Source organism: Enterobacter sp. HNDS-6 (assembly GCF_039850505.1).
Taxonomy (GTDB): domain Bacteria; phylum Pseudomonadota; class Gammaproteobacteria; order Enterobacterales; family Enterobacteriaceae; genus Enterobacter; species Enterobacter kobei.
In genome coordinates, this window is record NZ_CP156673.1 from 3,284,506 (window position 1) to 3,745,878 (window position 461,373).

The window sequence follows — 461,373 nt, forward strand, 5'->3', positions numbered from 1 at the left end:
CGTACTCGGCGCGCAGTGCCTGATGGTTATAGATTTCACCGTTAACAGCCAGCGCGTGCGTTTTTTTCTCGTTATACAGCGGCTGTGCACCGGCGTTGACGTCTACGATAGACAGACGTTCGTGAGCCAGAATCGCTTTATCACTGGCGTAAACGCCTGACCAGTCCGGGCCGCGATGGCGCATCAGGCGGGACAGTTCGAGTGCTTTTTTACGCAGTTCGCCCGCGTCAGTTTTAATATCCAGTACGCCAAAAATTGAACACATAACCTTCTCCGTTAACCCTGTTGCTTTGTAATGTTGCTTGCTTATGAAAATGCCGCAAAGGGAGAAGGGGCGCAAGAGATTTACGGGCGAAAACGGAAATAGTGCAATGGTGATTGCGGAATAGTGAAAAAAGAGTACGTCACGGACGCTTTTATTGATGATTATGCAATAAAGTGCACTTTTTGTTAGATATAGTTTTATTTGTAAGGGCTAAAAATGAAAAACCACGCCCTGAGCGTGGTTTGGTATCAGATAATGTCAATTTCATCGACGGAGGGGTAAATCCAGCTTGGTCGGAACGGCATCGAATCAATGTCATCAAGCTGCGAGACGCCGGACAGCACCAGAATGGTTTCCAGACCCGCCTGGAAGCCGGCCAGAATATCCGTACGCAGGTTATCGCCGACAATAACCGTTTCTTCTGAGTGGGCCTGCATTTTATTGAGCGCGGCGCGGATGATCCATGGGCTTGGTTTGCCGACATAGAATGGCTTGCGCCCGGAGATTTTTTCAATACCGGCACACAGCGCGCCACAGGCCGGATAAAAACCTCGACCGTGGGTATCCGGGTTGGTGGCAATGAAGCGCGCGCCGTTGGCAACGAAGAACGAGGCTTTATGCATCATCTCCCAGTTATAGGAGCGCGTTTCACCCACAATCACGAAGTCCGGATTGACATCGGTAATCGTAAAGCCCGCTTTATACAGCTCGTGGATCAGCGCGCCTTCGCCGACCACGTACGCTTTTTTGCCTTCCTGACGTTTCAGAAAATCCGCCGTTGCCATCGCCGAGGTGTAAAACACACTGTCCGGGACGTCGACGCCCGCCGTCGCAAAGCGGTTTGCCAGATCCTGACCGGTCTGAGAAGGGTAGTTCGTGAGAAGAACCAGAGGCATTCCTTTGTCGATGATGCGGTGAAGAAACTCCGCAGCACCTGGTACGGCAACGTTGTCGTGCATCAGCACGCCGTCGATATCACAAATTACATTCTTAATGGTCATGGACGTTCCGACATCAAAAAAAGAAGGCGTTACTATAAGGTCCGATCAACTTTCCAGCAAATGCTGCAGCAGAATACCGTTGAGCATGGCGCGTTTCACCAGCGCAAAAGCGCCAATTGCCGAGCGATGGTCAAGTTTTGAACGAACCACAGGGAGATTCTGGCGGAATGCTTTCAGCGCCTGGGTGTTAATACAGCCTTCAATCGCGGGGAGCAGCACCTTTTCCGCTTCAACAATTTCTCCGGCTATCACCACTTTCTGTGGGTTAAACAGGTTAATGGCGATGGCGATAGTTTTCCCCAGATGGCGCCCAACCTGCTCGATCACCTCACAGGCCAGCGCGTCGCCTTTATTGGCGGCTTTGCAGATGGTGCCTATCTTGCAATCAGCCAGCGTGACGCGACTCTGGTAACCTTGTTCAAGCAGATGGCGAACGCGCTGCTCAATGGCCGTGTTGGCGGCAATGGTTTCAAGGCAGCCGAAGTTACCGCAGTGGCAGCGTTCGCCCAGCGGCTCGACCTGAATGTGGCCGATCTCGCCGACGTTACCGTTGCGACCAATAAAAATCCGACCGTTAGAAATAATACCTGCGCCTGTCCCGCGGTGGACACGCACCAGAATAGAGTCTTCGCAGTCCTGACTCGCACCAAAGTAGTGCTCTGCCAGTGCCAGAGAACGAATATCGTGGCCGACAAAACAGGTCACTTTGAAGCGTTTTTCCAGCGCATCGACCAGCGCCCAGTTTTCCACCTGAATGTGCGGCATGTAGCGAATCACGCCGCTTTCCGGGTCGACCAGTCCGGGTAAAATCACTGAAATTGCAATGAGCTCGCGGATCTTACGCTGACAGCTCTCAATAAAGTGCGCGATGGTATTCAGCAGCGCGTGCTCCAGCGTCTCCTGGGTGCGCTCGGGAAGGGGATAGTGCTCTTCCGCAATTGCTTTGCTGCTCAGATCGTAGAGCGTGAGCGTGGTGTCATGACGGCCGAGCCGAACGCCAATCGCCTGAAAATTGCGGGTTTCGGTAATAATGGAGATAGCGCGGCGGCCCCCGGTAGAGGCCTGCTGATCGACTTCTTTGATCAAACCGCGCTCAATAAGCTGGCGGGTAATTTTTGTCACGCTGGCGGGAGCAAGCTGGCTTTGTTCGGCTATCTGAATTCGAGAGATTGGCCCGTGTTGGTCAATCAGGCGATATACCGCCGCACTGTTAAGTTGTTTAACGAGATCGACATTACCGATTTGAGCTTGTCCGCCTGGTGTCATACTTTTACTTACTCAGTGACGACCTCGTTACCATTAACGATGGTCTTAATAATTTTATAATCGTGTGTGAATGCCGTCAGGTTTGCAACCATACCCGGTGCAATTCCGCCAAGCTGTTTATCCACGCCGATTGCGCGAGCCGGATAAAGGGTAGCCATACGCAGGACTTCATCCAGCGCAATCCCACAGTGCTCAACCAGGTTACGCACCCCTTCAATCATGGTTAAAGAGGAACCGCTCAGCGTACCGTTTTCATCCACACACAGTCCATTGCGGTAGTATATTGTTTTACCGGCAAAAATGAACTGCTCAATATTTGCACCTGCTGGTGCAGTGGCATCGGTAACCAGGCAAAGCTTGTCGCTTTTCAGGCGCTTGGCATTACGAATGTTGGTGTAATCCACGTGCATACCATCAGCAATAATGCCGCAGTAGACGTCTGGCTCGTCCAGAATCGCCCCGACCAGACCCGGTTCGCGACCGGTGATATAAGGCATGGCGTTGTAAAGGTGCGTGGCGAAGGTAATGCCCGCGCGGAAGCCCGCTTTGGCTTCTTTCAGCGTGGCGTTTGAGTGTCCTGCTGAAACCACAATCCCGGCGGCAGCCAGTTTGCTGATCACGTCAGTGCCGGTCATCTCTGGTGCCAGCGTCACTTTAGCGATCACATCGGCGTTCGCACACATGTAGTCGACCAGTTCAGCGTCAGGCTTGCGCACGTAATCCGGGTTATGGGTGCCTTTTTTCACGATATTCAGCCATGGCCCTTCCAGGTGCAGACCGAGCGCCTGATTAGGGTGTTTGGCGAGGTATTCGCGCATCACGCGGATACCCTGTTTCATCAGGTCATCACTGCTGGTGATGAGCGTTGGCAGATAGCTGGTGCAGCCCGATTTCTCGTTGGCTTTCTGCATGATTTCCAGCGTTTCAACCGTCACCGCCTCGGCAGTGTCATTGAATTGCACACCGCCGCAGCCGTTCAGCTGTACGTCGATGAAACCGGGGGAGATTACTGCTCCATTGAGTGAGCGCTGTTCAATCCCTGGCGGCAGTTCTGCCTGCGGACAAACACGTTCAATCAGGCCATTGGCGATAACAATCGCATGGTCATCCAGAATTTCGTGGCCGGTATAAATCCGACCGTGGGTTAAAGCGTACATAACGACCCCCGGTTAAAAAAAGCGGCCGCCTCTTAGAGAAGAGGCGGTTAATCAATTACAGACCTTTGATGTTCTCGGCTTCTAACTCGTTGAAGTATTTCAGCGTTTTCACTTTCAGCTCCATCGTGGACGGTTCGTCGCAGACGATGACTGATTTTGGATGCAGCTGCAGGCAGCTGATGGTCCACATGTGGTTAACGTTGCCTTCAACGGCAGCCTGGAGTGCCTGCGCTTTCACGCCACCCAGCACCAGAATCATCACTTCTTCGGCATCCAGCAGGGTGCCTACGCCAACGGTCAGGGCGTATTTTGGAACCTGGTTCACATCACCGTCAAAGAAGCGGGAGTTTGCCACGCGGGTGTCATGGGTCAGCGTTTTAATACGCGTGCGGGAAGCCAAGGACGATGCCGGCTCGTTAAACGCGATATGACCATCGTTGCCCACGCCGCCCATAAACAGGTGGATTTTACCGTAAGAACGGATTTTTTCTTCGTACTGACGGCATTCTGCGTCAATATCAGGCGCATTTCCATTCAGCAGGTTAATATTTTCCGCTGGGATATCAACGTGATCAAAGAAATTCCGGTGCATAAAGCTATGGTAGCTTTCCGGGTGGTCTTTTGGCAGGCCGACATATTCATCCATATTGAAGGTCACAACATGTTTGAAGCTAACCTGGCCCGCTTTGTGCATTTCAACCAGGGCTTTATACGCCGTCAGCGGAGTACCGCCGGTTGGCAGGCCAAGAACGAAAGGACGATCGGCGGTAGGCTTGAAGGCATTAATGCGGTTAACGATATGGCGAGCGGCCCATTTACCGACTTGTTCAGCAGTTGCCAGGGGAATCAGTCTCATTGTTCACCTCAAGAGTTAAAGTAGAAGAGTGGGCGGATGGCTACCTGAACCTGATACTTAAGCGTAACCTGGAACCTTTCAGGCTGGATCAATCCGTCTTGATTTTTTGAATGATAAAATAAGTTTTCGCTGTTAGCCAGTGAAAGGGAGGGCTTAATACGATATTTGGTGACAAAAATCACAAAAAATGGGTGTTTAATTTGCGATACGAATTAATTTTTCACACACTCACACTGCCAGTGAATTATCGACGGTACTTATCGTTAGCAACACAATAAAAACATAGTTAATGCGCGAGCCTGGAAAGGGTCTCGTAGGGGGAATAGGATGAATATTTTAGGTTTTTTCCAGCGCCTCGGTAGGGCTTTGCAGCTCCCTATCGCCGTGCTACCGGTTGCAGCGCTGCTGCTGCGATTCGGGCAACCCGATCTTCTCAACGTGCCGTTTATCGCCCAGGCTGGCGGCGCAATCTTTGACAACCTGGCGCTGATTTTCGCCATCGGCGTTGCTTCCAGCTGGTCTAAAGACAGTGCGGGGGCCGCAGCGCTGGCAGGGGCGGTCGGTTACTTCATCCTGACGAAAGCGATGGTAACGATTAACCCGGAAATCAACATGGGCGTACTGGCGGGTATCATTACCGGTCTGGTCGGCGGTGCGGTATATAACCGCTGGGCAAACATCAAGCTGCCAGACTTCCTCAGCTTCTTTGGTGGCAAACGCTTCGTGCCAATCGCGACCGGCTTCTTCTGTCTGGTTCTGGCCGCGATCTTTGGCTACGTTTGGCCGCCAGTGCAGCATGCTATCCATGCGGGCGGCGAGTGGATCGTCTCTGCGGGTGCGATGGGTGCGGGCATCTTCGGCTTCATTAACCGTCTGTTGATCCCAACCGGTCTGCATCAGGTTCTGAACACCATCGCCTGGTTCCAGATTGGTGAGTTTACCAATGCGGCGGGTACCGTTTTCCACGGCGACATTAACCGCTTCTACGCGGGTGATGGCACCGCGGGCATGTTTATGTCCGGCTTCTTCCCAATCATGATGTTTGGTCTGCCGGGCGCTGCGCTGGCCATGTACCTGGCTGCGCCGAAAGCGCGTCGTCCAATGGTCGGCGGTATGCTGCTGTCAGTCGCCATTACCGCATTCCTGACCGGTGTGACCGAGCCTCTGGAATTCCTGTTCATGTTCCTGGCTCCGCTGCTGTACCTGATGCACGCGGTGTTAACCGGTATCAGCCTGTTCGTGGCGACTCTGCTGGGCATCCATGCGGGCTTCTCCTTCTCTGCAGGCGCGATCGACTACGTGCTGATGTACAACCTGCCAGCGGCAAGCAAGAACGTCTGGATGCTGGTGGTGATGGGTGCGGCCTTCTTCGTTATCTACTTCGTTCTGTTCAGCGCGGTTATCCGTATGTTTAACCTTAAAACGCCGGGCCGCGAAGATACCACTGATGACGTCGTGACCAGTGAAGCCAACAGCAATACCGAAGAAGGTTTAACTCAGCTGGCAACCAGCTACATTGCCGCAGTCGGCGGTACCGACAACCTGAAAGCCATTGATGCCTGTATTACCCGTCTGCGTCTGACCGTGGGTGACTCCGCTCGCGTAAGCGATGCAATGTGTAAACGCCTTGGCGCATCTGGCGTCGTTAAACTGAACAAACAAACTATCCAGGTTATCGTGGGCGCCAAAGCGGAATCCATCGGTGACGAAATGAAGAAAGTGGTTGCGCGTGGCCCGGTTGCAGCGGCAGCAGCTGACAGCGCACCTGCGGCAACGGCGACTCCGGCCGCGAAGCCACAGGCCGTACCTAACGCCGTGACGGTGGCGGCTCTGGTCTCTCCGGTAACGGGTGAGGTCGTTGACCTTGAACAAGTGCCTGACGAAGCGTTCGCCAGTAAAGCGGTAGGCGACGGCGTGGCGGTGAAACCAACGGACAAAACCGTCGTCTCTCCTGCTGCGGGTACTATCGTGAAGATTTTCAACACCAACCACGCGTTCTGCCTCGAAACCGAAAACGGCGCGGAGATTGTTGTCCACATGGGCATCGATACCGTTGCGCTGGAGGGTAAAGGCTTTACTCGTCTGGTGGAAGAGGGCGCTGAAGTGGTGGCCGGGCAGCCGGTTCTGGAGATGGATCTGGACTTCCTGAACGCCAATGCACGCTCCATGATCAGTCCGGTTGTTTGCAGCAACATCGACGACTTCAGTGGCCTGGTTATTCAGGCAAAAGGTCAGGTGGTTGCAGGTCAAACGCCGCTGTATGAGATTAAAGGCAAGTAATCGCTCCTGAGTAGAGTCATGCCTTAAGCGGCGGGGGATATCCTCCGCCGCTTTTTTTTGCAGCAAATGCCCCCATTATTTTCATCTGATACGTATTTTCCGTAACTAAGGGTTGTCACTACGTCCGGCTTATAAGATCATATGCCGTTATACGTTGTTTACGCTTTGAGGAATCCACGATGAGTGAGGCTGAAGCCCGCCCGAGTAACTTTATTCGTCAGATCATCGATGAAGATCTGGCCAGTGGTAAGCACACCACGGTGCATACCCGCTTCCCGCCGGAGCCGAACGGCTACCTGCATATTGGTCATGCGAAATCCATCTGCCTGAACTTTGGCATTGCGCAAGACTATCAGGGGCAGTGCAACCTGCGTTTCGATGACACCAACCCAGTAAAAGAAGACATCGAATACGTTGAGTCCATCAAGAACGATGTGCAATGGCTGGGCTTCAACTGGTCTGGCGATATCTGCTACTCCTCTGACTATTTTGATCAGCTGTACGCTTACGCGGTTGAGCTGATCAACAAAGGTCTGGCGTACGTCGATGAACTGTCCGCGGATGAAATCCGTGAATACCGCGGTACGCTGACGCAGCCTGGCAAAAACAGTCCGTTCCGCGATCGCAGCGTGGAAGAGAACCTGGCGCTGTTTGAAAAAATGCGTGCGGGTGGTTTTGAAGAAGGCAAAGCCTGTCTGCGTGCCAAAATTGACATGGCTTCTCCGTTCATCGTGATGCGCGATCCGGTGCTGTACCGCATTAAGTTTGCTGAACACCACCAGACCGGTAACAAGTGGTGCATCTACCCGATGTACGACTTCACCCACTGCATCAGCGATGCGCTGGAAGGCATTACCCACTCGCTGTGTACGCTTGAGTTCCAGGACAACCGTCGCCTGTACGACTGGGTGCTGGATAACATCACCATCCCTGTGCATCCGCGTCAGTACGAGTTCTCTCGTCTGAATCTGGAATACACCGTGATGTCCAAGCGTAAGCTGAACCTGCTGGTGACTGACAAGCACGTTGAGGGCTGGGACGACCCGCGTATGCCGACCATTTCTGGTCTGCGTCGTCGTGGCTACACCGCTGCTTCTATTCGTGAGTTCTGCAAGCGCATCGGCGTGACCAAGCAGGACAACACCATTGAAATGGCGTCGCTGGAGTCCTGCATTCGTGAAGACCTCAACGAAAATGCCCCGCGCGCGATGGCAGTTATCGACCCGGTAAAACTGGTTATCGAAAACTATCCTCAGGGTGCGAGTGAACTGGTTGCCATGCCTAACCATCCGAACAAACCGGAAATGGGAAGCCGTGACGTACCGTTCAGCGGTGAAATCTGGATCGACCGCGCTGACTTCCGTGAAGAAGCCAACAAGCAGTACAAGCGTCTGGTGCTGGGTAAAGAAGTCCGTCTGCGTAACGCCTACGTGATCAAAGCCGAGCGCGTAGAGAAAGATGCAGAAGGGAATATCACCACCATCTTCTGTTCATACGATGCCGAAACGCTGAGCAAAGATCCTGCCGATGGTCGCAAGGTGAAAGGCGTTATCCACTGGGTAAGCGCTTCTCACGCGCTGCCGGTAGAAATCCGTCTGTACGATCGTCTGTTCAGCGTGCCTAACCCGGGTGCGGCGGAAGACTTCCTGGCGACGATCAACCCGGAATCTCTGGTGATCAAACAGGGTTATGCTGAGCCATCGCTGAAAACAGCTGAAGCAGGAAAAGCGTTCCAGTTCGAGCGTGAAGGTTACTTCTGCCTGGACAGCCGTTACAGCACTGCGGAAAAACCGGTATTTAACCGCACCGTCGGTCTGCGTGACACCTGGACGAAGATCGGCGAATAATAACGCCGCTCTGGTCAATGAGAAACAAACGCCGCTTATTGCGGCGTTTTTTTTATTAATGATCATATCGTTAAAGTGGCGTTGTAAAAATGTCCGCCGTTATTTTTGGTCAATGTGGTGCTACTTATTTTTTTTAAAAAAGTTTGTCTGTTTTTGAAAATGGCAAATTTCGCAAAATACGCGATTTCTAATGTTCTAATACCCTGAAATACGCTGCTATACCCCCGCCAAATCACGCTTCCGGCCAAATGTTACAAAGCACTACCAATTATGTGCACTTCGTCATAATCCTGACTTTTGCCTGATGAAAAGCATTGATAATTCGCGTCGCGAAAAATAACCTAAAGACGGTAGTTAATTCGAGGGTATTTATAACTACCCCTGACCGCCTGGTCTTTTTTATTTTCGCCGTTTTAGGCGCTTTAATTCGTCAAAGAGGAATAATCTATGCGTACGTTCAGTGGCAAACGTAGTGCGCTGGCGCTGGCTATTGCCGGTGTGACAGCAATGTCTGGCCTGGTTGTTACACCTGAGGCGAAAGCTGCGGGTTTCATCGACGATTCTACCCTCACGGGCGGCATCTATTACTGGCAGCGTGAACGTGACCGTAAAGACGTCGCCGAAGACAAATATAAAACCAACCTTTCTCACTCCACCTGGAACGCCAACCTGGACTTCCAGTCAGGCTATGCCGCAGATATGTTCGGCCTGGATATCGCTGCATTCACCGCGATCGAAATGGCGGAAAACGGCGACAGCGGCCACCCTAACGAAATTGCCTTCTCCTCCAGCAACAAAGCTTACGATGAAGACTGGTCCGGTGATAAGAGCGGTATCAGCCTGTACAAGGCCGCAGCGAAATTTAAATACGGCCCGGTCTGGGCGCGTGGAGGGTATATTCAGCCAACCGGCCAGACGCTGTTAGCACCACACTGGAGCTTCATGCCAGGTACCTATCAGGGTGCAGAAGCCGGGGCGAACTTTGACTATGGTGATGCGGGTGCGTTGAGCTTCTCCTATATGTGGACCAACGAGTATAAGGCTCCATGGCACATTGAAATGGACAAGTTCTACCAGAACGATAAGAAAACCAAAGTCGATTATCTCCACTCGCTGGGCGCGAAATACGACTTTAAAAACGATCTGGTACTGGAAGCCGCATTTGGTCAGGCGGAAGGCTATATCGATCAGTATTTTGCTAAAGCCAGCTACAAATTTGATATCGCAGGAAGTCCGCTGAGCACCAGCTATCAGTTCTATGGTACGCGTGACAAGGTCAGCGATGGCGGCGTCAACGACATTTATGACGGCACCGCGTGGCTGCAGGCGCTGACTTTCGGCTATAAAGTGGGCCAGGTTGATTTACGTCTGGAAGGGACATGGGTGAAGGCGGAAGGGCAGCAGGGCTACTTCCTGCAACGTATGACGCCAACCTACGCGTCATCTAACGGTCGTCTGGATATCTGGTGGGATAACCGCTCAGACTTCAACGCCGATGGGGAAAAAGCGGTCTTCTTCGGCGCAATGTATGATCTGAAAAACTGGAACCTGCCGGGTTGGGCAGTGGGCGCTTCTTACGCTTACGCCTGGGATGCAAAACCTGGCGACATGGCCACGCCGGATGCGTACTACGATCCAAACTATCGCCTGAAAGAGTCCTCCTACAGCCTGGATGCTATCTATACCCTGCAGGATGGGCGCGCGAAGGGCACGATGTTCAAACTGCACTTCACTCAGTATGACAACCACTCCGATATCCCGAGCTATGCGGGCGGTTACGGCAACATCTTCCAGGATGAACGAGACGTGAAATTCATGGTTATTGCCCCATTCACCATCTTCTGATGAATCTTCCGGCGGGTTAAGACCCGCCGGACCGGAGACTGCACATGATGAAAAAAATCGTAATTGTCGCGATGCTTGCATCGGGGCTGGTGGCCTGCGCTCAGCCTCAGGCACCGAAGGAAGATTCCAGGCTGAAGGAGGCTTACAGCGCCTGTATTAATACCGCACAAGGCTCGCCGGAGAAAATTGAAGCCTGTCAGAGCGTACTGAATGTGCTGAAGAAAGAGAAGGCGCATGAGCAATTCGCGACGCAGGAGAATATTCGTGTGATGGATTATCAGGCCTGTATCCAGGCGCGTAAAACGGGTAACGATCAGGAAGTCGCGAAGCGTTGCGATAAGATCTGGGACGAGATACGCAATAACAATAATTAAGTTGCCTTACGCCCGGTGGCGCTGCGCTTACCGGGCCTACAAAGGCGTCATAGTCCGTAGGCCCGGTAAGCGCAGCGCCACCGGGCTTTTTAAGGCAAAAAAAAGCCAGCCTTACGGCTGGCTCAGAGTATGAACGTGACTTATTTTGCGTCGTGCGCGTGTTCATTTTCGCGGCAATCACCTTCAGCGCAGTGACCATACAGGTACAGGCTGTGGTTGGTCAGGCGGATGCCATGACGAGCGGCGATTTCACGCTGACGCGATTCGATGGAATCATCGCTGAATTCAATGACCTTGCCGCAATCGAGGCAGATCAGGTGATCATGGTGATGCTGCTGGGTCAGTTCGAATACAGATTTACCGCCTTCGAAATTATGACGGGTAACAATGCCCGCGTCATCAAACTGGTTCAGCACGCGATAAACGGTGGCCAGACCAATCTCTTCACCCATGTCGATAAGACGTTTATAGAGGTCTTCCGCACTGACATGGTGGTTGTCTGGACCCTGAAGCACTTCGAGGATTTTTAACCGAGGAAGCGTTACTTTCAGGCCAGCCTTCTTTAATGCGGTATTGTTGTCAGTCATGCGGAATCTGTCCTGTTGCTAAACGATTCACTTCTGAAAGAAGTGACAGAAAATGCACCTTGGATATTGCGTCTCATTATAGAACTGCCACGGCTAAATGAAAACTGCAAGTCTCAGGCAAAGTATGCTTATAAAAATGGGGTATCACCGACAAACTTGTGAAATGAAAACCACATTTTACCAGGGAAACATTGTACAGGTCTGAGCGAAAAAGTTAAAAGTTTGTAGCAATTAATTTAATCGGTTTTACCTGGAAAACGGGCGCAACCGCCGTTGCGCCGCGAAAATCAGGCGTTGAGAATATCGTCCAGGTGCAGTTCTTCACGGATCTGCTTAACCCACTTCTCTACGCGCTCAGCGGTCAGCTCAGGCTGACGGTCTTCGTCGATGGCCAGACCCACGAAGTGATCGTCATCGGCAAGACCTTTGGAGGCTTCAAAGTGGTAACCGGCAGTGGGCCAGTGACCGACGATAACGGCACCGTTCGGCTCAATGATGTCGCGGATGGTGCCCAGTGCGTCGCAGAAGTACTCGGCATAGTCTTCCTGATCGCCACAGCCAAACAGGGCAACCAGCTTGCCGTTGAAGTCCACCTCTTCCAGCGTTGGGAAGAAATCATCCCAGTCGCACTGTGCTTCACCGTAGTACCAGGTTGGAATACCCAGCAGCAGAATGTCGTAGCCCTCGAGATCTTCTTTGCTGCTCTTGGCGATGTCATGCACATCAGCAACGTCTTTACCGAGCTGTTTCTGAATGTTTTTTGCGATATTTTCGGTATTGCCGGTATCACTGCCGAAGAAAATGCCGATGATTGCCATGAGTAAAATAACCTCTTGAAACTTAATGGTATGGTGGCGCAATTCGGCCACGGATAAGGGCAATAATAGCAGAACAGGCAACCCTGCGGAAACCGCTATCGCGCAGGACTGCACTCTGTGCTACATGAAAAGGGTAAAAAAGGGGTTTTTCAGACTTATGCCTGGCTGCGCAATGTCTCAAGCTGGGCGATCAGCATCTCTTCAATGAGCTCGCTGCGGCTGATATTACGCGCTTCCGCCAGCTCGTTAAGCGCATCGACAGCGTCAGCGTTGAGCTTCAATTCGACACGCCTAAGCCCACGATTTTTATCGCGTTTAAGCTGGTTGCGTTTATTAATACGCAGCTGTTCGTCGCGCGAAAGCGGATTCGTTTTCGGTCGTCCCGGTCGACGCTCATTCGCGAACAGATCTAGTGTCGTACGGTCCGTTTGTTCTTTGGCCATGATTCTGAGACTTCGGGGGAAACACGCCGCCCTGCTAATGCCCGGGCGATAAGCGCGCCATCATACATCAGCAAAAACGGCACGCCAACGACTGGAAGCCCGTCGTCTTCCAGTCGCTCTCTTTTTAATCAATTTGCCGTATCAGTGAGATAGCGACGAATGGCGCGCAGGACTGCTTCAGGTTTTTCCGCATGTACCCAATGCCCGGCACCGGCAATTACATGGGCGCGCGCCTGCGGGAATTGTGCCAGCAGCGTGTCGCGGTAAGCATCAGTAACGTAAGGCGAGTTACCGCCGCGAATGAAGAGGGTAGGATGCGGCCAGGCGGGGACGGCCTCCCAGCCCACGATGTTATTATACTGGTCCCACAGCACCGGGACGTTAAAACGCCATTGCCCCTCAACAAACGACTTCAGCAGGAATTGCACCACGCCTTCTTCATCAAGATGCTCACGCATCACGGCTGCTGCCTGCTGACGGGTGGAAACGCCGGCCTCCGTCACCGCATTAATTGCCGCGAAGATCTCATCGTGACGGCGAACGCCGTAATCCACTGGGGCGACATCAATCACCACCAGCCCGGAAATTCGCTCAGGTGCCAGTGCTGTGAGCGCCATGACCGCTTTACCACCCATCGAATGCCCGATGAGGGTCACTTTCTGCAGGTTGTGGGCGTCGAGCGTATCCAGGAGATCCTGCGCCATTGCCGCGTAGGTCATCTCGTCTGCGCGCCCGGAAAGTCCGTGGTTGCGCATATCGACCTGTAAAATATCGTGATCGGTAACCAGATCGCGCGCCAGCACGCCCAGGTTATCCAGGCTGCCAAAAAGTCCATGAACCAGTACGATGGGAGAATTATTGTTCGGCGATTGTGCAGTTTGCGCTCGGGTATTCAATTTCATGGCAAAGTTCTTTTTTTACGTTTGTCAGGTTAGGGTATCATGTTGACCATTCTGCCGCCCGGCCGCAAGGTTCCAGTTTAATCTGACTTTTGCCGCCAACCTGGTTTGACGCTATCCGCTGTTGGGATTTGACCTTATAATCCCAATGACTTGTATTCAGATAAGATATCGCACTGGATTAAGATGAAAACAATCGAAGTTGATGACGAACTCTATCAGTATATTGCCAGCCAAACGCGGCATATCGGGGAGAGCGCGTCCGACATTTTACGGCGCATGCTTAAAATTTCCGCCGCTTCACAGCCTGCTACCCCAGTCACCAAAGATGTCGTGTCTCAGCCGAGCGTTGTTGCACAAGCAAAGCCTGCCGTGACGCCGGTAAAAGATAAAGTACGCGCGATGCGCGAGCTGCTGCTGTCCGACGAGTATGCGGAGCAGAAAAAGGCGGTTAACCGCTTTATGCTGGTGCTGTCTACACTTTACTCCCTGGATAACAAAGCGTTTGCTGAAGCGACCGAGTCGCTGCACGGTCGTACTCGCGTCTATTTCGCGGGTGACGAGCAAACGCTGCTGCAAAATGGCAACCAAACCAAACCTAAACATGTCCCTGGCACCCCATACTGGGTGATCACCAATACCAATACGGGCCGCAAGTGCAGCATGATTGAACACATCATGCAGTCCATGCAGTTCCCGGCGGAATTGATTGAAAAGGTTTGCGGTACAATTTAACCCTTGCATCAGAAGGACCCGGTAATGGCAAATCACAGCCGTGCAGGCCAACCTGCACAACAAAGCGATTTGATTAACGTCGCTCAGCTGACCGCGCAGTATTACGTGCTGAAGCCGGTCGTGGGCAACGCAGAACACGCAGTGAAGTTTGGTACATCTGGTCACCGCGGTAGCGCGGCACGCCATAGCTTTAACGAACCGCACATTCTGGCCATTGCTCAGGCCATTGCGGAAGAGCGCGCTAAAAACGGCGTTACCGGTCCGTGCTACGTGGGGAAAGATACCCATGCGCTGTCTGAACCGGCGTTCATCTCTGTGCTGGAAGTGCTGGCGGCAAACGGCGTCGACGTGATTGTGCAGGAGAATAACGGCTTCACGCCAACGCCGGCGGTGTCTAACGCTATCCTGGTGCACAACAAAAAAGGTGGCGCGCTGGCTGACGGGATTGTTATCACGCCATCCCACAACCCGCCGGAAGACGGGGGCATTAAATACAACCCGCCTAACGGTGGTCCGGCAGATACTAACGTCACCAAAGTGGTAGAAGACCGCGCAAACGCGCTGTTGGCTGACGGTCTGAAAGGCGTGAAACGCATCTCTCTGGATGCGGCAATGGCGTCCGGTCACGTAAAAGAGCAGGATCTGGTTCAGCCGTTCGTGGAAGGACTGGCGGATATCGTCGACATGGCGGCGATTCAGAAAGCAGGCCTGAAGCTGGGCGTGGACCCGCTGGGCGGCTCCGGTATCGAGTACTGGAAACGCATTGCCGAGCATTACAAGCTGGATCTGACCATCGTGAACGATCACGTCGATCAGACCTTCCGCTTTATGCACCTGGATAAAGACGGCGCGATCCGTATGGACTGCTCCTCCGAGTGTGCGATGGCGGGCCTGCTGGCACTGCGCGACAAATTCGATCTGGCGTTTGCGAACGACCCGGATTATGACCGTCACGGTATCGTCACCCCTGCCGGGCTGATGAACCCGAACCACTATCTGGCTGTGGCGATCAACTACCTGTTCCAGCATCGTCCGCAGTGGGGCAAAGAGGTGGCTGTTGGTAAAACGCTGGTCTCTTCCGCGATGATCGACCGCGTGGTCGACGCGCTGGGCCGCAAGCTGGTGGAAGTGCCGGTGGGCTTCAAATGGTTTGTTGACGGTCTGCACGACGGCAGCTTCGGCTTCGGTGGTGAAGAGAGCGCCGGGGCATCCTTCCTGCGTTTCGACGGCACGCCATGGTCAACCGATAAAGACGGTATCATCATGTGCCTGCTGGCGGCGGAGATCACCGCGGTCACCGGTAAGAACCCGCAGGAACATTACAACGACCTGGCGGCACGTTTTGGTGCGCCAAGCTACAACCGTATTCAGGCGAGCGCGACCTCAGCCCAGAAAGCGGCGCTGTCTAAACTCTCTCCGGAGATGGTCAGTGCTAACACCCTGGCAGGTGATCCGATCACCGCGCGTCTGACGGCTGCACCGGGTAACGGCGCGTCTATCGGGGGGCTGAAAGTAATGACCGACAACGGCTGGTTCGCTGCACGTCCATCCGGTACGGAAGACGCGTATAAAATCTATTGCGAAAGCTTCCTCGGCGCTGAGCACCGTCAGCAGATTGAGAAAGAAGCCGTAGAGATTGTCAGCGAAGTGCTGAAGAACGCGTAAGTGCGTTATCGGTGCGGGCTGATGCCCTCACCCCGGCCCTCTCCCACGGGGAGAGGGAGAAAACAATAAAAACGGCAACCCTCGGGCTGCCGTTTTGTTTTTACCTAACTATGCTTATTCTTCAATTCAAACCGTGGTGACACCAGACCGTACAGCGTCCAGCCCATAAAGGTCACCATTGCCCCATAGAGCATCGCTTCCTGACCGGAAGAGTAGAGCGCATAGAAGCTGTAAATCGCCCCAATGAGCGCCACGATATTCGCTGCTCGTGCTTTACGCGGATCCACCTTCGCGACCTTCTGAATAATCACCAGCGCGGCCATCGACAGAATGTACGGAATGATGTTCGTCACCACCGCCAGGTTGACCAGCACGTTGAACTGGCTGTTCAGCGACGGGCTAATGGTCATCAGCGACAATCCACTCTGGAAGATGACAATCGCCAGCATGCCCTGCACCGGTGCATCCGCTTTGGTCACGCGGGAGAAGACTTTTGGAAAGTAACCTTCATCAGCCGAGGATTTAAACACCTGTGCGATGGTGAACTGCCAGCCGAGAAGCGAACCGCAGCAGGACATCACCATCAGACCCATAATCACCTTCCCGACTTCCGGGGTGAACATCTGGGCGAAAGCCAGCCCGAACGGTGCCGTGGAGTTAGCCAGATCCATATTCGGCACAATCCCGGCAATCACGTTGGTTGAGACGATATAGATCACCGCCGCCCCCAGCGTTCCGCCAAGTACCGCAATCGGCACGTTCTTTTCCGGGTTCTCAACTACTTCCGCGTTCGCGCAGGCCGATTCCAGTCCGAGAAAAGCCCATAGCGTCATGGCGATAGAAGAGCCCACGGCGGTAAAGAACGGCACATGATGCGGGTTCCAGGAGTTGGCGTAGAGCGTAGGACTAAACCAGAACCACCCGATGATGCATAAACCGACGACCGGGATAATCACGCCCCAGACGGTGATGCTGCTCAGTTGTCCGGTGATACGCGCGCCGCCGAAGTTCGCCACGGTGCAGATCCACAGCACCCCGATGGTCGCCAGCCCAATTTGTACCGGGGTGAGCGTGGCGCCAAACAGTTCCGTCCCGTAACCCACGGCGGAAATGGCAATCGCCACGTTGGCGATCAGCAGCGATACACCATAGGTGTAGTTGGCCATAAAGTTGCCGGACTTACCAAAAGCGTATTCCGCATAGCCGCCCATCCCGCCGGACTTGCGGCTGAACATCCCGCATTTGGCGAATGCCCACGCCAGCGCCATTGACCCCACCGCCGTCACCAGCCAGGAGATAATCGAAATGGTGCCCACTTCGGCAAGCTTGGTGGGCAGCATGATGATCCCAGACCCCATCATGTTGACCATGGTGAGGATGGTCAGCTGCACCACGCCCATCTTATTGGATTTACTCATAATGTCTCTCCTTTCAGCAGCGCGGGCTGAGCAGCGGGTTGTTTGATGACGTTACAGCGAACCTGTTTGCGACCCTCACACTCTTCAACGTATACGCCCTGCAGCTCAGGCGCGAAGCCTGGTAGCAGGTTGATACCGTCTTCCAGCGCGGCAAAGTAGCGCAGCACGGAGCCGCCCCAGACTTCGCCCGGGACAACGCACAGCACCCCAGGCGGATAAGGCAGGGCGCCTTCAGCGGCAATGCGGCCTTCCGCGTCGCGCAGGGAGACCAGTTCGACTTCACCACGCAGATACGCATAGTTTGCCTCCTGCGGGTTCATCATCACGCGCGGGAAGTGAGACTTGCGGAACATCTCTTTTTGCAGTTGCTTCACGTTATGGCGGGCATAGAGATCGTGCATCTCCTGGCAAATCTGGCGCAGCGTGTAATCCGCGTAACGTTCCGGATGTTGTTTGTAGAGAGAAGGCAGGACCTCTTTCAGCGGAACATCGCTCTCGAGCAGTTTTTCGAAGCGCACCAGCTGCGCCACCAACTGCTGCAGTTTGCCCATATCTTCCGCAGGGGTGAGCAGGAACAGGATCGAGTTGAGATCGCATTTCTCCGGCACGATGCCGTTTTCACGCAGGAAGTTGGCGAGGATGGTGGCGGGCACGCCGAAATCCTCATACTCGCCGGTGCGGGCGTTAATACCTGGCGTGGTCAGCAGGAGCTTGCACGGGTCGATAAAGTACTGGTGCTCGGCATAGCCCTCAAAAGCGTGCCAGTTTTCACCCGGTACGAAGTGGAAGAAGCGTAGATCGGTGGCAATTTCCGCTGTGTCGAAGCTTTCCCACGGACGGCCATCCACCGTCTCCGGCACAAACGGACGAAGGTACTGGCAGTTCTCCAGGATCAGTTTGCGCGCTTCGATACCGTTAACCACGCAGTCCATCCACATATTGCGACCGCTCTGACCTTCATGCATACGGGCGTTAATATCCAGCGCAGCAAACAGAGGGTAGAACGGGCTGGTGGAGGCGTGCATCATAAAAGCATTATTCAGCCGCTTGTGGGGTACATAGCGCTGCTGGCCTTTGATATGGCTGTCCTTTTTGTGGATCTGTGAGGTTTGCGAGAAGCCTGCCTGCTGTTTATGTACCGACTGGGTGACAAGAATTCCCGGGTCGTTTTCGTTCAGCTCCAGCAGCAGCGGCGAGCAATCTGCCATCATCGGGATAAACTGCTCGTAACCTACCCAGGCCGAGTCGAACAGGATGTAATCACACAGATGCCCAATCTTATCCACCACCTGACGGGCGTTATAAATGGTGCCATCGTAGGTACCCAGCTGGATCACCGCCAGACGGAACGGACGTGCATCGCGTGCACGACCTGGCGCCACCTCGGCTACCAACTCGCGCAGGTAGCTTTCCTCAAAGCAGTGCGCGTCAATGCCACCAATAAAGCCGTACGGGTTGCGCGCGGTTTCCAGATAGACCGGTGTCGCGCCAGCCTGAAGAAGGGCGCCGTGATGGTTCGATTTGTGGTTATTACGGTCAAACAGCACCAGGTCGCCAGGGGTGAGCAGGGCGTTAAGGACCACTTTGTTGGATGAGGAGGTCCCATTCAGCACAAAGTAGGTCTTATCGGCATTAAAGACCTTTGCGGCATGTTGCTGCGCAATGCACGGGGCGCCTTCGTGGATCAGTAGATCGCCCATCGCCACGTCGGCGTTACACAGGTCGGAACGGAAAAGCGTTTCACCAAAGAAATCGACAAACTGATTGCCCGCAGGATGACGGCGGAAGAATTGCCCCCCCTGATGACCCGGGCAGTCAAATGCGCTGTTACCCTGTTTCACGTAGTCTACGAGGGCACGGAAAAACGGCGGTCGCAGCTGGGTTTCGTACTTCTGGGCCGCCGCTTCCAGCTGGCGGCCATAAAAATCGTTGCTGGTGTCTGAATGCTCAAATACGCCGTGAATGCGCGATAAATAATCTGCCGGAATGATCTCTTCTTTATGCGTTGCGACAAAGACGGGAATGCCAAATCCGGTGGCTTCTATTTCTTCCAGTATGCCGCTGGAAATATCGCTAACGGCCAGAACAATGGCTGCGACATCGATATAATCTGAAGCGCGGACATCCACAAGCTCACGCTGGGTGGTAAAGCAGTCCGGACATGCACGGCTGGCCGCGATTTTTAAACTTTTCATCTTTCTCTCTTTATTTTAGGTAATAAGCATCCTTCGATTTCTTGTCAGAAAGAAATCGATAATTTTCCGGAAAAAAAGCAAAGTGTGGCCGCTGATTAAAATCAGTAAATTGCTTTTTGATGATTGAAATTCAGTCCGCCCGGTTGCGGATGAGTCTGAATTAAATTGAATGAGCGCACGAGTTCACAGGCAATGGCCTGTAAAATAAGGTGTTTCAGGATAACCTGTAAGCGAGTGCGCCAGAAGTCGAAGGACTACCGGGCATTAAAGAGGTGAAAGTCAAAGCAGTTTCGGTGGGCAAACATCATGATATGTGTTGTCCGCCTTATATGGGGCATTAAGCGATTGTTGTTTTCCATGTTTCATTTTCCTTTCAGTAATTGAAAGCATGGTCATTTTATCCAGGAAAAAGGGATTAACTGTGAATCAGATCACCCTTAACCGATCATTTCAGAAATAATTAGTCGTTTTTGATGAATAACGCAGATCAAAATGCTGATTTGTTGTTGAAGTGTTAATGATTGGTTTTGTTAATGTTTTAAACGAGCAAAAATAATCCACGGAATAATGTATTGATTATTTTTTTAATATTTATCGGGAGGGTTTTTGATTATTTAGAAAATAATATGAATAGTTATTCAAAGCATAAACCGATAACCGATACCGGTTTCAGTTAATAAATGGCGAGGGCGAGCGGGGTCGACTTCCAGTTTCTGACGAAGGTGACCCATATATATGCGCAAATAGTGACTATGTTCCACCGCGTTGGGTCCCCACACCTGACTCAACAGCTGGCGCTGTGTGAGAACCTTGCCGTGGTTATTAAGCAGCACGGCGAGCAGGCGGAATTCGATGGGGGTAAGATGGATTTCCTCTTCACCGCGCACAATGCGCCGTGCGGCGAGGTCAACCCGAATATCACCAAACGTGTAGGTTGGGTCGGCAGGCGTGGTGGCGCTATGACGACGCAGCGCCACACGCAGGCGAGCCTGCAATTCGCCAATGCCAAAGGGTTTAATCAGATAGTCATCGGCGCCGGCATCCAGCGCGGCGATTTTATCCGTCTCTTCAGTACGGGCAGAGAGCACGAGAATCGGCATCTGGCTCCACTGACGAACCTCACGAATAAAATCGATGCCGTCGCCATCCGGCAGCCCAAGATCGAGGATCACCAGGTCCGGCTTGCGGGTGGCGGCTTCAATTAAACCCCGTTGAAGCGTACCCGCATCGTGAACGCGCAGACCGTCTCCTTCCAGCGCAGCGCGCAGAAAACGGCTAATGGCGATCTCATCTTCGACAATCAGAACGTTAATCACAAATCCTCGGGTAATTCATTCAGTTCTGGCGGGGTTTCCAGAGGAAGTGTAACACAAAAACGCGCGCCGCCTTCCGGACGATTCTCTGCGGAAATGGTTCCGCCATGGACGTCAACGATCGCCTGACAAATCGCCAGCCCGAGCCCAACGCCCGGAATGGCCGACTCCTTGTTCCCGCGCGCGAATTTTTCGAAAATAGCCAGCTCCTGCCCGGCAGGAATGCCCGGTCCGGTATCCCAGACGTCAAGGTGAAGCGTGCCATCCTCTACCATCGCATCCACGCCAATCCGGGCACTTGAGCCGGCATATTTACCGGCATTTTCCAGCAGATTGATCAGCACCCGTTCAAACAAGGGGCCATCGACGTGAATTAAGGTCAGGGGTTCAGGCATGTTCAGCGCGATATGCCGCCCACCGAGGCCGGGCTCCAGCATTTTCAGCGCGCTGCCTACCACTTCTTCCAGCGTGAGCCACTCTTTTTTGAGGTTAAATCCGCCCGACTGAATGCGCGCCATATCGAGCAGGTTATTCACCAGACGGGTGGTATTCAGCACGTGCTGGCGGATTTCGCTGGCCTGAAGGGCGTGTTTAGACCCTTCCGCGGCCAGGTCCAGCGTCAGGATTTCTGACTGACCAAACAGAACGGTCAGCGGGGTCCGCAGGTCGTGCGACAGCGCCGCCAGCAGCGAGTTACGAATGCTTTCACGCTCGCTGGCCAGTCGGGCCTGTTCTTCACTGGCGGTAAGCGCCAGCCGTTCCAGCGCGCTGGCAACCAGCAGCGTAAAAGTCTCCAGCAGCCGCTGCTGCTCGGGGATCATCAGCTGACGCAAGTTTGAGGGCTCAACAATCACCAGCCCCTGATTTTTATCGGCGCTGCGTAGCGGCAGAATTTGATAGGGCACGCCGGGCAGGGTGTCGGTCCCTGCGCCCGCAGGTAACCCTTTATCAAAGCTCCAGCGCGCGATGGCTTCGTCCCAGGGCGTCATGCCGGAGGCCGAGGTTAGCGGGCGCAGCTTACCGTGTTCGTCCGGGAGTAAAATCAGGTTGCTGGCATGAAACGTCGAGCGAATAAACTGCTCGCTGGTCTGCACAATATCCAGCGGGGTCCGACCCACCGCCAGCGATTTCGACATTTCATACAGATGCCGCGTGCGCTGTTCGCGGTAGCGGGCGATGCGCGCCTGGTAGCGCACGCCCGCCGTCAGATTGCCGATCACCAGCCCGACGGTGAGCATCACGGCAAAGGTCAGGATGTACTGTACGTCCGACACGGCGAGCGTCCCGCGAGGGGCAATAAAGAACAGATCAAAGCTGATGACGTTAATCACCGTTGCCAGCACCGACGGCCAGCGTCCGTAAAAGAGCGCCACCACCACCACGCCAAGGAGGTAGATCATCACCAGGTTGGCCGCGTCGAAGGCAATCAGCCATTTGCTGGCAATGATCGTGATCAGGGCGCAGAGCACGACGGCCACCAGGCAGCCGCGAAGCTGAATGCGCCATTTATCACTGAAAGTACGGCTGTCCGGGGCGCGGCTGGGAAGGGGGGGGGGTTTATCATCCAGCGCCACGATCACCAGGTCCAGATCCGGCGCGCGGCGGGCCAGTTTGTCGGCAAAGGATTCACGGCTAAACCAGCGACGATGCTGGCGACGGCCAATGACGATTTTCCCCAGGTTATGCTCCCGGGCGTAGCGCAGAATGGCTTTATCTTCCTGAGGATCGGAAAGGGTGGCGGTTTCGGCACCCAGCTCCTGCGCCAGGCGCAGCGAACTCAGAATCGCGCGGCGCTGGTTTTCGGGCAGGGCATGAAGCTGCGGCGTTTCGACATACACCGCATGCCAGACGCTGCCAAATTTGGCGGCCAGACGCGCGGCGGTGCGGACAAGTTTTTCGTTACCGCTGCCGTGCCCCACGCACAGCAGGATGGCATCCCGCGTATGCCAGACGCGTTCCTGGCCCTGCAAATCGCGCCAGGCACGCATCTGATCGTCAACGCGATCGGCAGTACGGCGCAGAGCCAGTTCGCGCAGGGCAATCAGGTTGCCTTTGCGGAAGAAATGTTCGATGGCACGCTCGGCCTGTCCGGCAATATAGACTTTGCCTTCGTGCAGGCGCTGGCGCAAATCATCCGGCGGCAGGTCGACCAGCACCACCTCGTCAGCGGAATCGAAGAAAGGGTCGGGCACCGTCTCGCGCACCTGAATGCCGGTCACGCCGCTGACCACGTCGTTCAGGCTTTCCAGATGCTGCACGTTAACCGTCGTGAAAACATCAATGCCAGCTTCAAGTAATTCTTCCACATCCTGCCAGCGCTTGGGATGACGCGAGCCTGGCGCATTGCTGTGCGCCAGTTCGTCCATCAGGATAAGCGCTGGACGGCGGGCGAGGGCGGCATCAATATCAAACTCAGTGACTAAACGACCCCGATGGCTGATGCGGCGGGGCGGCTGGGTGGCAAGCCCCTTCAGCAGCGATGCCGTCTCTTTACGTCCGTGGGTTTCAACCACGCCGATGAGTATATCGAGCCCCTGTGCCCGAAGCCGCTGGGCTTCCGTCAGCATGGCGAAGGTTTTCCCGACACCCGCGCAGGCGCCAAAGAAAATTTTCAGTTTGCCGCGATGGGCTTCAGCCGTCTGTTCAAGCAGCCTGTCCGGATCCGGGCGCATGGGCTCGTCGGTCATTTAGTTTTTCCTTAGCGCGTCCAGCGCCAGATTCAGCTCAACAATATTCACTACCGGCATGCCGATATAGCTGACCAGCGGCTTTTGTGTGTGTTCTGCCACCAGCTTGCTCACCTGTTCAACACTCAATTGACGGGCGGCGGCAACGCGCGGGATCTGCCACGCCACCGCTGCCGGCGTCAGGCTATAGTCCAGCCCGCTGGCTGAGGCGGTGACCAGCTCCACGGGAACCTCGCGGCTGGCCTGTGGATTGGCTGCGCGCAGGGCGGCCACGCGCTCGGCGACGGCTTTGTCCAGCGCCGGGTTGCTGCCCGCCAGGTTACTGCCGCCGGATGACATCGGATTATACGGGCTTTCGGCAGTGGCGGAAGGGCGTCCCTGGAAGTAGCGAGCGTCCGTAAAGCTCTGGCCAATCAGGCGCGAACCGCGGTTTTCACCGTTTTGCATAATCAGCGAGCCGTTAGCCTGATCCTTAAACCACCACTGGCCCAGGGCGGTGGTGACCAGCGGGTAGAGCCCGCCGGTAATCAGCGACAGCAGAATAAACAGAAGTATAGCGGGGCGTAACATCGTCATTTGATTCACCTTTTAAACCAGCCCGAACAGGGTCAACAGCAGATCGATAGCCTTGATACCGATGAAGGGCACCACCAGCCCACCCAGGCCGTAAATCCACAGGTTGCGGCGCAGCATGGCGGCCGCCGTGAGCGGCTTGTAGCTCACGCCTTTCAGCGCCAGCGGGATCAGGAAGACAATAATCAGGGCGTTAAAGATTACCGCGCTCAGAATGGCCGATGCCGGGGAGTGCAGGTGCATTACGTTCAGGGCGTTTAATTGCGGATAGGTCGCAGCAAACGCGGCCGGAATGATGGCGAAATATTTCGCCACATCGTTAGCGATGCTGAACGTGGTCAGCGAGCCGCGCGTCATCAGCATCTGCTTACCAATGTGCACGACTTCAATCAGCTTGGTCGGGTTAGAGTCGAGATCGACCATGTTGCCCGCCTCTTTTGCCGCCTGGGTACCGGAGTTCATTGCCACCGCCACGTCGGCCTGCGCCAGGGCAGGGGCATCGTTGGTCCCGTCACCGGTCATCGCTACCAGACGCCCTTCCGCCTGATACTGACGAATTAAGGCCAGTTTGGCTTCCGGTGTAGCTTCGGAAAGAAAATCATCCACGCCCGCTTCGGCAGCAATCGCCGCGGCGGTCAGGCGGTTATCCCCGGTGATCATCACCGTTTTGATCCCCATTTTACGAAGCTGGGCAAAGCGTTCTTTGATGCCGCCTTTGACGATATCCTTCAGGGCAATCACCCCCAGCACATTTGCGCCTTCAGCCACCACCAGCGGCGTTGCCCCCTGACGGGCCACGCTTTCCACCAGGCTATCCACTTCGGATGGGAAGTGACCGTTATTAGCCTCAATGTGGCGACGGATGGCGTCAACCGAGCCTTTACGGATCATCCGGTCCTGAATATTAATGCCGCTCATCCGGGTCTGTGCCGTGAAGGGCACGAAAGTGGCATGCAGGCTCTGAACGTCGCGCTGGCGCAGGTTAAATCGCTGTTTGGCAAGAATCACAATGCTGCGACCTTCCGGAGTTTCGTCGGCAAGCGATGAGAGCTGTGCGGCATCTGCCAGCGTTTTTTCATCCACGCCAGGTGCGGGTAAGAAGTCTGATGCCTGACGGTTACCGAGGGTGATGGTCCCGGTTTTATCAAGCAGCAGAACGTCTACATCGCCCGCCGCTTCAACGGCACGTCCGCTGGTGGCGATGACGTTGGCACCGAGCATACGGCTCATACCGGCCACGCCGATGGCCGACAGCAGGCCGCCGATAGTGGTGGGGATCAGACAGACCAGCAGCGCCACCAGCACCGTGATGGTGACCGCCGTACCGCCATAGGCGGAGAACGGCCACAGGGTCGCGGTTGCCAGCAGGAAGACGAGGGTCAACGCGACCAGCAGGATGGTCAGGGCAATCTCGTTGGGGGTTTTACGACGCTGGGCGCCTTCCACCATGGCGATCATCCGATCAAGGAAGGTTTCACCTGGGTTAACGCTACACTGAATCACCAGCCAGTCGGAGAGTATGCGCGTCCCCCCCGTTACGGAGGCGAAATCGCCGCCGGATTCACGGATAACCGGGGCGGATTCCCCGGTGATGGCGCTTTCGTCCACCGACGCGCCACCTTCAATCACTTCCCCGTCGCACGGGATAATATCGCCAGCTTCGACCAGCACCACATCGCCTTTACGCAGTTCATCCGCCGGAACGTGGTCCATCTGCGCACCGTATTTTGGTTCACGTAACTTGCGTGCGAAGGCGGTCTTTTTTACCCCTTTCAGGCTGTTGGCCTGGGCTTTACTCCGGCCTTCCGCCAGCGCTTCCGCAAAGTTGGCAAACAGCACGGTAAACCACAGCCACAGGCTAATGGCGCCGGTAAACATCGCATTTCCCGGCATGTGGCCCGTTCCCATGGCAATCGCCAGTGCGGTGGTCAGGACGCTTCCCGCCCAGACAATAAACATCACCGGGTTGTGCCACTGCACGCGCGGGCTCAGTTTTTTCACCGCATCCATGAGCGCCTGACGAACTAATGACGGTTCGAACAGGGCCAGTTGTTTACGACTCATGACAAATTCTCCGCAAAATCAGCGTAAAGAGAGGTATTCCGCGACCGGGCCTAACGCGAGGGCGGGGATAAAGGTCAGGGCACCAACCAGTAACACGGTGCCTGTGAGCAGGCCGATAAACAGCGCGCCGTGGGTCGGTAATGTTCCGGTGGTGGTCGGTTGAATTTTTTTATTCACCAGCGATCCGGCAATCGCCATGACCGGCACAATGATCCCGAAACGACCCACGAACATGCAGAACGCCAGCAGACAGTTCCAGAACGGTGAGTTGGCACTTAAGCCTGCAAAGGCACTGCCGTTGTTGTTGGCGGCAGAGGAGACGGCATACAGCACTTCGCTAAAGCCGTGAATACCCGGGTTAAAGATGCCGCTGCGTCCGGCCTCGGTCATCAGCGCCAGTGCGGAGCCGAGCAGTACGAGGGCAGGGGTTACCAGAATCGCCAGCGCGGTTAATTTCATCTCGCGAACGTCGATTTTTTTACCGAGGTATTCCGGGGTACGACCAATCATCAGACCGGCAATAAACACCGCCAGCATCACGAACAACAGCATGCCGTAAAGACCTGAACCCACGCCGCCAAATACCACCTCGCCAATCTGCATCAGCCACATTGGGATCATTCCGCCCAGTGCGGTGAAGGAGTCATGCATGGCATTCACCGCCCCGCACGAGGCCGCCGTGGTGACCACCGCATAGAGGCTGCTGGCGAGAATGCCAAAGCGGCTCTCTTTACCTTCCATATTGATATTGCTGTTAGCCCCAAGCTGCATGAAATGGCTATTGCCGTTCCATTCAGCCCACATCACCAGCGCAACGCAGACCACGAAGATTAACGACATGGTCCAGAGCAGGGTGCGCCCCTGACGGCGATCGTTGACGACATCACCAAAGGCAAAGCAGAGTGCGGTGGGGATCAGGAAAATCGCCAGCATCTGCACAAAATTGGTCAGGGCAGTCGGGTTTTCAAACGGATGCGATGAGTTGGCGTTGAAGAAACCGCCGCCGTTGGTGCCGAGCATCTTTATGGCTTCCTGCGACGCCACGGGCCCCATCGGCAGGAGCTGTTTTGCCCCTTCCAGCGAGGTATAAGGGGTGTATGGCAGCAGGTTTTGCAGGCTACCTTGCTGAATAAAGAACAGCGCGATCAGCAGCGCAATTGGCAGCAATATCCACAGCGTGATGCGCGTCAGATCCACCCACGCGTTACCCAGGGTACTGATTTTCTGACGAGCAAACGCGCGCGTCAGCGCGAAGATCACAGCGATACCGCTGGCGGCTGAGAGGAAGTTCTGAACGGTTAACCCAACCATCTGGCTGAAATAGCTGAGCGTGGTTTCACCCGCATAGGACTGCCAGTTGGTGTTGGTGACAAAGCTGACTGCCGTATTCAGCGCAAGATGCCAGGACAGACCCGGTAATTGTTGCGGATTCAGCGGCAGACTCCCCTGCAGCATCAGCAGGGTAAAAAGTGCAATCAGCCCAACAATATTCAGCAGCAGAATGGCAAACAGATATTCACGCCAGCTCATCTCGCGATCGTCTATTCCCAGTACACGCCAGATCCCTTTTTCAACGCTTCCCGTACCAGGCAGGGGGACGTTGTTGATAAGCCTTGCCAGCCCCATTCCCAGTGGCCTTGCCAGAACGAACAACGCCAGTAAGAAGCTGGCAATAAGCAAAAACGCCTGAGCAGCCATCAGAATGCCTCCGCATTAATCAGGGCATAAACCAGATAACCCAATAACAGGAACACCAGCACGATGCCGGCAATAAGACCTGCACTCACAATCCACCTCCGGGTGACTTTTGTTGTTGGGTTAACGGTAGGATTTATGGCGCAAAGATTTCGCAAAAATGAGGAGAGAGGGTGTAAAAAAAGTATAAAAATGGAAAAGCCACAATTTAACTATTGGTAAGTAAATTGTTAACTTTTCTGTAACTAAATTACGGCGCGAGTGTAAATATTCACTAAATGGATGAAAATAAGTGGTCGGATGAGTAGTAAAATTACACACAAAGCGATATTATTTTATCCAGGTCACAGATTTTGAATTTTCCGGATGACGTTTCCGGCCAACTATAGGGGAGAAAATATGGATCTGTATAAAGCGTATCCAGCTCATATTGTGTTCATGCGTCGTACTTTCGCCGTAGTGGCTGGCGTGCTGGCCCTGCCGGTGATGCTGTTCTGGAAAGATCGCGCTCGTTTTTACAGCTATCTGCACCGCGTCTGGGCGAAAACCAGCGAGAAGCCGGTGTGGATGGATCAGGCCGAGAAAGCGACCTGCGACTTCTACTAAAAAAAGAAAGACTACACATAGCAATATAGAAACCGCCAATAGCAATGGGTAATGCCAGTCAGTTACTTAACTGACTGGCATTACCACCCCCCGGGCGGCCTTTTTTATTTCATCCCGTCTACACTTCATGGCAAAGTACAGTAAAAGCTCGCCACTTTTTCCTTTGGTGGCGTGCCCTTACGGACATAATGGATATTTGCCTGGAGTTTTATGCCCACCCATCTGGTTTGGTTTCGCGCAGATCTGCGCGTACATGACAACATCGCTCTCGCGGCAGCCTGTCGTTCTGAGGATGCCAGCGTGCTGGCACTGTTCATCGCTACGCCCGAACAGTGGCAGCAGCATGATATGGCACCGCGCCAGGCGGCTTACCTCAAATCACATCTGAACGTTCTGCAACACTCGCTTGCTGAAAAAGGTATTCCGCTGATCTACAAAGAGGTCAGTGATTTTGCCGCGCAGCTTCAGATGCTGCAGGCGATCTGTCAGCAAAACGGCGTCACACACCTTTTTTATAACTATCAGTACGAGCTGAACGAACAGCGGCGGGATCGCCAGCTGGAAAACATGCTGGACGGGGTAGTTTGTGAAGGATTTGATGACAGCGTCATGCTGGCGCCGGGCAGCGTCATGACCGGCAGTCACGAAATGTACAAAGTGTTTACGCCGTTTAAAAATGCGTTTGTTAAACGCCTGAAAGAGGCGCTGCCTGAGTGCGTGGCCGCGCCCGCTGTTCGGGGCGATGCCATAACCGATCTGCCTGAATTAACGTTTAACTATCCCCAACAGACGTTCGACGATCTTCTGTTCCCTGCCAGTGAGAAATCAGCGATTGCGAAGCTGCGCCAGTTTTGCAAGCAGGGCGCGGGAGAGTACGACGCGCGCAGGGATTTCCCGGCGGTTGAAGGGACAAGCCGATTATCGGCCTGCCTGGCATTGGGCGTGCTCTCTCCTCGCCAGTGTCTGCATCGTCTACTGGCCGAGCAGCCGCAGGCGCTGGACGGCGGGACGGGGTCGGTGTGGCTGAACGAACTGATCTGGCGTGAGTTCTATCGCCATCTGATGACTTATCATCCCGATCTCTGCAAGCATCACCCGTTCATTCCCTGGACCGATAACGTAAAATGGCAGCACGACGAGGCGCGTTTACTGGCCTGGAAAAAGGGGGAGACGGGCTATCCGATTGTTGATGCCGCGATGCGCCAGTTGAATGAAACCGGGTGGATGCACAACCGTCTGCGAATGATTACCGCCAGCTTCCTGGTGAAAGATCTACTTATCGACTGGCGTGTCGGGGAGCGTTATTTTATTTCTCAGCTGATCGATGGCGATCTGGCAGCGAATAATGGCGGATGGCAGTGGGCGGCCTCTACCGGTACCGATGCGGCTCCCTATTTCCGGATTTTCAATCCGACCACTCAGGGACAAAAATTTGATGCTAACGGCGACTTTATTCGTCGCTGGTTGCCTGCGCTCAGGCATGTTCCTGCGAAAGCGATCCACGACCCGTGGGCATGGGCGGATAAACAGGGCGTAAAGCTCGATTATCCCCGCCCGATTGTTGACCATAAACAGGCGCGCGTCGCCACGCTGGCGGCCTATGAAGCCGCCCGTAAAGCTTAAGAGAGTGATGATGAAAAACAGCGAACTGGAAAGCCTGATTAACGAAAAACTCAATACCGCCGCCTTCAGCGATTACGGTCCGAATGGGCTGCAGGTGGAAGGCCGTGAGACAGTGCAAAAAATCATCACCGGTGTGACGGCAAGCCAGGCATTGCTGGATGAAGCGGTGCGTCAGGAGGCCGATGCGATCATTGTTCACCACGGTTATTTCTGGAAAAACGAATCACCGATTATTCGCGGTATGAAGCGCAACCGCCTGAAAACGCTGTTGGCCAATGACATCAACCTGTACGGCTACCACCTGCCGCTGGATGCACACCCGGAACTGGGGAATAACGTCCAGCTGGCGCAGCTGTTGGGGATCACTGTGATGGGCGAAATCGAGCCGCTGGTCCCGTGGGGAGAGCTGTCGATGCCGGTTCCGGGTCTGGAGCTGGCCTCGTGGATCGAAGCACGTCTCGGGCGTCGTCCGCTGTGGTGTGGCGACACGGGGCCGGATACCGTTAAGCGCGTTGCCTGGTGTACCGGCGGCGGTCAGGGCTTTATCGACAGCGCCGCGCGTTTTGGTGTTGATGCGTTTATTACCGGTGAAGTCTCTGAGCAGACGGTTCACTCAGCCCGTGAACAGGGGCTGCATTTTTACGCGGCAGGCCACCATGCCACCGAGCGTGGCGGTATCCGCGCCCTCAGCGAATGGCTGACGGAAAATACCGATCTGGATGTGACCTTTATTGATATCCCTAATCCCGCCTGATGAGAGGTGCCCGAGTGCAGAGAGCGCGTTGTTATCTTCTGGGTGAAAGCGCAGTTGTACTGGAACTTGAACCGCCGGTCACGCTTGCCACGCAAAAGCGTATCTGGCGGCTGACACAGCGTCTGGTTGACATCCCGGAAGTGGTAGAAACCATTCCTGGCATGAATAACATTACCGTCGTGCTGCGCAACCCGCAGACAAAGGCGCTGGATGCTATTGAACGTCTTCAGCGCTGGTGGGAAGAGAGCGAAGCGCTGGAGCCGGAATCGAGAATGATTGAAATCCCGGTCGTCTATGGCGGCACGGGTGGGCCGGATCTTGGCGTGGTGGCGGATCACTGCGGATTAACGGAAAAGCAGGTAGTTGAGCTGCACAGTTCGGTGGATTACGTGGTCTGGTTTCTCGGGTTTCAACCCGGCTTTCCGTATCTTGGCGGATTATCCCCCCAGCTGCATACGCCGCGCCGGGCCGAGCCACGCCTGAGCGTTCCCGCGGGAACGGTGGCGATTGGCGGCGAACAAACCGGAATTTATCCGCTCACCTCACCGGGCGGCTGGCAGCTTATTGGGCACACCGCCATGCCATTATTTGAACCGGGGCAGGAGGCACCCATTCTCCTTCGTCCTGGCGATACCCTTCGCTTTATCCCGCAGAAGGAGGGGGTATGTTAACGTTACTTCGCGCAGGGCTTTATACCTCGGTACAGGATGCCGGCCGCTTTGGCCTGCGCCAGTCTGGCGTGAGCTACTGCGGTGCGCTTGATCGTCCTTCGCTGGAGATTGCCAACCTGCTGGTGGGTAACGCAGGCAGCACGGCGGCGTTAGAAATTACGCTGGGTCAGTGCGTGATTGAGTTCGGTCAGGAAACCTGGTTTGCGTTAACCGGCGCAGGTTGTGACGCCACGCTGGACGGCAAAGCGGTGTGGACCGGCTGGCGTTTGCGGGCGAAAGCCGGGCAACGTCTGACGCTGAAACGGCCTTTGCACGGCGTGCGCAGTTACCTTGCGGTAGCGGGGGGCATTGACGTGCCGGAGGTGCTGGGGTCAGCCAGTACCGATCAGAAAGCGGGCATAGGGGGGCATGAGGGACGTTCGCTGCGCGATGGCGATTGTCTGGCGATTAAGCCGTCAACACGCGATTTCTCGACGACGCAGGGCGTAAAACAGTTGCTGTGGGGAAACGTGATCCGCGCCTTACCGGGGCCGGAATATCAGGAGTTCGATGACGCTTCTAAAGAGTCTTTCTGGCGTTCGCCGTGGAAGATTAGCCCGCAGAGTAACCGCATGGGCTACCGCCTGCAGGGGCAGCCGCTGACCCGCACAACCGACCGGGAGTTGCTCTCCCACGGCTTATTGCCTGGCGTAATTCAGGTTCCGGGCAATGGTCAACCCATTGTGCTGATGAACGATGCGCAGACGACGGGCGGCTATCCGCGCATTGCCTGCATTATTGACGCGGATCGCTACCATCTGGCGCAAATTCCCCTCGGTCAGCCGATCCATTTCGTGCAATGTTCGCTGGAGGAAGCGCTGAAAGCGCGACAGGATCAGCAGCGTTATCTCGAACAGCTGGCGTGGAGGCTTGATGGTAAAGATTGATTTAAATGCCGATCTGGGGGAGGGGAGCCGCGCCGACGCAGAGCTGATGACGCTGGTCTCTTCGGTTAATATCGCCTGCGGCTTTCACGCGGGTGATGCGCAAACCATGCTGGAGAGCGTGCGCAATGCCATTAAAAACGGCGTGGCGATAGGCGCTCACCCGAGCTTTCCCGACCGGGAGAACTTTGGCCGTACGGCGATGGACCTGCCGCCGGAGACGGTCTACGCTCAGATGCTTTACCAGATTGGCGCGCTGGAGGCGATAGTGCGCGCTGAGAAGGGCGTACTGCGCCACGTGAAGCCGCACGGCATGCTTTACAATCAGGCGGCGAAAGATCCTGCTCTGGCGGACGCCATTGCCCGCGCGGTGCGGGATTGTGACTCTCAGCTGATTCTGGTGGGCCTGGCGGGCAGCGAGCTGATCCGCGCCGGGCAGCGCCTGGGGTTAACCACCCGCCAGGAAGTGTTTGCCGACCGGGGATATCAGCCTGATGGCAGCCTGGTGCCGCGAACGCAGGCCGGGGCGCTCATTACCGAGGAAGGTAAAGCGCTGGCGCAGACGCTGGAGATGGTGCGCGCCGGGCGTGTCACCGCTGTGGATGGTACATCGGCAAACGTTCAGGCCGATACGGTATGCTTACATGGCGACGGCGAGCATGCGCTCCAGTTTGCGCGGCGCCTGCGGGCAGCGTTCTCTGATGAGGGTATTCTTGTCAGCGCAGAATAATCATTTAAGGACAATAACATGCCAGAAGGTCCGGAGATCCGCCGCGCGGCGGATAGCCTGGAAGCGGCGATAAAGGGCAAACCGCTGACGGATGTCTGGTTTGCCTTTCCGCAACTCAAACCGTTTGAATCACAGCTGCTGGGGCAGACGGTGACCCATATTGAAACGCGCGGGAAAGCCTTACTCACGCACTTTTCCCATAACCTGACGTTATATAGCCATAACCAGCTTTACGGCGTCTGGCGCGTGGTTAACGCGGGTGAACAGCCGCAAACCACCCGTGTGCTGCGGGTCAGGCTGCAAACGGCGGATAAAGCCATCCTGCTTTACAGCGCGTCGGATATCGAAATGTTAACGCCTGAGCAGTTGCTCGTTCATCCGTTCTTGCTGCGCGTTGGGCCGGATGTGCTGGATATGCGCCTGACGGCGGGCGATGTGAAAGCCCGTTTGCTGTCACCCAAATTTCGCAATCGGCAGTTTTCCGGCCTGTTTCTCGACCAGGCCTTTCTGGCCGGGCTCGGCAACTACCTGCGGGTGGAAATCCTTTGGGAAGCCGGGCTGGCGCCGCAGCATAAAGCTTCGCAGCTCAGCGATGAACAGCTGGAAGCGCTGTCCCATGCGCTGCTGGACATTCCGCGTTTATCCTACACGACGCGCGGCGTGGTAGATGAGAACAGGCATCACGGGGCGCTGTTCCGGTTTAAGGTGTTTCATCGGGCGGGGAAAAAGTGCGAGCGATGTGGCGGGATTATAGAGAGGACAATGCTTTCCTCAAGACCGTTTTACTGGTGTCCCGGGTGCCAGATGTAAAAAAGCCGGGTGGCGGCTACGCCTTACCCGGCCTACATTTCGCACTTGTAGGCCCGGTAAGCGTGAGCGCCACCGGGCTTGTTTTTAGCGCTTAATATCAGACTTAAAATCACGCTGCTCGTAGCCGGTATACAGCTGACGAGGACGGGCGATTTTCATGCCTTCGCTGTGCATTTCGTTCCAGTGCGCAATCCAGCCTACGGTACGGGCCATGGCGAAGATTACGGTGAACATGGAAGACGGAATACCCATCGCTTTCAGAATGATACCGGAGTAGAAGTCGACGTTCGGGTAGAGTTTCTTCTCGATGAAGTACGGGTCGTTCAGCGCGATGTGTTCCAGCTCCATCGCCACTTCCAGCAGATCATCTTTGGTACCCAGTTCTTTCAGCACTTCGTGGCAGGTTTCACGCATCACGGTGGCGCGTGGGTCATAGTTTTTGTAAACACGGTGACCGAAGCCCATCAGGCGGAAGGAGTCATTCTTGTCTTTCGCGCGACGCACGAATTCAGGAATGTGCTCAACGGTGCTGATCTCTTCCAGCATCTTCAGTGCCGCTTCGTTCGCACCGCCGTGCGCCGGTCCCCACAGGGAGGCGATGCCCGCAGCGATACAGGCGAACGGGTTCGCGCCTGAAGAGCCCGCGGTACGGACGGTAGAGGTGGAAGCGTTCTGTTCGTGGTCAGCGTGCAGGATCAGGATACGGTCCATTGCGCGTTCCAGCACCGGGTTCACTTCGTACTCTTCGCACGGCGTGGAGAACATCATGCGCAGGAAGTTACCGGCGTAGGAGAGGTCGTTACGTGGATACACAAACGGCTGGCCGATGGAGTATTTGTAACACATCGCCGCCATGGTAGGCATTTTGGACAGCAGACGGAACGCCGCGATATCACGGTGACGCGGGTTATTCACGTCAAGGGAGTCGTGGTAGAACGCCGCCAGCGCACCGGTAATCCCGCACATCACCGCCATCGGGTGAGAGTCACGACGGAACGCATGGAACAGACGGGTAATCTGCTCATGGATCATGGTGTGACGGGTGACGGTGGTTTTGAATTCATCGTACTGCGCCTGCGTTGGCTTTTCGCCGTTCAGCAGGATGTAGCACACTTCCAGATAGTTGGATTCGGTGGCTAACTGATCGATGGGGAAGCCGCGATGGAGCAGGATACCTTCGTCACCGTCAATGTAGGTGATTTTGGATTCGCAAGATGCGGTAGAGGTAAATCCAGGGTCAAAGGTAAATACTCCTTTGGAACCCAGCGTACGGATATCAATAACATCCTGACCGAGCGTGCCTTTTAGCACATCCAGTTCAATAGCATCACCACCGTTGAGGGTGAGTTTTGCCTTTGTATCAGCCATTTACGGTCTCCTTAGCGCCTTATGCTTAAGACTGCGCTTTACCGGATTTGCTTTCAGCTGTTAATCACCGTTACCAGATTGTTATTTGGCTTACCGCTCAGCTCACGAGGACAAACCAGGGTACAGAGCTATGGCGCCTTGCAGGTAAACGAATGAAATATCAGTGAAACAACAGCAAATCAGCGTTTTTGCAGTCCGAATTATTCAAACCTGTATATCACTAATAACTGTCCTGATAACTTCGGTCAATACCATCACACTGTTACATAACTATTTGTCAGGTGAAAGAGAGACCTCATAACTTTTGCGCATTATATGCCTTTTCTGATGACGTTTGTAACAATATTGTTTAACATTTGTCAAATCAGATGATTAAAAATTAAAAAGATGTTGTTATCGTGACCCTGATCACTGTTCCAGAGAAAACCCGACAAACTGTATGTAGGTTAATTGTAATGATTTTGTGAACGGCCTATACTGCCGCCAGGTCTCCGGAACACCCTGCAATCCCGAGCCACCCAGCGTTGTAATGTGTCGTTGAAGCATCTGGAAGCATTGTTTTGCATGACGCGCAGTTATAGAAAAGGAACGCTGCTTGACCCGCATCGCAGTCCGGAGGAAGGAAACAATAAGAACAGCATGTGGGCGTTATTCATGATAAGAAATGTGAAAAAACAAAGACCTGTCAATCTGGATCTGAAAACGATCCGGTTCCCCGTAACAGCAATAGCGTCCATTCTGCACCGTGTTTCAGGTGTAATTACGTTTGTGGCGGTCGGCATTCTGCTGTGGTTACTGGGTACCAGCCTCTCCTCCCCTGAAGGATTCCTCCAGGCCTCTGCCATCATGAACAGCTTCTTCGTGAAATTCATCATGTGGGGCATTCTGACCGCGCTGGCGTACCACGTCGTCGTGGGTGTTCGTCATATGCTGATGGACTTTGGCTACCTGGAAGAGACGTTCGAAGCCGGGAAACGCTCCGCTAACATTTCATTTGTGATTACTGTCGTGCTTTCACTTCTCGCAGGAGTTCTCGTATGGTAAGCAACGCCTCCGCATTAGGACGCAACGGCGTACATGACTTCATTCTTGTCCGTGCTACCGCCATCGTTCTCACCCTTTACATCATCTATATGATTGGTTTCTTCGCGACCAGCGGTACGCTGACGTGGGAAATCTGGAGTGGGTTCTTCGGATCCGCCTTCACCAAAGTGTTCACCCTGCTGGCGCTGTTCTCCATCCTTATTCATGCGTGGATTGGTATGTGGCAGGTGTTGACCGATTACGTTAAACCGCTGGCGATTCGCCTTCCTCTGCAGCTGGCCATTGTCGTTGCACTGGTGGTTTACGTTATTTATGGATTCGTTGTGGTGTGGGGTGTGTAATGAAACTGCCAGTCAGAGAATTTGATGCTGTTGTGATTGGTGCCGGTGGCGCAGGTATGCGTGCCGCACTGCAAATTTCCCAGAGCGGTCAGACCTGTGCGCTGCTCTCTAAAGTGTTCCCGACCCGTTCCCACACAGTATCCGCGCAGGGCGGTATTACCGTTGCGCTGGGTAACTCCCATGAAGATAACTGGGAATGGCACATGTACGACACGGTAAAAGGTTCCGACTACATCGGCGACCAGGATGCCATCGAATATATGTGTAAGACCGGCCCGGAAGCGATTCTGGAGCTGGACCACATGGGGCTGCCGTTCTCCCGTCTGGAAAACGGCACCATCTATCAGCGTCCGTTTGGCGGCCAGTCGAAAAACTTCGGCGGCGAGCAGGCGGCACGTACCGCAGCGGCGGCTGACCGTACCGGCCACGCACTGCTGCACACCCTATATCAGCAGAACCTGAAAAACCACACCACCATCTTCTCCGAGTGGTATGCGCTGGATCTGGTGAAAAATGCCGATGGCGCAGTGGTCGGTTGTACCGCGCTGTGTATCGAAACCGGTGAAGTCGTTTACTTCAAAGCCCGCGCAACCGTGCTGGCCACCGGCGGTGCAGGCCGTATTTACCAGTCCACCACCAACGCCCACATCAACACCGGTGACGGTGTTGGCATGGCAATCCGCGCAGGCGTGCCGGTTCAGGATATGGAAATGTGGCAGTTCCACCCAACCGGTATCGCCGGTGCCGGCGTTCTGGTAACAGAAGGCTGCCGTGGTGAAGGCGGCTACCTGCTGAACAAACACGGCGAACGCTTCATGGAGCGTTATGCCCCGAATGCGAAAGACCTGGCGGGTCGTGACGTGGTGGCGCGTTCCATCATGATCGAAATCCGTGAAGGCCGCGGCTGTGATGGCCCATGGGGTCCACACGCGAAGCTGAAACTCGACCATCTGGGTAAAGAGGTGCTGGAATCCCGTCTGCCGGGCATTCTGGAGCTGTCTCGTACCTTCGCACACGTCGACCCGGTGAAAGAGCCAATTCCTGTTATCCCAACCTGCCACTACATGATGGGCGGTATTCCGACCAAAGTGACCGGTCAGGCGTTGACCGTGAACGAGCAGGGTGAAGATGTGGTTATTCCTGGCCTGTTCGCCGTAGGTGAAATTGCCTGCGTATCCGTTCACGGCGCAAACCGTCTCGGCGGCAACTCGCTGCTGGACCTGGTGGTATTCGGCCGTGCAGTTGGTCTGCATCTGCAGGAATCCATTGCCGAGCAGGGCGCGCTGCGTGACGCGACCGACGACGAAATTGATGCCTCTCTTGAGCGCCTCAACCGCTGGAACGGCAACCGTAACGGCGAAGATCCGGTGGAAATCCGTAAAGCACTCCAGGAATGCATGCAGCATAACTTCTCGGTATTCCGCGAAGGTGACGCAATGGCCAAAGGTCTTGAGCAGTTGAAAGCGATCCGCGAGCGTCTGAAAAATGCCCGTCTGGATGACACCTCCAGCGAGTTCAACACCCAGCGCGTTGAATGCCTGGAGCTGGATAACCTGATGGAAACCGCATTCGCGACCGCGATGTCGGCAAACTTCCGTACCGAGAGCCGTGGCGCGCATAGCCGCTTCGACTTCCCGGATCGTGATGACGAAAACTGGCTGTGCCATTCCCTGTATCTGCCAGAGTCGGAATCCATGACGCGTCGTAGCGTCAACATGGAACCGAAACTGCGTCCGGCGTTCCCGCCGAAGATTCGTACTTACTAATGCGGAGACAGGATAATGAAACTCGAATTCTCAGTTTATCGTTATAACCCGGATGTTGATGATGCTCCGCGTATGCAGGACTACACCCTGGAAGCGGAAGAAGGTCGCGACATGATGCTGCTGGATGCGTTAATCCAGCTGAAAGAAAAAGATCCGACACTGTCGTTCCGTCGCTCCTGCCGTGAAGGGGTCTGCGGCTCTGATGGCGTGAACATGAACGGCAAAAATGGCCTGGCCTGCATCACGCCCATTTCCGCGTTGCAGCGTCCTGGTCAGAAAATTGTTATCCGTCCTCTGCCAGGCCTGCCGGTCGTGCGTGATTTGGTGGTAGACATGGGGCAATTCTATGCACAATATGAGAAGATTAAGCCTTACTTATTGAATAATGGGCAAAATCCACCCGCTCGCGAGCACTTACAGTCTCCTGAGCAGCGTGAAAAACTCGATGGGTTGTACGAGTGTATTCTCTGCGCATGTTGTTCAACGTCCTGTCCGTCGTTCTGGTGGAACCCGGACAAGTTTATCGGCCCGGCCGGTCTGCTGGCTGCCTATCGCTTCCTGATCGATAGCCGCGACACCGAAACCGAGAGTCGTCTGGAAGGACTGAGTGACGCTTTCAGCGTATTCCGCTGCCATAGCATCATGAACTGCGTCAGTGTATGTCCGAAGGGACTGAACCCGACGCGCGCCATCGGCCATATTAAGTCGATGCTGCTGCAGCGCAGTGCGTAAGTAAAAACGCCGGATGGCGCTGCGCTTATCCGGCCTACGTAACAGTAGGCCCGGTAAGCGTAGCGCCACCGGGAAAATTGCAGAAACCTTTAAAAACTGCCCTGAAGTTTAGACAGTTTCTAAAGGTTCCTTCGCGGGCCAAATGAAAAGAGCTCGCAGGTGAACCCCGGCACGTACACGTGGTGTGCGTGGTAGTTTCTACGGCGAAAGTAAGCATAAAAATGCTTAAGGGATCACGATGCAGAACGGCGCAATGAAAGCCTGGCTGGACTCTTCTTTCCTTTCTGGTGCGAACCAGAGCTGGATTGAACAGCTCTATGAAGACTTCTTAACCGATCCTGACTCAGTGGACGCAAACTGGCGTTCCATGTTCCAGCAGTTGCCTGGCACAGGGGTCAAACCGGATCAATTCCATTCCAAAACACGTGATTATTTCCGTCGTCTGGCGAAGGATGCCTCACGTTACTCTTCTGCGATTTCCGACCCTGACACCAATGCGAAGCAGGTTAAAGTCCTGCAGCTTATCAACGCTTATCGCTTCCGTGGTCACCAGCATGCGAATCTCGATCCGCTGGGACTGTGGCAGCAAGAACGTGTGGCCGATCTCGATCCGGCGTATCACGATCTGACCGAGGCCGATTTCCAGGAAAGCTTTAACGTAGGTTCTTTTGCCATCGGCAAAGACACGATGAAGCTGGGCGAACTTATTGATGCGCTCAAGCAAACCTACTGCGGCTCCATCGGCGCGGAATACATGCACATTACCTCTACCGAAGAGAAACGCTGGATCCAGCAGCGCATCGAATCCGTAGCGGGCCATGCGAATTTCTCAGCAGACGAGAAAAAACGTTTCCTTGGCGAACTGACTGCAGCAGAGGGCCTTGAGCGCTATCTGGGCGCGAAATTCCCGGGCGCAAAACGCTTCTCGCTGGAAGGCGGCGACGCGCTGGTGCCGATGCTGAAAGAGCTGATTCGTCATGCAGGCAAGAGCGGTACCCGTGAAGTGGTACTGGGCATGGCGCACCGTGGTCGTCTGAACGTCCTGGTCAACGTGCTGGGTAAAAAACCGCAGGACCTGTTCGACGAATTTGCGGGCAAACATAAAGAGCACCTCGGCACCGGCGACGTGAAGTACCACATGGGCTTCTCGTCTGATATCGAAACCGAAGGCGGTCTGGTTCACCTGGCGCTGGCGTTTAACCCGTCACACCTGGAGATCGTCAGCCCGGTGGTTATCGGTTCCGTGCGTGCGCGTCTGGATCGTCTGGACGAGCCAAGCAGCAACAAAGTGCTGCCAATCACCATTCACGGTGATGCGGCGGTAACCGGGCAGGGCGTGGTTCAGGAAACCCTGAACATGTCGAAAGCGCGTGGTTATGAAGTGGGCGGTACTGTTCGCATCGTGATCAACAACCAGGTGGGCTTCACCACCTCTAACCCGCTGGATGCCCGCTCTACACCATACTGTACCGACATCGGTAAAATGGTTCAGGCGCCGATCTTCCACGTGAACGCGGACGATCCGGAAGCTGTCGCTTTCGTTACCCGTCTGGCGCTGGACTTCCGTAATACCTTCAAACGCGATGTGTTCATTGACCTCTTCTGCTACCGCCGTCACGGCCACAACGAAGCGGATGAGCCAAGTGCAACCCAGCCGCTGATGTATCAGAAAATCAAAAAACACCCGACGCCACGCAAAATCTATGCTGACAAGCTGGAAAGCGAAAAAGTGGCGACGCTGGAAGATGCGACCGAACTGGTCAACCTCTACCGCGATGCGCTGGATGCGGGTGAATGCGTAGTGAAAGAGCTGCGTCCGATGAACATGCACTCCTTTACCTGGTCGCCGTACCTCAACCACGAGTGGGATGAGAGCTACCCGAACAAGGTTGAGATGAAGCGTCTGCAGGAGCTGGCTAAACGCATCAGCACCGTACCAGACGCTATCGAGATGCAGTCTCGCGTGGCGAAAATCTATGCTGACCGTCAGTCCATGGCAGCAGGTGAGAAGCTGTTTGACTGGGGTGGCGCGGAAACGCTGGCTTATGCAACGCTGGTTGACGAAGGCATTCCCGTGCGTCTGTCCGGCGAAGATGCGGGCCGTGGCACCTTCTTCCACCGTCACGCGGTGGTTCACAATCAGTCTAACGGTTCAACCTATACCCCACTGCAGCACGTCCACAACGGTCAGGGCCAGTTCAAGGTCTGGGACTCCGTACTGTCTGAAGAAGCGGTACTGGCCTTCGAATACGGCTACGCCACCGCTGAACCACGCACCCTGACCATCTGGGAAGCGCAGTTCGGTGACTTCGCGAACGGTGCGCAGGTCGTTATCGACCAGTTCATCTCCTCCGGCGAGCAGAAGTGGGGCCGCATGTGTGGTCTGGTCATGCTGCTGCCGCACGGTTATGAAGGCCAGGGTCCGGAGCACTCCTCCGCGCGTCTGGAACGCTATCTGCAACTTTGCGCTGAGCAGAACATGCAGGTTTGCGTGCCGTCCACTCCGGCTCAGGTCTACCACATGCTGCGTCGTCAGGCACTGCGCGGTATGCGCCGTCCGCTGGTGGTCATGTCTCCGAAATCCCTGCTGCGCCATCCGCTGGCGGTATCCAGCCTGGATGAGCTGGCAAACGGCACCTTCCTGCCAGCCATCGGTGAGATTGACGAGCTGGATCCGCAGGCCGTGAAGCGTGTGGTGATGTGTTCTGGTAAGGTTTATTACGACCTGCTGGAACAGCGCCGTAAGAACGATCAGAAAGATGTCGCCATCGTGCGTATCGAACAGCTTTATCCGTTCCCGCATCAGGCGATGCAGGAAGTGCTGAAACCTTACGCTCACGTTCATGATTTTGTCTGGTGCCAGGAAGAGCCGCTTAACCAGGGCGCATGGTACTGCAGCCAGCATCATTTCCGTGAAGTGATTCCATTTGGGTCCGCTCTGCGTTACGCAGGTCGCCCGGCCTCCGCCTCTCCGGCGGTAGGGTATATGTCCGTTCACCAGAAGCAGCAACAAGATCTGGTCAATGACGCGCTGAACGTCGATTAATTAAAGGATACATAATGAGTAGCGTAGATATTCTTGTTCCCGACCTGCCTGAATCTGTAGCAGATGCGACCGTCGCTACCTGGCACAAAAAACCAGGCGATGCCGTTAAGCGCGATGAAGTGCTGGTAGAAATCGAAACTGACAAAGTGGTACTGGAAGTACCGGCTTCGGCGGATGGCGTACTGGACGCGGTGCTGGAAGATGAAGGTACGACCGTCACCTCTCGTCAGATCCTGGGTCGCCTGCGTGAAGGCAACAGCGCGGGTAAAGAGTCCAGCGCCAAGTCTGAAGAGAAAGCCTCTACGCCGGCTCAGCGCCAGCAGGCTTCTCTGGAAGAACAGTCTAACGACGCCCTCAGCCCGGCGATCCGTCGCCTGCTGGCTGAACATAGCCTTGACCCGGCTGCCATCAAAGGCACCGGTGTGGGTGGCCGTCTGACGCGTGAAGACATCGACAAGCACCTGGCGAAAGCACCTGCTCAGGCAGAAGCGAAAGCCCCTGCGGCAGCGCCAGCAGCAGCTCAGCCTGCTCTGGGTGCCCGCAGCGAAAAACGCGTCCCAATGACGCGCCTGCGTAAGCGCGTGGCCGAGCGTCTGCTGGAAGCGAAAAACTCCACCGCGATGCTGACCACCTTCAACGAAGTGAACATGAAGCCAATCATGGACCTGCGTAAGCAGTACGGTGACGCGTTTGAAAAACGTCACGGTATCCGTCTGGGCTTTATGTCCTTCTACGTGAAGGCTGTCGTTGAAGCGCTGAAACGCTACCCGGAAGTGAACGCGTCCATCGATGGCGATGACGTGGTTTACCACAACTATTTCGACGTCAGCATGGCGGTTTCTACCCCACGTGGTCTGGTCACCCCGGTTCTGCGTGATGTGGATACCCTGGGTATGGCTGACATCGAGAAAAATATCAAAGAGCTGGCTGTTAAAGGCCGCGACGGCAAGCTGACCGTAGACGACCTGACCGGCGGTAACTTCACCATTACCAACGGCGGCGTATTCGGCTCGCTGATGTCTACCCCGATCATTAACCCGCCGCAGAGCGCGATCCTGGGTATGCATGCCATTAAAGATCGTCCGATGGCGGTAGACGGTAAAGTTGAGATCCTGCCAATGATGTACCTGGCGCTCTCTTACGATCACCGCCTGATCGACGGCCGCGAGTCCGTGGGCTTCCTGGTTGCCATTAAAGAGCTGCTGGAAGATCCAACGCGTCTGCTGCTGGACGTCTAGTTTTGCAGTCTTGCCCGGCGGCGTATGGCTGCCGGGCCACTAAAAGCACTACCTAACGATTACCTGAAGGATGGATAGAACACATGAACTTACATGAATATCAGGCCAAACAGCTGTTTGCCCGGTATGGCTTACCGGCTCCGGTGGGTTATGCCTGTACTACCCCGCGTGAAGCAGAAGAAGCCGCATCTAAAATCGGTTCCGGCCCGTGGGTAGTTAAATGTCAGGTTCACGCTGGTGGCCGTGGTAAAGCGGGCGGTGTGAAGGTTGTTAAGAGCAAAGAAGAGATTCGTGCGTTTGCTGAACATTGGCTCGGCAAACGTCTGGTGACCTACCAGACAGATGCGAACGGCCAGCCGGTTAACCAGATCCTGGTTGAAGCAGCGACCGATATCGCTAAAGAGCTGTACCTGGGCGCGGTTGTTGACCGTAGCTCCCGTCGCGTGGTGTTCATGGCGTCTACCGAAGGCGGCGTGGAAATCGAAAAAGTGGCGGAAGAAACGCCACATCTGATCCACAAAGTGGCGATCGATCCGCTGGCAGGCCCAATGCCTTACCAGGGTCGCGAGCTGGCGTTCAAACTGGGTCTGGAAGGCAAGCTGGTTCAGCAGTTCACCAAGATCTTCATGGGTCTGGCGACTATCTTCCTGGAGCGCGACCTGGCGCTGATCGAGATCAACCCGCTGGTGATCACCACCCAGGGCGATCTGATCTGCCTCGACGGCAAACTGGGCGCTGACGGCAACGCGCTGTTCCGCCAGCCGGATCTGCGCGAAATGCGCGACCAGTCTCAGGAAGACCCGCGTGAAGCACAGGCTGCACAGTGGGAGCTGAACTACGTGGCGCTGGACGGCAACATCGGCTGTATGGTCAACGGTGCGGGCCTGGCAATGGGCACCATGGACATCGTTAAGCTGCACGGTGGTGAGCCAGCGAACTTCCTCGACGTGGGCGGTGGCGCAACCAAAGAGCGCGTGACCGAAGCGTTCAAAATCATCCTCTCTGACGACAATGTTAAAGCGGTTCTGGTTAACATCTTCGGCGGCATCGTTCGTTGCGACCTGATCGCCGACGGTATCATTGGTGCGGTAGAAGAAGTGGGTGTTAACGTTCCGGTGGTTGTACGTCTGGAAGGTAACAACGCTGAACTCGGCGCGAAAAAACTGGCTGACAGCGGCCTGAATATTATTGCAGCGAAAAGTCTGACGGATGCAGCTCAGCAGGTTGTTGCCGCAGTGGAGGGGAAATAATGTCAGTTTTAATTAATAAAGATACCAAGGTTATCTGCCAGGGCTTCACCGGTAGCCAGGGGACTTTCCACTCCGAACAGGCGATTGCCTACGGCACGCAGATGGTTGGCGGCGTCACGCCAGGTAAAGGTGGCACCACGCACCTGGGCCTGCCGGTGTTCAACACCGTGCGTGAAGCCGTAGAAGCGACGGGCGCAACCGCGACCGTTATCTACGTTCCGGCACCGTTCTGCAAAGACTCCATTCTGGAAGCGATCGATGCGGGCATCAAACTGATCATCACCATCACTGAAGGTATCCCGACGCTGGATATGCTGACCGTGAAAGTGAAGCTGGATGAAGCTGGCGTGCGCATGATCGGCCCGAACTGCCCGGGTGTTATCACGCCAGGCGAATGCAAAATCGGCATCATGCCGGGTCACATCCACAAGCCGGGCAAAGTGGGCATCGTGTCCCGTTCCGGTACCCTGACCTATGAAGCCGTTAAGCAGACCACCGATTACGGCTTCGGCCAGTCCACCTGTGTGGGCATCGGCGGTGACCCGATCCCGGGCTCTAACTTCATCGACATCCTGAAACTGTTCCAGGAAGATCCACAGACCGAAGCGATCGTGATGATTGGTGAGATCGGTGGTAGCGCGGAAGAAGAAGCGGCTGCTTACATCAAAGAACACGTGACCAAGCCGGTTGTCGGTTACATCGCGGGTGTGACCGCGCCGAAAGGCAAGCGTATGGGTCACGCAGGGGCGATCATCGCCGGTGGTAAAGGTACGGCTGACGAGAAATTCGCAGCGCTCGAAGCCGCAGGCGTGAAAACCGTTCGCAGCCTGGCGGATATCGGCGAAGCACTGAAATCCATCATTAAGTAAGTCCTCTCTGCTCCCCGACAGGGGAGCGTTGAAGTAAAAAAATGTCCGTTTCGACATGGTTGGCCGCTGAAAAGCGGCCTTTTTTATTGCCTGCGTTTGGCAACGAGCGTGAACTTGTAATCGTCGGTATTGAAGACGTTGCGACTGTATTCAAATACCCGTCCGTCCTTCAGGAAACCGCGGGAGGCTTTTTCCAGGATCGGTTTGGCCGGATCGAGCGCCAGCGCGGCGATCGCCTCCTCTGATGGCATGATCGGCACCAGCTCCTGCTCGCTGCGATCGATAACCATCTTTTTGATCTGCTCGACGTAGTGGTATTTCGAATTTTCCATCACGTCCCAGGTGAGGTCGGGGAACATTGCCAGCGGCATCCATGTCTCTTCCAGGTTAACCGGCTTCTGCTTGATGAAGCGTACGCGCTTCACGTGCCAGACTTTATCCTCCGGATTGATGGCCAGCGTTGCCGCAAGCCGCTCATCGGCTTTCACCACTTCAAAAATTTTAACATCACTGTGCGTATCGACGTTTCGGTCCGCCAGCTTTTCGTAAAAACCGGTGAGCTGGTAGATATCGTAATTTACGCGTTCCTCTTTTACATAAGAGCCGCTGCCCTGAATGCTTTCGATAATCTGCTCATCAGCCAGCAGTTTCAGGGCCTGCCGGACGGTGACACGGCTAACGCTGAACGTCTCCTGAAGGCTGGACTCCGTCGGGAGCGCGTCACCGGGTTTTAACTCCCCGGCGTTAATTTTCTCGCGAAACGCATCGGCTATCTGCCGGTACATCGGTTTATTACCCATTTGATTGCGCCTGCTTAATACCTTTTCAGGGAATTATGCATTCAACTGATGATTTGTAAATAATACAAATAAAATACAAATTGGCTTATTAGTGAAAGTGATCACATACATGTATTATAAGATCTGCCAGAATCCATCCCAGACAATAACGATCTAAATGTGAGGATCACTATGAACCTGACGACCCTGACCGATCCGCGTGCAGTTTGCGTTCAGGCGCGGTTTTCCTGCCGGGATGAGGCAATCCGTCAGCTTGCGACACGTCTGGTGGCGCTGGGCAAAATCGCTGATGCCGATGCTTTTCTTAAAGAAGTTTTCCATCGGGAATCGCTTGGCCCCACCGCCCTGGGCGAAGGGCTGGCGGTGCCCCACGGAAAATCAGCCGTCGTGAGAGAAGCGGCCTTCGCCGTGGCAACGCTGCGCGAACCGCTGGAGTGGGAAGGCGTGGACGGACCGGAAGAGGTTGAGCTGATTTTTCTTCTCGCCATTCCTCCTGCCGAAGCGGGGTCGACACATATTCAGGTACTGACGGAACTGACGTCTCGCCTAGCGGATGACGATCTCCGGGCGCGCGTGATGGCAGCCACCACGGCGGAAGATGTGCTTGCTGCCCTGGAAGCGACCCCTGAAGCGCAAGAGGCCGCCGTTGCGGTGAATGCCCCGACGATCGTTTGCGTTACCGCCTGTCCGGCTGGAATTGCGCATACCTATATGGCTGCGGAATACCTGGAAAAAGCGGGACGCAGGCTGGGCGTCAACGTGGTGGTCGAAAAGCAGGGGGCGAACGGCATTGAGGGGCGCATCACTGCGCAGCAGTTGAAGGAGGCGAAAGCATGCATTTTTGCCGCAGACGTGGCGATCAAAGAGCGTGAGCGTTTTCAGGGGATCCCCGCGATTTCCGTCCCCGTTGCGGAGCCCCTGCGCCATGCTGAAGCGCTAATTGAGCGCGCGCTGGCGCTACGGCCTTCATCCGATGCGGGTCATGAGTATGTCGATACCGAAACGAAAACGGGCGTAAAAAGTGAGCTCAAACAGGCGCTCCTCAGCGGGATCTCCTTTGCGGTGCCGCTGATCGTCGCTGGCGGTACGGTGCTGGCCGTGTCGGTACTGCTGGCGCAAATCCTGGGCTTGCAGCACTTGTTCGACCAGGAAAACTCGTGGCTGTGGATGTACCGCAAGCTTGGCGGCGGCATGCTCGGAATTTTGATGGTTCCCGTTCTGGCCGCGTATACCGCTTACTCGCTGGCGGATAAACCCGCGCTGACACCGGGATTTGCTGCCGGTCTTGCTGCCAATATGATCGGCTCCGGTTTTCTGGGGGCTATCGTGGGCGGCCTGATCGCGGGTTACCTGATGCGCTGGGTGAAAAATCACATCCGCCTGAGTAGCCGCTATAACGGCTTTTTAACCTTTTATCTCTATCCGGTCATTGGCGTGCTGGGGGCGGGTAGCCTGATGCTGTTTGTGATCGGCGAACCGGTGGCCTGGCTTAATAACACGCTCACCGTCTGGCTTAATGGTCTGTCCGGTGCGAATGCGCTGCTCCTGGGGGCGATCCTCGGCTTTATGTGTTCATTTGATTTGGGCGGGCCGGTCAACAAAGCCTCTTACGCGTTTTGCCTGGGCGCGATGGCGAACGGCGTATACGGTCCCTATGCCATCTTTGCCTCCGTCAAAATGGTCTCGGCCTTTACCGTGACGGCGTCAACGATGCTGGCTCCGGGACTGTTTAAACCGTTTGAAATTGAAACCGGTAAATCAACGTGGCTGCTCGGACTCGCGGGCATTACCGAAGGGGCGATTCCGATGGCGATAGAAGATCCCCTTCGCGTCATTGGCTCCTTTGTGCTCGGCTCCATGGTAACCGGCGCGATTGTTGGGGCGATGGGGATCGGGCTGTCTACCCCGGGGGCGGGTATTTTCTCTCTCTTTTTACTTCACGACGCAGGGCTGACCGGTGTGGTTGCCGCGGCGGGCTGGTTTGGCGCGGCGCTGCTGGGGGCCGCTATCTCCACGTTTATTCTGCTGCTCTGGCGACGCCAGGCGGTAAAAAAGGGCAACTACGTCACTGAAGACGCCATACGGTAAAAACTCACACACAGGAAACGAAGATGAAAGCTGTATCTCGCGTTCATATCACACCGCATATGCACTGGGACCGTGAGTGGTATTTCACCACCGAAGAGTCACGTATTCTTCTGGTCAATAATATGGAAGAGATCCTGACCCGCCTGGAGCAGGATGACGAGTATAAATATTACGTCCTTGATGGGCAGACGGCGGTGCTGGAGGATTATTTTGCCGTCGTGCCTGAAAACCGCGCGCGCGTGAAGGCCCTTGTCGAGCGCGGAAAACTGATTATTGGCCCCTGGTATACCCAGACTGATACCACCCTCGTCAGCGGCGAGTCGATCGTCCGCAACCTTATGTATGGCATTCGCGACTGTATGGCGTTCGGCGAGCCGATGAAAATCGGCTATCTGCCGGATTCATTTGGTATGTCCGGTCAGCTTCCGCATATTTATAACGGGTTTGGCATAACGCGGACCATGTTCTGGCGCGGCTGCTCGGAACGACACGGAACCGATAAAACGGAATTTCTCTGGCAGAGCCAGGACGGCAGCGAAGTGACGGCACAGGTACTGCCGCTGGGCTACGCGATTGGTAAGTACTTACCGGAGGACGAAGCGGGGCTGCGAAAGCGGCTCGACAGCTATCTCGAGGTGCTGGAAAGCGCCTCCGTCACCAAAGAGATTTTGCTGCCCAACGGTCACGATCAGATGCCGCTGCAGCAGAATATTTTTGCAGTAATGGACAAGCTGCGAGAAATCTATCCCCAGCGTCAGTTTGTGATGAGTCGGTTCGAAGAGGTATTTGACCACATCGATGCGCACCGCGATGAACTGGCGACGGTAAAAGGGGAGTTTATCGACGGGAAATACATGCGCGTTCACCGGACAATCGGCTCTACGCGCATGGACATCAAAATCGCCCATGCGCGTATTGAGAACAAAATTGTCAATATCCTCGAGCCGCTGGCGACCCTTGCCTGGACGCTGGGCTTCGATTACCACCACGGTCTGCTGGAGAAAATGTGGAAAGAGATCCTCAAAAACCACGCTCACGACAGCATCGGTTGCTGCTGCAGCGACAAAGTGCATCGTGAGATTGTCTCCCGCTTCGAACTGGCTGAAGACATGGCAGACAACCTGGTGCGTTTCTATATGCGCAAGATTGTCGACAACATGCCGCAAAGCGATGCCGATAAGCTGGTGATGTTCAACCTGATGCCCTGGCCGCGTGAAGAGGTGATGAACACCACCATCCGACTGCGTGCCAGCCAGTTCCGTCTGCGGGATGATAAAGGCAATGAGATTCCGTATTTCATTCGCAGCGCACGCGAACTCGACCCCGGTCTCATCGACCGACAGATTGTCCATTACGGCAATTACGAACCGTTTATGGAGTTTGATATTCAGCTCAGCCAGATACTGCCGTCGATGGGGTACCGTACGTTGTTTATCGAACCGAACGTGGCCGGGAAGCAGCACGCAGCGGTGAAAAACACAGAATCCTTACTTGAAAATGCGTTCTGGCAGGTTGATTTCAATGAAGACGGCACGCTGCGCCTGCGTGACAAAGAAACCGGGCTGATTTATGACCGCGTACTGGAAATCGAAGAGAGTTCGGATGATGGCGATGAGTACGACTACTCGCCTGCCCGGGAAGAGTGGAGGCTCACTTCAGCACAGGGCGAGCATAAGGTTGAGGTGACGCATGAAGGCTGGCAGAGCAGGGCGGTGATCCGTCATCGGATCGCTGTTCCGGCTAATCTGGCCGAACGCACGGCGCGCCAGAGGAACGGTTCTCTCAGCGCTGAGTGTGAAATCACGCTTAGCCACAACAGCAGACGCATTGATGTGGCGGTTCGTCTGGACAATCAGGCTGACGACCACCGCGTTCGCGTGCTGATCCCAACGCCGTTTACAACTCAGGAGGTATTAGCGGATACGCAGTTTGGTACGGTCACGCGTGCTGCGCAGGATCCCGCCATGCAAAACTGGCAGGAGGAGGGCTGGAAAGAAGCGCCGGTTCCCGTCTGGAACTTACTCAATTACGCCGTCCTGCAGGAGAAACGAAACGGGCTGGCGCTGTTCACCGAGGGACTGCGCGAATTTGAAGTGGTGGGCGAGGATAAAAAAGCCTTTGCCGTAACCTTGTTGCGTGGCGTGGGGCTACTCGGCAAAGAAGATTTGCTGTTGCGTCCCGGCAGACCATCAGGGATCAAACTGCCCGTTCCTGACTCCCAGGTTCGGGGCGCGTTAAGCTGTCGCTTTAGTCTCTTCAGTTTCAGCGGTACGCCGGAAAATGCGGGTGTCGCGCAGCAGTCTAAATCGTGGTTAACGCCCGTACAGTGCTACAACAAAATTCCCTGGGATGCCATGAAACTGAACCCCGCACCGTTTACCACGCCGGAAAGTTACAGTTTGTTAGCGCTTTCGCCAACGGGATGTGTGCTCAGTGCTCTCAAAAAGGCGGAAGATCGTGATGAGCTTATTCTTCGTCTGTTTAACCCGTCAGCGTCCAGCGCATGTGACGCGACGTTATCTGTGAATCCGACGGTGAAACGGTGCTGCGAAACGGACATGAATGAACAGGTGTTAGCGCAGCATGAAGGCGAGGGCATTGCAGGGGTATTCAGGCCTGGACAGTCACGCACCTTTAGCGTGCTTGTCGGCTGAAAACAGTGATAAAAGGCTGCAGCATTAGCGGCCTTTTTTCATTGAATAATCACACCGTGGTGTTAACTTATGGGGTGAGAAAGGTAAATTAAATGTAATTTCTAAGGGTTGCAGAAAAGCAATGGAAAAATAATCTGGCTCGACTACGCTTTATTGTTGGTCGCGCTTGAAAAGGACAATTTCTCTCGCGTTAATAAAAATCACTTCTGTTTATATTTTTTCCTTCTTCGATAACCTATCACATCCTTGCATGTACATATCTTTAACATGGTTTTTACCATTCTCACCGCGATTAAACATGATTAACATTGCTGCTGGTTTTTGATTTAAATCAATGTTTAATCCTTGGAAAAAGGCGTTGAAAAGCGCTAAATTGTTCCCGATCAAAATGGCCGAAAAGTGGTAATTTTGCTATAAATTGATCGCCGTCGAAAAACGTAAATGTGATTCAATAAAAACCTGTTTATTGTAAGGGTTTTGCAGCGTATTATATTTGCGGGATCAATTTGAGTTTTTTATTAACCTATTTGTAACCTGACGTCATCGTTTTTATCCTTCTTCAGGGTAATAACGACGACCAGGATGCGAATAATTTGTATTGGGGCATGCGTGTGGATCTCTTCTGACGGGGTTCACTCTCGGAGTCTTCATGCGATGAGCAAGGAGTCATAATGTTAGACGTAGTCGAACTGTCGCGCTTACAGTTTGCCTTGACCGCGATGTACCACTTCCTGTTTGTGCCGCTGACGCTCGGTATGGCGTTCCTGCTGGCCATTATGGAAACGGTTTACGTCCTCTCCGGCAAACAGATTTATAAAGATATGACCAAGTTCTGGGGCAAGTTGTTTGGTATCAACTTCGCACTGGGCGTGGCCACCGGTCTGACCATGGAGTTCCAGTTCGGGACTAACTGGTCATATTATTCCCACTATGTAGGGGACATCTTCGGTGCGCCGCTGGCCATTGAAGGTCTGATGGCCTTCTTCCTCGAATCCACCTTTGTAGGTCTGTTCTTCTTCGGCTGGGACCGTCTGGGTAAAGTCCAGCATATGGCCGTCACCTGGCTGGTGGCATTAGGTTCGAACCTGTCCGCGCTGTGGATCCTGGTGGCGAACGGCTGGATGCAGAACCCCATCGCGTCTGATTTCAACTTCGAGACCATGCGTATGGAGATGGTCAGCTTTGCCGAGCTGGTCCTGAACCCGGTTGCACAGGTGAAATTCGTTCACACCGTGGCTTCTGGTTACGTGTGCGGCGCGATGTTCATTCTGGGCATCAGCTCTTACTACATGCTGCGCGGTCGTGACTTCGCCTTTGCTAAGCGCTCCTTTGCTATCGCTGCAAGCTTCGGTATGGCTGCCATCCTCTCTGTTATCGTTCTGGGTGATGAATCCGGTTACGAAATGGGTGACGTGCAGAAAACCAAACTGGCTGCAATCGAAGCTGAATGGGAAACTCAACCCGCGCCTGCTGCCTTTACGCTGTTCGGTATTCCCGATCAGGACGCGCAGGAAAACCGCTTCGCGATTCAGATCCCTTACGCGCTGGGTATCATCGCCACCCGTTCTGTTGATAAGCAGGTCACTGGTCTGAAAGAGCTGATGGTTCAGCACGAAGAGCGTATCCGTAACGGTATGAAAGCCTACTCGCTGCTGGAACAGCTGCGTGCCGGTTCGACCGATCAGGCGGTACGTGACCAGTTCAACGACGTGAAGAAAGATCTGGGTTACGGTCTGCTGCTGAAACGCTATACCCCGAACGTTTCTGATGCGACGGAAGCGCAGATCCAGATGGCGACCAAAGACTCGATTCCGCGTGTTGCGCCACTGTACTTCGCATTCCGTATCATGGTGGGCTGCGGCATCATCATGCTGCTGATCATTGCGGCTTCCTTCTGGTCCGTCATTCGTAACCGCATCGGCGAGAAAAAATGGCTGCTGCGCACGGCGCTGTACGGTATTCCACTGCCGTGGATCGCTATCGAATCCGGCTGGTTTGTTGCGGAGTATGGCCGTCAGCCATGGGCCATTGGTGAGGTACTGCCAACGGCGGTAGCGAACTCTTCCCTGACTGCAGGCGACCTGATCTTCTCCATGCTGCTGATTTGCGGTCTGTACACCCTGTTCCTGGTGGCTGAACTGTTCCTGATGTTCAAGTTCGCGCGCCTTGGCCCAAGCAGCCTGAAAACCGGTCGCTATCACTACGAGCAGTCCACTGCGACTACTCAGCCGGCACGCTAAGACAGGAGTCATCAAATGATCGATTATGAAGTATTGCGTTTTATCTGGTGGCTGCTGATTGGCGTTCTGCTGATCGGTTTCGCTGTCACCGATGGTTTCGACATGGGGGTGGGGATGCTCACTCGTTTCCTCGGTCGTAATGACACCGAGCGTCGAATCATGATCAACTCCATCGCCCCGCACTGGGACGGTAACCAGGTGTGGCTGATCACCGCAGGCGGCGCGCTGTTTGCTGCCTGGCCGATGGTCTACGCGGCTGCGTTCTCCGGCTTCTATGTGGCGATGATTCTGGTGCTGGCCTCTTTATTCTTCCGTCCGGTCGGTTTCGACTACCGTTCCAAGATTGAAGACACCCGCTGGCGCAACATGTGGGACTGGGGCATCTTCATTGGTAGCTTCGTTCCACCGCTGGTGATCGGCGTGGCGTTCGGTAACCTGTTGCAGGGTGTACCGTTCCACCTGGACGAATACATGCGTCTTTACTACACCGGTAACTTCTTCCAGTTGCTGAATCCGTTTGGTCTGCTGGCGGGTGTGGTGAGCGTGGCGATGATCATCACGCAGGGCGCAACATACCTGCAGATGCGTACTGTGGGTGAACTGCACCTGCGTTCCCGTGCGACGGCTCAGGTTGCTGCACTGGTGACGCTGGTTTGCTTCGCACTGGCAGGCGTATGGGTGGTGTACGGTATTGATGGTTATGTCGTGACGTCTGCGATCAACCATACGGCACCGTCTAACCCGCTGACCAAAGAAGTGACGCGTCAGGCTGGCGCATGGCTGGTGAACTTCAATAACATGCCTGCACTGTGGGCAATCCCGGCTCTGGGTGTACTGCTGCCGCTGCTGACCATGCTGACGTCTCGTCTGGAGAAAGGCGCGCTGGCGTTCCTGTTCTCCTCGCTGACCCTGGCGTGCATCATCCTGACGGCGGGTATTGCCATGTTCCCATTCGTCATGCCATCCAGCACCATGCTGAATGCTAGCCTGACCATGTGGGATGCAACCTCCAGCCATATGACGCTGAACTTAATGACTTACGTTGCTTGCGTGTTCGTTCCGATTGTTCTGGCTTACACCATCTGGTGTTACTGGAAAATGTTCGGTCGTATCACCAAAGAACATATCGAAAGCAACACCCACTCTATGTACTAAGTAAGGAGCTGAATATGTGGTATTTCGCATGGATTTTAGGGACGCTTCTTGCCTGTGCTTTTGGTGTCATCACCGCCCTGGCGCTTGAGCATGTTGAAGCGACGAAAGCGGGTGAAGAAAAACACTGATGAACATTATCGCGACGCTTTACGCGGTAATGGATAAGCGCCCGTTACGGGCGCTTTCTTTAGTGATGGCATTACTGCTGGCAGGCTGCATCTTCTGGGACCCGTCGCGTTTCGCGGCAAAAACCAGCGAACTGGAAATCTGGCATGGCTTCCTCATTATGTGGGCAGTGTGTGCTGGGGTGATCCACGGCGTGGGCTTTCGTCCGAAAGCGGTACACTGGCAGGGCATTTTCTGCCCGCTGATTGCCGATCTGGTTCTCCTCGCCGGTTTGATTTTCTTCTTCTTCTGAATAAGAAATGTCCTATAACGATATGGGCTTACCCGAGCCCATAAAAATTTACTCTCCGTTTACTTTCTCCCATTCCAAACCATCTTTCCCGCGCGTATAGTAGCGAAGTTTGAAAGCTCCAACTTTTCTTGTATTACTGGGATGTAAAGTGAATACAACGCTGTTTCGATGGCCGGTTCGTGTCTATTACGAAGATACCGATGCCGGTGGTGTGGTTTACCACGCCAGCTACGTTGCTTTTTATGAACGGGCACGCACAGAGATGCTGCGCCATCATCACTTTAGTCAACAGGTGCTGTTGGCTGAGCGAGTTGCCTTCGTGGTACGCAAGATGACGCTTGAGTATTTTGCGCCTGCCAGACTCGACGACATGCTCGAAGTCCAAACTGAAATTACATCAATGCGCGGGACCTCACTGGTTTTCACGCAGCGGATAGTCAACGCAGAGAACACCGTACTGAACTCAGCTGAAGTACTGATTGTTTGTGTTGATCCAACCATAATGAAGCCTCGTGCGCTTCCTAAGTCTATTGTCGCGGAGTTTAAGCAGTGACTGACATGAATATCCTTGATTTGTTCCTGAAGGCAAGCCTTCTGGTTAAACTTATCATGTTGATTTTGATTGGTTTTTCAATCGCATCCTGGGCCATCATCATCCAGAGAACGCGTATCCTCAATGCTGCTGGCCGTGAAGCGGAAGCGTTTGAAGATAAGTTCTGGTCGGGTATTGAGCTTTCTCGCCTGTATCAGGAGAGCCAGGGGCGCCGTGAAAACCTGACCGGCTCCGAACAAATTTTCTATAGCGGCTTCAAAGAGTTTGCTCGCCTGCATCGCGCAAATAACCATGCGCCGGAAGCGGTTGTGGAAGGCGCTTCTCGTGCGATGCGTATCTCCATGAACCGTGAGCTGGAAAATCTTGAAACGCACATTCCTTTCCTCGGTACTGTCGGCTCCATCAGCCCGTATATCGGCCTGTTTGGTACAGTATGGGGGATCATGCACGCCTTTATCGCGCTGGGTGCGGTGAAGCAGGCGACGTTGCAGATGGTTGCACCCGGTATCGCTGAAGCACTGATTGCGACCGCTATCGGTCTGTTTGCGGCAATCCCGGCGGTAATGGCTTACAACCGCCTGAACCAGCGCGTGAACAAACTGGAACTGAACTACGACAACTTTATGGAAGAGTTCACTGCGATTCTGCACCGTCAGGCGTTTACCAGCACCGAGAGCAACAAGGGGTAAACCATGGCCAGATCGCGTGGACGAGGTCGTCGCGAGCTCAAGTCCGAAATCAATATCGTTCCACTGCTGGACGTCCTGTTGGTACTGCTGCTGATCTTCATGGCAACAGCGCCAATCATAACCCAGAGCGTGGAGGTGGATCTGCCGGATGCGACAGAATCACAGGCGGTGAGCACCAATGACGATCCTCCGGTCATCATTGAAGTTTCCGGCGTAGGGCAGTACAGCGTGGTGGTAGAAAAAGATCGTATGGATCAGCTTCCACCGGAGCAGGTGATAGCTGAGGCGCAGCGTCGCCTGGAGTCAAATCCGAAAACGGTCTTCTTAATCGGTGGCGCGAAAGACGTACCCTACGATGAAATTATTAAAGCGCTGAACTTGCTACATAGTGCGGGTGTTAAGTCAGTTGGCTTAATGACTCAACCTATTTGATCATCCGCGTAGTTTTTGGGAACCGATAGTGTCAAAGGCAACCGAACAGAACGACAAGCTTAAGCGAGCGATAATCGTCTCCGCAGTGCTGCACGTGATTCTTTTTGCAGCGCTGATCTGGAGTTCGTTCGATGAGCATATTGATGCATCAGGCGGCGGTGGAGGGTCTTCCATCGATGCCGTTATGGTGGATCCCGGTGCGGTAGTGCAAAACTATAATCGCCAACAGCAGCAGAAGGCGAGTGCAAAACGGGCTGAAGAACAGCGTGAAAAACAGGCGCAACAGCAAGCGGAAGAGCTGCGTGAAAAGCAGGCCGCGGAGCAGGAACGTCTGAAGCAGCTTGAGAAAGAACGTTTGCAGGCGCAGGAAGCGGCGAAAGAGCAGGCGGAACAGCAAAAGCAAGCTGAAGAGGCCGCGAAAAAAGCGCAGGAGCAGCAAAAGCAGGCGGAAGAAGCGGCCGCTAAAGCCGCAGCGGATGCCAAAGCGAAGGCTGATGCCCAGGCAAAATTAGCGGCTGAAGCAGCGAAGAAAGCGGCTGCCGATGCCCAGAAAAAAGCTGAAGCCGAAGCCGCGAAGAAAGCCGCTGCTGATGCTCAGAAGAAAGCCGAAGCCGAAGCGGCGAAGAAAGCGGCTGCTGACGCTCAGAAGAAAGCTGAAGCCGAAGCGGCGAAGAAAGCCGCTCAGGAAGCAGAGAAGAAAGCAGCGGCTGACGCTGCGAAGAAAGCGGCAGCTGCCGAGAAGGCCGCGGCTGAAAAAGCGGCTGCGGCTGAAAAAGCTGCAGCAGATAAAAAAGCGGCTGCCGAGAAAGCTGCAGCAGATAAAAAAGCGGCTGCCGATAAGAAAGCTGCGGCTGAAAAAGCCGCTGCCAAAAAGGCCGCTGCAGATAAAGCGGCTGCGGCTGCCGGCGTCGACGATTTACTGGGCGACCTGAGTTCAGGTAAGAACGCACCAAAAGCGGGTGGCGGGGCGAAAGGGAACGGTCAGCCGTCTAAAGACAGCGGGACCTCCGGCGCCAACGGCGGGGCAACGGGTGCAGATATCAGCGCTTATGCGAAGCAGATTCAGGTGGCGATCCAAAGCCGTCTGTTTGATGCGGGCCTGTATCAGGGCAAACAGTGCGTGCTGCATATCAATCTTGCCCCAGATGGACGGTTGAAAAGCGTCACTTCTGAAGGGGGCGATCCTGCGCTTTGCCAGGCAGCGTTAGCTGCAGCAAGATCGGCGAACATTCCTAAACCGCCGAGTGAGGCTGTTTACGATAAGATAAAAGATGCCAAACTAGACTTTAAGCTGTGATCGTCTTTCCTTTGGGAAGTATAGAAAACCGACTATTGTCATAGCCAGGATCGTGTAGTTTTGTCTATTTGAGTTTGTTAACATTCTGCTAAATTATCGTGGGTAAGGTTACCCGGATAAGGGAGATATGATGAAGCAGGCATTACGTGTAGCATTTAGTTTTTTAATGCTGTGGGCAGCTGTGCTGCACGCAGAAGTACGTATCGAGATCACCCAGGGGGTGGACTCGGCACGCCCAATCGGTGTTGTTCCGTTCCAGTGGGCCGGTCCTGGCGCTGCACCTGAAGATGCCGGTGGCATCGTGGCGGCTGACCTGCGTAACAGCGGTAAATTCAACCCGTTAGATCGTTCTCGTCTGCCTCAGCAGCCGGGCAGTGCACAGGAAGTACAGCCTGCTGCATGGTCTGCGCTGGGTATTGATGCGGTCGTTGTGGGTCAGGTTACCCCTAACCCGGACGGCTCTTACAACGTGGCCTGGCAGCTGGTAGATACCGGCGGTGCACCGGGTACCGTTCTGGCACAGAACTCCTACAAGGTCACTAAACAGTACCTGCGCTACGCGGCTCACGCGGCCAGCGATGCGGTGTTCGAAAAACTGACCGGCATTAAAGGTGCGTTCCGTACCCGTATTGCTTATGTGGTGCAGACCAACGGCGGTCAGTTCCCGTATGAGCTGCGCGTCTCTGACTACGACGGCTACAACCAGTTCCTGGTGAAACGTTCTTCCCAGCCGCTGATGTCTCCAGCCTGGTCTCCGGACGGTTCTAAACTGGCATACGTGACTTTCGAGAGCGGTCGTTCTGCGCTGGTTATCCAGACGCTGGCTAACGGTGCTGTGCGTCAGGTAGCGTCGTTCCCACGTCACAACGGTGCGCCTTCCTTCTCTCCGGACGGCTCTAAACTGGCCTTTGCGCTGTCTAAAACCGGTAGCCTGAACCTGTATGTGATGGATATTGGCTCTGGCCAGATCCGCCAGGTGACCGATGGTCGCAGCAACAACACCGAACCTTCATGGTTCCCGGACAGTCAAAACCTGGCGTTTACCTCTGACCAGGCTGGCCGTCCACAAATCTATAAAGTAAACATCAACGGCGGTGCTCCGCAGCGTATTACCTGGGAAGGTTCGCAGAACCAGAACGCAGACGTGAGCAGCGACGGTAAATTCATGGTAATGGTCAGCTCCAACGGTGGGCAGCAGCACATTGCCAAACAAGATCTGGTAGCGGGTGGCGTTCAAGTTCTGTCGTCAACGTTCCTGGATGAAACGCCAAGTCTGGCACCTAACGGCACTATGGTAATCTACAGCTCTTCTCAGGGGATGGGATCTGTGCTGAATCTGGTTTCTACAGATGGGCGTTTCAAAGCGCGTATTCCGGCCACTGATGGACAGGTAAAATCACCTGCCTGGTCGCCGTATCTGTAAATAATAATTAATTGATTACTAAAGGAATCATAGAAATGCAACTGAACAAAGTGCTGAAGGGGCTGATGATCGCTCTGCCTGTAATGGCAATCGCAGCGTGTTCTTCTAACAAGAACGCAAGCAATGACCAGAGCGGCGAAGGCATGATGGGTGCCGGTACCGGTATGGACGCGAACGGCAATGGCAACATGTCTTCTGAAGAGCAGGCGCGTCTTCAGATGCAGCAGCTGCAGCAGAACAACATCGTTTACTTCGATCTGGATAAATACGACATCCGTTCTGACTTCGCTGCGATGCTGGATGCTCACGCTAACTTCCTGCGTAGCAACCCATCTTACAAAGTCACCGTAGAAGGTCACGCGGACGAACGTGGTACCCCAGAGTACAACATCTCCCTGGGTGAACGTCGTGCTAACGCTGTTAAAATGTACCTGCAGGGTAAAGGCGTTTCTGCTGATCAGATCTCCATCGTTTCTTACGGTAAAGAAAAACCTGCAGTACTGGGTCACGACGAAGCGGCTTACTCCAAAAACCGTCGTGCCGTACTGGTTTACTAAGAGAATGGCATGAGCAGTAACTTCAGACATCATCTGTTGAGTCTGTCGTTACTGGTTGGAATAGCGGCCCCCTGGGCCGCTTTTGCTCAGGCACCAATCAGTAGTGTCGGCTCAGGCTCGGTAGAAGACCGGGTCACTCAACTCGAGCGTATTTCTAACGCTCACAGTCAGCTTTTAACCCAACTCCAGCAACAACTTTCCGATAACCAAAACGATATTGACTCACTCCGCGGTCAGATTCAGGAAAGTCAGTATCAGCTTAACCAGGTTGCGGAACGTCAGAAGCAAATCTTGTTGCAGATAGATAGCCTCAGCAGCGGTGGTGGTGCAGCAGCACAACCCGCAGCAGGCGATCAGAGCGGAGCGGCGACATCCGCGCCCGCGCCGTCTGCGGATGCTTCCGCCTCCACAGGCGCGCCTGTACAGAGCGGTGACGCGAATACGGATTACAATGCGGCCATTGCCCTCGTGCAGGATCAATCTCGTCAGGACGACGCGATTGCTGCGTTTCAGAACTTTGTTAAGAAATACCCTGATTCAACCTACCAGCCAAATGCCAATTACTGGCTTGGTCAGTTGAATTACAACAAGGGTAAAAAGGATGATGCGGCGTTCTATTTTGCCTCCGTGGTGAAAAATTACCCGAAATCGCCGAAAGCGCCAGATGCGATGTATAAGGTTGGCGTGATCATGCAGGACAAAGGAGACACTGCGAAAGCCAAAGCGGTTTATCAGCAGGTGGTCGCCAAATTCCCTGGTACCGAAGGTGCCAAACAGGCGCAAAAACGTCTGAATTCGATGGGATGATTATCGCATGACCAGAAATCGCGTTATTTCTGGTCGTGCAGCATGATTCGTAAGCAGTTAAGTGATCTTCATCGAAATTTTTGTTGCGCAGAATTCTTAAATCAGTAATATATGCCGCCGTTGCCACGGGATATCAAACAACGTGAAAACAGCGTAAAAGTGGGTCGTTAGCTCAGTTGGTAGAGCAGTTGACTTTTAATCAATTGGTCGCAGGTTCGAATCCTGCACGACCCACCACTTAAGCAGTTCCGATAGTACAGAGTGGGTGATTAGCTCAGTTGGTAGAGCATCTCCTTTACACGGAGGGGGTCGGCGGTTCGAGCCCGTCATCACCCACCACTCGGGTCGTTAGCTCAGTTGGTAGAGCAGTTGACTTTTAATCAATTGGTCGCAGGTTCGAATCCTGCACGACCCACCAATTTTAATGTCTTACTCAGATATTAAACGTGAAGGATAACGTTGCATTAGCAACGGCCCGAAGGGCGAGGCGAAGCCGAGTCATCCTGCACGACCCACCACTTAAATGTGGTACCGAGTAAAAATCTTCGAAGTCAGCACCCGAATGGGTCGTTAGCTCAGTTGGTAGAGCAGTTGACTTTTAATCAATTGGTCGCAGGTTCGAATCCTGCACGACCCACCACTTCGAAGAAAAAATCCCGCAAGGGGTCGTTAGCTCAGTTGGTAGAGCAGTTGACTTTTAATCAATTGGTCGCAGGTTCGAATCCTGCACGACCCACCAATGTAGAAAGGCGCCCTAAAGGCGCCTTTTTGCTATCTGCAATTCTATAAATGCTCCACACCTCTATTCCCGGTGACTTTTCACTCCAGATTCGCTATCTTGTTTAGTATACAAAACACAATTGCCATGCGTTTTGCTATGTCAGGCAAAAGAAAGGCAATATTGTTAAGCCCGTAAAACGAGAAGCCATAATGAGTGTGATGTTTGATCCCGAAGCCGCCATCTATCCGTTTCCGCCAAAACCTGTTCCGCTAAGCCAGGACGAAAAACAGTTCTACCGCGAGAAGATCAAACGTCTTCTGAAAGAGCGAGACGCGGTGATGGTGGCGCATTACTACACCGACCCGGAAATCCAGCAACTGGCGGAAGAGACCGGGGGCTGCATCTCTGACTCTCTGGAGATGGCGCGCTTTGGCGCAAAACATCCTGCTTCCACGCTGCTTGTTGCTGGCGTGCGTTTTATGGGCGAAACGGCGAAAATTCTCAGCCCGGAAAAAACCATTTTGATGCCGACGCTGAATGCCGAGTGTTCGCTCGATCTTGGCTGCCCGATTGACGCGTTCACCGCCTTCTGCGACGCCCATCCTGACCGTACCGTGGTGGTTTATGCCAACACCTCCGCGGCGGTAAAAGCGCGGGCAGACTGGGTCGTGACCTCCAGCATCGCCGTTGAGCTGATTGAGCATCTGGACAGCCTGGGGGAGAAAATTATCTGGGCACCTGACCGACATCTCGGCAATTATGTTCAGAAGCAGACAGGCGCTGACGTCCTCTGCTGGCAGGGGGCCTGCATTGTGCACGACGAATTCAAAACCCAGGCGCTGGCACGCATGAAAGCGCTTTATCCTGACGCCGCCATTATTGTTCACCCTGAATCACCCCAGTCCATTGTCGACATGGCGGATGCCGTGGGTTCAACCAGCCAGCTTATCAACGCGGCCAGAACGCTGCCGCACAAGCAGCTCATCGTGGCGACCGATCGCGGTATCTTTTATAAGATGCAGCAGGCCGTGCCGGAGAAAGAGCTCCTTGAAGCCCCAACGGCAGGCGAGGGCGCGACGTGTCGCAGCTGCGCGCATTGCCCGTGGATGGCGATGAACGGTCTGAAAGCGATTGCCGAAGGGCTGGAGACGGGCGGCGCCGCGCATGAAATTCATGTCGATGCTGCGCTGCGCGAAGGTGCGTTAATTCCGCTTAACCGCATGCTGGATTTTGCGGCTACACTACGTACTTAATTCAAAACGTTCCGGGGAAAAGATGGATTTTTTTAGCACGCAGAACATTCTGGTTCATATACCGATTGGTGCAGGTGGCTATGACCTGTCATGGATTGAGGCCGTCGGCACGCTGGCGGGTTTACTCTGCATCTGGCTGGCAAGCCTGGAGAAAATCAGCAATTACGCGTTCGGGCTGATTAACGTTACGCTTTTTGCGATTATCTTCTTCCAGATCCAGCTGTACGCCAGTCTGCTTTTGCAGTTGTTCTTCTTCGCCGCCAATATTTACGGCTGGTACGCGTGGTCGCGGCAGAACAGCCAGCAGGAGGCTGAGCTACAGATCCGCTGGCTACCCCTGCCGAAAGCCATTGCCTGGTTTGTCGCTTGCGTGGTCGCTATTGGATTCATGACAGTTTATATCAACCCGGTGTTTGCCTTCCTGACCCGCGTGGCCGTTTCGGCTATGTCCAGTATCGGCCTGAGCGTAACGATGCCAGAACTTCAGCCGGATGCTTTCCCGTTCTGGGATTCCTGCATGATGGTGCTGTCAATTGCGGCGATGATCCTGATGACCCGTAAATACGTTGAGAACTGGCTGCTGTGGGTCATCATCAACGTTATCAGCGTGGTCATTTTCGCGCTGCAGGGCGTCTATGCGATGTCGCTGGAATATCTGCTGCTGACCTTCATTGCCCTGAATGGCAGCCGTATGTGGATTAAGAGCGCGCGTGAGCGAGGCTCTCACGCGCTTTCCCGCTAATGGTGATGATGATGTGAATGGTCGGGCTGCGCCTCGTTAAGGTGGCAGTCCGGCCCGTTACAGGCCTGATACTCCATCTGGACGGTGGCGTGGCCAATCTCGTAATGATGTTCCAGGAAATGATGAATGCGTTCCAGTAATGCATCGTGATCGTGAGGTGGGATCACCTGAACGTGTAGCGTCATCACCGGTTTTTCACCTACCTGCCAGACATGCACATGATGAACATTGCGCACTTCCGGGACAGAACGGCGCAGGTTACGCTTCAGCTCGTCAATGTCCATGGATGCGGGTGCCCCTTCAAGCAGTTCATTGACGCTCTCCTTCAGCAGACTCCAGGCGCTACGTAAAACCAGACACGATACCAGCACGGAGAGAATCGGGTCGACTGGCGTCCAGCCGGTATAGAGGATCACCAGCGCGGCGACTATCGCCCCGACTGAGCCGAGCAAATCCCCCAGCACATGCAGGGCAGCAGCGCGCACGTTGAGGTTCTTTTCCCCGCTGCCGCGATGCAAAATCCAGAATGCCAGAATATTCGCCAGCAGCCCCGCGACGGCAATCACCATCATTGTCGTTCCGGCTATTGGCTGCGGGTGCCTGAAGCGTTGGATGGCTTCCCAGACGATAAGAATAGTAATGACCACCAGCGCGATGGCGTTAACAAACGCGGCAAGCGTAGTCAGCCTCAACCAGCCGAAGGTATGGCGTGCGTTCGGAGGACGACGAGCAAATTGCACTGCCAGCAGAGCGAAGAGTAGCGCTGCGGCATCGGTCAGCATGTGCCCGGCATCAGCCAGCAGCGCCAGCGAGCCGGAGACCAGACCGCCAATGACCTCGATAACCATAAACGTGGCCGTGACGCCGAAGGCCAGCATGAGTCGTTTTACGTTGTCATTTCCGGGAGAAGATGCGTGTGAGTGGGTGTGCGCCATGTCTGCTTTCCTGTTTCGTTATTTTTTAGTGTAGCGTTTTTAACAGGTTACTCCAAAAAGAAAGGAGAGCCTGGGCTCTCCTTTCGCATTTAAAGCACTGACCACTTACTGGGTTGTGCCATCGGTTTTGGTATTGGCATCGTTACCCACTTTGTCGTTAGGGTCGGGACATTTGCCGTCCTTACACATTGAGTTCTTATGAACTTCATCTGAACTCATATTGTCGTGATTCATGGTGCCGGAATCACTGCCGTTCGGATGCAGCATGGTGCCGCCGGTATTGGTGTTGCCGGTATTGATCTGGCTGTTATCGACATTATTTGGGGCGATATTCTGTTTCGCATCAGGGGCGACCTGGCCTGCTTCTGCTGCCGCATTGGCATCACCGTTGCTGTCTGAGGTGCCCGTTTCAGCAGCCAGGACGCTGCCGCTTGCCAGGGTGAGAGTGGCGGTCAGGAAGAGGGTTGCCAGTTTTGTCATTTTCATCATGGTGCTCCTGTTCTTGTCGTTACGCTGGATAACTTTCTCCAACAGTGCATCTTTTTAGAGGCGAAAGATTCCGCCTTACGGACTTACGTCAGTAGGGAATCGCGTTTAGGCGTATAAAATTGGTTGTTACAGTTAAAAAGCTTAGGTTAGATCTCATTTTTCGCTATTTTGTGGCGATTTTTAGGCGAATTCCAGGAATTATCTGCGTGAAGTGTAAAACCGTGTTTACACTTCCTGGTCGACAAGATAGATTGAAAGGATTGCTTTCATTACTAAAGATATGGCAGAGCTGGAAAGAAAATGAATTATCAGAACGACGATTTACGCATTAAAGAGATCAATGAGTTATTACCTCCTGTAGCGCTCCTTGAGAAATTCCCCGCCACTGAAAATGCCGCAAACACGGTTTCTCATGCTCGCAAAGCGATCCATAAGATCCTAAAAGGTAATGACGATCGTCTTCTGGTGGTGATTGGTCCATGCTCTATCCACGATCCTGCTGCGGCAAAAGAGTATGCGGCAAGGCTTCTTCAGCTGCGCGAAGAGCTGAAGGATGAGCTGGAAATCGTCATGCGCGTCTATTTTGAAAAACCGCGTACGACCGTTGGCTGGAAAGGGCTCATTAACGATCCGCACATGGATAACAGCTTCCAGATCAACGACGGTCTGCGTATTGCGCGCAAGCTGCTGCTGGAGATCAACGACAGTGGCCTGCCTGCTGCCGGTGAGTTCCTGGATATGATCACGCCACAATACCTGGCTGATTTGATGAGCTGGGGCGCAATTGGTGCCCGTACCACGGAATCTCAGGTTCACCGCGAACTGGCATCCGGTCTCTCTTGTCCGGTTGGTTTTAAAAACGGCACTGACGGCACCATTAAGGTGGCTATCGACGCCATTAACGCAGCGGGTGCACCGCACTGCTTCCTGTCCGTGACCAAATGGGGTCATTCCGCCATCGTGAACACCAGCGGTAACGGGGATTGCCATATTATTCTGCGTGGCGGCAAAGAGCCAAACTACAGTGCAAAACATGTGGCCGACGTGAAGGTCGGGCTGGAAAAAGCCGGGCTGCCACCGCAGGTGATGATCGATTTCAGCCATGCCAACTCCAGCAAGCAGTTTAAAAAGCAGATGGACGTCGGGGCTGATGTCTGTCAGCAGATTGCCGGCGGTGAGAAGGCGGTGATTGGCGTGATGATTGAAAGCCATCTGGTCGAAGGTAACCAGAACCTGGAAGGCAGCGAGCCGCTGGTGTACGGCAAGAGCGTCACGGATGCCTGCATCGGCTGGGACGATACCGACACCCTCCTGCGTCAGCTGGCGAACGCGGTGAAAGCACGTCGCGGTTAAGTCCTGAGGCAGAAATAAAAAAGCGCGGAAGGTTCCGCGCTTTTTTTATGTCTGGCGAAAATTACTTCGCTTTACCCTGGTTCGCGACAGCCGCGGCTTTCGCTGCGATTTCATCCGCGTTACCCAGATAGTAGTGTTTGATTGGTTTGAAGTTTTCGTCGAACTCATACACCAGCGGTACGCCAGTTGGGATGTTCAGTTCAAGAATTTCGTCTTCACCCATGTTGTCCAGGTATTTCACCAGCGCACGCAGGGAGTTACCGTGAGCGGCGATGATCACGCGCTCACCGCTTTTCAGGCGTGGCAGAATGGTTTCGTTCCAGTAAGGCACAACGCGGTCGATGGTCAGCGCCAGGCTTTCGGTGGTTGGCAGCTCAGCGTCAGTCAGTTTCGCGTAACGCGGGTCGTGGCCCGGGTAGCGCTCGTCATCTTTGGTCAGCTCTGGTGGGGTTACCGCGAAGCCGCGACGCCACTGTTTAACCTGCTCGTCACCGTATTTCTCAGCGGTTTCGGCTTTGTTGAGACCCTGCAGCGCACCGTAGTGGCGCTCGTTCAGTTTCCAGGATTTCTCAACCGGCAGCCAGGCCTGATCCAGTTCGTCGAGCACGTTCCACAGCGTGTGGATGGCACGTTTCAGCACAGAGGTGTAAGCAAAATCAAAGCTGAAGCCTTCTTCCTTCAGCAGTTTACCTGCTGCTTTTGCTTCGCTTACGCCTTTCTCAGACAGATCAACGTCGTACCAACCGGTAAAGCGGTTTTCGTTGTTCCACTGGCTTTCGCCGTGACGCACCAGGACCAGCTTAGTAATAGCCATCTCTTACTCCTCAAGCATTTTTAGAATGATAACAATTCTCATTATATTGCTGTAGCCAGGCCAGCAGCAACGCTTAACCCTAACCATAGCGAAAATAGTCTCCGAGTGTAAGATGCTTGTGAATCCAGGGTTATGATTTTGTCTGCGATCGGCGCTATTTTCAGCAAGGGGAGCAGAAAAAAGCCCTCTATGTGAGGGCCTGTCGTTAAGCGCGCGGAATGAAATGATACTCGGTGACGCTCACGTACTCTTCACCCGGGCGCAGAACGCAATCTGGCTGCGGCCATTCCGGATGATTCGGGCTGTCAGGCAGGAACTCGCTCTCCAGTGCCAGACCCTGCCAGTCGCTGTATTCATTGTGTTCGCGTGCCGTTGTGCCGCCAAGATAGTTACCTGAATAGAACTGCAGGGCAGGGGCGGTGGTATAAACGGTCATCTGCAGCTTCTCATCAGCAGACCAGACCTGCGCGGCGGGCTGGCTGAGATCGCCTTTGGCCTGCAACAGGAAAGCGTGGTCGTAGCCTTTCACCTTGCGCTGATCGTCATCACTCAGGAAATCCTGTGCGATAGCTTTCGCAGTGCGGAAGTCGAAGCTGGTGTCGTTCACCTGCTTCAGGCCCTGATACGGTATGCCCATTTCGTCAACCGGCAGGTACGCCTCCGCAAGGATTTGCAGCTTGTGGTTGCGCACGTCGCACTGGTTGCCGTCCAGATTAAAGTAGGCATGGTTAGTCAGGTTAACCGGACACGGCTTGTCGACCGTGGCACGGTATTCGATGGCGATTCGGTTGTCGTCGGTCAGCGTGAAGCGTGCGGAGGCGATAAGGTTGCCCGGGAAGCCCTGATCGCCATCAGGTGAATCCAGCGAGAACAGCACTTCGCTGTCATTTTGACGGACAATTTTCCAGCGGCGTTTATCAAACCCTTCCGGTCCGCCGTGAAGCTGGTTCTCACCCTGACTTGGAAGGAGAGGGTACGCCACGCCGTCGAGTTCGAAACGGCTTTTAGCGATGCGGTTGGCATAGCGGCCGACGGACGCTCCCAGAAAAGCCGATTGGTTAACATACTGCTCAGGCGATGCACAGCCGAGCAGCGTTTCACGCACGCTGCCGTCCGGCATCGGTACGCGGGCGGAGAGCAGGGTTGCACCCCAGTCCATCAGCGTAACCACCATCCCTGCGCGGTTGCGCAGGGTTAACAGGCGATACGGCAGACCATCCGGTGCGAGGGTAGGTGTTTCGTTTAGCACTGTCCGGCTCCTTGTGATGCTTTACATACATAGAAGGTTTCTTTAATACCTGTCTTTGCTTCGTACTGCTTCGTCACGGCATCCTGTACGGCAGGGACCAGCTCTTCCGGTACCAGCGCAACGATGCAGCCCCCGAAGCCGCCGCCGGTCATGCGCACGCCGCCTTTATCGCCGATGGTCGCTTTGACGATCTCAACCAGGGTATCAATTTGCGGGACGGTGATTTCAAAGTCATCGCGCATGGAGGCATGCGATTCAGCCATCAGTTCTCCCATGCGTTTCAGGTCGCCTTTCGCCAGCGCGGACGCGGCTTCAACGGTACGGGCGTTCTCTGTCAGCACGTGACGAACGCGTCTGGCGACAACCGGATCCAGCTCATGCGCAACCTTATTGAATTCATCAAGCGTCACGTCGCGCAGGGCGGGCTGCTGGAAGAAGCGTGCACCGGTTTCACACTGCTCGCGGCGGGTGTTGTACTCGCTGCCCACCAGCGTGCGCTTAAAATTACTGTTGATAATCACAACAGCCGCGCCTTTGGGCAGCGGAACGGCTTTGGTGCCAAGCGAGCGGCAGTCGATCAGCAGCGCGTGCTCTTTTTTGCCCAGCGCGGAGATCAGCTGGTCCATAATGCCGCAGTTACAGCCCACGAACTGGTTTTCTGCTTCCTGACCGTTCAGGGCGATTTGTGCCCCGTCCAGCGGCAGATGATAAAGCTGCTGGAACACGGTCCCCACGGCGACTTCCAGAGAGGCAGAGGAGCTTAAGCCTGCACCCTGTGGCACGTTGCCGCTGATCACTAAATCCGCACCGCCAAAGTTCTTGTTACGCTTCTGCAGATGCTTCACCACGCCGCGCACATAGTTAGACCACTGCTGGCTGTCGTGCGTCACAATGGGGGCATCAAGGGAAAACTCGTCGGTTTCGTTACCGTAATCCGCCGCTATTACGCGGACGTTACGGTCGTCGCGCTTTGCGCAACTAATAACCGTCTGGTAATCAATGGCACACGGCAGCACAAAACCGTCGTTGTAGTCAGTATGTTCACCGATCAGATTGACGCGGCCAGGCGCCTGAATAACATGGGTGGCAGGGTAGCCAAATTTCTCAGCAAACAGGGATTGTGTTTTATCTTTCAGACTCATTTTTTAGACTCCTGATTCGCGATAGTGGACGTCACTCACGGCACGCAGACGTTCGGCTGCCTGTTCCGCCGTCAGGTCACGCTGGGTTTCCGCCAGCATTTCATAGCCCACCATGAACTTACGTACCGTCGCAGAGCGAAGCAGTGGCGGATAGAAATGGGCATGCAGCTGCCAGTGTTGGTTCTCTTCACCGTTAAACGGTGCGCCGTGCCAGCCCATGGAATACGGGAAAGAGCACTGGAACAGGTTGTCGTAACGGCTGGTCAGTTTCTTCAGCGCCAGCGCAAGGTCGTCGCGCTGTGCGTCGCTGAGATCGGTCATGCGCTGTATGTGCGCTTTCGGCAACAGCAGCGTTTCAAACGGCCAGGCGGCCCAGTAAGGTACGACGGCGAGCCAGTGTTCGGTTTCCACCACGGTACGGCTGCCATCGGCCAGCTCACGCTGGGTGTAATCAACCAGCATGGGTGAGCCGTTTTCCTCGAAATAGGCTTTTTGCAGGCGGTCTTCGCGTTCGGCTTCGTTAGGCAGGAAGCTGTTCGCCCAGATCTGGCCGTGCGGATGCGGGTTGGAGCAGCCCATCGCCGCACCTTTGTTTTCAAATACCTGCACCCATGGGTAAGTCTGCCCCAGCTCAGCGGTTTGCGCCTGCCAGGTGCCGATCACCTCTTTCAGTGCCTCAACGCTCAGCTCCGGCAGCGTTTTGCTGTGATCGGGCGAGAAGCAGATCACGCGGCTGGTACCCCGCGCGCTTTCACAGCGCATCAGCGGGTCATGGCTCGCAGGCGCGTCCGGCGTGTCGGTCATTAGCGCAGCAAAATCGTTGGTGAAGACGAAGGTGCCTTTGTAGTCCGGGTTTTTATCTCCGGTGACGCGCGTGTTGCCCGGACACAGGAAGCAATCCGGGTCATGCTGCGGTAGCGTTTTTTTCGCAGGCGTCTCTTGCGCCCCCTGCCAGGGGCGCTTGGCGCGATGCGGAGACACCAAAATCCATTGTCCGCTTAACGGGTTAAAACGACGATGCGGATGATCGACGGGATTAAACGAAGTCATGAAGGATCCTTAGTCCGGATAGCCTTGCGGGTGGCGTGACTGCCAGTGCCAGGTATCCTGTGCCATTTCATCAAGCGTGCGGGTAACACGCCAGTTAAGCTCTTTGTCGGCTTTGGTGGCATCCGCCCAGTAAGCGGGCAGGTCACCATCACGACGCGGTGCGAAGTGGTAGTTCACTGGCTTACCGCAGGCTTTGCTGAAGGCGTTAACCACGTCCAGCACGCTGCTGCCGACCCCGGCGCCGAGGTTGTAAATATGCACGCCCGGTTTATCTGCCAGCTGTTGCATGGCCGCAACGTGACCGTCGGCCAGATCCATCACGTGGATATAGTCGCGCACGCCGGTGCCGTCCTGGGTTGGGTAGTCGTTACCAAAAATCGCCAGCGACTCACGACGGCCTACCGCCACCTGGGCGATATACGGCATCAGGTTGTTCGGGATGCCCTGCGGATCTTCACCCATATCGCCAGACGGATGGGCGCCGACCGGGTTGAAGTAGCGCAGCAAGGCGATGCTCCATTCCGGCTGCGCTTTTTGCAGATCGGTCAGGATCTGTTCCACCATCAGCTTGCTTTTGCCGTACGGGCTTTGTGGCGTGCCTGTCGGGAAACTTTCAACGTAGGGGATTTTTGGCTGATCGCCATAGACGGTGGCGGAGGAGCTGAAGATAAAGTTTTTAACGTTCGCCGCACGCATGGCGGAGATGAGACGCAGGGTACCGTTGACGTTGTTGTCGTAATACTCAAGCGGCTTCGCAACGGATTCACCGACGGCTTTCAGACCGGCGAAGTGGATCACCGCTTCAATGGCGTGGTCGTGAAGGATTTCGGTCATCAGCGCTTCGTTGCGGATGTCGCCTTCCACGAAAGTGGGTTGTTTCCCGCCAAGACGTTCAATCACCGGCAGCACGCTGCGCTTACTATTGCACAGGTTGTCGAGGATGATCACATCGTGACCATTTTGCAGCAGTTGCACACAGGTATGACTTCCGATGTAACCGCTACCACCTGTTACCAGAACTCGCATGATTCGCTCCATTAGGCTTATGGTATGTAATAACCATAGCATAACAGAGACGCTAAAAGTGTGACATGGGATAAAATAGTGGAATCGTTTACACTCGTTTTCAAACTCGCTTTTTCAATCACTCAGACCATTCTAGATCAAAGAGATAGTGTTGTATTGATGCAAGTTATCTGAAAAGAGGAGGGCGGGGCCCTCCACGGTTAGTCGATGTGGCTGAGAAGATAGCGATAGCGCTCGCCGTCCGGAATGAACTCAAGACGATGGGTGATACAGGAAGGGGCATCCTCGGCATGGTGTGAAACAAACAGCAGTTGGGTTTCACCCTCGGCAATGAGAATATCCACAAAGCGACGAATCAGCTGGCGGTTTAGCGGATCCAGACCCTGCAGGGGCTCATCCAGAATTAACAGTGTCGGGTGTTTTACCAGCGCGCGAACGATCAATGCCAGGCGCTGCTGCCCCCATGACAAACTGTGAAACGGCGCGTCAGCCACCCGGCTATCCATCCCCAGAATATCCAGCCACTGCTGGGCCAGCTTGTGCTGCTTGTCCGACACCGCCTGATAAATTCCGATGGAGTCAAAATACCCGGAGAGGATCACGTTACGTACCGTGGTACTGACCCGGTAATCCAGATGCAGGCTGCTGCTGACGTAGCCGATATGTTTTTTAATATCCCAGATGGTTTCACCGCTGCCGCGACGACGGCCAAACAACGTGAGATCGTTGCTATAGCCCTGCGGATGGTCGCCGGTGATGAGGCTCAGCAGCGTGGATTTTCCCGCGCCATTCGGGCCGACAATCTGCCAGTGCTCGCCCGGATTCACCGTCCAGCTAAGATGGTTAAGGATCGGGCGGTCGTCATAAGAGACGATACCATCACGCAGCACGATGCGTGGCTGGTGAGGATCGAGCGCGTGGCGGGCTGACGGGGCATCGGGTTCCGGAAGGGTGATGCCGTCGAGCTGTTCACTGTGCGCGAGCTGGGCGATCAGCGCCTGCTTAAGCAGCGCCGACTTTTCGCCCGTCTCGGTCAGATGGCAGTCGGCCAGCACACCGGCATGCTGGACAAAATCCGGAATCTCATCAAAGCGGTTAAGTACCAGCACAAGGGTATATCCCTGCTGATTAAGCGAGCCCAGCAGATGCGCCAGCTGCGCCCGGGACTGGACGTCAAGGCCGTCGAACGGTTCGTCGAGGATCAGCAGCTCAGGCTCGCTCATCAGCGCCTGGCAAAGCAGGGTTTTCCGCGTTTCGCCGGTAGAAAGATATTTGAAGCGTCGGTTGAGCAGGGCGGTAATGCCGAACTGTTCAGCCAGGCGCTGACAGCGGGCAGGATCTTTCACCTCATCCTGCATAATTTCCGCCGTTGTACGGCCGGTATCTTCTTCTCCAGGACTGAGTAAATCGGTATTGTTGCGCTGCCATTCGTCGCTCACCAGCTTTTGCAGTTGTTCAAAAGAGAGGCGCGTCAGGCGCGTAACGTCGCTCTGGTATTCCCCTTTGAGGAGGGTGAGCTCCCCCGCCAGCGCACGGGCCAGCGCGGATTTACCGCTGCCGTTAGTGCCAACAAACGCCCAGCTTTCAGCCGCGCGTATTGTCAAATCAGCAATCGCCAGCGTCCGGGTATCGCTAAGACGAAACGTACCTTGCGAAATATGCAATAAAGCCATGATTTATCCCATTTTTTGCAGCAACAGATGTCAGGGATACTCACTGTCAGCGCGGTTGTCAATGCGCTCAGCACAATGTGGCGATAATCACCCGGTCTGCGTTGAAATATGCGGTGACGACAGCACCTTCTTCTAAGCCGTCCGCCTCGCTGCAAGGTACCGTCGCGCAGAGTGATTGTCCGTCCGCCAGCGTCATAAGCACTTCGCATTGCGCCTTGCCGCGTTCAATATGGCTGATTGCGCCCGATAGCTGGTTATCCGCTGCCTGTGCCGTGTCGGGGTTACGCGTGATATTGACCCATGGCGCTTTCAGTAACACCAGCACCTCTTTACCTTCATCCAGGCCAAGGCGCTCTGCACTCTGCGCGGTGATTGCGGCTTTCAGACGCGTTGTTCCATCGGCAAGCAGGATCTCAACATGCTGTTGTATCTGAAGATTATCGCGCGCCGTCACCGTACCAAACCACTGGTTGCGGGCGCTGGTTTGTAACGAGAAGCGGGAAATGGCGGCCAGCAAACTGTCCAGTGGAACGCTATCGTCATCACTCAGAACATCAAACGCTTTTTGCTGGATCTGGCCCAGAAGATCGTAAAGCTGAATCAGGCGCTGGCCGTAGCGCGTCACCCTGGCGCCGCCACCGCCCTTACCGCCCGTGGCTCTGTCGACCAGCGGGTGTTCGCTCAGGGTGTTCATTTCATTGATGGCATCCCAGGCGCTTTTATAGCTGATCCCGGCATTCTTTGCCCCCTGGCTAATCGAGCCCGTTTGTTCTATTTGTTTAAGCAGGGCTATACGTTTGGGGTCGGCAAAAAGCTTTTGCTGTAGTCGGAGAGTAAGAAGAATTTCGGCCTGCATAACAGTGTCCTGGCAAAAAGGATATTGTGACCCAAATGGTGCGGGGCGCAAAGGCTACCGCACAAAAGGGGATGTTTTTCTTACTTTTCAGGGTAGAATAAGCCCTTCACAATATCTGGAGAAAACCATGTTAGAGTTGTTGAAAAGTCTGGTATTCGCCGTGATCATGGTGCCAGTAGTGATGGCCATCATCCTCGGTGCCATCTACGGCCTGGGTGAAGTGTTCAACCTCTTTTCGAACATTGGTCACAAAGACCAGGCTAAAAAGCAGCATTGATTCCCTTCAAAACGCCCGGCTAGCCCGGGCGTTTTGCTCTCAAGCTTTTCTCATTTTCTCCGATAGTATTAAGAATCAGTCCAGCTTACCCCTTGAGCGGTACGATATAGCGCTGGGATCTCCATGAAGATATCGTTATATTATCGTCTATATAACGCTATATACAGGAGCTACAAATGGCACGTTCATGGGTACGTCTTTTCGCTGGGGCAACGCTGACGCTTTCACTTGCCGGGCAGGCGCTGGCGGACGACGGAAAAATTACGGTTTTTGCGGCGGCGTCGCTGACCAACGCGCTGCAGGATATTGCGGCGGCGTATAAAAAAGAGAAAAACGTCGATGTTGTCTCCTCTTTCGCCTCTTCATCTACGCTTGCGCGCCAGATAGAAGCGGGGGCACCGGCGGATCTGTTCATTTCAGCCGATCAGAAATGGATGGATTACGCGGCGGAGAAGAAATCAATTGATCCGGCAACCCGCGAAACGCTGCTGGGGAATAGCCTGGTTGTCGTGGCACCAAAAGCCAGCGCGCAGGCGGATATTACCATTAACAAAGAGACCAACTGGATGAGCCTGCTTAACGGTGGCCGTCTGGCGGTGGGCGATCCGGAGCATGTTCCGGCGGGGATCTACGCCAAAGAAGCGCTGCAAAAACTGGGCGCGTGGGAGACATTGTCGCCGAAACTGGCGCCGGCGGAAGATGTACGCGGTGCGCTGGCGCTGGTGGAACGCAACGAAGCCCCGCTGGGGATTGTATATGGCTCTGATGCCGTTGCCAGCAAGGGTGTGAAAGTGGTTGCAACGTTCCCGGAAGACTCCCACAAGAAAGTGGAATATCCTGTCGCGATTGTTGATGGACATAAAAACGCGACCGTGACGGCCTTTCGCGATTACCTGAAGGGGCCAGAAGCGTCCGCAATCTTTAAACGTTATGGATTTACGACTCACTGATGATATTGACCGATCCTGAATGGCAGGCTGTTCTGCTGAGCCTTAAAGTCTCTTCCCTGGCGGTTGCGCTGAGTTTGCCCTTTGGGATCTTCTTTGCCTGGTTACTGGTGCGCTGCCGGTTTCCCGGCAAAGCGCTGCTCGACAGCGTACTTCATCTCCCGCTCGTTTTACCCCCCGTGGTGGTCGGCTATCTGTTGCTGATTTCGATGGGGCGACGCGGTTTTATCGGCGAGAAGCTCTACGACTGGTTTGGGCTGACGTTCGCCTTTAGCTGGCGCGGTGCGGTACTGGCCGCGGCGGTGATGTCATTTCCGTTGATGGTGAGGGCGATCCGCCTCGCGCTGGAAGGGGTGGACATGAAGCTCGAACAGGCGGCCCGCACGCTGGGTGCCGGGCGCTGGCGCGTCTTTTTCACCATCACGCTCCCGCTTACGCTGCCGGGGATTATAGTTGGCACGGTACTGGCGTTTGCCCGTTCGCTGGGCGAGTTCGGCGCGACCATCACGTTTGTATCGAACATTCCCGGCGAGACGCGAACGATTCCGTCAGCCATGTACACCCTGATTCAAACACCCGGCGGAGAAGGCGCGGCGGCGCGACTGTGCATCATTTCAATCGTCCTGGCCCTGGCTTCGCTGCTGGTGTCTGAATGGCTGGCGCGGCTGAGTCGCGAACGGATGGGGAAATAAGGATGCTGGAACTGAATTTCACCCAGACGCTGGGGAACCACACGCTGACGCTTAACGAGACGCTGCCTGCAAGCGGCATCACCGCCATTTTTGGCGTCTCCGGTGCGGGAAAAACCTCTCTGATTAATGCGATTAGCGGCCTGACACGCCCGCAGTCAGGGCGAATTGTTCTGAATGACCGCGTTCTGAATGACGTGGAGAACAAAATATACCTCTCGCCGGATAAACGTCGCATCGGCTATGTTTTCCAGGACGCGCGCTTGTTCCCGCACTACAGCGTGCGCGGCAACCTGCGCTACGGTATGGCCAAAAGTATGGCCGGGCAGTTTGATAAGCTGGTGACGCTGTTAGGTATTGAGCCTCTGCTCGACAGGCTGCCTTCCTCGCTTTCCGGTGGAGAAAAACAGCGTGTGGCGATTGGCCGTGCCTTGCTGACCGCGCCCGAGCTGCTGTTGCTCGACGAACCGCTGGCTTCGCTGGATATTCCGCGTAAACGTGAACTGCTGCCCTACCTGCAGCGCCTGACCCGCGAGATTAACATTCCCATGCTCTACGTCAGCCACTCGCTGGATGAGATCCTCCATCTGGCCGACAAAGTGCTGGTACTGGAAGAGGGCAGCGTAAAGGCCTTTGGCAACCTGGAAGAGGTGTGGGGAAGCAGCGTGATGCATCCCTGGCTTCCAAAGGAGCAGCAGAGCAGTATCCTGAAAGTGAGCGTGCTGGAACACCACCCGCATTATGCGATGACCGCGCTGGCGCTGGGCGACCAGCATCTGTGGGTGAACAAGGTCGACAAGCCGTTACAGTCCGCGCTGCGTATTCGCATTCAGGCATCGGACGTCTCTCTGGTGCTGCAACCGCCGCTGCAAACCAGCATTCGTAATATTCTGCGCGCCAAAGTGGCGGAGTGCTTTGATGATAACGGTCAGGTGGAAGTGAAGCTTGAGGTGGGAAGCAGGACGCTCTGGGCGCGCATCAGCCCGTGGGCCAGGGACGAGTTAGGTATCAAGCCCGGCCTGTGGCTTTACGCGCAAATCAAGAGCGTCTCGATCACTGCCTGATTACAGCAGGTGGGTATAAATGTACTGCGCGATGCTATCGGTGGTGTTATCGCCAATCACCACGTTAGCGCGCGCTTTCACCGCGTCATCGGCGTTGCCCATCGCCACGCCGGTACCGGCAGCCTCCAGCATACTGATATCGTTATAGTTATCGCCAAAGGCAATCACGTCACGCATCGACCCTCCCTGAGATTCCACGTACTGCGTCAGGCGCTTGCCCTTGCTGTTGCCTTTACGGGCAATATCTACCTGATCGTGCCATGACCATTCACATTCCAGACCCAGGGTCTGTTCAACCTGTTTCGCGAAGGTATTCAGTTTGGTGGTGTCTTCATCCGTCAGGGCGAATTTCCAGATAGCGTCAACATCCTGAGCGGCCTGGCGCAGGGAGGACACCTGGGTAAAGACCGGACGCTGCGCTTCCGGCAGCGAAAGTGCCCAGTTACTGGTGCGCACCACATGGCCGGTAGGGCGCTCGTACAGCATCGCGTTGTCCACATACATCAGGCCATGAATGGCATGCTCATCCAGCAGATCAATCAGTTGCAGCGCCTGAGGAACCGGTAGCGGGTCGGAGGCTAAAACCTTTTTTGCCTGATAATCATACAAATAAGTGCCATTACAACAAATTGCAGGTGTATCTAACGCCAGTGCCTGATAAAAAGGATGAATGGCAACGTGATGTCGACCCGTTACGATAAGGAGTTGATACCCGGCTTCCTGGGCTCGTTTAAGCGCTTCAAGGGAGGAGGGAAGCAGGGTTTTCTGAGGGGTCAGTAATGTTCCGTCTAAATCCAGGGCAATCACACGCGAGGTCATTTGTTCTTCCGGGTTAATGTTGAATTTTAGGTCTCAGGCGATGTTACACCGAGAGTAAATCGCTGCAAAATTCCTGGCTAAAATTCAGCATTCACCGTTAAAAATAATCACTTTCACGCGCAGTGAGGAAAGGAGTATTCATGAAACAAACCGTTTATACCGCCAGTCCTGAAAGTCAGCAGATCCACGTCTGGCGTTTGAATGCAGAAGGTTCGCTCACGCTGGTTCAGGTTGTTGATGTTCCGGGGCAAGTACAGCCAATGGTCGTCAGCCCGGATAAACGTTTTCTCTATGTTGGCGTACGTCCTGAGTTCCGGGTGCTGGCCTACCGCATCTCGCCGGACGACGGTGCGCTGACCTACACTGCCGAAGCGCCGCTGCCGGGCAGCCCGACCCACATCTCGACCGATCGTAAAGGGCGTTTCATCTTTAGCGGCTCTTACAATGCGGGCTGCGTCAGCGTGACCCGCCTTGACGACGGCATTCCGGTCGACACAGTCGACGTGGTGGAAGGACTGGAAGGGTGTCACTCGGCGAATATCTCTCCGGACAACCGCACGCTGTGGGTGCCTGCACTGAAGCAGGATCGCATCTGCCTGTTTACCCTGAGCGACGATGGTCACCTGGTGGCGCAAAACCCGGCTGAAGTGACTACCGTTGAGGGCGCAGGCCCACGCCATATGGTCTTCCACCCGAACCAGCAGTATGCCTATGTGGTAAACGAACTGAACAGTTCGGTAGACGTGTGGGAGCTGAAAGATCCAAACGGTCAGATCGAATGCGTGCAGACGCTGGATATGATGCCATCTGACTTCTCTGACACCCGCTGGGCGGCGGATATCCACATTACGCCTGACGGCCGTCATCTGTATGCCTGCGACCGTACCTCCAGCCTGATTACCGTCTTTAGCGTCTCCGAAGATGGCAGCGTGCTGGCCATTGAAGGTTTCCAGCCAACGGAAACTCAGCCGCGTGGCTTTAATATCGATCACAGCGGTAAATACCTGATTGCGGCAGGGCAGAAATCCCACCATATCGCGCTGTATGAAATCAAAGGCGTACAGGGTCTGCTGGAAGAAAAAGGACGCTACGCCGTAGGCCAGGGACCGATGTGGGTCCTGGTCAACGCTCACTAAGTGGCCTGAAACAAAAAACCTCGCGAATGCGAGGTTTTTTTATGCCCGGTGGTAGCCGGGTAGAGCACATCAAAACGTAACCAACCTGATTATCATAATGTTGACTTAAGACGATGTAAAATCATCACCAATGAAGAAAAGACGTTCTCAAGCGGTGATTCGCAAAAATAATTAATATAATCAATGAGATATTTGGTTTTTCTTTATGGATTCCTAAACTCTTCATAACTGTTTTTATGTACAGTAATGGTTTGATATCATTCTGTTCGTTGGTTTGATGTGTTGCAGTTCCGCAATTCAGGATCCTTTTTAAGTCCTGGCTGTCGGGTGGTGCCGACAGTGCCTAAACTGCGGAGCACATCAAAACATAGCCAACACACCTCTGGTGACAGGCAGCGGAAAGGTAAGGCAGAGGAGAAGTGCTCTATACCAAAGGAGTGGCGTATGAGCGGTGTGGAATGGGCAATTCTGTTCCTGCAACTCATGGTTGCGATTATGCAACTATTGGATGCGTATCTTAAGTTTGGTGCCTGACGCATTCAGTCGCAGTAAAAAGGGGGATTAAAATCCCCCTTTTACTCTCATCTTACTGCTTCGGCTCTGCAACCACCTTGCTACCCAGACCGCGGTTGTTGTATTCCCACATGCGGTTGAAGTTCGCGTCGTTCAGATTGCGCTGCACGTTCCCTTTATCATCCACCGCACCGGTATTGCCGGAGAACGGACGTTTGGAGATCGCGGCATCAGCCCACGGCTTCGCCATGTTAAAGCCTTCGTTGATCACGCTGTCGCGGATCACGACCTGACCGTTAGTGGCAGAGTCCACATCCAGGGAGCGACCCAGCTGTGCCACGCCGTCACCGGCAGCGTTAAAGCGGCTGTTAACGGCCAGGAAGCCGTAGAACAGGTTAGACTGTGTTGCTGGCGCAAACACGTAACCTTCCTGCTGAGTGCGCGAGTTCACCACGCGGAAATCGGTGTTTTCAAATACCACCGCGCCGCGACCGGACACCAGATCCACGTCACCTTCAATGTAGCTGTTGGTCACCAGCGTACGGGTCAGGCGGTTGTTCTGCAGCGTGTTCTTAACATCGCTGTTGGTCACAAAGAAGGTATTCTGACGGCCCAGAATGTTGACGTTGTTAATCTGCACCTTATCGCCATCACTACGCAGCGCGACGGCCTGGTGAGTACCGGCATCGACGCTGTCGCCGAGGGTATTCTGAATGGTCAGGTTTTGCAGCTGCAGACCATTATTTTGGGACCAGAATACCGCCGAGCACATCAGGCCAACGGTAGCGGAACGCTTGCTCTGGCAGTTATCAAACATGTACCACGCCGGTTTACCTGGCATATATTTACCGGCCGGGTTCACCAGGCGACGCCAGGTGGTACTGTCGATTTCGGAATCAATCGCCAGGCCAATTTTCACGTCGATTGCTTTTTCGCCCAGACCGTAAAGGGTGATGCTGCCTGGTGCGGCCGGAACATACACGGTGCCTTCGTATTCACCCGGCAGGATCGCGATGTACTGGCGAGAGGCGCTGTGTTTGGTAATAGCCGCGTCAACCGCTGCCTGAATGGACGTATGCGTTACGCCCTGGGCGCCAGCCGGGCCAACCACGAAGTCAGGCTGTTTCGGCAGGTTAATAGAAGACGGTGTCCACGGCGCAGCGTTAGGATCCATCGCTGAGAAGTAGTGGGCACGGTCGAAGTTCTTCGCTTCATCAGCGGACAAAATCGGGCGGGACGCGGTGCCCGGTGCTACCTGCTCAGAAGGCAGCTGATCCGGTGGTGTTGAACTGCATGCGGATAAGGTCACGCCAAAGGCGAGCGCTAACGCCAGACGGGAAATCCTGGAAATGTTCAAGGTGGAGCTCCTGGGTATGCAAGTCTTAAACGGGATAGACGAAATAGCCTGCTTTTTTATACTAAGTTGAGCGAAACGGGAAGATAAAAAGGGTAAAAGTTGCATTTTTTACCCGCGGGAGGCGGGAAAGTCATCACAAATAAATAACATTTTCTACCAGAACGGTTGACAGCAGACGGCGGATGAAAATAAATGTCTATACAACCTATGACAAGTGGAATGCCCATGCAGCTTCATCCTGACGATGTAATATGGCGAAATGCGCGACTGGCAACGATGGTTCCCGATGCCTCCGCACCCTATGGTCTGAAAGCGCAACACGCCCTGGTCGTGCGCGGTCAAACCATCCTGGCCGTGATCCCTGAATCTGACATTCCTTCCGGACACCGTCACTGCATCGATCTACAGGGGCGTCTGGTGACGCCGGGGCTGATTGATTGCCATACCCATCTGGTGTTTGGCGGCGACCGCGCGGCAGAGTGGGAGCAGCGCCTGAACGGTGTCTCTTATCAAACCATCAGCGCGCAGGGCGGCGGGATTAACGCCACCGTGACGGCGACACGCAACAGTTCGCCGGAAAACCTGTTGAAGCTGGCGCAGCAGCGGCTAGAGCGTCTCATGAATGAAGGCGTGACGACCATAGAAATTAAATCGGGATACGGACTTAACGCGGATGCCGAAGAGAAAATGTTGCTGGTTGCTCGCCAGCTTAGTCTGAGTAATCTGGTCGAGATTAGCCCGACGCTTCTGGCGGCACATGCCGTCCCTGCGGAATACCGACAGGATCCGGATGCGTATCTCACGCTGGTCTGCGAGCAGGTCATGCCCACGCTGTGGCAAAAAGCGTTATTTGAAGCGGTAGATGTGTTTTGTGAAAACGTCGGCTTTACCCCGTCGCAAACCGAGCGCCTTTTCCAGGCCGCCACCGCGCTGGGTATTCCGGTGAAAGGGCATGTTGAGCAGCTGTCTAATCAGGGCGGTGCGGCGCTGGTCAGCCAGTATAAAGGGCTGTCAGCGGATCATATCGAATATCTCGACGACGCTGGCATTCAGGCGATGGTGCAGAGCGGTACGGTGGCGGTATTGCTCCCCGGCGCGTTCTATTTCCTTCAGGAGCGCCAGCGTCCGCCGGTTGAACAGCTCAGAAAACAGGGAGTGCCGATGGCGGTGGCCACCGACTATAACCCCGGCACCAGCCCGTTTGCGAGCCTGCACCTGGCGATGAATATGGCCTGCGTCCAGTTTGGCCTGACCCCTGAAGAGGCCTGGGCTGGCGTCACGCGACACGCCGCGCAGGCGCTGGGTCGCGGCGCAACCCACGGGCAATTGCAGGCGGGGTATGTGGCCGATTTTATCGTCTGGGATGCTGACCATCCGGTTGAGATGGTCTATGAACCGGGTCGCAATCCGTTGTATCAGCGTATTTTCCGTGGGGAGGCAGTATGAGGTTATGGCGGCCCGTAGCCGAAACGGTCTGGCAGGGGCGTGACGACAGCGCCGAGGCCAGCAATGCAAAGCGTATCTTTCAGACGATACAGCAGCAGGCGCAGTTTACGCCGCTTTCCTCTGGCATCGCGCTGATCGGGTTTGAATGCGATGCAGGGGTTAAACGCAATCAGGGCAGGCCTGGCGCCGCGCAGGCCCCTGATATCCTGCGCAACGCGCTGGCGAATATGGCCAGCCATCAGGGACACGAACGGCTTGCGGATATGGGATCCGTGTATGTCGAAGGTGATGAACTTGAAGCGGCACAGCGGGTTTTAAGCGATGCGGTGACGGCCTGCCAGCAGTCCGGGATGCGCACGCTGATCTTTGGCGGCGGGCACGAGACCGCCTGGGCGCATGGTCGGGGCATTCTCGATGCCTTCCCGAACGAGCGCGTGACAGTGATTAATCTTGATGCCCATCTCGATCTGCGCAAGGCCGAGCGTGCAACATCCGGTACCCCGTTTCGTCAACTGGCCCATTACTGCGAGGACCACGGTCGGGCGTTTCGCTACGCCTGCTTTGGCGTCAGCCGGGCAGCCAACACGCAGGCACTCTGGGATGAAGCGGAACGCCTGAACGTCACGCTGGTGGAAGACTGGCATTTCAGACGCGATGCGTTATCTGCGCTGGAAAAGGTGCTGGCGCAGGCCGATCGGGTCTATCTGACTATTGACCTCGACGTTCTGCCGGCGAGCGAAATGCCTGCCGTATCCGCCCCTGCGGCGTTAGGGGTACCGGCGCTGGATCTTCTGCCGGTTATCGAACAAATCTGTCGCAGCGGTAAGCTGCAGGCCGCCGATCTGGTAGAGTTTAACCCGCAGTACGACAGGGACGGACAGGGCGCGAAGCTTGCCGCTCGTCTGGCCTGGCAAATTGCTCACTGGTGGGCATAACCCGAGTTAAGGAGTCATGATGTTTTCACGCTCGCCCCTGGCGCAGTCGAGCCCTCCTGCGCCTTTCTACGAAAAGGTGAAGCAGGCTATCAGCGAAAAAATTGCTACCGGTGTCTGGCGCCCTCACGATCGTATTCCGTCCGAGGCCGAACTGGTGGCGCAATTTGGATTTAGCCGGATGACCATCAACCGGGCGCTGCGCGAACTGACCGATGAAGGTCTTCTGGTGCGCCTGCAGGGGGTCGGCACTTTCGTGGCGGAACCCAAAGGTCAGTCGGCGCTGTTTGAAATCCGCAGTATTGCCGATGAGATACACTCGCGAAATCATCAGCACCGCTGCGAGGTGCTGGTGCTCGAAGAGACCGAGGCGAGCGCCGAGCAGGCCGCCGAGCTGAATGTTAAAGAAGGGAGCCGCATCTTCCACTCCGTGATGGTGCATTTTGAGAACGACATTCCGGTACAGATTGAAGATCGCTGCGTTAACGCAGAGCGGATACCGGAGTATCTGAGCCAGGATTACACCCAAACCACGCCGCATGCGTACCTCTCGCTGGTCGCACCGCTGACGGAAGGGGAACACATTGTGGAGGCTGTGCGCGCCACGCCGCAGGAGTGTGAACGGTTGCGCATTAAAGAGCACGATCCGTGCCTGCTGATCCGTCGTCGAACCTGGTCATCATCGCAGATTGTCTCCCATGCCAGGCTGCTTTTCCCGGGTAACCGTTACCGGCTGCAGGGCCACTTTATGTCATAAGTTTTATAAGCGTGATCGCTAACGCAATATAACAAAATTGTATCTTTTTTGTTAAATCTGACCTTGTGTGTGCTTGTCTATACAAGTATATCTAAATGCATCATCTGTCCTTTATGAGGAGCACACAATGTCGTCAGGTAAATACCGCCAGCAGGATGTCCGCGCCGCGCGCGGCACCACGCTTACTGCCAAAAGCTGGCTCACCGAAGCCCCGCTGCGCATGTTGATGAATAACCTCGACCCTGAGGTGGCGGAGAACCCCCACGAGTTGGTGGTCTACGGCGGTATAGGCCGCGCCGCGCGTAACTGGGAATGCTATGACGCAATTGTAAAATCCCTGACTCATCTCGAACACGACGAAACCCTGCTGGTGCAGTCCGGCAAGCCGGTCGGCGTATTCAAAACCCATAAAAATGCGCCACGCGTGCTGATCGCCAACTCTAACCTGGTGCCGCACTGGGCGACGTGGGAACACTTCAACGAGCTGGATGCCAAAGGGCTGGCGATGTATGGTCAGATGACCGCCGGGAGCTGGATCTACATTGGCAGCCAGGGGATTGTGCAAGGCACTTACGAAACCTTCGTGGAAGCCGGCCGCCAGCACTATAACGGCTCGCTGAAAGGCCGCTGGGTATTGACTGCCGGTCTCGGCGGTATGGGCGGCGCGCAGCCACTGGCTGCCACGCTTGCTGGCGCCTGCTCGCTTAACATTGAGTGCCAGCAGAGCCGCATTGATTTCCGTCTGCGTACCCGCTACGTCGACGAGCAGGCTGATAACCTCGACGATGCGCTGGCGCGCATCAAAAAATACACCTCGGAAGGCAAAGCGGTGTCGATCGCCCTGTGCGGCAACGCGGCAGAGATTCTGCCTGAACTTGTCGCCCGCGGCGTTCGCCCGGATCTCGTCACCGACCAGACCAGCGCCCATGACCCGCTGCACGGTTACCTGCCAAACGGCTGGACGTGGGAAGAATATCAGCAAAAAGCGGAAACCGACCCGGAAGGCACGGTACTTGCCGCGAAACGTTCGATGGCTGAACACGTCTCCGCGATGCTGGCCTTCAGCAAGATGGGCATTCCGACCTTCGATTACGGCAATAACATCCGCCAGATGGCGAAAGAGATGGGCGTGACGAACGCCTTCGACTTCCCGGGCTTCGTGCCTGCCTATATTCGCCCGCTGTTCTGTCGCGGCATTGGGCCGTTCCGCTGGGTTGCCCTGTCCGGTGACCCGGAGGATATCTACAAAACCGATGCCAAAGTGAAAGAGATCGTCGCGGATGACGAACATCTCCACCACTGGCTGGACATGGCGCGCGAGCGCATTAACTTCCAGGGCCTGCCGGCGCGTATCTGCTGGGTCGGTCTGGAGTGGCGGCAAAAACTGGGTCTGGCCTTCAATGAAATGGTGCGCAGCGGCGAAGTCTCCGCACCGATTGTCATTGGTCGCGACCACCTTGATTCCGGCTCCGTTGCCAGCCCTAACCGTGAAACGGAAGCCATGCGCGACGGCTCGGATGCCGTTTCAGACTGGCCGCTGCTGAATGCCCTGCTTAATACCGCCAGCGGCGCGACCTGGGTCTCGCTGCACCACGGCGGTGGCGTGGGAATGGGCTTCTCCCAGCACTCGGGGATGGTTATCGTTTGTGACGGTACCGATGAAGCCGCCGCGCGTATCGCTCGCGTGCTGCACAACGACCCGGCCACCGGCGTGATGCGTCACGCGGACGCGGGTTACGAGATTGCTATTGACTGTGCCAAAGAGCAGGGGCTAAACCTGCCGATGATCCCTGCCACACAAGGAAATCATGAATGAACGCCTTAACACTTACGCCCGGTTCCCTGACGCTTAAACAGCTGCGAAACGTCTGGCGTCAGCCGGTTACGCTCTCGCTTGATGAAAGTGCCCACGCCGCCATTAACGACAGCGTTGCCTGCGTGGAGGCCATTGTTGCCGAAGGGCGCACGGCTTACGGGATCAACACCGGGTTTGGTCTGCTGGCACAAACGCGCATTGCAACGCACGATCTGGAAAACTTACAGCGTTCACTGGTGCTGTCTCACGCGGCGGGGGTCGGCCAGCCGCTCGATGACGAGATTGTCCGTCTGATGATGGTGCTTAAAATCAACAGCCTGGCGCGCGGTTTCTCCGGCATTCGCCTGAGCGTGATCCAGGCGCTGATGGCGCTGGTTAATGCCGACGTCTATCCGTGGATCCCGGCGAAAGGTTCCGTCGGCGCCTCCGGCGATCTTGCGCCGCTGGCGCATATGTCGCTGCTTCTGTTGGGGGAAGGGCAGGCACGCTGGCAGGGCGAATGGCTTCCTGCCAAAGAGGCGCTGAACAAAGCCGGTTTAGCCCCGATCACCCTGGCGGCGAAGGAGGGGCTGGCGCTGCTGAACGGCACGCAGGCGTCGACTGCCTTCGCGCTGCGCGGCCTGTTTGAAGCGGAGGATCTGTTTGCCTCGGCGGTGGTGTGCGGCGCGCTCACCACCGAAGCCGTGCTGGGTTCGCGTCGTCCGTTCGACGCCCGCATCCACGAGGTGCGCGGCCAGCGCGGCCAAATTGACGCCGCCGCCATGTATCGCCACGTGCTCACCGACACCAGCGAAATTGCGGATTCACACCACAACTGTGAAAAAGTGCAGGATCCGTACTCTCTGCGCTGCCAGCCGCAGGTGATGGGCGCGTGCCTGACGCAGCTGCGCCAGGCCGCAGAGGTACTGCTGATAGAGGCCAACGCGGTATCCGATAACCCGCTGGTCTTCGCCCAGGAAAACGAGGTGGTCTCCGGCGGTAACTTCCACGCCGAGCCGGTGGCGATGGCGGCGGATAATATCGCCCTGGCCATTGCCGAAATTGGCGCGTTGTCAGAACGCCGTATCGCACTGATGATGGATAAACATATGTCGCAGCTGCCACCGTTCCTGGTGCGTAACGGCGGGGTCAACTCGGGCTTTATGATTGCCCAGGTGACGGCTGCCGCGCTGGCGAGTGAAAACAAAGCGCTGTCGCACCCGCACAGCGTCGACAGCCTGCCAACCTCGGCGAACCAGGAGGACCACGTCTCGATGGCCCCGGCTGCCGGACGTCGTCTCTGGGAGATGGCCGCCAACACCCGCGGCGTGCTGGCGGTGGAATGGCTGGCGGCAAGTCAGGGTATTGATTTGCGTGAAGGGCTGAAATCCAGCCCGCTGCTGGAGCAGGCGCGTCAGGCGCTGCGTGAGCACGTATCGCATTACGATGACGACCGCTTCTTTGCGCCGGACATTGATAAAGCGATACAGCTTCTGGAAGAGGGACGGCTGGTAGGGCTGCTACCTTCCGTGCTGTGATTCGTGCCCGGTGGCGCTGCGCTTACCGGGCCTACGAGTGCAAAATGTAGGCCGGGTAAGGCGTAGCCGCCACCCGGCTTTTTTTACGAATACATCGCCGTAATCGACGCGCTACCAAGCGAATGGAAATGCACGTTAAAGCCTACCATCGCGCCACTCGCGCCTTCATCGACCTCAATCTTGTCCACATCCAGCGCATGCACCGTGAAGATATAGCGGTGGGTTTCCCCTTTTGGTGGCGCCGCGCCGCCGTAGCCCGCTTTACCAAAGTCAGTGCGCGTCTGAATAGCGCCTTCCGGCAGGGCGACCAGGCCGGAGCCGGAACCCTGCGGCAGCACGCGCGTGTCGGCAGGCAGGTTTGCTACGATCCAGTGCCACCAACCGGAGCCGGTTGGTGCAGCCGGGTCGTAACAGGTCACGACAAAGCTTTTCGTGCCAGCCGGAACCTCATCCCACGCCAGGTGCGGGGAGATATTATCGCCCTGATACCCCATGCCGTTGAAAACGTGGCGTTCCGGCAGCTTTTCGCCGTCGCGCAGATCTTTGCTGATGATTTTCATACGGTTTACCCTCGTTAATCACTCGTTCTCGAAGTGTAACGCATAGGGCTAAATCGTGAAATGCGCGGGTATGTTGACCGCGTCGACTACCGCGGCGGTGAGCTTACGCAGCTGCTCAGCAGTGATGATATACGGCGGCATCAGGTAGATAAGCTTGCCGAAAGGCCGCACCCAGACGCCCTGCTCAACGAAGAAGCGCTGCAGCGCCGCCATATTCACCGGATGCGTGGTTTCAATTACCCCGATGGCGCCCAGCACGCGCACGTCCGCCACAAAATGGGCTCCCGAGGCGGCGCTCAGCTCGTCTTTCAGCTGCGCTTCAATCGCCGCGACCTGCGTCTGCCACTCCCCGCTCTCCAGTATGGCGAGGCTTTCACTTGCGACGGCGCAGGCCAGTGGGTTGCCCATAAACGTCGGACCGTGCATAAAGCAGCCCGCGTCGCCGTCGCTGATGGTGTCGGCAACATGACGGGTCGTGAGGGTGGCCGAGAGCGTCATGGTGCCGCCAGTCAGCGCTTTGCCCAGGCATAAAATATCCGGGGCGATACCCGCATGCTCGCAGGCAAACAGCTTCCCGGTGCGGCCAAAGCCGGTGGCGATTTCATCGGCAATCAGCAGAATGCCCTCGCGGTCGCACATCTTGCGAATACGCTTCAGCCATTCCGGATGATACATCCGCATTCCGCCTGCGCCCTGCACAATCGGCTCCAGGATCACGGCGGCGATATCATGACGATGTGCCGCCATGAGTCGCGCGAAGCCAACCATGTCCATCTCGTTCCACTCGCCGTCGAAGCGGCTTTGCGGGGCAGGCGCGAACAGGTTTTCCGGCAGATACCCTTTCCACAGGCTGTGCATAGAGTTATCCGGGTCGCAGACCGACATCGCCCCGAAGGTATCACCATGATAGCCGTTGCGGAACGTGAGGAAGCGCTGGCGCGTTTCGCCTCTGGCGTGCCAGTACTGCAGCGCCATTTTCATCGCCACTTCCACCGCCACGGAGCCGGAATCGGCCAGGAAGACACACTCCAGCGATTCAGGGGTCATTGCCACCAGGCGACGGCACAAATCCACCGCAGGTTGATGAGTGATCCCGCCAAACATGACGTGCGACATCTGGTCAATCTGGGCCTTCATCGCCGTATTAAGGCGCGGGTGGTTATACCCGTGAATGGCCGCCCACCAGGAGGACATCCCGTCGACGAGCTGTTCACCGCTGGCAAGGTGCAGCTCGCAGCCGCGGGCCGAGGCCACCGGATAGACGGGAAGAGGGCGGGTGGTGGAGGTGTAAGGGTGCCAGATATGCTGCTTGTCGAAGGCGAGATCGTCCTGGGTCATAATCGACTTGTAAACCATTTTGAAAAGTTTTAGGTTTACGAGTATAAACCGAACCGAAAATTAACAAAACCCTTTGGAGAAGCCCGATGGCTCACCACGCACGCTGGACGATGTCGCAAGTTACTGAATTATTCAATAAACCTTTCCTTGAGCTGATGTTTGAAGCCCAACAGGTGCATCGTCAGCACTTCGATCCGCGCCATGTTCAGGTCAGCACGCTGCTGTCGATCAAGACCGGCGCCTGTCCTGAAGACTGCAAATATTGCCCACAGAGCGCACGCTATAAAACCGGTCTTGAATCCGAACGCCTGATGGAAGTAGAGCAGGTGCTCGATTCCGCGCGTAAGGCGAAAAACGCCGGTTCGACCCGCTTCTGCATGGGGGCGGCGTGGAAGAACCCGCACGATCGCGATATGCCGTATCTGGAGCAGATGGTGAAAGGGGTGAAGGAGATGGGCCTCGAAGCCTGTATGACGCTCGGAACGCTGAACGAAGAACAGGCGCAGCGCCTCTCGGCGGCAGGACTGGATTACTACAACCATAACCTCGATACCTCGCCGGAGTTTTACGGCAACATCATCACCACGCGCACCTATCAGGAGCGTCTGGATACGCTGGACAAAGTGCGTGACGCGGGGATCAAAGTCTGTTCCGGCGGTATTGTGGGCTTAGGTGAAACGGTGAAAGATCGTGCGGGTCTGCTGCTGCAGCTGGCGAACCTGCCAACGCCGCCGGAAAGCGTCCCGATTAACATGCTGGTGAAGGTCAAAGGCACGCCGCTGGCGGATAACGAGGACGTGGATGCGTTTGATTTTATTCGCACTATCGCGGTGGCGCGCATCATGATGCCGACCTCTTATGTACGCCTTTCTGCGGGCCGTGAGCAGATGAACGAGCAGACCCAGGCAATGTGCTTTATGGCCGGGGCCAACTCCATCTTCTACGGCTGCAAGCTGCTGACCACGCCGAACCCGGAGGAAGACAAAGATGTTCAGCTGTTCCGCAAGCTGGGGCTGAACCCGCATCAGACCGAGGTGCTGACGGGCGATAACGAGCAACAGCAGCAGCTGGAGCAGCAGATTTTCAATGCCGACACCGACCAGTTCTACAACGCGGCAGCAGTATGACCTGGCAGGCACGTATCCAGTCGGCGCTCGACGAGCGTCGGGCGACTGATGCGTTTCGCGTACGCAAGGTGGTCGAAAACGGCGCAGGCCGTTTTCTGACCCGCGACAGTCGGCGTTACCGTAACTTCTCCAGTAACGATTATCTCGGTCTTAGCCAGCATCCGGCTATTGTTCGCGCCTGGCAGCAGGGGGCAGAGCGGTTTGGCGTGGGCAGCGGTGGATCGGGGCACGTTAGCGGCTACACCCCGGCACATCAGGCGCTGGAGGAGGCGCTTGCCGACTGGCTGGGCTACCCGCGCGCGCTGTTGTTTATCTCGGGTTTTGCCGCCAATCAGGCGGTGATTACCGCCCTGATGGGGAAGGACGACCGCATTGTCGCCGACCGCTTAAGCCATGCCTCGCTGCTGGAAGCGGCAAGTTTGAGTCCGGCTCAGCTGCGCCGCTTTGCCCATAACGATGCGGGGCAACTCGCTGCGCTGCTGGATAAACCGTGCGAGGGGCAACAACTGGTGGTCACGGAAGGGGTATTCAGCATGGACGGCGACAGCGCACCGCTTGCCGTACTGCACGAGGCTGCCAGACAGCAACATGCCTGGCTGCTGGTCGACGATGCCCACGGTATAGGCGTGACGGGTGATGAAGGGCGGGGAAGTGTTCACCAGCAAGGCGTCAGACCGGAGCTGCTGATAGTCACTTTCGGCAAAGGTTTTGGCGTGAGTGGCGCCGCCGTACTGTGCAGCGAGTCCGTTGCAGACTATCTGCTGCAGTTTGCCCGGCACCTGATCTACAGCACCAGCATGCCACCGGCGCAGGCCGTGGCGTTGTCTGCGTCCCTGGCCGTCATTCGTAGCGCAGAAGGGGAGGAACGTCGCCAGCGGCTGGCAGAGCATATCTGCCGCTTCCGTCAGGGACTGGCGGCGCTTCCTTTCCGCAGTACTGATTCACAAAGTGCCATCCAGCCGGTGATCGTAGGGGAAAACGCGCAGGCGCTCTCCCTGGCACAAACGCTGCGCGATCGGGAGATGTGGGTCACGGCTATTCGTCCACCCACCGTACCGCCGGGCACGGCGCGTCTGCGGCTCACGCTGACGGCGGCGCACGAGACCGAGGATATTGCTGCACTGCTGGAGGCGCTGCATGTTGCCAGTCAATAAGCAGGCCATTGCGGCGGCGTTCGGCCGGGCCGCGCGCAGCTATTCACAGCACGATGAACTGCAGCGCCAGAGCGCACAGGGGCTGATGACGTTGCTCGGCGAGAGGCGCTTTAACCAGGTGCTAGACGCCGGGTGCGGCCCCGGCGGGAATAGCCGACTCTGGCGCGAGGCGGGAAGTCACGTGACGGCCATCGACCTGTCTCCCGCTATGCTGGATGAGGCGCGCCAGCAGCAGGCTGCGCATCGTTATCTGGTGGCGGATATCGAGGCGATTCCGCTGGCGGACGCGCAATTCGATCTGGTCTGGAGCCATCTGGCAGTGCAGTGGTGCAGCAGCCTGCCGCAGGCGTTGAGCGAGCTTTATCGCGTCGCCTGCCCGGGCGGCAAGGTGGCGTTTACCACGCTACTGGAAAGCTCGTTACCTGAGCTCAATCAGGCCTGGCTGGCGGTGGATGAACAGCCGCACGCCAACCGCTTTTTGTCATATGAGCAGGTTACGCAGGCCCTGGCAGGCTGGCGCTATCGCAGTACGGTGCAGACCATCACTCTCGATTTTACCGATGCTTTAAGCGCGATGCGCTCGCTGAAGGGCATTGGCGCCACGCATCTGCATGCCGGGCGCGAGAAAAAACCGCTGACCCGGGGCCAGCTGCAGCGCCTTGAGCTGGCCTGGCCGCAGCAGCGGGGCCAGTTCCCGCTCTCTTATCAACTTTTTCATGGGATTATTGAACGTGACTGAACGTTATTTTGTCACCGGGACGGATACGGAAGTGGGCAAGACGGTTGCCAGCGCTGCCCTTTTGCAGGCGGCGCGAAAGCTTTGGAAAAACACCGCCGGGTATAAGCCTGTGGCTTCCGGCAGCGAGATGACGGCGGAGGGGTTACATAACACCGACGCGCTGGCGCTTCAGCGTAACAGTACGCTCGAACTCGCCTATTCAGCGGTGAACCCGTATACCTTTGCCGAGCCGACCTCGCCGCACATTATCAGCGCCGATGAAGGCCGTCCGATTGATTTTGCCGTGCTCTCTGCCGGGTTACGAACCCTGGAAAGCCAGGCCGACTGGGTGCTGGTGGAAGGTGCAGGCGGGTGGTTTACGCCGCTCTCTCAGGACCAGACGTTTGCTGACTGGGTGCAGGCCGAGCAACTCCCGGTCATACTCGTTGTCGGCGTCAAGCTCGGCTGTATTAACCACGCCATGTTGACGGCGCAGGCCGTTCAGCAGGCAGGGCTGCGTCTCGCGGGCTGGATAGCCAACGACGTGGTCACGCCGGGCAAGCGACACCATGAGTATCTGACGACCCTCAAACGGGTGCTCCCCGCACCATTCCTGGGGGAGATCCCCTGGCTTGCAGACGATGCCGAACAGGCCGAAACCGGTCAGTATCTTGACCTCAGCGTCTTGCTTCCAGCGACATCCAGTGGGCAATAAGCTCATCGTTGAGTTCGTTAACGTGGCCCTGTGCCACGTTACGTCCGCGATAGAGCATGCAAAACCGATCCGCAACCCGGCGGATAAACGACAGTTGCTGTTCTGCTAGCAGCACCGTCATCCCAAGCTCCCGGTTTAGCCGTACCAGCAGTTGTGCAAGCTTATGGGCAAAGCCCTGGCCGGCACCGTGCATAGGTTCATCCAGAATCAACATACGCGGGCGATTGACCAGCGCATTTGCCAGAGCAAGCTGATACTGCGCCTCTGGCGAAAGGGCGTTGCCTCGCGTCTGACGCAGCGCGTAAAGTTCGGGAAAGAGCTCGTACACTTCACTTTTCGCTGCCGGGTCGGATTTATCCATCGCCCGCATGGCAATGTGCAAATTTTCCTCAATCGTCAGCTGAGAAAAAATCCGCCTGTCCTGCGGGACATAGCCAATCCCCGGTCCGGAACGTTGTTCGGCCGTCTGGCTGAGTAAATCACGCGGCGGCGCACCCGCTTCATGCCAGATGATGGTGCCGCTATCCACGGGCACTTTCCCGGCAATGCAATTCATTAGGGTGGTTTTTCCCATCCCTGGCAGGCCAACAACGCCGGTACACATCCCTTGCGGAAAATCTAAATCCACGTTCCATAGCGTATGTTGGCTTCCGTAAAACTGATTCACTGCACGCAGACTCAACATCTTTCTCTCCTTAAAAATGTGTCGGTGATGCTCGGTTTTTGATTGTGCAAAACCCCTGCCAGAAACCGTGAAGTGATTAAAAAAGCGGCTTTTTTAAGAATGTTCCACCACTAAGTGGGGTAAGGAAACCGGGAATTGCACATCGACGGTGCTGGCGGTGTTGAGTCGTGGTGCAGGGGAAAATGGCGGAAATGTGAGCAAGATCCCATCAGGTGGTTATGAATGACGCAACTGTTTATCGACAAAAAATAGCGATAAAAATTTTTTGTTGCCGTCCCGTGGGAAAATCCGGGAATTTGCCGAGCGGCACTCTGCACGGGCTGGAAGCAGTTATCCACTATTCCTGTGGATAACCATGTGCATTAGAGTTAGAAAACACGCGATAAGCGAGAGAAGACGCGGCTTTCGCCCAAATTGACGCGAAACGCGGCTTTAGAAAATATCGTTTAAAATTTAATTGCTTAGATAAAAGCAATTACCGTAATGAAAGTGTCACGCGCTGCCATAAAACTCTCATTACCTGGCTTGACAAATGTTAAAAAAGAAAAAGTTCTGGGGATAACCCACGTTGACTGGTTTTTTATCTCGTCAGAGTCGAAATTTTATCCATTAACGCGCTAATCCTTAAGCCGCTATGCTAAATATCCTGACATGCTACTGGTTTTTCATCCAGTGTTTTTTACTGGCATTCCTGGCAACAACGAGTAAAATTACTCACCTGCCGCTTATAACGTCATCAGGTCGTCGCCCATGAGTAAACCGTTCAAACTGAATTCTGCTTTCCGTCCATCTGGCGATCAGCCTGAGGCGATCCGTCGTCTGGAAGAGGGGCTGGAAGATGGGCTTGCGCACCAGACGCTGCTGGGGGTAACCGGTTCCGGTAAAACGTTCACCATCGCTAACGTGATCGCGGATCTTCAGCGCCCTACGATGGTGCTTGCCCCCAACAAAACCCTCGCGGCACAGCTTTACGGCGAGATGAAAGAGTTCTTCCCGGAGAACGCCGTTGAGTATTTCGTCTCCTACTACGATTACTACCAGCCGGAAGCCTATGTGCCGAGCTCTGACACCTTCATCGAGAAAGATGCCTCAGTGAACGAACACATCGAGCAGATGCGACTGTCGGCGACCAAGGCGCTTCTGGAGCGTCGCGATGTGGTTGTGGTGGCGTCGGTTTCGGCGATTTACGGCCTGGGCGACCCAGACCTCTATCTGAAGATGATGCTCCACCTGACGCAGGGGATGATCATCGATCAGCGTGCGATTTTGCGCCGACTGGCGGAGTTGCAGTACACCCGTAACGACCAGGCATTTCAGCGCGGAACGTTCCGCGTGCGCGGGGAGGTGATCGACATCTTCCCGGCGGAATCGGACGATATGGCGCTGCGCGTTGAGCTGTTTGATGAAGAGGTTGAACGTTTATCGTTGTTTGACCCGCTAACCGGTCACGTTGAGTCGGTGATCCAGCGTTTTACCATCTACCCTAAAACGCACTACGTGACGCCGCGCGAGCGTATCGTGCAGGCGATGGAAGAGATCAAAGTGGAGCTGGCTGAACGCCGTAAGGTGCTTCTGGCGAACAATAAGCTGCTGGAAGAGCAGCGCCTGAGCCAGCGAACCCAGTTCGATCTGGAGATGATGAACGAGCTCGGCTACTGCTCCGGTATTGAAAACTACTCCCGTTTCCTCTCAGGTCGTGGGCCGGGTGAGCCGCCGCCGACGCTTTTTGACTACCTCCCGGCCGACGGCTTGCTGGTGATAGACGAATCCCACGTCACCATTCCGCAGATTGGCGGGATGTACCGCGGTGACCGCGCGCGTAAAGAGACGCTGGTGGAGTACGGGTTCCGTCTGCCGTCGGCACTGGATAACCGTCCGATGAAGTTTGAAGAGTTTGAGGCGCTGGCGCCACAGACTATTTACGTGTCGGCCACGCCGGGCAACTACGAGCTGGAGAAATCGGGCGATGAGGTGATTGATCAGGTGGTTCGTCCGACCGGGCTGCTGGATCCGATTATCGAAGTGCGTCCGGTGGCGACCCAGGTGGACGATCTGCTCTCTGAGATCCGCAAGCGTGCCGCCATCAACGAGCGTGTGCTGGTAACCACGCTCACCAAGCGTATGGCGGAAGATCTGACGGAGTATCTGGAAGAGCACGGCGAGAAGGTGCGTTATCTGCACTCGGATATCGATACCGTGGAGCGTATGGAGATCATCCGCGATCTGCGTCTGGGTGAGTTTGACGTGCTGGTAGGGATCAACCTGTTGCGAGAGGGGCTGGATATGCCGGAAGTCTCGCTGGTGGCGATTCTGGACGCGGATAAAGAGGGCTTCCTGCGTTCCGAGCGCTCGCTGATCCAGACCATTGGCCGCGCCGCGCGTAACGTCAATGGCAAAGCGATTCTCTACGGCGATAAAATTACCCCGTCGATGGCGAAAGCGATTGGCGAAACGGAACGCCGCCGTGAGAAACAGCAGCGCTATAACGAAGAGCACGGCATTACGCCGCAGGGGCTGAACAAGAAAGTGGTGGATATTCTGGCGCTCGGTCAGAACATTGCGAAGACCAAAGCGAAAGGCCGCGGCAAGGCGCGTTCCGTGGTGGAAGAAGATACCGTCGTACTGACGCCGAAAGCGCTGCAGCAGAAGATCCACGAGCTGGAGGCGCAGATGATGCAGCACGCCCAGAACCTGGAGTTCGAAGAGGCGGCACAGATCCGCGATCAGCTTCATCAGCTGCGGGATTTGTTTATCGCGGCATCGTGAGTCGGTGATGTGTTTTCTCCCTCTCCCTGTGGGAGAGGGCCGGGGTGAGGGCAAGAGGCCGCATAAAACGAACCTAACCCAGCGCCTGAATCGCCTTCTCCAGCGCTTCGCGCAGTAGATGGCGGTCGTGGCGGTATTTAATATCGCTGGCCTCCAGCGGCTCCTGAATCACCACCCGCTCGCCGATACCGGAGACATCCACCTTAGGTCCAACCACCACGCCGTCGATAATTTTTTTGCCGACATACTGCTCCATCAGGCTCAGTTTGTCTGCCAGCGACAGGCTTGCCGCCGCCGGGCTCAGCTCACGCCCCAGATTACCGATGTAAACCATCGGAGCAGGAGTGCGACGCAGCGCCTGCGCCAGCTCTTTGACCAGCAGGATCGGCATCAGGCTGGTATAAAAACTGCCCGGGCCAATCAGGATTAAATCCGCTTCGCCAATCGCTTCGACGGCTTCACGCGTCGCCGGTACGCTCGGGTAGGTCATCAGCTCTTTTGGCGGCAGCAGAAGCTGGTCGATATTCACTTCGCCGTACACTTCGTGATCGTCAGCATCAATGGCCATTAAATCCACCGGCTGTTCAGACATCGGGATCAGGAACGCATCCACTTTCAGCAGATTTCGTATCAAGTTGATGGCTTCAAGCGGGCGCACGCTCAGGTGATCCAGCGCCTTAAGCATTAAATTTCCAAGGTTATGCCCGGAAAGTTCCCCATTACCGCCAAAACGGTACTCAAACATCGCTGATGCGACGCTCGGTTCGGTAATCAGCTGGTTGAGACAGTTGCGCATATCCCCCCAGGCGATGCCGCCTTCGGCACGTCTGATCCGCCCGGTTGAGCCGCCATTATCGGTGGTTGTCACTATCCCTGTCAGCCTTGAGCCCAGTGACGACAAAGAGGACATCACCCGGCCCAGACCGTGGCCTCCGCCAAGAGCGACCACTCGGTCAAGATCCGCAAAAGTGCGATTGCGCATACCCGTTCCTTATCACGTTTGATCTGCGTAACACTACCTGAACTACCCCTAAAAGACGATGCCTCATACGAAGCAAAATGACGTATATCAATGCGAAAAGCGGGTTTTTAGGTATTCTGTAGCGAAAATACACGATTGAGTCGCTATATACATAATTATATAGCGAAAGGCGATGATGGCGAAGTGAGAATTTCCGCGCTACTATCGCCATAACCACGTTTTCGAATTTGAAAACATACACTCTAGCCTTTGTGCCTGTGTCGAAAGATATGGCGCTCTGGCCGTGGCGGATCTGCCACCAGGGTACAGAAAGAAATGACTGTGCCTCCCGTATCTGGAAAGGTGTACATGGCTTCACAACTGACTGATGCTTTCGCGCGTAAGTTTTATTACTTACGTCTGTCGATTACCGATGTGTGCAACTTCCGTTGCACCTACTGCCTGCCCGACGGTTACAAACCGGGCAGCGTCACCAATAACGGCTTTCTCTCCGTGGATGAGGTGCGCCGCGTTACGCGCGCGTTCTCCGGGCTTGGCACCGAAAAGGTCAGGCTGACCGGAGGCGAACCTTCTCTGCGCCGTGATTTCCCCGACATCATTGCCGCCGTGCGTGAAAACGAACATATCCGCCAGATTGCGGTGACCACCAACGGTTACCGGATGGCGCGTGATGTGGCGACCTGGCGCGACGCGGGCTTAACCGCCATCAACGTCAGCGTGGACAGCCTCGATGCCCGCCAGTTTCACGCCATTACCGGCCAGGACAAGTTCCGCCAGGTGATGGACGGCATCGACGCGGCATTTGCGGCCGGGTTCGAGAAAGTCAAAGTCAATACGGTGCTGATGCGTGATGTGAACCATCATCAGCTCGATACCTTCCTTGCGTGGATAAAATCCCGCCCCATCCAGCTGCGTTTTATCGAGCTGATGGAAACCGGTGAGGGCAGTGACCTGTTCCGCCGCCATCACATTTCCGGCATGGTGTTGCGCGACGAGCTGCTCAAACGCGGCTGGATCCACCAGATCCGCCAGCGCAGCGACGGCCCGGCGCAGGTCTTCTGCCACCCGGATTACGAGGGTGAGATTGGCCTTATCATGCCCTATGAGAAAGACTTCTGCGCCAGCTGTAACCGTCTGCGCGTCTCCTCCGTGGGCAAGCTCCATCTCTGCCTCTTCGGCGACGGCGGCGTAGATCTGCGCGATCTGCTGGAAGACGATACTCAACAGGCCGCGCTTGAAGCGCGCATTTCTGAAGCGCTGACGCACAAAAAACAGACCCACTTCCTGCATCAGGGCAACACCGGCATTACTCAGAACCTGTCTTATATTGGCGGGTGATCAGGCTTAAGAAGGAATCAGAAGATGAGTCAGGTAAGCGCAGAATTTATCCCGACACGCATTGCTATTCTTACCGTTTCCGACCGCCGTGGCGAAGAGGATGATACGTCCGGCCACTGGCTGCGCGAGGCGGCCCATGATGCGGGGCATCACATCGTCGATAAAGCGATTGTGAAAGAGAACCGCTACGCCATTCGTGCGCAGGTTTCGCAGTGGATTGCCAGCGATGAAGTGCAGGTGGTATTGATCACCGGCGGCACCGGTTTTACCGCAGGCGATCAGGCGCCTGAAGCGCTGATCCCGCTGTTTGACCGCGAAGTGGAAGGCTTCGGCGAAGTATTCCGCATGCTCTCCTTTGAGGAGATTGGTACCTCCACGCTGCAGTCGCGCGCCGTCGCCGGGGTGGCCAACAACACCCTGATTTTCGCCATGCCGGGCTCGACCAAAGCCTGCCGCACCGCGTGGGAAAACATCATCGCCCCGCAGCTGGATGCCCGTACCCGTCCGTGTAATTTCCATCCCCATTTAAAGAAATAAGCTATGTCACAACTGACCCACATTAACGCCGCCGGCGAAGCGCATATGGTGGATGTCTCCGCCAAAGCGGAAACGGTGCGCGAGGCGCGCGCGGAAGCGTTCGTTACCATGCAGCCGGAAACGCTGGCGATGATTATCGACGGCAGCCACCACAAGGGTGACGTCTTTGCCACCGCCCGCATCGCCGGTATTCAGGCCGCCAAGCGAACCTGGGACCTCATTCCCCTTTGCCATCCGCTGATGCTTAGCAAGGTGGAAGTGAACCTGCAGGCGCAGCCGGAGCATAATCGGGTGCGCATTGAGTCCCTGTGCCGCTTAACCGGGAAGACCGGCGTTGAGATGGAAGCCCTGACGGCAGCCTCCGTTGCCGCGCTGACCATCTACGACATGTGTAAAGCGGTGCAGAAAGATATGGTGATTGGCCCGGTTCGCCTGCTGGCAAAAAGCGGCGGCAAATCCGGTGATTTTAAGGTGGACAGCCATGATTAAGGTGCTCTTTTTTGCCCAGGTGCGGGAGCTGGTGAATACCGACAGCCTGACGCTGGAGGGCTCTTTTGAAAACGTCGCCGCCCTGCGTGCGCATCTGGCCGCACAGGGCGAACGCTGGGCGCTGGCGCTGGACGAAAGTAAGCTGCTGGCCGCCGTGAACCAGACGCTGGTTGAGTTCAGCCATCCGCTAACCGCAGGGGATGAAGTGGCCTTCTTTCCGCCGGTCACAGGGGGTTAAGATGGCTGAGACCAGAATTCTGGTGAGCCCGGCGCGTTTTAACGTGGGGACAGAATATGACTGGCTGGCCGAGCGTGACGAAGACGGCGCGGTCGTGACGTTCACCGGCAAGGTGCGTAACCACAACCTCGGTGACAGCGTAAAGGCGCTGACGCTGGAGCACTACCCGGGCATGACGGAGAAATCGCTGGCGGCCATTGTGGAAGAAGCGCGAGGCCGCTGGCCGCTCGGGCGCGTCACGGTGATCCACCGCATCGGCGAGATGTGGCCAGGCGAAGAGATTGTCTTCGTGGGCGTGACCAGCGCGCACCGCGGCAGCGCGTTTGCGGCAGGGGAGTTCATGATGGATTACCTCAAAACTAAAGCGCCGTTCTGGAAGCGGGAAGCGACGCCGGAAGGGGAGCGCTGGGTGGAATCCCGCGATAGCGATAAACAAGCCGCCAGCCGTTGGTAGTCGGTTGACGTGGATGTGTTAATCTTAACGTGTGTGTCTACTTAATCTTAATCAGGAGTGAATCATGGACCGATTTCCCCGTTCCGATTCAATAGTACAGCAGACCCGTAGCGGCCTGCAGACGTATATGGCTCAGGTGTACGGCTGGATGACAGTTGGCCTGCTGCTTACCGCGTTTATCGCGTGGTATGCGGCGAACACGCCTGAACTGATGATGTTTATCTTCTCCAGCAAAATCACCTTCTTTGGGCTGATTATCGCGCAGCTGGCTCTGGTGTTTGTCCTCTCCGGGCTGGTGCAAAAGCTCAGTGCGGGGATGGCGACCACGCTGTTTATGCTCTATTCGGCGCTAACGGGTCTGACGCTTTCCAGTATTTTCATCGTCTACACCTACTCCTCCATTGCCAGCACGTTTGTGGTAACCGGCGGGATGTTCGGCGCGATGAGCCTTTACGGCTACACCACCAAACGTGACCTGAGCGGTTTCGGCAGCATGCTGTTTATGGGGCTGATCGGGATTGTGCTGGCGTCGCTGGTGAACCTGTGGCTGAAGAGTGAAGCGCTGATGTGGGCCGTGACCTACATCGGTGTGGTGGTCTTCGTTGGGCTGACGGCGTATGACACCCAGAAGCTGAAAAACATCGGCGAGCAGATCGACGTGCGCGACAGTTCAAACCTGCGCAAATACTCGATTCTGGGCGCGCTGACGCTCTATCTGGACTTCATCAACCTGTTCCTGATGTTGCTGCGTATTTTCGGCAACCGTCGTTAAGGTTGTTTTGCCGGGTGGCGGCTTCGCCTTACCCGGCCTACGAAACGCGAACCGTAGGTCGGGTAAGGCGAAGCCGCCACCCGACTTATTCACTTCGCTAACATCCTCTCATTCTTCGCCCGTAGTTTCTTCGCCCGACTCTCCAGCACCAGATAACAGACCGTGGCCAGCGCCAGCGGCAGGAAGTAATAGAGCATGCGGTAGGCGAGCAGGGCGGCAATAATCGCTCCCTGAGAAACATGCTCTCCGGCCAGAAGCGCAATGAACACCGCCTCCAGCACCCCAATCCCCGCCGGGATATGCACAATAACCCCGGCGATACTACTCACCAGCAGCACGCCCAGCACGAAGAAGTAATTCACGTCCTCGCCAATCAACAGCCAGATAATTGCTCCCATCGCCATCCAGTTAGCGCTGGATACCGCCATCTGCAGCATGGCAAACTTCCACGACGGCAATACCAGTTTCTGCCCTCTGAGGGTCATATGACGGCGTTTAGCAAATGCGCAGGCCCACAGATAAAAAGCGATAATCAGCAGCAGCACGATGCCGAGAATACGCAGCGTGGCTTCATCGATGTACCAGTGCGCGGGCAGTTGGACCACGCCGATGGTGAAAATCACCCCGCCGAGCAGAATATAGCCCAGCCAGTTAGTGGTGATGCTCAGGGAAAAAATGCGGGTTATAGTCCCGCCCGGCAGCCCGAGACGCGAGTAGAGGCGATAGCGCATGCCAATCCCCCCGACCCAGGTACTCAGCGTCAGGTTGAAGGCGTAGCAAATAAACGACACCAGCATCACCTGGCGTTTAGCCAGCTTGTGGCCGCAGTATGCCCGGCCCAGCAGGTCGTAGCAGCCGTACATCAGGTAGCTCACGATCACCAGCCCTGTCGCGCCCAGCAGCACCATCCGGTTGTAGTTGCGGATAACTTTCCACACCTCCTCCCAGTCAACTTTTTGGGCATACACTACCAGCAGCACGGCGACCGCAATAAAGAACACCCAGGTGAGAATTTTTTTCGCCAGCCGCCAGCGCGGATGTGATTTCGACATCAGGGTTTGCCTCCATCTTCCGCTTCAACGCGGTCCTGGGTTTCCATTTCGGGTTGTACCGGCGGGTCCACCTGCGCCAGCTTCGGCGTATGCGCTGGCAGCCAGCCGACCATCGCCGGGAAATGGCGAAGGAAGTGGAACACCACTACGCTGATGCCCAGGTTCCACCAGGTGCGTTTCGGCACCATAGACTCATCCACGCGCACGCAGTCGTTAACAATCAGGGCCTGCAAATTATCCCGCAGGGTCTGATTAAACTGGCGATCGTGGATGATCAGGTTAGCTTCGAGATTCAGCGATAAGCTCAGCGGATCCAGGTTGCTGGAGCCGACGGTGGCCCAGTGATCGTCCATCAGCGCGACTTTGCCATGTAGCGGCCGACGGCGATATTCGTAGATCTGAACGCCGCCTTTGACCAGATAGTTATACAGCAGCCGCGCGCCGACTTTGACTATCGGCATATCCGGCTCGCCCTGCACAATCAGCTTCACCCGTACGCCGCGCCGGGCCGCATTACGCATGGCATGCAGCAGGCGATAGCCTGGGAAAAAGTAGGCGTTAGCAATGATCACTTCGCGCTTCGCGTTGGCGAGCATCTTCAGGTAATGGCGTTCAATATCGTCCCGGTGCTCGCCGTTATCGCGCCAGACGAAAAGGGCCTGCGCTTCGCCGGGCTTGCGGTTCTCCTCCGGGCGATGGCGGCGTTTCCACCAGCGGCGAACGGCCTCTTTCCCCGGCAGGTTCTCCAGTTCGAATAATACGATGTCCTGTACTACCGGGCCCTCAATGCGAATGGCGTAATCCTGTTTTGCTTCCGGGCCGTAGTCGGACATATGTTCAGCGGAGTAGTTAATGCCGCCGACAAACGCCACCGCCTCATCCACCACCACAATTTTGCGGTGCATCCGCCGGAAAAGGTTGGTACGCATGCCAAACAGGCGCGGGCCGGGATCGTAGTAGCGGAACACCACGCCCGCAGCGGTCAGTTCATTCACGAACCCGTCGCTGAGGTCCGGTGAGCCATAGCCGTCCAGCAGCGCTTCAATTTTGACGCCGCGCCGGGCGGCACGCAGCAGTACGCTGTGTAACTGTTTGCCCACGTCGTCCTCGAACCAGATAAAGGTTTCGAGGATCACTCTCTGCTTAGCGTTATCAATCGCCTTAAAGACGGCCGGGTAATACTCGTCGCCGTTGACCAGCAGCGAGATCCGGTTGCCTTCCTGCCAGGAACATTTCATAAGTGGATCTCCGCGCTGAGCGGGGCATGGTCGGACAGATGTCGCCAGTTAAGTAAGGCCAGCGCCGTCGGGCTGCTGGCATGGGCATTTTTCACGTAGATACGGTCCAGGCGCAGCAGGGGAAAGCGCACCGGGAACGTCCGTGCCGGGCGACCATGGGCCCGGGTAAAAATCTCCTCCAGCCCTGCATTGACCTTCAGAGGATGGTTCGCGCGCTGGCGCCAGTCGTTAAAATCACCGGCCACGACCACGGGTTCACCGTCGGGAAGCGCATTGGTCCAGTCAGCCAGCATCTGTAGCTGCGCCTGACGGTGGGCTTCGCGCAGGCCAAGATGCACGCAACCGACATGAATGGGCACCGTGAGTGCCGGTGGCGCGATGCGGCAGTAAAGCAGCCCGCGCTTTTCGCTCTCACCCACGGAAACGTCCCGGTTCTCATAATGTTCGATAGGAAAACGTGACAGCACCGCGTTCCCGTGATGGCCTTCCGGATAGACCGCGTTGCGCCCGTAGGCGTAATCACTCCACATCGTGTCGGCCAGAAATTCATAGTGCGGCGTATCGGGCCAGTTCTCGAAATGCATGGGATGCACCTCGTGCGCGCCCATCACCTCCTGCAGGCAGACAATGTCCGCGCTGACGGTGCGAACCGCGTCGCGCAGCTCCGGTAAAATGAAGCGGCGATTAAATGCTGTGAAGCCTTTATGAATGTTTATCGTCAGCACTTTAAGCGAGAAATGCTGCATTTTTTGAGTCATAAGCCCCTTCCTGAGTGACTATCCCAATGAAAATAAAGTGTAGTCGGCGTCACAAAAAGATGCGGCGTTACGGAATTTTCCGTAAAGTGCGGTAGTCTGATTAAGCAGATAAAAATCCTTCAGGAGAGAAGCCATGAAGTGGCAACAACGTGTTCGTGTCGCAACGGGGTTAAGTTGCTGGCAGATAATGTTGCATTTACTGGTCGTGGCCGTACTGGTGATGGGCTGGATGAGCGGCACGCTGGTGCGTGTTGGCCTGGGGCTATGCGTCCTCTATGGCGTCACCGTGCTGTCGATGCTGTTCTTACAGCGCCACCATGAAGCGCGCTGGCGCGAGGTGGGTGATGTGCTCGAAGAGCTCACCACCACCTGGTACTTTGGTGCCGCGATGATTGTGCTTTGGCTGCTGTCACGCGTGCTGCAAAACAACCTGCTGCTGGCCCTGGCGGGTCTCGCAATCCTTGCAGGGCCTGCGGTGGTCTCATTGCTCACCAAAGAGAAAAAGCTACGAAATGTTGCGTCTAAACATCGCGTACGCCACTGACCCCGTCGTGGCCGCTATGACCAGTAGCGGCCACAAACTCCCCCAGACAATATCCAGACTCGCATCCTTCAGATAGATCTGCTTGGTAATGTCCGTAAAGTGGCGTATCGGGTTTATCCATGTGATGTCCTGCAGCCACACCGGCATGTTCTCGACAGGGGAAACGTACCCGGAGAGCAAAATTGCTGGCATCATAAAGACAAACACGCCGATAAACGCCTGCTGCTGCGTCGAGCACAGCGCCGAAATTAACAGCCCAAACCCCACCAGCGACAGCCCGTAAATCACCATCGTGAAGTAAAACAGCGCCAGCGAACCGGCAAACGGGATTTGATAGGCCCAAATTCCCACGCCCAGCACGATAGTGGCCTGAAATGTCGCGACAATCAGCGCCGGCACCGCTTTGCCAACAAAGATTTGCCAGGTTGCGAGTGGGGAAACCAGCAGCTGATCCAGCGTACCTTGCTCCCGCTCGCGGGCGACGGACAGGGAGGTGACGATCATCACCCCGATGGTGGTGATCATGGCGATCAGCGACGGCACCACAAACCATTTGTAGTCCAGATTCGGGTTGTACCAGTTACGCACCACCAGCTCGCTGTTGTTGGGCTTCGGTTTGCCGTCCATCAGCTCCTGCTGATAATTCTTCACCACCTGCTGCAGATAGTTGGCTGCAATCTGGGCGCTGTTAGAGTTGCGCCCGTCGAGGATAAGCTGCATCGGCGCGGTCTGGAAGGTATCCAGGTTACGGGAAAAATCTGCCGGGAAGCGCACCAGCAGCAGGGCTTTTTGCGTATCGATGGTCGGCTGGATTTCCTGCGGGCTTTTCAGCAGCAGAATGTGGGTAAATGCTTTTGCACGGGCAAAGCGCTGCGTCAGCTCGACGGAATGTTTACCGTTGTCTTCGTTGTAAATGGCGATGGTGGCGTTGGTCACCTCAAGCGTCGCGGCAAAGGGGAACAGCAAAACCTGGATCAGCACCGGCAAAACCAGAATGGCGCGGGTTTGCGGCTCGCGCAGCAGGGATTGCAGCTCTTTTCGTATTAACGTCCATAGTCGGTGAAACATTGCGTCGTCCTCCTGTCGGGTGGCGCTTGCCCTTACCCGACCTACATACTTAATCTAATCGCCGTTTGGTTTTCAACCACGTCAATCCGATAAACATCACCGCTGACGCCATTAAAAACAGCGTGTTGATAATCAGCACCACCGGAATATTCCCCGCCAGGAACAGGCTTTGCAGCGTGCTCACGAAATAACGCGCCGGAATGATGTAGGTCACAGCGCGGATCACCGCTGGCATACTGTCTATCTGGAAAATAAACCCGGACAGCATAATCGACGGTAAAAAGGCGGCGTTGAGCGCCACCTGCGCGGCGTTAAACTGGTTGCGGGTGATGGTGGAGATGAGCAGCCCCATCCCCAGCGTGCTAAGTAAAAACAGGCTGGTGATAAAGAACAGCACCACCAGCGAGCCGCGGTACGGCACGCCGAGGATAAAGACGGCGACAAGCATGCAGAGCAGCATCGCCAGCATGCCGAGGAAGTAGTAGGGGATGAGCTTGCACAGCAGCAGCTCGACGCGCGTCACTTCTGTGGAGAGCAGCGCCTCCATGGTGCCACGCTCCCACTCGCGGGCGATCACCAGCGAGGTCAGGATCGCACCAATCACCGTCATGATAATCGTCACCGCGCCCGGAATGATAAAGTGCTGGCTGATGGCGGCAGGGTTAAACCAGTAGCGCGTTTGCACGTCGATGAGTGGTTCAAACGTCTCCCCCCGGTCTTCGGCGCGCTGCATCTGCCATAGCTGCCAGATCCCCTCCACGTAGCCCTGCACGAAGTTGGCGGTGTTCGGCTCGCTGCCGTCGGTAATCACCTGGATCGGCGCGTCGGCATTCGCCCGCGCCATATTGGCGGCGAAATCCACCGGGATGACCACCAGCCCGCGAATTTTCCCCGCCTGCATCTTCTGGATCAGCGCCTGCCGGTTATCGCTGATGGTGGCGTCAATGTACGGCGAGCCGGTCATGGCGTGGGTGAAGTCCAGCGCCTCTTCGCTCTGCTGCTCCAGCAAAATGCCGACCCGCAGCTTGCTGGAGTCGAGGTTGATGCCGTAGCCAAAGATAAACAGCAGCAGCAGGGGGATCACCACCGCAATCAGCCAGCTACTCGGGTCACGCACGATCTGCCGCGTCTCTTTTATGCATAACGCGCGCACCCGGCGCCAGGAAAGGGCGTTACTGCGCATGGGCATTCTCCTTATCCCAGTCGTGGATGAGGGTGATAAACGCCTGCTCCATGGTCGGGTCTGGCACGGCATCGTCGGCGGCCTGGTTTTTCAGGTCGTCCGGGGTGCCGTGTGCAATCAGCTTGCCGCGATAGACCAGCCCGATGCGGTCGCAGTATTCCGCCTCATCCATAAAGTGGGTGGTCACCATCACCGTCACCCCTTTCTCCACCATGCTGTTGATATGCAGCCAGAACTCGCGGCGGGTGAGGGGATCCACCCCGGAGGTCGGCTCATCGAGGAAAAGAATATCGGGCTCGTGCATCAGCGAGCAGGCCAGCGCGAGGCGCTGCTTAAAGCCGAGGGGCAGTTCGTCGGTGGCGTGGGAGGCAATATTCGTTAACCCGAAGGCATCGCTCATGCGGCGGATTTTCTCGTTCTGCGCGCGCCCGCGCAGGCCGTACACGCCGGAGAAAAAGCGCAGATTCTGCTCGACGGTCAGGTTGCCATACAACGAGAATTTCTGTGCCATATAGCCCAGATGCTGGCGCGCCTTGCCGGAGCTGACTTTGAGATCCATATCCAGCACCAGCGCCTTGCCGGACGTCGGCACCAGCAGGCCACACATCATTTTAAAGGTGGTGGATTTCCCCGCGCCGTTCGGCCCGAGCAGGCCAAAAATCTCGCCGCGTTTTACCGCAAAGTTGACGTTATCGGTGGCGGCGAAATCGCCGAACTTTTTGGTCAGGGATTTGGCTTCAATCACCGTCTCGCCCGGCGTACCTTCAACCGTGTGGAGGATCGCGCCGAGAGGCGATTCCGATGTCCCCGCGCCGCCCAGCAGGTCGATAAACGCATCTTCAAAGCGCGGCGCCGTCTCTGCCATTTCAATTTCAGGCATGCCAGGCGCGCGGCGAATATCCTCGACGGTGGCCTCCTTTTTGAGGATTACGCGCACGGACCGACCCTGAATCATCCCGTCGCTCACCTGCGGCAGTTTCAGCACTCTCTGCAGCAGCCTGCGGTTGGACTCCTGCGGGCTGTGGAGGAGGAAACTGCGTCCGGCCATGCTCTGCGTCAACGTCGTTGGCTCGCCCTGATAAAGCAGCTCGCCTTCGTTCATCAGCAGCACGTCCCGGCACTGTTCCGCTTCGTCGAGGTAGGAGGTGCTCCAGAGGATCAGCATCCCGTCGCCTGCCAGCTCGTGCACCATCTGCCACAGCTCACGGCGGGAGATGGGGTCCACGCCGACGCCGGGCTCGTCCAGCAGCAGGACCTTTGGTTCGCCGACGAGCGTACAGGCCAGCCCCAGCTTTTGCTTCATCCCGCCGGAGAGCTTGCCCGCCAGCCGGCCGGTGAACGGGCCGAGGGAGGTGAACTCAAGCAGGCGGGCGAAGGTTTTCTGCCGGGTTTCGCCGGTCACGCTGCGCAGGTCGGCATACAGGTTCAGGTTTTCCATCACCGTCAGATCTTCATACAGACCAAACTTCTGCGGCATATAGCCGAGCATGGCGTGGAGCGCGCCGTCGTCTTTGATGGGGTCAACGCCAAGCACGCTGGCTGTGCCTTCATCCGGCTTTAGCAAACCGGCCAGCATCCGCATCAGCGTGGTTTTGCCTGCGCCGTCCGGGCCGACCAGGCCGGTCACATAGCCTTTCTGAATGGTGCAGTTCAGCGGGGCGACCGCCGGTTTGTCCATCCCTGCGAAGCGTTTGACCAGATTGTTGAGCTGGATAACCGCGTCATTCATGTCGTTCCCCGTTGTTCACTTTTACGGTAACAGGCATGCCCTGACGCAGCGCGTCGTCCGCATCGGTGACGATGATGCGCAGACGGTACACCAGGTCGGTACGCAGGTCCGGCGTTTCAACGGTTTTCGGGGTGAATTCGGCGGTGGGGGAGACAAAGCCGACTTTGCCGTGATACGGCTTATCCGGACGACCATCGGTATAGAGCAGCAGCTCGCGGCCCGGCTGCATCTGGCCGAGATTTGGCTCGTCAATGTAGGCGCGCACCCAGACCGGGCGGGTCAGGGAGAGCGTTAATACGGTGCTGCCCGCGCTGAGCATGCTGCCCGGCTCCACGGCACGGGTCATCAGCGTACCGTCAGACGGGGCGATGAGGGTTGTATCATGCAGATCCAGCTCTGCCTGGGCCAGCTGCGCCTGCGCCTGTTCAAGGCTGGCTTTGGCCTGGGCAATGTCCTGCGGGCGGTTACCGGTGGTGTACTGGCTTAATTTATCCTGCGCGGATTTCAGCGTCGCCTGCGCCTGGTCGCGGGATGAACGCGCATTCTCCAGATCGTTGGCTGAAATGGTGCGGCTTTTCCACAGCCCCTGCTGACGGTTATAGAAATTCTGCGCGTAGTCGTAGGCAGCTTTCGCCTGCTTAACGGCAGCGGCGGCCTGGGCGATCTCTTCGTCACGATAACCCGCCAGCATCAGGTCATATTGCGCCTGGGCAACGGAAACGCCCGCTTTGGCCTGCATCAGGGCGTTCTCGTAGGGGGCTTTATCCAGCATGCCCAGCGTTTGCCCGCGTTTAATGGCATCACCTTCGTCAACGCTCAGCGAGGCGAGACGGCCACCCACGCGGAAGCTCATATTCACGGTACGAATATCCACATTACCGTACAGCGTCAGGCCCCGGTCCTGATGGCTCTGATACCACAGCCAGCCACCGACGCCCGCGGCAAGCAAAACAACAACCACCAGAATGATGGCGACAGGTTTTTTCATGACTTCAGGCTCCTTTGCGTTAAGCCTTGCAGGATCAGATCGAGATGACAGGTGATGACCTGGCTAATCTGCGCGGCTTTATCCTCATCGAATTGTGTCCAGCCGGTGCGTAACAGGATGGTTTCCCGCCCCAGACGAAAGGCAAGGATTTCACCCAGCAGGGCATGGGTATGCAAAATGGTCACGGTATCGCTGGCGTCCCGCCCGGTATAGGCGGCGATCAGGTGGGTCAGGTGGGTATGCATCGGAGCAATGACCTGATCGTGTACCAGCTGATAGGCAGTTGTAGGGGAGAGCTGCTCGCGGGAGATAAACTTACTCAGGTTGAGCGTATCGTCGTGCGTCAGCAGGCGGATCATATTATGGCAGGCATTCAGGATAAGCCGCCGGATAGCGTCACGATCCGGCGTCGGCTGGCTCAACAGCTCGCTGGCTTCTTCAACGTGCGGACGAAAATGTGTGCCGATAAAATCGGCAATCCACTGGGCGCAGGCGAGGTACAAATCCTCTTTTGAGCCAAAATAGTAGGTGATCGCCGCAATGTTTTGCCCAGCCTGGGCGGCGATATCTCGCGTGGTCGCGTGCAGGCCATACTCGCCAAACTGCGCCAGCGCGGCAGCAATCAGCTGGCTTTTGGCCTGTTCACCTTTGGTTGTCGTTGGGGTCGTATTCATGGCGGTATTAAAAATTAATCAATCGATTGATTAAGATTATGCCTGATTCACGCTAACGTCGAGGGAACGCGGAGGGATATTTTATGCGCCACGTCACAAAAGCTGCTACACTCCGCCCCTTCGCGACATTGTGGTTTTTGTCCTTCCCCTTTTCGTTATATCTCCCTGAAAACTACACCTGTGATGGTCGGGGCGGTTCGGAGTTTTTATGTCTTTTGATTCCCTTGGCCTGAACCCGGAAATTCTGCGTGCCATCGCAGAGCAGGGCTACGTTGAGCCAACCCCCATCCAGCAGCAGGCGATCCCCGCCGTTCTTCAGGGGCGTGACCTGATGGCCAGCGCCCAGACCGGCACCGGTAAAACCGCGGGCTTTACGCTGCCGCTGTTAGAGCTGCTGGTAAAAAACCAGCCGCACGCCAAAGGCCGTCGTCCGGTTCGTGCGCTGATCCTGACCCCAACCCGTGAGCTGGCGGCGCAGATTGGTGAGAACGTGCGTGACTACAGCCGCTATCTCAACATTCGCTCGCTGGTCGTTTTCGGTGGCGTCAGCATCAACCCACAGATGATGAAGCTGCGCGGCGGCGTGGACGTGCTGGTGGCAACGCCGGGCCGTCTGCTGGATCTCGAACACCAGAACGCGGTGAAGCTCGATCAGATTGAAATTCTGGTGCTGGATGAAGCTGACCGCATGCTGGATATGGGCTTTATCCACGACATCCGTCGCGTGCTGGCCAAGCTGCCTGCGCGTCGTCAGAACCTGCTGTTCTCTGCCACCTTCTCCGACGAGATCAAGGCGCTGGCAGAAAAGCTGCTGCATAACCCGCTGGAAGTGGAAGTGGTGCGTCGCAACACCGCCTCTGAGCAGGTGACGCAGCACGTTCACTTTGTTGATAAAAAGCGTAAGCGGGAGCTGCTCTCCCAGATGATCGGCCAGGGTAACTGGCAGCAGGTGCTGGTCTTTACCCGCACCAAGCACGGTGCGAACCACCTGGCGGAACAGCTCAATAAAGACGGTATCCGCAGTGCCGCCATCCACGGTAACAAGAGCCAGGGTGCGCGTACCCGTGCGCTGGCGGACTTCAAATCTGGCGACATCCGCGTGCTGGTGGCAACCGACATCGCCGCGCGTGGTCTGGACATTGAAGAGCTGCCGCACGTAGTAAACTACGAGCTGCCAAACGTCCCGGAAGATTACGTTCACCGTATCGGTCGTACCGGCCGCGCGGCGGCAACCGGTGAAGCGCTCTCTCTGGTCTGCGTCGATGAACACAAGCTGCTGCGCGACATCGAACGTCTGCTGAAGAAAGAGATCCCACGCATCGAAACCCCGGGCTACGAAGTGGATCCGTCCATCAAGGCGGAGCCGATTCAGAACGGTCGCCAGGGCGGCGGTCGTGGTCAGGGCGGCGGTGGTCGCGGTCAGCAGCCGCGTCGTGCTGAAGGCGGCGCGCCGAAATCATCCGGCAAACCCCCGCGTCGCAACAACGACAGCAAACCGGCCGGCGAAAGTCCGTGGCGCAGCGGTGAAGGGAAACCGGCAGGGGAAGGGCAGCGTCGACGCCGCCCGCGTAAACCTGCTAACCCGCAGTAATCTGGAAGCCCGGTCGTAAAGCCGGGCTTTTCTTTTTGCGGCAGCGAAGAGAAAGTGCCACAATAGTGGCTGTTTATACAGTATTTCAGGTTTTTCGATGGCTTTAACCGCGGCGCTGAAAGCGCAAATTGGCGCATGGTACAAGGCGCTACAACAGCAGATCCCCGACTTTATCCCCCGAGCGCCGCAGCGGCAGATGATTGCTGACGTGGCAAAAACGCTTGCCGGGGACGACGGGCGTCATCTGGCGATTGAAGCGCCGACCGGCGTCGGGAAAACCCTGTCATATCTCATTCCCGGTATTGCCATCGCGCGGGAAGAGGACAAAACGCTGGTGGTCAGCACCGCCAACGTGGCCCTGCAGGATCAGATTTTCAGCAAAGATTTGCCGCTGCTGCGCAAAATCATCCCCGACCTGCGCTTTACCGCCGCCTTTGGGCGCGGGCGCTACGTGTGCCCACGTAACCTGGCGGCGCTCGCCAGCAGCGAGCCGAATCAACAGGATCTGCTCGCGTTTCTTGATGACGAGCTGACGCCGAACAATAAGGCCGAGCAGGAGCAGTGTGCAAAACTCAAAGCCGAACTCGACGGCTATAAGTGGGACGGCCTGCGGGATCACACCAGCCAGGCCATCAGCGACGACTTATGGCGCAGGCTCAGCACTGACAAAGCCAGCTGCCTGAACCGCAACTGTCACTACTACCGCGAGTGCCCGTTCTTTGTTGCCCGGCGTGAGATTCAGGAGGCGGAGGTGGTTGTCGCCAACCACGCGCTGGTGATGGCCGCGCTGGAGAGTGAGGCGGTGCTACCGGAGCCCAAAAATCTGCTGCTGGTGCTCGACGAAGGCCACCATCTGCCCGACGTGGCTCGGGACGCGCTGGAGATGAGCGCCGAGATCACCGCGCCCTGGTTCCGCCTGCAGCTGGATCTGTTCTGCAAGCTGGTGGCAACCTGCATGGAGCAGTTCCGCCCGAAAACCACGCCGCCGCTGGCGGTGCCGGAACGGCTAAGCGAGCATTGTGAAGAGGTTTACGGCCTGATCTCCTCGCTCAATAACATCCTCAACCTTTATCTTCCCGCAGCCCAGGAGGCGGAACATCGCTTTGCGATGGGCGAACTGCCGGAAGAGGTGATGGAAATTTGTCAGCAGCTGGCAAAGCACCTTGAAAAGCTGCGCGGGCTGGCGGAGATGTTCTTAAACGATCTGAGCGAGAAAACCGGCACGCATGACGTGGTGCGTCTGCACCGTATTCTGCTACAGATGAACCGCGCGCTGGGCATGTTCGAAGCGCAGAGCAAACTCTGGCGGCTGGCCTCAATGGCGCAGGCATCAGGCGCGCCGGTCACCAAATGGGCCACCCGCGACGTGCGGGACGGGCAGGTGCATCTCTTCTTCCACTGCGTGGGCATCCGCGTGGCCGATCAGCTGGAAAAGCTGATCTGGCGCAGCGTGCCGCACGTGGTGGTGACCTCTGCCACGCTGCGTTCTCTGAACAGTTTTTCTCGTTTGCAGGAGATGAGCGGGCTTAAAGAAAAAGCGGGTGACCGCTTTGTGGCGCTGGACTCGCCGTTTAACCACTGCGAGCAGGGCAAGCTGGTCATTCCGCGCATGACGTTTGAGCCGCTGATCGACAACGAAGAACAGCACATTGCGGAAATGGCGGCCTATTTCCGCGAACAGGTCGAGAGTAAAAAATACCCTGGCATGCTGGTGTTATTTGCCAGTGGACGCGCCATGCAGCGTTTTCTGGAGCACGTCACCGATCTGCGTTTACTCCTGCTGGTGCAGGGTGACCAGCCGCGTTACAGGCTGGTGGAAACCCACCGTAAACGCATTGATAACGGCGAGCGTAGCGTGCTGGTGGGATTGCAGTCTTTCGCGGAAGGTCTTGACCTGAAAGGCGACTACCTGACGCAGGTCCACATTCATAAAATTGCCTTCCCCCCCATCGACAGCCCGGTGGTGATCACCGAGGGCGAATGGCTGAAAAGCCTTAACCGCTATCCGTTTGAGGTGCAGAGTCTGCCTGCGGCATCGTTTAACCTGATTCAGCAGGTGGGGCGTTTGATTCGAAGCCACGGCTGCTGGGGCGAAGTGGTGATCTACGATAAACGTCTGCTGACCAAAAATTATGGACAGCGGCTGCTCAACGCGCTACCGGTCTTCCCGATTGAACAGCCGTCGGTACCGGAGATAAAAAAACGCCCGGCAAAACAGGCTGCCGGGCGTCGAAAAAGCATCCGTGCTAAGGGGCGCGGTCCTACTGGTAAGTGAAGGTCACCTGAACGACGCTGCTGAACGTGCCTGCGGTAACAGGCATAGCGGTGGCGTAATAGCGTGCGGCCAGCGGGAAGGTGGCGGTATGGTCGTTCTGGTCAATCAGCGCGTTAAAGCTGGCCTGCGGTGCGATGAGTATATGGTCCTGGCTGTCCGCCAGCTCCAGCGCCAGCCCCTTCGCGCTGCCCGTGTTGGCAAACTTGGTTGGGTGGGTAGCATCCGCCTGACCGTAAAAGAAGGCGGTCGCCAGGGCGAGGGATTTAGGACAATGTGTCACCTTCAGGCTGAAGGTTTTCCACGCGCCGGTATCCCCCACGTCGTGGAATTCACTGGAAGCCGCCTGGCCTAAATCAACGGTTAAATCCTTGCTGGCGCTGTCCACGAGGCAGGTGTTGGCATAAATGTTACCGACCATTTGCAGCTGAATATCGTCAGCCCGGGCCAGACAGGTGAGCGTGCTGGCCAGCGCGGCCAGCACAAAGAGATGTTTCTTCATTTTCATCACTTATAGGCCAGAGTAATGGTGGCGACGGCGTTCGCCGGGCCAGGGGTGACTTCATCTGCCACCTGCAAATAGTTCAGCTTGACCGGGATATCCATCGTCTGGTTGGCATAGGCCAGGGTTTCAGTTGGGGTGTAGGTATCGAACGTTGCCAGCTCGTTGTCGATCACCATTTCAATCCCGACACCCGTTGCCATGCCATCCTCCGGCGTGAGCTTAAGCACCCCCTGATAACCGGGTACGTAGCCGTCGCTGCTGGTGACCTTAAATTCAGGCTGAACGGTGGAGTTACAGTTCACCGTGATGTTGAACTCCTTCGCGGGCATCGCCAGCGTGCCGACCATATTGAAATCGCTGACCGGGAAATCGCCCATGTTGACGGTCAGGCTTTTTGGCAGTACGGAGCAGGTGACGTTTTCAAGGTTTACGTTACCGGCATAGCTAACATTGTTGGGTGAACCGATGCCTTCGTGACCAAAAACGCCAATGCCAAAAACGGTCTGGCTTTGATTTAGCGTACCGGATTCTACCGCGGTATCCGTTTTTACCAGCTCCAGCGTGACGTTAAAATCGAACGTCTGGTTGCCGTCAGTTGAGACATAGCCAATTGGCGTGCCGCGGGAGTCACAGGTGACCCCGCCCGCACCGCTGATGCGCTGACCTTTGTCATTCATCAGCGCAATACCAACCCCCTTCACGCCGGATTCATAGACCCCGGAAAGGCCGGGAATTTCCGTGCCGTAGCCGTAGTAGCAGGAGACGATCTCCAGACCCTTATCTGCAGCACTATCGCAGTGGCCCGCGACGTGTACCGTCTGTTCGGTGCCGGGGATGGTCGCGCCGACGGGAAGCGTGGTGGAGACGGAAACCGTGGCCAGGTTAATGGTCTTTGGCATATCCGGCGACGTACAGGTGGCTTTTGCATGCGGCATAAACAGCGATGCGGTTGCCAGTATGAGTAAGAAAAAGCATTGTTTTACAAGCTGCATAGGTGAACCTGCTCGGTTGATTACTGACACTGCGCGGCAGCGTTAATAATGTCTGTTTTCTCTTTTTCATCCGTGAGCGTGTATTCCGCAACGCAGTGGTCGCTGGCTTCCTGTCCCCATGAGACGGAAAGCTTGCCGCGATCGGGCATTCCGGAAAGATAGGTTTGGCCATCAGTGCCGACGATAAATTCGCTGTCCTTATCCTCGGTGGTAACCGTTGCGCCGAAGGGCAGCGGCTTCCCGTTGTGCGTCAGCGTCATCAGGACGCGATGACCCACGCGGGTATTGAAGCTTGCCCGCACCACCGCACCGCGGGTTGGCGTGACGATCTGCGAAGCGTGCGTCACGTCAGCCTCGTCAGGCAGCGTTTCGGTATCCAGCGAAATCGTGTTGTGGCGATAGGCGGTGACAAAGGGCACCACGGTATAGCCGTGGAAGTCAGTTTCCACGCCCGTCTGGTTGGCGATGTGCGTGCCGCTGGCTCCGGGCGCTTTCACCAGCGCGATGGTCTCGCCCAGCGGCTGGCTCAGCGTCAGGCCGTTAGCGTGGGCTATCATGCCCCCCTGCAGACCGACGTTGGTGGTCCGCTGGTATTTGTCCTGGCTGAAACCGCCACTCACTTCCCCGTAGGTGGCTTTATAATCGGCGTTCAGACTGGTAGAGGTACCGTTCTCTGATGAGTCATAGCCTTCCTGCACGTTCCAGTTAAGGTTGTTCTCCTCCAGCGCCGTCCCGTTCAGGCCCAGCGTGTGCGTGGTGCCGTCTTTATTGTTATTCATGTTGTAGGAGGCCCAGGTGTTGCTCATCCAGCGATCCAGCGGTACCGACACGCTCAGCGCGAACAGGTTATCGTTACTGACCGAATCGCCTTCGTCATCACGGCTGTTGGTGTTTTTGTTGAGGCTATAGCTCATGCTGTAGGTGATTCCCTTCCAGCTGTTGTTATAGCTGACGCTCATCGAGGTCATGTCCTGACCCTGGTTCCAGTAGGTCTCTTTGACCAGGCTCAGCGTAAACGATCCCCAGCCTTCGCCGAGGGTTTGATCGATGGTGGCCTCGGTACGCGCGCGGCGCTGCTGCGGTGCTGACCAGTCATCGGCGCGGGTATAGGATTCCATGGTGTCTTCGAGGGTGTAAAACCCTTTACTGTTGTAGCGATAGCCAGCCAGAGCGAAGTTTGTGCCCGTACCCGCGAAATCTTTGCTGTAGCGCAGACGCCAGGATTGCCCCTTGCTGGCCTGCTGTTTTTTGAGCAGCGCTTTGGCGCGCGTCACGTCGACAGAAAACGCGCCAAGATCGCCAAAGTTTTTACCGGTGCCCAGCGCCTGTGACTGATAATGGCTGCTTTGCTGCACGCCACCGTAGGCGGTGAATCCGTACGGCAGGCCATAAATGGCACTCCCCTGCGCGAAGGGGGTCTTTTCCACGTCTTTGTCATAGGAGCGGTAGCGCCCGGCAGTGACGCTGTATTTCAGGTGCTTTTCGCGCTGGAGGACCGGAACGGAGGCGTAGGGCACCACAAAGTGACGTTCGCTGCCGTCCGTCTCTTTCACGGTGACCTGGAGATCGCCGCTGCTGCCGGTGGGATACAGGTCATTGATTTCAAATGCACCCGGCGCAACGGTATTTTGATAAATCACGTAGCCGTTCTGACGTACCACCACCAGCGCATTACTGTGGGCCGTACCGCGGATGATCGGGGCATAGCCTTTTTCGCTGTCCGGCAGCATATCGTTGTCGGAGTTCAGCTGCGCGCCGGTATACGGAACGCTGTCAAATACGTCTGCCGGGGAGCTGCTTTGGCCTACGGTCAGATCGCTTTTTAACGCCACGATATCGCGCTGGGCATAGGTGTAGACCGAGTTAAAGGATTGCTCTTCTTCGTGACCGCTGGTGCTGCGACTCCAGGTGGAATAGTTGCGCAGGCGCCACGCGCCGACGTTCATGCCCGGACGCAGGTTAACGTACTGGCTGCTGTTGTCCTGCATGCCCTGCTGACGGGCGTGGCTCTGGCTGGCGCTGGCGCTGTAGTTGAGGATGCCCGCCGTGATCCCCTCATCAAATTCTGTTGGGTCAATATAGCCACGGGGAACCTGACCGAGCGCGGACTGCGGAATGCTCAACAGAAGCTGCTGGTTGCTGACGCGAAATGTCGCCGTCGCCGCCGGTATGGCGTGCAAATCCGCGCATGAGCCTTTCACGGCAAGCTGAGGATAGTCGTCAGTTTTAATACCCAGGCTTTTTAAATCGGACTGAGTAAAGCAGGGCTGAAGGGAATTTTCTCCATTATCCTGCTTTTGCAATATAAAGGTCACGTCGCGGGTATCAATTTTATTATTATTGATAAAGATCGTGACCTGATATTTCCCTGGCGCCTGTCCCGGCCCTTTTTCATAAATGGAGAGATCGGTTTTTCCCTGCTGTGGATTATCCACATCCAACAACGCTGGATTAAAATAATCATCCGCCCGCGTTTGCTGCGAAAAACCCACGGCCGCTAACCCGCATAGCAGGGTCAGCAGCGTAAGCATCCGATAAACGGAAGGCAATTGCCTTCTTGGGGTTGAAGAATAGGTAATCATAAGGTGCGTTATTGGGTACGGTATTAATGCACGGATGCAGAGAGCGTTTTGCTGATGCTGCCGTAATCAGTAATAATTGACCAGGACACGGTTGAACCGCCGGTATGTGCAGGCAACGCAAAATGGGTTTCGGTTTTTGGTACGGCCCAGGTCGCTTTATCGACCTTATGACCGTTAAGGGTGACCGACTGGAAATTCATATAAAACGGCGTCGGGTTGTTAACCACTAAATCATTGCCCTCGCGGTGCCACTCAAGCTGATCCGCGACCGCTTCCGGTTTACCCTTGACGGAGGCCGGGCGGTACATCAGCTTAATGCGCGTGTTAACCGCAATTTGCAGGGTATTGACCCCTGCCACCTTTTTTGAGGAGGGGATGGCTTTTATATTCAGCCAGAACATCGACTCGCGATCTTCAGGCAAATTTCCGCCGGTACGTACGACGCGCAGAACGTTTTCCTGCTTCGCATCAAGACGAAACAGTGGCGGCGTAATCAGAAAGGGAGCTTTGGCCAGGTCTTTACCGCCAGAATCCGCCCAGGATTGCACCAGATAATCCGTTGCATCTGGGTTTGAAATACCGATAGAGGATTCCTTTTTGCCTCCCTGGTAGACCAGGCGCGTGCCGTTAATAATAACGCCTGCATGTGCCGTTGCAGCTACCAGTAAAAGGGTGCTGAGTAAATAACCGTGACGCATAGTTTTTTCTCAAAATAAGGCGGGACTATCTCTTTTTTGCAAAAGGAAATAGTCCCTGGTGAGCAATATCAGTTATAAATAACCGTGAATGTTGAAACAGAGTTTGCCGGACCCGCGGTAATGGCCGCACCGGTTTGAATATAACGCGCGGCAAACTGCAGATCGTTTACTGCGGTGCCGGAGGCCAGCGGATACTCTTTTGACGGAGTATATAAACTGACGGGCTGTTCAGAAGAGTCGATCAGCTGAATGGCTACGCCGGTTGCGGCATCTGCATCGGGGGTTAACGCCAGGGTGCTGTTGTTATTAGCATCCGGCGTTCCGCCGAAGTTGATTGCCGCCGACGTAACGGTTTCCGGGCAGTTTTTTAACTCAATATCAAACTTCGTGGCGGTGCTGGTGGAGCCGGCACCGGTAAAGACCGTCTTGGAGACTTTGCCTAATGTCACGTTCAACGGGTTACTTAAACCATTCACAACCTGACAGGCGGAATCGATGATTTCGCCCGTAAAGTTGATCTGTCCTTCACCGTCTGTTGCTGCAAAAGCGGATGCCGAGCAGCCAATCACCGACGCGATAAAAAGACCTAACGCAATCTTGTTCATAATAGTTCCTGGTGTGTGGGTAAAAACGTGCCTAAGGTTTTTGCCCGTTGTCCTCAATGATTTCCGTTCGTTATTTAATCAAAGAATGGATGGATAAGAATCTTCTATAGGCATCACAAATAATTGAATCAGTGCTTGCATAATTTTTTTCTTCGGTAAAACAGATGGCTCTGGCGGTGGGGATAAAAAGCTACCTGGCAGGTTTCATCGGGGATATAGTGTTAACAAGGTGACGTTTTCAGGAGAGATACCGTGGATTATCGTAAAATTATCAAAGAGGTAGGGCGTGGAAAAAACCATGCCCGCGACCTGGATCATGAGACAGCGCGTGCGCTTTACACCCGTATGCTCAACGGTGAGGTTCCCGATCTCGAACTCGGCGGCATTCTTATCGCCCTGCGCATTAAGGGAGAAGGTGAAGCGGAGATGCGCGGCTTTTATGAGGCGATGCAGGCGCAAACGCTGCGTCTGACGCCACCGGTGGCAAAACCGATGCCGATCGTCATTCCCAGCTATAACGGCGCGCGCAAGCAGGCCAACCTGACGCCGCTGCTGGCTATTCTGTTACATAAGCTGGGTTTTCCAGTGGTGGTGCACGGGGTGAGTGAAGATCCGACCCGCGTGCTGACAGAAACGATTTTTGAACTGCTGGGGATCGAACCCACTCTCCACGCCGGGCAGGCGCAGGCGAAGCTCGATAGCCATCAGCCGGTCTATATTCCCGTTAAGGCGCTCTGCCCGCCGCTGGAAAAGCAGCTCGCAATGCGCTGGCGAATGGGCGTGCGTAACAGCGCGCATACGCTGGCGAAGCTGACCACGCCGTTTGCCGAAAATGCCGCGCTGCGCCTTTCCAGCGTTTCGCACCCGGAATACGTGGGGCGCGTGGGGAAATTCTTTGAAGAGATTGGCGGCAACGCGTTGCTGATGCATGGGACGGAAGGCGAGGTGTACGCTAATCCGCAGCGCTGCCCGCAAATAATGCTGATCGACGCGGCTGGGACGCGTATCGCGCTTGAACGTGGGGAAGAGAACAGCGGCGTTATTCTGCCGGAGGCGAAAGATCCCTACATCACCGCGAAGTGGATTGAACAGTGCCTTGCCGGAAATGTGCCGGTGCCGCAGTCCATCAAGTTACAGATGGCCTGCTGCCTGCTGGCGACCGGGGAAGTTGACACGGTCGAGGCTGGCATGAAACGGGTTGAGGCGGCATTTTAGGCAAAAAAAAGCCCGTCCAGTGGCGGACGGGCAAGCAAGGGTAACAAACAACAGGGTCAATGAGGGTTGGAGCAGCTCACCAGAGGGTTTGGTGAGGGTACAGCATTCATTCAGGCGATTATTTGTAGATAACCGCAGTACCGCTCAGCTTGTTGTTGGTGTTAGCGGAGGTGATGGTGTATCCGCTTGCACCGGCAGCAGCCGCTTTCTCAGCCAGTTTGGCTTCCAGACCGTCCAGCGTGGTCGCGCCTTCTGCACTCACCACACCGATTTTATTCATGCTCTGCGCCTGAGTAGATGAAACAGGCTCTACAGCGAATGCGCCAAAAGACAGAGCGGACAGGGCAACAGCAGCAACAGCATATTTGATGGTTTTCATAATTAATCTCTCGCAGGTTATTCTGTTAAGGGGACGATGTTCCGTCGATGTGATAAGTATCACGTTTTTTCTGCAGAGATAAAATCGAAGAGAATTGACGTGGTTAATCAAAAAAATTGAATGACAAATAACTTATTGATTATTAATAAATTCAAATTACGGCTTTACACTTCTTGTTGATACGCTTTACAGAAGAAAGTTGAATGGCACATTTTGCTACGCGGTTCGCTAAAAAGCGTGAGCGTAAAGGTAAGCATTCGGGCGGTTAACTTAGGTAAAGGAAAGTCAGCGTAACTGGCTGTCTTTCGATCCTCTGCGATTATATCCCGAATGTGAAGCGTTTTTTGAATCTTTATCCTGCTGGCAGGTTATACATAACCTTACCCCGGGAATGGCTTTTTGCCGCGCCTCAGGAATGGGCTCTCCGCACTCTTCGCATTCCGTTAAACTTTCGCCGCGCGGAATTTCGCCGCGAGCGCGCGCAACTGCATCTTCAATCGTACTGTTGATCTGTTCGTTCACGGCATCATCATTTGCCCAACCGGAAGCCATCTTGCCCTCCTGATATCGGTTTAAGCCATAGCGTTAATATGGGGTTAAAAAATGCACAATCAAGGTGAGAGGGGAGACAAACTGCATCTGGCAGGCAGATGCAGTCGGGTGAAAGGAAACACGTTATTTATAGATAGTCGCTGTGCCGTACATATGGTTATCTCCACCTGCGGAGTTCACCACGAAGCCTTTAGCGCCTTCCTGGCGAGCTTTTTCAGCCAGTTTATCCTGAAGATCGTCAAGGTTGCTTGCGCGGCTTACCGAGACGGTACCGGCCGGGCGCAGCTGGCTGGTGTCCGTGCTTTGGGTCAGGGACTGAACGGCCATAGCGGAGAAAGAGGCGCTCGCCAGGGTACCGGCGAGAAGAGCAAGGGTCAGATACTTTTTCATAATCACATCCTCATGAGGAAACAACAGGTGATTCCCTTTAAGTTTAGAAGCCTGACGAGTGTGATTTAGCGCAAATATTTGATGATGATCTGCTTATTTTTTGAACGATAAAAGCTGACAATCCGCTGACAGATCATAGACATAAAGGTGTTTGATTTATGGCGGTTTTTTAAGGGTTGCAGAGAAAGATTTACCGTAGAGCCAGCACAAGGTATCTTACGCCGCTGTTTAAAGGAGAATGCCATGACTTCCCAAAAGCCGGGATTGCACCCACGAAATCGCCATCGCAGCCGCTACGACATGAACGCACTGTGCCAGAGTTGTCCGGCGCTGCAGGACTATATTGTCGAGACCCCCGCGGGCGAACCGTCGGTTAACTTTGCCGATCCGCTGGCGGTGAAAACCCTGAACAAGGCGCTGCTGGCGCATTTTTACGGTGTGGCGCACTGGGATATCCCGGAAGGCTTTCTCTGTCCTCCTGTTCCGGGCCGTGCTGATTACGTTCATCACCTTGCCGATCTTCTCGCCGACGATCGTGACGGCGCGATCCCCCAGCAGGCTTCCGTCCTGGATATTGGTACCGGGGCAAACCTGATTTACCCCCTGATTGGCGTGCATGAGTACCACTGGCGCTTTACCGGGAGCGAAATCGGTGCCGAGGCGTTTGCCAGCGCGCAGGCGATAATCAGCGCTAACGCTGGCCTGAGTCGTTCCATTCGTCTGCGTCGCCAGAAGGAGGCGACGTCAATCTTCAACGGCATCATTCACAAAAACGAAAGCTATGACGCCACGATGTGTAATCCGCCATTCCATGATTCGGCGGCAGCGGCCCGTGCAGGCAGCGAGCGCAAACGCCGCAACCTGGGGCAGGCCGAAGATGCCGCGCTGAACTTTGGTGGGCAGCAGCAGGAGCTGTGGTGCGAGGGCGGTGAAGTCGCCTTCATCCTGCGGATGATTGCTGAAAGCAAACAGTTTGGTCGCCAGGTGAAATGGTTTACCACGCTGGTTTCCCGCGGAGATAACCTGCCGCCACTCTACCGGGCCCTCACCGAAGCAGGCGCGGTGAAAGTGGTGAAAAAAGAGATGGCGCAGGGCCAGAAGCAGAGCCGCTTTATTGCCTGGTCGTTTATGGATGACAACAAACGCCGCAAATAAGGTGTCCCGCAGGCCGGGTCAGGCGAAGCCGCCACCCGGCAACACGGCTACAATGTCGGCTCCTGCGGAGGTGGCATCGATGCCGGTGAAGGCAACACCTGATACGTCTGCACCGGCATCCGCACGTTTGCCAGATCAAAGTGTTTTTTCACCATGCTGTCGAGCGCAAAGCGCACCGTCCACTGCTTCAGCGGCTGGGTGGTGAACGACACGCGAAGCGTAAATGCCGTATTCGTCAGCCCGACAATCCCGGCAAATGACGGCTCGCCAATTACCAGGCCGCGAATATCCTCCATCTGCATTAACTCTTCAACGGCGTCCCGCAGCGCCTGCTTCGCTTTGTCCGCATCCTCATGACGATCCACATCGTAGTTCGCCACAACGGAGCCAATGCCGCGCACAAAGTTGGCGAAGGTGGTGATCGATGACCACGGAATAATGTGGTATGCCCCGGTATCCTGACGCACGCCCACCGAACGAATCGACATCCGCTCGACCGTGCCGGTCAGCGGCCCGATGGTTACCAGATCGCCGGTGTTCATTCCGTTCTCAAACTGGATAAAAATGCCGGTAATAATATCCTTCACCAGCGTTTGTGACCCGAAGGAGATCGCCAGTCCCAGCGCACCGGCACCTGCCAGCAGCGGAGCGATGTTTACGCCGATTTCCGACAGCACAATCATGATGGTGATGGTACTGATGATCACCGCCAGCGCATTGCGGAACAGGGTCAACAGCGTGCGCGCACGGGCGCTGGGGAGCGGTCTGCCGTGAATATCGGACACCAGACGGTTCTCGATAAGGCTCGCCAGCAGCGTCCAGCCAACGGCGGAGAAAAACAGAATCAGTGCGATACGAATTAAAATATCAACGGTCTTCTCACCTGCGCCGTTATGCAGCCAGTTCCAGAAATCAAACAGGTTCCACGCATTCAGCAGCAGCATAATCGCCACGCAGACGGTCAGAATGCGCGCCACTTTGAGGGAGACTGACATCCAGCCGTTCACGCGTTTTTGCAGTTCCGGATAATTACGCTGTACGTGCGGGGACAGGGTGATGGTTTTCGAAATCCAGCGCGACAACAGCCCCGACACAAATGCCGCGATGCCGATAATCGCCAGGCTTTTGAACGTCGCCCCCATCATAAATTTCAGGCTATTACCCGGGTCGAACAGCGAGAAGAAACACAGCACGATGAAGTAAGCGCTTGCCAGCCAGTGCCACACCAGCGCGAAGGCGCGAATGAAGAGGCTGAAGAACGACAAAGAACGATCGGCCAGATGCAGCAGACTCTCCGTGATCGCCTTTTTATTGTGGAAGATGAGGTACAGCGACCAGACGGTAATACAGAGCATGATCAACACGTTCGCCAGCGCGCCAAACTGCACGTTGACCTGGTTGGAGATGATCGGCACCGCGACCAGCAGGCCGTAGCCAATCAGGCCGCTGAGCACGCTGAGCCGCACGGCCCAGTATTTCGCACTGTCGTTACCGATCGTAAACGGGCGGAGTTCAGGCACGCGCGGGCAAAAGATGACGCGCAGTACCGCTTTAAAAAATTCGATGAGCGCAAACGCGTTCAGAAAGAGCGCCTGCTGGAAGGCAATGGTTTTGTTGCCCGTATTGAGACGGTCCGCCAGCACCTGACCCACAAACAGCGTCAACGCCAGCAGCAGTAAATCAATAATAAAGGCTCCGGCGATCATGGCGGGGAGGTGCAGCCAGCTGTTTTTATGCTGGTTCTTTTTTCGGCCCCAGTAGCCCATCTTGCGGTAAAGCGGCCAGGCACAGAGGCGTACCAGCCAGTAAAAAATAAATACCGCGCCCGCCAGCATCAAAAACTGGGTGGCGGCGGCGCTAAAGGTTTGCGGGTTAAATGCCTTATGGGGCGATCCCATCAGGTTGCGAAAGAGCTGGGCAAAGCGTGTGGAGAGCGCTTCACCAAAGCGTCGGCTCACGTCGGTGACGTTTTCCAGCACGGTTTTTTGTTCCTCTACCTGCGGCGGGGTGAGGGTGGGAACGGTCTCCTTTGGCGGCGTGGCGGCGGCTTTACGCAGCTGATCGATTAACTCTTTTCGGGAGGCATCGTTTTCAAGCACGTCGGCAAGTGCGCCGTAAGCCGCTTTTTTTTGTTCAACATCCGGTTCCGGGGGCGGCGTACTTTGCTGGGACGCGGTCGTTCCGGTGGTCACGCCGGGGATCGCCACGGCGAGGGATGGCGCACTAAACAGGCTTATCAACAGCAGCAGGAACCACGGCACGGCGTCCTCCGACAAAATATCGTGCAAAATGATAAGTATAGAGGGCGCGGGGAGGAGGAGAGTTTTTGGGAACAATCTGGCGTAAAAAAGCCGGGCAAGCCCGGCTCAGCGTGAAGCGTAAGATCAGGAGACGTGCTGCAGAAACTCCTGCAAACGCTGGCTCGGCGGATTGGCAATCAGTTCCTGCGGGTTACCGTCTTCCGCGATACGACCTTTATCGATAAAGATCAGGCGGGACGCGACTTTCTCCGCAAAGCCGATTTCGTGGGTCACGATAACCATCGTCATCCCTTCCTCTGCCAGATCCTGCATGACTTTCAGCACTTCGTGGCGCAGCTCCGGGTCGAGTGCGGACGTTGGCTCATCAAACAGCATCATCTTCGGCTTCACAGCCAGCGCGCGGGCAATCGCGACGCGCTGCTGTTGACCACCGGAGAGCTCGGAAGGGTAGTGGTGCGCACGTTCTGCCAGACCCACTTTTGCCAGCAGATCTTTTGCCAGCGCTTCCGCCGCCGCTTTGCTGGCACCGCGCACGCGCAGCGGGCCGAACATCACGTTTTCCAGCGCCGTCAGGTGCGGGAACAGGTAGAACTGCTGGAACACCATGCCCGCTTCCTGGCGAATCAGGCGCTCGTCCACTTTCGGGTCATTGACCTTCAGACCGTCGACAATCAGATCGCCGCTGGTGACCTCTTCCAGTTTGTTAATGCAGCGCAGCAGAGTGGATTTACCGGAACCGGACGGCCCGATAATGACCACCACTTCACCCTGGGTAATGCTCAGATCAATATTGTGCAGCACCTGGGTTGGGCCAAAGTGCTTGGAAACGTTTTTAAATTCAATCACAGGATTTTCATCCTTCTTTCAAGACGACGCAGAACGAAGCTCAGAACCAGAGTAATGATCAGGTAGACAACGGCTACCGCACTCCAGATTTCCAGCGCGCGGAAGTTGCCAGCAATGATCTCCTGCCCCTGACGGGTCAGCTCAGCCACGCCGATAACGATGAACAGCGACGTATCTTTAATACTGATGATCCACTGGTTACCCAGCGGTGGCAGCATGCGACGCAGCGCCAGCGGAAGAATGACGTGGCGGATCGTTTCGCGACGCGAAAGGCCCAGCGCCAGACCCGCTTCACTGAAACCTTTATGAATCGACAGCACCGCACCGCGGGTGATTTCCGCAATGTAGGCGCCCGAGTTGATCATAATGGTCACGACGGCTGCGCTGAACGGATCGATACGCAGGTCGGTGAAGGCCATTGGCAGGGCGAAGTAGATGAACATGACCTGCACGACAATCGGGGTGCCGCGGATCACTTCGATGAAAACCAGTGCGATGTGGTTTGCAATCCAGCCGCCGTAGGTGCGGGCGAAACCGGCGACAAGACCGATAATCAACCCGCCCACCAGACCCAGGACCGAAATCCACAGGGTCATTTTAGCGCCTTCAAGCAAGAGTGGAATGGCAGGCCAGATGGCGCTCCAGTCAAACTGCATGATGTATTCCTGTATACCGTGGTGAAAAACGAAAAATGTAGGCCCGGTAAACGTCAGCGCCACCGGGCGTTACAAACCTGATTTCAGGTGAAATTATTTAGGCTCAGTACCGAACCATTTTTTGTAGATTTCGTTATACGTGCCGTTCTCTTTCAGCGTTTTCAGCGCGCCGTTCACTTTCGTGCGCAGATCGTCGCTGCCTTTCGGGAATGCGATACCGTACTGCTGTGCTTCCAGAGAGTCGCCTACCGCTTTGAACTTGCCGTTACCTGCGGTTTTGATGAAGTACAGGATGTTCGGTGTGTCGTGCAGAACAGCGTCAGCACGGTTAGTGCCGAGTTCCATGTACGCGTTGTCGATGTTCGGGAACTGACGCAGGTCTTTGGTTTTAATGTTCGCTTTTGCGTAATCCACGGAACCGGTACCGCCCTTCACTGCGACAACTTTACCGTCGAGGTCTTTCACGCTTTTGACGTCATTGTTATCGGCTTTGACCATGACCAGCAGACCACTTTTGTAGTAACCGTCAGAGAAGTCGATCGCTTTTTTACGCTCTTCGGTGATGGTGATACCCGCCAGGGCCAGATCAACGTTTTTGGTTTGCAGTGCCGGGATGATGCCGCTGAAGTCCATTGGCTTCAGGGTGTAATCCAGTTTGAGTTCTTTTGCGATAGCGGCCCACAAATCAACATCGAAACCAACGTATTTATCACCCTGTTTGAATTCAAACGGAACGAACGCCGTGTCGGTCGCCACAACCAGTTTGTCGGCAGCCTGAGAGGACACCGCAAAAGCCAGGGTAAGTGCAGCCAGTGAAACTTTTAATACAGACTTCATAGCATTTCCTTTTATATCCACGGGGCGATCCCCTGAGAGAACGACAGGCACAATGAAAAAATCGTGCCAACTTTACAAGCTGTTGTTTTGCAAAGGGGATGGAGTCATGCATTGCACAAAAAACGGGGCAATGATGTTGTGTTGCACCATGATGGAGCACCATTTTGGTGCGCGTCGTTTGGCTCAACTGACGGGGAGATATTTAGCGTAAATTCTGACGAAAAAACAATCTTCCATTAACGGTTGTGTGAGGTGATTATTACAATTTCTTCACTTTTGCACCGTATCAGGCCAAAAGTGTGCACCATAGATGTGCAAAACCCTCACCGGAAGGCGAGGGTTCGATAGAAAAATCGTATGGATTACTCGATGTTAGATTCGATAAACCACAGAAACTGATCCAGATCGCGGGAGGCGGCGGTGAAGATATCTGCCGTATCCTCATCTTTGGCTTCGCTAATCGCTTTGCGCACGTCGTTGGCCACAATCGCGTAACGGTCTGCCAGCTCTTTCAGGTGATCCTGAACGGTATGGATATCCAGCGGGTAGCTTTTCAGTGGCGTTTTACTGTTGATCACCTGCGTGGTACCCAGCGCAACACCACCCAACTGTACGGCACGTTCAGCCATCGTATCGAGGTGTGTCACCAGTGCTGTGCGGAAGCCATCCAGCATTTCGTGAACGGCAATAAAGTTTGCACCGCGCATATTCCAGTGGGCCTGTTTGGTGATCAGCGAAAGATCGATGAACTGGATCACCTGGCGATTCAGCAACTCAATGGTCGCTTTTTTGTCGCTATCCGATACATCGTTACGGGTATAAAGCAGATTAGACGCTTTCGTTTTCACCAGTTTAGCGGTACTCATAATCTCATATCCTCTTGATGTTAATGTCCCAGGTAATTACGGAACTAAGTATAGCACCGGATTTTTTCTCTGCGGTCTGGCTGTGCCTATCGGTTTAATAGCAAGAAGGAGGTTGATAATATAATTTATTGATATAAATAGATTATTTTAGAATTGATACAGATCAATCTTAATTGAGGACAGAGAAAACAGGCCTGGCAGGATATTTCGATAATATGACAAAGTATGTAAGAAATTATAACGCCTGACGATCTGGCCTTTATTCTGCATGGCCACAAAGCCATGCAGAATATATGGCATCAGTTGATGTCGATTTTCTCAACTTTGGGTTCCGGGCGCATGGTGAGCGTTGACCCCATTGAGGCTGCAATAATAGAGCAGAGTGCCAGCGTCTGGGTAAGCGTCAGCGTTTCGCCAAGGAATACCATTCCGGAGATTGCCGCCAGGGCAGGCTCCATGCTCATCAGGGTGCCAAAAATGCGTGTCGGCAGACGCGTCAGGGCGATCATCTCCAGAGAATAGGGGAGCGCCGTTGAGAGCACTGCGACCGCCAGCCCAATGGGCATAACTGACCATTGCCAGATAGACGCCGTGGCCTGCGCCATACCGATCGGCACAAAAACGATAGCCGCAATCACGGAACCCAGGGCGACCGTTGCCGGGCCATGTTCTTCGCCAGCGCGCTGCCCGGTGAGGATATAAACGGCCCAGCAGGCACCGGCTCCGAGAGCCAGCGCGGCACCCGTAAGATCAACCTCAGTGACATTCTGGCCGAGCGGCAACAGGAACCATAAGCCCAGCACCGCCAATACGACCCAGATAAAATCCACCGGACGACGGGAAGAGAAAAGTGCCACCGCAAGCGGACCGGTAAACTCCAGCGCGACGGCGATCCCGAGGGGGATGGTCTGGATGGAGAGGTAGAACATATAGTTCATCGCCCCAAGGGACAGACCATAAAACAGCAGGGGGAGACGTTGCTCTTTTTTGAAGCGCAGACGCCAGGGTTTGAAAATGGCAACCAGTATCGCCGTGCCCAGCACGATACGCAGGGCCGTCACCCCGGGTGCCCCTACCAGTGGAAAGAGCGATTTTGCCAGCGAGGCACCGCTTTGAATGGACAACATGGCAATGAGTATGACTGCTACCGGCAACCAGACCGACGACGTGCGGGATAACCCAGGCATCCTTTCTCCTGTCAGCTTCTGTCAAATGAAGTAAAGGTTGCAGTGTAAAGGAAATATACAGCGACGGTTGAGACTCTGTTGAAAAAAAAGCCCCATGAAATCCGTAAAATGGTTAACTACTGCTGGATTAATCGTCTTAAAGATTAGGAATAATCTGGATGAATGTAACAGCACAGACGCGCAATATGGGCGTTTTGTGGGAAAAATCGCATGTGATTTGAAAGAGTTAGCTGAGGTTGGAAACGTTCTGTTACAGGAAAGACCTCGTTAGACATCACGAATCACAAAGAGTTTCGCAAAATTTTTTGATATATTTAAAACTTACGGACTTACTTGAAGCACATTTGAGGTGGTTATGAAAAAAATTGCATGTCTTTCAGCACTGGCCGCTGTACTGGCTGTTTCCGCAGGTACCGCTGTAGCGGCTACTTCTACTGTAACCGGTGGTTACGCTCAGAGCGATATGCAGGGCGTAATGAACAAAACTAACGGTTTCAACCTGAAGTATCGTTACGAGCAGGATAACAACCCGCTGGGCGTGATCGGTTCTTTCACCTACACCGAGAAAGATCGTACTGAAAACGGCGCGTACAACAAAGGCCAGTACTACGGTATCACTGCTGGTCCAGCTTACCGTCTGAATGACTGGGCAAGCATCTACGGTGTTGTAGGTGTTGGCTACGGTAAATTCCAGCAGACCGAAAACCAGGGTCTGAACCGCACTGCAAGCACCAGCGACTACGGCTTCTCCTATGGCGCAGGCCTGCAGTTCAACCCAATCCAGGACGTTGCTCTGGACTTCTCCTATGAGCAGAGCCGTATCCGCAACGTTGACGTTGGCACCTGGATCGCGGGCGTAGGTTACCGCTTCTAATCACTCCGGTGATCGAATAAAAAATCCGCCCAATGTGGCGGATTTTTTTTTGTTTGTTCCCTCTCCACGTGGGAGAGGGTCAGGGCATCAGTCTGCACGAGACGGCAGAAATCACTTACTCTTAATATCAAAAATATCCGTACCCAGATGGTTATAGTCAACTTTCTGTAACTTGAAGTTGGTAACGTACACTGGGGGCGCTTTCTTGTTGGAGATAAACGGATACGCATTTTTTATCTCTTCGGCTTTAATCCCCGTCCACTGAGAGAAGAACTGCAGGAAATCATTCGCCGAACGGCGCGCTTTAATCACGCGATGCGTTTTATCATCACTCGACAGCACCATAAACGGTACCTGGAAGTTCTGCTGGAACTTGTCGTCATGTGCCAGGTATTGCACTTCTTTGCCACGCTCTTTAAACGCCAGCCCGTGATCCGAGAAATAGACCACAGAGAAACTGTCGCCCGTATTGCGCAGCTGATCGTACAGCTTGCTGAGCAGATCGTCGGTTTGCGTCATGGTATAGAGATAACAAGAGGTCTCTTTGGACTGCACGAAATCCGCGTATTTCCCGTCAGTGCGATCGCAGGCCTGCGGGTGTGAGCCCATCAGGTGAAGGACAATCAGCTGAGGCTGGGTGCGTGGTGTGGCAAACACCTGCGCCGTCATTTTCAGCAACGCTTCGTCTTTCGTATTTTTGTCGGCCTCAAAGTCACCGCTCTTCAGGAACTGCACTTCGTCAGCACGCTTCGCGATACTGGCGATGGCCGTATCGTATTCGCCAATTTGCCCCTGATTAGAGAACCACCATGTCTGGAAACCTGCGCGGTTTGCCAGGGTAACAAAGTTATCCTGGTACTGGGGTTTGCCCTCTACCACACGGTTTAGCGTCAGACCCAGCGATTTCTGCGTCGAGCCACTGGCCGCGACATAATCAGTAAACAGGGTGCCATTGACCGAGCTGGCAAACGGCGTGTTATTCCAGTGTCCGCCGAATGCGCCCATTGCGTCGCGACGGGCACTCTCGCCGATCACTACCACGTAGGTATGGTATTTCGGCTTCACCGCCAGCACGTTCCAGGTGTCTTTCTTATTGGAAAGTTCAGCCATGCGGGCCTGCTCGTCGAGCACTTCTCTGTTATTCACGACAACGTCTTTCACGAAGCGGAAAACCGGATAACCAACGTTAATGAGCCTTAACTTACCGTCCCAGGGAATATTCTGGATGGGGGCGACGAACGCCACGGCAATACTGAATACCAGACAAAGAATTTCGATCTTGCCCCAGGACTTTTTCTCAACTGACTGACGGCGGAGGGCAATAACCCCCAGCGCGAAGATAAAGAGCCCTACCACGTAGCTGTACCACGGGAAGATGGTCAGGATCTCCGTCGACTCTTCCATATTGGTCGAGTGCAGCGCGAGCAGGGTATTAAAGTTTGGCGAGCCATAAGCCTGGCCAAACGGGAAATAGAGGGCAGCGACCAGCGAACAGATTCCAATCAGCGTTTTTTGCACGCGCGGAGCGGCCCGCCACAGCACATGCAGAATGCAGGTGAACGCCACCGCATACAGCAGACTGAAGGGATAGCCTAGTGCAAAGTTAATCAGCAATGACTGCAAAAAGTAAAACGCCGTCCACGGGCTTAAGGCCCGGCTACGGGTAACGACAGAATCTATCAGGGTTAAATTCATAGGTCACTATCATGGATAAAAACGCCATGTGCTCACCCTGGCGTCAAGGGTCATAACCTGCCTGACAGTGCGTAGAAAGGGAATGAGGGTCCGCTTCAGCGAGCCGCAAATAGTGCAGGGCTGCAAGAAGATAGTGCGAGCGCAAAATAATAGCAACAGTTGCTCAACAGATGTTTTGCGAAGAGGATTGCAAATCCGTAAAAAAGATCGGGAATAGGGCGGCCGGAAGCCAGTTTACAGCGGGAATGTGACGCAGAGATGAAGCGGCGTACCGCAACGCCGCTTAGTGGGAAGGTTTGTCGTCCTGATGCGGTTTGTTGTTAAACATATCGCACAGCATGTTCAACAGCATCAAGCGCACTTTAAAGGGAGAGTGGGTAAACACGGTCATACACCTCTTGAATTCGTTCATAAGACCTCCTGATTTTGATCCCTTCGATCCGTGAAGGGTGACTGCATTACATACAGATATAGCACAGGCTATATTGTATAGCTATGGCTATTTCGTTAATTTTTTGTGCTTGCAGAGGGATGGTTTACAATGTGCGCTCTCGATACCGGGCGCTGGAAGCGTCACCCCACTGAGGAAGTACAATGAACCGTCGCGCAGGTAAGCCAACAATCAGAAAAACGACGCAGCTGGTGAATGTTGAAGAACATGTCGAAGGGTTTCGCCAGGTCCGTGAAGCGCACCGTCGTGAACTGATTGATGACTATGTTGAGCTGATTTCCGATCTGATCCGTGAAGTCGGGGAAGCGCGGCAGGTCGATATGGCCGCCAGACTGGGGGTATCACAGCCGACAGTGGCTAAAATGTTAAAACGTCTGGCTTCGGTGGGCTTAATTGAAATGATCCCCTGGCGCGGTGTATTTCTGACGCCGGAAGGGGAGAAGCTTGCACAGGAGAGCCGCGAGCGTCACCAGTTAGTCGAGAACTTTTTACTGGTACTGGGCGTTAGCCCGGAGATTGCCCGCCGGGATGCGGAAGGAATGGAGCACCACGTAAGTGAAGAGACGCTGGTGAAGTTTCGTGAATTTACCCTTAAATACGGTCCCTCCGCTGAATGAAAATCCCCGGACTGCATGCCCTGGCACGCGATCGTTTCTTCCATCTCTTATTAATCATTGGCGCAGGGTTAAGCCTCTTTGTGCCGTTTGCGCCCCGCGCCTGGGTTGCCGCCATTGACTGGCGCACCATCATTACCCTGAGTGGGTTAATGATGCTGACCAAAGGGGTTGAGCTGAGCGGCTATTTTGACGTGCTGGGCCGTAAAATGGTGCGCCGTTTTGCCACCGAGCGCAGGCTGGCGCTGTTTATGGTCTTCTCCGCTGCGGTGCTGTCGACGTTTCTGACCAACGATGTGGCACTGTTTATCATCGTGCCCCTCACGCTGACGCTACGCAGGCTTTGCGAGATCCCGGTCAGCCGGCTGATCATCTTTGAAGCGCTGGCCGTGAACGCCGGTTCTCTGTTGACCCCTATCGGCAACCCGCAAAATATCCTGCTCTGGGGGCGGTCCGGCCTGTCGTTTGCCGCCTTTACCTGGCAGATGGCCCCGCTGGCACTGGTGATGATGCTGTCGCTACTGGCGGTATGCTGGTTTGCTTTTCCGGATAAAAAACTGCAGTACCATAGCGGAACCGCGGGCCCGCAGTGGCAGCCGCGTCTGGTCTGGAGCTGCCTCGGGTTGTACATCGTCTTTCTCATCGCGCTGGAACTGAAGGTTGAGCTGGCGGGTGTGCTGCTGGTCGCCGCAGGCTTTGTCGTGCTGGCACGCCGGGTGCTGGTGAGCGTGGACTGGACGCTGCTGCTGGTCTTTATGGCGATGTTTATTGATGTGCATCTTCTTATCCAGCTTCCGGTGCTGCAAAACGTGTTGCACAGCGTCAGCACGCTGTCTCAGCCGGGTCTGTGGCTGACGGCCATTGGCCTGTCGCAGTTTATCAGCAACGTGCCTTCCACCATTCTGCTGCTCAACTATGTTCCGCCTGACACCCTTCTGGCCTGGGCGGTGAACATTGGCGGGTTTGGGCTGCTGCCCGGCTCGCTGGCAAACCTCATTGCCCTGCGTATGGCCAGCGATCGTCGTATCTGGTGGCGCTTCCATCTCTGGTCCCTCCCCATGCTGGTGTGGGCTGCGGCGATCGGTTTCGGATTATTCCTTCTCATATAGTGCGCAATTTGTCAGTTTTTCCTGGCAAACGTATAGCAACGTCCTAGCTTTAGTGAACGGCATAGTGTGATGCCGCTCACTGACAGGACCGTTGCTGAACTATGGCTGAAGATCAAAAAACGCCTGCTGACGAGCAGGAAAACAACAATAATGAACGTAAGCGACCGGGCAAAAAACCGTTAATTATCCTCGGCATTGTCGTGGTAGTGATGGTTGTCGTGGCGCTGGTCTGGTGGTTTTTAACCCGTAACGAAGAGACAACTGACGACGCCTTTACCGATGGCGATGTGGTGACGATTGCCCCCAAAACGGCGGGCTATGTCACCGGGCTGCACGTGCGCGATAACCAGCGCGTTAAAAAAGGCGATCTGCTGGTGGTTATCGATCCACGCGATACCACCGCCCAGCGCGATCAGGCTCAGGCTCAGCTTGGACTGGCTATCGCGCAGCTCCATCAGGCCCAGGCGCAGCTGGCGCTCTCAAAAGTGCAGTATCCTGCCCAGCGCGACGAAGCGAAAGCGCAGGTACTGAAAGCGCAGGCCGATCTGGCGAACGCGCAGGCGGAGTACCGTCGTCAACGCGGCGTCGACCCGCGGGCGACCACGCAACAAAGTATTGATTCTGCGAACGCACAGCTGCGCAGCGCGCAGGCTGCACTGGCCAGCGCCCAGGCGCAGCTGGAAGTGGCGGAGCAGGTTCAACTGCAAATTCGCCAGCAGGAAACCAACGTTGAAGCACGTGAGCGTCAGGTCGAGCAGGCGAAAGCGCAGCTCGAAACGGCCAATCTGAATCTCTCCTACACCGAAGTCCGCGCCCCGTTCGACGGTTTTGTCACCAAACGCAACGTGCAGCCCGGGACGCTGGTGCAGGCGGGCACCGCGCTGTTCTCATTGGTTTCCCCTAACGTATGGGTGGTGGCGAACTTTAAAGAGTCCCAGCTTGAACGCATGAAGCCCGGCGATAAGGTCACCGTCTCCGTGGATGCGTGGCCGGATATGGAACTTGAGGGCCACGTCGACAGTATTCAGCAGGGCAGTGGCTCACGCTTCTCCGCTTTCCCGGCAGAAAATGCCACCGGCAACTTCGTCAAAATTGTGCAGCGCGTGCCGGTGAAAATCGTGATTGATAAGGGACTCGACCCGAATAAACCGCTGCCGCTGGGGCTGTCGGTGGCGCCGAAGGTGACAGTGGAATGACGGATCATAGCCACGACAGCTGGAAACCCGCCAGTAACCCGTGGGCGGTGGCGATTGTGGTCACCCTGGCGGTGTTTATGGAAATTCTGGACACCACCATCGTTAACGTGGCGCTGCCGCACGTCGCGGGTTCGCTCTCCTCCAGCTATGACGAATCGACCTGGGTTTTAACCAGCTATCTGGTGGCGAACGGCATCGTGCTGCCCATCTCGGCGTTTCTAAGCCGGGTGTTTGGCCGCAAGCAGTTCTTCTTAATCTGCATTGTGATGTTCACCGTCTGCTCGTTCCTGTGCGGGATCGCCACCGAGCTGTGGCAGATCATCCTGTTCCGCGTGATGCAGGGCTTCTTTGGCGGCGGGTTGCAGCCTACCCAGCAGTCGGTGCTGCTCGACTACTTCAAGCCGGAGGACCGGGGCAAAGCGTTTGGTCTCTCCTCTATTGCGATTATCGTTGCGCCGGTGCTCGGCCCGACGCTCGGCGGCTGGATCACCGACAACTACTCCTGGCGCTGGGTGTTCTTTATCAACATCCCGGTGGGGATCGTCACGGTACTGGCGATCTATCAGCTGCTGGAAGATCCGCCGTGGGAGAGTAAATCGAAAGAGAAGCTAACCATCGACTGGACGGGGATCGGGCTGATCGCCTTAGGGCTCGGTTGTTTGCAGGTGATGCTGGACCGGGGAGAGGATGAAGACTGGTTCTACTCAAACTTTATCCGCAGTTTCGCCGTGCTGACGCTGATCGGCATTATCGGCGCGATCTACTGGCTGGTGTATGCCAGAAAGCCGGTGGTGGATCTGTACTGCCTGAAAGACCGCAACTTCGCGATCTCCAGCCTGTTAATGGCTGGGATGGCGATGATTTTATACGGCAGCTCGGTGGTGATCCCGCAGCTGGCGCAGCAGGATCTGGGCTATACCGCCACCTGGTCCGGGCTGGTGCTGTCGCCCGGCGCGGTGCTGATTGTACTCACCATCCCGCTGGTGCTGAAGCTCATGCCGGTGGTGCAGACGCGCTGGATTATCGCCTTTGGCTTTACCTGCCTGGCGGTGTCGTTCTTCTGGTCGCGCACGCTGACGCCGGATATCGACTTCGAAACTCTGGTGCTGTTCCGCAGCGCTCAGTCGATTGGGCTGGGGTTCCTGTTTGTGCCGCTCACCACGATTGCCTTCATCTCGATACCGAGACGGCTCAACGCCGACGCGGCGGCGCTGTTTACCATGTTCCGCAACGTGGCGGGCTCGATTGGGATTTCTCTCTCGACGGCGGCCATTACCGAGCGCTCGCAGGCCCATAGCGCGCATCTGGCGTATCACGCTTCGCCGTTTAACGAGCAGTTTCAGCAGGCGATACGCGAAAGCGCCCAGGCGATCCAGAACTTCACGACTCAGGTGGGTGACCCAACCGGCATTGCCACCGGGCGGATGTACCAGACCATGATCGAGCAGTCGCGCTTCCTGGCCTACATCGACGTCTTCACCCTGCTGAGCGTGGTGGCCTTGTTACTGATTCCGTTTTGTTTGTTGCTCTCGCCGGTTAAGAGCGAGGGGAGTGCAGGAGCACATTGATGATACACAGACGTTTACATCCTCTGATGATAATGCTGCTGCTGGCTGGCTGTGCCGTGGGACCAGATTACCAGCCACCCGCGCCGCCGGCCGTCACGCACTGGAACGATAAGGGCGACAGCGGCGTGAAATCGCAAACTATCTCCGCTGCGACCAACCCGCGCTGGTGGAAAACCTTCGGCTCGCCGCAGCTCGATAGCCTCGTTGAACGGGCTATTGCCGGAAACCTGACCCTGCAGCAAACGGTGCTACGCATTGCCGGGGCACGTGAACAGATTAATCAGGCAGGCGGAGCATTTTTCCCGTCGGTTAACGGCAATCTACAGGCGACGCGCCAACAGCTCGGGCTGGAAGGCGAGCTGAAATCCCACGGCGTGTATGACCAGCTGGATAATGTCGATCCAGCCCTGCGGGGCGCGTTAGGCCCGCTGACGCAGCCGATCAACCTCTACCAGGGCAGTTTCGACGCCCAGTGGGAAATTGACCTGTGGGGCAAGGTGCGCCGTCAGGTGGAAGCCGCGGAAGCCCAGCAGAAGGCGGCTATCGAGCAGCGTAACGACGCGCTGGTGTCGCTGGAAGCGGAAGTGGCGCGGGCGTGGCTACAGCTGCGCGGTGCGCAGAGCATTATCGCCACCCTGAATACCCAGATTGAGAGCGCGCAGCAGACGCTGGATCTCACCGAAAGCCGCCAGCGCGGCGGGCTCTCGCCACAGATGGACGTAGAAAATGCCCGGGCGCAGCTGGGTAATCTGGAAGCGCAACTGCCGCAATATCAGGCGCAGGCGCGGCAGGCGATGAACGGCCTGGCAATCCTCCTCGGCAAGCCGCCGGGCGCTTTGGATGCCGAACTCCAGTCAGCGCAGCCAATGCCTGCGCTACCGGATATCGTGCAAACGGGCATTCCGTCCACGCTGGCGCGCCGTCGTCCGGACGTGCGTGAGGCGGAGGCGAATCTTCATGCCGCCACGGCGCAAATCGGCGTCTCGGTGGCCGAGCTGTTCCCGAGCTTTACCCTCTCCGGGCAGTTTGGCCTGCGTAACAGCGAAACCAACTGGCTGACCGACTGGAGCAGCCATTTCTACAGCTTCGGTCCGCAGGTTTCTATTCCGATCTTCCAGGGCGGACGACTGGTCTCCAGCGTGAAGGTGGCGCGCGCGCAGCAGGGGGCAGCGGTGCTGGACTATCGGCAGACGGTGCTCACCGCGCTCGGCGATGTTGAAAACGCGCTGGTCAGCTACCGCACCGACCAGCAACGTGAAGCGGGCCTCGCAAAAACGATCGACGCCCTGCAAAACGCCTTTGACTTAGCCAGCGACAGCTACCGACAGGGCATCGCCAGCTTTATCGACGTACTGGATGCCCAGCGTCAGCTCGCCCAGGCTCAGCAGCAGCGCGCTCAGGCGCAGGTGCAAAGCGCGCTCGATCTGGTGGCGCTCTACAAGGCGCTTGGCGGCGGCTGGGAGCCGTATCAGCAGGTGCAGCTTCCGGATTACAGCGTCTTTGGCGACGCCCCGCGCGGATAAATTCAGAGGATTGGGCAAGAAACGGACAGGAACGCCACATTCGCGATGACAGAGGGGCGGGTATAACTAACTGGCACCCATTCGACATGTGAGGAATGACTTATGCGTTATCAAAAACTGGGCAACACCGGTCTGTTTGTTTCTGAACTCTGCCTCGGGACCATGACCTTCGGCGGGGAAGGCGGCATGTGGGGCAAGATTGGCCAGCTGCAGCAGAGCGAAGCCGAACAGCTGGTGGGCCGCGCGCTGGATGCCGGGATCAACTTTATCGACACCGCCGACGTTTACTCGGAAGGGCGCTCGGAGGAGATCACCGGCCAGGCGCTGAAGAACCTGAAAGTTCCGCGGGAGAACGTGGTGGTCGCGACGAAAGTGTTCGGTGAAACCGGCACCGCGGGCGTGAACTCGCGCGGCAGCTCGCGGTATCACATCATCGGCAGCGTGAAGGAGAGTCTGCGCCGCCTGCAGCTGGATCATATCGATCTCTACCAGCTGCACGGCTTTGACCCAGCCACCCCCATTGAAGAGACGCTCCGTGCGCTGGATACCCTGGTACAGCACGGCCACGTGCGCTATATCGGCGTCTCGAACTGGGCAGCGTGGCAGATTGCCAAAGCGCTTGGCATCTCCGAGCGTCTGGGGCTGGCACGCTTCGCGTCGTTGCAGGCGTATTACACCATCGCCGGGCGCGATCTTGAGCGCGAGCTGGTGCCGATGATGCAGAGCGAAGGCGTCGGGCTGATGGTCTGGAGCCCGCTGGCGGGCGGTCTGCTGAGCGGGAAATACGATCGCAACGGGCAGAGCGAATCGGGCGGGCGCCGTCTGGAGTTTGACTTCCCGCCGGTCAATAAAGATCGCGCCTTCGACTGCGTGGATGTAATGCGCACGATTGCCGAAAGCAAAGGCGTCTCCGTCGCGCAGATCGCGCTGGCGTGGCTGCTTCACCAGAAAGCGGTAACCAGCGTGATCGTGGGCGCGAAACGCGTCGATCAGTTGAATGACAATATCGCCGCAACCGGGATCCGCTTAAGCGAAGACGAGCTTAAACAGCTTGATGCCGTCAGCGCGTTGCCGGGGGAATACCCGGGCTGGATGCTTGAGCGCCAGGGGGAATATCGTCGTAACCAGCTTGCACAGCAATAACCGTCCTCTCCCCGGTGGCGCTTCGCTTACCGGGGCTACTTTCCGTAGGCATTATTTCAATCCATCTCACAAAAAACGATCCTCCCCTTTGATCCCCTTTTCATCTTCGCCTATATGACTAGTCATGAAATTTAAAATGACTAGTCATATAGGGGGAGAGCATGAATACATCGCTGCCAGCCAATTTTTTATGGGGTAACTCGGTCTCCAGCATGCAGACGGAAGGGGCATGGAACGAGGGCGGAAAGGGCATGTCGGTCTACGACATTCGTGAAGCCGGAGAAAATATCTCCGACTGGAAAGTGGCGACCGACTCCTACCACCGCTACAGGGAAGATTTCGACCTGATGCAGGATCTGGGCATGAACTGCTACCGCTTTCAGATCTCATGGAGCCGTGTCTGCCCGCAGGGCGATGGCGCGTTCAACGACGAGGGGATCGCCTTTTACGACCGCTTTATTGACGATCTTATCGCGCGCGGCATCGAGCCGATGATCTGCCTCTATCACTTCGATATGCCGTTGGCGCTGGCGCAGGAGTACAACGGATTTAACGATCGCCGCGTGATGGAGGCCTTTATCCGCTACGGCAAGAAGATGATCGACTGCTTTGGCGACCGGGTGAAGTACTGGCTGACCTTCAACGAGCAGAACATTTTCCATATGCCGGAAGCCTTCCGCATTTCCGGTTACCTGAAAGGGGAGCAAACCCTTCGCGAGCTCTATGAGTTACAGCACCATGCGATGGTGGCGCATATGTCGCTGACCGAGTATCTGCACCAGACCAAACCGGGCCAGCTGATGGGCGGCATGCTGGCGCACCAGCTGATTTACCCGGCCACCTGCAAACCGCGCGATATCTTCTGCGCCCAGCAGTACGATGAATTCCTCAACCAGAACCTGCTGCGCGTTTTTGCGGGTCAGGGTTACAGCCCGGCGGTGATGGCGGTGGTGGAGCAGGAAGGCTTTGGCGATATCTACCGCGACGAAGATTTAGCGCTGCTGGCGCGCACCAAAAACGACTTTATGGCCTTCAGCTATTACGCCAGCAAAACGCTGGACAGCGATGCCATCCCGGAAGGCACGCCGGTCAACTATTACCTGCTACACGGTGAGAAAAATAACCCGTACCTGAAAGCCACCGAGTGGAACTGGCAGATCGACCCTATGGGCTTTCGCACCATCATCACCCGCTACGCCAACGACTGGCGGATGCCGGTCTTCCCGATTGAAAACGGTATTGGCGTGATTGAGTCCTGGGACGGCGTCAACCCGATTGAGGACACCTACCGCATCGACTACCACCGGGCGCATATCGACGCAATGAAAGCGGCGATGTTCGAAGATGGCGCAGAGGTCATCGGCTACCTCGGCTGGGGGTTAATCGACATTCTCAGCTCCCAGGGCGACATGCGTAAGCGCTACGGCGTGGTCTACGTCAACCGAGAAAACCACGACCTGAAAGACCTGAAGCGCGTGCCGAAGAAAAGCTACGCCTGGTTGAAACAGGTCATTCATACCAACGGACGCGAGATGTAAGCCGTACGCTGCCGGGCCGTTTTTGTGACTGATTGATGGGAACTATCCGCTATGTCTGAAACAAAAATCACACCGCATATGCAGTCCTTTGTCGATAAATTTGTTGAGTTCTCGGCGCGCCTGGCAAACCAGGTGCACCTGCGCTCCCTGCGCGATGCCTTCGCCACGGTGATGCCGATTTTCATCCTCGCCGGTCTGGCGGTGCTGGTGAACAACGTGGTGTTCCCGTGGATTTTTGACGGCGACACGCTCACGCAGTTTAAGGTCTGGGGGGAGGCGATAATCAACGGCACGCTGAATATCGCCGCGCTGCTGCTGGCCCCGATGATTGCCTGGTCGCTGGCGCGCAATAAAGATTTCGACAATCCGGTCTCGGCAGTGGTTATCGCCGTTAGCAGTTTTATCATCATGATGCCGATGCGCCTGCAGTTGACGCCCGTCGGCAGCGAGACCACGGTGAACGTCACTCAGGTACTGACGTTCGCCAATATCGGCTCTACCGGGATTTTTGCCGGAGTGCTGATCGGGCTACTTTCAACGGAGCTGTTTATTGCCATTTCGCGGCTCAAGGCGCTGCACATTTCGCTGGGGGAAAATGTGCCTCCGGCGGTGAGTAAATCCTTTACCGCGCTGATCCCAACCATTCTGACATTGTCAGTATTTGCCGTGCTGGCAGCACTGCTGGCAAACGTGCTGCACACGGACCTGATCCATCTCATCACGACCTTTATCCAGCAGCCGCTGCGGCTGATCAACACCAGCCTGCCGGGAACGATTTTTATCTACAGCTTCGGTAACTTCCTGTTCACGCTCGGGATTCATCAGTCGGTGGTCAACAGCGTGGTACTGGAACCGTTCCTGCTGATCAACACCAACGAGAACATGCTGGCCTTTGCCAATGGCCAGCCCATCCCGCATATCATCAACAACATCTTCGTGCCGACGTTTGGCATGGTGGGCGGGACGGGCAGCACCATTTCGCTGCTGATCGCCATCTTTATCTTCTCCCGGCAGAAGTCGGCGAAGCAGGTGGCGCGCCTGTCGCTGGCGCCCGGTTTATTCAACATCAACGAGCCGGTGATTTTTGGCCTGCCGATTGTCTTTAACCTGCCGCTGATGATCCCGTTTGTGCTGTTGCCCGCGATTGGCATTTACGTTGCCTGGCTCTGCACCACGCTGGGGTTAATGTCGCGCTGCGTGGTGATGATCCCGTGGACCACGCCGCCGATTCTGAGCGCCTGGCTGGCCACGGCAGGGGACTGGCGGGCGGTGGTGGTGCAGTTGGCAATCATTGTTTTTGGTGTATTCTTCTACCTGCCTTTCCTCAAGATTGCCGAGCGAGTGGCGTTGAAAAACAGCGGGATAGAAAACTAACTGAAAGGAAGGACGATGGCGGCGAAGTACATCACCATAGCGCGGGAAATTAAAAAACGCATTATCAGCCAGCAGTACGCCGCCAATGAACCCCTGCCGGACCAGTTTGCGCTGGCGGCGGAGTTCAGCACCAGCCGGATGACCATCCAGCAGGCGATGCGCCAGCTGATTGTCGAAGGTCTGGTTTATACCCGTCAGGGGCAGGGCACCTTTATCCGCAAAAACTTCCTTCAGCTTTCCCAGTGGGATCTCTCCGGCAGCGACTATTTTGGTGCCACCAAAACCTGGGAACATCTGGGTACGGTCACGAGCCAGGTGGTGCATTTTGAACTGCGCTTCCCGAACGAGAAAGAGCAGGCGTCGCTGATGATTAATGCCGATGCGCCGGTCTATGATTTTATTCGCCTGCGTTTATTAAACGGTGAACCGATGTCGCTGGATTCAACGGTCATGCCGATGACCCTGGTGCCCGGCCTGACGAAAAGCCATCTTGACGGTTCGGTGTTTCAGTATGTTCAGGAGACGCTGGGGTTGAAAATTATGGGGTCATACAGGGTGGTGCGGGCGCTAAAACCCAATGCGCTGGACAGGCAACATCTGGTCTGCGAGGAAACCGATCCGGTGCTGGAGGTGGAGCAGGTCATTTATCTGGAAGATGGCACGCCGCTGGAATATGCCCACTGCCACTATCGGTACGACCACGGCGGGATAGTTATCGTGAATAACGGGTAAAAAAAAGCGGGCATTGAAGCCCGCTTTTTTAATGCTCGTTATTAGTTCAAACGCACCGGCATACCGGAGCGGTTCTGCACGGCCTGGTCAACGATGGTCGTTTCCACGTCAGGCTGAGAGGTCACCGCCTGCACCGCGCTGTTCAGCGTCACAGGAACGACTTCGTTGTTGTTGATCTGGTCTTCGCTGGTAGACAGCGGGTTGTGCACTTCAATGTAACGGCTACCGTCTGGCTCAGTGGTCGCTTTTACCGGTTCGTTAATGAACTGCACGCGCGTACCGACCGGCACGTTTTCGAACAGGAACTTGATGTCGTCGTTACGCAGACGCACGCAGCCGTGGCTTACGCGCAGGCCGATACCGAAGTTGGCGTTGGTGCCATGAATGGCGTACAGACGGCCAATGTACAGCGCGTACAGACCCATCGGGTTATCCGGACCGGCTGGCACAACGGCTGGCAGCGGTTCGCCGGCAGCGATGTATTCTGCGTGCATTTTGGCGGTAGGGGTCCAGGTTGGGCCCGCTTTCTTACGCTCAACTTTGGTGGTCCAGTTCATTGGGGTGTCTTTACCCAGCTGGCCGATACCGATTGGCAGCACGATAACGGTGTTGGTGCCTTTCGGGTAGTAATACAGACGCATTTCGGCGCTGTTAATGACGATACCTTCATGAACGGTATCCGGCAGGATCAGCTGCTGAGGAATATTCAGTACGGTACCCGCTTTTGGCAGATACGGGTCAACGCCCGGGTTTGCTTCCAGCATGTTGGACAGGCCCAGCTGGTACTGTGCGGCGAAATACTCCAGCGGCTGAGAGTTACCTTCTGGTACCGTCACCACCTGGTTTTCGCCCACCAGACGGCTTCCGTCTGTCGGCAGGGGATACGTCACCGCAGACGCGGTCTTACAAAAACCTACTACGGCTAACGCCGCCGCAAAAAGCGTTGTTAATTTCATGTTCATGTTGTGCGAGGTATCTAAGCCATTCAGGCGATGAGTTGATAAGTCTGAATCTATGATGGGAGCGCATTATATGTGCATTCCCGCTCGCAGGGAATTCAGATGTGTACGAAATCACATTTTTTTCGATTTTGTTAAAGTTTAGTGGATTGCCGCAACACGGGATCTCAATTCGGAATTGTGGCATAATGCCGTGTTTATCACACTTTTCGCAGGAATCTCCCCGTGTTAGTTACCAGCAACGTCACTATGCAGTTTGGCAGTAAGCCGCTGTTCGAAAACATTTCCGTCAAATTTGGCGGCGGCAACCGTTACGGCCTGATTGGTGCCAACGGTAGCGGAAAATCCACCTTTATGAAGATCCTCGGCGGCGACCTGGAGCCGACGCTTGGCAACGTGTCGCTCGATCCGAACGAGCGCATCGGTAAGCTGCGTCAGGATCAGTTCGCCTTCGAAGAGTTCACCGTGCTGGACACCGTGATCATGGGGCACGCGGAGCTGTGGGAAGTGAAGCAGGAGCGCGATCGCATTTACGCCCTGGCTGAAATGAGCGAAGAGGACGGCTACAAAGTGGCCGAACTGGAAACGCATTACGGCGAGATGGATGGCTATTCAGCTGAAGCGCGTGCGGGCGAGCTGCTGCTGGGCGTGGGCATTCCTGTTGAACAGCATTACGGCCCGATGAGTGAAGTCGCGCCAGGCTGGAAGCTGCGTGTCCTGCTGGCGCAGGCGCTGTTCTCTAACCCGGACATCCTGCTTCTCGACGAACCAACGAACAACCTGGACATCGACACCATCCGCTGGCTGGAGCAGACGCTGAACGACCGCGACAGCACCATGATCATCATTTCGCACGACCGTCACTTCCTGAACATGGTCTGTACGCACATGGCGGATCTGGACTACGGCGAGCTGCGCGTGTACCCGGGCAACTACGACGAATACATGACGGCTGCGACCCAGGCGCGTGAACGCCTGCTGGCCGACAACGCCAAGAAGAAAGCGCAGATTGCGGACCTGCAATCCTTCGTCAGCCGCTTCAGCGCGAACGCCTCTAAGTCTCGTCAGGCGACGTCCCGCGCCCGTCAGATCGACAAAATCAAGCTGGAAGAAGTCAAAGCCTCCAGCCGTCAGAACCCGTTCATCCGCTTCGAGCAGGACAAGAAACTGTTCCGTAACGCGCTGGAAGTGGAAGCCCTTACCAAAGGCTTCGATGAAGGTCCGCTGTTTAAAAACTTCAACCTGCTGCTGGAAGTGGGCGAGAAGATTGCCATTCTGGGTGCCAACGGCGTGGGTAAATCCACCATGCTGAAAACCCTGGTGGGTGAACTGCAGCCGGACAACGGCACCGTGAAGTGGTCAGAAAACGCGCAGATTGGTTACTACGCGCAGGACCATGAATACGAGTTCGAAAACGACCTGACCGTCTTTGACTGGATGAGCCAGTGGAAGCAGGAAGGCGACGACGAGCAGGCGGTGCGTAGCATTCTGGGTCGTCTGCTGTTCAGTCAGGACGACATCAAGAAGCCGGCGAAAGTGCTGTCCGGTGGTGAAAAGGGTCGCATGCTGTTCGGCAAGCTGATGATGGAAAAACCCAATATCCTGGTAATGGACGAACCGACTAACCACCTGGATATGGAATCTATCGAATCGCTGAACATGGCGCTGGAGATGTATCAGGGCACGCTGATCTTCGTTTCTCACGACCGTGAATTCGTCAGCTCGCTGGCGACCCGCGTGATCGAAATTACGCCAGAGCGCGTGGTGGACTTCACCGGTAACTACGAAGATTACCTGCGCAGCAAAGGTATCGAGAGTTAAAAAAAGCCGGGTGGCGGCTTCGCCTTACCCGGCCTACGTTCCATTCCCTCTCCCTGTGGGAGAGGGGCAGGGTGAGGGCATCAGGCCGCACTACACCACCCAATCACACCTTTCTTCACCATTCACCAGCAGCTTACGTTTTTCCCCCGCCGGTAACGACACCTTCAGCGCGTTCCATGCCGGACGATAATCACCGCGTGCACTGATGTTCAGGTTGACGGTTGCCCCGTCGCACACCATTTCCCACGCCACCCACAGCGCATTGCCGTTCTGGTAGCCCCAGGACTCGCCGTCATCTTCAAACAGCAGGCCGGACGTGGTGCCGACGCCTTTCACCGGGAACAGCTTCAGCTCGCGGGTATCGTCTTTTTCGGCGCTCACGTGACGGATGCGCTCGCTGAGCGGCAGACCGGCACCGGCGCGCACCAGCAGCGGCAGTTTCTCCAGCGGCGCGTCGAGGACGATCGCTTGCCCGCCAGCGAACCATTCATGAGTGTAGAAATCGTACCAGCCGGTTTCGTTATCCGGCAGCCAGACGTGGCGTTTACGCTGCCCGGCCTCGACGACGCTGGCGACAAGGAGGTCGCGGCCCAGCAGGAAGTCATCGCACTCTTCGAAGGTCCGCGCGTCGTGCTCGTGGTCGAGGAAGGTCGGGCGCAGCATCGGTTCGTCGTCGGCGTGCGCCTGCCAGAGCAGGGTGTAGAGATAGGGCAGCAGACGGTAGCGCAGCTCAATCGCACCGCGAATAGCGGGGGTGACGCCCGGGTACATCCACGGCTCGTTGACCGTGTGGTCATCGTTCCACGAGTGAATGGTAAAGCGCGGATGCATCACGCCGTTTTGCACCCAGCGCACGAACAGCTCGGCGTCTGGCTTGTCGCCGGAGAAACCGCCGACGTCGTGGCCGACGTTGAACAGCCCGGAGAGGCTCATGCCCAACCCCATGCGGATGTTATAGCGCAGGGTATCCCAGTGAGTGCGGTTATCGCCGCTCCAGGTCTGGACGTAGCGCTGCATCCCGGCGCAGCCGGAGCGGGAAATGAGATACGGACGTTTTTCCGGCGCGAAACGCTGCTGCGCTTCCAGCGAGGCGCGCATCATCAGCAGCGGCATCACCGGGCGAATGTGTTTGATGGCAATCTCTTTGCCAAAGCCAAAACAGCGTGCTTCCCCGTCCCATACTTCGTATTCGTTGTTATCGTTCCAGGTCGAGTCTATCCCCATCTCCAGCAGCTGCGTGGTCACGCCGTTCTGCCACCACTGTACCGTCTGCGGGTTGGTGAAATCGAGATGCGAGCCTTCGTCATCCCAGAAGCTGGAACGTTCAGGTGCATCAGTTTCTGAGTCGCGAATGAACAGGCCACGTTCCGCCACTTCATTATAGCGGGGATGATCCTGCAGCAGACAAGGCTTGATGTTGGCGGCCAGCTTTAACCCGGCATCGTGGAACGCCTGGCTCATCACCTTCGGCTGCGGCACTTTGTCATGGTTCCAGTTAAAGACGTAGCGCTTGCCGTTAATGGAGGTATAGCCTGAGGAGAGCTGGAACGAGTCGCATGGAATCGCGTGTTCTTCACACAGGCGGATAAAGTTCATCAGCTGGTTTTGCGCGTCCGGCGCGTCGGTATAGTGCATGGTCGAGCCGCTGTAGCCCAGGCTCCATTTCGGTCCGAACAGCGTTTTCCCGGTCAGGCGCACGAAGGCTTTGGTGACGTCCAGTACGCGCTTGCCGGTAAAGATGTAGTAATCGATATCGCCCGCTTCCGCCTGCCAGCGCCGATAGGCGGTGTGGTAGTTGTCGATCTCGTTGCCCAGATCCAGCCAGCAGCTGCTCAGATTATCGTAGAACAGGCCGTAGCTCACGTCGTCGCGACGGGTGAGTGTGAACGGAATGTGCTTGTACAGCGGGTCGGTGCTGGCGGCGTTGTAGCCCATCGCATCCAGGTTGCGCATCTCGTAGCGTTTACCGTTGCGCTGTAGATCGCCCGCTTTCTCGCCCAGCCCGTAGAAACGTTCGTCCTTGCGACGGCTCAGATAGTGCGCCACGCCGTCACCGTGGGCGTTCAGCAGGTACGCACTGGTCGGACGGTCATTGACCAGCGGCTGCCACTCGCCCGCGTCATTGCGGTAGTGCCACTCCAGCCACAGGGGCTGGTGGACGGTCACCCGAAGCTGCTCCGTCGCCACCGTCACGGTATTTTCCTGCCGCGTCAGCGTCCAGGCCGGGCAGGTAAAGCCACTGACATCGTCACGACGGCGACCTTCCCACGGCACGTCTTGCGCCGGGGCGATGCTCCAGGTGCGGTCCAGCGCCAGTTCACCTTTGCGTTTGATCAGCACGCGGAACAGGTTCTCTTCCAGCACATACAGGCACAGGCGGTGCTGGTTATCCACCAGCAGTTCCAGATGGTTTGCCGACTGCGTATCAACGGTCCAGTTTTTCAGGGTTTTCATATGCAATACATCCACTATCAGGCGCGCTTGGCGCGACGTTCAGCAATAAATGCTACCAGGAAGACAGCGCCAATCAGGTCAAAGAAGCCCATGGCAATAAAGAGCGGGTTAAAGCCGATTTTGTCGGCGGTCACACCGATTAACAGCGAGAACAGGAAGCTGGCGATCCACGCCGCCGAGCCGCGCATGCCGTTGACGGTCGCCATCTGGCCCTTATCAAACGACTCCACGACCAGGGCGCTGAGCATGCAGGAGATAATCTGGTGCCCAAAGCCGCCGATGGAGATCAGCACGATGGTGATATACGGGTCGCGGGTAATGGCGACAATGCCCAGAGAAATCATCAGAAACGCGCCGGTGACGGAGCTGGCGACGACGGAGTTAACGCGGGAGCAGCCGAACAGGCGGGTGTACAATCGCGTCAGGTAGCCACTTGCCACGCTGCCGAGGTCAGCAGCGAGGAATGGCAGCCAGGCGAACATCGCAATCTGCTTCAGGTCCATGCCGTGTTCTTTGGCGAGATACAGCGGCACCCAGAAGCTCAACACCGCCCAGGCCGGTTCCGCCATAAAGGCCGGGATGGCGATACCGTAGAAACGTTTGTTTTTCGAGACGGTTTTCAGCGCGGTCAGGAACGGCAGTTTGACCGCAGGCGGTTCGTTATCCTGCTTGATAAATGCCAGCTCATCCTTACTCAGGTTCGGGTGCTGCTCCGGGTTGTGGTAGAACGCCCACCAGAGGATCACCCACAGCAGCGCCAGCACGCCGGTAAACATAAACGCACCCTGCCAGCCAAACGACGCGTGAGCAAAGTAGATAATTGGCGGGGCCAGCATCGCACCGATGGAGAAGCCCACGCCCGCCCAACCGGCGGCAACAGGACGTTCCGATTTCGGGAACCATTCACCGATGGTTTTGGCGTTCGCCGGGGTTGCGGCGGCCTCAGAGGCCCCCATAAAGAAGCGCAGGATAGCCAGGTGCAGCCAGCTTCCGGCCCCCGCGTGGAAGATACACATCAGCGCCCAGATCCCGGCGCAGACCATAAAGCCAATCTTCAGGCCGATGACGTCAATCAGCCAGCCGCACAGGGGCTGGAAAATGGTGTAGGCGATCTGGAATGCGCCGACGATCCAGGAGTATTGCTCGGTGGTGATCCCGAGGCTCTCTTTCAGTTCCGGCGCGAGGATCCCCAATGAGTTTCGGGTGATGTAGTTAACGGTGACGCCCAGTAAAAACAGCACCAGCACGTACCAGCGCAGGTTCTTGATGACGCGACGGGTTTTGCTTGTCGCAACGGTGTTATTGATGTCCTGACTCATTTTACTCTCCACAAGACGGACGCTAAGGGGACGGAGGTTCAGGTGTCACACAGATTGTTATGCCTTTGATTTCTATCCGTTTAGAATGCTTAAGTTGCTATACAACTAGTATGGAAGTTGTGTGACAAGTTCACCTTAAGGGAGAAAATGAGTGGGCAATAGTGGATTTTGTGCAAAGTTTCTCATAACGGGTGCAAACCCTCTGGCATGATGGTCGTTATGCCCGTTATTACCTGACAGATACGCTATGAAAATTTTTTCATTTCGCAAATGGAGCCAGATCACAAAATGGACAAAAGGCTAAAAATCACCGAAATCGCCGCCCGTACGCAACTCTCTATCAGTACCGTTTCCCGCGTGCTGGCGGGCAAAGCGAACACCAGCGAAAAAGCGCGTGCAAAGGTGCTGGCGTGCGCACGGGAGCTGGGGGTGATGGATGGCATGGCGGCGGGGCGTCTGCTGCTTAACAGCCTGGTGGTCTTTGCTCCCCAGCGAGCCTTTGACGAGCGGTCCGACATCTTTTACTACCGCGTGATCCAGAGCGTCAGCAAAGGGCTGGCTTCGCACGAGGTTCGGCTACGCTACTGTGCGCTGGAGGAGAACGACAGCGACGCGCAGCTTTTTCTGGCACGCATGAACGAGCCGGATACCCAGGCAGCCATTCTGCTCGGTATTGACGATCCGCATATCCACGATCTGGCGGTGGACGTGGGGAAACCCTGCATGCTAATTAACTGCCGTGACCGCCACATGCGTCTGCCTGCCGTAGCGCCGGACCATCGCGCCATTGGCGAGCGGGCGGCGGAATACCTGTTCGAAATGGGACACCGCGACGTGATGAACGTGCTGTGTCTGCGCCGTTACACCATGGAGCTGCGCCTGGCAGGGATCCGCGACGCGTGGCACGCCCATAACCTGACGTTCAGCGACAAGCGCGATCTGCTGGTGGTGCCGAGCTTTAGCGCGCGCGAAACGGAACAGCTGGTTAGCGAGTGGCTTAACCAGCAGAAGGGAAAAGATCTGCCCACCGCGTTTTTGGTCGGCGGCGACTTTATGGCGGCGGGCACCATCAGCGCTTTGCAGAAACAGGGATTGCGGGTACCGCAGGACGTTTCCGTCATGAGCATCGACGGTTTTAATCTGGCGGCGATTCAGGATGTGCCCCTGACGGCAGTGCATGTCCCGCGTGATGAACTGGGAACGGAAGCGGTGCATATGCTCCAGCAGCGGCTGATGCGCCCGGACGCCCCGGTGGGAACCTTGCTGCTGAACGGCACGTTGACCGTGCGGGAATCGGTACGGCGGATACGTCAGGGGAAACGACGCACCGCCGTTGAGCGGGAAGGGCTGTACGACAGTTAAACCATACCCAGCGCGCGCTTGCCGTGGATGTTGAGATCGTTCACGGTAAAGCGGTCCTGCCAGCTTTTTTCATAATCTTCACGCGGGAAATCTCCCGGTGACGCACCGGTTTCCAGCGCTTCCTTCACCTTTTTCGCGTAGGCGAGGTTCTTTTCGCACATCGGCGCGGCAGGGATGTACATCACGTTGCCCCAGCCCTGCTGATTTTCCACCGGAGCGACGGAGTGGATCACATCGCAGTGCCACCACACGGAATCCCCTGCGTCCAGCGCCGGTATGCTGGTTAATGCTTCGATGAGCAGCGGGTGCCATTTTTCCGAAATCGGCAGCACGCGGCCCGGCGCGACGCCGCAGAGTTCATCTTCCGGCACGTCGTCCAGCAGCGGACGCAGCAGAATGTACGCCATCGCTTCCGGGATGGGCACCACGTGCAGCAGTCCCTGGCCGGGGATCATGTCCGACAGCGCCGTCCAGCCCTGGAAAGTACGGAACACCGAACACTTGGTGGTGTTATCCACGGTGTACTCTTCCACTTCGGTGCGGTGCGCGGCGTTCCACGGATCGTACTTATCAATATTGCCGTCAAACACGCGGGCAAACACCTGCTGATAGGCAGGCAGCAGCCAGCGCTCCAGCGCGCCGGAATCGGTGTGCGCGCCCAGCCCTTTAGAGGTGGTGCCCGGTGGGCGGCGGCGAATACGATCCGGATAAATCACGCTGACATCCGGGTCGAACCACTGCTTGCCGTTGCTCTCGAATGTCCATAAACGGTTCAGGAACGACTGCACCTGCGCCATCTCTTCGCTCTGACGCGCCTGCATTTGCGCCTGCGACCAGTAGATCGGGTAAATCTCCGGACGAGAGGCGGTTAAGGTGCCGAAGAAGTTATCGCCCGGCCCTTTGTACACCTCGTCAAAGTTATTGAGATCGAGATAGTCGAGCATCGACTGATCCCACGCCAGCGCCTGTTCGCGCGGAAAATGACCTTTGATCACCGCGCAGCCCCGACGCTTAACCGCCTCGCGCTGTTCAGCGGTGATTGTGCCGTTTTTCACATCCGCGAACGGGATCGTCGGCCAGACGGGTTGGCCTTTATTCTTGAGGGCGTTGATCTCTGCCACGCGGGTGGCAATGTTGTCGCTGAGCTTGTCGAACACCGCCTGAACATCACCGATCTGGGCGCGTAGCTCGCGCTTCATCTGACGAATTGCCGCTTTGTGGTCCGCTGGCAAAGTTTCACTGGTAAAGGTCATAACTGCCTCGCATCTTTCATTCGAAAGTAAAAATATCTACAAGTGATACTTTAAGTTAAAAATAAGTTAATGCAAGTTTAAAAACTTGACGCAAGCCACAGGACGGAAAAAGAGTGAGAGGCCGGAGCGGGGCTCCGGCGGGAGAGAGATTAGGCGTCGAACGGGGAATGGTTATCGAGCACGGCCTGAATGACGTTCAGCGCGCCCTGGTGGTTGTTGTCGTCGGTGCTGTAGCGGGCGATCTGTTTGATGCTTTCTGCCGCGTTGTTCATCGCAAATGAGTATTTCACCAGCTTCAGCATCTCCGCGTCATTGCCGCTGTCGCCAATGGCCACGCACTGCTGCGGGGAGAGCTCCCAGCGCTTCAGCAGGCGGCTGATGCCGTTGGCTTTATGCAGGCCAGGAATGATCAAGTCCACAAACCCAAAGCCGCTGGTGACCGGTTTCATAATGCCGTCGAGAGAAACATGCAGCGCGTCGATCAGGTTCGGGATATCGCTGTCGGGCAGGTTCAGTGAGAACTTGAACAGCACATCGTCAATCTCGTGATAACCGCTGACGCGCGTTAAGCGATGGTAGTGCTTAGACATCAGCGCCACAAATTCGTCCGGGGCTTTATCGCTGACGTAAGCGCTCTCCAGTCCGCAGGCCACGAAGTTCAGCGCGTTATCTTTCAGCAGTTCGCCAATGACGATCTGCGACTCATGGCGAGTCAGTTCGCCGTGGAAAACGTGTTCCCCGTGATCGAACACCAGCGCGCCGTTTTCCGCCACGAAGGAGATTCGATCTTTTAGCTCAGGGAAGAAGGAGATGAGCTGATAATACTGATTGCCGCTGGCGACAACGAATTCAATGCCGCGGGCGTTAAGCTGCTCAAACTGTGCCTGGAAGCGGTCACGATCGTACTGCTTGGCATCATCAAGGAAAGTTCCGTCCATATCGGTGACGATAACTTTTACGGTCATACTGTGCTCCTGGGTCACTGCGTTTTGAAACATTCTAATAACAAGGTGACGGGGAGCACAAATTTAATTTCGAATGAAAGTCAGAAAGCCGGGTGGCGGCTTCGCCTTACCCGGCCTACGGGGGAGACAATGTAGGCCCGGTAAGCGCAGCGCCACCGGGCGTTTTTTTACAGCGTATGCTCGGTACGCGCAATAATATCGTCCTGTGCATCCGGCGACAGGGCGGTGAAGAACGCCGAGTAGCCCGCCACGCGTACCACTAAATCTCGGTACTGGTCAGGGTGTTTCTTCGCTTCCAGCAGCGTTTCGCGCGAGACGATGTTGTACTGAATATGCCAGCCTTTATGCACCTCGAAGAAAGTGCGCAGCAGCACCATCAGCTTCTGGCGATCGCTGTCGTTTTCCAGCGTCGACGGGTTCAGCTTCTGGTTCAGCAGCACGCCGCCCAGAATCGCCTCGGTAGGGAGTTTACCCACGGAGCCGATGACCGCCGTCGGGCCGAGGTGGTCGGTACCGGACGCCGGGCTTGCCCCTTCCGCCAGCGGGGTATGCGCCTTACGTCCGTCCGGAGTCGCCATCGTTGCCGCGCCAAACGGCACGTTTGCGGAAATGGAGGAGGTGCCCGCGTAGTAGTTACCGCCAATCGGACCACGACCATAGCGCGGGTTGTGGTACTGCTTCAGCTCTTCAATGTAGGTCTGGTAAGCACGCGTCAGCAGCATATCCACGCTGTCGTCGTCGTTACCGTACTTCGGCGCGCCGTTAATCAGACGCTGACGCAGCTGCTCGTGGGTCAACCCGTCGAAATCATCCGCCAGCGCGGCCGCCAGCTGCTGTTGACCGATGACGCCCTGTTCAAACACCAGCTTCTTCACCGCCGCCAGACTGTTGCCGAGGTTGGCGATACCCACCTGCAGGCCGGAAACCCAGTCATACTTCGCGCCGCCCTGCTTGATGCTTTTCGCGCGTTCGATGCAGTCGTCCACCAGCGCCGAGCAGAGAATATCGTGCACGTTCTCTTCCAGCATGGTGTCCACCACGTACTCAATTTCGATGGATTTGCGGGTGTAGTAGCGAATCTGCGTATCCCACGCCGCCATCACCTCCTCGAAGTTATCGAAGTTACCGGCAGAGAGCGCTTTTTCCTGCGGCAAGAATACCTTACCGCTGGTGGCGTCGCGGCCGCCTTCCAGCGCGGCGAGCATCACGCGGGCAAAGTTGATAAAGCTCATGCCGGTGCAGCGATAGCCCCACTTGCCGCCCACGGCGGTTTCGATACAGCCGATGGCCGCGTAGTCATAGGCGTCATCACGTTCAACGCCGAGCTTGATAAATTCCGGGATAACGATTTCATCGTTGTTGAACGCCGGCATCCCGAAGCCGCAGCGGATCACCTGTACGCAGGCGTCGAGGAAGTCGTTGCTCATGCCTGCGTGGTAACGCACGCTCAGGTTCGGCTGAGTGGAGCGCAGGCGACCGCAGGATTCCAGAATCGCGTAGGAGAGCGGGTTGACCGCGTCCATTGGCTCACCGTTGACCAGCTTCTGGCCGCCGATGGTGACGTTCTGGTACAGCGGGCTACCGGCAGAGGCCTTAGAGTGCGAGCCGGAGCGGATCTTGTTCACTTCCAGCAGCTTCAGCCAGCAGCTGTGCAGCAGCTCAATGGCGTGTTCGCGGTCCAGGCTCTGGTTCAGCTCCACGTCGCGGCGGTAGAACGGATAGAGATACTGATCCATACGGGCAAACGACACGGAGTGACCGTTAGACTCAATCTGCAGGATCAGCTGAATGAAATAGCACAGCTGCAGCGCCTGCCAGAAGGTTTTTGGCGGCTCGTGGGCAATCACGTCGCAGTTTTCCGCCATTGCCAGCAGCTCGTCGCGGCGGCTTTCGCGGGTTTCCGTGGCCGCCATTTCGCGTGCCAGAGCGGCAAAACGTTTGATGTGCAGGCTCACCGCGTCCAGCACGATATCGATCGCTTTCAGGAACTGGTCGCCGTGCAGATCGTCCAGCACCGTCAGGTTGATACGCGAGCGGCGCTCGGCGACTTTAGCGCGCAGGCCGTCGAGACCTTTCTCCAGCACCAGCGGGAAGTTCACCGCCAGGTGCGCGTCGCCGGAGGTCATGTTGCCTTCGGCTTTGATAATACCGGTTTCCAGCAGGCCTTTTTGCTCGTCGGTGAACATGCCGTAGCAGCGATCCTGCACCGTCTGGCCGCGCCACCACGGGCAGATCGCATGCAGGACGCGCTTGTTCTCTTCGCTCACCGCAAAGCCCGCGCCCGGACGGTCCGCCAGATCGTCGATCTCTTTTTCAATCCAGGAGACGGTGTATTCCGGGAAGATAGGTGCGGCGCGAACTTCGCTTGCCTGGTTACCGATAATCAGCTCGTCGTGTTTGATCCAGATGGTACGCTCAGCCAGATGATGCGCCAGCGCCAGGGCGCGACGCACCGGGATCGGCTTGTCCATGTGCTGCTGGTACATTTCGGTGTAATGCTGCGCGCGCTCGGTACAGACCGGCGGCTTAACGATATGGACCAGCGCGGTTTTGTGCGCCTTGATGCGCTCGCTGAGGGTGTTGAGATTTAACGTCGTCATAGGTTTATCCTCGTAAGGTCGCGGTTAACCCTTTCTGGCAGGCGTACTGCTGCGCGAAGTCCAGCAGGGCAGGGTTATCCAGCGGTTTGTCAGGGGCAGAGTAGGGTTGGCCAAGCAGGGTGTATTTGTTCATGCCCAGCGTGTGATACGGCAGAAAATGAATATCATCGACGCCAAGTTCATCGGCGGCGAAGTTGGTAATGGCGGTTACGGACGCTTCATCGGCATTGAAGCCCTGAATCAGCGGTACGCGAATGGTGATTTTTTTCCTGGCAGCGGCAAGGCGCTTCAGGTTATCGAGGATCCGTTTGGCCGAGCCGTCCGTCCACTGTTTGAACACCTCAGGATCGACGTGTTTCAGGTCGGCGAGGAACAGATCGACGTACGGTAATGAAGGCTCGATATAGTGCCACGGCACGTGAAGACAGGTTTCAACGGCGGTGTGGATCCCCTGTTCGTGGCTGGCTTTAAACAGCGTGTGCGCCAGCTCCGGGTTCATAAACGGCTCGCCGCCGGAAAGCGTAATACCGCCGCCGCTGCGGTCGTAAAAGGGCTTATCGCGCAGCACGGTCGCCATGATCTCGCCCACCTGCTGTTCTTTACCGCAGACGGTCAGCGCCTGCGTCGGGCAGCAGTCGGTGAGGGCGTTGAGCGTCTCTTCACGCAATTTTTCACGGTGGATGACGAGACCATTCAGCGCGCGTTCGATACAGCCCGGCGCCGCCTGCTGACACAGGTCGCAGCCGTCAAGGCACAGGCGCGCATCAAACAGCACGTCCCGGCTACGGGAGCGGCTTTCCGGGTTCTGGCACCAGCGACAGCCCAGCGAGCAGCCTTTCAGGAACACCACGGTACGAATACCGGGGCCATCGTGGGTGGAGTAACGCTGAATATTGAAGATCATGTTTTTGCCCTCAGGTTGCATATGAAGATTAAATTACTTTCGAATGAAAGTTATCTTGATGCAGGTCAACTCCTGAGCAGGTTTTCCTGTGATAGGTTAAGTGCAGACTAATTTTGAGGGTGACATCATGGAACTTTATCTCGACACATCTGACGTTGCGGCAGTCAAAAAGCTGGCGCGTATCTTCCCGCTGGCGGGCGTGACTACCAACCCAAGCATTGTGGCGGCAGGTAAAACGCCGCTGGATGAGCTTCTGCCCGCGCTGCACGACGCGCTGGGCGGTAAAGGCCGTCTGTTCGCGCAGGTGATGGCGACGACCGCTGAAGGTATGGTGGACGACGCGCGTAAGCTGCGCGCGATGATTAACGACCTGGTGGTGAAAGTGCCGGTAACTGCCGAAGGGCTGGCAGCCATCAAGATGCTGAAAGCGGAAGGCATTCCGACGCTGGGTACGGCAGTGTACGGCGCGGCCCAGGGTATGCTCTCCGCGCTGGCAGGAGCAGAGTATGTCGCGCCATACGTGAACCGCGTGGACGCGCAGGGCGGGGACGGTATCCAGACCGTGGTTGAGCTGCAACAGCTGCTGACGCTGCACGCCCCGCAATCAAAAGTGCTGGCCGCGAGCTTTAAAACCCCACGTCAGGCGCTGGACTGCCTGCTGGCAGGATGCGAGTCCATCACGCTGCCGCTGGACGTGGCGCAGCAGTTTATTACCTCTCCTGCGGTAGACGCAGCGATTGTGAAGTTTGAGCAGGACTGGCAGGGGGCGTTTGGTCGGACGTCGATTTGACGGGTGCGGCCTGATGCCCTCACCCCAACCCTCTCCCACAGGGAGAGGGAGCAAACACTAAAACGGCAACCTGAAGGTTGCCGTTTGCTTTAACCTCCACAAACCTCACACCCCGGATTACGCATCAGCTTCATCTCGCGGAACTGGCAGGTCATCGCGTCATACATCACGATTTTTCCAGCGGCAGGCGTACCGTAATGCGCCAGCACTTTAATCGCTTCCATTGCCTGCAGCGACCCAATCACGCCGACGAGCGGCGCCATCACGCCCGCCTCAACGCAGGTTAGCGCATTCTCACCAAACAGACGGCTCAGGCAGCGGTAGCAGGGTTCCCCCTCCGCGTAGGTGAAGACGCTGATCTGCCCCTCCATGCGGATCGCCGCACCGGAGACCAGCGGGGTTTTGTGGGCAAAACAGCCTGCATTAAGCTGGTTACGAACGGCGACGTTATCGGTGCAGTCGAGCACCAGATCGTGCTGCGCAATCTGCGCAAATAACGCCTCGTCATCCAGCATCGCGTCAAGCAGGGTGAACTGAACGTTGGGGTTGATGCGCGCCAGGGCAGCCCGGGCGGATTCCACTTTTGGCTGGCCAATGGTCGCGTCGCTGTGCAGCGTCTGGCGCTGCAGGTTAGACACCGATACGGTATCAAAATCCAGCAGCGTCATCCTGCCCACGCCCGCCGCGGCCAGGTATTGCGCGGCGGCGCAGCCGAGCCCGCCGAGGCCAACAACCAGCACGCTGGCCGCCTTGAGTGCTTCCTGTCCCTCGAAATCAAACCCGCGCAGGACAATCTGGCGGTTGTAGCGCATCATCTCCTGGTCGCTCAGTTCCACCGTCATGTCAGCCTCCGAACAGGTGGTTGAAGCGCTCTACCTCAACCCATTCACCCGCTTCCACGTTGCCGCGCTCGCGCTCCAGCACGATAAAGCAGTTGCCCAGGCTGAAGGAGCTGAAAATGTGCGAACCCTGGTGCCCGGTCGTGCTGACTTCCAGCTCACCCTGCGCGTTATGCGCCAGAATGCCGCGCTGGAAATCAAGCCGACCCGGCGATTTTTTCAGGCGCGTCGCGGCGCGCACGCGCAGGCGTTCCGGCAGCGGGCTGGCGGTGTTGCCGGAAAGCTTCGCCAGCAGCGGGATCACCAGCTGGTAAAAGGTGAGTGCCGCTGAGACCGGATTACCCGGCAGACCGCAGAACCAGCTGTGCGGAAGCTTGCCAAACGCGAACGGTTTGCCCGGTTTGATTGCCAGCTTCCAGAAGGCGATTTCGCCCAGCTCTTCAAGAAGGGTTTTGGTGTAATCCGCTTCCCCCACGGAGACGCCGCCGGAGCTGATGACCACATCGGTAGATTGATCCGCCTCAATAAATGCCGCGCGCAGTTTTTCCGGATCGTCAGGAATGATGCCGAGATTAATCACTTCGCAGCCCAGCTGCTCCAGCATCAGGTGGACTGCCAGCCGGTTGGTGTCGTAAATCTGACCGTCCTGCAGCGGCTGGCCCGGAAGCTGCAGCTCGTCACCGGTGGAGAACACCGCGACGCGCACTTTCCGGATAACGTCAATGTCCGCGATGCCGAGCGAGGCCAGCACCGGCAGCTCCGCCACCGTCAGCTTCTGCCCGGCGGCAAAGACCGTTGCGCCAAGGGTAATGTCCTCGCCGGTACGGCGGATGTTCTGGCCCGCTTTGACGCTGGCGGTAAAACGCACGCCGTCGTCCGTCTGTTCGGTTTCTTCCTGCATCACCACGGCATCGCAGCCTGGCGGAACCGGCGCGCCGGTCATGATGCGCACGCAGGTGCCCACAGGCCATTCACCGCTAAACGGCTGACCGGCAAAGGCTTTACCCGCCACCGGCAGGGCGTTGCCCGTCTGGAGGTCCGCCAGGCGTACCGCATAACCGTCCATCGCGGAATTATCGAACCCCGGCACGTTAAGCGGAGAGACGATATCGCGCGCGGCGATTCGGCCAAAACAGCGCACGAGGGGCAGCGTTTCGACGTCTTGCAGCGGCGAAAGTCGGTCAAGCATCTGCGTGAGTGCCGTCTCAAGCGGCATCTGTCCGGCGGTAAAATCCATGGTGGGCTCCTGAGGAGTAACAACGAAAGCGTCCATTATGGCAGAAAAGTGCGGCTAACTGTATGACCCGATGGGTGTACGCTTTACATCACAGTTGCGTCTTTCTATATTCAAAAATCATCTGAAGTTTCATCGACGATAATGATATTTATAGAAAAAGCCGCGAATCAGGCTAACGGGTGATGCGAATGGTTAATGCGGTAATCGCAATTCATGGTGGCGCAGGGGCAATCACCCGTGCACAGCTCAGTCCTGAGCAGGAAAAGCGTTATATTGACGCGCTGTACGCCATTGTTGAAACAGGTCAGAAAATGCTGGAAGCGGGCGAGAGCGCGCTGGATGTGGTCACCGAGGCGGTGCGTCTGCTGGAGGAGTGTCCGCTCTTTAATGCTGGCATCGGTTCAGTCTTTACCCGGGATGAAACCCACGAGCTTGATGCTTGCGTGATGGACGGCGTCACCCTGAAGGCAGGGGCCGTGGCGGGCGTGAGTCATCTGCGTAATCCGGTGCTGGCGGCGCGTCTGGTGATGGAAGAGAGTCCGCACGTTCTGCTGACGGGCGCCGGGGCGGAGAAATTTGCCCGTGAGCACGGAATGGAACCGGTATCGCCCGATCTGTTTTCCACGGACGCGCGTTTTCAACAGCTGCTGGAAGCCCGTTCGGCGGGCATGACGCAGCTTGATCATGCTGCGCCGCTGGATGAAACCACCAAAATGGGCACGGTCGGCGCGGTGGCGCTGGATAAGGCCGGCAACCTCGCGGCGGCGACCTCAACGGGCGGCATGACCAACAAGCTGCCCGGCCGCGTCGGCGACAGCCCGCTGCCGGGCGCCGGCTGCTATGCCAATAACGCCACGGCGGCGGTGTCGTGTACCGGCACCGGGGAAGTGTTTATTCGCGCCCTCGCGGCCTACGACATCACCGCGCTGATGGATTACGGCGGTTTAAGCCTGAGCGAGGCCTGCGAGCGCGTGGTGATGGAAAAATTGCCTGCTCTGGGCGGCGTTGGCGGCCTAATTGCCGTGGACCGTGAGGGCAACGTGGCCCTGCCGTTTAACAGCGAAGGGATGTATCGCGCCTGGGGTTACGCCGGTGATGAACCGAGCACGGGCATCTATCGTGAATAAGGGGGCCGCGCGTGCCGCACAGTGAAGAGCTGGACAACGGCGAAGTACTGGCTGTCCATCAGCTGAATATTGCGTTTCAGGAAGAGCGGCAGTTCATCCCCGCAGTAGAAAATTTATCGTTCTCGCTCAGACGCGGCGAGACGCTGGCGATTGTTGGCGAATCCGGTTCCGGTAAATCGGTCACCGCGCTGGCGCTGATGCGTCTGCTGGAACAGACGGGCGGGCAAATCAGCAGCGAGAAGATGCTCCTGCGCCGCCGTAATCGTCAGGTCATTGATTTAAACGAGCTGAGCGGCGCGCAGATGCAGGGCGTGCGCGGGGCAGATATTGCGATGATCTTTCAGGAGCCGATGACTTCGCTTAACCCGGTTTTCCCGGTAGGGGAACAGATTGCCGAGTCCATCCGGCTGCATCAGGGGCTAAGCGGCGATGAGGCGCTCAACGAAGCCAGAAGGATGCTGGAGCTGGTGCGCATTCCCGAGGCGCAGGCCATTCTGGGACGTTACCCGCATCAGCTTTCCGGCGGTATGCGCCAGCGGGTGATGATTGCCATGGCGCTCTCCTGCCGTCCGGCGGTACTGATTGCGGATGAACCGACAACGGCGCTGGACGTGACGATTCAGGCGCAGATCCTGCAGCTTATCAAAGTGCTGCAGCAAGAGATGGAGATGGGGGTGATATTTATCACCCACGATATGGGCGTGGTGGCTGACATCGCCGACCGGGTGCTGGTGATGCACAAGGGCAATGCGGTGGAAACCGGCACGGTCGAACAGATTTTTCATGCCCCTGTGCATCCTTATACTAAAGCGCTGCTGGCGGCGGTGCCGCGTCTTGGAGCGATGAACGGCAGCGACCTGCCGCGTCGTTTTCCGCTGATTTCCCTTGAAGCGACAGGGCAGCAGGAGGATGAACGCGAGCAGGATACCGTGGTGCCGGGCAAACCCATTCTTGAAGTGCGCGACCTGGTGACCCGTTTTCCGCTGCGCAGCGGGATTTTCAATCGCCTGAAGCGCGAAGTCCACGCGGTCGAAAACGTCAGTTTCGATTTATGGCCGGGCGAAACGCTGGCGCTGGTGGGGGAGTCCGGCTGCGGGAAATCCACCACCGGACGCGCACTGCTCCGGCTGGTGGAGACGCAGGAAGGGACAATCACCTTTAACGGCGAACGAATCGATACCCTGCCAGACAACAAATTACAGGCGGTACGCCGGGATATTCAGTTTATTTTCCAGGATCCGTATGCCTCCCTCGATCCGCGCCATACGGTGGGGTACTCCATTATGGAGCCGCTGCGGGTGCATAATCTGCTCGACGGCGAAGCAGCGCAGCGCCGCGTGGCCTGGCTGCTGGAGCGCGTCGGCCTCAAGCCGGAACATGCCTGGCGTTATCCGCACGAGTTTTCCGGCGGGCAGCGGCAGCGTATCTGCATTGCCCGTGCGCTGGCGCTGAACCCGAAAGTGGTGATTGCGGATGAATCCGTTTCGGCGCTCGATGTCTCAATCCGGGCGCAAATCATCAACTTATTGCTCGATTTACAGCGGGATATGGGCATCGCTTTCCTGTTTATCTCGCACGATATGGCGGTGGTCGAGCGCATCAGCCATCGCGTGGCGGTGATGTTCATGGGGCAAATCGTGGAGATAGGTCCGCGAAGGGCAGTGTTTGAGAACCCGCAACATCCTTACACTCGCAAGCTTATCGCGGCGGTACCGGTTGCTGACCCCGCGCATCGTCACGGCCAGCGCGTGCTGCTGCAGGATGAAATGCCGAGCAATATTCGCAAACGCGGCGAGGCCGTTGAGCGCGTGACGCTGCGCGAAGTCGGGCCGGGTCATTTCGTCGCTCCCCCGCGTCAGGACAATGCGTTTTCGCGGTTATAACTTACAACAGGCAGGAGAACACAATGGTTACTTTTGTAGCGCGTAGATGGTTGTTAGCCGCGAGCGTGACGGCAGCCCTGGCCGCTGCCCCCGCGTTCGCTGCCAAAGATGTGGTGGTTGCTGTCGGCTCCAACTTCACCACGCTGGATCCGTATGACGCCAACGATACGCTTTCCCAGGCGGTGGCGAAATCGTTCTATCAGGGGCTGTTCGGCCTGGATAACGAGATGAAGCTCAAAAATGTTCTGGCGCAGGGGTATACCGTCTCCGACGACGGTCTGGTCTATACCATCAAGCTTCGTTCCGGCGTGAAGTTCCAGGACGGTACCGATTTCAATGCGGAGGCGGTAAAGGTCAACCTTGACCGTGCCAGCAACCCGGAAAATAGCCTGAAGCGCTATAACCTTTATAAAAACATCGCCAGCACCGAGGCGGTGGATCCGACGACGGTCAAAATCACGCTGAAAGCGCCATTCTCGGCGTTTATCAATATACTGGCGCACCCGGCAACGGCGATGATCTCGCCTGCCGCGTTGAAAAAGTACGGCAAGGAGATTGGCTTCCACCCGGTCGGTACCGGCCCGTACGAGCTGCTCACCTGGAACCAGACCGATTTTGTGAAGGTGAAGAAATTCCCGGGGTACTGGCAGAAAGGGCTGCCGAAGCTGGACACCATCACCTGGCGTCCGGTGGTGGATAACAATACCCGCGCAGCGATGCTGCAAACGGGTGAGGCGCAGTTTGCTTTCCCCATCCCGTATGAGCAGGCCGCCATTCTGCAGAAAAACAGCAAGCTGGAGCTGGTGGCCAGTCCGTCAATCATGCAGCGCTATATCAGCATGAACGTCACGCAGAAGCCGTTTGATAACCCAAAGGTACGTGAAGCGATCAACTATGCGATTAACCGTCAGGCGCTGGTGAAGGTCGCTTTTGCGGGCTATGCCACCCCGGCGACCGGCGTGCTGCCTCCGGCTATTGCCTATGCGCAAAGCTATCAGCCGTGGCCGTACGATCCGGCTAAAGCGCGCGAGCTGCTCAAAGAGGCGGGCTTCCCGAACGGTTTCAGCACCACGCTGTGGTCGTCGCATAATCACAGTACCGCCCAGAAGGTGCTGCAGTTCACCCAGCAGCAGCTGGCGCAGGTGGGCATCAAGGTGCAGGTCACCGCGATGGATGCCGGTCAGCGGGCCGCGGAGGTCGAGGGGAAAGGGCAGAAAGAGAGCGGCGTGCGGATGTTCTATACCGGCTGGTCGGCGTCGACCGGTGAAGCCGACTGGGCGCTTGCACCGCTGTTTGCTTCGCAAAACTGGCCGCCAACCCTGTTTAACACCGCGTTTTACAGCAATCCGCAGGTGGACAACGATCTGGCCGATGCCCTGAAAACCACTAAACCGGAAGAGAAAGCGCGCCTCTACAAAGACGCCCAGGACCTTATCTGGAAAGAGTCGCCGTGGGTACCGCTGGTGGTGGAGAAACTGGTTTCAGCCCATAACAAAGCGCTGACCGGGTTCTACATCATGCCGGATACGGGCTTTAGCTTTGACGATGCGGATTTAAAATAACACTCATGCTGAATTATGTTTGTAAACGCTTGCTTGGGCTTATCCCGACGCTGCTGATTGTGGCGATACTGGTATTTTTGTTTGTGCATATGCTGCCGGGCGATCCGGCGCGTCTGGTTGCCGGGCCGGAAGCAGATGCCGCCGTCATTGAGATGGTGCGCAAGCAGCTGGGCCTGGATCAGCCACTGTATATGCAGTTTCTTCATTACATTTGCAACGTTCTGCAGGGCGATTTTGGCATCTCGATGGTGTCGCGTCGTCCGGTAGCGGAGGAAATCGCCAGCCGCTTTATGCCCACGTTCTGGCTAACGATTGCCAGTATGAGCTGGGCAGTGGTGTTTGGGCTGGGCGCCGGGATTGTTGCGGCGGTCTGGCGCAACCGCTGGCCGGATAAGCTCGGTATGGCGCTGGCGGTCACCGGTATCTCTTTTCCGGCGTTCGCGCTGGGGATGCTGCTGATGCAAATCTTCTCCGTTGAGCTGGGCTGGCTGCCGACCGTTGGGGCCGATACCTGGAAGCATTACATTCTGCCCTCTATGACGCTGGGGGCTGCCGTCTCGGCGGTAATGGCCCGCTTTACCCGCGCCTCCTTCGTTGACGTGCTGAGTGAAGATTATATTCGCACCGCGCGGGCGAAAGGGGTCAGCGAGAAGTGGGTCATTCTTAAGCACGGGTTTCGTAATGCGATGATCCCGGTGGTGACGATGATGGGGCTGCAGTTTGGCTTTCTGCTGGGCGGCTCTATCGTCGTGGAAAAGGTCTTCAACTGGCCGGGGCTGGGGCGTCTGCTGGTCGATTCGGTCGAGATGCGCGACTACCCGGTAATTCAGGCGGAAGTCCTGCTTTTCTCCCTGGAGTTTATTCTTATCAATTTAGTGGTGGATGTGCTCTACGCCGCCATTAACCCGGCCATCAGGTATAAGTAAAATGCGATTGTTGAACTGGCGACGTCAGGCCGTTTTAAACGCTATGCCGGGGCTGAAACCGGAGCATATCCGCACGCCGTGGTCGGAATTCTGGCGGCGTTTTCGCCGTCAGCCGGTCGCCATGACGGCGGGGCTGTTTGTGCTGCTGCTGATTGCGGTGGCCATCGTTGCACCCTGGGTGGCGCCGTTTGATGCGGAAAACTATTTTGACTACGACCGCCTGAACGATGGGCCGTCCATGCTCCACTGGTTCGGCGTGGATTCCCTTGGGCGCGATATCTTCAGCCGCGTGCTGGTGGGGGCGCAAATCTCGCTCGCCGCCGGGGTGTTCGCGGTGCTTATCGGCGCGGCAATCGGTACCGTGCTGGGTCTCGTTGCCGGATATTACGAAGGCTGGTGGGACCGCATCATCATGCGAATCTGCGACGTGCTGTTTGCCTTCCCCGGTATTCTGCTGGCCATTGCCGTGGTGGCCATTATGGGGAGCGGCATGGCGAACGTGATTATTGCCGTCGCGGTATTTTCGATTCCCGCCTTTGCCCGCCTTGTGCGCGGCAACACGCTGGTGCTGAAACAGCAGACGTTTATCGAGTCCGCCCGCAGCATGGGGGCCAGCGATGCCACCATTCTGTTCAGCCATATTCTGCCGGGAACGGTGTCGTCTATAGTGGTCTATTTCACCATGCGCATCGGCGTGTCGATTATTTCTGCGGCCAGCCTGTCGTTTCTGGGGTTAGGCGCACAGCCACCGACGCCTGAGTGGGGTGCGATGCTGAACGAGGCGAGGGCAGATATGGTGATTGCGCCGCACGTGGCGATCTTCCCGAGTCTGGCGATTTTCCTGACCGTGCTGGCATTTAACCTGCTGGGGGACGGGCTGCGCGACGCGCTGGATCCGAGGATTAAGGGGTAGGGCAGTGGAATGTGCCGGGTGGCGGCTACGCCTTACCCGGCCTGGAAATGAGGTGTAGTGCGATTAAACCCGGCTACCCCACAGGTCATATTCGTCCGCGTTTTCAACCTTCACGCGAAGAATATCACCCGGCTTAACGCGAGTTTCGCCGTTCAGGTACACCGCGCCGTCGATTTCAGGGGCATCCGCCATGCTGCGGCCAATTGCGCCTTCTTCGTCCACTTCGTCAATGATAACCATGATCTCTCGGCCCACTTTCTCCTGCAGACGTTCAGCAGAGATCTGCTGTTGCAGCTGCATAAAGCGGTTCCAGCGCTCTTCTTTCACCTCTTCCGGCACCTGATCCGCCAGTTCGTTGGCGGTTGCGCCTTCAACCGGGCTGTACTTGAAGCAGCCTACGCGGTCCAGACGCGCTTCTTTCAGGAAATCGAGCAGCATCTGGAAATCTTCTTCGGTTTCACCCGGGAAGCCGACGATGAAGGTTGAGCGCAGGGTCAGATCCGGGCAGATTTCGCGCCACTGTTTAATGCGTGCCAGCTGACGGTCAACGGAGCCAGGACGCTTCATCAGCTTCAGGATACGCGGACTGGCGTGCTGCAGCGGGATGTCCAGATACGGCAGGATTTTGCCTTCCGCCATCAACGGAATGACGTCGTCAACGTGCGGATATGGGTAGACGTAATGCAGACGCGTCCAGATCCCCAGCTTCGCGAGCTGCTCGCACAGGCCCACCATGCTGGTTTTCACCGGCTCGCCGTTGTGGAAACCGGAACGGTGCTTCACGTCTACGCCGTAAGCAGAGGTATCCTGAGAAATCACCAGCAGTTCTTTCACGCCAGCATCGGCCAGACGTTTAGCTTCCGCCAGCACGTCGCCAATCGGACGGCTCACCAGATCGCCACGCATGGACGGGATGATGCAGAAGGTGCAGCGATGGTTGCAGCCTTCGGAAATTTTCAGGTAAGCGTAGTGACGCGGCGTCAGCTTCACGCCCTGTTCCGGCACCAGGCTCAGGAACGGATTGTGCTTTGGTTTTGGCACGTAGTGATGAACATGTTCCAGCACCTGCTCGTAGCTGTGCGGGCCGGTGATCTCCAGCACCTTCGGGTGCACTTCACGGATCTGGTCCTCTTTCGCGCCCAGACAGCCGGTCACAATGACTTTGCCGTTTTCCGTCAGGGCTTCACCGATGGCTTCCAGGGACTCCTGAACCGCGCTGTCGATAAACCCGCAGGTGTTCACAATCACCATATCGGCGTTGTCGTAGCTTGGCACCACGTCATAGCCTTCGGTACGAAGTTCGGTCAGGATGCGTTCGGAATCCACCAGGTTTTTCGGGCAGCCGAGGGAGACGAAGCCGATTTTCGGCGGGTGCGTAACATTGCTCATAGGTTAAAAATTCATCAATTATGGAGTTATCAGGGCGGGATTTTACAGCGTATCGCGTGGGATTTATACACTCTTTGCAAGCGGGATGTGCCGGGCAGAGGTTGTAACATTGTAAATAATGTTAATCAGTTAAGAATAATTGATCTCAGGCATTAAACTGTACAAAAAACGAACTTATTCTCACTGTGCAACATGGCTGACAGAGGAGGAAATAGCATGTCCGTTGACAGACTGAAACGCGATCTGCTTAACAAGCTGATCAACGCCCGAATCGACCTGGCCGCTTATCTGCAGCTCAGGAAGGCCAAAGGCTATATGTCAGTCAGCGAAAGCGAACATCTGCGTGATAATCTGTTTGAACTTTGCAATTTCATGCGTGAAAAAGCACCGATCCTGAGGGCGGAATACGATGAATGCGAGTTAATGGCTCTGCGTCGTGCCGCTGAGGTGCTCTCCATTGCTGGGGTATGTTTGATGAACGGACGCCACGACTGCCCGAATTTTATCGCTGTGAACGCGGAGAAGCTTGAAAACTGCCTGACAACGCTCTCTCTATGCATCATGTGTCTGTCCGAGCACGAGAAGCTTGAGCAACACTGAGCCCGGGGGAGGCAACTCCCCCTTCTGATTAAGCTTTTGTAAAAGTGGTAACGCGCCCGGAGGTACTGGCTAATCTTTATGCCATATGCCCAAAAAGGAGCGCGTCATGCCACGGTCCTCGTTGATTTTCCTTCCTGCGTTGTGCTTTTCCTTTTCACTTCTTGCGGCGCCAGAGGCGGTGAAGGTCGAGGTGCTGCAAAACCGACTCGATCACCCCTGGTCGATGGCTTTCCTGCCGGACAATAAAGGGCTTCTGGTCACCCTCAGGGGCGGGCAGCTCAAACACTGGCAGGCCGGAAAAGGGCTTTCCGATCCCATTGTCGGCGTTCCGAAGGTCTGGGCGAACGGTCAGGGAGGATTGCTGGACGTGGTGCTGGCGCCGGATTTTGCAACGTCGCGCCGCGTCTGGCTGAGTTACGCCGAAGCAGGGCATGACGGCAAAGCCGGAACGACGGTGGGTTATGGCCGCTTAAGCGACGATCTTTCCCGCATCGAGGCATTCCAGGTCGTGTTCCGCCAGATGCCGAAACTCTCGACCGGTAACCATTTTGGCGGACGGCTGGTGTTTGACGGCAAAGGCTACCTCTTTATCGGACTCGGCGAGAACAACCAGCGCCCGACGGCGCAGGACCTGGACAAACTGCAGGGGAAAGTGGTGCGCCTGACCGAGGACGGTAAAGTCCCTGCGGATAACCCCTTTGTGAACACCGCCGGCGCACGGCCGGAAATCTGGTCTTATGGCATTCGCAACCCGCAGGGAATGGCGATGAATCCGTGGAGCGACACGCTCTGGCTGAACGAACATGGCCCGCGCGGCGGGGATGAAATCAATATCCCGGAGAAAGGCAAAAATTACGGCTGGCCGCTGGCGACACACGGCATTAATTACAGTGGCCTGAAAATCCCCGAAGCCAAAGGTGAACACGTCGAGGGAACCGAGAAGCCGCTGTTTGTCTGGAAAGTCTCGCCCGCGGTCAGCGGCATGGCGTTCTACAACAGTGACGTTTTTCCGCAGTGGAAAAACAAACTGTTTATTGGGGCGCTAAAGGAGAAAGACGTTATCGTCCTGAGCGTGGAGGGCAACAAGGTCACGGAGGACGGGCGCATCCTGGGCGATCGAGATCAACGTATTCGCGATGTGCGGGTGGGGCCGGACGGGTATCTGTATGTGCTCACCGATGAAACGGACGGGCAACTGCTAAAAGTCAGCCCGTCCGGTGCGTAATCAGGTGACCGGGGTCATCACGACGTTACGGTACGCCGGACGCTCGCTCAGTTGCTTGAGCCAGCGTTCAAGGTGAGGGCGCGGCGTCCAGTCCAGCCCCATATTGGTCAGGTTCCAGACAAACGGCGCCACGGCAATATCCCCCACGCCGAACGTCTCGCCGGAGAACCAGGCGCGCTTCGCCAGTTCGTCATCCATCATGGCAAACAGGTTTTCACAGGCATCCTGAGCGGCATGAATAGCAGGATAGTCGCGCTCGGCCTCGGGGGTTCTCACCAGTCCCATCAGGATAACCCGGTGAACAGGAGAGAACGTCTGGTTTGCCCAGTCCATCCACTTTTCACCCTGGGCGCGCTGCGCCGGGTTTTCAACCCACAGGCGGCCAAGACCGTACTGGGCGGCGAGGTAGCGCACAATGGTGTTAGATTCCCAAAGCGTTGCGTCAGTTTCGTCATCGCGCAGCAGCGGCACCAGGCCGTTCGGGTTCATCGCCAGATAGTCGGCCTCTCTGTTTACCCCGTATGCCATGCCAGCCATGATTTGATTAAACGGTAAATCCAGCTCTTCCAGCGTCCAGAGCACTTTCTTCACGTTGGTCGAATTGTTCCTGCCCCACAGCGTAATCATATTTACTCCTGATGAGTTGTGAATCCGGGTCACCTTTTTCGCCATGGTGAGATAAACCTAACAATTACGCAACAGAAGACAAAAAAATCGCCTGAATCAAAGCGTAAATGAATGTTATTGCATAAACTTTAATAACTTTACCCTCGCTGGGTTTCTTTCACCGTTTTAGTGCGCTATTACTCATCGCTTCTTGCGACACGGTGATGTGACGTAATTTTTGAATGGACACTCGGGTGGCATTTATGACGCGAAAAATGACTTCTCTGCGCAGCCTGGCGGCAGGCTCTGCGCTCCTTTTCCTGTTTGCACCAACTCTCTACGCAGCAGAACAGGCTGCGCCCGAAGCGCCACCGGTGGATGCGCGCGCCTGGATCCTGATGGACTATGCCAGCGGGAAAGTGCTGGCGGAAGGCAATGCCGATGAGAAACTCGATCCGGCCAGCCTGACCAAGATCATGACCAGCTATGTGGTCGGCCAGGCCTTGAAAGCCGGTAAGATCAAGCTGGACGATATGGTCACCATCGGAAAGGACGCCTGGGCGACCGGCAACCCCGCGCTGCGCGGGTCATCGGTGATGTTCCTGAAGCCAGGGGATCAGGTGTCCGTTTCCGATCTGAATAAAGGGGTAATTATTCAGTCGGGAAATGACGCGTGTATCGCGCTGGCCGATTATGTGGCCGGCAGTCAGGATTCTTTCATTGGTTTGATGAATGGCTATGCGCAGAAACTCGGCTTAACCAACACGACATTCAAAACGGTTCACGGCCTGGATGCGCCTGGACAGTTCAGTACCGCGCGCGACATGGCGCTGTTGGGGAAAGCGCTGATCCACGACGTACCGGATGAATACGCGATCCACAAAGAGAAAGAGTTTACCTTCAACAAAATTCGCCAGCCGAACCGTAACCGTCTCCTGTGGAGCAGCAACGTTAACGTGGACGGGATGAAGACCGGCACCACGGCGGGCGCGGGCTATAACCTGGTGGCCTCTGCGACGCAGGGCGACATGCGTTTGATCTCGGTTGTGCTGGGCACCAAAACCGACCGCATCCGGTTTAACGAATCAGAAAAACTGCTGACCTGGGGCTTCCGTTTCTATGAAACCGTGACGCCGATTAAACCGGATGCCACGTTCGTCAGCCAGCGCGTCTGGTTTGGGGATAAGAGTGAAGTGAATCTCGGGGCGGGAGAAGCCGGTTCCGTGACCATTCCACGCGGTCAGCTGAAAAACCTGAAGGCCAGCTATACCCTGATCGACCCGCAGCTCACCGCGCCGTTGAAAAAAGGCCAGGTGGTCGGGACGATTGATTTCCAGTTAAACGGTAAGTCAATTGAACAGCGTCCGCTGATCGTGATGGAAGCGGTAGAAGAGGGTGGCTTCTTCAGCCGGATGTGGGATTTCGTATTGATGAAATTCCACAGCTGGTTTGGTAGCTGGTTCAGCTAATCCATCATGCTTTTCTCCCTCTCCCTGTGGGAGGGGTGAGGGCATCAGACCGCACCCCTCTCAATACATCAACTTCACCTGCTGCGCCTTCGCATGGGCCACAATTTCCTCATCCGGGCGGCAATCGCTGACGATGGCGTCAAACTGCGCCAGCTCGCCCATTCTTGCCGACCGCACTTTGCCAAATTTACTGTGATCGACCACCAGCACATGGTATTGCGCGGCGCTTAAAGCCCAGTGCTTTACCGGCAGCTCCTCCAGGTTAAAGCAGGTCGCCCCCTGACGCACATTCACGCCCGCGGCGGAATAGAACGCGATGTCCGGACATAAGTTGCTGAGCGTGTCCTGCAGGTTGAGCGGCTTAAAGATAGCGTTGCTGGCGTGAAACTCACCGCCGCAGAGGATCACCCGGCACTCGGGTTTCTCCTGCAGCGCCAGAAAGGTGTTCAGGGAGTAACACACGGCGGTAAAAGGAATACTGCTGTCGATGGCTTCGATAATCCACGGCGTGGTGGTGCCGCAGTCAAAAAACAGCGTCTGGTGCGGCTGTACCAGCGTGGCGGCCAGGCGCGCGGCTTTGCGTTTCTCTTCCACCAGACGCGTTTTCTGATCGCTTATCAGATAATGGCTGGCGCTACGCGGCTCAAGCACAATGTACCCGCCCAGCAGTACCACGGGAGCGCTGTCGCTGTTCAGATCACGACGAATGGTCATCTCTGAGACGCCGAGGAGGTTGGCGGCTTCCTTAAGATGCAGCTTATCACTACGCTTCAGCGCCTGAAGCAGCTGAGCTATGCGGTCATCGCGTCGTGTTTCCATAGTTCCTCAGGATAAAAAAAATGAGCCCCCGCAGGGCGGGGGCTCAGTGTAACCTTTCCGGTTGGGGTTAGTCACGTATCCAGCCTTTGCGGATCGGGAGGGCAAAAATGGCGCGATAAAGGGAAGAGAGCCCCCGGTAGAGCGCTTCACCGAAGAGATTCCACAGGATTGCCGCGCTCACGCAGCCAATCAGTCCTACCAGGAAACCGCCGACCATATCCAGCGGCCAGTGGACGCCAAGATACACGCGGGACCAGGCAATCGCCGCGGCTGCCACCATCAGCACCGCACCAGACCACAGGCGATGCCAGAACAGGAAAGCCAGCGCGAAGGTGAAGATAACCGTACCGTGATCGCTCGGGAAGGAGTCATCCGGCGCGTGGTGCAGGAAGGTATAACCGACATGGTCGACAAAAGGACGATCGTGCGGGAACGCATGGCCGAGAATATAACTAACCAGTACGCTGACCCCGAGCGCCATCGCGACTTTGATCACCAACTGGCGCTGTGCCTTCACCTGGCTGCGAGGGCCCCAGAGCCAGAGGATAGCGGCCAGCACAGGCACGATACTAATCAGATCTTTTGCCAGGAAGGTGGCGAAATCAATCATCCACTCTGGCGAGGCCGGTGTGGCGTTGATCAGATAAAACAGCTGATAATTCAGATTCTCTAGCATAGCGTTATCACTCTTTTGCAAACCGGGTGGAAACCAGCCCGTAGACGGCCACCTGGGAAAACCAAACCCACCACCCGGCCCACAGGTTGTGAGAGAAAAAATGTGCCCCGCGCATCACCTGACCGAAGCCCATCGCCAGACCCAGCAGCACGCCGAGGGCAACAAAGCTCCAGGCGAGACGTGGACGCTCGCGCCAGAAGGCAAAAAACAGCCCCATCACCATAAAACCGCTGGAGGCATGGCCGCCGGGGAAACAGCGCCCCGGACCGCTGTCTGTCGGGACGGCGCTAAACAGGGGGTAAGACATCGCCTTCCCGCCATACTCCACCAGATCCCACGGGCAGCTGTGGTGGCTAATGCTTTTCAGTACGCCCACTACCAGCGCGCCAAGCCCCATCAGCAGCGCCGCCGTAACCAGCCTGGCGTTACGTTTGTAAGCGCCGTAAAGCAGCGCCACGGCACCTAAGGCGATGGCGATGTACTTCGCCAGACGATGGTTGAGCAAATCCAGCAGGTGGTCTTTCTGCAGCGGGAAGCTCTGCGTCGCCGCGTCATACCAAAAACCGGTGATCCATCTGTCGAGCGCTTCATCGCGCGAAAGCCACGTAAACACCACGGCAAGGACTAACAGCACGAAAAGCTGATAACCATAAAAGCGGGAGGGTAAGCGGTAAAGTCGTTTTGTCTTATTTGTCTGTAAGTTAGACAATTCTGAACGGCTGGAAGTGAGTGCCATAATTTGGGATCGTTGACGAGTAATCGGGCTATCATAAATCTGTCAACTTAAGGAAACCTTAAACGAAGACGATATGTGCTTTATTTCTGTTTATCCTCGATAAATCACTATCTCGGGCTGCGGCATTTCATTACACTCGTCGCGATTTTGTCATTTTAAAGAGATTGCATGTTAAACCGTTCTTCTTCTGGTTCACGTCTGGGTCGTCAGGCGTTGCTTTTCCCCCTGTGTCTGGTGCTCTACGAATTCTCCACCTATATCGGCAACGATATGATCCAGCCCGGCATGCTGGCCGTTGTGGAGCAGTACAACGCGGGAATTGAATGGGTGCCGACCTCCATGACCGCCTATCTGGCTGGCGGCATGTTTTTACAGTGGCTGTTAGGGCCGCTGTCGGATCGTATTGGCCGCCGTCCGGTGATGCTGACCGGCGTGGTGTGGTTTATCGTCACCTGCCTCGCTACGCTGCTGGCGCAAAACATTGAGCAATTTACCCTGCTGCGTTTCCTGCAGGGGGTGAGCCTGTGCTTTATCGGTGCCGTGGGGTATGCCGCCATTCAGGAGTCGTTTGAAGAGGCGGTGTGTATCAAAATTACCGCGCTCATGGCAAACGTGGCGCTGATTGCCCCTTTACTCGGGCCGCTGGTGGGCGCCGCGTGGGTGCATGTTGCGCCCTGGGAAGGGATGTTTATCCTCTTTGCGGTTCTCGCCGCTATCGCGTTCTTTGGCCTGCACCGCGCAATGCCGGAAACGGCGACCCGTCTGGGTGAAAAACTCTCGCTCAAGGAGCTGGGCCGGGATTACAAAGAAGTGCTGAAGAATGGCCGCTTTCTGGCGGGGGCGCTGGCGACCGGGTTCGTGAGCCTGCCGCTGCTGGCGTGGATTGCGCAGTCTCCGGTCATTATCATCAGCGGTGAAAAGCTCAGCAGCTACGAGTACGGTCTGCTGCAGGTGCCGATTTTTGGCGCGCTGATTATCGGTAACCTGGTGCTGGCACGTCTGACGTCACGCCGCACCGTGCGTTCACTGATTATTATGGGGGGCTGGCCGATTGCAGCAGGGCTGATTCTGGCCGCGGTGGCGACCGTTGCGTCATCCCACGCTTATCTGTGGATGACGGCGGGGCTCAGCCTTTATGCTTTCGGGATTGGCGTGGCGAACGCCGGGCTGGTGCGCCTGACGCTGTTTGCCAGCGAGATGAGTAAAGGCACGGTGTCCGCGGCGATGGGTATGCTGCAGATGCTGATTTTTACCGTCGGTATCGAGGTGAGCAAGCACGCTTACGCGATGGGCGGCAACGGTCTGTTCAGTCTGTTTAACCTCGCCAACGGCGTGCTGTGGGTTGGCCTGATGATGGTGTTCCTGAAGGACAAACGCGTCGGCAACGCCCTGCAACCGTAATCTGTTTATTCCCTCTCCCTGTGGGAGAGGGTTAGGCTGGGGGCACCAGACCGCACGGTATCAGTTAAACGGTGCCTCTCCGTTCAACACCTTCTCAATCACATCCAGCACACCTTCCTCGTTATTATGCGGCGCTTCAAACCGCGCCACCGCTTTAATATGCGGTCTGGCATTCGCCATCGCGAAGCTGAACCCGGACTGACGCAACATCTCCACATCGTTGCCGCTGTCACCGAAGGCCACCACTTCACTGTCCTCTATGCCCCAGCGCTGTTGCAGGATCCGCAGGCCGTTGGCTTTGTGCACGCCGGGGATAATCAGGTCGATACTGCCGTGGCCGGTTGTCACGGGCACCATAATGTCGTTAAGCTTTTCATGCAGCATCGCCTGGATGCGCGGAATTTCATGGTCTGACACGTTCAGCCCAAACTTGAAGAAAATGTCGTTCAGGTTGTCGAAATCACTCACCATTTCGAGCCGGTGATAGTACTTCGCGGCGATATCCTTAAAGTTATCGTCATAGCATTTCAGCGTATAGGCGCTGTTTTTTCCGCAGGCGATAATCTCAATGCCCGGAACGTCGTTTAATACATTTGCGACGGTCTCGAAATGGGCTTTCGACAATTCACCGTTAAAGACATCCTCTCCGGCGCTCACGACCCAGCCGCCGTTCTCAGCGACGAACGCAATTTCATGGGCAATCTCCGGGAAAAAGGAGATCAGCTGATAGTACTGGTTGCCGCTGGCGACCACGAAGCGAATGCCTTGCGCCTTCATGCGGGCGTACTGCGCCAGAAAGCGCGGGCGGTTATAGGTCTTGGCATCGCTCAGGAATGTGCCATCCATGTCGACGGCGATCAGTTTAACGCTCATATCCCTTCTCCAGTGTCGTTTGTTTCGTTTCCGGCTTTGCCACCGCGCGCGCCACCAGCGCGGCGATGATCACCAACCCTAACACCACCAGCATGGCGCTGCGCAGCCCGTAGTGTTCACCCAGGAAGCCGAGCAGCGGCGGCCCCACCAGGAAGGCGAGATAGCCCGTTGTCGCCACCACGCTGACGCGCGTCGGGGCATCCGGCCCGGTGTCGCTGGCGGCGGAAATGGTCAGCGGGAAGCCGAGTGACGCCCCCAGTCCCCAGAGGATCACCGAGACGCCGGCAATCCAGTCCACGTCCACAAAGATAATCATCGCAATCCCCAGGCCGCCCAGCAGGGCGCTGGCGCGCACCACCGCCACGCGGCTGTAGCGGTCGATAAACCAGCCGCCGGTGAAGCGCCCGACGGTCATCCCCAGCGTAAACCCGGCGTAAATCAGCGAGCCAGAGGTCGGGCTAAAGCCGTGACCGTCCACCATCAGCAGCGGCAGCCAGTCGTTGGCGGAGCCTTCTGCAAACGCCATCGCCAGTACCACCACGCCGATCAGCATCAGCTGGAAATCGCGGTAGAAGGGGAGTCCTTTTTCGGCTGACGAGCGTTCGTCAGCAGAGTTTTTACCGGTGCTGTCCGGGATGGCCCGGATGCCGGTGAGGATCGGAATGATGCACACCAGCGCCGCCAGCAGGATATGCAGATTGGCGGTCACACCCGTGGCCGTCAGCGCCATCCCCACGCCCGCACCGGCCAGCGTACCGAGGCTATAGAAGCCATGCATCATGGGCAGCACGGTTTTGTTCATCTCACGTTCGACCGCCGCCCCTTCAACGTTGATGGCTACCTCCGCAGAACCGAAGCTGCCGCCAAATACCGTCAGCCCCAGCGCGAACAACACCGGCGAGGCAAACCACAGCGCGATGCTCAATACCACCATCCCGAACACCGCGCAGCACATGGTGGTGCGGATCACAGCTCGCGTACCAAAGCGCTTCACCAGCCATGCGGAACAGAGAATGCCGCTCATGGAACCGATCGACAGGCCGAACAGCACGATGCCCATCTCAGCCGTAGAGACAGACAAAATATCGCGAATGGCGGGCGTGCGCGTGGCCCAGGAGGCCATCAGCAGACCGGGAATAAAGAAGAACATAAACAGCGCCCACATGCGGAGCTGCAGGGTTTTACGGGGAGAGGTCAGCGTCATTGGGGTAGCACCAGAAGTACAACAATAGCGACAACACTAGCAAGTTTGTGTACATTTGTACACAAACCACGTGAGGAATTTATGAGCAGACCACCGAACGATCCGCATCGCCGGGAGAAGATCCTGCAGGCAACACTCGATACCATTGCCGAGCACGGTATTCACGCCGTCACGCACCGTAAAATCGCCGCCTGCGCGGGCGTGCCGCTGGGGTCGATGACCTACTATTTCGACGGTATGGAGCCACTGCTGGAGGAAGCGTTCACATGGTTTACGCAACAGATGTCGCAGCAGTATCGGGATTTCTTTGCGGGCGTCACCGGGCCTGAAATGGCCTGCGAGTCCATCACCACCCTGATCCACAGTTCGCAGGTGACGACGCCGCACAACATGGCGCTGATGTACCAGCTTTACGCCTTTATGCACCGCAGCGCGGCGCTCAAAACGGTGATGCAGGACTGGATGAAGATGAGCCAGACTACGCTGGAGCAGTGGTTCGATCCGGTTACCACCCGCGCGCTGGATGCGTTTATCGAAGGGATGACGCTGCACTATGTGACCGACCGGGCGCCGTTAACCCGGGACGAGATTCGGGCGATGGTGGGGAGGATTGCGGGGGAGGGAAACACTTAGACATCGCTCGTTAAGCCTGACATTACGTATTCTCACGTTTAGAAAAGCTGGATAACGGGCTTTGGTTATTCTTTGTTGGGGTTTATTTAAGGCAACAAAAAACCCATCAACCTTGAACCAAAACGGCGGGGTTGATGGGCTCCACAAATTGGGGACATCAAAGAAAAGCAGTGGCACTAGTTATGACTGCCCCCTGATAAAAAAGTTCTGCGCGTAACAAAAATTTTTTCATTACGCGCAAACTTCAGAGTTATCCGAGTCCTGGCCAGATGATGATGATCAGCGTACCTGCCAGCGTCAGCAGTACGTTGGCGATAGCGTAGGTGCCGGCATAGCCCAGCGCCGGGATGTTGCTGCGCGCGGTGTCGCTGATAATTTCCATGGCCGGCGCACAGGTACGCGCCCCCATCATTGCTCCGAAGAGCAGGGCGCGGTTCATGCGCAGCACGTAGGCACCAAACAGGAAGCAGATCACCACCGGCACCAGGCTGACGATAAGGCCGGAAACCAGCATCTGCCAGCCGACGGCACCCAGGCTGTGTCCAATGCCGCTGCCGGCGCTTAAGCCGACACCCGCCATAAACACCATCAGACCGAACTCTTTCACCATGTTCAATGCGCCCTGCGGAATGTAACCGAACGTCGGATGGTTCGCTCGCAGGAAGCCCAGCATGATCCCGGCAAACAGCAGACCGGCGGCGTTACCGATGCCGAAACTGAAGTTGCTGAACTGGAAGGTGATCATCCCGATCATCAGGCCCACAATAAAGAAGGCGCAGAAGGCCAGCAGGTCAGTGACCTGGCTGTGAATGGAGATAAAGCCGATGCGGTCGGCAACGGTTTTTACGCGTCGCGCGTCGCCGCTGACCTGCAAAACGTCGCCTTTGTTGAGCACGACGTTGTCGTCGATGGGCATCTCAATCTGGCTGCGGATGACGCGGTTAAGGAAGCAGCCGTGGTCGGTCAGCTTGAGCTGCGCCAGACGACGGCCAACGGCGTTATGGTTTTTCACCACGATCTCTTCGGTGACGATGCGCATGTCGAGCAGATCGCGGTCGAACACTTCTTTGCCGTTTCGGAAGCTTGGGTCGAGACGGGCGTGCGCGTCCGGGTAACCCACCAGCGCGATGTCATCGCCCATCTGCAGCACCGCGTCACCGTCCGGGTTCGCCAGAATGCCGTTACGGCGGATACGTTCGATGTAGCACCCGGTCTGGCGGTAAATCCCCAGCTCGCGAAGATTTTTCCCGTCTGCCCATGCCACCAGCTCAGGTCCGACGCGGTAGGCGCGGATCACCGGGAGGTAGACTTTACGTTTGCTGTCGGTATCCAGCCCGCGCTCACGGGCGATTTGCTGGGCACTGGTCTGCAGATCCTGATGCTGCAGTTTTGGCAGATAGCGCGCGCCGACAATCAGGCTCACCAGACCAATCAGATAGGTCAGGGCATAGCCCAGGCTCAGGTGGTCGAGCGCGGTCGAAAGCTGTGCGCCAGCCATGCCCGAATGGCGCAGGGTATCGCCTGCACCCACCAGCACTGGCGTAGAGGTCATGGAGCCTGCCAGCATACCGGCCGTTAACCCGATATCCCAGCCAAACAGCTTACCCAGTCCTAAGGCGATCAGCAGTGCGCTGCCGACCATAACCAGCGCCAGCATCAGATAATTTTTGCCGTCGCGGAAGAAAATCGAAAAAAAGTTCGGTCCTGCTTCCACGCCAACACAAAAAATAAACAACATAAAACCTAAGTTGAGCGCGTCCGTGTTAATGCTGAAGTGCTGCTGGCCTAATAATAAGGAGACGACTAAAACGCCAATGGAATTACCAAGTTGAACCGATCCCAGGCGCAATTTACCCAGGCAAAGACCCAGCGCCAGTACCACAAATAATAACAGGATGTAATTCCCATTTAACAAGTCTGCGACGTTTATATTCACGGAGGCTAACTTCTTGTTTACCAGTAAGTTGTTGAATGAAAGGACTTTTTGGGCTACTGTTTTCTGGGTCAGGGAAAGTCGTTAACGCTCCCTGTTTCCTGCTTTATTCCCTAAAACATTAGCTGGCGTGTAGTTTAATCGCATTAGCTACTGACAGCTACTGATTATCGCATCACCCTGTGCGTACTTTGGCAAGGATTGCCGCATTGCTTTATCTGACTGGGCGTCTACCCGACGAAAGTGTATTTGATAGAGATAAGTCAGGAGGATTGTTTGAATATGAAACGAAACTGGGCGGGGGTGATCAGCTGCTTTTTGCTGTTCACGGTCGTATGCATGTCGCTCGCATTTAATGTGAAGGGCGCATTCAGGGCGTCCGGGCATCCGGAGCTGGGGTTGCTCTTCTTCACGCTACCGGGAGCCGCCGCCAGTTTTCTCTCCCGTAAAGGGGAAGTGGTGAAACCGTTACTGGGGGCGATACTTGCAGCGCCATTATGTCTGCTGCTAATGCGCTTGCTGTATGTTTCAACGCGGAGTTTCTGGCAGGAGCTGGCGTGGTTGCTAAGTGCCATATTCTGGTGCGCCCTTGGCGCGCTCTGCTACTTATTTGTGCGCAGCCTGATTCAGCACCGACGGCACCACAAATAAAAACGCCCTCAGGGTGAGGGCGTCCTTTCATTACTGCTCGGCAAACAGGCCAAGATGTTCTTTGGCGTAGGCTTCAAAGTCGGTGCAACCGCCGATGTGTTTCTGATCGAGGAAGATCTGTGGGACGGTTTCAACCGGCTTACCGACTGTTTTTTCCAGATCGGCTTTGGTGATGCCTTCCGCGTGGATGTCCACATAGCGGAAATTGAAGTCATCGCGTTCTGCGGTCAGTTTCTCTGCCAGCTCTTTTGCGCGCACACAGTAAGGGCACCCTGGACGACCAAAAATTACTGCAAACATTTCTCTCTCCTCAAAAAACAAGCCTGACGGCGAATGACACGTATAGTGCCCCATAACCTGTCGTCATTAAAGAAGGTTTCGCCTGTCGTTATAATACCTATGAGCTATGTTTCGCCAATTACACCGTGCAGATCATTGCCTATACTGGCTGCCATACGTTTTAAGCAAGCAAAGAGAGAGAAGATGACACCCACGATTGACCTGCTCCTTTCCCACCGTTCCATTCGCCACTTCACCGATGAGCCGATCACCGAGGCGCAGCGTACCGCCATTATTAACAGCGCAAGGGCGACCTCCAGCTCCAGTTTCCTGCAGTGCAGCTCCATTATTCGCATTACCGACCCGGCGATGCGTGAACAGCTGGTGACGCTGACCGGCGGGCAGAAGCATGTGGCCCAGGCCGCCGAGTTCTGGGTATTTTGTGCCGACTTTAACCGCCATCTGCAGATTTGCCCTGAAGCGCAACTGGGGCTCGCCGAACAGCTGCTGCTGGGCGTCGTGGATACCGCGCTGATGGCGCAAAACGCCTTTACGGCGGCGGAATCGTTGGGACTAGGCGGGGTCTATATCGGCGGGTTGCGTAACAACATTGAAAGCGTCACCGAACTGCTGAAGCTGCCAAAACATGTACTGCCGCTGTTTGGCCTCTGCCTCGGCTGGCCGGCGGATAATCCGGACCTGAAACCGCGTATTCCTGCGGCAATGCTGGTGCACGAGAACCACTACCAGCCGGTCGATCGTGATGTCCTGAATCACTATGATGAAGAGCTGGCGAATTACTATCTGACGCGTGACAGCAATAACCGCCGCGATACCTGGAGCGACCACATTCGCCGCACCATCATTAAAGAAAATCGCCCGTTTATTCTCGATTATCTGCATAAACAGGGCTGGGCGACGCGATAGTCCATTCTGTATGATATGAAGGCTTTTTCCATGTCTTCAGAGAGGTGCAGGGTGAAAATTGCCATATTGTCCCGGGATGGAACGCTCTATTCATGTAAACGCCTGCGAGAAGCGGCGGCAAAACGCGGACATCAGGTTGAGATCCTTGACCCGATGTCCTGCTATATGAACATCGACCCCGCCGCTTCATCTATACACTACAAAGGCCGCAAGCTGCCGCATTTTGATGCGGTGATCCCGCGTATCGGCTCCCAGATCACCTATTACGGCACCGCCGCGCTGCGCCAGTTTGAGATGCTGGGCAGCTATCCGCTCAATGAATCCGTGGCCATTTCCCGCGCCCGCGACAAGTTGCGCTCGTTGCAGCTGCTCGCCCGTCAGGGGATCGATCTCCCCGTTACCGGAATAGCCCATTCGCCGGACGACACCAGCGATCTGATCGACATGGTGGGCGGCGCGCCTTTAGTGATCAAGCTGGTAGAAGGCACGCAGGGTATCGGCGTGGTGCTGGCGGAGACGCGGCAGGCTGCAGAAAGTGTGGTCGACGCCTTTCGGGGACTGAATGCGCACATTCTGGTGCAGGAGTATATCGAAGAGGCGAAAGGGCGTGATATTCGCTGTTTCGTGGTCGGAAATGAAGTGGTGGCGGCCATTGAGCGTCAGGCCAAAGAGGGCGATTTCCGCTCTAACCTTCACCGCGGCGGCATAGCGAGAGTGGCTGATATTAGCGATCGCGAGCGGGACATTGCCGTAAAAGCCGCGCAAACGTTGGGGCTGGACGTGGCGGGCGTTGACCTCCTGCGGGCGACGCGCGGGCCGCTGGTCATGGAGGTGAATGCCTCACCGGGGCTGGAAGGCGTGGAAAAAACCACGGGGGTCGATATTGCAGGTAAAATGATCACATGGATCGAGCGTCATGCCACGCCGGGCTACTGTCTGAAAACGGGCGGTTAAATGGCATTGAACGCACTTTTTGCGTAATCTATGCGAAGTTTTTATTAGAGAGGCTGCACCGCGATGGATTTACAGGTCGTACCAACACTGGATACGTTACGTCAATGGCTCGATGATGCCGGTATTACGTTCTTTGAATGTGATTCCTGCCAGGCGCTGCATCTGCCTCATATGCAAAATTTCGACGGTATTTTTGATGCCAAAATCGATCTGATTAACGACGTGATCCTTTTCTCCGCGCTGGCCGAAGTGAAGCCGTCTGCGCTACTGGCGCTGGCCTCCGACCTGTCGGCCATCAATGCCAGTTCTTTGACGGTGAAAGCATTTCTCGATATACAGGATGATAATCTGCCAAAACTGGTCGTTTGCCAGTCTTTATTCTCCGGGGCAGGGCTCTCCTTTAAGCAGTTCGCCTGGTTTATGCGCTTGAGTGAAGAGCAAATTTCCATGGTCATGATGGAAGCCAATGCACACCATCTGCTGTATAGCGCGGAAGATGATGCAGAGAATAATGATGCATCTCCCAATTTTCTTCACTAAGGCTGCCTGACTTTTGCGCAGTCGCTGCCATGGCGGCTGCATTAGGCCATTTTTTCTGCTGCTTTTAACCTTTCTTTAAAGAATTTTTCACCTCCCCAAAGGCCGTTTCGGCTTATCACGTAGACTAAACCTGCATAAAAAATTGATAAAAGGCGTTTTTTCGTCTGGGCTATAGCCGGAGACACGGGCTACAGTTATTCTTGCGATGCTTCAAAAAGCGAGCGGATCCTGCCGGGTAAAGAGGTTTCTTTTTATTTTGAGCAGAGCGACAAACTATGCATGATTTTTGCATATATCCAGATTGCACAGTTTTAGTTCGTTTGTTAACGAGCTTTCAGAAGGAATAACACTATGATCGCCTTGAATAAAAAATGGTTATCGGGTCTGGTTGCGGGTGCTCTGATGGCCGTCTCTGCCGGCACGCTCGCTGCGGAACAAAAAACGCTGCACGTTTATAACTGGTCTGACTATATTGCGCCGGACACCGTGGCCAATTTTGAGAAAGAGACCGGCATTAAAGTGGTCTACGACGTTTTCGATTCCAACGAAGTGCTGGAAGGAAAACTGATGGCAGGCAGCACCGGGTTTGACCTGGTGGTGCCTTCCGCGAGCTTCCTGGAGCGTCAGCTGACCGCGGGTGTCTTCCAGCCACTGGACAAAAGCAAATTACCGAACTGGAAAAACCTCGATCCAGAAGTCCTGAAGCTGGTGGCTAAGCATGACCCGGATAACAAATACGCCATGCCTTACCTGTGGGCGACCACCGGTATCGGCTACAACGTGGATAAAGTCAAAGCGGCGCTGGGCCCGGACGTCAAGCTGGACAGCTGGGACGTGGTGCTGAAGCCGGAAAACCTTGAGAAGCTGAAAAGCTGCGGCGTCTCTTTCCTGGACGCGCCAGAAGAGATTTTTGCCACCGTGCTGAACTACCTGGGCAAAGATCCGAACAGCAACAAGGCGGATGACTACACCGGTCCGGCGACCGATCTGCTGCTGAAGCTGCGTCCAAACATTCGCTATTTCCACTCTTCCCAGTACATCAACGACCTGGCGAACGGTGACATCTGCGTTGCGATTGGCTGGGCAGGGGACGTGTGGCAGGCGGCGAACCGCGCGAAAGAGGCGAAAAACGGCGTGAATGTGTCCTACTTCATCCCGAAAGAGGGGGCGCTGGCCTTCTTCGACGTCTTCGCGATGCCAGCTGATGCGAAAAACAAAGACGAAGCGTATCAGTTCCTTAACTACCTGATGCGTCCGGACGTGATCGCCCACATCAGCGACCACGTTTATTACGCCAACGGTAACAAGGCTTCCGTGCCGCTGGTGAGTGAAGCGATCCGCAGTAATCCGGCAATTTATCCGCCAGCGGACGTGTTCGCCAAGCTCTTCACCCTGAAAGTACAGGATCCAAAAATTGATCGCGTACGTACCCGTGCGTGGACCAAGGTGAAAAGCGGTAAGTAACCCTTTGTCACAGGCCGGGCAAGCGAAGCGCACCCGGCAACAGGCGCACCGTTCTGGTGCGCCTGCACCATGATTTGATTTCTGCCGGAGAGCACCCCGTGAATGACGCGATCCCCCGCCCGCAGGCGAAAGTCCGTAAAGCGCTGACCCCGCTTCTTGAAATTCGTAACCTCACCAAATCTTTCGATGGCCAGCATGCCGTGGACGACGTCAGCCTGACTATCTATAAAGGCGAAATATTCGCGCTACTGGGCGCATCGGGCTGTGGCAAATCAACCCTGCTGCGTATGTTAGCCGGTTTTGAACAACCCACGGCCGGGCAAATCATGCTTGATGGCGTGGATCTCTCCAGCGTGCCGCCGTACCAGCGCCCGATTAACATGATGTTCCAGTCCTACGCACTGTTCCCGCACATGACGGTGGAGCAAAACATCGCCTTTGGCCTGAAGCAGGATAAATTGCCAAAAGCCGAAATCACCGCGCGCGTGGCCGAGATGCTGAGTCTGGTCCACATGCAGGAGTTCGCGAAGCGTAAACCGCACCAGCTTTCAGGCGGCCAGCGCCAGCGCGTGGCGCTCGCCAGAAGCCTGGCAAAACGCCCGAAACTGCTGCTGCTCGACGAGCCGATGGGGGCCCTGGATAAAAAACTGCGTGACCGTATGCAGCTGGAAGTGGTGGATATTCTTGAGCGCGTCGGCGTGACCTGCGTGATGGTGACCCACGACCAGGAAGAAGCCATGACCATGGCCGGACGTATTGCGATCATGAACCGCGGGAAGTTTGTGCAAATTGGCGAGCCGGAGGAGATTTATGAGCATCCAACCACCCGCTACAGCGCCGAGTTCATCGGTTCGGTCAACGTCTTCGAAGGGCTACTGAAAGATCGTCAGGAGGATGGCCTGGTCATTGAATCGCCGGGTCTGCAGCATCCGCTCAAGGTCGATCCTGACAGCGCCGTGGTGGACAACGTGCCGGTCTACGTCGCGCTGCGTCCGGAGAAGATCATGCTCTGTGACGATCCGCCAGCCGATGGCTATAACTTCGCCGTGGGTGAAGTGGTGCACATTGCTTATCTGGGCGATTTGTCTATCTATCACGTGCGTCTGAAAAGCGGTCAGATGCTGAGCGCCCAGCTGCAAAACGAACATCGCTACCGCAAAGGTCAGCCGACCTGGGGCGACGAAGTGCGTCTGTGCTGGGATGCTGACAGTTGTGTCGTGCTGACGGTATAAGGAGCGGCCAATGAGTACACTTGAACCTCCAGCCCGCGCAGCCAGCTGGCTGACGCGCCTTAAGATGAAGCACGGCCGCAAGCTGGTGATTGCCATGCCTTACGTGTGGCTGATCCTGCTGTTCCTGCTGCCATTCCTGATCGTTTTCAAGATCAGCCTGGCGGAGATGGCGCGGGCGATCCCACCGTATACCGACCTGTGGGAGTGGGCAGACGGGCAGCTGACGCTGACCTTAAACCTCGGTAACTACCTGCAGCTCACCGAGGACCCGCTCTATATTGAAGCCTATCTGCAGTCGCTGCAGGTGGCGGCGATCTCGACGCTCTGCTGTCTGGTGATGGGCTATCCGCTGGCGTGGGCCGTGGCGCACAGTAAACCCTCGACGCGTAATATCCTGCTGCTGCTGGTGATTTTGCCGTCGTGGACTTCGTTCCTGATCCGCGTTTACGCCTGGATGGGGATCCTGAAAAACAACGGCGTGCTGAATAACGTCCTGATGTGGCTTGGGGTTATCGATCAGCCGCTGACGATCCTGCACACCAACCTCGCGGTCTATATTGGCATTGTGTATGCCTATCTGCCGTTTATGGTTCTGCCGATCTATACGGCGCTGACGCGGATAGATTACTCGCTGGTGGAAGCCTCGCTTGACCTCGGTGCGCGTCCGCTGAAAACCTTCTTCAGCGTCATTGTCCCGTTGACCAAAGGCGGGATTATCGCCGGGTCGATGCTGGTCTTTATTCCGGCGGTAGGGGAGTTTGTGATCCCGGAGCTGCTCGGTGGGCCGGACAGCATCATGATTGGCCGCGTGCTGTGGCAGGAGTTCTTCAATAACCGCGACTGGCCGGTGGCGTCTGCGGTGGCGATTATCATGCTGCTGCTGTTGATCGTGCCGATCATGTGGTTCCACAAACATCAGCAGAAACAGATGGGAGACCACGGATGAATAACTTACCGGTAGTGCGCTCCCCGTGGCGAATTGCGATCCTGGCGATCGGCTTTACCTTCCTGTATGCGCCGATGCTGATGCTGGTGATCTACTCGTTCAACAGTTCCAAACTGGTGACGGTCTGGGCGGGCTGGTCGACGCGCTGGTACAGTGAGCTGTTCCACGACGATGCAATGATGAGCGCGGTAGGGCTGAGCCTGACCATCGCCGCACTGGCGGCAACGATGGCCTCTGTTCTGGGCACCATCGCCGCGCTGGTGATGGTGCGTTTCGGCCGTTTTCGCGGTTCGAACGGCTTCGCCTTTATGATCACCGCGCCGTTGGTCATGCCGGACGTGATTACCGGCCTTGCGCTGCTGCTGCTGTTCGTGGCGCTGGCGCATGCCATTGGCTGGCCGGCGGATCGCGGCATGCTCACCATCTGGCTGGCGCACGTCACGTTCTGTACCGCCTATGTCGCCGTGGTGATCTCCTCGCGTCTGCGCGAGCTGGATCGCTCGATAGAAGAGGCGGCGATGGATCTCGGCGCGACCCCGCTGAAGGTCTTTTTCATCATTACCCTGCCGATGATCATGCCGGCGGTGATCTCCGGCTGGCTGCTGGCATTTACCCTGTCGCTCGACGATCTGGTGATCGCCAGCTTTGTCTCCGGCCCGGGGGCGACAACGCTGCCGATGCTGGTCTTCTCCAGCGTGCGCATGGGGGTTAACCCGGAGATCAACGCCCTGGCCTCTATCATCCTCGGCGTGGTCGGAATTGTCGGATTTATCGCCTGGTATTTGATGGCGCGCGCGGAAAAACAGCGCGTGCGTGATATCCAGCGTGCAAGACGCGGCTGAAGCATTTAAAATTTCCAGTGATGTGCCGCGTATCACGCGGCACTGTTTTTCAGGGAAGTAAAACATTGGGATTATTAAAAGAAACACGGCTTACGCACGCTCGTCCTAACGTTCCTGCGCTGGTACAGGTGGCGGCGCTCGCCATTATTATGATCCGCTGCCTGGACGTGCTGATGATTCTGAATACCCTGGGCGTGCGCGGTATCGGTGAATTCATTCACCGCAGCGTGCAGACGTGGAATCTGACGCTGGTTTTTCTGAGCAGCCTGGTGCTGGTGTTCATTGAGATCTACTGTGCGTTTTCGCTGGTCAAAGGGCGCAACTGGGCGCGCTGGGTCTATCTGCTGACGCAGGTGACCGCCGCCAGCTACCTGTGGGCCGCCTCGCTGGGGTATGGCTATCCCGAACTGTTCAGCATTGCGGGCGGATCAAAACGCGAGATTTTGCACGCGCTGTTTTTGCAAAAACTGCCGGATATGCTGGTGCTGTTCTTCCTGTTCGTGCCTGCGTCCAGTCGACGGTTCTTCCAGTTGCAATAATGTGTATAATCGCAGCCCCCGTTATTCTTAAGGTTTTCATATGCAGTGCGCACTCTATGACGCCGGACGCTGCCGCTCCTGTCAGTGGATAGAACAGCCGGTCTCTCAACAACTCACCGCCAAAATGGCCGACCTGCAACAGCTGCTGGCTGAACACGCGGTGGGGGAGTGGTGCGCACCGATCAGCGGACCGGAGCAGGGCTTTCGCAACAAAGCCAAAATGGTGGTCAGCGGCAGCGTCGAAAAACCGCTGCTGGGGATGCTGCACCGCGACGGCACGCCGGAAGATTTAACCGACTGCCCGCTGTATCCCGCGTCGTTTGAACCCGTCTTTGCCGCACTCAAACCGTTTATTGCGCGGGCAGGGTTAACGCCCTACCACGTCGCCCGCAAGCGCGGCGAGCTGAAATATCTCCTGCTGACGGAAAGCCAGCTAGACGGCGGCATGATGCTGCGTTTTGTGCTGCGCTCAGAAGCGAAGCTGGCGCAGCTTCGCGCGGCGCTGCCGTGGCTGCAGGCGCAACTGCCGCAGCTTAAGGTCATTACGGCAAACATACAGCCGGTGCACATGGCGATTATGGAAGGGGAGAAAGAGATCTTCTTCACCGAACAGCCTGCGCTGGCCGAAAATTTCAACGGCGTACCGCTGTGGATCCGCCCGCAAAGCTTCTTCCAGACCAACCCGACCGTGGCGAGTGAGTTGTATGCCACCGCCCGTGACTGGGTTCGGGCGTTAAACATTCATCATATGTGGGATCTGTTCTGCGGCGTGGGAGGTTTCGGCCTGCACTGCGCCACGCCTGAAATGCAGCTGACCGGGATTGAGATCTCGGCCGAAGCGATTGCCTGCGCGAAACAGTCCGCCGCCGGGCTGGGATTAACGAATCTCCACTTCCAGGCGCTTGACTCTACCCAGTTCGCCACCGGCCAGGGCAATGTGCCGGAACTGGTGCTGGTCAACCCGCCGCGACGGGGCATCGGAAACGCACTCTGCGATTACCTGAGCCAGATGGCACCGGATTACATCGTCTACTCCAGCTGCAATGCGCAGACCATGGCAAAAGATATCGCCAGCCTGCCGGGCTACCGCATTGAACGCGTTCAGCTTTTCGATATGTTCCCGCATACCGCGCATTACGAAGTGTTGACGTTGTTAACCCGTAGGCCGGGTAAGGCGTAGCCGCCACCTGGCATGAACCCCGCACAATGTTCAACAAAATGTGAACTCTTCCCCCGCTCGAAATCAGGTAAGCTTACGTCATAAGAAATGATTGAAGGCTTACCCATGAAGCACATCCTGCTGGTGGAAGACGACCACGATATCGCGGCGCTTCTGCGACTCAATTTAGAAGACGAAGGCTACGCCATCACCCACGAGCCCGACGGGGGCAACGCCCTGCAGCGCCTGGAAAAACAGCCGTGGGATGCGGTGATCCTCGACCTGATGCTCCCGAGCGTTGACGGGCTGGAGATTTGCCGACGCATCCGTCAGATGACGCGCTACCTGCCGGTCATCATCATCAGCGCCCGCAGCAGCGAAACCGACCGCATTACCGGGCTGGAAACCGGTGCCGATGACTATCTGGCTAAGCCGTTTTCGGTGCAGGAGCTGATTGCCCGCATCAAAGCGCTGTTCCGCCGTCAGCAGGCGATGGGGCAGGCACAAACGGACGGGCAAATTCAGGCGCACGGTTTGACGATCGATCCGCTGGCGCGCAGCGTCCTGCTCCACGGACAGGTGGTGGATCTCACCCCGCGCGAATTCGAACTGCTTTACTTCTTTGCCCGCCACCCTGGCGAGGTGTTTTCCCGTCTGGCGCTGCTGGAGCAGGTCTGGGGTTATCAGCACGAAGGCTATGAGCATACCGTCAACACCCATATCAACCGCCTGCGCATCAAGATTGAGAAGGACGCTGCCGAGCCGGAAATCGTTCGCACCGTCTGGGGTAAGGGATACAAATTTGCGGAGCCAACGCCTGATGCGTCGCTTTAGCCTCAGCCAGCGCCTGACGCTGCTGTTCATTCTGCTGATGATGCTCTGCGCCACCGTCGCCTGCGCGGTACAGCTCTACACCAGTACGCAATATGGCAACGCGATGGTGCAGCGGTTGTCGGGCGGACTGGCGCAGCAGATCGTCCAGCGGGAACCGATTCTCGACACGCAGGGCAGGGTTGACCGCAGTTCGCTGAAACCGCTCTTTGACCGTCTGATGACCTTTAATCCGAGCGTGGAGCTCTATGTTGTCTCACCCGACGGCGATATCCTGGCCGATGCCGCCCCGCCGGGCCATATTCAGCGGCAAAAAATCGATCTGGCACCGGTTCAGACCTTCCTGAGCGGCACCGCCATCCCGGTACTCGGCGACGATCCGCGCAGCAAGAACAAAAAAGTCTTCAGCGCCACGCCGCTGCGTCAGGACGGCGAGCTTAAGGGCTACCTGTACATTATTTTGCAGGGCGAGGAGTCGAATGCGCTGGCGGACATGGCCTGGCATAAGGCGCTGTGGAGCACGGTGCTCTGGTCATTGCTGTGGGTTGCACTGTTCGGCCTGCTGGCGGGATTACTGGTCTGGTACTGGGTGACGCGTCCGGTTAAACGCCTGACGGAAGAGGTCACCGGGCTTGAGCAGGACAGCATTAGCGCAATCAGGCTGCTGGCAGCAGAGCCGCCGGACGTCGCGGCCAATGACGAAGTGGCACGCCTGCGCAACAGTTTTATCGAGCTGGCGCGCAAAATCACCCGCCAGTGGGATCAGCTGGCCGACAGCGATCGCCAGCGCCGGGAGTTTATCGCCAATATTTCGCACGATCTCCGCACGCCGCTGACCTCTCTGCTGGGTTATCTGGAAACGCTATCGCTGAAATCCACCACGCTGACGCCTCAGGAGCACCAGCAATATCTCGCCACCGCCCTGCGTCAGGGGCAAAAGGTACGCCATCTTTCCCAGCAGTTGTTTGAGCTGGCGCGTCTTGAACATGGCGGCATTAAACCGCAGCGCGAGCGTTTCGCGATGGCGGAGCTGATTTCCGACGTGGCGCAGAAGTTTGAGCTCACTGCCCGCACGCGAGAGGTCAATCTGCATATTGACGTGCCTGGGCCGTTGCCGCTGGTCAATGCCGATGTATCAATGATCGAGCGCGTGGTGACCAATTTGCTGGATAACGCAATGCGTCATACGCCGACCGGCGGGGAAATTCGTCTGGCGGTCTGGCAGGAGAATGAACAGCTTCAGGTCGAAGTGGCTGACAGCGGTACGGGCGTGGATGCGTCGCTGCGCGACGATCTGTTCCAGCGGCCTTCGGCGTTGAACACTCAGGCCTCGCGGGAGAACCGCGGCGGGTTAGGGCTGTTAATCGTCAAACGGATGCTGGAGCTGCACGGCGGTGGAATACGGCTGATGGAGTCGGTGAGTGGGGCACGATTCAGGTTCTTTGTGCCGTTGTGAGAATTGCCGGGTGGCGCTGTGCTTATCCGGCCTACAAAACCCCCCTCGTAGGCCGGGTAAGGCGAAGCCGTCACCCGGCAAAACACCTTACTGCGGGAACCACTGCTCGCTGATTTTCTGGTACGTACCGTCAGCTTTAATCGCTTTCAGCGCGCCGTTCAGTTTTGCAAGCAAGGCTTTGTTATCCGGACGTACCGCGATGCCGAGGCCGGTACCGAAGTACTGTGGATCGGTCACTTTCTCGGTCGCCGTGCCCAGCTGCGGGTTGGTTTTCAGCCACTCGTTGACCACGGCGGTATCGCCGAAGACGCCATCAATACGGCCATTTTTCAGGTCGATAATCGCATTCTGATAGCTGTCATAGGCCACGGTTTTCACTTCAGGATGTTTGTCCTGCAGGTATTTCTGGTGCGTGGTGCCGTTTTCCATCCCGATGCGTTTGCCTTTCAGCTCGTCGAAGGACTTATACGCCCCTTTCTTCGCAATCACTACCGCCGAGTTGGCGTAGTACGGGTCGGTGAACGCTACCTGCTTGCTGCGCTCTGGGGTGATGTCCATTCCGGAGATTACCGCATCGTATTTTTTGAACTTCAGCGATGGGATCAGGCTGTCAAAGGCGTGGTTGGTAAAGGTGCAGTCGGCCTGCATCTGTTTGCACAGCGCTTTCGCCAGGTCGATATCGAAACCGACGATCTGGTTGCTGGCATCCAGCGATTCAAACGGCGGATAGGTGGCGGACACGCCAAAATTGATTTTATCCGCTGCGGATGCGCCTGCGGCGAACGTTGCCAGTAATGCGGCCAGAACTAACTTTTTCATGGTAATGCTCCCGTCTGTCTTATTGATGCGCCGTGTCTGCGGCCTGGATGTACAATGCCAGTTAATGAATTTATATGCAATAAAAATGATTAAATATTGTTTTTATGGCACAAAAAAGCGGATAACCAGAAAGTTATCCGCATTGATTAATCACATTTATGCACTTCTTGCCGGGTGGCGCTGCGCTTACCTGGCCTACGATCTGCGCTCAAACGCTAAAGCTTTACGCTCAATCAGGCGCATCATCAGCGTTAACAGGCCGTTCACGACCAGATACACCACGCCCGCCGCGCCGAAGACCATCACGTCATAGGTGCGTCCATACAGCAGCTGTCCGTGGCCCATCACTTCCATCAGGGTGATGGTATAGGCCAGAGAGGTACTCTTGAACACCAGCACCACTTCGTTGGAGTAAGAGGAGAGCGCACGCTTAAAGGCGTACGGCAGCAGGATCGCCAGCGTGTCTTTCTTGCTCATGCCGAGCGCCCCACAGGACTGCCATTGCCCTTCCGGGATGGCACGAATCGCGCCGTAGAACAGCTGGGTGGTATAGGCCGCGCTGTTCAGGGAAAGGGCGATCAGGGCGCACAGCCACGGCTCAGAGAGCAGATGCCAGATAACCGGATATTCCTGCAGCGACGGGAACTGTCCCGGGCCGTAGTAAATCAGGAAGATCTGCACCAGCAGCGGCGTACCGGTAAACAGGGTGATGTAGCCGCGCACAATCCATACCAGTACCGGCGTTTTCAGCGTAAGGACGATGGTGAAGATGAGCGCCAGGATCAGCGCCACGATAATGGACGCCACGGTCAGCGTCAGGCTGGTATGCAGCCCTTTCATGAGCTCCGGGAAATATTCAAGCATCAGCCTGGTCTCCGTTCAAAGCGCGTCGCCCGCAGGTCAATACGCTTGAGGATGTACTGACTGAGCAACGTGATCACCAGGTAGATCGCCGCCGCCACAATGTACCAGGTAAAGGGCTCCTGAGTACGGGTGGCGATGCTTTTGGTTTGCAGCATCAAATCGTTAACGCTGATCAGGCTCACCAGCGCGGTATCTTTCAGCAGCACCAGCCACTGGTTACCAAGGCCCGGCAGGGCATGGCGCCACATCTGCGGCATGACCAGACGGAAGAAGATCGCTGATTTCGACATACCCAACGCCTGACCCGACTCCCACTGCCCCTGCGGCACGGCTTTCAGCGCACCGCGCAGGGTTTGCGACGCGTACGCCGAGTAGAGCAGGGAGAGGGCAATCACACCGCACAGGAACGGGCTGACGTCGAAGTTTTCAATCTGCATCTGCACCGGGATCTGCGCAAAGCCAAGATTGACAGTGAAGCCATCCGACAGCGTAAGCAGCAGCTGCGAGGAGCCGAAATAGATAAACAGGACCACCAGAATTTCCGGTAGTCCACGCAGCACAGTGACCAGCGCGGAGCCTGTCCAGGCGACGGGGAACCATTTCGCGGACTCCCACACCGCAAAGAACATCGCCAGCACCAGGCCGATAATCAGTGCGCAAACGGCAAGGCCGACGGTCATCCCGGCGGCGCTTGCTAAAGGAAAAATTTCATTCATCAGGAATTACTTCTGGAACCATTTTTTGTAGATGGTTTCGTAGGTGCCGTCTTTCTTCACTTTTTCCAGCGCAGCGTTGAACTTCTGCTGCAGCTCAGTGTTGCCCTGACGAACGGCAATCCCCAGACCGGTACCGAAGTAGTCCTTATCGGTCACTTTGTCGCCTACTGGCGCCAGTTTATCGTTCGCTTTCAGCCACTCGGTCACGACCGCGGTGTCGCCAAAGACGCCGTCAATACGACCATTTTGCAGATCCAGCTTCGCGTTCTGGTAGCTGTCATACGGAACGGTGGTGATTTCCGGATGCTTATCCATGATGAATTTCTGGTGCGTGGTGCCGTTCTGCACGCCCACTTTTTTGCCTTTCAGCTGATCAACAGAGGTGAATTTCCCTTTCTGACCAATGAACAGCGCCGAGTTGTCGTAGTAAGGGGTCGTAAACAGCACCTGCTTTTCACGCTCAGGGGTGATGTCCATACCGGCCATGACGGCATCGATACGGCGGAACTTCAGGCTTGGGATCAGGCTGTCAAACGCCTGGTTGCTGAAAGTGCAGGTCGCATCGATCTCTTTGCACAGGGCGTTTGCCAGGTCTACGTCAAAGCCAACAATTTTATTGTTTGCATCAATGGACTCAAACGGAGGGTAAGACGCTTCCGTGGCAAAACGAATGGTCTGGGCTGCGGTAGCGGAAAGGGTAACGCCAGCAAGCAGCACGGCAAGTAATACTTTTTTCATTATATTTCCCCTGACACAATCAATGAGATAAATAGTTTTTGAAGGCATCGGTTTGCGGGTTAGCGAAGCAGCTCGCATCACCTTGCTCAACGATATACCCGTTTTCCATGTAGACCACACGGCTGGCGGTTTTACGCGCCACTTCCACTTCGTGGGTAACGATGACTTGCGTGATATTGGTTTCCGCCAGCTCACGAATAATGCTGACGATCTGAGCGGTGATTTCCGGGTCCAGCGCCGCGGTCGGTTCATCAAACAGCAAAACCGCCGGTTCCATCATCAACGCACGGGCAATCGCCACACGCTGCTGCTGACCACCCGAAAGATGCAGCGGATAACGGTCACTGTAAGGCTTAAGGCGCAGACGCTCCAGCAGCTTTTCGGCACGGCCGATGGCCTGATCCTTACTTAACCCCAGCACGCGGCACGGGGCTTCAATCAGGTTTTGCAGCACCGTCAGATGCGGCCAGAGATTATATTGCTGGAAGACCATGCCGACGTTTTGACGCAGCTCGCGAATCGCTTTATCAGACGGCGTTTTCGCGAAATCAAAATGGTTACCGGCAATCGCCAGCGTACCTGAACGGGGCATTTCAAGCAGATTAAGGACACGCAGAAGGGAGCTTTTACCTGCACCGCTTGGGCCAAGCAAAACCAGCGTTTCGCCTTCCGGGCAGTTCAGCGTGATGTCAAACAGCGCCTGGTGTGCGCCGTAGAAGCAGTTAATGCCGTTTAGTTTAATACTCATCGGGGCAGTCTTTACTCATCCAGGCAATCTATAGCAATTGAGGCCGCAGATAGTACCGTTGACAGAATAGTTATGCAATATTTCTGCGTTAAAAGTTAAATATAACCCGTATTTCCTCTTAAACATAGCACAAAATAGCGAAGGGCAAAGGCGGCGAGTATAAATGTCGGCATTCCGCGAGAAATGCCGGACATTTTACGGGGGTAACATTTTTATAACTGATGATTTAGCGGTTCTCAATCGACTGGCGCAGCGTGCCTGCCGGGGCATGAACGCTGCCGCCAATGTAGCGTACGTCGTCGACAGCCCAGCACTGACCTTCACGGATCATCAGTACCTCATCCTGCCAGGACTGGGTCCCCTGGGTCAGCTTGACGCGCAGCGGAATGTTTCGCGCATCGGTGTTGGGAATGGTAGAAGCGCTGGCCACTTCCGCACTGTCCGGCAGCGTGGTACGGCTGGAGAACGGATCGGATTTAAGCAGGGTATTATGCTGCGGATCTCGGGTGGCGTCGTTGAGCAGTTTTGCCAGACCGTCGCTCAGGTAAGGGCGCAGGCCGGTGAGATCGTTGCTGCGGTGCTGAATGCGGTAATCATAGAACTGCTGCGCCACGGTGTCCGGGCCGCCGTCAATGCAGGGGCCGCTGCGGGTACCAATATCCTTAAAGGCTGGCGTGACCGTGGTGGTACAGGCACTGAGCACCAGCGCGCAGGGCACCAAAAGTGTTAAAGCAGAGTAGCGCATGTTGATTTCCTTATTTATTAACTATCCTTTCAATCATAGCGTAACGAACCGATAATGCTGTGCCTAAGGCATTGAACGCTAAAGAAGGAGAGAAACTATGCAGTTTTCAACAACGCCAACCCTGGAAGGGCAAACAATAACCGAGTATTGCGGCGTGGTGACCGGGGAAGCAATTCTCGGTGCCAATATCTTCCGCGACTTTTTTGCTGGCATCCGTGACATCGTGGGTGGACGATCCGGTGCCTACGAAAAAGAGCTGCGTAAAGCGCGAGAAATTGCCTTTAAGGAGCTGGGCGAGCAGGCCAAGGCGCTGGGTGCGGATGCGGTAGTCGGCATTGATATCGACTACGAAACGGTCGGGAAAGATGCCAGCATGCTGATGGTGAGCGTCAGTGGAACGGCGGTGAAAACCCGGCGATGAAGCGTTCGCTCTCCACTCTCCTGCTGGCGCTGTTGCTGGCAGGATGTACATCGGAAAAGGGCATTGTTGATAAAGGCGCGTACGCGCTGGATACCCGCCATCAGGCGCAGGCGGCCTACCCGCGAATAAAGGTGCTGGTGATCCACTACACCGCCGATGATTTTGACACGTCGCTGGCGACCCTAACCGATAAAAACGTCAGCTCTCATTATTTGATCCCCGCAAAGCCGCCAGCACCGGACGGCAAGCCGCGTATCTGGCAACTGGTACCCGAGAGCGAACTGGCCTGGCATGCAGGTATCAGCTTCTGGCGCGGTACCAACCGAATTAATGATACGTCTGTGGGCATTGAACTTGAAAATCGTGGCTGGCAAAAGTCTGCTGGCGTAAAGCATTTTACACCTTTCGAACCCGCGCAGATTGCGGCGCTGGTGCCACTCGCCAAAGACATCATTGCCCGCTACAACATCAGACCTGAGAACGTGGTGGCCCATTCGGACATTGCGCCGCAGCGCAAAGACGATCCCGGTCCGTTGTTCCCGTGGCGACAGCTGGCTCAGCAGGGGATAGGCGCATGGCCCGATCCCGCGCGCGTCGCATTTTATATCAACGGACGACCACGCTTTCAGGCGGTGGATACCGCAGCGTTACTCGATTTGCTTGCGCGCTACGGCTATGACGTACCGGCCAACAGCACCCCAGCGCAGCAAAAACGTATCATCATGGTATTCCAGATGCACTTCAGGCCTGACCTGTGGAACGGCGTCGCAGATGTCGAAACGATGGCCATTGCTGAAGCGCTTTTAGAGAAATACGGGCAGGGGTAATCCTTCGGATACCCCCGAAAGCGCCAATTACTCCTGATTTACTTGAGATTAATCTTAGGTACAAACTCAATTCATTTTTAGTTAATTGACTTAAAATTATCCGCATTTAAGATAGACACATAGCTTGCTAATTAATGCAGCAAATAAATATATCTCATTCATCTTTTATTTTTCTCCTTGAGCGTATCATCAGGAAAAATATTCTAAGGCCAAGGTTTTTTTTGCTTTGGTCTGCATACTAAAAATTAACATCTTAAATCGGGTATAACAATGTTAAGTATTTACGGTAAAAAGTTACGTCCACAGGACGAAATGAATAGTATTATTTCTGCAACCTCAGGTTTTGAAGAGAAAACCTTAAAGAAATGGCAGAAAATATCCACCTCTGATTCACAATATATTCATATTATCGTCAGCGGCGAAGTTGAATTCCGACGTGAATCCGACGAACTGTGTATGTTCACGGTTACCGGCCAGTGCATTTTTGGTCTCTCTTCGATGTACTACGACGCGACCCATATGTACGGCCTCGTTCGGGCCAATACCGTGGTGCGCTCAATTAAAAAAGAGACCTTCGCACAGCTCATGACGGATAACAATTTATGGCCTCAACTGACCAAAGTTCTCTCCTGGTATATTTGTATGTTGAGCAAACGTGACGATGTTCTGGTTGCCCGCAGTGCCTATTCAGTCGTACGTGAGTTTTTATACGAGATCAATGACCTGATTGTTCATCAGCAACGCGATATTAACGTTTATGATTATATTCAGGAGTACACCAACCTGGCTCGTAGCACCATCATTAAAATTCTTTCCGATCTGAAAAAAGGTCAATATATTGTTGTGGAAAAGGGAAGACTCCTTAACCTGACAGCCTTGCCTGAAAAATATTAACTACTCCAGCCGGTCTCCTTTCTCACTCAAAGGGGACCGGGCATCCACTTTATGATTCACATCCCTCTGCGAATTATCCTGCGTTTCGTCAACCGGCGGCGCGGGAATTTTGCCTTGCGAATAATCTTGCTCTTGTTCTTTTAACGCCTGCTTAAGTAACTCGCTTATAGAAGCGTCATCACTGCCTGTGCTGGCGGAGGCGGCTTCGTGTGCTTCGGTTCCGGGTAACGTATCCCGGGAAGTATCATGGGGCACGTCACCATCAGGTGCCTGCTGCCAGTCGGCATCATCGCTGTTGATGGGCAGATCCTGCATGGCAGGAACATCCGCCTGCACCGGAGCCGGTTTTGGCTGCGGATGCGGATGGGGATGCGGGAACGGCTTGCTCACATACACATAGTGCATATCTGAAAGCTGCGTTTCCGGTTTCGCGGCGCTTGCTTTGACCGGTTCCGGCGCCGGATGGCGCAGGTTCCAGTAAACATGCGCGTACAGCCCTGCCATGATCATGGCGCACAGAGCCACCATCCCTAAAAAGGCATGGCTAACGATGTTTCTCAGACGGGGGAGGCGGTATGAAAACCAGACCGCCTCGCCGGTGGTGTAACTGCGCTGAGCCGCAAGACAGATGGTAGACATTAGGAATGCTTCTCCTGCGTGTTGGCGTCGGGTGTGGCATGCGTGGTCTGGAGCAGTACGCTCGGCGCGGTATGGGTTTCACGCATCAACTGCATCAACGTATCTTCGCCAGGAATGCCATCCACATGCAGATGCATTTTTTGCTGGAATTCGCGTGTGCGTTTCATCATCTCCGCCGTCCAGGTCTGCGAATGGGTTTCTGGCTGGCCAAGCGCCAGGCTCAACTGCTGGTCAAGCCAGCCCATGTCTTTCGTGTCGCTGGCGGCACTGATAGCGTCTTTACCTTCCGGCGTCAGGCGGTGCAACTGGGTAAAGTTGCCGGTCGCATGCTGGTTAAACCAGCGGCGGCTTACCTGCCAGGTACGGTTATTCATCAGCAGGTCGAGTGACGTATCTCCGACGCGGGCGACCACGGCATAGTTAAGATGATCGCCGGTTTTCAGCTCGCTCACCCACGGATACCCCTCCTGGGCCAGCGCATCGGGTGAGGCATTCCCCTGTTTACACATCAGGTTCACCTTCGCGGCGTTCTGGCACAGGGCATCATCCGCCGAGGCGTCATACCCCCACATCAGGTAGAGCTGGTGCATGGCATCTGGCTGATTAACCATTTCGTTGTCGATGACCGGCACCACCGGTGCTTCAACTTTTGGCGCCTGCTGTTTCCAGCTGACGGGTACCGGGAGTTGAACCGGAAGTTTTCCGGCGATCGACGACGTTAAATACCAGCCGCAGGCGGCGAACAGCACTGAGGCAAAAAGCCCCACGGTTGCCAGGCGCTTACCGTGTTTTTTCGCCGGGAGGATCTCACCTGCCGCCAGCCGTAAATGACGCGGGCTGACCTGGGCTGCACGTTCGGTCCAGGCAGCCAGCATCGACAGATGCGACAGTTCATTCAGTTTGCTGATATTCCCTTTGGTCAGCGCATGCATTTTACGCACGCGTGCCGGGGATAACGGTGCGTTCTCGCACCCGTGTTCTTCACACTGCGCCTGTACATAGCTGAGATATTCCCGGCAGGTAAGGGGACGCAAAGTGTGGCGGGTATGCACATATTCACGCAGTTCAGATTGCTGCATCAGAACAACGTCCCGATCCGCCGCGCCCGTCAGCACCACCGACAGGCGAAACGCGAGCTCCTGGGCACGGGTGAGTAGCATCGCCAGCACCTCGTGACAGCTCTCTTTCATCGCCTCGCAATGGCTAACGATCAGTATCTTCGCCCGGTTTTTTTCCGCCTGCCACTGGTGCAGTACGGCATCCACCGCCTGAATCCGGTTCTTGTTCTCTTTGGTTCCCGGGCTGAGCTTGTACAGCAGGCTACTGGCACTCAGTTTTGGAAACGCATTAATAGCAAGCACGTCGGGGTGGGCAGATTTGAGGGCGTCACTGAACTGCCCCAGCAGAGGGGCATCGTCGGAAAAGAGCCCGATAATTCCCGCCTGTTGGGTTTTCTCCTTCAGCAGGTTGAAAACATCCTGATGATAAGGCACCAGAAAATCGCCGTTTGAGCGGACGATCTTCCGAAAGGGCGGATTTTTAAAATTAAAGTGCTTCTGATACATAACGACTTACCGTCTCTGATTGGGAATAGCAACAGGACGAGAAAGTAAAGCAACGCCAGGGTGTGGTCAATTTACACACAGGGTAAAAATATCCACTGGACGATGCCTAACATCTGGATTTTATACGGTCAATATTTTTCTTTATGAAAGTTAGCGGCAAAGTCAGTGGTCGAATTTACAGCAGCTCATTACTATTTTCTCACATGTTAGCGCAGCACGACGCTGCTTATTTTCGCTTTGCTATAGGCCAGATGAAAAATGAGGTTCTCATTTCTGTCACGGTGGATAACCCCCTGTATTATGTTTGCGCTGTTGCTATTTTGCGGCCAACAAGGGTATCTGACGTTTAAAGATTATAAAAAAGTTACAAATAAGTTGGCTAATTCTGATGTGCAGCCGCTGAAAAAACGTCGCGAAGAAAAATCCTTCACGCTTTTCACGGCTGCTGTTCGCCAGGATAACGTCGAGATAGCGGCAAAAGCGCCGCTGGCAGCGGAGATCGAAGGTATCGTGCGCAGTGATGATGCCTGGCTCTCCTTCGCCGTCATTAAAACCCCCGGAGGGGCGAGAAGCTACCGGGAGGGCGAGCCGTTGACCGGTTTTACCGACGCGTTTGTTCAGGAAATTAATAAAGATAATGTGGTGGTTAATTATGAAGGTGCTACGCAGGTACTCGCATTAAATAAGCCGGATTATTTTAAGGGCGGCGTTGACAGCGGCCCGGTGACGAAATCGACGAAGGATGCAGGCGCGGAAAGCGTGCATCTGGATGATTATCTGGTGTTAAAACCTCTGATCGAAAAAGGCCAGCTGGAAGGCTACAACATTAATCCAAGGAACGCCTCCGCCTTCTTCAGCCATTCAGGACTGGAAAAGGGGGATGTGGCGGTAAAAGTAAACTCTGTCGATATGACCGATGAAGCAAAGGCAAAAAATATTATTGCCAACTGGTCGAAAATGAAAGAAGCGGAGGTCGTCGTCAGACGTCACGCTCACCTTGAAAATATTCGGATTAATGTTCTAAACAATTAACAAGTGTACAGCCATGAAGAAATTTCCTTGGGCGTGCGTGGCGCTGACCGCATTGTCGTTATATTCAGGTTCGCTGTTCGCGGCGAACTTTAGCGCGAGCTTTAAAAATACCGATATTCGGGAGTTTATCGATACGGTAGGCCGCAATCTTAATAAAACCATTCTTGTCGATCCGTCCGTTCAGGGCACGGTATCCGTAAGAACCTATAACGTGCTGACGGAAGATGAGTATTACCAGTTCTTCCTGAGCGTGCTGGACCTGTACGGCCTGTCGGTGATCCCGATGGACAACGGCATGGTCAAAGTGGTGCGTTCAAGCGTCGCCCGCACCGCCGGGGCGCCGCTGGCGGACAGCAGCAACCCGGGCAAAGGGGATGAAATCATCACCCGCGTCGTGCGCATGGAAAATGTGCCAGTACGCGAGCTTGCACCGCTGTTGCGCCAGCTCAACGACGCAACCGGCATCGGTAACGTGGTTCACTTTGAGCCGTCCAACGTACTGCTGTTAACCGGTAAAGCCTCAGTGGTGAACCGCCTGGTGGATCTGGTTCAGCGCGTGGATAAAGACGGTGTTCAGCGCCGTGAAATTGTGCCGCTGCGCTTTGCCTCTGCCAAAGAGCTCTCAGACATGTTGAACAACCTCAACAACGAAGAGCAGAAAGGGCAGAACGCACCGCAGCTGGCCACGAAAGTGGTTGCAGATGACGAGACCAACAGCCTGGTGATCAGCGGCTCGGAAGCGGCGCGCACCCGCACCCGCTCTCTGATTCATGAGCTGGATCGCGAGCAGAACAACGAAGGGAATACCCGCGTGTTCTATCTCAAATACGCAAGCGCCACCAAGGTGGTGCCGGTGCTGACCGGGATTGGCGAACAGCTGAAAGACAAAGCGGGCGCGCCAAAGGCGAAAACCGCCGCCGCGTCCAGCGATCTGAATATTACCGCCGACGAGTCAACCAACTCTCTGGTGATCACCGCGCAGCCTAACGTGATGAACTCCCTGGAGAAGGTGATCGACAAGCTCGATATCCGCCGTCCGCAGGTGCTGGTGGAAGCCATCATTGCGGAAGTACAGGACGGTAACGGCATGGATCTGGGCGTGCAGTGGACCAGCAAGCACGGCGGCGTCCAGTTCGGATCCACCGGCCTGCCAATCGGGCAGGTCAAAAATGGCACGATGAAAGGGTTGTCGTATACCGGTCTGGCAACCGGCTTCTTTAACGGTGATTTTGGTGCGCTGATGACTGCGCTCTCCACCGGGTCCAAGAACGACATTCTTTCTACGCCAAGCGTGGTGACGCTGGATAACAAAGAAGCGTCGTTCAACGTCGGTCAGGATGTGCCGGTACTGTCCGGTTCGCAAACGACCAGTGGCGACAACGTCTTTAACTCCGTTGAGCGTAAGACGGTGGGGACCAAGCTGAAAATCGTGCCGCAGATTAACGACGGCGACATGATTCATCTGAAGATTGAACAGGAAGTCTCCAGCGTTGACGCTAACGCGACTGAAGACGCCAGCCTCGGCCCAACCTTCAACACCCGTACCATCAACAACGAAGTGATGGTACACAGCGGCCAGACCGTGGTGTTGGGCGGTCTGATGGAAAACGTCACCAAAGAGACCGTCTCCAAGGTGCCGCTGCTGGGCGATATTCCGCTGGTGGGCCAGCTGTTCCGCTACACCTCTGAGGATACCTCTAAACGTAACCTGATGGTGTTCATCCACACCACAGTGCTGCGCGACGACGACAACTACAGTGCGGCGTCGAAAGAGAAATATGACCAGATCCGTGCTCGCCAGCAGCAGCGCATGGAGGAGAAAAAGCTGGGCATCGTAACGAACAGCAATAACCCGGTGATGCCAGCATATCCGTCCGCGCCTTCTGCCGACGCGGTGCCGGTGAAAACCAGCGCAGCCGCAACGCGCAACCCGTTTAAACAGTAAGGCGGAGGGGCAACGTGGACGAACTGAGTAAAACCCTGTGTAGCAGCAGCTATGCAAAAGATAACGGCGTTTTATTTTACAACAATGACGTCTTTATCCGTGAAGACACCCCGGCATTTGCGCTGCTGGAAGTGCGCCGGGTGCTGGGACGCACGTTCGTCCCGGTGACCCTGACGCCGGAAGCCTTTGACGAGCTGCTGGCGAAAATCTGGCAGCAGAGCAGCGGCGTCTCTCAGCAGTTGGTGGACGATATGGACGCGGATATCGATCTGATGGCGTTAACCGAGGAGATCCCGGATAACGAGGATCTGCTCGACAACGACGAAAACTCGCCGGTGATCCGCCTGATCAACGCCATTCTTGGCGAGGCGGTCAAAGATGGCGCGTCGGATATTCATATCGAAACCTTTGAGCGCACGCTGAGCATTCGTTTTCGCGTCGACGGCGTGCTGCGCCCGGTGCTCCAGCCAGCGCGCAAGCTCGCGCCGCTGCTGGTGTCGCGCATCAAGGTGATGTCAAAACTCGACATCGCCGAGAAGCGTTTGCCGCAGGATGGACGTATCTCCCTGCGCATCGGCCGTAAGGCAATCGACGTGCGTGTATCGACCATTCCTTCGCAGTACGGCGAGCGTGTGGTGATGCGTCTGCTCGATAAAAGCAATCTTAAGCCCGACATCAACAAGCTTGGCCTGATTGATGAAGAGCTGGAAAAGTTGAAAGGGCTGATTGACCGCCCGCACGGCATCATCCTGGTCACCGGGCCGACTGGCTCCGGTAAAAGTACCACCCTGTACGCCATTCTTTCGGCGCTGAACGGTCAAGAACGCAACATTCTGACCGTAGAAGACCCGATTGAATACGAACTGGAAGGGGTGGGGCAGACGCAGGTTAACCCGCGCGTGGACATGACCTTTGCCCGCGGACTGCGCGCCATTCTGCGTCAGGATCCGGATGTGGTGATGATCGGGGAAATTCGTGACGGTGAAACCGCGCAAATTGCGGTGCAGGCGTCGCTCACCGGTCACCTGGTCATGTCTACGCTGCACACCAACAGCGCCGCGGGGGCGATCACCCGTCTGCGGGATATGGGGCTGGAATCCTTTTTAATTGGTTCATCGTTGCTCGGTGTCATTGCCCAGCGTCTGGTGCGTCGGCTGTGTACGCATTGCCGGACCACCAGTCCGCTGGACGCCAATGAGAAAGCGCTGTTCAGCTTTATGGACACGCCGCCAAAAGCCATCTACCGCGCGGTGGGCTGTGAACACTGCCGCCAGAGCGGCTACCAGGGGCGCGCCGGTATTCATGAGTTTCTGGTGGTGGACAGCACCATGCGCCGCGCCATTCATGAAGATAAAGACGAAATGTCCATTGAAACGCAGCTCTTTAAGCAGGCCTACAGCCTGCGTGAGAACGGCCTGCTGAAGGTTATTAGCGGCGTGACCTCTCTCGAAGAGGTGATGCGCGTTACCGCCGAGCGTGGAGGAGATGCGTAATGGCCTTCTACGCCTGGACGGCAACGGATGCAGCGGGGAAAACCCAGCGCGGCACGCTGCAGGCTGAGGGGCAAAAGCAGGTTCGCCAGATGTTGCGCGAGCAAAAGCTGATGCCCGTCAGCATCAACGAAACCCGTGAGGCTGCGTCTGCCGGAAAAGCGAAAACCGGCGCAAAGCTCTCTACGCCGGTGCTGTCGATGTTTACCCGCCAGCTTTCCACGCTGGTCAACGCGGCGCTGCCGCTGGAGAGCGCGCTCAAAGCGATTTCCAAACAGACGGAAGACAAAAAGCTGGCGGCGATGGTGGTTGAAATTCGCGAGAAGGTGGTGGAAGGGCACACGCTGTTTGACGCCTTCAGCCAGTTTCCGCGCACCTTCGACAAACTCTACTGCACGCTGGTGATGGCCGGCGAAAAGACCGGTCACCTGGGCGACGTGCTGGAAAAGCTGGCCGAATACAACGAGCAGCGTCAGAAGATGAAAAGCAAGCTGACGCAGGCGATGGTCTACCCGATTACCCTGACGGTAGTGGCCATTGCGGTCATCAGCATTCTGCTGGTTGCGGTGGTGCCGCAGGTGATCGAACAGTTCACCCACATGAAGCAGCAACTGCCGATCACCACCCGCACGCTGATTGCAGTGAGTGATTTCCTGCAGGCTTACGGGATTTATATCGCGGGCGGCATCGGCGGGGGGATTGTCGGTTTCAAAGCCTGGGTCAGAAACGTCAAAAACCGCTTTCGCTGGCACAGCTGGCTGGTGAACGGTTCGCCGATCAAAAAACTGGTGTGCGCCATCAACAGCGCCCGCTATATCCGAACTCTGAGTATTCTGCAGGCCAGTAGCGTACCGCTGCTGGAGGGGATGTATATCGCAATGGACGGTATCGAAAACCTCTACGCCCGGCAGGTGCTGGAGCAGGCGGCGGATACCGTCCGCCAGGGGGCATCGCTGTATGCCGCACTGGAGCAGGCGAGACTCTTCCCGCCGACCATGCTGTATATGATTGCCTCCGGGGAAGAGAGCGGCGAATTAGGTAATTTAATGGACCGCGCGGCGGAAAACCAGGAATCGGGATTACAGCATCGCATTACGTTAACGCTGTCGGTATTTGAACCGGCGCTGGTGGTATCCATGGCAACGATTGTTTTATTCATCGTGCTGTCAATATTACAACCGCTTCTGCAACTTAATAATATGGTAGGTTAAATCATGGCTTTAAAACGTAAAAACCTGGCTCGCCAGGCGGGCTTCACATTGCTCGAATTAATGGTGGTCATTGTTATTCTCGGCGTACTGGCGAGTATGGTGGTGCCCAATTTAATGGGTAATAAAGAAAAAGCGGATGCCCAAAAGGCGACCAGCGATATTGTCGCGCTCGAAGGTTCGCTAGATATGTATAAGCTGGATAACCACCGTTATCCGACAACCGAACAGGGCCTGCAGGCGCTGGTGACCAAGCCGGAAATCGCGCCAATCCCGAACGGCTACCGCGCGGATGGCTATATTCGCCGTCTGCCGCAGGACCCATGGGGTAATGATTATCTCCTCGTAAGCCCGGGTGAGCACGGTGCGGTTGACGTCTTCTCGTCTGGCCCGGACGGTGAAGCCAATACCGCCGATGATATTACGAACTGGTCTCTGGATAAGAAAGAGAAATAATGAAAAATCAACGCGGCTTTACGTTGCTGGAAATTATTCTGGCGCTGGTGATATTTGCCAGCTGCGCCATGATGGTGGTGTCAACAATACCTTCGCGCAGCGGTGCGGATATATTTGGCCAGCAATTAAAAGCCCTCGTTGATTATGGTTCAGACCGTGCGGTGATGGACGGAAATATCGTCGGGCTGGTGATCACCACAGATAACTATCAGCTGGTGACGCTCGAAGATAAAGAGGGCGAGCGTCGCTGGGTACCGTTATCCGCGGGCCGTATCACCACCAAAGGTGATTTCCCGGAGGAGATGCACGTATCGCTCTCGCCGCAGCGCCTGGCCGCGACGCTGACGTCCGATCCGCAGGTGCTTTTTTTGCCGGACGGCGAAATCAGCCGCTTCACGCTGACGCTGCAAAGCTATGACAAAGAGCACCATTTCCGCGTGGTGTCGCAAGGCGCGGCGCCCGTATCGGTAGAAAACGATGGCTAACGGTAAGAAAAAGCAAACGGGGATGACGCTGCTGGAGGTCATGGTGGCGCTGGTCATCTTCTCCACCGCCGCGCTGGCGCTGATGAACTCGGTGTCTCTGAACGTGCGTTTCACCCACGGCCTGGCCGATACGCTGCAGGCCAGCTGGGTGGCGGAAAACCAGCTGGCGGAAGTGCAACTGACTAAAAGCGACTTTCCCGATGCCGAAGAACGGGGAAGCGAAACCATGGGCGGGCGCGGCTGGACGTGGCGTAAACAACGCATCAAAACGGCGGACAACCGCTGGGCAAATGCCATCAGCGTTTATGCGGAAGGTGACGACAGCCAGCCCGTGATATCGCTGCAGATTGTGCCGCCGGGAGAGATCAAGTGAACAAAGCCCGACGCCAGCGCGGATTTACCCTGCTGGAGATCATGATTGCGCTGACCATTTTTGCGGTGATCAGCACCCTGGCCTGGCAGATTCTGGACGGCGCGATGCGCACCAGTTCGGCAACCGACGCCAGCGCGGCGAAGCTCAATCAGCTTCAGCGCGCCTGGAGCCTGATGGAGCGCGATTTTTACCAGCTTCAGGCGCGCGCGCCGCGCAACGAGCCGGACCTGTTCCGTCAGGTCGATGATGCGCTGGAACTGACCACGCTCAACGGCGTGAGCGGTACGGTGCAACTCGAACGCGTGCGCTGGCGGCTGGAAGAGGGGCGTCTTTACCGCGATGTCTGGCCGGTCATTGACAGCCCGGCGGACGTTAAAGCGGACGAAGTGCCGATCGTCAGCGAGGTGAAATCCCTGGCGTGGCGTTTTTACCGTCAGGGCTGGCAGAAAAGCTGGAGCGACCCGGCGCATCTGCCGGACGGGGTTGAGCTGACGCTGATGATGGAAAACGGTGATACCTGGCGCTGGGTCTTCACGACGCCGGGCGATCTGCCTGCGGTGGCTGCACCGGCACCTGCCACCGGGTCAGACGCCGCGCCTGCCGCCGCGCCAGAGGCAGGGACTGCGCCGCAACCCGCGCCACAACCTGCTCCGGAGGCGAAACCATGAGTGCCTTACGCAAACAGAAAGGGGTGGCGCTGCTGGTGGTGTTGATCCTGCTGGTGATGATGTCGGCCCTGGCCGCCAAAATCAGCCAGCAGTTCTGCCGCAACCTGCAGAAAACGCATTATCAGGTCAGCCAGCAGCAGCTGCGCTGGGCGATGCAGGCCCAGGAAAAAGTGGTCAAAGACCGTCTGCAGAGTGACGCCAGCGGCGAGAGCAACGCGCTGTCACCGGAAGGGGACTGGCAGCAGCCGCTGGAAACGCAGGGGGAAGATTACACGGTGGTAAGCCAGGTCGAAGATGCCCAGGACTGCTTCAACGTTAATAACCTGCTGGCAGCAGAAAAGCCTGCCCAGGGGCAAGCGCAGACTGCCGTGCCGGAAAAGCCGCGCAACGAGCGAATTGTTGAGCAGATCCTGACGCAGAGCGGGCTAAGCCAGTCCACGGCGGAAGAAGTTTACCTCCAGCTGGTGGACTACCTCGATGGCGACACGACGACGGCCAAAGAAGGCGCCGAGAGTGATGCCTGGGCAGGCGTCGTGCCTGCCCGTCAGCCGGCTAACCAGATGATGCGCACCATTGCGGAGATCAAACTGCTGCCTGCGTTCCCGGCGGCGGCATATCCGAAGGTAAGCAAACTGCTGTGCGCGTTACCGGACACCGCCAGCAAGGTGGATGTGAATACCCTGAAACCGGAGCAGGCCGCCTTACTGGCCGCCCTGTTCCCGGCGAAATTAACTGAAGATGACGCCCTTCGCCTGATTGAATCACGTCCGGAAAGCGGCTGGGAAAATATGGAGACCTTCAGCAAAGCGCTGGAGCAAACCTTCCCGCAACTGAAAGATGACCTTCCGCAGGTGGCAGAGCTTCTCTCAATAAATAGCCGGTATTTCCGCGTTAACTACACCGGCAATACCGATGAATTAACGCTTCGTGTGGTAAGCCAGCTTCAGGTTAATAACGAAGCCGGTGAGATCGTGACGTGGCAGCGTCGTTACCGAATGATTGAATAAGAAAAGTAGATCGCTATGAAACAGGTACTTTTTGTTCGTCCCGACAGCTTCGAGGGCGGGAAAATAATGTGGTGTGTCTCCGGCACTCAGCAGGTGGAAACCGTGGCTAGCCTGGAGGCACTGGCGGATCATCCGCTGGCGACGCGCGTATGTCTGCTGTTGCCGGCCAGCAGCATGATCTTCCGCCATTTTACGTTGCCGAAAAAGGTCGCTTCTCTGGCGACGGCGTTCTCGTGGATGGCCGAAGAGACGCTGATTGGTGACGTGGACGCGCTTCACTGGACCGTGCTTAGCAAAAAGGGCGCAGAGGTCGACGTGGTGGCGATCGATGCCGACAGTCTTCAGGCGTGGTTAACCCGCTGTCAGGAGGCGGGTCTGACGGTGGTGCAGGCGCTACCGGATGCCTGGCTGCTGCCCGTGACGGCGGGCGGCAGCACGCTGGTTGCCGAAGGTGAAACCTGGTGGCTGCGGTTATCCCCGCACGTCGCGGGTGAAATGGAGGCCAACCTGCTGCCGCTGCTGATGCAGAAAGCCGGAGAGGGTGAGGTCTGCTGCTACGGTGATGCACCTGCCGGTGTGGATGTCGATGTTGTGCTGCCCTGGCAGCATCCGCTGGTGCTGATTCAGCCCCAGTGGCAGGCCTGCCGCGTCACGCTTCTGCACGGGGCGTTCAGCGCCAAAGCCAGCAATGGCAAAGCCGCCAGACGGTTAAACGTGGCGATGGCCGCCGTAGGGCTGCTCTCCCTTAGCCTGCTGCTGGGGCCGCGCATTGCGATGGCCTGGATGCTGGTACAGCAGGAAAATCAGATCCAGCAGGAGATCCAGCAGGTCTACGAACACCATTTCCCGAGCATGCGTCACAAGACCAATATTAAGTACCACTTTGGTCAAAACATGAAGAAGCAGGGTAAAGGGATCTTTCTTCAGTTTGACGATCTGGAGAAAGCCCGACAGGCCGTTCCGGAAATGGAAATCGACCTGCTGGAATACGATGCGCGGCAGAATACGTTGACGCTGAGCGTCAGCGCACAAAACCAGACCGCATTACAGACGTTTGTGAACCAGGCCAGTGAGAAATTTGATTTCACCCTGCAGCCCGTGTCCACGTCAGCACCTTATACCGCCATGATCGCAGGGAAATATAAATGAAACAGCGAATTGCGCAGCTTAAGTCTCGTTACCAGAATTACAGCGCCAGGGAAAAAGTCATTTTAAAAATATGTGCCGCCGCACTGCTGGGGGCCGCGGTCTATTACGCCGGGGTTATGCCGCTGGATAATATGATTCAAAATAGTGCTTCGACCCTGGCCAGACAAAAAGAAACCCTGAACTGGATGCGCAGTGAAATAGATAAAAACCATTTGCAGGTTCAGGTAACCAAAACAAATAACCCGCGTGCGCTGGTGGAAAATAGCGCCCAGGAGATCCATCTTCCCCTGACGGATGTGCATCAGGATGGACAAACGTTATCGTTCGTGGTCAGTCGCGTGAACGTTTATGAATTAAAGAACTGGCTGCGGGAAATTAACCAGACCTCCGGCGTCAGGCTGCAGAAAATGAACCTTACGCCGGTGGATCATCTCAGCGACGTGAAGGCTGAAGTGCAACTCACGTGGGGTAAAACCGCATGAACAGCGTTGCGCTGATGCGGGACGTCTACCCGGTGGGGTTCGCGATCGCGAGCGCGGTGTTAGGCGGCATGGTGGGCAGTTTTCTCGGCGTTGTCGCCGAACGCGTGCCGGCCATGGTAAGGGAAGAGGAGGGATGCGGAAATCTGCTCTTTCCGTCCTCGCACTGTCCGGTGTGCCAGCACGCGCTGGCGGCCTGGGAGAATATTCCGCTGGTGAGCTGGCTGCTTCTGCGCGGGCGATGCAGCCAGTGCAAAACCGCTATCCCGCTGCGAATCTTTCTGGTTGAGCTGGTTTCCGCCCTGTTTTTTGGCCTGACGGCGTGGTGTATGCCCGACGTTCAGGCGCTGTTTTCTCTGTGGCTGCTGGCCGGCTTTTTACTCCCGCTGACGATGATTGACTGGCGGCATCAATTGCTCCCGGATTGCCTGACCCAGCCGCTGCTCTGGGCGGGACTGTTGCTTCATGCGTTCGATCACCAACTGCCGCTACGCGACGCGCTGCTCGGCGCGGTGGCGGGCTATATGTCTCTTTGGTTGCTTTACTGGGCGTTTCGTCTGGCTACCGGGCGGGAAGGTCTGGGATACGGTGATTTCAAGCTGCTGGCGGCATTAGGTGCCTGGTGCGGCTGGCAGGCTCTGCCCACGATTGAACTCGCAGCCGCACTGAGCGGTATCGTTGGGTATTTTGCCTTAAATAATTTAAATAAAAATAACCTCACTATTTCTTTCGGACCTTACCTTTCTTTTGCTGGAATAGTTGTGTTTATTGGGCAGCAGTTTGCTTTCATATTTTAAATATACAGGTCAAGCTTTTTTATAAATTTTTTCGGCGGTGGAAGAGAAGGACGTCTCTTTGCGCTCAGTGTATCGTAAAGGATATAAGCTACACGGAATTTGGGCTTGTATCTTTTTATGGAGGAATACAAAGCAGCAAAACGTTTTTTGTCTCGGTTGTCAGGTTAGTTAAATACGCATTACGCGAAACACGCCATGTTCTCAAGGAAGGCATGGGTATTAACGTTACGAATAAATTTATCAGGAAATAAAAATGAATTTTATGAAGCCTAAATATCTGGCGCTCTTTATTGCGGCGGCAACCAGCTCCGCATTCGCAGCGGCACCAGGCGCACCGTCCATTGGTTCCGGCAATGACAAATTTGCGCTGGTTGAAGTGGATCAGGCCGCTCAGGATTATAACAGTCTGGTTAAAGTCCATAATGACGGCGTAGATGTCAAAGTCGAGTGGAACGTCTGGAGCGGCGATGCGCCAACATCAGCCAAAGTGCTGTTGGACGGTAAAACCGTGTGGACCGGTGCCGGCGGCGCGGCGGGCTCTGCAACGTTCAAAGTGAAAAAAGGCGGACGTTATCAGGAGCAGGTTGAAGTCTGTAACAACAGCGGCTGTACGAAAAGCGCCAGCAAGCTGATCATCGTTGCGGATACCGACGGTAGCCACCTGCTGCCGCTGAACACGACAATGCACGAGAACAACAAATCCTTCGCGCAGCATACCGATAAAGTGGTTGCGGCCTACTTCCCTGAGTGGGGCGTTTACGACCGTAACTTCCCGGTTGACAAAATTCCTGCTGCGAACCTCAACCACATTCTGTATGGCTTCATTCCAATCTGTGGCGGTGACGGCATCAACGACGGCCTGAAAACCGTAGAAGGCGGCAACAGCTACGGCGTGCTGCAGCGCGACTGCCAGGGACGTCCTGACTTTACCGTGGCGATCCACGATCCATGGGCTGCCCTGCAAAAACCACAGGCAGGCGTGTCCAACTGGGACGACCCGTACAAAGGTAACTTTGGTCAGCTGATGGCGCTGAAAAAAGCGCATCCGGACCTGAAAGTACTGCCATCTATCGGTGGCTGGACCCTGTCCGATCCGTTCTTCCACATGGGCGATCCGGCTATCCGCGCACGCTTTGTCTCCTCTGTTAAAGATTTCCTGCAGACCTGGAAATTCTTCGACGGTGTGGATATCGACTGGGAATTCCCGGGCGGCGGCGGTGTGACCGAGACGAAAGGCAACCCGCAGCAGGATAAAGCGACCTATACGGCGCTGATGCACGATCTGCGCGCGATGCTGAACGAGCTGTCTGCCCAGACTGGCCGTACCTATGAGCTGACCAGCGCAATCGGTGCGGGTAAAGATAAGATTGAAGACGTGGACTACACCACTGCTCAGCAGTACCTCGACCACATCTTCCTGATGAGCTACGACTTCTACGGCGGCTGGAGCAACACCGAGCTGGGCCACCAGGCTGCGCTGCATGCGCCAGCATGGCGACCAGACACCAACTATACCACGGAAAACGGGGTTGATGCCCTGCTGCAGCAAGGCGTACAGCCTGGCAAGATCGTGGTCGGTGCGGGCATGTATGGCCGTGGCTGGACGGGTGTACACGGCTACACCGGTAACAATCCATTCACCGGTACCGCGACCGGTATGGTGAGAGGAACCTGGGAACCGGGCGTGGTTGACTATCGTCAGATCGTTAACGAGTACAAAGGCAAACCAGGCTGGGAATACGGCTACGACGCGGATGCAGAAGCGCCATACGTGTTCAACAAAACGACGGGTGACCTGATCACCTATGAAGACGCGCGTTCTACTGCTGCAAAAGGCAAATACGTGCTTCAGAAAAACCTGGGTGGTCTGTTCGCATGGTCTATTGACTCCGATACCGGCGACATCCTGAACGCCATGAATGAAAGCCTGCTGGGTGGCGGCTCTACGCCGGTTGATCCTGTTGTGACCAACCATGCGCCAATCGCCTCTTCTGCAGACCAGAACGTTTCTGGCCCGGCAACCGTTACGCTCGATGGTTCCGCGTCCAGCGATCCAGACGGCGATGCAATTACCTACAAATGGACTCAGGTTTCTGGCCCATCGGTCACCCTGACCAACAGCACCAAAGCGAAAGCGACCTTCAACGTCGCGGCTGCGACCAGCGATCAGACCATGGTGTTCCGCCTGACGGTTACCGACGCCAAAGGCCTGAGCAACGCGATTGACGTGCAGGTTGTTAACAAGGCGCCGAAGGCTAACCAGGCACCGGTTGTGAACCCAATGGAAGCGGTGACGCTGCAGGCGGGTGAAACCTATGTTGTGCATGCACAGGCTGCGGATCCAGACGGTGATAACCTGACCTATACCTGGAGCGTTCCGGCAGATATGCACGCGACCGGTACTGACACCGCGAACGTGACCATCACTGCGCCAGAAGTGGCTTCTACCTCTTCCTACACCCTGAGTGTGGTGGTAGGCGATGGTAAAACCAGCGTGCAGTCTAACGTCCAGGTAACGGTTAATCCGAAACCAGCCGACGTGACGCCGCCAGCTGATGATGTGACTCCGCCGTCTGACGACGTTACACCACCTGCTGATGACGTGACTCCGCCATCTGACGAAGGCACTGCAACCGGCAGCTGCGACGCACCGGTTGACGCCAACGCCGGCAACTACGCCGCGTGGGATTCCAGCAAAATCTACAACACTGGCGATACCGTAAGCTTCGACCATCTGGTGTGGAAAGCGAAGTACTGGACTCAGGGCAACCAGCCTGGCTTCGGCGTGGACGCATGGGAACTTGCGAGCAACGTGAAGATGAACTGGCGTTCTGATCTGGTGTACAACGGCGGCGAAACCACTACTTACCAGGGCAACGTTTACCGTGCCAAATGGTGGACCCGTGGTGACAACCCAGCGAACAGCGATGTATGGGTCAAAGAAGGCCCAGCGACAGATTGCCAATAATCTGAGCTGATAAAGACTCCCCCCGTATAAGGGGGGAGTAAATCAAAAATGATTTTACAGGATGTTGTTAAGGAGAAATAAACGAAACGGTCAGCAGGTAAAAATGAAAAAGTTAATTTTTTTATTATTGATTATCAGCCAAAGCGCGCTGGCAAACTGTTGGGATAAAGCGGCACATTATTATCACGTCGATCCTTATTTACTGTACGCCATTGCCAATGTGGAGTCGGGAATGAACCCGTATGCGGTCGGCAGAAACCATGACGGTACGCGTGACGTGGGGTTGATGCAAATTAACAGCTCACATTTTTCGGCACTGGAGAGCAGGGGGATAGATGAATATCGGCTAATAACCGAACCCTGTACCTCGATTATGGTTGGCGCATCGATTTTATCCAGCATGATTAAAGTGTATGGCTATAACTGGGAGGCGGTCGGCGCCTATAACGCCGGATTAAAGAAAGAGAATTATCCGCAACGCATGATATACGCCCACAAAGTGTGGAGAAAATATCAGGAACTGAAAGCGACAGCAAACGAATGAGTTTTTTATTTTTGAAGAATTCCTGAGGGTGTTCTTCGAAAAGAGAAAACAGCTGTCTGCGGTTTATTTATTAACGGATTAATACATAAGCCTGGATTGTTATTATTTAACTTAAATAAACAGGAATAGTGAAATGAACAAAAGGACGTTACTGAGTGTTCTCGTTGCCGGCGCATGCGTAGCACCGTTTATGGCGCAGGCTGCCTCGCTGCAAGCGACCACCAGTGAACCATACACCATGAACGCCAGCGATCTGGCGAAGAAAGAGAAAGAGCTGACCAGCTTCCCGCTGATGGATGCCGTAAAGGAAACCATTAAGACGCTGGACAACGCCCAGGTTGAACTGATTGAACCTGGTCGTGCGGCGAACCCGGAGAACGTGAAACGCGTGGAAGGGATCGTGAAAGCCAGCGACTGGGAATATCTCTTCCCGCTGCGCGCGCAGGCGTACACCTACAGCAACTTCCTGAAAGCGGTTGGTAAATTCCCGGCGCTGTGTAAGACCTACAATGACGGTCGCGACAGTGACGCTATCTGCCGTAAAGAGCTGGCAACCATGTTTGCTCACTTTGCTCAGGAAACGGGCGGTCACGAAAGCTGGCGTCCGGAAGCCGAATGGCGTCAGGCCCTGGTTCACGTGCGTGAAATGGGCTGGAGCGAAGGCCAGAAGGGCGGCTATAACGGCGAATGTAACCCGGACGTCTGGCAGGGTCAGACCTGGCCGTGCGGTAAAGATAAAGACGGCGACTTCCTGAGCTACTTCGGTCGCGGTGCGAAGCAGTTGTCCTACAACTACAACTACGGCCCGTTCTCTGAAGCGATGTACGGTGACGTGCGTACGTTGCTCGACAAACCTGAGCTGGTGGCGGATACCTGGCTGAACCTGGCGAGTGCGATCTTCTTCTTCGCCTATCCACAGCCGCCTAAACCAAGCATGCTGCAGGTTATCGACGGTACATGGCAGCCGAACGATCACGATAAAGCCAACGGTCTGGTCCCTGGCTTCGGCGTGACCACTCAGATCATCAACGGTGGCGTTGAGTGCGGCGGTCCAACTGAAATTGCACAGTCTGAAAACCGTATCAAGTACTACAAAGAGTTCGCGAACTACCTGAAGGTCCCTGTTCCGGCGAACGAAGTGCTGGGCTGCGCGAACATGAAGCAGTTCGACGAAGGCGGTGCTGGCGCGCTGAAGATTTACTGGGAGCAGGACTGGGGATGGAGCGCGGATACGCCAAGCGGCGAAACCTACTCTTGCCAGCTCGTTGGTTACCAGACGCCGTTCAGCGCGTTCAAAGAGGGTGATTACAGCAAGTGCGTGCAGAAGTTCTTTAACGTGAACATCGTTAACGACGACGGTTCCGTTACGCCGGATGAAACCCCGGTAACGCCAACGCCTACGCCGTCAGAAGACGAAACGCCGGCGCCAGCGCCAGTTCCGGATGAAACCCCGGCTGAACCTGCTGTGGTGAATCACGCGCCGGTGGCGCATATCGCGGGTCCAATCGGCGCCGTTGAGGCGGGTGCACATGTCTCTCTGAGCGCGGAAGGTTCTACCGATGCAGACGGCAACGCGCTGACCTACACCTGGCGTTCCCAGGACGGTCAGACCGTAACCGGTCAGGATAAAGCGGTTGTCACCTTTACTGCTCCAGAGTCTGCAACGGCTCAGCAGATTGAAATCAGCCTGACCGTGAGCGACGGTGAGTTGAGCAGCACGACCTCTTATCTGCTGAACGTGAAAGCCAAAGCAGCACCGTCTCAGGACGAAGGCACGTCTGGCGATTACGCGGCGTGGAGCGCGAACAGCAAGTACAAGGCCGGTGATATCGTGAACAACCACGGTAAACTGTTCCAGTGCAAACCGTTCCCGTACAGCGGCTGGTGTAACAACGCCCCGGCATACTATGAACCGGGCGCTGGTCTGGCATGGTCTGATGCCTGGACAGCTCTGTAAAAGCAAACGGCAACCGAAAGGTTGCCGTTTTAGTTTTTGCACCCTTTCCAGCGGTACGGTGCAGTTGTAGGCCCGGTAAGGCGAAGCCGCCACCAGGCAACAGGCTAGCGGTGCAGTTTGCCGTGATCCCGTAACCACGCCGCCGTGCGCACAATCCCTTCATCCAGCGTCACCACCGGCCGATACCCCAGTTCGTTCTCTGCGCGTGAAATATCCAGCGTGAAATCAAAGTTGAGTTTTGAGACACCGTAATGCGTCAGCGCAGGTTCTTTGGCCGCTTTACTGCCAAATCGCTCCATGCTGCGGGCAATCATGTCAAGCATGGGGTAGGGGACAGAACGGATGCGGCAGTCGATCTGCAGTTCATCAATCAGCCGCTGCACAATGCTGCGTAGCGTACAGGGTTCGCCGTTGGTGATGTTATAGGCGCGACCAGAGATCAGCTTATCGCAGTCCGACTGGCTGGCCAGCCACATGGCGTGGACGGCGTTTTCGTAATAGGTCATATCCACCAGCGCATCGCCACCGCGTGGCAGCAGCACGCTGCCGTAGTGATGCATCATCTGCGCCAGGCGCGGAATAAACACTTTGTCGTGCGGTCCGAACAGGCTCTGCGGACGCAGTATCGTAAAACGGGTGTGCGGGTTCGACTGCGCCAGCAGGTCGATCACCTCTTCACTGGCCGCCTTGCTGCGCGCAAATTCACAGGCAAAGCGTGCCGGACGGAAATCTTCCTGCACATCGCGATGGTGGTGATAGTCGAAATAGAGCGATGGGGAGGAGATATGAATAAAGTTACGTACCCCCCAGGCAACGGCCCATTCGCCCAGACGGCGGGTGGCCCGCACGTTGGCGAGATCGAAGGCTTCCTGGGTCCCCCACGGAGAGGTAAAACTGGAGCAGTGCCACAGCGTATCGATTCCGGCGAGCATCACCTTCGCCTGCGAGGAGACCAGCTCCGTCAGGTCGGCATGGACGAACTCTGCGCCCATTTTTTGCAGCAGTTTTCCCATCGCCTCGTTGCGACCGGTAGCCCTGACGCTAATGCCCTTGTTGCGCAGAAATTCGACCGCATTTCGGCCTAAGCCGCTGGTCGCCCCGGTAACCAGTACCTTCATATCAATCCACTGTGTTGAAAAAGAATTTCGTGCGCATTCTTTCGTGAATTACGGCGCTATGCAATGGGAAAGGTGAAAGAAAAAGCGTTTTAATGAGTTATTTTCGTTTTTTGTTCTGCCAGTTGCGCAATTCGTTTCGCCATTCCCCGGAAGATAAAAAGATGGGCGGGGATCATGAACAGCCAGTAAAACAGGCCGGGCATCCCGTGCGGGTGCCACCAGGCGCGGACGTCCAGTTCCCGGTGATCGCCTTTATCCTTAAGGGTGAAGCAGAGTCGCCCCAGCCCCGGCGCTTTCATACCGAATAACAACGCCAGCTGCTTTTCCGGCTCGACGATGATCACTTTCCAGCTGTCCACCGCGTCGCCCACCTCAAGAAACGGGCGCGCCGGGCGGCCTTTCGCCAGCCTGTGCCCCACCAGCAGATCCATTGTCCCACGCGTTTGCCAGAGAAGATTGCCGAAGAAATAACGTTCTTTGCCGCCAATTTGGTTCACCACTTCCCACAGCGCCTCAAGGCTGGCAGAGGTTTTTACCGTGCAGCCCGCCTGTTTCGGGTAATAACCGTACTCCGGCCGCCAGCGGGCAAAGGCCTGCGCGTCATAACCCCAGTCGCTGGAGTTCACCAGCTGCTCTTCTTCTTTCAGCGTATTGCGTACCGCGTCGTCAAACCGGATCAGATCCTGAGGGATTAAGGCGCGCAGCTCGCGATCGTCCGCCAGCAGATCGTGTTTCAGCCCCTGAATCAGCGCTTTGGCGGTGGTCGGCGGCACGGAGGTGATCACATTTAAAAACCAGACTGAGATCCAGCGGGTCGGGAAGGGGATGGGGATCAGCCAGCGGCGGCGTCCGCTGACGCGCATGAAATGTTCGAACTGCTGCTGATAGCTCAGCACTTCAGGGCCTGCTGCTTCAAGCACCCGGTGTTGCTCCGCCGGGTGATCGAGCAATGCCACCAGATAGTGGAGCAAGTTCTCCAGCGCAATCGGCGTGGTGCGCGAGCGGACCCAGCGCGGCGGCGTCAGTACCGGCAGGTTGTAGACCATATCGCGCATCACTTCAAAAGCGGCTGAGCCCGCGCCGACGATGATCCCTGCGCGCAGTTCGGTGACGGGGATATTCGCCCCGCGGAGGGTGTCCGCCGTCAGCTGGCGCGCGCGCAGGTGATCGGACTGCTCGCTCTCAGGCGCCTGGAGCGAACTTAAAAAAATCACCTGCTTCACCGGCGTTTGCAGCAGGGCATCGCGGACGTTCAACGCCACCTGTCGCTCGTGGGCGATAAAATCGCCGCCTTCGCCCATGCTGTGGACCAGGTAGTAAAGCGTGTCGACCTCTTCCAGCAGCGCGGGAAGCGCCTTCGGCCAGTTGAGGTCAACGTTGTGGCAGGTGACGCCCGGCAACGCCAGCTTTTGCAGGCGGTCGGTGTTGCGTGCCGCTGCCAGCACCTGATGTCCCCGCTGGCTCAATGCCGTGGTGAGATGCTGACCGATATACCCGCTGGCGCCCAGCACCAGAATGCGTTGCGGCACGTGAGGCTCCTTAGCGCTGTAAAAACGCCTGCCAGTGTTTCACCACCTCTGCCAGCTGTTCGCGGTTCACGTCGAGGTGCATGACCAGACGCACCACTGGAGAGGCGTTGATCAGCACGCCGCGCGCTTTCATAAATTCGCCCAGCGCAGCGGCATGTTCGTCGCCCACGCGAATGAACAGCATGTTGGTGTCGTGGCGCATCACGTCCGCACCGATCTCGCGCAGCTGTGTGGCCATCCATGCGGCGTTATCGTGATCGTCTTTCAGGCGCGCCACGTTATTTTTGAGAGCATACAGACCCGCTGCCGCCAGAATACCGGCCTGGCGCATGCCGCCGCCGGTCATCTTACGCCAGCGGTTGGCGCGCTTGATGTAATCCGCATTGCCGACCAGCAGGGAACCCACCGGCGTACCCAGCCCTTTGGAGAGGCAAATGGTGAACGAGTCGCAATATTGCGTAATCTCTTTCAGCTCGCAGCCGTACGCCACTACGGCGTTAAAAATGCGCGCACCGTCAACGTGCAGGCCGAGCTTGCGCTCGCGGGTGAAGTCCCATGCCGCTTTCAGGTACTCGCGCGGCAGCACTTTACCGTTGTGGGTATTTTCCAGACTGAGCAGTTTCGTGCGGGCGAAATGAATATCGTCGGCTTTGATTTTTGCCGCGACCTTATCGAGCGGGAGTGTACCGTCCGGCGCGGCGTCAATCGGCTGCGGCTGGATGCTGCCAAGCACCGCCGCACCGCCGGCTTCGTAGAGATAGTTATGCGCGCCCTGGCCGACAATATACTCTTCGCCGCGCTCGCAGTGGCTGAGCAGCGCCACGAGGTTCGCCTGCGTGCCGGTCGGCAGGAACAGCGCGGCCTCCTTGCCACTCAGCTCTGCCGCATAGCGCTGTAACGCGTTGACCGTCGGGTCATCGCCGTAGACGTCGTCCCCGACCGGGGCGGCCATCATCTCTTCGAGCATGGCACGGCTCGGGCGGGTAACGGTATCACTACGCAAATCAATCATTTCACATCCCTTTATTTTAAGAGGTCACGTGAAATGTTTTACCTGAGCCAGTTGGTTTTTGCCAGTTCGATCACTTCATCACCGCGGCCGCTGATGATGGCGCGCAGCATATAGAGGCTAAAACCTTTCGCCTGTTCCAGCTTGATTTGCGGTGGAATAGCCAGCTCTTCTTTGGCGACTACCACATCCACCAGCACCGGACCGTCGATAGAGAAGGCGCGCTGCAGGGCTTCATCCACGTCAGACGCTTTTTCCACGCGAATACCGGTGATGCCGCACGCCTCGGCAATGCGCGCGAAGTTGGTGTCATGCAGTTCGGTACCGTCCGTCAGATAACCACCGGCCTTCATCTCCATCGCCACAAAGCCCAGTACGCTGTTGTTGAAGACCACGATTTTGAGCGGCAGCTTCATCTGTACCACGGAGAGAAAATCACCCATGAGCATGCTAAACCCGCCGTCGCCGCACATGGCCACCACCTGACGTTCCGGTGCCGTCGCTTTTGCGCCCAGCGCCTGCGGCATGGCGTTGGCCATCGAGCCGTGGTTGAACGAACCCAGCAGGCGGCGTTTGCCGTTCATCTTCAGGTAGCGTGCTGCCCAGACGGTTGGCGTGCCGACGTCGCAGGTAAAAATGGCGTCGTCGTCAGCGAAATGACTGATCTGCTGTGCCAGGTACTGCGGGTGGATGGCTTTGTCGCTTGGTTTGGCGAGATCGTCCAGCCCCTTACGGGCATCGCGGTAGTCACTGAGGGCTTTATCAAGAAACGCGCGATCCGTTTTCTCCTCGAGCAGCGGCAGCAGGGCGGCCAGGGTGGATTTAATATCGCCTACCAGCGCCATATCCACCTTGCTGTGCGCGCCGATGCTGGCCGGATTGATATCGATCTGAATGATTTTGGCATCCGTCGGGTAAAACGCGCGGTAAGGGAACTGGGTACCGAGTAAAATCAGCGTGTCGGCGTTCATCATGGTGTGGAACCCGCTGGAGAAACCGATCAGCCCGGTCATTCCCACATCGTAGGGGTTGTCGTACTCGACGTGCTCTTTGCCGCGCAGGGCGTGAACAATGGGGGCTTTTAGTTTACCCGCGAATTCAAGTAGCTCCTTGTGCGCACCCGCGCAGCCGCTACCGCACATCAGGGCAATATTGCTGGAGTAACGCAGCAGCTGCGCCAGCTTTTTCAGTTCTTCTTCCGCAGGCTTCACCACAGGCTGCGGGGCGTGATACCAGTGGGTGCTGGCCCCTTCTGGTGCGGCCTTGAGGGCCACATCACCCGGGATAACGACCACCGACACGCCGCGGTTCAGCACCGCCTTGCGCATGGCGATTGCCAGAACCTGCGGGATCTGCTCCGGGGATGAAACCAGTTCGCAATAGTGGCTGCATTCACGGAACAGCTCCTGCGGATGCGTCTCCTGAAAATAGCCGCTACCGATTTCGGAAGAGGGGATATGGGCGGCAATCGCCAGCACCGGCACGTGGTTACGGTGGCAGTCAAACAGACCGTTGATCAGATGCAGGTTACCTGGCCCGCACGAGCCTGCACACACGGCCAGTTCACCGGTGAGCTGCGCTTCGGCTCCCGCGGCAAATGCAGCGACCTCTTCATGGCGGGTCGGCATCCATTCAATGGTTTTCATTTTGTTAAGGCTGTCGCTCAGTCCGTTAAGGGAATCGCCGGTTACGCCCCAGATACGTTTCACGCCAGCCTGTTCCAGGGTTTTCGCTATATATGCAGCCACGGTTTGTTTCATGGGTGTCCTTCTCCTTTTTGTGATATCGCTTACAAGCTTAGAAGAAAGTCGCTGTATTGCCTGCTCAACACCCCTCAATTAACAGGGTTTCCTTGCGCGATAATTCGGCATAATCTGGTGCTGACTCAGGTGAAAACAGGAATCATTTCAAATGGTTAAATCATTGTTAATTGCTGTTAATGAAAAGCTATCGTGCGACGATCTTGGCAAACTCTTGTTACGACTTGCCGTCGGTGGGTTGATGCTCTTTCACGGTTTGCACAAGTTATTCGGCGGCGTGGGCTTTATCAGCGGCATGCTGGTGGAAAAAGGGTTGCCGGGGTTTATCGCTTATGGCGTGTTGATTGGCGAAGTGGTGGCACCGATGTTGATTATTGTCGGGCTCTTTACGCGCCCGGCCGCGCTGATGCTGGCGTTTACGATGATTGTGGCATGGCTTATGGTAGGAATGGGTGAAACGTTCGCCCTCGATAAGGTTGGAGCATGGGCGATTGAAAGCCTGGTGTACTTCTTTATTGGCTCGCTGGCAGTGGCATTTTTAGGGGCTGGGCGGTTTGCGCTGGGGAAAGCACCGGCGTGGCGTTGAGGTTTGGGCTCTGGTATGAAGGAAAGGGTCTATGGACCCTTTTTTATTGGCTGTTTGTAACTTATTGATTTTATAGTGCTGAAATGTATGTGAAGAAAAAAGGGATCGAGACGACTTTTTAGGTAATTTCTTTATCTGACAACGTGATAGGTGTAGATTGTTCCAGTTCACTGCCGTACAGGCAGCTTAGAAAAGAAGCTGCTGAATCTCTGAGACCGAATCGGAGTTCACTGCCGTACAGGCAGCTTAGAAAGAAATGGGGAACACCTTCGGACAGACGGCACAGTTCACTGCCGTACAGGCAGCTTAGAAAAATCCAGCGCATCACCGGCACGGCCATGGAATGTTCACTGCCGTACAGGCAGCTTAGAAAAATTTGCTGGAAGGGTACAGCGAAGGTGAAAAGTTCACTGCCGTACAGGCAGCTTAGAAAGTTATTGCGAACCACCTCTACAACGCCGACGAGTTCACTGCCGTACAGGCAGCTTAGAAAAGCGCGCGGGCTTTGCGTGTGAAAATGGATTTGTTCACTGCCGTACAGGCAGCTTAGAAAATCGAAGGACGATTTGTCGGATACTTCGCGGCGTTCACTGCCGTACAGGCAGCTTAGAAAAACCGAGATCAGCAAATCACTCGCCGGGTCGAGTTCACTGCCGTACAGGCAGCTTAGAAATGCGAAAACTCAACGCCGGTGATTACGCTGGCGTTCACTGCCGTACAGGCAGCTTAGAAAATTCAGCGAGACTTTGTAATAGTTAACAGACAGTTCACTGCCGTACAGGCAGCTTAGAAAGTTGTATCCTGCGTACTGGCGCAGTGGCGTTAGTTCACTGCCGTACAGGCAGCTTAGAAAGTCATGCAGCAGCAGATTGCGCTCAGGCATGTGTTCACTGCCGTACAGGCAGCTTAGAAAGGAAAGTCGTAACCAAAAATAATGGCGTGGTAGTTCACTGCCGTACAGGCAGCTTAGAAAAGGATGAGCCGGCATTCCTGATGGATGTCTTCGTTCACTGCCGTACAGGCAGCTTAGAAATGGACCGGAACCGTAATAAGGCCACTTAAAAGGTTCACTGCCGTACAGGCAGCTTAGAAATTACGTAAATCTTTCGTGCGCGTTTGCACGCTGTTCACTGCCGTACAGGCAGCTTAGAAAAAAATAATCAGCGAGATCGCCATATTTCCATCGTTCACTGCCGTACAGGCAGCTTAGAAAATAAAAAGAGAGAGTTACGTTCCGACACTCATGTTCACTGCCGTACAGGCAGCTTAGAAAGGTTGATAATGATGTGTTTGGCTATCAGGAACGTTCACTGCCGTACAGGCAGCTTAGAAAATTAAAAATGCGGGCTCATCTTGCACAGCGATGTTCACTGCCGTACAGGCAGCTTAGAAAAGTAGCGACGAACTTAGAAGTGGTCGATATAAGTTCACTGCCGTACAGGCAGCTTAGAAAGATTGGCCATGCTAATGACGGTTAGTCACTGGGTTCACTGCCGTACAGGCAGCTTAGAAAGAATCCGGCCGCAAAAAACCCGTAGTAAAAAGGTTCACTGCCGTACAGGCAGCTTAGAAATCGCTATTTCAGTGAAAAAACAAAAGGGACTGGTTCACTGCCGTACAGGCAGCTTAGAAATCACGCCGAAGTGATGACCGGGAATCATTTGCGTTCACTGCCGTACAGGCAGCTTAGAAAAATGAAGCCCTGGCTGGCGTACCACTCCATCTGTTCACTGCCGTACAGGCAGCTTAGAAAGCCCGGGGGCGATCTGCTGCCGATGGCGACGGGTTCACTGCCGTACAGGCAGCTTAGAAAAGTGAAGGTGGAAGGGTTCCCGGTCGTGGTTGGTTCACTGCCGTACAGGCAGCTTAGAAAGGCATGAGTGGTGCGTATGACAACGGGCAAGACGTTCACTGCCGTACAGGCAGCTTAGAAAACGAAAACTCTAACTCTTCGGAAAACTGGTTTGTTCACTGCCGTACAGGCAGCTTAGAAAAGCAACGCCTACACCGCACAGGCGGAAAATGCGTTCACTGCCGTACAGGCAGCTTAGAAAAGGAACGTTACGCCGAATACCGTTACTCTCAGGTTCACTGCCGTACAGGCAGCTTAGAAATGAGGTTGGAAGATTATCGCTTCCTGCGGCTTGTTCACTGCCGTACAGGCAGCTAAGAAAATAGGCGCCGCGGCACAAACTCGCACTGAAACGTTCACTGCCGTACAGGCAGCTTAGAAAAGAATCGAACGAACCAATACCGGAAACGGACGGTTCACTGCCGTACAGGCAGCTTAGAAACTGCCGAATCTCCGGGTTAAATCTTCTAAAATGTTCACTGCCGTACAGGCAGCTTAGAAAATAACGGCGAATTCATCCATCAGCATCAGCACGTTCACTGCCGTACAGGCAGCTTAGAAAAGTGAGCCGATCACCTTCACCGGTTCGATGTAGTTCACTGCCGTACTGGCAGCTTAGAAATGCAACAGTTCGTTAGACACACGGATGATTTTGTTCACTGCCGTACAGGCAGCTTAGAAAACATCACTCATGGCTTGAATTTTGATACCGCCAGTTCACTGCCGTACAGGCAGCTTAGAAAGGAACTGTCGGTTAATTCGGTTGAAGGTGAACGTTCACTGCCGTACACGCAGCAACCACATGTTGTTCGGCACAAACACTGTGCCGCCTGATTATAAGCCCGGTGGCGCTAGCGCTTACCGGGCCTACGACGATCCAGCCCCTACAAGGTAGGCCGGGTAAACGCAGTGCCACCCGGCAAAAACGGGGCACCGCGTCAGATTATGCGAGGACCAGATCCCCCTGCGGATGGCATGAGCACGCCAGCACGTAACCTTCGGCAATTTCCGCGTCGGAGAGCGTCATGGTACTGGTGACAGTGTATTCACCTGAAACCACTTTCGTCTTACAGCAACCGCATACGCCCGCACGGCAGGCGGCCACTACCGGCACCTTATTGCTTTCGAGTGCCTCCAGCAAAGTCGTTCCCACGCGGCCAAAGAAGGTCTGCGCAGGCTGTAGCTTAGTAAACTGAATCCCGCTGGTTGCCGCCTCCGCTACCGGCGTGAAGAATTGCTCCTTGAAGAAGCGGGTCACGCCAAGCGCCTTCACTTCTTTCTCGACGATATCCATGTAAGGCGCCGGGCCGCAGGTCATCACGGTACGGTGCGCAATATCCGGCACGCTTTGCAGCAGCTCGCGGCTCAGACGACCGGGCACAAAACCGTGGACCGCATTGTGTTCTGCCACCAGTGTTACCGGATAATTACGCCACTCCTCGGCAAAAATAACATCTTCCGGAGAGCGAACGCTAAAGATCACCTGCACGTCGGCATGCGGACGGTTTTTCGCCAGCCAGCGGCGCATGGACATAATCGGCGTGACGCCACAGCCCGCCGCCAGCAGCAGGAATTTATCTTCCGCCTTGTCGTCACAGGTGAAATCGCCCTGGGCGTCTGACAGCCAGATATAGTCTCCGCGCTTCACGTCACGGGTCAGCCACTGCGAGCCGGCACCGTCATCAATACGGCGAATGGTAAGCGTGATGTATTCGCTCACGCCCGGCGTTGAGGAGATCGTGTAGGCACGCAGGGTGTCCGCCGAATGGCGGACACTGACCAGCGCATACTGACCGGCACGGTACGGATAGTAATCGTGGCAAATCAGTGAGAGCGTCCACACATCCGGCGTCTCCTGGTGGATGTGATGAACCTGCATCCGCCACGGACATTGTGAGGTTGGCATGGTCATGAATAACTCCTTACGCGCTCAGCAGCTGCTTCATATCATCTTCAACGTTGGTGACGGAGCGCAGGCCGAATTTTTCGTTCAGCACGGCCAGCAGGTCCGGCGTCAGGAAGCCTGGCGCGGTCGGGCCGGTCACGATGTTAGTCACGCCCAGAGAGAGCAGGGTCAGCAGGATGACGATCGCTTTCTGCTCAAACCACGAAAGCACCAGCGACAGCGGCAGGTCGTTCACGCCACAGCCCAGTTTCTCCGCCAGGGTAACCGCCAGAATAATGGCCGAGTAAGCATCGTTACACTGGCCCGCATCGATCAGGCGCGGCAGACCTTCTATATTGCCGAAGTCCAGCTTGTTGAAACGGTATTTACCGCAGGCCAGGGTCAGGATCAGGCAATCGTCCGGTACGCTGGTGGCGAAATCGGTGAAGTAGTTACGCTCACCGCGCGCGCCGTCGCAGCCGCCGACGAGGAAGATGTGGCGCAGCTTTTCACGGCTGACGAGATCGATCAGCGAATCTGCGGCGCCGAGCAGGGTTTCTCGGCCGAAGCCGACGGTGATCAGATGCGGAATTTCGCTGTACGGGAAGCCCGCCATTTGCTGCGCCTGGGCAATAACCGGACCGAAATCGTCGCCTTCGAGGTGGCTCACGCCCGGCCAGCCGACGATGCTGCGGGTCCAGATGCGGTCGTCATACGCGCCCACGGTAGGGTCGATGATGCAGTTAGAGGTCATCACGATAGGGCCAGGGAAGCGGGCGAACTCCACCTGCTGGTTCTGCCAGCCGCTGCCGTAGTTACCGATCAGATGTTTGAATTTACGCAGCTCCGGGTAGCCGTGCGCAGGCAGCATTTCGCCGTGGGTATAAACGTTGACGCCAGTGCCTTCAGTCTGCTTCAGCAGGTTGTAGAGGTCTTTCAGGTCATGACCGGAGATCAGGATACATTTACCCTCGGTCGCCTTCACGTTGACCTGCGTTGGCGTCGGGTGGCCGTAGGTGCTGGTTTCACCGGCATCCAGAATGCTCATCACGCGGAAGTTCATCTGGCCGATTTCCATTGAGCACTCAAGCAGGGCGTTCATATCGGCAGGCCAGGTACCCAGCCACGCCATGATTTTGTGGTACTGCGCGTAGATATCGTTGTCGTACTGACCGAGAACGTGCGCGTGCTCCATATACGCCGCTGCGCCTTTCAGACCGTACAGGCACAGCAGGCGCAGGCCGAGAATGTTCTCGCCAATCGCCGCTTTGTCTTTATTCGGGGTAAAGTCTGCCGCCTGACGCTGGAGGTCGCCCAGGTCATCACTCGCCAGCTGGAGTTCTGACATCGGGTTGTCCACGCGAGCGTTAGCATCAGCGTTCAGGCACTGCGCTTTCAGCGCTTCACGCAGGGCGATAGCTTCACGGGCATAGCCGACGATGCGAGGGGAATCAAAGTTAACGTTGGTCAGCGTAGAGAAGAATGCGCGCGGCGCGAAGCTGTCGACATAGTGGTCGACGATGCCGTATTCGCGGGCTTTGAATGCCCATGCGGAAAGGCCTTGCAGGGCAGCAATCAGCAGGTCCTGCAGGTCTGATGTTTCTGCGGTTTTGCCGCACATACCCTGCGCGTAAGAGCAGCCATTGCCTGCCGGGGTACGGATGGTTTGTTCACATTGCACACAAAACATAATCACACCTGTTAAAGTTATATTTGATATACATGTTTAAGATTATGCCTGTGCCAGAACGGTGAAAAGCGCTTTCTGCTACAAAATAGAGGGAGATTGATTTAGCGCAATTTTGGCGGCAGGCACCCTACCGCCAAAGAAGTATCAGGCAGAAAAGAAAGCCATCAGAATGGGAACCAGCAAACTCAAAATAAAGCCGTGCACGATGGCTGCGGGCACCATTTCCAGCCCGCCTGAGCGCTGAAGCACCGGCAGGGTAAAGTCCATCGACGTCGCGCCGCACAGACCCAGTGCGGTAGAGCGACTGCGGCGAACCAGCCCCGGGATCAGCATAATGGCAATCAGCTCACGCGCCAGATCGTTAAAGAAGGCGGCGCTGCCGATCACCGGACCGAATGATTCAGTCAGCAGAATACCGGAAAGGGAGTACCAGCCAAATCCGGAGGCCATTGCCAGGCCGGTTTTCAGCGGCAGATCGAGAATAAAAGCATTAATCACACCCGCCACCATTGAGCTGGCGACAACCATTACGGCAATAATCATTCCCCGACGGTTGAGGACAATCTGTTTCAGGGTCATGCCGTTATTTCGCAGCTGGATACCAATCAGGAACAGCAGGAAGATCAGGGTATATTCACTGGCTTCTGTCGCGTGCTGTAAAAATGCCCATCCGGTGAGACCCAGAAGAAAACCGAGCACCACGACGCCGCAGAGTTTTAATGACTCAAGTGCCATCGCAATACGGGAGGGCAGCTTTTCCTGGTGGTGATGGTTTTTCCAGGGAATAGTGCGTTCCAGCCACAGCAGTGCGGCAATATTGCACAGCAAAATAACCGTAACCGTGACGGCTGAATAATGCAAAATGGAGAGTAAATTCGCGGACAGGTTATCCAGGAAGGCCAGGCTGATCCCCATAAAGAAAAGAATGAGGTAAACAATCCCGCTGAGAAAACGGTTGATAAGCCGTAATGCGGATTCCTGACGCAGCGGAATAAGGTAGCCCGCAATCAGGGGCAGCAGAATAATGAGGAGTCCTGAAAACATGAACAGCCGGTCCTTTTGAGTGTCTGTTGAGCGCCAGAGACACTACCCAATAAAGGCTATTCAGTAAAGCGGCAAAAGAAAGCCGGGTGGCGGCTACGCCTTACCCGGCTTGTATGTGCGGTCTGTTGCCATCACCCCGTCCCTCTCCCACGGGGAGAGGGAGGGAAAGATTAATCGCGTTTTTCCAGCAGGGTGCGATACAGCACGCCGCCCAGAATACCGCCGATAATTGGCATCACCCAGAACAGCCACAGCTGCTCAAGCGCCCAGCCGCCCTGGAAGATGGCGACGGCGGTACTGCGTGCCGGGTTAACGGAGGTGTTGGTGACCGGAATTGAAATCAGGTGGATAAGCGTCAGCGCCAGACCAATAGCAATCGGGGCAAAGCCAGCAGGCGCGTGTTTGTCGGTGGCGCCGTGGATCACCAGCAGGAAGCCCGCGGTCAGCACTATTTCAATCACGATGGCAGACAGCATGGAGTAACCGCCCGGCGAGTGCTCGCCAAAGCCGTTTGAGGCGAAGCCGCTGGCGGCCGCGTCAAAGCCGGCCTTACCGCTGGCAATAACGTACAGAACGCCAGCCGCAATAATACCGCCCACCACCTGCGCCACGATGTAGCCAATGACGTCTTTAGCGGGGAAACGACCGCCCGCCCATAAACCTAACGTCACAGCCGGGTTAAAATGACCACCCGAAATATGCCCCACGGCGAAGGCCATGGTTAATACGGTTAAGCCAAACGCCAGCGCGACGCCGACAAAACCAATGCCTAATTCCGGGAACGCTGCTGCCAGAACGGCGCTACCGCAGCCACCAAATACCAGCCAGAATGTACCAAAACATTCTGCAGCCAATTTTCTAAACATAACCACCTCAAATAATTTCCGCGCGCTTTCCCGCGGGCGGGATATATCGCCATAAAGGGATGACGACTCAAAGAGCCCGTATTTTAGAAACCAACAACATCCCTTCGCCACTTAAATAAATTCGATAAATTTGATTTAAGGCAATGTGATGTCATTCCTTGTTCAAATGAGCGGTAAATAGAGCATAGACCAATTCTTCTCAGGGTGAATGTTATGCTGTCGTGACAAGATTCCTCCCGCTATACTGCTGATAACTTAAAGGAAAAAGTGTTCATTTCGCGGGGGATTTATGCTTCTCGAACGTGTGGAAATTGTCGGGTTTCGCGGTATTAACCGCCTGTCGCTGCAGCTTGAGCAGAACAACGTCCTGATCGGCGAGAACGCGTGGGGTAAGTCCAGCCTGCTCGATGCGCTGACGTTACTGCTTTCCCCCGAAGACGATCTGTATCACTTTGTCCACGACGATTTCTGGTTCCCGCCCGGGGACGTGACGGGACGCGAGAAGCACCTGCATATTATCCTGACGTTCCGTGAATCCGAGCCAGGCCGTCACCGCGTGCGTCGCTTCCGACCGCTGTCACCCTGTTGGGTGCCCTGTGACGATGATTTCCACCGGATTTTCTATCGCCTGGAAGGCGAGATGGCGGAAAACGAAGGGGTCCTGACCCTGCGCGAGTTTCTTGATGAAAAAGCCAACCCGATCCCACTGGACAACATCGACGATTTGGCTCGCCACCTGACCCGCCTGACGCCGGTATTGCGGTTGCGTGATGCGCGCTTTATGCGGCGTATCCGTAACGGCACGGTACCGAATATGCCGGAGGTGGAAGTCACCGCCCGCGAGCTGGATTTTCTGGCGCGTGAGCTGGTGTCGCGTCCGCAAAACCTGACCGATGGTCAGATTCGCCAGGGGTTGTCCGCGATGGTACAACTGCTGGAGCACTATTTTTCCGAGCAGGGGACATCGGAGTCGCGCCACCGGCTGATGCGCCGTCGCTCTCATGATGAACAACGCAGCTGGCGCTATCTCGACATCATCAACCGGATGATCGACCGGCCCGGCGGTCGTACCCATCGGGTGATTCTGCTGGGGCTGTTTTCAACACTTTTGCAGGCTAAAGGCACCGTGCGTCTTGACCGGGATGCCCGCCCGTTGCTGCTGGTGGAAGACCCTGAAACGCGGCTTCACCCCATCATGCTCTCGGTGGCGTGGCATCTGCTGAATTTGCTGCCGCTCCAGCGGATTACGACCACCAATTCTGGTGAGCTATTATCCATGACGCCGGTTGAGCATATCTGCCGTCTGGTGCGCGAGTCTTCGCGGGTCTCCGCGTACCGCCTCGGGCCTGGCGGTTTAAATGCCGAAGACGGGCGGCGCATCGCGTTTCATATTCGTTTTAATCGCGCGTCGTCACTTTTTGCCCGCTGTTGGCTGCTGGTGGAAGGGGAAACGGAGACCTGGGTCATCAACGAACTGGCGCGTCAGTGTGGGCACCATTTTGATGCGGAAGGCATTAAGGTGATCGAATTTGCCCAGTCGGGATTAAAACCGCTGATAAAATTTGCCCGCCGGATGGGTATTGAATGGCATGTGCTGGTGGACGGTGACGAGGCGGGTAAAAAGTATGCCTCGACCGTGCGTAGCCTGCTGAATAATGAACGGGAAGAAGAGCGCGACCATTTAACCATGCTCCCCGCGATGGACATGGAGCACTTTATGTATCGTCAGGGGTTTGACGATGTGTTCCACCGCATTGCGATGGTGCCGGTCGATGTTCCGATGAACATGCGCCGCGTGATCGCCAAAGCGATACACCGTTCGTCAAAACCGGATCTCGCGATTGAAGTGGCGACGGAAGCGGGAAGGCGGGGCGTGGAGGCGGTGCCCACTCTGCTGAGGAAGATGTTCTCCCGCGTACTGTGGCTGGCACGCGGGAGGGCGGATTAACCTCGGGTCGCCTGATTCACCTGCTGAATCAGGCTGTCCAGCAGTTCGTAGCGACGGCGATATTCGGAACGTTTTTTGCTCGCGATCTCTTCCATCGGTTTACGCGGCATGACAAGCGGCAGCATAAAGTTACCGCTATCCTGCTTTTCACCGCCGAGGGAGAGCCAGAAGCTGTCATAATCAGCCAGCAGTTTTCCCTCTTTTTTCTTGCGGTAACGCCAGCTGCGATAAATATGGGTGTCGTTACTGACGGCGACAATCTGTTCGACCGGGAAAGCGGCGCCGAGCGTCATGGCGGTTTCAACCAGCAGACGTTTCGGGAACAGCCCATGACAGGCCTTCGTCGCTTTCTGGATCCGCTCATGGGGAACATGCGCTTTTGCGCCCTGCAAACCGCCAATGAACAGCGTCGATTTTCCGGCAAAAGGGCAGAGCGTGAAGGTTATCTCCGCCAGGACTGTGTTTTGATCGTCGCAGAAGACGAGGGTGGCTTCTCCCTCTTTATCCATAAACGCATCAGCACACAGGCGAACGGTAAAGTGCTGTTCATCTTTACCGGTTAAGGTCAGCAGCGTGGCACCCTGCTTCGAAAGATAGCCCTGCAGCAGCGTCGCCGGAAGCTGGCGGCTCATGATCTGATAGTGCCAGTTAAGAGACTCCAGCGCGTGCTGACGTTCCATGTTCACCGTCAGCCACGGGCGGTGCATCCGGCAGGGCAGCCCCGGCTGAGCTTGTAATATCTGCATCAGACGCGGCTGTTTTGCCAGGCGCGTCAACAGGCGAGAGGTGGTGACGGGAGCCGCAAGCGACCGTAACACGAACTTGCGCCGATAAGCCGGATTCTGCCATGCCAGTCCTGGGGTAAGCTTACCCAAAGCCAGGTTTTTGAAAAGCTGCCAGCCGGAGGCAGGCTGCGTCAGGGGGGAATAAGGCGTATCGACGATGGAAGACATGATAAATCCTGAATCTTTTGGAATATCACTATTTCAACAAGAGGAATATCAACATCTCGTCAACAAATTAGGACGATTTCGGAGAACAGGGGTTTCGTTAAGGAGTCGTTTAGATAGAATCAACATTTATTATTGCCAGAACATTTATTTGGAATATTTATGAACCTCAAGGGAAAACGCAGAACGCTATTTCTGCTGCTGGCGGTCGTGATTTTAGTCGGTGGATTCTGGTTATGGCAGGTGCTTAACGCACCGGTGCCGCAGTACCGGACACTGATCGTTCGCCCCGGCGAACTGCAGCAAAACGTCCTGGCGACGGGCAAGCTTGATGCATTGCGCAAGGTTGACGTTGGCGCTCAGGTCAGCGGCCAGCTGAAAACGCTGTCGGTAGAGATCGGTGATAAGGTAAAAAAAGGCCAGCTGCTGGGTGTTATCGATCCTGAACAGGCCGAGAACCAGATCCGCGAGGTGGAAGCCACGCTGATGGAGCTTCGCGCCCAGCGTGCTCAGGCGCTGGCTGAACGTAATCTGGCCCAGGTCACGCTGACCCGTCAGCAGGCGCTGGCAAAAACCCAGGCCATTTCGAAGCAGGATTTAGATACTGCCACGACGGAGCTGGCGGTCAAGCAGGCGCAGATTGGCACCATCGACGCACAAATCAAACGCAATCAGGCCTCGCTCGACACGGCGAAAACCAACCTCGACTACACGCAAATCGTTGCGCCGATGGCCGGTGAAGTCACCCAGATCACCACGCTGCAGGGGCAGACGGTAATTGCCGCCCAGCAGGCGCCTAACATTCTGACGCTGGCGGATATGAGCACTATGCTGGTCAAAGCGCAGGTTTCCGAGGCGGATGTGATCCATCTGAAACCGGGGCAGAACGCCTGGTTTACCGTGCTTGGCGACCCGCAGACGCGCTATGAAGGCGTGCTGAAAGACATTCTGCCGACGCCGGAAAAGGTTAACGACGCTATCTTTTACTACGCCCGTTTTGAAGTGCCAAACCCACAGGGCGTGCTGCGTCTGGATATGACTGCCCAGGTGCATATCCAGCTGACCGGCGTGAAGAACGTGCTCACCATTCCGCTCTCCGCGCTGGGCGAATCCGCCGGGGACAATCGCTATAAAGTGAAAGTGCTGCGCAACGGCGAGACGCGCGATCGCGAAGTGGTGATTGGCGCGCGTAATGATACCGATGTGGTGGTGGTGAAAGGGCTGGAAGAAGGTGAGGAGGTGGTTGTCAGTGAAAGCCTGCCCGGAGCCGCGAAATGACCGCGCTGCTTGAGCTGAAGGATATCCGTCGCAGCTATCCGTCGGGCGACGGTCCGGTGGAGGTGCTGAAAGGTATCTCCCTGCGCGTGGAAGCGGGCGAGATGGTGGCGATTGTCGGCGCGTCAGGCTCCGGTAAATCGACGCTGATGAACATTCTCGGCTGCCTGGATAAACCCACCAGCGGGACCTATCGCGTGGCCGGGACGGATGTCTCCACGCTCGACGGCGACGCGCTGGCGAAGCTGCGCCGGGAACATTTTGGTTTTATCTTCCAGCGTTACCACCTGCTCTCACACCTGAACGCGGCGCAAAACGTCGAAGTGCCCGCCGTCTATGCAGGCGTGGAGCGGAAGAAACGTCTTGAGCGTGCGAAGACGCTGTTAACGCGTCTCGGGCTGGCTGAACGCGTGGAGTACCAGCCGTCGCAGCTGTCCGGTGGCCAGCAGCAGCGCGTGAGTATTGCCCGCGCGCTGATGAATGGCGGGCAGGTGATCCTCGCGGATGAACCCACCGGGGCGCTCGACAGCCATTCCGGTGAAGAAGTGATGGCGATCCTCCACCAGCTTCGCGATCAGGGGCACACGGTGATCATCGTTACCCACGATCCGCAGGTGGCGGCGCAGGCGGAACGCATTATTGAGATCCACGACGGCGAGCTGGTCAGCAACCCGCCGCCGCGTGCGTCCAGAGCGGCAGCCCCGAAAGAAGCGCTGCCGGCCTCAACCGGCTGGGGACAATTTTCCAGCGGCTTTCGTGAAGCGCTGAACATGGCCTGGCTGGCGATGGCGGCCAACAAAATGCGCACCCTGCTGACCATGCTCGGGATTATCATCGGTATCGCCTCGGTGGTCTCGATTGTGGTGGTGGGCGACGCCGCCAAGCAGCTGGTGCTGGCCGATATTCGCGCCATCGGTACCAATACCATTGATGTCTATCCCGGCAAGGACTTTGGCGACGACGAACCGCAGTATCAGCAGGCGCTAAAGTATGACGATCTGGCAGCGATTCAGAAGCAGCCGTGGGTAAACTCCGCCACGCCAGCCGTTTCGCAAAACCTGCGTCTGCGGGTAGGGAATGTTGACGTTGCCGCCAGCGCCAACGGCGTCAGCGGGGACTACTTCAACGTCTACGGCATGACCTTCAGCGAAGGGGCGACCTTTAATGCCGAACAGCTGGCGGGCAGGGCGCAGGTGGTGGTGCTGGACGCGAACTCGCGCAGGCAACTCTTCCCTAATAAAGCCAGTGTGGTCGGTGAAGTGATCCTGGTCGGCAACATGCCTGCCACGGTCATTGGTGTGGCGGAAGAGAAACAGTCGATGTTTGGCAGCAGCAAGATCCTGCGCGTCTGGTTGCCCTACACAACGATTTCCGGGCGGATCATGGGGCAGTCATGGCTCAACTCCATCACCGTGCGCGTGAAGGAGGGCTACGACAGCGCGCTGGCCGAACAGCAGCTTGAGCGGTTGCTTACGTTGCGCCACGGGAAGAAGGATTTCTTCACCTGGAACATGGACGGCCTCTTGAAAACGGCGGAAAAGACCACACGTACTCTTCAGCTGTTCCTCACGCTGGTGGCGGTGATCTCGCTGGTCGTCGGCGGCATCGGGGTGATGAATATCATGCTGGTGTCGGTCACGGAACGTACCCGGGAGATTGGCATCCGCATGGCGGTCGGGGCCAGAGCCAGTGATGTACTGCAACAGTTTCTGATTGAGGCTGTGCTGGTGTGCCTGGTCGGCGGGGCGATGGGGATTGCGCTCTCGATGATGATTGCGTTCGCGCTCCAGCTCTTTTTACCCGGGTGGGAGATTGGTTTCTCGCCGGTCGCCATTATTACCGCATTTTTATGTTCGACCTTTACCGGCATTTTGTTTGGCTGGCTCCCCGCCCGCAACGCGGCGCGGCTGGATCCGGTGGATGCGCTGGCTCGGGAATAACCCGAAAATAAAAATGCCAGCCGATCGGGCTGGCATTTTGACTGCGGGATGTACACAATAAAACAGAGCGCTATGCAACCGTCTCTGCTTCAATGGGTACGATAAGGCTTGCATGATTGCCTTTTGGTCCCTGGTGTACATCGAACCGGACGGACTGCCCGGCTTTGAGCGTTCTGTAACCATCCATCTGAATGGTGGAATAGTGAGCGAAGATATCCTCGCCGCCGCCTTCGGGGCAGATGAAGCCAAACCCTTTGGCGTTGTTGAACCACTTAACAGTACCCATTTCCATGCTTCGACATCCTTCGTAAATCTTATAAGTTAAGATGGAATGAACCGGTGGTGGAGTGGGGGCTGTTCAAAACCTCGCCATCTCACGCTTGTACAATTTAGAGAAACGAAAGACGTCGTCAAGCGTTTGGCGCTGGAGATGGGACAATAATCAACCAAAGTTTGAAGCAGTTAACGCTATTGCAACGGTTTGTGACAGACATCGCGGATGACAGTAATAGATGATTGTTATCTAACATCTGAGGTAGATTCAAAGTGGTTATGCAAAATGGGTAAGACCAACGACTGGCTGGATTTTGACCAGCTGGCGGAAGATAAAGTGCGTGACGCGCTAAAACCGCCATCTATGTATAAAGTTATGTTAATGAACGATGATTACACGCCGATGGAATTTGTTATTGACGTGCTACAAAAGTTCTTTTCTTATGATGTAGAACGTGCAACGCAACTGATGCTTACCGTTCATTATCGAGGCAAAGCCATCTGCGGCATCTTTACGGCAGAAGTGGCGGAAACCAAAGTGGCGATGGTGAACGACTATGCGAGGGAGAACGAGCATCCGTTGCTGTGTACGCTGGAAAAGGCCTGATAAGGCATAAAATTGGGGGAGGTGCCTATGCTCAATCAAGAACTGGAACTCAGTTTAAACATGGCTTTCGCCAGAGCGCGTGAGCACCGACATGAGTTTATGACCGTCGAGCATTTACTGCTCGCACTGCTTAGCAACCCATCTGCCCGCGAAGCGCTGGAAGCCTGCTCCGTGGATCTGGTGGCGCTACGTCAGGAACTCGAAGCCTTCATCGAACAAACCACACCGGTGCTGCCAGCCAGTGAAGAGGAGCGCGACACGCAGCCGACGCTCAGCTTCCAGCGCGTGCTGCAGCGCGCGGTATTCCACGTCCAGTCTTCCGGACGTAGCGAAGTGACTGGCGCAAACGTCCTGGTCGCCATCTTCAGCGAGCAGGAGTCACAGGCGGCCTACCTGCTGCGCAAACACGAAGTCAGCCGACTCGACGTGGTGAACTTTATTTCTCACGGAACGCGCAAAGACGAGCCTAACCAGGCATCGGATTCCAGCAATCAGGTCAATAACAATGAAGAGCAAGCAGGCGGGGAGGATCGTATGGAAAACTTCACCACCAATCTTAACCAGCTTGCTCGCGTTGGCGGTATCGACCCGCTGATTGGCCGCGATAAAGAGCTGGAGCGCGCGATCCAGGTGCTGTGCCGTCGCCGCAAAAACAACCCGCTGCTGGTGGGTGAGTCAGGCGTGGGGAAAACCGCGATTGCGGAAGGTCTGGCCTGGCGCATTGTGCAGGGCGACGTGCCGGAAGTGATTGCCGATTGCACCATCTACTCGCTGGATATTGGCTCGCTGCTGGCGGGCACCAAATACCGCGGCGATTTTGAAAAACGCTTCAAGGCGCTGTTAAAACAGCTGGAGCAGGACACCAACAGCATTCTGTTTATCGATGAGATCCACACCATCATCGGCGCAGGTGCGGCGTCCGGTGGCCAGGTGGATGCCGCTAACCTGATCAAACCGCTGCTCTCCAGCGGCAAGATCCGCGTGATTGGCTCCACTACCTACCAGGAGTTCAGCAACATCTTCGAAAAAGACCGTGCGCTGGCGCGCCGCTTCCAGAAAATTGACGTGACCGAACCGTCCGTTGAGGAAACGGTGCAGATCATCAACGGTCTGAAGCCGAAGTATGAAGCGCACCACGACGTGCGTTACACCGCGAAAGCGGTCCGTGCGGCGGTGGAGCTGGCGGTGAAATACATCAACGATCGTCATCTGCCGGATAAGGCGATTGACGTGATTGATGAAGCAGGGGCGCGAGCGCGCCTGATGCCGGCCAGCAAGCGTAAGAAAACGGTTAACGTGGCGGATATTGAGTCCGTGGTGGCCCGTATCGCACGTATTCCTGAGAAGAGCGTCTCTCAGAGTGACCGCGACACGCTGCGCACCCTCGGCAATCGCCTGAAAATGCTGGTCTTTGGTCAGGATAAAGCCATTGAGGCCTTAACCGAAGCGATCAAGATGGCCCGCGCCGGGCTGGGGCATGAGCACAAGCCTGTCGGGTCCTTCCTGTTCGCTGGCCCAACCGGCGTCGGGAAAACCGAGGTGACGGTTCAGCTCTCCAAAGCGCTGGGCATTGAGCTGCTGCGTTTTGATATGTCCGAGTATATGGAGCGCCACACCGTCAGCCGCCTGATTGGTGCGCCTCCGGGCTACGTGGGCTTCGACCAGGGCGGCCTGCTCACCGACGCGGTGATCAAGCATCCGCACGCGGTACTGCTGCTCGATGAAATCGAGAAAGCGCACCCGGATGTGTTCAACATCCTGCTGCAGGTGATGGACAACGGGACGCTGACCGACAACAACGGGCGCAAGGCGGACTTCCGCAACGTGGTGCTGGTGATGACCACCAACGCCGGGGTACGTGAAACCGAGCGTAAATCCATCGGCCTGATCCATCAGGACAACAGCACCGATGCGATGGAAGAGATCAAGAAGATCTTTACGCCGGAGTTCCGTAACCGTCTGGACAACATTATCTGGTTCGATCACCTGTCTACCGAGGTGATCCATCAGGTGGTGGACAAGTTCATCGTCGAGTTGCAGGTACAGCTGGACCAGAAAGGCGTATCGCTGGAAGTGAGCCAGGAGGCCCGCAACTGGCTGGCTGAAAAAGGCTACGACCGTGCGATGGGTGCCCGTCCGATGGCGCGCGTGATTCAGGACAACCTGAAGAAACCGCTGGCGAACGAGCTGCTGTTTGGCTCGCTGGTGGACGGCGGTCAGGTGACCGTGGCGCTGGATCAGGCGAAGAACGAGCTGACGTACGACTTCCAGAGTGCGGCGAAGCACAAGCCGGAAGCGGCTCACTGAGTAGTAAGGTAAAAGCAAAACGGCAACTTCGGTTGCCGTTTTTTATTGTTTGCTCCCTCTCCCTGTGGGAGAGGGCCGGGGTGAGGGCATCAGGCCGCAGAGGAATTTTGCGAGGCGCTTTCCAGTTTCTTTCGATGTCTGTTGCTGGATGAATCCACAGTAATAAAATGGCGGCGCACCTGCAAAATCAGGTGTCGGGATTGGCGTCCTGAAAGCGTGTGCACAGACAATCTTGCGTGCATAAAGGATCACATATGACTGATATTAATGGCTTCACCCAACTCTACACCGAACTCTCCCTCAATCCCGATCTTCCAACCCTTGCTGAGCGCTGCAAACTACTCACCGAAATCCTCCTCGACTGCAAATCACTCCCGCAGACGCAGCCCGTGTGCCGTTGCCTTGGTGCATACCTGGAAGAAATGAAAACCGGCCTCACAGAATCAATGCGTGACTTTCAGGTGGTGGAATTTGAGCACGAAGCGGAAGAACCGCGACAAAAAGAGTGGCTGCTGGAAGATACAGAAACGAAATGCGACTACTGCCGGGCATTAAACCATGTGCTGCTGGTATCGCATTTTGACCGCGATATGTTGCCACACCTGACGGGATTACTGCATGACATCACGCATTCAATGGCGGCAGATGTGGTATCTCCTCATGATGCTGGAACGGGAAATTCTGTTATTTCTTGAGTGGAGTGCACACCGCCAGGGGCTGTCCCCTGGCGACAACGGAGAAACCCTTTTTTTGAGATGCTTTATAACTCATTGATTTATAATGTTTGCTTTTACGTTGCAGAAAAAGGGTTTTGCCTGTTAACGTTGCGTAGTTGCCTTAATAACAATAAGATAGCGCTGTTTTCTTCCAGTTCACTGCCGTACAGGCAGCTTAGAAAATCAACGCCATTCCAACATTCATCAACGCGGCGTTCACTGCCGTACAGGCAGCTTAGAAATATTGCTGAACCGAATCCCATAATGGGCTCCTGTTCACTGCCGTACAGGCAGCTTAGAAATCTTCAGGCATGTTGCAAATATGAGTACGGTCGTTCACTGCCGTACAGGCAGCTTAGAAAGGCGTAATAATTTATAATCTTCTACAGCATCAGTTCACTGCCGTACAGGCAGCTTAGAAATTACCGTCTCGTTTGGGATAATTTTCAGAAATGTTCACTGCCGTACAGGCAGCTTAGAAAAGGCGAGCGGCACAGCCATTGCTCTGACGCAGAGTTCACTGCCGTACAGGCAGCTTAGAAATGTCGCGCAACTGGTCATAAACGCGCAGCGCCGTTCACTGCCGTACAGGCAGCTTAGAAAAGTCCATTCGGCCTGCATGTTTTATCTTCAACGTTCACTGCCGTACAGGCAGCTTAGAAATGGGACACATGAATAGCCTTGCTGGTGGTATATGTTCACTGCCGTACAGGCAGCTTAGAAAGACCATGTTGACCGGCTGGCCGTCCCACGTTGGTTCACTGCCGTACAGGCAGCTTAGAAAAGCACGATAGCCTCCGAGCCGACAGGTGGCACGTTCACTGCCGTACAGGCAGCTTAGAAAAGGAAGCTCTTAATCGTATTGCAGACATAGAAGTTCACTGCCGTACAGGCAGCTTAGAAATTAAATGCGCCAGACCGATGCCGGTCTATTCTGTTCACTGCCGTACAGGCAGCTTAGAAATCTGCTAACGCCGTACGTACTCAGTATCAGACGTTCACTGCCGTACAGGCAGCTTAGAAAGGCCTGGATGCCGTTTCCATCGTGCGGAGTCTGTTCACTGCCGTACAGGCAGCTTAGAAAATCCGCAGCCTCAGACTCATAACGAGCCGTAATGTTCACTGCCGTACAGGCAGCTTAGAAAAGTGTTTGCAGCATAGTTAGCGCGTAGCGCAGGTTCACTGCCCTACAGGCAGCTTAGAAAACCTACATCACCGGGCAATCATCAAATTCACCGTTCACTGCCGTACAGGCAGCTTAGAAACGCCGCACCTTTATCCCTCTCGCGGTCTATAATGTTCACTGCCGTACAGGCAGCTTAGAAAGACCCATGTGACGGCGAATCCACGGCTACGCCGTTCACTGCCGTACAGGCAGCTTAGAAATTGGGTACTGGCTCAACTGCTGGTTCGAAGAAGTTCACTGCCGTACAGGCAGCTTAGAAATCTGTTGTCGCCATAACGCACATACGCCAGATGTTCACTGCCGTACAGGCAGCTTAGAAAGGATGGCTAATTACTATCCTGGAGATAACTATGTTCACTGCCGTACAGGCAGCTTAGAAATGAACTATGTCGGCCAGGCTGGTGCGACAATGGTTCACTGCCGTACAGGCAGCTTAGAAACAGAGACGGGAAACTTTAGCTCCAAGCAGCATGTTCACTGCCGTACAGGCAGCTTAGAAAGTTATTGAAGTTCCTGTGAGTGCCGGCAAAGCGTTCACTGCCGTACAGGCAGCTTAGAAAATGCTGACGCGATCCGATCCCGGGATATCTGCGTTCACTGCCGCACAGGCAGTACCTCTCAAACCAACCCACTGTAATATTCACCAAATCTATTTAAAACCTTATACCATCCAATCTGCACTCTCTATTTTCACAATAGATAAAAAACCTATTCACGCATAAATTATATTCCAGCAAATATATTATTCGTAAAAATAATATATTGTCATGAAAACATGATTTCCCACTTTATTACCACGATGATTATTATTCATTTGATGTCCGTCACATTTGTTTTCATTCATTCTTCGCTAACATACTGCACATTCAACACCTTGAAATAAAAACCCTTGCTATGTCCGTAAACAGCATCACTCCTACAGACTTAAAAACCATTCTGCATTCAAAGCGTGCCAATATTTATTACCTGGAAAAATGTCGCATTCAGGTGAATGGTGGCCGTGTTGAATATGTTACCCAGGAAGGAAAAGAGTCGTTTTACTGGAATATTCCTATCGCGAATACTACGGCGGTGATGCTGGGAATGGGAACCTCCGTTACTCAAATGGCAATGCGGGAATTTGTGCGGGCAGGGGTGATGGTCGGTTTTTGTGGAACCGATGGCACGCCACTTTATTCTGCGAACGAGGTGGATATTGACGTCTCCTGGCTCAGCCCGCAAAGCGAATATCGTCCGACGGCATATTTACAAAACTGGGTCTCATTCTGGTTTGATGAAGAAAAACGCCTGCAGGCGGCAAAGCAGTTTCAGTTTATTCGTTTACAGCAAATCGAAACGCAGTGGGCGGGAGTGCGGATGCAGCGAGAAACTGCTTTTCAGCCTGATAAGGGCACGCTGGAAGCTATTCTGGAACGTGCCAGACAGGGCATGGAAAACGCACAGGATCATACCTCGCTGATGCTCCGGGAAGCGCAGCTCACAAAATCACTCTATAAACTGGCCAGCCAGACCGTGGGCTACGGCTGCTTTACTCGCGCCAAACGGGGTGGCGGGGCGGATATGGCGAACCGTTTTCTCGATCAGGGCAACTACCTGGCCTACGGGCTGGCGGCTATCGCGGCCTGGGTGACGGGAATTCCGCATGGTCTGGCCGTAATGCACGGTAAAACCCGACGCGGAGGACTGGTCTTTGATATTGCTGATTTAATCAAAGACGCTTTGATTATGCCGCAGGCATTTATCGCCGCAATGCAGGGGGAGGATAATCAGCAGTTTCGCCAGCGCTGCATCAACGCGTTTCAACAGGCTGATGCGCTGGATGTGATGATCGCCACCTTGCAGGAAACCTCGCACTTGCTGGCGGGCGTCGAAAAATGAATGTGCTGATTATCTCTCGATGTACCAAACGTGCGCGCGAGCAAAGCTGCCAGATTATCGATCAGTTTGCTGAGCGCACCGGAGACGCGGCGTGGCAGACGACGATAACCATGGAAGGCGTCACCACCCTGCGCAAGCTGCTGCGTAAAACGGCACGCCGCAACACCGCCGTAGCCTGCCACTGGTTGAAAAAAAACGGACAAACCGAGCTGCTGTGGATAGTCGGGAATTTGCGACGCTTTAACGCGCAAGGGCGCGTGCCAACCAATCGCACGACCCTGCAAATTATCCGTAATGACAGCGAACATCGCTGGCAAAGTGCGGAAAGCATCGCCCTGCTGGCGGCGATCGCCGCGCTGTTTCATGATTTTGGTAAAGCGGGGATGTGCTTCCAGCAGACGCTTAAAGGGGAAAGTAAGCACGTCTGTCAGCCGTATCGTCATGAATGGATCTCGGTTCGTCTGTTTGAGGCCTTTGTGGGGGAGCAATCCGATGCGCAGTGGCTGACATCGTTGACGCAGCTTAAAGCCGCTGACGAAAAGGCCATGCTCAACGCGCTGAAGATGGACACAGACAAGAACTGCAGCCTTTTGGGGAACCTCCCGCCTCTGGCGAAAGTGGTGGTATGGCTGATATTGTCGCATCACCGTTTACCGCAGTCGCATTCGACTCGTCCTCAACTGATCTATTGCGAAGGCTGGTTTGAGAAACAGCTGAACGCAGACTGGAACTCGCTTAATCATAAATCCACCGAAAAACATCCTTGGAAAGCGCGCGATTTTAAAAATGTCTGGAAATTCCCTCACGGTACGCCGCTAAAAAGTAAAACCTGGCGCGAGAAGGCCCGGCAGATTGGTAAACGCATCCGTAACCTGCCCGCGCTGCTTCATGCGGGATCGCTGGATAATCTCTTTACTCTTCATCTTGCCCGCCTGTCTCTGATGTTGGCCGATCACGTTTACTCCTCTCAACCGGCTTATTCCGGATGGCAGGATGATGCCGTCCAGTGCTGGGCCAACAGCGACCGCCAGTCCGGGCAGCTTAAGCAAAAGCTGGATGAACACAATGTCGGCGTCGCGCATCTGGCGCTGTTGATGGGGCGTTCTCTTCCGGCGTTGCGCCGTTCATTGCCTGCCATCGCCCGGCATAAAACGTTTCGGGAAAGGGCGAAAGATCCGCGTTTTAACTGGCAAAACAGGGCGTGGGACGTGGCGTCCTCCCTGCGCGAGAAGAGTGAAGAGCAGGGCTTTTTCGGCATCAATATGGCCTCGACCGGATGCGGGAAAACCTTTGCGAATGCCCGGATCATGTACGCGCTGGCAGATGAACAGACAGGATGTCGTTTTAGCGTGGCGTTGGGGTTACGCACGCTGACGCTGCAAACGGGTCAGGCGCTACAGTCGCGTCTGGGGCTGGATGATGACACGCTGGCCGTGCTGACCGGTGCCGCAGCAGTGAAGGAGTTATATCAGGGCAATGATGCTGACGATTCCAGCAGCGCCAGCGACGAAACGTTCTTCGCCAGCCATCACTATGTGCATTACGAAGGGGCGACCAGTCACGGGATTGCTCAGCAGTGGCTGGCGAAAGAGCCGGCGCTCAATCGCCTGGTCAGTGCGCCTGTACTGGTCACCACCATCGATCATCTCATGCCTGCTACGGAAGGCGTGCGCGGTGGCAGACAGATCCCCGCGATGCTGCGCCTGCTGACCAGCGATCTGGTACTTGATGAGCCTGATGATTTTGATGTTGATGATTTGCCCGCCCTGTGTCGGCTGGTGAACTGGGCGGGCATGCTCGGCGCCCGCGTGCTGCTTTCCTCCGCAACGCTGCCTCCCGCGTTAACGGAAGCGCTGTTTGAAGCCTATCGGGAAGGGCGCAGAGCCTGGCAGGCTGCGTGCGGTCAGTCGGACAGACCGATAGGTATCTGCTGCGCCTGGTTTGATGAATATGGCGCGCAGTCACAGGATGTGGCCGACGATGGTCAATTTCGGCAGGCGCATGGCGATTTTGTCAGGCAGCGGATTAAACATCTGCCAGACCAGCCCCGGCTTCGTCTGGGTAAACTGGCCGCCATTGAACCGCTCTCTTCCCGCGCGGCCGATGTTGTCTCTTCGCTGGCACAGACGTTATACGAGCAGATGATCGTGCTGGACGGCGATCATCGCAGCACGCATAAAAGCGGCAAAACCGTGTCGTTTGGTCTGGTGCGGATGGCGAACATCAACCCGCTGGTTGCCGTCGCGCAAGCGCTGATGGCGTTACCTTCTCCGGACAATTACCGCATTCATTACTGCGTGTACCACAGCCAGCACCCGCTGGCGGTGCGCGCGGCGATTGAAAAACGACTCGACGCCGCGTTCACGCGCCACGAACCGGAGCAGGTTTGGGAATTGCCTGAAGTTAAGCGGGCGCTGATGTCACCAGAACAGCACCACCTCTTTGTCGTGCTCGGAACATCCGTTCTCGAAGTCGGGCGCGATTTCGATGCCGACTGGGGGATTATCGAGCCGAGCTCGATGCGTTCACTTATTCAGTTTGCGGGGCGTATTCAGCGCCATCGTCAGAGTGTCCCTGAGCGCGAAAATCTGGTGATTCTCCAACGCAACATACGTGCGCTTCGCGGAGAAAAGATTGCCTACTGCCGACCCGGTTTTGAAACCGAGCAGCATCCGCTGGCTCATCATGACCTTAATGAACTTCTTACTGAAGAAGGCTATCGCATGATCAATGCGAGCCCACGCATTGTTGAGGATTTGCCCGGCAATGCGCTGGCGGCGCTGGAGCACACTCGTTTACGGACCGCGCTGCTGGACAGCGGCGATAAATCAGATGTGGTCGCTGCGTCCTGGTGGCGGCTGCCGCTCACGTGGAACGGTGAGTTGCAGCGGCGGACCCCTTTTCGCCGTGCTTCACCGCAGGAAACTTTCTTTTTGCGTATGGAAGAGGAAGGCGATGAACCTGAGTTTTGCCTGATGCAGGAAAACGGGGTGTTAAAACCTGCGGGAGGGTTTTGCGAACAGCCGTTGTTGATGGCTGAGGGAGTAGCGCCGTGGATGGCGATTGATTATGGCGAGGTATTACAGGCGCTGGCCGAGACGAAGCAGATGGAGCTGGCTGCGGTGTCTCGACGGTATGGCGAAATTACGTTGAGAGTGACCCGGGAGGAGGAAACAGAGAAATGGTTGTATCACCCCGCATTGGGTGTGTTCAGGGAATATCTCTAAGAGTCAGGAGCGAGTATGTCAGTTGAAGCACTAAGCGCTTTCCTTGCTGAGTATATAGCCGGTCGACGGCAAGCAAAGCTGGAAGCATTTGATAAAGCGGCCGCAAAGCGCAGCGAAGATAGCGCAACGCTTGCGGCAGAACGCCGGGAACTGGAACGTCGCTATGAGCCGAAAGCATGGCTGACGGATGCAGCGAAGCGAGCCGGACAAATTAACCTCGTGACCCATGCGGCGAAATTTACCCACGGGGATTCAAAAAGTAGCAGTATTTACAGCGAGGCAGTGGCGCAGGAAGGGTATCTCAGCACCGCCGCGTTGTCAGGTCTGGAATCGGATGCGGTGGGCAACGCTGCTGTTATGGATGTAGCAAAGTTGCTACAGGCTCGAGTCGAAGATGGCGATTCTCTATTGGCTAGTTTTCAGCGTGGCGATCACAGAGCGCTCGCCACTTTCACCGATGATGCTAATCAGTTGAATGAATGGATTGCCGGATTCTCACGAACTTTGATTCCAGGAAAACCTGTTTCGCACGTGTTGGCGAAGCAAAGTTATTTCCCTGTTGGTGATGATTACCACCTATTAAGCCCGCTCTTTGCCACTTCGTTGGCTCACGTCCTGTATCAGAAAATGGCTGCCGTGCGCTTTAGCGAAGAGGCTAAAGCTATATGGAAAGCTCACAGTAAGAAAACGTGGCATCCCATTCCGCTGACAATATTTCCAAATTCAGCAGAAATGCGTTTTGGAGGCTCCAACAAGCAGAATGTTTCGTATTTCAATAGCGTGAGAAGAGGGGGGATCTGGCTACTTTCCTGCCAGCCGCCGCAATGGACGCAAGTTGAAAAAACGCCGACTGAAGTCCGTTCAATCTTTAAGTTTGGTGAAGAGTTTGATCGTAAAGCTTACGGCATCGTTCAACGCATGCTTACCGTCATAAATCGTCCCGGTAAAAACGTTAAAATTCGCGACGATCGCGATGAATGCATTGATCAGCTTATTGATCTCTTGTTTGAAATATCAACAAAACTCCAGTCTGAAAAATGGCAAAATTGGACGCTTAAATGCCCTGTTCTTAAATCCCATCAGCAGCTCTGGCTCGATCCCTGGCGCACAAAAACAGACGAAGCCTTCCGTCTTGAACGAGAAAAAGACGACTGGCAGGACGCTGTGGCGGAAGATTTTGCCCTCTGGCTCAATGCACGTCTGAGAAAGACACTGCCTGATGTGGGGGAAGTGGAAAAGCGTGTTTGGGAATCACGTACACATTTGCGCATGAACCTGCGAGACATGGAGAAAATTGTCCGGGAGGCTCTGAAATGAGTTCGTTAATCCTACTTCGTCGTATCAAAATTGAAAATGCAAATACTGTTGCTGGCCTTACGTATGGATTTCCTGCAATCACCCATTTTATGGGATTTTCCCATGCGTTATCTCGCAACTTGATGGAAACACACGGGTTAAAAATTGATGGCTGTGCGGTTGTGAGCCACGAGCAACAGATTCATGCGCACAGGTCCAATTATGATTACCATTTCTCTCTGACCCGTAACCCACTGAACCATAAAGGGGAAATTGCACCCTTCAATGAGGAAGGTCGCATGCACTTAACCGTTTCATTACTGCTGGAATGTCACGGCGAAATCCCTAACGGTGAATACGGGCAGCGTGACCTCGCAGCGTTTCTTTCACAGGTGTACCCAACCCTCAGGTTGGCAGGCGGAATGATCACCAATATTGAGTGTATTTCAGTTATGGCGATGCCCACCAGCGGTCAGGAAATTAGTCGATTACAGTGGCAATTGATGCCGGGCTTTACCTTGCGCGATCGCAGTAGCTGGCTGGGTGAGCATCATCAAACGCTTCTGAAAAACGACCCAAATGCCACGCTTCTTGACGCCTGGCTCGACTTTGCTTCGTTAAAAATGCAGGCCGAAACGCCAGAAGAGGGAGATATCCACGAAGGCGACTCGGCCAGATGGCAACATGTTCCTAAGCCCAATTCCGGTTATCTGGTGCCAATAATGACTGGTTATCAGCGTATCTCAGAAATTTATGCTCCTGGCTCTATAACTCCAGTGCGAGATGCAGAAATACCCTTCGCGTTTGCTGAAGCGGTGTATGGCATAGGTGAATGGTGTGGGGTGCATAAAATCCGGTCTCTTGAGGATATTTTTTGGCGTTACCGAACGACAGAAACGGGTTATTACTGTCAGGGCGCGGGCGCGCCAGTGGCATTTGAGCATTTAAATTAAAAGGAATGAATATGGCAAAGGTTTCAAAAGCAGATAAGAAAAAAGGAATGGTACTTGCGTTCGAACGTAAATTGGCAACGTCGGATGCGGTGATGTATTCAGGATGCTGGGAGGGTGAGAATTGGGAACCGATTCGCGTTAAGGAAAAAGCAGTGCGTGGCACTATTTCTAATCGTTTGCACCATCCCACAACAAATGATCCAACTAAATTAGATGCTGATATTACAAAAGCAAACCTTCAGCGAGTGGATGTAGCAGCACTACCAGCAGACGCTGACACGTTAATGGTGAAATTTACACTGCGCATTCTGGGTAATTTGTCCACGCCTTCTTTATGCGATGATCGTGTTTATCATAACGCACTTAAACAGGTGATTGATGACTATACCGATGAGCATGGTTTTTCTGAACTGGCTCGTCGTTATGCAATCAATCTGGCAAACGGTCGCTTTTTATGGCGTAACCGCGTCGGTGCTGAAAAAATTGTCGTAAAAATCACTGGCTGCGGGTCATGGTCGTTTGATGCGTTTGATTATTCGTTGCACAATTTTTCTGCCAGCGATAAGCAACTTGACGAACTGGCGCTTGAAATTGAAAAAGGGCTAAAAGGTGATGGATTTGTCCTGCTGAGTGTTGAGGCGCAGGTGCTTCTTGGCGCAGGGCAAGAGATTTTTCCTTCGCAGGAGCTTGTACTAGACAGCAATAACAATAAAAGTCGTGTTCTATACCAGGTGGATAGTGTGGCAGGAATGCACTCCCAAAAAATTGGCAATGCGATCCGTACCATCGACAGCTGGCATCCACACGTCGCAGAATTTGGTGCGATTGCCGTTGAGCCCTATGGCTCTGTCACTACTCGTGGTGTAGCTTGTCGTCAGCCCATTGGCAAAATGGACTTTTATACACTTCTCAATAACTGGGTGACGAAAAAACAAAAACCAGATGTTGAGCAACAGCATTACGTGATGGCTGTGCTGATCCGTGGTGGTGTATTTGGTGGAAAGGATGATTGAGGAATCGTGATGGATCACTATCTTGAGATCCGTGTCCTGCCCGACCCGGAGTTCAACGAGGAAATGCTGATGGCGGCGCTGATGGCTAAACTGCATCGTGCGTTGGGCCAGCGGGGGCAGGGGGATATTGGTATTAGCTTCCCTGCGCACGGCATCAAGCCCGGCCCGGTATTACGCCTGCACGGTACTCACCCGGCGTTAAGCGAACTCGAATCACTGATATGGCGAAAAGGATTGAGCGACTACTGCATGTCTTCGGACATCCGGCCTGTGCCTGTCGTCAAGCAGTGGCGCTGCGTAAGCCGCGTCCAGGTGAAAAGCAGCGCGCAGCGTCTGATGCGACGCTCGGTAAAAAAAGGATGGCTAACGGAGGAGGAGGCGCAACAGCGTCTTCAGACGATGCAGGAGGCGAGGACGGATTTACCCTGGCTTAACTTGCGCAGTCTCTCTACAGGCCAGCCTTTTAAGCTCTTTATTCGCCATGGTGATGTGCTCTCTGCGCCTGTCTCCGGAATGTTTACGACCTACGGACTCAGCGCGACGGCAACGGTTCCCTGGTTCTGAGAAGCTTAACCGCATCCGCGCTCAGGGTGCGGTTTTTTCAGCCAGGCGGGTATCAAAATTAAAGGGCAGTTGCTGAACTGAATTGAGCGCCGTGTGGAAGGACGGATGTAAGGGGTTAAGGATGGCATTGTTTTCATAAGGAATGATGCAGGAGGGTAAGATGAGCGCGAGGGCGCTTTTAGCGTGCAACCAACCGGTTCCCAGATCCATCGTTGATACGGGGGCCGGATTTTCCTGCCAGTCCTCGGGGAGCCACGCTTTATCCAGGTAATCAATCTGGTCATCCGGGATATCAATGCTGAATAGCTGGTACTGATTCAGTACAGTATCTTTTCGAACGTGCACCAAAATCTCCAGTGAGGCCAGTGAAATGGAGGTGGACACATACACAGCTGGATGGCCTTTATGATTCCACCGCCCGCCATACTGGTTTGCACCACTTCCGCTCCACGCTTCGCTGGCATAGCGCCCTGTCACCAGACGATAAAAAATCATGCGAACACACCATGTTCGAGTCGACCAATCAAGTCGGTGACTTCCAGTGCACCGGTTTCGGTCGCGATCAGGTCGACAGGGGCAACATTTCCCAGCCCGCGCACCGGTGCCTGCAGCCAGTTCCATGCCTCTTCTTTACTGCCAAAATAGTCGACAGCAGCATCCAGCACCCGAACGAAACGGGCCACGCGTTCGCTTTCATCCGGCGTCAGCGTCCGTCCCGCGCTTTTGCGGCGGGCCACGTTACGCTCATTAATGCCAGTGACGCGCAAAATGTCCGCTTTCGACATCGCCGTCCACTCATGGATATTGTCGAGGACGCTGACGGGTAACCCCTGATTGAGAAATTCAATCAGCCGCATACCTCTGTTTGCAGGTAAACCGGCGTACCGCCAAAGCGCATTGTCAGCAGGTTTCTGCGCGGGGATCCATGTTCTCATGTTGCCTCCTGGGTGATGTCATTTGTCATGGCTAAGTATAGTCATTTGTCATAATGAATGGAATGGGTGTTTTTTATGCAGGGGGTATAAGAAGAAGGGTGTTCGACCTTAATTTTTAGTGCGTTTGTAAAGCATTGATATTAAATGGGTATTTTGAGGGGGTAAAAAAGAGGGTAAAAGAAGGGTTTTTAGCTTTTTTTGTATGAAAATCATAATGGTGTGGAGATATCATTTGAGTGCACTGCCGTACAGGCAGCTTAGAAATGCAACGGAGTTGGGATTGCGGCCTGAGCCTGGTGCACTGCCGTACAGGCAGCTTAGAAAAACGGTGCTATTCAGGCCGCGCCGGTTCCTCAGTGCACTGCCGTACAGGCAGCTTAGAAAGTCTGCGATATGTCCACCAGCAATAAGGTTTCGTGCACTGCCGTACAGGCAGCTTAGAAAAAAGTTAAAGTCATAGCTCAGGTTCTGAGGGAGTGCACTGCCGTACAGGCAGCTTAGAAAGTGGTGGATTGCTACGCTGATTGTGAATGGCCGTGCACTGCCGTACAGGCAGCTTAGAAAGTGGTGGATTGCTACGCTGATTGTGAATGGCCGTGCACTGCCGTACAGGCAGCTTAGAAATCGCTGGATGCGGATACCAAATTCTATCTATGGTGCACTGCCGTACAGGCAGCTTAGAAATCTGCAAACGCCCTCCGTACCCAGTACCAGACGTGCACTGCCGTACAGGCAGCTTAGAAATGAAATGGGGCCGTGGCTGCGCCTTCAAAAAAGTGCACTGCCGTACAGGCAGCTTAGAAAGGGCGTGTTAAGCGCATTCAAAAGCGCTTCTAGTGCACTGCCGTACAGGCAGCTTAGAAAATATCGGTATATTCATTGCTGATATATACCTGGGTGCACTGCCGTACAGGCAGCTTAGAAAATGGATTTCACTAGGCCGGTTGATAGCGATCTGTGCACTGCCGTACAGGCAGCTTAGAAAAGAGGGTGGGTCTACGTTCTGGGTAATGAAGCGTGCACTGCCGTACAGGCAGCTTAGAAAAACCCAGTGGCAAAAGATCGCGATGAAAATCCGTGCACTGCCGTACAGGCAGCTTAGAAAACGTCAGAGACGGTAACGGTACGGGCCAACGGGTGCACTGCCGTACAGACAGCTTAGAAAACCTACCAGCAGCGTACCGGTGGCTTTTGCTCGTGCACTGCCGTACAGGCAGCTTAGAAAGTGAGCCGCAAGCGTCTCGCGGATAACATCGAGTGCACTGCCGTACAGGTAGCTTAGAAAAGAGCCGTAAACATGCTGATCTTGCCAACGGCGTGCACTGCCGTACAGGCAGCTTAGAAAATAGCGCAACACGAAGCGCGGTGACAACGAGCGTGCACTGCCGTACAGGCAGCTTAGAAATCTTTGCAATCTGCCAGATATTCAGTAAGAGAGTGCACTGCCGTACAGGCAGCTTAGAAAACCTACCAGCAGCGTACCGGTGGCTTTTGCTCGTGCATTGCCGTACAGGCAGCTTAGAAAACGAAAGGGAAAACAATGCATTCACTTGCGCATTCCACTGCCGTACACGCAGCTTAGCAAAATAGAAAATAAGGTCTCCCCCTCCTTACTTTCTACACTGTCGAGCAGACAGCCCTGAAGCTGAAACGAACCGCCAAATAATTGTTCAACTAATCGACTGCACCACAAAAAAATAAGGCCGGGAAAATCCCGGCCTTATTTAATATTCATCTGCCATTACAGGCGAAAACAATTAGCGACTACGGAAGACAATGCGGCCTTTGCTCAGGTCGTACGGGGTCAGTTCAACAGTCACTTTGTCGCCCGTTAAAATGCGGATATAGTTTTTGCGCATTTTACCGGAGATGTGCGCAGTTACCACGTGACCGTTTTCCAGCTCTACGCGAAACATGGTGTTAGGCAACGTATCAAGTACGGTACCCTGCATTTCAATATTGTCTTCTTTGGCCATCTAATCCTCTGGGGTATCACTACCAAGTTTTGAACCGGCAAGATAATGCCGAAATTCATCAATTAAGTAAAGAATTGCGCGTTTAAAACGCAGCAAAACAGTTTCGGCGCATTGCCCAAGCGTCACGGTACAACCGAACGGAAAGCGCATTCGTAAAGGGGATACAACAGGATTAACGTCAGGACGTTATCTGAAGCGAAGGTCCCAAACGGCGGCGGGGCAACAGGCAGAAGCTACTCTGCGGCATAATTATAACACCCTCACAAAAAATATGCGGAAAACATTTAGGCATTGGGCATAAAGAGCGTTCTCGGTATCCAGAAGTCGCGCGGGAGCTTCTGCTGGCGGCTGGCATCCAGATGTTCGATGTACTGGCGTCGCGGGATCTCAACGGCGCCGAGGGAGGCCGTATGCTCATTGAGGACCTGACAATCGATCAGGTTTCCGCCGCGTTGCGCGAATTCCTGGCAGAAAATGAGCAGCGCGGTTTTCGAGGCGTTCACCGCGCAAGAGAACATCGACTCGCCGCAAAACAGCGTCCCTTGCGCCACGCCGTACATGCCGCCGACGAGTATGCCGTCTTCCCATACTTCGATGGAGTGAGCGTAGCCAAGCTCATGAAGCTGGTGGTAGGCGGTAATAATATCGCGGGTTATCCACGTCCCTTCATGGCGGTCTTGCGCACAGCCTTCAATGACCTGACCAAACGCGTGATTGAGGGTGACGCGGTATGGAGATTTGGCATGGAAACGCTTCATGCTGCGGCTGAGGTGAAACTGCGCTGGCCACAGCACGGCGCGCGGATCGGGCGACCACCATAAAATCGGGTCGCCGGGCGAAAACCACGGGAAGATGCCGCGCTGGTAAGCCATCAAGAGCCGTGCAGGGCTGAGATCCCCACCCAGGGCCAGCAGCCCATTGGGCTCACGTAGCGCTCCCTCCGGCGACGGGAACGCAATGTTATGACGAGAAAGCTGGACCAGGCGCATGACAGCAAAACTCCAGTACGCGAGTGAGGACGCTACAAATATAGTCTACAGACGCTGTTTAAACTGGTAGTAGCGACCCTGTTTCGTCAACAGCTCTGCGTGACTACCTTGCTCAATAATGTGTCCGTTGTCCATCACAATTATCCGATCAAAACTTGCCAGTCCACGCAGGCGGTGTGTGACCATCAGCACGGTTTTCCCTGTCATCACATTCGCAAGTAAATCAAGGATTTGACTCTCAGTCGTCGCATCCAGTCCTTCAGTCGGTTCGTCGAGCAGCATCAGCGGTGCATCATGCAGCAGCGCACGCGCAATCGCCAGACGACGCAGTTCTCCACCGGAGAGCTGACGACCGCCTTCACCCAGCCAGCTGTTCAGCCCGTCGTCCTCAAGCAGTTTTTGCAGCCCGACCTGTTCCAGCGTGGCGCGAAGCGCGTCGTCCGAAGCCTCCGGCGCGGCCAGTAACAGGTTATCGCGCAGGGTGGCGCTAAACAGATGCACACGCTGTGGAACGACGCTGACGGTCTTACGTAGCGCCTGCTCGCTGAAATCTGTCAGCAACGTATTATTGAAGCGAATCTGGCCGCGCTGCGGATCCCAGGCGCGGGTCAACAACTGTAGCAGCGTCGATTTACCGCAGCCGGTGCGGCCAAGGATCGCAATCCGCTGCCCCGCATCAACTGACAGAGTGATACCTTCCAGCGCATTCTGCGCCTGTTTGTCATAGGCGAAGGTCACGTCATCAAGCGTCAGCGTCACCTGCTCAGGCACCGCGGTCTGCGCTGCGCTGAACGTTACCTCAGGCTCCTGCTCGGCAATCTGGGTGATGCGCAGGGCAGAGGCGATCACCTGACCAAGATGCTGGAAAGCGCCCGTTACCGGTGCCAGCGCTTCAAAAGCGGCCAGTGCGCAGAAAACGAAGAGGGCAATAAGCGGACCTGGCTGAGGATTACCGCCAACTCCGCCGGAAGCCAGCCACAGCATGGCGATCACCGCCACGCCGCCGATCAACATCATTAGCGCCTGAGAGAAGGCCGTCAGTTCCGACTGACGGCGCTGGGCTTCGTGCCAGTTCAGCTCCGTACTTTCCATCCGGGCGCGATAGCGCTTGCTTGCGCCAAAAATGGTCAGCTCTGCCTGCCCCTGAAGCCAGGAGGTCAGCTGCTGGCGGTAATCGCCGCGCAGACGCGTCAGGTTTTCCCCCGTGGATTTTCCGGCGCGGTAAAACAGCGGCGGCAGAATAATGAGCGTTAACAGCATGATCCCGCCGAGCGTTAGCGCAACGGGAACATCCAGAATAGCCAGTCCCAGCGTGACCACCACAATCACCACAAACGCGCCCACGATCGGGGAGATCACGCGCAGGTAAAGGTGATCCAGCGTATCGACATCCGCAACGACACGGTTCAGTAATTCACCCTGACGAAAACGCGCCAGCCCGGCAGGGGAGAGGGGCAGCAGTTTGCTGAAGGTGTAGATACGCAGATGCTGCAGGACGCGGAACGTGGCGTCGTGGCTGACTAAGCGCTCGAAATAGCGTCCGGCCGTGCGGGTAATGGCGGTACCGCGAACACCTGCCGCCGGAAGCATATAGTTGAAGCTGTATAATCCGGCGAACCCCGCCACGGCCGAGGCCGACAGGAACCAGCCGGAAAGCGTGAGCAGGCCGATACTGGCGAGCAGCGTCACAATGGCCAGCACAATCCCCAGCGTCAGCATCCATTTATGGCGTTTATAGAGTGCAAGATAAGGCAGCAGAGCACGCATCAGATGTCCTCCTGACGGTTTGCCAGCAGGGCGGCAAACGGCCCCTGCGCGGCAATGAGTGAGGCGTAATCGCCTTGTTCAACAATACGTCCGTTTTCCATCACCCAGATCTCGTCCCAGTCAGCAATTCCTTCCAGCTGATGGGTAACCATCAGCGTGGTTTGTTGCAAGGAGGCGGCGTTCAGCGCCGCCATAACGCGCTGCTCACTGTGTGCGTCCAGACTGGCTGCGGGTTCATCCAGCAGCATCAGCTGGCACGGGTTAAGCAGTGCGCGGGCGACGGCCACGCGCTGCGCCTGTCCAACCGACAGTCCGGCAGACTGGTCGCCAACCACGGTATCTACACCTTGCGGGAGCATCGGCAGAAACTCGCTGACCCAGGCGCGGTCGAGAACCGATTGCAGTTCATCTTCACGCGCATCCGGGCGCGCCAGCAGAACGTTTTCACGCAGCGTAGAGGCAGGCAGTTGCGGATTTTGCCCCACCCAACTGAGCTGTTGACGCCAGGCGTCAGGATCGAGATGACGCAGTTCGGTTTTGTTGATCCGCAGTGAACCGGTGTAGGCCATAAAACCGGATAACGCATTCAGCAGAGAACTTTTCCCGGAACCGCTGGTGCCAACCAGCACCACGCGCTTTCCGGCCGGCAGGGTGAAGTTCAGCGGGCCTGCCAGCACTTTCCCTTCCGGCGAGAGGATGCAGAAATCGCTCGCGTCGAGGGTTACCGACTCTTTGCTGTTCAGCGTCACGTCACCCCGATCCGGATGCGCCAGCGGCGTCTCCAGGAATGTTTTCAGGCTATCAGCTGCGCCAACTGCCTGCGCTTTGGCGTGATAGAACGTCCCCAGGTCGCGAAGCGGCTGGAAAAATTCCGGGGCCAGGATCAGCGCCAGGAAACCGGCGGAAAGGGTCACTGCCGTGCCGTAATGACCGAAATCCAGCGCGCCCAGATAGGAGAAGCCAAAGTAGACCGCCACGAGGGCAATAGACAGCGAGGTAAAGAACTCCAGTACGCCGGACGACAGGAATGCCAGGCGTAACACCTCCATGGTGCGCTGACGGAAGTCCTGCGATGCCCGACGAATGTTTTCGGTTTCCGCTTCACCACGACCAAAAATGCGCAATGTTTCCATGCCGCGAAGACGGTCCAGGAAATGGCCGCTTAAGCGCCCCAATGCCAGGAAGTTACGGCGGTTGGCATCCGCAGCACCCATTCCGACCAGCGCCATAAAGAGGGGAATCAGCGGCGCGGTGCCCATCAGGATCAGCGCAGCCATCCAGTTCACCGGGAAGATGGCGATCACAATCAGCAGCGGAACGAAGACGGCAAGCGCCATTTGTGGCAGATAGCGTGCGTAGTAGTCGTGCATATCGTCAATCTGTTCAAGGATCAACGTCGCCCAGCTTCCGGCCGGTTTACCCTGGATCCACGCGGGCCCGGCTTCCTGCAGACGATCGAGCACCTGACGGCGGATCTCGTAGCGGATATGCTGTCCGGCATGGAAACCGACGCGCTCGCGCAGCCACACCACCCATGCGCGCAGGATAAAAATCAGGACCAGGACGATAAAAGGCATCAGGAGCGCTTCGCGCGGAATGTTCTCCATGATCATGTGGTTAAGAATGCGGGCCAGCAGCCATGCCTGGGCAACAATCAACAGACCACTGACAAACCCCAGAACACGGGAGATCGTAAGCCAGCGGCGGGAAATAACGCTTTGCTGTTTCAGCCAGCGTGTTAACTCTTGTTGACGGGTTTTTTCCATTGCGTATTTTGCAGGTGACGTTATAAGAAATTAGACATCTGCATGTTACACGCGAGCAAAAATAAAGGCGACCTGTGGCCGCCTTTATTTACGTTTGTTACTGACTTGTAAAGATTATTTACCTTGTTCAGCCAGTCCATCAAGATAGCGTTCTGCGTCCAGCGCGGCCATACAGCCGGTGCCCGCAGAGGTGATCGCCTGACGGTAAATATGGTCCATCACGTCACCAGCAGCGAACACGCCAGGGACGCTGGTTTGAGTTGCATTACCGTGAATACCAGACTGCACCTTGATGTAGCCGTTTTCCAGTTCCAGCTGACCTTCGAAGATAGCGGTATTCGGGCTGTGACCGATTGCCACAAACAGGCCAGCCACGTCCAGCGTTTCGACGTTATCGGTGTTCTGGGTGTCACGAATGCGCAGTCCGGCAACGCCCATCTGATCGCCCGTTACTTCTTCCAGGGTGCGATTGGTGTGCAGCACGATGTTGCCGCTCGCCACTTTATCCATCAGACGTTTAATCAGGATCTTCTCGGCGCGGAAAGTGTCACGACGGTGGATCAGGTGCACTTCAGAGGCGATGTTTGCCAGGTAGAGCGCTTCTTCCACCGCGGTGTTGCCGCCGCCGATAACCGCGACTTTCTGGTTGCGATAGAAGAAACCATCGCAGGTTGCGCAGGCAGAGACGCCGCGGCCTTTAAACGCTTCTTCAGACGGCAGACCGAGGTAGCGGGCAGAGGCGCCGGTGGCGATAATCAGCGCGTCACAGGTGTACTCGCCGCTGTCACCCGTCAGGCGGAACGGACGGTTCTGCAGATCGACCTTGTTGATATGGTCGAACAGGATTTCAGTTTCGAATTTCGCGGCATGCTCGTGCATGCGCTCCATCAGCAGCGGCCCGGTCAGGTCGTTCGGGTCGCCCGGCCAGTTTTCCACTTCTGTGGTGGTGGTCAGCTGACCGCCTTTTTCCATACCGGTGATCAGTACCGGTTGCAGGTTAGCGCGTGCAGCATAGACCGCCGCGGTATATCCCGCAGGTCCGGAACCAAGGATTAGCAACTTACTGTGTTTGGTCGTGCCCATGAGATCCCCATTGTTGTTGGCAGGCAATGGGCTGGATTGTAGGGAATTTGTTGCCGTAAAAAAAGAGCACTGGAGTTTTGCTTTCGATATATGCAATAGCTACGCCCGATGGATATGACGCAGTGTTATCACGTCTGCTTCTGAAAATCGCGCGTTTATAAGGCAGTAAAATGAGGATTAATACCCCTCCGTAATGAATATCCGGCATCTTGTACTAAAAATCGATGTTTTGCTTTGACAATCCCCTGCGCTTTTGCGAAAACATTCAAGGAAGAAAAAAAACCGCGTTAACCGTATGCCGCATAGGCATGCACGTAAATGCCATTTTTACCGTGTCAGTGAAATCTACGCATGGCGTGGACAGACGCCATACGTGATGTCGGTGACGGCCTTCGGGCAACGGTCTTCTTACCAATAGAACCCGAATCCGCATCGCGTCAAATACATAACCAGGCGATGTGATGACTAACGGGTACAGGCTCTGAACAGTGATGTGCACAGGGTCCAGGCAGGAGTAGGGAAGGAATACAGAGAGACAATAATAATGGTAGATAGCAAGAAGCGCCCTGGCAAAGATCTCGACCGTATCGATCGTAACATTCTTAATGAATTGCAAAAGGATGGGCGTATTTCCAACGTCGAGCTTTCAAAACGTGTGGGTCTTTCCCCGACGCCGTGCCTTGAGCGTGTGCGCCGACTGGAAAGACAGGGTTTTATTCAGGGCTATACGGCTCTGCTGAACCCGCATTATCTGGATGCCTCACTTCTGGTATTTGTTGAGATTACTCTGAATCGTGGTGCACCGGATGTGTTTGAGCAATTTAACGCCGCTGTACAAAAACTTGAAGAAATTCAAGAGTGTCACCTGGTGTCCGGTGATTTCGACTACCTGTTGAAAACCCGTGTGCCTGATATGTCCGCCTACCGTAAGCTGCTGGGGGAAACCCTGCTGCGTCTGCCAGGCGTGAACGACACCCGTACTTATGTGGTGATGGAAGAGGTCAAACAGAGCAATCGTCTGGTTATTAAGACGCGCTAACACGGAACAGGTGCAAAATCAGCGTAGTTTGATTACACTCCTGTTAATCCATACAGCAACAGTGCCGGGGAGTCCCGGCGCTGTTGTCCGTTTTAGCAAACAGGCAGGATATGCCTGATACCTGGAGAGCCTTTCTTGAGCCAGGAATACACTGAAGACAAAGAAGTCACACTATCGAAGCTAAGCAGCGGACGTCGTCTCCTCGAGGCTTTGCTGATTGTTATTGCCCTTTTTGCCGTCTGGCTGATGGCAGCCTTACTCAGTTTCAACCCTTCCGATCCCAGCTGGTCACAAACCGCATGGCATGAACCTATCCATAATTTAGGTGGTGTACCCGGTGCCTGGCTTGCGGACACGCTCTTTTTCATATTCGGTGTGATGGCCTACACCATTCCCGTCATTATCATCGGCGGATGCTGGTTTGCATGGCGTCATCGTCAGAACGATGATTACATCGACTATTTTGCGGTTTCCCTGCGCCTGATTGGCGCGCTGGCACTGATCCTCACCTCCTGCGGGCTGGCGGCGATTAACGCCGATGACATCTGGTACTTCGCCTCCGGCGGGGTCATTGGTAGCCTGCTCAGTTCTGCGTTACAGCCCATGCTGCACAGCAGCGGTGGCACGCTGGCGCTGCTGTGCATCTGGGCGGCAGGATTGACGCTGTTTACCGGCTGGTCATGGGTGAGCATTGCCGAAAAAATCGGCAGCTTTATTCTCACGATCCTGACGTTCGCCAGCAACCGGACCCGCCGCGACGATACGTGGGTCGATGATGACGACTATGAAGAAGAGTACGAAGAGGAAGACGAGGCCCCGGTACAGCGTCGTGAATCTCGTCGTGCCCGTATTCTGCGCGGTGCCCTGGCGCGTCGCCAGCGCGTCGCGGAAAAATTTGCCAACCCGCTTGGACGCAAAACGGATGCCGCGCTCTTCTCCGGTAAACGTATGGATGAAGATGAGCAGGTTGAGTACCGTGCCGCGGGTGCCGCTGTCGATCCTGATGATGTGCTGTTCTCCGGCAGCCGTGCTACCCCGGGTGAATTTGACGAATACGATCCGCTGCTGAACGGCCATTCGGTCACCGCACCGGTTGCGGCAGCCGCAGCCGCCACGACGGCCGCGCAGGCGTATGCCGCGCCTGTCGAAGCCGTGATGCCCTCCGCGCCGGTTCCACCACCAGAATCCGTTATTCAGCAGCCACACGTTGCGTGGCAGACCGCGCCCGGTGTTCATACGCCGGAGCCCGTTATCGCGCCTGAACCTGAAAGCTATATTCCTGTGCAGCAGGAGCCGTGGCAGCAGCCTTACCAGCCGCCGCAGCCTGAGTATGAACCGCAGCACTATGAGCAGCCTGTGGCCCAGCCGTATCAGGAATATGTGCCTGAACCGGTTGAACCTGCGCAGCCATATGCAGAGCCTCAGCCTGAACCTGAGGTGATGGAAGAGGTGAAACCGTCTCGTCCGCCAATGTACTATTTTGAAGAAGTTGAAGAACGCCGCGCCCGTGAACGCGAGCAGCTGGCGGCCTGGTATCAGCCTGTGCCTGAACCCGCGCAGGAGCCCGTTACGAAGGCACCTTCAGTTTCGGTTCCGCCGGTCGACGCGACGCCTGCGGTTGCACCTGTCGCCGAAAGCGTGAAGCAGGCCACCGTGGCCGCTGCTGCTGTCGCACCTGTCTTCAGCCTGGCTACGGGTGGCGCACCGCGTCCTCAGGTGAAAGAGGGGATTGGTCCACAGTTGCCACGCCCTAACCGCGTTCGCGTTCCTACCCGTCGTGAACTTGCCTCTTACGGCATCAAACTGCCATCCCAGCGTATGGCCGAAGAAAAAGCACGTGAGTCGGACTACGAAGATGACGCAGATGACATGCAGCAGGACGAACTGGCTCGCCAGTTCGCGGCACAGCAGAATCAACGCTACGGTGAAGAATACCAGCACGATGAGCCCGCTCTGGACGATGAAGATGAAGCTGCAGAGGCAGAGTTAGCGCGTCAGTTCGCGGCAACGCAACAGCAGCGCTACTCCGGGGAACAGCCAACGGGTGCCAACCCGTTCTCATTGTCTGATTTCGAGTTCTCACCAATGAAAGACCTGGTGGATGATGGTCCGAGTGAGCCTTTATTTACCCCGAGCGTGATGCCTGAAGCTGAACCTGTGCGTCAGCAGCCTGCCCCGCAGGCCTACGCGCAGCCGCAACAACCGGTTCAGCAGCCGTATGCTCAACCGCAGCAGCCACAACACCAGCCGCCGCAGTTCCAGCAGCCAGCGCCACAGCCGCAGGAGAGCCTGATTCACCCGCTGCTGATGCGTAACGGTGACAGCCGTCCGCTGCAGCGTCCAAGCACGCCGCTGCCTTCACTGGATCTGCTGACGCCACCCCCTGCTGAAGTCGAGCCGGTTGATACTTTTGCTCTGGAACAGATGGCCCGTCTGGTGGAAGCCCGTCTGGCTGACTTCCGCATTAAGGCGGATGTGGTGAACTACTCCCCGGGTCCGGTCATCACCCGTTTCGAACTGAACCTGGCGCCGGGCGTAAAAGCCGCGCGTATTTCTAACCTGTCTCGTGACCTGGCGCGTTCTCTGTCGACCGTGGCGGTGCGTGTGGTGGAAGTGATTCCGGGTAAACCGTACGTGGGTCTTGAACTGCCGAACAAAAAACGTCAGACCGTCTACCTGCGTGAAGTGCTGGACAACACCAAGTTCCGTGATAATCCATCTCCGCTGACCGTGGTGCTGGGTAAAGATATCGCTGGCGATCCGGTGGTAGCAGACCTTGCGAAAATGCCTCACCTGCTGGTGGCCGGTACGACCGGTTCCGGTAAGTCCGTCGGGGTGAACGCCATGATCCTCAGCATGCTTTACAAAGCGCAGCCGGAAGATGTGCGTTTCATCATGATCGACCCGAAAATGCTCGAACTGTCCGTCTACGAAGGTATCCCGCATCTGCTGACGGAAGTGGTCACCGACATGAAAGACGCTGCCAACGCCCTGCGCTGGAGCGTCAACGAGATGGAACGCCGCTACAAGTTGATGTCTGCATTGGGCGTGCGTAACCTGGCCGGTTATAACGAGAAAATCGCTCAGGCGATGCGCATGGGACGTCCGATTCCGGATCCTTACTGGAAGCCGGGCGATAGCATGGATGCCCAGCATCCGGTGCTGGAAAAACTGCCTTACATCGTCGTGCTGGTGGATGAGTTTGCTGACCTGATGATGACCGTAGGTAAGAAGGTGGAAGAGTTGATTGCTCGTCTGGCGCAGAAAGCGCGTGCGGCCGGTATTCACCTTGTGCTGGCCACCCAGCGTCCTTCGGTGGACGTTATTACGGGTCTTATCAAAGCGAACATTCCGACGCGTATCGCCTTTACCGTGTCAAGTAAAATTGACTCCCGTACCATTCTTGACCAGGGCGGCGCAGAGTCGCTGCTGGGTATGGGTGACATGCTCTATTCCGGCCCGAACTCCACCTCTCCGGTGCGTGTCCACGGTGCGTTCGTCCGCGATGAAGAAGTTCACGCCGTCGTGCAGGACTGGAAAGCACGCGGTCGCCCACAATATGTGGACGGTATTACCAGCGATACGGAAAGCGAAGGCGGCGGCGGTGGCTTTGACGGCGGCGAAGAGCTGGATCCGTTATTCGATCAGGCGGTTAATTTCGTCACCGAAAAACGTAAAGCCTCGATCTCTGGCGTCCAGCGTCAGTTCCGCATTGGCTATAACCGCGCGGCGCGTATCATCGAACAGATGGAAGCCCAGGGCATCGTGAGCGAGCAGGGGCATAACGGTAACCGCGAGGTGCTGGCGCCGCCGCCGTTTGATTAACCTTCAGCGATTGCAAAGAAGGGTAAATCACCCAAAATTAAGCATTTTCTTCTGTCGCCTGCCTTCGGGCAGGTCCAGAATAGATGACGGAAACCCCATTTCGGGAAGACGTATTTTAAGGAATAACAATGAAAAAAATCGCCATCGCCTGTGCATTACTCACCAGTTTTGTTGCCAGCAGCGTCTGGGCTGATGCGGCCAGCGACCTTAAAAGCCGACTGGATAAAGTGAGCAGCTTCCACGCCAGCTTCACGCAGAAAGTGACTGACGGCAGCGGCAACGCGGTGCAGGAAGGTCAGGGAGATTTGTGGGTAAAACGCCCGAATCTGTTTAACTGGCACATGACTCAGCCGGATGAGAGCATCCTGGTCTCTGACGGTAAAACACTGTGGTTCTTCAACCCGTTCGTTGAGCAGGCCACGGCAACCTGGTTGAAAGATGCCACCAGCAATACGCCCTTTATGCTGATTGCCCGCAACCAGGCCAGCGACTGGCAGCAGTACAATATTAAGCAGAACGGTGATGAGTTTGTCCTGACGCCGAAAGGCAGCAACGGCAACCTGAAGCAGTTCACCATCAACGTCAGCACCAACGGGACCATCAATCAGTTCGGCGCGGTTGAGCAGGACGATCAGCGCAGCAGCTACCAGCTCAAGTCTCAGCAGAACGGCGCCGTGGATGCATCGAAATTCACCTTCACCCCGCCGCAGGGCGTAACGGTGGACGACCAACGCAATAAGTAAGAGGCATGAGTGAGCAATCTGTCGCTCGATTTTTCAGATAATGCGTTTCAACCTCTGGCCGCTCGTATGCGGCCAGAAAATTTAGCGCAGTACATCGGCCAGCAGCACCTGCTGGCTGCGGGGAAACCCTTGCCGCGGGCCATTGAGGCCGGGCATTTGCACTCCATGATCCTCTGGGGACCACCCGGGACCGGCAAAACGACCCTCGCTGAAGTGATTGCCCGCTATGCCAACGCTGACGTCGAACGTATCTCGGCGGTCACGTCCGGCGTAAAGGAGATCCGCGAGGCAATCGAGCGCGCGCGCCAGAACCGTAATTCCGGGCGCCGCACCATCCTCTTTGTCGACGAAGTTCACCGCTTCAACAAGAGCCAGCAGGATGCTTTTTTACCGCATATTGAAGACGGCACAATTTTCTTCATCGGCGCGACCACCGAAAACCCCTCGTTTGAACTGAATTCGGCGCTGCTCTCTCGCGCCCGCGTTTACCTGCTCAAATCCCTGACCACCGAGGATATCGAAAAGGTTCTCACCCAGGCGATGGACGATAAAGCACGCGGCTACGGCGGGCAGGATATCGTTCTGCCTGACGAAACGCGCAGGGCGATTGCGGAGCTGGTTAATGGCGATGCGCGCCGCGCGCTGAACACCCTGGAAATGATGGCCGATATGGCCGAAGTGGATGATGCCGGAAAGCGGGTGCTGAAGCCGGAACTCCTGACCGAAATTGCCGGTGAGCGCAGCGCGCGTTTTGATAATAAAGGCGATCGTTTCTACGACTTGATCTCGGCGTTGCATAAGTCCGTCCGCGGCAGCGCCCCGGATGCGGCGCTTTACTGGTACGCGCGCATAATCACCGCGGGTGGCGATCCGCTGTACGTGGCGCGCCGCTGTCTGGCGATTGCCTCAGAAGATGTCGGCAATGCTGACCCGCGCGCCATGCAGGTTGCCCTTTCTGCCTGGGACTGCTTTACCCGCGTGGGCCCGGCAGAAGGCGAGCGTGCGATTGCGCAGGCGATTGTCTATCTGGCCTGCGCGCCGAAAAGCAATGCTGTCTATACCGCCTTTAAGGCCGCGATGTCGGACGCACGTGAACGCCCGGATTACGATGTGCCGGTTCATCTGCGCAACGCGCCAACCAAACTGATGAAGGAGATGGGCTACGGGCAGGAGTATCGCTATGCGCATGACGAGCCCAACGCCTATGCCGCCGGGGAGGAGTATTTCCCGCAGGAAATGGCACAAACCCGCTATTATCACCCTACAAACAGAGGTCTTGAGGGCAAGATTGGTGAAAAGCTCACCTGGCTCGCCGGACAGGATCAAAATAGCCCTATAAAACGCTACCGTTAGTTCGATCGTTGCGGTAATGTTGGCATAGTATCCTTGTGACCGCAGGCTGTGGTCACATTTTCCTATTTTAATTCGATAAGCACAGGATAAGCATGCTCGATCCCAATCTGCTGCGTAATGAGCCAGACGCAGTCGCTGAAAAACTGGCACGCCGGGGCTTTAAGCTGGATGTAGATAAGCTGCGCGCTCTTGAAGAGCGTCGTAAAGTTCTGCAGGTACAAACTGAAAATCTGCAGGCAGAGCGTAATTCTCGATCGAAATCCATTGGCCAGGCGAAAGCGCGCGGGGAAGATATTGAGCCATTACGCCTGGAAGTGAACAAACTGGGTGAAGAGCTGGATAAGGCGAAAGCCGAGCTGGACGTTCTTCAGGCCGAAATTCGCGATATTGCGCTGGCGATCCCGAACATTCCTGACGACAGCGTGCCTGTCGGCAAAGACGAGAACGATAACGTTGAAGTGAAACGCTGGGGTACGCCTCGCGAGTTCGACTTCGAGGTGCGCGATCACGTCACGCTGGGCGAAATGCACGCGGGTCTGGACTTTGCGGCCGCGGTTAAGCTGACCGGTTCTCGCTTCGTGGTGATGAAAGGCCAGATTGCCCATCTGCACCGTGCGCTGGCCCAGTTCATGTTGGATCTGCACACCGAGCAGCACGGTTACAGCGAAACCTACGTCCCGTATCTGGTCAACCACGATACGCTGTACGGTACGGGTCAGCTGCCGAAATTTGCCGGCGACCTGTTCCATACCCGTCCGCTGGATGAAGAAGCAGACAGCAGCAACTATGCGCTGATCCCTACCGCAGAAGTGCCGCTGACTAACCTCGTGCGTGATGAGATCATCGACGAAGACGAACTGCCGATCAAACTGACCGCACACTCTCCGTGCTTCCGTTCTGAAGCGGGATCTTATGGCCGCGACACCCGTGGTCTGATCCGTATGCACCAGTTCGATAAAGTCGAGATGGTGCAGATTGTTCGTCCGGAAGACTCCATGGACGCGCTGGAAGAGATGACGGGTCACGCCGAGAAAGTCCTCGAGCTGCTGGGCCTGCCGTATCGTCGTATGGCGCTGTGTACCGGTGATATGGGCTTTGGTGCCTGCAAAACCTTCGACCTGGAAGTGTGGGTACCTGCGCAGAACACCTACCGTGAAATCTCCTCCTGCTCTAACGTCTGGGATTTCCAGGCGCGCCGCATGCAGGCACGCTGCCGCAGTAAATCTGACAAGAAAACCCGTCTGGTGCATACCCTGAACGGCTCTGGTCTGGCTGTGGGTCGTACGCTGGTTGCCGTGCTGGAAAACTATCAGCAGGCAGATGGCCGTATTGAGATCCCTGAAGTGCTGCGCCCATACATGAAAGGTCAGCAGTACATCGGCTAAATATGTGCCTCAAAACAAAAAAAGCGCCTTCGGGCGCTTTTTTTATGCCTGTGAATTGATACGACGCAATACCCCCTGCCTCTAAAGTAGTAATACTCCTCCGAATGAAAGTCAGCAGAAAAAGCTGATAACGAATAATTTCGTTATATATAAAACTACATAGCGGTTTGTGCCGCCTCTCTTTTCTTTGTGAGCAACCAAAGTGAGTCTCTATGAAAATCAACGCGCCTGAAGAATTGCTGGCTGCCGAGGTCACTCGCCGTGGTTTGATGAAAACCACGGCAATAGGCGGCCTGGCTGTAGCCAGCAGCGCTTTCACGCTCCCTTTTACCCGACTGGCGTCAGCGGCGGATGCACTATCCCCGGCCTCAGTCCCGGAAAAAGTGGTGTGGAGTGCCTGTACGGTAAACTGCGGTAGCCGTTGCCCGCTGCGTATGCACGTAGTGGATGGCGAAATAAAATATGTCGAAACCGACAATACCGGGGACGATAACTACGAAGGGTTACACCAGGTTCGCGCCTGTCTGCGTGGCCGCTCCATGCGTCGTCGCGTCTATAATCCGGATCGTCTTAAGTACCCAATGAAGCGCGTGGGTAAACGTGGGGAAGGGAAGTTCGAGCGCATTAGCTGGGATGAAGCCTACGATATTATCGCCACCAATATGCAGCGGCTGATCAAAGAGTATGGCAACGAATCCATCTACCTGAACTACGGTACCGGCACGCTGGGCGGCACGCTAACCCGCTCCTGGCCACCAGGAAAAACGCTGGTGGCGCGTCTGATGAACTGCTGCGGCGGTTATCTTAACCACTATGGTGACTACTCCTCTGCACAAATCGCCGCAGGACTGAATTACACCTACGGTGGCTGGGCAGACGGCAACAGCCCGTCTGATATCGAAAACAGCAAGCTGGTCGTTCTGTTCGGGAACAATCCGGGTGAAACGCGTATGAGCGGCGGCGGGGTGACCTACTACCTCGAACAGGCGCGTGCTAAATCCAATGCCCGCATGATCATTATCGATCCGCGCTATACCGACACCGGTGCAGGACGCGAAGATGAGTGGATCCCAATCCGCCCAGGTACCGATGCCGCGCTGGTCTCCGCGCTGGCGTGGGTGATGATCACTGAAAATCTCGTCGATCAGCCGTTCCTGGATAAATACTGCGTCGGTTATGACGAGAAAACCCTGCCAGCCAGTGCCCCAGCTAATGGCCACTACAAGGCGTATATTCTCGGTCAGGGCAGCGACGGCGTGGCGAAAACGCCGGAGTGGGCGTCTACCATCACCGGTATTCCGGTCGAGCGTATTGTTCAACTGGCGCGTGAAATTGGCTCAGCCAAACCGGCCTATATCAGCCAGGGGTGGGGACCGCAGCGTCATGCGAACGGTGAAATTGCCACCCGCGCAATCTCCATGCTCTCCATTCTGACCGGCAACGTGGGTATTCATGGCGGTAACACTGGTGCGCGTGAAGGCTCATATGAAGTCCCGTTTGAACGTATGCCAACGCTGGACAACCCGGTACAAACCAGCATTTCCATGTTTATGTGGACCGATGCGATTGAACGTGGCCCGGAAATGACCGCCTTGCGCGACGGCGTGCGCGGTAAGGACAAGCTGGACGTGCCGATCAAGATGATCTGGAACTACGCCGGTAACTGTCTTATCAACCAGCATTCGGAAATCAACCGCACTCATGAAATCCTGCAGGACGACAAGAAGTGCGAGATGATTGTGGTGATCGACTGCCACATGACCTCCTCGGCAAAATACGCCGACATTCTGCTGCCGGACTGCACCGCGTCTGAGCAGATGGACTTCGCGCTGGATGCCTCCTGCGGCAACATGTCTTACGTGATCTTCACCGATCAGGCGATTAAACCGCGCTTCGAGTGCAAAACCATCTATGAGATGACCTCCGAGCTGGCGAAGCGTCTGGGCGTTGAGCAGCAGTTTACCGAGGGACGTACTCAGGAAGGCTGGATGCGCCATCTGCATGAACTCTCCCGCAAAGCCATCCCAGACCTGCCGGATTTCGATACCTTCCGCAAGCAGGGCATGTACAAACAGCGCGATCCTGAAGGGCATCACGTTGCCTACAAAGCGTTCCGCGAAGACCCGCAGGCGAACCCGCTGACTACGCCGTCGGGCAAAATTGAAATCTACTCCGAAGAACTGGCAAAAATTGCGTCTACCTGGGAGTTGCCGGACGGAGACGATATCGATCCGCTGCCGATCTACACGCCAGGATTCGAAAACTATAACGATCCGCTCACGGCGAAATTCCCGCTGCAGTTGACCGGTTTCCACTATAAAGCGCGCGTTCACTCCACCTACGGTAACGTCGACGTACTGAAAGCCGCCTGCCGCCAGGAGATGTGGATCAACCCGATGGATGCGAAAGCGCGTGGCATTAACAATGGCGATCGCGTGCGCATCTTCAACGGCCGCGGTGAGGTGCATATTGAAGCCAAAGTCACGCCACGCATGATGCCAGGCGTCGTGGCGCTGGGAGAAGGGGCATGGTACAGCCCTGATGCCAACCGCATCGATCAGGCAGGCAGCATTAACGTACTGACCACGCAGCGTCCGTCGCCGCTGGCGAAAGGCAACCCGTCTCACACAAACCTTGTTCAGGTTGAAAAGGTTTAAGGAGTAACCGATGACAACCCAGTATGGATTTTTCATTGATTCCAGCCGTTGCACCGGGTGCAAAACCTGCGAGCTGGCCTGTAAAGATTACAAAGATCTCACCCCAGACGTGAGTTTCCGTCGCATCTACGAATACGCCGGAGGCGACTGGCAGGAAGATAACGGTGTCTGGCATCAAAACGTGTTTGCCTATTACCTGTCGATTGCCTGTAACCACTGCGAAGACCCTGCCTGTACGAAGGTCTGTCCGAGCGGGGCGATGCACAAGCGTGAAGACGGTTTCGTGGTCGTGGATGAAGATGTTTGTATCGGCTGCCGCTACTGCCATATGGCCTGCCCGTACGGCGCACCTCAGTACAATGCCGCCAAAGGGCATATGACCAAGTGCGACGGCTGCCACTCTCGCGTCGCGGATGGCAAAAAACCGATCTGCGTCGAGTCCTGTCCGCTGCGCGCGCTGGACTTTGGCCCTATAGAAGAACTGCGTCAAAAACATGGCCAGCTTGCTGCGGTAGCACCGCTGCCGTCCGCGCACTTCACGAAGCCAAGTATTGTGATTAAACCCAACGCCAACAGCCGTCCTACAGGTGATACCACCGGCTACCTGGCAAACCCGAAGGAGGTGTGAGATGGGAAGTGGATGGCATGAATGGCCGCTGATGATCTTCACGGTCTTTGGTCAGTGCGTGGCGGGTGGCTTCATCGTGCTCGCGCTGGCACTGCTGAAAGGTCAACTCACCGCTGAACAGCAGCAGCGTTTAGTGTTGAGCATGTTTGGCCTGTGGGTGCTGATGGGGATTGGTTTTATCGCCTCTACGCTGCACCTGGGCTCACCGATGCGCGCGTTTAACTCGCTTAACCGCGTGGGGGCATCGTCCCTCAGTAACGAGATTGCCAGCGGGGCGATTTTCTTCGCCATCGGCGGGCTGGGCTGGTTGCTGGCAGCGCTTAAAAAATTGCCTGCAGGTCTGCGTAGCCTCTGGCTGATCGTGACCATGGTGCTGGGCGTGGTGTTTGTATGGATGATGGTGCGTGTCTATAACACCATTGATACCGTCCCTACCTGGTACAGCGTCTGGACGCCAATGAGCTTCTTCCTGACGATGTTTATCGGCGGGCCGCTGCTCGGCTATCTGCTTTTGCGCGTGGCGGGGGTAGACGGCTGGGCAATGCGTTTGCTGCCAGCCGTATCGCTGCTGGCGCTGGTAGTGAGTGCAATCGTTGCCCTGATGCAGGGCGCTGAGCTGGCCACCATTCATAGCTCCATTCAGCAGGCCTCTGCGCTGGTGCCGGATTACGGTTCTCTGATGGCCTGGCGTATCGTGCTGCTGGTAGCGGCGTTGGTATTCTGGATCGCGCCTCAGCTAAAAGGCTACCAGCCTGCTCTGCCGTTGTTATCACTGGCCTTTGTGCTGGTGCTGGCAGGGGAGTTGATTGGTCGTGGCGTCTTTTATGGTCTGCATATGACGGTCGGTATGGCCATCGCCAGCTAATCTTATTTTTTGTTATAAAAAGCCGGGACATAGCGCCCGGCTTTTCTTTTTTCATTCATGAAATTTTTCGACTGTCGTTTTGTTTTAATTTCTACCATTAATAAATAAAAACAGAGACATAATTAATATCTATAGCAGGCACTGCATTAGCAGGATAAGTTTTTTAAATCGACAGGGAACATATCGTGCGAGCCGGCTAAATCAGTGGATTGACTTTGTTTTTGCCAGTGGCATGATGCGCACGAAATCTGAACTTCCTCACGGTTTTTAATCCATGACCACCTATACCCGGCCAGTGCTACTGTTGCTCTGTGGCCTGCTTCTGCTGACCCTGGCGATCGCAGTGTTGAATACGCTCGTCCCGCTGTGGCTCGCCCATGAAAACTTACCGACCTGGCAGGTGGGTATGGTTAGCTCGTCCTTTTTCACCGGGAACCTGCTGGGCACATTATTAACCGGTAGCCTGATTAAACGCTTTGGCTTTAATCGCAGCTATTATCTGGCTTCGCTGATTTTCGCCGCCGGGTGTGCCGGGTTGGGCCTGATGGTCGGCTTCTGGAGCTGGATGGCGTGGCGCTTTATCGCCGGTGTCGGTTGCGCGATGATTTGGGTGGTTGTTGAAAGTGCGCTGATGTGCAGCGGTACGTCACGTAACCGCGGACGCCTGCTGGCAGCCTATATGATGGTTTACTATGTGGGCACCGTGCTGGGACAACTGATGGTCAGCAAACTGCCAACGGACCTGATGAGCGTGCTGCCATGGGCAACCGGTATGGTGCTGGCGGCGATCCTGCCGCTGCTCTTTACGCGTATCGTGAACCAGAAAAGTGAGCATCAGGAAGCGACCCACATCTGGCCGATGCTGAGGCTGCGCCAGGCGCGTCTGGGAGTTAATGGGTGTATTATCTCGGGGATTGTTCTGGGCTCGCTCTATGGTCTTATGCCGCTCTACCTGAACCATCAGGGCGTCAGCGATGCCGGGATTGGTTTCTGGATGGCGGTCATGGTGAGCGCGGGGATTGTCGGGCAGTGGCCGATTGGCCGCCTGGCCGATCGCTTCGGTCGCCTGCTGGTGCTGCGCGTTCAGGTCTTCGTGGTGATCATGGGCTGTTTTGCTATGCTCAGCAACGCCGCGATGGCCCCAGCGCTGTTTATCCTTGGGGCAGCGGGGTTCACGCTTTATCCGGTCGCGATGGCGTGGGCCTGTGAGAAAGTTGAACATCACCAGCTGGTGGCGATGAACCAGGCGCTGTTATTAAGCTATACCATCGGCAGCCTGCTGGGACCAACATTTACCGCGATGCTGATGCAGAATTATTCTGACAATTTGCTGTTTATCATGATCGCCAGCGTGTCGTTTATTTATCTCTTAATGCTGCTGCGCAAAGCAGGCGAGCATCCAACGCCTGTGGCGCACGCCTGATTAAATAAAAGCCTGTCATTGACAGGATTTTTTGTCCCTGTCACATATAAGACTTTTACGTATTGTTTGTTTTCCCCGCCCGGCGATAATTCAAATGAGTTCTACCACTAAAAGGCAACAATCATGTCTAAACGTCGTTTTTCCACTACCGCACTTGCCGTAGTGTTGTCTTTAACGTTTGCAGCGGCTCCGGTCATGGCTAATCCAGGAAACGGGAATGGCGGCGGTCACGGCAACGGTGGCGGACAAGGTAATGGCGGCAATCATGGTAACGGGAACTCTGGTAACCATGGTAATAAGCAAAATAGCGGTCAGGATAACCCAGGGAAATCAGATAAGAGCTTTAAAAGCAGCAAAGATGTCGGCAATGATGTTGACGCTCGCGTAAGCTTCGATCATGCCCGTCACCTGGCACTGAATTACGGCTTAACGGGCTATGAGTCTCTGCCTCCGGGTATTGCGAAAAACCTGGCCCGCGGTAAACCGCTTCCTCCGGGTATTGCGAAGAAAACCGTGCCAGCCTCTATGCTCGGCCAGCTTCCATCCTACCCAGGTTATGAATGGCGCGTGGTGGGTGACGATCTGGTCTTAATTGCGCTGAGTACGGCGATTGTGACTTCCGTTATTAACGGCGTCTTTAAATAGAATTTAAAAAGGCCCGGTTCTCACCGGGCCTTTTCTTTAATACATGACCTTGTGGCCATACTGCTCAAGAATACCTTTCACGCGCTCCATCGTCTCTTTTTTCGGTGGCTTCACGCCATCAAGTTTGTACTCTTCACCCATCGCCACCCATTTGTGTTTGCCAAGTTCGTGATAGGGCAGAAGCTCAATTTTCTCGACGTTGCCCATGTCGCGGGTAAATTCCCCCAGGCGGTGCGCAGAGTCGTCGTCATCTGACCAGCCGGGAACAACAACATAGCGGATCCAGGTTTTGATGCCTTTGTCGGCAATATACTTCGCAAATTCCAGCGTACGGTGGTTGGAAACGCCAACCAGATTCTGGTGGATCTCATCATTCATCTGTTTGAGATCGAGCATCACCAGATCGGTCACTTCGAGCAGTTCATCAATAACCGGATCGTAGCGGCGCACGAAGCCGTTGGTATCGAGACAGGTGTGAATGCCTTCCTTGCGGCAGGCGCGGAACCAGTCGCGGACAAATTCAGCCTGAAGAATGGCTTCGCCGCCGGATGCGGTCACGCCGCCGCCGGACGCGTTCATAAAGTGGCGATAGGTCACCACCTCTTTCATCAGATCTTCCACGGTGACTTCTTTCCCACCATGAGTGTCCCACGTGTCGCGGTTGTGGCAGTACAGGCAGCGCATCAGGCAGCCCTGGAAGAAGGTAATAAAGCGGATACCCGGGCCATCGACGGTGCCACAGGATTCAAAGGAGTGAATGCGACCAATAGTTGACATTGCGGTGAGATCTCCGAATTTGGCCCATCCGGGGGCCTATGTAGTTGCACAGCTCAAAGGCTATGTCGAGTCTGTTTTGGCTGTTATCCATTCAGTATAGATAGCGGACAAAAGAGACTGATGAAGCGAGGGTGTTAAAAAGGCCCCACTTGCGTGGAGCCTTTATTGTACGCCTTTTAACGCGTGATTTCAGTCAATTCCACTTACATGGACTGAGTGAAAGTACGGGTGATAACGTCCTGCTGCTGTTCTTTAGTCAGGGAGTTAAAACGTACTGCGTAGCCAGATACACGGATGGTCAGCTGAGGATATTTCTCAGGGTGTTCCATCGCATCGAGCAGCATTTCACGGTTCATTACGTTCACGTTCAGGTGCTGACCACCTTCGATGGACGCTTCGTGGTGGAAGTAACCATCCATCAGACCCGCGAGGTTAGTTTTACGCACTTCGTCGTCTTTACCCAGCGCGTTTGGCACGATGGAGAAGGTATAAGAGATACCATCTTTCGCGTAGGCAAACGGCAGTTTAGCAACGGAGGTCAGAGAGGCTACCGCACCTTTCTGGTCACGACCGTGCATTGGGTTAGCACCTGGTCCGAATGGCGCGCCAGCACGACGACCGTCTGGGGTGTTACCGGTTTTCTTACCATACACAACGTTAGAAGTGATGGTCAGAACAGACTGAGTCGGGATAGCGTTACGGTAGGTAGTCAGTTTCTGAATTTTCTTCATGAAACGTTCTACCAGGTCAACCGCCATGTCATCAACGCGAGAGTCGTTGTTACCGAACTGCGGATATTCGCCTTCGATTTCGAAGTCTACAGCCAGGCCGTCTTCGTCACGAATTGGTTTAACTTTCGCGTATTTGATTGCAGACAGGGAGTCAGCAGCAACGGACAGACCTGCGATACCACACGCCATGGTGCGGATAACGTCACGGTCGTGCAGCGCCATCAGAGAGGCTTCGTAGCTGTACTTGTCGTGCATGTAGTGGATAACGTTCAGCGCAGTGACGTACTGTTTAGCCAGCCAGTCCATGAAGTGATCCATACGTTCCATCACTTCATCGAAGTTCAGAACGTCGCCTTTGATTGGCTCAGACTTAGGACCCACCTGCATTTTCAGTTTTTCATCAACGCCGCCGTTGATTGCGTACAGCATGGTTTTCGCCAGGTTTGCACGCGCACCGAAGAACTGCATTTGTTTACCAACAACCATTGGGCTTACGCAGCAAGCGATAGCGTAATCGTCGTTGTTGAAGTCCGGACGCATCAGGTCATCGTTCTCGTACTGCAGAGAAGAGGTGTCGATGGACACTTTAGCGGCGAATTTCTTGAAGTTCAGAGGCAGTTTTTCAGACCACAGAACGGTGATGTTCGGCTCCGGAGAAGGGCCCATGGTGTACAGGGTGTTCAGGAAGCGGAAGCTGTTTTTGGTGACCAGCGTACGGCCGTCAACGCCCATACCACCGATAGATTCGGTTGCCCAGATTGGGTCGCCAGAGAACAGTTCATCGTATTCTGGGGTACGCAGGAAGCGAACCATACGCAGTTTCATGACCAGGTGGTCAATCATTTCCTGAGCGTCTTGCTCGGTGATTTTACCTGCTTTCAGGTCACGTTCGATGTACGCATCCAGGAAGGTGGATACGCGGCCGAAGGACATTGCTGCACCATTCTGAGACTTAACAGCGGCCAGGTAGCCGAAGTAGGTCCACTGGATAGCTTCCTGGGCGTTGGTTGCAGGACCAGAGATATCGCAGCCATATTTCGCTGCCATCTCTTTGATCTGACCCAGCGCACGGTGCTGTTCAGCAATTTCTTCACGCAGACGGATAGTCGCTTCCAGGTTTACGCCGTTTTCCAGGTCAGACTGCAGGGAAACAAACTGCGCGTATTTGTCTTTCATCAGGAAGTCGATACCGTACAGCGCAACGCGACGGTAGTCACCAATGATACGGCCACGGCCATACGCATCTGGCAGACCAGTCAGAACGCCAGATTTACGGCAGTTCAGAATGTCTTTGGTGTAAACATCGAATACACCCTGGTTGTGGGTTTTACGGTATTCGGTGAAGATTTTTTTCAGCATTGGGTCCAGCTCGCGGTTATACGCTTTGCAGGAACCTTCAACCATTTTGATACCACCGAACGGGATGATTGCGCGTTTCAGTGGTGCTTCAGTCTGCAGACCAACGATTTTCTCAAGGGCTTTGTTGATATAGCCAGCATCGTGAGAAGTGATGGTGGAAGCAACGGAGGTGTCAAAATCAACTGGCGCGTGAGTGCGGTTTTCCAGTTTAACGCCTTCCATTACGCTGTCCCACAGCTTGGTGGTCGCGTCAGTTGCGCCAGCCAGGAAGGATTCGTCACCTTCATACGGGGTATAGTTTTTCTGAATGAAGTCACGGACGTTGACTTCATTCTGCCAGTCACCTTTCGCAAAACCTTCCCAGGCTGTGGCTAACTTTTCATTAAGCTCGGACATGTAACACCTACCTTCTTAAGTGGATTTTTTATTTACTGCCTGAGATAACCATCAATGATGGTCGTCGCCACGCAGGTAAATGACCCAGTATGTCAACCCAACTAACAGACCCCCACCGATAATGTTCCCGATAGTGACGGGGATCAGGTTATCAGTAATGAAATTCATAATAGTCAGGTGAGAGAAACTTTCCGGGGATGAACCAATTGCGGTCCAGAACTCCGGGCTTGCAAAGTTGCGGATAACAATCCCCATCGGGATCATGAACATATTCGCAATACTGTGCTCAAAGCCGCTGGCAACAAACATCGCAACCGGCAGAACCATAATCATGGCTTTATCCATCAGGCTACGACCAGAATAGCTCATCCAGACCGCCAGGCAGACCATCAGGTTTGCAAGGATGCCGAGAGCAACGGCTTCGATAAATGTGTGGTGCATTTTGTGGTCGGCGGTTTGCAGGACATTAAGCCCCCAGCCGCCGTTGGCGGTCATGTACTCGCCAGAAAGCCACATCAACAGAACAAAGAGCAGACAGCCAATCAGGTTGCCAACGTAGACGTTAAGCCAGTTGCGCGCCAGTTGACCCCAGGTAATTCTTCCGCTGGCTTTTGCCACGACAATCAGCACCGTTGAGGTGAAGAGGTCGGCACCGCAGATGACGCAAAGAATCAGACCCAGTGAGAAGCAAATGCCGCCAATCAGTTTGGCCATGCCGAAAGGCATTCCGGCAGTACCGGTGGTGGCGGTGATGTAGAAGACGAAAGCGATTGAGATGAACACACCAGCAGTAATCGCCAGATAGAACGTCTTCATCGGGTGTTTCGTTGCTTTATAGACACCCGCTTCTTCGGCAACTTTTGCCATCGCGGCGGGGAGTAAAAGATCAAAAGGGTTGTCAGCTTTCACACTAACTCTCTCTTTATTAAGTCGGCGACGAGATACTAACAAAGCATTATAGAAGAGAAATTGATATAGATCATATCTCGCCTGGCTTATAGGCCCGCAGTGTGTATGGTTTTACAGCAAATGCGGAGTAAGTAATTGATTATCCGTATAAAAATAAATTTTAAAAGTTATGAAAAGAGTTGAATTATTTCGTTCGGCCCCCTCCGAAACAGTTAATTAATATGGAGTATTTACCATAAAAAGTAACAATAAAGCCCGGGTAAAGATTATTATATTTACCCATGTTTAACTTTATTATTACAATCAGCAATCATTACCGAAAAAAATAAAAAACGGGGCAATGAAATTGCCCCGTAATATAGCCCAGACGATTGAATACGCCTACTGCTGCTAATGTTATATGCGCTTATTTTGACCAGTAAGCGGCTTTTGCTTTCTGCAGCTTTTCATAGGCCTTGAGCAGCGACTGGTGCGCCGGGAAGGCTTTCAGATCGCTGTCCACGGCCTGCAGACCGTAGAATGGCTCTTCACCGCTGAGCGCCGCGCTGGCGGCTTCAACCGCTTCAGCACCGTACATACGCACGAAAGCGTTCAGGTATTGCAGTGGCTCACGATCCTCTTCCTGCGAAAGCAGCAGCAGGGTTTGCAGGCAACGGTAATAGTTGGTGCGCTCGGCAGAGAAGACCGACTGGTTGAATTCCATCGTCCATTCCGTCCAGGCCAGGGCCTGATCCAGATCGCCGCCAGCCAGCGCCAGCATCGCTTTCAGCTCCCCCATACGCAGGGTATACCAGCCGTTGTCTTTACCCGTCGCCAGGCCCAGCAGTTCACGCACGCGAGTGAAATCATCGTGACCTTCTTCGTCCAGTTGGGCGATCAGGTTCAGATAATCCTCTTTTTCCCACTCGCTGCCTGGCAGAGCAAGCAGGGTTTCGCGCAGGTGCGCGCCCATGCTGTTGTTCGCCAGCCACAGATCTTCAGCAGGGTAGATGTCGGACATGCCCGGCACAATGATGCGGCATGCGTAAACGCCCAGGTGTTCGTAGTCGGCAATGTAGACTTCCTGATCTTCGGCGTTAAAGATGGCCATCAGCGTGGCGAACTCTTCTTCCGTGGTGCCGGCAAAGCTCCAGTCTACGAACGGATAGTCTGCGTCCTGCTTAAACATATCCCAGGAGATCAGGCCGCTGGAATCGATGAAGTGGGTTTCGAGGTTGGTATGCTCCGCCACTTCTTCATCGTCAAAGGTTGGCGGTGTGAAGACGTCGAGATCTTTCAGGCTACGGCCCTGCAGCAGTTCGGTGACGGTACGCTCCAGCGCCACGCCGAAGTCAGGGTGCGCGCCGAAGGAGGCGAAGCAGGTGCCGTTTTCTGGGTTAAACAGCACCACGCAGATCACCGGATATTTTCCGCCCAGTGAGCCATCGTAGGCGAAGATTGGGAAACCTTCCGCTTCGAGTTTGGCGATGGACTCCACCACGCCCGGGTAGCGCGCCAGCACGTCGGCCGGAATTTCAGGCAGGCTGATAGATTCGGCAATAATGCGGTTTTTAATGTGACGCTCGAACACTTCTGACAAGCCCTGAACGCGCGCTTCGTTGCGGGTGTTACCGGCGGACATGCCGTTAGACACATACAGGTTGCCGACGATGTTCATCGGAATATACACGGTCTGCTCGTCAGACTGGCGGGTGAACGGCAGGGCGCAGATACCACGATCTTCGTTACCAGACTGCAGATCGATCAGCATGCTGGCGGTCAGTTCGTTTTCTGGATCGTAGAACGCACGCAGGCGGGCGTCGAGAATACCTTCCGGCAGTTCATCGTCTTCGGTCAGCGGGAACCATTTTTCGTTCGGATAGTGAACGAATGGGCCGTTAGCGATGGTTTCGCCCAACCAGAAGTCAGCGAAGAAATAGTTGGTGGACAGACGCTCAAAATACTCACCCAGCGCGGAGGCCAGTGCCGCTTTTTTAGTCGCGCCTTTCCCGTTGGTAAAGCACAGGGCACACTCTTTGTCGCGAATATGGACGGACCAGACATGGGGCACCGGATTGAGCCAGGAGGCTTCTTCGATGTTAAAACCCAGGTCGGTCAGTTTCTGCTGGAAGCGAGCGATGGAATCTTCCAGAGCGGCGTCTTTGCCGGGGATAAACGTTTGAGTCATGGCGTTCACTTTTATCGTACGTAAAGCGCGCAATGATACGGGTTTTGCGTGACGGGTGCTATCTTCGGCGAAAATAAAAGGCTGGGCTATGCTTAGTGGCAGTAACTGACTGTTAAGGCATAGAAAAATGAAAGCATTTGATCTCCAGCGGATGGCGTTTGATAAAGTTCCCCCCGAGTTTTTAGGCGAAGTGGCTTTACGGAGCCTGTATACCTTCGTTCTTGTCTTTCTGTTTCTCAAGATTACGGGCCGTCGCGGTGTGCGGCAGATGTCGCTCTTTGAAGTGTTAATCATCCTCACGCTGGGGTCAGCGGCGGGGGATGTCGCCTTTTATGACGATGTGCCGATGGTGCCGGTCTTTATCGTCTTTGTCTCGCTGGCGCTGCTGTACCGCCTTGTGATGTGGCTGATGTCGAAGAGCGAAAAGCTGGAAGATCTGCTGGAAGGGAAGCCTGTGGTGATTGTCGAAGACGGACAGTTGGCCTGGGAAAATGTGCAAAGTGCCAATATGACCGAGTTCGAATTTTTTATGGAATTGCGTCTGAACAGCGTCGAACAACTCGGACAGGTGCGTCTGGCCATTATGGAAACGAACGGTCAAATCAGCGTGTATTACTATCATGATGACGAGGTGAAGCCGGGGTTATGCATCCTGCCGGATATGCTCATTGAGCGATACAAAACCGTCCCCGATACGGGCGAGTATGCCTGTATAAAATGTAGTCATGTGGTGGTGATGAAGGCAGGCGATCATCAATTATGCCCTCGCTGTACGAATCCAGAATGGACGAAGGTTAGCCGGGCTAAACGGATCACTTGACAGCCATTTTGTCGGTTTTGTCCTGGCGAGGCGGCAGATTGTTTTGTGTGATGTGAGCCACATTTCACGGGTCATAAGTTTTAGACATTGCGGCGCGTGTCACTGAATGATAAAACCGATATCCACAGTTATAACTTATGGCTTTTAGCGTGGTGAGGGGAAATGGCTCAAGTCTTTAATTTCAGTTCAGGTCCGGCGATGTTACCGGCAGACGTGCTTAAACAGGCTCAACAGGAACTTTGTGACTGGAACGGTCTCGGTACGTCGGTGATGGAAATCAGCCACCGTGGTAAAGAGTTTATTCAGGTGGCGGAAGAGGCAGAAAAGGATTTTCGCGATCTGCTGAATATTCCCTCGAACTACAAAGTATTGTTCTGTCACGGCGGCGGACGCGGCCAGTTTGCTGGCGTACCGCTGAATATCCTTGGCGATAAAACGACGGCTGACTACGTTGATGCGGGCTACTGGGCGGCAAGCGCCGTTAAAGAAGCGCACAAATACTGCACGCCGAACGTTATCGACGCCAAAGTGACCGTTGACGGTCTGCGCGCCGTGAAGCCCATGAGCGAATGGCAGCTTTCTGATAACGCAGCCTATCTCCACTACTGCCCGAACGAAACTATCGACGGGATTGCCATCGACGAGACGCCAAACTTCGCCAGCGATGTTGTGGTTGCCGCCGACTTCTCCTCCACCATTCTTTCTGCCCCGATTGATGTCAGCCGCTACGGCGTTATCTATGCAGGCGCACAGAAAAATATCGGTCCTGCGGGCCTGACAATCGTCATTGTACGTGAAGATCTCCTGGGGAAAGCCCATAAGTCTTGCCCGTCAATACTCGACTACACCGTGCTGAACGATAACGACTCCATGTTCAACACGCCACCGACGTTTGCCTGGTACCTCTCGGGCCTGGTCTTCAAATGGCTGAAGCAAAACGGCGGTGTGGCGCAGATGGACAAGGTCAATCAGCAGAAAGCTGAACTGCTGTACGGCGTGATCGACAAAAGCGATTTCTACCGTAACGATGTGGCGAAAGCTAACCGCTCCCGCATGAACGTGCCGTTCCAGCTGGCAGACAGCAACCTGGACAACGTGTTCCTGAAAGAGTCCTTCGCGGCAGGTCTGCACGCGCTGAAAGGTCATCGTGTGGTGGGGGGGATGCGTGCCTCTATTTATAACGCGATGCCGCTGGAAGGGGTTAAAGCTCTGACCGATTTCATGATCGACTTCGAACGTCGCCACGGTTAATCGCGCTGTTTCCACCCCCGTAGCCCTGCTGCGGGGTTTTTATTATGTTGAGTTGAGAGTTAAGTTTCATGGAATCCCTGACGTTACAACCTATCGCGCGGGTAGATGGCACCATCAATCTGCCTGGTTCAAAAAGTGTCTCGAACCGCGCTCTGCTGCTGGCAGCTCTGGCAAACGGCACCACCGTCCTTACAAACCTGCTGGACAGCGATGACGTACGCCACATGCTCAATGCGCTGAAAGCGTTGGGTGTTCATTACACTCTCTCTGACGATCGTACCCGCTGTGAAGTGACCGGCAACGGCGGCGCGCTGCGTTCGGGTGAAGAGCTCGAGCTGTTTCTGGGCAACGCGGGTACCGCGATGCGTCCATTGGCGGCGGCGCTGTGTCTGGGCAGCAATAACATCGTGCTGACCGGCGAGCCGCGCATGAAAGAGCGTCCGATCGGCCATCTGGTCGATGCCCTGCGTCAGGGTGGCGCGCAGATTGAGTATCTTGAGCAGGAAAATTATCCGCCACTGCGTCTGCGCGGGGGCTTTAGCGGCGGTGACGTCGAGGTGGACGGTAGCGTTTCCAGTCAGTTCCTGACGGCCCTGCTGATGACCGCGCCGCTGGCACCGCAGGATACGGTTATCACGATTAAAGGTGAGCTGGTCTCCAGACCGTACATTGATATCACGTTGCACCTGATGAAAACCTTCGGCGTCGAGGTCGAAAACCAGTCTTATCAGCGTTTTGTGGTGCGTGGGGCACAGCAGTATCAGTCTCCGGGTAATTACCTGGTTGAAGGCGATGCGTCATCGGCCTCTTACTTCCTGGCTGCGGGCGCGATCAAAGGCGGCACCGTGAAGGTGACCGGTATTGGCCGCAACAGCATGCAGGGCGACATCCGTTTTGCCGACGTGCTGGAGAAAATGGGCGCCACTGTCACCTGGGGCGATGACTTCATCTCCTGTACCCGCGGCGAGCTGAATGCCATTGATATGGACATGAACCACATTCCGGATGCGGCGATGACCATTGCCACGGCTGCGCTGTTTGCCAAAGGCACCACCACGCTGCGTAACATCTACAACTGGCGCGTGAAAGAGACTGACCGCCTGTATGCGATGGCGACCGAGCTGCGTAAAGTGGGTGCTGAGGTGGAAGAGGGCGAAGACTACATTCGCGTCACCCCTCCGGCAAAACTGCAGTTCGCAGAAATTGGCACCTACAACGATCACCGTATGGCGATGTGCTTCTCGCTGGTGGCGCTGTCCGACACGCCTGTGACCATTCTTGACCCGAAATGTACGGCGAAAACTTTCCCGGACTACTTCGAGCAGCTGGCGCGCATCAGTACGCTGGCCTGATAGCGTTATGCCGCATCCTTCGATGCGGCATTTCCTTACGCTTCCTGACGAACACTTCCGCTCATTTCTTCTACACTCTGCTTCAATCATTCCGTAATTTGCACGCAAAGGTAACAGTTGCGCACGTTGGCGCGTATAATGCGCGGCGTTCATGTTAACGGTATGCCTTATTTAAGGAGAAAAAGATGACGGCAGTTGCCCCGGTAATCACCATTGATGGGCCGAGTGGCGCAGGGAAAGGTACCCTGTGCAAAGCGATGGCGGAAGCATTGCAATGGCATCTTTTAGATTCGGGCGCAATCTATCGCGTGCTGGCGCTGGCTGCGCTGCATCATCATGTCGATGTCGCCTCTGAAGAAGCGCTGGTACCGCTGGCTGCGCACCTGGATGTCCGTTTTGTGTCTACCGATGGCAACCTGGAAGTGATCCTTGAAGGGGAAGACGTGAGCGGTGAAATCCGTACGCAGGAAGTGGCGAATGCGGCCTCTCAGGTTGCGGCCTTCCCGCGTGTGCGCGAGGCGCTGTTACGTCGCCAGCGTGCGTTCCGCGAAGCCCCGGGGTTGATCGCCGACGGACGCGATATGGGCACCGTGGTATTCCCTGATGCGCCTGTAAAAATTTTCCTTGACGCCTCTTCAGAAGAACGTGCTCAACGCCGCATGCTTCAGTTGCAGGAGAAGGGGTTTAGTGTTAACTTTGATCGCCTTTTATCCGAGATAAAAGAGCGCGATGATCGCGATCGTAACCGCGCTGTCGCGCCACTTGTTCCTGCAGAAGATGCATTAGTTCTGGATTCAACCAGTTTAACTATTGAGCAAGTGATTGAAAAAGCGCTACAATATGCGCGCCAAAAACTGGCACTCGCGTAAACGCGACCGATTTAGCAGTACCCCCGCTGCAATGGATTGACGGCGGGTATGTGAAACAACCCCATCCGGCACGGAGCCAGGTGGACGTTAATATTAACCTGAAGATTAAACATGACTGAATCTTTTGCTCAACTGTTTGAAGAATCCTTAAAAGAAATCGAAACCCGTCCGGGTTCCATCGTTCGTGGTGTTGTTGTTGCTATCGACAAAGACGTAGTACTGGTTGACGCCGGTCTGAAATCTGAGTCCGCCATCCCGGCAGAGCAGTTCAAAAACGCCCAGGGCGAGCTGGAAATCCAGGTTGGTGACGAAGTTGACGTTGCGCTGGACGCAGTAGAAGACGGCTTCGGTGAAACCCTGCTTTCTCGTGAGAAAGCTAAACGTCACGAAGCATGGATCACCCTGGAAAAAGCTTACGAAGAAGCTGAAACTGTGGTCGGTGTTATCAACGGCAAAGTTAAAGGTGGCTTCACTGTTGAGCTGAATGGTATTCGTGCGTTCCTGCCAGGTTCTCTGGTAGACGTTCGTCCAGTCCGTGACACCCTGCACCTGGAAGGCAAAGAGCTTGAGTTCAAAGTCATCAAGCTGGACCAGAAGCGTAACAACGTTGTTGTATCCCGTCGTGCCGTTATCGAATCCGAAAACAGCGCAGAACGCGATCAGCTGCTGGAAAACCTGCAGGAAGGCATGGAAGTCAAAGGTATCGTTAAGAACCTCACTGACTACGGCGCATTCGTTGACCTGGGCGGCGTTGATGGCCTGCTGCACATCACCGACATGGCGTGGAAACGCGTTAAGCACCCAAGCGAAATCGTGAACGTGGGCGACGAAATCACTGTTAAAGTGCTGAAGTTCGACCGCGAGCGTACTCGTGTATCCCTCGGCCTGAAACAGCTGGGCGAAGATCCATGGGTAGCTATCGCTAAGCGTTACCCAGAAGGTACTAAACTGACTGGTCGCGTAACCAACCTGACCGACTACGGCTGCTTCGTTGAAATCGAAGAAGGCGTTGAAGGCCTGGTGCACGTTTCCGAAATGGACTGGACCAACAAAAACATCCACCCATCCAAAGTTGTTAACGTTGGTGATGTAGTGGAAGTGATGGTTCTGGATATCGACGAAGAACGTCGTCGTATCTCCCTGGGCCTGAAACAGTGCAAAAACAACCCATGGCAGCAGTTCGCGGAAACCCACAACAAGGGCGACCGTGTTGAAGGTAAAATCAAGTCTATCACTGACTTCGGTATCTTCATCGGCCTGGACGGCGGCATCGATGGCCTGGTTCACCTGTCTGACATCTCCTGGAACGTTGCAGGCGAAGAAGCAGTTCGTGAATACAAAAAAGGCGACGAAATCGCTGCAGTTGTTCTGCAGGTTGACGCAGAGCGTGAGCGTATCTCTCTGGGCGTTAAACAGCTCGCAGAAGATCCGTTCAACAACTGGGTTGCACTGAACAAGAAAGGCGCAATCGTAAACGGTAAAGTAACTGCAGTTGACGCTAAAGGCGCAACCGTAGAGCTGGCTGACGGCGTTGAAGGTTACCTGCGCGCTTCTGAAGCTTCCCGTGACCGCGTTGAAGATGCCACTCTGGTTCTGAACGTAGGCGACGACGTTGAAGCTAAGTTCACCGGTGTTGACCGTAAGAACCGTGCAATCAGCCTGTCTGTTCGTGCTAAAGACGAAGCTGATGAGAAAGATGCAATCGCAACTGTTAACAAACAGGAAGATGCAAACTTCTCTAACAACGCAATGGCTGAAGCTTTCAAAGCAGCTAAAGGCGAGTAATATCAGGTTCTCAGCATCATTTGAGCTGTAACGCATTTACAGCGCGAAGGATGAAGAGCAAACTTGACAGATTACAGGATCCGTCCTGTAATCAATAACAAAGGGCGGCTACGGCCGCCCTTGTTTAATGAGCTGTTCAGCTAATTGGTTTGAAAGGAACCGGAGGAATCATGACCAAGTCAGAATTGATTGAAAGACTTGCCAGTCAGCAACCGCATATCCCTGCCAAGGCAGTGGAAGATGCCGTAAAAGAGATGCTGGAGCATATGGCCTCCACTCTTGCCCAGGGCGAGCGCATTGAAATCCGCGGTTTCGGTAGTTTTTCTCTGCACTATCGTGCTCCACGCACCGGGCGTAACCCGAAAACGGGTGATAAAGTCGAGCTGGAAGGTAAGTACGTTCCACACTTTAAACCGGGTAAAGAACTGCGCGATCGCGCCAATATTTACGGCAACTGAGTTTAGCCAGCCGGTTAAACTGGGTTCGAAAGAAAGCACCTGCGGGTGCTTTTTTTGTTCCTGTCGTTTTCTTCTGGAAGGCACCCCGCATTTCCCGCTGCGTTTTCTGCAACCTGTTAAAAACCTTGCTGCGCTTGCTGTAAATCCTTTTCTTCACAACTGACGAGCCGCATCACCCACGAGCATACTGCCCCCTGAAACAGGGAGGTAGCAATGGGAATTCCCGCTTTATGTATCTGCGCCATTCTGGCGATAGCCCCGTTACTCTGGTTACCTGAACTGCCATCACGCTATACCGTCTGGATAATGCTGGCGGGCGGGGTGGTTCTGGGCACATGTCAAAACGTGCGCCTGAAGTATGTGGGGACCGCGCTGTTATTTTGCGCGTGGGGCCTTCTGGCCGCGCAGGAGAGCGTCTGGCCGATGCAGCATTTAACCACGGGAGCCGTGCAGGCCGAGGTAGAGATCACCGCCACTGATGGTGCAACTCAGCATCAGGGAAAGATTCGTACCGTAAACGGCCGGCGCTGGTGGGCGTCCACTGGCGTAACGCTGTATGGCAATTATTTGCCACAGAGAGCATGTGCTGGCCAGCGTTGGGCGATGATGCTCAGGCTAAGACCTGCACACGGCGAGCTGAACGACGGAGGCTATGATCCCCAACGCAGCGCCATTGCCCGACACCAAACGCTGAGCGGGCGCTTCACCCATGCGGAACTTGTTGATGGACACTGCAGCCTGCGAGCGCAATACCTGATGTCGCTGCAAAACCGACTTTCTGATTATCGCTGGGGAGCGGTTATCCTCGGGCTGGGGATGGGAGAGCGTCTGGATGTCCCCCGAGAAATAAAAGACCTGATGCGTGAAACCGGCACACTGCATCTGATGGCGATTTCGGGCCTGCATATCACGCTGGCGGCATCCCTCGTCTGGTTACTCGCGCGTGCGATCCAGTTTATATTCCCCAGCCACCGGGTCCACTGGCAAATGCCACTCCTGGCCGGCTTGTTCTTCGCCGCTTTCTACGCCTGGCTTACCGGTCTGCAACCTCCTGCACTACGAACGGTCATCGCACTTGCCGTGCTGGCGGCGCTGCGAATCGGTTTTCGCCAATGGTCGCCGTGGCAGGTATGGTGTTGCTGTGTCGCGGCGATCCTGATAAGCGATCCCTTAGCCATACTTTCTGAAAGTCTGCTCCTGTCCGCATTTGCCGTCGCGGCGCTGATTTTCTGGTTTCAGTGGCTGCCTCTTCCTCGCTGGCAGTGGGCCCGACGCATACGGCCACTACTTAATCTGATCTATCTGCAGGTCGGCATGCTGGTGTTGCTCATGCCGTTACAGGTGCTGATTTTCCACGGCTTCAGTATCTCCTCTCTGGTCGCCAATCTCTTTGCCGTGCCGATAGTGACGTTTGTCAGCGTACCGCTGATTTTACTCGGTATGTTGCTCCATCTGTTACCGCTGGGGGGAATGGAAAGTGCCATCTGGTTTGCAGCCGATAAGTCCCTTGCCGGGTTGTTCTGGCTACTGATGTGCTTGCCAGACGGCTGGCAGAGTGTGGATCAGCGCTGGCAGTACATGACGCTACTGCCCTGGCTTATCATCATCGGCTGGCGTTTGCGAGCCTGGAAAACCGTTCCAGCCGTGTGTCTGGCTGGGAGTCTGTTACTGGCATTTCCCCTCTTGCGAACGGCTAAAAGTGATGCCTGGACGCTACATATGCTGGATGTGGGGCAGGGGCTGGCCATGGTCATCGAACGGCAGGGAAAAGCGATTCTCTATGATACCGGGCTCGCCTGGCCAGGGGGAGATAGCGCACAGCGGTTAATTATCCCCTGGCTGCGCTGGCACCATCTGCGGCCAGATGGCGTGATTCTCAGCCATGAACATCTTGACCATGCAGGAGGTCTCGCATCGCTGCAAAAAGCATGGCCGGAGATGTGGGTAAGAAGTCCATTACGTCTGGCGGGGCATCGGCCCTGCTTTCGTGGGCAGAGCTGGAGATGGCAGGGATTAACCTTCACCGTTCACTGGCCCCTGGAAAATGACCCGGCTCGGGGAAACAACCGCTCCTGCGTGGTGAAAGTGGACGATGGTGAGCAGAGTATACTGCTGACGGGAGACATTGAAGCGCCAGCAGAACAGGCTATGCTTAGCCATTACTGGCAACATCTGACGTCGACGTTAATCCAGGTTCCCCATCATGGGAGCAATACCTCATCGTCATTGGCGCTGGTACAACGGGTGGAGGGAAACATTGCGCTGGATTCAGCAGCCCGCTATAACGCCTGGCGGTTTCCGTCGGCGAATGTGGTCCGACGTTATCGAAAAGAGGGGTATATCTGGCAAGATACCCCCCATTCCGGGCAAATATCGGTGACATTCTCGCAACATCGCTGGCAAATCCGGCGCTTGCGGGATCAATTTTTACCACGTTGGTATCATCAGTGGTTTGGCGCGCCCGTAGATAACGGGTAGAATATGCGGCTATTTCAACAAATGCTGGTTTTTTGAATGCATAACGACAAAGATCTCTCCACGTGGCAAACCTTCCGCCGACTCTGGCCGATGATTGCACCTTTTAAAGCAGGCTTGATCGTGGCGGGTGTAGCGTTAATCCTCAACGCAGCCAGCGATACTTTTATGTTATCGCTCCTTAAACCGTTACTGGACGACGGTTTTGGTAAAACGGATCGCTCAGTGTTGCTATGGATGCCGCTGGTGGTTATCGGGCTGATGATCTTACGTGGTATCACCAGCTATATCTCCAGCTACTGCATCTCCTGGGTATCCGGGAAAGTGGTTATGACCATGCGCCGTCGTCTGTTCAGCCACATGATGGGCATGCCGGTCTCATTCTTTGACAAGCAGTCTACGGGGACACTGCTGTCCCGTATTACCTACGATTCAGAGCAGGTTGCGTCCTCCTCCTCAAGCGCGTTGATTACCGTCGTGCGTGAAGGGGCGTCGATCATCGGCCTGTTTATCATGATGTTCTATTACAGCTGGCAGCTGTCGCTCATCCTGATCGTTCTGGCTCCGGTTGTCTCCATTGCCATCCGCGTTGTGTCCAAGCGTTTCCGCAATATCAGTAAAAATATGCAGAATACGATGGGGCAGGTAACAACCAGCGCCGAACAGATGCTGAAAGGACACAAAGAGGTGTTAATTTTCGGTGGCCAGGACGTCGAAACCAAACGCTTTGACAAAGTCAGCAACAAAATGCGTCTTCAGGGGATGAAAATGGTCTCGGCCTCTTCCATCTCTGACCCGATCATTCAGCTGATTGCCTCGCTGGCGCTGGCGTTTGTCCTTTATGCGGCAAGCTTCCCAAGCGTGATGGAGACGCTGACGGCGGGTACCATCACCGTGGTCTTCTCCTCGATGATCGCCCTGATGCGTCCCCTGAAATCTCTGACTAACGTGAATGCCCAGTTCCAGCGCGGGATGGCGGCTTGTCAGACATTGTTCAGCATTCTGGATTCCGAGCAGGAAAAAGACGAAGGTACACGCGAGATTGAGCGCGCCCGTGGCGATGTTGAATTCCACAACGTGACCTTCACCTATCCGGGCCGCGATACGCCCGCTCTGCGCAATATCAACCTGACGATTCCGGCGGGTAAAACGGTGGCGCTGGTAGGCCGTTCTGGCTCCGGTAAATCCACTATTGCCAGCCTCATCACCCGTTTCTACGATATCAACGAAGGTGAAATTCTCCTGGACGGTCACGACCTGCGGGAGTACACCCTGCAGTCGCTGCGTAACCAGGTTGCGCTGGTTTCTCAGAACGTGCATCTGTTTAACGATACGGTCGCCAACAACATCGCTTATGCGCGCACTGACGAGTACAGCCGCGAGCAGATCGAGAATGCCGCACGCATGGCCTATGCGATGGACTTTATCAACAAGATGGATAACGGTCTGGATACCATCATTGGTGAAAATGGCGTGCTCCTGTCCGGTGGTCAGCGTCAGCGTATTGCGATTGCGCGCGCGCTGCTGCGTGACAGCCCAATCCTGATTCTGGATGAAGCGACGTCCGCACTGGATACCGAATCTGAACGCGCTATTCAGTCGGCGCTGGACGAACTGCAAAAGAACCGTACCTCACTGGTGATTGCACACCGTCTGTCGACTATCGAGCAGGCGGATGAGATCGTGGTGGTTGAGGATGGCGTCATTGTTGAACGCGGAAGCCACGCAGCTTTGCTGGAACACCGCGGCGTATACGCCCAGCTTCATAAGATGCAGTTCGGCGAATGATTGCACGCATCTGGTCCGGTGAATCCCCGCTGTGGCTGCTGCTTTTGCCGCTCTCCTGGCTTTACGGCCTGGTGAGCGGCATCATTCGTCTGCTTTACCGTCTGGGGATCAAGCGGGCCTGGCGTGCGCCAGTGCCGGTTGTGGTTGTGGGCAATCTTACGGCGGGCGGCAACGGTAAAACGCCGGTGGTGATCTGGCTCGTGGAACAGCTGCAAAAACGCGGTATCCGCCCGGGTGTGGTCTCGCGTGGGTATGGCGGTAAAGCGGCGCAGTACCCACTGCTGCTGGCAGAGAAAACCACCACTGCCGAAGCGGGTGATGAACCGGTATTGATTTTCCAGCGTACTGGCGCGCCGGTGGCAGTCTCCCCGGTTCGCAGCGACGCCGTGCAGGCGCTGCTTGCCGAACACGCGGTACAAATTATCATCACTGACGATGGTCTGCAGCATTACGCGCTGGCGCGTGATAAAGAGATTGTGGTCATCGACGGGGTTCGCCGTTTCGGTAACGGATGGTGGCTGCCAGCCGGCCCTATGCGTGAACGCGCTTCACGTCTGAAGTCCGTTGATGCGGTGATTGTAAACGGTGGTGAGGCAAAAGCGGGTGAAATCCCTATGCACCTGTTGCCGGGACTGGCGGTAAACCTGGTGACAGGTGAACGCCGGGCGGTTGCTGAGCTGCCTTCGCTGGTGGCAATGGCAGGGATTGGTCATCCTCCGCGCTTCTTCGCAACGCTTGAGCAGTGTGGTGCCAGGCTTGAAAAACGCATTCCACTGGCTGACCATCAGGCGCTGGTGGCAGAGCAGGTTGATGCGCTCACGGCGTCGGGACAGACGCTCATTATGACCGAAAAAGATGCGGTGAAATGCCGTGCCTTTGCGAAAGAAAACTGGTGGTATCTGCCGGTTGACGCTGAACTCAGCGGCGAGCAGCCGGAACACTTGCTCAAGGAACTGATTGCGTTAGTGCAGTGAGGGCTTACGCGGTTCTGGTGGCGCTTTGACTGACAGGAAAACGCATGTCTTTACCGCAACTCTCGCTTACAGCTGCACGTCATTTACACCTCGCCGCGCAGGGGCTGCTCAAAAAGCCCCGTCGCCGCGCACAGCCTGCCGATATCCTCTCTGCCATCCAGCGCATGTCGCTGCTGCAAATCGACACCATTAATATTGTTGCCCGTAGCCCTTACCTGGTGCTGTTCAGCCGCCTGGGCCACTATCCCTCACACTGGCTTGATGAGGCGCTCAGCAAAGGGGAGCTCATGGAGTACTGGGCGCACGAAGCCTGTTTCCTGCCCCGCAGCGATTTTGCCCTGGTGCGTCACCGCATGCTTGCCCCAGAAAAGATGGGCTGGAAATACCGACAGGCGTGGATGCAGGAGCACGCGGCCGAAATAGAGCAACTGATCAGCCATATTCAGGAAAAGGGACCAGTGCGTTCCGCTGATTTTGAACATCCGCGAAAAGGCTCAAGCGGCTGGTGGGAGTGGAAACCGCACAAACGTCATCTTGAAGGGTTATTCACCTCCGGCCAGGTCATGGTGATTGAACGGCGAAATTTTCAGCGCGTCTATGACCTGACCCAGCGCGTGATGCCGCACTGGGACGACGAGCGTGACCTGCTTACCCAGGAGGCTGCCGAGGCCATCATGCTGGAAAACAGCGCCCGCAGTCTGGGCATTTTCCGGCCGCAATGGCTGGCAGATTATTACCGCCTGCGCCAGCCCGCGCTGAAGCCGCTGCTGGAGATGTGGCAACGCGAACAGCGCGTCATTCCCGTCACGGTAGAAACGCTGGGAGAGATGTGTCTGCATGCGGATCTCCTTCCTTTGCTGCCCAAGGCGCTGGACGGAAATCTCCAGGCAACCCACAGCGCAGTGTTGTCGCCTTTCGACCCGGTGGTCTGGGACCGAAAACGCGCCGAACAGTTGTTCGATTTCAGCTACCGGCTGGAGTGTTATACCCCGGCACCAAAGCGTCAGTACGGCTATTTTGTTTTACCCCTGCTGCATAAGGGGCGGCTGGTCGGGCGCATGGATGCCAAAATGCACCGCAAAACCGGCACGCTTGAAGTCATTGCGCTCTATCTGGAAGAGGGGGTCAGGGTGACGGCGAGTCTGGAGAAGGGCTTAACGTCCGCCATTAGCGAGTTCGCCCTCTGGCAGGGGGCTCGCGACGTCACGCTGGGACGCGTTCCCGAAGGGTTATTTATATCCTGTCGAAGTGGCTGGGAAACAGACACGCCCTGAAAAAGGAATGTGTTAAGCTTTAGCGATTACCCATACGGAGGAACTATGGATCACCGTTTACTTGAAATTATTGCCTGCCCGGTGTGCAACGGCAAACTCTACTACAGCCAGGACAAACAGGAGCTGATTTGCAAGCTGGACAGTCTGGCTTTCCCGCTGCGTGACGGCATTCCGGTGTTGCTGGAAAACGAAGCCCGTTCCCTGGTGGCAGAAGAGAGCAAACCATGAGTTTTGTTGTCATTATTCCTGCGCGTTATGCCTCAACGCGTCTGCCGGGTAAACCGCTGGTGGATATCAACGGCAAGCCAATGATTGTGCACGTCCTTGAACGCGCCCGTGAATCCGGAGCCGATCGCGTGATTGTTGCCACCGATCATCCGGACGTCGCCCGTGCGGTTGAAGCCGCAGGCGGTGAAGTGTGCATGACCCGCGTCGATCACCAGTCCGGCACCGAGCGTCTCGCCGAAGTCGTTGAGAAATGTGGTTTCAGCGATGATACCGTCATTGTGAACGTACAGGGCGACGAGCCGATGATCCCGGCCGTTATTATCCGTCAGGTGGCAGAAAACCTGGCGCAGCGTCAGGTGGGTATGGCGACGCTTGCGGTGCCTGTTCACCACGCTGAAGAGGCATTTAACCCGAATGCGGTGAAAGTGGTGATGGATGCCGAAGGCTATGCGCTCTATTTCTCCCGCGCCACCATTCCATGGGATCGCGACCGCTTTGCGCTCTCGAAAGAGACCATCGGGGATTCCTTCCTGCGCCATCTGGGGATTTACGGCTATCGCGCCGGTTTCATTCGCCGCTATGTCACCTGGGCACCCAGCCCGCTGGAGCATATCGAAATGCTGGAGCAGCTTCGTGTGCTCTGGTATGGCGAGAAAATTCACGTTGCTGTTGCCAAAGAAGTACCAGGAACGGGCGTTGATACGCCGGAAGATCTTGAGCGCGTTCGCGCCGAATTACGTTAATCCCGTCTGCATCCCTCCTTTCGGAGGGATGTCCTCTCGCCACAATTTTCGCTTTTCTTTTCCCTGATTGATCTCTACCGGGTGACATCTTCATTCTGCGCGCTCATTATAAAAGCAGTAGCATTAATGGGGGTAATCTCATATGGAACAGCTGCGTGCCGAACTTAGCCATCTGCTGGGTGAGAAATTAAGCCGGGTCGAGTGTGTGAGTGAAAAGGCCGATACCGCGCTCTGGTCGTTGTATGACAGTCAGGGAAACCCAATGCCGCTGATGGCGCGAAGTTTCACGTCGCCGGGTGTTGCCAGGCAGCTCGCCTGGAAAATGTCGATGCTGGCGCGGGAGGGGACCGTCCGAATGCCGACCGTGTACGGCGTCATGACGCACGAGGAACACCCTGGCCCCGATATCCTGTTGATAGAGCGTTTACGCGGCGTGCCTGTTGAAGCACCCGCGCGCACGCCGGAACGCTGGGAGCAGCTGAAAGACCAGATTGTCGAGGCGCTGCTGGCCTGGCATCGCCAGGATAGCCGTGGGCTCGTGGGGCCGGTCGACAGCACCCAGGAGAACCTGTGGCCGCTGTGGTATCGCCAGCGGGTGGAAGTGCTGTGGGGAACGCTCAACCAGTTTAATAACACCGGTTTGACCATGCAGGACAAACGTATTCTTTTTCGCTCTCGTGAGTGCTTGCCAGCGCTGTTCGACGGTTTTAATGATAACTGCGTGCTGATCCACGGCAATTTTACACTGCGGAGTATGCTGAAAGACTCCCGCAGCGATCAGCTGCTGGCGATGTTGGGGCCTGGAATAATGCTGTGGGCCCCACGTGAATATGAGTTGTTCAGGCTCAGCGACAGCGCGGCGGCAGAAGGGTTACTGTGGCACTACCTTCAGCGTGCGCCCGTTGCCGAAGCGTTTCTCTGGCGGCGCTGGTTGTACCTGCTCTGGGATGAAGTCGCGCAACTGGTCAATACCGGGCGTTTCAATCGCGCAAACTTCGATCTCGCGGCTAAGTCACTCTTGCCCTGGCTCGTCTGAGGAACCTTTCAGCCACTGCCAGAGACGGCCGAGCGTCTCGTAGCCGACGCGATCGCTATGCATCAGCCACATCGGGGAGGGGATCACGCGTTCCCATGGGTTAAGTGGCGCGTTGATTGCCATCTGGTTTGCCGGTGCGGGAAGCGGGTGCAGGCCCTGCTTTTCAAAGAAAATCATCGCCCGTGGCAGGTGTGAGGCGGAGGTGACCAGCAAGAATGGAACATCGCCAATCGCCTGCTTCACCGCAGCGGCTTCTTCTTCGGTATCTTTAGGACTGTCCAGGGTGATGATAGCGGAACGCGGTACGCCGAGGGATTCCGCAACTCTGGCACCCGCTTCAGCCGTACTCACCGGGTTCGTTTTTGCTGCGGCGCCGGTGAAGATCATTTTTGATCCCGGATTCGCCAGCCACAGGCGAATCCCTTCGTTTAGCCGTGGCAGGCTGTTGTTGATCAGATTCGAGCTGGGGGCCCAGTCAGGATCCCAGGTATACCCACCGCCCAGCACCACGATGTATTCCACTTTCTGATTTCCCTGCCATGTCGGGTACTTATCTTCAATGGGGCGTAACAGGCCATCCGCGACCGGTTGCAGGCTCAGCAGCAGTAAGACAAGCCAGCCGAACGTGATGAGCGTTTTGCCACTTTTCTGAAAGCGGCTGAACCACACCAGCGCCAGCCCTAGCGCGATGATGATGAGCAGCAGCGGAAGGGGAAGCATCATCCCTCCAATGTATTTCTTAAGGGTAAAAAGCATCCTTTTTGGTTCCTTTTTTGACCATACAGCAGGTGATTACCGGTGATATTACACCAGAGAGGTTCATTCTCCGCGCGGGTGTGACAAAATAGCGGTTTTGCAGTTAGCGAGTGGAACTCTCCCAATGCGGGATCGCAATTTTGATGACATCGCGGAAAAGTTTTCGCGCAACATTTATGGCACCACAAAGGGGCAGCTCCGTCAGACGATCCTCTGGCAGGATCTGGACACCATTCTGGCCACTTTTGGCGACCAGACGTTGCGCGTGCTGGACGCCGGTGGCGGCGAAGGACAGACGGCGATAAAAATGGCCGAGCGCGGTCATCACGTCACGCTTTGCGATCTTTCGGCTGAAATGGTCGCCCGTGCGACGCGTGCTGCAGATGAGAAAGGTGTGAGCGACAACATGCATTTTATACAATGCGCCGCTCAGGACATCGCACAGCATTTGGAAACCCAGGTTGATCTGATATTGTTTCATGCGGTGCTGGAGTGGGTGGCCGATCCGCAAAGCGTGTTACAAACCCTGTGGTCGATGTTGCGCCCGGGCGGCACGCTGTCGCTGATGTTCTACAATGCTAACGGCTTCCTGATGCACAACATGGTTGCAGGTAACTTTGACTATGTGCAGGTCGGGATGCCTAAAAAGAAAAAGCGCACGCTTTCCCCGGACTATCCGCGCGATCCGCAGCAGGTTTACGGCTGGCTGGAAGAGATTGGCTGGCAGATTGTCGGGAAAACGGGCGTCAGGGTGTTTCATGATTATCTGCGTGAAAAACACAAACAGCGTGACTGTTTTGACACCTTAACAGAATTAGAAACGCGGTATTGCCGTCAGGAGCCATTTGTCAGCCTTGGCCGCTATATTCACGTCACCGCGCACAAGCCGCAGATGCAAGGATAACCTATGAGTGAATTTTCCCAGACAGTCCCCGAACTGGTTGCCTGGGCCAGGAAAAACGATTTCTCCATCTCGCTGCCGGTAGACAGACTCTCTTTCCTGCTGGCGGTTGCCACGCTGAACGGCGAACGGCTGGATGGCGAAATGAGCGAGGGTGAACTGGTGGATGCGTTCCGCCATGTCAGTGATGCGTTTGAGCAAACCAGCGAAACCATTAGCGTGCGTGCCAACAACGCAATCAACGATATGGTGCGTCAACGTCTGCTGAACCGCTTTACCAGCGAGCAGGCGGAAGGAAACGCCATCTATCGCCTGACGCCGTTGGGTATCGGCATCACCGATTACTACATTCGCCAGCGCGAATTTTCCACGCTGCGTCTTTCCATGCAGCTCTCGATCGTGGCGGGTGAGCTTAAGCGTGCCGCCGATGCTGCAGATGAAAACGGTGATGAATTCCACTGGCACCGCAACGTTTACGCGCCGCTGAAATATTCGGTGGCCGAGATTTTCGACAGCATCGATCTAACCCAGCGTTTGATGGACGAACAGCAGCAGCAGGTCAAAGATGACATTGCGCAGCTGCTGAATAAAGACTGGCGTGCCGCCATCTCCAGCTGCGAACTTTTACTGTCAGAAACCTCCGGTACGCTGCGTGAACTGCAGGATACGCTGGAGGCGGCAGGGGATAAGCTGCAGGCCAACCTGCTGCGCATCCAGGACGCGACGCTGGCGCATGACGATCTGCATTTTATCGACCGTCTGGTGTTCGATCTGCAGAGCAAGCTCGACCGCATCATTAGCTGGGGACAGCAGTCGATCGACCTGTGGATTGGCTACGACCGACACGTGCATAAGTTTATCCGCACCGCGATTGATATGGATAAAAACCGCGTCTTTGCTCAGCGTCTGCGCCAGTCGGTTCAGACCTACTTCGATGCGCCATGGGCGCTGACCTACGCCAATGCCGATCGTCTGCTGGATATGCGCGACGAAGAGATGGCCCTGCGCGATGAAGAGGTGACCGGTGAACTGCCGCCGGATCTGGAGTTTGAAGAATTCAACGAAATTCGTGAGCAACTTGCGGCGATGATCGAAGAACAGCTCGCTGTCTACAAAACCAGACAAGCTCCGCTGGATCTTGGACTCGTGGTGCGCGACTATCTGGCGCAATATCCGCGCGCGCGCCACTTCGACGTTGCCCGCATTGTGGTAGACCAGGCGGTGCGCCTGGGTATCGCGCAAGCAGATTTCACCGGACTGCCGCCGAAGTGGCAGCCAATTAACGATTACGGAGCCAAGGTACAGGCGCATGTCATTGACAAATATTGAACAAGTGATGCCGGTTAAGCTGGCACAGGCGCTGGCGAATCCGTTATTTCCGGCGCTGGACAGCCAGCTGCGTGCCGGGCGTCACATTGGCTTAGACGAGCTGGATAATCACGCCTTTTTGATGGACTTCCAGGAGTACCTGGAAGAGTTTTACGCCCGCTACAACGTGGAGCTGATTCGCGCGCCGGAAGGTTTTTTCTACCTGCGCCCGCGCTCCACGACGCTGATCCCGCGCTCCGTGCTCTCCGAGCTGGATATGATGGTCGGCAAAATTCTTTGCTATCTCTATCTCAGCCCGGAACGTCTGGCGAATGAAGGCATCTTCACCCAGCAGGAACTCTACGATGAGCTACTGACGCTGGCGGATGAGAGCAAGCTGCTCAAGCTGGTGAACAACCGTTCGACCGGATCGGATCTTGACCGTCAGAAATTACAGGAAAAGGTGCGCTCTTCCCTGAACCGTCTGCGTCGTCTGGGGATGGTCTGGTTTATGGGCCACGACAGCAGCAAATTCCGCATTACGGAATCAGTCTTCCGCTTCGGCGCCGATGTGCGTGCGGGGGATGACGCGCGTGAAGCGCAGCTTCGCATGATCCGTGACGGTGAAGCGATGCCGGTGGAAAACCATTTGCAGCTCAATGACGAGCATGAAGAGAATCTGCCGGATAGCGGGGAGGAAGAGTAATGATTGAACGCGGTAAATTTCGCTCACTAACGCTGATTAACTGGAACGGCTTCTTTGCCCGAACCTTCGATCTGGACGAGCTGGTCACGACGCTCTCCGGCGGTAACGGGGCGGGGAAATCCACCACCATGGCGGCGTTTGTGACGGCGCTGATCCCCGACCTGACGTTGCTTCACTTCCGTAACACCACTGAAGCAGGCGCGACAAGCGGCTCCCGCGATAAAGGTCTGCACGGTAAGCTGAAAGCGGGCGTCTGTTATTCCGTTCTGGACGTCATCAACTCTCGTCACCAGCGCGTCGTGGTGGGGGTTCGTTTGCAGCAGGTTGCCGGTCGCGACCGTAAAGTGGATATCAAACCGTTTGCTATCCAGGGGCTGCCAACCTCCGTGCAGCCGACCGCGCTGCTGACGGAAACCCTGAATGAACGCCAGGCGCGCGTGCTGACGTTACAGGAACTGAAAGACAAGCTCGAAGCCATTGAGGGCGTGCAGTTCAAGCAGTTCAACTCCATTACCGACTACCACTCCCTGATGTTCGATCTGGGCGTGGTGGCGCGTCGCCTGCGCACCGCTTCAGACCGTAGCAAATACTACCGTCTGATCGAAGCGTCCCTGTACGGCGGTATCTCCAGCGCCATTACCCGCTCCCTGCGCGACTACCTGTTGCCGGAGAACAGCGGCGTGCGTAAGGCGTTCCAGGATATGGAAGCGGCGCTGCGTGAAAACCGCATGACGCTGGAAGCGATTCGCGTGACCCAGTCAGACCGTGACCTGTTTAAACACCTGATCAGCGAAGCCACCAACTACGTGGCGGCGGACTACATGCGTCACGCCAATGAGCGCCGCGTCCATCTCGATCAGGCATTAGAATACCGCCGCGAACTGTTTACCTCCCGTAAACAACTGGTGGCAGAGCAGTATAAGCACGTCGAAATGGCGCGCGAGCTGGGCGAGCACAACGGCGCTGAAGGTGACCTGGAAGCCGACTACCAGGCCGCCAGCGATCACCTGAACCTGGTGCAGACCGCGTTGCGCCAGCAGGAGAAAATCGAGCGCTACGAGGCGGATCTCGATGAGCTGCAAATTCGTCTCGAAGAGCAAAATGAAGTGGTGGCCGAAGCCGCCGAGATGCAGGAAGAGAACGAAGCCCGCGCCGAAGCCGCCGAGCTGGAAGTGGATGAGCTGAAAAGCCAGCTTGCTGATTACCAGCAGGCATTGGACGTGCAGCAGACGCGTGCGATTCAGTACACCCAGGCACTGCAGGCGTTACAGCGCGCGAAAGAGCTGTGCCATCTGCCTGACCTGACGCCGGAAAGCGCCGACGAGTGGCTGGATACCTTCCAGGCCAAAGAGCAGGAAGCCACCGAGAAACTGCTCTCTCTTGAACAGAAAATGAGCGTCGCGCAAACGGCGCACAGCCAGTTTGAACAAGCGTATCAGCTGGTGGTCGCCATTAATGGCCCGCTGGCGCGTAACGAAGCCTGGAACGTTGCCCGTGAACTGCTGCGCGACGGCGTCAACCAGCGCCATCTGGCCGAGCAGGTGCAGCCGCTGCGTATGCGCCTGAACGAACTGGAACAGCGCCTGCGTGAGCAGCAGGAAGCCGAGCGTTTGCTGGCTGAGTTCTGTAAGCGTCAGGGTAAACATTACGATTTCGACGAGCTTGAGGCGCTGCATCAGGAGCTGGAAGCGCGTATCGCTGCGCTTTCCGATACGGTCTCCAGCGCCAGTGAGCAGCGCATGACCCTGCGCCAGGAGCTGGAACAGCTTCAGTCCCGTTCTAAAAGGCTCCTGGAGCGCGCGCCGGTCTGGCTGGCGGCGCAAAGCAGCCTTAACCAGCTCAGCGAACAGTGCGGCGAACAGTTCGAATCCAGCCAGCAGGTGACCGAATACCTGCAACAGCTGCTGGAGCGTGAGCGCGAAGCCATTGTTGAGCGTGATGAAGTCGGCGCACGTAAGCGTGACGTCGATGAAGAAATTGAGCGCTTAAGCCAGCCGGGCGGGTCAGAAGATCCGCGCCTCAATGCCTTAGCCGAGCGTTTTGGTGGCGTACTGCTGTCTGAGATTTACGACGATGTCGGCCTGGACGATGCGCCATACTTCTCCGCATTGTACGGCCCATCCCGTAACGCGATTGTGGTGCCGGATCTGTCGCTGATTTCTGACCAGCTCGCCGGGCTGGAAGATTGCCCGGAAGATCTCTATCTGATCGAAGGGGATCCACAGTCGTTCGATGACAGCGTGTTTAGCGTTGACGAGCTGGAAAAAGCGGTGGTGGTGAAAATCGCTGACCGCCAGTGGCGTTACTCCCGCTTCCCGGAACTGCCGCTGTTTGGCCGTGCCGCACGTGAAAGCCGTATTGAGAGCCTCCATGCCGAGCGTGAAACGCTGTCGGAACGTTTTGCGACCCTGTCGTTTGATGTACAGAAAACCCAGCGTCTGCATCAGGCGTTCAGCCGTTTTATCGGTAGCCATCTGGGCGTGGCGTTTGAAGCCGACCCGGAAGCGGAAATCCGCAAACTCAATACCCGCCGCGGCGAGCTGGAACGCGCCATTGCCAGTCATGAAAGTGACAACCAGCAGAGTCGCGTCCAGTTTGAACAGGCGAAAGAGGGCGTCGCTGCCCTTAACCGCATCCTGCCGCGCCTCAACCTTCTGGCAGATGACACGCTGGCCGATCGCGTGGATGAGATCCAGGAACGTCTGGATGAAGCCCAGGAAGCCGCGCGTTTCGTGCAGCAGCACGGCAATCAGCTGGCGAAGCTGGAGCCCGTGGTGTCTGTCCTGCAGAGCGACCCGGAACAGTTCGAGCAGTTAAAAGAAGATTATGCCTGGTCGCAGCAGGTGCAGCGCGAAGCGCGTCAGCAGGCGTTTGCCCTGACGGAAGTCGTGCAGCGTCGCGCACACTTCGGCTATTCCGATTCGGCTGAAATGCTGAGCGGTAACAGCGACCTGAATGAAAAGCTGCGTCAACGTCTTGAGCAGGCAGAAGCGGAACGTACCCGAGCACGCGAAGCGATGCGCAGCCACTCCGCTCAGCTTAATCAGTACAACCAGGTGCTGGCCTCGCTGAAAAGCTCCTTCGACACCAAGAAAGAGCTGTTAAACGACCTGCAGAAAGAGTTGCAGGACATTGGCGTGCGTGCCGACAGCGGGGCGGAGGAGCGCGCCCGTCTTCGTCGCGATGAACTGCATAGCCAGCTCAGCAACAACCGTGCGCGTCGTAATCAGCTGGAAAAAGCGCTGACCTTCTGCGAAGCCGAAATGGATAACCTGACCCGTCGCCTGCGCAAGCTGGAACGCGACTATCACGAGATGCGCGAGCAGGTGGTGACGGCGAAAGCGGGCTGGTGTGCGGTCATGCGGATGGTGAAAGACAACAACGTGGAACGTCGCCTGCACCGTCGCGAACTGGCGTACCTCTCAGCCGATGAGCTGCGTTCAATGTCGGATAAGGCGTTGGGTGCGCTGCGCCTGGCGGTGGCGGATAACGAGCACCTGCGCGATGTGCTGCGCATGTCAGAAGATCCGAAACGTCCGGAGCGTAAAATTCAGTTCTTCGTGGCGGTTTATCAGCATCTGCGCGAGCGTATTCGTCAGGATATCATCCGTACCGACGATCCGGTCGAGGCCATCGAACAGATGGAAATCGAGCTGGGGCGTCTGACGGAAGAGCTGACTTCCCGCGAGCAGAAGCTGGCTATCAGCTCCCGCAGCGTGGCGAATATTATTCGCAAGACCATTCAGCGTGAGCAGAACCGTATCCGCCAACTGAACCAGGGTCTGCAGAGTGTGTCGTTTGGTCAGGTGAACAGCGTGCGTCTCAACGTCAACGTACGTGAAGCCCACGCGACGCTGCTGGACGTGCTCTCTGAGCAGCACGAGCAGCATCAGGATCTGTTCAACAGCAACCGTCTGACCTTCTCTGAAGCGCTGGCGAAGCTGTACCAGCGTCTGAACCCGCAGATTGATATGGGTCAGCGCACGCCGCAAACCATCGGTGAAGAACTGCTGGATTACCGTAACTACCTGGAAATGGAAGTTGAGGTTAACCGTGGTTCAGACGGCTGGCTGCGTGCGGAATCCGGGGCGCTCTCTACCGGTGAAGCGATCGGTACCGGGATGTCCATTCTGGTGATGGTTGTACAGAGCTGGGAAGATGAAGCGCGCCGTCTGCGCGGTAAAGACATCTCTCCATGCCGCCTGCTGTTCCTGGATGAAGCGGCGCGTCTTGATGCCCGTTCTATTGCCACGCTGTTTGAGCTTTGCGAGCGTCTTGATATGCAGCTCATCATTGCGGCACCGGAAAACATCAGCCCTGAAAAAGGGACCACCTATAAACTGGTGCGTAAAGTGTTCCAGAACAGCGAACACGTTCATGTTGTCGGGTTGCGTGGTTTTGCGCCGCAGCCTCCGGAGTCATTGCCGGAAACCACGGCAGACGCTTCCTGAGGCGTTTTGTTACAAAGAGCGGCGCAAAAGCGCCGCTTTTTTTATTCACTTAACTTGTGCTTAGGGCTGCGTTATCTTTAAACTTCTTTACATAAGGTAAGGCAACAGGTTTGCCGTCTACCTATAATAAAAGAAAGCCCCACCGTGATGGGCATGTCGTGAAAACAGGGGGCAAGGGATGTTGCTAAAGAAAGAATGTGGTCGTCAGCTGTCTGCGCTGAGTTTATGCCTGGCAGTGATGTTTGCTCCACTGTTAACCGCCCAGGCCGACGAGCCTGAAATTGTGCCGACGGACAGCTCCGCAGCGACAGGCGCGCAGCCGACGTCATTGTCTCAGCCGCTGGAACAGTCTCCGGCGACCGCCGTCATGGCCGGCATTAAGCCGTTGCCGGAAGGCATCGATATCGAATCGCTTAGCCAGCAGCTCCTCTCAGGGTTGCCGTCAGGCTACACGCCCGCCTATATCAATCAGCTCACGCTGCTTTATGCTGCCCGGGACATGAAACCCATGTGGGAAGACCGTGATGCCGTGCGCGCGTTCCAGCAGCAGCTGGCAGAAGTGGCGATTGCGGGTTTTCAGCCGCAGTTTACGAAGTGGGTTGAGCTGTTAACCGATCCAGCCGTCACTGGACAGGCGCGGGACGTGGTGCTTTCCGATGCCATGATGGGCTATCTGCAGTTTGTGGCGGGTATTCCGGTCAACGGCAACCGCTGGTTATATAGCGATAAGCCCTACAAGCTGGCGACGCCAGCGCTGTCGGTTATCAACCAGTGGCAGCTGGCGCTGGATAATGGCGATCTGCCGCGCTTTATTGCCAGTCTCGCCCCGGCGCACCCGCAGTATGCCACCCTGCATGAGTCGCTCCTCGCGCTGGTGGGCGACTCGCGTCCCTGGCCGCAAATGCGGGGTACCGCGACGCTGCGTCCAGGCCAGTGGAGCAGCGATGTTCCTGCTCTGCGCGAAATCCTGAAACGCTCCGGTATTCTTGAGGGCGGGCCGAAGATTGCCCTACCGGGCGACGATCCGCAAAGCGCGGTTGTGAGCCCGTCAGCGCCGGTGAAAGAGAAGAAGGCCGCTCTCCTGAGCGATAAACCTGCGGCATACGATCGCGAACTGGTTGCTGCGGTTAAGCAATTCCAGGCTGCGCAGGGGCTGGGTGCCGACGGGGTAATAGGTCCGTCAACGCGCGACTGGCTTAACGTCTCTCCTGCGCAGCGGGCAGGGGTGCTGGCACTGAATATTCAGCGTTTGCGCCTGCTGCCGGGCACCTTGTCCACAGGCATTATGGTGAATATTCCGGCCTATTCCCTGGTCTATTATCAGGATGGCAGCGAAAAACTGGCCTCGCGCGTCATTGTCGGGCGTCCGGATCGTAAAACACCGATGATGAGCAGCGCGTTAAATAACGTGGTGGTTAACCCACCGTGGAACGTGCCGCCGACGCTGGCACGTAAAGACATTCTGCCAAAGGTCTGGAACGATCCGGGTTATCTGGAACGTCATGGCTATACGGTGATGCGCGGCTGGAACAGTAAAGAGGCGATTGATCCTTACATGGTCGACTGGTCGACGATTACGGCTTCCAACCTGCCGTTCCGCTTCCAGCAGGCTCCCGGGGCGCATAACTCCCTGGGGCGTTACAAATTCAATATGCCGAGTTCAGATGCTATCTATCTGCACGATACGCCGAACCACAACTTGTTCCAGAAAGATACCCGCGCCCTCAGTTCAGGCTGCGTGCGCGTAAACAAAGCCTCGGAGCTGGCCAATATGCTGTTGCAGGATGCGGGCTGGAACGATACGCGTATTTCTGACGCCCTGAAACAGGGGGATACGCGCTACGTGAATATTCGACACAACATTCCGGTCAATCTTTACTATCTGACGGCGTTTGTGGGTGAAGACGGGCGCACTCAGTATCGTACAGATATTTACAATTATGATCTCACTGCGCGATCCGGCGCACAAATTTTGCCAAAAGCGGAACAATTAATCAGGTAAATGAAGTAGTTCGGGAAAAATGATTGTCGTAAGTTATGGTGAATAGGGGGCGATATCGCTGTAAGCCGCGTATTCACTGGGGTTGGGCGCCTTGACGTACCCCGTTTTGCCAGTTAAGGTGCCCTTCGTGCGCTAAGCATACTTACGATTTCATTGACCTGTAGACCTGATTATCATGGACAAATTTGACGCTAATCGCCGCAAACTGCTGGCGTTAGGTGGTGTTGCGCTTGGCGCAGCGGCCATCTTGCCGACGCCAGCATTTGCCACCCTCTCGACACCTCGTCCGCGAGTTTTAACGCTCAACAATCTTCATACCGGTGAGTCGCTAAAAGCGGAGTTTTTCGATGGCAGAGGCTATATTCAGGATGAATTAGCAAGACTCAACCATTTTTTCCGTGATTTCCGCGCGAATAAAGTAAAAGCCATCGACCCAGGATTGTTTGATCAGTTGTTCCGCCTTCAGGGCCTGCTGGGCACCAGGAAGCCCGTGCAGCTCATTTCAGGTTATCGCTCACTGGATACCAATAATGAACTACGCGCCCATAGCCGTGGGGTAGCGAAAAAAAGCTATCACACGAAGGGACAGGCAATGGATTTCCATATTGAAGGCGTTTCGTTAGCCAATATTCGCAAAGCTGCGTTATCTATGCGCGCAGGTGGTGTAGGATATTACCCCAGCAGCAACTTTGTGCATATTGATACCGGTCCGGTCCGGCACTGGTAATAACGAAACACAGGAGCAGTATGAACTATCGTATTATTCCGGTTACCGCGTTCTCCCAGAACTGTTCATTGATCTGGTGCGAGCAAACCAAACTGGCCGCGCTTGTTGATCCCGGCGGCGACGCCGAGAAAATCAAGCAGGAAGTCGCCGACAGCGGTGTGACGCTGATGCAGATTTTACTGACGCATGGTCATCTCGATCATGTTGGCGCAGCGGCAGAGCTGGCACAGCATTTTGGTGTGCCGATCATCGGTCCGGAAAAAGAAGATGAGTTCTGGCTGCAGGGGTTACCTGCCCAAAGCCGCATGTTTGGCCTTGATGAGTGTCAGCCTCTGACGCCCGATCGCTGGCTGAACGAAGGAGAGCGCGTTAACGTAGGGAATGTGACTTTACAGGTGTTGCATTGTCCTGGGCATACGCCAGGCCATATCGTCTTCTTTGATGACCAGTCTCGTCTGCTGATTTCGGGCGACGTGATTTTCAAAGGCGGCGTAGGACGCAGCGATTTTCCGCGCGGCGATCACGGGCAGCTGATTCAGTCGATCAAACAGAAGTTATTGCCGCTGGGTGATGACGTGACGTTTATCCCTGGACACGGTCCGATGTCGACGCTGGGCTATGAACGGCTCCATAATCCGTTCCTTCAGGATGAGATGCCTGTCTGGTAAACCTGGATAAATAAAAAAGCCTGCTGAACGCAGGCTTTTTTGTGGGCGTAAATTACAGTACGGCGACAATCGCTTCGCACAGAGGCGCCATGTTGTCAGGCGTCATCCCTGCCACGTTCACGCGACCGGACGCCACGGCGTATACGCCAAACTCTTCACGCAGACGCAGAACCTGCTCTTTGGTCAGGCCGCTGAAAGAGAACATGCCGTTCTGTTTGATGATGAAGCTGAAGTCACGGTCTGCGCCTTTCTCGGCCAGAGTATTAACAAACAGCAGACGCATACGCTGGATACGCTGGCGCATATCGTTTAGCTCTTGTTCCCAGATCGCGCGCAGCGCATCGTTGCTGAGAATGGTCGCAACAACGGACGCGCCGTGTGCCGGTGGGTTAGAGTAGTTCGCGCGGATAACCGATTTCATCTGGCTGAAGGCACGATCGACGGTTTCGTCGTTAGCTGCAACCAGCGTACAGGCACCTACGCGCTCATTGTACAGACCGAAGTTCTTGGAGTAGGAGCTGGCAACGATCAATTCCTGGTGCACGGCAGCAAAAGCGCGCAGGCCTTCTGCATCTTCTTCCAGTCCACGGGCGAAGCCCTGATAGGCGAAGTCAAACAGCGGCAGCCAGCCTTTCTCTACGGAGAGTTTAGCCAGCTGTTCCCACTGCTCAAGCGTCGGGTCGATACCGGTTGGGTTATGGCAGCAGCCGTGGAACAGCACCACATCACCCGCCTGCGCTTCGTTCAGGCTTGCCAGCAGGCCATCAAAGTCGAGAGCATGGTTTGCCGCATCGTAGTATGCATATTCGCGCACTTCCAGACCTGCAGAGTTAAAGACGCTCTTGTGGTTCGGCCAGCTTGGGTTGCTCACCCAGACACGCTTAACAGAGGTGTTTTTCGCAAGGAAATCCGCCGCCACACGCAGTGCGCCGGTACCGCCTGGGGTCTGTGCTGTACGCGCACGTTTGTCACTCACAATTGCGCTACCTTTACCGAACAGCAGCTCCTGCGTGCAGCGACCAAATTCAGGAATACCATCAATACCGAGGTAGTTTTTGGTGGTTTCATTTTCCAGCAGATACTGCTCAGCTTTCTTAACGCTGGTCAGTACCGGGGTTTTGCCGGTTTCATCTTTATATACACCAATACCCAGGTTGATTTTGCCAGGGCGGTCGTCGGCACGAAACAGATCGGCCAGGCCCAGAATTGGGTCGGCAGGAGCGGCGGTAATGTTCTCAAACATGACGAAGTTCCATTGTGATTACAGAAGTGAAATCCGCTATCAGGTTAACGGTAGATTTACAAAATGCCAACCGTTTGCGACGAAAAGCGTGCGGCTTTTCAAAAGTCGCCATTATTTTCTGTCAGGCATAAAAAAACAGGGCCGAAGCCCTGTTCATTAAGCATATAACAAAGTGGTGTTCTGATTAGAACTGGTAGGTTACACCCACAGCAGCCATATCGTCGTTGCCGTTCAGACCGCCAACCGCTTTCGCGTAGTCGGTGTCTTTGTCCAGCAGGTTGATGTAGTAGTCAGCCCACACGTTGAAGTTTTTGTTGAAGTAGTAAGTGGTACCCACCTGGATGAATTTAGCCAGGTCTGCATCGCCACCGCTGAAGCCGCCGACGGCAGCCAGGTCTTTACCTTTGGTCTGCACGTAGGAGATGGCTGGACGCAGGCCGAAGTCGAACTGGTACTGAGCAACCACTTCGAAGTTCTGCGTTTTGTTAGCAAAACCAGCATCACCGCTAGAACCGGTACGGGTGGTGTTACGGGTTTCTGCATAGGTGGTTGCCAGGTACAGGTTGTTAGCGTCATATTTCAGACCAACACCCCATGCTTCAGCTTTGTCACCCTGACCATCAGCTTTCTGGTTCAGAGTACGGTTAGCGTTGCTGTAAGATGCGATTGCACCGAAGCCTTCGCCGAAGTCGTAACCCAGAGAGTAACCTACGCCGTCACCGTTAGAAGTTTTAACGTCAGCACGGTCGTTTTTACCCTGGTACTGTACGCCCAGGCTCAGACCGTCAACCAGACCGAAGAAATCGCTGTTACGGTAGGTCAGCAGGCCGGTGCTACGGCTGGTCATAAAGTTATCAACGTAGTTACCGCCCCAGGTCATACCTGAGAAGGACGGTGCCATATCGGTGTATGACTCAACGTCGTAAACGATACCGTAGTTACGACCGTAGTCGATACTGCCAGCGTCACCCGCTTTCAGGCCCGCGAAAGCCAGACGGTTTTTGTTAGCCTGAGCAGTGTTCTCAGCCTGGTTAGCCATGAAACGGTATTCCCACTGGCCGTAACCGGTCAGCTGGTCGTTGATCTGAGTTTCACCTTTGAAACCGATCTGCGCGTAGGTCGCGTCGTTGTTGTTGGTGTCATCGCCAGAGGTCACGAAATCGTGCTCGGCGTTAACTTTCCCGTAGAAGTCCAGTTTGTTGCCGTTCTTGTTATAGATTTCTGCAGCGTTAGCTGCACCGGCTACCAGCAGGGCAGGGATTACCACTGCCAGAATATTGCGCTTCATCATTATTTATTACCCTCATTGGTTTTTTTATGACACTCGCCACTGCCGTCAATAAATTCTGTCAATAAATATTTCCGGAACTATTGATGAGAGTTAGGTGTCTTTATGTATCTGACAGGCATCTTTCCATTCACCGAAGCGTTTCGCTAGCCTGAAAGTGCTACAATTCTCAAGATTGAGTTACAAAAAGAAAATATGTGTAACTAAATGTGTATTTTTCGGAACTTTGTGAACCATCTCAAATTTCAGAACGCCCTGGCGAATTAAACAGCAGATTGTTTCCTATATATATGAATTCCTTATGATTAATTTGGATAAAGGCAATTCCTATAAACAGATGTTAAACGACTCGTTTTTTCTTATGACCGAAAAAAGACTTCTGGATGGCTGAAAAAGTGGTTGAAAATTGTGCTATTGCTTGAGGGTGTAATAATCGCAATAAGAATAGGGTTTATTTTTTGTGGCTAGATGTTTCTCGGAAACAAAACGTAACAGGTAGTGGTTGTGACGGGGTGGTGCTTTAAAAACACTGACTTTGCGCTGACGAAAACTGACAGTGCAGAATAAAATAATGGCCAGCAAATGCTGGCCATGGTCTGTTTTTTTGCTCTTAGAAGCTGGCGTTACGTGGCGTACGCGGGAACGGAATCACATCACGCACGTTCTGAACACCGGTAACGTAGGCGATCAGACGCTCGAAGCCCAGGCCGAAACCTGAATGCGGAACGGTGCCGTAACGACGAAGATCGCGATACCAGCTGTAGTCCGCAGGATTGAGACCCATCTCTTCCATGCGCGCGTCCAGCACATCCAGACGTTCTTCACGCTGAGAACCACCGATGATTTCACCGATGCCAGGCGCCAGGACGTCCATCGCTGCGACGGTTTTACCGTCTTCGTTAAGACGCATATAGAAGGCCTTGATGTCCTTCGGGTAGTTTTTAACGACAACCGGCGCTTTGAAATGTTTCTCGGCCAGATAGCGTTCGTGCTCAGACGCCAGGTCAACGCCCCAGTAAACCGGGTTCTCGAACTTCTCACCGCATTTCTCGAGGATCGCAACCGCGTCGGTATAGTCCACCTGCGCAAAGTCGGCAGAGACAAAACGTTCCAGACGGGCGACCGCATCGCTGTCTACGCGCTCAGCGAAGAACTTCATATCGTCCGGACGCTCTTCCAGCACCGCTTTGAAGACGTACTTCAGCATCGCTTCTGCCAGACCGGCGACATCGTCGAGGTTAGCAAACGCCACTTCCGGCTCCAGCATCCAGAATTCCGCCAGGTGGCGGCTGGTGTTGGAGTTTTCAGCACGGAAGGTTGGGCCGAAGGTATAAATCTTAGACAGTGCACAGGCGTAGGTTTCGCCGTTGAGCTGACCGGATACCGTCAGGAAGGCCTCTTTACCAAAGAAGTCTTTGTCATAGTCCACTTTACCTTCTGGCGTGCGCGGCAGGTTTTCCATGTCCAGCGTCGAGACGCGGAACATTTCACCCGCACCTTCCGTATCGGAAGCGGTGATCAGTGGGGTAGACACCCAGAAGTAACCCTGCTCATCGAAGAAGCGATGCAGCGCCTGAGCCAGCGTATGGCGCACGCGTGCCACCGCGCCGATCAGGTTGGTACGTGGACGCAGGTGCGCCACTTCACGCAGGTACTCGATGCTGTGACGTTTTGCCGCCATCGGGTAGGTGTCCGGATCTTCAACCCAGCCGGTCACTTCAATCGCAGAGGCCTGAATTTCGAAACTCTGGCCCTGACCCGGAGACGCCACAACCACGCCGGTCACAATGACGGAACAGCCGGTTGTCAGGTGCAGAACGTCATCATTGTAATTGGGCAGAGAATTATTAATGACGGCCTGTACAGGATCAAAGCAGGAACCGTCATAGACGGCGAGGAAGGAGATGCCAGCTTTAGAATCTCGGCGGGTACGCACCCATCCGCGCACGGTGACTTCCTGGTCAACGGCGACACGGCCCTGGAGTACGTCGGCTACAGGCACAACGCTCATAATATTCTCTCTGTTAATAGTCGGAAAAAATAAACACTTGTCCACCCTTATGGGGGGATATCTATGTTACCTGCCATCCGCTATCAGACAAGTAAATTTCGCAGTCAAAAGAGAAGAATTGAGAAATAAATAAGGGAAGGGAGCCCTTCAGGCTCCCGTAAGCGCTTAACTGGCTTTTTTGATCTGCGGGAGATCGAAGGCTTTGCGCAATGCGCGGACAAACGCTTTGTCATGGCAGATGGTTTTACCCGGGCTGTCGGAGAGTTTCGCCACCGGCTTGCCGTTACATTCCACCAGCTTTATCACAATATTCAGAGGTTTTACCTGAGGAATGTCGCAGGTCAAACGGGTACCAATCCCGAAGCTCAGGTTCACTCGGGTGTTGAAATGGCGATAAAGTTCAACCGCTTTCGCCAGGTCAAGATTATCGGAGAAAACCAGCACCTTGCTCATCGGGTCAATGCCGAGTTTTTGGTAATGGGCTATCGCCTTCTCGCCCCATTCAACCGGGTCCCCGGAATCGTGGCGTAACCCCTGATAACGCTCAGCAAACTCAGGTCCGAAGTCACGCAGGAAGGCATCCATCGTAATGCAGTCGGTGAGGGCGATCCCGAGTTGATTCGGGTACTCCTCAAGCCATGCGGCGAGGGCCGCGCGCTGGCTGTTAGCCAGATCCGGGCTGATTTGCTGATGCGCCTGGAACCACTCGTGCGCCTGGGTGCCCATCGGCGTCAGGTTGAGGCGACGCGCCAGGTCGTAGTTACTGGTGCCCACGAACCACGGCTCCTGCTGCAGACGTTTAACGATGGCCTGCTGAACCTCGCGAGAGAAACGGCGACGGGTGCCGAAATCCATCAGGCGGAAGCGGGACATATCCAGCCCTTCGGTCAGCGTGGTGAAGGCTGCAAGTTTATTTTCCAGCGAGGCGACCGCCTGGGCGACGCCCATTTCCGGCGAACGGTAGCGGTGAGCCAACTCGCTGATCACTGCCAGCAGCGGCACTTCCCACATGATCACTTCCCGCCACGGACCTTCAAGGCGAATATCCAGCTTGCCGTTCTCGTTGGTCACGGTGACCTGCTCCGGCTTATAGCGGAAATCACGCAGCCAGTTCAGGTAATCGGTTTTAAAGAAAGGCAGGCCAGAAAGCCACTGGTATTCATCGTCCTGCAGCGTCAGATGCTGCATCGCATCGACCTGTTCACGAATGGAGTCTGCGTAGATACCGAGCAAATCGTCACCACGGCAGCGGAATTCCGCCGCGACGTGAACGTCATAGTAATGGTGGAAAACGGCTTGCTGCATATGCAGTTTATACGCGTCGGTATCCAGCAACGTATGCAGAACCGGAGAAGCGAATTGAGTCATAGGTGCGCTGTAGCATCCTCTCACGGGAGCGTTTAGTACAATAAACAACTCCGGAGTATACCTTGTTTAGTGATTTATTGAACCCCGATCACAACATAAGCACACTTTATGGTCGAGGGCATTTTGTGCCCCGTGTTATACAAATGTAGCGAAAAAGGTGTTTCTGCCTGAAAAGATGAACATTCTGCATAGCGCGTTTTGCGCAACAGGAATATATTGAAACGTTACTCGACAAACGATGCATAAGGTTTTCTATGACACAACAGCCACAAGCCAAATACCGCCACGACTACCGTGCGCCGGAATACCTGATTAGCGATATCGACCTGACGTTTGACCTGGATGCCACAAAAACCGTCGTGACGGCGGAGAGTCAGGTGACGCGCCACAGTGCGACTGCCGTGCCGCTGCGTCTCGATGGCGAAGACCTGACGCTGGTCTCCCTGCATATTAATGATGAACCCTGGTCAGACTATAAAGAAGAAGGCAACCAGCTGGTCATCGACAACCTGCCGGAACGCTTTACGCTGCGCATCGTGAATGAAATCAGCCCTTCAGCCAACACGGCGCTGGAAGGGCTTTACCAGTCAGGCGTGGCTCTGTGTACCCAGTGTGAAGCCGAAGGTTTCCGCCATATCACCTGGTACCTGGACCGCCCGGACGTCCTGGCGCGCTTCACGACGAAAATCATCGCCGATAAAACGCTTTATCCGTTCCTGCTCTCCAACGGTAACCGCGTCGGTGAGGGCGAACTGGAAAATGGTCGTCACTGGGTGCAGTGGCAGGATCCGTTCCCGAAACCGTGCTACCTCTTTGCGCTGGTGGCGGGTGATTTTGATGTGCTGCGCGATACGTTCAAAACCCGCTCCGGGCGTGAAGTGGCGCTGGAGCTGTTTGTTGACCGTGGCAACCTTGACCGCGCACCGTGGGCGATGACCTCGCTCATCAACTCCATGAAGTGGGACGAAGAACGTTTCGGCCTCGAATACGACCTCGACATCTATATGATCGTCGCCGTCGATTTCTTCAACATGGGCGCGATGGAGAATAAAGGTCTCAACATCTTTAACTCCAAATACGTACTGGCACGTACCGACACCGCTACCGATAAAGACTACCTTGATATCGAACGCGTCATCGGCCACGAGTATTTCCATAACTGGACCGGTAACCGCGTCACCTGCCGTGACTGGTTCCAGCTGAGCCTGAAAGAGGGACTGACCGTCTTCCGCGATCAGGAGTTCAGCTCCGATCTGGGCTCTCGTGCGGTAAACCGTATCAACAACGTCCGCACTATGCGCGGCCTGCAGTTTGCGGAAGATGCCAGCCCAATGGCGCACCCAATCCGTCCGGATAAAGTCATTGAGATGAACAACTTCTACACCCTGACGGTGTATGAGAAGGGCGCTGAAATTATCCGTATGATCCACACCCTGCTGGGCGAAGAGAACTTCCAGAAAGGGATGCAACTCTATTTTGAGCGTCATGACGGCAGCGCGGCGACCTGTGACGATTTTGTGCAGGCGATGGAAGATGCCTCTAACGTGGATCTCTCTCACTTCCGCCGCTGGTACAGCCAGGCCGGGACGCCGATTGTCACCGTTAAAGACGATTACAACCCGGAAACCGAGCAATACACCCTGACCATCAGCCAGCGCACGCCGCCAACCGCCGAGCAGGAAGAAAAACATCCGCTGCACATCCCGTTCAGCATTGAGCTGTATGACAACGAAGGCAAAGTGATCCCGCTGCAGAAGGGCGGTCATCCGGTACACCACGTACTGAACGTAACCCAGGCAGAGCAGACCTTTATCTTCGATAACGTCTATTTCCAGCCGGTGCCTGCGTTGCTGTGCGAATTCTCCGCCCCGGTGAAGCTGGAGTACAAGTGGAGCGATCAGCAGCTGACGTTCCTGATGCGTCACGCCCGCAACGATTTCTCCCGCTGGGATGCCGCGCAGAGTCTGCTGGCGACCTACATCAAGCTGAACGTGAACCGTTATCAGCAGGGCCAGCCGCTGACGCTACCGGTGCATGTAGCAGACGCGTTCCGTGCGATCCTGCTGGATGAATCTATTGATCCGGCGCTGGCGGCTGAAATTCTGACCCTGCCGTCGGCAACTGAAATTGCCGAGCTGTTTGACATCATTGACCCGATTGCCATCGTGGCCGTGCGTGAAGCGCTGACCCGCACGCTGGCTGCTGAACTGGCGGACGAATTCCTCGCCATCTATAACGCCAATAAGCTTGATGCTTATCGCGTTGAGCACGCGGACATTGGTAAACGTTCTCTGCGTAACACCTGCCTGCGTTATCTGGCGTTTGGTGAAACCGAGCTGGCGAACACGCTGGTGAGCACGCAGTATCATAAAGCGGACAATATGACCGACGCGCTGGCCGCGCTGGCGGCGAGCGTTGCCGCTGAACTGCCGTGCCGCGATGCGCTGATGCAGGAGTACGACGACAAGTGGCACCAGGATGGTCTGGTGATGGACAAATGGTTCATTCTGCAGGCGACCAGCCCGGCGGCCGATGCGCTCAGCAAAGTCCGCAGCCTGCTGAAGCACCGTTCGTTCACCATGAGTAACCCGAACCGCGTACGTTCCCTGATTGGTGCGTTTGCCAGCAGCAACCCGGCCGCGTTCCACGCGGAGGACGGTAGCGGTTATCAGTTCATGGTAGAAATGCTGACCGAACTGAACAGCCGTAACCCGCAGGTGGCGTCGCGTCTGATTGAGCCGCTGATCCGTCTGAAACGCTACGATGCGAAGCGTCAGGCGAAAATGCGTGCCGCGCTTGAACAGCTGAAAGGGCTGGAAAACCTGTCCGGCGATTTGTACGAGAAGATCGCGAAAGCCTTAGCGTGATGTAAAAAAGCCCGGTGGGCAGGTAAAAGCAAAACGGCAACCCAGGTTGCCGTTTTTTGTGTTTTCTCCCTCTCCCTGTGGGAGAGGGCCGGGGTGAGGGCATCAGGCATTAGCCTTAACTCGCTGTAACTCCGTTCCCCCGCGCTTCATCACCCGATCCAGCACTTCTGCCTCCAGCTCCGCCAGTCTTGCCGAACCGACACGACGAGGACGTGGAAGATCCACCGTCAGATCCAGACCAATTTTTCCGTCTTCTATTAACAGCACCCGGTCGGCCATCGCCACGGCTTCGCTGACGTCATGCGTGACCAGCAGAACCGTGAATCCATGCGTCTGCCACAGGGATTCAATCAGATCCTGCATTTCGATCCGCGTTAAGGCGTCGAGCGCGCCGAGCGGCTCATCAAGCAACAGCAGGCCCGGACGATGAATCAACGCCCGTGCCAGCGCCACGCGCTGCTTCTGCCCACCCGACAGCGCAGCAGGCCATTCACCGGCGCGGTTTTCCAGTCCGACGGCGGCCAGCGCCTGACGGGCTTCATCCCGCCAGTGTCCTTTGAGCCCCAGCCCGACGTTATCAATCACCGTCTTCCAGGGCAGCAGTCGCGCATCCTGAAACATCATGCGGGTATCGTCCTGAATAGTGGCCAGCGGCGTTGTCCCTGCCAGAATGTCGCCGCCGTTGGGGGATTCCAGTCCGGCCAGAAGGCGCAGCAGCGTACTCTTGCCGCCGCCGCTGCGCCCGACAATGGCCACAAACTGCCCGGCGGGAATATGCAGATCCAGCGCGTTAAGAATGGTGTTTTCGCCGTAGCGTTTGGTCACGCCGTTTAGCAGTAACGGTGTCCCCTGATTCAGTCGTGCCGTATTCATGCTTTCGCCTCCTGAAGGGTATACGCCGGGTTCCAGCGTAGCCAGCTGCGTTCCAGCCACTGGGCGCTGAAGTCGGCCAGTTTGCCGAGTAGGGCATAAAGGATAATGGCAACCACCACGACGTCCGTTTGCAGGAACTCGCGGGCATTCATCGCCAGGTAGCCGATACCAGAGTTAGCCGAAATGGTTTCCGCGACAATCAGCGTCAGCCACATCAGGCCGAGGGCAAAACGCACTCCGACCATGATGGAGGGCAGGGCGCCCGGCAGGATCACGTGTAGAAAGAGCGAAAAACCCGACAAGCCATAGCTTCGCGCCATCTCCACCAGGCCGCGATCGATATTGCGGATGCCGTGCCAGGTATTAATGTAAATCGGGAACAGCGTGCCCAGCGCCACGAGGAAGATCTTCGCGCTCTCATCAATCCCAAACCACAGAATGACCAGCGGGATCAGCGCCAGATGCGGCACGTTACGCAACATCTGAATGGAGGTATCCAGCAGCCGCTCACCCCAGCGGGAAAGACCGCTGATCAACCCCAGCACCAGGCCGATGCTGCCGCCAATAGAAAACCCAATCACCGCGCGCCAGGAACTGATCGCCAGATGCTGCCACAGCTCACCGCTGACGCTCAGCGACCAGAACGCTTCTACAACGCCCTCAGGAGAGGGCAGAATACGGCTCGACAGCCAGCCGGTGGATGATGCGAGCTGCCAGAGAGCCACAATCCCGACGGGTAAAAACCACGGCGCGGCGCGCAGCAGCCATTTTTGTGAGGTGGCAGACATGGTCACTCCTTAGCTTTGCGCGGCTTTTCGAGGGATAAATTCGTTTGCCACCGCTTCACCCTGCAGCTGAAGCTGCTGTGGCTGCGGAATTTCCGGGATGGCCACATCCAGATGCGGGAATAACAGCTCGCCTACTTTGTAGGCCTCCTCCAGGTGCGGATAACCGGAGAGAATAAAGCTGTCGATACCGAGGTCGGCGTATTCATTAATCCGCGCGGCCACGGTCGGGCCGTCCCCGACCAGCGCCGTACCCGCACCGCCGCGCACCAGACCGACACCCGCCCACAGGTTCGGGCTGATCTCCAGATTCTCACGCTTGCCGTTGTGCAGGGAGGCCATCCGGTGCTGTCCGACGGAGTCGGTTTTGGCAAACGCGGCCTGCGCCTTTGCGATGGTCTCATCATCCAGATGGGATATCAGGCGGTCTGCCGCCCGCCAGGCCTCTTCAGTGGTTTCGCGTACAATCACGTGCAAACGAATACCGAAGCGCACCTTGCGGCCATGGGCGGTCGCTTTAGCGCGCACCTGGGCAATTTTCTCTTTCACCAGCTCAGGCGGTTCGCCCCAGGTCAGATACAGATCGACCTGCTCGGCAGCCAGATCCTGGGCTACATCCGACGACCCGCCGAAATAGAGCGGCGGGCGTGGGCGTTGTACCGGCGGGAAGTAGAGTTTCGCGTCACGAACGTGGATATGCTTGCCTTCGAAGGTGACGGTTTCACCTTCAAGCAGGCGCCGCCAGACGCGGGTGAACTCGGCAGAAGCCTCATAGCGCTCGGTGTGGTCGAGGAACACGCCATCGCCTGCCAGTTCCTGCGGATCGCTGCCCGTCACCAGGTTAAACAGGGCGCGACCGTTGGAGAGTCTGTCCAGCGTTGCCGCCTGACGCGCCGCCACGGTGGGGGAGACCACGCCTGGACGTAACGCAACCAGGAACTTCAGACGCTGGGTGACCGGGATCATCGACGCGGCGACCAGCCAGGCATCTTCACATGAGCGCCCGGTTGGGATCAGCACGCCGGTGAAACCGATGCGGTCCGCCGCCTGTGCAATCTGCTGCAGGTAGCCATGGTCAACCGGGCGGGAACCCTCTTCAGTGCCAAGATAGTGGCCATCTCCGTGGGTGGGTAAAAACCAGAAAAGATTCAGACTCATGATTTAGCTCCTTCTTTGCCTGCGGGTTGCCAGATGCGTTCGCGAATATCGACCTGTTTTGGCACCAGGCGGTTTTGATAGAAGAGGTCAGCGGTTTGTTGCTGTAGCGCGGCGACGTGCGCATCCACGGGTGAAATGGTGGTCGGCGGACGGTGGCTGAGGTAGCTCGCAATCACCGGTTCAGGTAAGCCCATGGTTTTCGCCAGCAGCGCAATACTTTCCTGACGCTGGCTTTGGGTCAGCGTGTCGGCCTGCGTAAAGGTATCCAGTACGCTCTGAATAAATGCGCCATTCTTTTCCGCGTAAGGACGCGCGGCAAGGTAGAACGAGCCGGTCTGCTTCAGCGTCGTGCCATCCTTCAGCACACGCACGCCTCCTTGCAGTAATGCTGCGGAGTAGTACGGATCCCAGATAGCCCAGGCATCAACATTCTTCTGCTGGAACGCGGCACGTGCATCGGCTGGGGTCAGGTAAACGGGCTGAATGTCCGTGAATTTCAGCCCGGCCTCCTGTAAAGCGCGCAGCAGCAGGTTGTGTGAACTGGAACCTTTCTGAAAAGCGACCTTATGACCTTTTAGATCGGCAACGCTTTTAATCTCGCTATTTTCAGGCACCAGAATCACTTCGGCCTTCGGTTTAGGCGGTTCAACGCCGACATAAACGAGGTCCGCCCCAGCAGCCTGGGCGAATATCGGCGGAATATCGCCTGTGCTGCCAAGATCGATACTGCCTACGTTTAAGGCTTCCAGCATCTGAGGGCCGGCAGGAAACTCGATCCAGGCAAATTTGGTGTCCGGGAAGCGTTTTTCCAGAAGCTGGTGACTTTTTGCCAGCACCATACTGACGCTGCCTTTCTGATAGCCAATGCGTAAACTGTCCGGCGCTGTTTCTGCGGCCTGAGCCAGCCCGGTCAAGGCCATCAGGCCAGCCAGCCCGAGGCGGGTTAAGGTTTTAAACATGTGCGACTCCTTGAGGCTGGCCAAACGCAGGTGCCTGGATATCCCGGCGATGCAGCGCGTGCCAGAAGGTTTCCAGCGCAGCATCGAGGCGCGTTTGCAGATTCGGCGTAAAGTGCGGCTTGTGTTGATAATCAATGACCTGCGAATCGTCCGCGAAAACCCCATGAAGAATCTCTTGTGCTTTCAGGGCATTCAGGACCGGTTTCAGGGCATAATCCACCGCCAGTAGATGGGCAACCGTTCCGCCCGTTGCCAGCGGCAGCACCACTTTGCCGTCCAGTGCGCGCTCCGGCAGTAGATCGAGCAGGGTTTTCAGTGCGCCAGAAAAAGAAGCTTTATAGATCGGTGTCGCCACGATTAAACCGTCTGCCACTTTCAGTTGCTCTGTGAGGGTTTTCAGCGCAGGGCTGTCGAAACGGGCGTACAGCAAATCTTCGGGTTCGAAGTTATGCAGATTCCAGTGGCACACTTCCACATCCAGCGCATTGAGCTTTTCACGGGCATATTCCAGCAGGGCGCTGGAACGCGAAGGGAATCGTGGACTTCCGGCCAGGGTAATGACGCGCATACTTCCTCCTTATAACCAATTGTTTGCTTTTATCTAACATTCATAACAATTTTCAGGAGTGTGACACCGCGCGGTTATTCCACTAAATGATTTATCTGCAATTAAAATGCGAAAAAGTGCATAAGAAAGAGACCGGGAGGTAAACGTTTGCGTTTTACGCTGTTTTTTTTGCCGCAGGTCAATTCCTTTTCGCAGCGGGATCGCCCATAATCCCCTCCCGGTTTGCACACCGGGAATCCAGGAGAGTTCATGTACTACCCCTTCGTTCGTAAAGCCCTTTTCCAGCTCGACCCTGAGCGCGCTCATGAATTGACATTCCAGCAATTACGTCGCATTACCGGAACGCCTCTGGCGGCTCTGGTGCGCCAGAATGTGCCGGAAAAACCTGTGCAGTGCATGGGTCTGACTTTTAAAAACCCGCTGGGTCTGGCGGCCGGTCTGGACAAAAACGGCGAGTGCATTGATGCCCTAGGCGCAATGGGCTTTGGCTCCATTGAAATCGGTACCGTTACCCCTCGCCCACAGCCGGGAAATGATAAGCCGCGTTTGTTCCGCCTGGTGGAAGCCGAAGGTCTGATCAACCGCATGGGCTTTAATAATCTCGGCGTTGATCACCTGGTCGAGAACGTGAAAAAAGCCCATTTCGATGGGGTGCTGGGCATTAATATCGGTAAAAATAAAGACACGCCGGTTGAGCAAGGTAAAGATGACTATCTGATTTGTATGGAAAAAGTCTACGCCTATGCCGGTTACATCGCGGTGAATATTTCATCGCCGAATACCCCGGGCCTGCGTTCTTTACAATATGGCGAAGCGCTGGACGATCTTCTCAGCGCCATTAAAAATAAACAAAATGAACTGCAGGCGATCCACCATAAATATGTTCCGGTCGCGGTGAAGATCGCGCCGGATCTTTCGCCTGAAGAATTGATCCAGGTTGCCGACAGTTTAGTTCGCCATAATATTGATGGTGTTATTGCGACCAATACGACGCTCGATCGCTCCCTCGTTCAGGGAATGAAAAACTGTGACGAAGCGGGTGGGTTAAGTGGCCGTCCGGTACAATTAAAAAGCACCGAAATTATTCGTGCTCTGTCTGCAGAATTAAAAGGGCGTTTGCCGATTATTGGTGTCGGCGGTATCGATTCGGTCATTGCTGCGCGCGAGAAGATTGCGGCAGGGGCATCGCTGGTGCAAATCTATTCCGGCTTTATTTTTAAAGGACCGCCGCTGATTAAAGAAATCGTTACGCATATCTAATCTTTTCTCTTAATCAGACAACCAGGGCTTTATTTCCAGCCCTGGTTGTTTTATATTCCGTCACTGTTGCTTATTTAGACATTCTGGTCTTTTATTAATGTTGTTATAAACGAAGCGACAATCAGGACATTTTTAGTACAGGACGTTTGGGGACGGGAGAGAAAGATGCGAATTAAACCTGACGATAACTGGCGCTGGTATTTTTGCGACGAGCACGATCGTATGATGCTCGATTTAGCCAATGGCATGTTGTTTCGTTCTCGTTTTGCCCGCCGAATGTTAACCCCGGACGCGTTTTCACCCTCGGGCTTTTGCGTTGACGATGCTGCACTTTATTTCTCCTTTGAAGAAAAATGTCGCGATCTGGTGCTCTCTAAAGAGCAGCGTGCCGAGCTGGTATTAAATGCGCTGGTGGCGATTCGTTTCCTGAAACCGCAAATGCCGAAAAGCTGGCATTTCCTGCCGCACGACATGAACTGGACGCCAGCAACGGGTGATGCGGCCAGCGTCAATCTGAGCGATACCGCCGAAGAGGTGAGTTTGTTAGTGGTGGAGCCGGGCGAAAATGCTGCGCTTTGTCTGCTGGCGCAACCCGGCGTGACGATTGCCGGGCGCGTAATGCAGTTAGGGGATGCGATCAAAGTCATGAATGACAGGCTGAAGCCACAGCTGCGTGTCGATTCCTTCAGCCTCGAACAGGCGGTTTAAGCTTCCAGCTGTACGGATGTTTTCGGTACGCAGCTACAGCACAGAATTGTGCCGTCGTTTCCCACTGCCGATTTCTTCAGCGCAGTCACCTCTCCCTCTACCAGCTTGATACGACAGCATCCGCAGATTCCCGCACGACAAGAATACGGTACGCGAATACCGGCCTGTTCCAGTTGCTCCAGCAGCACCTGCTGATTGTTGCCACGAATAATTTTGCCCTGCCAGTGAATATCCACGGCAGAGGCGACGTTCGTCTCAACTTCAACGCTTTCTTCTTCCTGACCGGCGCCGTACACTCTCGCAGGCCCGCGGGCGAGGATTTCGACCTCATCGCCCACGCGGATCACACCGCTGGAGCGGGGGATCAGGTTCTGGCCGAAATCGACATCGCCGTTATCCTGGGCGGTGCGGAACGATTGCAGCGTTTTCAGCGGTTCGCCAGAGGGGTGCTTTTGGCCTTTTTCCGGACTCACGGTGGTAAAGATACAGCGGCTGCACGGCTTGACGACATCAAAGATGACGCTACCAATGCGGATCGTTTTCCAGGTGTCTTCTTCCCACGCATCGGCACCGGTTACCACCAGGTTCGGACGGAACTGCTCCATCTGCACGCTGGCCTTACAGCGGTTTTGTAAATCACGCAGCGACGCCTCGTTGGTCAGCAGGAACGGGAAGCCGTCGGCGAAGGAGAGCGGAACGGCATCGTGGCGCTTCACGCGGCGCGTCAGTTCAGGCCCCACCCAGCGCAGCTGCACGTCGCGGGAAAAGAAGCCGCTTAGCCAGCGGTTAATCTCTTCCGGGGCGATGCGCGCGGTAAAATGGTTACCCCAGACTTCCGTTGGCGCGTCGACGGGCGCAAAATCAGCAAAACGAATCACCGTGCTGGAACCGTCCGGCGCGGTCAAATGCAATCCGTCATGAAGCGGGGAAGGGGTAAAGCGAACCATCTGCGGGAACTGGCGCGCGGTGATGAACGTACCGTCAGGCTCGGTGACCATAAAAATACGATCGAAGGCAAATCCGCTCATGTCTGCCAGTGCGTGAGAAACGCCAATGCCGCGCATGGATTTCACCGGATGAATAAAAAGCCTGGATAACGTCGCCACTGCATACTCCCGCAAATGAAAATAAGCCTTCAACTTTATGACATACACGCCATATTAGCTATAATGCGCGACAATTTTCTAAGAGTAAAAGTGACGATATGAATTCTCTGTTTGCCAGTACGGCCCGTGGGCTGGAAGAGCTGTTAAAAACTGAACTGGAAGCCCTGGGTGCGCAAGAGTGCCAGGTAGTTCAGGGTGGTGTCCATTTTGAGGGCGACACGCGGCTTATTTACCAGAGCCTGATGTGGAGCCGTCTGGCGTCGCGCATCATGCTGCCGATGAAGGAGTGCAAGGTCTATAGCGACCTTGACCTCTATACCGGCGTACAGATGATCGACTGGACAGAGATCTTCACCCCAAATGCCACCTTTGCGGTGCATTTCAACGGCGTGAACGATGAGATCCGCAACAGTCAGTACGGTGCGCTGCGCGTGAAAGACGCCATTGTGGACTGCTTCACCCGTAAGAATAAGGAACGCCCTAATGTCGATCGCGAAAATCCGGACCTGCGTATCAACGTCTGGCTGAACGGCGACACGGCGAGCATTTCTCTCGATCTGAGCGGCGCGGGTTTGCATTTACGTGGCTATCGCGATCGCACCGGGATGGCGCCGATCAAAGAAACCCTTGCCGCAGCCATTGTGATGCGCTCCGGCTGGCAGCCGGGCACACCGCTGCTCGATCCGATGTGTGGTTCCGGTACGCTGCTGATTGAAGCCGCAATGCTGGCTACCGACCGTGCGCCAGGGCTGCACCGCGGTCACTGGGGCTTTAAAGGCTGGGCGCAGCATGATGAAGCCCTCTGGAAAGAGGTCAAAGATGACGCGCAGAGCCGTGCGCGTAAAGGCCTGGCAGAGTACACCTCGCATTTCTATGGTTCGGACAGCGACCCGCGCGTGATTGAACGTGCGCGAAGCAACGCCCGTCGAGCGGGTATCGGTGAGCTGGTCACCTTCGACGTGAAAGATGTCGCGAACCTGACCAACCCGCTGCCGAAAGGCCCGTACGGTACCGTCATCAGTAACCCGCCATACGGTGAGCGTCTGGACAGCGAACCGGCGCTGATCGCCCTGCACAGCCTGCTGGGCCGCAATATGAAAGACTATTTTGGCGGCTGGAATCTGTCTTTGTTCAGCGCGTCGCCGGAGCTGTTGAGCTGTCTGCAACTGCGCGCCGATCGCCAGTTTAAAGCAAAAAACGGTCCGCTGGACTGTGTGCAGAAAAACTACCATCTGGCAGAAAAAGCGGCGGACAGTAAGCCAACCGGCGTGGCGGAAGATTACGCCAACCGTCTGCGCAAGAACCTGAAGAAATTCGAGAAGTGGGCGAAGCAGGAAGGGATTGAATGTTACCGCCTGTACGATGCCGACCTGCCGGAGTACAACGTGGCGGTTGATCGCTACGCCGACTGGGTTGTCATTCAGGAATATGCTCCGCCAAAAACCATTGATGCACAAAAAGCGCGCCAGCGTATGCTGGACGTGATTGCGGCCACCATCGCCGTGTTGGGCATTACGCCGAACAAGCTGGTGCTGAAAACCCGCGAGCGTCAGAAGGGCAAAAACCAGTACCAGAAGATGGGCGAGAAGGGTGACTACATTGAAGTGGGCGAATATAACGCCCGCCTGTGGGTTAACCTGACCGACTATCTCGATACCGGTCTGTTCCTTGACCACCGTATCGCCCGCCGTATGCTCGGCCAGATGAGCAAGGGGAAAGATTTCCTCAACCTGTTCTCCTATACCGGTAGCGCGAGTGTGCATGCCGGCCTCGGCGGCGCGCGCAGCACCACTACCGTGGATATGTCGCGTACCTACCTGGAGTGGGCCGAGCGTAACCTGCGTCTGAATGGTTTAACCGGGCGCCAGCATCGCCTGATGCAGGCCGACGTGCTGGGCTGGCTGCGTGATACCGATGAACAGTTCGACCTGATCTTTATCGATCCGCCGACCTTCTCCAACTCTAAGCGCATGGAGGATAGCTTTGACGTTCAACGCGACCACCTGCGCCTGATGACCGACCTGAAGCGCCTGTTGCGTAAAGGCGGCACCATTATGTTCTCGAACAACAAACGCGGCTTCCGTATGGATCACGACGGTTTAGCAGCCCTGGGACTGAAAGCACAAGAAATTAGCCAAAAAACGCTGTCTCAGGACTTCGCCCGTAACCGTCAAATCCATAACTGCTGGTTGATTACCGCGGTCTGAAAGGAATAATAAATGTCTTTAATTAGTATGCACGGCGCGTGGCTCTCTTTCAGTGACTCACCGCTTCTCGATAATGCAGAGCTGCATATCGAAGATAACGAACGCGTCTGTCTGGTGGGCCGTAACGGCGCGGGTAAATCCACGCTGATGAAAATCCTCAACCGCGAGCAGGGGCTGGATGACGGCCGCATCGTGTACGAGCAGGATCTGATTGTCTCCCGCCTCCAGCAGGACCCGCCGCGCCATGTCACCGGCAGCGTGTACGACTTCGTGGCGGAGGGGATCTCTGAGCAGGCAGAATACCTGAAGCGCTATCACGAGATTTCGCATCTGGTCATGACCGACCCGAGCGACAAGAATCTCAATGAGCTCGCAAAAGTGCAGGAGATGCTCGATCACCACGGCCTGTGGCAGCTTGAAAACCGCATTAATGAAGTGCTGGCACAGCTTGGTCTGGAAGCGGATATGGAGCTGTCTGCGCTCTCCGGCGGCTGGCTGCGTAAAGCGGCCCTGGGCCGCGCGCTGGTCAGCGGGCCGAAAGTGCTGCTGCTGGACGAACCGACGAACCACCTGGATATCGAAGCCATTGACTGGCTGGAAGGGTTCCTGAAAACCTTCAGCGGCACCATCATCTTTATCTCGCACGACCGTTCGTTTATTCGCAATATGGCGACCCGTATTGTCGATCTCGACCGCGGTAAGCTGGTCACTTATCCTGGCGATTACGATACCTATCTGCTGGAGAAAGAAGAAAACCTGCGCGTGGAAGAGCTGCAGAATGCTGAGTTTGACCGCAAACTGGCGCAGGAAGAGGTCTGGATCCGCCAGGGCATCAAAGCCCGCCGTACCCGTAACGAAGGCCGTGTGCGTGCCCTGAAAGCGATGCGCCGCGAGCGCAGCGAACGCCGCGAAGTGATGGGCAGCGCCAAAATGCAGGTTGAAGAGGCATCCCGCTCCGGCAAGATTGTCTTCGAAATGGAAAACGTTAACTATCAGGTTGACGGCAAAGTGCTGGTAAAAGATTTCTCTGCTCAGGTCCAGCGCGGCGACAAAATTGCGCTGATTGGCCCCAACGGCTGCGGCAAAACCACATTACTGAAGTTGATGCTGAGCCAGTTGCAGGCTGACAGCGGCCGTATTCACTGCGGCACCAAACTTGAAGTCGCCTACTTTGACCAGCACCGCGCGGAGCTGGATCCGGACCGCACGGTAATGGATAACCTCGCTGAAGGTAAGCAGGAGGTCATGGTAAACGGTAAGCCGCGCCATGTGCTGGGCTACCTGCAGGACTTCCTGTTCCATCCGAAACGTGCGATGACGCCGGTTCGCGCCCTGTCCGGCGGGGAACGTAACCGCCTGTTGCTGGCACGTCTGTTCCTGAAGCCAAGCAACCTGCTGATCCTCGATGAACCGACGAACGATCTGGATGTCGAAACGCTGGAATTGCTGGAAGAGCTGATCGACGGGTACCAGGGAACCGTGATGCTGGTCAGCCACGATCGTCAGTTCGTTGATAATACCGTGACCGAGTGCTGGATCTTCGAAGGGGAAGGGCGAATTGGACAGTATGTGGGCGGGTACCACGATGCAAAAGGGCAGCAGTCACAGTCTCTGGCGCAAAAACAGTCAAAGTCCAAAACAAGTGCTGAACCTGCTGTAACAAAAGCAGAAACAGTCAAGAAAAGCTCGGCTAAACTAAGCTATAACCTGCAGCGCGAACTGGAGGGGCTTCCTCAGCGTCTGGAAGAGCTGGAGGCGGCGCTTGAAGATCTTCAGGCACAGGTTGCTGATGCCTCATTCTTTACCCAGTCGCATGACTATACTCAGAAAGTATTGGCTGAACTGTCCGCGGCTGAAAAAGCCCTGGAAGAAGCATTTGAGCGCTGGGAGTACCTTGAGTCTCTGAAGAACGGCGCATAAACAGGGATAACATATGTGTGACCAGCACCATGCCGACAGGCATATATTATGCTCGCAATGCGATATGCTCGTGGCGTTGCCAGAGCTGGGTCACGGACATAAAGCCCTGTGTCCACGTTGCGGCGCAACGCTGACGACCGAGTGGGACGCGCCAAGGCAGCGTCCCACTGCTTACGCACTGGCGGCATTATTTATGCTGCTGCTCTCCAATCTCTTCCCCTTCATCTATATGAAGGTGGGGGGGATGACAAGCCAGGTGGATCTGCTTGAAATCCCGGGCGTGATGTTCTCGGAAGATTACGCCAGTCTCGGCACCTTTTTTCTGCTGTTTGTCCAGATAGTCCCGGCGTTTTGCCTGGTGGTCATTCTTCTGCTGGTCAACCGCGTCAGGATGCCGACATCACTGAAAATCCGGCTCGCGCGTGTCCTTTTCCAGCTCAAAAGCTGGGGGATGGCTGAGATCTTTCTGGCCGGGATACTGGTCAGTTTCGTGAAGCTGATGGCGTATGGCGATGTCGGGATTGGCAGTAGCTTTGTGCCCTGGTGCCTGTATTGCGTCCTGCAGCTGCGCGCCTTCCAGTGCGTGGACAGGCGCTGGGCGTGGGACGATATTGCCCCGGCACCGACGCTTGCACAGACGGTGAAGGTCGGTGTGCCGGGTATCCGCCAGGGGCTGCGTTCCTGTCCGTGCTGTACCGCCGTGCTGCCCGCCGATCTCGACGTGTGTCCGCGCTGCGAAACGAAAGGCCACGTCCGTCGCAAGAACAGCCTGCAGTGGACAATGGCGCTGCTGGTGACATCCGTCATGCTGTATCTGCCCGCCAATATTCTGCCGATTATGATCACCGACCTGCTCGGCGACAAAATGCCCTCGACGATCCTCGCGGGGGTGATCTTGCTCTGGGGCGAAGGATCCTATCCGGTCGCCGGCGTGATTTTCATCGCCAGTATTATGGTACCCACCTTAAAAATGATCGCCATTGCCTGGCTCTGTTGGGATGCAAAAGGTCACGGAAAGCGCGACAGCGAACGCATGCATCTGATTTATGAGGTGGTCGAGTTTGTTGGTCGCTGGTCAATGATCGACGTGTTTGTGATTGCCGTTCTTTCTGCGCTGGTGCGGATGGGCGGTTTGATGAGTATTTATCCCGCGATGGGGGCTTTAATGTTTGCGCTGGTCGTGATTATGACCATGTTTGCGGCCATGACCTTCGACCCTCGTTTATCGTGGGATCGTGAGCCTGAATCAAGCCATGAGGAAGAGTAAGAGCATGGAAAATAAGAGTGGAGAGGCGAAAGTGCAGAAGGTCAAAAACTGGTCACCGGTGTGGATTTTCCCCATCGTGACGGCGCTGATCGGTGCCTGGATCCTGTTTTATCATTACAGCCATCAGGGACCGGAAGTGACGCTGATTACCACCAATGCCGAGGGGATTGAGGGCGGTAAAACGACCATCAAAAGCCGCAGCGTGGATGTGGGCGTGGTGGAAAGCGCAACCCTGACCGACGATTTAACCCATGTGGAGATCAAGGCGCGCCTGAATGCCGGCATGGAAAAACTGCTGCATGGCGATTCTGTTTTCTGGGTGGTTAAACCGCAGGTGGGGCGCGAAGGGATCAGCGGCTTAGGGACGTTGCTGTCAGGTGCCTATATTGAACTCCAGCCGGGTACAAAAGGTAACCAGCCGGGGCAATATCAGCTTCTGGATTCACCGCCGCTTGCTCCGCCGGATGCAAAAGGTATTCGCGTGATTTTAGACAGTAAAAAAGCGGGCCAGCTCACGGCGGGCGATCCGGTGCTGTTCCGCGGTTATCGTGTGGGTTCGGTTGAGAAAAGCACGTTTGACCCACAGAAAAGGTCCATCAGCTATCAGCTGTTCATCAATGCACCTAACGATCGTCTGGTTACCAGCAATGTCCGTTTCTGGAAAGACAGCGGCATCGCGGTCGATCTGACCTCGGCAGGCATGCGTGTTGAAATGGGCTCCCTGACAACGCTGTTTGGCGGTGGCGTAAGTTTTGACGTGCCGGAAGGTCTGGATCTGGGGCAGCCGGTTGCGGAGAACACTGCTTTCCGCCTGTTTGACGATCAAAAAAGCATTCAGGATGCGCTCTACACCGATCACGTTGACTTCCTGATGTTCTTTAAAGACTCCGTTCGTGGCCTGCAGCCGGGGGCGCCGGTTGAGTTCCGCGGCATTCGTCTCGGTACGGTTGGGCAAGTACCGTTCTTTGTGCCTGGTCTGCAGCAGGTCCTGGATGATGATTACCGCATTCCGGTGCTGATTCGTATCGAACCAGAACGTCTGATCAACCAGATTGGCGAGAACCAGGATATTGCCACGCATATCTCTCAACTGATGGAACGTGGTCTGCGCGGGTCGTTGAAGACCGGCAACCTGGTGACCGGCGCGCTGTATGTGGATATGGATTTCTATCAGAAAGCACCGCCGATTACCGGCATTCGTGAATTCGGTGGCTATAAAATCATCCCAACCGTGAGCAGCGGACTGGCTCAGATCCAGCAGCGTCTGATGGAAACGCTGGATAAGATTAACAATCTGCCGCTGAACCCAATGATTGAAGCCGCGACAGGTTCATTACATCAGAGCCAGGCGACGATGCAACGCCTGCAAACCACGCTGGATAACATCAATAAGCTCACTGCAAGCCAGAGCATGCAGCAGTTGCCGCAGGATATGCAGAAAACGCTGCGCGAGCTGAACCGCAGTATGCAGGGCTTCCAGCCAGGCTCGGCGGCGTACAACAAGATGGTGGCAGATATGCAGCGTCTTGATCAGGTCTTGCGCGAACTGCAGCCGGTTCTGAAAACGCTCAACGAGAAGAGCAACGCGCTGGTGTTTGAAGCGAAAGATAAAAAGGATCCTGAGCCGAAGAGGGCGAAACAATGAAAAAATGGCTAGCGATTGTAGGAGCGATGGTACTCACGGCCTGTAGCTCAGGAAGTGAAACGAAAAGCTACTATCAGCTACCGCTGATGGCGCAGGCAGGTACCCAGAGTACCGCTTCGCAAGGCAACCGTCTGCTGTGGGTTGAGCAAGTTGCCGTGCCGGACTACCTGGCCGGCAACGGGGTGGTCTACCAGACCAGCGATGTACAGTACACCATTGCCAACAATAATCTGTGGGCCAGCCCGCTGGATCAGCAGTTGCGCAATACGCTGGTGGCAAATCTGAGCAGCCAGCTTCCGGGCTGGGTTGTCGCTTCCCAGCCACTGGGTAGCGATCAGGATACGCTGAACGTCACGGTAACGGGCTTCCATGGTCGGTATGACGGTGCCGTTATCATCAGCGGAGAGTGGCTGCTGAATCATCAGGGACAGCTGATTAAACGTCCTTTCCATCTGGAACTGAAGCAGCAGAAAGATGGCTATGATGAAATGGTGAAAGTCCTTGCTCAGGGTTGGGCGCAGGAGTCAGCCAGTATCGCCAGGGAGATTTCCCGGCTGCCATAAGTAAAATTCATCATCAAAAACCGCAATTGGCCTGTCGCTGATTGCGGTTTTTTTTTCGTTTTGGCTTCAGGTTGTTACCTGTGCCGGGTCACACTTTTTGTACAAATGATCTTCTGGCTAGCTCACAAATATGACACCCGTATGAATTTTGAACATTGACGCTGCAATGAATTCGGGGTATTCGTTATCTGTGCCTGTACATTGAGTGCAGACACTGTTTTCTTTCCACCAGACAAAAGAATGAGGGAAACGAGGCATGAAGAGACAGAAACGAGATCGCCTGGAACGGGCTCATCAACGTGGTTATCAGGCCGGCATCGCTGGACGTTCTAAAGAAATGTGTCCTTATCAGACGATAAATCAAAGGTCACAATGGCTTGGAGGCTGGCGAGAAGCCATCGGCGACAGGGCACTCATTGCCTGATAACGTCTCTTTAAAGAAAGAAACCTCCGCACTGCGGAGGTTTCGCCTTTCAGGGAGGGCTTAACGCAAAATCAGAATGCGGAAGTGTCCTGGAACAGGCCAACTTTCAGGTCGTTCGCGGTATAGATCAGACGACCATCTACCAGCACTTCGCCATCCGCCAGGCCCATAATCAGGCGACGGTTAACAATGCGCTTGAAGTGAATACGATAGGTCACTTTCTTCGCTGTAGGCAGAACCTGGCCGGTGAATTTCACTTCGCCCACGCCCAGTGCGCGGCCTTTGCCTTCACCACCCAGCCAGCCCAGATAGAAGCCAACCAGCTGCCACATGGCATCCAGGCCCAGGCAGCCAGGCATTACCGGATCGCCAATGAAGTGGCAACCGAAGAACCACAGGTCCGGGTTGATATCGAGTTCTGCTTCTACGTAACCCTTATCGAAGTTGCCGCCGGTTTCGGTCATTTTCACGACACGGTCCATCATCAGCATGTTCGGGGCCGGTAACTGTGGGCCTTTCGCGCCAAACAGTTCACCGCGACCAGAGGCAAGAAGATCTTCTTTTGTATAGGATTCGCGTTTATCTACCATGTTCTCAGTAAGCCTTATTTTAGTGAAGGACGCAGGATAGCTAACACGTGTACGCTGAACAAGTCCGATCAGTTTGAATTAAACCAGCCCAGCCAGCGTAACGGCCATGGATAACGGTGGCGAGCATCTTGCTGTGTCGCCTGAGCAATTCGCTCCTGGATGGTCTGCATCAGGGTCGTCTGCCCCTCGCCATCCCATACCAGGTTTGTCAGTAAGGGTAGTGCATCCTCAATCCCTTCGATGGCCCAGATGGCGAATTGTTCCTGCTCAACCGCGTCCAGAATAGCCTGGCTAAGGCTTAAATGGCGTACATTGGGTGCTGGAATAATCACACCCTGTTTGCCGTTTAAACCACGCTGCTGACAGATAGAGAAGAAGCCTTCAATTTTTTCGTTCAGACCGCCAACAGGCTGAGCACGACCGAACTGATCGACCGAACCGGTGATCGCGAGGTTCTGGTTGATCGGCACGTCTGCCAGGGCGCTGATCAAGGCGCAGAGCTCCGCCATAGAGGCGCTATCGCCATCCACTTCGCTATAGGATTGTTCAAACGTCAGCGAGGCGGAGAAGGGGATTTGCTGCTCAAGCTGCAGCTCAGACATCAAAAACGCCTGCATGATCATCATGCCTTTGGCGTGAATGTTGCCGCCCAGCTCGGCTTTGCGTTCAATATCGGTGAACTCGCCATCGCCAACATGCACAACACAACTGATGCGTGAGGGTTCCCCGAACGCGCGCGGGTGGCCAGGGAATTCAATCACGGACAGGGCGTTAATCTGGCCGACGCGTTCACCTTCGGTCTCGACCAGAATTTGTTCCAGCAGAATTTCATCCTGCATACGGTCAGCAAGATAGCCTTCGCGCCACTCACGCTGCGCCAGCATCTGCGTGAGCTGTTCGCCAGTAAACGCACCTTTACCGCTGATCACACCCACTTCACGCAGCTGCTTGCCTATCCAGAGTGGACTGAGCGGCAGGGTTTCCTGGTCACCGGTATAACGAACCGCTTCGCGGATCAAACCCGGCCACGCGTCAGCGGCAGGCATTGGCAATGCAAAGCGTTCCGCAACGGCCAGCACCCACTGACACCACTGTGCCATGTCATCAGCATCGGCTACCTGGATGTTGTCTTCGTATTCGCTGTAAACCGCCAGCTCAGCCAGTTCCGGCTCCATTTCCTGGAAGTCAGCCAGCGATTCACGATCGCCCGTCAGCACGACGGTCAGCGACAGCGGCATTGACGGCACGGAGACCGGCAGAGGGCGAGACTCATCGTAACCGACCCAGTCAAAGCGTTGCTGGGTCACAATCGTTTTCAGGCGCATCCACAGCAGCGGCTGCGAGAGCAGGGTGCGCAGAGAGATGATCAGCACGCCGCCGTTTGCGCGATGTACCAGACCCGGTTGCAGTGAAAGCTCACCATTGAACTGACGCAGACAGCCAAAGAGTTGTTCAGCCTCGACCCAGTTAGCGGTAATGACTTCACCTGTCGCTGCAAAACGGTCATCGGCCTGGTCCGCCGGTTCGAAGGCGATCTTATCTCCCGCGATACGATACTGGCCGCCAAAGACCGCGTTCGCTTCCGGGCGCAACTGGCGCATAGCGTCCCCGAGAAGCGTCAGATATTCCGCCTCTTCGGGGGCTTTCAGCAGCATGAAGGGCGATGTCGCCCATGGGCTTAACGCCTGCTCCAGCGCATAATGCAAACGGGGTTGCGTATCGCTAAGGATGAATGGATGTTCTGTTGCGAGTTCGGGCTGTGAAAACAGGTCCTGATAGCTCTCGGTATCCGGAACAAGGTCACGCCATGCAAGTTTCGTAATCGTCAAAGTTGATGTTTTTTAGTCAGATGTAAAAGCGTGGAGTATACCGTAAGCGGGGGGATCTACCCAAGCAGGATTGGGTATTTCGACAGCGGGAATGGCTGCATTGACTCACAGGATATGATTTCTTTTCAGCAGATTGCCAAAAAACTGATATTCTGAACAGAGTTACGTGGTAACACTGAGATCGCAATGAAATATCAACAACTGGAAAATCTCGAAAGCGGCTGGAAATGGAAGTACCTGGTCAAAAAGCACCGTGAAGGGGAGCTGATCACCTGCTACATCGAAGCCAGCGCTGCACAAGAAGCCGTGGATATTTTGCTGACCCTCGAGAATGAACCGGTACAGGTTAACGGCTGGATTGAGAAACACATCAATCCCGCGTTGTTAAACCGGATGAAGCAAACGATCCGCGCGCGACGCAAACGGCATTTTAATGCTGAGCATCAGCACACGCGTAAAAAATCAATCGATCTGGAGTTCGTGGTCTGGCAGCGTCTGGCTGGGCTGGCGCAACGGCGTGGTAAAACGCTGTCGGAAACCATCGTGCAGTTGATTGAGGATGCCGAACATAAAGAGAAGTATGCTAACCAAATGTCGTCGCTGAAAAACGACCTTCAGGCGTTGCTGGGCAAAAAGTAGATTTGTGTTTTTCTTCAGATAATAAAAAACCCCGCATTGCGGGGTTTTTTTATAAGACGATAACTTATGCCGCTGGCTGAGTTACAACGTCTTTAACGCCTTTAACTTCGATCTCTACGCGACGATCTGGAGCCAGGCAGTCGATCAGTGCAGCGCGAGCTTTCACGTTGTCACAGGTGTTGCCAGTAACTGGGTTAGATTCGCCCATACCACGTGGGGAGATCTTGTTAGCTGGGATACCTTTAGAGATCAGGTAATCAACAACAGACTGAGCACGTTTCTCAGACAGTTTCTGGTTGTAAGCGTCAGAACCGATACGGTCGGTGAAGCCCAGAACCACTACGGAACCGTCTTTAGGATCCAGGTTGCTCAGCTGGGTGTACAGCTGATCCAGTGCCTGCTGGCCTTCTGGTTTCAGAGTCGCTTTGTTGAAGTTGAACAGAACGTCAGACTTCAGAGTGAAGTGCTTGGTCTGTACTTCTGGAGCTGGAGCCGGCGCTGGAGCAACAACTGGTGCTGCATCTTCCTGCTGGCCGAAACGGTAGGAAACACCTACGCTCAGCATGCCGTTGTCTGGACGAACGCCAACGGTAGCACCGTCGCCGATGTTGTTAACCCACTGGTATTCCAGACGGGTAGCGATGTCACGGGTCATAGCCCACTCAACGCCACCAGCGAATACTGGGGAAACACCGGTGTCATGGTCGTCGCCAGCGATGCTGTTGCTGGAGTCAGCGCGCCATACCATACCACCCAGACGGGTGTACACGTCCAGATCGTCAGTTACTGGGTAACCCAGTTTAGCGGTCAGCTGTACGCCTTGAGCTTTAAAAGCGCCATTAACGTTGTCGCCTTTGTATGGCATACGACCTAACCAGTCGTAACCCATTTCAAAACCAACATACGGGTTAACCTGATAGCCACCGAACGCACCTGCACCAAGCTGGCTCTCGTGAGTAGGGCCATCATTGTTCAGGCTGCTGTTGTACCAGCCGGTGTCGTGGAACTGAGACCAGCCCAGTTTACCACCTGCATACCAGGTATTATCTTTCGGAGCGGCCTGCGCTACGGTAGCGAAGCCAGCCAGTGCCACTGCAATCGCGATAGCTGTCTTTTTCATTTTTTGCGCCTCGTTATCATCCAAAATTCGCCATGAATGTCTCAAGTAGAGAATCACGGTTAAATCCTTCACCGGGGGGCGTGGTCAAATATAAATCTACCGATATCTTCGGCTTAGGCCGAGCACCCCTGGCGATGTAAAGTCTACAACGTAGCTGAAAACTTACAAGTGTGAAGTCTGTCAGGCATATGAAAAAAAAAGTTCCGTATACCTATTATTTAACATTTTTAGAACGAATTTTGTGCAGTAAAATTAAGGAGAACCGCTCCAGACGCGCCTTGCCGCAATTTTGACGCCGGGAACTAAATCCGTATCTTGCGGTCAAAAAAAATTCCAGGAAAAATCTTAATTTCGCTCAATGATACAAATTTGAGTGAATTTTTAGCCCAGAAAGTTGTCCTCTGCGATAAGAATCTGGACGAACCGGGCGCATGATGAACCCGATCGCATTCCCTTCTTCAGCCGCTTCAGTCAGACGAAAATGTTCCTCTTCCGTCAGTTCTTCGGGTAACCAGCCGATCACCACGCTGTAATTTCCGGTGCGCAACGCGCGAACCATAGACTCAACGGTATCGCAGGGAGAGAGTTGGTTAATCTGCATCACCTTAGCCAGCGGCAGGCCTGCGGACTGAACCCATTCACGGCTCAATTTTTGCTGTGGCGTCAGCCAGAGCTGCCAGCGCGATTGCTGACCAAGCTGCTGTAATAAAGGCAGTAGCAGGAGTTGGGTCAACAGAGGCTGGTCTTCACGATAAACCACTTCACTAATAAGCCCCGTCGAAACACCCCCAACGGTGTTGTGCGCGACAGTGCCCGCGGTAGAGGAGAGAGAAGTTGAGCGATTTGCATAGCCTGAAGTGTACATATTCATTCCAGCCCTGTAGTTACTGTATGGATATACAGTAACCCCTGTATGCATAAAGATCAACCTCATTTTCGGAAAGCGACTCGCAAAATTCGTTCAATGTTGATGCCCCTCGAAAAATCATCTTGCTCAACGGCGCTAAGTTGCCTATTTTCCTGCTAACGGATCCGCTAGTAAGAAATTTCGCTGTTACCTTATGATTTAGAAGGGAAATATCATGAAAAAGATATCTTATGAACGGATTTATCAATCCCAGGAATACCTCTCACCGCTAGGAGAAATTCATCATCGCGCACTGTTCGGTGGCTATACCCTGGCGATAGATGACGCGGTTTTTGCCATGGTGTCAGATGGCGAGCTGTACCTTCGCGCCTGTGAAGAAAGCGCGAAATACTGTGTAAAAAATGCCGCCTCTTTTTTGACGTTAATGAAACGAGGCCGCCCGGTACTTCTCAACTATTACCGTGTCGATGATGGACTGTGGCAAGACAGGGAACGGCTGCTTCAGCTCTCCTCTTTCGCGCTCAATGCGGCGAGGAAAGAGCGCTGTCAGCGCCATCAACGAAACCGGCTTAAAGATCTGCCAAACCTGACCTTTCAGCTTGAGGTATTACTTTTTGAAGCTGGCATTACTAACGAAGAGACGCTGCGGGCACTGGGTGCCAGGGAGTGCTGGTTAAAGATGCGGGCTAAAAATAGGGCACTCGGTATTAAAGTGCTCTTCGCCCTTGAGGGGGCTATTGAGGGTTTGCATGAGGCGGCACTCCCGGCAGGCACTCGCCGGGAGTTGACGGAGTGGTTTAATGCGCTGCCTGAGCCACAGAAGAATCACTCCTCCAGGTAGCGATTTGCTGTTGTAACCGGCAAATTTCTGGCAGCAGAGCGATAAGCAGGCCAATCTGCTGTAGCACCAGCGGCGCTTTGCTGTCGTTTCCTGGCTCAAGACGCGCGATACGTTGAGTCAGTTCATCCAGCGACTGTCTCACTTTCGGTTCATCGGCTGGCCGGTGATGCAGTGCATCATCGACGTAGCAGACCGCGTCATCCAGCAGGTTGAGTATGCCCGGGTTGACCAGTTTCTCGCGGTGTGCACCCAGCGTGGAAATATAGCTGGTGAAGGTATGGTTGAGGCAGAGCAACCGGAAAGCCGTCTCACGCATCTCGGCCGTGGCACGAGGCTCCGTTGACATGTTAGAGACAACCGAAGCCAGTTCAGCATCACTGTTGTGCGCATCGCGGCGGGCTATCCGATAAGCCAGACGGTTATCGCGTCCCTGGTGGTACTGCTCAAGGATGGCATCCAGGTATCGGCAGTTGGCGTTCAATGCCCTGTCTAACACCCGCGGTAAATTACGGAAACGCCAGTCCGGCCAGATAAAGCTCACCGCTGCCCAGGCAATCGCACAGCCGATCAGGGTATCGAGCACGCGAGGCAGGGCGACCTCGAACCCTTCACCCAGCAGGTTAAAGCAGAGCAGCACCAGCAGCGTGATGAACATGGTGGCATGAGCGTACTGCACGTTGCGAAACGCGAAAAACAACACGCCGGTAATCACAATCAGCACCAGCTGCCCTTCAACAGAAGGCACGAAGTACAGCACGGGAAGTCCAATCGCGACACCGACCAGCGTACCGATAATACGCAGCGCAAGGCGGTGCCGGGTGGCGTTATAGTTTGGCTGGCAGACAAACAGGCTGGTCAGCAGGATCCAGTAGCCATGCTGCAAACCGGTTATCTGGATAAAGGCATAACCGACGCATAGCACCAGAGACATTCTCACCGCGTGGCGAAAGAGCGCCGACTCTGGCGTAAAGTTGCGGCTCAGCCGTAGCCACATATCGCTAAAGCTATGCACGCTGTCATCAGCCAGCTGATTTTCCACATCATTACCCGGTAGCGCCATCGCCTGTTCGGATTCGATGGTCGCCAGCTGAGCATCTATAGCCCGCAGGTTGTTGAGCAGAAAACCCAGCGCTTTGATATGTTCCGGTGATGTTCCGCTGGCCTGAACGCGGTCGAGCGCCGCATCAAGATGGCTAAACACGCGTTCGAAACGGGGGTCATGCTGATAGGGCGTGCGCAGCAGAATGGATCGCGAGAGCTGCTGGCAGGCCAGGGACTGCATGGACAGCAGGCGCTGGAAGCGGAACATCACGTCGCTGTAACGAAACTTTTCACGCAGGGCGGCGTACTGAACATGCGAGGAACTGGCGCGTTCATGAATGTCCTGGGCGGCAAAATAGTAGTGTAAGGTTCTTCGCGTTCCACGCTGACCGCGATCGCCGCGCAGACGGGTAAGCAGTGAGGCTTTCGTCTGGTTAAGGGTGGTGACCAGCTGACCGTTTGCCAGCGCCAGATCGTAAAGCGGCGCCTGGCTTTCTTCTTCAATATCCGGGTCAAACAGCCGGGATTTCAGTTCCAGATAATGGGCCAACTGCTCAAAGCTACGGGCAAGGTTATCCTGCAGCGGGCGAACCGGGAAGATAAGATGGCCGGTTAACGTCAGCAGGTTATACCAGATGGCGCCCAGCAACAGCAGTAGAGGTTGCTGGTACCACTGGTCGTAAAGTGACACGCCCAGCATGGTATAGATGGCGATCAGTAAGGCGCCGAAGGCGATGGTGGCATAGCGCTGCCCCAGTCCACCCAGCAAAATAAACCCGCTGGTCGAAAGCGTCAGGCCCAGCGCAAACAGCCACGGCCAGGGGAAGAGCAACTCAACGGACGCTGACGCAATAAAAAAGCAGACGAGCGTAATCACCAGATTACGCAAACGACCGGCCAGGCGATCGTCCAGATCCGCAAGCGCCCCGGCCACCACCCCCAGCGTGAGCGGGATGGTGAGTTTGACGTCATTCAACCACCACGGCAGGGCTACCGTGCCGCAAAGCGCGATAAAAATCCTGACGTTGTAAAGCCAGGAGCTGTTCCAGGTATAACGGCGAAGCAGTGGGCTTAGCATAAACGCGGCCAGTCCTTATTTACTGAAAACGACGGCGTGCGTTCGCTTCACGCGCCGCCTGGGCCACTTCAACCGGAACAACTCTGCGCCCGACGGGCCAAAGGGCGATGGCGGCGATCTTAAAGTTTGCGAGCCCTACCGGAATCCCAATAATTGAGATGCACTGTGCAATACCGGCAAAAATATGCATGATGCATAGCCACCAGCCAAAGAAAATCAGCCACAGAATGTTCAGCAGGGTTCCACCCGTGTTCATCAGGGCGTTCTTACTTTCCGGGTTCAGTTCGTCAACGTGGATGGCTTCGTTACCGTAGGGGATTAACGAGAGTTTGGTGATTTCCCAGCAGGAGCGGGTCAGGGGGAGTGTGAAAATCAGGACGATGCTCACCAGTGTGGCAAAAAGCCAGGAAAGGGTGGTGGCAAAACCGCCCAGCACAAAATTCAACACATTCAGAACGGTACGCATAAACCCTCACTTCCTTTCGATAAAATTAACGCCCAATGATTGTAACGTTTTTTTAGGCTGGAGCACCTTAAAACTGGCAGTTAAACTGTCAGGTAAATTATCTCTTCGTGGATTTGGCGGGACATGGAACTGAAAGCAACTTCATTAGGCAAACGCCTGGCGCAACACCCTTATGACAGCGTTGTTTTGCTCAACGCCGGGGTGAAAGTCTCCGGAGAACGCCACGAATACCTTATTCCGTTTAATCAGCTTCTGGCCATCCACTGCAAGCGTGGGCTGGTATGGGGTGAGCTGGAGTTTGTTCTGCCAGACGATAAAGTCGTGCGTCTTCACGGCACCGAGTGGGCGGAAACCCAGCGTTTTCATCACCACCTGAACGCCCGCTGGCAGCAGTGGAGTCACGACATGAGCGTGATTGCCGCCCAGGTTCTGCACCAGGTGCTGGACGAGATCGCCCAGAGCAACGCGCAACAAACGTGGTTGACCCGCCAGCAGACTGCCGGGCTGCAGCAAAAGATTCGCCAGGCTCTCTCGGCCCTGCCGATTGCCGTAACGCGTCTTGATGAGTTCGACAACTGTCGCGACGCCTGGCGTCAGTGTCAGGCCTGGCTGAACGATAGGGATAAGAGTCGGCTGGCGCATAACCAGGCCTGGACAGATGCCATGCTGACCCAGTACGCCGACTTTTTCAGTACGGTGGAATCTTCGCCGCTCAACCCTGCGCAGGCTCGCGCGGTGGTCAATGGCGAGCAGTCGCTGCTGGTGCTTGCGGGGGCAGGAAGCGGCAAAACGTCGGTACTGGTGGCGCGTGCAGGCTGGCTTCTGGCGACCGGCGAAGCGGTTGCCGATCAGATTCTGCTGCTGGCTTTTGGCCGTAAGGCTGCTGAGGAGATGGACGAACGCATTCAGCAGCGTCTGCATACCCGGGATATTACTGCCAGAACCTTCCATGCCCTTGCGCTGCATATCATTCAGCAGGGCAGTAAAAAAGTGCCTTCCGTCAGTAAACTGGAAAACGACACGCAGGCGCGCCAGGCGCTGTTTATCAAAACGTGGCGTCAGCAGTGCAGTGAGAAAAAAGCGCAGGCGAAAGGGTGGCGTCAGTGGCTGGAAGAGGAGCTCAACTGGGCAGTGCCGGAAGGCAGTTTCTGGCAGGATGATAAACTGGCGCGTCGGCTGGGATCGCGTCTTGACCGTTGGGTCAGCCTGATGCGGATGCACGGTGGCTCACAGGCTGAAATGATTGAAGGTGCGCCAGAGGGGATCCGCGATCTGTTTTCGAAGCGGGTCAAACTGATGGCACCGCTCTTAAAAGCCTGGAAAGCCGCGTTGAAGGCGGAAAATGCCGTCGATTTTTCCGGTTTGATCCATCAGGCGATCGTCATTCTTGAGAAAGGACGTTTTGTCAGTCCGTGGAAACATATTCTGGTGGATGAGTTTCAGGATATCTCACCCCAGCGCGCAGCACTGCTCTGTGCGCTACGGGCGCAAAATAAACATACCTCGCTGTTTGCGGTGGGGGATGACTGGCAGGCTATCTATCGCTTCAGCGGCGCACAGCTTTCACTCACGACCGCGTTCCACCACTATTTTGGTGAAGGTGATCGCAGCGATCTGGACACCACGTATCGCTTCAACTCCCGGATTGGTGAAATCGCCAACCGTTTTATCCAGCAAAACCCGCATCAGCTGACCAAGCCGCTTAACAGCCTGCGGCCTGGGGATAAAAAAGCCGTCACCCTGCTGGCGGATGACCAGCTGGAACCGCTGCTGGACAAGCTCAGCGGCTATGCGAAGCCCGATGAGCGTATCCTGGTGCTGGCGCGTTATCATCACCTTAAACCTGCAGCGCTGGAAAAAGCAGCTACCCGCTGGCCGAAACTGCAGCTTGAATTTATGACTATTCACGCCAGCAAAGGGCAGCAGGCCGATTATGTGATTGTGATGGGGCTGAAAGAGGGCAGCGACGGTTTCCCGGCTCCGACCCGTGAATCGGTGATGGAACAGGCCCTACTGCCGGTGCCGGAAGATTTCCCGGATGCCGAAGAGCGACGTTTGCTTTATGTGGCAATGACGCGCGCACGTCACCGCGTCTGGCTGCTGTTCAATAAAGCGGAGCCATCCGTGTTTGTCGATATTCTGAAGAGTATTGATGTGCCGGTAGCGAGAAAGCCGTAGCGACGACGGGCAAGGATGGGTAGGCCGGGTAAGGCGAAGCCGCCACCCGGCAAAAAAGCTACTTCAGTCTCTCAGAAAGATAACGCTGATAGTCCGGAATCAGGATATCAACCGGCGAATTTAACTGCGGTGATTCGATGATGAAATCCGCCGTCGAGAGGTTTGTCGCCACCGGAATATTCCACACCGTCGCCAGACGCAGCAGGGCTTTAACATCGGGATCGTGCGGAACCGCGTTCAGCGGATCCCAGAAGAAGATCAGCACGTCAATCTTCCCTTCGGAAATCTGCGCGCCGACCTGCTGATCGCCGCCCATCGGGCCGCTCAGCATCGCATTGACCTCCAGACCCGTTTCGCGCTGGATCAGGTTTCCGGTGGTGCCGGTCGCTGAAAGGGCATGCTTTTCCAGCAAAGACTGATGGCGGCGCACCCAGTTAAGCAGCATTTGTTTACAGTGATCGTGCGCCACCAGTGCAATGTGTTTGCGTTCAGGCAGCGTGCGTGTTGTCAGTTCCATAATCATATCCATCAGGTTAACTGACTACACGATGACGGGAAGCGCCTGACGCTGCAAGCGTCAGGCGAAAAAAATGTGGCTTAGGATGAAGGTTGTTGCTTTGCCCACTGTAAAAATCGGGCCCGCGTGTCGGGATCGGCCTGCTGGAACCAGAATTTCAGGCGCTGTTCCGTCAGCGTCTGGGACTGAGGCGGGATAACATCCAGTTCCGATACGCCGGAAAGCAGCGTACTGTCGTCGGCCATCAGGGTGGCAAACTGCGGAAGGGAGGCGCGTTTACCGGCTTTGTTATAAACCTGCGTAGCCGCCTCGTAATCCGGGCCTTTCGGGGACGTGGTTAATGCCAGAATATCCAGCTTCACCGGGATCGGCATCGCATCGCCGTCCAGCAGTTCAATGCGCGGCGAGGCGTCAAAGGCCGCCGATTCCTTTTCTGTTTCAAGGCGAGGCAGAGTAATGTTCACCTGACTGATTTGCCGGGTATTAAAGCTGATAATCAGCGGTGGCGAGATGTACAGTCGTTGCTCATGGTTAGCCAGGCCGATCGATTTTTCTACCCGAAAGACCAGTTGATGGGGGCCGTTATCTAATTCGATGCTGTCAGCACCGCGTAATAATGAGCTGGACACTTTTTTTCCGTCCAGTACCAGAAGATCAATGTCGCCAGAGAGCCGAAGCGTGGTAGCAAATACGCAAACCGGCATCACTAACGCAATCAGAGCCGTGGCAATACCGGTTCTCATAGGAGGCTCCCGTCAGACATACTGTCGCCGCATTAATGTATCTAAATTTTTCGATAATCACGTTTACTAACATATAGACATATTTTGCCGTTTTGCCCTCATGCATCTGTATGGGATGGATGGTTGAGATGTGCGCTTTGGCGTACACTTTTAAAAAAGCCAGGAGAAAAACCATGAAAGAGAATGATGTTGCTGAGATTTTGACATCCACGCGGACCATTGCGCTGGTGGGCGCGAGCGATAAACCCGATCGTCCCAGCTATCGGGTGATGAAATACCTTCTCGATCAGGGTTATCACGTCATCCCGGTCTCGCCAAAAGTGGCGGGGAAAACGTTGCTGGGCCAGCAAGGGTATGCGACGCTCGCTGACGTACCCGAAAAAATTGATATGGTCGATGTCTTCCGTAATTCCGAGGCCGCATGGGGCGTAGCGCAGGATGCTATTGCCGTCGGGGCGAAAACCCTGTGGATGCAGTTGGGTGTGATTAACGAGCAGGCGGCCGTGCTGGCGCGTGAAGCGGGTCTGAAGGTGGTCATGGACCGATGTCCGGCGATTGAGATACCCCGTCTGGGGCTGGCGAAATAATAAAAAAAAGCCCGTTATCGGGCTTTTTTTACACGCTTAGTTCCGCAGGCGCGGAGCCTGTAGCTGTTTACGGATGGTCTGAGCAAGTTCATCCATCGTAGGTTGCTCCGGATGCTCTTCCTGCAACTCACTACTCAGCTGCGCTTCAGCAAGGTAGGTATGAACGGGTTGTCCGTCGTCACCTTCCATCACCACATGGTACCAGGGCGCAGCGCGAAGCTCGGCGTTAACCGCCAGCTCGTCTGCTGACGGTTCATCAAGGGAATACTCCGGGTCGATATCGACGACCACACCCAAATACCCTAGCAAAGTGTGGCGGACCTGCTGGCCGATACCGAATTTGCTGGCAATCATAGTCACCTCCCGGGAAATACGACTTACACGTTATGTGTGGTCAATATTTCTCTTTTCAAGTTACATGACGCGACAGGCAAACCCTTTCAGATACAGCCCTTCCGGGTAGGTAGCAATCACGGGATGATCGGCTGCCTGACGGAACTGCTCTATAAATTGTACATCACGACCAGCATCTATTGCGGCATCGGCGATGATTTTCTGAAATAAATCTGTGGTCATCAGACCGGAGCAGGAGAACGTCAGCAGAACGCCACCCGGGTTCAGCAGCTGGATGGCCAGCATGTTGATATCTTTGTACCCGCGGCAGGCGCCCATCAGCTGGCTTTTATTCTCCACAAACTTAGGGGGATCCATCACGATAACGTCGAACTTCTCGCCCTGATCGCGATATTTACGCAGCAGCTTGAAAACGTCGTCGCGTACAAACTCCGCTTTGCTCAAATCCAGCTTGTTTAGCTCGACGTTTTGTTTTGCCACGTCCAGCGCTTCCTGTGACGTATCCACGCTGACGACCTGAGCACAGCCACCCATCAGCGCCGAAACGGCAAAACCGCCGGTATAGGAGAAGCAGTTAAGTACGCGCTTGTCGGCGACGTACTGGCGGGTCGCCAGACGGCTGTCGCGCTGGTCAAGGTAATAGCCCGTTTTGTGACCGCCCTGAATATCCACCAGCAGCTTCATGCCATGTTCTTCAATGGGCAGCAGGGCTGGCGGCAGTTCGCCCGTTACTGGCCCCTGAGTCAGCTCCATGCCCTCTTTTTTGCGCACTGCCACATCGCTGCGGTCGTAAATGGCACACTGCGGGAACAGCGTTTGCAGCGCGCTAATCAGCGCGGCACGCTGGTATTCCGCTCCGGCGCTCAGGAGTTGCAGCACCAGGAAGTTGCCGAAGCGATCGATGGTCACACCCGGCAGGCCGTCGGACTCACCGGCGATCAGACGATAGCTGTCCAGACCGTCACGCTTTGCCAGCCATTCACGCCACTGCTGCGCCTGCTGCAGGCGGCGAACGAAGAAGTCGATATCAATGGTTTCATCTTTGTCGAAGGTCCAGACGCGAGCGCGGATCTGGGACGCAGGCGAGTATGCGCCTCGCGCTAACCATTTCCCCTGATGGTCAACGATATCAATGGTTTCACCGAGGCTGGCTTTGCCTTCCATGCGGGCAACTGCGCCAGAAAAAACCCAGGGATGACGGCGCAGTAAGGATTTCTCGCGCCCTTTGGCTAACACTAAACGTACACTCATAATTTGCTGTTCTGTCGATTTCAGGGAAATGGCGCGTAGATTATCACATTCAGCAAGTCGCAATCATCTGTGGATGCCTTTGAGCGTTTCGACTCAAGGTTCCTCACTACTACATCAATTGGAGACGGCGCGTAGGGTAGCCCTTGAAAACGATTTAGAACTTGTTGAAATCATCGATGCTGGATTATCTGCGTTAAGATCGAAACATATCGAAAAAGGCAGCTTAATGTCCCTTTTCTTTAGCGTTACTTAATTTAAATTCATCCACAATCAGATTTTGATTGTGTTCATCCGCGCGTTTACTCGCCAGCGCCAAAAGCCTACACTTTCCGCATGGACTTACAAGCAACTTAAGGATAAGAATGAATGGCTATTGGTCATTTTTTATTTAGGGGTGATCAGACAGCTTGCGGTGGTAGGATTCTTGAAGGATGTCCCGACCATCAATTTTTCCAAAAAGACATGGCATGTGAAGGCCATCAAGTGACCTGTGGTAAACATGCGGGTAGATTCCGCATCGTGGGAGGACTTGATAGCGACGACATACATGGTAAAAGGGTAGCCGGTACACTGCATAGCCGTAGTTCCTGCCCTTGCAATTCGCGTTTTATTCCTTCCATCGATGACACTTACGAATTTTCTACAGGAACAGCGAAAGCCTGCACTGCCCAATCTGACATGGTTGAATTTCCCTTTCTCCCCGGCCCGATTGCCGATCCTCAAATTGATTGCTTTGCTAACACCTGCAAGCCAGAAGATAACCTGCTATTGAATGGTGTTTACATCTGGACTGAAATCACGGACGCAGGACACGCTTTCGTATCAGTACATCAAGACAATTCGATATACGTTTATACATACGGGCGTTTTGGTCGAAGAGGGCCAGCGAATTTAACTGGTGATGGGATATTAATATACTTTACTGGGGAAGATGCTCGCGGCTACTACCGTGAGGAATTGTATAAAGTGAATGCGAGGGTGTTCAGGATTGATGATGCTTCTATAGTTGCAACTCGTTCATTCTTTGAAGATCTATGGCTCTCAGGGACAAAACCTAAAGTCACGGATAAAATGGGTGAAAGAACGCAGCGCCGTGGAAGAGTAATTGACATTTATGACCTTACTGGCAGTAACTGCACCACATATACTGTTCAAGCTATTAGTGAAGCTGGCTCAAGGGTCTTCGATACTGTCTACACATCAACAACAACACAACTCTCTATCGAAGGAGAAGAGGATTTTGCCGTCCCTCTATCCTTGCAAAAATACTTAGTGAATAAAAGCAGAGCCTTGAATGCAATGCAAGTTTTTGAAATCACGAACCAGTTTAGAGAACTGTATCCAAACGTGGACAACTACACCGCAGGAGATGAAAACGCTATGGAGAAAAAGCTGGCTGAAGGCGCTGCAACATTAGGTTCAGCTTCTGGTTATTCGGGCGGTACTGTTGGCGGTTTCTTAGGTGGCTCACATGATATTAACGAGTAGAGCAAAATGTATAATCCGATGGGGGAGCATACTCTCGATTTCCCTCATCTACATCGCAACCATACTTATCAGCGTTTTAGATTACGGGATAACAAAAAAATACACCGATATTCTTAATGCTAAGACAATCACAGTTGAAGGTTGTAATGCGGTGGTTTTTGATTTCGAACAGTACTATTTTTGGTTGATAAATGTTTCTCTGTTTGGATACATCATTTCTACAGTCATGATCATACTTGTCTTCAAGAAAGTACGATGACTGTGAAAGGCTGGTTTCATCCAGCCTTTTCCTTCTCTCAACATCATCCTAAACAATTCTACGATATCTGGATGCTTGTCAATAATACGGGGAGCAGAGCACGAGTTTAGAGGTCAGGCTCCTTTTTAATCGAATCCTTATCTGCAGGCAATGTGTTGATTAAAGGAACTCTTCTGCGGATGCCTTTGAGCGTTTCGGCACAAAATCAAATCGCTTAAGCACATTACGGTATGGCCGCGTGCCTTACATTGGGGCTTCCCGTTCAGCAAAGGACTCCCCCATGAAAAAGCGCAGTGTAATAGCAACAACCGCTCTGGCGGCGATAAGTTTTCAGGTTTTAGCGGCAACGCCTTTCAGTATCACCAGTCAGGATATCTCCGGCGAGCATCGTTTAGCGCAACAGCAGGTGTTCAACGGTTTTGGCTGCCACGGTGATAATCAGTCTCCGCAGCTTGCATGGAAACATCCGCCAGCCGGTACGAAAAGTTTTGCCATCACGGTATATGACCCCGATGCCCCCACCGGCAGTGGCTGGTGGCACTGGACAGTCGCCAATATTCCTGCGAAAACAATGGCACTGCCTGCGGGCGCGGGTAACCCAAAGAGTGAGAAATTACCCGCTGGCGCGGTGCAGGGGCGTAATGACTTCGGTTATTCTGGATTTGGCGGCGCATGTCCACCTGAGGGAGACAAACCGCACCGTTACCAGATTACCGTCTGGGCGCTGAACGTGGACACACTGCCCCTTGATAACAATGCCAGCGGCGCGCTGGTCGGTTATATGATAAACAGTCACGTTCTGGGAAAAACGCAGTTAACCGCAACGTACAGCAGATAAGGATGACCCGGTGCAGGAGTTTTACCTTCAACATAAACAGCTGACGGCGGGCGAAGTCAGTGCCAGCAAAATGCATCGCCTGCACCAGGTTAAACTTTTTTTTCCGGCCATTTGTCACATTACTCACGGCAGTAAGGTCATTGTTCAGGATGACAATCGCCTGGTGGCAACGAGGGATGCGCTGATTATTATCCCGGCCAACACGTCAATGGAGATTATTAATCAGCCTGCGAACGGCATGTTTCGATCGGACTTGCTGATGTTGTCGCCAGAGATCCTGGCCGAGTTTAGAGCACATTACCTGAAATCCTGGCCGGGCACGACGTTACATTCCCTTTGTGTCCCGTTGAGCGAAGGGCTGGCGTTTATGTGGGATAACCTGCTGCACGCCGTGCGTCAGGATTTACCGGAGGCGTTACAAAAACATCAGGCCTTCGGTCTTTTGCTGGCATTGCTGCATGAAGGCGTGGCAGGTCCGCTGCTTATTGAGCGAAGCAGTAACCTGACTGAGCAGGTGCGACAGTTCATCATGCTATCGCCGGCCAGATCCTGGACTGCGCAGGATATCGCAAGCCGTCTGGCCTTAAGCGTGCCGACGCTGCGCAGAAAGTTGCGTGAAGAGTCGCAGAGTTTTCGCCAGATCGTGGAAGAGGTGAGAATGGCCGTTGCGCTGTCACAGCTGCAATCGACCCGATTACCCATTGGCGAAATCGCATTACAATGTGGGTATCTTTCCAGTTCTCGTTTCACCGCCCGTTTTCGGCAGCACTACGGCTGTTTGCCGAAAACGCTACGTTAAGGAGAAGAAAAATGTCAAAAGTTTGCACTATTGCCTGGGTTCACGGCATCGTTCAGGGCGTCGGGTTCCGCTACAGCACCCAGCGTGAGGCTCTTCAGCTCGGGATCGCGGGCTATGCGCGAAACATGGATGACGGCAGCGTTGAGGTGGTCGCCTGTGGCGACGCGGAGCAGGTAGAAAAACTGATGGTGTGGCTGAAAGCGGGTGGCCCGCGCAGCGCGCGGGTTGACAGGGTGCTAACAGAACCGCATCAACCCGGCCGGGAATACGAGAACTTCAGTATTCGTTATTAAATGCACTTCACCGGCTTTGGCAGGCCAGCAATTTTGGTGGCCTGTTTTGCCGGGCCTTTCGGAAACAGACGATACAGATAGCGGCTGTTGCCTTTCTCTTCGCCAAACTTATTGGCCATCGCTTTCACCAGCATGCGGATCGCCGGAGAGGTATTAAATTCGAGATAAAATTCGCGCACAAAACGCACGACTTCCCAGTGTTCGGGGGAGAGGGTGATACCCTCTTTCTCAGCAATCACTTCTGCCAGCGCTTCACTCCACTGGCCACTCTCTTTGAGATAACCGTCGTTATCGGTCTCGATCTCTTTGCCTTCAAAACTCAACATAGTCATTCACGCGTCAGTCAAAAACCGCAGCAGTGTAGCAAAAAACAAAGCCCCGCATAAGCGGGGCTCGGTTCACAGCGCTATGGATTAATCCCGGCTGGCGAAGCCCAGAATGCTCAGCAGGCTGACGAAGATGTTGTACAGCGATACATACAGGCTCACGGTGGCGCGAATGTAGTTCGTCTCACCGCCGTGAATGATGTTGCTGGTTTCATACAGGATCGCGCCAGATGACAGCAGGATAAACACCGCGCTAATCGCCAGATGCAGAGCAGGCAGCTGCAGGAAGATGTTAGCCACCATACCAATCAGCACCACCACGATACCCGCCATCAGCATACCGCCGAGGAAGGACATGTCCTTACGGGTGGTCAGCACGTAGGCCGAGCAGCAGAAGAACACCAGCGCGGTACCGCCCAGCGCCATGCCAATCACGTCGCCCATACCGGCAGACAGATACGCGTTCAGAATCGGCCCCAGGATATAGCCCAGGAAGCCGGTGAAGGCGAACGCGGACAGAATACCGACCGGTTTATCCGCGGTTTTGTAGGTCAGGAACATCAGCCCATACATCCCCACCAGCGTCAGGATCAGCCCCGGAGACGGCAGCATCAGCACGGTGCTGGCGGTGGCAGTGATCGCCGAAAACGCCAGCGTCAGGCTGAGCATGAAATAGGTATTGCGCAGCACCTTGTGGGTACTGAGTAGCGATGTGCGGTCGCGTGAAGAAGTAATAATACGATCCATGAGTCACTCTCTTATGACAGATGTAATTAGCGGAAAGAATAGGAAACGGCGAGCCAGTCTCAAAGTGGTTTTACCCATCTTTACTCAGCACGTTAGCGAAGGAGATGGTTATTTCTTCTGCAGAAATGCATTTCACCAGAATGAACAGCGGTTTGAGAAAATTTACCAGATCAACCTCTTATAGGTTACTGAAAAATATTGCGTTATTACCCTTAGGGCGCTAAGAGTTATCTCCGGATCGTCATAAAACAGACAATAAGGCGAAGGACATGAAACCACAAACACGCACGCGCTTTACACTCTCTTTACTTACCGCCGGGATCCTGTGCGCCAGTACGGCATCCTGGGCGGCCAACGTCCCGGCAGGAACCGCGCTGGCAGAGAAACAGGAACTGGTCAGAAATAATGGCAGTGAACCGGCTTCGCTCGATCCGCATAAAGTCGAAAGCGATGTCGAATTCAATATTATCAGCGATTTATTCGAAGGTCTGGTGAGCGTCTCCCCGACGGGTGAAATTCAGCCCCGGCTGGCGGAAAAGTGGGAGAACAAAGACAATACCGTCTGGACGTTCCATTTGCGGCCGGGCATCACCTGGAGCGACGGGACAGCGATTACCGCAGAAGATGTGGTCTGGAGCTGGCAGCGCCTGATCGATCCTAAAACGGCGTCACCGTATGCCAGCTATCCGGGCAACATGCATATTGCCAACGCGGCCGATATCGCCCAGGGGAAAAAAGCCCCCGATACGCTGGGGGTAAAAGCGATTAACGATACCACCCTGGAAGTGACGCTCACGCAGCCAAACGCGGCTTTCCTTGCGATGCTGGCGCACCCGTCGCTGGTACCGGTGGACAAAGTGCTGATTGGGCGTTTTGGCGATAAGTGGACCAAGCCGGAGCATTTCGTCAGCAGCGGGGCGTATAAACTTTCTCAGTGGGTGGTCAACGAACGCATTGTGGCGGAGCGTAACGCGCGCTACTGGGATAATGCGCATACCGTTATCAACAAAGTGACGTATTTGCCCATCACCTCTGAAGCTTCGGATGTGAACCGCTATAAAGCGGGTGAAATTGATATTGTCTACACGGTCCCCATTAACCAGTTTGCCCAGCTGAAGAAAACCCTTGGCAGCGAGCTGGACGTTTCACCGCAGCTCGCGACCTATTACTACGAGTTCAACACCACGCGCCCGCCGTTCAACGACGCGCGCGTGCGTAAGGCGCTGAATATGGCGCTGGATAAAGACATCATTGCAGGGAAAGTGTTAGGGCAGGGGCAGCGTCCGGCGTGGCTGATTAGCCAGCCGGACATCGGTGGGGTCAAGCTGCAGAACCCGGATTACGCCAGCTGGCCGCTGGACAAGCGCATCGCGGAGGCGAAAAAACTGCTCAGCGAAGCGGGGTATAACGAAAGCCATCCTCTGCGCTTCAACCTGCTTTATAACACCTCTGAATCGCACCAGCGCATCGCGATTGCCGCCAGCTCCATGTGGAAGAAAAACCTCGGCGTGGACGCGAAGCTGCAAAATCAGGAGTGGAAAACCATGCTGGATACCATGCACACCCACAACTTTGACGCGGTGCGTTACGCATGGATTGCGGACTACGACGATGCAGCAACCTTCCTGAACAACTTCCGTACCGGCGACAGCGAAAATACCAGCCAGTACAGCAATCCGGAGTACGACCAGGCCCTGATCAACGCCGCGAAAGCGAAAACAGCCGGGGAACGGGGTAAGTTCTACCAGCAGGCGGAGGATCTGCTTGGCCGTGATGTGCCAGCCATTCCGGTTTATCACTACGTTCGTACCCACCTGGTCAAACCGTGGGTAGGGGGATTCACACCGGATAAGCTCGGGTACTATTTCACAAAAGACATGTACATCAAAAAGCATTAAGAGGGCGGGCTGAATGTTATGCTGTTAAAATCGCCGATATGTCGTCAGTTCAACCGATTAAACGCGTTTTGGCTATTTTTACAGCGAACGATTGCAGCCACTCTTTACAGCACGCGGTGAGGTGTTTATAGTTCGCCTCACTTAGGAAGTGTGGCCGAGCGGTTGAAGGCACCGGTCTTGAAAACCGGCGACCCGAAAGGGTTCCAGAGTTCGAATCTCTGCGCTTCCGCCAGATATAAACCCCAGCTTACTCGTTAAGCTGGGGTTTTTCTTTTGGCGTGAATTTAAAACCTGACGTTTATGAACGGATAAACGCAAGAATGTCCGCGTTGATGGTCTCCGCATGCGTGGTGTGCATCCCGTGCGGGAAGCCTGGATAAATTTTCAGCACGCTGTTCGCCAGCAGCTTGTCCTGCAGAAGGGCGGCATTCTTATACGGTACGACCTGATCGTCATCGCCCTGCATTACCAGAACGGGAACCGTGATGGCTTTTAAGTCCTCCGTCTGGTCAGTCTCTGAAAACGCCTTAATCCCCTCATAGTGCGCTTTGGCACTGCCAATCATTCCCTGACGCCACCAGTTCTGAATCGTACCCTGTGAAACCTCCGCGCCATCCCGGTTAAAACCGTAAAAAGGGCCGCTGGCTACGTCGAGGTAAAACTGCGCGCGATTGGCTGCCAGCGCACTACGGAAGCCGTCAAACACCTCGATGGGTGTCCCGCCGGGGTTATTCTCTGTTTTGACCATCAGCGGGGGAACGGCGCTGACGAGCACCGCTTTGGCGACGCGCCCCTGCGGCTGGCCGTATTTCGCTACATAGCGGGCGACCTGGCCGCCGCCGGTAGAGTGACCGACATGCACGGCATTGTGCAGATCCAGGCTTTCAACCACGGCCGACGCGTCGGCCGCATAATGATCCATATCGTGACCTTCACTGACCTGATCCGAACGTCCATGACCACGACGATCGATAGCGATAACGCGATAGCCCTCTGCAAGGAAGAAGAGCATCTGGTTATCCCAGTCATCGGCACTCAATGGCCAGCCGTGATGGAAAACAATGGGTTGAGCTTCTTTCGGACCCCAGTCTTTGTAATAAATGTTGACGCCGTCTTTTGTTGTTACGAATGCCATACCGCAGACTCCTCTGTTAAAAACAACACGACCCCTAAAGTGTAGGAGAAATCATATCAGCGGTGGGTTTCATTCCCGTGAAAGGTATTCATTTTGCATTCAGGGCTCTGGCGCGGTGCGCCAGAGCCCCCAGGGCGGGGTCATACAGCGGGGCTTAGCGGTTCTCTTCAATATAGCGGGCGAGATCTGCCGGGGTCTTCAACACCGTCGCTACGTCAGTTGGCGGGATCATACAGCCGTAAACGTCCTGCACTTCCAGCACCATATCGACTGCCAGAATAGAGTCGAGAATATCAGATTCAATCAGTTCATCGTGAAAGCCCACTTTACGGGATAATACTTTTTCGAACAGGGCGAGAATTTCGTTTTCCATTATGTTTCCTGGATAATTAATGAGTGCGGGCGTAAGCGTCCAGCAATTTGCGGTCAATTTTGCCGTTAGGGTTCAGCGGCAACGCGTCTTTTACGATAATTTGTGAAGGCACCATATAGTGGGGAACCACTTTCGACAGCGAGGTTTTGATCGTATCCGGTGCCATTTCCGTCACGCAGAACGCGGCAATACGCAGCACGCTGCCGCAGGGTTTCATCAGCGGCATCACTACCGCTTCATTAATGCCGGACATGGCCAGCAGACGGTTTTCGATCTCGTTGATTTCAATACGGTAGCCATTCAGTTTGACCTGACTATCGTTGCGACCCTGGCAATAGATCATCCCCGCTGCATAACCCAGATCGCCGGTCCGGTAGCCGCGACACGCGTCATCTTCCCGATGCAGTAATTTTGCCGCGTTCTCCTGCGGCAGGCCGAGGTAGCCGCGCATGACGTTTTTACCCCAGATAATCAGCTCGCCCTCGGCGGAAATGTCCATTCTGCTCTCCGGCATCATGACCCCCACCGGCAGCACGGCGCTGTCCTGGTTAAGGATCTCATCCGTAATTTCAACCACCGTCGTCGCGATGGTCGCTTCCGTTGGGCCATAGGAGTTGATGATTTTGGCCTGCGGGAAACGGCGGCGCAGCTGTTTAACCAGCGCTTTATTGAGCACTTCACCAATGAAGATAAAGACGCCGAGTTCAGGCAAATACTCGCTGTTAAACTGCGGGGACAGCAGCTGCTGGTAGGCAAAAGAGGGCGTGGACACCCAGGCGGAGACCGCGTTGCTTTTGAGTCGCGCCAGCCAGTTCTCTTTCTGAATATCCTCTTTGGCGTTGAGCACGATGTGTCCGCCCATCGCCAGGTTCGCCAGCAAAGGGATCAGGGAGAGGTCAAAGCTGAACACCGCGTGGTTCATCAGCACCGGTTTTGCCGGCAGGAAAAAGTCCTGGCTGATCCATTTCATGAAGTGCCAGACGCTCTCACGTCCAATCTGCACGCCTTTCGGTTTGCCGGTGCTGCCTGAGGTAAACATGATATAGGCCAGATCCTGCTCTTCCAGGACCTTGCCCGCTTCACCGGTGGCAATAAACTGCCGGGTTGCCACGTCGTAATAGTAAGGGACACTGGCCAGGCTACAAATCTCCCGGAGCCGCTCCTGCGGGTAGATGCAATCCACCGGGATGTACGGAATGTTGTGCAACAGGCAGCTATAAATCGCCACGGCGAACTCGGCCTGCTGATGACCATATAATACGACCGGTGTGCCTTCGATAGGCTTGCAGCGTTGATAGCGTTCCGCCCAGTCCATCACGGCGGCGGAAAGCTGTAGCCAGCTGAGGGTTTCGTCGCTACCAGTTATGGCCAGCTGCTGCGGGGAGGCGGGATCGCGCAATGCCGCACGTAAGAAATCCTGCAGTTCCTGCAGATCGGTGTGATTTTTCATAGAGGAGACATTCCACTAAAGATGTAAAGGGATCCTGCGGCGCTGCCCAGCGTCAGAATTCGCCCCAAAAACGCAACTGCCGGATACTGCAAACCGCGGTGTAATGCCGGGCTGCGTTTGGCTGACCACAGCAGCATGTTGTGTGCGACGGAAATGGCGCCAAACAGCGCGCCGCTGATGACATAATGGCGTTCCAGGCCATTCCATGCCCCCATGCAGAACAGGGTGCAAAAAATACCGATATTTTGCGCCAGCGTTTTGTTCTGACGGAAAAAGTTGAACTTCATCAGGTTCATATAGACGGGCATAAACACCACATCGCGCAGCCATTCAGACAGGCTGATGTGGAAGCGCCGCCAGAAGTCCTGAGGGTTCTTTGCAAGCAGCGGCATATTGAAGTTTGCCGGAATATTCAGCCCGAATAAGTGCCCGGCACCGATGGCCATATTGCTGTAACCTGCAAAATCAAAGTACAGATAGGCGCTGTAAGCAATCGACATCACCACGCCGACGGTCAGCGAAAACGGCTTATGGCTCCAGGGCTGCACCACAAGCGAATCGATCAGCATGGCAAACAGGAACTTCTGGATGATGCCGGTGACGATCTGCTCTAACGCTGTTAAACATTGTTCACGGTTAAGGGTGAATGCGGGTTTATTCACATCGCTCATCCATGTCCGCCAGCGGTACATCGGCCCGGCCAGAATAATAAAGGGCATAAAGAGGTAGCAGAAATAGTGCAGAATATTCTGACCCTCTTTTTTACTGCGATACAACAGCACATCCACCGCGCGAAAGGTCATAAAAGAGAGGCCGATCATGCCGAGATGGTGATTAAAATGTAATTTCACCAAAAACAGTGGCAGCAGCGTTAACACGATCGCCTGCCAGGTTTTTAACCATCCTTTTTCTTTTAACGTGGCGAAAAGATAAAAACAGCCAAAAACGATCGCCGGAATACGATAATCGCCCTGAAAAATATAGCCCCAGCCCAATGCTGTCAGGACGGCCAAGGACGATAACCAGGTCAGGCGATGGCGCAGCAGGCGATTAATCAGCGCAAATACCCCTGCCGATGAAAATAAACAGACAAAAAACAGTCCTGAGCTGTACATCATTCGGCCTCAGAATTTCTGATATTCAAAATGCAGTTGCATACTCATGCTGTCATCGACAGCGGTCCACGCGACGATGGTGATCCCAAGCAGGAGATAAAGGAAAAACAGACGGATCGCGATTTTCATTATTTAAAACTCTGTGCAATAAAGCGAAGCATAGGCACCCAGGCCAGTTCAGTCGGGTGCAGTCGGTCCCAGTTCCAGCCATTCTGATAAGGCATAGCGTACATATCTAAATAAGGGATCTGGTTCTCTTTCAGAATTGATTGAATTTGCTTATCGTACGGGCGGAAAGTATCGGTATGGTAAAGCGCCCACGGGTTAACCGGGTCGACGATAGCAATGACCTGCACGTGATGTGCCTTCAGCAGCTGGACGGTTTTCCTGAACGCAGCGAATTGGCCGGGCACCACCGGCGTGTCATCCCACTGCTGCGGCTTACCGTCCTCTTCGTAAATCGTTTTGTCCATCCACAGGGTCGCCGCGCTTTGCTGGCGAACTTTATTTAATTCACGGGCATTCGCCAGCTCTTTATTCCAGTCCGGAGTAATGTGTGTGGTTGGCTGTTGCGGCCAGGGTTGCGCCGTCTCAGGCCTGATATTGAGCAGCGACAGCCAGTCGTTTTTTATCAGGGTACAAAAATTAGCGAACTGGAAACCGATCTCATCCCAAATCAGATCGGGGTGCCAGCCGAAGACACGCATTTGCCCAAAGGTTAAATGGCTTATCTCTTTAGCATCAATATGTTTTAAATAATTCACGAGGATCGGACGTGCCTGCGGATCCTTCATCAGGGGATCAAAAACAGAGCCCGGAAAATTATCCGCATAGATAGCGGGTGGCAGACCTTTTGAGTAAAAGCTGTCAGGTGCCAACAATAAAACCACTTTACTGTTTGCGTTAAGGCTATTTTTAAAACGTGAAAACAGTAAAAATTGTGTTTCATCATCGACAAACGCATCGCCATACGCCACGACGGGTTGGTGTAATTGCTGATTAAAATAATGATAGACCGCGTAATGTTCATCTTCAGAGGTGGCAACTTCAGAGGCACCAATGAAGAAAATGGCATTCCCCTCCAGGGCATGGGAAATGGTGGCAATTTTTTCCGCTTGTTCTTTCGGTGTGCCCGCCATGGATTTGATCAGCGGCTGGAATTTAAGCGGCGGATCAAAGCTGGTCACCAGCGGGTGAATGCTGAGGAATAAAATGGCCAGGGCTGCCATCAGGATATGTAAGCAAAACGTATTTTTGATTTTCATCATTAACCAGTAAGACTACATGGCGGCAATTTTCTAAAATCCGTTAATAACCGGCTTTATAACAATTACACAACAAATGGCCGTCTATTTTGGGGCATTCTATACCAGAGCGATTTAGAAGGATGAGCGTTGCCGTGTAACGGTATGTACAAGTGGGAGAGAGCGACGCGGGGATCGGGGAATGAGCGATTTTTTGCGCAGTTAAACGCCAGGGCGTAGAAATAGAAAAATTCCTGCTTTACAAGGCGCTAATAGATGTTTATAGTGCGCCTCACTTTGGAAGCGTGGCCGAGCGGTTGAAGGCACCGGTCTTGAAAACCGGCGACCCGAAAGGGTTCTAGAGTTCGAATCTCTACGCTTCCGCCAAATTCGAAACCCAGGTCGTTATGCGACCTGGGTTTTTTGTTTGTTAAAACCGCCTTAACCGGGAATTCTGGTGCCGGAGTTACTCCGTCGATACTGCAGCGGCGTCTGACGCATCATCTTTTTAAAGCAGGTAATGAAATAGGTCACCTCGCTAAACCCCACTGCCAGTGCAATGGCGTCAACAGGCTCATCGCTGTACCGTAACAGATCGCAGCTGCTTTTAATCCGCCGGGTCAGCAAATATTCGTGGATGCTACCGCCGGTCTGCTGGCGGAAAATGCGTGAGGTATAGCTTCGCGAGAGCCCCAGGTCGTGCGCTAACCGATCGAGCGAAAACTTGCTGGCATAGTGGGCTTCGACCCAGCTCATTATCCGCGAGGCGACGGTCTGCTGGCGCGGCGGGTAGGGCTGCGGCTGCTCGGGCAGACATGTCATGAGCTGCATCACCAGAAATGCCACCTCGCAGGCCTCGGTCTGCGCGTTGTCCTCCAGGCGCTGAAACTGTTCAAGTATTCTCTCAATAAACGGCGCGTGCGTGCTGAGATCGTAAATTTGTGCCGGGAGATTGCTGGCGGCCAGCGCGGCGAACCGGGCCTGATGGCGCGGAAAGGTGCTGAGCGCACTTTCGACGACCGATTGCGCAATGTGCATGGTGGTGCGGTGGTAGGGGTTCTTATCGCTATGATCGACCTGCACTTTGTGCAAACGGAAGGGCGGGAAGACAAATAAACGCCCTGGACGGGCGGTGTAGTGCTGATTGTCCACCACCACGATGCCATAACCGCTGGAAATATAGAGCAATTCAACGCACTGATGCCAGTGGTAGTAAACCGCGCTGGTGGTGTACATGCGGTTAAATGAAATGGCCTGCCGATCGAGCGTAATGCGTTCCAGCAGTTGCGTCTCACCCATTTGACCTCCAGGACAACAGATTTAAATTTTTAGACCATCATTTGTAATTTATCCCTCTCTCGAACGACAAAATCCAGCAAAAATGAAATGCCGGTTTAATTTTGTGAGTCTGCTCACTCAGCACCGGGAATAAAAGCGGTTACTCTTCATTCAGACGTCGCACTCGTGGCTTTAAAAAGCCAAATAACAATAACTTATCTCTACCCTCGTGTTATGCGGGAGGACCCTGTGCAACCTGAAAATATTCATCTGGATAACCCACTGACGAGCCGTGATGAGGTACTGCGGCTGGTTAACGATATGCTGAACGCGGTGACGCCTTATTTTAAAAAAGACGCCAGCCGCATTGATTTAGCGAACTTTACCGCTCACTACGGCCAGCAGGTCGCGAGCATGGAAACCTTTTCCCGTCTGCTGTGGGGCATCACGCCATTGTTGGCTGGCGGCAGCGAGCCGCAACACTTCTCTTTCTATTTACAGGCGATAAAAAACGGCACCAATCCGCAGCATGCTGATTACTGGGGCGATGTCGGTCCTTTCGATCAGCGAATCGTCGAAATGGCGGCTTACGGGTTACTGCTGGCGCTGGCGGGCGAAACCGTCTTGGCACATTTCACTGAGACGGAGAAAGAGAATCTATGGCGCTGGCTAAAGCAGTGCGAGACCCAGGATATCCCCGATAACAACTGGCACTTCTTTCCGATTCTGGTGCAGGTTGGCTTCCATTATTGTGGCATGCCGACCCATCCGCAGGCGCTGGAAAATCACTTCGCTGCCATGGAGCACTACTATCTTGGCGATGGCTGGTACTCCGATGGTCCGGGCCGGCCGCGCGACTATTACATCTCGATGGGCTTCCATTTCTATGGACTGATTTACGCGAAGCTAATGGCCGATGTCGATCCAACGCGGTGCGCAACCCTGCGCGATCGCGCCGCGCGTTTCTCCTCTGACTTCATTCATTTCTTTGCCGAAGACGGCTCGGCGATCCCGTTTGGCCGTAGCCTGACCTACCGCTTTGCCGAGGCGGCGTTCTGGAGTGCGGCGGCTTTCGCCGGGCTGGAGGTCTTTTCGCCGGGCGTAATTAAGGGCATCGTGCTGCGCCATCTGCGCTGGTGGCTGAAGCAGCCGATATTCGACCGCGACGGCATACTGAGCGTCGGCTACAGCTACCCGAATCTGGCGATGGCGGAAGACTACAACGCGCCGGGTTCACCGTACTGGGGCCTGAAGACCCTGCTGGTACTGGCATTAGATGAGGGCGACGCCTTCTGGCAGGCGGCCGAGCTGCCGCTGCCGCCATTGCCCGCGCAGCACACGATAGCCCACGCGGATCAGGTGGTGGTGCATCAGGCCGATCACCTGTGGATGCTGACGTCCGGCCAGCTGGAGCTGAACAACTTCGTGAATACCGAAGCGAAATACTGCAAATTTGCCTATTCCACCCGCTTTGGCTTCACCCTCGAACGCGGGCGCTATGGCCTGAACCATGCCGCACCCGATTCGATGCTGCTGCTGGCCGAAAAAGATAACTACTGGCGTGGCCGCCGTGCATGCCAGCACGTGGTCACCGCTGACGGTACCATATACAGCCGCTGGCTGCCGTGGCGCGACGTGGTGATTGAGAGCTGGCTGCTGGCGCTGGGCGACTGGCAACTGCGCGTCCATCGTATCAATACTCAACGCGCGCTGGATTGCGCGGAAGGGGGCTTTAGCCTCGCGAACCGCCCACAGCCGCAGGCGCAGGAGATGGAAAGCGCCTGCTGGTTACGCAATGCCCAGGATGCCTCAGCCATTTTCTGTTTACATCCGCACGCCCGCCGCGGCGAAACGGTGGTGACGCCGCCAAACAGTAATCTGTTGTTTGCCGAGCGCGCGGCAGTGCCGCTGCTGCGCGGTGAACTCGACCCCGGCACGCATTTGCTGATAAGCGCGGTGTGGGCGGGAAATGCCGCAGGCTTCGATCCGCAACACTGCCCGCAGGCCTTCATTAGCGATGACGCGGTACGCTTCGTGATGGCACGACAAGAAACGACGCTCGTTCTGGCCCCGGAGACATCGCTATGAGCACATCATCGTCCGTACGCGCCGCACAGTACAAAATGAGTACCTTTATTTTTCTCTACTTCTTCACCTGGTCATCCAGCTTTGGCCTGTACGCCTTGTGGCTGAGCCAGAAAGTGGGCCTCGATAGCATCACTATCGGCAGCGTGTTCGCCATCAATGGCGTCTTCGCGGTTGTCCTGAAGCCGGTGTATGGCTACATCATGGACAAAATCGGCATGAGCAAGTGGCTGCTCTATTTTGTCTGCGCCATTTCTGCGCTGATGGCGCCGTTTTTTGCGCTGGTGTACCAGCCGCTGCTGGAAAGCCATGCGATGGCCGGGATTATCATCGGCGCGCTGTATCTGAGCCTGGGCTGGTACGCTGGCGTGGCGGCGTCTGAATCTTACGCTGACCGCTTTAGCCGCCTGTACGGGCTGGAGTTTGGCCGCATCAGAATGTGGGGTTCGCTGGGCTGGGCGATGGCGGCTTCGGTCTCCGGGCTGTTGTTTAACGTCACGCCGCTGGCCAACTTTCTGCTCAGCAGCGGTACCTCGGTACTGATGCTGCTGGTGCTGATTAGCCTCAAAATCGGCGATGAGCAACTGCGTAATAACAGCGTTATTTCCGCCAATAAGATTGTCTTCGCCGATGTGCTGATGCTCCTGAAAAACCGCAAATTCTGGATGTTCAGCCTCTACGTCGCCGGGGTGGCGTGGATGATGTTTATCGCCGAACAGCAATTCCCGCGCTACTTCGTATCATTCTTCGCCACCAAAGAGCAGGGAAATGCCTGGTACGGCTACCTGAGCACCGTCCAGTCGGGTATGGAATTCCTGATGATGATGTGTATCCCGTGGCTGGTGAATCACTACGGCGCCAAGCGCGGCCTGGTGTTCTGCGGCTGCGTGGTCGGGGCTCGGCTGATCGCCTCCGGACTCACCAGTGACCCGATAGTGATCTCTATCATCAAACCGTTTTATGGCGTCGAGATCGCGCTGCTGCTGATCTCGGTCTTCAAATACATCGCCGAACATTTCCATCGTCGGGTTAACGCCACGATGTACCTGCTGGGCTACCAGGCGATGATTTACGTGGGGTCGATTGTGGTCGCCCCACCTGCTGGCTATCTGTACGACAGGATAGGCTTTGAGCATACCTATCTGCTGATGGGCTGCTGCGCCCTGATTTTTACGCTGATTTCCGCCTTTACGCTGTCGCGCTGCCAGTCGAAGTGCGATGTCTCACGCCCCTTTGCTCCGGCATTAGATTCCGCCCCGGTTGAACCGGCCAAACATTAATTCAGGAGTTGTTATGATCAAATCTGTTATCACCGAAGCGCTGCGGCCGATCGAACTGCATCAGGTCGATCGCCTGGCCCTGAGCCAGAAGCTGGAAGCGGCGTTAACCCGCGTAACGCGCAAGCTCGACAAAAATATTGTTGCCTTCGGCGATAAATTCCCCGGCGAAGCCTGTGAGAAGGGCGTCTGGCCGCGCACCGATAACGTGGAATGGACCACCAGTTTTTGGCCAGGCCAGCTGTGGCTGGCGTGGGAGATGACGGGCAAAGCGCATTATCGCGACGCCGCCGAGCGCTATTTACCGTCGTTCGCCCGGCGTATTGAGCAGCGTATCGACACGGCAACGCACGATCTTGGTTTTCTCTATTCGCTTTCCTGCATCAGCGCCTGGCGCCTCACCGGCAACGAAGCCGCTCGCCGGTCGGCGCTGCTGGCAGCCGAGCGCCTGATGGAGCGTTTTAACCCAACGGCCAGGATTATCCAGGCATGGGGTGATTTAAACGACCCGGAGCAGCAGGGGCGAATGATCATCGACTGCAACATGAACCTGCCGCTGCTGTACTGGGCCAGCGAACAGACCGGAGATCCGCGCTATGCGCAAGCGGCGACGGCTCACGCCGGACAGGCCGCGAACTATATCGTGCGGGAAGATGCCTCGACGTATCACACTTACTATATGGATGTGCAGACGGGTGAGCCGCGCTTTGGTAATACCCATCAGGGCTACAGCGACACCTCGTGCTGGTCGCGCGGGCAGGCATGGGGCATTTACGGCTTCCTGCTCAGCTATCAGCACACCGGCGATAAGCAGATGGTTGAGCTGTCACGCAGCCTGGCACATTACTTCCTCAACCGTTTGCCGGAAGATGATGTGTGCCACTGGGATCTGGCGCTGCTCGGCACCGACGCCGTGCGCGACAGTTCAGCGGCGGCGATTGCCGCTTGCGGTCTGCTGGAGCTGGTCAAGGCGCTGCCGACGCTCGACGCAAATCGTGCGTATTACGAAGAGATGGCGCTGCGTATTGCGCTGTCGCTGACCGATAACTACCTTGCCCACGACGACGATCCGACCGAAGGGCTGCTGCAACACTCGGTTTATCATATGGGCAGCGGCAAGGGGGTCGATCAGTGCTGTAGCTGGGGAGACTATTTCTATCTCGAGCTGCTGGCGCGGCTGCGACAGATTTGGCACCCGTACTGGTAACCCTGAAGACATGGAGAGCAAAATGAAAAGCGTAGCCGTGCTATTGGCCCCCGGTTTTGAAGAGGGGGAAGCGATCGTCACCATTGATATCCTGCGTCGCCTGAATATTACGGTGCAGACGATTGCCTGCGGCGAGAGCCGCGAAGTGGTGAGCTATCACGCCATCTCAATGGTGGCGGACAGCACCCTGAAGGCCAGTTTCGATTGCACCTTTGACGCCGTGGTGTTACCGGGCGGCCCGGAGGGCAGCGTTAACCTGGCGAAAAGCGCGGAGGTCATCGCCTTCGTCCGCCGCCACGATGAAATGGGCAAATATATCTGCCCGATTTGTTCCGCCGCCGCCCGTGTGATGGGCGGTAACGGGCTGCTGAAGGGGCGCCGCTACGTCTGTTCCGGCGATCTGTGGAAAACAGTCAGCGAGGGCAGGTACGTCGATGCCGAGGTGGTGGAAGACGGCAATCTGCTGAGCGGTCGCGGCCTGGGTAACGTATTTGATTTCGCCTTTACCCTGGCGGCGCGATTACAGGGCGATGATGCCCTGGCGCGCGAGCAGGCCAGCCATATTGAGTACGCGTGGCAGGGTAACGGCGATGTGTGAGTTTCGCCCGGCGGCGCTACGCTTGCACGGGCCTACAATGAATAGTGCAATATATTGATATTGTTACGGATTGTAGGCCGGGTAAGCACAGCGCCACCCGGCAAGAAGGGCCGCTAAAATGTTGATGTCGTTTTACAGCCCAATCACCAGCTCCCCCGAATGGCTCCGCGAGCAGCACAGCGCCACCTGCTGGTTTGTTGCGCCTTTTTCCGCCTCCGACTGCACGCTGTCCCGGTGATCCACCACGCCGTCAATCACCGGCGTCAGGCAGGCGCCGCAGATCCCCATTTCACAGGACAGCGGTACGTCTACGCCGTTTGCCTGTAAGACCTGGGCAATGGTCTTATCCGCAGGCACCGGCCAGCGCTCCCCGGTGGAGGCCAGTTTAACGGTAAAGATCTCGCCGGTTTCATGACCAGCGGCAGGCGCAGCAGGCTGAAACGCCTCGCTGTGAATGAGGGCGTTATCCCATCCCTTCGTCGTTGCCACATTGCGGACTTTCTCCATAAAACCCGCAGGTCCGCACACCCAGGCATGCAGTCCCGCTTCCGGTATGGGGAGATGTTCTGCCAGCGCTGAGCGGGGGCTGAGGGTATGAATGATGCACTCACCGTACTTTGAGAGTTCCCGAACAAACGCCGCGCTTTCGCGATTTTTAACGTAATAATGCAGCGTAAACGGCGTTCCGGCCGCCTTCAGCTGCAGGGCCATCGCAAACAGCGGCGTAATGCCAATGCCCGCAGCCAGGAGTAAAACCCGCTCTGCCTGAACGAGCGGGAACAGATTGCGTGGGGCGGAGATCGTGAGTTTCTGTCCAGGCCGCAGCGTCTCGTGAACGTAGCGCGACCCGCCGCGCGAGGCGGTTTCGCGCCCCACGCAGATAAGATACCCCTCGTCCTCACAGGCTCCGGTCAGGGAATACTGGCGCACCAGGCCGCAGGGCAGGTGCACATCAATATGCGCGCCGGGCTGCCACGCCGGTAGCGCGGCGCCGTTTTCCGCCACCAGCCTGACGGCGAGGCTTTTATCCCCCTCACGCCACAGCCCATCAACGATAACGCTCAACATATTGGCCTCCGTCATACCAGGAAAAATTCGCCGAATCCCATCTTTTTCAGTCCCCGACGGTAGGCAATCGAGCTTTTATCCGCCGGGATATGGGCTTCGAGCGTCAGATCCAGCGGCAGGCTTTCCGGGCGCTGGGTTTCGACCATCAGACGGTCTTCTTCAAAAATGCGCAGATTGAAGGCATGCACATCTTCCACCGGAATATGCAGATCGAAGTTGCGCGCGATAGGGGCGAACATCCGGGTCACCCGCGATGATACTGGCGACGCGGCGTTCATAATCACCAGTCGGGATTCCCCCGGGAAATGGATCGTCAGCGTGGCGGTAAACGGCAGATGCATTTCAAAATGACGCAGCCACTGGAAGCCCTCCGGAGCCTGGACGTCTGAACTGGCGGGATAGTTGCTCACGGAACTCCAGTAATCGGCCACGAAACCGAACGGCGTCTCCTGCGGCTGATAGGTGGGAACCAGCTGATTATTGGGATCGGCAAAGGTATCGGTGTGGATCCAGGCAAAGTGCGCCACGTCCAGAAATCCTTCCACCTGGCGACCGGCGAAGCCATTCACCTCGAACGCCGGGCAGTTAATCTGCTGGAATCCGTCGTCATCCCAGTGCGGCATGGCGGGCAGCGGTACCGGATTGTCCGGGTCAAAGGCCAGACAGGTCCAGATCAGGCCAAAGCGCTCCTCCACGGCGTAGCTAATCAGGTTCAGCTTCGCCGGAACGGGCTGGTCGGGGCTGGACGGGATACGGTTGCAGCGCCCGTCCTCTCCGAAGCGTAAGCCGTGGTACGGACAAATAATGCCGTGCTCATCGTGAAAGCCCAGCGTCAGCGGTACGCCGCGGTGCGGACAGACATCCCGGGCGACCACGACCTGGTCGTTAATCCGGTAAATGACCAGCTGTTCATCCAGCAGGGTTGCTTTAACCGGTGCCGGGCCGATGTCGCAGGCGCGTGCAACCGGATGCCAGCATTTCGCCAGGCGCAGCCAGTCCTCTGGCTCAAAGGTGCAGTGGGCGGGTGGAGTCGGTTCTCTTTTCATCGTTGTCCCTCTTTGTTCAGCCTAACGGGCCGCCCTGAATGGTCTCGCACAGACCGTTGATGATGCGCTCCCCGGTCTCCTCTTTCAGCTCCTGATACCAGGCCTGCGTCAACGTCATGTCTTTGCCGTGGGTGACGTCGCAGCGTTTGCGCGCCTTCAGCACCAGGTCACGCACCCGGTCGCAGCGCAGCGCTTCGTACTGTCGCAGCGCCAGCGTAATGTTGTGGTTCTCTCGCAGGCATTCGCCCAGCACCACGGCATCTTCCATCGCCGCACAGCCGCCCTGGCCGATATCCGGCGTGGTGCTGTGCCCGGCATCGCCGAGCAGCGCGACGTTGCCGCGCACCAGGGTATCGAACGGTTCGATGTCGTGGATTTCAATCCGGTTAGTGGTGTCAGGATCGAGCGCGGCGATAAGCTTTTGCACCGGCGGCGCCCAGCCGCGGAAGTAGCCCGTGAGATCGGCACGCAGGGTGGTGCGATCTTCTGCCAGACCCGCAGGGAGCGGCACGTCAAAGAAGAAGTAGAAGCGTCCGCCGGAGACGGGCATCAGCGATACGCGTTTGCCCTCACCAACGAAGGTGGTCCACTGGTGCGCCGGGGCAATCTCTTCATCAATCTTCACCAGCCCGTTCCAGTTCACGTAACCGGCGTAGCGGCGCTCCGGCGTATAACCCAGCACATACGGACGAACCGCCGAGTGGCTGCCGTCGGCGGCAATCAGAAAATCCCCGGTTGCCGCGGTGCCATCGGTGAAGGTGACGCTCACGCCCGCGTCATCTTCCCGGACACGTTCGACGCGCTTGCCAAACTGCACGTTATCGCGCCCCCAGAAGTCCAGCATTTCGCGCTGAAGTTCCGCGCGCGAGACGGGGCAGGGACGCCCGCCGGTGCGCTCGACCAGCGGCGCGAGGCTAAAGCGGGTCAGGGTATCGCCGCGCCGGTAATCTTTGTAGGCCATAAAACGCATCGGCCCGCCGTACGTCTCGATGATGTCGCCCATGCCGAGGTGCTGCATGCATTTCACGCCGTTAGGCCAGATGGAGATGGCCGCCCCGACGGGCTTGATCGCTTTGACGGCTTCAAACACGGTACAGTCGATGCCCGCTTTCTTCAGCGCAACAGCGGCGCTCAGGCCGCCAATTCCCGCACCAATAACGATTGCTTTCATGCTTCTCTCCTTTTGCAGGGTGTAAAGCCATTCAGCAATTTGCGTACCAGGCTGCAACGGGGTGAAAACGGCGTTGTGAAGGGCAGGTTTGCACTGCTAAGGTGCGCAGACGCGGTGAGCTTGCCTTTTTTTGAATCAAAAATTTCCAGTTGAGCTATACGGAATCAACTGTTTCACGCTCAGGCAAAGGAGTGGCGTGGTTTGTGCAATGACCTGAAAGAGGATAATCAAGGAGATACTATGATCGCACTGCACGACTTTAATCGGCTTCCTGAGAAAGAGGCTCTCGCGCGGCTCCACCCCTGCGTGGCGATCCCCGGCTGGGCTGAAGCCCTGGTACGCGGGCGGCCCTATTCCCGCCGGGAAGACGTGTTCAGTACGGCACTGGCGCTGACGCAATGCTGGGATGAGACGGCGTTAACGCAAGCCCTGAGCGCCCATCCGCGTATCGGGGAAAAGCCAGCGGGTTCCCAGGCGGAGGCAGCACTGTCGCGGCAGGAACAGGGCGCGGTGAATGACCGCGATGCTGCCCTGACGCAGGCGTTACGGGAGGGAAACGCCCGCTATGAAGCCCGTTTCGGACGGGTCTTTCTTATCCGCGCGAAGGGCCGCAGCGGAGAAGAGATCTTAGAGGCGCTGAACGCGCGGCTGGAAAACAACGATACGCAGGAAGTATTGACCGCGCTGGAACAGCTGCGGGAAATTACGCTGCTGCGGCTGGAAGGAGTCATAAGCGAATGAGCACACTCAGCACCCATATTCTCGATATTTCAACGGGGAAACCCGCCGAGGGCGTGACGGTTCATCTTGAGCGGGACGGGGAGATCATGGCGACTGGCGTCACGAACGCCAGTGGGCGCATCACAGAATTCGTCCCGAACCTGGCAAAAGGCCGCTACCGGCTGGTGGCCGAAATCGGTAAGTGGTTTAGCGACACAGGCCGCGAGACGATCTATCCCTGCGCGCAGATTGAGTTTGTGACGGGAGAATCGGCAGACGAGCATTTCCATCTGCCGTTTGTGATTGCGCCCGGCGGCTGGTCAACCTACCGGGGCAGCTGACCACACCTGCACGCCGTTGACCCAGGTTTCGCTGATGTTGCGCTCATCGCCCAGGGTCATCAGCACAAAGAGCTGCTCGTAAATGTCCTGGCAGCGGCGATTGCGCAGGCGCTGCAGCGGCGTTACGTCCGGGTCGATGACGACGAAATCCGCCTCTTTGCCGGGCGTGAAGTTGCCAATCTTCTCGTCAAGCCGGAGGGCGTGCGCGCCGCCCAGCGTGGCGTGGTAAAACGCCTCGCTGGCGCGGAGACGGTAGCTCTGGAGCTGACCCACCTTGTACGCTTCCCCCAGGGTACGCAGCATGCTAAAGGTGGTGCCCGCGCCCACGTCAGTGCCGATGCCCATTCGCACTCTGTGCTGCCAGCAGGCGGGCAGGCGAAACAGCCCGCTACCGAGAAACAGGTTCGAGGTGGGGCAAAACGCCACCGCCGAACCGGTGTCATGCAGGCATTGCCACTCGCTGTGGTGCAGGTGGATGGCGTGGGCAAACACGCTGCGCTCGCCGGTCAGGCCGTAGTGGTGATACACGTCCAGATAGCGTTCATGCTCCGGCCAGAGGTCGTTCACCCAGGCCACTTCGTTTGGGTTTTCGCTCAGATGGGTTTGCAGCCAGGTATCCGGAAACTCCTCTCTCAGCAGGCTGACCGCGGCGAGCAACTCGGGGGATGACGTCGGGGCAAAGCGTGGCGTAATGGCATAGCCCAGCCGCCCCCGGTGATGCCAGCGCTGGATCAGCTCGCGCGTCTGCCGGTAGCTCTGTTTCGCGTCCTCGCTCAGGTAGTCCGGCGCGTGTCTGTCCATCATCACCTTCCCGGCGATAAGGCGCATGTTGAGGCGCAGCGCCTCAGTAAACAGCGCCTCGACCGATTCCGGATGCAGCGTGCAGAACACCAGCGCGGTGGTGGTGCCATTGCTCACCAACTGGTTAATGAAAAATTCGGCGATCTCTTTCGCGTAGGCTTCATCGGCAAACTGGCTCTCCACCGGGAAGGTATAGGTGGTCAGCCACTCCAGCAGCTGCTCGCCAAAGGCGCCGATCATCTCCGTTTGCGGATAATGCACATGGGTATCGATAAAACCGGGCAGCAGCAGCTTGCCGCGCAGGTCAGTGTAGCCTTTGTGCGGGTCAAGATACTGCTCGCCCTCCTGCCACGCCATGTGCGCCAGAATGTGGCCATTCTGAATAAACAGCAGCCCGTCCTCAAGGTAGCGCGCGTGTTCGGCAATGGTGTCTGCGCTGTCGCAGACCTGGGCAATGTCAAAAAATGTACCGCGTATCGCAGTCTGGTATTCCATCATGGTTCCTGCCTTCGTGTTTGCGTAGCGGGGTGAGAAAGCGCAGCAAGAACAGTGCCAGAATGAACGGGCCGCAGTTACGCTGCGGCCAGAGGAGGAGGGAAGGGTTACTCTTTTTGCGTTGCCACGCGGGAGCTGAACGTCGTCGCGCCTGCCGTCTCGCGATCTTCCCGCGCCAGCCAGCGGTAGGTCACGCCGCCGAGGAAGACGCCGATAAACCAGCTGAAGTTCGCCACCTCATGCAGGGCCGGGATAAAGCTAATCACCAGGCCCACGGCAACGGACGGGATCAGCGCGCCGATGGCTTTCGGGTTAAAGCCGTTGCGATACCAGTATTTGCCCTTTGGCGTGTCATCGAACAGGTCGTCAACCGACACCTTGCCGCGTTTAATCAGGTAGAAATCGGCAATCAGTATGCCGAACAGCGGGCCGATAAACGCCCCGAGCACGTCCAGGGTGTAGTGGATTAACTCCGGTGAGTTGAACAGGTTCCACGGGGTGAGCAGGATCGAGCCGACGGCAGCAATCATTCCCCCGGTGCGGAAGCTGATCTTCTGCGGCGAGCAGTTAGAGAAATCAAAGGCTGGCGAGACAAAGTTCGCCACAATGTTAATCCCGATGGTGGCGGTGATCATCGTCAGCAGGCCAATCGCCACGGCCAGATCGTTACCCACGCGGCTGACGGTTTCAATCGGGTCGGTGATCATGCGGCCAAACAGCGACTGGGTACCGGAGACAATCACCACGGTGACGATGGAGAACAGCAGGAAGTTAAACGGCAGACCCCAGCGGTTACCGCGGCGGATCTCCCCCATGCTTTTCCCGTAGCGGGAGAAGTCACCAAAGTTGAGCAGCGGGCCGGAGAAGTAGGAGACCACCAGCGCGGTCGCGGTGATCATCTGCCAGGTTTGCTCGCCCGTGGTCAGGGATTTGCTGGCGAGGGTAAAGGAGATCCCGTCAAAACCGGTCTTGTATACAATCCAGCCCGCAAGAGCCAGCATCACTACGTAGACCGCCGGACCGGCGATATCAATGAAGCGCTTGATGGCGCTCATCCCGTGCCAGAAAACCATCGCCTGCAATACCCACATGATGGCGAAGCAGATCCAGCCCAGATGTGACAGGCCGAGGAACGCGCCGGTGGTGAGTGAAGAGAGCGACGGCCAGAACTTCAGTGCCACCAGCATCAGGGCGTTGGCGGCCAGGTAGGTCTGGATGCCATACCACGCAAAGGCGATAAGCCCGCGGATCACCGCCGGAATGTTCGCCCCAAAGACGCCGAATGCCTGACGGCTGATCACGGCATAGGGCACGCCCGCCATCTGGCTCGGTTTTGCGACCAGGTTGGCGCACAGTTGCACAATACAAATCCCCACCAGCAGGCAGAGTAACACCTGCCAGCTTGCCAGCCCGAGCGTAAAGAAGCTCGCGGCGACCACATATCCCCCCATGCTGTGAACGTCCGACATCCAGAATGAAAAGATATTGTACCAGCTCCAGTTCTGGTCACGCGTGGGTGCCAGATCCTCATTGCAAAGACGTGGGCTGTAAACCGCACCGGAATCAGCGGCCGTACCCTGCTGCGCGTTTTGACTGTTTGGCATGAAACCTGCTCCTGTGAATGAAAACCCGTTGAGTGGGAGTGCAAACGGTGTTGCAGGATCCAGGCCAAAATAATAAATCTTGTATGCAATATTTTATTTTTATGTATACGATTCGATAACGAAAGGTAAAGCACGGAGTGGTGAATGAACAACGTAAATGGCCTGCAGACCGCGCCAGACCTGCATGACAAAGACGAATCCATCTTTCAGGCGCTGATGACCGCAATTGTCGAACATCAGTTGCTGCCGGGGAGCAAATTGCCGGAAGAGGCGCTGGCCGAGGTGTTTGGCGTGAGCCGTACCGGCATCCGAAAGGTGCTGCAACGACTCGCCGCTGTGCAAATGGTCACCTTAACGCCCAAACGTGGTGCACACGTCGCCAGCCCGACGGTAGAAGAGGCGCGGCACATCTTCCGCACCCGCGCGCTGCTGGAGGTCGCTAATCTGCCGGACGTGCTGGCCCACTGCCAGCCGCCGCATCTGGCAGCACTGGAGGCCATTATTCGTCAGGAGCAGCAGGCGCACGAGGCCTATGACGGCCCGGCGGCGATACGCCACTCCGCCAATTTTCACATTCAGCTACAGGCCATCTCCGGCAACCAGGTGCTGACGGAGATGGTGACCGGCCTGAGCCAGCGTTCATCGCTGGTGATTGCCACCTGGGGCGCGCCGTGGCGGCAGGGCTGTCGCTGCAACGATCACGAACAGCTGGTGGATCTGCTGCGCCAGAAGGCGCTCCAGCCGCTCAGCGAGGCCTTAATGCACCATTTTGAACATATCGTCGCCAGCCTCTGCTTCGAGCGGGCGGGCGAGTGTCTGCCTGATTTTGCCCGGCTGTTTGCCGGCCACAAGGAGTCGTAATGTCGTCTGTCTGTATACAAGTGATCAACCCCAACACCAGCCTCGCCATGACGGAAACCATCGGTGCGGCAGCCCGTGCGGTGGCTGCACCGGGAACGGAAATCCTCGCGGTCTGCCCGACCGCAGGCGTGCCGTCCATCGAAGGCCACTTTGACGAGGCCATTGCTGGCGTGGGCGTTCTCGAACAGGTCAAACTCGGCAGACAGCAGGGCGTGGATGGTCACGTTATTGCCTGCTTTGGCGACCCGGGTCTGCTGGCGGCGCGCGAGCTGGCCCAGGGGCCGGTGGTAGGGATTGCTGAAGCCGCCATGCATATGGCGACGCTGGTGGCGACCCGCTTTTCGGTGGTCACCACGCTGCCGCGCACGTTGATTATCGCCCGCCATCTGCTGCATCAGTATGGCTTTCAGGACCACTGCGCGGCGCTGCATGCCATCGATCTCCCGGTGCTGGCGCTGGAAGACGGCAGCGGTCTGGCGCAGGAAAAAGTGCGCGTGCGCTGTATACAGGCGCTGAAAGAGGATGGCTGCGGGGCCATCGTGCTGGGCTGCGGCGGCATGGCGACGCTGGCGCAGGAGCTGACGCGCGAACTGCGCGTGCCGGTTATCGACGGCGTCAGCGCGGCGGTGAAGATGGTGGAGTCGCTGGTGGCGCTGGGGCTGTCGACCAGCAAGCACGGGGATCTGGCCTTCCCGGAAAATAAAGCGTTAAGCGGACAATTTCAGGCACTGAATCCATTTTAATTTTTGGGGGTGGCAATGGGGACTTTTGAACAGGATTACCCGCGCGATCTGCGCGGTTACGCAGGCAACCCACCGCACGCGCGGTGGCCGAATCAGGCGCGCATCGCCGTGCAGTTTGTACTCAATTACGAGGAAGGAGCGGAAAACCACGTTCTGCACGGCGATGCCGGATCCGAGCAGTTCCTGTCGGACATCATCGGTGCCGCAAGCTATCCGGACAGGCACATGTCGATGGACTCGCTCTACGAATACGGCAGCCGCGCCGGATTCTGGCGCATCCACACTGAATTTCAAAAACGCGGTCTGCCGCTGACGGTCTTTGGCGTAGCGATGGCGCTGGCGCGTCATCCGGAAATCGTCGAAGCGATTAAGGCGGCGGATTATGACGTGGTCAGCCACGGCTGGCGCTGGATCCACTATCAGCATATGGACATCGCCCAGGAGCGCGAGCATCTGCATAAAGCGGTGCACGTACTGACCGATCTGTTTGGCAAACCGCCCACAGGCTGGTACACCGGGCGCGATAGCCCCAACACGCGCCAGCTGGTCGTGGAGCATGGCGGCTTCGACTACGACAGCGACTACTATGGCGATGACTTACCCTTCTGGACGGAAGTGGCCTGTAGCGACGGGACCCGTAAACCGCACCTGATTGTGCCCTATACGCTGGATGCTAACGATATGCGCTTTGCCACCGCGCAGGGGTTTAACACCGCCGAGCAGTTTTATACGTATCTGAAGGACAGTTTTGACGTGCTGTACGAGGAGGGGGAACGCGCGCCGAAAATGATGTCTATTGGCATGCACTGCCGCCTGCTGGGGCGGCCGGGGCGTTTTCGCGCGCTACAGCGGTTCCTGGATTACGTGCAGCAGCATGAGCAGGTGTGGGTCTGTACCCGCCAGCAGATTGCCGACCACTGGCGGGAGGTGCATCCGTTTCTGAAATAATTGTGCGATGTTTTGCCGGGTGGCGGCTGCGCCTTACCCGGCTCACAGGACGTCGCCTGCCCGGTCGCGTTATGACATCAAACTCACCTGCGCCGCCACGATCCGCCACCCACAGGCAAACCGTACCCACGTCTGCTGCTGGCGGCCAATGCGTTCCGTGCCCTCGCGGGTAAACTCGGTGCTGCACACGGCATAATTCTTCCCGAAGGTGGTGATGACGGTGTGACGCAACGTTCGCGCCAGTCCGGCTGACGGGCGCGCCGCACGAAAGGCGCGGATTTCATCAATGCCGTACAGGTTTTCACCTGCCCCCAGACGCACCGTATTTTTGTCGTGCCAGAACAGTTCATCCAGCACGGCAATGTTGTTGCTCACCAGCGCATCTTCATAGCGGTAAAACGCCGCCGTCACTTCGGCAACCACCCACGGCAGGTTAATGTCATCGTGATTCATCATGCGACCACCTCCGCCGGGCGGGCATCGGTGATGCCACTCTCTTCCAGCACGCGCGCGACGCGCAGGCAGGCCTGCTCGTTAAACGGCGCGGCAATCAGCTGCAGGCCAATCGGCATACCCCGGGCGGTGCGTAGCGGAACGGTGGTCACCGGCAAACCCAGGAACGAAATCGGTTGAGTGAGCATGCCCATGCTGGCGCGAATGGGCAGCGGCTGACCGTTAATCTCCATGGTTTGCTCACCGATCCGCGTGGCGCTACGCGGCGTTGCGGGGGCGATCAGGACATCGGCTTGTTCAAACAAGGCGTTGAACGCCTGACGCGCCTGAGCGCGAAACCGCTGGGCCTGAATATACCAGGCGGAAGGGATCATCGCGCCTGCCAGAAGCCGTTCGCGGGAATGGGGTTCAAAACGCTCAGGCTCGCGGCGAAGCGCGGGCAGGTACTGGTTACCCCCTTCCGAGGCGCTGGTGATAAACGCCGCGGAGCGCGCCAGCCCGGCGTCGGGGAACTGCAGCTCCTCCTGCACGTCGAGGGCCTTCGCCACCCGCGCCACGGCGTCCCGGGCCTCCGTGTCGCACCAGGTGGTGAAGTAGCCGCCAAGCACCGCACAGCGCAGGCCGTCCAGACCGCGTTCGAGCAGGGGACGCGTCTCCTCGCGCGAGCGTTCTGCCTGAAAACCGTCGCGGGTATCGCGCCCCTGCAGCGCGTCGTACACCGACGCCAGATCGCACACGCGGCGGGCAAAGGGCCCGATATGATCCAGACTCGCGACAAACGGATGGCTACCGGATCGCGACAGGCGGCCAAAGGTGGGTTTCAGGCCATAAATCCCGCACAGGGATGCCGGAACGCGAATGGAGCCGTTGGTGTCGGTGCCGAGCGAAAAATGCACCAGCCCGGCGGCCACGGCGGCGGCTGAACCGCCGGACGAACCGCCCGCGATGCGCGTCAGGTCGTGCGGGTTATGCGTCGCGCCGTAGTGGCTGTTTTCGGTGGTAAAGCCGTAGGCATAGGCATCCATATTCACCATCCCGGTCAGTAACCCGCCCGCGCTACGCAGCTGACGTACGGCAAAACTGTCAGTGGCCGCGGGAGGGCGCTGGCTGAACAGCTCGGCCCCGGCGAGGGTAGTATGCCCGGCAACGTCAAACAGGTTTTTCACCGCATAGGGCACGCCCGCCAGCGGTGGCAGGGGGCGCTTTTCGCGGCGCAGGGTGTCGATATTCGCGGCCTCGGCGAGCATGCGCGCTTCCGTCACGGCGGTCCAGGCGTTGATCTGCGGATTCACGCGCGCAATCGCCTCCAGCGTCTGACGGGCAATCTCATGGGCGCTCAGCTCGCCCGCACTCAGCGCCTGCTGGATTGCGCTGATACTCATCTCGTGTAGCGTCATGCTTTATACACTCCTGCGATCTCCAGACGGTCATCGAGCGGCAGCGCCATCAATGGAGCGGCCATGCTGGCAATGCGGCTGAACTGTACCTGTAGCTCGGCGCGGCGGGCATCATCCAGCGTCACGCCAAGAACGGTCTCCATTTGCGCGAGATAGGCATGCCAGTCGGGTTGTTGTGTCGTCATTATTCTCTCCTCAAAATCCGGCGGCCGCGCCGTTGCTGCGCGGATCAAACGCTCCTTCAAACAGCCCGTTGGGGTGGCGAACAATCGCCCCCGCGTGGCCCATGGCTTCACTGAAGTCCGGGAAGATCTCCACGTCGTGTCCACGCGCCCTGAGCTGTGACACGGTCTCACCCGAAAAGCGACCTTCCAGTTTTAACGTGTCCGACGTTTGTCCCCAGGTACGCCCCAGCAGCCAGCGCGGGCGAGCGATGCTCTCCTGCAGGGGCGCACCCTGGACCACATAGCGGGTAAACAGCGTGGCCTGCGTTTGCGGCTGTCCGTCGCCGCCCATCGAGCCATAGACCATCACGCGCCCGTCCTTGAGGCGCGCCGCCGCCGGGTTCAGGGTGTGGAAAGGCTGTTTGCCCGGCGCGAGGGCCAGAAGATGACTGGGGTCGAGACTGAACGATGCGCCCCGGTTCTGCCAGACGATGCCGGTATCGGGCAGTACCACGCCGCTGCCAAATTCGTGATAAATACTCTGGATGAACGACACGGCAAGCCCGCTGTTATCCATCACGCCCATCCACACCGTATCGCCGGGACCTTTGCCGGTGCCCCACGATGCGGCACGGCTGTCGTCAACCCTGTCGGCAAGCGCCTGAAGGGCGGTGGGTGCCAGCAGTGCCTGAATATCCGTTTTCAGCTCGCGCGGATCGGTAATGTGCGCATCGCGCAGGCCAAAGGCCAGCTTGGTGGCTTCAACAATACGGTGAATCGTCCCCGCATCGTCAGCCTCCGCCATATTCAGGCGGTCTGTGATGCCGAGTATCGCCAGCGACACCAGCCCCTGCGTCGGCGGGGCGTGGTTATAAATTTCTCCCTGCTGATGCAGCAACTTCAGAGGCGTGGTGCGCCGGGCGACGTGGGCGTGTAGATCGGCCAGCGTGACCGGCAGGCCCAGCGTCTCCATACCCTGCGCCAGCACCTCCGCCAGCGGGCCGCGATAAAAACTGTCCAGACCGTCTTCCACCAGGCGCGAAAGGGTCGTGGCCATGGCGGGCTGGTAAAAACGGCTCCCGACCGGCGGTGGCTTGCCGTCCACCAGCCAGGTTTCGGCAAAGCCGGGAACGTCCTTTAGCTCGTCAAATTTACTGGCGGTGGCATGCGCCTGTGACGCCGTGACCGGGGTACCGTTTTGCGCGTACTCAATGGCGTCGGCCAGCAGGCGGGACAGCGGCAGCGCCTTGCCCGTCATCTCGCGCGAGACCTTCAGCGCCTCGTCCCAGCCGCTCACCGTGCCGGCAACGGTCAGCGCCGCCTGAGGGCCGCGATGGGGGATATGCGGGAGCCCGTCGTAGGCCGCGAGCGTCGCGCGCGATCCCGCCGCACCGCTGGCATCAATGGCGATCGGATCCCCTTCCGGCGGCACGATAAGCCAGAAGCCATCGCCACCCAGCCCGTTCATGTGCGGGTAAACTACGGCAATGGTGGCCGCCGCCGCGACCATGGCTTCTATCGCGCTGCCGCCTTCGCGCAGGACGGCCAGCGCACTCTGGCTGGCAAGGTGGTGGGGGGCAACAGCCATCCCGTGTGTGGAGACATTACTTTGCATGAAGCGTCCTCATAACCCTTAAAGTCACAAGGTGCTGCAAAAGCTGTTCCAGTTCTGAATAAAAAGTTTCATGCCAGTTGCCGCAGAAGCTGGCATGCTTAATGAATAGTGAGTATGAGATGAAACAAACGTTACAGAGGCGTTATGGAACAGCTTGATGAACGACTGAAAGCGCAATACCCGTCACTGTCGCCGCAGGAGCAGCGGGTGGCGGATTTTATTTTCGATCATTTTGACGACCTTATTAGCTATAACAGTGCCGAGCTGGCGCAGCTAAGCGGGGTATCGAAAGCCACGGTGAGCCGTCTGTTCAAGCGTCTGGGCTATGAGAAGTATAAAGAGATGCGTGACGAGCTGCGCACCCTGCGTCAGAGCGGAATGCCGCTTACCGATAACCGCGACGCGGTGCAGGGCAACACGCTACTGGCGCGCCATTATAAGCAGGAGATGGCGAACCTGACCCAGTGGGTCAATGCTCTCGATGCTCAGCAGTTTGCCGACGCCATGGCCTGCATGGTGAAGGCGCGGCGCATTGTCATTATTGGCATGCGTAACGCCTATCCCGCGGCGCTCCACCTGCGCCAGCAGCTGCTGCAGGCGCGGGGTCAGGTGCTGGTGCTCCCTCAGCCAGGCCAGAGCCTGAGCGAGGAGCTGGTGGATTTAACCCCTGACGATCTGGTGGTGATGATGGCCTTTCGCCGCCGTCCGCGCATTATCCGCCCGCTGATGCAGCAGCTTCAGAGTAGCGGTATTCCGGTGCTGCTGATGTGCGAGCCGCAGGCGCACAGCCTGTTTCCGCTGGCGAGCTGGCAGCTCTGCGCCCCGCTGGACAGCGTTTCGGCCTATGACAGCTATTCCTCGGTCAACAGCCTGATCAACCTGCTGGCGAATGCCTTCCTGCATGACAGTCTCGATAAAGGCCGTCCGCGCATTCACGAGATTGCTTCCCTTTATCAGCAGCTGGACGAACTCGAACAACGATAATGGGGCGTCAGACTGGTGCTTTGCATTGAAATGGTGCAACGTGGCGGGGCGTGAACATCCTCAATTTTTCGCTCCGTCCGCGTTTTATCAGGCTTTATAAGAATATCCCCCGTTTCGCCTCACCTGGCACATTAGTTGCAAAATCACATTCAAAGAATCTTTTGTTTCATGTTAACGTTACGGGGAAGCACCATGAAAAAACTGTTGATTGCACTGGCCGGGGCCGCATGCCTCTTCACACAACTGCCTGCAAAGGCTGACCAGCTTCAGGATATCGAGAAGCGCGGCACCCTCCGCATTGCCGTGCCGCAGGACTTCCCGCCGTTTGGCTCGGTGGGGACCGACCTGCAGCCGCAGGGCTACGACATTGACATGGCACGCTATCTGGCGAAACAGATGAAGCTCAAGCTGCAGCTCGTGCCGGTGACCAGCGCCAACCGTGTGCCGTATCTGCAAACCGATAAGGTGGATCTGGTCATCTCCAGCCTCGGGAAAAACCCGGAGCGCGAGAAGGTGATTGATTTTAGCCGCGCCTACGCGCCGTTCTTCCTTGGCGTGTTTGGCCCGAAAGGGGCCGAGCTGAAAGATGCCGCCGGGCTGAGCGGAAAAACTATCGGCGTGACGCGCGGGGCGGTGGAGGACATGGTACTCACCAGCCTGGCGCCGAAAGATGCCAACGTGAAACGTTACGAAGACAATAACACCACGCTCTCTGCATACCTTTCCGGACAGGTGCAGTACGTGGCGACCGGCAACCTCGTGGTGGCGGCGATTTCCCGCCAGAATGCTGATAAGGCCCCGGTGCCGAGCTTTATGCTGAAAGATTCACCGTGCTTTATCGGCCTGAAGAAAAACGAACCGGCCCTGAAGGCAAAAGTGGATGCGCTGATTGAGCAGGGCATTAAGGACGGCACGCTGAATGGTCTGTCTGAGCAATGGCTGAAGGCCCCGCTGCCGGCAAACCTTGGCGCCTGAGCCGATGACTGAGCAACTTCATTTCTCTGAACTGTGGCCGCACTGGCTGGCGCTGCTGGCGGGATTGTGGGTCACCATCCAGCTGACGGTGATGGCGACCGTCGGCGGGCTGGCGATAGGGATTTTCGGGGCGGCGATCCGCAGCGGACGCACCACCTGGTACAGCCGGATCTGGGGCGGTTACGTGGAGATTATCCGCAACACGCCGTTTGTGGTGCAGCTATTTTTCATCGTCTTCGGCCTGCCGAATCTGGGCCTGAAGATGACGGCGGGGGAGGCGGCGCTGCTGGCGATGGTGGTGAACCTGGGCGCGTACAGCACCGAAATTATCCGCGCGGGCATTCAGGTCACGCCGAAAGGACAGTGGGAGGCCGGGCGCGTGCTGGGGCTGACCCGTCTGCAGACGTTTATTCGCGTGGTGCTGCCGCCCGCGCTGCAGCGCATTTATCCGGCGCTGGTGAGCCAGTGCATCATCGTGATGCTCGGCTCGTCGGTGGTGTCGCAGGTCTCGTATGAAGAGCTGACCTTCGCCGCCAACCTGATCCAGTCCAGAACGTTTTTGAGCTTTGAGGTCTATCTGGTGACAACCGGTATCTACTTAGCGCTGTCGATTACCCTGCGCCAGCTGATGATGGCGGCTGGACGGAAATGGCTGGGGGTGCAGGCATGATGACCACCTTTACCGACTGGGACATTATTCGCAACCTGCTGCTGGCCGGACGCTGGACGGTGCTGCTGTCGCTGGTGGCGTTTGTCGGCGGGGCGGTGGTGACGCTACCGCTCCTGCTGCTGCGCCTGACCGGCGGGCGCACGGTGAAGCGCATCATCCGCGGCTATATTGAGCTGTTTCAGGGGACGCCCCTGCTGATGCAGCTGTTCCTGGCCTTCTTTGGCGTGGCGCTGTTCGGCATCGACGTTTCGCCGTGGACCGCCGCCTCGCTGGCGTTAACCTTCTACACCAGCGCGTTTCTGCTCGATATTTGGTTCGGTAGCATCCGTGCGCTGCCGAAAGGGCAGTGGGAAGCCTCGCGCTGTCTGGGACTGACCTTCGGCCAGACCCTGTTTCGCGTGGTCGCCCCGCAGGCATTGCGCATCGGCATCGCCCCGACGGTCGGCTTTGCCGTGCAGGTGATCAAAGGTACCGCGCTGGCGTCGATTATCGGTTTTATCGAGCTGACCAAGGCCGGGACCATGCTGACCAACGTGACCTATCAGCCGTTCAAAGTCTTTGCGCTGGTGGCGCTGGGCTACTTCATTCTGTGTTATCCGCTGTCGCGCTACAGCCGCTATCTGGAGACGAAATTCAATGCCTCTCATCACCATTAATCAGGTGCAGAAGTACTACGGTGATAACCACGTGCTCAAGGGTGTCGATCTGGATATCGACATGGGCCAGGTGATCTCCATTATCGGGCGCAGCGGATCGGGAAAAAGCACGCTGCTGCGCTGTATCAACGGCCTGGAAGGCTATCAGGACGGCAGCATTAAGCTCGGTGGCATGACGATTACCGACCGGGATTCCCAGGCGCGTGAAATCAGCCGCTCGGTGGGGATGGTGTTCCAGAGCTTCAACCTGTTCCCGCACATGACGGCGCTGGAAAACGTCATGCTCGCCCCGCGTCGGGTGCTGAAGAAAAGTGCTGCCGAATGCCGGGAGCTGGCGCAGCGCATGCTGGAGAAAGTGGGTTTAGGCGATCGTCTGGATTACTACCCGTCGAGCCTCTCCGGCGGCCAGCAGCAGCGCGTGGCGATTGCCCGCGCGCTGGCGATGTCGCCTAAAGTTTTACTCTGTGACGAGATCACCTCCGCGCTTGACCCGGAGCTGGTGGGCGAAGTGCTCAAGGTACTGGAGCAGCTGGCCGCCGAGGGGATGACCCTGATTCTCGTGACGCACGAAATGAATTTTGCCCGCGAAGTGGGCGACCGCGTGGTGTTTATGCACCAGGGGAAAGTCTGGGAGCAGGGCGACAGCAAAACGCTGTTCGCCAACCCGCAGACCACGGAACTGAAGCAGTTCATCTCCTCCGTGCGCGGCCTCAACTGATAAGGACTGACTCATGGATATTGCACATTTTCCGCAAATTAACCCGCCGCAGCGTCTGCTGATGGGGCCGGGGCCGATCAACGCCGACCCGCGCGTGCTGCGCGCTATGTCGAGCCAGCTGATTGGCCAGTACGATCCGGCCATGACCCACTACATGAACGAGGTGATGGCGCTCTATCGCGGCGTATTCCGCACTGAAAATCGCTGGACGATGCTGGTCGACGGTACCTCCCGGGCGGGAATTGAAGCGATACTGGTTTCCGCCATTCGCCCGGGGGATAAAGTGCTGGTTCCGGTCTTTGGCCGCTTTGGTCACCTGCTGTGCGAAATTGCCCGCCGCTGTCGGGCGGAGGTGCATACCATCGAGGTGCCGTGGGGCGAGGTGTTCGCCCCGGACCAGGTGGAGGATGCAATTAAGCGTATTCGTCCTCGCCTGCTGCTCACCGTACAGGGCGACACCTCCACCACCATGCTGCAGCCGCTCGCGGAGCTTGGCGCTATCTGCCGCCGCTACGACGTGCTGTTTTACACCGACGCCACCGCGTCGCTCGGCGGCAACGCGCTGGAGACCGACGCCTGGGGGCTGGATGCCGTCTCGGCCGGGATGCAGAAGTGTCTCGGCGGGCCATCGGGTACTTCGCCAGTCACCCTGAGTACGCGGATGGAGGAGGCGATCCGCCGCCGCAAGTGCGTTGAGGCGGGCATTCGCACCGACGCCCACCGCGACGGCGACGAGGAGATGATCTACTCCAACTACTTCGATCTTGGCATGGTGATGGACTACTGGGGCCCGGAACGGCTGAATCACCATACCGAAGCTACCACCGCGCTGTTTGGCGCCCGCGAATGCGCGCGGCTGATCCTGCAGGAAGGGCTGGAGAACGGCATTGCCCGCCACAAGCTGCACGGCGATGCGCTCCTGAAGGGCATTCAGGCGATGGGGCTGGAGACCTTCGGCGACCTGAAGCACAAGATGAATAACGTGCTGGGCGTGGTGATTCCACAGGGCGTCAACGGCGACGAGGTGCGTAAGCTGATGCTGGAGGATTTCGGGATTGAAATCGGCACCTCGTTTGGCCCGCTGCACGGTAAAGTGTGGCGCATTGGCACCATGGGTTATAACGCGCGCAAAGACTGCGTGATGACCACCCTGAGCGCGCTGGAGTCGGTGCTGAACTACCTGAAATTCACCACCACGCAGGGGGCCGCCATGCAGGCCGCGTGGGATCACTATCGCCGCGAGACGCCGCAATGAGCCCGGCGGCAGAACGGGTGATGGCGCGCGCCGATGCGCTGGCCGCCATCAGCGAAACGCCGGATGCGCTGACCCGGGTCTACCTCTCGGCGCAGCATCTGCAGGCCAACCAGCTGGTCGGGCAGTGGATGAGCCAGGCGGGGATGACCGTCTGGCAGGACAGCGTGGGCAATATCTGTGGACGCTATGAAGGTGCTCAGGAAGGCGCGCAGGCGGTGCTGCTCGGTTCGCATCTGGATACCGTGCGCAATGCGGGGCGCTACGACGGTATGCTCGGGGTGCTCACCGCGATTGAAGTGGTGGACAGCCTGCACCAGCAGGGCCTGCACCTGGCGCAGGCCATTGAGATTGTCGGTTTTTGCGATGAAGAGGGCACCCGTTTCGGCATTACGCTGTTAGGCAGCCGGGGGCTGACGGGCACCTGGCCGCAGGACTGGCTGGAAAAAACCGACGCTAGCGGCATCAGCGTAGCGCAGGCAATGGTGCAGGTGGGGCTCGATCCCGGCCGCGTGTCGCATGCCGCACGCCGTCCCGAGGATTTCAGCGCCTACCTGGAGCTGCACATTGAACAGGGGCCGTGCCTTGAGCAGGACGGTCTCGCGCTCGGCGTGGTGGAAGCCATCAACGGCGCACGTCGCCTGAATTGCCGTTTCACCGGCGAAGCCGGGCACGCGGGAACCGTGCCGATGAACCATCGTAAGGACGCGCTGGCCGCCGCTGCCGAATGGATGGTTCTCATCGAAAATACCACCCGGCAGCAGGGCGGCAATCGGGTGGCGACGGTCGGGGAGCTGCGCTGCCTGCCCGGTGCGGTAAACGTGATCCCCGGCGAGGTTCAGCTCTCGCTGGATATCCGCGGTCCGCAGGATGCGCCGCTGGATCGGTTGCTGGCCGAATTGCTGGAAAATGCGCAGGCAATCGCGTCGCGACGCGGACTGCAGTTCAGCGCCGAGGAGTTTTACCGCATCGCGGCCACGCCGTGCGATATCCACCTGCAAAACGTGTTAGGGGAGGCCGTCGAATCGGTGCAGGGGCGTTCACTGTCGCTGCCCAGCGGCGCGGGCCATGATGCGATTGCCATCGCGGAACGCTGGCCGGTAGGGATGCTGTTTGTGCGCTGCAAGGGGGGCGTCAGCCACCACCCGGCAGAGTCGGTGATGGCTGAGGATGTCGCGCTGGCGATTGAGGCGTTTTCGCGAGCGGTGATCCAGCTGGCGGACCGCGTTACTCCAGCCCCAGCGTATATTGCGCGATCTTGAAGTAGATAATCAGCCCGGTACCGTCGATAAGCGTCGCGATAAACGGCGCGGAGACGACCGCCGGGTCAATGCCGCAGCGTTTGAGCACCATCGGAATCACGGACGACACAATCGCGCTCCACAGCGTTATGCACACCAGCGTCAGGCTGACGATAAGCGTGATTTCCAGCCCAATCCCCATCATCCACGCGCGGATACACCCGGCAATCCCGAGCGTCACGGCAATCATCAGCGAAGTGGTCATCTCTTTTCGCAGCACGCGCCCGACGTCGCGAAGATGCACCTCTCCCAGCGCCATGGCGCGCACCAGCGTGGAGGTGATCTGCGTTCCGCTGTTGCCGCCCGTGCCGATCAGCAGCGGAATAAAGAACGCCAGCGCAATGGCGGACTCCAGCGCCTCTTCGAAGTGCTGGATCACCGAACTGGTATAGGCTTCTGCGACAAACAGCAGTAGGAGCCAGACGGAGCGTTTCTTCCACAGGCTGAAGGCGCTGGTTTCCAGATAGGGCTTCTCCAGCGGCAGCGTCGCCCCCTGAAGCTGAGCGTCTTCGGTGACGTCATCTTCCAGCAGATGGGCGATTTCGCGCTCGGTCAGGCAGCCGACGAGCTTGCCGTGGGTGACCACCGGCACAACGTCCGCGCCGCCGTGCGCCAGCTGGCCGGCAACATCGGCACGTTCATCCTCCGGTTTGACCTGTAAAAACTGCGAGATCATCAGCGATTTCACCGGCTGTAGCGTATCGGCGGTTTGCAGCAATTTACGCACCGCAATCATGCCCGCCAGGCGGCCATTGTCTTCAATAAAAATATGCGATGGAATATCGTCGTCTTTTAATTTTGCGAAGAATTGCTCGCGCGCCAGCGCCACGCATAATGCAATATCAAGGACGATAAAATCGGTATTCATATATTGCGCGATGGCGCTGTCATTGAATGCCGGATTTTGATTGTGAATAGCGTAAGACATAGTGAATTCCCTTTGAATAAAAATATCTCTAAGGGGCGAGCAAGACAGGGCATGTCGAAGAGGAGATCCCCACGTCCTGGGTTCAGCACTGTACACCGTATCCCGCAAGGGAAGTTATACTGACAAAGCCTTGATTCGACAGTGCCTGTTTTACCCTGTGTCGGTTCTCTCGAACCCACCAGAGCGATAACGTGTATTTGTACAGGAGCCTCGCCATAACGAGATCGTTGTAAAACGTGAGGGATAATACGCATATTTAATTTTACCGCTCAGGATTTTAAATAATGTTTAAGAACGGTTTAGAAGAATTTTATTAATACGATGTTGAGGGTTTATTTAAGGTTATTCATTTTAAATAAAAGATTAAATCATCACGAGGATGGGGTAAATGGCGTGGTTTGATCATCTGCTTACTCATTTTGCGCTCTATCCGGCACATCTGTTTGCGTTGTTATTCGTGATGGCGCTGGGTAAATCGACGGTACTGATCTCCTCCGTGCTGCCACCCGCCTCGGTGATGCTGCTGGCGGGCATCGGCGTCAGCCAGGGGAGCATGCATCCTGGGCTCGCATGGCTTGCCGTGGTAATGGGGGCAACGGTGGGATCGGTGCTAAATTACCATGTTGGCCAGCTGATGGGACACACCCGCCTGGTCACGCGTTTCACGTCTAAGCATGCCGACAGGTTTTTGAGAGTGCAGCATCAGCTGCAAAAGAACGGTGAAATTGCGCTGTTTACGTCGCGCTTTCTGGCGGTATTGCGTTATATCGTGCCGCTGGCAGCGGGGATGCTCAGGCTAAGCGCTGTGAAGGTCTACGCCGTCAGCCTGCTTTCTGCCTGCGCGTGGGCGGCGCTGTATGTTGGCATCGTCGCTGGCATCAGCGTCTGAATCGGCGAGTAAGGTATTCATCAGATTGAGAAATGCTTCCCGGAAAATTGTCACGAATCTGTCACACTGAATGCGACATTTTAAAACGAGTGAGGAATTAGGGATGAGAAAAGCACTACTCGCGCTGGCAGTCGCCGGTTCCATTTCAGCAACGTTTGGCGTGCAGGCACAAGAGACGCCGGAAGGGTATCAGCTGGAGCAAGTTTTAATCATGAGTCGCCATAACCTGCGCGCACCGCTCGCCAACAACGGCAGCGTGCTGGAGCAGTCCACGCCGAAACAGTGGCCAGAGTGGGAGGTACCGGGTGGTCAGCTCACCACCAAAGGCGGCGTGCTGGAGGTCTATATGGGTCATTACATGCGCGAGTGGCTGGCGCAGCAGGGGATGATAAAGACTGGAGAGTGCCCGCCAGCGGACACCGTTTATGCATATGCCAATAGCCTGCAGCGTACCGTTGCGACCGCACAATTCTTCATTACCGGCGCGTTCCCGGGGTGCGATGTGCCTGTGCATCATCAGGAAAAAATGGGCACGATGGATCCCACCTTTAATCCGGTCATTACCGATAACTCGCCTGAGTTCCGCGAAAAAGCGCTGAAGGCGATGGAGACCGAGCGGCAGAAAATGCAGCTTTCAGAAAGCTATAAGCTGCTGGAGCAGATGACGAACTACGCCGATTCGCCGTCCTGCAAAGAGAAAAAAGTCTGCTCGCTGGCGGACGCGAAAGATACGTTCAGTGCCGACTATGAAAAAGAGCCAGGCGTGTCCGGTCCGCTGAAAGTGGGTAACTCGCTGGTGGATGCGTTCACGCTGCAATATTACGAAGGTTTCCCGGCTGATCAGGTGGCCTGGGGTGAGATCAAGACTGACCAGCAGTGGCGTGTGCTGTCGAAGCTGAAAAACGGCTATCAGGACTCGCTGTTTACCTCCACCGAGGTGGCGCAAAACGTCGCCAAACCGCTGGTGAAATATATTGATAACGCGCTGGTCACCGATCAGGCGAAAGCGCCTAAAATCACCCTGCTGGTGGGGCATGATTCGAACATTGCTTCGCTGCTGACCGCGCTGGATTTCAAACCGTATCAACTCCACGATCAGCACGAGCGCACGCCAATTGGCGGCAAAATAGTCTTCCAGCGCTGGCATGACAAAAACGCTAACCAGGAACTGATGAAAATTGAGTATGTCTACCAGAGCTCAGAGCAACTGCGAAACGCCAGCGTGCTGTCGCTGGAATCCCCCGCGCAGCGTGTGACGCTGGAGCTGAAAGGCTGCCCGGTGGATGCTAACGGCTTCTGCCCGGTTGATAAGTTTAATGCGGTGATGAACAGCGCGGCAAAATAGAGGATAACCCCCCGCAAAGGCGGGGGGAAACGTTCAGACGTTTTTACGTTCGATGGTCTGTTCGCCCCAGAAGAGCGAGTCTTTGTCCGTCTTTTCGAAGGCGCGAACCAGCACTTCGTCGCTACCTTCTTCCCAAATCTGCTCTGCCAGTTTCTCGTCATATTTCGCGACTTCAAAAATGGCTTCGGCAATCTCCGGAGAGGTATTGCGTAAACTTGCCCATTCACCCACGCGGTGGGCTTTTGATTCCTGAGTTGGCATGCTTGTCCTCCTGTTGAGTTAGCCGTTCAGTTTTTTGGCGAGGCCCGCGACATGCTCACCCTGATAACGGGCGATGGCGAGCTCTTCGTCGCTCGGCTGTCGGGAACCATCGCCGCCGGCAATGGTGGTTGCACCGTAGGGAGTACCGCCACGTACCTGAGAAACATCAAAGAGTTCCTGCGCGCCGTAGCCAATCGGCACAATCACCATCCCATGATGAGCAAGGGTAGTCCAGGTTGAGGTAATCGTCTGCTCCTGACCGCCACCGGTGCCGGTAGAGCTGAAGACGCTGGCGAGTTTGCCGTATAAAGCGCCTGAGGCCCATAGCCCGCCCGTCTGATCGAGGAAGGTGCGCATCTGGCCGGACATATTGCCGAAACGGGTTGGCGTCCCGAAAATAATCGCATCGTAATCTGCCAGCTCCTGAGGCGTGGCGACCGGGGCATTCTGTGTTTTTCCCCCGGCTTTAGCGAAGGCTTCCGCCTGCATGGTTTCCGGTACGCGCTTCACCACAACCTCAACGCCGTCCACCCTGTTTGCACCTTCTGCGACTGCGTGAGCCATGGTTTCAATGTGTCCATACATGGAATAATAGAGCACCAGAACTTTTGCCATTTTGCATCACTCCTCGTTTGTGTTTTCTGACAGCGGATCGCTGCGTTCATTTAAAGATATGCCATCACGGCCAGACTGCAAAAATGAACACCATTTCTTTGATTTATAACAATATGATTGGGGAAGCGTGCTGTAGCAAAATGAAACAACTTTCTCGCCTCCGTTTTTTGAAATGATAAGAAAGAGTTATGAATCTCCGCCGCGTTATCTCACCCGAAAGACTGAGATCCTGTTGCAGGATATTACCAGCGGCTTGCCGGACAGCCTTAGTCCACTAAGCTTAGTTTCACGCGGCACAGATAAAGGCACTGTCCTCATGCCGCGAGGTGAAAGAATCCTCTTTTACTGAATGCAATATGATGTCTAATGTTTCACACTCTGGAGGTTAGAGATGGCAAACCATCGTGGTGGTTCAGGTAATTTCGCTGAAGACCGTGAAAGAGCATCAGAAGCAGGTCGTAAAGGTGGCCAGCATAGCGGGGGCAACTTCAAAAATGACCCTCAGCGCGCATCAGAGGCTGGCAAGAAAGGGGGTAAAAACAGCCACGGCAGCAATAAGTAACGCGCCAGGCTGAACCCTGCCGCCGGGCGTTCCCGGCGGTTTTTTTATTTCTGCAACATTGAACTGTAACCAAAGGCGACGCACACTACAGAATTGTTCTCATTTGCTGGTGTCGCATGTCTGTCTCACGCTTTAAATTCTCCGTAAAACCGCAGGAAGCCATCCTTATTCTCATCACCATGTTCTGGGGCGGGACGTTTCTGGCCGTCCAGTACGCGGTAACGCTGAGCGATCCGTTCTTTTTTGTTGGTTTGCGCTTTGCGACGGCGGCGATAGCCGTGGCGCTCGTATCGCTAAAATCCCTGCGCGGACTAACCCTCAAAGAGCTGAAGGCCGGGGTGGCGATCGGGGTTGCGATTGCAATGGGCTACAGCCTGCAGACATGGGGATTACAGACTATCTCCAGCAGCAAATCGGCATTTATCACCGCCATGTATGTACCGCTGGTACCGCTCCTGCAGTGGCTTTGCCTGGGACGGCTGCCGGGGATGATGTCCTGCATCGGTATCGTGCTGGCGTTTATCGGCCTGATTTTGCTGGCCGGGCCGGAAAATAACCTGCTGGCACTGGGACCGGGCGAGATCATTACCCTCGTCGGGGCGATTGCCATTGCGGCGGAAATTATTTTGATTAGCGCCTGGGCGGGCAAGGTGGACGTCAAGCGCGTGACGGTGGTCCAGCTCGCCACGGCCTCGCTGGTGGCGTTTGCGACGATGGTACCGGCCGGGGAGTCCGTGCCGCCGATGTCTACCGGTCTGATCGTGGTCGCGTTGGGGCTGGGCATCTTCAGCGCCATTATTCAGGTCACCATGAACTGGGCGCAGCGCAGCGTCTCCCCGACGCGGGCGACGGTGATCTACACCGGTGAACCGGTATGGGCGGGGATTTTTGGTCGCCTCGCCGGAGAGCGTTTGCCGCTGCTGGCCCTGGTCGGTGCGGCATTTATTGTCGCCGGGGTGCTGGTGAGCGAGTTAAAGCTAAAAAAACGACGCAAGGCGATTGCCGGGGTGGGGGCTGAACAAGGGGCAGATAGCTAACAACGTGCACGCTGCCCGTTTTGCCCGGCGGCGCTACGCTTGCGCGGGCCTACATGCTCATTGTAGGCCGGGTAAGCGTAGCGTCACCCGGCAAGAAAGCAGCACTCATTTCAGGTTGAGGGGGTGATGGCTTCAGCCTGCGCTTCATCCCCTTTCCGGCGGCTCAGCAGGGCGTTAAGCAGAATTGCCCCGAACGTTGCCGTGCCGATCCCACCAATTGTAAATCCGCCCAGCGTTAGCGCGAAATCGCCCGCGCCCAGCACCAGCGTGACCGCCACCATAATCAGGTTGCTGTTCTGGCTCAGATCGACCCGATGCTGCACCCAGATACGCGCCCCGGCCACGGCGATCAGCCCAAATACCACAATCGATGCCCCGCCGATGACCGGCGACGGAATGGTGTGGATCAGCGCGCCGAACTTCGGAGAGAAACCAAGCAGTATCGCCATCGTCGCTGCCGCGACGAAGACCAGCGTCGAGTAGACTTTGGTCACCGCCATCACGCCAATATTTTCGGCATAGGTGGTGACGCCGCTGCCGCCCACGGAGCCGGAGATCATGGTTGCCAGACCGTCACCGACAAACGCACGGCCCATGTACGGGTCCATACTGCGGCCGGTCATTCCCGCGACCGCCTTCAGGTGACCTAAGTTCTCCGCCACCAGGATCACGGCCACCGGTGCGATAAGCATCATTGCCTGGGTGTTAAAGGTGGGGGAAGTGACCTGCGGCAGGCCAAACCAGGCAGCCTGATGGAGCAGGGTAAAATCGACCGGCTTGCCGAGACCGAAAACGTTCGCCAGCAGAGCGTAAACCAGACAGGCGACAATCAGCCCGACCAGAATCAGCAGACGCTGGATCATCCCGCGCGTAAACACCGCCACCAGGCCGATACACAGCACGGTGATCACCGCCATCCAGCTTTCAAACGGCGAGCCGGAGACGCTTTTCACCGCGATCGGCGCCAGGTTCAGGCCAATCGCCATGACGACGGCACCGGTCACCACGGGAGGCATCATGCGTTCGATCCAGCGCGTGCCAATCTTCATCACCACCAGACCAATCAGGGTATAGACCAGGCCGCAGGCGATGATGCCGCCGAGCGCCACGCTCAGGTTAGGGTTGATCCCCTGGCCGTTAAATCCGGTTGTGGCGATAACCACCCCGACAAACGCGGCGCTGGAGCCCAGATAGCTGGGCACGCGCCCACCGGTGACAAAAAAGAACAGCAGGGTGCCGATACCCGACATCAGAATCGACAGGTTGGGATCAAGCCCCATCAGCATCGGCATGAGTACGGTCGCACCAAACATCGCGACTGCATGCTGGACGCCCATCACCATCGTTTGTCCGAGCGGGAGTCGTTCATCCGGCGCGACCACGCCTGCTTCTGTGGAGGTCGATTTCAACTGCCAGTGGGGAAATCCGAACATGGTCTGTCTCCTTAAAGCGCCTTAGCAGGCGGGTCGCATAAGCGCGTGGTAGCCGCGGTCAAACCACACCAGCCCTTGCGGCGCGGGGTGGCGAACAATCGAAACAATGTCGCAAAACAGAATGTCGTGGGTACCGACGCTCACCACCTGGCTGATGCGGCAGTCAAACGAGGCCAGCGCATCCTCCAGACGCGGACACCCCGTATCGCCCGTTTGCCAGCGGGCGGCGGCAAAGCGCGTCTCCATTGGCGTTTTGCCGCCAAACAGGTTGGATAGCGGCTCTTGTCCGGCGCTCAGGGTGTTCACGCACAGCGTGCGGTTTTCGCTAAACGTCGGCCAGACGGACGCGCCGCGGTTCAGGCATACCAGCAGGGTGGGAGGCGAATCCGTGACGCTGCACACCGCGCTGGCAGTGAATCCCGCCATTCCCGCCGGGCCGTCGGTGGTGATGATGTTGACTGCCGCGCCAACGCAGGCCATGGCGTCGCGAAAGGTTTGTTTATCCGGTGTCGTCATGATTGCTCCTTACGCCAGCCCGCAGGCATCTTCGAACGCCAGACGCGGCAGGCGTCCGTAAAGTTTGTTCGTATCACCATAGCCAATGTTGATCAGCAGATTGCTTTTAAGCAGCGTGCCGGTGAAAAAGGCCTCGTCGACCTTTTGTCGGTCAAAGCCTGACATCGGGCCGGTGTCCAGCCCGAGGGCGCGACAGGCGAAAATCAGGTAAGCAGCCTGCATTGAGCTGTTGCGAAATGCCGTCTCTTCGGCGAGCGCCGGGCTGGTGGTAAACCAGCTTCTGGCATCGCCGTGCGGGAACAGTTCCGGCAGGCGCTCATAAAACTCGCTGTCCCAGGCAACAATCGCCGTGACCGGCGCGGTGAGCGTTTTTTCCAGATTGCCGCTGGAGAGCGCCGGGCGCAGCTTCTCTTTTCCCTCTGCGCTGCGCACAAACACGATTCGCGCCGGGGAGCAGTTGGCGGAGGTTGGGCCCCATTTCATCAGGTCGTAGATTTCGCGCAGCGTCTCGTCGCTGACGGGCAGATTCTGCCAGCCGTTGTGGGTACGGGCGCCGGTGAATAGCGTTTCGCGCGCCGCAGGATTAATGGCTTCGCTCATTAAAGCTCCTTATAAAGCGGGTTCATGACTGTGCAGCAGGCTGGCAAGCCCGTTCAGCAGCAGGGTGTTAAAGGTGTTCGGTTCGGTGACGTTGCAGGCATGCCCGCCCTGGCGCATGACCACGCTGTGGCTGCGTGGGAGAGCCGCCTGTAGCTCAGTCGAGCAGACAGAGGGCACCAGCATGTCGTCGGCGGAACAGATGAGGTGTACCGGACAATGAATACGCGCGGCGTGGCGGCTGAAATCCGCTTTCTTCAGGGCGCTGAGCCTGTGCAGCAGGTTGCTTTTGCCCTGGAAATGGGCCAGCGCCAGCGCTTCTTCGGCCTCCAGGCGGGGCGCACGAGCAGCCATCCAGTCTGCCGGGTAGAGAAACAGCGGCTGCGCCTCTACCCACGCCTGCGCGCCGCCGGAATGCAGCAAACGCTCGCGGATCTGAAAACAGCGTCGGGTATGGGCGTTGAGGGTTAGCCAGCCGTTGACGCACACCAGCGCGGTGAGCGCATCAGGTCTGTCGAGGGCCAGCTGTAGCCCGATCAGCGCGCCCAGCGCATGCCCTACCACGCAGTAGCGGGCAATTCCGACTTCAGCCAGCGCTATGGCCAGTTCGTCCGCCATTTGCGCCAGGCTATAGCCTTCCGGCAGGGTATCGCGGTTATTACCCGTCCCCCGCTGGTCATAGCACACCACCTGATACTCCGGCTCCAGCGCGGCCAGCTGGGGCAGCCAGTAGCTGCCGCTGCCGCCGAGACCGGCAATGAGGACTACCACGGGTGCCCCCTCATACGGGGGCGGTGAGACGGAGAGTTTCATGGCCGCCTCACTTCGCAATGTGCGCAACGGTGGCAATTTCAACCAGCGCGTCCGGCTTTACCAGCCCGCACTGAATACAGAACCGGGCCGGCTTATCGCCGGGGAAGAACTCGGCGTAGATCTCGTTAATCGCGGCGTAGTTTTTCCAGTCGGTGATAAAGATGCTGTTGAAGGTCACATCCTCCATCGTGCCACCCGCCGTTTCGATCACGCTTTTGATCGTCTCCAGCACGTGGCGGGTTTGTGCCTTTGGGTCGTTGATAAACACCACGTTGTTGTCTTTATCAAACGGCAGCGTACCGGAGACATACACCACGCCGTCGGCGAGCGTTCCGGGGACAAACGGGGCAATCGGTGTGCTGGTGCCCGGCGGAATAATCACGGATTTCGGCATCGTCGTTCTCCTCAGGCGATACGGGCGAGCGGCGGATTCAGGGCATCGCAGAACGCTGCGACGTTACTCACCCAGCCAAAAAAGGTTTCGATATTGAACAGGGCCGCTTTCTGCGCGAATTCCGGCCCGGCCTGATGGGTCGCGTCTTCCAGCACCACGCCAAAATACTCAAGGAAAAAGCCGTCGCGCAGGGTCGACTCCACACAAACGTTGGTGGCGATGCCGGTAAAGACCAGGTGACGAATGCCCCGGCTGCGCAGCAGGCTGTCGAGCGGGGTGTTGAAAAAGCCGCTGTAGCGCGGTTTGGGCAAGACAATATCACCTGCCTGCGGGACCAGCTCGTCCACCAGCTGATAATCCCAGCCGCCTTTTGCCAGCAGCTTGCCCTGCAGTTCTGGGTTTTTGCGCATCGTTTTCAGGGCGTTGGACTTGTGGAAGTTGGGCGAGCCGGGGCCACCGGCCTCCACGTACTGGTCGTCCCAGCCGTTCTGGAACCAGACGATGAGCATGCCGGCTTCCCGTGCGGCGCTGACGGCGGTGTTGATGTTCGCAATGACCGGCTGCGTGGCGGAGACGTCGAACCCCGCCAGATCCAGATAACCCCCTTTACTGGCGTAGGCGTTTTGCATGTCCACCACGATCAGCGCGCTCTGCTGCGGCGCAAAGGTGATGGCTTCCGGGCGAGCGTTTAAGGTCGTCATTACGCAACCTCCTTCGTGACGGCAGGAATGTGGGCGCGGCATTGCATCAGCGGCTGGATGCGCTCGCCGAAGGTTTCCACACCGGTGAGGAAATCATCGAAGGTCAGCAGAACGCCCTCTGCGCCGGGTACGGCGGCGACTTCGTCGAGCATTCTGGCAACGCTGGCATAGGATCCAACCAGCGTGCCCATATTGATATTGACGGCGGAGGTGGGGTCAGCCATCTGGCGGACATTGGTGTCTGCGCCGGAACGGGTATCTTTCTGGCTCTGCTCGGTAAGCCAGCTCAGGGCCTCCTCGTCGGCACCGTCCTTGTAACACTCCCATTTCGCGCGTGCGGCCTCGTCGGTTTCGTCGGCAATCACCATAAACAGCACGTAGGAGCCCACGTCGCGCCCGGTTTTGTCGGCAGCCTCTTTCATGCGCGCCGCGGTGGGGGCGAAAGCGGCAGGGGTGTTAACGCCTTTCCCGAAGCAGAAGTTAAAGTCGGCGTATTTGGCGGAGAATTCCATCCCCGCGTCGCTCTGCCCGGCGCAGATCACTTTCATCGGCACCGACGGTTGCGGGCTGACGCGGCAGTCGTTCATGGTGAAGAAGTCACCTTTGAAATCGCTTTTGCCGGTGCCCCAGAGATCGCGCAGGATCTGCACGTATTCGGTCAGGTAGTCGTAGCGACGCGAGAAGTAATCGTCACCCGGCCAGAGCCCCATCTGCTCGTACTCCGGCTTTTGCCAGCCGGTCACCAGGTTCACGCCAAAGCGTCCTCCGGAGATCGAGTCGATGGTTGAGGCCATGCGCGCGACGATCGCCGGTGGCAGGGTGAGCGTGGCGGCGGTAGCGTAGATCTGAATCCGCGAGGTGACCGCGGCCAGTCCTGCCATCAGGGTGAAGGACTCCAGGTTGTGATCCCAGAATTCGGTTTTGCCGCCAAAGCCGCGCAGCTTGATCATCGAAAGTGCAAAGTCGAAATGGTAGTGCTCCGCTTTTTGCACGATGGCTTTATTCAGTTCAAAGGTCGGCATGTATTGCGGGGCAGTGGTCGAGATAAGCCAGCCGTTGTTGCCGATAGGTACAAATACGCCAATTTTCATCACGAACCTCTCTTCACTACGTTGCAGGTACTGGCGTTTTTGCAAAGGGAGTGCCAGTTTTGAAAATGACTTTGTTATTAATGTGTTAATCGAAAGTTGGCGTATTGATGCGGTTAAAAGTGGACTAACTGGTCAAAAACATTGCACAGAAAACAGGCATTCATGCGCGATGGGAGTGCAGAATGTCGTGGCGAGACGGGGGTTTTGCTATGCTGAGGGCAACGCAGAATAAGGAGAGCGGGAATGACACAAGGCGCAGTGAAAACACCAGGTAAACGGTCACAGGCAGTCAGCGCCAAGAAGCAGGCTATTCTCAGCGCGGCGCTGGAGACGTTTTCACAGTTTGGCATTCACGGCACGCGGCTGGAGCAGGTAGCGGAGCAGTCCGGGGTTTCCAAAACCAATCTGCTCTACTACTACCCGTCGAAAGAGGCGCTCTATGTGGCGGTGATGCAGCAGATCCTCGATATCTGGCTGGCGCCCCTGAAAGCGTTCCGCGCAGAGCTGGCCCCGCTGGTGGCGATCAAAGAGTACATCCGCCTGAAGCTGGAGGTGTCACGCGATTACCCGCAGGCGTCGCGCCTGTTTTGTCTTGAGATGCTGCAGGGCGCGCCGCTATTGCAGGCTGAGCTGACGGGGGATTTAAAGCAGCTGGTGGACGATAAGTCGGCGATTATTGCCGGATGGGTCGCCAGCGGCAAGCTGGCGCCGGTCGATCCGCAGCATTTGATCTTTATGATTTGGGCCGCCACCCAGCATTATGCTGACTTTGCGGCCCAGGTCGAGGCGGTAACCGGGAAAACGCTCCAGGATGAAGCGTTTTTCCACAGCACTCTGGAAAACGTACAGCGGATGATTATCGAAGGGATCCGCGTGCGTTAGTTTCCCGGCGGGAGAGGGCAGCTTAAATCGCCCTCTTCACATTGCATCAGCGAGGCCAGAAACGCTTCTCGCTCCGCGGTTTTCTCTGCCAGGCACTGATTGACAATCATTGGCTGAATGCTTCCACCTTCCGTACCCGAACCGATAAACGTGCAGTCTGCATCCCGCAGGGTAATCCACGCCTGCTGCGCTTTTTTTAGCAGGTCACGCTGGTGGGCTGCCGCACGTTTGATAGCGGCCTGATACGTCGCGTTGAGCTTCTTATCCGCCGCCTGGTACTGCTGCGCGCTACAGGTGTTCAGTTCAAGCTGGGTGGTGGCGTTGTCGCACTCGTTGGCCAGCGCGCTGGTGCTCAACAGCAGTGCGGCACCTGCGAGAAATACTCTTTTCATCATCCCCTCCGTGTAAAAAAAAGCCGGATGCGCTATGCATATCCGGCCTACGATTCTTAGTAGCCCCGGTAAGCGTAGCGCCACCGGGGAGAGTTTACACGATTAACCGATGGTCATCAGGCTGGCGTTACCGCCCGCCGCCGCGGTGTTGACGCTGAGCGAACGCTCCACGTACAGACGCTCCAGCAGCAGGTTGGTTTCCCCACGCGCAAAGCCCTGTACCGAAACAATCGCCCCGCTGCGGGCCGCCACCTGTTCGCACAGTTCGCGCAGCTGGTCGGAATCACCGTGATAAATCACGGCGTCAAACGGCTGCGTCAGCAGCGCATCGGCCTTCGCGAAGCGAATGCGGGCTGAAACGGCTTTTGGCAGCTGTTTTGCCAGGTCGCGATGCAGCGCATCTTCCGGCCACAGCACTTCACATCCGGTTGCCATCGCGGCAGCCAGCTGTACCAGCGCATCCTGCTCGTTATCCGCTACGCAGAGTACGTGCTCGCGCGGCATCAGCGTCCAGGTGTTGCGCTCGCCGGTTGGCCCCGGAAGCAGACGCTGCGTGCCAGCCTGCGCCAGCTCGCCGTACTGCTGCGCAATGGCACGCAGTTCAGGACGTTTTTCCGCCCAGGCGATCAGCGCTTCAAGCGGCTGTGTCAGCACGGTTTTCAGCTGCGCGTCGACCGGATAGTCTGCGTCCTGACGTGCCAGCGTCACGCCCAGCGCGTTCTCTGGACGGTTCGCCAGCAGACGGTACAGGTAAAGCGGACCGCCCGCTTTCGGACCGGTGCCGGACAAACCTTCACCGCCGAACGGCTGTACGCCCACGACCGCGCCGACCATGTTGCGGTTAACGTACAGGTTGCCCACTTTGGCACTGCCGGTCACCTGCGCGATGGTTTCGTCGATACGGGTGTGTACGCCAAGCGTCAGGCCATAGCCGGAGGCGTTGATCTGATCGATCAGTTCATTAAGGTTGTTACGGTTGTAACGCACCACGTGCAGCACCGGACCGAAGACCTCTTTTTTCAGCTCGTCGAAGCTTGCCAGCTCAATCAGCGTTGGCGGCACGAAGGTGCCGGTCTGCCACTCGCGGGCATCTTCGCTGTTCTCACGCACCGCCTGGAACACCGGACGGCCTTTGGCGCGCATGGTCTGGATGTGGTTTTCGATATTGGCTTTAGCTTCCGCGTCAATCACCGGGCCGATGTCGGTGGTGAGACGCCCCGGGTTGCCCATACGGCATTCGGCCATCGCGCCGCGCAGCATCTTCAGCGTGTGGTCGGCCACGTCATCCTGCAGGCACAGTACGCGCAGGGCGGAGCAGCGTTGACCGGCGCTGTCGAACGCCGAGGCCAGCACGTCAACCACCACCTGTTCGGTGAGGGCAGAGGAGTCAACGATCATGGCGTTCATGCCGCCGGTTTCCGCGATGAGCGGGGTAGGACGACCCTGCGCATCCAGACGGGTAGCAATGTTGCGCTGCAGCAGAGAGGCAACTTCGGTCGAGCCGGTAAACATCACGCCGCGTACGCGGTTATCGGAGGTCAGTTTAGCGCCGACCGTTTCGCCGCGGCCTGGCAGCAGCTGGACCACGCCCGCAGGTACGCCGGCTTCCAGAAGAATGTTGATGCCCTGCGCGGCAATCAGCGGGGTCTGCTCTGCCGGTTTGGCCAGCACGCTGTTACCTGCGGCAAGGGCGGCGGCAATCTGGCCGGTAAAAATAGCCAGCGGGAAGTTCCACGGGCTGATACACACGACCGGTCCGAGCGGACGGTGAGTTTCGTTATCGAAATCATCGCGCACTTGACCCGCGTAGTAGTGCAGGAAGTCCACGGCCTCACGCACTTCGGCGATAGCGTTGCTAAAGGTTTTACCCGCTTCACGCACCAGAATGCCGATAAGCGACTGCATCTGATCTTCCATCAGCACGGCAGCACGCTCCAGAATGGCGGCACGCTCCTGCGGCGGGGTGGCAAACCAGATTGGCGCGTTGTTGACCGCACTGTCCAGCGCCTGATCCACTTCCGCTTCGGTGGCTTCGCGTACATAGCCGACGATATCTTTTGGCTCTGCCGGGTTGATAACCGGCTGCATTTCACCGTCCTCGACGGACTGCTCAAGGATCGGTTTCGCCTGCCATTTCTGCAGCGCGCTGTTGAGCAGGGCAGAGGAGAGGGACGCCAGACGATGTTCGTTCGCCAGGTCCAGACCCGCAGAGTTGACGCGGCCTGCGCCATACAGCTCGCGCGGCAGGGCAATCTTCGGATGCGGCAGACCAATCTGACCTTCCTGGGCCGCCATCTTCTCAACGGCCTGCACCGGATCGGCCACCAGCTCGTCGAGCGGCAGCGTGGTGTCGGCGATGCGGTTTACGAAGGAGGTATTCGCGCCGTTTTCCAGCAGACGACGCACCAGGTACGCCAGCAGCGTTTCGTGCGTACCTACCGGCGCATAAATGCGGCATGGGCGGTTCAGCTTGCCATCCGCTACCTTACCGGTCACCTGCTCGTACAGCGGTTCACCCATGCCGTGCAGGCACTGGAACTCGTACTGGCCAGGATAATAGTTTTGACCCGCCAGGCTGTAGATTGCCGCCAGGGTGTGGGCGTTATGGGTAGCGAACTGCGGGTAGATCAGGTTCGGCACGCCGAGCAGTTTTTTCGCACAGGCGAGGTAAGAGACGTCGGTGTAGACCTTACGGGTATAGACCGGATAGCCTTCCAGACCTTCCATCTGGGCGCGTTTGATTTCGCTGTCCCAGTAGGCGCCTTTCACGAGGCGGATCATCAGGCGGCGACGGCTGCGGCTTGCCAGGTCAATCAGATAATCAATGACGAACGGGCAGCGCTTCTGGTACGCCTGGATAACGAAGCCAATGCCGTTCCAGCCCGCCAGCTCTGGCTCGAAGCACAGTTTTTCCAGCAGATCGAGGGAGATCTCCAGACGATCGGCCTCTTCGGCGTCGATATTGATGCCGATGTCATACTGGCGCGCCAGCAGGGTCAGGGATTTCAGGCGCGGGTAAAGCTCCTCCATCACGCGGTCGTACTGCGCGCGGCTGTAGCGCGGGTGCAGTGCGGACAGTTTGATAGAGATACCCGGACCTTCATAAATACCGCGGCCGTTAGAGGCTTTACCGATGGCGTGGATCGCCTGCTGATAAGAGACCATGTAGGCCTGCGCGTCGGCGGCAGTCAGGGCCGCTTCACCGAGCATGTCATACGAGTAGCGGAAACCTTTGTCTTCCAGCTTGCGGGCGTTCGCCAGCGCTTCGGCAATGGTTTCGCCGGTCACGAACTGCTCGCCCATCAGGCGCATCGCCATGTCCACGCCTTTGCGGATCAGCGGCTCGCCGCTCTTACCGATGATGCGGTTCAAAGAGCGTGACAGGTTGGCTTCGTTATGGGTTGAGACCAGTTTGCCGGTAAACAGCAGGCCCCAGGTGGCGGCGTTAACGAACAGGGACGGGCTGCGGCCAATGTGCGAATGCCAGTTGCCGTTGCTGATCTTGTCGCGGATCAACGCGTCGCGGGTGGCTTTATCCGGAATACGCAGCAGCGCTTCCGCCAGACACATCAGCGCCACGCCTTCCTGTGAAGAGAGGGAAAACTCCTGCAGCAGACCCTGCACCATCCCGGCGCGGCCGGTGGCGGTTTTTTGGTTGCGCAGCTTGTCAGCCAGCTGATACGCCAGGCTGTGCGCCTGGGCGGCAATGGCTTCCGGCAGGCGGGCCTGCTCCAGCAGCATCGGCACGGCGTCGGTTTCGGCACGACGGTAAGCGCCGGTAATGGCGGCACGGCTGACGGACTGCGGCAGGATCTGCTCGGCGAATTCGAGGAACGGCTGGTGGCTTTCGTCGCCAGCGGCGGGTGCATCCTCGCTTTCATTGGCGGCACCCGCCAGCAGGGCAGGCAGTTCTGGCAGGCCTTCGTCGCTCTCCAGTCTTTCCAGATAGTTAAAAATCGCCTGCTTGATTAACCAGTGCGGTGTGCGGTCAATGCGGGTCGCTGCGGTTTTAATCCGTTCGCGGGTAGCGTCATCCAGCTTAACCCCCATGGTGGTCATCCCCATGCCAAAACTCCTGTTGTTCTGTAATCGCGTTTTGTAGATGGCATGAAATATCCACCATGTTGCAACTTTGTGCAACCGTGTTAAATGTGACCTGGTTTGCAACCCAGAAAATGAATGGATTGTTAATGATTGGTTAGCTGGAAAAAAGCGCTGGCTTCTGCATGAGAAGCCTGTTTTTATGCGGTACTTAACACTTTTAAAAGGTGCAACCCGTATAAGTGTGAGCGAGTGCAACCTATAGGAAACTCGTATCAAACCGGGGATGAATTTGATGTAAATGCAGTGTTAAATCGTTTGTCAGCGGGATGCGCATACGGCAGGATAGCGCGCCCAATGGAAACACATACACACATCACTACGTTCCGGTGATGACATAACAAGGCAACCCGGACGGTTGTCGCTCGACATTTTGGAGAATTTGAATGGCTATTAGCACACCGATGCTGGTGACATTTCTCGTTTATATTTTTGGCATGATCCTGATAGGGTTTTTGGCATGGCGTTCAACAAAGAACTTTGACGACTACATTCTCGGCGGCCGCAGTTTAGGCCCGATGGTGACCGCGCTGTCTGCGGGCGCATCCGATATGAGCGGCTGGCTGCTGATGGGGTTACCGGGCGCGATTTTCATCTCCGGTATCTCTGAAAGCTGGATTGCCATCGGCCTGACCCTTGGGGCGTGGATCAACTGGAAGCTGGTAGCAGGCCGTCTGCGCGTGCATACCGAAGCGAACAACAATGCCCTGACGCTGCCGGATTACTTCACCGGACGTTTTGAAGATAACAGCCGCATTCTGCGCATTATCTCCGCGGTGGTGATTCTGCTGTTCTTCACCATCTACTGTGCTTCCGGCATCGTGGCGGGCGCGCGTCTGTTTGAGAGCACCTTCGGCATGAGCTATGAAACCGCGCTGTGGGCAGGTGCCGCGGCGACCATTCTCTATACCTTCGTGGGCGGATTCCTGGCGGTAAGCTGGACCGACACCGTGCAGGCGAGCCTGATGATCTTCGCCCTGATCCTGACCCCGGTGATTGTGATTTTCACCGTTGGCGGCTTCGGTGAATCGCTGGAAGTGATCAAGCAGAAGAGCATTGAAAACGTCGACATGCTGAAAGGGCTGAACTTCGTGGCCATCGTCTCTCTGATGGGCTGGGGTCTGGGCTACTTTGGTCAGCCGCACATTCTGGCGCGCTTTATGGCCGCTGACTCTCACCACACGATTGTTCATGCCCGTCGTATCAGTATGACGTGGATGATCCTCTGTCTGGCGGGTGCCTGTGCGGTTGGCTTCTTCGGCATCGCTTACTTCAACAATAACCCGGCGCAGGCAGGTGCAGTAAACCAGAATGCCGAGCGTGTGTTCATCGAACTGGCGGGCATTCTGTTCAACCCGTGGATTGCCGGTATTCTGCTCTCCGCAATTCTGGCGGCGGTGATGTCGACTCTGAGCTGCCAGCTGCTGGTCTGCTCCAGTGCGATTACCGAAGATCTCTACAAAGCTTTCCTGCGTAAAGGTGCGAGCCAGAAAGAGCTGGTATGGGTCGGGCGCTTTATGGTGCTGTTAGTGGCGCTGATTGCCATCGCGCTGGCGGCCAATCCTGATAACCGCGTTCTGGGTCTTGTGAGCTATGCGTGGGCGGGCTTTGGTGCGGCGTTTGGTCCGGTGGTTCTGTTCTCCGTTCTGTGGTCACGCATGACCCGCAACGGCGCGCTGGCGGGGATGATCATCGGAGCGGTGACCGTTATCGTCTGGAAGCAGTTCGCGTGGCTGGGTCTGTACGAAATCATCCCGGGCTTCATCTTCGCCAGCATCGGTATTGTGGTGTTCAGCCTGCTGGGTAAAGCACCGTCTGCCTCCATGCAGAAACGCTTTGCGGAAGCGGACGCGCACTACCACACTGCACCACCGACGAAGCTTCAGGCTGAGTAAAAAAACCTATTCCCTCCTGTAAGCCGGGTAAGCGCTAGCGCGACCCGGCTTTTTTCTTGCCAAAATGCGTAAATTACGTTGATATCGCTGCACTTATAACAATGAGGATAGCGAACAATGACCATCAAAACAGGGCTTATGGCGGCGGCATTATTGATGCTCGCAGGCTGCAACGCACCCGCGCAACACGCGGCAATGGAGACCTGCAAAGCAGATAACCAGATGCAGCAAACCACGCTTTATTTCGGACTGAATCGTCCGGCCGGAGCGCAGATCACCGGCAACGAGTGGCAGCAGTTTGTTGACCAGGACGTGACGCCGCGCTTTCGGGACGGCTTAACGGTGTTTGATGCACGTGGCCAGTGGCTGGGGAATGACGGGAAAGTGGCGCGCGAGCCGAGCAAAGCGTTGATGCTGATCCACGGTAAAGACGCGCAGAGCGAGAAGAATATCGAAGCGTTGCGCGGGATTTATAAATCTCGCTTCGCGCAGGAGTCGGTGATGCGGGTCGATCAGCCGGTGTGCGTGCAGTTTTAAGCAAAATGGCGGGATAGTTTTGTAGGCCCGGTAAGGCGTAGCCGCCACCGGGCACAAACCGCACAAAACTTACAACACTAATCCCGCAAAGCTCGCGGACAGCAGGCTCACCAGCGTCGCGCCGTACACCAGGCGCAGACCAAACCGCGAAACAACGTTCCCCTGCCGCTCGTTCAGGCCCTTGATGGCGCCTGCGACGATACCAATAGACGCGAAGTTAGCGAACGACACCAGGAAGACGGATAAAATGCCCAGCCCGCGCGGTGACATCTGATGGGCAATTTTTTGCAGCTCAATCATCGCCACAAATTCATTTGCCACCAGCTTGGTTGCCATAATACTGCCGGCGTTGAGCGCATCACTCAGCGGAATACCGATGAGCCACGCCAGCGGATAAAACACATAACCTAAAATCTGCTGGAAGCTCATGCCGAATACGCTGGAGAAGAGGGCGTTAACGGCGCTAATAAGCGCGATAAAGCCAATCAGCATCGCCAGAATAATCATCGCTACCTTAAAACCGGCCAGAATATACTCCCCGAGCATTTCGAAGAAGCTCTGGGATTCATGCAGTTTTTCCAGCTTGATATCCGGCTCCGCTTCCGGACGCACCGGATTGATGACGGAGAGAATAATGAAGGTGCTGAACATGTTCAGGATCAGCGCCGCAACAACAAATTTGGCGTCGAGCATGGTCATATAAGCGCCGACAATCGACAGGGAAACGGTCGACATGGCGGTCGCAGCCATGGTGAACAGACGGCGCGAGGAGAGATCCCCCAGCACGCCTTTGTAGGCAATGAAGTTTTCCGACTGGCCGAGGATCAGCGAGCTCACCGCGTTAAACGATTCCAGCTTGCCCATACCGTTCAGTTTTGACAGCAGCGTCCCGATAACCCGAATAAAAATCGGCAGGATCCGCCAGTGCTGGAGAATACCAATCAATGCGGAAATAAAAATAATCGGGCAAAGCACGCCAAGGAAAATGAACGCCAGCCCTTTTTCACCCATTCCGCCAAAGACAAAATTGGTACCTTCGCCAGCAAATTTCAGCAGGGATTCAAAGAAGCCGGAAACGTATTTAATCAGGAATAACCCGCTTTCGGCGTGCAGGAAAAAGAACGCCAGGGCAATCTCAATAACAATCAGCTGTAAAACATAACGAATGCGAATTTTTCGGCGGTCGAAACTCACCAGCCAGGCGAGCGCAAGAATAATCACCAGCGCCAGCAGGAAATGGATAATCTTAAACATGGTTTATTTTCACTTGGTTTTCGAGGCAGATATTTAGCCACAGCGCTGATTAACCGTAAACGGGCATTTTCGTTATAACTTATAAACGTAATGATTACGTTGACAACTATTATCAGGCTTCGCGTTTACAACTCGTCATCAAAACATCCCACATTTCGCTTGTTTTTCTTCTCGACGTAATGATAATCACTATCACAAGAATTTACCTTTCTTTGCATCAGTTGACCGCGATAAACATTTAAGGTGTCGGCATGTTTGTTCCATTTCTCATTATGTTACGTGAAGGGCTCGAAGCGGCTCTGATTGTCAGCCTTATCGCCAGTTATCTGAAGCGAACCCAGCGCGGACGCTGGATTGGCGTCATGTGGATTGGCGTGTTCCTCGCCGCGGCGCTCTGTCTGGGCCTGGGTATCCTGATCAACGAAACCACCGGCGAGTTCCCGCAGAAAGAGCAAGAGCTGTTTGAGGGGATTGTCGCCGTCATTGCGGTGGTGATCCTGACCTGGATGGTGTTCTGGATGCGTAAGGTCTCCCGCAATGTGAAAGTCCAGCTGGAGCAGGCGGTGGATAACGCCCTGCAAAAAGGCAACCATCACGGCTGGGCGCTGATCATGATGGTCTTTTTTGCGGTGGCGCGTGAAGGGCTGGAATCGGTCTTCTTCCTGCTGGCCGCCTTCCAGCAGGACGTAGGCATCTGGCCGCCGCTGGGGGCAGTGCTGGGGCTGGCAACGGCCGTTGTGCTGGGTTTCCTGCTCTACTGGGGCGGTATTCGCCTTAACCTGGGGGCGTTCTTCAAATGGACCAGCCTGTTTATTCTGCTGGTCGCCGCGGGGCTGGCGGCTGGGGCGATCCGCGCCTTTCATGAAGCGGGCCTGTGGAACCACTTCCAGGACGTGGCGTTTGATCTCAGCAATGTCCTCTCCACACACTCTCTGACCGGCACTCTGCTCGAAGGTATCTTCGGTTACCAGGAGACACCGAGCGTGAGCGAAGTGGCGATGTACTTTATTTATCTGGTGCCGGCGCTGGTGTTGTTTGCGATGCCGCCGCGTACCGGCACACAGGCGACGCGCGTCGCGCCGTAATAGTTGATTTAGTTACAACATACTTTTAAAGGGAAGAGTCATGGCAATTCAGTTCCGTCGTAGTGCGTTATGCGCAGGCATTGCCGCGCTGTTCGCTTCCGCATTTTCCGCCTGGGGGGCCGATGTTCCTCAGGTCAAAGTGACCGTCAATGACAAGCAGTGCGAGCCGATGACCCTCACGGTGAACAGCGGTAAAACCCAGTTCATTATTCAGAACCACAGCCAGAAGGCGCTGGAGTGGGAAATCCTGAAAGGGGTGCTGGTCGTCGAAGAGCGTGAAAATATCGCCCCTGGCTTTAGCCAGAAGATGACTGCCAACCTGCAGCCGGGCGAGTATGAAATGACCTGCGGTCTGCTGACCAATCCTAAGGGTAAGCTGATCGTTAAAGGTGAAGCGACGGCGGATGCGGCGAAAGGCGCTGCAGTGCTGAGCCTGGGTGACGCGATTACCGCTTATAAAGCATACGTTACCAAAGAGACGGCAGATCTGGTGGCGGGCACGAAAGCCTTTACCGATGCGGTGAAAGCCGGTGATATCGAAAAAGCCAAATCCCTTTATGCACCAGCTCGTCAGCACTACGAGCGCATCGAGCCGATTGCCGAGCTGTTCTCAGACCTTGATGGCAGCATTGACGCCCGCGAAGACGACTACGAGCAAAAGGCCGCCGATCCGAAATTCACCGGCTTCCACCGTCTGGAGAAAGCCCTGTTTGGCGACAACACTACCAAAGGGATGGAAAAATACGCCGAACAGCTGAACGGCGACGTGCTGGAACTGCAAAAGCGCATCAGCGAGCTGGCCTTCCCGCCTTCAAAAGTGGTGGGCGGCGCGGCGGGTCTGATTGAAGAAGTGGCCGCAAGCAAAATCAGCGGTGAAGAAGATCGCTACAGCCACACCGACCTCTGGGACTTCCAGGCCAACGTCGACGGTGCGCAGAAAATTGTCGATCTGCTGCGTCCTCAGCTGCAGAAAGAGAACAGCGAACTGCTGGCAAAAGTGGATGCCAACTTCAAAAAAGTCGACACCATTCTGGCGAAATACCGTACCAAAGACGGATTTGAAACATACGATAAGCTGACCGACGCCGACCGTAATGCGCTGAAAGGCCCGATTACCGCCCTGGCGGAAGATCTCTCTCTGCTGCGCGGCGTACTGGGTCTGGACTAAGCACGATGAACAAGAATGGTAAGTTCGACGAGGTAGAACCTTCCCGTCGTCGGTTGTTAAAAGGGGTAGGGGCGCTGGGCGGCGCGCTTGCCCTTGCAGGCGGCTGCCCGGTGGCGCATGCGGCGAAACCGCAAAGCGCACCCGGCACGCTGTCCCCCAATGCCCGCATGGAGACGCAGCCTTTTTACGGCGATCATCAGTCGGGCATTCTGACGCCGCAGCAGGCCTCCATGATGCTGGTGGCGTTTGATTCGCTGGCCAGCGATAAAGCCGATCTGGAACGTCTGTTCCGCCTGCTGACGGCACGCATTGCGTTTCTGACCGCAGGTGGACCGGCGCCGGACACGCCTAATCCGCGCCTGCCGCCAATGGACTCCGGTATTCTCGGGGCGTTTATCGCGCCCGATAACCTGACCATTACCGTGTCGGTCGGAGAGTCGCTGTTTGATGGCCGCTACGGCCTGACAAAGCAGAAGCCGAAAGCGCTGCAAAAAATGACGCGTTTTCCAAACGATTCCCTCGACGCGGGGTTGTGTCATGGCGACCTGCTCCTGCAGATTTGCGCCAATACCCAGGACACGGTGATCCACGCCCTGCGCGATATCATCAAGCACACGCCGGATCTGCTCAGCGTGCGCTGGAAGCGGGAAGGGTTTATCTCTGACCACGCTGCGCGCAGTAAAGGGAAAGAGACGCCGGTTAACCTGCTGGGCTTTAAGGACGGCACGGCCAACCCGGACAGCAGCAATGCTGCGCTCATGAAAGAGGTGGTGTGGGTGACGGCGGATCAGGGCGAACCGGCGTGGGCCGTCGGCGGCAGCTACCAGGCGGTGCGCATTATCCAGTTCCATGTGGAGTTCTGGGACCGCACGCCGCTGAAAGAGCAGCAGACCATTTTCGGCCGCGACAAGCAGAGCGGGGCGCCGCTCGGTATGACGCATGAGCATGATGTGCCCGACTATGCCCGCGATCCCAATGGCGATGTGATTGCGCTGGACAGCCATATTCGCCTCGCCAATCCGCGCACCAAAGAGACGCAGTCCAGCCTGATGATGCGTCGTGGCTACAGCTACTCCCTCGGCGTGACCAACGCAGGTCAGCTCGATATGGGGCTGCTGTTCGTCTGCTATCAGCATGACCTTGAAAAGGGCTTCCTGACCGTGCAGAAGCGCTTAAACGGCGAAGCGCTGGAAGAGTATGTAAAACCCATCGGCGGCGGCTACTTCTTTGCCCTGCCTGGCGTGCGCGACCGGAACGCGTATCTCGCGCAAGATCTGATTGAAGCCTGATAATTGTCCCTGCGAGAGTTCGCGGGGACATTTTTTTTTCCTATGACAAACATATTGTTATATTTCTGTAATATTTCTATATAAGACTGAATCCGCTGCAGGAGCAGTCTGAAAAGTTGCAATCAGGTAAAATAAATGTTGCATTTATGATAACTCCTGATGTACTTAAGATAAGACAGCGGTAGTTCCCGGCAGTGATGCTGAATCACTATGGAGATCGCGAATGGTTGCGTCCTGTACTGGACAAGGTAAACATAACAACCGCAGCACCCGGCGCGGAGGCTCAGACTCCGGCAGCGATTTCCTCACCACTAAATTCTCCCCCTCTCCTCAAGAATCTGATTCGACCGACGTGCAGACTGGTGCGCGTAGCCGTTCTGTATCGTCATCTGATAAAGCAAGCAATGGCTTACAAGGAAGCCAACCCTCTGATGTTCGTGCGCATAATCGTGCCGACGCTGGCACGTGTGATGAATACCAACAACTCAAGGTGCTATCCATGGGAAGACAAAAAGCAGTGATCAAAGCTCGTCGCGAGGCAAAACGTGTGCTGAGACGGGACTCACGTAGCCATAAACAGCGTGAAGAAGAATCGGTCACCTCGCTTGTGCAGATGAGTGGCGTAGAAGCAATTGGCATGGCCCGAGACAGCCGTGATCATTCTCCAATTGTGGCGCGCAATGAGGCTCAGGCGCACTACCTGAATGCTATCGAGAGTAAACAGCTCATCTTTGCAACCGGTGAAGCCGGATGCGGGAAAACCTGGATCAGTGCAGCCAAAGCGGCGGAAGCGCTGATCCATAAGGACGTGGAGCGTATTATTGTTACCCGTCCGGTACTGCAAGCGGATGAAGATCTCGGCTTCCTGCCCGGCGATATTTCGGAGAAGTTTGCCCCGTACTTCAGACCCGTCTATGACGTGCTGGTGAAGCGTTTGGGTGCATCCTTTATGCAGTACTGCCTGCGACCAGAGATTGGCAAGGTGGAAATCGCGCCGTTCGCCTATATGCGCGGACGTACATTTGAAAATGCGGTCGTCATTCTTGACGAGGCTCAGAACGTGACCGCTGCGCAAATGAAGATGTTCTTAACGCGCCTCGGGGAGAACGTGACGGTCATCGTTAACGGCGACATTACCCAGTGTGACCTGCCATCCGGCGTGAAATCCGGACTGAGCGACGCGATGTCACGTTTTGAGGAAGATGAGATGATTGGGGTGGTACGCTTCACGAAAGAGGATTGCGTGCGTTCGGCACTGTGTCAGCGGACGTTGCAAGTCTATTCCGACTGAAGGTAAAACATTACCGTTTTACCCTTCTTAAGTAATCCCTTCCCGGCATCCTGCCGGGAAGCTTCTTTTATTCCTGTGCTCTACTCGCGCCTGGTTATCTTTTAATAGATAGCCTGTCGTGCGGAATTCATCATTTCGGTATTCATTTCAGCGGTGGGTTTTTATCACGCCTGGCGAAATGTGATGCGTATTTATAATATCCACAAAATACCCATGAATATCATGATCGCGCTAATTGTTCGTTCAAATTTAAACGTGAATGTTGTCACATAATGTTACTAAGTTGTAAAAATTAAGTTGGTGTATTGAGGGTAATTATCTATGTTTCGTACTGATTCAAACAACATTCTAACAAGAAAATCCCATGGGGAACCGTTTCCCTGGAACATCACGTTGAGGGTCATACATGAACGAACTGGTTGGTGCAATTAACGGTGTTATCTGGAGCCCGGCGTTAATATTCTTATGTCTGGGTGTCGGTCTCTATTTCTCATTACGTAGTCGTTTTTTGCAGTTACGTCATATAAAACATATGATTACCTTGATGTTCCAGGGGCGTCCTACCGATGCAGGGGTATCGTCTTTCCAGGCACTGACGATGACGCTGGCAGGGCGAGTAGGGACCGGAAACATTGCTGGTGTCGCCACCGCAATCACCTTCGGTGGACCGGGCGCACTTTTCTGGATGTGGATGGTGGCGTTTTTGGGTGCCAGCTCAGCGTTTGTGGAATCTACGTTGGGCCAGGTTTATAAAGAAAAAATCAACGGTGAATATCGTGGCGGTCCTGCCTTTTATATCGAAAAAGGATTAGGGGTCAAATGGTATGCATGGTTATTTGCAGTCGTCACCATTTTCTCCTGCGGTTTATTAATGCCAGGGGTTCAAGCAAACTCGATTGGCGCCAGCCTGGAGATAGCTTTTGGGCTTGATCCCAATGTCACGGCGGCGTTACTTGCCGTACTGTTAAGCTTTATTATTTTCGGTGGTGTGAAAAGGATCGCCAGTTTTAGCAGTATGGTCGTTCCGTTTATGGCACTCGGCTATATTATTGTGGCTTGCGTTATTATCGCGATTAATATTACCGAGCTTCCTGGTGTTATTCTGCTGATCTGGAAAAGTGCTTTTGGCTTTGAAGCGGGCTTTGGCGCGATTCTGGGTCAGGCGATTATGTGGGGCGTTAAGCGCGGCGTCTATTCCAACGAAGCGGCACAGGGGACCGGACCGCATGCTTCATCTGCGGCAGCGGTGAGCCATCCGGTGAAACAGGGGCTGGTGCAGGCATTCTCAGTTTATATCGATACGCTGTTTGTCTGCTCCGCGACCGGGTTTATGCTGCTGATCACCGGGCTGTATAATGTTCAGGGCGTCGACGGCGCTGCACTCTATACGGGGATTGCAGGCGTGGCCGCAGGTCCTGGCTATGTTCAGACGGCGATGGAAAGTATGATGCCGGGCTTTGGTAATTACTTTGTTGCCATTGCGCTGTTCTTCTTCGCCTTTACCACCATTATTGCGTACTACTATATCGCCGAAACCAATATCGCCTACATCAACCGTAAAATTCACCGTCCCTGGCTGACATTCCTGCTCAAATTATGTCTGATGGCTTCCACCGTGTACGGGACCGTCCGCACCGCGGATCTGGCGTGGGGACTGGGGGATATTGGGGTTGGGATGATGGCATGGCTTAACATTATTGCCATTGTACTTTTACATAAAAAAGCCTTTGTCAGCCTTAAGGATTATGAAACCCAGAATGCACAGGGACTGGATCCACAGTTTGATCCGGTTCGACTGGGAATTAAAAATGCCGATTACTGGCTGGGAGAGCGTAAGGATGAACCGGCTGCGAATCCGGGGCAAACGACTTCTGTCGTGAGAGAGCAAAGCGCAGGGAAACTGAACAATTAATCGTGACAGCCCGTATTGCAATACGGGCTCAGACTGCTGACAACGTTTCGCCCGGCGGCGCTACGCTTGCACGGGCCTACGGGTTTTGTCGAACCCCGGTCGGGGATTCTCATCCCCCCCGCTGGAGAATATAAAAGAAAAAAGCCCGTACTTTCGTACGAGCTCTCATCTTGAATATGGCGGTGAGGGGGGGATTCGAACCCCCGATACGTTGCCGTATACACACTTTCCAGGCGTGCTCCTTCAGCCACTCGGACACCTCACCATATTGTTTTGCTGCCTGACCGCGTGGGGGGCAACGGGGCGCTACTATAGGGAGTTGCGCTTACACGGTCAAGCAGATTTTCTGTATTCGTGCTTGTTCGGTTAAGCCTTAATCAGCACATGCCGCTGAGGGCTGAATTAACGCTGTGAATCGAGCACTTCGCTGTTTTTAACCACTTCCTGAGCTTTGCTATAGCTTTCGATCAGCAGCTGGTACGCCGGGAAGATATGGGTGTACACCTCAGCCCACTCCGCAGCATCTTCGCGGTTCCAGGTTCGCTGGATCTCAGACGCCACCGCCGCGGTGTCCATCGGTACCACACCGGCCTGCATCACACGCGCGAGGGTGATCTCTTGCGCCATTTTGCTGTAGGTCCCGGAGGCGTCAATTACCGCAAAGACTTTATACCCATCCGCAACCGCGCTGATCGACGGGAAGGCCATGCAGACGCTGGTGATCGTGCCCGCAATGATCAACGTTTTGCGTCCGGTAGCGTTTACCGCCGCCACAAACTCCGGGTTATCCCAGGCGTTGATTTCACCTTTGCGGGCCACGTACTGAGCATGCGGCGCATTGGCGTGGATCTCCGGGATAAGCGGGCCGTTCGGTCCCTGCGGGACTGAAGCGGTGGTGATCACCGGGATCTTCGCCAGAGTGGCGATTTTTGCCAGCGCCGCCGCACGGGCGCGCAGTTCTGGCATCGGCATATCGCCGACGGTCTGGAAAAGCCCGCTCTGGTGGTCGATAAGCAGCATGACCGCATCGTTTACGTCAATGACGGGACGTGTACCGTTGAAGTTTGCAGGGGTAGACATTTTGCGCTCCTTATTACGTTTAGATCTGGCCGAAGCGGCCGGAGTTGAAATCACGAATGGCTTCCGCAATTTCGGTTTTACTGTTCATCACAAATGGGCCATAGCCCACAATCGGTTCATTCAGCGGCTCGCCGGCCATCAGCAGTACTTTTGCGTCGCCGTTTGCTTCCAGATGAAGCTTGTCGCCTTGCTGACTGAATACGATCAGCTGTGCCTCACCCGCTGGCGTGGTGCCGTTCACCGTTACGCTGCCCTCAAGTACCACCAGCGCCGTGCTCCAGCCTTCAGGCTGATTGAGCGTCAGGTGGCTGCCCTGGCGTAGTGTCAGATCCCACACATTCAGCGGTGAGAAGGTATGAGCCGGGCCAGTCACCTCGTCAAAGCGGCCGGCGATGACGCGCAACGTTCCGCTGCTATCCGGCAGCGTGACGACAGGGATATCCGCCTTCGTGATGCTCTGGTAACCGGGCGCTGCCATCTTGTCTTTGGCGGGCAGGTTGACCCACAGCTGCATCATTTTCAGTTCGCCGCCTTTCTGCGAGAACGCGCTGGAGTGGAACTCCTCGTGCAAAATGCCTGCGCCCGCCGTCATCCACTGCACGTCGCCCGGTCCGATGACTCCGCCTTTGCCGCTGGAGTCACGATGTTCCACTTCGCCGGAGTAGACGATGGTGACCGTTTCAAAGCCACGGTGAGGGTGCTCGCCCACGCCACGCTTCGCGCCATCCGCCGGGAAGGTGTAGGGACCGGCATAGTCCAGCAGCAGGAACGGACTGAGTGATTCACCGTGCGTCTGATAGGAAAACATCGAACGAACCGGGAAACCGTCTCCGACCCAATGGGGACGAGGTGCGGTATAGACGCCTGTTACGTTTTTCATGATTAACTCCTGATGTGCTGTCGATGTAATTAGCTTATATTCAGAGCTAATATCCCGGTAGAGAGTGAAAATGACATTCACTGTTCTTATAATGGAACAATGAGGGCGTATGCAGGATCTCAATGATTTCGTGTGGTTTGTGAAAGTGGTGGACCACGGTGGGTTTGCAGCGGCAGGTCGGGCGCTCGATCAGCCTAAATCGAAACTGAGCCGCCGGATTGCGCAACTGGAAGAGCGACTGGGTGTGCGGTTGATACAGCGTACCACGCGGCAGTTTACGGTGACGGAGGTGGGGCAAACGTTCTATCAGCACTGTAAAGCCATGCTGGTCGAGGCTGAAGCGGCGGAGGAGGCGGTGGCTGCCTTACAGGCTGAACCGCGCGGTGTTGTCAGGATAACGTGTCCTGTAACGTTGCTGCACGTTCATGTGGGGCCCATGCTGGCGCGGTTTATGTCGCGTTACCCGGGGATCAATCTTCAGCTGGAGGCCACCAACCGGCGGGTTGACCTGGTAGGTGAAGGCATTGACGTGGCGATCCGCGTTCGTCCGCGTCCGTTTGATGACAGCGATCTGGTGTTAAGGGTGCTGGCTGACAGAGGACACTGCCTGGTGGCGAGCCCGGCGTTGATTGAGCGGATGGGCAACCCGGTGATGCCTGCTGAACTCAGTGACTGGCCGGGTTTAAGTATGGGGGCGGGCAAGCAACTGCATAAATGGGATCTGAGCGGTCCGGAGGGAGCGAAAGCCGAAATCCACTACACGCCGCGCTTTATAACTACCGATATGCTGGCGCTGCGGGAAGCGGCGATGGCGGGCGTAGGCGTGGTGCAGTTGCCGATTTTAATGGTTAAAGATCAGTTGGCGAAAGGGGAATTGGTGCGGGTTCTGGATGCCTGGGAGCCCAGACGGGAAGTGATCCACGCGGTGTATCCTTCGCGGCGCGGTCTACTGCCATCGGTCAGGGCGCTGGTCGATTTTCTAACCGAAGAGTATGCACGGATGGTGGAGGAGTAAATTCTTTGTAGGTCGGGTAAGCGAAGCGCCACCCGACACCATCACCGCAGAGGAAGCAAAGTTCGAATCCCCCCCGCTGGAGAATATAAAAGAAAAAAGCCCGTACTTTCGTACGAGCTCTCATCTTGAATATGGCGGTGAGGGGGGGATTCGAACCCCCGATACGTTGCCGTATACACACTTTCCAGGCGTGCTCCTTCAGCCACTCGGACACCTCACCATATTGTCATCCCGTTGTTGCCGGGACGGGCGCTAATGTAAGGAAAAGCCGAACTGCCGTCAACTCACTTTTTCAGTAATTTAGCGTGTTTAGACAAACTTCAGGCAACCTGATTCCGAAATGTGCGAAAAGCGTCTTTTTTATCAGCAATAACATAGCGCCATAAATTTGTTATGCTGACAATCCATTTGAAAATGAAAACAAAACAGCGCGAAAAAAGGCAGGAATGACTATGGATATACTCTTCTATCACCCCACTTTTGATATGGCTTATTGGATTAAAGCACTGTCGGCAGCACTGCCGGGCGCGCGCGTTCGTGAGTGGAAGCGGGGCGATAACGAACATGCTGACTATGCGCTGGTCTGGCATCCACCCGTTGAGATGCTTCAGGGCCGTAAACTGAAGGCCGTGTTTGCGCTTGGCGCTGGCGTGGATTCCATTCTGAGTAAACTGAAGGCACACCCGGAGATGCTGCCGGAAGATATCCCCCTGTTCCGCCTGGAAGATACCGGTATGGGCCAGCAAATGCAGGAATATGCCGTCAGCCAGGTCCTGCACTGGTTCCGTCGCTTTGATGATTATCAGGCCTTTAAGCAGCAATCCCACTGGGAGCCGCTGCCGGAATATCAACGTGAAGACTTTACCATCGGTATCCTCGGGGCGGGCGTGCTGGGCTCAAAGGTGGCTGAAGCCCTTGCCCCGTGGGGCTTCCCGTTACGCTGCTGGAGCCGTAGCCGTAAAGCGTATCCGGGCGTTGAGAGTTTTGCCGGAACGGATGAACTCCCGGCATTTCTGAAAGGCACACGCGTGCTGATCAACCTGCTGCCGAATACGGCGGAAACGGTGGGGATTATCAACGAAGCCTTGCTCAATCAGCTGGCCGATCGGAGCTACCTGATGAACCTTGCGCGCGGGGTGCATCTGGTGGAGCCCGATCTGCTGAAGGCGCTGGATAGCGGAAAGCTTAAAGGTGCCATGCTGGATGTTTACAGCCGTGAGCCGCTGCCTGAAGAAAGCCCTCTATGGCGACACCCTCGCGTGGCAATGACCCCGCATGTCGCCGCCGTGACGCGACCGGCTGAGGCGGTGGCTTATATCTCGCATACTATCGGTGAAATAGAGAAGGGGAACGCGGTTACCGGTCAGGTCGACCGACAGCGCGGCTACTGAGAGAAACCCGGCGTTGGCCGGGTTTTTGCTAATATTCGCCGCTGATAACTGCTATCCTTTGGAAAAACCGCAGAGGAGAGAAAGATGTATCCCGTTGACCTGCATATGCACACCGTCGCCAGCACCCACGCGTATAGCAACCTCCATGATTATATCGCCCAGGCAAAGCTAAAAGGTATTAAGCTCTTTGCGATAACCGATCACGGCCCGGATATGGCGGATGCGCCGCACTACTGGCATTTTGTGAATATGCGGATCTGGCCACGTCTGGTGGATGGCATTGGGATACTGCGCGGCATTGAGGCGAACATCAAAAACACCGACGGTGAAATCGACTGCACCGGCCCGATGCTGACCTCCTTAGATCTGATCCTTGCCGGTTTCCATGAGCCGGTTTTCCCGCCGCAGGATAAAGAGACCAATACCGCGGCGATGATTGCCACCATTGCCAGCGGCAATGTGCATATCATCAGCCATCCGGGTAATCCTAAATACCCTATTGATATTCAGGCCGTGGCGCAGGCCGCCGCGAAACACCGTGTGGCGCTGGAGATTAACAACTCCTCGTTCGTGCACTCGCGTAAAGGCAGTGAAGCCAACTGTCGCGAAGTGGCAGCCGCCGTGCGTGATGCCGGAGGGATGGTGGCGCTGGGCTCTGATTCGCACACGGCCTTCACGCTGGGGGATTTTGGCGAGTGCATGAAAGTGCTGCAGGACGTCAATTTCCCGGAAGCACAGATCCTGAACGTCACGCCGCGCCGTATGCTCGACTTCCTGGAGTCGCGCGGCATGACGCCCGTTGATGAATTTGCCGACCTTTAATTGAATAACGGAATAACACAATGAATGAATTCTCCATCCTTTGCCGCGTGCTGGGCTCCCTGTATTATCGCCAGCCGCAGGACCCGCTGTTGGTTCCGCTGTTTACGCTCATTCGCGAGGGTAAGCTGGCGCAGAACTGGCCGCTGGAACAGGATGAGTTACTGGAACGTCTGCAGAAAAGCTGTGATATGCAGCAGATCTCAACGGACTACAACGCATTGTTCGTGGGAGAGGAGTGCCGCGTTTCGCCCTACCGTTCTGCCTGGCAGGAAGGGGCGACCGAAGCGGAAGTGCGGGCATTCCTCTCTGAGCGCGGTATGCCGCTGAGCGATACGCCAGCCGATCATATTGGTACTCTGCTGCTGGCGGCCTCCTGGATCGAAGACAACGCGGGTGATGATGAAAATGAAGCCATCGAAATTCTCTTCGAGACGTATTTGCTGCCGTGGGTTGGAACCTTCCTGGGGAAAGTTGAAGCCCACGCCACCTCTCCGTTCTGGAGAACGCTGGCTCCGCTGACGCGCGACGCCATCGCAGCAATGTGGGATGAGCTGGAAGAAGAGAGTGAAGAGTGATTTAAATCACAAAAATTCTGCAACGATACATTTCAACTTGCACGTAATGTGCTTCTGATCTCATTTCCATGGTGCGCATCTGCTAAGATGCGCACCATGAACATATTACTTTGTATTGCAATCACGACGGGCATTCTCTCCGGTATCTGGGGATGGGTGGCGGTGTCTCTTGGTTTATTAAGCTGGGCTGGCTTCCTTGGCTGCACGGCCTATTTCGCCTGCCCGCAGGGAGGGCTGAAAGGGCTCTTTATCTCTGGTTGCACGCTGATGAGCGGCGTTATATGGGCGCTGGTTATCATCAAAGGCAGCGCGCTGGCGCCGCATCTGGAGATCCTGGGCTACGTCATGACGGGGGTCGTTGCCTTCCTGATGTGTATTCAGGCGAAGCATCTGCTGCTGTCGTTTGTACCGGGCACCTTTATGGGGGCGTGCGCGACCTTTGCCGGACAGGGGGAGTGGAAGCTGGTCGTCCCTTCACTGGCGCTGGGGTTGCTGTTTGGCTATGCCATGAAGAACAGCGGTCTCTGGCTGGCGGCGCGACGGGAAAAAACGCAAAACATCACCGCGGTGAGTGAATAAAAAAAGGCGAGATAATCATCTCGCCTTTTTTATGCGCTTCCTGTCAGGATTCCGGAGGCACGGACATATCACGGTATTTCACCAGGATCGGGTTCTGCACGTCTGATTTGTTTTGCAGATCCCACAGCCCGCGATCGATACCATCGTTAATCAGGAAGATCACGCCGGTTTCAATGGCTGACATCAGACACATCATGACCGGTTCATTCGAGGTATAACCAATTTCACCTTCCAGTAAACGCTGGTAGTCGATGAAGCGGAATACCCCCGCCTGGACTTCATAAGACAATATCGTTTTGCTGGTGTTTACCGAGGAGAGCACTTCACCGGTACTGACGTTGACGACACGCAGGTTAACGGCAATTTGGTCGAGCTGATACTGGGTATCCGCGCCAATCCCAAAGTAACGTGCTCCCACACCACCCGATTTAACGTTGCTCTCATAACCGATAATCGAGCCTTCGATCATGACGTTTGCCGCAGCCAGAGACTGCAGAGGCATTCGGTTATTGTCCGCGACGGTGCCATTCTCCTGTGCAGCACGAATAATTTTTCGTTCATTTAACAGGTTCTGTAGCCCCTGGCGTTCCAGCGGTATAAACCAGTGTGAATCCTTGAGTGCGGTAACCAGCATGGCGGTGGCGCTTTGCGGCACTGCCGTGGAGAAGTTACTGGCCGGGTAGGGCTTAAATTGCCCTGTTTCATCCTGAATGTTGTATACCGAGACAAATATTTTGCCCGTTGGAGAAGGCAAATGGGTTAAATCACGATAACTCTGAGCCCGAGGCATTAATGTTGGTTTTGCAGCTTCTTTAGGCGGAGCAGTTAAACAACCGCTCAATAAGCACACTGCAACAAATATCAGGAAGCGCTGCATGATCGTTGTCCTTATTTAGCTATTGTTTAAAAGTCAGTTGAATTGCTTTGTAGGCCAGAAACCTCAATGGTGGAGGTTTTTCCGGTTTTACGATCGGTTACGTTCAACTGAAGTTGTCCGTCTCTGTTGGCGATATCGACAATAAAATCGTTGGTCACCATTCGGCCGGGCTTGCCGGTGTTAATGTTTGTCAGCAATCCCCCTAAAATTTGCGACTGGATAGCCTGGGTGAAGTTATCCAGTGCTGAAGGGGTATCAACGGTAAAGTCCTTATAACTGGGATCTTTATAGGAGTTTTGCGCCTGAGCTTCATTCAGCAGGAACGCACCGTTGTTAGGGTTACCGCCAAAGTTGGGGTTACGGAACTGGAACGTCATATTTCCGCCCCAGCAAAGAGGGGTAATAAGCATTATCGAAACAACTGCATATGCAATACGCATGACAGCCTCCGCATATCGGTTCGCTAGAACTCATCTTTTGCTAAATCGCTGGTGCTTAATAGCGCTTTGTCTATTTGCAGGCGATTAATAGCATCTTCAGTTTGAGCCAGTGCTAAGGCCACGTTTTTATCGAAGTCTGTTTTCGAGGGGAATAAAAACGTTTGATAAATAACGTCCTGATTAGCCGTGATGGTTATCCAGCTTCCCCAACGTGCACTGGGCCGCTCGTTGATTGTTAAATTACCCGTGTAGGTACTGTCCCATTTATCACTGAAGGCCCGGTAAAAACTGTGCCCGATCGATGAGACTGTGTGGTCAGTTAACAATCCGGGAACTTCGACCTCGACAGCCTGCAGGTTCCCTGCAGCGAGCAAGAAACTCGCTGCGGCGATCCAACTCAACGTGCGCTTCATGTGATTAACGCCTGAGGTTATCGTTTGCCCATGAAACAGCCTGAGTTCGATTTTTAACAGCTATCTTCTTGAAAAGATTATAAAGGTGCGTCTTTACCGTATTTTCGCTGATAAATAACGAACGGGCGATTTCAATATTTGAAGCACCAATGCGTAGTTTGTTCAGGATCTCTTTTTCACGGTGCGTGAGCAGCGCGGATTCCGAACTGTTATAGCGGTAGTTACCGGAGTGCGTGATGAGGTAGCTGGCCAGCTTTTGCGAGAAATAACACTCTCCGCGCAATATGCCCTGCAGACCCTCTACCACCCGGCCTTCTTCTTCAGTAACGTAGAACACGCCATTGATATGCGGCCAGCTTTCAATATCTCTGAAAGGGTATTCATCAGGAGTGTTCAATAATAACACGCGGATATTATTGTTTTTCCTGCTTAAGTTATCTTGCCAGTAATGGATAAGCTTCTTATCAGCTTCCATCATATCAAACAGAATGATGCTGCCAGGCGCAATATCATCAAAAGAACGTTGAATATTATGCAATTTCCCGTTCAATGATAAAGATTGCTTTAAATGTTGTAATAAAGCTGTCGCTTGCAGAGAAGGTTTTGTGATCAACAGTAATGTATGACCATGTAAACTATGGACTTCATTATACATGATGAAACCCCACTTATTTTTGGCACCTGACAGCTGCCCTCCTGAAAAGAGGAAGGCACCAGAAGTACTGACAGATGTTGCACTGCTGTGTGTAGAATCAGAACATAACCTCCACAGGGAGGTAAATATAAAACCAATTTCGTACAGCTAATTTCAATCTAGCTTTTACGAAGTTTAAAGCAAGTGTTAATCATGTAACAAGATGTAAAAATCAATATTAATTTGTGAATATTGGCTGTTTTGAATGTTGTTATTTGATATGAAAGTTGTACATATAAATAGGCGTGCACAGATTTTAAAAATCATACAAATTTTATTAACTGGTTGATTTTATGTCTTAATTTTTATTTTGGAGACGTTAAGCTTTGGTATGAGTAACTGATACTTTCTAAGCCATAATGTTCTCCTCTCTCTGGCTTAAGAAAACACGTCCTGTGTCACGTGATGAACAAAATGCCATCCTGCCGTTACGCTTAAACAACGCGGAGGGAAGCGTGGGCAGGCTTGTCGTCGTTGTACGACACAACGCGCATAAATATTCTATAAAAATTAAACCAGCCTGTGTAATGTGTATTTTTTCTGCAAATTACGACTTTGTGGTGACCTGATAAATAAAAATAAGCCACGCGGGTGAGATATTTAAAATGTTTCAGCGGACATACTCTTCACCGTAACGACGCGTTAACAAAAAAACGAGTCGTTTAACACGAAATACGAACAGGGTGTTTTCAGGTAGCCGGGTCCAGGGTGACAACATGAAAAACACATCGTTATTTTTGATGTTTACATTACTGGGTCTGCCTGGATTTGTAACCGCGGCTAATACTGATTTGGCGAATGCTGAATATAATTTTGCGGTTAATGAATTAAGTCGTTCATCATTAAATCAGGCAGCCATTATTGGTCAACAGGGCGTATTTAATGACGCTCAGATTCGCCAGGAAGGGTCGAAACTCTTGTCAGTCGTTTCCCAGGATGGTGCAGGCAACAGAGCGAGAGTTGATCAATCAGGGACTTACAATATTGCCTGGATCGATCAGAGCGGTAACGGGAACGATGCAGGTATTACGCAAGATGGATATGGTAACAGTGCAAAAATTATCCAGAAAGGGTCGGGTAATAGAGCAAATATTACGCAGTACGGTACGCAGAAAACCGCAGTTGTAGTGCAGAAACAGTCGCAGATGGCAATTCGCGTTATTCAACGCTAGTTATTTCGCGACGACTTTAATCAATCCGATGGGGGTTTACCATGAAATTTATCAAAGTGGCAGCACTTGCAGCAATCGTAGTTTCTGGTAGTGCTATGGCTGGTATGATTAACCAGGGCGGATGGGGTCATGGACATGGTCATGGCGGATACGGTGGCCCAAATTCAACCCTGAATATTTACCAGAATGGTGGCGGTAACTCCGCGCTGGCCCTGCAGACTGATGCCAGAAATTCAGTTCTGAATATTAGCCAGACCGGTGGCGGTAACGGCGCTGACGTTGGCCAGGGGTCTGACGACAGTAGCATTAACCTGACCCAGAACGGATTTGGCAACAGTGCGACACTTGATCAGTGGAACAGTAAAGATTCCGTGATGAATGTCAGCCAGTACGGTGGCCTTAACGGCGCACTGGTAGACCAGACGGCGTCTAACTCCACCGTCAACGTTACCCAGATTGGCTTTGGTAACCACGCGACAGCTCATCAGTACTGATACTGACATCTGTGCTACAAAAAACAGGGCTGATGCCCTGTTTTTTTTCGGGAGTTAATTATGAATACCTTAATTCTCCTCGCCGCGCTGTCGAGCCAGATAACCTTTCAAACCTCACAGCAGGGCAATATGACCACCATTATTCCGCAGGTCACGTTGACGGAATCGTGTGATTGTCAGGTCCAGATTGTTTCTTTGCGCGAAGGGCAGAGTGGACAAAGTTCATCCCGCCAGCAAAACACACTTTTTATCCCCGCTAATCAGGCGATTGATTTAATGCGCTTGAGTTTAAATATCTCTGCGGGAGACACGGTAACGATCGTGGTAACCGTCACTGATGGAAAAGCACTTCATTTATCACAACAGTGGTCGCCTGGAGGGCGCGCGCTCTAATCATTCATAATATCAATATGTTGCGAAGGTGGCGGGTCTGTGCCGTTGAGCTATGCTGTTATCAGGAACTGTGTCGTAATGTTCCGTAACGTGACACTTCGGTAACATAATGAAGCGCGTTTGCCCCTCATGGACGATTTTCATTGAGGAGTACCTATCGTGACCCACAATTTTGCACATCTTATTTCAGGTTTGGGCCTGCTCGTTTCTGCCTTTATCGTTCCTGCGCATTCGGCCACTTTTGCGGAAGGGGGCGTCATTCACTTTCGCGGTGCAATCGTTGCTGACCCGTGTGAAGTTACGCAGCAACATCGGCAGCTGGCGGTATCGTGCCCGGATAAAAACCGTATGCAAACCCGTATGGTCAGTTACGACGATGCGCTGAACGGCATGACGACACCTTCCAGCCTGGCGACAGTGGATATGAAATACCTTAATCCTGAAAAAACGCTCGCAGTGGTTCAGATCCAGTACCGCTAATTCGTGTTTTACCGCCGATCGTTTTTCTCAATAACCCCTCTGCGATACACTTAAGAAAAAGGCGGGTAGCAGAGGGCTTTTATGAAACCGCAAATTGAAGTGATTCATGGCGATATTACGACCCAGCATGTCGATGTCATCGTCAATGCGGCCAATCCTTCCCTGATGGGGGGAGGCGGGGTTGACGGTGCTATTCACCGCGCTGCCGGACCGCAGCTGCTGGAAGCCTGTAAAATCGTGCGTCAGCAACAGGGCGAATGCCCGCCGGGCCATGCGGTGATTACGCTTGCGGGCAACCTTCCGGCCAAAGCGGTGATTCACGCCGTTGGCCCAGTATGGCAGGGCGGCGACCACCATGAAGCGAGTCTGCTGGAAGAGGCATACCGAAACTGTCTACGGCTTGCCGCCGACAACGGCTACAAAACGATGGCGTTTCCGGCAATTAGTACCGGCGTGTATGGTTATCCCAAGGCGGCAGCGGCGACCATCGCGGTAGAAACCGTTTACCGCTACCTGTCGCTGAAACCGCTGCCAGAGAAGGTGACCTTTGTCTGTTTTGATGAAGACACCCTGCATCTGTATCAGCGGTTGTTGGCGCAGCGCAGACAAGCGCTGGAGAGTTGAAACAAACGTGGCGCACCGTCAGTGCGCCACGCTGCTCAGGCAGTTTTCGTCTGGGGTTTGCCTGAAAACAGGAAACGCAGGAGAGGGATCCGCAGATGGATCTCGTAGAGCACGATCGCCACGCCCACCACAAACACCAGTCCGGTAAAGAAGCCCAGCGTGTTAGAGGCGATATGCGGCGTGATGTAAGCCCCGAAGAACAGCGTCAACGGGTGATGCACCAGATAGATAAACAGTGAAGCATTGACGAAGTAGGTCACGCGGCTGGACTTAAAGTTCAGCAAGCGGTGGCCGAGTGCGAACACCACATTCACCATCCACAAGCCCAGCAGCATAGTGATCACGCTTTCCGTTTCATACATCCAGGCGTCGCCGCTACCGTAGCGCTGGTTCAGCAGATAGGCCGCAAACGCGAAGGCGGCACCCACTGCGCACCACGGTGACGGTGTGGTAAACAAGGCTTTAAGCTTCGGATAAATAAACGCCAGTGCGCCAATTAAAAAGAACGGAATGTAGAACAGCGACTGCATCACCACAAAATTAAACAACCCGTCGCTCAGTATCGGTGGGTAGACGATAAACAGAGTGCGTCTCACGGCGGCATAAGCAACGCCAAGCAGCAAAAAGAGCACCGACAGTTTGCCCAGCGTGACGTTGGCGAAGAAGGCGTCAGCGGTCGTGCTTAAATGACGGCGCAGACGGCTAAAGATCACCAGGCTGACCGTGGTCAGTACCACCAGTACCAGCAGGAACCAGAGGTGAGACACCAGTTCCCAGACCAGCGTATTGTACTTTTCATACAGCGTAAGATTCGGCCAGTTCTCTGCTTTGCCTTTAACATACTGCAGCATAATGAACTGCGGCAGCGTCAGCAGCGGGATGGCGGTCAACATAGGAATACCCACGCGCTCTACGCGGACTTTCCACCAGCGCTTCAGCGGATAGCGTAAAAAAAGCATGTAGGAGAAATAGCCTGAAATGACAAAAAACACCTGCATACGGAAGGCGTGAATAAAGTCATTAAACAGCGTGAGCCACCAGGAGGGCATCTGGCTATTAACATGCCACGTGTGGCTGGAGTAAATCAGTGAAATGTGAAAGGGGATCCCCAATAGCATCAGCCATGCCCGGATCGAGTCGAGGAAATATTCACGTTCTGTTGGTGATGTGCTCATATAACTTTGTGCATTCTCAGACTTTTCGTCTTATCCCTAAGACTCATAATGGTTACATTCGACGCCAACCCTACACCAAGACCGACACACTGTCTCCAGGATAAGCACGCAAAGTGAATCGCGGGTTCTTTCATTTGCTTAATCCATGAGCCAGTAGCTGAACAAAGCAGTGATTATGTTGTCGGATTGCCTGAGTTTCCATTAAAATGGATCGGATCGATATAAGCACACAAAGGGGGAAGTGCTTACTTATTATGAAACATAAACCACAGATGATGAAAATGCGTTGGGTGGGTGCTGCAGTCGTGTTATCACTGTATACCTCATCGGCACTGGCCTTTAACATCGACGATGTCGCAAAACAGGCAAAATCGATGGCAGGCAAGAGCTACGAAGCGCCGAAAAGTAACTTGCCCTCCGTTTTCCGCGACATGAAGTATGCGGACTATCAGCAGATCCAGTTCAATCACGATAAAGCGTACTGGAACAACATTAAAACCCCGTTCAAGCTTGAATTTTATCATCAGGGTATGTACTTCGACACGCCTGTTGCCATCAATGAAGTGACGGCGACCGCGGTACGTAAGATCAAGTACAGCCCGGATTACTTCAATTTTGGCAATGTGCAACACGACAAAGATACGGTGAAAGACCTGGGCTTCGCAGGCTTCAAGGTGCTTTACCCGATTAACAGCAAAGATAAAAACGACGAAATCGTCAGCATGCTTGGCGCCAGCTACTTCCGCGTGATTGGCGCGGGGCAGGTGTACGGGCTTTCTGCGCGTGGTCTGGCCATTGATACCGCGCTGCCATCAGGGGAAGAGTTTCCGCGTTTCCGCGAGTTCTGGATTGAACGTCCAAAACCAACGGACAAACGTCTGACTATTTATGCGCTGCTGGACTCTCCGCGCGCAACCGGTGCCTATCGCTTTGTGATTATGCCGGGTCGTGACACGGTCGTTGACGTGCAGTCTAAAGTCTATCTGCGTGACAAAGTGGGCAAACTGGGCGTTGCGCCGCTTACCAGTATGTTCCTGTTTGGGCCAAACCAGCCGTCGCCGGCAACCAACTTCCGCCCGGAACTGCATGACTCCAATGGTCTGTCTATTCATGCCGGTAACGGTGAGTGGATCTGGCGTCCGCTGAATAATCCGAAACATCTGGCAGTAAGCAGCTTTGCGATGGAAAACCCGCAGGGCTTTGGCCTGCTGCAGCGTGGCCGTCAGTTCTCTCGCTTCGAAGATTTGGACGATCGTTATGACCTGCGTCCAAGCGCTTGGGTTACGCCGAAAGGCGACTGGGGTAAAGGCAAGGTAGAGCTGGTTGAAATTCCAACCAACGACGAAACCAACGATAACATCGTCGCTTACTGGACGCCGGATCAACTGCCGGAAGCCGGCAAAGAGATGAACTTCAAGTACACCATTACCTTCAGCCGCGACGAAGATAAGCTGCATGCGCCGGATAACGCGTATGTGATGCAGACTCGCCGCTCAACGGGTGATGTGAAGCAGTCTAACCTTATCCGTCAGCCTGACGGTACCGTGGCGTTTGTCGTGGACTTCACAGGCCAGGATATGAAGAAACTGTCTCCGGATACGGCGGTGTCGGCTCAGGCCAGCATTGGTGATAACGGTGAAATCGTTGAAAACACGGTGCGTTACAATCCGGTAACCAAAGGCTGGCGTCTGACCCTGCGCGTGAAAGTGAAAGATCCGAAACAGACCACTGAAATGCGTGCTGCGCTGGTCAGTGACGATCAGCCGCTGAGTGAAACCTGGAGCTATCAGCTACCTGCCAATGAATAATACATCTGAATATATTGATGCCATGCCGCTGACGGATATCGAAAAAGCGGCGCTGCCTAAGAGCGACATCCGCGCGGTTCACACCGCGCTGGATGGTGAACATCGTCAGTTTTCCCGTGATGATGATACGCCGCTGGGGTCAGTAAAAGCGCGTCTGGAGCAGGCATGGCCAGACTCGCTGGCAGAAGGGCAGTTGATTAAAGACGACGAAGGACGCGATCAGCTTCAGGCGATGCCGAAGGCGACGCGTTCCTCTATGTTCCCCGATCCATGGCGCACCAACCCGGTTGGCCGCTTCTGGGATCGCCTGCGTGGGCGTGATGTGACGCCGCGCTATCTGTCACGCCTGACGAAAGAAGAGCAGGCCTCTGAGCAGAAATGGCGTACCGTGGGGACTATTCGCCGTTACATCCTGCTGCTTCTGACGCTGGCACAAACGGTTGTCGCGACCTGGTACATGAAAACCATTCTGCCTTACCAGGGCTGGGCGTTTATTAACCCAACGGACATGATGGGCCAGGATCTCTGGGTCTCCTTCATGCAGCTACTGCCTTATATCCTGCAAAGCGGCATCCTCCTGCTGTTTGCAGTTCTGTTCTGCTGGGTTTCGGCCGGTTTCTGGACCGCGCTAATGGGCTTCCTGCAATTGCTGATGGGGCGGGACAAATACAGCATTTCAGCGTCAACGGTCGGGGATGAACCCCTCAATCCTGAGCACCGTACCGCGCTGATTATGCCTATTTGTAACGAAGACGTTGACCGCGTATTTGCGGGCCTGCGTGCGACCTGGGAGTCCGTCAAGGCGACCGGCAACGCGGCGCATTTCGACGTCTATATTCTGAGCGACAGTTACAACCCGGATATCTGCGTTGCAGAACAAAAAGCGTGGATGGAGCTGATTGCAGAAGTGCAGGGCGAAGGCCAGATCTTCTACCGTCGTCGTCGCCGTCGTGTGAAGCGTAAAAGCGGTAACATCGATGACTTCTGCCGTCGCTGGGGTAACCAGTACAGCTACATGGTGGTGCTGGATGCGGACTCCGTCATGAGCGGTGACTGCCTGAGCGGTCTGGTGCGTCTGATGGAAGCCAACCCGAACGCGGGGATCATTCAGTCTTCGCCAAAAGCGTCCGGTATGGACACGCTTTATGCGCGCTGCCAGCAGTTTGCCACCCGTGTTTACGGGCCGCTGTTTACTGCCGGTCTGCACTTCTGGCAGTTGGGTGAATCGCACTACTGGGGTCACAACGCCATTATTCGCGTGAAGCCGTTCATTGAACACTGTGCTCTGGCGCCGCTGCCAGGTGAGGGTTCGTTTGCCGGTTCTATTCTGTCGCATGACTTCGTGGAAGCTGCGCTGATGCGTCGTGCGGGCTGGGGCGTCTGGATTGCCTACGACCTCCCGGGATCGTACGAAGAGCTGCCACCGAACCTGCTGGATGAGCTCAAGCGTGACCGCCGCTGGTGTCACGGCAACCTGATGAACTTCCGCCTGTTCCTTGTCAAAGGGATGCACCCGGTTCACCGCGCGGTGTTCCTGACGGGCGTGATGTCTTATCTCTCTGCACCGCTGTGGTTCATGTTCCTTGCGCTCTCTACTGCATTGCAGGTCGTCCATGCTTTGACGGAGCCGCAATACTTCCTGCAACCGCGCCAGCTGTTCCCGGTGTGGCCGCAGTGGCGTCCGGAGCTGGCAATTGCGCTGTTTGCGTCTACCATGGTGCTGCTGTTCCTGCCTAAGCTGCTCAGTATCATCCTGATCTGGTGCAAAGGTTCGAAAGAGTACGGCGGTTTCTTCCGCGTGACCCTTTCACTGCTGCTGGAAGTGCTGTTCTCTGTGCTGCTGGCACCGGTGCGTATGCTGTTCCACACCGTGTTTGTGGTCAGTGCGTTCCTGGGCTGGGAAGTGGTCTGGAACTCACCGCAGCGTGATGACGACTCCACGCCGTGGGGCGAAGCCTTCATGCGTCACGGTTCTCAGCTGCTGCTGGGTCTCGTGTGGGCGGCGGGCATGGCCTGGCTGGATCTGCGCTTCCTGTTCTGGCTGGCGCCGATTGTCTTCTCGCTGATCCTGTCGCCGTTCGTCTCTGTGATCTCCAGCCGTTCAACGGTGGGACTGCGGACTAAACGCTGGAAACTGTTCCTGATCCCGGAAGAGTACTCCCCGCCGAAGGTGCTGGTGGATACCGATACCTATCTGGAGCAGAACCGCAATCGCACGCTGGATGATGGCTTTATGCACGCCGTGTTTAACCCGTCATTTAACGCCCTGGCAACAGCCATGGCGACGGCGCGTCACCGTGCAAGTCATGTGCTGGAGATTGCCCGCGATCGTCACGTTGAGCAGGCGCTTAACGAGACGCCGGAAAAACTCAACCGCGACCGTCGTCTGGTGCTGCTGAGCGATCCGGTCACGATGGCAAGGCTTCACTATCGCGTATGGTCCGCTCCGGAAAAGTATTCTTCGTGGGTGAACTACTACAAAGACGTGAAGCTGAATCCGCTTGCACTGAAGGCGAAGTAAGTTGTTAACCAGGGCGGGTAAGCGTAGCGCCACCCGCCAGATAAAAATACCGGCTTAATCGCCGGTATTTTTTTAGAGGTAACTTATGAGAATAATCATCGTCGTCCTGATGGCATGCCTGCTTAGCGGCTGCGGCAGCATCATCAGCCGCACTATTCCAGGGCAGGGCCATGGGAATCAGTATTACCCGGGTGTGAAATGGGATGTGCGTGATTCCGCGTGGCGCTACCTGACCGTGCTCGATCTGCCGTTTTCGCTGATTTTCGACACGCTGTTGCTGCCCATCGATGCCAGCCACGGCCCGTACGAGTAGCGTAAATCAACGCTCGTCCCACTCATCGGCTGCGGTTTGACCTTCTTCCGTATCCAGCGGGGGTTCGAGCTGAAATTCGCCCTCATCCCACTCGTGCAGGGTGTTCTCTTCCAGCCACTCCTGCCGTAACTCGATTTCGTCATAATCACCATCAAAGACGGCCTGCGCGCCTTCACCGCTCAGGACCGGCAAACATTCCCCTTCTTCACCTTCATCAGCAAAGAATTCGGCCTGCCACATAATATCCCCGTCCTGCAGAACGTATTTTTGGATATTAAGTTGTTGCACGTCAGCATCTTCTTCCTCAACACCGGGATTGTCGGCGAGGAACTCTTCGCGAGCGGCATCAATAGCTTCTTCCAGCGTGGCGTACATGGTCATTGGTGTCTCCCTGTTTTCCAGAAGGTTTCAGGGAAAGAATAGCTGAAGATCGGATTCTGCAAGTATGAATGCGAAAATAAGCCGTCAGGCTTTCGCCTTATTCTGTCGTGGGGCGTAACGCGCGGGATAAACTCAACCACGAATACATCGCGTTGAACAACACCACGCCCGCCGTCACGATAAAGACGGCGCGGAAACCAAAGCTGGCGGATATACCTGCACCGAGAAGCGGTCCGGTCACATTACCAATATCGCGAAATGACTGGTTATAGCTAAAAATACGCCCCGCAATCTGGTTCGTGGAGTTGTAAACCAGCAGGGTCTGTACGGCGGGCAGTAACGCCCCGTCGGCGGCGCCCAGTAAAAAGCGCAGAACCCCCAGTTGCCACGGAGAGTGCACCATCGACATGGGGACAAGCAGCAGGACGGAGATCACCAGCGCGCAGATCAGAATTTTTTCCGGGCCCACCCGATCCCCCAGCTTGCCCAGCCTCGGGGCGCTAAGCAGCGCCGCCACGCCGGGCACGGAGGCAATCAGCCCGCTGATAAAGGCGATGTTACTGACATCACCCGCCAGGTCACGCACGTAGAGCGTCAGAATTGGCGCAATCGAGCCGGTAGCGACCTGAATAATCATTGTCGTGACGAACAGGCTCAGCACCAGTCTGGGATTCTTAAGCGAGGTCAGCACGTCTCTGGCATGGAGCATCTCTTTTTTGGCGACAGGCGTGAAGTTCTCACGGATACAGAGCAGAGTGACGATAAAGCACAGGAACAGCACGCTGGCGGTGATGAAAAAGACCGGGCGCAGGCCGTAATTATCCGCCAGCAGTCCTCCGGCCAGTGGCCCCAGCAAGGCGCCACTTACGCCACCGGTGGAGAGCGTCCCAAGCGCCCAGCCGCTCTTATGGCGCGGAATTTGCGTGGCAATCAGGGCATTCGCATTGGGAATAAATCCGCCCAGTAAACCCAGCAATGCCCGCAATACCAGGAACTGCCAGACGTTTTGCGCGACCCCCATCAGCGCCATGATGATGGCCATCCCCAGCGCAGAACGTAGCAGCATAATTTTTCGGCCCTTGCGATCGGCAAGGCCACCCCAGAAGGGTGAGGCAATCGCGGAGAAGAGAAACGTAATGCTGAAGACCAGTCCAGACCACATATTGAGCGCGCTGTGGCCCGTCACGCCCAGTTGTTCGACGTAGAGCGGCAGGAAAGGCATAACCAGGCTGAACGCCGCACCGGTAAGAAAACAGCCAAGCCACGCAACCGTGAGGTTACGTTTCCAGTTTATGGGGGCATCTGAGGGTGACATAACATTCCGCATAATGAGGTGCTGAGCACCTGAGGCATAAAGTAATAAGCCTGCTAATTATGCGCCTGGGTTATGATTGCCGCAATGCGGAAGCGCTTTTAAAGCTAAAACAGGAGGCGGCCCGAATGGGGCCGCATGAGGATCAATAGCGGGACGGTGTGCCCTGTGGTCGCGTTTTAAAGCGGCGATGCAGCCACATATACTGCTCAGGGGCCAGCATGATGCACTTCTCTACAACGCTGTTCATCCAGCGCGCGGTGGTTTCTGCATCGTCTAACGGCGGCGCGAGCTCCGGTTCGAGCATCATCAGCTCGTAGCCTGAGCCATCCGGCATACGGCGGGGCACAAAGGGGACGATGGCGGCTTTGGACATCCGTGCCAGCATCCAGGTGCCGGTGGTGGTGGCCGCCTCTTCAACGGCGAAGAACGGCACAAATACGCTCGACTGCGGGCCGTAGTCGTGGTCGGGAGCATACCAGACCACTTCACCGGATTTAAGGGCGCGGATCATGCCCTTCAGATCCTTACGGTCGATCATGCTTTTATTGGAGCGCATGCGGCCGTTGGTCTGAATGAGATCGATAACCGGGTTGTCGTTTGGACGATAAACACCGATGCCGGGCGCCTGCATGCCAAACATCCGCGCCCCGATCTCCAGCGTCAGAAAATGAACCCCGATCAGCAGAACGCCGGTCTGGTTAGCCTGAAGCGTATGCACGGGCTCCATGCCGGTTCCCGTCACTTTGCTCCAGCGCGCCATGCGCTTATCTGACCAGAACCACGCCATACCGGTTTCCATGAGCCCCATACCGACGGATTCGAAATTCTTCGTGACCATATCGTGGCGCTCTGCCTCGCTCATCTGCGGGAAGCACAGCTCAAGATTTCGGTACGCGATGCGCGCCCGACGCTTCATGAACGTTAGCGCGATTCGGCCTAACGATTTACCTAACCGGAAGATAACAGGGTAGGGAAGCTGTACCAGTAGCCATAAAAAGCCAATGCCAAGCCAGGTCATCCAATAGCGAGGGTGCAAAAGGGCGACGGTAAATTTGGGTAACTGGGTCATGTCTTTCCTGTGTTCAAACGTCCTGTTTCGCTATTGTCGCATTTTTTGAGACGTTGCCAAAATATCTGCCAACGAAACCTGTACGACGAGAGCAATTGTTAAACCTGATTAATCAGGGTGTGTGAAATGTAGCGTAAATTGTGTGGATGTAAATTGGTTTTGTTTGCTATATGATGCCGACCGATTTTTCATTCTCTCTAACGATTCCAGGACTGTACACCATGCCAGTGTTACACAACCGCGTGTCGAATGAGATGTTAAGAGCGCGTATGTTGGCTGAAACCGAACCGCGCACAACCATCTCTTTCTATAAATACTTCACGATCGACGATCCGCAGGCGACCCGCGATGCGCTTTATCAGGCTTTCACAGCCCTGAACGTTTTCGGGCGCGTCTACCTTGCCCGCGAAGGCATCAACGCGCAGATTAGCGTACCGGAAAGCAAAGTCAGCGCTTTCCGCGAGTGTCTTTATCGCTTCGACCCCGCTCTCGACGGCTTACGCCTGAACATTGCCCTGGACGATGACGGGAAATCCTTCTGGGTGCTGCGCATGAAGGTGCGTGAACGCATAGTGGCGGACGGTATTGACGATCCTGAATTTAACCCGGCGAACGTCGGTGAATATCTGAAGGCCGCGGAAGTGAATGCGATGCTGGACGATCCGGATGCCGTGTTCATTGATATGCGTAACCACTATGAATACGAAGTGGGGCATTTCGAGAACGCGATGGAAATCCCGGCCGATACCTTCCGCGAGCAACTGCCTAAAGCGGTTGAGATGATGCAGGAGCATAAAGATAAAAAAATCGTTATGTACTGCACCGGCGGCATCCGCTGCGAGAAGGCCAGTGCCTGGATGAAGCATAACGGCTTTAATAAGGTCTGGCACATTGAAGGCGGCATTATCGAGTACGCCCGCCGCGCCCGCGAGCAGGGTTTACCGGTGCGTTTTATCGGGAAAAACTTTGTCTTTGACGAGCGTATGGGTGAGCGTATTTCGGAAGACGTTATTGCCCAGTGCCACCAGTGCGGTGCGCCGTGCGATACCCATACCAACTGTAAAAACGACGGTTGCCATCTGCTCTTCATCCAGTGCCCTGCCTGTGCCGAGAAGTTTAACGGCTGCTGCAGTGAACTGTGCAGTGAAGAGAGTATTCTGCCGGAAGAAGAGCAGCGTCGGCGTCGTGCGGGACGAGAAAACGGCAATAAGATTTTTAATAAATCACGCGGCCGTCTGAATACCAAACTGGGTATTCCCGACCCGGAATGATAATAACGCCCGGCAGGCGAGATCCTGCCGGGCGAATCTATTATGACTTCTGCTGCACACCTTCAACAGAAATAACCAGCTCAACATCCTGAGACGCCGGACCCAAATCCGTTGTGATATTAAAATCTTTCAGGTGAATTTTTCCTGCCGCTTCAAAACCTGCGCGTTTACCCCCCCACGGATCGTCACCCTGGCCGATCAATTTTGCATCCAGAGTCACGGGTTTCGTAACGCCATTCAGGGTAAGATTACCGGTAATATTCAACTTATCACCGTCTTTTTTCACGTCCGTAGAGGTGAAAGTCGCTTTCGGGAATTTAGTGACGTTCAGGAACTCTGCGCTGCGCAGGTGTTTATCGCGCTCAGCATGATTGGTGTCAACGCTGTTGGTATTAATGGTCACATTGACTTTATCCACCGCAGGATTTTTCTCGTCAAAGGTGAATGTGCCGTCAAAATCTTTAAAGGTACCGTACAGCCAGCTGTATCCCAGATGCTGAATACGGAAATTGACGAACGCGTGCTGGCCCTCTTTATCAATTTTATAATCCGCCGCCACGGCGGAACCGGTGGTGAATAACAGAGAGCCCAGTGCGATACCAAGCAGGTGTTTTTTCATTTTATACTCCAGAGTCAACTGACGAGCGGCCAAGCATGCGCTTGAGCGTATCGTCTTTATCAATAAAGTGGTGTTTAAGGGCGGCAAGTCCGTGCAGCACGGACAGGATCACCACGCTCCAGGCAAGCCAGAGGTGGACCACCCCCGCCGTGTCGGCCTGAACCCCAGCATCACTGAGCGTTGCTGGCACCTCGAACAGACCAAAAACGCTGATCGGCTTGCCGTCTGCCGTCGAAATGAGATAGCCGCTGATCAGAATGGCGAAGAGCAGCGCATAAAGCGCAATATGCGCGGCGACAGCACTGAAACGGGTTAATTTACTGTGGGTCTTTGGTGCTGCAGGTGGCGGGGAGATATGTCGCCATATCACGCGGAAAATCAGCCCCAGCATCAGCAAAACGCCGATGCTTTTATGCAACTCCGGCGCCTGGTGATACCAGCCGTCGTAATAGCTGAGCGTGACCATCCAGAGTCCAAGCCCGAACATGCCATAGACGGCAATGGCAAATATCCAGTGCAAACTTATGGATATTATTCCGTAGCGCCGGGAGGAGTTACGCAATTGCATCAGAATGTCCATTTTCAAATTAACCGAAACGTAAAAATGAACGGGAAGGCAAGATATTGCAACTGAAATAAGAGTATATGGATTTTTATTTTATTTATTTCAGCAATTTTGACAAGGAACCGCAAAGGTAATTCAAAGGCTTCGTGCAAGGCGGAATAAGCAGGGGGAAAGAGATTAAATAAACATAAAGTAACGTCAATAAATGTCAGTCAACGCTTTCAATAAAATACAATGTAAATAAAATCAACGATCGCAAGTAGTGCCCACAGTAAGATATAGAGCATAAAATGTTCGCGAATATTATTGACGAGAAAACTCACGATTCTGCGCATAATGCCCCATGATTCACCGTAAAGAAAACGGGCCCCGAACTGTCCGGAGCCCATAGCGATTATCCGTTAAAACGCGCGAGTGAGAAGGGCGTCAGATCAAACTGAGGCGTGATACCCTGAGCAAATTGCGCGGCGATTTCACCCAGCACGGAAGCGAACTTAAATCCGTGTCCGCTCAGCCCGGTAATGAGCAGGGTGTTGTCATGTCCTGGCAGCGTATCAATGATAAAGTCTTCATCTGGCGTGTTGTCGTAGGTGCAGGCCGCGCCGTAGAGCAGGCCACCCACGCCCGGGAGAATATTGCGCAGGAACGAGAAGGCTTCTGAACCATCCTGCGGACAAGCACCAAACGGTTTACGCTCGTCAGGTGAGGAGATAACTTGCCCCCCGTTGTGTTTTCCAATCTTGAGCGCGTCTTTTTCGGAAGGGAAACCGTAGAACTGATCGCCATTGGGCAACTCGCCGGTGAACGCCGGGAATTTATTCTGGGCACTGTAGCGACCATCCGACTGGAACCACGAAAAGACCTTACGCACGGGCTGGATTGGCAGGTCTGGCAGCAGGCGGGTGACCCAGGTTCCTGCGCTGATAAGCAAACGAGACGCCGAATATTCACCGTCCAGAGTCGTTACCGTCACGCCATCTGCGTTATGCGTGATGGCCTCCACCGGACAGTTGAACAGCTGCGCACAGCCCGCTTTGGCGGCAAGGTCGATCCAGGTTTTGATGGCGGTTTCACAGTGCAACACCCCGGAGTTGGCTTCAAAGAGGCCAATATAATCGTCCGGGACGGTAATTTCTGGCCAGCGCGCGGTGATAGCCGACGCGTCCAGCTTCTCAACCTCCAGATTAAAGGCCTTTGCGCTGCGTTCCACATTAGCCAGAAATTCCGAACGGGCCGGGCCAAGATTGATGACGCCCGTGCGTTCGAAAATGCGCTCTTCAGTCTCTTTAGCCAGCGCGTCCCACAGCGTCTGGGCACGAAGCACCAGCGGAACATAGCGTTCCCCCTCGCCATAGGCATGGCGAATGAGACGAGTGTCGCCGTGGTGGCTACCTTCGCTATGGGGCGGCAGGTGAGAGTCAATCATCAGGACATTGAGTCCTGCCTGTGTCGCGTAATACCCGGCGGCCGATCCTACGGAGCCACTGCCAATAATGATTAGGTCATATCTCATATGCATCTCGTCACGTACGTTTTTTTTAGCAGAGTAATTAACAAAGCGGGTGCAAACAAGCGGGAAATAAATAAGGCACCGCGTGGGTGCCTGTTGAAAGAAAAGTGAGCATTCGGTTAGTGCCGTTTATACTCATTTTCCTGATAGTCGCCAGATTCTATTTTTGCAATTCCTGCCTCTAAAATAGAAATAAACTGACGGGCGACGTCTGTCGTAAGCCACAGCGTCTGTCCAACTTCCGCTTCTTCACGGTTCAGCTGATTTGGGGTCTGGTAGTGCAAACGCAGCATCAGTGCATCGTAGCTGTCTACGGTACTGATATCCCAGCCAACGAGTGGGTGGGTCTGGATGACTTCGCTATTCTTTTCCATTATAACCCCCATAATGCGTGTTAGAAGACAACGACTTCGAGGTTCAATGCATGTTTTTCTGAAAGCAACTTCAGTATACAAGTAATAAGGGTTCCTAAGGGAAAAATAAACAGCTAGCAACACATTTTTCTGCTTTTTAGGATTGTTCGAGCAATAAAACACCATCTTGTTCACGATTTTTAAAGAAGTTGCCGAATTATTTTGAACTTTCTGGAATTTCAGGCAAAAAAAAGCCGGGGCGACCCGGCAAAAAACACAATGAGGGAGCAGTGTTAATCTGTGATGAACCAGTCGTCAGCGCTCTCCCACGTTTCCTGCAGGATTTCGCTGATGCGATCTTTATCTTCTTTTGCACCGCCAATGACGGAAAGGTTGTTCGCCGCGGCGTAACGAACAGTGACGGCGCCTGCATTGTCGGGGAAGGTGTTATGAATACGACGGGATAATTCGCCTGCCAGTGCGTCAAGCGCGCCAGCAGGCAGAACGGTAGTTTTGGCTATGGTGACTTCAATACGCATAAATGCCCCCTGTGTAATATACTGTTTATTTATACAGGCATATTGTTCGTTTGACAACAAGGAGCGTTGATTTTTTAGCGTTTTACCGTCCAGTTGACAGTTTCGCCTGCCAGGAAGGGGATCAGCGTATCATCCATCAGGGCAATGGACGCCTCCACCTGGCTCGCTTTGCGCTCCAGTTCAATGAACGTGTCATTGACCGGCAGGCCGTAAAAACGCGGGCCGTTGAGGGAGCAGAACGCTTCGAAATGTTCCAGCGCGTCCATCTCTTCAAATACCGTTGCATAGCTGGCAAGGGCCGTAGGGGCGTTGAAACAGCCTGCGCAGCCGCAGCTCGCCTCTTTACGATGGCGGGCGTGAGGCGCGGAGTCTGTGCCGAGGAAAGCGCGTGAGAAACCGCTGGCAACCAGTTCGCGCAGCGCCTGCTGGTGAACGTTGCGCTTAAGGATCGGCAGGCAGTACAGGTGAGGGCGTACCCCGCCTACCAGCATGTGGTTACGGTTAAACATCAGATGCTGTGGGGTGATGGTGGCGGCAATCAACTCGTTGCCGTCACGCACATATTCTGCGGCGTCTTTGGTGGTGATATGTTCAAAGACCACTTTAAGCGCAGGCAGGCGCTGACGCAGCGGTTCCATCACGGTCTCGATAAAGCGGGCTTCACGGTCGAAGATATCAATCTCGGCATGCGTGACTTCGCCGTGTACCAGCAACGGCATGCCCAGTTTCTGCATACGTTCCAGCACCGGCATGATGGCATCAATGCTGGTGACGCCGTGGCTGGAGTTGGTGGTGGCGTTTGCAGGATAGAGTTTCGCCGCCGTAAAAACGCCTTCGTTAAACCCGCGCTCAACTTCGTCCGGATCGAGAGTATCGGTCAGATAGCAGGTCATCAGCGGGGTGAAATCATGTCCAGCCGGGACGGCATCCAGAATGCGCTGGCGGTAGGCAATCGCGGCATCGACGGTGGTGACTGGCGGAACCAGGTTTGGCATGACAATCGCGCGGCCATAAATTTCACTGGTATAAGGCACGACGGTTTTCAGCATATCGCCATCGCGCAGATGGATATGCCAGTCGTCAGGGCGGCGGATTTTAAGAACCTGGGGTTGTGCAGTCATGGAAGCTCCGGCTTGTCAGGAATCAGTCATAAGGATGGCTGTTTTTGCCGGACACAAATCATAAGCGGAAACGTTTTCGTTTGCACACTTTTCCGTAAAAAAAAGGGCGCCGCAGCGCCCTTCAGGTTAATCGGTGAAAGGAATGATGATTTCTCCCGGTTTCACCTCTATCACTTTTGCGTATTTTTTCGCAAGGGCTTCACCCTTACTTTTGTCTTCGCTCAAGACATACGCCGGTTGCTGATTGAAATAGTTACGCAGTGACTGGTTCAGATAGGGCATCAGGGTTTGCAGAACCGGTGCCATCTTGTCCGGTGAAACCTGCGCATCGACCACTTCCATCTCCTGCAGGAAAATCGCGCCCTTCTCTTTGTTGAAAACCGGAAGTGCCTTCAGCTTGAGCTTGATGTTGGCTTTCTGGTTGCCAAAAAGGGAGGTCATATCAAGGCTGGCATCCCCGGCGAGGGTGACTTTATTGGGCTCTTCACGACCAATCTGGCTGGTGAGATTGGTGAGAATGATATGCGCATCGGCAAGGCCTGGCACACCAATGTCTTTGGAGAAATTGTTATGTTTTTCCAGCGCCTGATTAATTTCCTGTTCACTGACGGTGTATTGCGTAAGCTGATTGCAGCCCACCAGCAGGCCGCTAACGATAAATGCGGCGGCAATGACAATTTTCTTCATGGTGTTCCTCAACGAAAAATCGGCGCTTCTGTCCTGTAGCGTCAGTATGTCAGTGTGAAATGGCAGAAACCAGCAGAAAATACTGAGAAGTGAGGCGGGAGAGTTCTCCCGCCAACGAGAAGGATTATGCGCCGGGCTCGAGCATACCGCTCGCGCTGCGCTTCTGGCTGAACTGCCACCAGAGGGCCAGTAACGTCATAAAGCCCACTGCGCCGAGCATCATCCACGGCAGTTCCGGTTGATTCAGCGCTTTACCGGCATCGAACAGCCAGCCGCCGCCGGTGTAGCCTAACGCGCCACCAAAGGCCAGACCGAGTCGGCTGAATCCCATATAGCTGCCGCGGGCACGCGCGTCCGCAAGCGAGGCGCTCAGCGTTTCCCGGGCGGGCTCGGCGATGATGGAGCCGATATAGAAGGTGCAAATCAGCGTAAACAGCTGCTGGAGCGAGCTCACCAGACCGATCGGCATCATGCTCAGCGTCATCAGAAACAGCCCGGCCATCAGGCGATGTTCCAGGCGAAAACGCCGTTCGCTCCAGCGGGCGATGGGGTAGAGCAGCGTCAGTGACAGGCAGGCTTCAATGGCGTACATCCATTTAACGGCAGCAGGCGTGCCCGCAATATCGTTTACCATGATCGGCAGCATCAGCATCACCTGCACGGCCAGCATGTAATACCCGGTCAGGGTCAATACGTAGGTGACAAAACGCTTGTCGCGAAGCACGCGACCTAGCCCTTCGCGCACCGGCGCTTTTACCGTCGACAGTTTCCAGGCGGGAAGATAGAGACCGTTAAACAGCGCGCACAGAATAAAGAGTACCGCCCCGGCCGCACAGACCAGACGGAAATCGTACTGCAGCAGCCAGCTTCCCAGCAATGCGCCAACCACCGCGCCGGCACTGTCCTGCATCATCAGAATGGAGAAGAAACGCCCCCGGTGCTGCGGGCGAATCAGCTTCACCACCAGCGCGGTACGGGGCGGGTCAAACAGCGTGCCGCCGATACCGGAGAGGAAGCAGGAAAACCAGAGCAGCCAGGGCTCGTGGGCTACGGCCATCGTGGCAAAGCCTGCCGCGCGGAGCAGCATACCGGTCACGATCATCGGTTTAGCGCCAAAGCGGTCAGCGATCGCGCCGCCAAAGACGCCCAGACCCTGCTGGACAAACTGACGCAGTCCCAGGGCAATACCGACCATTACCGCCGCCCAGCCCATTTGATCGACAAAGCGGATCGAGATGAGAGGGAACACGACAAAAAAGCCGAGCACGACCAGCATGTTATCGACTAACAGGAAATATTTACCCAGGCTCCTCGCCTGTGATACGCGGGACATTTTCCCTCCAGGGAAAATAAGAAGGTGAGCACGCTAACATTCTGCGGTGTCGCCACGTTTTTTCCCACCCCTGGACGCGACAATATTTTTTTATCAAAAGGGTGCTTTGATAGAGAGTTTTCATTGAAAAAGGTGAAAAGAGGTGAAAATGGTATGTCACTGTTTTCACAGACGGCACGGGCGCAGGTATAGTAAAGCTAATGGGCAAGCTGAAGTGACGGGAAGGAGTGGTATTGATGTTTGGCTATCGCAGTAATGTGCCAAAAGTGCGTCTGACAACGGACCGGCTGGTCGTTCGTCTGGTGCATGAGCGTGATGCCTGGCGTCTGGCGGATTATTACGCCGAGAATCGCCAGTTTTTAAAACCCTGGGAACCCGTTCGGGATGAGAGCCATTGTTACCCCTCCGGCTGGCAGGCGCGCCTCAGCATGATTGCGGAATTTCATAAGCAGGGTAGCGCGTTTTATTTTGCGTTGCTGGATCCAGAAGAGAAAGAAATTATCGGGATCGCCAATTTCTCGAATGTGGTGCGCGGGTCGTTTCACGCCTGTTACCTTGGCTACTCCATCGGTCAGAAATGGCAGGGGCAGGGGCTGATGTACGAGGCGTTAACGGCGGCAATCCGCTATATGCAACGTACGCAACACATTCATCGCATTATGGCGAACTATATGCCGCATAATCAGCGCAGCGGAAATTTACTGGCGCGCTTAGGGTTCGAGAAAGAAGGTTACGCCAAAGACTATTTGTTGATAGACGGCGAGTGGCGTGACCACGTGCTGACGGCGTTAACCACCCGTGACTGGACTGCAGGTCGTTAAGGAGAAAAGATGAAGTATCAGCTAAACGGTACAGAAGCGCGCGTGATTGGGTGCTTACTCGAAAAACAGGTCACCACGCCGGAACAGTATCCGCTTTCTGTTAACGCCGTGACCATGGCCTGTAACCAAAAAACGAACCGTGAGCCGGTGATGAACCTCAGCGAGCATGACGTTCAGGACGTGCTGGATGCGCTGGTAAAACGCCACTATCTGCGCACCGTCAGCGGCTTCGGTAACCGCGTGACCAAATACGAACAGCGTTTCTGTAACTCCGAATTTGGCGACCTGAAGCTGAGCAGCGCCGAAGTGGCGGTCGTTACTACGCTGCTGTTGCGCGGGGCGCAGACGCCAGGGGAGCTGCGCACGCGTGCTTCCCGTATGCATGAGTTTAGCGACATGCAGGAAGTTGAGCAGACGCTGGAGGGGCTGGCCGCACGTGAAGATGGCCCGTACGTTGTCCGTCTGGCCCGCGAGCCGGGTAAACGTGAAAGCCGCTATATGCATCTCTTCTGCGGTGACGTTGATATTTCAGTTACGTCTCCTGTAACCGATATAACCGCTGGCGATGACGATTTGGTTGCCCGTGTGGAGGCTCTGGAAGGAGAGGTCGCCGGGTTGAAACAACGTCTGGATGCATTACTGGCACATTTGGGAGACTGACGGTGAAAAAATTACGCATTGGCGTCGTGGGGCTGGGCGGAATAGCGCAAAAAGCCTGGCTACCGGTTTTAGGGGCTGCGACCGACTGGACACTGCAAGGCGCATGGTCTCCTGGCCGTGAAAAAGCAGAGCGTATCTGCGCAACCTGGCGCATTCCGTATGCCGCCTCGCTGCAGGATCTGGCCCGCGAGTGTGACGCCGTCTTTGTGCATACCTCCACGGCCACCCACTATCAGGTGGTCAGCGAGCTGCTCAATGCGGGCGTCCACGTCTGCGTGGATAAACCGCTGGCGGAAAACGTACAGGACGCCGAACGCCTGATTGATCTGGCGGCGCGTAAAAACCTGACCCTGATGGTGGGGTTTAACCGCCGCTTTGCGCCGCTTTACCAGCAGCTGAAAGCGCAGTCCGGCAATATGGCTTCGCTGCGTATGGATAAGCATCGTACCGACAGCGTAGGGCCGAACGATCTGCGTTTTACCCTTCTTGATGATTATCTTCACGTGGTGGATACCGCGCTGTGGCTGAGCAACGGTAATGCACAGCTGAAAAGCGGCACCCTGGTCACTAACGAACGAGGGGAGATGGTGTACGCGGAACACCATTTTGCCGTTGAGCATCTTCAGATTACCACCAGTATGCACCGTCGCGCGGGCAGCCAGCGTGAGTTCGTTCAGGCCGTCACCGACGGTGCGCTGTATGACATTACCGATATGCGCGAGTGGCGCGAAGAGAAGGGCAATGGCGTTGTTACGCCTCCTGCACCCGGGTGGCAAAGTACGCTTGAGCAGCGTGGTTTCGCAGGATGTGCCCGTCACTTCATCACCTGTGTGCAAAATCAGACGGTTCCTGAAACGTCCGGCGAGCAGGCCATTCTGGCGCAGCGCATTGTGGAAAGACTCTGGCGCGATGCCATGAGTGAATAATTCGCTGTAACATCTGCCGATAGTAATTCGATGAAATCCGGTTAGACTAAGCGCCGCTTGTTGGCTTTGCCGGGTGGCGCTTACGCTAACCCGGCCTACAAATCCGTATGGTTCTGGAAATTCACGTTAATGAACTTATTAAAATCGCTGGCGGCAGTCAGCTCGATGACCATGTTTTCTCGCGTGCTGGGCTTTGCACGTGACGCGATTGTGGCAAGGGTTTTTGGTGCAGGAATGGCGACGGACGCCTTTTTCGTCGCGTTCAAATTGCCAAATCTGTTGCGTCGTATTTTTGCGGAAGGGGCATTTTCGCAGGCATTTGTGCCTATTCTCGCGGAATATAAAAGCAAGCAGGGCGAGGATGCGACCCGCGTTTTTGTCTCTTACGTCTCTGGGCTACTGACCCTGGCGCTGGCCGTGGTGACCGTTATCGGGATGCTGGCCGCGCCGTGGGTGATTCTGGTGACCGCCCCCGGTTTTGCCGATACGGCTGATAAATTTGCACTGACCTCGCAGCTGCTGCGCATTACCTTCCCCTATATTCTGCTGATCTCGCTGGCCTCGCTGGTGGGGGCGATACTGAACACCTGGAACCGTTTCTCCGTTCCGGCGTTTGCGCCGACGTTCCTTAACGTCAGCATGATCGGTTTTGCCCTGTTCGCCGCGCCGCATTTCAACCCACCGGTACTGGCGCTGGCCTGGGCGGTAACCGTGGGCGGCGTGCTGCAGCTGGCGTATCAGCTGCCGCACCTGAAGAAAATCGGTATGCTGGTGCTGCCGCGCATTAATCTCAAAGATGCCGGCGCGATGCGCGTGATTAAGCAGATGGGGCCCGCCATTCTTGGCGTCTCCGTCAGCCAGATCTCGCTTATCATCAACACCATCTTTGCCTCTTTCCTGGTGTCGGGCTCTGTGTCGTGGATGTACTACGCGGACCGTCTGATGGAGTTTCCATCCGGTGTGCTGGGCGTGGCGCTGGGGACCATCCTGCTGCCGTCGCTGTCAAAAAGCTTTGCCAGCGGCAACCATGATGAATACTGCCGCCTGATGGACTGGGGGTTACGTCTCTGCTTCCTGCTGGCATTGCCAAGTGCGGTGGCGCTGGGGATTCTGGCCAAGCCGCTGACGGTGTCCCTGTTCCAGTACGGTAAATTCACTGCCTTTGACGCCGCGATGACCCAGCGGGCGCTGATTGCCTACTCCGTCGGCTTGATGGGGCTGATTGTCGTCAAGGTGCTGGCTCCGGGGTTCTACTCGCGTCAGGACATTAAAACGCCGGTGAAAATTGCCATTGTGACGCTGATTATGACGCAGCTGATGAACCTGGCGTTTATCGGCCCGCTGAAGCATGCCGGTCTGTCGCTGTCTATTGGTCTGGCGGCCTGTCTGAATGCCGGGCTGTTGTACTGGCAACTGCGCAAGCAGGATATCTTTACGCCGCAGCCGGGCTGGGCGAGCTTCCTTGTGCGGTTGATTATTGCAGTACTGGTGATGTCTGCGGCATTACTCGGGATGATGCATATTATGCCAGAGTGGTCCCAGGGCACGATGCCTTATCGTCTGATGCGGCTGATGGCCGTGGTGGGCGTCGGGGTGGTAGCTTACTTTGCCACGCTCGCCGTACTGGGCTTCAAAGTGAAAGAGTTTGCCCGCCGTACGGCATAAACGCCAAAAGGGGAGTTCACCTTAGGGTGCTCCCCACTGCATGATTTGCCGCATATGCGTCAAATCGAAATCTTTTTCACACCCGCAATGCGCGCCGTCGCTGTCTGACCATCCGCACCGTAAAGTCCGGTTTCTTTATGCGGCTTCAACACCTCAAGCGCCTGCTGATTACGCTCTATCTGGCCTTCAAGCAGCCAGCCGTTATGCTGGTTGAGGTCGCGCAGGTGCTGGGTTTTTTCCGTTATGGTCTGCCAGCGCTCAACAATATCGTCATTGGCGCTGCGCTTAGGATCCTGCTCAGCGCGTCGTTGCTGCTCCAGATAATCCAGCGTCGCCAGAAGCGAACTCTTATCCTCAGTAATCCGCTGCAGCGCACTGCCGTTGATGTTACCGGAAGAGAGGTGCTGCTGTTCAGCGTCCATTACCGTTTTCAGGTCGTTCAGGACAACCGTCATGTGATCCAGTATTTCTGACAGTCGACTCATACGGTTAGTTACTCTGTAAGAAACTCTGTGCTTCCTGAATCAGGGCGTCAGCGATTTTGCTGGTGTCCATTTTCAGCTCGCCGTTACGAATTGCCGTTTTCAGCGCTTCCACACGTTCCATATTGATATCGTTGCTGCCGGGCTGCATCAGTTTTGCCTGGGCATCGCTCAGCGTCACGCTGGTGCTGTTAGACGTTGACGGTTTTTCCAGACGCGTTTTCTGAGGGGTAGCGTCATTCGTTTCGCGAGGCTGTACAGCGCTTACCGGCTTCAGGGCTGATGTACGATCAATGCTCATAGTGTTGTCCTCATCGAGGGTTCGCGGCGTTTGCGCCTGACATCATCATTAGTTGAATATTTATCGGCACGCGCCGCGAAATCTTTAAAAAGATTATAGGTTAATCAGAATATTCCCATCAGAATCGACGGTTCCGCTCACCACCTGGCCTGAGGACATTCTGACGCGGGCGTTTTGCGCGACCGCGGCATTGTTTAACGCTTTCCCTTCACTGTTGATGCTAAAGCCGTCTCCGTTGGCCACAACCATCACCTGCTGTCCCGCTTTGACACGCCATGCCTGGCGCAGCATTGAAAGCTGAATCGGCTGGCCTGGCACAACATCGCGCAGGCTGACGGCATCCTGTGCCTGGTTCATTTCCAGCATTGTCCGTGGCGGGAGCTGATCCAGGCGCCCGCGCTTCAACGTCACGCTGTTTGCCTGCAGCAGGCTGCCACGCGCAATAGGCACGGCGGCAACAACATAATTGCCCGTCGCCTGAACGGCAACCTGTAAATAGCGTTTTTCGTTGGCGCAGCGAGCCAGCACGTTCACATTGCCCCACAGCTTCGTGGTTCCCGTGACGCTGAATGACGGTTGCTCACAGGTGGGGTACAGATTCGGGGGCGTACGTACGGTAACGGTAACGTCATCGCTAAAGCCTGCCAGCTTTTCCGCAAAGAAAGCCGTTAACTGATCCTGTAAACCTTCAGCCTGCACCAGAGGGCTAAACAGCAAGAAAGCCGCCACCAGACCACGTTTTAACGTTTGCATCGCAAGTTCCACCGTTTCCAGAGTTGACTGAATTCTACCTGCAGTGGTTTTGCATCAACGGAATAAATAGCGACGCATTTTGCGCTTATTCCGTCGATAGGGGAGACCGGGTGAGATTTAAGCTGTGAACTGAAATTTTGCCATCAGCGGAGGAGACATGCTCGATAAACTCGACGCCGCGTTACGTTTTCAGCAGGAAGCGCTCAATTTACGCGCCCAGCGGCAGGAGATTTTAGCCGCCAACATCGCTAACGCCGATACGCCCGGGTATCAGGCGCGCGATATTGATTTTTCCAGTGAACTCAAAAAGGTGATGGAGCGTGGACGTGCCGAAGGAACGGGTGTTGCACTTGCCATGACATCCTCTCGCCATATTCCTGCTCAGGCGATGACCGCGCCAGCGACCGATTTACTTTATCGCATCCCCGACCAGCCATCACTCGACGGTAACACCGTGGATATGGACCGGGAGCGTACGCAGTTCGCCGATAACAGCCTGAAATACCAGACGGGCCTGACCCTACTCGGCGGACAAATCAAAGGCATGATGAACGTCCTGCAGGGGGGCAACTGATAAATGGCCTTGCTGAACATTTTTGATATCGCCGGTTCGGCGTTAACCGCTCAGTCCAAACGTCTGAACGTGGCGGCCAGTAACCTGGCGAACGCCGACAGCGTGACCGGACCTGACGGACAGCCTTACCGTGCCAAACAGGTCGTCTTTCAGGTCGATGCGGCGCCCGGTGCGGCCACGGGCGGCGTGAAGGTGTCTGACGTGGTAGAGAGCCAGGCGCCGGACAAGCTGGTGTATGAGCCCGGTAACCCGCTTGCGGACGCTAACGGATACGTGAAGATGCCAAACGTGGATGTGGTAGGTGAGATGGTGAACTCCATGTCGGCCTCTCGTAGCTACCAGGCGAACGTCGAAGTGCTTAATACCGTGAAGAGCATGATGCTCAAAACACTCACTCTCGGCCAGTAAAGGAGACACGCATGTCCATCGCCGTCAATGTGAATGATCCCACGAACACGGGTGTTAATAACACCCAAAGTTCGACAAGCTCCAGCTCCCTGACGGGAAGTAACGCCTCCGATTTGCAGAGCAGCTTTCTGACGCTGCTGGTGGCTCAGCTGAAGAACCAGGATCCCACGAACCCAATGCAGAACAACGAACTGACGACGCAGCTTGCGCAGATCAGTACCGTGAGCGGCATTGAGAAACTTAACACGACCCTGGGTTCCGTCTCCGGCCAGATTAACAGCAGCCAGTCTCTGCAGGCGGCCAGCCTGATTGGTCACGGGGTAATGATCCCGGGCACCACTATTCTTGCTGGCACCAGCACCACAGACGGTACCTCGACCACCACGACGACCCCGTTTGGCGTTGAATTGCAGCAGGCCGCTGACAAAGTGACTGCGACGATCACCGACTCGACCGGCGCGGTGGTTCGCACCATCGACATTGGTGAGCTGAAGGCGGGCGTTCATACCTTTACCTGGGATGGCAGCCTGGCGGACGGCACCAAAGCACCAAATGGCTCCTACAAAGTCGCGATTAGCGCCAGCAACGGGACAACCCAGCTGGTGGCGCAGCCGCTGCAGTTCGCGCTGGTTCAGGGCGTGATTAGAGGGGGCGAGGGCAACAAACTGGATTTGGGTACCTCAGGTACCACCACACTCGACGAAGTTCGGCAGATTATCTAAGCCTTAACACTTATCAGGAGTAAGTCATGGCCTTTTCTCAAGCGGTCAGCGGCCTGAATGCTGCGGCCACCAACCTGGATGTCATTGGCAACAACATCGCCAACTCCGCGACCTATGGTTTTAAATCCGGTTCTGCTTCCTTTGCAGACATGTTTGCCGGTTCCAAAGTGGGTCTGGGCGTCAAAGTTGCGGGCATCACTCAGGACTTTACTGACGGCACCACCACCAATACCGGGCGCGGCCTGGACGTTGCCATCAGCCAGAACGGTTTCTTCCGTATGGTCGATGCAAACGGCTCGGTGTTCTACAGCCGTAACGGCCAGTTTAAGCTGGACGAGAACCGTAACCTGGTGAACATGCAGGGGATGCAATTAACCGGTTATCCGGTTGCCGGCACGCCATCAACGGTTCAGACCGGTGCGAATCCACAGGCGATTAATATCCCGACCACGCTGATGGCCGCGAAGTCCACCTCCACGGCTTCCCAGCAGATTAACCTCAATTCCACCGACACCGCACCGACCACCGCCTTTGATCCGGCTAACCCGGATACCTACAACAAAAAAGGCACGGTAACCGTCTTTGATAGCCAGGGTAATGCGCACAACATGAACCTGTTTTACGTCAAAGATGCGACTCCGGCCAACTCCTGGAAAGTGTATGCCCAGGACGGTAGCGTGGCAGGCAGCACGGCGGCACTGGCCACCACGCTGACCTTCGATAATAACGGGACGTTGACCGGTGGTGGAAACATCAACCTGACGACCGGGACCATCCCGGGTGCGACCCCTGCGACCTTCGCCATGAGTTTTGCTAACTCTATGCAGCAGAACACCGGCGCAAACAATATCGTGGCGACCAGCCAGAACGGCTTCAAGCCGGGCGATCTGGTGAGCTATCAGATCAACGATGACGGTACCGTGGTGGGGAACTATTCCAACGAACAGACTCAGGTGCTGGGTCAGATCGTGCTGGCAAACTTCGCCAACAACGAAGGCCTGAAGTCTGAAGGCGATAACGTCTGGTCGGCTACCCAGTCCTCCGGCGTGGCGCTGCTGGGTACGGCGGGAAGCGGTAACTTCGGTACGCTGACCAACGGTGCGCTGGAAGCCTCAAACGTCGATCTGAGTAAAGAGCTGGTGAACATGATTGTCGCGCAACGTAACTATCAGTCGAACGCGCAGACCATCAAGACCCAGGATCAGATCCTCAACACGCTGGTTAACCTGCGTTAAGCGGCTAACAGGAAAGCGCAATGGATCACGCAATATATACCGCGATGGGCGCGGCAAGTCAGACGCTCAATCAGCAGGCCGTTACTGCCAGCAACCTGGCAAACGCCTCGACGCCGGGCTTTCGCGCGCAGCTGAATGCGTTGCGCGCGGTGCCGGTAGAAGGTCTTTCCCTGCCGACCCGTACGCTGGTCGCCGCCTCTACCCCTGGCGCAGATATGACGCCAGGGCAGATGGATTACACCTCACGCCCGCTGGATGTTGCGCTGCAGCAGGACGGCTGGCTGGCGGTGCAGACCGCTGATGGCGGCGAAGGCTATACCCGTAACGGGAATATCCAGGTTAGTGCAACCGGCCAGTTGACGATTCAGGGTCATCCGGTGATGGGGGAAGCGGGTCCGCTGACGGTGCCTGAAGGCTCTGAGTTGACCATCGCTGCTGACGGTACCATCTCCGCGTTGAACCCGGGCGATCCGGCCAATACCGTTGCCCCTGTCGGACGACTGAAACTGGTGAAAGCGGAAGGCAAAGAGGTGCAGCGTGGTGACGACGGGATGTTCCGTCTGACCCAGGCTGCTCAGGCTACCCGTGGTGCTACGTTACAGGCCGATCCGAGCATCCGCGTGATGTCCGGCGTTCTGGAAGGCAGTAACGTCAAGCCAGTAGCCGCCATGAGCGACATGATCGCCAGCGCCCGTCGTTTCGAAATGCAGATGAAAATTATCAGCAGCGTGGATGAAAACGCGGGCAAGGCTAACCAACTTCTGTCTATGAGTTAACAGGACTCTTTATGATCAGTTCTTTATGGATCGCGAAAACTGGCCTGGACGCGCAGCAAACCAACATGGATGTGATTGCCAACAACCTGGCAAACGTCAGCACCAATGGTTTCAAGCGTCAGCGCGCCGTTTTCGAAGATTTGCTTTATCAAACCATCCGTCAGCCGGGCGCGCAGTCTTCTGAACAGACGACGCTGCCGTCAGGTCTGCAGATCGGTACCGGTGTTCGCCCGGTGGCCACCGAGCGTCTGCACAGCCAGGGCAACCTGTCTCAGACCAACAACAGTAAAGACGTGGCAATCAAAGGTCAGGGTTTCTTCCAGGTGCAGTTGCCTGACGGTACTTCTGCCTATACCCGTGACGGCTCGTTCCAGGTCGATCAGAACGGCCAGCTGGTGACGGCGGGCGGTTTCCAGGTTCAACCTGCGATCACCATTCCGGCGAACGCCCTGAGCATTACTATCGGCCGCGACGGTGTGGTCAGCGTGACCCAGCAGGGCCAGGCTGCGCCGGTCCAGGTCGGACAGCTTAACCTGACCACCTTCATGAACGATACCGGTCTGGAAAGCATTGGTGAGAACCTCTACACCGAAACGCAATCCTCCGGTACGCCAAATGAAAGCACGCCTGGCCTGAACGGTGCGGGTTTGCTGTATCAGGGGTATGTAGAAACCTCCAACGTGAACGTGGCGGAAGAGCTGGTGAATATGATCCAGGTTCAGCGCGCGTATGAAATTAACAGTAAAGCAGTCTCGACGACCGATCAGATGCTGCAAAAACTGACGCAACTCTAAGGTGTAGCCCGGTGCGGTAAACGCCGCACCGGCTCCCTGTTTTCGAAGATGAAGGCAATGCAAAAAAACGCGGCGTTTCGTTATCCGATACTGACTGTCCTGGCCGTCACCCTCAGCGGGTGTGCCTGGATCCCGTCTAAACCATTGGTCCAGGGTGCGACGACTGCCCAACCCGTTCCTGGCCCTGCGCCAGTGGTAAACGGCTCTATTTTCCAGACCGCGCAGCCGATTAATTACGGTTATCAGCCGCTGTTTGAAGATCGCCGCCCGCGTAACGTCGGCGATACATTGACCATTGTTCTGCAGGAAAACGTCAGCGCGAGCAAGAGCTCGTCGGCGAATGCCAGCCGCGATGGCAAAACCAATTTTGGCTTTGACACCGTACCGCGTTATCTGCAAGGGCTCTTCGGCAATGCGCGAGCGGACGTTGAGGCTTCCGGCGGCAATACCTTTAACGGTAAAGGTGGCGCGAACGCCAGCAATACCTTTAGCGGTACGCTGACGGTCACGGTTGACCAGGTGCTGGTCAACGGCAACTTACACGTTGTGGGTGAAAAACAGATCGCCATTAACCAGGGCACTGAATTCATTCGCTTCTCGGGCGTGGTGAATCCACGCACCATCAGCGGCACCAACACCGTTCCGTCCACTCAGGTGGCGGATGCGCGCATTGAGTACGTCGGTAACGGCTACATTAATGAAGCGCAAAATATGGGTTGGCTGCAGCGCTTCTTCCTTAATTTATCGCCGATGTAAGCGAGGTGACCCATGTTTAAATCGATCTTCGCCGTGGCGCTGGTTCTGGTGGCTACCTTTGCCCAGGCTGACCGTATTCGCGATCTCACCAGCGTTCAGGGCGTACGCGAGAACTCGCTGATTGGCTATGGCCTGGTGGTGGGGCTGGACGGTACGGGTGACCAGACAACCCAGACGCCATTCACGACGCAGAGCCTGAACAACATGCTTTCCCAGCTCGGTATTACCGTTCCGGCGGGAACCAACATGCAGCTGAAAAACGTGGCTGCGGTCATGGTCACGGCCTCTTACCCGGCGTTTGCACGCCAGGGGCAGACCATTGATGTGGTGGTCTCCTCTATGGGGAACGCCAAAAGCCTGCGCGGCGGTACGCTGCTGATGACGCCCCTGAAAGGCGTCGACAGCCAGGTCTATGCCCTGGCGCAGGGTAACATTCTGGTCGGCGGTGCGGGGGCCTCAGCTGGCGGTAGCAGCGTGCAGGTGAACCAGCTGAACGGCGGACGCATTACCAACGGCGCGATCATTGAGCGAGAACTGCCGACCCAGTTCGGCGCCGGGAATACCATCAACCTGCAGCTGAACAACGAAGATTTCACCATGGCGCAGCAGATCGCCGACACCATCAACCGCAGCCGCGGCTATGGCAGTGCGACGGCGCTGGATGCCCGTACCGTGCAGATCCGTACCTCCACGGGCAGCAGCAACCAGGTGCGCATGCTGGCCGATATCCAGAATATGGAAGTGAACGTCCCTGTTCAGGATGCCAAAGTGATCATCAACTCCCGTACGGGCTCCGTGGTGATGAACCGGGAAGTCTCGCTGGATAGCTGCGCCGTGGCGCAGGGTAACCTCTCCGTGACGGTTAACCGTTCTGCCAACGTCAGCCAGCCGGATACCCCATTTGGTGGCGGCCAGACGGTGGTGACGCCACAAACGCAGATTGATTTACGTCAGAGCGGTGGTTCTCTGCAGAGCGTACGCTCCAGCGCCAACCTGAACAGCGTCGTGCGTGCTCTGAATGCGCTGGGTGCCACGCCGATGGATCTGATGTCCATTCTGCAGTCCATGCAAAGTGCAGGCTGTCTGCGCGCCAAACTGGAAATCATCTGATGCTGACCGATAGCAAACTGTTGACCAGTGCCGCCTGGGATGCCCAGTCGCTCAACGAACTGAAAACCAAAGCAGGTAAAGACCCGGCGGCGAATATCCGCCCGGTCGCCCGCCAGGTGGAAGGGATGTTTGTACAGATGATGCTGAAAAGCATGCGTGAAACCCTGCCGAAAGACGGGATGTTCAGCAGCGATTCAACGCGTCTTTACACCAGCATGTATGACCAGCAGATTGCGCAGCAGATGACCGCCGGTAAAGGCCTCGGTCTGGCTGACATGATAGTCAAACAGACCGAAGCCGCGCAGGGGATCCAGCCGAAAGATGAGCCGCAGCAGGTACCGATGAAGTTTGACCTGCAAACGGTGACCAGCTATCAGAACCAGGCCCTGACGCAAATGGTGCGTAAAGCGATACCGAAGGCGACGGTGAGCAGCGACGAGCCGCTCTCCGGTGACAGCAAAGACTTTCTGGCGCAGCTTTCGCTGCCGGCCCGCCTTGCCAGTGAGCAGAGCGGTGTGCCACACCATCTGATTCTGGCTCAGGCCGCGCTGGAATCCGGGTGGGGCCAGCGCCAGATCCGTAAGGAAAACGGCGACCCGAGCTTTAACATCTTTGGCGTGAAGGCCACCTCCAGCTGGAAGGGACCGACAACGGAGATCACCACCACCGAATACGAGAACGGTGCGGCGGTGAAGGTGAAAGCGAAATTCCGTGTTTACAGCTCCTATCTGGAAGCATTGTCCGACTATGTCGGTCTGCTGAGCCGAAATCCACGTTATACCGCCGTTACGCAGGCGGCGACGGCGGAGCAGGGCGCTCAGGCCTTGCAAAACGCAGGCTACGCGACCGACCCGAACTACGCACGTAAGCTTACCAGCATGATCCAGCAGCTGAAATCCATGGGCGAGAAGGTCAGTAAAGCCTATAGCACAGATATTGAAAATCTGTTCTGAAAGTTCTCAAGTCCCGGTGGAGGTTGCCGATAACCTTCATCAGGACTCGTGTCTGAACGTATAAAAGGAACCCCCATGTCCAGTTTGATTAACAGTGCCATGAGTGGCCTCAGTGCCGCGCAGTCGGCACTCAATACCGTCAGTAATAATATTTCAAGCTATAACGTGGCAGGTTACACCCGCCAGACCACGGTACTGGGTGCCTCTAACAGCACGCTGACCGGCGGTGGCTGGGTGGGTAACGGGGTGTATGTCTCCGGTGTCCAGCGTGAGTATGACGCTTTCATCACCAACCAGCTGCGCGCCGCGCAGACCCAGAGCAGCGGCCTGACGACGCGCTATCAGCAGATGTCAAAAATTGACGATGTGCTCTCCGATACCACGAACTCGCTTTCCACCACCCTGCAGGATTTCTTCAAGAGTCTGCAAACGCTGGTGAGCAACGCCGAAGACCCGGCTGCACGTCAAACGGTGCTGGGTAAAGCGGACGGTCTGGTGAATCAGTTCAAAACGAACGATCAGTATCTCCGTGACCAGGATTCACAGGTTAATACGGCGATTTCTACCAGCGTCGATCAGATCAATAACTATGCGAAGCAGATTGCCAATCTGAACGATCAGATTTCCCGTCTCACCGGTGTTGGCGCGGGTGCATCGCCTAACGAACTGCTCGACCAGCGCGATCAGCTGGTGAGTGAACTGAATAAGATTGTCGGTGTTGACGTCACCATACAGGACAGTGGCACCTACAACATCTCTATCGCCAACGGCTACAGCCTGGTACAGGGCAGCAACGCAAGCCAGCTGGCGGCGGTGAAATCCAGCGCGGATCCTGCGCGTACAACCATTGCTTATGTGGATGCCGTAGCGGGTAGCGTGGAGATCAAGGAAAAACAGATCACCACGGGGTCGCTTGGGGGGCTGTTAACGTTTCGTTCTCAGGATCTGGATCAGGCGCGAAATACGCTTAACCAGATGGCGCTGGCGTTTGCTGATGCCATGAATACCCAGCATCAGGCTGGCTTTGATGCAAACGGGGACCCAGGCGGTAAACTGTTCGACTTTGGATCTCCGGCGGTGCTGAGTAATGGCAAAAATACCGGAAGTGCGTCTGTTACGGCCACGATGACGGACAGTACTAAGGTCCAGGCGACAAACTATAAAGTTGAGTACAACGGTACTGACTGGACAATTACGCGTCTTTCAGACAACACCAGCTTCACGGCCCAGCCTGATACCAGTGGTAATCTGTCGTTTGATGGTCTCAACGTCAATATTAGTGGCTCAGCCAATAATAAAGACAGTTTCATCGTCAAACCGGTGAATGACGTTATCATCAATATGGACGTTACGATCAGCGACGAGTCCAAACTGGCGATGGCTTCAGCGAATGGAAGCGGAGCAAGCGACAATACCAATGGCCAAAAGCTCCTGGATTTGCAGAGCGCCAGGCTGGTGGGTGGGAATAAAACCTTTAACGATGCTTATGCCTCACTGGTCAGTACGGTGGGTAGCACCACGGCGTCGCTGAAAACCAGCAGTGAAACCAAAGTTAACGTGGTGACGCAGCTTACCAAACAACAGCAGTCAATCTCCGGGGTTAACCTGGATGAAGAGTATGGCAACCTCCAGCGCTATCAGCAGTACTATCTGGCGAATGCGCAGGTGCTTCAAACGGCGAGTACGCTGTTTGATGCATTGATCAATATCCGCTAAGGCTGAGGCATAAAAAATGCGTATTAGTACTCAAATGATGTATGAGCAAAGCATGCGCGGCGTGACGAACTCCCAAAGCCTCTGGCTAAGCTACGGCGAGCAGATGTCTACGGGTAAGCGCGTCAACCGTCCTTCTGACGACCCGATTGCCGCCTCGCAGGCCGTTGTGCTCTCTCAGGCTCAAACACAAAACAGCCAGTATGCGCTGGCGCGCTCCTTCGCTACGACAAAAGTTTCGCTGGAAGAGAACGTGTTATCGCAAGTGACAACCGCTATCCAGGCTGCTCAGGAAAAGATTGTCAATGCGGGCAACGGCACGTTAAGTGATGATGACCGCGCTTCGCTGGCAACGAACCTGCAAGGTATTCGCGATCAGCTAATGAACCTGGCTAACAGCACGGACGGTAACGGTCGCTATATCTTTTCAGGATACAAAACCGAAGCGGCGGCTTTTGACCAGACTACGGGTGATTATAAGGGCGGCGGGACGCCAATCAGCCAGCAGGTTGACTCCGCGCGTACGATGCAAATAAGCCATACGGGCGCAGAAGTTTTCGACAGCTTCACCAGCAATGCGAAACCAGAGCCGGCGGGGAGTACGCAGGAAACGAATTTGTTCAAGATCCTCGACACCGCTATCGGGGCGCTGAATACGCCGATTGGTGATGACGAAACGAAAGCCGAGGCGTTTACTGCGGCTATTGATAAAGCCAACCGTGGCCTGAGCAACTCTCTCAACAACGTTCTGACCGTGCGCGCCGATCTCGGCATTAAGCTGGATGAGCTAGGCAAGCTGGATTCTCTGGGTGAAGACCGTGCTCTGGGCCAGACCCAACAGATGAGTGACCTGGTTGACGTGGACTGGAACTCGGTAATTTCATCCTACACCATGCAGCAGGCGGCCTTGCAGGCCTCTTATAAAGCGTTTAGCGATATGCAGGGCATGTCTCTGTTCCAGCTGAACAAATAACATCTTGACCTCTTAGAACATGTCTTGAAACTGGGCATGTTTTGCTGCCCAATCCGTCTGGATTGGGCATTTTTTTTATGCCATTTCCGCCGGCGCTGAGGCGAGGCGGGCGCTTTCAACCAGACGGATTGCCAGCGCAATGATGCCGCATACCGTTGCCAGAGCGACCACGCCCGTCCAGCCCGCCAGCGTATAAATATTGCTGCCTAATGCGGAGCCCAATGCCATGCCGATAAAGATCACGGTAAAGAGCAGGGCGTTAAGACGACCGCGCGCCTGCGGTTCAAGGCTATAGACCAGATTCTGGTGTGCAACCAGGCTGGACTGCAGACCCAGATCGAACCCGACGGCAGAGAGGGCAATCAGAACCAGCTGTCCGTGCACCCCCAGCGCGGGCATCAGGAACATCAGGGCAAACGAGATGGTCACGAGGATTGCACCGAGCTGCGTGACTTTCCCGGCACCCAATTTGTCTGCCAGACCACCCGCCAGCGGCGCGGCTAACGCACCGGCCGCACCGGCGATACCAAAACCACCCGCGACTGCACTCCCGAGGTGATAGCGTTCCAGCAGCATGACCGCCAGCGTAGACCAGAAGGCACTAAAGGCAATCGACAGAAAACCCTGAGCCAGCGCCGCACGGCGCAGAGCGGGGTAACGACGCCACAAATGCGCCATTGAGCGCATAAGCGCGGGATAACTCAGCGTGGAGTGAATGGCAAAACGAGGAAGTACCGCCCACATCACCACGCCGATAAATGCAATGCTTACCGCAGCCAGCTGATACATCACGCGCCAGCCGAACGCTTCGCCCACGACACCGCTGACGGTTCGGGAGAGCAAAATCCCCAGCAGCAGACCGGTCATCACTGTACCCACGGTTTTCCCCTGTTTACCTTCCGGCGCAAGAATAGCCGCTGCCGGGACAATATCCTGCGCCATGGTGGCGGCCATGCCGATGAGCAGACTCGTCAGCAGCAGGGAGTGGATCTGTCCGGTCAGACTACAGCCAAGAAGAAACAGCGCCAGCGCAGCACTTTTTATCAGTATTAACGTCCTGCGGTCGTGGCGGTCACCGAGCGGTAACAGGAACAGGATCCCTAAGGCATAACCGGCCTGGGTGAGCGTAGGGACCATGCCCATTCCTTCGATACTCAGGTGAAGGTCTGCGCCCATCAGGGGCAGCAGAGGCTGGGCATAATAGATAGATGCCACGCTAAAGCCAGCCCCGAGTGCCAGCATTAAAATGACCCAGCGGCTTACGGCATGGGCGGCAGTGGTTGTGTTCATAAGACATTCCTCATTCATGGTGTACGGCTATTTTTTACCAGGACGCCTTGCGACGGTAGCGGGCCCGGTGGTAAAACGCTTATACGTTGAACGTATAAGTGGAAAGATAATGAAAAGAGTTGAGCGTATAGACAGGGTGGAGTTAATGCGAACGTTTGTCCGTATTGTTGAGGCTGGTTCACTCTCTGCTGCGGCACGCCAGCTGGCAACAACCCAGGCCACGGTGAGTCGACGGCTGCAATCGCTTGAGACGATGCTGGGCGTACGCCTGATGTTGCGCACCACCCATACGACACGGCTGACGGATGACGGTGAACGCTGCTATCAGCACGCTCGTCGGGTGATTGACAGCTGGCTGGCACTGGAAGATGAGGTGGGGCAGACGGAAGATGAACCGGTAGGTGTGCTGAGGGTGCGGGCACCGCACGCGTTTGGTCAGGATCAACTCCTGCAACCGTTAACCGAGTTTTTGCAGCGTTATCCGCAGCTTTCCATTGAATGGTTGCTCAACGATCGGTCGGCTGATTTTCTCGGTGACAACCTTGATTGTGCTATTCGGGTGGGGGCAGAAGTCGATCCGGCGACCGTATCCGTGCTGCTGGCGGAAGTGCCGCGCTCGGTGGTGGCATCTCCGGCATTACTGGCCCGTTTCCCGGCGGTTAACACGCCTGAGGATTTGCAACCGTTTCCGTGGATTGCCATTAACTCTTTCTACCAGCGTCATGTAGAGCTTTTTCATGATGCTTCGTCAGCCACCGCGCGAATTGACATTACTCCGCGCCTCAGCACCGACAGCCTGTATGTTGCACGTAAAACGGCACTCACCGGGCTGGGTGTGGCGGTAGTGTCAAGCTGGACGGTACAAGACGATATTCGGGAAGGGCGGCTGGTGCATGTGCTGCCAGAGTGGCAACCGGCGGCATTACCGGTGCATCTGGTTTATCCCTGGTCTCGTTATTATCCTGCGCGTTTGCGGCGTTTTCTGGAGTTGATGCGGCAGGTCATGCCGGAGGTCACGGGAATGAGAAAGCCCGTGCAGCAGCCATAAAAAAGCCGACCCGAAGGTCGGCTTTCAGCGCCAGCGTCCGTTATTCAACAGACTGCGGACGGGTGGCTGGTGCAGTTGCCTTGTGCGTAGCACTGTGACCACCGGCTGCACCTTTACCTTCGAAGTTGAATTCCGGGCGAACCCAGTCGCTGTGACGCGGTGCTTCAGGCACATAATCCGGTGCCGGAGCACGTGTCATCGGCGCTGTTGCAACGTGAACTGGCGCAGGCGCGGCGACAATCTTAACCGGCTCTGGCTCCACTTCAGGCGCTTTCACGTCTTCGACAACCGGTTCAACCTGAATCTCAACGTCCTGAACAACGTCTTCAGCGGTGGTTTCGACGATGGCTTCAGCGGTCTCTTCCACTGCGGCTACAGGTTCAGCCTCTTCAGCGACGTCCTTAGCGACCACGACATCTTCTTCAGCAATCAGCTGTGGAGCGGCTTCAACCGGCGCGGCAATCACTTCAGGGTGCGTGGTTTCGACTTCTACAGCCTGAGGTTCTGCTGTTTCAACAGCCTGAGGCTTAACCACGGTTGCGGCTTCAGTCACGACCTCTTCAACCGCGGCGACATGTGCAATCACCTCTTCGGTCACAGCCTGTTCTTCAACAGCCTGCTCCGGGCGAGCAACCGGGTAACGGATCCAGACTTTGCCGGATGCCATTTCAGGTGACGCGCACGCGACGGTCAACGGCATTGGAGACTGAGTCGGGTAACGCTCGTCACGGTAACGACGACGACGCTGGCCGCTGACGCGCAGATGACGCGGAGAACGACGTGAACGGCGCGGCATGCCTGCGTTGTCACGGTTTTCCCCATTCTCATCCTGCTCACCGTGATTTTCCACAACGGCTGGCAGATCAACTTTTGCAATCTGCGTACCCGTTGCGGCTTCCGGTACTTCAGCCGCTACAGCTGCGGTTTCTTCTGCCTGAGGAGCACCAATGCGCACTTTCTGCGTCAGCTGGCGCTGCTTACGACGTGGCATAACCTGAGTACGTTCTTCCTGCTCGCTGTCCTGCTGCTCTACAGGCTCTTCGCGGTTCAGGTTTTTGACTTCCTGCTGGGCCTGACGTTTCTCGTCGTTACGACGACGGCTACGTTCGCGACGTGGCTGCTGGTCGTCACGCTGTTTGCCCTTCTCAGACTCATCGCCCGCCTGCTGGCGAATTTCACGATCTTCAACGTTCTGCTGTTGTTTCTCGCGACGGTTGCGACGGTTGTCTTCGCGTTGCTCACGGCCTTCGCTGTTGTCTGAACGGTTGTCACGACGGTCGTTACGATCGTTACGGTCGTTGCGGTCATTACGATCGCGGCGGTTGTTCTGACGTTTACGACGATCCTGCTGACGCTCAGGTTTAGCCGCTTTTGGTTCTTCTTTCGGCTGCTCTGGCTGGACTTCTTCACCCGCAAACATCTTTTTCAGCGCGCCGAAGAAGCGGCTCAGCAGACCCGGTTGCGCCGGCTGGGCTTTCGGTGCAGCGGCTTCTGGTTTCTGCACGACAGGTTTAGTGACCGGTTTTTCCATGGCCGCTTCTGGCGGTGCTTCTGGCATGATGAAGGTGGCTAACGCAGGCTGCTCTGGCAGTTTGCGCTCGGCGGGTTCCTCATCGGAAGGCAGCGCCATCTCTTCTTCGTGCAGTTTCGGCAGCAGATAGCTGAGCGTGCTGGTCTCTTCACCTTTACGGACACGCAGCACGTGGTAGTGCGGGGTTTCCATCTGGTCGTTTGGCACGATGATGCAGCGAACGCCGCCCTGACGTGCTTCGATAGCACTCACCGCAGCACGTTTTTCGTTCAGCAGGTAGGAGGCAATTGGCACAGGGACAATGGCGTGAACCTCTTTGGTGTTCTCTTTCAGCGCTTCTTCTTCAATCAGACGCAGGATAGAGAGGGAGAGAGATTCGTTATCACGTACGGTACCGGTGCCGGAGCAGCGCGGGCAGACGTGATGGCTGGATTCACCCAGCGACGGGCTCAGACGCTGGCGGGACATCTCCAGCAGGCCGAAGCGCGAGATATGGCTAATCTGGATACGCGCCCTGTCCTGACGCACCGCTTCACGCAGGCGGTTCTCGACCGCACGCTGGTGGCGGACCGGCGTCATGTCGATGAAGTCGATAACAATCAGACCACCCAGGTCGCGCAGGCGGAGCTGGCGGGCGATTTCATCTGCGGCTTCAAGGTTGGTGTTGAAGGCGGTCTCTTCGATGTCACCGCCGCGTGTGGCACGTGCGGAGTTGATGTCGATTGCGGTCAGCGCTTCTGTTGTATCGATTACGATAGAACCGCCAGAGGGCAGGCGCACTTCACGCTGGAAGGCGGACTCAATCTGGGATTCAATCTGATAGTGGCTGAACAGCGGGATTTCGCCGGTGTACAGTTTGATTTTGCTGGTGAAATCCGGACGACCCAGTGCGGCGATGTGCTGGCGAGCCAGTTCAAGCACTTTTGGGTTGTCGATCAGGATTTCACCGATGTCCTGACGCAGGTAGTCACGGAAGGCACGCACGATAACGTTGCTTTCCTGGTGGATCAGGAACGGAGCAGGGCGGCTTTCTGCAGCTTTCTGGATAGCTTCCCAGTGCTTCAGACGGAAGCTTAAGTCCCACTGCAGCGCTTCGGCAGATTTGCCCACGCCTGCGGTACGCACGATAAGCCCCATGCCATCCGGCAGCTCAAGGCTTGCCAGCGCTTCTTTCAGCTCGGTACGGTCATCACCTTCGATACGGCGAGAGATGCCACCCGCACGCGGGTTGTTTGGCATCAGCACCAGATAGCTCCCTGCCAGGCTAATAAAGGTCGTCAGTGCAGCACCTTTGTTGCCACGCTCTTCTTTATCAATCTGGACGATAACTTCCTGACCTTCACGCAGAACATCTTTGATGTTTGGGCGGCCATGGGCGTTGTAGTTGGCAGGGAAATATTCGCGGGCGATTTCTTTCAGAGGGAGGAAACCATGACGCTCAGCACCGTAATCAACAAATGCAGCTTCAAGGCTGGGTTCAATGCGGGTGATTTTACCTTTGTAAATGTTCGCTTTTTTCTGTTCGTGTCCAGGACTTTCGATATCCAGATCGTACAGGCGCTGCCCATCCACAAGGGCGACACGCAACTCTTCTTGCTGAGTTGCGTTGATTAACATTCTTTTCATCGTAACTTACTCGTTATTCTTACATTGACGACAAAGCTGCGGGCAAGGTGACGCTTTCCGGGGTATGAACCGATGGCCTCGTGTCTGTTCACGTCGCCAACCTCACGGTTGTCGCTCGCTTAAGAGGCGCAGAGTGTCGGTTGCCTGTATTTCATACGGAAACACAGCGCAATTATCAGGGGAATTGCCTGGGTAGAACTCTCCAGAGAACAATCCTTATACCGGGAAGTACTGCAACCCGCAGCCCGCTAACTGCCTGAAAGATCAATACGTCTTACGCCATTGCTGCGTGGATGATCGGTCAGGCAAAATTGGTCATTCCGTCAACATCCTTACGTAACCAGGATTTAACACGGAAAACGGCTTCATTATTCCACTGCTCGCCGGGTTATAGCAAGATGACTTTTACCAATTATCACCCGGTTACTCACAGTTTCTTCACTTCAAAACGGTGATTGGTTTAATAACCACCAAATCGATTGCGTGAAACGGGGTGCAGGCCGGACAAAAGTAAATATAAGCATAGAAAAATGAGTGGCGCTAATGGCTGACGATATTTAGAATCGCCAACCATGAAAACAGAGACTCCAGCCGTAAAAATGGTTGCTATCGCGGATGATGACGCGGGGCAACGTATCGACAACTTTTTGCGTACCCAACTGAAAGGGGTGCCAAAGAGCATGATTTACCGCATCCTGCGTAAGGGCGAGGTGCGGGTTAACAAAAAACGCGTGAAGCCCGAGTACAAACTCGAGGCGGGTGATGAAGTGCGCATTCCGCCGGTGCGCGTTGCCGAG

At 55.6% G+C, this 461,373-nt stretch carries 417 protein-coding genes, 9 tRNA genes, 1 pseudogene, 3 CRISPR repeat arrays and 2 riboswitches (2 of these 432 cut by a window edge); of the genes and pseudogenes, 244 read left to right on the forward strand and 183 right to left on the reverse strand.

The window, feature by feature from the left end; translation table 11 throughout:
* The 5 genes from asnB to nagB form a co-directional block, all read right to left on the reverse strand.
* Positions 1-265, reverse strand: partial view of an asparagine synthase B gene (gene asnB / locus ABFI50_RS15365; protein WP_014883010.1) — the beginning only. It extends 1,400 nt beyond the left edge of the window; the window shows 265 of its 1,665 coding nt (coding positions 1-265); its start codon is at positions 263-265; its stop codon lies beyond the left edge, outside the window.
* Between the two features lie 248 nt (positions 266-513).
* Entirely contained in the window at positions 514-1,266 is a 753-nt protein-coding gene (gene nagD / locus ABFI50_RS15370) for a ribonucleotide monophosphatase NagD (RefSeq protein WP_008501057.1), read from the reverse strand.
* Positions 1,267-1,311: 45 nt separating this feature from the next.
* Entirely contained in the window at positions 1,312-2,532 is a 1,221-nt protein-coding gene (locus ABFI50_RS15375) for an N-acetylglucosamine repressor (protein ID WP_014883011.1), read from the reverse strand.
* 8 nt (positions 2,533-2,540) lie between these two features.
* Positions 2,541-3,689, reverse strand: a complete 1,149-nt coding sequence (gene nagA, locus ABFI50_RS15380) for an N-acetylglucosamine-6-phosphate deacetylase (RefSeq protein ID WP_176260436.1) — start codon at positions 3,687-3,689, stop codon at positions 2,541-2,543.
* Positions 3,690-3,744: 55 nt separating this feature from the next.
* Entirely contained in the window at positions 3,745-4,545 is an 801-nt protein-coding gene (gene nagB, locus ABFI50_RS15385; RefSeq protein WP_008501061.1) for a glucosamine-6-phosphate deaminase, read from the reverse strand.
* A gap of 327 nt (positions 4,546-4,872) precedes the next feature.
* Between nagB and nagE the strand changes: the two genes are divergently transcribed.
* From nagE to chiQ, 4 genes are all read left to right on the forward strand, one after another.
* Positions 4,873-6,825 carry a PTS N-acetyl glucosamine transporter subunit IIABC gene (gene nagE / locus ABFI50_RS15390; protein WP_045134261.1) on the forward strand — a complete coding sequence of 651 codons (1,953 nt, stop codon included), beginning with the start codon at positions 4,873-4,875 and terminating at the stop codon, positions 6,823-6,825.
* Positions 6,826-7,004: 179 nt separating this feature from the next.
* Entirely contained in the window at positions 7,005-8,672 is a 1,668-nt protein-coding gene (gene glnS, locus ABFI50_RS15395) for a glutamine--tRNA ligase (protein ID WP_023332403.1), read from the forward strand.
* A gap of 447 nt (positions 8,673-9,119) precedes the next feature.
* Entirely contained in the window at positions 9,120-10,517 is a 1,398-nt protein-coding gene (gene chiP, locus ABFI50_RS15400) for a chitoporin (protein ID WP_014883015.1), read from the forward strand.
* A gap of 47 nt (positions 10,518-10,564) precedes the next feature.
* The gene (chiQ, locus tag ABFI50_RS15405) at positions 10,565-10,891 is read left to right on the forward strand and encodes a ChiQ/YbfN family lipoprotein (protein ID WP_180253625.1); all 327 of its coding nucleotides are present in this window, start codon (positions 10,565-10,567) and stop codon (positions 10,889-10,891) included.
* Between the two features lie 140 nt (positions 10,892-11,031).
* Here chiQ and fur read toward each other — a convergent pair whose 3' ends face one another.
* The 4 genes from fur to ybfF form a co-directional block, all read right to left on the reverse strand.
* Positions 11,032-11,478: a ferric iron uptake transcriptional regulator gene (fur, locus tag ABFI50_RS15410; protein ID WP_003858655.1), complete on the reverse strand. Its 447-nt coding sequence runs from the start codon at positions 11,476-11,478 to the stop codon at positions 11,032-11,034.
* Positions 11,479-11,765: 287 nt separating this feature from the next.
* Positions 11,766-12,296, reverse strand: coding sequence for a flavodoxin FldA (gene fldA, locus ABFI50_RS15415; RefSeq protein ID WP_008501067.1), 531 nt, complete (start codon positions 12,294-12,296; stop codon positions 11,766-11,768).
* A 155-nt stretch (positions 12,297-12,451) separates the two neighbouring features.
* On the reverse strand, positions 12,452-12,739 hold the full coding sequence (gene ybfE / locus ABFI50_RS15420; protein ID WP_088127009.1) for a LexA regulated protein: 288 nt from the start codon (positions 12,737-12,739) through the stop codon (positions 12,452-12,454).
* Between the two features lie 128 nt (positions 12,740-12,867).
* On the reverse strand, positions 12,868-13,641 hold the full coding sequence (ybfF, locus tag ABFI50_RS15425; RefSeq protein ID WP_196347131.1) for an esterase: 774 nt from the start codon (positions 13,639-13,641) through the stop codon (positions 12,868-12,870).
* Positions 13,642-13,824: 183 nt separating this feature from the next.
* Here ybfF and seqA point away from each other — a divergent pair, with 183 nt between their 5' ends.
* Positions 13,825-14,373, forward strand: coding sequence for a replication initiation negative regulator SeqA (gene seqA, locus ABFI50_RS15430; protein WP_014883019.1), 549 nt, complete (start codon positions 13,825-13,827; stop codon positions 14,371-14,373).
* A gap of 24 nt (positions 14,374-14,397) precedes the next feature.
* The gene (pgm, locus tag ABFI50_RS15435) at positions 14,398-16,038 is read left to right on the forward strand and encodes a phosphoglucomutase (alpha-D-glucose-1,6-bisphosphate-dependent) (protein ID WP_014883020.1); all 1,641 of its coding nucleotides are present in this window, start codon (positions 14,398-14,400) and stop codon (positions 16,036-16,038) included.
* Positions 16,039-16,142: 104 nt separating this feature from the next.
* Here the strand turns inward: pgm and potE are convergent, their stop codons facing one another.
* From potE to kdpF, 9 genes are all read right to left on the reverse strand, one after another.
* A complete protein-coding gene (potE, locus tag ABFI50_RS15440) occupies positions 16,143-17,456 on the reverse strand; it encodes a putrescine-ornithine antiporter (RefSeq protein WP_176260437.1) in 1,314 nt (437 codons plus the stop codon).
* Positions 17,453-19,651 (reverse strand): ornithine decarboxylase SpeF, encoded by a 2,199-nt coding sequence (gene speF, locus ABFI50_RS15445; protein WP_014883022.1) that lies wholly within the window; start codon positions 19,649-19,651, stop codon positions 17,453-17,455. The genes potE and speF overlap by 4 nt, the downstream gene beginning before the upstream one ends.
* A gap of 254 nt (positions 19,652-19,905) precedes the next feature.
* On the reverse strand, positions 19,906-20,010 hold the full coding sequence (gene speFL, locus ABFI50_RS15450) for a leader peptide SpeFL (protein WP_003858645.1): 105 nt from the start codon (positions 20,008-20,010) through the stop codon (positions 19,906-19,908).
* A gap of 279 nt (positions 20,011-20,289) precedes the next feature.
* Positions 20,290-20,967: a two-component system response regulator KdpE gene (gene kdpE, locus ABFI50_RS15455; protein WP_008501074.1), complete on the reverse strand. Its 678-nt coding sequence runs from the start codon at positions 20,965-20,967 to the stop codon at positions 20,290-20,292.
* Entirely contained in the window at positions 20,964-23,651 is a 2,688-nt protein-coding gene (kdpD, locus tag ABFI50_RS15460; RefSeq protein ID WP_176260438.1) for a two-component system sensor histidine kinase KdpD, read from the reverse strand. The genes kdpE and kdpD overlap by 4 nt, the downstream gene beginning before the upstream one ends.
* Entirely contained in the window at positions 23,652-24,227 is a 576-nt protein-coding gene (gene kdpC, locus ABFI50_RS15465; RefSeq protein ID WP_282374810.1) for a potassium-transporting ATPase subunit KdpC, read from the reverse strand.
* 12 nt (positions 24,228-24,239) lie between these two features.
* Positions 24,240-26,288: a potassium-transporting ATPase subunit KdpB gene (gene kdpB / locus ABFI50_RS15470; protein ID WP_045268239.1), complete on the reverse strand. Its 2,049-nt coding sequence runs from the start codon at positions 26,286-26,288 to the stop codon at positions 24,240-24,242.
* A gap of 18 nt (positions 26,289-26,306) precedes the next feature.
* Positions 26,307-27,986 (reverse strand): potassium-transporting ATPase subunit KdpA, encoded by a 1,680-nt coding sequence (gene kdpA, locus ABFI50_RS15475; protein ID WP_014883026.1) that lies wholly within the window; start codon positions 27,984-27,986, stop codon positions 26,307-26,309.
* Positions 27,986-28,075 carry a K(+)-transporting ATPase subunit F gene (gene kdpF / locus ABFI50_RS15480; RefSeq protein WP_014069365.1) on the reverse strand — a complete coding sequence of 30 codons (90 nt, stop codon included), beginning with the start codon at positions 28,073-28,075 and terminating at the stop codon, positions 27,986-27,988. Before kdpF ends, kdpA begins: the two co-directional genes overlap by 1 nt.
* Positions 28,076-28,382: 307 nt before the next feature.
* Here kdpF and ABFI50_RS15485 point away from each other — a divergent pair, with 307 nt between their 5' ends.
* The 7 genes from ABFI50_RS15485 to nei all read left to right on the forward strand — a co-directional run bounded on the left by ABFI50_RS15485 (position 28,383) and on the right by nei (position 34,100).
* Positions 28,383-28,589, forward strand: coding sequence for a YbfA family protein (locus ABFI50_RS15485; RefSeq protein ID WP_014883027.1), 207 nt, complete (start codon positions 28,383-28,385; stop codon positions 28,587-28,589).
* A 210-nt stretch (positions 28,590-28,799) separates the two neighbouring features.
* Entirely contained in the window at positions 28,800-30,212 is a 1,413-nt protein-coding gene (gene phrB / locus ABFI50_RS15490) for a deoxyribodipyrimidine photo-lyase (protein WP_347484452.1), read from the forward strand.
* A gap of 10 nt (positions 30,213-30,222) precedes the next feature.
* Complete coding sequence (locus ABFI50_RS15495) at positions 30,223-30,966, forward strand: type 2 GTP cyclohydrolase I (RefSeq protein WP_014883030.1); 744 nt, start codon at positions 30,223-30,225, stop codon at positions 30,964-30,966.
* 14 nt (positions 30,967-30,980) lie between these two features.
* Positions 30,981-31,637, forward strand: a complete 657-nt coding sequence (gene pxpB, locus ABFI50_RS15500) for a 5-oxoprolinase subunit PxpB (RefSeq protein ID WP_023336926.1) — start codon at positions 30,981-30,983, stop codon at positions 31,635-31,637.
* Positions 31,631-32,563, forward strand: coding sequence for a 5-oxoprolinase subunit PxpC (gene pxpC, locus ABFI50_RS15505; protein WP_048997170.1), 933 nt, complete (start codon positions 31,631-31,633; stop codon positions 32,561-32,563). The genes pxpB and pxpC overlap by 7 nt, the downstream gene beginning before the upstream one ends.
* Positions 32,550-33,290, forward strand: a complete 741-nt coding sequence (gene pxpA / locus ABFI50_RS15510; protein ID WP_347484454.1) for a 5-oxoprolinase subunit PxpA — start codon at positions 32,550-32,552, stop codon at positions 33,288-33,290. The genes pxpC and pxpA overlap by 14 nt, the downstream gene beginning before the upstream one ends.
* Before the next feature lie 18 nt (positions 33,291-33,308).
* Entirely contained in the window at positions 33,309-34,100 is a 792-nt protein-coding gene (gene nei / locus ABFI50_RS15515) for an endonuclease VIII (protein ID WP_059372972.1), read from the forward strand.
* Positions 34,101-34,184: 84 nt separating this feature from the next.
* Here the strand turns inward: nei and ABFI50_RS15520 are convergent, their stop codons facing one another.
* Positions 34,185-35,468, reverse strand: a complete 1,284-nt coding sequence (locus ABFI50_RS15520) for a citrate synthase (RefSeq protein ID WP_014883035.1) — start codon at positions 35,466-35,468, stop codon at positions 34,185-34,187.
* A 639-nt stretch (positions 35,469-36,107) separates the two neighbouring features.
* Between ABFI50_RS15520 and sdhC the strand changes: the two genes are divergently transcribed.
* The 8 genes from sdhC (at position 36,108) to sucD (ending at position 45,754) form a co-directional block, all read left to right on the forward strand.
* Positions 36,108-36,512 (forward strand): succinate dehydrogenase cytochrome b556 subunit, encoded by a 405-nt coding sequence (gene sdhC / locus ABFI50_RS15525; protein WP_020684965.1) that lies wholly within the window; start codon positions 36,108-36,110, stop codon positions 36,510-36,512.
* On the forward strand, positions 36,506-36,853 hold the full coding sequence (sdhD, locus tag ABFI50_RS15530) for a succinate dehydrogenase membrane anchor subunit (protein ID WP_008501088.1): 348 nt from the start codon (positions 36,506-36,508) through the stop codon (positions 36,851-36,853). The genes sdhC and sdhD overlap by 7 nt, the downstream gene beginning before the upstream one ends.
* The gene (sdhA, locus tag ABFI50_RS15535; protein WP_014883036.1) at positions 36,853-38,619 is read left to right on the forward strand and encodes a succinate dehydrogenase flavoprotein subunit; all 1,767 of its coding nucleotides are present in this window, start codon (positions 36,853-36,855) and stop codon (positions 38,617-38,619) included. The genes sdhD and sdhA overlap by 1 nt, the downstream gene beginning before the upstream one ends.
* A 15-nt stretch (positions 38,620-38,634) precedes the next feature.
* Positions 38,635-39,351: a succinate dehydrogenase iron-sulfur subunit SdhB gene (gene sdhB / locus ABFI50_RS15540; RefSeq protein WP_014883037.1), complete on the forward strand. Its 717-nt coding sequence runs from the start codon at positions 38,635-38,637 to the stop codon at positions 39,349-39,351.
* Between the two features lie 238 nt (positions 39,352-39,589).
* Positions 39,590-42,397, forward strand: coding sequence for a 2-oxoglutarate dehydrogenase E1 component (gene sucA / locus ABFI50_RS15545; RefSeq protein ID WP_014883038.1), 2,808 nt, complete (start codon positions 39,590-39,592; stop codon positions 42,395-42,397).
* Positions 42,398-42,411: 14 nt separating this feature from the next.
* Positions 42,412-43,635: a 2-oxoglutarate dehydrogenase complex dihydrolipoyllysine-residue succinyltransferase gene (odhB, locus tag ABFI50_RS15550; protein ID WP_014883039.1), complete on the forward strand. Its 1,224-nt coding sequence runs from the start codon at positions 42,412-42,414 to the stop codon at positions 43,633-43,635.
* A gap of 83 nt (positions 43,636-43,718) precedes the next feature.
* Complete coding sequence (sucC, locus tag ABFI50_RS15555; RefSeq protein WP_006809579.1) at positions 43,719-44,885, forward strand: ADP-forming succinate--CoA ligase subunit beta; 1,167 nt, start codon at positions 43,719-43,721, stop codon at positions 44,883-44,885.
* Positions 44,885-45,754, forward strand: coding sequence for a succinate--CoA ligase subunit alpha (gene sucD / locus ABFI50_RS15560; RefSeq protein WP_008501094.1), 870 nt, complete (start codon positions 44,885-44,887; stop codon positions 45,752-45,754). Before sucC ends, sucD begins: the two co-directional genes overlap by 1 nt.
* Positions 45,755-45,837: 83 nt before the next feature.
* On the opposite strand, the gene ABFI50_RS15565 is transcribed toward sucD, so the two are convergent.
* Entirely contained in the window at positions 45,838-46,554 is a 717-nt protein-coding gene (locus ABFI50_RS15565; RefSeq protein ID WP_014883040.1) for a GntR family transcriptional regulator, read from the reverse strand.
* Between the two features lie 171 nt (positions 46,555-46,725).
* On the opposite strand from ABFI50_RS15565, the gene mngA reads away from it, so the two are divergent.
* The 20 genes from mngA (at position 46,726) to pnuC (ending at position 63,583) form a co-directional block, all read left to right on the forward strand.
* Positions 46,726-48,642: a PTS 2-O-a-mannosyl-D-glycerate transporter subunit IIABC gene (mngA, locus tag ABFI50_RS15570; RefSeq protein ID WP_117580642.1), complete on the forward strand. Its 1,917-nt coding sequence runs from the start codon at positions 46,726-46,728 to the stop codon at positions 48,640-48,642.
* Between the two features lie 23 nt (positions 48,643-48,665).
* Complete coding sequence (gene mngB / locus ABFI50_RS15575; protein WP_347484460.1) at positions 48,666-51,296, forward strand: mannosylglycerate hydrolase; 2,631 nt, start codon at positions 48,666-48,668, stop codon at positions 51,294-51,296.
* Positions 51,297-51,967: 671 nt separating this feature from the next.
* Entirely contained in the window at positions 51,968-53,536 is a 1,569-nt protein-coding gene (gene cydA, locus ABFI50_RS15580; protein ID WP_014883043.1) for a cytochrome ubiquinol oxidase subunit I, read from the forward strand.
* 15 nt (positions 53,537-53,551) lie between these two features.
* Positions 53,552-54,691, forward strand: coding sequence for a cytochrome d ubiquinol oxidase subunit II (cydB, locus tag ABFI50_RS15585; RefSeq protein WP_023332425.1), 1,140 nt, complete (start codon positions 53,552-53,554; stop codon positions 54,689-54,691).
* 14 nt (positions 54,692-54,705) lie between these two features.
* Positions 54,706-54,819, forward strand: coding sequence for a cytochrome bd-I oxidase subunit CydX (gene cydX / locus ABFI50_RS15590; RefSeq protein WP_003858598.1), 114 nt, complete (start codon positions 54,706-54,708; stop codon positions 54,817-54,819).
* The gene (gene ybgE, locus ABFI50_RS15595) at positions 54,819-55,109 is read left to right on the forward strand and encodes a cyd operon protein YbgE (RefSeq protein ID WP_010428735.1); all 291 of its coding nucleotides are present in this window, start codon (positions 54,819-54,821) and stop codon (positions 55,107-55,109) included. Before cydX ends, ybgE begins: the two co-directional genes overlap by 1 nt.
* Before the next feature lie 148 nt (positions 55,110-55,257).
* Positions 55,258-55,662, forward strand: a complete 405-nt coding sequence (gene ybgC, locus ABFI50_RS15600) for a tol-pal system-associated acyl-CoA thioesterase (RefSeq protein WP_003858593.1) — start codon at positions 55,258-55,260, stop codon at positions 55,660-55,662.
* On the forward strand, positions 55,659-56,351 hold the full coding sequence (gene tolQ / locus ABFI50_RS15605; protein ID WP_008501101.1) for a Tol-Pal system protein TolQ: 693 nt from the start codon (positions 55,659-55,661) through the stop codon (positions 56,349-56,351). The genes ybgC and tolQ overlap by 4 nt, the downstream gene beginning before the upstream one ends.
* A 3-nt stretch (positions 56,352-56,354) precedes the next feature.
* Positions 56,355-56,783 carry a colicin uptake protein TolR gene (gene tolR / locus ABFI50_RS15610; protein WP_003858589.1) on the forward strand — a complete coding sequence of 143 codons (429 nt, stop codon included), beginning with the start codon at positions 56,355-56,357 and terminating at the stop codon, positions 56,781-56,783.
* 28 nt (positions 56,784-56,811) lie between these two features.
* Positions 56,812-58,080, forward strand: coding sequence for a cell envelope integrity protein TolA (gene tolA / locus ABFI50_RS15615; protein ID WP_014883046.1), 1,269 nt, complete (start codon positions 56,812-56,814; stop codon positions 58,078-58,080).
* A 130-nt stretch (positions 58,081-58,210) separates the two neighbouring features.
* Positions 58,211-59,503, forward strand: a complete 1,293-nt coding sequence (gene tolB / locus ABFI50_RS15620; RefSeq protein WP_013097529.1) for a Tol-Pal system beta propeller repeat protein TolB — start codon at positions 58,211-58,213, stop codon at positions 59,501-59,503.
* Positions 59,504-59,538: 35 nt separating this feature from the next.
* The gene (gene pal / locus ABFI50_RS15625) at positions 59,539-60,060 is read left to right on the forward strand and encodes a peptidoglycan-associated lipoprotein Pal (protein ID WP_003858578.1); all 522 of its coding nucleotides are present in this window, start codon (positions 59,539-59,541) and stop codon (positions 60,058-60,060) included.
* Between the two features lie 9 nt (positions 60,061-60,069).
* Complete coding sequence (gene cpoB, locus ABFI50_RS15630) at positions 60,070-60,867, forward strand: cell division protein CpoB (RefSeq protein ID WP_045134251.1); 798 nt, start codon at positions 60,070-60,072, stop codon at positions 60,865-60,867.
* Between the two features lie 161 nt (positions 60,868-61,028).
* A tRNA-Lys gene (locus tag ABFI50_RS15635) sits at positions 61,029-61,104 on the forward strand.
* 26 nt (positions 61,105-61,130) lie between these two features.
* A tRNA-Val gene (locus ABFI50_RS15640) sits at positions 61,131-61,206 on the forward strand.
* A gap of 3 nt (positions 61,207-61,209) precedes the next feature.
* A tRNA-Lys gene (locus ABFI50_RS15645) sits at positions 61,210-61,285 on the forward strand.
* A 146-nt stretch (positions 61,286-61,431) separates the two neighbouring features.
* Positions 61,432-61,507, forward strand: a tRNA-Lys gene (locus ABFI50_RS15650).
* Between the two features lie 23 nt (positions 61,508-61,530).
* A tRNA-Lys gene (locus tag ABFI50_RS15655) sits at positions 61,531-61,606 on the forward strand.
* Positions 61,607-61,797: 191 nt separating this feature from the next.
* Complete coding sequence (gene nadA, locus ABFI50_RS15660) at positions 61,798-62,841, forward strand: quinolinate synthase NadA (protein ID WP_063614045.1); 1,044 nt, start codon at positions 61,798-61,800, stop codon at positions 62,839-62,841.
* A 22-nt stretch (positions 62,842-62,863) separates the two neighbouring features.
* Positions 62,864-63,583 (forward strand): nicotinamide riboside transporter PnuC, encoded by a 720-nt coding sequence (pnuC, locus tag ABFI50_RS15665; RefSeq protein ID WP_045134249.1) that lies wholly within the window; start codon positions 62,864-62,866, stop codon positions 63,581-63,583.
* Here pnuC and zitB read toward each other — a convergent pair.
* Both zitB and ABFI50_RS15675 read right to left on the reverse strand, forming a co-directional pair.
* On the reverse strand, positions 63,580-64,518 hold the full coding sequence (gene zitB, locus ABFI50_RS15670) for a CDF family zinc transporter ZitB (protein WP_023332431.1): 939 nt from the start codon (positions 64,516-64,518) through the stop codon (positions 63,580-63,582). The genes pnuC and zitB overlap by 4 nt on opposite strands.
* Before the next feature lie 105 nt (positions 64,519-64,623).
* Positions 64,624-65,004 carry a protein YbgS gene (locus ABFI50_RS15675; RefSeq protein WP_014883051.1) on the reverse strand — a complete coding sequence of 127 codons (381 nt, stop codon included), beginning with the start codon at positions 65,002-65,004 and terminating at the stop codon, positions 64,624-64,626.
* 303 nt (positions 65,005-65,307) lie between these two features.
* On the opposite strand from ABFI50_RS15675, the gene aroG reads away from it, so the two are divergent.
* The gene (gene aroG, locus ABFI50_RS15680; protein ID WP_014883052.1) at positions 65,308-66,360 is read left to right on the forward strand and encodes a 3-deoxy-7-phosphoheptulonate synthase AroG; all 1,053 of its coding nucleotides are present in this window, start codon (positions 65,308-65,310) and stop codon (positions 66,358-66,360) included.
* A 61-nt stretch (positions 66,361-66,421) separates the two neighbouring features.
* On the opposite strand, the gene gpmA is transcribed toward aroG, so the two are convergent.
* The 7 genes from gpmA to modE all read right to left on the reverse strand — a co-directional run bounded on the left by gpmA (position 66,422) and on the right by modE (position 74,170).
* Positions 66,422-67,174 (reverse strand): 2,3-diphosphoglycerate-dependent phosphoglycerate mutase, encoded by a 753-nt coding sequence (gpmA, locus tag ABFI50_RS15685; RefSeq protein ID WP_008501111.1) that lies wholly within the window; start codon positions 67,172-67,174, stop codon positions 66,422-66,424.
* A 205-nt stretch (positions 67,175-67,379) separates the two neighbouring features.
* Positions 67,380-68,423 (reverse strand): galactose-1-epimerase, encoded by a 1,044-nt coding sequence (gene galM / locus ABFI50_RS15690; protein WP_282374803.1) that lies wholly within the window; start codon positions 68,421-68,423, stop codon positions 67,380-67,382.
* Positions 68,417-69,565, reverse strand: a complete 1,149-nt coding sequence (gene galK, locus ABFI50_RS15695; RefSeq protein ID WP_014883054.1) for a galactokinase — start codon at positions 69,563-69,565, stop codon at positions 68,417-68,419. The genes galM and galK overlap by 7 nt, the downstream gene beginning before the upstream one ends.
* A 3-nt stretch (positions 69,566-69,568) precedes the next feature.
* Positions 69,569-70,615 (reverse strand): galactose-1-phosphate uridylyltransferase, encoded by a 1,047-nt coding sequence (gene galT / locus ABFI50_RS15700; protein WP_048997250.1) that lies wholly within the window; start codon positions 70,613-70,615, stop codon positions 69,569-69,571.
* A 9-nt stretch (positions 70,616-70,624) separates the two neighbouring features.
* Positions 70,625-71,641 carry a UDP-glucose 4-epimerase GalE gene (gene galE / locus ABFI50_RS15705; protein ID WP_023332434.1) on the reverse strand — a complete coding sequence of 339 codons (1,017 nt, stop codon included), beginning with the start codon at positions 71,639-71,641 and terminating at the stop codon, positions 70,625-70,627.
* A 200-nt stretch (positions 71,642-71,841) separates the two neighbouring features.
* Positions 71,842-73,314, reverse strand: a complete 1,473-nt coding sequence (gene modF, locus ABFI50_RS15710) for a molybdate ABC transporter ATP-binding protein ModF (RefSeq protein WP_282374801.1) — start codon at positions 73,312-73,314, stop codon at positions 71,842-71,844.
* 67 nt (positions 73,315-73,381) lie between these two features.
* Entirely contained in the window at positions 73,382-74,170 is a 789-nt protein-coding gene (gene modE, locus ABFI50_RS15715) for a molybdenum-dependent transcriptional regulator (RefSeq protein ID WP_059373074.1), read from the reverse strand.
* 127 nt (positions 74,171-74,297) lie between these two features.
* Here modE and ABFI50_RS15720 point away from each other — a divergent pair, with 127 nt between their 5' ends.
* The 4 genes from ABFI50_RS15720 to modC all read left to right on the forward strand — a co-directional run bounded on the left by ABFI50_RS15720 (position 74,298) and on the right by modC (position 77,147).
* Positions 74,298-74,447: an AcrZ family multidrug efflux pump-associated protein gene (locus ABFI50_RS15720; RefSeq protein ID WP_014883059.1), complete on the forward strand. Its 150-nt coding sequence runs from the start codon at positions 74,298-74,300 to the stop codon at positions 74,445-74,447.
* A gap of 176 nt (positions 74,448-74,623) precedes the next feature.
* Positions 74,624-75,397, forward strand: a complete 774-nt coding sequence (gene modA / locus ABFI50_RS15725; RefSeq protein ID WP_014883060.1) for a molybdate ABC transporter substrate-binding protein — start codon at positions 74,624-74,626, stop codon at positions 75,395-75,397.
* Positions 75,397-76,086 (forward strand): molybdate ABC transporter permease subunit, encoded by a 690-nt coding sequence (modB, locus tag ABFI50_RS15730; RefSeq protein ID WP_032637160.1) that lies wholly within the window; start codon positions 75,397-75,399, stop codon positions 76,084-76,086. The genes modA and modB overlap by 1 nt, the downstream gene beginning before the upstream one ends.
* A gap of 2 nt (positions 76,087-76,088) precedes the next feature.
* Positions 76,089-77,147, forward strand: a complete 1,059-nt coding sequence (modC, locus tag ABFI50_RS15735; protein ID WP_032637159.1) for a molybdenum ABC transporter ATP-binding protein ModC — start codon at positions 76,089-76,091, stop codon at positions 77,145-77,147.
* Here modC and ABFI50_RS15740 read toward each other — a convergent pair whose 3' ends face one another.
* Positions 77,148-77,966, reverse strand: a complete 819-nt coding sequence (locus tag ABFI50_RS15740; protein WP_032637158.1) for a pyridoxal phosphatase — start codon at positions 77,964-77,966, stop codon at positions 77,148-77,150. It abuts the gene before it with no gap.
* 140 nt (positions 77,967-78,106) lie between these two features.
* Here ABFI50_RS15740 and pgl point away from each other — a divergent pair, with 140 nt between their 5' ends.
* Positions 78,107-79,102 carry a 6-phosphogluconolactonase gene (gene pgl / locus ABFI50_RS15745; protein WP_023338174.1) on the forward strand — a complete coding sequence of 332 codons (996 nt, stop codon included), beginning with the start codon at positions 78,107-78,109 and terminating at the stop codon, positions 79,100-79,102.
* A gap of 444 nt (positions 79,103-79,546) precedes the next feature.
* Positions 79,547-79,636: a type I toxin-antitoxin system toxin TisB gene (gene tisB, locus ABFI50_RS15750; protein ID WP_023332440.1), complete on the forward strand. Its 90-nt coding sequence runs from the start codon at positions 79,547-79,549 to the stop codon at positions 79,634-79,636.
* A 52-nt stretch (positions 79,637-79,688) separates the two neighbouring features.
* Here tisB and ABFI50_RS15755 read toward each other — a convergent pair whose 3' ends face one another.
* Entirely contained in the window at positions 79,689-80,972 is a 1,284-nt protein-coding gene (locus ABFI50_RS15755; protein WP_014883065.1) for a putative acyl-CoA thioester hydrolase, read from the reverse strand.
* 225 nt (positions 80,973-81,197) lie between these two features.
* Here ABFI50_RS15755 and hutI point away from each other — a divergent pair, with 225 nt between their 5' ends.
* The 5 genes from hutI (at position 81,198) to hutH (ending at position 87,440) form a co-directional block, all read left to right on the forward strand.
* A complete protein-coding gene (gene hutI, locus ABFI50_RS15760) occupies positions 81,198-82,418 on the forward strand; it encodes an imidazolonepropionase (protein ID WP_347484471.1) in 1,221 nt (406 codons plus the stop codon).
* Positions 82,415-83,353 (forward strand): formimidoylglutamase, encoded by a 939-nt coding sequence (gene hutG, locus ABFI50_RS15765; RefSeq protein WP_347484473.1) that lies wholly within the window; start codon positions 82,415-82,417, stop codon positions 83,351-83,353. The genes hutI and hutG overlap by 4 nt, the downstream gene beginning before the upstream one ends.
* A 19-nt stretch (positions 83,354-83,372) precedes the next feature.
* Entirely contained in the window at positions 83,373-84,107 is a 735-nt protein-coding gene (locus tag ABFI50_RS15770; protein ID WP_014883068.1) for a histidine utilization repressor, read from the forward strand.
* Between the two features lie 127 nt (positions 84,108-84,234).
* Entirely contained in the window at positions 84,235-85,923 is a 1,689-nt protein-coding gene (hutU, locus tag ABFI50_RS15775) for a urocanate hydratase (RefSeq protein WP_014883069.1), read from the forward strand.
* Positions 85,920-87,440, forward strand: coding sequence for a histidine ammonia-lyase (hutH, locus tag ABFI50_RS15780; RefSeq protein ID WP_088126995.1), 1,521 nt, complete (start codon positions 85,920-85,922; stop codon positions 87,438-87,440). Before hutU ends, hutH begins: the two co-directional genes overlap by 4 nt.
* Positions 87,441-87,523: 83 nt before the next feature.
* Here hutH and ABFI50_RS15785 read toward each other — a convergent pair whose 3' ends face one another.
* Together ABFI50_RS15785 and bioA are read right to left on the reverse strand one after the other, a co-directional pair.
* Positions 87,524-88,000, reverse strand: a complete 477-nt coding sequence (locus ABFI50_RS15785; protein WP_347484476.1) for a kinase inhibitor — start codon at positions 87,998-88,000, stop codon at positions 87,524-87,526.
* Positions 88,001-88,048: 48 nt separating this feature from the next.
* On the reverse strand, positions 88,049-89,356 hold the full coding sequence (gene bioA / locus ABFI50_RS15790; protein ID WP_200557810.1) for an adenosylmethionine--8-amino-7-oxononanoate transaminase: 1,308 nt from the start codon (positions 89,354-89,356) through the stop codon (positions 88,049-88,051).
* Between the two features lie 68 nt (positions 89,357-89,424).
* Between bioA and bioB the strand changes: the two genes are divergently transcribed.
* The 4 genes from bioB to bioD are packed head-to-tail and all read left to right on the forward strand — an operon-like array spanning position 89,425 to position 93,052.
* Positions 89,425-90,465 carry a biotin synthase BioB gene (gene bioB / locus ABFI50_RS15795; protein WP_008501133.1) on the forward strand — a complete coding sequence of 347 codons (1,041 nt, stop codon included), beginning with the start codon at positions 89,425-89,427 and terminating at the stop codon, positions 90,463-90,465.
* A complete protein-coding gene (gene bioF, locus ABFI50_RS15800) occupies positions 90,462-91,619 on the forward strand; it encodes an 8-amino-7-oxononanoate synthase (protein ID WP_014883073.1) in 1,158 nt (385 codons plus the stop codon). Before bioB ends, bioF begins: the two co-directional genes overlap by 4 nt.
* Complete coding sequence (gene bioC / locus ABFI50_RS15805) at positions 91,603-92,358, forward strand: malonyl-ACP O-methyltransferase BioC (protein ID WP_200557809.1); 756 nt, start codon at positions 91,603-91,605, stop codon at positions 92,356-92,358. The genes bioF and bioC overlap by 17 nt, the downstream gene beginning before the upstream one ends.
* Complete coding sequence (gene bioD, locus ABFI50_RS15810) at positions 92,351-93,052, forward strand: dethiobiotin synthase (protein ID WP_200557808.1); 702 nt, start codon at positions 92,351-92,353, stop codon at positions 93,050-93,052. Before bioC ends, bioD begins: the two co-directional genes overlap by 8 nt.
* Here bioD and ABFI50_RS15815 read toward each other — a convergent pair.
* A complete protein-coding gene (locus ABFI50_RS15815) occupies positions 93,015-93,737 on the reverse strand; it encodes an ATP-binding cassette domain-containing protein (RefSeq protein ID WP_023332449.1) in 723 nt (240 codons plus the stop codon). The two genes, bioD and ABFI50_RS15815, sit on opposite strands and share 38 nt — an antisense overlap.
* A gap of 750 nt (positions 93,738-94,487) precedes the next feature.
* Between ABFI50_RS15815 and uvrB the strand changes: the two genes are divergently transcribed.
* Positions 94,488-96,503 carry an excinuclease ABC subunit UvrB gene (gene uvrB, locus ABFI50_RS15820; protein WP_014883077.1) on the forward strand — a complete coding sequence of 672 codons (2,016 nt, stop codon included), beginning with the start codon at positions 94,488-94,490 and terminating at the stop codon, positions 96,501-96,503.
* A 73-nt stretch (positions 96,504-96,576) separates the two neighbouring features.
* Here uvrB and yvcK read toward each other — a convergent pair whose 3' ends face one another.
* Positions 96,577-97,485 (reverse strand): uridine diphosphate-N-acetylglucosamine-binding protein YvcK, encoded by a 909-nt coding sequence (gene yvcK, locus ABFI50_RS15825; protein WP_014883078.1) that lies wholly within the window; start codon positions 97,483-97,485, stop codon positions 96,577-96,579.
* Between the two features lie 226 nt (positions 97,486-97,711).
* Positions 97,712-97,846: riboswitch (molybdenum cofactor riboswitch) on the forward strand.
* On the opposite strand from yvcK, the gene moaA reads away from it, so the two are divergent.
* From moaA to ABFI50_RS15855, 6 genes are all read left to right on the forward strand, one after another.
* A complete protein-coding gene (gene moaA / locus ABFI50_RS15830; protein ID WP_180253471.1) occupies positions 97,834-98,823 on the forward strand; it encodes a GTP 3',8-cyclase MoaA in 990 nt (329 codons plus the stop codon). It overlaps the preceding riboswitch by 13 nt.
* A gap of 24 nt (positions 98,824-98,847) precedes the next feature.
* Positions 98,848-99,360, forward strand: coding sequence for a molybdenum cofactor biosynthesis protein B (gene moaB / locus ABFI50_RS15835; protein ID WP_023292963.1), 513 nt, complete (start codon positions 98,848-98,850; stop codon positions 99,358-99,360).
* Positions 99,361-99,363: 3 nt separating this feature from the next.
* Positions 99,364-99,849: a cyclic pyranopterin monophosphate synthase MoaC gene (gene moaC, locus ABFI50_RS15840; protein ID WP_014883081.1), complete on the forward strand. Its 486-nt coding sequence runs from the start codon at positions 99,364-99,366 to the stop codon at positions 99,847-99,849.
* The gene (moaD, locus tag ABFI50_RS15845; protein WP_014883082.1) at positions 99,842-100,087 is read left to right on the forward strand and encodes a molybdopterin synthase sulfur carrier subunit; all 246 of its coding nucleotides are present in this window, start codon (positions 99,842-99,844) and stop codon (positions 100,085-100,087) included. The genes moaC and moaD overlap by 8 nt, the downstream gene beginning before the upstream one ends.
* Before the next feature lies 1 nt (position 100,088).
* On the forward strand, positions 100,089-100,541 hold the full coding sequence (gene moaE, locus ABFI50_RS15850) for a molybdopterin synthase catalytic subunit MoaE (RefSeq protein WP_014883083.1): 453 nt from the start codon (positions 100,089-100,091) through the stop codon (positions 100,539-100,541).
* 64 nt (positions 100,542-100,605) lie between these two features.
* On the forward strand, positions 100,606-101,313 hold the full coding sequence (locus ABFI50_RS15855) for a Bax inhibitor-1/YccA family protein (RefSeq protein ID WP_014883084.1): 708 nt from the start codon (positions 100,606-100,608) through the stop codon (positions 101,311-101,313).
* An 89-nt stretch (positions 101,314-101,402) separates the two neighbouring features.
* Here the strand turns inward: ABFI50_RS15855 and ABFI50_RS15860 are convergent, their stop codons facing one another.
* From ABFI50_RS15860 to ABFI50_RS15870, 3 genes are read right to left on the reverse strand one after another with little or no spacing between them, the layout of a single operon-like run.
* Complete coding sequence (locus ABFI50_RS15860) at positions 101,403-102,365, reverse strand: YbhN family protein (RefSeq protein ID WP_014883085.1); 963 nt, start codon at positions 102,363-102,365, stop codon at positions 101,403-101,405.
* A complete protein-coding gene (gene clsB / locus ABFI50_RS15865) occupies positions 102,365-103,603 on the reverse strand; it encodes a cardiolipin synthase ClsB (RefSeq protein WP_023332453.1) in 1,239 nt (412 codons plus the stop codon). The genes ABFI50_RS15860 and clsB overlap by 1 nt, the downstream gene beginning before the upstream one ends.
* On the reverse strand, positions 103,600-104,361 hold the full coding sequence (locus ABFI50_RS15870; RefSeq protein ID WP_023332454.1) for an endonuclease/exonuclease/phosphatase family protein: 762 nt from the start codon (positions 104,359-104,361) through the stop codon (positions 103,600-103,602). Before ABFI50_RS15870 ends, clsB begins: the two co-directional genes overlap by 4 nt.
* A gap of 133 nt (positions 104,362-104,494) precedes the next feature.
* Between ABFI50_RS15870 and ABFI50_RS15875 the strand changes: the two genes are divergently transcribed.
* Positions 104,495-104,905, forward strand: a complete 411-nt coding sequence (locus tag ABFI50_RS15875) for a YbhQ family protein (RefSeq protein WP_014883088.1) — start codon at positions 104,495-104,497, stop codon at positions 104,903-104,905.
* On the opposite strand, the gene ABFI50_RS15880 is transcribed toward ABFI50_RS15875, so the two are convergent.
* The 5 genes from ABFI50_RS15880 to cecR are packed head-to-tail and all read right to left on the reverse strand — an operon-like array spanning position 104,867 to position 110,547.
* Positions 104,867-105,973: an ABC transporter permease gene (locus ABFI50_RS15880; protein ID WP_047361664.1), complete on the reverse strand. Its 1,107-nt coding sequence runs from the start codon at positions 105,971-105,973 to the stop codon at positions 104,867-104,869. The two genes, ABFI50_RS15875 and ABFI50_RS15880, sit on opposite strands and share 39 nt — an antisense overlap.
* Positions 105,974-106,022: 49 nt before the next feature.
* Positions 106,023-107,156, reverse strand: a complete 1,134-nt coding sequence (locus ABFI50_RS15885; RefSeq protein ID WP_023332456.1) for an ABC transporter permease — start codon at positions 107,154-107,156, stop codon at positions 106,023-106,025.
* Complete coding sequence (locus ABFI50_RS15890) at positions 107,146-108,885, reverse strand: ATP-binding cassette domain-containing protein (RefSeq protein ID WP_200557806.1); 1,740 nt, start codon at positions 108,883-108,885, stop codon at positions 107,146-107,148. The genes ABFI50_RS15885 and ABFI50_RS15890 overlap by 11 nt, the downstream gene beginning before the upstream one ends.
* Positions 108,878-109,873, reverse strand: coding sequence for a secretion protein HlyD (hlyD, locus tag ABFI50_RS15895; protein WP_023332458.1), 996 nt, complete (start codon positions 109,871-109,873; stop codon positions 108,878-108,880). The genes ABFI50_RS15890 and hlyD overlap by 8 nt, the downstream gene beginning before the upstream one ends.
* A complete protein-coding gene (gene cecR, locus ABFI50_RS15900; RefSeq protein ID WP_014883093.1) occupies positions 109,870-110,547 on the reverse strand; it encodes a transcriptional regulator CecR in 678 nt (225 codons plus the stop codon). Before cecR ends, hlyD begins: the two co-directional genes overlap by 4 nt.
* 208 nt (positions 110,548-110,755) lie before the next feature.
* Here cecR and rhlE point away from each other — a divergent pair, with 208 nt between their 5' ends.
* Positions 110,756-112,138 (forward strand): ATP-dependent RNA helicase RhlE, encoded by a 1,383-nt coding sequence (gene rhlE, locus ABFI50_RS15905; RefSeq protein ID WP_200557805.1) that lies wholly within the window; start codon positions 110,756-110,758, stop codon positions 112,136-112,138.
* A gap of 97 nt (positions 112,139-112,235) precedes the next feature.
* Positions 112,236-114,413, forward strand: coding sequence for an ATP-dependent DNA helicase DinG (gene dinG / locus ABFI50_RS15910; RefSeq protein WP_014883095.1), 2,178 nt, complete (start codon positions 112,236-112,238; stop codon positions 114,411-114,413).
* Here dinG and ABFI50_RS15915 read toward each other — a convergent pair.
* From ABFI50_RS15915 to ABFI50_RS15935, 5 genes are all read right to left on the reverse strand, one after another.
* Positions 114,400-114,912, reverse strand: coding sequence for a fimbrial protein (locus tag ABFI50_RS15915; RefSeq protein ID WP_045281117.1), 513 nt, complete (start codon positions 114,910-114,912; stop codon positions 114,400-114,402). The genes dinG and ABFI50_RS15915 overlap by 14 nt on opposite strands.
* Positions 114,913-114,917: 5 nt before the next feature.
* On the reverse strand, positions 114,918-115,907 hold the full coding sequence (locus tag ABFI50_RS15920; RefSeq protein ID WP_200557804.1) for a fimbrial protein: 990 nt from the start codon (positions 115,905-115,907) through the stop codon (positions 114,918-114,920).
* Positions 115,908-115,927: 20 nt separating this feature from the next.
* Complete coding sequence (locus tag ABFI50_RS15925) at positions 115,928-118,489, reverse strand: fimbria/pilus outer membrane usher protein (protein ID WP_347484487.1); 2,562 nt, start codon at positions 118,487-118,489, stop codon at positions 115,928-115,930.
* A gap of 23 nt (positions 118,490-118,512) precedes the next feature.
* A complete protein-coding gene (locus ABFI50_RS15930) occupies positions 118,513-119,187 on the reverse strand; it encodes a molecular chaperone (protein WP_023332465.1) in 675 nt (224 codons plus the stop codon).
* A gap of 68 nt (positions 119,188-119,255) precedes the next feature.
* Positions 119,256-119,792 carry a fimbrial protein gene (locus ABFI50_RS15935; protein WP_045134227.1) on the reverse strand — a complete coding sequence of 179 codons (537 nt, stop codon included), beginning with the start codon at positions 119,790-119,792 and terminating at the stop codon, positions 119,256-119,258.
* A gap of 252 nt (positions 119,793-120,044) precedes the next feature.
* Between ABFI50_RS15935 and ybiB the strand changes: the two genes are divergently transcribed.
* A complete protein-coding gene (gene ybiB, locus ABFI50_RS15940; RefSeq protein WP_200557803.1) occupies positions 120,045-121,007 on the forward strand; it encodes a DNA-binding protein YbiB in 963 nt (320 codons plus the stop codon).
* 118 nt (positions 121,008-121,125) lie between these two features.
* On the opposite strand, the gene ybiJ is transcribed toward ybiB, so the two are convergent.
* From ybiJ to mcbA, 3 genes are all read right to left on the reverse strand, one after another.
* Positions 121,126-121,386 carry a DUF1471 family protein YbiJ gene (gene ybiJ / locus ABFI50_RS15945; RefSeq protein WP_014883102.1) on the reverse strand — a complete coding sequence of 87 codons (261 nt, stop codon included), beginning with the start codon at positions 121,384-121,386 and terminating at the stop codon, positions 121,126-121,128.
* 285 nt (positions 121,387-121,671) lie between these two features.
* Positions 121,672-121,938 (reverse strand): DksA/TraR family C4-type zinc finger protein, encoded by a 267-nt coding sequence (locus tag ABFI50_RS15950; RefSeq protein ID WP_014883103.1) that lies wholly within the window; start codon positions 121,936-121,938, stop codon positions 121,672-121,674.
* A 123-nt stretch (positions 121,939-122,061) separates the two neighbouring features.
* The gene (mcbA, locus tag ABFI50_RS15955) at positions 122,062-122,328 is read right to left on the reverse strand and encodes a DUF1471 family periplasmic protein McbA (protein ID WP_014883104.1); all 267 of its coding nucleotides are present in this window, start codon (positions 122,326-122,328) and stop codon (positions 122,062-122,064) included.
* 243 nt (positions 122,329-122,571) lie between these two features.
* Here mcbA and rlmF point away from each other — a divergent pair, with 243 nt between their 5' ends.
* The gene (gene rlmF / locus ABFI50_RS15960; RefSeq protein WP_014883105.1) at positions 122,572-123,483 is read left to right on the forward strand and encodes a 23S rRNA (adenine(1618)-N(6))-methyltransferase RlmF; all 912 of its coding nucleotides are present in this window, start codon (positions 122,572-122,574) and stop codon (positions 123,481-123,483) included.
* 47 nt (positions 123,484-123,530) lie between these two features.
* On the opposite strand, the gene ybiO is transcribed toward rlmF, so the two are convergent.
* The 6 genes from ybiO to rhtA all read right to left on the reverse strand — a co-directional run bounded on the left by ybiO (position 123,531) and on the right by rhtA (position 130,136).
* On the reverse strand, positions 123,531-125,744 hold the full coding sequence (gene ybiO / locus ABFI50_RS15965; RefSeq protein ID WP_069601836.1) for a mechanosensitive channel protein: 2,214 nt from the start codon (positions 125,742-125,744) through the stop codon (positions 123,531-123,533).
* Positions 125,745-125,867: 123 nt separating this feature from the next.
* Positions 125,868-126,590 carry a glutamine ABC transporter ATP-binding protein GlnQ gene (gene glnQ, locus ABFI50_RS15970; protein ID WP_347484490.1) on the reverse strand — a complete coding sequence of 241 codons (723 nt, stop codon included), beginning with the start codon at positions 126,588-126,590 and terminating at the stop codon, positions 125,868-125,870.
* Entirely contained in the window at positions 126,587-127,246 is a 660-nt protein-coding gene (gene glnP, locus ABFI50_RS15975; RefSeq protein WP_003858462.1) for a glutamine ABC transporter permease GlnP, read from the reverse strand. Before glnP ends, glnQ begins: the two co-directional genes overlap by 4 nt.
* A 93-nt stretch (positions 127,247-127,339) precedes the next feature.
* Positions 127,340-128,083 (reverse strand): glutamine ABC transporter substrate-binding protein GlnH, encoded by a 744-nt coding sequence (glnH, locus tag ABFI50_RS15980; RefSeq protein WP_014883108.1) that lies wholly within the window; start codon positions 128,081-128,083, stop codon positions 127,340-127,342.
* A gap of 362 nt (positions 128,084-128,445) precedes the next feature.
* A complete protein-coding gene (gene dps / locus ABFI50_RS15985) occupies positions 128,446-128,949 on the reverse strand; it encodes a DNA starvation/stationary phase protection protein Dps (RefSeq protein WP_008501171.1) in 504 nt (167 codons plus the stop codon).
* Positions 128,950-129,248: 299 nt separating this feature from the next.
* Complete coding sequence (gene rhtA, locus ABFI50_RS15990) at positions 129,249-130,136, reverse strand: threonine/homoserine exporter RhtA (RefSeq protein WP_200557802.1); 888 nt, start codon at positions 130,134-130,136, stop codon at positions 129,249-129,251.
* Positions 130,137-130,491: 355 nt separating this feature from the next.
* On the opposite strand from rhtA, the gene ompX reads away from it, so the two are divergent.
* A complete protein-coding gene (ompX, locus tag ABFI50_RS15995) occupies positions 130,492-131,010 on the forward strand; it encodes an outer membrane protein OmpX (RefSeq protein WP_014883110.1) in 519 nt (172 codons plus the stop codon).
* 111 nt (positions 131,011-131,121) lie between these two features.
* Here the strand turns inward: ompX and ABFI50_RS16000 are convergent, their stop codons facing one another.
* Entirely contained in the window at positions 131,122-132,705 is a 1,584-nt protein-coding gene (locus ABFI50_RS16000; protein ID WP_014883111.1) for a phosphoethanolamine transferase, read from the reverse strand.
* A gap of 283 nt (positions 132,706-132,988) precedes the next feature.
* Positions 132,989-133,117 carry a manganase accumulation protein MntS gene (mntS, locus tag ABFI50_RS16005; RefSeq protein ID WP_014831181.1) on the reverse strand — a complete coding sequence of 43 codons (129 nt, stop codon included), beginning with the start codon at positions 133,115-133,117 and terminating at the stop codon, positions 132,989-132,991.
* A 182-nt stretch (positions 133,118-133,299) separates the two neighbouring features.
* Between mntS and mntR the strand changes: the two genes are divergently transcribed.
* From mntR to ABFI50_RS16050, 9 genes are all read left to right on the forward strand, one after another.
* Positions 133,300-133,773, forward strand: a complete 474-nt coding sequence (gene mntR, locus ABFI50_RS16010; protein WP_014169260.1) for a manganese-binding transcriptional regulator MntR — start codon at positions 133,300-133,302, stop codon at positions 133,771-133,773.
* Positions 133,770-134,879 (forward strand): anion transporter, encoded by a 1,110-nt coding sequence (locus ABFI50_RS16015; protein ID WP_023332471.1) that lies wholly within the window; start codon positions 133,770-133,772, stop codon positions 134,877-134,879. The genes mntR and ABFI50_RS16015 overlap by 4 nt, the downstream gene beginning before the upstream one ends.
* Positions 134,880-134,980: 101 nt before the next feature.
* On the forward strand, positions 134,981-136,075 hold the full coding sequence (locus ABFI50_RS16020; protein ID WP_014883112.1) for an HlyD family secretion protein: 1,095 nt from the start codon (positions 134,981-134,983) through the stop codon (positions 136,073-136,075).
* Entirely contained in the window at positions 136,072-137,643 is a 1,572-nt protein-coding gene (locus tag ABFI50_RS16025) for a DHA2 family efflux MFS transporter permease subunit (protein ID WP_200557801.1), read from the forward strand. The genes ABFI50_RS16020 and ABFI50_RS16025 overlap by 4 nt, the downstream gene beginning before the upstream one ends.
* Positions 137,643-139,166 (forward strand): efflux transporter outer membrane subunit, encoded by a 1,524-nt coding sequence (locus ABFI50_RS16030; protein WP_023332473.1) that lies wholly within the window; start codon positions 137,643-137,645, stop codon positions 139,164-139,166. The genes ABFI50_RS16025 and ABFI50_RS16030 overlap by 1 nt, the downstream gene beginning before the upstream one ends.
* Before the next feature lie 102 nt (positions 139,167-139,268).
* A complete protein-coding gene (locus ABFI50_RS16035; protein WP_087530004.1) occupies positions 139,269-140,309 on the forward strand; it encodes an aldo/keto reductase in 1,041 nt (346 codons plus the stop codon).
* A gap of 161 nt (positions 140,310-140,470) precedes the next feature.
* Positions 140,471-141,847, forward strand: a complete 1,377-nt coding sequence (locus tag ABFI50_RS16040) for a glycoside hydrolase family 1 protein (protein WP_023336963.1) — start codon at positions 140,471-140,473, stop codon at positions 141,845-141,847.
* A 51-nt stretch (positions 141,848-141,898) separates the two neighbouring features.
* Complete coding sequence (locus ABFI50_RS16045; protein ID WP_014883117.1) at positions 141,899-143,221, forward strand: PTS transporter subunit EIIC; 1,323 nt, start codon at positions 141,899-141,901, stop codon at positions 143,219-143,221.
* Between the two features lie 15 nt (positions 143,222-143,236).
* The gene (locus tag ABFI50_RS16050) at positions 143,237-143,953 is read left to right on the forward strand and encodes a GntR family transcriptional regulator (protein WP_014883118.1); all 717 of its coding nucleotides are present in this window, start codon (positions 143,237-143,239) and stop codon (positions 143,951-143,953) included.
* 41 nt (positions 143,954-143,994) lie between these two features.
* On the opposite strand, the gene ldtB is transcribed toward ABFI50_RS16050, so the two are convergent.
* Positions 143,995-144,915 carry a L,D-transpeptidase gene (ldtB, locus tag ABFI50_RS16055; protein ID WP_014883119.1) on the reverse strand — a complete coding sequence of 307 codons (921 nt, stop codon included), beginning with the start codon at positions 144,913-144,915 and terminating at the stop codon, positions 143,995-143,997.
* A 222-nt stretch (positions 144,916-145,137) separates the two neighbouring features.
* Here ldtB and ABFI50_RS16060 point away from each other — a divergent pair, with 222 nt between their 5' ends.
* Entirely contained in the window at positions 145,138-146,733 is a 1,596-nt protein-coding gene (locus ABFI50_RS16060; protein WP_014883120.1) for an ABC-F family ATPase, read from the forward strand.
* Between the two features lie 90 nt (positions 146,734-146,823).
* Here the strand turns inward: ABFI50_RS16060 and ABFI50_RS16065 are convergent, their stop codons facing one another.
* Both ABFI50_RS16065 and ABFI50_RS16070 read right to left on the reverse strand, forming a co-directional pair.
* Positions 146,824-149,187, reverse strand: a complete 2,364-nt coding sequence (locus ABFI50_RS16065; RefSeq protein ID WP_047343483.1) for a glycoside hydrolase family 31 protein — start codon at positions 149,185-149,187, stop codon at positions 146,824-146,826.
* A gap of 17 nt (positions 149,188-149,204) precedes the next feature.
* On the reverse strand, positions 149,205-150,506 hold the full coding sequence (locus ABFI50_RS16070) for an MFS transporter (protein ID WP_014883122.1): 1,302 nt from the start codon (positions 150,504-150,506) through the stop codon (positions 149,205-149,207).
* A 288-nt stretch (positions 150,507-150,794) separates the two neighbouring features.
* Between ABFI50_RS16070 and ABFI50_RS16075 the strand changes: the two genes are divergently transcribed.
* A complete protein-coding gene (locus ABFI50_RS16075) occupies positions 150,795-151,868 on the forward strand; it encodes a LacI family DNA-binding transcriptional regulator (RefSeq protein WP_023332477.1) in 1,074 nt (357 codons plus the stop codon).
* On the opposite strand, the gene ABFI50_RS16080 is transcribed toward ABFI50_RS16075, so the two are convergent.
* From ABFI50_RS16080 to ABFI50_RS16095, 4 genes are all read right to left on the reverse strand, one after another.
* On the reverse strand, positions 151,865-153,121 hold the full coding sequence (locus ABFI50_RS16080) for a DUF1479 domain-containing protein (protein ID WP_200557800.1): 1,257 nt from the start codon (positions 153,119-153,121) through the stop codon (positions 151,865-151,867). The two genes, ABFI50_RS16075 and ABFI50_RS16080, sit on opposite strands and share 4 nt — an antisense overlap.
* 149 nt (positions 153,122-153,270) lie before the next feature.
* Entirely contained in the window at positions 153,271-154,086 is an 816-nt protein-coding gene (locus ABFI50_RS16085; protein ID WP_176260457.1) for a Cof-type HAD-IIB family hydrolase, read from the reverse strand.
* A gap of 167 nt (positions 154,087-154,253) precedes the next feature.
* The gene (locus tag ABFI50_RS16090) at positions 154,254-156,686 is read right to left on the reverse strand and encodes a formate C-acetyltransferase/glycerol dehydratase family glycyl radical enzyme (protein ID WP_014883126.1); all 2,433 of its coding nucleotides are present in this window, start codon (positions 156,684-156,686) and stop codon (positions 154,254-154,256) included.
* Positions 156,687-156,690: 4 nt separating this feature from the next.
* Positions 156,691-157,590 (reverse strand): glycyl-radical enzyme activating protein, encoded by a 900-nt coding sequence (locus ABFI50_RS16095; RefSeq protein WP_347484501.1) that lies wholly within the window; start codon positions 157,588-157,590, stop codon positions 156,691-156,693.
* Between the two features lie 127 nt (positions 157,591-157,717).
* On the opposite strand from ABFI50_RS16095, the gene fsa reads away from it, so the two are divergent.
* Positions 157,718-158,380: a fructose-6-phosphate aldolase gene (gene fsa, locus ABFI50_RS16100; RefSeq protein ID WP_347484503.1), complete on the forward strand. Its 663-nt coding sequence runs from the start codon at positions 157,718-157,720 to the stop codon at positions 158,378-158,380.
* Positions 158,381-158,469: 89 nt separating this feature from the next.
* Here the strand turns inward: fsa and moeB are convergent, their stop codons facing one another.
* The gene (gene moeB, locus ABFI50_RS16105) at positions 158,470-159,222 is read right to left on the reverse strand and encodes a molybdopterin-synthase adenylyltransferase MoeB (protein ID WP_232932194.1); all 753 of its coding nucleotides are present in this window, start codon (positions 159,220-159,222) and stop codon (positions 158,470-158,472) included.
* A 1-nt stretch (position 159,223) separates the two neighbouring features.
* Positions 159,224-160,456 carry a molybdopterin molybdotransferase MoeA gene (gene moeA, locus ABFI50_RS16110; protein WP_347484505.1) on the reverse strand — a complete coding sequence of 411 codons (1,233 nt, stop codon included), beginning with the start codon at positions 160,454-160,456 and terminating at the stop codon, positions 159,224-159,226.
* 188 nt (positions 160,457-160,644) lie between these two features.
* Here moeA and iaaA point away from each other — a divergent pair, with 188 nt between their 5' ends.
* Genes iaaA through gsiD form a run of 5 tightly spaced genes read left to right on the forward strand, consistent with a single transcriptional unit; the run spans position 160,645 to position 166,867 of the window.
* Positions 160,645-161,583 (forward strand): beta-aspartyl-peptidase, encoded by a 939-nt coding sequence (gene iaaA / locus ABFI50_RS16115; RefSeq protein ID WP_050861578.1) that lies wholly within the window; start codon positions 160,645-160,647, stop codon positions 161,581-161,583.
* Positions 161,584-161,594: 11 nt separating this feature from the next.
* Entirely contained in the window at positions 161,595-163,466 is a 1,872-nt protein-coding gene (gene gsiA / locus ABFI50_RS16120; protein WP_023338180.1) for a glutathione ABC transporter ATP-binding protein GsiA, read from the forward strand.
* A gap of 23 nt (positions 163,467-163,489) precedes the next feature.
* Positions 163,490-165,028, forward strand: a complete 1,539-nt coding sequence (gene gsiB / locus ABFI50_RS16125; protein ID WP_047026679.1) for a glutathione ABC transporter substrate-binding protein GsiB — start codon at positions 163,490-163,492, stop codon at positions 165,026-165,028.
* Between the two features lie 5 nt (positions 165,029-165,033).
* Positions 165,034-165,954 (forward strand): glutathione ABC transporter permease GsiC, encoded by a 921-nt coding sequence (gene gsiC / locus ABFI50_RS16130; RefSeq protein WP_045268560.1) that lies wholly within the window; start codon positions 165,034-165,036, stop codon positions 165,952-165,954.
* A gap of 1 nt (position 165,955) precedes the next feature.
* Positions 165,956-166,867, forward strand: coding sequence for a glutathione ABC transporter permease GsiD (gene gsiD, locus ABFI50_RS16135; RefSeq protein WP_014883135.1), 912 nt, complete (start codon positions 165,956-165,958; stop codon positions 166,865-166,867).
* Positions 166,868-166,930: 63 nt separating this feature from the next.
* Here the strand turns inward: gsiD and rimO are convergent, their stop codons facing one another.
* On the reverse strand, positions 166,931-168,256 hold the full coding sequence (gene rimO / locus ABFI50_RS16140) for a 30S ribosomal protein S12 methylthiotransferase RimO (RefSeq protein WP_045268559.1): 1,326 nt from the start codon (positions 168,254-168,256) through the stop codon (positions 166,931-166,933).
* Positions 168,257-168,472: 216 nt separating this feature from the next.
* Between rimO and bssR the strand changes: the two genes are divergently transcribed.
* Both bssR and ABFI50_RS16150 read left to right on the forward strand, forming a co-directional pair.
* Complete coding sequence (gene bssR, locus ABFI50_RS16145; RefSeq protein WP_023332493.1) at positions 168,473-168,856, forward strand: biofilm formation regulator BssR; 384 nt, start codon at positions 168,473-168,475, stop codon at positions 168,854-168,856.
* A gap of 106 nt (positions 168,857-168,962) precedes the next feature.
* Complete coding sequence (locus tag ABFI50_RS16150; protein WP_045281084.1) at positions 168,963-170,081, forward strand: PQQ-dependent sugar dehydrogenase; 1,119 nt, start codon at positions 168,963-168,965, stop codon at positions 170,079-170,081.
* Here ABFI50_RS16150 and ABFI50_RS16155 read toward each other — a convergent pair whose 3' ends face one another.
* Complete coding sequence (locus tag ABFI50_RS16155; RefSeq protein ID WP_347484510.1) at positions 170,082-170,708, reverse strand: glutathione S-transferase family protein; 627 nt, start codon at positions 170,706-170,708, stop codon at positions 170,082-170,084. It lies immediately after the preceding gene.
* 242 nt (positions 170,709-170,950) lie between these two features.
* Between ABFI50_RS16155 and dacC the strand changes: the two genes are divergently transcribed.
* Complete coding sequence (dacC, locus tag ABFI50_RS16160) at positions 170,951-172,156, forward strand: serine-type D-Ala-D-Ala carboxypeptidase (RefSeq protein ID WP_023338184.1); 1,206 nt, start codon at positions 170,951-170,953, stop codon at positions 172,154-172,156.
* 60 nt (positions 172,157-172,216) lie between these two features.
* Here the strand turns inward: dacC and deoR are convergent, their stop codons facing one another.
* The 3 genes from deoR to ABFI50_RS16175 all read right to left on the reverse strand — a co-directional run bounded on the left by deoR (position 172,217) and on the right by ABFI50_RS16175 (position 174,387).
* Positions 172,217-172,975 carry a DNA-binding transcriptional repressor DeoR gene (deoR, locus tag ABFI50_RS16165; RefSeq protein ID WP_014883141.1) on the reverse strand — a complete coding sequence of 253 codons (759 nt, stop codon included), beginning with the start codon at positions 172,973-172,975 and terminating at the stop codon, positions 172,217-172,219.
* 67 nt (positions 172,976-173,042) lie between these two features.
* Positions 173,043-173,651, reverse strand: a complete 609-nt coding sequence (gene ybjG / locus ABFI50_RS16170; RefSeq protein ID WP_023338185.1) for an undecaprenyl-diphosphate phosphatase — start codon at positions 173,649-173,651, stop codon at positions 173,043-173,045.
* A gap of 7 nt (positions 173,652-173,658) precedes the next feature.
* Positions 173,659-174,387: a phosphatase PAP2 family protein gene (locus tag ABFI50_RS16175; RefSeq protein WP_023332498.1), complete on the reverse strand. Its 729-nt coding sequence runs from the start codon at positions 174,385-174,387 to the stop codon at positions 173,659-173,661.
* A gap of 168 nt (positions 174,388-174,555) precedes the next feature.
* Between ABFI50_RS16175 and ABFI50_RS16180 the strand changes: the two genes are divergently transcribed.
* Positions 174,556-175,788, forward strand: coding sequence for an MFS transporter (locus ABFI50_RS16180; protein ID WP_014883144.1), 1,233 nt, complete (start codon positions 174,556-174,558; stop codon positions 175,786-175,788).
* Positions 175,789-175,848: 60 nt separating this feature from the next.
* Here the strand turns inward: ABFI50_RS16180 and ABFI50_RS16185 are convergent, their stop codons facing one another.
* The gene (locus tag ABFI50_RS16185) at positions 175,849-176,661 is read right to left on the reverse strand and encodes a Cof-type HAD-IIB family hydrolase (RefSeq protein WP_014883145.1); all 813 of its coding nucleotides are present in this window, start codon (positions 176,659-176,661) and stop codon (positions 175,849-175,851) included.
* Entirely contained in the window at positions 176,651-177,865 is a 1,215-nt protein-coding gene (locus ABFI50_RS16190; protein WP_347484514.1) for an MFS transporter, read from the reverse strand. The genes ABFI50_RS16185 and ABFI50_RS16190 overlap by 11 nt, the downstream gene beginning before the upstream one ends.
* 81 nt (positions 177,866-177,946) lie before the next feature.
* Here ABFI50_RS16190 and ABFI50_RS16195 point away from each other — a divergent pair, with 81 nt between their 5' ends.
* Positions 177,947-178,498: a TetR family transcriptional regulator gene (locus tag ABFI50_RS16195; RefSeq protein WP_023332500.1), complete on the forward strand. Its 552-nt coding sequence runs from the start codon at positions 177,947-177,949 to the stop codon at positions 178,496-178,498.
* Positions 178,499-178,748: 250 nt separating this feature from the next.
* Here the strand turns inward: ABFI50_RS16195 and ABFI50_RS16200 are convergent, their stop codons facing one another.
* The gene (locus ABFI50_RS16200; RefSeq protein WP_014169303.1) at positions 178,749-180,434 is read right to left on the reverse strand and encodes an aspartate:alanine antiporter; all 1,686 of its coding nucleotides are present in this window, start codon (positions 180,432-180,434) and stop codon (positions 178,749-178,751) included.
* A gap of 279 nt (positions 180,435-180,713) precedes the next feature.
* Here ABFI50_RS16200 and ABFI50_RS16205 point away from each other — a divergent pair, with 279 nt between their 5' ends.
* A complete protein-coding gene (locus ABFI50_RS16205) occupies positions 180,714-181,082 on the forward strand; it encodes an inner membrane protein YbjM (RefSeq protein ID WP_014883148.1) in 369 nt (122 codons plus the stop codon).
* Between the two features lie 30 nt (positions 181,083-181,112).
* Here ABFI50_RS16205 and ABFI50_RS16210 read toward each other — a convergent pair whose 3' ends face one another.
* Positions 181,113-181,382 (reverse strand): GrxA family glutaredoxin, encoded by a 270-nt coding sequence (locus ABFI50_RS16210; protein ID WP_014883149.1) that lies wholly within the window; start codon positions 181,380-181,382, stop codon positions 181,113-181,115.
* Positions 181,383-181,565: 183 nt separating this feature from the next.
* On the opposite strand from ABFI50_RS16210, the gene nfsA reads away from it, so the two are divergent.
* The 11 genes from nfsA (at position 181,566) to ABFI50_RS16265 (ending at position 192,251) form a co-directional block, all read left to right on the forward strand.
* On the forward strand, positions 181,566-182,288 hold the full coding sequence (nfsA, locus tag ABFI50_RS16215; protein ID WP_014883150.1) for a nitroreductase NfsA: 723 nt from the start codon (positions 181,566-181,568) through the stop codon (positions 182,286-182,288).
* A 51-nt stretch (positions 182,289-182,339) separates the two neighbouring features.
* The gene (gene rimK / locus ABFI50_RS16220) at positions 182,340-183,242 is read left to right on the forward strand and encodes a 30S ribosomal protein S6--L-glutamate ligase (protein ID WP_032628797.1); all 903 of its coding nucleotides are present in this window, start codon (positions 182,340-182,342) and stop codon (positions 183,240-183,242) included.
* Between the two features lie 63 nt (positions 183,243-183,305).
* Positions 183,306-183,782, forward strand: a complete 477-nt coding sequence (locus ABFI50_RS16225) for a YbjN domain-containing protein (RefSeq protein WP_003858385.1) — start codon at positions 183,306-183,308, stop codon at positions 183,780-183,782.
* Positions 183,783-184,133: 351 nt separating this feature from the next.
* Entirely contained in the window at positions 184,134-185,246 is a 1,113-nt protein-coding gene (gene potF / locus ABFI50_RS16230; RefSeq protein ID WP_014883152.1) for a spermidine/putrescine ABC transporter substrate-binding protein PotF, read from the forward strand.
* 98 nt (positions 185,247-185,344) lie between these two features.
* Positions 185,345-186,478, forward strand: a complete 1,134-nt coding sequence (gene potG, locus ABFI50_RS16235; RefSeq protein WP_023332502.1) for a putrescine ABC transporter ATP-binding subunit PotG — start codon at positions 185,345-185,347, stop codon at positions 186,476-186,478.
* A gap of 10 nt (positions 186,479-186,488) precedes the next feature.
* Positions 186,489-187,424, forward strand: a complete 936-nt coding sequence (gene potH / locus ABFI50_RS16240; protein WP_014883154.1) for a putrescine ABC transporter permease PotH — start codon at positions 186,489-186,491, stop codon at positions 187,422-187,424.
* Complete coding sequence (gene potI, locus ABFI50_RS16245; RefSeq protein ID WP_014883155.1) at positions 187,421-188,266, forward strand: putrescine ABC transporter permease PotI; 846 nt, start codon at positions 187,421-187,423, stop codon at positions 188,264-188,266. Before potH ends, potI begins: the two co-directional genes overlap by 4 nt.
* Positions 188,267-188,286: 20 nt before the next feature.
* A complete protein-coding gene (locus tag ABFI50_RS16250) occupies positions 188,287-188,805 on the forward strand; it encodes a YbjO family protein (protein ID WP_347484519.1) in 519 nt (172 codons plus the stop codon).
* A 40-nt stretch (positions 188,806-188,845) separates the two neighbouring features.
* Positions 188,846-189,985 (forward strand): 23S rRNA (uracil(747)-C(5))-methyltransferase RlmC, encoded by a 1,140-nt coding sequence (gene rlmC, locus ABFI50_RS16255; protein ID WP_193970364.1) that lies wholly within the window; start codon positions 188,846-188,848, stop codon positions 189,983-189,985.
* Positions 189,986-190,090: 105 nt separating this feature from the next.
* Complete coding sequence (locus ABFI50_RS16260; protein ID WP_063861109.1) at positions 190,091-190,798, forward strand: response regulator transcription factor; 708 nt, start codon at positions 190,091-190,093, stop codon at positions 190,796-190,798.
* Positions 190,782-192,251: a HAMP domain-containing sensor histidine kinase gene (locus ABFI50_RS16265; RefSeq protein ID WP_193970396.1), complete on the forward strand. Its 1,470-nt coding sequence runs from the start codon at positions 190,782-190,784 to the stop codon at positions 192,249-192,251. The genes ABFI50_RS16260 and ABFI50_RS16265 overlap by 17 nt, the downstream gene beginning before the upstream one ends.
* Before the next feature lie 87 nt (positions 192,252-192,338).
* Here the strand turns inward: ABFI50_RS16265 and artJ are convergent, their stop codons facing one another.
* The 6 genes from artJ to ABFI50_RS16295 all read right to left on the reverse strand — a co-directional run bounded on the left by artJ (position 192,339) and on the right by ABFI50_RS16295 (position 196,881).
* Positions 192,339-193,070, reverse strand: coding sequence for an arginine ABC transporter substrate-binding protein ArtJ (gene artJ / locus ABFI50_RS16270; RefSeq protein ID WP_014883160.1), 732 nt, complete (start codon positions 193,068-193,070; stop codon positions 192,339-192,341).
* Between the two features lie 195 nt (positions 193,071-193,265).
* Entirely contained in the window at positions 193,266-193,934 is a 669-nt protein-coding gene (gene artM / locus ABFI50_RS16275) for an arginine ABC transporter permease ArtM (RefSeq protein WP_014883161.1), read from the reverse strand.
* Complete coding sequence (gene artQ / locus ABFI50_RS16280) at positions 193,934-194,650, reverse strand: arginine ABC transporter permease ArtQ (RefSeq protein WP_014883162.1); 717 nt, start codon at positions 194,648-194,650, stop codon at positions 193,934-193,936. Before artQ ends, artM begins: the two co-directional genes overlap by 1 nt.
* Before the next feature lie 6 nt (positions 194,651-194,656).
* Positions 194,657-195,388, reverse strand: a complete 732-nt coding sequence (gene artI / locus ABFI50_RS16285) for an arginine ABC transporter substrate-binding protein ArtI (protein ID WP_008500032.1) — start codon at positions 195,386-195,388, stop codon at positions 194,657-194,659.
* A gap of 19 nt (positions 195,389-195,407) precedes the next feature.
* Positions 195,408-196,136 carry an arginine ABC transporter ATP-binding protein ArtP gene (artP, locus tag ABFI50_RS16290; protein WP_014883163.1) on the reverse strand — a complete coding sequence of 243 codons (729 nt, stop codon included), beginning with the start codon at positions 196,134-196,136 and terminating at the stop codon, positions 195,408-195,410.
* 226 nt (positions 196,137-196,362) lie between these two features.
* Positions 196,363-196,881 (reverse strand): lipoprotein, encoded by a 519-nt coding sequence (locus ABFI50_RS16295; protein ID WP_014883164.1) that lies wholly within the window; start codon positions 196,879-196,881, stop codon positions 196,363-196,365.
* Positions 196,882-196,978: 97 nt separating this feature from the next.
* On the opposite strand from ABFI50_RS16295, the gene ABFI50_RS16300 reads away from it, so the two are divergent.
* The 3 genes from ABFI50_RS16300 (at position 196,979) to ABFI50_RS16310 (ending at position 199,023) form a co-directional block, all read left to right on the forward strand.
* Positions 196,979-197,302: a heavy metal-binding domain-containing protein gene (locus ABFI50_RS16300; RefSeq protein ID WP_023332507.1), complete on the forward strand. Its 324-nt coding sequence runs from the start codon at positions 196,979-196,981 to the stop codon at positions 197,300-197,302.
* Positions 197,299-198,129, forward strand: coding sequence for an N-acetylmuramoyl-L-alanine amidase (locus ABFI50_RS16305; protein WP_014883166.1), 831 nt, complete (start codon positions 197,299-197,301; stop codon positions 198,127-198,129). Before ABFI50_RS16300 ends, ABFI50_RS16305 begins: the two co-directional genes overlap by 4 nt.
* A gap of 270 nt (positions 198,130-198,399) precedes the next feature.
* A complete protein-coding gene (locus ABFI50_RS16310; RefSeq protein ID WP_014883167.1) occupies positions 198,400-199,023 on the forward strand; it encodes a helix-turn-helix domain-containing protein in 624 nt (207 codons plus the stop codon).
* Here the strand turns inward: ABFI50_RS16310 and ABFI50_RS16315 are convergent, their stop codons facing one another.
* A complete protein-coding gene (locus ABFI50_RS16315; protein ID WP_045268550.1) occupies positions 199,024-199,662 on the reverse strand; it encodes a hypothetical protein in 639 nt (212 codons plus the stop codon). It abuts the gene before it with no gap.
* Positions 199,662-201,227, reverse strand: coding sequence for a peptidoglycan-binding protein (locus ABFI50_RS16320; RefSeq protein ID WP_347484525.1), 1,566 nt, complete (start codon positions 201,225-201,227; stop codon positions 199,662-199,664). Before ABFI50_RS16320 ends, ABFI50_RS16315 begins: the two co-directional genes overlap by 1 nt.
* Before the next feature lie 300 nt (positions 201,228-201,527).
* Between ABFI50_RS16320 and gspC the strand changes: the two genes are divergently transcribed.
* The 15 genes from gspC (at position 201,528) to ABFI50_RS16395 (ending at position 217,785) form a co-directional block, all read left to right on the forward strand.
* On the forward strand, positions 201,528-202,259 hold the full coding sequence (gspC, locus tag ABFI50_RS16325) for a type II secretion system protein GspC (protein WP_014883170.1): 732 nt from the start codon (positions 201,528-201,530) through the stop codon (positions 202,257-202,259).
* Between the two features lie 13 nt (positions 202,260-202,272).
* Positions 202,273-204,204 carry a type II secretion system secretin GspD gene (gene gspD, locus ABFI50_RS16330; RefSeq protein ID WP_014883171.1) on the forward strand — a complete coding sequence of 644 codons (1,932 nt, stop codon included), beginning with the start codon at positions 202,273-202,275 and terminating at the stop codon, positions 204,202-204,204.
* Between the two features lie 14 nt (positions 204,205-204,218).
* On the forward strand, positions 204,219-205,697 hold the full coding sequence (gene gspE / locus ABFI50_RS16335; RefSeq protein WP_193970360.1) for a type II secretion system ATPase GspE: 1,479 nt from the start codon (positions 204,219-204,221) through the stop codon (positions 205,695-205,697).
* Positions 205,697-206,905 (forward strand): type II secretion system inner membrane protein GspF, encoded by a 1,209-nt coding sequence (gene gspF, locus ABFI50_RS16340; RefSeq protein WP_014883173.1) that lies wholly within the window; start codon positions 205,697-205,699, stop codon positions 206,903-206,905. The genes gspE and gspF overlap by 1 nt, the downstream gene beginning before the upstream one ends.
* Positions 206,906-206,908: 3 nt before the next feature.
* The gene (gspG, locus tag ABFI50_RS16345) at positions 206,909-207,358 is read left to right on the forward strand and encodes a type II secretion system major pseudopilin GspG (protein ID WP_014883174.1); all 450 of its coding nucleotides are present in this window, start codon (positions 206,909-206,911) and stop codon (positions 207,356-207,358) included.
* The gene (gene gspH, locus ABFI50_RS16350; RefSeq protein ID WP_014883175.1) at positions 207,358-207,843 is read left to right on the forward strand and encodes a type II secretion system minor pseudopilin GspH; all 486 of its coding nucleotides are present in this window, start codon (positions 207,358-207,360) and stop codon (positions 207,841-207,843) included. Before gspG ends, gspH begins: the two co-directional genes overlap by 1 nt.
* Complete coding sequence (gene gspI, locus ABFI50_RS16355; RefSeq protein WP_023332514.1) at positions 207,836-208,216, forward strand: type II secretion system minor pseudopilin GspI; 381 nt, start codon at positions 207,836-207,838, stop codon at positions 208,214-208,216. Before gspH ends, gspI begins: the two co-directional genes overlap by 8 nt.
* On the forward strand, positions 208,213-208,884 hold the full coding sequence (gene gspJ, locus ABFI50_RS16360; RefSeq protein WP_347484529.1) for a type II secretion system minor pseudopilin GspJ: 672 nt from the start codon (positions 208,213-208,215) through the stop codon (positions 208,882-208,884). Before gspI ends, gspJ begins: the two co-directional genes overlap by 4 nt.
* The gene (gene gspK / locus ABFI50_RS16365; protein WP_179120666.1) at positions 208,881-209,891 is read left to right on the forward strand and encodes a type II secretion system minor pseudopilin GspK; all 1,011 of its coding nucleotides are present in this window, start codon (positions 208,881-208,883) and stop codon (positions 209,889-209,891) included. The genes gspJ and gspK overlap by 4 nt, the downstream gene beginning before the upstream one ends.
* Positions 209,892-209,906: 15 nt before the next feature.
* Positions 209,907-211,040, forward strand: coding sequence for a type II secretion system protein GspL (gspL, locus tag ABFI50_RS16370; protein ID WP_176260468.1), 1,134 nt, complete (start codon positions 209,907-209,909; stop codon positions 211,038-211,040).
* Positions 211,037-211,522: a type II secretion system protein M gene (locus ABFI50_RS16375; protein WP_014883180.1), complete on the forward strand. Its 486-nt coding sequence runs from the start codon at positions 211,037-211,039 to the stop codon at positions 211,520-211,522. Before gspL ends, ABFI50_RS16375 begins: the two co-directional genes overlap by 4 nt.
* Positions 211,519-212,316 carry an A24 family peptidase gene (locus ABFI50_RS16380; RefSeq protein ID WP_176260469.1) on the forward strand — a complete coding sequence of 266 codons (798 nt, stop codon included), beginning with the start codon at positions 211,519-211,521 and terminating at the stop codon, positions 212,314-212,316. The genes ABFI50_RS16375 and ABFI50_RS16380 overlap by 4 nt, the downstream gene beginning before the upstream one ends.
* A gap of 253 nt (positions 212,317-212,569) precedes the next feature.
* Entirely contained in the window at positions 212,570-215,284 is a 2,715-nt protein-coding gene (locus ABFI50_RS16385; protein ID WP_045134883.1) for a glycosyl hydrolase family 18 protein, read from the forward strand.
* 103 nt (positions 215,285-215,387) lie between these two features.
* Entirely contained in the window at positions 215,388-215,828 is a 441-nt protein-coding gene (gene iagB / locus ABFI50_RS16390; protein ID WP_045134882.1) for a type III secretion system invasion protein IagB, read from the forward strand.
* 133 nt (positions 215,829-215,961) lie between these two features.
* Positions 215,962-217,785, forward strand: a complete 1,824-nt coding sequence (locus ABFI50_RS16395) for a glycoside hydrolase family 19 protein (RefSeq protein ID WP_023336996.1) — start codon at positions 215,962-215,964, stop codon at positions 217,783-217,785.
* 104 nt (positions 217,786-217,889) lie between these two features.
* Here ABFI50_RS16395 and ABFI50_RS16400 read toward each other — a convergent pair whose 3' ends face one another.
* The 4 genes from ABFI50_RS16400 to poxB form a co-directional block, all read right to left on the reverse strand.
* Positions 217,890-218,903, reverse strand: coding sequence for an NAD(P)-dependent oxidoreductase (locus ABFI50_RS16400; RefSeq protein ID WP_045134881.1), 1,014 nt, complete (start codon positions 218,901-218,903; stop codon positions 217,890-217,892).
* Between the two features lie 89 nt (positions 218,904-218,992).
* Positions 218,993-220,432: an SDR family oxidoreductase gene (locus ABFI50_RS16405; protein ID WP_045134880.1), complete on the reverse strand. Its 1,440-nt coding sequence runs from the start codon at positions 220,430-220,432 to the stop codon at positions 218,993-218,995.
* A gap of 10 nt (positions 220,433-220,442) precedes the next feature.
* Positions 220,443-221,444 carry a low-specificity L-threonine aldolase gene (gene ltaE, locus ABFI50_RS16410; protein WP_045268543.1) on the reverse strand — a complete coding sequence of 334 codons (1,002 nt, stop codon included), beginning with the start codon at positions 221,442-221,444 and terminating at the stop codon, positions 220,443-220,445.
* A 38-nt stretch (positions 221,445-221,482) separates the two neighbouring features.
* Entirely contained in the window at positions 221,483-223,201 is a 1,719-nt protein-coding gene (gene poxB, locus ABFI50_RS16415) for a ubiquinone-dependent pyruvate dehydrogenase (RefSeq protein ID WP_282375542.1), read from the reverse strand.
* Positions 223,202-223,352: 151 nt separating this feature from the next.
* On the opposite strand from poxB, the gene ABFI50_RS16420 reads away from it, so the two are divergent.
* A complete protein-coding gene (locus ABFI50_RS16420) occupies positions 223,353-223,787 on the forward strand; it encodes a DoxX family protein (RefSeq protein ID WP_023338201.1) in 435 nt (144 codons plus the stop codon).
* 165 nt (positions 223,788-223,952) lie between these two features.
* A CRISPR array of direct repeats spans positions 223,953-226,442; the repeat unit is 28 nt; unit sequence GTTCACTGCCGTACAGGCAGCTTAGAAA.
* Between the two features lie 140 nt (positions 226,443-226,582).
* Here the strand turns inward: ABFI50_RS16420 and hcr are convergent.
* The 4 genes from hcr to aqpZ all read right to left on the reverse strand — a co-directional run bounded on the left by hcr (position 226,583) and on the right by aqpZ (position 231,124).
* Complete coding sequence (gene hcr, locus ABFI50_RS16425) at positions 226,583-227,551, reverse strand: NADH oxidoreductase (RefSeq protein WP_058691176.1); 969 nt, start codon at positions 227,549-227,551, stop codon at positions 226,583-226,585.
* Positions 227,552-227,561: 10 nt separating this feature from the next.
* Positions 227,562-229,214, reverse strand: a complete 1,653-nt coding sequence (gene hcp / locus ABFI50_RS16430; protein ID WP_014883191.1) for a hydroxylamine reductase — start codon at positions 229,212-229,214, stop codon at positions 227,562-227,564.
* Positions 229,215-229,358: 144 nt separating this feature from the next.
* On the reverse strand, positions 229,359-230,258 hold the full coding sequence (locus tag ABFI50_RS16435) for a lysine exporter LysO family protein (protein ID WP_032637084.1): 900 nt from the start codon (positions 230,256-230,258) through the stop codon (positions 229,359-229,361).
* 170 nt (positions 230,259-230,428) lie between these two features.
* Positions 230,429-231,124 carry an aquaporin Z gene (gene aqpZ, locus ABFI50_RS16440; RefSeq protein ID WP_014883193.1) on the reverse strand — a complete coding sequence of 232 codons (696 nt, stop codon included), beginning with the start codon at positions 231,122-231,124 and terminating at the stop codon, positions 230,429-230,431.
* Positions 231,125-231,413: 289 nt separating this feature from the next.
* Here aqpZ and ABFI50_RS16445 point away from each other — a divergent pair, with 289 nt between their 5' ends.
* Entirely contained in the window at positions 231,414-233,072 is a 1,659-nt protein-coding gene (locus ABFI50_RS16445) for an ATP-dependent endonuclease (protein WP_014883194.1), read from the forward strand.
* Here ABFI50_RS16445 and ABFI50_RS16450 read toward each other — a convergent pair.
* Positions 233,069-234,025: a VirK/YbjX family protein gene (locus ABFI50_RS16450; RefSeq protein WP_023332528.1), complete on the reverse strand. Its 957-nt coding sequence runs from the start codon at positions 234,023-234,025 to the stop codon at positions 233,069-233,071. The two genes, ABFI50_RS16445 and ABFI50_RS16450, sit on opposite strands and share 4 nt — an antisense overlap.
* A 159-nt stretch (positions 234,026-234,184) precedes the next feature.
* Here ABFI50_RS16450 and macA point away from each other — a divergent pair, with 159 nt between their 5' ends.
* Both macA and macB read left to right on the forward strand, forming a co-directional pair.
* Positions 234,185-235,300: a macrolide transporter subunit MacA gene (gene macA, locus ABFI50_RS16455; RefSeq protein WP_014883196.1), complete on the forward strand. Its 1,116-nt coding sequence runs from the start codon at positions 234,185-234,187 to the stop codon at positions 235,298-235,300.
* Positions 235,297-237,237 carry a macrolide ABC transporter ATP-binding protein/permease MacB gene (gene macB / locus ABFI50_RS16460; RefSeq protein ID WP_023332529.1) on the forward strand — a complete coding sequence of 647 codons (1,941 nt, stop codon included), beginning with the start codon at positions 235,297-235,299 and terminating at the stop codon, positions 237,235-237,237. The genes macA and macB overlap by 4 nt, the downstream gene beginning before the upstream one ends.
* 70 nt (positions 237,238-237,307) lie before the next feature.
* On the opposite strand, the gene cspD is transcribed toward macB, so the two are convergent.
* A complete protein-coding gene (gene cspD / locus ABFI50_RS16465) occupies positions 237,308-237,529 on the reverse strand; it encodes a cold shock-like protein CspD (RefSeq protein WP_008499993.1) in 222 nt (73 codons plus the stop codon).
* Between the two features lie 267 nt (positions 237,530-237,796).
* On the opposite strand from cspD, the gene clpS reads away from it, so the two are divergent.
* The 9 genes from clpS to cas6f all read left to right on the forward strand — a co-directional run bounded on the left by clpS (position 237,797) and on the right by cas6f (position 251,257).
* On the forward strand, positions 237,797-238,117 hold the full coding sequence (gene clpS / locus ABFI50_RS16470; protein ID WP_006174393.1) for an ATP-dependent Clp protease adapter ClpS: 321 nt from the start codon (positions 237,797-237,799) through the stop codon (positions 238,115-238,117).
* Between the two features lie 27 nt (positions 238,118-238,144).
* Positions 238,145-240,424 (forward strand): ATP-dependent Clp protease ATP-binding subunit ClpA, encoded by a 2,280-nt coding sequence (gene clpA / locus ABFI50_RS16475; RefSeq protein WP_014831269.1) that lies wholly within the window; start codon positions 238,145-238,147, stop codon positions 240,422-240,424.
* 254 nt (positions 240,425-240,678) lie between these two features.
* Positions 240,679-241,119, forward strand: a complete 441-nt coding sequence (locus ABFI50_RS16480) for a hypothetical protein (RefSeq protein WP_248082077.1) — start codon at positions 240,679-240,681, stop codon at positions 241,117-241,119.
* A gap of 175 nt (positions 241,120-241,294) precedes the next feature.
* Positions 241,295-242,946: a CRISPR direct-repeat array (repeat unit 28 nt; unit sequence GTTCACTGCCGTACAGGCAGCTTAGAAA).
* A gap of 274 nt (positions 242,947-243,220) precedes the next feature.
* Positions 243,221-244,204, forward strand: coding sequence for a type I-F CRISPR-associated endonuclease Cas1f (cas1f, locus tag ABFI50_RS16485; protein WP_347484541.1), 984 nt, complete (start codon positions 243,221-243,223; stop codon positions 244,202-244,204).
* Complete coding sequence (gene cas3f, locus ABFI50_RS16490; protein WP_347484543.1) at positions 244,201-247,431, forward strand: type I-F CRISPR-associated helicase Cas3f; 3,231 nt, start codon at positions 244,201-244,203, stop codon at positions 247,429-247,431. The genes cas1f and cas3f overlap by 4 nt, the downstream gene beginning before the upstream one ends.
* 15 nt (positions 247,432-247,446) lie before the next feature.
* Entirely contained in the window at positions 247,447-248,748 is a 1,302-nt protein-coding gene (gene csy1, locus ABFI50_RS16495; RefSeq protein WP_347484545.1) for a type I-F CRISPR-associated protein Csy1, read from the forward strand.
* Positions 248,745-249,680: a type I-F CRISPR-associated protein Csy2 gene (gene csy2, locus ABFI50_RS16500; RefSeq protein WP_347484547.1), complete on the forward strand. Its 936-nt coding sequence runs from the start codon at positions 248,745-248,747 to the stop codon at positions 249,678-249,680. The genes csy1 and csy2 overlap by 4 nt, the downstream gene beginning before the upstream one ends.
* Before the next feature lie 11 nt (positions 249,681-249,691).
* Positions 249,692-250,693 (forward strand): type I-F CRISPR-associated protein Csy3, encoded by a 1,002-nt coding sequence (csy3, locus tag ABFI50_RS16505; RefSeq protein ID WP_121527681.1) that lies wholly within the window; start codon positions 249,692-249,694, stop codon positions 250,691-250,693.
* Positions 250,694-250,702: 9 nt separating this feature from the next.
* Complete coding sequence (gene cas6f / locus ABFI50_RS16510; protein ID WP_347484549.1) at positions 250,703-251,257, forward strand: type I-F CRISPR-associated endoribonuclease Cas6/Csy4; 555 nt, start codon at positions 250,703-250,705, stop codon at positions 251,255-251,257.
* Between the two features lie 21 nt (positions 251,258-251,278).
* Here the strand turns inward: cas6f and ABFI50_RS16515 are convergent, their stop codons facing one another.
* The 7 genes from ABFI50_RS16515 to trxB all read right to left on the reverse strand — a co-directional run bounded on the left by ABFI50_RS16515 (position 251,279) and on the right by trxB (position 259,773).
* Positions 251,279-251,752 carry an RES family NAD+ phosphorylase gene (locus ABFI50_RS16515; protein WP_347484551.1) on the reverse strand — a complete coding sequence of 158 codons (474 nt, stop codon included), beginning with the start codon at positions 251,750-251,752 and terminating at the stop codon, positions 251,279-251,281.
* On the reverse strand, positions 251,749-252,192 hold the full coding sequence (locus tag ABFI50_RS16520) for an antitoxin Xre/MbcA/ParS toxin-binding domain-containing protein (RefSeq protein WP_023337017.1): 444 nt from the start codon (positions 252,190-252,192) through the stop codon (positions 251,749-251,751). The genes ABFI50_RS16515 and ABFI50_RS16520 overlap by 4 nt, the downstream gene beginning before the upstream one ends.
* Before the next feature lie 236 nt (positions 252,193-252,428).
* Positions 252,429-253,777: direct repeats of the CRISPR family, unit length 28 nt; unit sequence GTGCACTGCCGTACAGGCAGCTTAGAAA.
* 172 nt (positions 253,778-253,949) lie between these two features.
* Complete coding sequence (infA, locus tag ABFI50_RS16525; RefSeq protein ID WP_002211347.1) at positions 253,950-254,168, reverse strand: translation initiation factor IF-1; 219 nt, start codon at positions 254,166-254,168, stop codon at positions 253,950-253,952.
* 284 nt (positions 254,169-254,452) lie between these two features.
* Positions 254,453-255,157 (reverse strand): leucyl/phenylalanyl-tRNA--protein transferase, encoded by a 705-nt coding sequence (gene aat / locus ABFI50_RS16530; RefSeq protein ID WP_032637078.1) that lies wholly within the window; start codon positions 255,155-255,157, stop codon positions 254,453-254,455.
* Positions 255,158-255,202: 45 nt separating this feature from the next.
* The gene (gene cydC, locus ABFI50_RS16535) at positions 255,203-256,924 is read right to left on the reverse strand and encodes a cysteine/glutathione ABC transporter ATP-binding protein/permease CydC (RefSeq protein WP_347484556.1); all 1,722 of its coding nucleotides are present in this window, start codon (positions 256,922-256,924) and stop codon (positions 255,203-255,205) included.
* Positions 256,924-258,690 (reverse strand): cysteine/glutathione ABC transporter permease/ATP-binding protein CydD, encoded by a 1,767-nt coding sequence (gene cydD, locus ABFI50_RS16540; protein WP_050861610.1) that lies wholly within the window; start codon positions 258,688-258,690, stop codon positions 256,924-256,926. The genes cydC and cydD overlap by 1 nt, the downstream gene beginning before the upstream one ends.
* Positions 258,691-258,804: 114 nt before the next feature.
* Positions 258,805-259,773 carry a thioredoxin-disulfide reductase gene (gene trxB / locus ABFI50_RS16545; RefSeq protein WP_023332535.1) on the reverse strand — a complete coding sequence of 323 codons (969 nt, stop codon included), beginning with the start codon at positions 259,771-259,773 and terminating at the stop codon, positions 258,805-258,807.
* Positions 259,774-260,317: 544 nt separating this feature from the next.
* On the opposite strand from trxB, the gene lrp reads away from it, so the two are divergent.
* The 10 genes from lrp (at position 260,318) to ABFI50_RS16595 (ending at position 274,336) form a co-directional block, all read left to right on the forward strand.
* A complete protein-coding gene (gene lrp, locus ABFI50_RS16550) occupies positions 260,318-260,812 on the forward strand; it encodes a leucine-responsive transcriptional regulator Lrp (protein WP_000228469.1) in 495 nt (164 codons plus the stop codon).
* A gap of 135 nt (positions 260,813-260,947) precedes the next feature.
* Positions 260,948-264,637 (forward strand): DNA translocase FtsK 4TM domain-containing protein, encoded by a 3,690-nt coding sequence (locus ABFI50_RS16555; protein ID WP_347484563.1) that lies wholly within the window; start codon positions 260,948-260,950, stop codon positions 264,635-264,637.
* A 128-nt stretch (positions 264,638-264,765) separates the two neighbouring features.
* Entirely contained in the window at positions 264,766-265,380 is a 615-nt protein-coding gene (lolA, locus tag ABFI50_RS16560; RefSeq protein WP_014883204.1) for an outer membrane lipoprotein chaperone LolA, read from the forward strand.
* A 9-nt stretch (positions 265,381-265,389) separates the two neighbouring features.
* Positions 265,390-266,733 carry a replication-associated recombination protein RarA gene (gene rarA, locus ABFI50_RS16565; protein ID WP_347484566.1) on the forward strand — a complete coding sequence of 448 codons (1,344 nt, stop codon included), beginning with the start codon at positions 265,390-265,392 and terminating at the stop codon, positions 266,731-266,733.
* A gap of 92 nt (positions 266,734-266,825) precedes the next feature.
* Positions 266,826-268,118, forward strand: a complete 1,293-nt coding sequence (serS, locus tag ABFI50_RS16570; RefSeq protein WP_347484567.1) for a serine--tRNA ligase — start codon at positions 266,826-266,828, stop codon at positions 268,116-268,118.
* A 212-nt stretch (positions 268,119-268,330) separates the two neighbouring features.
* On the forward strand, positions 268,331-270,775 hold the full coding sequence (gene dmsA, locus ABFI50_RS16575; RefSeq protein WP_347484569.1) for a dimethylsulfoxide reductase subunit A: 2,445 nt from the start codon (positions 268,331-268,333) through the stop codon (positions 270,773-270,775).
* A 10-nt stretch (positions 270,776-270,785) separates the two neighbouring features.
* Entirely contained in the window at positions 270,786-271,403 is a 618-nt protein-coding gene (locus tag ABFI50_RS16580) for a DMSO/selenate family reductase complex B subunit (protein WP_014883208.1), read from the forward strand.
* Between the two features lies 1 nt (position 271,404).
* The gene (locus ABFI50_RS16585) at positions 271,405-272,268 is read left to right on the forward strand and encodes a dimethyl sulfoxide reductase anchor subunit family protein (protein ID WP_014883209.1); all 864 of its coding nucleotides are present in this window, start codon (positions 271,405-271,407) and stop codon (positions 272,266-272,268) included.
* Between the two features lie 274 nt (positions 272,269-272,542).
* The gene (locus ABFI50_RS16590; protein WP_047624204.1) at positions 272,543-273,691 is read left to right on the forward strand and encodes an MFS transporter; all 1,149 of its coding nucleotides are present in this window, start codon (positions 272,543-272,545) and stop codon (positions 273,689-273,691) included.
* Between the two features lie 123 nt (positions 273,692-273,814).
* Positions 273,815-274,336, forward strand: a complete 522-nt coding sequence (locus tag ABFI50_RS16595; protein ID WP_023332541.1) for an anti-virulence regulator CigR family protein — start codon at positions 273,815-273,817, stop codon at positions 274,334-274,336.
* Between the two features lie 36 nt (positions 274,337-274,372).
* Here ABFI50_RS16595 and pflA read toward each other — a convergent pair whose 3' ends face one another.
* The 4 genes from pflA to ycaO form a co-directional block, all read right to left on the reverse strand.
* Positions 274,373-275,113, reverse strand: a complete 741-nt coding sequence (gene pflA, locus ABFI50_RS16600; RefSeq protein WP_014883212.1) for a pyruvate formate lyase 1-activating protein — start codon at positions 275,111-275,113, stop codon at positions 274,373-274,375.
* 203 nt (positions 275,114-275,316) lie between these two features.
* On the reverse strand, positions 275,317-277,599 hold the full coding sequence (pflB, locus tag ABFI50_RS16605; RefSeq protein WP_014883213.1) for a formate C-acetyltransferase: 2,283 nt from the start codon (positions 277,597-277,599) through the stop codon (positions 275,317-275,319).
* 51 nt (positions 277,600-277,650) lie between these two features.
* Entirely contained in the window at positions 277,651-278,508 is an 858-nt protein-coding gene (gene focA, locus ABFI50_RS16610) for a formate transporter FocA (RefSeq protein WP_032637072.1), read from the reverse strand.
* Between the two features lie 406 nt (positions 278,509-278,914).
* Positions 278,915-280,675 carry a 30S ribosomal protein S12 methylthiotransferase accessory factor YcaO gene (gene ycaO, locus ABFI50_RS16615; RefSeq protein ID WP_347484573.1) on the reverse strand — a complete coding sequence of 587 codons (1,761 nt, stop codon included), beginning with the start codon at positions 280,673-280,675 and terminating at the stop codon, positions 278,915-278,917.
* 127 nt (positions 280,676-280,802) lie between these two features.
* Here ycaO and ABFI50_RS16620 point away from each other — a divergent pair, with 127 nt between their 5' ends.
* The 13 genes from ABFI50_RS16620 (at position 280,803) to ABFI50_RS16680 (ending at position 295,728) form a co-directional block, all read left to right on the forward strand.
* Positions 280,803-281,495, forward strand: a complete 693-nt coding sequence (locus tag ABFI50_RS16620) for a DUF421 domain-containing protein (RefSeq protein ID WP_023332544.1) — start codon at positions 280,803-280,805, stop codon at positions 281,493-281,495.
* A 162-nt stretch (positions 281,496-281,657) separates the two neighbouring features.
* Positions 281,658-282,746 carry a 3-phosphoserine/phosphohydroxythreonine transaminase gene (serC, locus tag ABFI50_RS16625; RefSeq protein ID WP_023332545.1) on the forward strand — a complete coding sequence of 363 codons (1,089 nt, stop codon included), beginning with the start codon at positions 281,658-281,660 and terminating at the stop codon, positions 282,744-282,746.
* A gap of 68 nt (positions 282,747-282,814) precedes the next feature.
* Positions 282,815-284,098, forward strand: a complete 1,284-nt coding sequence (gene aroA / locus ABFI50_RS16630; protein ID WP_347484574.1) for a 3-phosphoshikimate 1-carboxyvinyltransferase — start codon at positions 282,815-282,817, stop codon at positions 284,096-284,098.
* A gap of 185 nt (positions 284,099-284,283) precedes the next feature.
* Positions 284,284-284,967 carry a (d)CMP kinase gene (cmk, locus tag ABFI50_RS16635; RefSeq protein ID WP_013097305.1) on the forward strand — a complete coding sequence of 228 codons (684 nt, stop codon included), beginning with the start codon at positions 284,284-284,286 and terminating at the stop codon, positions 284,965-284,967.
* Positions 284,968-285,078: 111 nt separating this feature from the next.
* Complete coding sequence (gene rpsA / locus ABFI50_RS16640) at positions 285,079-286,752, forward strand: 30S ribosomal protein S1 (protein ID WP_008499966.1); 1,674 nt, start codon at positions 285,079-285,081, stop codon at positions 286,750-286,752.
* Between the two features lie 170 nt (positions 286,753-286,922).
* Positions 286,923-287,210 carry an integration host factor subunit beta gene (ihfB, locus tag ABFI50_RS16645; RefSeq protein ID WP_008499965.1) on the forward strand — a complete coding sequence of 96 codons (288 nt, stop codon included), beginning with the start codon at positions 286,923-286,925 and terminating at the stop codon, positions 287,208-287,210.
* A 213-nt stretch (positions 287,211-287,423) separates the two neighbouring features.
* Complete coding sequence (locus tag ABFI50_RS16650) at positions 287,424-289,688, forward strand: ComEC family protein (RefSeq protein WP_347484577.1); 2,265 nt, start codon at positions 287,424-287,426, stop codon at positions 289,686-289,688.
* A gap of 36 nt (positions 289,689-289,724) precedes the next feature.
* The gene (gene msbA / locus ABFI50_RS16655; RefSeq protein ID WP_014883220.1) at positions 289,725-291,473 is read left to right on the forward strand and encodes a lipid A ABC transporter ATP-binding protein/permease MsbA; all 1,749 of its coding nucleotides are present in this window, start codon (positions 289,725-289,727) and stop codon (positions 291,471-291,473) included.
* Positions 291,470-292,447, forward strand: coding sequence for a tetraacyldisaccharide 4'-kinase (lpxK, locus tag ABFI50_RS16660; protein ID WP_047027819.1), 978 nt, complete (start codon positions 291,470-291,472; stop codon positions 292,445-292,447). Before msbA ends, lpxK begins: the two co-directional genes overlap by 4 nt.
* Before the next feature lie 44 nt (positions 292,448-292,491).
* Complete coding sequence (locus ABFI50_RS16665) at positions 292,492-293,721, forward strand: winged helix-turn-helix domain-containing protein (RefSeq protein WP_347484579.1); 1,230 nt, start codon at positions 292,492-292,494, stop codon at positions 293,719-293,721.
* A 45-nt stretch (positions 293,722-293,766) separates the two neighbouring features.
* Complete coding sequence (gene ycaR / locus ABFI50_RS16670; RefSeq protein WP_006174474.1) at positions 293,767-293,949, forward strand: protein YcaR; 183 nt, start codon at positions 293,767-293,769, stop codon at positions 293,947-293,949.
* On the forward strand, positions 293,946-294,692 hold the full coding sequence (kdsB, locus tag ABFI50_RS16675; RefSeq protein WP_014883223.1) for a 3-deoxy-manno-octulosonate cytidylyltransferase: 747 nt from the start codon (positions 293,946-293,948) through the stop codon (positions 294,690-294,692). The genes ycaR and kdsB overlap by 4 nt, the downstream gene beginning before the upstream one ends.
* Positions 294,693-294,834: 142 nt before the next feature.
* Positions 294,835-295,728, forward strand: coding sequence for a YcbJ family phosphotransferase (locus ABFI50_RS16680; RefSeq protein ID WP_347484582.1), 894 nt, complete (start codon positions 294,835-294,837; stop codon positions 295,726-295,728).
* On the opposite strand, the gene elyC is transcribed toward ABFI50_RS16680, so the two are convergent.
* Positions 295,705-296,484 carry an envelope biogenesis factor ElyC gene (gene elyC, locus ABFI50_RS16685; RefSeq protein ID WP_014883225.1) on the reverse strand — a complete coding sequence of 260 codons (780 nt, stop codon included), beginning with the start codon at positions 296,482-296,484 and terminating at the stop codon, positions 295,705-295,707. The two genes, ABFI50_RS16680 and elyC, sit on opposite strands and share 24 nt — an antisense overlap.
* 124 nt (positions 296,485-296,608) lie before the next feature.
* On the opposite strand from elyC, the gene cmoM reads away from it, so the two are divergent.
* The 7 genes from cmoM (at position 296,609) to ABFI50_RS16720 (ending at position 307,247) form a co-directional block, all read left to right on the forward strand.
* Positions 296,609-297,388 carry a tRNA uridine 5-oxyacetic acid(34) methyltransferase CmoM gene (gene cmoM / locus ABFI50_RS16690; RefSeq protein WP_014883226.1) on the forward strand — a complete coding sequence of 260 codons (780 nt, stop codon included), beginning with the start codon at positions 296,609-296,611 and terminating at the stop codon, positions 297,386-297,388.
* A 3-nt stretch (positions 297,389-297,391) separates the two neighbouring features.
* Complete coding sequence (gene mukF / locus ABFI50_RS16695; protein WP_014883227.1) at positions 297,392-298,714, forward strand: chromosome partition protein MukF; 1,323 nt, start codon at positions 297,392-297,394, stop codon at positions 298,712-298,714.
* Entirely contained in the window at positions 298,695-299,399 is a 705-nt protein-coding gene (mukE, locus tag ABFI50_RS16700; protein WP_008499954.1) for a chromosome partition protein MukE, read from the forward strand. Before mukF ends, mukE begins: the two co-directional genes overlap by 20 nt.
* Complete coding sequence (gene mukB, locus ABFI50_RS16705; RefSeq protein WP_023332552.1) at positions 299,399-303,850, forward strand: chromosome partition protein MukB; 4,452 nt, start codon at positions 299,399-299,401, stop codon at positions 303,848-303,850. Before mukE ends, mukB begins: the two co-directional genes overlap by 1 nt.
* 178 nt (positions 303,851-304,028) lie before the next feature.
* Positions 304,029-305,852, forward strand: a complete 1,824-nt coding sequence (gene ldtD / locus ABFI50_RS16710) for a L,D-transpeptidase (protein ID WP_014883229.1) — start codon at positions 304,029-304,031, stop codon at positions 305,850-305,852.
* A gap of 175 nt (positions 305,853-306,027) precedes the next feature.
* Positions 306,028-306,579 (forward strand): YcbK family protein, encoded by a 552-nt coding sequence (locus ABFI50_RS16715; RefSeq protein WP_014883230.1) that lies wholly within the window; start codon positions 306,028-306,030, stop codon positions 306,577-306,579.
* Positions 306,580-306,599: 20 nt separating this feature from the next.
* On the forward strand, positions 306,600-307,247 hold the full coding sequence (locus tag ABFI50_RS16720; RefSeq protein WP_014883231.1) for an MBL fold metallo-hydrolase: 648 nt from the start codon (positions 306,600-306,602) through the stop codon (positions 307,245-307,247).
* 52 nt (positions 307,248-307,299) lie between these two features.
* On the opposite strand, the gene aspC is transcribed toward ABFI50_RS16720, so the two are convergent.
* The 4 genes from aspC to pncB all read right to left on the reverse strand — a co-directional run bounded on the left by aspC (position 307,300) and on the right by pncB (position 313,157).
* Entirely contained in the window at positions 307,300-308,490 is a 1,191-nt protein-coding gene (gene aspC, locus ABFI50_RS16725; protein WP_014883232.1) for an aspartate transaminase, read from the reverse strand.
* A gap of 184 nt (positions 308,491-308,674) precedes the next feature.
* Positions 308,675-309,781, reverse strand: a complete 1,107-nt coding sequence (locus ABFI50_RS16730) for a porin (protein ID WP_028012583.1) — start codon at positions 309,779-309,781, stop codon at positions 308,675-308,677.
* A 607-nt stretch (positions 309,782-310,388) separates the two neighbouring features.
* Complete coding sequence (asnS, locus tag ABFI50_RS16735; RefSeq protein ID WP_014883234.1) at positions 310,389-311,789, reverse strand: asparagine--tRNA ligase; 1,401 nt, start codon at positions 311,787-311,789, stop codon at positions 310,389-310,391.
* 165 nt (positions 311,790-311,954) lie between these two features.
* Positions 311,955-313,157, reverse strand: a complete 1,203-nt coding sequence (pncB, locus tag ABFI50_RS16740; RefSeq protein WP_023332556.1) for a nicotinate phosphoribosyltransferase — start codon at positions 313,155-313,157, stop codon at positions 311,955-311,957.
* A 254-nt stretch (positions 313,158-313,411) separates the two neighbouring features.
* Here pncB and pepN point away from each other — a divergent pair, with 254 nt between their 5' ends.
* On the forward strand, positions 313,412-316,024 hold the full coding sequence (pepN, locus tag ABFI50_RS16745) for an aminopeptidase N (RefSeq protein WP_045269351.1): 2,613 nt from the start codon (positions 313,412-313,414) through the stop codon (positions 316,022-316,024).
* 102 nt (positions 316,025-316,126) lie between these two features.
* Here pepN and ssuB read toward each other — a convergent pair whose 3' ends face one another.
* The 5 genes from ssuB to ssuE are packed head-to-tail and all read right to left on the reverse strand — an operon-like array spanning position 316,127 to position 320,367.
* On the reverse strand, positions 316,127-316,897 hold the full coding sequence (ssuB, locus tag ABFI50_RS16750) for an aliphatic sulfonates ABC transporter ATP-binding protein (protein WP_014883237.1): 771 nt from the start codon (positions 316,895-316,897) through the stop codon (positions 316,127-316,129).
* Positions 316,894-317,685: an aliphatic sulfonate ABC transporter permease SsuC gene (ssuC, locus tag ABFI50_RS16755; RefSeq protein ID WP_032637062.1), complete on the reverse strand. Its 792-nt coding sequence runs from the start codon at positions 317,683-317,685 to the stop codon at positions 316,894-316,896. The genes ssuB and ssuC overlap by 4 nt, the downstream gene beginning before the upstream one ends.
* Positions 317,686-317,694: 9 nt before the next feature.
* Positions 317,695-318,840 (reverse strand): FMNH2-dependent alkanesulfonate monooxygenase, encoded by a 1,146-nt coding sequence (gene ssuD / locus ABFI50_RS16760; protein WP_347484587.1) that lies wholly within the window; start codon positions 318,838-318,840, stop codon positions 317,695-317,697.
* Positions 318,837-319,799: a sulfonate ABC transporter substrate-binding protein gene (locus ABFI50_RS16765; protein WP_014883240.1), complete on the reverse strand. Its 963-nt coding sequence runs from the start codon at positions 319,797-319,799 to the stop codon at positions 318,837-318,839. The genes ssuD and ABFI50_RS16765 overlap by 4 nt, the downstream gene beginning before the upstream one ends.
* Positions 319,792-320,367: an NADPH-dependent FMN reductase gene (ssuE, locus tag ABFI50_RS16770; RefSeq protein WP_063943474.1), complete on the reverse strand. Its 576-nt coding sequence runs from the start codon at positions 320,365-320,367 to the stop codon at positions 319,792-319,794. Before ssuE ends, ABFI50_RS16765 begins: the two co-directional genes overlap by 8 nt.
* Before the next feature lie 249 nt (positions 320,368-320,616).
* Between ssuE and pyrD the strand changes: the two genes are divergently transcribed.
* Both pyrD and zapC read left to right on the forward strand, forming a co-directional pair.
* The gene (gene pyrD / locus ABFI50_RS16775; RefSeq protein WP_117581318.1) at positions 320,617-321,627 is read left to right on the forward strand and encodes a quinone-dependent dihydroorotate dehydrogenase; all 1,011 of its coding nucleotides are present in this window, start codon (positions 320,617-320,619) and stop codon (positions 321,625-321,627) included.
* Positions 321,628-321,792: 165 nt separating this feature from the next.
* Entirely contained in the window at positions 321,793-322,335 is a 543-nt protein-coding gene (zapC, locus tag ABFI50_RS16780) for a cell division protein ZapC (protein ID WP_050862060.1), read from the forward strand.
* Here the strand turns inward: zapC and ABFI50_RS16785 are convergent.
* Entirely contained in the window at positions 322,332-323,441 is a 1,110-nt protein-coding gene (locus tag ABFI50_RS16785) for a YcbX family protein (RefSeq protein ID WP_032637058.1), read from the reverse strand. The genes zapC and ABFI50_RS16785 overlap by 4 nt on opposite strands.
* A 98-nt stretch (positions 323,442-323,539) precedes the next feature.
* Here ABFI50_RS16785 and rlmKL point away from each other — a divergent pair, with 98 nt between their 5' ends.
* From rlmKL to rmf, 6 genes are all read left to right on the forward strand, one after another.
* Positions 323,540-325,648 (forward strand): bifunctional 23S rRNA (guanine(2069)-N(7))-methyltransferase RlmK/23S rRNA (guanine(2445)-N(2))-methyltransferase RlmL, encoded by a 2,109-nt coding sequence (gene rlmKL, locus ABFI50_RS16790; protein WP_117581319.1) that lies wholly within the window; start codon positions 323,540-323,542, stop codon positions 325,646-325,648.
* A gap of 12 nt (positions 325,649-325,660) precedes the next feature.
* Complete coding sequence (locus ABFI50_RS16795) at positions 325,661-327,568, forward strand: ABC transporter ATP-binding protein (protein WP_014883246.1); 1,908 nt, start codon at positions 325,661-325,663, stop codon at positions 327,566-327,568.
* Positions 327,569-327,581: 13 nt separating this feature from the next.
* Positions 327,582-328,835 (forward strand): membrane integrity-associated transporter subunit PqiA, encoded by a 1,254-nt coding sequence (gene pqiA, locus ABFI50_RS16800; protein ID WP_014883247.1) that lies wholly within the window; start codon positions 327,582-327,584, stop codon positions 328,833-328,835.
* Between the two features lie 4 nt (positions 328,836-328,839).
* A complete protein-coding gene (pqiB, locus tag ABFI50_RS16805; protein WP_014883248.1) occupies positions 328,840-330,480 on the forward strand; it encodes an intermembrane transport protein PqiB in 1,641 nt (546 codons plus the stop codon).
* Positions 330,477-331,043: a membrane integrity-associated transporter subunit PqiC gene (gene pqiC / locus ABFI50_RS16810; RefSeq protein WP_014883249.1), complete on the forward strand. Its 567-nt coding sequence runs from the start codon at positions 330,477-330,479 to the stop codon at positions 331,041-331,043. The genes pqiB and pqiC overlap by 4 nt, the downstream gene beginning before the upstream one ends.
* 256 nt (positions 331,044-331,299) lie before the next feature.
* Positions 331,300-331,467, forward strand: a complete 168-nt coding sequence (gene rmf, locus ABFI50_RS16815; protein WP_013097261.1) for a ribosome modulation factor — start codon at positions 331,300-331,302, stop codon at positions 331,465-331,467.
* 71 nt (positions 331,468-331,538) lie between these two features.
* Here rmf and fabA read toward each other — a convergent pair whose 3' ends face one another.
* On the reverse strand, positions 331,539-332,057 hold the full coding sequence (gene fabA / locus ABFI50_RS16820; RefSeq protein ID WP_000227926.1) for a bifunctional 3-hydroxydecanoyl-ACP dehydratase/trans-2-decenoyl-ACP isomerase: 519 nt from the start codon (positions 332,055-332,057) through the stop codon (positions 331,539-331,541).
* A gap of 68 nt (positions 332,058-332,125) precedes the next feature.
* Positions 332,126-333,886: a Lon protease family protein gene (locus ABFI50_RS16825; RefSeq protein WP_014883250.1), complete on the reverse strand. Its 1,761-nt coding sequence runs from the start codon at positions 333,884-333,886 to the stop codon at positions 332,126-332,128.
* Between the two features lie 186 nt (positions 333,887-334,072).
* On the opposite strand from ABFI50_RS16825, the gene matP reads away from it, so the two are divergent.
* Positions 334,073-334,525: a macrodomain Ter protein MatP gene (gene matP / locus ABFI50_RS16830; protein WP_023332611.1), complete on the forward strand. Its 453-nt coding sequence runs from the start codon at positions 334,073-334,075 to the stop codon at positions 334,523-334,525.
* 64 nt (positions 334,526-334,589) lie between these two features.
* Here matP and ompA read toward each other — a convergent pair whose 3' ends face one another.
* Together ompA and sulA are read right to left on the reverse strand one after the other, a co-directional pair.
* Entirely contained in the window at positions 334,590-335,645 is a 1,056-nt protein-coding gene (gene ompA / locus ABFI50_RS16835) for a porin OmpA (protein WP_014883252.1), read from the reverse strand.
* Positions 335,646-336,000: 355 nt separating this feature from the next.
* Entirely contained in the window at positions 336,001-336,510 is a 510-nt protein-coding gene (sulA, locus tag ABFI50_RS16840; protein ID WP_014883253.1) for an SOS-induced cell division inhibitor SulA, read from the reverse strand.
* A gap of 217 nt (positions 336,511-336,727) precedes the next feature.
* Between sulA and ABFI50_RS16845 the strand changes: the two genes are divergently transcribed.
* Entirely contained in the window at positions 336,728-337,354 is a 627-nt protein-coding gene (locus ABFI50_RS16845; RefSeq protein ID WP_032637053.1) for a TfoX/Sxy family DNA transformation protein, read from the forward strand.
* On the opposite strand, the gene yccS is transcribed toward ABFI50_RS16845, so the two are convergent.
* On the reverse strand, positions 337,311-339,473 hold the full coding sequence (gene yccS, locus ABFI50_RS16850) for a YccS family putative transporter (RefSeq protein ID WP_179120688.1): 2,163 nt from the start codon (positions 339,471-339,473) through the stop codon (positions 337,311-337,313). The genes ABFI50_RS16845 and yccS overlap by 44 nt on opposite strands.
* A 19-nt stretch (positions 339,474-339,492) precedes the next feature.
* The gene (locus ABFI50_RS16855) at positions 339,493-339,939 is read right to left on the reverse strand and encodes a YccF domain-containing protein (protein WP_014883256.1); all 447 of its coding nucleotides are present in this window, start codon (positions 339,937-339,939) and stop codon (positions 339,493-339,495) included.
* Positions 339,940-340,062: 123 nt separating this feature from the next.
* Between ABFI50_RS16855 and helD the strand changes: the two genes are divergently transcribed.
* Positions 340,063-342,117 (forward strand): DNA helicase IV, encoded by a 2,055-nt coding sequence (gene helD / locus ABFI50_RS16860; protein ID WP_248082103.1) that lies wholly within the window; start codon positions 340,063-340,065, stop codon positions 342,115-342,117.
* Between the two features lie 58 nt (positions 342,118-342,175).
* Here the strand turns inward: helD and mgsA are convergent, their stop codons facing one another.
* Positions 342,176-342,634: a methylglyoxal synthase gene (gene mgsA, locus ABFI50_RS16865; RefSeq protein WP_347484593.1), complete on the reverse strand. Its 459-nt coding sequence runs from the start codon at positions 342,632-342,634 to the stop codon at positions 342,176-342,178.
* Between the two features lie 80 nt (positions 342,635-342,714).
* Positions 342,715-343,377, reverse strand: coding sequence for a DUF2057 family protein (locus tag ABFI50_RS16870; RefSeq protein ID WP_014883258.1), 663 nt, complete (start codon positions 343,375-343,377; stop codon positions 342,715-342,717).
* A 173-nt stretch (positions 343,378-343,550) separates the two neighbouring features.
* Between ABFI50_RS16870 and ABFI50_RS16875 the strand changes: the two genes are divergently transcribed.
* Positions 343,551-343,964, forward strand: a complete 414-nt coding sequence (locus tag ABFI50_RS16875) for a CoA-binding protein (RefSeq protein WP_014883259.1) — start codon at positions 343,551-343,553, stop codon at positions 343,962-343,964.
* 36 nt (positions 343,965-344,000) lie between these two features.
* Here the strand turns inward: ABFI50_RS16875 and hspQ are convergent, their stop codons facing one another.
* Positions 344,001-344,318 carry a heat shock protein HspQ gene (hspQ, locus tag ABFI50_RS16880; protein ID WP_008499919.1) on the reverse strand — a complete coding sequence of 106 codons (318 nt, stop codon included), beginning with the start codon at positions 344,316-344,318 and terminating at the stop codon, positions 344,001-344,003.
* Positions 344,319-344,378: 60 nt separating this feature from the next.
* Positions 344,379-345,569, reverse strand: a complete 1,191-nt coding sequence (gene rlmI / locus ABFI50_RS16885) for a 23S rRNA (cytosine(1962)-C(5))-methyltransferase RlmI (RefSeq protein WP_014883260.1) — start codon at positions 345,567-345,569, stop codon at positions 344,379-344,381.
* A gap of 366 nt (positions 345,570-345,935) precedes the next feature.
* Here rlmI and ABFI50_RS16890 point away from each other — a divergent pair, with 366 nt between their 5' ends.
* The 4 genes from ABFI50_RS16890 (at position 345,936) to yccX (ending at position 349,246) form a co-directional block, all read left to right on the forward strand.
* Complete coding sequence (locus tag ABFI50_RS16890; protein WP_250127750.1) at positions 345,936-347,057, forward strand: PAAR domain-containing protein; 1,122 nt, start codon at positions 345,936-345,938, stop codon at positions 347,055-347,057.
* A 539-nt stretch (positions 347,058-347,596) separates the two neighbouring features.
* Positions 347,597-348,154: a kinase inhibitor gene (locus ABFI50_RS16895; protein WP_014883261.1), complete on the forward strand. Its 558-nt coding sequence runs from the start codon at positions 347,597-347,599 to the stop codon at positions 348,152-348,154.
* Positions 348,155-348,164: 10 nt separating this feature from the next.
* A complete protein-coding gene (locus tag ABFI50_RS16900; RefSeq protein ID WP_047343620.1) occupies positions 348,165-348,953 on the forward strand; it encodes an AraC family transcriptional regulator in 789 nt (262 codons plus the stop codon).
* Between the two features lie 11 nt (positions 348,954-348,964).
* Positions 348,965-349,246, forward strand: coding sequence for an acylphosphatase (gene yccX, locus ABFI50_RS16905; RefSeq protein ID WP_023338217.1), 282 nt, complete (start codon positions 348,965-348,967; stop codon positions 349,244-349,246).
* On the opposite strand, the gene tusE is transcribed toward yccX, so the two are convergent.
* Together tusE and yccA are read right to left on the reverse strand one after the other, a co-directional pair.
* Positions 349,243-349,572 carry a sulfurtransferase TusE gene (gene tusE, locus ABFI50_RS16910; protein WP_014883264.1) on the reverse strand — a complete coding sequence of 110 codons (330 nt, stop codon included), beginning with the start codon at positions 349,570-349,572 and terminating at the stop codon, positions 349,243-349,245. The two genes, yccX and tusE, sit on opposite strands and share 4 nt — an antisense overlap.
* 87 nt (positions 349,573-349,659) lie before the next feature.
* Positions 349,660-350,319: an FtsH protease modulator YccA gene (yccA, locus tag ABFI50_RS16915; RefSeq protein WP_013097244.1), complete on the reverse strand. Its 660-nt coding sequence runs from the start codon at positions 350,317-350,319 to the stop codon at positions 349,660-349,662.
* A gap of 269 nt (positions 350,320-350,588) precedes the next feature.
* Between yccA and ABFI50_RS16920 the strand changes: the two genes are divergently transcribed.
* On the forward strand, positions 350,589-352,217 hold the full coding sequence (locus ABFI50_RS16920; protein WP_023338218.1) for an ABC transporter substrate-binding protein: 1,629 nt from the start codon (positions 350,589-350,591) through the stop codon (positions 352,215-352,217).
* A gap of 144 nt (positions 352,218-352,361) precedes the next feature.
* A tRNA-Ser gene (locus ABFI50_RS16925) sits at positions 352,362-352,449 on the forward strand.
* Positions 352,450-352,515: 66 nt separating this feature from the next.
* On the opposite strand, the gene ABFI50_RS16930 is transcribed toward ABFI50_RS16925, so the two are convergent.
* From ABFI50_RS16930 to ABFI50_RS16950, 5 genes are all read right to left on the reverse strand, one after another.
* Positions 352,516-353,352 (reverse strand): alpha/beta hydrolase, encoded by an 837-nt coding sequence (locus ABFI50_RS16930; protein WP_014883268.1) that lies wholly within the window; start codon positions 353,350-353,352, stop codon positions 352,516-352,518.
* A 154-nt stretch (positions 353,353-353,506) separates the two neighbouring features.
* A complete protein-coding gene (locus ABFI50_RS16935) occupies positions 353,507-353,725 on the reverse strand; it encodes an acyl carrier protein (protein WP_023332630.1) in 219 nt (72 codons plus the stop codon).
* Positions 353,726-353,741: 16 nt separating this feature from the next.
* On the reverse strand, positions 353,742-355,175 hold the full coding sequence (locus ABFI50_RS16940) for an AMP-binding protein (protein ID WP_347484599.1): 1,434 nt from the start codon (positions 355,173-355,175) through the stop codon (positions 353,742-353,744).
* Positions 355,172-356,290, reverse strand: coding sequence for an MBOAT family O-acyltransferase (locus tag ABFI50_RS16945; protein ID WP_347486124.1), 1,119 nt, complete (start codon positions 356,288-356,290; stop codon positions 355,172-355,174). The genes ABFI50_RS16940 and ABFI50_RS16945 overlap by 4 nt, the downstream gene beginning before the upstream one ends.
* A gap of 128 nt (positions 356,291-356,418) precedes the next feature.
* Positions 356,419-357,555 carry a D-alanyl-lipoteichoic acid biosynthesis protein DltD gene (locus ABFI50_RS16950; RefSeq protein ID WP_032664875.1) on the reverse strand — a complete coding sequence of 379 codons (1,137 nt, stop codon included), beginning with the start codon at positions 357,553-357,555 and terminating at the stop codon, positions 356,419-356,421.
* 278 nt (positions 357,556-357,833) lie between these two features.
* Between ABFI50_RS16950 and ABFI50_RS16955 the strand changes: the two genes are divergently transcribed.
* Positions 357,834-357,921 (forward strand) — tRNA-Ser (locus ABFI50_RS16955).
* 54 nt (positions 357,922-357,975) lie between these two features.
* On the opposite strand, the gene ABFI50_RS16960 is transcribed toward ABFI50_RS16955, so the two are convergent.
* Entirely contained in the window at positions 357,976-358,833 is an 858-nt protein-coding gene (locus ABFI50_RS16960) for an AraC family transcriptional regulator (protein WP_045269363.1), read from the reverse strand.
* Positions 358,834-359,061: 228 nt separating this feature from the next.
* On the opposite strand from ABFI50_RS16960, the gene ABFI50_RS16965 reads away from it, so the two are divergent.
* From ABFI50_RS16965 to ABFI50_RS16980, 4 genes are read left to right on the forward strand one after another with little or no spacing between them, the layout of a single operon-like run.
* Positions 359,062-360,900, forward strand: coding sequence for a DUF2264 domain-containing protein (locus tag ABFI50_RS16965; protein ID WP_347484601.1), 1,839 nt, complete (start codon positions 359,062-359,064; stop codon positions 360,898-360,900).
* Positions 360,897-362,177: an oligosaccharide MFS transporter gene (locus tag ABFI50_RS16970; protein WP_014883276.1), complete on the forward strand. Its 1,281-nt coding sequence runs from the start codon at positions 360,897-360,899 to the stop codon at positions 362,175-362,177. The genes ABFI50_RS16965 and ABFI50_RS16970 overlap by 4 nt, the downstream gene beginning before the upstream one ends.
* A 13-nt stretch (positions 362,178-362,190) precedes the next feature.
* Positions 362,191-363,381 carry a glycoside hydrolase family 88 protein gene (locus tag ABFI50_RS16975; RefSeq protein ID WP_176260494.1) on the forward strand — a complete coding sequence of 397 codons (1,191 nt, stop codon included), beginning with the start codon at positions 362,191-362,193 and terminating at the stop codon, positions 363,379-363,381.
* A gap of 22 nt (positions 363,382-363,403) precedes the next feature.
* Positions 363,404-363,979, forward strand: a complete 576-nt coding sequence (locus ABFI50_RS16980) for a DJ-1/PfpI family protein (RefSeq protein ID WP_347484603.1) — start codon at positions 363,404-363,406, stop codon at positions 363,977-363,979.
* Between the two features lie 132 nt (positions 363,980-364,111).
* Here the strand turns inward: ABFI50_RS16980 and ABFI50_RS16985 are convergent, their stop codons facing one another.
* Genes ABFI50_RS16985 through hpxO form a run of 3 tightly spaced genes read right to left on the reverse strand, consistent with a single transcriptional unit; the run spans position 364,112 to position 367,264 of the window.
* Positions 364,112-365,047 carry a PDR/VanB family oxidoreductase gene (locus ABFI50_RS16985; RefSeq protein ID WP_176260495.1) on the reverse strand — a complete coding sequence of 312 codons (936 nt, stop codon included), beginning with the start codon at positions 365,045-365,047 and terminating at the stop codon, positions 364,112-364,114.
* 11 nt (positions 365,048-365,058) lie between these two features.
* Complete coding sequence (gene hpxD / locus ABFI50_RS16990) at positions 365,059-366,093, reverse strand: molybdenum cofactor-independent xanthine hydroxylase subunit HpxD (protein WP_347484607.1); 1,035 nt, start codon at positions 366,091-366,093, stop codon at positions 365,059-365,061.
* Positions 366,094-366,109: 16 nt separating this feature from the next.
* A complete protein-coding gene (gene hpxO / locus ABFI50_RS16995) occupies positions 366,110-367,264 on the reverse strand; it encodes an FAD-dependent urate hydroxylase HpxO (protein WP_023337051.1) in 1,155 nt (384 codons plus the stop codon).
* A 240-nt stretch (positions 367,265-367,504) separates the two neighbouring features.
* Here hpxO and uraD point away from each other — a divergent pair, with 240 nt between their 5' ends.
* Positions 367,505-368,005 (forward strand): 2-oxo-4-hydroxy-4-carboxy-5-ureidoimidazoline decarboxylase, encoded by a 501-nt coding sequence (gene uraD, locus ABFI50_RS17000; RefSeq protein ID WP_176260496.1) that lies wholly within the window; start codon positions 367,505-367,507, stop codon positions 368,003-368,005.
* The gene (gene uraH / locus ABFI50_RS17005; RefSeq protein WP_023332642.1) at positions 368,002-368,325 is read left to right on the forward strand and encodes a hydroxyisourate hydrolase; all 324 of its coding nucleotides are present in this window, start codon (positions 368,002-368,004) and stop codon (positions 368,323-368,325) included. The genes uraD and uraH overlap by 4 nt, the downstream gene beginning before the upstream one ends.
* On the opposite strand, the gene guaD is transcribed toward uraH, so the two are convergent.
* Both guaD and ABFI50_RS17015 read right to left on the reverse strand, forming a co-directional pair.
* Positions 368,305-369,621, reverse strand: a complete 1,317-nt coding sequence (gene guaD / locus ABFI50_RS17010; protein WP_045269370.1) for a guanine deaminase — start codon at positions 369,619-369,621, stop codon at positions 368,305-368,307. The genes uraH and guaD overlap by 21 nt on opposite strands.
* Before the next feature lie 107 nt (positions 369,622-369,728).
* A complete protein-coding gene (locus tag ABFI50_RS17015) occupies positions 369,729-371,225 on the reverse strand; it encodes an NCS1 family nucleobase:cation symporter-1 (protein ID WP_047028032.1) in 1,497 nt (498 codons plus the stop codon).
* Between the two features lie 144 nt (positions 371,226-371,369).
* On the opposite strand from ABFI50_RS17015, the gene ABFI50_RS17020 reads away from it, so the two are divergent.
* The 3 genes and pseudogenes from ABFI50_RS17020 to puuE all read left to right on the forward strand — a co-directional run bounded on the left by ABFI50_RS17020 (position 371,370) and on the right by puuE (position 373,777).
* Positions 371,370-372,086 (forward strand): GntR family transcriptional regulator, encoded by a 717-nt coding sequence (locus ABFI50_RS17020; RefSeq protein ID WP_014883286.1) that lies wholly within the window; start codon positions 371,370-371,372, stop codon positions 372,084-372,086.
* Positions 372,086-372,957, forward strand: a pseudogene (locus ABFI50_RS17025) (aspartate/glutamate racemase family protein); the annotation flags it as partial. The gene ABFI50_RS17020 and the pseudogene ABFI50_RS17025, both read left to right, overlap by 1 nt.
* The gene (gene puuE / locus ABFI50_RS17030; protein ID WP_226856271.1) at positions 372,878-373,777 is read left to right on the forward strand and encodes an allantoinase PuuE; all 900 of its coding nucleotides are present in this window, start codon (positions 372,878-372,880) and stop codon (positions 373,775-373,777) included. The pseudogene ABFI50_RS17025 and the gene puuE, both read left to right, overlap by 80 nt.
* A gap of 69 nt (positions 373,778-373,846) precedes the next feature.
* On the opposite strand, the gene hpxZ is transcribed toward puuE, so the two are convergent.
* Genes hpxZ through hpxW form a run of 4 tightly spaced genes read right to left on the reverse strand, consistent with a single transcriptional unit; the run spans position 373,847 to position 377,406 of the window.
* Positions 373,847-374,233 carry an oxalurate catabolism protein HpxZ gene (gene hpxZ / locus ABFI50_RS17035; protein WP_176260497.1) on the reverse strand — a complete coding sequence of 129 codons (387 nt, stop codon included), beginning with the start codon at positions 374,231-374,233 and terminating at the stop codon, positions 373,847-373,849.
* Positions 374,230-375,627: an AtzE family amidohydrolase gene (locus tag ABFI50_RS17040; RefSeq protein WP_176260498.1), complete on the reverse strand. Its 1,398-nt coding sequence runs from the start codon at positions 375,625-375,627 to the stop codon at positions 374,230-374,232. The genes hpxZ and ABFI50_RS17040 overlap by 4 nt, the downstream gene beginning before the upstream one ends.
* Positions 375,624-375,812, reverse strand: a complete 189-nt coding sequence (hpxX, locus tag ABFI50_RS17045; protein WP_023332649.1) for an oxalurate catabolism protein HpxX — start codon at positions 375,810-375,812, stop codon at positions 375,624-375,626. Before hpxX ends, ABFI50_RS17040 begins: the two co-directional genes overlap by 4 nt.
* Positions 375,813-375,822: 10 nt before the next feature.
* A complete protein-coding gene (gene hpxW, locus ABFI50_RS17050; protein WP_176260499.1) occupies positions 375,823-377,406 on the reverse strand; it encodes an oxamate amidohydrolase in 1,584 nt (527 codons plus the stop codon).
* 144 nt (positions 377,407-377,550) lie between these two features.
* On the opposite strand from hpxW, the gene hpxU reads away from it, so the two are divergent.
* From hpxU to hpxK, 7 genes are all read left to right on the forward strand, one after another.
* The gene (gene hpxU, locus ABFI50_RS17055) at positions 377,551-378,390 is read left to right on the forward strand and encodes a MurR/RpiR family transcriptional regulator HpxU (RefSeq protein ID WP_014883293.1); all 840 of its coding nucleotides are present in this window, start codon (positions 377,551-377,553) and stop codon (positions 378,388-378,390) included.
* 192 nt (positions 378,391-378,582) lie between these two features.
* On the forward strand, positions 378,583-379,365 hold the full coding sequence (locus ABFI50_RS17060) for a transporter substrate-binding domain-containing protein (protein WP_014883294.1): 783 nt from the start codon (positions 378,583-378,585) through the stop codon (positions 379,363-379,365).
* A 4-nt stretch (positions 379,366-379,369) separates the two neighbouring features.
* The gene (locus tag ABFI50_RS17065) at positions 379,370-380,035 is read left to right on the forward strand and encodes an amino acid ABC transporter permease (RefSeq protein WP_176260500.1); all 666 of its coding nucleotides are present in this window, start codon (positions 379,370-379,372) and stop codon (positions 380,033-380,035) included.
* The gene (locus ABFI50_RS17070; protein ID WP_049008460.1) at positions 380,035-380,691 is read left to right on the forward strand and encodes an amino acid ABC transporter permease; all 657 of its coding nucleotides are present in this window, start codon (positions 380,035-380,037) and stop codon (positions 380,689-380,691) included. The genes ABFI50_RS17065 and ABFI50_RS17070 overlap by 1 nt, the downstream gene beginning before the upstream one ends.
* Entirely contained in the window at positions 380,672-381,409 is a 738-nt protein-coding gene (locus ABFI50_RS17075) for an amino acid ABC transporter ATP-binding protein (protein ID WP_008499843.1), read from the forward strand. Before ABFI50_RS17070 ends, ABFI50_RS17075 begins: the two co-directional genes overlap by 20 nt.
* Positions 381,410-381,422: 13 nt before the next feature.
* Positions 381,423-382,664, forward strand: a complete 1,242-nt coding sequence (locus ABFI50_RS17080; RefSeq protein ID WP_023337063.1) for an alanine--glyoxylate aminotransferase family protein — start codon at positions 381,423-381,425, stop codon at positions 382,662-382,664.
* On the forward strand, positions 382,661-383,923 hold the full coding sequence (gene hpxK / locus ABFI50_RS17085; RefSeq protein WP_023337064.1) for an allantoate amidohydrolase: 1,263 nt from the start codon (positions 382,661-382,663) through the stop codon (positions 383,921-383,923). The genes ABFI50_RS17080 and hpxK overlap by 4 nt, the downstream gene beginning before the upstream one ends.
* On the opposite strand, the gene ABFI50_RS17090 is transcribed toward hpxK, so the two are convergent.
* Positions 383,889-384,890, reverse strand: coding sequence for a magnesium transporter (locus tag ABFI50_RS17090; protein WP_014883298.1), 1,002 nt, complete (start codon positions 384,888-384,890; stop codon positions 383,889-383,891). The two genes, hpxK and ABFI50_RS17090, sit on opposite strands and share 35 nt — an antisense overlap.
* A gap of 60 nt (positions 384,891-384,950) precedes the next feature.
* A riboswitch (M-box (ykoK) riboswitch) is annotated at positions 384,951-385,120 on the reverse strand.
* Between the two features lie 158 nt (positions 385,121-385,278).
* Here ABFI50_RS17090 and ABFI50_RS17095 point away from each other — a divergent pair.
* Positions 385,279-385,779 carry a DedA family protein gene (locus ABFI50_RS17095; protein ID WP_014883299.1) on the forward strand — a complete coding sequence of 167 codons (501 nt, stop codon included), beginning with the start codon at positions 385,279-385,281 and terminating at the stop codon, positions 385,777-385,779.
* 103 nt (positions 385,780-385,882) lie between these two features.
* Positions 385,883-387,124 carry a bifunctional glucose-1-phosphatase/inositol phosphatase gene (gene agp, locus ABFI50_RS17100; RefSeq protein ID WP_048996914.1) on the forward strand — a complete coding sequence of 414 codons (1,242 nt, stop codon included), beginning with the start codon at positions 385,883-385,885 and terminating at the stop codon, positions 387,122-387,124.
* A gap of 33 nt (positions 387,125-387,157) precedes the next feature.
* Here the strand turns inward: agp and ABFI50_RS17105 are convergent, their stop codons facing one another.
* Positions 387,158-387,385: a YccJ family protein gene (locus ABFI50_RS17105; protein ID WP_014883300.1), complete on the reverse strand. Its 228-nt coding sequence runs from the start codon at positions 387,383-387,385 to the stop codon at positions 387,158-387,160.
* Between the two features lie 18 nt (positions 387,386-387,403).
* A complete protein-coding gene (gene wrbA, locus ABFI50_RS17110) occupies positions 387,404-388,000 on the reverse strand; it encodes an NAD(P)H:quinone oxidoreductase (RefSeq protein ID WP_014883301.1) in 597 nt (198 codons plus the stop codon).
* Positions 388,001-388,391: 391 nt separating this feature from the next.
* On the opposite strand from wrbA, the gene ABFI50_RS17115 reads away from it, so the two are divergent.
* Positions 388,392-388,562, forward strand: a complete 171-nt coding sequence (locus tag ABFI50_RS17115) for a general stress protein (protein ID WP_023332656.1) — start codon at positions 388,392-388,394, stop codon at positions 388,560-388,562.
* Between the two features lie 116 nt (positions 388,563-388,678).
* On the forward strand, positions 388,679-389,599 hold the full coding sequence (locus ABFI50_RS17120) for a DMT family transporter (RefSeq protein ID WP_048996913.1): 921 nt from the start codon (positions 388,679-388,681) through the stop codon (positions 389,597-389,599).
* A gap of 110 nt (positions 389,600-389,709) precedes the next feature.
* On the opposite strand, the gene rutG is transcribed toward ABFI50_RS17120, so the two are convergent.
* From rutG to rutA, 7 genes are read right to left on the reverse strand one after another with little or no spacing between them, the layout of a single operon-like run.
* Entirely contained in the window at positions 389,710-391,032 is a 1,323-nt protein-coding gene (gene rutG / locus ABFI50_RS17125; RefSeq protein ID WP_048996912.1) for a pyrimidine utilization transport protein G, read from the reverse strand.
* Positions 391,033-391,053: 21 nt separating this feature from the next.
* Positions 391,054-391,548: an NADH-dependent FMN reductase RutF gene (gene rutF, locus ABFI50_RS17130; RefSeq protein WP_023332659.1), complete on the reverse strand. Its 495-nt coding sequence runs from the start codon at positions 391,546-391,548 to the stop codon at positions 391,054-391,056.
* Between the two features lie 9 nt (positions 391,549-391,557).
* Positions 391,558-392,148, reverse strand: a complete 591-nt coding sequence (locus tag ABFI50_RS17135; protein WP_014883307.1) for a malonic semialdehyde reductase — start codon at positions 392,146-392,148, stop codon at positions 391,558-391,560.
* Positions 392,149-392,157: 9 nt separating this feature from the next.
* Positions 392,158-392,958 carry a pyrimidine utilization protein D gene (gene rutD, locus ABFI50_RS17140; protein ID WP_047028039.1) on the reverse strand — a complete coding sequence of 267 codons (801 nt, stop codon included), beginning with the start codon at positions 392,956-392,958 and terminating at the stop codon, positions 392,158-392,160.
* 7 nt (positions 392,959-392,965) lie between these two features.
* The gene (gene rutC / locus ABFI50_RS17145) at positions 392,966-393,352 is read right to left on the reverse strand and encodes a pyrimidine utilization protein C (protein WP_014883309.1); all 387 of its coding nucleotides are present in this window, start codon (positions 393,350-393,352) and stop codon (positions 392,966-392,968) included.
* 11 nt (positions 393,353-393,363) lie between these two features.
* Positions 393,364-394,053: a pyrimidine utilization protein B gene (rutB, locus tag ABFI50_RS17150; RefSeq protein WP_014883310.1), complete on the reverse strand. Its 690-nt coding sequence runs from the start codon at positions 394,051-394,053 to the stop codon at positions 393,364-393,366.
* Positions 394,053-395,144 carry a pyrimidine utilization protein A gene (rutA, locus tag ABFI50_RS17155; protein ID WP_063861052.1) on the reverse strand — a complete coding sequence of 364 codons (1,092 nt, stop codon included), beginning with the start codon at positions 395,142-395,144 and terminating at the stop codon, positions 394,053-394,055. The genes rutB and rutA overlap by 1 nt, the downstream gene beginning before the upstream one ends.
* A gap of 243 nt (positions 395,145-395,387) precedes the next feature.
* Between rutA and rutR the strand changes: the two genes are divergently transcribed.
* Positions 395,388-396,026 carry an HTH-type transcriptional regulator RutR gene (rutR, locus tag ABFI50_RS17160; RefSeq protein ID WP_014883312.1) on the forward strand — a complete coding sequence of 213 codons (639 nt, stop codon included), beginning with the start codon at positions 395,388-395,390 and terminating at the stop codon, positions 396,024-396,026.
* On the opposite strand, the gene ABFI50_RS17165 is transcribed toward rutR, so the two are convergent.
* Positions 396,023-396,418: a lysozyme inhibitor LprI family protein gene (locus ABFI50_RS17165; protein WP_047343592.1), complete on the reverse strand. Its 396-nt coding sequence runs from the start codon at positions 396,416-396,418 to the stop codon at positions 396,023-396,025. The two genes, rutR and ABFI50_RS17165, sit on opposite strands and share 4 nt — an antisense overlap.
* A 102-nt stretch (positions 396,419-396,520) precedes the next feature.
* Complete coding sequence (gene putA / locus ABFI50_RS17170; protein ID WP_014883314.1) at positions 396,521-400,483, reverse strand: trifunctional transcriptional regulator/proline dehydrogenase/L-glutamate gamma-semialdehyde dehydrogenase; 3,963 nt, start codon at positions 400,481-400,483, stop codon at positions 396,521-396,523.
* 422 nt (positions 400,484-400,905) lie between these two features.
* On the opposite strand from putA, the gene putP reads away from it, so the two are divergent.
* Positions 400,906-402,414, forward strand: coding sequence for a sodium/proline symporter PutP (gene putP / locus ABFI50_RS17175; RefSeq protein ID WP_045281259.1), 1,509 nt, complete (start codon positions 400,906-400,908; stop codon positions 402,412-402,414).
* Between the two features lie 117 nt (positions 402,415-402,531).
* Entirely contained in the window at positions 402,532-402,951 is a 420-nt protein-coding gene (locus ABFI50_RS17180) for a DUF3574 domain-containing protein (protein ID WP_014883316.1), read from the forward strand.
* A 69-nt stretch (positions 402,952-403,020) separates the two neighbouring features.
* Here ABFI50_RS17180 and ABFI50_RS17185 read toward each other — a convergent pair whose 3' ends face one another.
* A complete protein-coding gene (locus ABFI50_RS17185) occupies positions 403,021-404,205 on the reverse strand; it encodes a nucleoside transporter C-terminal domain-containing protein (protein ID WP_014883317.1) in 1,185 nt (394 codons plus the stop codon).
* A 251-nt stretch (positions 404,206-404,456) separates the two neighbouring features.
* On the opposite strand from ABFI50_RS17185, the gene efeU reads away from it, so the two are divergent.
* The 5 genes from efeU to ABFI50_RS17210 all read left to right on the forward strand — a co-directional run bounded on the left by efeU (position 404,457) and on the right by ABFI50_RS17210 (position 410,950).
* A complete protein-coding gene (efeU, locus tag ABFI50_RS17190) occupies positions 404,457-405,290 on the forward strand; it encodes an iron uptake transporter permease EfeU (RefSeq protein ID WP_014883318.1) in 834 nt (277 codons plus the stop codon).
* Positions 405,291-405,330: 40 nt separating this feature from the next.
* Positions 405,331-406,458, forward strand: a complete 1,128-nt coding sequence (efeO, locus tag ABFI50_RS17195) for an iron uptake system protein EfeO (RefSeq protein ID WP_347484624.1) — start codon at positions 405,331-405,333, stop codon at positions 406,456-406,458.
* Between the two features lie 5 nt (positions 406,459-406,463).
* Positions 406,464-407,747 carry an iron uptake transporter deferrochelatase/peroxidase subunit gene (gene efeB / locus ABFI50_RS17200; RefSeq protein ID WP_014883320.1) on the forward strand — a complete coding sequence of 428 codons (1,284 nt, stop codon included), beginning with the start codon at positions 406,464-406,466 and terminating at the stop codon, positions 407,745-407,747.
* A gap of 499 nt (positions 407,748-408,246) precedes the next feature.
* Complete coding sequence (gene phoH / locus ABFI50_RS17205; protein WP_014883322.1) at positions 408,247-409,038, forward strand: phosphate starvation-inducible protein PhoH; 792 nt, start codon at positions 408,247-408,249, stop codon at positions 409,036-409,038.
* 406 nt (positions 409,039-409,444) lie between these two features.
* Positions 409,445-410,950, forward strand: coding sequence for an alanine/glycine:cation symporter family protein (locus tag ABFI50_RS17210; protein ID WP_023332665.1), 1,506 nt, complete (start codon positions 409,445-409,447; stop codon positions 410,948-410,950).
* A gap of 177 nt (positions 410,951-411,127) precedes the next feature.
* Here the strand turns inward: ABFI50_RS17210 and ABFI50_RS17215 are convergent.
* The 3 genes from ABFI50_RS17215 to ABFI50_RS17225 all read right to left on the reverse strand — a co-directional run bounded on the left by ABFI50_RS17215 (position 411,128) and on the right by ABFI50_RS17225 (position 412,910).
* Positions 411,128-411,215, reverse strand: a tRNA-Ser gene (locus ABFI50_RS17215).
* Between the two features lie 137 nt (positions 411,216-411,352).
* Positions 411,353-412,030, reverse strand: a complete 678-nt coding sequence (locus ABFI50_RS17220; protein ID WP_058689774.1) for an isochorismatase family protein — start codon at positions 412,028-412,030, stop codon at positions 411,353-411,355.
* Positions 412,031-412,049: 19 nt separating this feature from the next.
* Positions 412,050-412,910, reverse strand: coding sequence for a pirin family protein (locus tag ABFI50_RS17225; protein ID WP_023337078.1), 861 nt, complete (start codon positions 412,908-412,910; stop codon positions 412,050-412,052).
* Positions 412,911-413,019: 109 nt separating this feature from the next.
* Between ABFI50_RS17225 and ABFI50_RS17230 the strand changes: the two genes are divergently transcribed.
* Positions 413,020-413,925, forward strand: a complete 906-nt coding sequence (locus ABFI50_RS17230; protein WP_032628841.1) for a LysR family transcriptional regulator — start codon at positions 413,020-413,022, stop codon at positions 413,923-413,925.
* Between the two features lie 132 nt (positions 413,926-414,057).
* Here ABFI50_RS17230 and ABFI50_RS17235 read toward each other — a convergent pair.
* Positions 414,058-414,145 (reverse strand) — tRNA-Ser (locus ABFI50_RS17235).
* 232 nt (positions 414,146-414,377) lie between these two features.
* On the opposite strand from ABFI50_RS17235, the gene ghrA reads away from it, so the two are divergent.
* The 4 genes from ghrA (at position 414,378) to ABFI50_RS17255 (ending at position 417,292) form a co-directional block, all read left to right on the forward strand.
* The gene (gene ghrA, locus ABFI50_RS17240; RefSeq protein ID WP_087529507.1) at positions 414,378-415,316 is read left to right on the forward strand and encodes a glyoxylate/hydroxypyruvate reductase GhrA; all 939 of its coding nucleotides are present in this window, start codon (positions 414,378-414,380) and stop codon (positions 415,314-415,316) included.
* An 84-nt stretch (positions 415,317-415,400) separates the two neighbouring features.
* Positions 415,401-416,138, forward strand: coding sequence for a phosphatase (locus ABFI50_RS17245; protein WP_014883328.1), 738 nt, complete (start codon positions 415,401-415,403; stop codon positions 416,136-416,138).
* A gap of 20 nt (positions 416,139-416,158) precedes the next feature.
* Entirely contained in the window at positions 416,159-416,713 is a 555-nt protein-coding gene (locus ABFI50_RS17250; RefSeq protein ID WP_023332670.1) for a molecular chaperone, read from the forward strand.
* A gap of 96 nt (positions 416,714-416,809) precedes the next feature.
* Positions 416,810-417,292, forward strand: a complete 483-nt coding sequence (locus ABFI50_RS17255) for a DUF1097 domain-containing protein (protein ID WP_074170090.1) — start codon at positions 416,810-416,812, stop codon at positions 417,290-417,292.
* Positions 417,293-417,335: 43 nt separating this feature from the next.
* Here the strand turns inward: ABFI50_RS17255 and csgG are convergent, their stop codons facing one another.
* From csgG to csgD, 4 genes are read right to left on the reverse strand one after another with little or no spacing between them, the layout of a single operon-like run.
* On the reverse strand, positions 417,336-418,169 hold the full coding sequence (gene csgG / locus ABFI50_RS17260) for a curli production assembly/transport protein CsgG (protein ID WP_014883331.1): 834 nt from the start codon (positions 418,167-418,169) through the stop codon (positions 417,336-417,338).
* Between the two features lie 26 nt (positions 418,170-418,195).
* Positions 418,196-418,609, reverse strand: coding sequence for a curli production assembly/transport protein CsgF (gene csgF / locus ABFI50_RS17265; RefSeq protein ID WP_014883332.1), 414 nt, complete (start codon positions 418,607-418,609; stop codon positions 418,196-418,198).
* Positions 418,610-418,632: 23 nt separating this feature from the next.
* A complete protein-coding gene (csgE, locus tag ABFI50_RS17270; RefSeq protein WP_014883333.1) occupies positions 418,633-419,022 on the reverse strand; it encodes a curli production assembly/transport protein CsgE in 390 nt (129 codons plus the stop codon).
* A 4-nt stretch (positions 419,023-419,026) separates the two neighbouring features.
* Positions 419,027-419,677: a biofilm master transcriptional regulator CsgD gene (gene csgD / locus ABFI50_RS17275; RefSeq protein ID WP_014883334.1), complete on the reverse strand. Its 651-nt coding sequence runs from the start codon at positions 419,675-419,677 to the stop codon at positions 419,027-419,029.
* 755 nt (positions 419,678-420,432) lie between these two features.
* Here csgD and csgB point away from each other — a divergent pair.
* From csgB to ymdB, 5 genes are all read left to right on the forward strand, one after another.
* A complete protein-coding gene (gene csgB / locus ABFI50_RS17280) occupies positions 420,433-420,888 on the forward strand; it encodes a curli minor subunit CsgB (RefSeq protein WP_347484631.1) in 456 nt (151 codons plus the stop codon).
* A 41-nt stretch (positions 420,889-420,929) separates the two neighbouring features.
* A complete protein-coding gene (csgA, locus tag ABFI50_RS17285; RefSeq protein ID WP_014883336.1) occupies positions 420,930-421,382 on the forward strand; it encodes a curli major subunit CsgA in 453 nt (150 codons plus the stop codon).
* A gap of 60 nt (positions 421,383-421,442) precedes the next feature.
* Positions 421,443-421,775 carry a curli assembly chaperone CsgC gene (csgC, locus tag ABFI50_RS17290; protein WP_023337081.1) on the forward strand — a complete coding sequence of 111 codons (333 nt, stop codon included), beginning with the start codon at positions 421,443-421,445 and terminating at the stop codon, positions 421,773-421,775.
* A 159-nt stretch (positions 421,776-421,934) separates the two neighbouring features.
* A complete protein-coding gene (locus ABFI50_RS17295) occupies positions 421,935-422,255 on the forward strand; it encodes a hypothetical protein (protein WP_014883338.1) in 321 nt (106 codons plus the stop codon).
* Positions 422,256-422,336: 81 nt separating this feature from the next.
* Positions 422,337-422,879: an O-acetyl-ADP-ribose deacetylase gene (ymdB, locus tag ABFI50_RS17300; protein WP_014883339.1), complete on the forward strand. Its 543-nt coding sequence runs from the start codon at positions 422,337-422,339 to the stop codon at positions 422,877-422,879.
* A gap of 35 nt (positions 422,880-422,914) precedes the next feature.
* On the opposite strand, the gene mdoC is transcribed toward ymdB, so the two are convergent.
* Complete coding sequence (mdoC, locus tag ABFI50_RS17305) at positions 422,915-424,054, reverse strand: glucans biosynthesis protein MdoC (RefSeq protein ID WP_023337083.1); 1,140 nt, start codon at positions 424,052-424,054, stop codon at positions 422,915-422,917.
* Positions 424,055-424,308: 254 nt separating this feature from the next.
* Between mdoC and mdoG the strand changes: the two genes are divergently transcribed.
* The 3 genes from mdoG to ABFI50_RS17320 all read left to right on the forward strand — a co-directional run bounded on the left by mdoG (position 424,309) and on the right by ABFI50_RS17320 (position 428,696).
* Positions 424,309-425,862: a glucans biosynthesis protein MdoG gene (gene mdoG / locus ABFI50_RS17310; protein WP_032628846.1), complete on the forward strand. Its 1,554-nt coding sequence runs from the start codon at positions 424,309-424,311 to the stop codon at positions 425,860-425,862.
* Positions 425,855-428,383 (forward strand): glucans biosynthesis glucosyltransferase MdoH, encoded by a 2,529-nt coding sequence (mdoH, locus tag ABFI50_RS17315; RefSeq protein WP_023338244.1) that lies wholly within the window; start codon positions 425,855-425,857, stop codon positions 428,381-428,383. Before mdoG ends, mdoH begins: the two co-directional genes overlap by 8 nt.
* Positions 428,384-428,468: 85 nt before the next feature.
* The gene (locus ABFI50_RS17320) at positions 428,469-428,696 is read left to right on the forward strand and encodes a YceK/YidQ family lipoprotein (protein ID WP_014883343.1); all 228 of its coding nucleotides are present in this window, start codon (positions 428,469-428,471) and stop codon (positions 428,694-428,696) included.
* A gap of 6 nt (positions 428,697-428,702) precedes the next feature.
* Here ABFI50_RS17320 and ABFI50_RS17325 read toward each other — a convergent pair whose 3' ends face one another.
* From ABFI50_RS17325 to ABFI50_RS17335, 3 genes are all read right to left on the reverse strand, one after another.
* Positions 428,703-429,077, reverse strand: a complete 375-nt coding sequence (locus ABFI50_RS17325; RefSeq protein ID WP_008500834.1) for a MysB family protein — start codon at positions 429,075-429,077, stop codon at positions 428,703-428,705.
* A 97-nt stretch (positions 429,078-429,174) separates the two neighbouring features.
* Complete coding sequence (gene mdtG / locus ABFI50_RS17330; protein ID WP_014883344.1) at positions 429,175-430,392, reverse strand: multidrug efflux MFS transporter MdtG; 1,218 nt, start codon at positions 430,390-430,392, stop codon at positions 429,175-429,177.
* Between the two features lie 142 nt (positions 430,393-430,534).
* Positions 430,535-431,461, reverse strand: a complete 927-nt coding sequence (locus tag ABFI50_RS17335; protein WP_023332678.1) for a Kdo(2)-lipid IV(A) acyltransferase — start codon at positions 431,459-431,461, stop codon at positions 430,535-430,537.
* A gap of 221 nt (positions 431,462-431,682) precedes the next feature.
* Between ABFI50_RS17335 and ABFI50_RS17340 the strand changes: the two genes are divergently transcribed.
* Positions 431,683-432,732, forward strand: a complete 1,050-nt coding sequence (locus tag ABFI50_RS17340; RefSeq protein WP_014883346.1) for a rhodanese-related sulfurtransferase — start codon at positions 431,683-431,685, stop codon at positions 432,730-432,732.
* 40 nt (positions 432,733-432,772) lie between these two features.
* On the opposite strand, the gene ABFI50_RS17345 is transcribed toward ABFI50_RS17340, so the two are convergent.
* The 9 genes from ABFI50_RS17345 to mdtH form a co-directional block, all read right to left on the reverse strand.
* Positions 432,773-433,351, reverse strand: coding sequence for a YceI family protein (locus ABFI50_RS17345; protein WP_248196420.1), 579 nt, complete (start codon positions 433,349-433,351; stop codon positions 432,773-432,775).
* 1 nt (position 433,352) lies between these two features.
* Positions 433,353-433,919: a cytochrome b gene (locus ABFI50_RS17350; RefSeq protein WP_014883348.1), complete on the reverse strand. Its 567-nt coding sequence runs from the start codon at positions 433,917-433,919 to the stop codon at positions 433,353-433,355.
* Positions 433,920-434,137: 218 nt separating this feature from the next.
* Positions 434,138-434,251: a YceO family protein gene (locus ABFI50_RS17355; RefSeq protein WP_014883349.1), complete on the reverse strand. Its 114-nt coding sequence runs from the start codon at positions 434,249-434,251 to the stop codon at positions 434,138-434,140.
* A 59-nt stretch (positions 434,252-434,310) separates the two neighbouring features.
* Positions 434,311-435,429, reverse strand: coding sequence for an N-methyl-L-tryptophan oxidase (gene solA, locus ABFI50_RS17360; protein ID WP_256027085.1), 1,119 nt, complete (start codon positions 435,427-435,429; stop codon positions 434,311-434,313).
* Positions 435,430-435,545: 116 nt separating this feature from the next.
* Positions 435,546-435,800 (reverse strand): biofilm formation regulator BssS, encoded by a 255-nt coding sequence (gene bssS / locus ABFI50_RS17365; RefSeq protein ID WP_008500827.1) that lies wholly within the window; start codon positions 435,798-435,800, stop codon positions 435,546-435,548.
* A 272-nt stretch (positions 435,801-436,072) separates the two neighbouring features.
* Positions 436,073-436,318 (reverse strand): DNA damage-inducible protein I, encoded by a 246-nt coding sequence (dinI, locus tag ABFI50_RS17370; RefSeq protein ID WP_014883351.1) that lies wholly within the window; start codon positions 436,316-436,318, stop codon positions 436,073-436,075.
* A gap of 74 nt (positions 436,319-436,392) precedes the next feature.
* Entirely contained in the window at positions 436,393-437,439 is a 1,047-nt protein-coding gene (gene pyrC, locus ABFI50_RS17375; RefSeq protein WP_347484639.1) for a dihydroorotase, read from the reverse strand.
* 126 nt (positions 437,440-437,565) lie between these two features.
* On the reverse strand, positions 437,566-438,126 hold the full coding sequence (locus ABFI50_RS17380) for a lipoprotein (protein ID WP_347484641.1): 561 nt from the start codon (positions 438,124-438,126) through the stop codon (positions 437,566-437,568).
* Between the two features lie 124 nt (positions 438,127-438,250).
* Positions 438,251-439,459, reverse strand: coding sequence for a multidrug efflux MFS transporter MdtH (gene mdtH, locus ABFI50_RS17385; RefSeq protein WP_014883354.1), 1,209 nt, complete (start codon positions 439,457-439,459; stop codon positions 438,251-438,253).
* Positions 439,460-439,695: 236 nt separating this feature from the next.
* Between mdtH and rimJ the strand changes: the two genes are divergently transcribed.
* From rimJ to murJ, 4 genes are all read left to right on the forward strand, one after another.
* Entirely contained in the window at positions 439,696-440,280 is a 585-nt protein-coding gene (rimJ, locus tag ABFI50_RS17390) for a ribosomal protein S5-alanine N-acetyltransferase (RefSeq protein WP_014883355.1), read from the forward strand.
* A gap of 9 nt (positions 440,281-440,289) precedes the next feature.
* Positions 440,290-440,940 carry a YceH family protein gene (locus ABFI50_RS17395; protein WP_071922382.1) on the forward strand — a complete coding sequence of 217 codons (651 nt, stop codon included), beginning with the start codon at positions 440,290-440,292 and terminating at the stop codon, positions 440,938-440,940.
* A 2-nt stretch (positions 440,941-440,942) separates the two neighbouring features.
* Positions 440,943-441,866, forward strand: coding sequence for a Gfo/Idh/MocA family oxidoreductase (locus ABFI50_RS17400; RefSeq protein WP_023332686.1), 924 nt, complete (start codon positions 440,943-440,945; stop codon positions 441,864-441,866).
* A 129-nt stretch (positions 441,867-441,995) separates the two neighbouring features.
* Positions 441,996-443,531 carry a murein biosynthesis integral membrane protein MurJ gene (gene murJ, locus ABFI50_RS17405; protein ID WP_014883358.1) on the forward strand — a complete coding sequence of 512 codons (1,536 nt, stop codon included), beginning with the start codon at positions 441,996-441,998 and terminating at the stop codon, positions 443,529-443,531.
* 59 nt (positions 443,532-443,590) lie between these two features.
* Here murJ and flgN read toward each other — a convergent pair whose 3' ends face one another.
* The 3 genes from flgN to flgA all read right to left on the reverse strand — a co-directional run bounded on the left by flgN (position 443,591) and on the right by flgA (position 445,067).
* Positions 443,591-444,016, reverse strand: coding sequence for a flagella biosynthesis chaperone FlgN (flgN, locus tag ABFI50_RS17410; protein WP_014883359.1), 426 nt, complete (start codon positions 444,014-444,016; stop codon positions 443,591-443,593).
* A 4-nt stretch (positions 444,017-444,020) separates the two neighbouring features.
* Entirely contained in the window at positions 444,021-444,314 is a 294-nt protein-coding gene (flgM, locus tag ABFI50_RS17415; RefSeq protein ID WP_014883360.1) for a flagellar biosynthesis anti-sigma factor FlgM, read from the reverse strand.
* A 93-nt stretch (positions 444,315-444,407) separates the two neighbouring features.
* Complete coding sequence (gene flgA, locus ABFI50_RS17420; RefSeq protein WP_347484645.1) at positions 444,408-445,067, reverse strand: flagellar basal body P-ring formation chaperone FlgA; 660 nt, start codon at positions 445,065-445,067, stop codon at positions 444,408-444,410.
* A gap of 157 nt (positions 445,068-445,224) precedes the next feature.
* Here flgA and flgB point away from each other — a divergent pair, with 157 nt between their 5' ends.
* From flgB to flgL, 11 genes are all read left to right on the forward strand, one after another.
* Positions 445,225-445,641 carry a flagellar basal body rod protein FlgB gene (gene flgB / locus ABFI50_RS17425; protein WP_014883362.1) on the forward strand — a complete coding sequence of 139 codons (417 nt, stop codon included), beginning with the start codon at positions 445,225-445,227 and terminating at the stop codon, positions 445,639-445,641.
* Positions 445,642-445,644: 3 nt separating this feature from the next.
* Positions 445,645-446,049, forward strand: a complete 405-nt coding sequence (gene flgC / locus ABFI50_RS17430; RefSeq protein WP_013097138.1) for a flagellar basal body rod protein FlgC — start codon at positions 445,645-445,647, stop codon at positions 446,047-446,049.
* Between the two features lie 11 nt (positions 446,050-446,060).
* Positions 446,061-446,771, forward strand: coding sequence for a flagellar hook assembly protein FlgD (flgD, locus tag ABFI50_RS17435; RefSeq protein ID WP_248196425.1), 711 nt, complete (start codon positions 446,061-446,063; stop codon positions 446,769-446,771).
* A 26-nt stretch (positions 446,772-446,797) separates the two neighbouring features.
* Positions 446,798-448,006 carry a flagellar hook protein FlgE gene (flgE, locus tag ABFI50_RS17440; RefSeq protein WP_014883364.1) on the forward strand — a complete coding sequence of 403 codons (1,209 nt, stop codon included), beginning with the start codon at positions 446,798-446,800 and terminating at the stop codon, positions 448,004-448,006.
* 20 nt (positions 448,007-448,026) lie between these two features.
* The gene (locus tag ABFI50_RS17445) at positions 448,027-448,782 is read left to right on the forward strand and encodes a flagellar basal body rod protein FlgF (RefSeq protein WP_045281249.1); all 756 of its coding nucleotides are present in this window, start codon (positions 448,027-448,029) and stop codon (positions 448,780-448,782) included.
* 11 nt (positions 448,783-448,793) lie between these two features.
* Complete coding sequence (flgG, locus tag ABFI50_RS17450) at positions 448,794-449,576, forward strand: flagellar basal-body rod protein FlgG (protein WP_008500810.1); 783 nt, start codon at positions 448,794-448,796, stop codon at positions 449,574-449,576.
* 57 nt (positions 449,577-449,633) lie between these two features.
* On the forward strand, positions 449,634-450,332 hold the full coding sequence (gene flgH, locus ABFI50_RS17455) for a flagellar basal body L-ring protein FlgH (protein ID WP_003857987.1): 699 nt from the start codon (positions 449,634-449,636) through the stop codon (positions 450,330-450,332).
* Between the two features lie 12 nt (positions 450,333-450,344).
* On the forward strand, positions 450,345-451,442 hold the full coding sequence (locus ABFI50_RS17460) for a flagellar basal body P-ring protein FlgI (protein ID WP_014883366.1): 1,098 nt from the start codon (positions 450,345-450,347) through the stop codon (positions 451,440-451,442).
* Positions 451,442-452,395 (forward strand): flagellar assembly peptidoglycan hydrolase FlgJ, encoded by a 954-nt coding sequence (gene flgJ / locus ABFI50_RS17465; protein WP_023332690.1) that lies wholly within the window; start codon positions 451,442-451,444, stop codon positions 452,393-452,395. The genes ABFI50_RS17460 and flgJ overlap by 1 nt, the downstream gene beginning before the upstream one ends.
* A gap of 75 nt (positions 452,396-452,470) precedes the next feature.
* Positions 452,471-454,111: a flagellar hook-associated protein FlgK gene (gene flgK / locus ABFI50_RS17470; RefSeq protein ID WP_047027493.1), complete on the forward strand. Its 1,641-nt coding sequence runs from the start codon at positions 452,471-452,473 to the stop codon at positions 454,109-454,111.
* A gap of 16 nt (positions 454,112-454,127) precedes the next feature.
* On the forward strand, positions 454,128-455,081 hold the full coding sequence (flgL, locus tag ABFI50_RS17475) for a flagellar hook-associated protein FlgL (protein ID WP_014883369.1): 954 nt from the start codon (positions 454,128-454,130) through the stop codon (positions 455,079-455,081).
* Between the two features lie 75 nt (positions 455,082-455,156).
* On the opposite strand, the gene ABFI50_RS17480 is transcribed toward flgL, so the two are convergent.
* The gene (locus tag ABFI50_RS17480; protein WP_045135546.1) at positions 455,157-456,371 is read right to left on the reverse strand and encodes an MFS transporter; all 1,215 of its coding nucleotides are present in this window, start codon (positions 456,369-456,371) and stop codon (positions 455,157-455,159) included.
* 109 nt (positions 456,372-456,480) lie between these two features.
* On the opposite strand from ABFI50_RS17480, the gene ABFI50_RS17485 reads away from it, so the two are divergent.
* Complete coding sequence (locus ABFI50_RS17485; protein WP_059373421.1) at positions 456,481-457,419, forward strand: LysR family transcriptional regulator; 939 nt, start codon at positions 456,481-456,483, stop codon at positions 457,417-457,419.
* 40 nt (positions 457,420-457,459) lie between these two features.
* On the opposite strand, the gene rne is transcribed toward ABFI50_RS17485, so the two are convergent.
* Entirely contained in the window at positions 457,460-460,576 is a 3,117-nt protein-coding gene (gene rne / locus ABFI50_RS17490) for a ribonuclease E (protein ID WP_347484653.1), read from the reverse strand.
* A gap of 572 nt (positions 460,577-461,148) precedes the next feature.
* Here rne and rluC point away from each other — a divergent pair.
* A protein-coding gene (rluC, locus tag ABFI50_RS17495; RefSeq protein ID WP_014883373.1) for a 23S rRNA pseudouridine(955/2504/2580) synthase RluC crosses the window boundary here: on the forward strand, positions 461,149-461,373 show its beginning. The gene runs 723 nt beyond the window's last position; the window shows 225 of its 948 coding nt (coding positions 1-225); the start codon lies at positions 461,149-461,151; the stop codon falls past the right edge of the window.

Excerpts from the sequence above, each read along its gene's own strand:
- nagD (WP_008501057.1), bottom strand. The coding sequence starts at position 1,266 with ATGACCATTAAGAATGTAATTTGTGATATCGACGGCGTGCTGATGCAC.
- ABFI50_RS15375 (WP_014883011.1), bottom strand. The coding sequence starts at position 2,532 with ATGACACCAGGCGGACAAGCTCAAATCGGTAATGTCGATCTCGTTAAA.
- nagA (WP_176260436.1), bottom strand. The coding sequence starts at position 3,689 with ATGTACGCTTTAACCCACGGTCGGATTTATACCGGCCACGAAATTCTG.
- nagB (WP_008501061.1), bottom strand. The coding sequence starts at position 4,545 with ATGAGACTGATTCCCCTGGCAACTGCTGAACAAGTCGGTAAATGGGCC.
- nagE (WP_045134261.1), top strand. The coding sequence starts at position 4,873 with ATGAATATTTTAGGTTTTTTCCAGCGCCTCGGTAGGGCTTTGCAGCTC.
- glnS (WP_023332403.1), top strand. The coding sequence starts at position 7,005 with ATGAGTGAGGCTGAAGCCCGCCCGAGTAACTTTATTCGTCAGATCATC.
- chiP (WP_014883015.1), top strand. The coding sequence starts at position 9,120 with ATGCGTACGTTCAGTGGCAAACGTAGTGCGCTGGCGCTGGCTATTGCC.
- chiQ (WP_180253625.1), top strand. The coding sequence starts at position 10,565 with ATGAAAAAAATCGTAATTGTCGCGATGCTTGCATCGGGGCTGGTGGCC.
- fur (WP_003858655.1), bottom strand. The coding sequence starts at position 11,478 with ATGACTGACAACAATACCGCATTAAAGAAGGCTGGCCTGAAAGTAACG.
- fldA (WP_008501067.1), bottom strand. The coding sequence starts at position 12,296 with ATGGCAATCATCGGCATTTTCTTCGGCAGTGATACCGGCAATACCGAA.
- ybfE (WP_088127009.1), bottom strand. The coding sequence starts at position 12,739 with ATGGCCAAAGAACAAACGGACCGTACGACACTAGATCTGTTCGCGAAT.
- ybfF (WP_196347131.1), bottom strand. The coding sequence starts at position 13,641 with ATGAAATTGAATACCCGAGCGCAAACTGCACAATCGCCGAACAATAAT.
- seqA (WP_014883019.1), top strand. The coding sequence starts at position 13,825 with ATGAAAACAATCGAAGTTGATGACGAACTCTATCAGTATATTGCCAGC.
- pgm (WP_014883020.1), top strand. The coding sequence starts at position 14,398 with ATGGCAAATCACAGCCGTGCAGGCCAACCTGCACAACAAAGCGATTTG.
- potE (WP_176260437.1), bottom strand. The coding sequence starts at position 17,456 with ATGAGTAAATCCAATAAGATGGGCGTGGTGCAGCTGACCATCCTCACC.
- speF (WP_014883022.1), bottom strand. The coding sequence starts at position 19,651 with ATGAAAAGTTTAAAAATCGCGGCCAGCCGTGCATGTCCGGACTGCTTT.
- speFL (WP_003858645.1), bottom strand. The coding sequence starts at position 20,010 with ATGGAAAACAACAATCGCTTAATGCCCCATATAAGGCGGACAACACAT.
- kdpD (WP_176260438.1), bottom strand. The coding sequence starts at position 23,651 with ATGACCGACGAGCCCATGCGCCCGGATCCGGACAGGCTGCTTGAACAG.
- kdpC (WP_282374810.1), bottom strand. The coding sequence starts at position 24,227 with ATGACGATGTTACGCCCCGCTATACTTCTGTTTATTCTGCTGTCGCTG.
- kdpB (WP_045268239.1), bottom strand. The coding sequence starts at position 26,288 with ATGAGTCGTAAACAACTGGCCCTGTTCGAACCGTCATTAGTTCGTCAG.
- kdpA (WP_014883026.1), bottom strand. The coding sequence starts at position 27,986 with ATGGCTGCTCAGGCGTTTTTGCTTATTGCCAGCTTCTTACTGGCGTTG.
- ABFI50_RS15485 (WP_014883027.1), top strand. The coding sequence starts at position 28,383 with ATGGATCTGTATAAAGCGTATCCAGCTCATATTGTGTTCATGCGTCGT.
- phrB (WP_347484452.1), top strand. The coding sequence starts at position 28,800 with ATGCCCACCCATCTGGTTTGGTTTCGCGCAGATCTGCGCGTACATGAC.
- ABFI50_RS15495 (WP_014883030.1), top strand. The coding sequence starts at position 30,223 with ATGAAAAACAGCGAACTGGAAAGCCTGATTAACGAAAAACTCAATACC.
- pxpC (WP_048997170.1), top strand. The coding sequence starts at position 31,631 with ATGTTAACGTTACTTCGCGCAGGGCTTTATACCTCGGTACAGGATGCC.
- pxpA (WP_347484454.1), top strand. The coding sequence starts at position 32,550 with ATGGTAAAGATTGATTTAAATGCCGATCTGGGGGAGGGGAGCCGCGCC.
- nei (WP_059372972.1), top strand. The coding sequence starts at position 33,309 with ATGCCAGAAGGTCCGGAGATCCGCCGCGCGGCGGATAGCCTGGAAGCG.
- ABFI50_RS15520 (WP_014883035.1), bottom strand. The coding sequence starts at position 35,468 with ATGGCTGATACAAAGGCAAAACTCACCCTCAACGGTGGTGATGCTATT.
- sdhC (WP_020684965.1), top strand. The coding sequence starts at position 36,108 with ATGTGGGCGTTATTCATGATAAGAAATGTGAAAAAACAAAGACCTGTC.
- sdhD (WP_008501088.1), top strand. The coding sequence starts at position 36,506 with ATGGTAAGCAACGCCTCCGCATTAGGACGCAACGGCGTACATGACTTC.
- sdhA (WP_014883036.1), top strand. The coding sequence starts at position 36,853 with ATGAAACTGCCAGTCAGAGAATTTGATGCTGTTGTGATTGGTGCCGGT.
- sdhB (WP_014883037.1), top strand. The coding sequence starts at position 38,635 with ATGAAACTCGAATTCTCAGTTTATCGTTATAACCCGGATGTTGATGAT.
- sucA (WP_014883038.1), top strand. The coding sequence starts at position 39,590 with ATGCAGAACGGCGCAATGAAAGCCTGGCTGGACTCTTCTTTCCTTTCT.
- odhB (WP_014883039.1), top strand. The coding sequence starts at position 42,412 with ATGAGTAGCGTAGATATTCTTGTTCCCGACCTGCCTGAATCTGTAGCA.
- sucC (WP_006809579.1), top strand. The coding sequence starts at position 43,719 with ATGAACTTACATGAATATCAGGCCAAACAGCTGTTTGCCCGGTATGGC.
- sucD (WP_008501094.1), top strand. The coding sequence starts at position 44,885 with ATGTCAGTTTTAATTAATAAAGATACCAAGGTTATCTGCCAGGGCTTC.
- ABFI50_RS15565 (WP_014883040.1), bottom strand. The coding sequence starts at position 46,554 with ATGGGTAATAAACCGATGTACCGGCAGATAGCCGATGCGTTTCGCGAG.
- mngA (WP_117580642.1), top strand. The coding sequence starts at position 46,726 with ATGAACCTGACGACCCTGACCGATCCGCGTGCAGTTTGCGTTCAGGCG.
- mngB (WP_347484460.1), top strand. The coding sequence starts at position 48,666 with ATGAAAGCTGTATCTCGCGTTCATATCACACCGCATATGCACTGGGAC.
- cydA (WP_014883043.1), top strand. The coding sequence starts at position 51,968 with ATGTTAGACGTAGTCGAACTGTCGCGCTTACAGTTTGCCTTGACCGCG.
- cydB (WP_023332425.1), top strand. The coding sequence starts at position 53,552 with ATGATCGATTATGAAGTATTGCGTTTTATCTGGTGGCTGCTGATTGGC.
- cydX (WP_003858598.1), top strand. The coding sequence starts at position 54,706 with ATGTGGTATTTCGCATGGATTTTAGGGACGCTTCTTGCCTGTGCTTTT.
- ybgE (WP_010428735.1), top strand. The coding sequence starts at position 54,819 with ATGAACATTATCGCGACGCTTTACGCGGTAATGGATAAGCGCCCGTTA.
- tolR (WP_003858589.1), top strand. The coding sequence starts at position 56,355 with ATGGCCAGATCGCGTGGACGAGGTCGTCGCGAGCTCAAGTCCGAAATC.
- tolB (WP_013097529.1), top strand. The coding sequence starts at position 58,211 with ATGAAGCAGGCATTACGTGTAGCATTTAGTTTTTTAATGCTGTGGGCA.
- pal (WP_003858578.1), top strand. The coding sequence starts at position 59,539 with ATGCAACTGAACAAAGTGCTGAAGGGGCTGATGATCGCTCTGCCTGTA.
- cpoB (WP_045134251.1), top strand. The coding sequence starts at position 60,070 with ATGAGCAGTAACTTCAGACATCATCTGTTGAGTCTGTCGTTACTGGTT.
- nadA (WP_063614045.1), top strand. The coding sequence starts at position 61,798 with ATGAGTGTGATGTTTGATCCCGAAGCCGCCATCTATCCGTTTCCGCCA.
- pnuC (WP_045134249.1), top strand. The coding sequence starts at position 62,864 with ATGGATTTTTTTAGCACGCAGAACATTCTGGTTCATATACCGATTGGT.
- zitB (WP_023332431.1), bottom strand. The coding sequence starts at position 64,518 with ATGGCGCACACCCACTCACACGCATCTTCTCCCGGAAATGACAACGTA.
- ABFI50_RS15675 (WP_014883051.1), bottom strand. The coding sequence starts at position 65,004 with ATGAAAATGACAAAACTGGCAACCCTCTTCCTGACCGCCACTCTCACC.
- aroG (WP_014883052.1), top strand. The coding sequence starts at position 65,308 with ATGAATTATCAGAACGACGATTTACGCATTAAAGAGATCAATGAGTTA.
- gpmA (WP_008501111.1), bottom strand. The coding sequence starts at position 67,174 with ATGGCTATTACTAAGCTGGTCCTGGTGCGTCACGGCGAAAGCCAGTGG.
- galK (WP_014883054.1), bottom strand. The coding sequence starts at position 69,565 with ATGAGTCTGAAAGATAAAACACAATCCCTGTTTGCTGAGAAATTTGGC.
- galT (WP_048997250.1), bottom strand. The coding sequence starts at position 70,615 with ATGACTTCGTTTAATCCCGTCGATCATCCGCATCGTCGTTTTAACCCG.
- galE (WP_023332434.1), bottom strand. The coding sequence starts at position 71,641 with ATGCGAGTTCTGGTAACAGGTGGTAGCGGTTACATCGGAAGTCATACC.
- modF (WP_282374801.1), bottom strand. The coding sequence starts at position 73,314 with ATGGCTTTATTGCATATTTCGCAAGGTACGTTTCGTCTTAGCGATACC.
- modE (WP_059373074.1), bottom strand. The coding sequence starts at position 74,170 with ATGCAGGCCGAAATTCTTCTTACTCTCCGACTACAGCAAAAGCTTTTT.
- ABFI50_RS15720 (WP_014883059.1), top strand. The coding sequence starts at position 74,298 with ATGTTAGAGTTGTTGAAAAGTCTGGTATTCGCCGTGATCATGGTGCCA.
- modA (WP_014883060.1), top strand. The coding sequence starts at position 74,624 with ATGGCACGTTCATGGGTACGTCTTTTCGCTGGGGCAACGCTGACGCTT.
- modB (WP_032637160.1), top strand. The coding sequence starts at position 75,397 with ATGATATTGACCGATCCTGAATGGCAGGCTGTTCTGCTGAGCCTTAAA.
- modC (WP_032637159.1), top strand. The coding sequence starts at position 76,089 with ATGCTGGAACTGAATTTCACCCAGACGCTGGGGAACCACACGCTGACG.
- ABFI50_RS15740 (WP_032637158.1), bottom strand. The coding sequence starts at position 77,966 with ATGACCTCGCGTGTGATTGCCCTGGATTTAGACGGAACATTACTGACC.
- pgl (WP_023338174.1), top strand. The coding sequence starts at position 78,107 with ATGAAACAAACCGTTTATACCGCCAGTCCTGAAAGTCAGCAGATCCAC.
- tisB (WP_023332440.1), top strand. The coding sequence starts at position 79,547 with ATGAGCGGTGTGGAATGGGCAATTCTGTTCCTGCAACTCATGGTTGCG.
- hutI (WP_347484471.1), top strand. The coding sequence starts at position 81,198 with ATGCAGCTTCATCCTGACGATGTAATATGGCGAAATGCGCGACTGGCA.
- hutG (WP_347484473.1), top strand. The coding sequence starts at position 82,415 with ATGAGGTTATGGCGGCCCGTAGCCGAAACGGTCTGGCAGGGGCGTGAC.
- ABFI50_RS15770 (WP_014883068.1), top strand. The coding sequence starts at position 83,373 with ATGTTTTCACGCTCGCCCCTGGCGCAGTCGAGCCCTCCTGCGCCTTTC.
- hutU (WP_014883069.1), top strand. The coding sequence starts at position 84,235 with ATGTCGTCAGGTAAATACCGCCAGCAGGATGTCCGCGCCGCGCGCGGC.
- hutH (WP_088126995.1), top strand. The coding sequence starts at position 85,920 with ATGAACGCCTTAACACTTACGCCCGGTTCCCTGACGCTTAAACAGCTG.
- ABFI50_RS15785 (WP_347484476.1), bottom strand. The coding sequence starts at position 88,000 with ATGAAAATCATCAGCAAAGATCTGCGCGACGGCGAAAAGCTGCCGGAA.
- bioA (WP_200557810.1), bottom strand. The coding sequence starts at position 89,356 with ATGGTTTACAAGTCGATTATGACCCAGGACGATCTCGCCTTCGACAAG.
- bioB (WP_008501133.1), top strand. The coding sequence starts at position 89,425 with ATGGCTCACCACGCACGCTGGACGATGTCGCAAGTTACTGAATTATTC.
- bioF (WP_014883073.1), top strand. The coding sequence starts at position 90,462 with ATGACCTGGCAGGCACGTATCCAGTCGGCGCTCGACGAGCGTCGGGCG.
- bioC (WP_200557809.1), top strand. The coding sequence starts at position 91,603 with ATGTTGCCAGTCAATAAGCAGGCCATTGCGGCGGCGTTCGGCCGGGCC.
- ABFI50_RS15815 (WP_023332449.1), bottom strand. The coding sequence starts at position 93,737 with ATGTTGAGTCTGCGTGCAGTGAATCAGTTTTACGGAAGCCAACATACG.
- uvrB (WP_014883077.1), top strand. The coding sequence starts at position 94,488 with ATGAGTAAACCGTTCAAACTGAATTCTGCTTTCCGTCCATCTGGCGAT.
- yvcK (WP_014883078.1), bottom strand. The coding sequence starts at position 97,485 with ATGCGCAATCGCACTTTTGCGGATCTTGACCGAGTGGTCGCTCTTGGC.
- moaA (WP_180253471.1), top strand. The coding sequence starts at position 97,834 with ATGGCTTCACAACTGACTGATGCTTTCGCGCGTAAGTTTTATTACTTA.
- moaB (WP_023292963.1), top strand. The coding sequence starts at position 98,848 with ATGAGTCAGGTAAGCGCAGAATTTATCCCGACACGCATTGCTATTCTT.
- moaC (WP_014883081.1), top strand. The coding sequence starts at position 99,364 with ATGTCACAACTGACCCACATTAACGCCGCCGGCGAAGCGCATATGGTG.
- moaD (WP_014883082.1), top strand. The coding sequence starts at position 99,842 with ATGATTAAGGTGCTCTTTTTTGCCCAGGTGCGGGAGCTGGTGAATACC.
- moaE (WP_014883083.1), top strand. The coding sequence starts at position 100,089 with ATGGCTGAGACCAGAATTCTGGTGAGCCCGGCGCGTTTTAACGTGGGG.
- ABFI50_RS15855 (WP_014883084.1), top strand. The coding sequence starts at position 100,606 with ATGGACCGATTTCCCCGTTCCGATTCAATAGTACAGCAGACCCGTAGC.
- ABFI50_RS15860 (WP_014883085.1), bottom strand. The coding sequence starts at position 102,365 with ATGTCGAAATCACATCCGCGCTGGCGGCTGGCGAAAAAAATTCTCACC.
- clsB (WP_023332453.1), bottom strand. The coding sequence starts at position 103,603 with ATGAAATGTTCCTGGCAGGAAGGCAACCGGATCTCGCTGCTGGTCAAC.
- ABFI50_RS15870 (WP_023332454.1), bottom strand. The coding sequence starts at position 104,361 with ATGACTCAAAAAATGCAGCATTTCTCGCTTAAAGTGCTGACGATAAAC.
- ABFI50_RS15875 (WP_014883088.1), top strand. The coding sequence starts at position 104,495 with ATGAAGTGGCAACAACGTGTTCGTGTCGCAACGGGGTTAAGTTGCTGG.
- ABFI50_RS15880 (WP_047361664.1), bottom strand. The coding sequence starts at position 105,973 with ATGTTTCACCGACTATGGACGTTAATACGAAAAGAGCTGCAATCCCTG.
- ABFI50_RS15885 (WP_023332456.1), bottom strand. The coding sequence starts at position 107,156 with ATGCGCAGTAACGCCCTTTCCTGGCGCCGGGTGCGCGCGTTATGCATA.
- ABFI50_RS15890 (WP_200557806.1), bottom strand. The coding sequence starts at position 108,885 with ATGAATGACGCGGTTATCCAGCTCAACAATCTGGTCAAACGCTTCGCA.
- hlyD (WP_023332458.1), bottom strand. The coding sequence starts at position 109,873 with ATGAAAAAACCTGTCGCCATCATTCTGGTGGTTGTTGTTTTGCTTGCC.
- cecR (WP_014883093.1), bottom strand. The coding sequence starts at position 110,547 with ATGAATACGACCCCAACGACAACCAAAGGTGAACAGGCCAAAAGCCAG.
- rhlE (WP_200557805.1), top strand. The coding sequence starts at position 110,756 with ATGTCTTTTGATTCCCTTGGCCTGAACCCGGAAATTCTGCGTGCCATC.
- dinG (WP_014883095.1), top strand. The coding sequence starts at position 112,236 with ATGGCTTTAACCGCGGCGCTGAAAGCGCAAATTGGCGCATGGTACAAG.
- ABFI50_RS15915 (WP_045281117.1), bottom strand. The coding sequence starts at position 114,912 with ATGAAGAAACATCTCTTTGTGCTGGCCGCGCTGGCCAGCACGCTCACC.
- ABFI50_RS15920 (WP_200557804.1), bottom strand. The coding sequence starts at position 115,907 with ATGCAGCTTGTAAAACAATGCTTTTTCTTACTCATACTGGCAACCGCA.
- ABFI50_RS15925 (WP_347484487.1), bottom strand. The coding sequence starts at position 118,489 with ATGATTACCTATTCTTCAACCCCAAGAAGGCAATTGCCTTCCGTTTAT.
- ABFI50_RS15930 (WP_023332465.1), bottom strand. The coding sequence starts at position 119,187 with ATGCGTCACGGTTATTTACTCAGCACCCTTTTACTGGTAGCTGCAACG.
- ABFI50_RS15935 (WP_045134227.1), bottom strand. The coding sequence starts at position 119,792 with ATGAACAAGATTGCGTTAGGTCTTTTTATCGCGTCGGTGATTGGCTGC.
- ybiJ (WP_014883102.1), bottom strand. The coding sequence starts at position 121,386 with ATGAAAACCATCAAATATGCTGTTGCTGCTGTTGCCCTGTCCGCTCTG.
- ABFI50_RS15950 (WP_014883103.1), bottom strand. The coding sequence starts at position 121,938 with ATGGCTTCCGGTTGGGCAAATGATGATGCCGTGAACGAACAGATCAAC.
- mcbA (WP_014883104.1), bottom strand. The coding sequence starts at position 122,328 with ATGAAAAAGTATCTGACCCTTGCTCTTCTCGCCGGTACCCTGGCGAGC.
- rlmF (WP_014883105.1), top strand. The coding sequence starts at position 122,572 with ATGACTTCCCAAAAGCCGGGATTGCACCCACGAAATCGCCATCGCAGC.
- glnP (WP_003858462.1), bottom strand. The coding sequence starts at position 127,246 with ATGCAGTTTGACTGGAGCGCCATCTGGCCTGCCATTCCACTCTTGCTT.
- glnH (WP_014883108.1), bottom strand. The coding sequence starts at position 128,083 with ATGAAGTCTGTATTAAAAGTTTCACTGGCTGCACTTACCCTGGCTTTT.
- dps (WP_008501171.1), bottom strand. The coding sequence starts at position 128,949 with ATGAGTACCGCTAAACTGGTGAAAACGAAAGCGTCTAATCTGCTTTAT.
- rhtA (WP_200557802.1), bottom strand. The coding sequence starts at position 130,136 with ATGCCTGGGTTATCCCGCACGTCGTCGGTCTGGTTGCCGGTAGCAGTC.
- ompX (WP_014883110.1), top strand. The coding sequence starts at position 130,492 with ATGAAAAAAATTGCATGTCTTTCAGCACTGGCCGCTGTACTGGCTGTT.
- ABFI50_RS16000 (WP_014883111.1), bottom strand. The coding sequence starts at position 132,705 with ATGAATTTAACCCTGATAGATTCTGTCGTTACCCGTAGCCGGGCCTTA.
- mntS (WP_014831181.1), bottom strand. The coding sequence starts at position 133,117 with ATGAACGAATTCAAGAGGTGTATGACCGTGTTTACCCACTCTCCCTTT.
- mntR (WP_014169260.1), top strand. The coding sequence starts at position 133,300 with ATGAACCGTCGCGCAGGTAAGCCAACAATCAGAAAAACGACGCAGCTG.
- ABFI50_RS16015 (WP_023332471.1), top strand. The coding sequence starts at position 133,770 with ATGAAAATCCCCGGACTGCATGCCCTGGCACGCGATCGTTTCTTCCAT.
- ABFI50_RS16020 (WP_014883112.1), top strand. The coding sequence starts at position 134,981 with ATGGCTGAAGATCAAAAAACGCCTGCTGACGAGCAGGAAAACAACAAT.
- ABFI50_RS16025 (WP_200557801.1), top strand. The coding sequence starts at position 136,072 with ATGACGGATCATAGCCACGACAGCTGGAAACCCGCCAGTAACCCGTGG.
- ABFI50_RS16030 (WP_023332473.1), top strand. The coding sequence starts at position 137,643 with ATGATACACAGACGTTTACATCCTCTGATGATAATGCTGCTGCTGGCT.
- ABFI50_RS16035 (WP_087530004.1), top strand. The coding sequence starts at position 139,269 with ATGCGTTATCAAAAACTGGGCAACACCGGTCTGTTTGTTTCTGAACTC.
- ABFI50_RS16040 (WP_023336963.1), top strand. The coding sequence starts at position 140,471 with ATGAATACATCGCTGCCAGCCAATTTTTTATGGGGTAACTCGGTCTCC.
- ABFI50_RS16045 (WP_014883117.1), top strand. The coding sequence starts at position 141,899 with ATGTCTGAAACAAAAATCACACCGCATATGCAGTCCTTTGTCGATAAA.
- ABFI50_RS16050 (WP_014883118.1), top strand. The coding sequence starts at position 143,237 with ATGGCGGCGAAGTACATCACCATAGCGCGGGAAATTAAAAAACGCATT.
- ldtB (WP_014883119.1), bottom strand. The coding sequence starts at position 144,915 with ATGAACATGAAATTAACAACGCTTTTTGCGGCGGCGTTAGCCGTAGTA.
- ABFI50_RS16065 (WP_047343483.1), bottom strand. The coding sequence starts at position 149,187 with ATGAAAACCCTGAAAAACTGGACCGTTGATACGCAGTCGGCAAACCAT.
- ABFI50_RS16070 (WP_014883122.1), bottom strand. The coding sequence starts at position 150,506 with ATGAGTCAGGACATCAATAACACCGTTGCGACAAGCAAAACCCGTCGC.
- ABFI50_RS16075 (WP_023332477.1), top strand. The coding sequence starts at position 150,795 with ATGGACAAAAGGCTAAAAATCACCGAAATCGCCGCCCGTACGCAACTC.
- ABFI50_RS16080 (WP_200557800.1), bottom strand. The coding sequence starts at position 153,121 with ATGACCTTTACCAGTGAAACTTTGCCAGCGGACCACAAAGCGGCAATT.
- ABFI50_RS16085 (WP_176260457.1), bottom strand. The coding sequence starts at position 154,086 with ATGACCGTAAAAGTTATCGTCACCGATATGGACGGAACTTTCCTTGAT.
- ABFI50_RS16090 (WP_014883126.1), bottom strand. The coding sequence starts at position 156,686 with ATGACGACGTTAAATCTCAACACCCTCAGCGAGCGCATCAAGGCGCAC.
- ABFI50_RS16095 (WP_347484501.1), bottom strand. The coding sequence starts at position 157,590 with ATGATCTTCAATATTCAGCGTTACTCCACCCACGATGGCCCCGGTATT.
- fsa (WP_347484503.1), top strand. The coding sequence starts at position 157,718 with ATGGAACTTTATCTCGACACATCTGACGTTGCGGCAGTCAAAAAGCTG.
- moeB (WP_232932194.1), bottom strand. The coding sequence starts at position 159,222 with ATGACGGTGGAACTGAGCGACCAGGAGATGATGCGCTACAACCGCCAG.
- moeA (WP_347484505.1), bottom strand. The coding sequence starts at position 160,456 with ATGGATTTTACCGCCGGACAGATGCCGCTTGAGACGGCACTCACGCAG.
- iaaA (WP_050861578.1), top strand. The coding sequence starts at position 160,645 with ATGGTTAATGCGGTAATCGCAATTCATGGTGGCGCAGGGGCAATCACC.
- gsiB (WP_047026679.1), top strand. The coding sequence starts at position 163,490 with ATGGTTACTTTTGTAGCGCGTAGATGGTTGTTAGCCGCGAGCGTGACG.
- gsiC (WP_045268560.1), top strand. The coding sequence starts at position 165,034 with ATGCTGAATTATGTTTGTAAACGCTTGCTTGGGCTTATCCCGACGCTG.
- gsiD (WP_014883135.1), top strand. The coding sequence starts at position 165,956 with ATGCGATTGTTGAACTGGCGACGTCAGGCCGTTTTAAACGCTATGCCG.
- rimO (WP_045268559.1), bottom strand. The coding sequence starts at position 168,256 with ATGAGCAATGTTACGCACCCGCCGAAAATCGGCTTCGTCTCCCTCGGC.
- bssR (WP_023332493.1), top strand. The coding sequence starts at position 168,473 with ATGTCCGTTGACAGACTGAAACGCGATCTGCTTAACAAGCTGATCAAC.
- ABFI50_RS16150 (WP_045281084.1), top strand. The coding sequence starts at position 168,963 with ATGCCACGGTCCTCGTTGATTTTCCTTCCTGCGTTGTGCTTTTCCTTT.
- ABFI50_RS16155 (WP_347484510.1), bottom strand. The coding sequence starts at position 170,708 with ATGATTACGCTGTGGGGCAGGAACAATTCGACCAACGTGAAGAAAGTG.
- dacC (WP_023338184.1), top strand. The coding sequence starts at position 170,951 with ATGACGCGAAAAATGACTTCTCTGCGCAGCCTGGCGGCAGGCTCTGCG.
- deoR (WP_014883141.1), bottom strand. The coding sequence starts at position 172,975 with ATGGAAACACGACGCGATGACCGCATAGCTCAGCTGCTTCAGGCGCTG.
- ybjG (WP_023338185.1), bottom strand. The coding sequence starts at position 173,651 with ATGCTAGAGAATCTGAATTATCAGCTGTTTTATCTGATCAACGCCACA.
- ABFI50_RS16175 (WP_023332498.1), bottom strand. The coding sequence starts at position 174,387 with ATGGCACTCACTTCCAGCCGTTCAGAATTGTCTAACTTACAGACAAAT.
- ABFI50_RS16180 (WP_014883144.1), top strand. The coding sequence starts at position 174,556 with ATGTTAAACCGTTCTTCTTCTGGTTCACGTCTGGGTCGTCAGGCGTTG.
- ABFI50_RS16185 (WP_014883145.1), bottom strand. The coding sequence starts at position 176,661 with ATGAGCGTTAAACTGATCGCCGTCGACATGGATGGCACATTCCTGAGC.
- ABFI50_RS16190 (WP_347484514.1), bottom strand. The coding sequence starts at position 177,865 with ATGACGCTGACCTCTCCCCGTAAAACCCTGCAGCTCCGCATGTGGGCG.
- ABFI50_RS16195 (WP_023332500.1), top strand. The coding sequence starts at position 177,947 with ATGAGCAGACCACCGAACGATCCGCATCGCCGGGAGAAGATCCTGCAG.
- ABFI50_RS16205 (WP_014883148.1), top strand. The coding sequence starts at position 180,714 with ATGAAACGAAACTGGGCGGGGGTGATCAGCTGCTTTTTGCTGTTCACG.
- ABFI50_RS16210 (WP_014883149.1), bottom strand. The coding sequence starts at position 181,382 with ATGTTTGCAGTAATTTTTGGTCGTCCAGGGTGCCCTTACTGTGTGCGC.
- nfsA (WP_014883150.1), top strand. The coding sequence starts at position 181,566 with ATGACACCCACGATTGACCTGCTCCTTTCCCACCGTTCCATTCGCCAC.
- ABFI50_RS16225 (WP_003858385.1), top strand. The coding sequence starts at position 183,306 with ATGGATTTACAGGTCGTACCAACACTGGATACGTTACGTCAATGGCTC.
- potF (WP_014883152.1), top strand. The coding sequence starts at position 184,134 with ATGATCGCCTTGAATAAAAAATGGTTATCGGGTCTGGTTGCGGGTGCT.
- potH (WP_014883154.1), top strand. The coding sequence starts at position 186,489 with ATGAGTACACTTGAACCTCCAGCCCGCGCAGCCAGCTGGCTGACGCGC.
- potI (WP_014883155.1), top strand. The coding sequence starts at position 187,421 with ATGAATAACTTACCGGTAGTGCGCTCCCCGTGGCGAATTGCGATCCTG.
- ABFI50_RS16250 (WP_347484519.1), top strand. The coding sequence starts at position 188,287 with ATGTGCCGCGTATCACGCGGCACTGTTTTTCAGGGAAGTAAAACATTG.
- rlmC (WP_193970364.1), top strand. The coding sequence starts at position 188,846 with ATGCAGTGCGCACTCTATGACGCCGGACGCTGCCGCTCCTGTCAGTGG.
- ABFI50_RS16260 (WP_063861109.1), top strand. The coding sequence starts at position 190,091 with ATGAAGCACATCCTGCTGGTGGAAGACGACCACGATATCGCGGCGCTT.
- artJ (WP_014883160.1), bottom strand. The coding sequence starts at position 193,070 with ATGAAAAAGTTAGTTCTGGCCGCATTACTGGCAACGTTCGCCGCAGGC.
- artM (WP_014883161.1), bottom strand. The coding sequence starts at position 193,934 with ATGCTTGAATATTTCCCGGAGCTCATGAAAGGGCTGCATACCAGCCTG.
- artQ (WP_014883162.1), bottom strand. The coding sequence starts at position 194,650 with ATGAATGAAATTTTTCCTTTAGCAAGCGCCGCCGGGATGACCGTCGGC.
- artI (WP_008500032.1), bottom strand. The coding sequence starts at position 195,388 with ATGAAAAAAGTATTACTTGCCGTGCTGCTTGCTGGCGTTACCCTTTCC.
- artP (WP_014883163.1), bottom strand. The coding sequence starts at position 196,136 with ATGAGTATTAAACTAAACGGCATTAACTGCTTCTACGGCGCACACCAG.
- ABFI50_RS16295 (WP_014883164.1), bottom strand. The coding sequence starts at position 196,881 with ATGCGCTACTCTGCTTTAACACTTTTGGTGCCCTGCGCGCTGGTGCTC.
- ABFI50_RS16300 (WP_023332507.1), top strand. The coding sequence starts at position 196,979 with ATGCAGTTTTCAACAACGCCAACCCTGGAAGGGCAAACAATAACCGAG.
- ABFI50_RS16305 (WP_014883166.1), top strand. The coding sequence starts at position 197,299 with ATGAAGCGTTCGCTCTCCACTCTCCTGCTGGCGCTGTTGCTGGCAGGA.
- ABFI50_RS16310 (WP_014883167.1), top strand. The coding sequence starts at position 198,400 with ATGTTAAGTATTTACGGTAAAAAGTTACGTCCACAGGACGAAATGAAT.
- ABFI50_RS16315 (WP_045268550.1), bottom strand. The coding sequence starts at position 199,662 with ATGTCTACCATCTGTCTTGCGGCTCAGCGCAGTTACACCACCGGCGAG.
- ABFI50_RS16320 (WP_347484525.1), bottom strand. The coding sequence starts at position 201,227 with ATGTATCAGAAGCACTTTAATTTTAAAAATCCGCCCTTTCGGAAGATC.
- gspC (WP_014883170.1), top strand. The coding sequence starts at position 201,528 with ATGTTTGCGCTGTTGCTATTTTGCGGCCAACAAGGGTATCTGACGTTT.
- gspD (WP_014883171.1), top strand. The coding sequence starts at position 202,273 with ATGAAGAAATTTCCTTGGGCGTGCGTGGCGCTGACCGCATTGTCGTTA.
- gspF (WP_014883173.1), top strand. The coding sequence starts at position 205,697 with ATGGCCTTCTACGCCTGGACGGCAACGGATGCAGCGGGGAAAACCCAG.
- gspG (WP_014883174.1), top strand. The coding sequence starts at position 206,909 with ATGGCTTTAAAACGTAAAAACCTGGCTCGCCAGGCGGGCTTCACATTG.
- gspH (WP_014883175.1), top strand. The coding sequence starts at position 207,358 with ATGAAAAATCAACGCGGCTTTACGTTGCTGGAAATTATTCTGGCGCTG.
- gspI (WP_023332514.1), top strand. The coding sequence starts at position 207,836 with ATGGCTAACGGTAAGAAAAAGCAAACGGGGATGACGCTGCTGGAGGTC.
- gspK (WP_179120666.1), top strand. The coding sequence starts at position 208,881 with ATGAGTGCCTTACGCAAACAGAAAGGGGTGGCGCTGCTGGTGGTGTTG.
- gspL (WP_176260468.1), top strand. The coding sequence starts at position 209,907 with ATGAAACAGGTACTTTTTGTTCGTCCCGACAGCTTCGAGGGCGGGAAA.
- ABFI50_RS16375 (WP_014883180.1), top strand. The coding sequence starts at position 211,037 with ATGAAACAGCGAATTGCGCAGCTTAAGTCTCGTTACCAGAATTACAGC.
- ABFI50_RS16380 (WP_176260469.1), top strand. The coding sequence starts at position 211,519 with ATGAACAGCGTTGCGCTGATGCGGGACGTCTACCCGGTGGGGTTCGCG.
- ABFI50_RS16385 (WP_045134883.1), top strand. The coding sequence starts at position 212,570 with ATGAATTTTATGAAGCCTAAATATCTGGCGCTCTTTATTGCGGCGGCA.
- iagB (WP_045134882.1), top strand. The coding sequence starts at position 215,388 with ATGAAAAAGTTAATTTTTTTATTATTGATTATCAGCCAAAGCGCGCTG.
- ABFI50_RS16395 (WP_023336996.1), top strand. The coding sequence starts at position 215,962 with ATGAACAAAAGGACGTTACTGAGTGTTCTCGTTGCCGGCGCATGCGTA.
- ABFI50_RS16400 (WP_045134881.1), bottom strand. The coding sequence starts at position 218,903 with ATGAAGGTACTGGTTACCGGGGCGACCAGCGGCTTAGGCCGAAATGCG.
- ltaE (WP_045268543.1), bottom strand. The coding sequence starts at position 221,444 with ATGATTGATTTGCGTAGTGATACCGTTACCCGCCCGAGCCGTGCCATG.
- poxB (WP_282375542.1), bottom strand. The coding sequence starts at position 223,201 with ATGAAACAAACCGTGGCTGCATATATAGCGAAAACCCTGGAACAGGCT.
- ABFI50_RS16420 (WP_023338201.1), top strand. The coding sequence starts at position 223,353 with ATGGTTAAATCATTGTTAATTGCTGTTAATGAAAAGCTATCGTGCGAC.
- hcr (WP_058691176.1), bottom strand. The coding sequence starts at position 227,551 with ATGACCATGCCAACCTCACAATGTCCGTGGCGGATGCAGGTTCATCAC.
- hcp (WP_014883191.1), bottom strand. The coding sequence starts at position 229,214 with ATGTTTTGTGTGCAATGTGAACAAACCATCCGTACCCCGGCAGGCAAT.
- ABFI50_RS16435 (WP_032637084.1), bottom strand. The coding sequence starts at position 230,258 with ATGTTTTCAGGACTCCTCATTATTCTGCTGCCCCTGATTGCGGGCTAC.
- aqpZ (WP_014883193.1), bottom strand. The coding sequence starts at position 231,124 with ATGTTTAGAAAATTGGCTGCAGAATGTTTTGGTACATTCTGGCTGGTA.
- ABFI50_RS16445 (WP_014883194.1), top strand. The coding sequence starts at position 231,414 with ATGCTTCTCGAACGTGTGGAAATTGTCGGGTTTCGCGGTATTAACCGC.
- ABFI50_RS16450 (WP_023332528.1), bottom strand. The coding sequence starts at position 234,025 with ATGTCTTCCATCGTCGATACGCCTTATTCCCCCCTGACGCAGCCTGCC.
- macA (WP_014883196.1), top strand. The coding sequence starts at position 234,185 with ATGAACCTCAAGGGAAAACGCAGAACGCTATTTCTGCTGCTGGCGGTC.
- macB (WP_023332529.1), top strand. The coding sequence starts at position 235,297 with ATGACCGCGCTGCTTGAGCTGAAGGATATCCGTCGCAGCTATCCGTCG.
- cspD (WP_008499993.1), bottom strand. The coding sequence starts at position 237,529 with ATGGAAATGGGTACTGTTAAGTGGTTCAACAACGCCAAAGGGTTTGGC.
- clpS (WP_006174393.1), top strand. The coding sequence starts at position 237,797 with ATGGGTAAGACCAACGACTGGCTGGATTTTGACCAGCTGGCGGAAGAT.
- clpA (WP_014831269.1), top strand. The coding sequence starts at position 238,145 with ATGCTCAATCAAGAACTGGAACTCAGTTTAAACATGGCTTTCGCCAGA.
- ABFI50_RS16480 (WP_248082077.1), top strand. The coding sequence starts at position 240,679 with ATGACTGATATTAATGGCTTCACCCAACTCTACACCGAACTCTCCCTC.
- cas1f (WP_347484541.1), top strand. The coding sequence starts at position 243,221 with ATGTCCGTAAACAGCATCACTCCTACAGACTTAAAAACCATTCTGCAT.
- cas3f (WP_347484543.1), top strand. The coding sequence starts at position 244,201 with ATGAATGTGCTGATTATCTCTCGATGTACCAAACGTGCGCGCGAGCAA.
- csy1 (WP_347484545.1), top strand. The coding sequence starts at position 247,447 with ATGTCAGTTGAAGCACTAAGCGCTTTCCTTGCTGAGTATATAGCCGGT.
- csy2 (WP_347484547.1), top strand. The coding sequence starts at position 248,745 with ATGAGTTCGTTAATCCTACTTCGTCGTATCAAAATTGAAAATGCAAAT.
- csy3 (WP_121527681.1), top strand. The coding sequence starts at position 249,692 with ATGGCAAAGGTTTCAAAAGCAGATAAGAAAAAAGGAATGGTACTTGCG.
- cas6f (WP_347484549.1), top strand. The coding sequence starts at position 250,703 with ATGGATCACTATCTTGAGATCCGTGTCCTGCCCGACCCGGAGTTCAAC.
- ABFI50_RS16515 (WP_347484551.1), bottom strand. The coding sequence starts at position 251,752 with ATGATTTTTTATCGTCTGGTGACAGGGCGCTATGCCAGCGAAGCGTGG.
- ABFI50_RS16520 (WP_023337017.1), bottom strand. The coding sequence starts at position 252,192 with ATGAGAACATGGATCCCCGCGCAGAAACCTGCTGACAATGCGCTTTGG.
- infA (WP_002211347.1), bottom strand. The coding sequence starts at position 254,168 with ATGGCCAAAGAAGACAATATTGAAATGCAGGGTACCGTACTTGATACG.
- aat (WP_032637078.1), bottom strand. The coding sequence starts at position 255,157 with ATGCGCCTGGTCCAGCTTTCTCGTCATAACATTGCGTTCCCGTCGCCG.
- cydC (WP_347484556.1), bottom strand. The coding sequence starts at position 256,924 with ATGCGTGCTCTGCTGCCTTATCTTGCACTCTATAAACGCCATAAATGG.
- cydD (WP_050861610.1), bottom strand. The coding sequence starts at position 258,690 with ATGGAAAAAACCCGTCAACAAGAGTTAACACGCTGGCTGAAACAGCAA.
- trxB (WP_023332535.1), bottom strand. The coding sequence starts at position 259,773 with ATGGGCACGACCAAACACAGTAAGTTGCTAATCCTTGGTTCCGGACCT.
- lrp (WP_000228469.1), top strand. The coding sequence starts at position 260,318 with ATGGTAGATAGCAAGAAGCGCCCTGGCAAAGATCTCGACCGTATCGAT.
- lolA (WP_014883204.1), top strand. The coding sequence starts at position 264,766 with ATGAAAAAAATCGCCATCGCCTGTGCATTACTCACCAGTTTTGTTGCC.
- serS (WP_347484567.1), top strand. The coding sequence starts at position 266,826 with ATGCTCGATCCCAATCTGCTGCGTAATGAGCCAGACGCAGTCGCTGAA.
- dmsA (WP_347484569.1), top strand. The coding sequence starts at position 268,331 with ATGAAAATCAACGCGCCTGAAGAATTGCTGGCTGCCGAGGTCACTCGC.
- ABFI50_RS16580 (WP_014883208.1), top strand. The coding sequence starts at position 270,786 with ATGACAACCCAGTATGGATTTTTCATTGATTCCAGCCGTTGCACCGGG.
- ABFI50_RS16585 (WP_014883209.1), top strand. The coding sequence starts at position 271,405 with ATGGGAAGTGGATGGCATGAATGGCCGCTGATGATCTTCACGGTCTTT.
- ABFI50_RS16590 (WP_047624204.1), top strand. The coding sequence starts at position 272,543 with ATGACCACCTATACCCGGCCAGTGCTACTGTTGCTCTGTGGCCTGCTT.
- ABFI50_RS16595 (WP_023332541.1), top strand. The coding sequence starts at position 273,815 with ATGTCTAAACGTCGTTTTTCCACTACCGCACTTGCCGTAGTGTTGTCT.
- pflA (WP_014883212.1), bottom strand. The coding sequence starts at position 275,113 with ATGTCAACTATTGGTCGCATTCACTCCTTTGAATCCTGTGGCACCGTC.
- pflB (WP_014883213.1), bottom strand. The coding sequence starts at position 277,599 with ATGTCCGAGCTTAATGAAAAGTTAGCCACAGCCTGGGAAGGTTTTGCG.
- ycaO (WP_347484573.1), bottom strand. The coding sequence starts at position 280,675 with ATGACTCAAACGTTTATCCCCGGCAAAGACGCCGCTCTGGAAGATTCC.
- ABFI50_RS16620 (WP_023332544.1), top strand. The coding sequence starts at position 280,803 with ATGAAAGCATTTGATCTCCAGCGGATGGCGTTTGATAAAGTTCCCCCC.
- serC (WP_023332545.1), top strand. The coding sequence starts at position 281,658 with ATGGCTCAAGTCTTTAATTTCAGTTCAGGTCCGGCGATGTTACCGGCA.
- aroA (WP_347484574.1), top strand. The coding sequence starts at position 282,815 with ATGGAATCCCTGACGTTACAACCTATCGCGCGGGTAGATGGCACCATC.
- cmk (WP_013097305.1), top strand. The coding sequence starts at position 284,284 with ATGACGGCAGTTGCCCCGGTAATCACCATTGATGGGCCGAGTGGCGCA.
- rpsA (WP_008499966.1), top strand. The coding sequence starts at position 285,079 with ATGACTGAATCTTTTGCTCAACTGTTTGAAGAATCCTTAAAAGAAATC.
- ihfB (WP_008499965.1), top strand. The coding sequence starts at position 286,923 with ATGACCAAGTCAGAATTGATTGAAAGACTTGCCAGTCAGCAACCGCAT.
- ABFI50_RS16650 (WP_347484577.1), top strand. The coding sequence starts at position 287,424 with ATGGGAATTCCCGCTTTATGTATCTGCGCCATTCTGGCGATAGCCCCG.
- msbA (WP_014883220.1), top strand. The coding sequence starts at position 289,725 with ATGCATAACGACAAAGATCTCTCCACGTGGCAAACCTTCCGCCGACTC.
- lpxK (WP_047027819.1), top strand. The coding sequence starts at position 291,470 with ATGATTGCACGCATCTGGTCCGGTGAATCCCCGCTGTGGCTGCTGCTT.
- ABFI50_RS16665 (WP_347484579.1), top strand. The coding sequence starts at position 292,492 with ATGTCTTTACCGCAACTCTCGCTTACAGCTGCACGTCATTTACACCTC.
- ycaR (WP_006174474.1), top strand. The coding sequence starts at position 293,767 with ATGGATCACCGTTTACTTGAAATTATTGCCTGCCCGGTGTGCAACGGC.
- kdsB (WP_014883223.1), top strand. The coding sequence starts at position 293,946 with ATGAGTTTTGTTGTCATTATTCCTGCGCGTTATGCCTCAACGCGTCTG.
- ABFI50_RS16680 (WP_347484582.1), top strand. The coding sequence starts at position 294,835 with ATGGAACAGCTGCGTGCCGAACTTAGCCATCTGCTGGGTGAGAAATTA.
- elyC (WP_014883225.1), bottom strand. The coding sequence starts at position 296,484 with ATGCTTTTTACCCTTAAGAAATACATTGGAGGGATGATGCTTCCCCTT.
- cmoM (WP_014883226.1), top strand. The coding sequence starts at position 296,609 with ATGCGGGATCGCAATTTTGATGACATCGCGGAAAAGTTTTCGCGCAAC.
- mukF (WP_014883227.1), top strand. The coding sequence starts at position 297,392 with ATGAGTGAATTTTCCCAGACAGTCCCCGAACTGGTTGCCTGGGCCAGG.
- mukE (WP_008499954.1), top strand. The coding sequence starts at position 298,695 with ATGTCATTGACAAATATTGAACAAGTGATGCCGGTTAAGCTGGCACAG.
- mukB (WP_023332552.1), top strand. The coding sequence starts at position 299,399 with ATGATTGAACGCGGTAAATTTCGCTCACTAACGCTGATTAACTGGAAC.
- ldtD (WP_014883229.1), top strand. The coding sequence starts at position 304,029 with ATGTTGCTAAAGAAAGAATGTGGTCGTCAGCTGTCTGCGCTGAGTTTA.
- ABFI50_RS16715 (WP_014883230.1), top strand. The coding sequence starts at position 306,028 with ATGGACAAATTTGACGCTAATCGCCGCAAACTGCTGGCGTTAGGTGGT.
- ABFI50_RS16720 (WP_014883231.1), top strand. The coding sequence starts at position 306,600 with ATGAACTATCGTATTATTCCGGTTACCGCGTTCTCCCAGAACTGTTCA.
- aspC (WP_014883232.1), bottom strand. The coding sequence starts at position 308,490 with ATGTTTGAGAACATTACCGCCGCTCCTGCCGACCCAATTCTGGGCCTG.
- ABFI50_RS16730 (WP_028012583.1), bottom strand. The coding sequence starts at position 309,781 with ATGATGAAGCGCAATATTCTGGCAGTGGTAATCCCTGCCCTGCTGGTA.
- asnS (WP_014883234.1), bottom strand. The coding sequence starts at position 311,789 with ATGAGCGTTGTGCCTGTAGCCGACGTACTCCAGGGCCGTGTCGCCGTT.
- pncB (WP_023332556.1), bottom strand. The coding sequence starts at position 313,157 with ATGACTCAATTCGCTTCTCCGGTTCTGCATACGTTGCTGGATACCGAC.
- pepN (WP_045269351.1), top strand. The coding sequence starts at position 313,412 with ATGACACAACAGCCACAAGCCAAATACCGCCACGACTACCGTGCGCCG.
- ssuB (WP_014883237.1), bottom strand. The coding sequence starts at position 316,897 with ATGAATACGGCACGACTGAATCAGGGGACACCGTTACTGCTAAACGGC.
- ssuC (WP_032637062.1), bottom strand. The coding sequence starts at position 317,685 with ATGTCTGCCACCTCACAAAAATGGCTGCTGCGCGCCGCGCCGTGGTTT.
- ssuD (WP_347484587.1), bottom strand. The coding sequence starts at position 318,840 with ATGAGTCTGAATCTTTTCTGGTTTTTACCCACCCACGGAGATGGCCAC.
- ABFI50_RS16765 (WP_014883240.1), bottom strand. The coding sequence starts at position 319,799 with ATGTTTAAAACCTTAACCCGCCTCGGGCTGGCTGGCCTGATGGCCTTG.
- ssuE (WP_063943474.1), bottom strand. The coding sequence starts at position 320,367 with ATGCGCGTCATTACCCTGGCCGGAAGTCCACGATTCCCTTCGCGTTCC.
- pyrD (WP_117581318.1), top strand. The coding sequence starts at position 320,617 with ATGTACTACCCCTTCGTTCGTAAAGCCCTTTTCCAGCTCGACCCTGAG.
- zapC (WP_050862060.1), top strand. The coding sequence starts at position 321,793 with ATGCGAATTAAACCTGACGATAACTGGCGCTGGTATTTTTGCGACGAG.
- rlmKL (WP_117581319.1), top strand. The coding sequence starts at position 323,540 with ATGAATTCTCTGTTTGCCAGTACGGCCCGTGGGCTGGAAGAGCTGTTA.
- ABFI50_RS16795 (WP_014883246.1), top strand. The coding sequence starts at position 325,661 with ATGTCTTTAATTAGTATGCACGGCGCGTGGCTCTCTTTCAGTGACTCA.
- pqiA (WP_014883247.1), top strand. The coding sequence starts at position 327,582 with ATGTGTGACCAGCACCATGCCGACAGGCATATATTATGCTCGCAATGC.
- pqiB (WP_014883248.1), top strand. The coding sequence starts at position 328,840 with ATGGAAAATAAGAGTGGAGAGGCGAAAGTGCAGAAGGTCAAAAACTGG.
- pqiC (WP_014883249.1), top strand. The coding sequence starts at position 330,477 with ATGAAAAAATGGCTAGCGATTGTAGGAGCGATGGTACTCACGGCCTGT.
- rmf (WP_013097261.1), top strand. The coding sequence starts at position 331,300 with ATGAAGAGACAGAAACGAGATCGCCTGGAACGGGCTCATCAACGTGGT.
- fabA (WP_000227926.1), bottom strand. The coding sequence starts at position 332,057 with ATGGTAGATAAACGCGAATCCTATACAAAAGAAGATCTTCTTGCCTCT.
- matP (WP_023332611.1), top strand. The coding sequence starts at position 334,073 with ATGAAATATCAACAACTGGAAAATCTCGAAAGCGGCTGGAAATGGAAG.
- ompA (WP_014883252.1), bottom strand. The coding sequence starts at position 335,645 with ATGAAAAAGACAGCTATCGCGATTGCAGTGGCACTGGCTGGCTTCGCT.
- sulA (WP_014883253.1), bottom strand. The coding sequence starts at position 336,510 with ATGTACACTTCAGGCTATGCAAATCGCTCAACTTCTCTCTCCTCTACC.
- ABFI50_RS16845 (WP_032637053.1), top strand. The coding sequence starts at position 336,728 with ATGAAAAAGATATCTTATGAACGGATTTATCAATCCCAGGAATACCTC.
- yccS (WP_179120688.1), bottom strand. The coding sequence starts at position 339,473 with ATGCTAAGCCCACTGCTTCGCCGTTATACCTGGAACAGCTCCTGGCTT.
- ABFI50_RS16855 (WP_014883256.1), bottom strand. The coding sequence starts at position 339,939 with ATGCGTACCGTTCTGAATGTGTTGAATTTTGTGCTGGGCGGTTTTGCC.
- helD (WP_248082103.1), top strand. The coding sequence starts at position 340,063 with ATGGAACTGAAAGCAACTTCATTAGGCAAACGCCTGGCGCAACACCCT.
- mgsA (WP_347484593.1), bottom strand. The coding sequence starts at position 342,634 with ATGGAACTGACAACACGCACGCTGCCTGAACGCAAACACATTGCACTG.
- ABFI50_RS16870 (WP_014883258.1), bottom strand. The coding sequence starts at position 343,377 with ATGAGAACCGGTATTGCCACGGCTCTGATTGCGTTAGTGATGCCGGTT.
- ABFI50_RS16875 (WP_014883259.1), top strand. The coding sequence starts at position 343,551 with ATGAAAGAGAATGATGTTGCTGAGATTTTGACATCCACGCGGACCATT.
- hspQ (WP_008499919.1), bottom strand. The coding sequence starts at position 344,318 with ATGATTGCCAGCAAATTCGGTATCGGCCAGCAGGTCCGCCACACTTTG.
- rlmI (WP_014883260.1), bottom strand. The coding sequence starts at position 345,569 with ATGAGTGTACGTTTAGTGTTAGCCAAAGGGCGCGAGAAATCCTTACTG.
- ABFI50_RS16890 (WP_250127750.1), top strand. The coding sequence starts at position 345,936 with ATGGCTATTGGTCATTTTTTATTTAGGGGTGATCAGACAGCTTGCGGT.
- ABFI50_RS16895 (WP_014883261.1), top strand. The coding sequence starts at position 347,597 with ATGAAAAAGCGCAGTGTAATAGCAACAACCGCTCTGGCGGCGATAAGT.
- yccX (WP_023338217.1), top strand. The coding sequence starts at position 348,965 with ATGTCAAAAGTTTGCACTATTGCCTGGGTTCACGGCATCGTTCAGGGC.
- tusE (WP_014883264.1), bottom strand. The coding sequence starts at position 349,572 with ATGTTGAGTTTTGAAGGCAAAGAGATCGAGACCGATAACGACGGTTAT.
- yccA (WP_013097244.1), bottom strand. The coding sequence starts at position 350,319 with ATGGATCGTATTATTACTTCTTCACGCGACCGCACATCGCTACTCAGT.
- ABFI50_RS16920 (WP_023338218.1), top strand. The coding sequence starts at position 350,589 with ATGAAACCACAAACACGCACGCGCTTTACACTCTCTTTACTTACCGCC.
- ABFI50_RS16930 (WP_014883268.1), bottom strand. The coding sequence starts at position 353,352 with ATGGCATTCGTAACAACAAAAGACGGCGTCAACATTTATTACAAAGAC.
- ABFI50_RS16935 (WP_023332630.1), bottom strand. The coding sequence starts at position 353,725 with ATGGAAAACGAAATTCTCGCCCTGTTCGAAAAAGTATTATCCCGTAAA.
- ABFI50_RS16940 (WP_347484599.1), bottom strand. The coding sequence starts at position 355,175 with ATGAAAAATCACACCGATCTGCAGGAACTGCAGGATTTCTTACGTGCG.
- ABFI50_RS16945 (WP_347486124.1), bottom strand. The coding sequence starts at position 356,290 with ATGTACAGCTCAGGACTGTTTTTTGTCTGTTTATTTTCATCGGCAGGG.
- ABFI50_RS16950 (WP_032664875.1), bottom strand. The coding sequence starts at position 357,555 with ATGAAAATCAAAAATACGTTTTGCTTACATATCCTGATGGCAGCCCTG.
- ABFI50_RS16960 (WP_045269363.1), bottom strand. The coding sequence starts at position 358,833 with ATGGGTGAGACGCAACTGCTGGAACGCATTACGCTCGATCGGCAGGCC.
- ABFI50_RS16970 (WP_014883276.1), top strand. The coding sequence starts at position 360,897 with ATGAGCACATCATCGTCCGTACGCGCCGCACAGTACAAAATGAGTACC.
- ABFI50_RS16975 (WP_176260494.1), top strand. The coding sequence starts at position 362,191 with ATGATCAAATCTGTTATCACCGAAGCGCTGCGGCCGATCGAACTGCAT.
- ABFI50_RS16980 (WP_347484603.1), top strand. The coding sequence starts at position 363,404 with ATGAAAAGCGTAGCCGTGCTATTGGCCCCCGGTTTTGAAGAGGGGGAA.
- ABFI50_RS16985 (WP_176260495.1), bottom strand. The coding sequence starts at position 365,047 with ATGTTGAGCGTTATCGTTGATGGGCTGTGGCGTGAGGGGGATAAAAGC.
- hpxD (WP_347484607.1), bottom strand. The coding sequence starts at position 366,093 with ATGAAAAGAGAACCGACTCCACCCGCCCACTGCACCTTTGAGCCAGAG.
- hpxO (WP_023337051.1), bottom strand. The coding sequence starts at position 367,264 with ATGAAAGCAATCGTTATTGGTGCGGGAATTGGCGGCCTGAGCGCCGCT.
- uraD (WP_176260496.1), top strand. The coding sequence starts at position 367,505 with ATGATCGCACTGCACGACTTTAATCGGCTTCCTGAGAAAGAGGCTCTC.
- uraH (WP_023332642.1), top strand. The coding sequence starts at position 368,002 with ATGAGCACACTCAGCACCCATATTCTCGATATTTCAACGGGGAAACCC.
- guaD (WP_045269370.1), bottom strand. The coding sequence starts at position 369,621 with ATGGAATACCAGACTGCGATACGCGGTACATTTTTTGACATTGCCCAG.
- ABFI50_RS17015 (WP_047028032.1), bottom strand. The coding sequence starts at position 371,225 with ATGCCAAACAGTCAAAACGCGCAGCAGGGTACGGCCGCTGATTCCGGT.
- ABFI50_RS17020 (WP_014883286.1), top strand. The coding sequence starts at position 371,370 with ATGAACAACGTAAATGGCCTGCAGACCGCGCCAGACCTGCATGACAAA.
- hpxZ (WP_176260497.1), bottom strand. The coding sequence starts at position 374,233 with ATGATGAATCACGATGACATTAACCTGCCGTGGGTGGTTGCCGAAGTG.
- ABFI50_RS17040 (WP_176260498.1), bottom strand. The coding sequence starts at position 375,627 with ATGACGCTACACGAGATGAGTATCAGCGCAATCCAGCAGGCGCTGAGT.
- hpxX (WP_023332649.1), bottom strand. The coding sequence starts at position 375,812 with ATGACGACACAACAACCCGACTGGCATGCCTATCTCGCGCAAATGGAG.
- hpxW (WP_176260499.1), bottom strand. The coding sequence starts at position 377,406 with ATGCAAAGTAATGTCTCCACACACGGGATGGCTGTTGCCCCCCACCAC.
- hpxU (WP_014883293.1), top strand. The coding sequence starts at position 377,551 with ATGGAACAGCTTGATGAACGACTGAAAGCGCAATACCCGTCACTGTCG.
- ABFI50_RS17060 (WP_014883294.1), top strand. The coding sequence starts at position 378,583 with ATGAAAAAACTGTTGATTGCACTGGCCGGGGCCGCATGCCTCTTCACA.
- ABFI50_RS17065 (WP_176260500.1), top strand. The coding sequence starts at position 379,370 with ATGACTGAGCAACTTCATTTCTCTGAACTGTGGCCGCACTGGCTGGCG.
- ABFI50_RS17070 (WP_049008460.1), top strand. The coding sequence starts at position 380,035 with ATGACCACCTTTACCGACTGGGACATTATTCGCAACCTGCTGCTGGCC.
- ABFI50_RS17075 (WP_008499843.1), top strand. The coding sequence starts at position 380,672 with ATGCCTCTCATCACCATTAATCAGGTGCAGAAGTACTACGGTGATAAC.
- ABFI50_RS17080 (WP_023337063.1), top strand. The coding sequence starts at position 381,423 with ATGGATATTGCACATTTTCCGCAAATTAACCCGCCGCAGCGTCTGCTG.
- hpxK (WP_023337064.1), top strand. The coding sequence starts at position 382,661 with ATGAGCCCGGCGGCAGAACGGGTGATGGCGCGCGCCGATGCGCTGGCC.
- ABFI50_RS17090 (WP_014883298.1), bottom strand. The coding sequence starts at position 384,890 with ATGTCTTACGCTATTCACAATCAAAATCCGGCATTCAATGACAGCGCC.
- ABFI50_RS17095 (WP_014883299.1), top strand. The coding sequence starts at position 385,279 with ATGGCGTGGTTTGATCATCTGCTTACTCATTTTGCGCTCTATCCGGCA.
- agp (WP_048996914.1), top strand. The coding sequence starts at position 385,883 with ATGAGAAAAGCACTACTCGCGCTGGCAGTCGCCGGTTCCATTTCAGCA.
- ABFI50_RS17105 (WP_014883300.1), bottom strand. The coding sequence starts at position 387,385 with ATGCCAACTCAGGAATCAAAAGCCCACCGCGTGGGTGAATGGGCAAGT.
- wrbA (WP_014883301.1), bottom strand. The coding sequence starts at position 388,000 with ATGGCAAAAGTTCTGGTGCTCTATTATTCCATGTATGGACACATTGAA.
- ABFI50_RS17115 (WP_023332656.1), top strand. The coding sequence starts at position 388,392 with ATGGCAAACCATCGTGGTGGTTCAGGTAATTTCGCTGAAGACCGTGAA.
- ABFI50_RS17120 (WP_048996913.1), top strand. The coding sequence starts at position 388,679 with ATGTCTGTCTCACGCTTTAAATTCTCCGTAAAACCGCAGGAAGCCATC.
- rutG (WP_048996912.1), bottom strand. The coding sequence starts at position 391,032 with ATGTTCGGATTTCCCCACTGGCAGTTGAAATCGACCTCCACAGAAGCA.
- rutF (WP_023332659.1), bottom strand. The coding sequence starts at position 391,548 with ATGACGACACCGGATAAACAAACCTTTCGCGACGCCATGGCCTGCGTT.
- ABFI50_RS17135 (WP_014883307.1), bottom strand. The coding sequence starts at position 392,148 with ATGAGCGAAGCCATTAATCCTGCGGCGCGCGAAACGCTATTCACCGGC.
- rutD (WP_047028039.1), bottom strand. The coding sequence starts at position 392,958 with ATGAAACTCTCCGTCTCACCGCCCCCGTATGAGGGGGCACCCGTGGTA.
- rutC (WP_014883309.1), bottom strand. The coding sequence starts at position 393,352 with ATGCCGAAATCCGTGATTATTCCGCCGGGCACCAGCACACCGATTGCC.
- rutB (WP_014883310.1), bottom strand. The coding sequence starts at position 394,053 with ATGACGACCTTAAACGCTCGCCCGGAAGCCATCACCTTTGCGCCGCAG.
- rutA (WP_063861052.1), bottom strand. The coding sequence starts at position 395,144 with ATGAAAATTGGCGTATTTGTACCTATCGGCAACAACGGCTGGCTTATC.
- rutR (WP_014883312.1), top strand. The coding sequence starts at position 395,388 with ATGACACAAGGCGCAGTGAAAACACCAGGTAAACGGTCACAGGCAGTC.
- ABFI50_RS17165 (WP_047343592.1), bottom strand. The coding sequence starts at position 396,418 with ATGAAAAGAGTATTTCTCGCAGGTGCCGCACTGCTGTTGAGCACCAGC.
- putA (WP_014883314.1), bottom strand. The coding sequence starts at position 400,483 with ATGGGGATGACCACCATGGGGGTTAAGCTGGATGACGCTACCCGCGAA.
- putP (WP_045281259.1), top strand. The coding sequence starts at position 400,906 with ATGGCTATTAGCACACCGATGCTGGTGACATTTCTCGTTTATATTTTT.
- ABFI50_RS17180 (WP_014883316.1), top strand. The coding sequence starts at position 402,532 with ATGACCATCAAAACAGGGCTTATGGCGGCGGCATTATTGATGCTCGCA.
- ABFI50_RS17185 (WP_014883317.1), bottom strand. The coding sequence starts at position 404,205 with ATGTTTAAGATTATCCATTTCCTGCTGGCGCTGGTGATTATTCTTGCG.
- efeU (WP_014883318.1), top strand. The coding sequence starts at position 404,457 with ATGTTTGTTCCATTTCTCATTATGTTACGTGAAGGGCTCGAAGCGGCT.
- efeO (WP_347484624.1), top strand. The coding sequence starts at position 405,331 with ATGGCAATTCAGTTCCGTCGTAGTGCGTTATGCGCAGGCATTGCCGCG.
- efeB (WP_014883320.1), top strand. The coding sequence starts at position 406,464 with ATGAACAAGAATGGTAAGTTCGACGAGGTAGAACCTTCCCGTCGTCGG.
- phoH (WP_014883322.1), top strand. The coding sequence starts at position 408,247 with ATGGGAAGACAAAAAGCAGTGATCAAAGCTCGTCGCGAGGCAAAACGT.
- ABFI50_RS17210 (WP_023332665.1), top strand. The coding sequence starts at position 409,445 with ATGAACGAACTGGTTGGTGCAATTAACGGTGTTATCTGGAGCCCGGCG.
- ABFI50_RS17220 (WP_058689774.1), bottom strand. The coding sequence starts at position 412,030 with ATGTCTACCCCTGCAAACTTCAACGGTACACGTCCCGTCATTGACGTA.
- ABFI50_RS17225 (WP_023337078.1), bottom strand. The coding sequence starts at position 412,910 with ATGAAAAACGTAACAGGCGTCTATACCGCACCTCGTCCCCATTGGGTC.
- ABFI50_RS17230 (WP_032628841.1), top strand. The coding sequence starts at position 413,020 with ATGCAGGATCTCAATGATTTCGTGTGGTTTGTGAAAGTGGTGGACCAC.
- ghrA (WP_087529507.1), top strand. The coding sequence starts at position 414,378 with ATGGATATACTCTTCTATCACCCCACTTTTGATATGGCTTATTGGATT.
- ABFI50_RS17245 (WP_014883328.1), top strand. The coding sequence starts at position 415,401 with ATGTATCCCGTTGACCTGCATATGCACACCGTCGCCAGCACCCACGCG.
- ABFI50_RS17250 (WP_023332670.1), top strand. The coding sequence starts at position 416,159 with ATGAATGAATTCTCCATCCTTTGCCGCGTGCTGGGCTCCCTGTATTAT.
- ABFI50_RS17255 (WP_074170090.1), top strand. The coding sequence starts at position 416,810 with ATGAACATATTACTTTGTATTGCAATCACGACGGGCATTCTCTCCGGT.
- csgG (WP_014883331.1), bottom strand. The coding sequence starts at position 418,169 with ATGCAGCGCTTCCTGATATTTGTTGCAGTGTGCTTATTGAGCGGTTGT.
- csgF (WP_014883332.1), bottom strand. The coding sequence starts at position 418,609 with ATGCGTATTGCATATGCAGTTGTTTCGATAATGCTTATTACCCCTCTT.
- csgE (WP_014883333.1), bottom strand. The coding sequence starts at position 419,022 with ATGAAGCGCACGTTGAGTTGGATCGCCGCAGCGAGTTTCTTGCTCGCT.
- csgD (WP_014883334.1), bottom strand. The coding sequence starts at position 419,677 with ATGTATAATGAAGTCCATAGTTTACATGGTCATACATTACTGTTGATC.
- csgB (WP_347484631.1), top strand. The coding sequence starts at position 420,433 with ATGAAAAACACATCGTTATTTTTGATGTTTACATTACTGGGTCTGCCT.
- csgA (WP_014883336.1), top strand. The coding sequence starts at position 420,930 with ATGAAATTTATCAAAGTGGCAGCACTTGCAGCAATCGTAGTTTCTGGT.
- csgC (WP_023337081.1), top strand. The coding sequence starts at position 421,443 with ATGAATACCTTAATTCTCCTCGCCGCGCTGTCGAGCCAGATAACCTTT.
- ymdB (WP_014883339.1), top strand. The coding sequence starts at position 422,337 with ATGAAACCGCAAATTGAAGTGATTCATGGCGATATTACGACCCAGCAT.
- mdoC (WP_023337083.1), bottom strand. The coding sequence starts at position 424,054 with ATGAGCACATCACCAACAGAACGTGAATATTTCCTCGACTCGATCCGG.
- mdoG (WP_032628846.1), top strand. The coding sequence starts at position 424,309 with ATGAAACATAAACCACAGATGATGAAAATGCGTTGGGTGGGTGCTGCA.
- mdoH (WP_023338244.1), top strand. The coding sequence starts at position 425,855 with ATGAATAATACATCTGAATATATTGATGCCATGCCGCTGACGGATATC.
- ABFI50_RS17320 (WP_014883343.1), top strand. The coding sequence starts at position 428,469 with ATGAGAATAATCATCGTCGTCCTGATGGCATGCCTGCTTAGCGGCTGC.
- ABFI50_RS17325 (WP_008500834.1), bottom strand. The coding sequence starts at position 429,077 with ATGACCATGTACGCCACGCTGGAAGAAGCTATTGATGCCGCTCGCGAA.
- mdtG (WP_014883344.1), bottom strand. The coding sequence starts at position 430,392 with ATGTCACCCTCAGATGCCCCCATAAACTGGAAACGTAACCTCACGGTT.
- ABFI50_RS17335 (WP_023332678.1), bottom strand. The coding sequence starts at position 431,461 with ATGACCCAGTTACCCAAATTTACCGTCGCCCTTTTGCACCCTCGCTAT.
- ABFI50_RS17340 (WP_014883346.1), top strand. The coding sequence starts at position 431,683 with ATGCCAGTGTTACACAACCGCGTGTCGAATGAGATGTTAAGAGCGCGT.
- ABFI50_RS17345 (WP_248196420.1), bottom strand. The coding sequence starts at position 433,351 with ATGAAAAAACACCTGCTTGGTATCGCACTGGGCTCTCTGTTATTCACC.
- ABFI50_RS17350 (WP_014883348.1), bottom strand. The coding sequence starts at position 433,919 with ATGCAATTGCGTAACTCCTCCCGGCGCTACGGAATAATATCCATAAGT.
- ABFI50_RS17355 (WP_014883349.1), bottom strand. The coding sequence starts at position 434,251 with ATGCGCAGAATCGTGAGTTTTCTCGTCAATAATATTCGCGAACATTTT.
- solA (WP_256027085.1), bottom strand. The coding sequence starts at position 435,429 with ATGAGATATGACCTAATCATTATTGGCAGTGGCTCCGTAGGATCGGCC.
- bssS (WP_008500827.1), bottom strand. The coding sequence starts at position 435,800 with ATGGAAAAGAATAGCGAAGTCATCCAGACCCACCCACTCGTTGGCTGG.
- dinI (WP_014883351.1), bottom strand. The coding sequence starts at position 436,318 with ATGCGTATTGAAGTCACCATAGCCAAAACTACCGTTCTGCCTGCTGGC.
- pyrC (WP_347484639.1), bottom strand. The coding sequence starts at position 437,439 with ATGACTGCACAACCCCAGGTTCTTAAAATCCGCCGCCCTGACGACTGG.
- ABFI50_RS17380 (WP_347484641.1), bottom strand. The coding sequence starts at position 438,126 with ATGAAGAAAATTGTCATTGCCGCCGCATTTATCGTTAGCGGCCTGCTG.
- mdtH (WP_014883354.1), bottom strand. The coding sequence starts at position 439,459 with ATGTCCCGCGTATCACAGGCGAGGAGCCTGGGTAAATATTTCCTGTTA.
- rimJ (WP_014883355.1), top strand. The coding sequence starts at position 439,696 with ATGTTTGGCTATCGCAGTAATGTGCCAAAAGTGCGTCTGACAACGGAC.
- ABFI50_RS17395 (WP_071922382.1), top strand. The coding sequence starts at position 440,290 with ATGAAGTATCAGCTAAACGGTACAGAAGCGCGCGTGATTGGGTGCTTA.
- murJ (WP_014883358.1), top strand. The coding sequence starts at position 441,996 with ATGAACTTATTAAAATCGCTGGCGGCAGTCAGCTCGATGACCATGTTT.
- flgN (WP_014883359.1), bottom strand. The coding sequence starts at position 444,016 with ATGAGTCGACTGTCAGAAATACTGGATCACATGACGGTTGTCCTGAAC.
- flgM (WP_014883360.1), bottom strand. The coding sequence starts at position 444,314 with ATGAGCATTGATCGTACATCAGCCCTGAAGCCGGTAAGCGCTGTACAG.
- flgA (WP_347484645.1), bottom strand. The coding sequence starts at position 445,067 with ATGCAAACGTTAAAACGTGGTCTGGTGGCGGCTTTCTTGCTGTTTAGC.
- flgB (WP_014883362.1), top strand. The coding sequence starts at position 445,225 with ATGCTCGATAAACTCGACGCCGCGTTACGTTTTCAGCAGGAAGCGCTC.
- flgC (WP_013097138.1), top strand. The coding sequence starts at position 445,645 with ATGGCCTTGCTGAACATTTTTGATATCGCCGGTTCGGCGTTAACCGCT.
- flgD (WP_248196425.1), top strand. The coding sequence starts at position 446,061 with ATGTCCATCGCCGTCAATGTGAATGATCCCACGAACACGGGTGTTAAT.
- flgE (WP_014883364.1), top strand. The coding sequence starts at position 446,798 with ATGGCCTTTTCTCAAGCGGTCAGCGGCCTGAATGCTGCGGCCACCAAC.
- ABFI50_RS17445 (WP_045281249.1), top strand. The coding sequence starts at position 448,027 with ATGGATCACGCAATATATACCGCGATGGGCGCGGCAAGTCAGACGCTC.
- flgG (WP_008500810.1), top strand. The coding sequence starts at position 448,794 with ATGATCAGTTCTTTATGGATCGCGAAAACTGGCCTGGACGCGCAGCAA.
- flgH (WP_003857987.1), top strand. The coding sequence starts at position 449,634 with ATGCAAAAAAACGCGGCGTTTCGTTATCCGATACTGACTGTCCTGGCC.
- ABFI50_RS17460 (WP_014883366.1), top strand. The coding sequence starts at position 450,345 with ATGTTTAAATCGATCTTCGCCGTGGCGCTGGTTCTGGTGGCTACCTTT.
- flgJ (WP_023332690.1), top strand. The coding sequence starts at position 451,442 with ATGCTGACCGATAGCAAACTGTTGACCAGTGCCGCCTGGGATGCCCAG.
- flgK (WP_047027493.1), top strand. The coding sequence starts at position 452,471 with ATGTCCAGTTTGATTAACAGTGCCATGAGTGGCCTCAGTGCCGCGCAG.
- flgL (WP_014883369.1), top strand. The coding sequence starts at position 454,128 with ATGCGTATTAGTACTCAAATGATGTATGAGCAAAGCATGCGCGGCGTG.
- ABFI50_RS17480 (WP_045135546.1), bottom strand. The coding sequence starts at position 456,371 with ATGAACACAACCACTGCCGCCCATGCCGTAAGCCGCTGGGTCATTTTA.
- ABFI50_RS17485 (WP_059373421.1), top strand. The coding sequence starts at position 456,481 with ATGAAAAGAGTTGAGCGTATAGACAGGGTGGAGTTAATGCGAACGTTT.
- rne (WP_347484653.1), bottom strand. The coding sequence starts at position 460,576 with ATGAAAAGAATGTTAATCAACGCAACTCAGCAAGAAGAGTTGCGTGTC.